Here is a 461,373-nt window from a genome sequence, read left to right as displayed (position 1 = left end):
TATTCATCGTCTTGCGGATGAAGGCAAGGTTGTTGCACTGAAAAAAGACATTACTGACCTCACATTTTTTAAGGATAAGCGCCAAAGTGTGGATGTTGTGATATCGAATCCTCCTTATGTGCCTGAATCTGAAAGCTTATTGCCTGAGTGGGAAAAATATCATCCGGAAAATGCTATCTACTCAGGCCAGGATGGCAGCGAAATCATCGACGCCTCATTACGTCTGGCTGAGATTGTACTTAAACCTGGCGGTACTGTGATTGTCGAGCACGGGGAATCACAAATCTCGATGGTGCAAGATTTGTTCTCTCGATATCAGTTTGAGTCTGTGTTCGCTCATACTGATCCTCTTTTTTCTGATCAGACTGGGCCAGCAGTCATGACAGTAGGTACAAGAAAATGACGAGTGTTGATAAAGAAACATTGCATGACAGTAATTGGATGTCTATCCGCAGTACTCGCACAACGGATGCTTTTGAACAGGCTTCCGGCGAGGGGTTAACCTCTTTTATTGTGACAGAGCGTTGTGGTAAGCAAGTTATTCTGGATGATGGCAAGTTATACACCGAATTCATTTCTTGCTCATATTTAGGCTTAGAATCCCATCCATTATTAATTGAGGCAGCCTACCAGGCACTTCATCATGTTGGTATTCATTTGTCGGCCAGCCGAAGTGCTATGAGTCCGGTGTACTTGCCACAACTGGAGAGCCTGTTGCAAGAAATCTATCAGGGTAACTCAGTTACTGTTTTTACATCGACAAGTAATGCACATTTAGGTGTTTTGCCCTTATTGGGTAGTGGCAATATGCATCTTTATCCGACTAAATCCGCCGTTCGCTGGCTGGTCGATAAAACGGCACATGCATCTATGCAGGTATTGCGTGGGTTACTTGGTCAGTTCGGTCAGGTCGTACGTGTTGATACTAACGATACTGAATCGTTAACGAAAACATTAAAGCAATGTCAGCTTGAACGGGTAACACCTATATTGCTTATTGATGGTGTCGGTTCAATGTCAGGATTACTGCCAGTCAGAGCGTTATCTGAATTGCTCAGTCAATACGAAGGATATTTATATGTCGATGATGCACACGGTATTTCTATTTCAGGGAAATACGGTGCAGGTTATGCGTATGAGAATCTTGAACATCGATTACCTGATAATACATTAATTGCCGGGTCATTGAGTAAGGCGTTTGGTGGTGCGGGTGGTTTCATTGTCTTACGTAAAGACTATAATAATGAACAGCTTAAGGCATTAGCAAACCCGCTTGTGTTTGGTCATACTGTCCCTGTCCCGCTTCAGGCGGCGAATGTGGCAGCCGCGAAGATCCATCTTTCTTCTGAAATCGATGAATTACAAACGGCTTTATGGAAAAACATCGACAAATTCGATGAGAAAGTGGAAAGCATAATGATGAACGCTGGACAGAGAGCCCCCATCAGAGGCGCTTACTTTGCAAGTGAACAGCAAGGTTTATCAGCCGCGGCAACATTGCGGGAATCAGGGTTAATTATGTTTCCTGTTTTTTATCCTATCGTGGAAACCAATAAAGCAATGTTGCGCTTTGCCATTTCTGCAAATCATAGTCAAGAGCAGATTGATTATCTGGCCACGAAGCTAAATGCCCTTTCTGGGTGATTTTATATTAAAGCCCTGGAATAACAGCCAACTTGAAATGAAGCACCAATGAAATATTGGTGTGTTGGCTGCTATGCGCTCTTTATTTGAAATTTAATTCGAAGGTGATGGCATGGTTGCTAATAAGCAGATAAATGATGCAGTTGTGGTTCGCGAGTTAAAACCCTACAGAGATAAACTGGATGAAATCAACGAACAGATTGTTGCGTTGCTGGCAAGCCGTATGGAAATTTGCCGGACAATTGCGAATGTTAAATCACGAGAAAACATTCCAATGATGCAAAAGGGCAGAGTTGAATTTACGTTGAATAAAATGAAAGCACTCTCAGTGAATTATCGATTAAATCCGTCTTACATAGGGGATATTTTCGAACGTATTATTCATGAAACGTGTGAAGAGGAACTTGTCATAATCAAAGCCTTGTCAGAAGATAAAGAGAAGTGAACCATGAATATTCTGATCATTGATAACTACGATTCCTTTACAAATAACATTTCTCAGTATGTTTTCGAACTGACAGGGATCATGCCGACGGTAGTGCCGAACTCGGTATCATACGATTCATTAAATATTGATTCATTCTCTGGTGTGATTCTGTCACCGGGTCCTGGACATCCTTGCTGTGACGAAGATTTTGGCGTATGCGGTGAAATCATTGATAAATGCTGTATTCCAATTTTGGGTATTTGTTTGGGACATCAAGGGATTAACGCCCGATTTGGCGGCAAGGTCTCTCATGCGCCATCACCGGTTCATGGCTATAAAAGCCAGATTTCTCATAATGGTGACGGCTTATTTTCTGGCATCCCCCAGTCGTTCAATGTTGTGCGCTATCACTCTTTGATATGTACTGAGGTTCCTGAATGTCTTGACGTTACGGCCCGCACCGCGGACGGGTTGATTATGGGACTTGCGCATCGCGAAAAACCGATATGGGGCGTTCAGTTCCATCCGGAATCGATCGAATCAGAGTATGGACATACTCTGATTGGTAATTTCATTAATATGATCAATCGCGGTGAACGGGATGGCAGTGACTCTGGCACAGACAATGAAATACAGCGCGTTATTAAAGAAGCGGCGGGCACATTCTCATTGAAAGTCAATTATGAGCCCCTGAAGATGACGATGAATGCCGCTGACATTTTTTCGCGTTATTTTTCGGGCAAAACATCCGCCTTTTGGCTCGACAGTGAAATGGCGGATGCGCGGTCTGCCAGGTATTCGCTAATGGGCAGCGGACAACCCAATGAAGCCATAGTATTTCGCTATGAGGTCAGTTCACGCACTTTACATCTGAGTGGCCCATGCGGGGAAAGTTATATTCAAGGTGATTACTTTGAGTTGATGGATCGCATTGTGGCTTTTTTGAAGCCGGATTCAGAAACTGAGGCACTGATACCTTATGGCTGCGGACTGGTCGGTTATTTGGGCTATGAACTGAAAGCTTTGATGGGGAGTAACAATAAACACCGTTCTTCCACGCCCGATGCGTTGTTTTTTTTACCTCAGAATTTAGTGGTTTTTGATCATCAAGCGCAAACTGCTTACCTCTGTCATTTATGGGGGGAGCCAATGACGTTTTCTCCACAAGCCGGACAACAGATCCGTACGGAAGGTGCGTCATTGTTTCAGCCCGGGCCAGTGCCTGAACAGTCGCTGGAACTGGAAGACAGTGCAGAAATGTATATCGATAAAATTCATCGTTGTCTCAAAGAGATCCGGGACGGTGAATCATATGAAATCTGCCTGACTAACCGGGCGCGCCTGCCATTTAATGAAGACGCGCTTTCCGCCTATATGAAGATGCGTTTGGCAAGCCCAGTGCCTTATGGGGCTTATATGAAAACGCCTGATTTTGCGATCTTAAGCGCTTCACCAGAAACGTTTTTGCACATTGATTCAAATCGTACAGTGAGATCCAAACCGATTAAAGGTACCCGTCCCAGAGGAAAGACCGCAGCCCAGGATGAGGCCTTGAAGCATGAACTGGCTTGCTCTGAAAAGGATAGGGCAGAAAATCTGATGATCATTGATTTGGTCAGGCATGATCTGAATAGTATCTGTACACCAGGGACGGTACATGTACCAAAAGCTTTTGATATTGAAACCTACAGCTCGGTCCACCAACTGGTCTCGACGATTGAAGGGCAACTCCAACCCAATCTTGGGACGTTTAGTGCAATTAAAGCGTGTTTTCCCGGCGGATCAATGACTGGGGCACCGAAGCGGCGCACGATGGATATCATCGATGATCTGGAATCTTCTGCGCGGGGAATCTACGCCGGAAGTCTGGGCTGGGTTGGGATGGATGGATGCGCGAATTTGAGCATTGTTATTCGGACCGCAGTGATCAAAGAGGGTGTCGCAGAATTTGGCATTGGCGGGGCAATAGTGTCCGCTTCCTGTCCCCTTGAAGAAATGGATGAAACCTTAGTGAAAGCCAGTGTGCCGTTTTATTCCTTAACAGCAAGCATGGAGACAAAACATTGAGTCAATATGTAATATTTGGTGGTGCGGGTGTCGTTGGACAATTCATGGCAAGATTGCTTGAGTCTGAAGGCTACTCAGTTACCGTTGCCGATCAAGTTGCGCCTTCATACAAGGTGGATCATGTGATCTGTGATGTGCGCTATCTTGATCACGCCCTGACAGAAAAAATAAAGGTGGCTTCGGGTGTGGTATTTGCTCTGCCTGAATCGGCAGCCGCGGCCTCTTTGGTTACTTACGCCCCTTTGTTGACCTCAGTGGATCTTGTCGTTAATACCTGCTCGGTACAGGTGCCATTCCATCAGATCGCGGCAGATTGCCTGCCGTCTGTCAGTGTTGTCGGGGTGAATCCTATGTTTTCCCCTAAACTGGCTTGCCACGGACGTCCGGTTGTCGTTTGCGAACAGGTTCAGAGCCAGGCCGGAGCCATGATGTCGGCCCTGCTGGCCAGACAGGGAATGCATGTCTCGCAAATGAACCCAAGCATTCATGATAACAATATGGCGCTTTGTCAGGCGTTGCCACATGCCGCGATTCTGTCCTTCCTGACGGCGTTAGTTAGCGAAGACTGTGATATCAAGGTTATCTACCAAATTGCCCCGCCGCCCATGAAAACATTATTGAGCCTGGCTGCCCGGATCCTCGCCAATGAGCCTGAAACCTACTGGGATATTCAAGCCTGTAACCAGGTGGCTGGTCAGCAGCGCGAGAAGCTGATGGCTTCACTCTCAGTATTAAATGCTCAGGTAGACACGAATGATTATTTGGCTTTTGCCTCTCAGTTGGCTGATTCCAAACAGTATTTAAAGGACATACTGCCTCAATCTGAGAAAGATGCTGAGTGTATATTTCAGACTTTAATGACTCTTAACACGGGAGGAAAAGATGAGCACAGCTGCTAATCCACTGGTTGCTATTTTGAAAGATCGCTCAAAAGCTCTGGCGCTGTGCGTCATTATGCTGCCAGTACTTTTGGTGACTATCGATAACACTATTCTGAACTTTTCATTACCGCGCATTGCGTCTGCATTGAGCCCTTCCGCAGCTCAGCAATTGTGGATTATTGATGCTTATTCTATTGTCCTGGCCGGACTGCTCGTCACTATGGGGGGAGCCGGTGATCGACTCGGCCACAGGAAAATGCTGTTTATCGGTTGTAGTGGTTTTGCCGCTGTGTCTCTGATTGTCGTGTTTTCTCAGCAGGCCTGGCATCTTATTGCTGGCCGAGCGGTACTGGGTTTCTTCGGGGCGATGATTTTACCTGCTACCTTGGCTTTGATTCGTTCGGCGTTTGAAGACAGGGAAGAAAGGCGCATCGCGGTGGCCGTTTGGGCAACGTGTCTGACAATAGGCTCGGCACTGGGTCCTCTGGTGGGTGGTGTGTTGCTGCAGTATTACGATTGGCAATCTGTATTTTTAGTCGCGTTGCCATTTTTAGCCCCCGTCATCCTTTTTGCACCTTTCTGTCTTCCTGAATCGGAGAAGCAGCCTGCATTTAGCATCGACTACTGGAGCATTACTTTAAGCCTGGTGGCAATGGTGAGCCTGATGTTTGCGCTCAAACATGGTGCAACGGAAGGCATTGATGCATGGGCTATTTCGACCTTTATCTGCGGTCTGGTGTTTGGTGTTCTGTTTGTACGTCGGCAATTGGTATTAAAAGATCCGTTACTGGATCTCAAGCTGTTCACCATCCCGGCATTTTCAGTGTCGATTGCAGTGAACCTGGTCAGCCTTGGGCTGCTTATAGGTTTTATTTACCTCGCCACCCAGTTGATGCAAATTGTACTAGGCAGTTCCCCGTTAGTGGCCAGCCTGAATTTGGTTCCGGGACAGGTATTAGCGATTGTCGCGGGGATGGCTGTTGTGCCTGTTGTACAGCGTATCGCACCTAACCGAGTGATTGCGTTTTGTCTGGTGTTAGCTGGCGTAGCGTTTATGATTTTTGCTCTGTTTGATATTTCGATGCTGATCATTGCAGTTGCATTTGCACTTCTGAATATTGGTGTGGCGGCGATTACGACTGTCACCAATGATCTGGTTTTGTCTTCGGTTCCGGCAGACAGCGCTGGCAGTGCCTCTTCCGTGAGTGAAACTGCCTATGAAGCTGGTGTGGTGTTAGGTACTACACTGATTGGTGGTGCGGTTGCCTGGCTATATCGTGCTCATTTTGTCGCACCTGCAGGTATTGATGTGTCTGTGGCTATGCAGGCAGAAGAAACATTACCCGGAGCGTATGCAGTGAGCCAGACGCTGAGTGGTGAGTGGGCGGATTCTCTGCTCGAATCTGCATCAATTGCTTTTACGCAAAGTGTACAGCTGACCAGCCTGGGTGTTGCGGCGACTGTTCTGGCAGTGGTGTTGATTGTGCTTAAATACCTTAAGTTACCGAGCTCTGAGAGCGCCGATTTGGCAACTGGGATGCAAGACTGAGAACACAAACGCGGCCCTTTAAAAGGGCCGTTTTTTGTTTTGAATGACTTATTCAGCAACGCTGACGGTTTCGACACTATAGTGTATCGGTAGATGAAATTTTAAGGAGTGGTGATATGCCGCTGACACAACTGGATAGTCGTACAGCATTGATTGTGGTTGATCTGCAAAAAGGCATAGTGGGACTGCCTCTGGCGCATGATGCGGGGGGTGTTGTAAAACAGGCTGCAAGATTGGCAGAGGCGTTTCGGCATCATCAATTACCGGTAGTTCTGGTGAATGTGACAGGCGGCGCCCCCGGACGCACAGAGCAGCCCCGTGCCGGAGGGTCGCCTGCCAGTGACTGGGCAGAGCTGGTACCGGCATTGACGCCGATAGCAAGTGATATCTGTATCACCAAGCGCAACTGGGGAGCGTTCAGCCAGACTGGCCTGGAAGAGACACTCAGCGCCTTGTCGGTAACCCAGGTTGTGGTGGTCGGTATCGCGACCAGTATCGGTGTGGAATCAACCGCTCGTCAGGCGTATGAGCTCGGGCTGAATGTCTCTTTGTGTACCGATGCCATGACAGATGTGAATGTGTATGCCCACCATAACTCGCTGGAACGTATTTTCCCCCGTCTGGGCGAGACAGGAACAAGCGAGGAACTGCTGGCCTTGCTGGATAAACGTTAGCGCATCCAATCAGTTGGGCGCGGGCCAGACAGTCCTATGCTATTTGACCGCTTTAGATGGCGTGGGTGCTCAGTCCTGCAAGGCGATGCCAGTAACCGTTACAGTGGATGGGATCCGTCACAGAATCGCTGGTTCCTGTTAATTCGGCATGTTTGAATGCACTGAGCGTTGTCAGAGAATCCTCTGCCATCGGGCTGATGCGCACGACATCAACCAACCCGGCCATGCTGGCGAGATCTTTGATCAGGTTATAACAGTAGCCGGATTGCGTCTGAATACCATTCAGGGTGAACAGTCGCTGGCCTTCCTGACTGTTTGCAGCCAAGCCTTGCGGGTAATGGATGCAGCAGGTCTGGCAGTCGTCTTTGGCTTTGCCTTCTGCTCTGGCTGTAAAGCAACGGGCGGAATAGGCCAACGGCAGATAGCCATAACTGAACACTTCGGTTTCAAACCGGTGACGAATCCCCATTGCAGCACAATCGTTCAGAATGTTATTCAGCCAGTCCCGTGACAGCTCTACCGGCATGCACCAGCGTGTCATGCCTTGTCTGACAAAAAGCTGTAAGGTTTGCGCGTTATAACAATTGACCGCCGGGCCAACCACAAAGGGGACATTTTGCTGATGGGCGAGATAAATGGCGGAGACATCATTCGCTTCGATACTGAATTCACCATTCGCAATGTATTTCTTCATGACATTGATTTCACTGGGTGCCTCCAGTAAAGCTTGGGTGGAAAGTACCACCTCTTTGCCTGCGGCTGCCAGTTCCCGCGCCAGTGATATCCAGTCGGCGGGCTTCATCAGCCGTCGTTTCGCACATACGGTTTCGCCCAGATACACAATATCGGCGTCACTGCTCCGGGCGGCATGATAGAAAGATTCGACATCCGTTGTAGACCAGAAGTAGAGCAGCGGCCCTAATGAATATTTCATGTTTCTCTCCTGTTATTGCCACTGTCGCTGGTAAGCGCCCAGTGTGGTTTGCGACCCTTCCGACAGGCGACTGAGCGTGTCGTCCCATTGCTGCTGAACCTGATAGGCACCGGGATTGGCCCGGTAACTGTCGATAGCCTGCCGCCAGGTTCGGGTGACTTGCTCTACATAAGCCTGGCTGCGTTGTCTGCCTTCAATTTTGACCGAGGCTACGCCTGTTCTGAACAGCTCAGGAAGCAAACTGAGGGTATTGAGGCTGGTCGGTGCTTCCAGAACATGTCCCCGTTGAGCCAGTCCGTTAACTTGTGTATCAAATCGCCCTTTGCATAAGGTGGGATAGCCGGCTTTTTCACCCTGACTGTAACGATCAATCAAAATACCGTTCAGGCGCGATTCCAGTCCGTCCCCGGTTTCCTGCCATCGGACGAATCTGGCCGGCGAGCAGGCCCCGGCTGTGTTGGGCGACTCACCGGTCAGATAAGAAGATAAATAACACCGGCCTTCAGCCATGATGCACAAACTGCCAAAAGCAAAGACTTCAAGCTCGACCTGGCTATTGCGGGCAAGCTGCTTTACCTGGTGAATGGACAGCACACGGGGCAGGACGACTCGCTTTACGTTGAAGTGAGCACGGTAAAACGCAATGGCTTCTGTATTGGTCGCCGATGCCTGAACCGACAGGTGCAGCTCCAGCTCAGGATAGTGGCGGGCGGCATAATCCAGGATCGCGATATCAGCCACAATCAGGGCATCAACGCCCAGTGCGGCGGCTTTGTCGACAGCCTGCTGCCAGCGGCCGAATCCGTCAGGATGGGCAAAGGTATTGAGGGCAACATGCAGTTTTCGGTTGTGCTGGCGGACATAGTCTGCGGCTTGTTCGAGTCGTCGGCCGTCAAAATTCAGGCCGGTAAAATGACGGGCATTGGTGTCATCTTTAAAGCCGATGTAGACCGCATCGGCGCCATTATCGATGGCTGTCTTGAGTGCGGGCAAATTGCCCGCCGGGCAGAGCAGTTCCATACCCGGGCTCCTTAGGTGTCGAAAGAATGGCTGACATCTTAAAAAGCTGGCGGGAGACGATCTTGATATCACGCAGGTTTTTTCTTGTTTTTAAACGCTATACCCCTTTTGGGGGAACTGCGCTTGTCCGGATTATTGATGTATCGCAGTAAGCGCCGTCTTGATTTCCCGTAAGCTGATGCCATCACAATGATTGAAGAGGGATTCACAGTGCACTTGCAGATCTTGCCGGGCTTACCTGAACTGGCACCGCAGTTGTTGAAATACCATTGCAGGCTGACACCGTTTTTTGTTCATAAAGGACTGATAGAGCAGGCGTTGGCTGTGGTGTTCAAAGAGGCGTTATCCGACGGTGAGCTGGATTTTCTGGCTGACAGGACGGTGACGATCACGATAGTGGATCTGGATTGGGCGTTCACCCTGACACTGAATAGCGAAAGGCTGGTGGTCTTACCCTCGGTGCCTGCACCGAATGCGGTGATGAAAGCCAGCAGCCAGGATTTGTTACGTATAGCCGCCCGTAAGGTGGATCCCGATACGCTTTTCTTCCAGCGCCGATTAATGATGACGGGAGATACTGAGCTCGGTCTGGCGGTAAAAAATCTGCTGGACAGCCTTGAGCCGGACCGTTGGCCTAAGTCGTTACACTGGTTGCTGACCAAAGCGGCGGTACTGTACGGCACTACATAGCTTGTCATACAAATTTCACAGTGGCTGTTTATGCTGCTTGCAGCAAAGGGATGCGGGTATGAGCAGGCATGGATGCAGTAAAACGGCAAACCCGGCTATTCACGGCTCAATGGGTGAGAAAATGTCACTCGCTCATTGATCCGCAATGGCGGGGAAAAGGGGGCTATTGGGGGGCACGCTCAGCAGTGGTGCTGGCTGTGTGCTTGCTGTTGGTCTGGACTCTCAGTCCGGCGGCGCCGGTAGTGACGATTTCAGCATACAATCAGGTGTCTTGCCGCGATATCGGTGCTGCTCAGGGGCAGACGAGTGCTGCCGTCCCGCTGCGCGTGTTCACGCCTGTGCACCAATTATCCCTGCCTATCCTGAAAGCATTGTGCGCCCAGCCTGCGATTATGAGCCATTACAGTGATGTCAGTGTGTTCTGGCAATCGCGCAGTGAGTTCGTTCCGGCACACATTTACAGTCAGTTTTATGATGTGATGTGGGGGCGGGATTACGTACTGAACGGCATGAGCCCAAGTTATCTGGACTATTATCAGCCCCTGCTGACGTTGCCTGGATATGATGTCTACTGGTATGCCACGGCAGCCGGTTTTCAGGGCAATAACCCTGACTTTGAGCATCTTAATGTAGGCCTGCTGGATGATCCCTTTAGTCTGTCCGGCTATCAGTTACCTATGAATCAGCTCAATAGCATGCAAATCGCGGCTGACGACAGGCAGATCCGGTTTTATCCCTCGCGGGACGCTCTGGAGCAGGCACTGTTGAGTGGCGAGGTGGATGTTGTTGCGGATACGAGTTTCAGCGCTCTGTCCCGCTCTCCGGCTGTGCAGTCAACAGTGTTGATTGCCGCTCAGGTTTCCTCCGGGGCTTGGTACGTCAGCTCCCGGGTCTCTTCATCTCAAACGTTACTGGCCATTCAAAAGACCTTATCGTCTTTACGATAAGGCGCAGCTCGGATTGTTCACCATGACATTAACGCGTTACTCCCCCTTATTGTGGCTGTCGCTGCTTTATGCTCTGACCCTACTGGCTGGCTCTTCATTCGGGCGCTATCTAGAGTACCTGAGCGTGATTGCAGAGCGTGTCGAGCCTGTCATGGCAACCGCCTGGCAGGACAGTGCAGACTACCAGCTGGTGCCTGCGCTGGAACAGCTTCTGGGCCAGCGTTTAGCGCGGGAGCTCGACGGCGTGCAGGGAAATCCGCTCTTATCTTTGCTCCAGCAGTGCCACAGTCATCTTTATCATTTTGGCCAACAGGGAGAGCCCGCGTCGGTCGGCCACAGCCACTGGTTGCCATGGTCTATGAGCTGGTGGCATGGCTCACCGGACGCACCGCAAACCTGGTTACAGATAGACTGCAGCATACAGCCGCTGCCCTGGATGAGTTTCAGTCTGTTGCTGACGTTAGTCACAGCGCTGGGCTGGCAGGTGATCGGCAAACCGATCAAAGACGAAGATCAACATCTGATCACGCTGTTTTTGCGGCAAGAGGCTGTATGGCTTCATCAGGACAGGGTGCCAAGGCGGTCGAAAATCAGGGCCGGTGTTCTGTGTTTTCGCGACATGCATCCGGATCTACCGATCAATACCCGCCTGCTCCATATACTGATTGAAACGAACCGAGCGAGGTTTAGCTCCGAGCAGCAATATGTGGTGTCTTTGCTGACGCGAGCCAGTCAGCCTCCTGAGCTGCATTTTGATGTAACCGGCGGCAAAGTGCAGGTGTTCTTTGCCGGCATACCTGTTGCTTTATCGGTCACCCCGGCGCTGTACTTATTATGGTATGCCCTGAAACGTAAAGAACTGAAGGCTGAAGGTTGGGTGAAAAACCCGCCGTCCAATAAACCCGACAGGGATTCAGCACACTCCTTGCTGGCGCTGATGCATGAGTACGGCGGGCATGGCCGGGCCATTCGTGAGCTGGAACAGGCCGGACTGAAAGCCAAATCGCTGGATCAGAATCGCAGCAAAATCAAAGAAGCACTGTCAGCTATGGCTGGTGAGGAGGCGACGGAAGCGTATCTGTTTGAGAGCCGGAAACGGGAGGACATTCCTCAGGCCGAATACCGTTTGAAGATATCTCCAGAAAAAATCACCATTGCCAGGTGATATCTTAATAGACTGAAAAATAAGTGTTTTATTTTTTGGATATCTCTGATTTCGTTGTGGTCCGCCGTGTCACAGAGTCGTCATGGTTTTTCGCAAAAGTAAGCGCACCCTCCTGATGCAGGGAGGAATATGTTGAACTTACTGTAGGAACCATAATGAAATTCGCAAAGGAAAAACTGCTGGCTGCCAGCCTGATCTCCGCTTCTGTCATCAGCTCGCCACTGATGGCAATGAATATTGTGCTGACCAATGATGACAGCTGGAGCACGCAGAATATTCAGCTAATGAAGTCAGCCCTGATAGCGGCCGGGCATAATGTGATTATGTCTGCCCCCTGTACAGGCCAGAGCGGTAAAGGCGGTGCGATGACCTTTCTGAAACCGGTCAGTGTGGATGAAACGAAAGCCTCAGAGCATGAATTCTGTGTCGGCGATACCGACACCAGTGTGGCGTTTGAAGACTATGCCGAAGGCACACCTGTGATGGCTGTGCTCTATGGTATTGATGTGGCTGCGCAAACTGTTTGGGGCAAGGCGCCTGATTTGGTGATTTCCGGCCCGAATGAAGGAAACAATCTGGGCTTCATGAACAACAACTCAGGGACTTTAGGGGCAACTATGATTGCACTGAGCCGCGGGATCCCGGCGATTGCCGTCAGCGCCCATGAGAATACTGCGCATGATGCGGCTCAGTCTGAGTTGGTGGCAAACGCTGTGGTCGATGTGGTCGCGACACTGGAAAGCAGCCGTCCGGCAGGTGCCCCGTTACTGCCTGCTTATACTGGCCTGAATATTAATACCCCGGAAGATATGTCGAATAATCTGGGTTACAAGTTTACCGATGTGGGCTGGAACGGCGGCGGTATTGCGCTTAAATTCAGTGATGACCTTTCCGGTGATGCTGTGCTGATGGGTTATATGGTGCAGAAGCTGATGGCGGGCGGCATGGATCAGGCAACGGCCGAGGCCACCGCACAGGCGGCGATGCAGGGTAAGCAAGGGCTGTCGTTCGCCATGGGAGATGCCGGAGATGCCAACGCCAACTCGGAAGGCAATGCGGTGAAGGCGGGATATATCACTATCAGTACCATAGACGGCAATGTGCAGGCGTCGCGCGCCAAGGTGTCACTGACAGAGCAGCGTTTGCTGGGTCTGAACTAGGAGGCGGCGATGAAAAACTATTCACGTCTACTGTGCCTGATGCTGGGGCTTGTTCTGGCGGGGTGTAATGGTTCAGACAAGGACAAGAGCACAGACAGCGGTAATGACAGCGCGATACACCCCGGTCAGGCTGCACTGACCGGGGTGTATCGCGCTGTGGCTCAAGATGCCGCCGGTAATCCGCTGGAGGTGCAGCTCATCGCAGAAAGCGGACGGCTGCCGTTACTGACCGTGTGGGATGACAGGGATCACCAACGCTCATTTCGGGCCAAAAAGCGTGCTGCCGGACAGGAGCAAGCGACCTATTATTTTGCCGACATACACTATCAATGCCAGGGACAGCAAAACGCCTTTGTGTGCGACACCCCTGAAGGGACAACCCGCCTGGCCGCCGATTCGTCCTCTGCGCAAGATGCTGGTTTTGTCGCCGGTGAGTATCAGGCTGCATGGAACGGCCAGCTTTACACCCTGACGCTGGATGCTCTGGGCAATGCCCGCTTTTCAGGGGGAGAATGTGAATCTGCGGCGCGTTTTTCAGCGTCTGACTCGCTGGCTAATCTGTGGGTGATGACAGTCGACGCCAACAACGCTTGTCATTTGCCTTTATCTCAGGCTTATGGGGCAACCGTGGTCGATAATGACACACTGTTCAGCTTTAACTTTCAGACTGAGGTTACATATTTTCCTCAGGTTTGGGTCAAGGTTGCCGGCTAGAAAAGCTTGCTCCGAACTCAGAACAATCCTCGGCGACAGGGCAGTACAGACTGGCTTGTTGCCGATTTCCGTTCAGTTATGCTTCTTCGTTTGCCTGTTGGCAGCAGCTTGAGTGGCGAGTGACTGTTTCTTTGCGCAGACTTTGCGTATAATTCCGCCATCATATACCCAAGTCATCCCCTATTGCCTGTTACGGCACAGAAGAGCAAACAGAGGCCAGGATGTAACCACAGGTTAATCAGCCATTACCCGGCTAGTTCCGGGCAAGACTCAACTGACATACCGGGCGCCGCGTTTTTACGGATCTCGCCTGGGCTGACTTAATTCGATAACTGGATCTTCACTGAATATGTCTTTTTTAACTGAAGTGGGCAAACGCCGCACCTTTGCCATCATTTCTCACCCGGATGCGGGTAAAACCACCATTACTGAAAAAGTACTGCTGTTCGGAAACGCCCTGCAGCGCGCCGGTACAGTCAAAGGCCGCGGCTCTAACCAGCACGCCAAGTCGGACTGGATGGAAATGGAGAAAGAGCGGGGCATCTCGGTCACTACCTCTGTGATGCAGTTCCCGTACAACGAGTGTCTGGTCAACCTGCTCGATACCCCGGGGCACGAAGATTTCTCGGAAGATACCTACCGTACCCTGACAGCGGTGGACTCCTGCCTGATGGTGATTGATGCGGCGAAAGGTGTTGAGGACCGGACCCGTAAGCTGATGGAAGTGACCCGTCTGCGCGATACGCCTATCGTGACCTTTATGAACAAACTCGACCGTGACATCCGCGATCCGATGGAATTGCTGGATGAAGTGGAAAGCGAGCTGAACATTGCCTGTGCGCCGGTCAGCTGGCCGATTGGTTGTGGTAAAGAGTTCAAGGGTGTCTATCACATTCACCGTGACGAAACCATTCTGTATGCCACCGGTCAGGGCCATACCATTCAGGAAGTCCGGATTGTGAAAGGCCTGGACAACCCTGAACTGGACGCGGCTGTTGGCGAGGATCTGGCCGGTCAGCTGCGTGACGAGCTGGAACTGGTGCTGGGCGCCTCGCATGAATTTGATCGTGAACTGTTCCTCAAAGGTGAGCTGACGCCGGTATTCTTCGGTACGGCACTGGGTAACTTTGGTGTTGACCACATGCTTGACGGCCTGACTGAGTGGGCACCTGCGCCACTGCCGCGTCAGGCCAATGAGCGTGATGTTGAAGCTACGGAAGAGAAGTTCTCCGGCTTCGTCTTCAAGATTCAGGCCAATATGGATCCTAAACACCGCGACCGTATTGCCTTTATGCGCATCGTCTCGGGCACTTATACCCAGGGCATGAAGATGAACCATGTCCGTATCGGCAAGAACATCAGCATTTCGGATGCCGTGACTTTCATGGCCGGTGACCGCTCCCGTGCTGAAACCGCCTATGCCGGCGACATCATTGGTCTGCATAACCACGGTACGATTCAGATTGGCGATACCTTTACACAGGGTGAAAGCTTAAAGTTTGCCGGTATTCCGAACTTTGCGCCTGAGCTGTTCCGCCGTATCCGTCTTAAAGATCCGCTAAAGCAAAAACAATTGCTGAAAGGTCTGGTGCAGCTGTCGGAAGAAGGGGCGGTGCAGGTATTCCGTCCGCTGCTCAACAATGATTTGATCGTGGGCGCAGTCGGTGTGCTGCAGTTTGACGTGGTCGTGGCCCGGTTGAAAGCGGAATACAATGTCGAAGCCATTTACGAGAGCGTCAACGTGGCAACGGCGCGCTGGGTAGAATGTGGCGACGGCAAGAAATTCGAGGAATTCCGTCGCAAGAATGAAGTCAACCTGGCGCTGGATGGCGGTGATAATCTCACTTACATTGCACCGACCATGGTCAACCTCAATCTGGCCAAAGAGCGTTTCCCTGAAGTGGATTTCCGCGCCACCCGCGAGCACTGATCGCAGATTACCAGATGAACGAAAAAGCCCCCTGCATGCAGGGGCTTTTTTGTGATTATGACGCATGGCGATGCGATCAGAAATACACCTTGTTCTGACTCAGAGAGTCACAGTAGGCCCGGTTTGATGTCGGATTGAAGAATGCCTTATCAACCGCGGCATAGCCGAATGCTGACAGCTGGGTATTTGCTTTGCTGCTGTACCTAAGTCCCATCAGATCCAGATACGGCCGATAATCCAGCCCGGTCGCGTAGCTGGCCGAAATCAATAGCCAATCATTGTTATCCATATTCTTCGTGTCCTCGAGCGTATAAGTGCTGAAGCCCAGAGCCGCTTTTTTTGCTTCCCAGCTTGCCTCATCGTTATCGGCCTCGGCGAAGGCTTTGTCCAGTAAGTGCAGCCGGGCAATCAGATGCCAGCCGTTGGCCAGTTTTCCTTTGTCCTGCGCATGCATCATCATCTGGATCACTAACGCGATGCCCTGACTCCAGCTGCTTCCTAACCGAGCAGCCATATAAGCCGCAGGATCTGAGGTCAGCTGGCTTTGTCTGAGATCCGTCAGCATAACGTCAAACGGCAGCGACTGGCACTGAGGGTCATAACCCGGTTCATTGACGGCGGCGAGAGATTTGGGGTAGTACGAATAAAAATTAGTGGTGGCATGACCTTCAAAGCCGTTGAATTTAAAGCGACCACTTTCGACATTGTGGCCAACTTCATGTAAGTCACCGTGACTCAGCACACCAAAGGCCCAGCCTGCATCGTAGGGATTACCCGAACACCCATAGCCGCAGGTTGGCTGGTCGGCATTCATGTGCTGAACCTGATCCCATACGGGAGTATTCAGATTATGCTGGTTTGCAAAGGCTTGCACCTCACTGATCGGGGCGATGTGCTCCCCCTGATATCCTGCCAGTGATCGGAGAGCACTGTGGTGATAGGTGGTGATGAAGTCCGCCATTTCACCGGGGGTATCCCAGCGGCTGTTGTCGGACAGTGTGGTCTGCATCCGGCTGTTTCGTGAATGGATCTCAAAATGTTCTGCTGCCACCTCCGCCCAGTCAAATGCATTGGTGTTCACGGCTGCGATAAAGGCGGCGTCGTTGTTCCCCGGCTGCCAGTATGGGTGCAGGCCAACCTGACGAAAAGTAAAGGTCATTGCCGTACCCAGATCGGAAAAACCAATCTGGATCGGGCCGCCATAGGGAGAGGTGATCGTCAGGGTTTGACCAGCCTTAATCGCCAGATGGTGAGACTGGAGGTATTTCGGGCGCTGGTAACCATCGTTGACGGCCATCGGTTTGGTGGAAGCCGGACGCTGAGTATTGATAAAGACACTGGCGGCCACGGCATCTTGGTGATCGGTGCGGGTCACGGTAAATGTCTGGCCAGGCAGCGCATACACACCGGCGGCACGCCATGGTTGGCGGCTGCTCAGCGTGACGGTTTTCTCGGTCGGGGTGACATGGCTGAAGTCAGTCCGGCTGAAGTTGCCTAAATCAGGTTGGGCCGGATTGAAGCGCCGTGAGTTGTATACCAGATGATCGGCAAAATAACTCTTGAGAAAGGTCAGCGTAGAAGTGGTGCTTTTTGACATGGGAAACTGTACCCCTTCACGGTATTTATCCGCCAGAAGGATCAGGTGCTTTTCCAATGTAAATTGCCCCGGGAGGGCAAAGATATCTGTTGCTGTTGCATCAAGGGCAGCGACACTACGGCGCAGTGACTCGGCCGGGGCCAGAAACTCGCGGCTAAAGGCTGGAAGGTTGCTGCAACTTTGATTGTCATCTTCGCAATCTGCCACGGAAAAGCTGAAGCTGTCATGCTGAAGGTGCGTCGTCAGCGCTTTTATACCAGTCAGATGCCCCGTCTCTGCGCGCATCTCGGCAGCTGATGTCCAGCGGGCGCGGTCTTGTGAAAAATAATTACCAGCACCGCCGACAGCCTCGGTTCGGACCCCAAAGTAGCTCAGAACCAGGTTCGTCAGCGGTGTGGCATTCCAGCTGTTCGTGTGGACGTACAACAGGGACTGCTTTCGGGCGGCAACACTATTGAGGGCGGCCTGAACGGCTGAATCGCTGAACGTGCCGCTGGATCCGGTAACGACCAGCTGCGCTGCAGATAAACATTCGGCCAGCTGTGCTTCATCCGTGCAGAGTCTGAAATCGGCCTTCGGGTAGCGGCCGGCCAGCCAGTTTTTTGACTGCTGATACTGACTGGCGCTGATGAGCATAAAAGCCACGTTGAGCGTCTCATTTTCTGTCTGCGAAGCGGGAGCAAGCAGCCAATCTGTGATGCTTTTCATGGCGGAGGCGAAAGCCGTGTTCCCGCCCGCATCAAGATCCCGCAGTATGTTACTGCCGAAGGCAACGCTGCGACGGGCATGCTGATCGCTCATGGTGGCCAGAGTGTTTCCCTGATTGCCATTGATCAGCGCTTTTGCGCTGGTCAATGACTGAAAACTGAAAAGGCGGGAGTTTCGGCTAGGATCATAGTCAATTGCCTGATTGGCAAAAATGCGATCGTGTGTGGTGCTGAGTGCGGCCTGTTCTGCGTCGATAAGATCGGCAATCCGTTGTTCAAGCACAGTGCTACTGGCAGGTAACAGTCTCGGATCACCGTGTTTCACTGCGTTGGCGATGGGATCATCGGGCTGTGTAATCGCCGGAGGAAAACCTGAATCTGGCTGCGGAACGGACGGATTACCGGAAGACGGTGAGGGCGTGTTCTCTCCACCACAGGCTGTCAGTGAGAGTAAACAGAGCAACGTGTATTTGTTCATGAGGGTCTGCGGTCGCTGAATCTTACGCGCTTAGTATCATAAATAGCCACAGCATGCTGAAATGTGGGAAAAACTTGGGCTGGAAAACGGGTTTTTGAAAAAATGTTGTTGCGGCTTAAAGTATCGCCAGCGGGACATGCTGCTGTGAATGCCTGTCTGTTGCTGACAGACATTGCCTGACATAATGATGGCGAGATTCACCAGATAGGAAGGGAGAGGATTGACATGTTAAGACTGATCCGCCGTTGGCTGGCGCAATACGATGCCTGGTGCGAACGTATGGGCTTTGTCCCGGAAAACCGCCGTTGCTGCGCACCGGTCCGCTATGATGAAGACGATGCCCGCCATCCGGTGCAGCGTGCTGCCAGAATGAAAGCCTGCAAAACGGCCGCAGAGGATGACTCGCGTGCAGTTGATCGATAGCCACTGCCATTTTGATTTTCCGCCGTTTGCCGGTGATCCAGAGCCCTATCTGGCACTGGCCGGGCAGGCTGGTGTCAGCCATATAGTGATCCCATCGGTCGGGGCGCGTAACTGGCAGCCCATTCAGTCTCTCTGTTCCCGGTCGGCTTCCCCGTCACAGCCAGCGCTCTTCTATGCGCTGGGCATGCACCCGTATTTTGCCTCCGAGCATGATGCCGGCACACTGGCCCAGCTGGGGACGATGCTGGAAAAAGTCAGTCAGGAGGCGGGCAACCGCTGTGTGGCTGTCGGGGAATGCGGGCTGGACTTTGCGATTGCCGCCGCAGACAGACAGCAGCAGATGGGCTGGCTGATCAGGCAACTGGAATTTGCCAATCAATTTAACCTGCCGGTGATACTTCACTGCCGGAAAGCCTTTCCTGAACTGATGCAATGCCTGAAATCCTGCCCGCCAATTCGGGGAGGGGTTTATCATGCATTCAGCGGCAGTTTGCAGCAAGCGTCTCAACTTCTTGATCTAGGTATCAAAATTGGTGTAGGTGGTACGATCACCTATCGCAGAGCGAACAAAACTCGAACTACAATGAGTCAGTTACCTCTTGATGCGATGTTACTGGAAACCGATGCGCCAGATATGCCGTTGGCCGGTTATCAGGGAGAGCCGAATCAGCCGGACAGAGTGGCGTTAGTACTAGCGGCTCTGGCTGAGCTGAGATCAGAATCATTGGCGGTACTTGCTGCTGCTACTAGCAAAAATGCAGAAGTTTTGTTTGAACTGCCTTCTCAAATTTGATGAATCTGACATTTCTCTGTCTTTTCTTTATGCATCAGGTGGTGCCTTGGTGTGAGCTAAATCACACTTGATGTTCAACTTTCACTCGGTTTCCAATCAAAGTGTGATGTGTGCATTACATGCTGTAAGTTGCCATGCGTATAATGCGCCCGACTCTTGAGAGAGCCGAATTGTCGAGACGCCAAAATTTAACTATAGGGATGCCATAAACTATGAGCGTGTTTATGAGCCTGGTTGGGATGGTTGTGCTGCTGCTTGTGGCTGTGCTGCTGTCTGATAACCGTAAAGCTATTAACTTACGTACTGTGGGTGGCGCGTTTGCCATTCAATTCTTCTTCGGCGCATTTGTTCTTTATGTGCCGGTAGGCCGCGATGTGCTGTATGGTGCATCGCAGTTCGTAGCCAATGTGATCGGATATGGTGATCAGGGGATTTCCTTCCTGTTCGGCGGTCTGGTCTCAGGCAAGATGTTTGAAGTCTTCGGTGGCGGCGGCTTCGTTTTCGCCCTGAAAGTACTGCCGGTTATCGTGTTCTTCTCAGCACTGATTAGCGTACTGTACTACCTGGGTATCATGCAGTTTGTGATTAACATTCTGGGTGGCGCACTGCAAAAAGCGTTGGGAACGTCCCGTGCCGAATCCATGTCTGCAACAGCGAACATTTTCGTGGGTCAAACTGAAGCACCGCTGGTTGTGCGTCCGTTTGTACCTAAGATGACTCAGTCTGAGCTGTTTGCGGTGATGTGTGGTGGCCTGGCGTCTGTTGCCGGTGGTGTACTGGCCGGTTATGCCTCTATGGGTGTACCGCTGGAATACCTGATCGCAGCTTCTTTCATGGCAGCACCAGGTGGCCTGTTGTTTGCGAAAATCATCAAACCTGAAACAGAAACGCCAGTGGATCAATTGGGCGGTGATAAAGATGATGATAGTCACGATGACAAGCCTGCTAACGTGATTGACGCAGCGGCTGCGGGTGCCTCTTCCGGTATGCAACTGGCGCTGAACGTCGGTGCGATGCTGCTGGCATTCATCGGTCTGATTGCCCTGATCAATGGTATTCTGGGTGGTGTCGGTGGCTGGTTCGGTATGCCTGAACTGACGCTGGAACTGATCCTGGGTTATGTATTCCAGCCGCTGGCCTTCCTGATTGGTGTGCCTTGGAATGAAGCACAGATTGCCGGTTCCTTCATCGGTCAGAAAATAGTCGTGAACGAGTTCGTGGCTTACCTGAACTTCACGCCGTACCTGAAAGATGTGGCTGATGGTGGTCTGCTGGTTGCTGAAACGGGTGTAGCGATGTCTGAGAAGACCAAAGCGATCATTTCTTTCGCCCTGTGTGGTTTCGCCAACCTGTCTTCTATCGCTATCCTGCTGGGTGGTCTGGGCGGTCTGGCACCAAGCCGTCGTCACGACATTGCCCGCTTCGGTATGAAAGCCGTTGCCGCAGGTACGCTGTCTAACCTGATGTCTGCAACTATTGCAGGTCTGTTCCTGTCACTGTAATTCAGTCAGAAACCGTCAGATTGAAAACGCCACAGCTTAGCTGTGGCGTTTTTTTTGCCTCGCATTTTCTTTGCCGCTGACACTGGCGGTAGTCAACAGAATCAGTAACTATCTGAATCATTTCCGGTAAAAGCCGCTAAAAAGCGCCAATTGTCACTTCCTTCGCTCGGGCTGTACGCGCATGCTAAAGGGGTCAGCAGACACTTGGTTTTCTGCAGTCTACACTCTGTGAGTATTTCCAGGCCGGATTGCTTCGCTTTCCCGGTCTGGTAACAACAACTGGAGTGATAGCATGCATGAAGTGATAGTGGCTTTACTGGCAGGTGTGATAGTCGGGCTGATGTTTTCTGCACTCAAACTGCCGATTCCGGCTCCCCCTGTATTATCGGGGGTGATGGGCATTGTCGGCGTGTATGTCGGCGGGCAGCTGTATCAATGGCTGATTGAACGTTTCTTCTCCTGATCAAGGGAGCAGAATGCATCCGGACAGAGAGATGACGATAGCCGTGTGCTGGGTCAACACATTATCCACTCAGGGAAACGTCTATTGTATGGTTTGCCTCTGAGCTCCTTGGTAAAATGGCTGCGTGCAATCGCAGGTTGATGATATCTGCGTGAAAATATCCTGATGATTTTGTGATTCGGGATGTAAAAATGAATGGCTGGCAAGGTGATAGCCACCTTGCGCGGTGAAAAGGACGTCGTTCGGGCACGCTGTAAAGCGCCTGAGTCTTCATGGAATCAAGTCCGCTTCTGTTTCTCTGAGGCTACAATCTTCGGAGTGCCATTTTCTGAATGGACAAAGAGAACAGAACACTTGGTAGAACATAATCGACTGGAGAAAGTCATGAGCGATTTAAAAACGGCTGCACTGCGTGCGTTAAAACTGATGGATCTGACCACACTGAACGATGACGATACCGATGCGAAAGTGATCGAACTGTGTAAGAACGCGAAAACCCCTGTCGGTAATACTGCCGCGATTTGTATTTATCCACGTTTTATTCCGGTTGCCAAGAAGCAGCTGCGCGAGCAGGGCACGCCGGAAGTCCGTATTGCTACTGTGACCAACTTCCCGCACGGCAATGATGATATTGAAATTGCCGTTGCTGAAACCAAAGCGGCCGTTGCTTACGGCGCAGATGAAGTGGATGTGGTGTTCCCGTACCGTGCTCTGATTGCCGGTAACGAAGAGGTGGGCTTTGAGCTGGTTAAACAGTGTAAAGCCGCTTGTGGCGATATTCTGCTGAAAGTGATTATTGAAACCGGTGAGCTGAAAGATCCGGCTCTGATCCGCAAAGCGTCTGAAATCTCCATTCAGGCGGGTGCTGATTTTATCAAGACCTCGACGGGTAAAGTGCCTGTGAATGCCACCCCGGAATCAGCTGAGATTATGCTGACCGTGATCAAAGACATGGGTGTGCAGGACAAAGTAGGCTTTAAACCAGCGGGTGGTGTGCGCACTGCAGAAGATGCAGCGCAGTATCTGGCCATGGCTGATCGTATTCTGGGCGCTGACTGGGCTGATAACATGCACTACCGTTTTGGTGCATCCAGCCTGCTGGCGAACCTGCTCAACACCTTGGGTGAAGGCGAAAAAGCAGCTGAAGGCGGTTACTGATTCCGCTGGTATCGGTTGACCGATTCTGACCCTGATCTGTGGCAGCCGGCTTGATGGACTGCCACAGGAAACTGCCAAATAAAGGGAAAGACAGCGGCTGTCGGCATGTCAGGCACTGTGTGCTTTGCCGGACGTTATTGTCTTTCCCCAGCCATGTCGAGGCATCCTATGTATTTACCTCAGGAAATTATCCGCAAGAAGCGCGATAACATCGCACTCACTCCAGACGAAATTAACTTCTTTATTCAGGGCATCGCCAAAGACACTGTGTCTGAAGGCCAGATCGCAGCTTTCGCGATGGCGGTGTACTTCAACGACATGACCATGAATGAGCGGGTCGCGCTGACCTGTGCCATGCGCGATTCCGGTATGGTGCTGAGCTGGGATCATATGAATTTCGGTGGCCCGATTGTCGACAAACACTCCACCGGTGGTGTGGGAGATGTGACCTCGCTGATGCTCGGCCCTATGGTCGCCGCCTGCGGCGGGTTTGTACCTATGATTTCCGGTCGTGGTCTGGGCCATACCGGTGGCACACTGGATAAACTGGAATCCATTCCGGGTTATAACATCATGCCGTCGAACGAGGTGTTCGGCCAGGTCACTAAGAATGCGGGTGTGGCCATTATCGGCCAAACCGGTGATCTTGCTCCTGCAGACAAGCGTTTATATGCCACCCGCGATATTACCGCGACGGTCGATAACATCTCGCTGATCACCGCGTCGATTCTGTCGAAGAAACTGGCCGCCGGGCTGGAGTCGTTAGTGATGGACGTCAAAGTGGGGTCAGGTGCTTTCATGCCAACCTATGAAGCTTCTGAAGCGCTGGCGAAATCCATTGTGGCCGTGGCCAACGGGGCCGGCACCAAAACCACCGCCTTGCTGACTGACATGAACCAGGTACTGGCCTCCAGTGCCGGTAACGCAGTAGAAGTGCGCGAAGCCGTTCAGTTCCTGACCGGCGAATACCGCAATCCGCGCTTGTTTGAAGTCACCATGGCGCTGTGCGCCGACATGCTCCTCAACGCCGGTCTGGCCAAAGAGGAAAGCGAAGCCCGTGCTAAGTTGCAGGCGGTGCTGGATAACGGAACAGCGGCAGAGCGGTTCGGCAAAATGGTTCACGGCCTGGGTGGCCCGGCGGATTTTGTTGAAAATTATAATAACTATCTGGCAAATGCAGAGATCATCAAACCTGTGTTTGCGGAAACCAGCGGTTTTGCCGGGGCGATGGATACCCGCGCACTGGGCATGGCCGTGGTGAGTATGGGCGGTGGCCGGAAAGTGGCCTCTGACAGCATTGATTATGCGGTAGGCCTGACGGACATGATCCGTCTGGGGCAGACGCTGGATAATCAGACGCCGCTGGCCGTTATCCATGCTCGCACTGAAGCACAATGGCAGGAAGCGGCGCAGGCTGTTCGTCAGGCTGTCACAGTTACAGAGCAGGCACCTGCGGCGACCCCTGAGGTGTATCGCCGCATCCGTGCTGAAGATGTCTAAATTGGAGCAATGATGAAAAGAGCAATTATCCTGGTACTCGATTCTTTTGGCTTGGGTGCCACTGAAGATGCAGTCAAATTTGGCGATGTGGGTTCGAACACCATGGGCCATATTGCCAAAGCCTGTGCCGAAGGCCGCGCTGACAATGCCGATCGCAGCGGCCAGCTGAACCTGCCAAACCTGACCCGGCTGGGGTTGGGTAAAGCAGCGGAAGAGTCCTGCGGTGAATTCCCGCAAGGGCTGGATCCTGTGGCTGAGATCACGGGCGCCTACGGTCACGCTGCTGAGATTTCATCCGGTAAAGACACCCCGTCGGGCCACTGGGAAATCGCCGGTGTGCCGGTATTGTTCGACTGGGGATACTTCAGCGACACCAGCAACAGTTTCCCGCAGGAACTGCTGGATCGCATTGTCGAGCGCGCACAACTGCCGGGTTACCTGGGTAATTGCCACGCTTCCGGCACCCAGGTGCTGGACGATCTGGGCGAGGAACACATGAAAACCGGCAAGCCGATTTTCTACACCTCAGCCGATTCCGTGTTCCAGATTGCCTGTCACGAAGAGACCTATGGTCTCGATAACCTGATGACGCTGTGCGAGATCGTTCGCGAAGAGCTGGAAGACTACAATATCGGCCGTGTGATTGCCCGTCCGTTTATCGGTCCGGCCAAAGGTCAGTTCGAACGTACAGGTAACCGCCGTGACTTGTCACTTGAGCCGCCGTCGGCCACTGTGCTGCAAAAACTGGTGGAAGAGAAGCAGGGCGAGGTCGTGTCTGTCGGTAAAATTGCCGATATTTACGCCCACTGCGGTATCACCCAGAAAGTGAAAGCGACCGGTCTGGAAGCCCTGTTTGATGCCACACTGGCGCAAATGGATAAAGCCGGTGACAACACCATAGTGTTCACTAACTTTGTCGATTTCGACTCCGCCTACGGCCACCGCCGCGATGTGGCCGGTTATGCCGCCGCGCTGGAATATTTTGACCGTCGCCTGCCTGAGCTGTTGTCGCAGCTGAAAGAAGACGATGTGCTGATCATTACGGCTGATCACGGTTGTGATCCTACCTGGCCGGGCACCGACCATACCCGTGAGCACATTCCTGTGCTGGTAAGTGGTCCTAAGATCCCGGCAGGCTCACTGGGTCGTCGTGACACCTTTGCCGATATCGGCCAGAGCCTGGCGAGCTACTTCGGCACTTCACCAATGGATTACGGCAAATCTTTTCTGTAACCGCACAACAGTGTGGTGAGGTTTGGCGCTGAAAGCGCCACTGCCTCGTCCATAATGGATGAGGCAATTCAATAAATTTAAGGAGCGAACAGATGGCTACTCCACATATTAACGCTGAAATGGGTGATTTTGCCGACGTTGTGCTGATGCCGGGCGACCCATTGCGCGCCAAGTTCATTGCAGACACTTTCCTGGAAGAGGTGAAGGAAGTCTGTAATGTGCGCAATATGTACGGTTTTACGGGCACGTACAAAGGTCGCAAGATCTCTGTTATGGGTCACGGTATGGGCATTCCTTCCTGTTCTATCTATGCCACTGAGCTGGTCAAATACTTCGGCGTGAAGAAAATCATCCGGGTCGGCAGCTGCGGTGCGGTGCGTGATGACGTCAACCTGCGCGATGTGGTGATCGGCATGGGCGCTTCCACCGACTCGAAAGTGAACCGCATCCGTTTCGGTGGTCACGATTTTGCGGCCATTGCTGATTTTGGCATGGTGCAAAACGCGGTGGATGCCGCTAAAGCCAAAGGGATCGAGGTGAAAGTCGGTAACCTGTTCTCTGCCGATCTGTTCTATAACCCGGATTTCGACTTCTTCAAGACCATGGACAAGTACGGCATTCTGGGCGTGGAAATGGAAGCGGCCGGGATTTACGGTGTGGCGGCGGAATTCGGCGCTAAAGCCCTGACCATCTGCACTGTGTCTGACCACATTCTGCGTGGCGAAGCGACGACGTCTGATGAGCGTCAGACCACGTTTTTAGAGATGATGGAAATCGCCCTGGAATCTGTCCTGCTGGGTGATAAAGACGCCTGAGTTTGAGTCTACGCTTGTGGAGACAGGCGGACGCGCAAAAGAGGTTTTGGCCTCTGACTCAAAGCAAAAGACGACCGTATGGTCGTCTTTTTTTGTTTCAAGCTTTTCTGAGCATACCGTCTGAAATCGCTTTTCCCTCACAAAAGAGAATCTCTAATCCTTGGCATTGGCCGTCAGCAGAAACGGAAAATGCCACACGTCTTTTCGGCGTCCGAAGGTATAAGCCAGAATAAAACCTATAAACAGCGCGACCAGTAACATTCCGCGTACAGTGTTGGTCATACTGTCAATCTGATCGGCCGCGTGCTGGACCAGTTTGCCGTGTTCCAGTGTCAGGCGGATAAAGCCGACCACCTGACCCTCATCGGTCATCACCGGCTGAACCAGCTGCTGGCGGCCGATGCTGGCGGTAGAGAGTGGGGTGGTCAGGCCGGATACCTGCTCAAGCGGCATCGCATCTTCGGTTTGTGCCAGTGGAACCCCTTCGAGATCATAAATACTGGCATCGAGTATCAGGGGTTCATCAGAAATACGGTTGACCAGATCCTGCAGTTTGTCCTGCTGTTTGTCGAGAATATCGCCAACTGCCGTACTGGCCGCCTGACGGGCGATAATGCGAGACAGCGACTGGGTCTGCTCACTCAGCATGTTGAAGTTATTCTGATTCAGCCGGGCGCCGTACTCCAGCATGGTAATCAGGCCGGCAAAGCTAACGGCCAATACCACAAACTGCCAGATACGCTGCATGCGTACAGTTTTGAACTTAAACATAGTCGTGACTTCTTCGATAAGGCTAACTGAGCAATATTGGGACTTGCCCTGACAAATTGCAATAGGGTACTTTGAAGGGAGTTGAATACGCCTATACAGGGATGTGATATACAGTGCTAACCATCAAAAAACATACATCGCTTCATACCCGCTTTCCAGACTGTGTTGCCAGCAGTAATCTGGATGTTAAACATGTTACTTCAGTGATTTACAGTCAATCTCTGACCATAGATCGTATCGAGCGCCTGGAAACCCAGACAGGGGAAAGCCTGTCGCTGGTGGCCGCCTGGAAGGTAGGCGATTACGATGTACTGCTGCTGACCAATCCTCTATCCGATACCCTGATCAGTGCGCTGGACGCCAATAAGATTGACTACGCCCATTATAAAGACTTGCCGGATTTATCCGAACCGGGCTTGGTGGTGTTTGATATGGACTCTACGGCGATTCAAATTGAATGCATTGATGAAATTGCCAAACTGGCCGGTGTCGGTGAGCAGGTGGCGGAAGTGACTGAACGGGCCATGCAGGGCGAGCTGGATTTTGAACAGAGCCTGCGCCAGCGCGTCGGCACCCTCAAAGGGGCCAGTGCTGAGATTCTGCAGCAGGTTCGCAGCCAGCTTCCTTTGATGCCGGAAATGCGCGAGCTGGTGGCCGAGTTACATAAATACGGCTGGAAAACCGCGATTGCCTCCGGCGGTTTTACCTATTTCTCCGACTATCTTAAAGAGGAGCTGAACCTGGCTCACGCGCAGTCCAACCGGTTGGAAATTGTCGACGGTAAACTGACAGGTCAGGTACTCGGTAGCGTGGTCGATGCACAAACAAAAGCCGATATCTTGCGCGAACTGGCAGAAGAGTACGACATCGCCAGGCACAATACAGTGGCGGTCGGTGACGGCGCCAATGACCTGGTGATGATGGCCGCGGCCGGTCTGGGGATTGCTTATCACGCTAAACCCAAAGTGGTCGCCGCAGCACCCGCCGCCGTCCGCTACGCCGATCTTGGCGGCGTGCTGTGTATCCTTTCCGCTTCCCTGTGGCCGCAGAAAATCAGCTGGTAAGTATTTTTGCGTCATCTCCAAAATAAAAAGCGAAACTGGTTGGTTTCGCTTTTTTTCGGTGAGGAGCTAGGTGTGATTTGATGTATCCAATAAGAAGCCTGGCTCGGATGTTTGGGGCCCTCGGAAGAGGACAACAGTGTTCACCCTGCCTGCAACGAGTTATGCCGCTTTTAGGGGGATCATTTGTCGTTGTTCTGATTGTGAAGTTATACGAGACGACTTGATGCCATTAAGTTGAATATTAGGCATTATGTATTAGGTCACATTTCAGGTAGGAGCTATGAAACGGATTAATATTGTGGGCACCAGTGGAAGCGGAAAATCCACTGTTGGTCGTATGTTGGCTACCAAGCTGGGTTTCCCATACATTGAAATGGACGCTATGTTCTGGAAACCGAATTGGCAGGAATCCACCGATGAAGAGTTCTTTCTTAAACTTGAACATGCACTTTCTCAGGAAACATGGGTGCTAGATGGCAACTATAATCGAACCGCACCGATAAAATGGGCATATGTCGATACCGTGATATGGGTTGACTACTCATTAGCCCGAACGCTTTATCAAGCTGTAAAACGAGCATTTATCCGGTCTGTGTCCAAACAAGAATTGTGGAACAAAGCAGGGAATGTCGAAACATTTAGCAAGTCATTTTTCAGTAAGGACTCCGTTATATTGTGGACACTGAAAACATACAAAAATAATCGCGTTCGCTACACGGAAATGTTCAATGATCCGAAGTACAGCCATATTAAATTAGTGCGCGTCACAAGCCCCAAAATGGCTAAGCTGTACGTAAATGGGTTATGCAAGTAACAAGTAATTATGGCGTCGGTAGCCCAAAATCACGCTGATTTTTCATTCTATAAGGCCCATGATTTTGGCTACTCGCTATTTTGGACATTATTCCGTTCCGGCAAGGTGCGACGTACAGAGATATGATCCACCAAGCATGACTATCTACTTATAATGTCTGTGCGCTTTAACATTAACAGGGGCATTACAGTTGTCCGCAGCCCCAGTGCCGACAACCGACCCGGACAACTTCAGAGAACCGAAAAGGCTTTTCTGGACACTCTTTGAGCAGACAAAGAGTGTCTGGCGTGCATCAAACAATGCTGAGAAGAACACCGAACTCAAGCGCGACATATGTACCGCAACAATGGATGTTGCAAACCTCATCCTTTATTCGTTAGAGAAATGACAACACCAGAGATCCAAAAAGGCTTTTCTGGGCACTCATCGAGCAGACCAAGCGCGCCATGCGTTTCGTAACAATGGATGTCATTTAAAATGGTTTGCAGAACAACATGTTGGCTTAATGATGCACACTGTGGCAAAGTCTGTTGAAAGGGATTGCATACCATTTGTTATACGGGGAAATACAGATTCATGAAAATTGACGCTTATCTGGTGAACGCCTTCACTTTCAATGGCACTGGCGGAAACCCTGCCGGCGTGGTGTTGCAGGCAGATAATCTTTCTGATGAAGAAAAATTAAACATCGCCAAAGCTGTTGGTTTTTCAGAAACCGCGTTTGTGTCGCAAGATGACGAAGCCGACTTTGCCGTGTCTTTCTTTACCACCACGAGTGAAGTGGATTTCTGCGGTCATGCAACTTTGGCGGCATTTTCAACCCTGTATCAAAAAGGGATGATATCCGAAGGGCAATATGTTCAACGCACGAAAGCTGGCTTGCTTGCCGTCACCATAGCGCCTGACGGCCAGATAATTATGGAACAGAAGCTACCTGAATACCTTGGGGAACTGGCTTACGAGGCGATATCAGAACTCATTGGTATCGATGCAGCCGTGCTGGCGTCAACCGGGTTACCCATCGAAATTATTTCCACTGGTCTGAGTGACATCATTGTGCCCGTGCCATATGGGTACTTAGATAAAATCCGGGTGAATGAAGATCGACTCAGTGATTTTTGCAGAAAACATCATCTTGTTGGTCTTCATGCGTTTGAATTGTGTGGCAAAGACAGTGGTCTGACCGCGAGTTGTCGAAACTTTGCCCCGTTGTTCGGTATCTCGGAAGAATCCGCAACCGGCAGTGCCAGCGGCGCCTTAGCCTGTTATTTATCCAAGCACCTTGGTAGCGAACATTCGAATCGTTTTCTTTTCGAACAAGGCAGGGCAATGAATTGCGTTTCCATCATTACCGCGGCCGTTGAGTTGAAAGAGCACGATATCATCAAGGTAAGGGTCGGCGGTTATGCGCATGAGATTGGGCTGCAGCAAGTCTTCTTTTAACTCTGTGTTTCAATGAGCAGAGTCCGTGATTTTTTCGCGATGACAGCCCCGTATTTTTAGGCCTGGAACGAGTCGTTTTACGCTGAGCAGAGAAAACGAGACAAGAAGGATGTGATGAAGTTATCTGAGTTACAAAGTCATATAAAAACGTTCGATCATGCCCCCGAGCAATCTGAGCACTATTTTCTCAAATTAATCGAAGAAGTCGGTGAATTGTCGGAGTCTATTCGTCAAGGCACAGGCGGACAACCCACATTGGATGACCTCAAAGGGTCAGTGGCTGAAGAATTATATGATGTGTTGTATTACGTCTGTGCTTTAGCCAATATTCATGGCGTTAATCTAGAGAAAACCCATGAACTCAAAGAAGTCTTGAATAAGGCGAAGTACAACCGATAGATCGCGTGTTACACAGGTGAGCATCCTCAGAAGGATAGCCAGCCACCACCCCAGGGTAAAAATACATGGATGTATTTTTAGGTTGTCGGCGCCGGGAGCGCCTACAACCGACCCGGACAACAGCAGAGAACCCAAGGCTTTTCTGGGCACTATTTGAGCAGACAAAGAGTGTCTGGCGCGCATCAAACAATGCTGATTAGAACAACGAACTCAAGCGCGACATACGTACCGCAAGAATTGATGCCTTTTTAAAAGGGTCTGTGAAGTAGCATCTTGGCTCAGTGCCCATCAAGGATAAGAGATGTCGATCGGCACTGTAATCAACAAGAGCACGCCTGCACGTCATCTGTCTGCCGATCGATCACCCCAGTGGGACAGGAGCGCCTCGCGAAACACAGTCAGTTTGGCTGAATATTGACGCGATGGCGGGTAGAGCAAAGTCAGTGGCTGGGGAGGCGGTGCATTGTGGCTGAGCACTTCCTGTAAGCGTCCGTCGGCGAGATATGGCCGGACGAAGAAAGTCAGTAGCTGCACAATTCCGGTGCCGGTGACGGCTGCTTCAACCAAAGGGTCGCCATGATCCAGAATCAGATTCCCACTCACATCAATGCTGATGGGTTTACCGTTATCCGTAAACCGCCATGGGTTAATCAGCCCGTTTGAAGATAAACGAACTCTCAGGCAATTATGTTCTGATAACTCGTTGATACACTTTGGGACGCCACGTCTGGCAAGGTATTTGGCAGAGGCCACTGTGACCCAATGGGCTGGCGATAAGCGCTTAGCTATCACTCGGGCATCGGCAACGGGGCCGCTGCGAATGACCGCATCAAATCCCTCATCAATAATGTCGACGATTCGGTCGGTCAAAACCAGTTCGATGTTTAACTGGGGATGGGATTCCAGTAGCTCACTGACGATTGGCATCAGGATAGCCCGTCCAAATGCGGAAGGGGCACTGACTTTCAGCGTGCCTTGTGGCGCATTGCCATGATGCTGCATTTCATGCTGAGCATCAGAAAGTCCGGAGATTAATGGGCGGACGCGAGACAGAAATAATTCACCGTCTGCGGTCAGGCTCAGGCTGCGGGTATTGCGATGTAACAATTTCACACCCAACTGTGCTTCCAGTCTGCTGATAGCCCTGGAAATACCCGATTGCGTAATACCTAGCTGCGTGGCTGCAACGGTGAAGCTTTGGTGGTCGGCCACTTTAATGAATTGCCTGATGGCATTGAGATCAGCATCCATGATTTAAGTCATTAGTGAAATGAGTTCAAAGTATTTATCGATCATATGTCATAAATGATACTGGGTGAACCTTAAACATCACTTGGAATGAATTTATGCGATCTCCTTTACCTTCAGCGGTTTACCTTCTTAGTCTCGGTATCTTTATCATGATTTCCTGCGAGTTGCAGGTGCTGGGTTTTATGCCTGCGCTGGCAGCCGATCTGGGTGTGTCCATTGCTGAGGTCGGTTATCTGGTCTCTGCCTTTGCTGCCAGTATGGCCATTGGCGGCCCAATCCTCATGCTGGCGCTGTCTCGTTTCCCACCGCGCACGATTCTGGCTTGCCTGTATACCCTTTTTATTCTGGGTGAGCTTTTTGGTGCTCTGGCACAAAGCTATACCCAGCTGATGCTGGCACGTGCTGTTACAGGTATGGTGTCTGGCGCATTCTTTGGGGTATCGATTGGGCTTTGTTCAAGGATGGTCGCCCCCAAAGACACGTTGCGAGCCGTTGCAATGGTGCTGGCAGGTATCATGTTGGGCACCATTATCGGCTTGCCTCTGGCAAAAGTGATTGCAGAATATTGGGGATGGCGTGAAAGCTTTTATGTGGTCGTGGCACTGGCAGTGTTCAGCGCAGTCTTGACGCTGAAGGTGGTTCCGTCCTTGCCAGCAGAAGCTTCGCATCCGTTAAAGCAAGAGCTGAAAGGGGTAGCAGATGTGAAGTTATGGTGGGTGTTTGCGACCAGCTTTTGTGTGATTGGTGCGGTTTATGCGCCTTTTAGCTTTATCGTGCCGATTCTGACTGATTTAGCGGCTCTGCCGGAAGGGGCTGTTACCTGGTTACTCTTGGCTTACGGGCTGTGCATGCTGGTTGGAAACTATGTCGTTGCTGGTCTGGCTGTGAAGCATGCGAAAGCAACAATCATGGGCGGTCTGGCTATTATGATCACTGTTTTTGTGATGTTTGCGCTGTTTGCCGACACCAGCTGGGTGGCAGTGCTTTGTCTGGTCCTGTTGGGGTGTTGCGGGGTGAGCCTCAACCCGGCCCTGGTCAGCCGACTGATGTCGTTACCCCAGGGAGAGCGAGCCTTTATCAACACCTTGCACGCCTCTGTGATTAATGCCGGGATTATGTTCGGCAGCTTTGCGGCAGGCCTGACACTGGATGCAGGTTTCAGTCTGCATGCCACAATATGGCTGGGAGCTGCCATTGCTATCCTTGGTCTGACCGTGCTTGGAATGTCGCCTCAGCTTTGCGTATCGTCTGCCCAAACAGCGTCGTAGTTACCTGAGACAGAGTAGTCCCTGATGCATTTTCGGACAGCTGTAAAGTATTGCTGCCCTTTTAAAATGCTTCTGTTGTCAGCACCTTGCCCGGATGAACCTCACCAGGAATATTCAGCTAAGCTTGGCTAAATCCCCCTGAAACACAATATGACTCAGCAGGAGATCTGAACCATGAGCGAGCTGACTATCTGGACGTTAGACTGGGTGCCTCAAGGCCCGCGCGGATTTGTGCGCGATCTGCGGTTACGATGGGCGTGTGAGGAGGCAGGGCTTCCCTACAAGGTGCAAACGATCCCGTTTGATGACCGTGAGACGAACCATCTTGCCCGCCAGCCTTTTGGTCAGGTTCCGTTTTTGAGCGACGGGGAAATGCAGCTCTTTGAAAGTGGTGCATGCCTGATACACCTTGCGCATCAGTCTGACCAGCTGATGCCGAAAGATGCTGTGGGCCAGGCGCACACGCTGCAATGGGTCTTTGCAGCGCTTAATTCTATTGAAATGGTCAGTGTGCCCTGGTGGTTTCTGACGATGTCCGGTAACAGGGACAATGAACTTACGGCGTGGTTGGACAAGCGGTTGGATCAGCTCGAGGCTGTGCTGAGCCAGCGAGAATGGCTCGCTGGGGAGCAGTTTACGGTTGCGGACCTGCTGATGGTCGACGTGCTGCGCATACCGCAGGTGCGCGCAGCCGGCAACCGCCCGGCTTCGGAAGCCTATGTAGCTCGCTTAACCCAGCGTCCGGCCTTCAGGAAAGCGTACGCGGATCAGATGGCCCATTTCGAACTGGCCGACAAGATGCGGGCCTAAACTGTCTTTCAGTCGGGTGTAAGCCCGGACTGGCCTGCTCCCTCAAAACCCAGCAGTAGCCGCATTTTTGCTGCAAGGGAGAGGCCACCGGATCAATCCGCTCAGCCATGTCGGAGTTTCGTGTTTACGTTCAGCCTGACCGGCATTACAAGCCCAGTCTCAGTAGTACTTCATCGGTCACATCGTAGAATTCGCCAAACCCGATCAGCGAGGTAAACTCATTTTCCAGCGCTCTGGCGCGGTGCATGGCCAGACGGGACAACTCCGCCAGTTCCCGGCTGATCAGTGCGGTAGTCGGATCCAGCATAGGCACAGCGGTGATACGTATCGCCAGGAAATGCCCCTGCTCTCTGGCTTGCTGAGCAAAGCGGCGGCGGGTGTCACCGGTTGGGAAATCACTGAACAGCTTGCTGAGCACTTTGGGCTGACCAAGCGGCTGAGGCAGCACCGCCAGGTACATTTCGTGGACATAGGGATCACTGACAGCGACCGGACGCATGGTTTCGCTGAGCAGGGTTTTCACCCGGTTCTGGAAAATGGGCGCCAGATTGATCTGCTTACCATCACCCAGTTCCATCATCAGTTTACCCAGTGGCGGTAACGGCTGGTTAGCGCCTAATGCTCGCACTTTCACCTGATTATCAATTTTCTCGCAGAAAAAGGGCAAACTGTTGAGCCGTGTCAGCAACATCTGGTGCATGGCCAGTAACAGCGGGCCGGCAGGCATGATTTCTTCACTGACAGGCAGTCGCTCTTCATTGTGCTTGATGAGACGCCGCAGGAAATGCTCGCTGCGGGTGGCATCATCGCCCCGGCCGGTTTCCAGTTGTACATTACGCCTGTCGGGACTCAGACGGACAACCTGATAAGGAATACGCTTGAGCGGAGCGTCTTTGGCCATTTTCAGCAGTTCATCGAAAGTCACTTTCAGCACATCACCCCGTTTGGCATCCAGCGGTTCAGCAAGGCGGATATTCAGACCGCGGGTAGACACATCAATGCTGGCACCACTGAGAATACGGGCTTCCTGGTCCGGTGTGCCGGGCTGTAACAGGCTGACAGGGGTGCGAAACAGAAAACGCGATTCGCTGCGCTGCGGTTTGGGATCAAAGAAAATGGCGTGTGTGCCGGCAACGGGATTTCGCGGATGACGGAAGGTCTGTAAATGTTTGCTTGGCAGTGCCGGCTTCTCTGTCAGACGGTAGTCATTGCGACCTGCCATGTTGGTCAGATTCTGCAACACCCCGATATGGGTCAGACTAGAGAGGGTTTCCAGCAGTTCAGGGGCAATTTCCTGCAGCTGGATTTTGTCATCCTGGCTGATAGGGTAAAGCGTCAGGCGAACAACCCGCCAGCTCTCTCTTGTTGCCCCGATTTGCCAGAACAGCTGCCGCTCTTCCACGCTCATCTCAGGCAAGGTGGCGGAATAAAAATAGGTTTTGCCTTCGTGCTGATGGGTAAAGCTGTAGATCAGGGTACTGCCCTGGCTCAGGCCTTCCTGGCCCAGCGTACGGATACGATCTTCAGACAGCAGATGATTGATCACCGACTGGTTGCGCTCGTCATGCCAGTGTTCCCACAGGTGACGGTTATGCTCTGTCTGCAGGCAATACTTGAGCTCGTTACCGGCAAAAAACAGCGGTATGCTGCTGGTATGTTTTAAAAAGCAGTGCTCGTAGCCCCGGGTGCGCGACTGAATGATTTTGTCTTCGTGGTTTTGGCGCGAGCGGCTGGCCGCCATTTTCTGGCGGGCTTCAATGGCATCTTTAAGTGCATCACCGGATTCAATCAGCATCAGGCGCAGCCAGGTATAGCTGTCGTTATCTGCATGGGGCGATACGCCCAGAATCCGGTAGCTGATCCCCTGCACGAGTCGTTCGTCTTTGAGTTGTTTGGCCAGCTCAGGGAAATACGCGGTGACAACCTGTCCGGTATGGTAGCGGAATGCGGAAGACACCCGAAAGCGTGCGCCGGAAGGCGAGATATCCGATGTGGTGCCGTTCACTTCCTGTGAATAGGGCAGAGTCAGCACAACCGGAGTGGTGATCTGAATACGCTGTTCGCTGCGGCTGAGATGATAGCCAAAGCGCAGCAGCTCGGCACCAAAAGGCAGCGCTTCGCCCGGCTCCTCTGGAGGCGGTGCTTGTGTGTCCTGCTGCTTCATGACCCGGAAGTTGTTGCGGGTATTCATCAGCGATTCATACAGGCCTACCCGGTATTGTTCGCCATAGGTTTTGATCCGGCGGCGATAGACATTCATCGCCACGTCATCCAGCCAGTGCGTCATCCCGTGCATGTCGTAGGGGCGACACTCGCCACTGACCTTACCGCGTAAATCAACGGGCTGGCGGCAGGGGGCCATCAGACGGTTCAGTTCCATTTTAACCTGTAAGCGTACCGGACCACTGAGATCCGCGGTCAGGTGCTGAAACAAGTCATTAAAATCCCCGCTGTCATAAGCCGGGAGCAGTTGTTCTATCAGTCCTTTGTATTCATCCAGCAACATAGTGGTTTTAGCAATAGGTCTCTATCGGGTATGATCCCTATTGTGCAGTAAAACGAAGAATTGTCATAAGCTTGTAGGCGGAAAGTCAGGCATGACGCATGTCCTGTCTGTTTCTTAGCCACAGATTAGCCGGCACCTGCACTGAGTGGCCCTTTCCGGTCACGGCTTGAAGACTAAAAAGGGTTACAATGGCGAAAACCAAGAGAGCTTACGTCTGCAGTGATTGCGGCGCCGATTTTCCACGCTGGCAGGGCCAGTGCAGTGCGTGTGCAGCCTGGAATACCATTACTGAATTTACTATCCCCAAAACCAAATCTGCTCTGGGTGGTGCAGGTGGCGGCGGTGCGGTCAGCAGTTATGCCGGTTCGTCGACCAAAGTGCAGACTTTATCGGAAGTTGAAAGTAAAGATTTGCCGCGTTTCAGCTCGGGTATCTCAGAACTTGACCGAGTGCTGGGCGGCGGTATTGTACCGGGCTCAGTGCTCCTGCTCTGCGGGGATCCCGGCGCCGGTAAATCGACTCTGTTGCTGCAAAGCATCGGGGCGGTCGCGGAATCCCGTCAGGCGCTCTATGTGTCCGGTGAGGAGTCCATTCACCAGATTTCGCAGCGGGCAAAACGTCTGGCGACGCCGAATATCGATAAAATTCAGGTGGTAGCCGAAACCTCTGTTGAGCAGATTCTCAATCACGTGGTCGAGCAGAAAGTCTCTTTCGTGATCATTGATTCTATCCAGACTATGACAGTCGCGCACAATGAATCGGCGGCGGGAAGCCCGAGCCAGGTCAAAGAATCGGCGGCGGCACTGACCCGTTTTGCCAAGACGGAAGGCGTGACTTTCATGATTGTCGGCCACATCAATAAAGACTCGAATGTGGCCGGTCCGATGCAGCTGATCCACATAGTCGATGGCTTGTTCGCACTGTCATCGACGTCAGATGAAAAGTTCCGGGTATTACGTACCTCCAAGAACCGTTTTGGTGCTGACTCTGAATCCTGTTTCTTTGCCATGACAGAAACCGGCATGAAGCAGGTCAAAAACCCGTCTGCGATATTTCTCAGTCGCTCTAACAAAAACCATGCAGGCTCGGTATGTACCACGCTATGGGAAGGTACCCGCCCTTTGCTGGTGGAGATTCAGGCACTGTGTAATCAGTCGATGACGGAAGTACCGCGCCGCCTGAGTGTGGGGTATGATTCCAACCGGCTGGCGATGTCAATTGCGGTGCTGGCACGGCATGGCGGGGTGATGCTGTCGGACATGGACATCTTTGTAAACTGTGTTGGTGGGATCCGGATCGAAGAGACTTCGGCGGATTTATCTGTGTTGTTGGCGATCTTCTCCAGTTTTAAAAACGCCCCGATCCCACAGGACGTCCTGGTGTTTGGTGAAATCGGCCTGAACGGAGACATCCGTCCGTCAGCCAACGGCGTGGAGCGCATTCGGGAAGCAGCAAAGCAAGGCTTTACCCGTGCGATTATCCCGAAAGCCAATGCGAGCCGTTCACTTCCCGGCATTGACATTATACCGGTTGAAGATTTGCAGGAAGCACTGGCCGCCTTTGAGCGGGTTGCTGTCTGACAAGCCACTCTTTTCATTCTTCTGTCTGACCGGTTGTCGTGCGCAATGCAGACAACCGGCATATTGCCTTGGCCCCTGATACGCAGGCGCGTTCAGCGCTCACTCTTTGTTAGGACAGCAAAATACGCCAGCCAGACAAACCTTGGCCGCGCCCGAATCGCTTTCGTTAATTTCACACTTCAGGTGTCATTTTCACTCTTAAAAAAGTGAATTGCTCTTTATCTTTAGTAAATATTTTCAATAGCCCTCCAGTAAAATCTCCTCATTACATAGGAGGTAATACATGGCAATTGAATCATTTCTGAGCTGTTCTCATTTTAAAGATGCACCTAAAGATGTTTTCATGGCATCTCCTTATCAGCGTCCTTGTCGGCCACAGGATTTAAAGGCACTGGATTTATCGCAACCGGTTAACCTTGATAATTACTCTTCAAATGAAAATTTGCTGATTCAGCGTTCCATTTTAAACGCTTATGAATTAGATCTGGTTTTTTTGCCTTTCAGTAAACCTGTGAACCTGAAGGAATTAAAAACATTTTACTGCGATGAAAACTATAAGAATGCAGCAGCAGTATTGCCTTGTTTTGAACACCTTGCATTCTCATCTCTGGAAAAAAGCATCAATGTATCAGGTCATTGGACCCTGCAGGATTTTGTTAAATATACCAAAACAAAAATAAAAGATGTTGCCAATAGTGAGTCAACACTTTATAAAAAAATAACAGGTTCGAAAGATCCTGAGTCAGCGGCTAGGTTTTTCTTTATTCAATGTGCGGGGGACTTCCTGTCTGAAGCCTCTGCCATGGCACGGAACGTGTTAGGTAATTATGGCTCTTCTACATCTGAACTTTTTAAAGTTCTGATCGATGAATACGGTTATGGTGTACACGAGAAAAAACACTCCAGCATTTTTGAAAGAATGATGAAAGATGTTGGTTTAAATGAAATGATTCACTATTACTGGAATTTTTATACACCAGGTAGTTTATCTCTCATTAATTATTTTCATTACATTTCTAAAAACCACAGCAGATTCTTTAAATACCTTGGTGCGCTTTATTATACAGAAGCGACGTTAGCCTTTACCACCAAGAGCCAATCCAAGATTGTTAACGATGTATTTAAAGGTCGGGTGAGTTCTCTGTACTTTGATGAACACAGCCATATTGATATACATCATGGCAGAATGGCACTCGAGAAAATTATTATTCCTCTGGTTGAATTACATGGCGAACAAATCATTCCGGATATCTTGTCCGGCTTTGAAGAGTTTGCTTCTCTGCAAGATATTGCTGATGAAGAGTTGTATCGCCATATTGAGGTACATGACTCGCTTGATGAACTGGTAGAAAAAGCGAGTAAATACCATGATGTGAGTGGTGCAGTTAAATTTGAAGAAGTACTTGGTGAAGTGTCTGTATCACATATTCACAACAATGATGAATTATTCATGGTAGATGAAGGAGAGTTAGACCTTTATTTCTCACCTGATAAAGTAGTGAAGATGAAGGCAGGGGATAAAATCATCATTCCGTCAGGTATTCTGCACTTATCAAAAATCACTTCAGATACATGTCGTTATTCTGTTAAACATATTGAGGTGGCATAAATGACGGTAATATCCTTAGATTCAAGAAAAAATAACAGGCTCGCTGTTAATGAACAAAAGTTTTTCATTAAACGTGTAGAGCATGATGGCAAAGTCTGGGTGCTACCCTCTGAATGCCCACACCGCGGTGGTCCGCTGCACCTGGGCAAGCAGTGCGATAAAACAGGCGCAATAGTTTGCCCTTGGCATGACAACAGAATTAGCATGCATTGCATAAAAAGAAGCTCATTGCCAGCGATATCCAATAAAGAATTAATTCATGTGGTGTTGCCGAATGATAACTACCGCATATGGTCAGAAAGTAAATTATAAAGGCATAGAAAATGAATAGTACATTATTGAAAACGTATCTATTGCTTGCATTTTCTGTTTTTCTGGATATGTCAATTCAAATTGTGATGATCTGGAAAATACTTGAAATAACAAGTTCTACAGTTTATATGGGCATGATTGTCAGTATTGGTGCAGTCACCCCTTTTATTCTCAGTAAAGTAATTAAAAAGAAAGATATCTTTTATAAGAAATCTACCATCACAACGCTCAGGGCTGTTTTCTTTGCTTGCATGGTTACTGTGTTATATTTCAATGCAACGGGTATGATTTACATCATATTTATGGTTGCTGTTTTTTCTTCTTGCAATATGGTTTGCAGTATCAATACCTTTGAAGTAAAAAACTCCAGCTTTGTGAAAAGCAAACTGATTGAAGCCTCTAAGGCGTCCAGAGTATTGCAGACAACCATTCAGTTTGGTGCTTTCTTTGGTGCGCTGTTTGGGGGTTGGTACCTCAAGGCCATGGGCTTTGAAAGCTTTATTCATTATATCGCGGTAATGTCTATCTTATTGTCAGTGTCTTACCTGTTTGTTTCTGATGTGGATAAAGAAGATGCCGAAGCTGAGAAAAGCAATCAGCAAGCGCTTTCCGGGAAAAGAGAACGCTTTATAATCCAGGTTGCCTTATCGGTTTTAACCGGCTTACACATCGGTGCGTTCAATACCTTTGTCCCCGTGTACTATCAGCTGTTCAGAGAATGGGGGCCTGATATTCTGGGCTTTGCCTCTGGGCTGGCAGGAATAGGGGCATTATGTGCGGCGCTTCTTCCTCAGAATAAACGTGTTTATTTACTCAGTGCGGCACTGTTACTGGTGGGCGATATCGGACTATTCTTTATGGATATGCCTTACTTATCTGTACTGTTCTGTTTCTGTATTGGCTATGCGGTTAACTCCGTAAGGATTACATCAAGAACAGAAATTTTGAAATCTGATGCGGTTCAGAGTGATGTCAATAACGCTATCAGTCATTCTAACTATCTGTTCTATATTGTGTCTGGCACCATTCCTATGCTGGTGACTCTGCTCTTGACCTATTTTTCATTCTCAAGCGAAGCCTATGGCGTGTCGCTGATATTGGTGGGTGTTTTTTCCGCTGTCGTCATCTTGCTGTTAACCAGAAGTAAAAAAACAATCACATTGGAAGGTGCATATGAAAAGTAAAGTATTGATAGTGAATCCAGCATCCAGCGGAAAAATGATCAGGCCGAAACTGCAAGAAAACAATATTCAATGCGATGTGTATTTTGACTCAGAGCATGATCCCAAAGGCATGCTGGATACGATTAACATCGAAAACTATGATAATAATGTATCCCATCTTCACATTGATGCATTGCAGAATGAAAAGTACGATGCGGTTATTGCCGGGTCAGAGTTAGGTGTTGAACTGGCAGATAAACTCGCCAGTGCATTAGGTTTACCGGGAAACTCACCTTTGACTACTGGCCTGCGCCGAAATAAAAATGAAATGCAAGATGCATTGAAAAAGCATGGCTTGCCCTATATTCAGACATTTCTGGTTGATATGGATGGGAAAGGGCTTAATGAGCTAAATGAAATAAAATGTAAAAAGTATATTATCAAGCCTGTTAACTCTGCGGGTTCCGAAAACGTCTACTTCTGCAATAGCAGAGATGATGTAATTAACAAAATATCTTCCCTGCCTTGGGGAAAAATAAACAGTACAGGAAAAAGAAATGACCAGTTTCTTGTTCAAGAGTTTATTGAAGGCGAGGAGTATGTTTTAGATCTGATAGTTAATGGAGACCAAGTCGCTTTAGTTGCTATATGTAAATACGTAAAAGGTCAGTCTGGTAATAATCCATTTGTTTATAATCGACTGGAACTATTGGATCCTTATGACGCCGGGTTGGCAACAATTCGTGAATACGCAGTTGCTGCTACCAGGGCGCTCGATATCACGTATGGTCTTGTGCATATGGAACTGATGCTGAACCCATCGAAAGGCCCGGTAATGATTGAAGCAGCAACACGGATACACGGTGGTGTTGCCCCATCATTATTTGAAAGTTGTTATTCTCCTAGTTTGCTGGACACGATTGCTACACTGGTGTCAGAGCAAAGAGTACCTGAACAAGATTCGAAGCGAGTTAAGCAGGGAAGAGTGTATTTTCATGTCAATAAATACGCTGCAAAATTCACAGGTGTCGATGCCATCAGTGACGGAAAACTAAGACGTATTCCATCATTGATTGATTATTTTGTCACAGTGAAAGAGGGACAAGTATTGTCTGTCACAGAAGACTTATTCACTTGCCCGTGTCTTGTGTGGTTATCCAATGATAATGCCTTTGATTTAGAGTCTGATATTCAGGAAGTTGAGCATGTTCTTAATGATGTATTTAACAAGGAGTTGATCAGTGCCTAAGCTAATCATTAAAGACACAGATGAAACGATAGAAGCAGAAACAGGAACCCCTGTTTCAGAATTGTTTGAGTTTGATGGGCTTAGAAGTGTTCCGTTTAATTGTATGCGTGGCATTTGTGGTTCTTGTGCCGTAAAACCGGTCACAAATATAGATCATCTCGGCGATGTACATGAGAATGAGAAAGGCACACTTGAGATTCTGGCTTTGTGTCCGACTGAATACAGGTTACTGTGTCAGTGTACTTTAGTCAGGGATTCAGAGGTTGAGTTAGCTTAAGGTAATTATGAATATATCTACTTTATATAATAACAATGTGAAGTTGTTTGAAACGTTAAATCTGGATTATCGTTCATATAAACATGAGCCTATACTGGATTATGAAACCGATCTGAAAGTTTCTAAAGAGTTAGGCTGGACAGCAGCACCCAGTAAAAGCTTATTTCTGAAACGTAAAAGCGGCGGCTACTGTGTGTTTGTTACCCACAAAGAAAACCGTTTTGATCAGAAGAAGATTCGCGACGTTATTGGTGAGCGGGTTTCAATCTGCAACAATGAAGAGATGGCGACCATTACCGGTTGTATTCCCGGCGCGTTATGTCCTTTTGTTTTAGATACATCGATTCCTATTATTTTAGATGTCTCTTTATTGGATCATAAAGAAGTGATGTTTACTCCGGCCGATCCCAGTTATACATTTATTGTTGAATCAGATTCTCTGGTTAGTGTCTTCGAAAGCTTGAACAATGAAATGTACTTTTATGCTAATTAAAATAGGGGGCTGTTAAGCCCCTTATTCATGTTTAATATCTAACACAGGAAGAATATGGATGGATTCAATGCCACCCATATCTATGATGCACTTTTTAATTTCATACAGTAACGGAAGCCGGGTACTGTTGATTCTTATCAGGCAGTCGAACTCCCCATAGATAGATTCGAAATGGAAGTCGTAACCGGCACTTTTGAGGTGTTTGAAAATTTGTTTACAGTCGACTTTTCCGGATTTGACCAGCAGGTAAGAATGGATATCATCAGAAGGGGATAAGCGCTGATCAAAGCAAGTACTGATTGTGAAGCCTGTTATGATGTTCTCCTGTATAAGTGTTTGTATTCTTTTGTCTACGGCACTGCGTGAGAGGTTGACTTGCTCTGCAATTTTCTGGATGCTCTCTCTTGAGTTATTTCTCAATAACTCAATAATTTTCGTGTCCACTTTATCTAAATTCATGATAGTTACTAACTAGCCTGGTGACTTTTTGATTCTAAAGTAACAGAAAGTGTTTTTAATTATATTCTGTTTTGATATCGGAATTTCTCAGCTTTATTTAACAAGCAACTGCATACTTACCATACTCATCAGGTATCTTGTCAATATGAACATTCATGATTATGTGAATAACGTGATAGGAAATGAACTCAGCGGAGAAATCACTGAAACAGCAGGGCGTTCTCGTGAGGGCGGTTATACCTACTTAGGGCAGTAAGATATGCTGAACCTTACCCTGCAAACAGCACAGTGATGTACCGGTATTGAGGTATCTGGCCTGTGGGTTCGCCGGACAGCGCAGGTGAAATGCTTCGGGTCTCAGCCAGCAAGATCGGCAAGGAGTTCCAGTTCGCGATAAAGCAGTTCGTCGTCACCCACGTTGAGTTCAATCAGCCGGCGCAGGTGAGAAATGCTGTCGATATCAATATTCACTATCTTCATCCGCAGACAGTCGCTGTCATGGGCGACCAGCTCAGTGGCCATCGTCATGTGAATATCTGTGTCATGCAGGGTGACATCAACGTCAAACAGGGCGTTGTCATCCGGCTGCCAGTGTTCAGGCCGGCTGAGCAAAATACCATGCAGTGAGATATCCCGAACATCAGCAGACCAGAATGACTGGGCCTGACGTATCTGCGCCGGGGCCTGATAAACAATACGGATAAACTGGCGTCTTTCGTTCATAGTCTGTGATTACCTGTATGAGCCTATATTGTCGAGTTTAGGGTCTGTTGGCTTTTTTGGGTTCTGTTTTTTCTATGTTGACGCGATATCTGTCTGCAGCGCTGCAACTGCGTTGGGTAACCGGGCTGCGATTGATCCTGTGCAGAAACAGGCCTGAACCTGATTAAACAGGCGACGTTGATGATTTGCTTATTAAGCAATCACGCAATAAAAAAGGCTGCCAAAATGGCAGCCTGAATTCAGCGATTGCAAATCTGTCCGTATGGGGTTATTTGGCAATACGCTTGTACTTAATACGGTGCGGCTCTGCAGCCTGCGCGCCCAGCGTTTTCTTCAGCCAGTCGGTATACTCGCTATAGTTACCTTCGAAGAAATTCACCTGGCCTTCATCGCGGTAATCCAGAATGTGGGTTGCGATACGGTCCAGGAACCAACGGTCGTGCGAGATCACCATGGCGCAGCCAGGGAATTCCAGCAGGGCTTCTTCCAGTGCACGCAGTGTTTCTACGTCCAGGTCGTTGGTTGGCTCATCGAGCAGCAGGACGTTGCCGCCGGCTTTCAGCAGTTTCGCCAGGTGGACACGGTTACGCTCACCACCAGACAGCTCGCCGATGCGTTTTTGCTGGTCGCTGCCCCTGAAGTTAAAGCGGGACACATAAGCACGCGCCTGAATCTCGAAGTTGTTGATGCGAATGACATCGTTGCCCTCAGAGATTTCCTGATACACAGTATTGTTGTCATCCATGCTGTCGCGGAACTGCTCAACAGAGGCCAGTTTAACTGTGTCGCCCAGGTCGATAGTGCCTGCGTCGGGCTGCTCAGAGCCGCTTAGCATCTTGAACAGGGTCGACTTACCGGCACCGTTCGCCCCTATGATGCCCACGATGGCGCCTTTAGGCATGCTGAAAGACAGGTTGTCGATCAGAACACGGTCACCAAAGGATTTGGTCAGACCGTTGACTTCGATCACCTTGTCGCCCAGACGATCACCCGGCGGGATGAAGAGTTCGTTGGTTTCGTTACGCTTCTGATGATCCGAGGTATTCAGCTCTTCAAAACGGGCCATACGTGCTTTGGATTTGGCCTGACGCCCTTTAGGGTTCTGACGTACCCACTCCAGCTCTTTCTCTATGGTTTTCTGACGCGCTTTCTCTTGAGAGGCTTCCTGTTTCAGGCGGGCGTCTTTCTGCTCCAGCCAGGACGTATAGTTGCCCTGCCATGGAATACCTTCACCACGGTCCAGTTCCAGAATCCAGCCGGCGGCGTTATCCAGGAAGTAACGGTCGTGCGTGATTGCCACCACAGTACCTGTGTAATCAACCAAGAAACGCTCCAGCCAGCCAACCGATTCGGCATCCAGGTGGTTGGTCGGTTCGTCGAGCAGCAACATGTCTGGTTGTTCCAGCAGCAGGCGGCAGATAGCCACACGGCGGCGTTCACCCCCCGACAAGAATTTGATTTGCGCATCCCACTCCGGCAGGCGCAGCGCATCAGCAGCACGCTCCAGCGTATTGTCCAGATTGTGGCCGTCTTTAGCCTGAATCAGGGCTTCCAGCTCACCCTGTTCTTTAGCAAGGGCATCGAAATCGGCATCCGGTTCCGCGTAAGCGGCATACACAGCATCCAGGCGGGTCAGGGCATTTTTCACGTCGGAGACGGCTTCTTCAACCACTTCACGTACTGTCTTGCTTTCGTCCAGTACCGGCTCCTGCGGCAGATAGCCGACATTCAGGCCGGGTTGCGGGCGGGCTTCCCCTTCGATGTCGGTATCGATACCTGCCATGATGCGCAGCAGGGTAGACTTACCGGAGCCGTTCAGGCCCAGTACACCGATTTTGGCGCCAGGGAAGAAACTTAATGAAATATCTTTCAGAATCTGTCGCTTAGGTGGCACAACTTTGCTCACTCGCGACATGGTATAGACGTATTCAGCCATTTCCGTAGGTCATCTCTAATGATTGGAGAAAGGGGTATTTTAACCATTCTGGGCCTAAGTTTAACAGCAATGTCTCACAATGACGTTTAAGATGAATACATGCCCTTGTAAGCAGGTTTTCGTTATTGACCTGAGCCTGACTCTGGGCTGACGTTGATAAGGGGATGGGACGCTAGGATAACAGTGTTAATTAAACGTGCTGATTTTTAATCTGAGTGAACCTGGAGCTGGAAAGAGTATATATGCAGTCTGAAGCCGTTAAGCACCGTTGTAGCCGTTGGATTCTGGGCCTGGGGGCATGGGTGCTGTTGGGAGGAAGCGTGGCACAGGCCGCCTCGCTGGAAGAGCAGAGAGAATGGTATGAAGCCGCGAAGGAGGCGCTTGAGCGTCAGGATGAGTCGGCTTATCAGAGCTATCGTGCCAGGCTCAATGACTATCCGCTGACCCCTTATCTCGACTATCGCCAGTTTCAGGACAATCTGGATAAGCGCTCCCCTGCCGAAGTCAGTGCATTCATCAAAAAATTTCAGGATCTGCCTTTCACTATCAAGCTGGGTTATGCCTATCAGGATGTGCTGGCGGAGGCTAACCGTTGGCAGGATCTGGTGACCTTTCAGACTGAGCCGCCGTTCAGGGAAAGTTATCAGTGCCAGTATTATCTGGCGCTGAGCAAAGTCGGCCGCAAGAATGAAGCCTGGCAGGGCGCACAGTCACTCTGGCTGACCGGCCAGTCTCTCGACGATGATTGTGATCCCATGCTGGATGCCTGGGTAAAAGCGGGAAAACGCACTAATCAGCTGATTCTGGATCGCATGTTGCTGGTGTTTGAAGCCGGCAATCAGGGGCTGCTGAAATATCTCGACAAACAACTGACAGGTAACGCCAGAAAAGACGGCGATACGCTGCTTGCGCTGTTTGCCAAACCGCAGGGTGTGGCAGACTTCGCCAAAAAAAGCAAAGTCACAGACTATAACCGGCAACTGACGGTGGCGGCCTATAAGCGGCTGGCGCGCGCAGATACCAAAGAAGCCTTGCTCCAGTTAGAGCGGGTCGCGGCCGGGCAAAAGCTGGATACAGTGCAGAAGCAGTCACTGGCGGATTACACGGCGTCACGGCTGATGGATGCCGAGGAAGCTGAGCTGATCCGCTGGCGTGATGCCATACTGCGCAAAAGCAGCGATGATGATTTGATTGGGCGACGCATCCGCCTTGCTCTTCGTGAGGGCGACTGGACTGAAGCGCAGGCATGGATCCCGCAGTTATCAGATGAAGAGCAGAACACGCTGCGCTGGAAGTTCTGGCAGGCGCATTTGCTGGCTAAAACCGATCCTGTGGTTGCCAAGCCGAAATATCAGGAATTGCTGGGCGAACGGAACTTTTACAGTGCCGCAGCCGCCACGGTTCTCGGTGAAGAGATCGATTTTCCGGTGGAATCTCTCAGTGAGAAAGAACAGGATGTGTCGCCTTATCTGCCAGCGTTGAAGCGGATTGAGGAAATGCTCGCCCAGGATAAGGTGTTTGATGCCAATCTGGAGTGGTGGTATCTGATGAAAGATCTCGATCCGAAAGCAATCTGGCCGCTGGCGGGCTACGCAGGTAAGCAAAACTGGCACCATCTGACGGTGCAGGCCACCATATATGGCCGGATGTGGGAGCACTTGTCGTTACGTTTCCCGCTGGCATTTGCTGAGACCTTCAAGTCATTCGGTCAGCAGCGTGAGCTCTCTGTGACCACTATGATGGCACTGGCGCGTCAGGAAAGTGCGTTGAATCCGCAGGCGATGTCGCCGGTAGGCGCCCGCGGGCTGATGCAACTGATGCCCGCCACAGCCAGAGAAACTGCGGGTAAGCTGAACTATAAATATGCGGGTAGCAGCAGTCTCTTTGAGCCAGAGGTCAATATCCGGCTGGGCAGCGGTTACCTGAAAATGATGCTGGAGCGTTACGACAACAACCGTATCTTTGCTTTCTCGGCGTACAACGCCGGCCCGGGCAGAGTCACCAGCTGGCGAAAAATCAGCGACGGCAAACTGGATGCCTTTGCCTTTATGGAAACCATTCCCTTCGGTGAGACGCGCGGTTATGTCCAGAATGTGCTGATGTTTGAGGTCTATTACGACAAGCTGACCAATCAGCAGGTTCAATTGCTGACCACAGAGGAACTGAACACTAAGTATTGAAACAAACTGCGGCTATAGGTTTGGTGGAAGGCTGTGGTTCAGGGTAGAATCCGGACAGAGTTAATACGCCTGTGTTGGTTACTAACTGCCAATGCAGGCAATTTTTGAGGAAAACCATGTCAACCAAAGCCGATACGCCGGACTTTTCTGACTGGCAGCAAATAGTCTCTCTGTTTCGTCAGGCCACTGCTGAAGGCAAAGATGAGTTACTCCTTCGTCTGCTGCTAACCCCGGATGAGCGTGAATCGCTGATTGCCCGAGTGAATATTTTCCATGAACTGCTGAATGGTGAGCGTAGCCAGCGTAAAATCAGCGAGCTTCTGGGTGTTGGCGTGGCAACTATCACTCGTGGCTCTAATGAACTGAAACACCATGATGCGGAGATCCGCGACTGGTTGTCTGAGTTCCTGCTGAAACAGCAGCCCAAAGGCTGAAGTATTTAGTCACCCCTTCCCAGCTTCCCCCTGATAGGGGGAGGGATAGTACAGAGCTTACTGAAACCACGGATATTCCCTTTTCTTATTCAATCTGCAGCGCGAGAGTAAGATTACTTTTGTGTGAACTCAGAGCCTGTCAGATCGTACAGGCCCGGGTTCATGAAAGGGATCAGGGCCAGTATTAAAGCCTGCTGGTAAACACTGCTGCGGCTGAGTTTGTGCTCAGTGAGCATCGCGATAGCGCCACCTTGTTGCTTCACATTCTGCTGCTGAAACATATCATCCATCACATCCCCCAGTTATTCTCCGTCATGCAGCCGGGCCAGCGCTTTAGGCGGCAGAGGCAGAGAGGCCGAGCGGGATTCACCGCGCTGAATGCCGTTATCTATCACCATCCAGGCGAACGTTGCACAGCCGTCAAGTCCGGCTTCCAGGCTGACGTAATAATCCGCGCCAGGCTGTAATTCCCGGGCATGCACTACCCGGTTGCGGGCGCCGGTCAGGGTCTCATCTGCACACATAGGCTGTGCTCTTACTCCGCTCTCCACCGCGACACCGCTAATCTGCAGGATTTGCGCCGGGAAGGCTTGGTGGAAGGCATTTTCTACTGCCCGGATTTTGGCCGGGTTTGTCGAAGCGACAATAATGCGAATCTGGCGATCTGGTGCTGGAATGGTGGTGTGCATGATGGGCTCCTTCATTTCACGTTGTTATTGTACGTATTGGAAGGGCGCTGTCACCCCTGACAGGCATCTGCAAGAGCATGAGCAAATCAGGGGGGAGGCGGCAGGATAACCAGCAGTGCGATCAGATGCGGTCGAATGACCAGTCGGACTGGATAATGTAACCGTGGATCTTGAACTCGTCGTGGTTGACAAACAGATTGGGAAAATCTGGTTGAGAGGTGGAAAACACGACGCCATCTGCCAGTTGTGTCATGTGGTAGAAATCGGGTTCGCTGCCACGCACCGACGCAAATACAGGCTGTTTAGGACGATAAGGTGCTTTGCGCGTGGCCAGCGCATAGCTGCCCAGCGGCGCGCACTGAGCGATGTTTTCGTTATCTACCAACAGGCCAAGGCAGTCGTCGCGATCTAAATGATGCGGGATCGCCCGCTTGCTCAGGACGTCGACTTTGCCGCCATCGCGATAGGACAGGTAGTCTTTACGATGAATAACAGGAATGTAGGTCGATGTCGTGTTGTGACCCGTTTCGTGACTGATGGCCGTTGTTGCCTGGGTACCTGAATCAATCTGTCCGGTCAGCAAGTAGCTGATGGATGTGTTCAGGGTTTCAGCAATTCTTTCCAGCTCACGTACTTCAATACCGTATTTGCCAGACAGCTTACGGCTCATGGTGCCTTGTTGTAAGCCCAGAGTTTCACCCAGTTGTTTCTGGCTAATCCCCTGAATCTTGGCCAGGCGCTTAATCCGCTCTAAATATTCCATATGAATGGCTTCCCGCTCGCAGTAAAAAAAGAATGCGAAAGGCATTCGCAAAAGTCATAAATTATTTTACTGATATCCTTGTCTAAAGATTTTACTCAAGCTGAAAAGTGCGATGGATTTCGTTAAAGGAATATACATTTGCACACGGTTGGGTAAAAAATGGGACAATTTTTTTTCAGTAAAATAAGCCAGTAAGAAAAAACAACGCCAACTGCTGACAAAAGTAACATATCAGTTCCGACCAAGAAATAAGGAAACTGCATGATAAAGGCGGTTTTATGCATATTTTATGATATGCAACCCAAGGTTACACAGGATTTCTTAAAAATCTGCCGAATGACTGAAAGGCGTAGAGATTCATGCTTTAAATGAAATCGATTTCATCCTTATGGTGAATATAAGTTAATCATCAATAAACTCAGTGCATGTTATGCCAATTTGGAATATTCAATGGATTCCATCTATCACCCAGACAAAGATTTCACAACGCATCAGTAAGAGTAAGGGCTGCCAGAAAGGGAGGAATCTTAACGGCTGAGCCGCATTTCTTTTAACCTTCGTGTGGCGTTTCACCGTAGTTGGGCAGAAAAAGGTGTACAACTTGCACTGTTATGGGTCGAAAGGCACAGTATTGGTGCGCGTGTCCCGGATGTTACAGACGTACAGCAGCGTACACAATTTTTTGTTATTGATTTTCAATTAGTTAGTTTTACTGACGAATTTAGCAGTTAGTGAATCAAATTGGAACAGTTATTGCTTGCCCCTTAATTATGATTGATTCGCCCTAATTTGGGGCTTGTGGTTAATTTTTGCACATATTTTGTGCGTGACTTAGGGAAGAGTTCAATGACTGAATCTATGACACAGGTGACGGGATCCGTGCAGGCCCTCACGCAAAGTGCGGACACTTTGTTCCTGCTGCTGGGCGCCATCATGGTATTTTTAATGCACGCCGGTTTTGCGTTTCTCGAAGTGGGCACGGTACGGCAGAAAAACCAGGTGAATGCGCTGGTGAAGATATTGGCTGATTTTGGCGTATCGACCATCGCGTACTTCTTTATTGGCTACTGGCTGGCCTATGGCGCCACCTTCTTTGCTGATGCAGAAACCTTATCTGCCGGCAATGGCTTTGCCTTAGTCAAATTCTTCTTCCTGCTGACCTTTGCCGCGGCCATTCCGGCGATAGTGTCCGGCGGTATTGCTGAGCGGGCCCGTTTTAACCCTGTGCTGATTTCAACCTTCTTTATTGTTGGATTCGTGTATCCGTTATTTGAGGGTATGATCTGGAACAGCAACTTTGGCCTGCAGGCGTGGTTTGAAAGCCAGTTCGGTGCGGTTTTCCATGATTTTGCCGGCTCTGTTGTCGTGCACGCCGTCGGCGGCTGGATTGCACTGGTGGCTGTGATGCTGCTGGGGATGCGAAAAGGGCGTATCCGGGCAGGCAAACACACCAACTTTGCGCCATCTAATATCCCGTTTCTGGCACTGGGAGCCTGGATTTTAAGTGTCGGCTGGTTTGGTTTTAACGTGATGTCGGCACAATCGATTAACGGTGTCAGCGGGCTGGTTGCCGTCAACTCTCTGATGGCGATGGTCGGCGGGATCTTGGCCGCCGTCGTGCTGGGTAAAAATGACCCCGGTTTCATTCATAACGGTCCGCTGGCCGGTCTGGTGGCTGTGTGTGCCGGTTCGGATTTGATGCATCCATTGGGAGCGCTGATGACCGGTGTGGTGGCGGCGGCGATCTTTGTCTGGCTGTTCACTTACATGCAAAACCACACCAAAATTGATGATGTGCTCGGTGTCTGGCCGCTGCACGGTGTGTGCGGAGCCTGGGGTGGCATTGCGGCAGGCATTTTTGGCTTGCAGTCACTGGGTGGCCTAGGCGGCGTCAGTTTTATCGTTCAGTTGCTGGGCACTGTGATAGGCATTGCGATTGCCCTGGCGGGGTCGTTTATCGTTTACGGTCTGGTGGATAAGCTCTCCGGCCTGCGGCTGAGCGAAGAAGATGAGTTCAACGGCGCGGATCTGGCGATCCACAAGATCAGTGCGACCAATCTGGAATAAAACTGGCTGAGCCCGTGTACAAAAAATGCCGCTTTGTGCGGCATTTTTTGTACGCATAATATGGCTTGCTTGTGAGCGGAGACTCCGTGAATGCTGACCTGTTATTGCCGGTTAAAATGCGGATTTCTTACCCTTATGACGACAAAAAGGACCACGATTGCATAAGCTCAATCTGTGTTTCTGTGTCTGGGTAATAGCATGCCGCACTTCATTTGGCCTGATCAATGGTGGCGACTTACGTTAATCGCCTGGTGTTGCCTTTCTGCCATTGTGCTCGGGCTGCTTTGTGGCCGGGTAGCGGCAGCAGGGACGCCTGAACTAACAGTGCTGCATCAGAAAGAGCCTTATGTCAGTTGGGATCAGACCGCTGATGAAGCGCGGTTATTGCTGGAGGAAAAAACAGCAGATATCGCCCAGTTAGAGCGCATCCGCTCAGTTCTGGCTGAACAGCGGGCGGCGGCATATCAGCTTTCTCAGGAGAAGTCAGTGGATGTACGCTGGCTGGAAGCACAGATCAAGTCATTAGGTCCGGAGCCCAAGGATGGCGAAAGCGAGCCAGAGATCATTGCCAGCCGCCGAGCTGAGCTGGAAAATGAATTAGCCACAATCAGTGTGCCGATTTTTCTTGCCGATGCGGCCTATGAACGGGCCAACCTCCTGGTGGGCGAAGTTGACAAAGTGATTCGCCAAAACCTGTCCGACAAATTGCTGAACAAGAGCCCGACGCCCCTATGGCCAGGGCGCTGGGGAGAGGCGCTGAGCGAGTTAAAGCAATATGCCAGTGTATTCGGCCAGCAGTTTCAGGCGGCCAGGCAAGATGAACAGCAAGCCCGTGCCATGAGCGCATCGATTACACCATTTTTGGTGTTTATGGCGCTGGCCATAGTCACTATGCTGCTGATCCAACCCTGGGTGATAAACAGGCTGGATCGATTCAGCCAGAGTCTGACCAGAAAAAGCCTGATTCTTCTGTGCAATGTATTCTCAACATTACTGCGGCTGTTCTTTCCTTTGCTCACTGCGTTTCTTTTAATTGTGGCAATCAGTCAGGTGCAGCTTCCCCTACCGTCGGCGAAAGCAACGATAAACGCTCTGCCGGGGGCGGCTGTGAACATAGTGGTCAGCCATTGGCTGGGGTTTCTGATTTTCCGTCCTAAAGCGCCGGAGCAGCGAATTATCCACCTTGATGATGACACCTCCCGGCGTGGCATGCGGATTTGCCAGTGGCTTGGCGTCTTCCTCGGTCTGATTGTTTTATTAACGGCTTTCAAAACCGACTACCCGTTTTCAGCAGCCAGCTCGGCATTTTTTACTCTGCCGATCATTGTGTTCGGCAGTTGGCTGATGTGGCAGCTGGCGAAAGTGTTGAGTCAGGCTGCCCAGAAAGCCGATGAAGCTGATGCACAAAGTGAGCAGGCCAATCAAGTCAGCAAAGGGATGCTTAATGCGCTGGTCTGGATGATGAAAGCCTCCAGTGTTCTCAGTGTGGTGTTTGTCTGTGTCGGCTACGACAGCCTGGCACGGCAGGCGATAATACCTATGGTAATGTCCATCGCACTGATTGCCTTTGCCATGGTCATTTATTACGGCCTGCTGAATGTCATCACCCGCATTCTGGGGGGGAGTAACGGGCAAGACACTGAAGCGAGTGTCAGCGAAGGGCTGTTGCCTATAGTGCTGATTGTTATCATGTTCATGGTGTTTGCCCCCATGCTGGCGCTGACATGGGGCGCCCGGCTGACCGAAATTGCAGAAATCTGGCGCTTGCTGTCTGATGGCATCGAGCTGGGGGATGTCCGCATTTCTCTGGATGTGATGATCACCTTTCTGGTGGTGGTGTTTGTCGGGGTGCTGCTCACCCGCTGGATTCAGCACGTCATGCGCCATTCGGTGCTGCCGAAAACCAAAACTGATCCCGGAGCCCGAACGGCCATAGTGACCGGCCTGGGTTATGTCGGTTATACCCTGGCCATCATCATCGCCGTGTCGGCGGCTGGCCTGAATTTATCCAACCTGGCAGTAGTAGCAGGGGCGTTGTCGGTCGGTATTGGTTTTGGCCTGCAGACGATAGTGTCGAATTTTGTTTCCGGCATTATTTTACTGATCGAGCGCCCGATCAAAGAGGGCGACTGGATTGAAGTGTCCGGACATTCGGGTTTCGTCCGCAAAATAGCCGTGCGCTCAACACGCATCGAGACCTTTGATCTGCAGGATGTGGTGGTGCCCAATTCGGATCTGATCGCCGGTATTGTGAAGAACATGACGCTGCAATCTAATCATGGTCGGTTGATAGTGCCTGTTGGTGTGGCCTACGGCAGCGACCTCAATATCGTCAGGCAGGTGCTGATGGACGCGGCCAAAAAACACGCCATGATCCTCAGTTACCCCGAACCGTCGGTTGTGTTCACTAGCATGGCCGACAGCGCCTTATTGTTCGAGCTCCGTTGCTTCGTCCGTGACATCAAAGATTACATGATCATTAAATCTGATCTTCTGTTCGACATCTACCAAACACTCACCGAACAAGGTGTCAGCATTCCTTTTCCGCAACGTGATGTGAGCATCAAAGGATTGGAAAAAATACTCAAGGAATGGGACGCAAGGAAAGCTGAATCGGATGACTGAAGGATAATCCTTAGATTGCAGCACTTATCTGTATGCTTAATCACAACAAAGGATTGTATGACGATAGCGCAATCATAATAATGACAGCCATTGTTATCTGGTTTGGCTTTGCTACTTATTATGATTCCGTCCGCTTTCATTCAGTCGTTACGCTCACTCCCTTTGCCCGAATGCGGCGCTGAGGTGCTGCTGGCTGAGTTTGATCTGCACCATTATTCGCCGTCCCTGTTCAGCCAGCTTGGCGTCAACATGCCAGCGACACTCAGCCGGGCGGTGCCCAAGCGACAGGCGGAATTTCTGGCCGGCCGTTATCTGGCGCAGCAACTGCTGAAAAAGGAGGGCATCGCACCGGTTGAGATAACAATTGCTGACAACCGTGCGCCTGTCTGGCCACAGGGGCTGACGGGCAGTATCAGCCATCATGAGCAGTTGGCTGCCTGCGTGATTTGTCCTCAGCACCATGAAATGGCCGGTGTGGGATTAGATATCGAATTGCCTGTGACAGCCGATACGGCGACGGGTATGCCGGGCGTAGTCGTCAATGACCAGGAGCTGGTCAGGCTGGACATCAATGAGCAAAATCAAATCGAGTTGATGACCCTGATTTTTTCCGCTAAAGAGAGCATTTTTAAGGCGTTATATCCGCAAGTTCAGCGCTATTTTGATTTTCTGGATGTGTCGTTTGTGGGCAGGGACGAACAATGGCTGCATTTTGCACTGAACACTGAGTTGGCCGGAGCTTTACCCTGCGGCCGGCAAGGCAAGGTTTACTACTCCAGCATAGGACAGTCTGTGCTGACGTTTACCCGTTCTGAGTATTTTACTGATAATAATTATCATTATTGAGTTTATTCCTATCGCCAGTTACAATCGCTTTCTTTTTTGCGGATGGATCGTGTCGTCATGGACAGTAACACGCTGAATAATAAGCCAGTGTTAAGGCTTGCCCTGCTTATTAATATGCTCTCGGTCGGTACCCTGATGATGGTGATGCCGCTGGGGCCGGATTTAGTCCGGGATATTGGTTTGCAAGGCGAGCATATCGGGTACATCAGCGGCGGTGCGACGTTCGGCTCCGCGATCATCGGTTTTTTTCTTGCACCAGTGCTGGACCGCTATGACAGGCGGGCAGCGCTGACGCTGTTTCTGTTGCTCCGCTCTGTGTTGATTGCGCTGTGCGGGCTGGCTGCCACGCCGGAACAGCTGCTGTTGATGTTCATTGCCGCAGGCTGTTTTTCCGGCCCGCTCAGTGGATTGATCATGGCATCAGTTCTTGATGTGACCAAAGTAACAGAGCGGGGCAGGGCCATGGCCTTTGTGGCCAGCGGGTTTTCACTGGCGGCGATCATAATTGTGCCGGCTTCCTTGCTGCTGGCGCAGTGGTTGAACTGGCAGATGACGTTTTTCTTTTTTGGTGGGCTGGGCCTGATACTGGCTGTCGCGGTACGCATCTGTATGCCATCGCTGGTGCCACCGAAACACCCCTCTGAGCAACCAGCCCCCCAATCGGCCGGGCTGTCCGGGATGATCCGCTCAATGCCCTTTATCCTGGCGATGACAATGATGGGGATCAGCCTGTTCGGGCATTTCTTACTGGTGCCGAACTTGTCGGCATATTTCCAGTTCAATCTCGGTTTCCCGCGGGATGAAATCAGCTATCTCTATCTGCTGGGCGGACTCATGAGCATACTCGCCATGCGTTACAGCGGCAGGATGATGGATAAAGGTTCAGGTCAGGCGGCCTTGTTCGGTCTCAGCGCGACGGTGGCGGCAGTGGTGTACTACGGGTTTGTCAGTGACAGTACGGACAAATGGGTCTATCTGATTTTTATGATTCTAATGGCATCGAGTTCGGCGCGCAGTGCTGTGCTGGCAGCATTCACCTCAAGGGTGCCGCCGCCCCAGTACCGTGCGGCTTTTATGACGTATCAGTCAACGGTGTCAAACCTGGCAGCCGGTGCCGCCAGCATCATGGGCTCGATATACCTGACTTCGGGACCGGGGCACCAATTGCTAGGACTGGATGTTCTGGCATCCGCCACAATAGCAAGCGCTCTTGCTGTGCCACTGCTGGCCTGCTGGTTTATCCCTTCGCTGAAACAGGCTCAGGTTTCACAACAGGCTCCGGGTTAATCCCGGAGTTTTTTTATCCATTTTACTCCCCGCCCAATACGCCCTCTGGTGCACATAAAAACCTCACTTTGATAAGTGATAAGTCGCAGTACTCTGGTTGCAATTGAACACGAATGAAAAAAGTTATCAATTTCATTGAACTTTTGTTGACGCTGATAATAACAATAATTATCATTTGCGCCATTGTTATTGATGGAGTGTTGAAAATGTTTCAGCAACAAGGAGATAGTGTGATCAAGTTAACTCGTTTGAACCGGGCTTTATGTGTAGTCGGTATGGTCTCTTCATTTACGGCGATGGCTGAAGTGGCCAACAAAGAAGTGATGGTAGTGACAGCGAGTCAGACTGAACACCCTGAATTAACGGCTCCTGCTTCTGTGTCTTATATCACGCGTGAAGAACTGGATAATCTGGTGGTAAATGATGTCGGCGAAGCGATCAAAAAGCTGCCGGGTATCAATATCAATCCAGGTACCTCATACGGCCGGAATGAAATCAAAATCCGTGGTCTGGGTGCAGACTACACCTTGCTGCTGATCAATGGTCGCCGTATCAACTCACGTGATGGTCTGCTCAGCGCCTACGGCAACGACTTTGACCTGTCCAGCATTCCTATGTCAGCGGTTGAGCGTATCGAAGTGATCCGTGGCCCGATGTCATCCCTTTACGGGGCGGATGCACTGGGTGGCGTGGTGAACGTTATCCTGCGCAAACCCACCGAAGAAACGCAGGGCTCTGTCGGTTACCAGTATGACGGTATCACCGAAGGCTCCGGCGGCGACACCAATAAGATCAATGCTTACGTCAGCGGTGCACTGATCCCAGAAACCCTGCTGGGTAACCTGATTGTTGAAAAAAGCGATCGTGATGCCTGGCGCACGGATAAATCGGTTAACCCGGATACCGATGTGCTGGAAGAGCGCGACGAGCTGAATCTGTACTCCAACCTGAAGTGGCTGGTGAATGAGCAGCAGGATATCGATCTGGATTTGATCTACAGCAAAGATGATCGTGATGCAGACTGGAACAATTGGGGAACTGCGGTCAACAACGTGCAGGAGATGGAGCGTTATAACGTCGCCCTGACGCATTACGGCTACTGGGCTAACTTTGACTCCCGCCTGCGTTACAATCTGGATATGTCTGAGCTGAGAGACGATTCAGAACTGAACGGCGCGGTTGGCAATATTGACCAGACCAATAATACCGTAGATGGCCAACTGTCGGGTTACCTGGGTGATCACCTGCTGACCGGCGGCGCGGAATACCGTGATACCAAGCTGAAGAATAACCTGACCCTGAACACGGATTCCGTGAACTACAGCCAGGCGGCGGTTTACCTGCAAGATGAGTTCTCACTGGGCAATCTGGCCCTGACCCTGAGTGGTCGTTATGACGATCATGAAGTGTACGGCGGTGAGTTCAGTCCGCGTGCCTATGCGGTTTATAAAATCAGCGACAGCTGGGTCGTCAAAGGTGGCGTGGGTAAAGCTTTCAAAGCACCGAGTCTGAACCAGTACAGTGACTCTTACTCAGTCCTGGCCTGCCGTGGTAAATGTAGCGTGGTCGGTAACCCGGATCTGAAAGCAGAAACCTCGCTGAGCTATGAGCTGGGCACCAGCTATGAAGCGGCTCGCTGGGGTGCGGGTCTGACACTGTTCCAGAACGACATTGACGACATGATCCAGGCCGAAAACTGGGACCGCGTCAGCACCGAGCTGAGCTACTTCAATGTGGCGGAAGCAGAAGTGAAAGGCGTGGAAACCATGGCCTGGGTGGATATCACAGACACGGTGAGCCTGTCTGCGAACTACATGTACACCAGTGCGGAAGACAAGGACACCAAAAAAGATCTGATCCTGACGCCAAGCCACACCGCCAATGTTCAGCTTGACTGGCAGGCGATGGATAACCTGTATGCGTACACTTCGTATCAGTACACAGGCTCTCAGTATGTCCGTTCAGGCGAGAAACTGTCGGCGTACGGCACCATGGATCTGGGCGCCCGCTATGAAGCGATTAACAATCTGAATCTGAAGCTGGGTGTCACTAACCTGACCAACGAAGAGCGGGACGAAGCCGCGACAAAACTGGATTACATCCTGAAAGCCCGCAGCGTCTATGCCGGTGTTTCATACGATTTCTGATAACAAGATCAGTCAGGATAACCTGACACCGAAAGAGCCAATGAAAATTGGCTCTTTTTTCCCCAGCACAAGCAATGTGATGTCACTTTCTAACAATTAAAACCCTAACGAATTAACACCCAATCAGTCAGTTTACGATGCGTCATAAGCTGCACATATTCTTGCGTAAAAAGGGAGTTGTGACATGCAACAGACTCAAAGTGAGAATCCAATACTGAATCCGGTATTCTCACCGAATAGTGATCTTTTCTTCTCGTCTGTGTACCGGACTGTCAGAGGGAAAGGGATCAGCCAAGTTATCACCACCCCTGCCATTCACGGTGAAGACAGCCTGAGTGAATTCCAGCAGGTCATACATCAGGCGTTCGCCGCCGAAAAAGCCAAAGGCGTTGATAATCCTATCCTGATCGGTTCGATTCCGTTTGATGTCTCCGAACCATCCTGCCTGTACATTCCTGAAAGTGTTGAAGTGACCGAACATCAGCCGGATGCCTTCGGCGCGCTCAGCGGGATGTCAGTCAGCAAACCATTGCAGGTTGTGGCCAGGCGCAGTGAGCCGGAAGAATCCGTGTTCAAGCAGGCTGTCGCGCAGGCGGTGGAAAAATTTCAGCGCACTCAGCTGGAAAAAGCCGTGTTGTCACGGGTACTGAACATTGAGCTGAGCGATGACATATCAGCCAGTGACATTCTGGCCCGGCTGATCAAACAAAACCCGACCGGGTTCCATTTTGCCATTCCGCAGCAGGATCAGTCTGTCTTACTGGGCGCCAGCCCTGAGCTGCTGATCCGCCAGGAAGGGCGGCATATTCTGTCCAACCCGCTGGCGGGTTCGGCGAAGCGACAGCCCAGTGCAGACGCCGATCAGCAAGTCAGTGAAGCGCTGCTGCAGTCGGTCAAAGACAGGTATGAACACCGTCTGGTGATCGATGAGATTGCCCAGCAACTCAAGCCTTACTGCCGCGAGCTGGATGTACCTGCCGGTCCGTCTCTGATCAATACCCCAACCATGTGGCATCTGTCGACCCGGATCGAAGGCCAGCTCAACCCGCCGGCCAACCCAGAAGCCTCACCTTATAACGTGCTGCAACTGGCGTGCCTGCTGCACCCGACCCCTGCGGTATGCGGTTTTCCGTTTAATCTGTCGCGCGATGCAATCAAAGAGCTGGAAGGCTATGAGCGCGGCATGTTTACCGGCATGGTGGGCTGGTGCGATTCGCAGGGCAACGGTGAATGGGCGGTCACTATCCGCTGCGGGAAAGTGCGCGAAAAATCCGTTCGCTTGTTTGCCGGTGCCGGTATCGTCGACGCATCCTGCCCTCAGGCCGAATGGGCGGAAACCGAAGCCAAGCTGGGCACCATGCTCAACGCCTTCGGGCTGGGCGAGCAGGGGGTAGCATGAGTATTGCCTTTACGCCCTGGCCGTCAGACCTTGCCGATCTGTACCGCCGAAAAGGCTATTGGACCGATGTGCCCATGACCGACATCCTCACGCGCCATCTGGATGAGCGTGCTGATCACCTGGCGCTGATTTGCGGTGAACGCCGCTGGACTTACCGCCAGCTTGAGCGCGATGCCGAGCGGCTGGCGGCATCACTGTTGCGGCTGGGGGTGAAACCCGGTGAGACCGCACTGGTGCATCTGCCGAATGTGGCGGAGTTCTACATTGTTTTCTTTGCCCTGATGAAAGTAGGCGTAGTACCTGTAAATGCCTTGTTCAGCCATAACCGGCATGAGCTGACGGCTTACGCCGAGCAAATCCGACCGATACTGGCGATCGTCTCGTCCCGCCACAGTTTATTTGCTGAGGGTGAGTTTGCTCAGGCGCTCAGCCAGCAGGTGCCTTCACTCAGGCACTGGCTGGTCGAGGGGGAGGCTGAGTTTGGCTGCTCGTTAGCCGCGGCCATCTCAGGTACGCAGGTGGAGCAAGGCTCTCACAATGTTCAGGCCGCAGAGGCGCTGACATGGCCGGAACTGACGGCCTCTGAGGTGGCCTTCTTCCAGCTTTCAGGCGGCAGTACCGGCACCCCGAAACTGATCCCCCGTACCCATAACGACTATTACTACAGCGTGCGAGCCAGTGCAGACATCTGCCAGCTGGACAGCGACACCGTCTTCCTGTGTGCCTTACCGGCGCCGCATAATTTTACCCTGAGCTCACCGGGCGCGCTGGGCGTATTCTACGCTGGTGGTGCTGTGGTACTGGCGGCGGAGCCAAGCCCGATGACCTGTTTTCCGCTGATCAAGCGCCACCAGGTCACCATGACGTCTCTGGTGCCACCGGCTGTCACCCTGTGGTTGCAGGCCGCCGCGGATGATCGCTCGGCGCTGGACAGCCTGCAATGGCTGCAGGTCGGCGGCGCCCGCCTCGGGGAAAGCCTTGCCCGTCGTATTGAACCCGAACTGGGCTGCCGTTTGCAGCAGGTGTTCGGCATGGCCGAAGGCCTGGTCAATTACACCCGGTTTGACGACAGCGAGTGGCATGTGCTGAATACCCAGGGACGCCCAATCAGCGACGATGACGAAGTGCGCATCGTGGATGAAGACGGTCAGGATGTGCCGCGCGGCACCCCCGGCGCCCTGCTGACCCGCGGTCCTTACACCTTCCGCGGCTATTACAACAGCCCGGAACACAATCGCGTCGCGTTTGATCAGGACGGTTTTTACCGCTCCGGCGATGTGGTGGTGATGACCGAAGACGGTTACCTGATAGTGGTCGGCCGTGACAAAGATCAGATCAACCGCGGCGGCGAAAAAGTGGCTGCCGAAGAGATCGAAAACCAGCTGCTGGCCCTGCCGGAAATCACCCAGGCCGCACTGGTTGCCATGCCGGATGCCGTGATGGGCGAGAAAAGCTGTGCCTTCATTGTCACCTCTAATCCCAAGCTGAAAACCCTCAGCATCCGAAAGCACCTGCGGACGTGCGGTATCGCCGATTACAAGCTGCCGGACCGTATTGAGAAAGTCGACGCCTTACCGATGACGCACGTCGGCAAAATCGACAAAAAAGCCCTGCGACAGCTAATTGCCAACCAAGTACAAGCCCAGTCACAGCCTCAGCCAGAAAAGGACGTTTTATCATGACTATTCCAGCATTACCGACTTATACCATGCCTGCTGCCGAGGCTTTTCCCGCCAACAAAGTGTCGTGGGCCTTTGAACCGCAAAAAGCGGCGTTCCTGATCCACGATATGCAGGAGTACTTCGTCAGTTTCTATGAGCGTGACAGTGCCCTGATGCAAACCCTGCTCAGCAATCTGGTTGCCCTGAAGGGCTTTTGTAAAGCCAACGGCATTCCGGTGATCTACACCGCCCAGCCCAAAGAGCAGAACATGGCCGACCGGGCATTGCTGAACGACATGTGGGGGCCGGGCCTGAACAAATCCCCTGAGCTGCAGCAGGTGGTTGCGGCGCTGGCGCCGGAAGCGGGCGATACCGTGCTCGACAAATGGCGTTACTCGGCGTTTCAGCGCTCGCCGCTCGAGCACATGCTCAAAGAGCTGGGCCGGGATCAACTGCTGATCGGCGGAATTTACGGCCACATTGGCTGCCTGATGACGGCGGTGGACGCCTTTATGCGCGACATCAAGCCTTTCATGATCGGCGATGCGATTGCCGATTTCTCACTGGAAGAGCATGAAATGGCGCTCAAGTATGTGGCCGGTCGTGCCGGTATGGTGGTCTCGAGCGCTTCGCTGATCGGCACAGCTCAGCGGGCTGGCTCACCGCACAGCGAGTTGCCGGAAGTCCTGACCCGTGGCGGCTTGCTGGCTCGCATTGCCAGGCTGGTGGAAGAAGAGGAAGACGAGTTTGATCCTGAGGAGAACCTGATCGACTACGGCCTGGATTCGGTGCAGATCATGTCATTGATCACCGAATGGCGTAAGCACGGGGTGGTGATGAATTTTGTCCAGCTGGCCGAAACGCCGACCTTCAACCACTGGTGGGGATTACTGGAAGAAGCCCTGAACAATGTGGACCAGGAGGTGCAGGGATGACAGCACTCAATACCGCTCAGCACGGGCTGTGGCTGGGACACACGCTTAACGAAGACAAGGCGCTGTTCAACACCGCCGAATGCATCGTGTTTGACGGCAAAGTCGATGCCGGCAAACTGGAGGTAGCTGTGCGCCAGGCGGTGGCGGAAAGCGAATGTCTGTCCTGTTACTACCGCAGCGAGAATGAACAGCCTTATCGGGTTGCTGCTTCTGAGCCTGTGGCATTTACTGTGACGGATCTCGAACCGTGCGGCGGACAAGACGCCGAGCTCGCGGCCGTCCGGCGCTGGGCCGAACAGGATATGATGCTGACGTTTGATCTTGAGCAGCAGTTGCCCGGCCGCTTTGCGCTGCTTCGCGGCGAACAGCAGGATTATCTTTATAACTGCGTCCACCACATTGCGCTGGACGGCTTCGGGACCACGCTGATCTTCCAGCGGATCGCCGAGATTTATTCCCTGCTGGTGCAGGGCGTGCCGGTCACGCCTTCACCTTTCGGATCTTTCCAGGCGGTGCTGGATGAAGATCAGCAGCGTCGCGACTCCGGCGCCTATGACAAAGCCCGTCAGTTCTGGCTCGATACCCTGGCCGGCAATACGGCGCCCTCATCGTACAGCCGTGAGGTTGCACCGATTGCGGCCCGTTTTCACCGCCAGAGCAGCACTTTCAACGACAACCTCTGGCAGCAGTGCCAGAGTCTGGCCGATCAGTATCAGCTGACCTGGGTTGATATCTTCCTCGCCGCACTGTGTACGCATCTGCGTCACTACAGCGACACTGAGCAGGTTGTACTGGGGATGATGGTGATGAACCGTCTGGGTTCGAAATCCCTGACAGTGCCCAGCATGCAGATGAACATAGTGCCGCTGGTGGTCGATGTCTGCGGTGATGACGATCTGCTGAGTGTGGCGCGCAAGGTTGCGGCACACAAAAAGAAAATGCGCCGTTTCCAGCATTATCGCTATGAAGATCTGCGCCGCGATCTCAACCGGGTCGGCGGCAGCCAGCGTTTATATGGCGCGCTGGTCAATATCATGCCGTTCGATCATCCTCTGCAGTACGCCAATCTGGCGGCTGAGACCCTGAATCTCAGCGCGGGCCCGGTGGAAGATCTGACCATCGAGCTGCACGCGAAATCGGAAGGCCTGCCGGTGGTGGACTTTGATGCCAACCCGGCGGTGTATGCGCAGGGCGATCTGGCGAACCTGCAACAGGAATTGCTGAGTCTGCTGACAAACTGGCTGACGGCACCGACTCAGACGACGGAAACATTGCTCGGCGGACTGCATGCCCGGGACCGGCTGGACGCTGTGATCCGAAATGAGGAAACAACTCTGGCGGACACTGACGTGACCTCAGTGCTGGCCGCGATCCGTCGCCATGCCGCTCAGCACCCGGACGCGATAGCGCTTGAGCAGGATGGGGTGTCGCTGACTTACCAGAGCCTGATGGAAAAAGCCGATGCTGCTGCCAGTGCTTTGCTGGCACAGGGGGTGCAGCCGGGAGAGAAAGTCGGGGTGGCACTGAGCCGCTCTCTGCCTTGTATCACCACAGTGCTGGGGGTGATGCTGAGTGGCGCCGTCTACGTGCCGCTGGATCCTGAGCAGCCGATGGAGCGTCAGAGCAGCATTGTCAGCCAGGCCGGTATTCGCACTGTGATCACTGAGGCCCAGCACCAGCATCGTCTGTCAGCTCTGCCGGTTACGATTCAGCTGGCCGGTCATCTGCATGCTGCACCTGTTGCCTTGCCGGACACGGCGAGCTCAGATCTGGCCTATATCATGTTCACGTCCGGATCGACCGGGCAGCCAAAAGGCGTGGCTATCAGCCATCATGCGATGAATCATTTCGTGGCCGCCGCCGCCATCAGGTATGGCGTAGCTGCGAGTGATCGTGTGTTGCAGTTTGCCCCGTTCAACTTCGATGCCAGCATCGAAGAGATTTTTGTCACCCTGAGTCAGGGCGCCACGCTGGTACTGCGGACCGATGCCATGCTGGAGTCGATGGCAAGCTTTTCTGACTCGGTGCAAGCCGCCAGGATCAGCCTGCTGGATCTGCCGACAGCGTTCTGGAACGAATGGGTGGTCAGTCTGCAGGCCGGCACAGCCACACTGCCGGACAGCTTAAAAGCCGTGATTATCGGCGGCGAAGCCGTGTACCCCGAGCCGCTGGCTCAATGGCAGAAAGTGGTTGAGCAGGCCGGGATCGCGAACGGTGTCCGCCTGTTTAATACCTATGGCCCGACGGAAACCACAGTGGTGGCCACCTGCAGCGAACTGCAGGGTTTTCACGCTGAGCACAGTCAGTTACCTATTGGTCTGCCGCTGCCCGGTGTTGAGGTGCTGGTGCTGGATGCGCAGTTCCGTCCGGCGACCACCGGTGAGCTGATCATTCTGGGCAACACTCTGGCAGACGGTTATCTGGGCCAGCCCCATCCGGCCTTTACCCGTCTGCAGGTGGGCGATGTGCAGCGCCGGGCTTATCGCACCGGCGACCGGGTAACGCTGACCGATGGCCAGCTGACCTATCTGGGACGCATCGATAACGAATTCAAAATCAGCGGTTACCGCATCCAGCCGGGTGAAGTGGAATCTCATCTGCTGGCCTTGGACGGGGTAGAAGAAGTCTGCGTGCAGGGCATGGTGTTCGACAACGGCATCCGTCGTCTGGTTGCTTTTGTTGCCGGCGAACAGCACGAAGATTTTGATGCGCTGAGCATCAAAAAAGCGCTGCAGGCCCATCTGCCAGCGGCCATGATCCCGACCGATTTCCGCTTTTTTGCCAGCCTGCCGAAAACCGGCAGCAATAAGGTGGATCGCAAAGCTCTGGTGGCCGGCTATCACAATGACAGCGCCGAGCAGGTGCTGGCCAGCGAAACCGAAAGCCGGGTCGGCACGATCTGGCAGCAGATCCTCGGGGTCAGTGCGATTCAGTCGCAGGACAATTTCTTTGAGCTGGGCGGACAGTCCTTGCAGACCATCCAGATTGTGAACCGCCTGGGCGCGGAGTTTGACGTCAGCATTAAGGTGTCCGATGTGTTTGACCGGCCGATCCTGAGTGATTTCTGTCGCTATCTCGATGAGATGCAGCAACAGAGCGAAGACGAAGTGGAGATGGTGTGGTGATGGCAGCGCAGCAGCAAACAGCAATGACCTTCAGTGGTCAGTTCGAGAACAAAGTGGTGTGGGTGACCGGGGCAGCCCGTGGAATCGGACACGCGGTCGCCATGAGCTTCCACCAGTTGGGCGCTCAGGTGATTGGTCTGGATATTGATTTCAGCGCCGCGCGTGAAGCGGGTATTGAGCATCCCTTTGCCATCTATGAGGCGGATATCAGCAACCCGGAGGCGGTCAGAGCCGTGGCGCAACAAATTCTGGCTGATGCGCCTGTGATTGATGTGCTGGCCAATGTCGCGGGGGTTCTGCGGATGGGCCAGACCGAGGAGCTGACCGTGGAGGACTGGCACACCTGCCTCAACGTCAATGCGTCCGGCGTGTTTTACCTGCTGCAGCAGGTGATCCCTGTTTTCAAGCAGCAGCGTCACGGCGCTGTGGTGACTGTCAGTTCCAATGCGGCACATGTGCCGCGTCAGCACATGACAGCCTACTGCGCGTCCAAAGCGGCACTGAGCAGCCTGGCTAATTGTGCTGCTCTGGAGCTGGCACCCTATGGCGTGCGTTGCAATCTGGTGTCACCGGGTTCAACCAATACCCAGATGCAGCGCTCACTGTGGCACAGCGATGATGCCGAGCAGCGCACTATTGCCGGTTTCCCCGAGCAGTTCAAGCTGGGGATCCCGCTTGGCAAAATCGCTCAGCCACAGGAAATCGCTCAGGTTGTGGTTTTCCTGGCGTCCGATCTGGCCAGCCATGTCACCATGCAGGACATAGTGGTGGACGGCGGGGCCATTCTTAACGCCTGAGCAGGCGCCCAACAGTGAAACAGGAAAACACGATGACAGACATGATTTCATTTTTGGCGGATCTTGAGCGCAAAGGCGTCCGGCTGGCACTGAATGAGAAAGGTCAGCTGATCTCTCAGTGCAGCAAGCAGGCACTGACACCGGAGATCGGACAGCAGATCCGCGACAATAAAGACGCCATCATCCGTTGCCTGAGCGCCCGCCAGGCCTATGAGCAACCCATTCCGGTACAACAGGCGGCCTCCGGGCCGCTTTCTTTCTCGCAAAGCGGTTTGTGGTTTATCGAGCAATACGAAGACAACTCGCACCTGTACAACATGCCGGTGCATTTTCGTCTCACCGGCAAGCTGGATGTCGGGGCGCTGGAATACGCCTTCTCGGCACTGGCGCAAAAACATGCCAGCCTGCGAACCCGCTTTATTCGCAACAGCCAGGGTAAAGGCGAGCAGCACATTGCGCCGCAGACTGAGCTGACGGTAACGCACCATGACTTGTCCCATCTGGACAAAGCCGCGCGTGAGCAGGCACTGCTGAAAATGGTCGAGGAAGACATTTACCGGCCGTTTGATCTGGAACAGGGCGGTCTGACCCGGGTCGAGCTGGTCAGGCTGGGGGAGGAGGAGCATCTGCTGATGCTGACCCAGCACCACATCATTTCTGATGGCTGGTCGGTGAAAAACATGTTTGCCGATTTCAAGCAGGCCTTTCTGGCGTATCAGAATAACCAGCAGCAGCCGGTGACACCGACAGCGGTCAACTATATCGATTACGCCCACTGGCTCAACTCACCGGCGTTTCGTGACTACCATGAAGAGTTTCGGCCGTTCTGGGTCGAGCGCCTGAAAGGCATCCCGGAAGTGCATGCCCTGCCGCTGGATAAACCGCGCCCGGCCAGTCACAACAATGACGGCGCGCTGGTGTTCTCTGAGATTTCTCTGCCGAAGTGGCAGCAGTTCCAGCGCCTGTGTCAGCAGAACAGCAGCTCGTATTTTATCGGCCTGCATGCCGTGTTCTCGCTGCTGATGGCCCGTCTGGGCGGTGATAAGGATGTGGTGATCGGGACACCGCTGGCCTACCGGGAGCGCGCCGATATCGAAGATGTGGTGGGCTTTTTCGTCAATACCATAGTGCTGCGGACCCAGCTTGATGAGCGCCTGACCTTTGCCGACTATCTGCGTTACTGCCGTGAGCAGGATCTGGCGGCCTTTGATCATCAGTTGTTCCGATTTGAATCTCTCAGCGAAGCGATCGGGGCCGACCGGACCACAGCCCTGAACCCTATCTTCCAGATCATGCTGGTCTATCAGGCCAAGGTGGATTTTAACGATCTGATCCCTGGCTGTGGCGCAGTGGAAGAGCCTTCGCCGGTACTACCGGCAAAAACCGATCTGTCACTCAAGGTCACCGAACTGGTTGACGGCGTGCGGCTGGAATGGCTCTACAGCAAAGGCGTGTTTGAACATCAGACCGTGGCACGTTTTGCAGACATGTTCCTGATGTTGCTGGACGGTATTCTGGCGGCGCCTCACGCCAATGTGATGCAGTTGCCTATGGTTGATCACGCGCATCAGGACAGCATCGCTCAGGCACTGGCAAGTTTGCCTGCCCGCGTCGATGCCCCCATGTTGATTCATGACCGAGTGAGCCGTCATGCGGCAGAATGTCCGGCCCAGCCGGCGGTGACCGGTTTCGACCGGACGCTGACCTATCAGGAACTGGATCAGGCGGCAAACCGGCTGGCGCATTATTTACTGACTCAGCAGCCGCACAGCGAACCTCAGCCTGCGGAGAACAAAATTGGCGTGGTGGCCAGCCGGACCACTCAGTATGCGGTGGCGGCGCTGGCAGCCTGGAAAGCCGGGATGAGCTATGTGCCGCTCGATCCTGCCTATCCGACCGCCCGCTTGCAGCATCTGGTCGATGATGCACAACTGGCTGTGATTATTGCGCCGGATGCGCGGTTTGCTGAATCTCATGCGGCATTGACGGGCTGCCAGATCATCAATGTGACCGATGAGCCGATCATCGCGTCGCTGTCTCAGGCGCCGGACACACCGCCCGCCGTGAATGTCAGCGCGGAAGATCTGGCTTATGTCATTTATACCTCGGGCTCGACTGGTCTGCCGAAAGGAGTGGAAGTCGAGCACGGGGCGTTTGTCAATGTGCTGACCGACCATACCAGCCGACTGGCGCTGACCCCGGACAGCGTGATGTTTAATCCTATGTCGCTGGCTTTTGATGCCGGTAACATGACGGCCATCCTGCCCTTGTTTGCCGGGGCGCAGCTGGTGCTCGGCGAACCGGATGACACTTTGCTCGATCAGGCCGAGGCGCATGGCGCCACGCACATGATCAGCTCGACGGCGCTGTTTGCCGCCATGACACCGCGTCCGTTGAGCTCGCTCAGAACGGTCGGCTTTGGCGGTGAAGCGTGTCCGGCCACCCTGGCGGCCAGCTGGCAGGGTACATTGCGCCTGCTCAATATGTACGGTCCGACTGAGTTTACTGTGACTGCACTGGTCAAAGAACTGCAACCGGGTGAGCCGGTGACCATAGGCCATCCGGTCGATAATACTCAGGCCCTGATCCTTGATGCACAGGGCCAGCTGTGCCCTGTGGGTGTCGCGGGCGAGTTGTGTCTGGCCGGTCTGGGCCTGGCGCGGGGTTACCTGAACCAGCCGGCATTGACGGCCAAAGTGTTTGTGACTGTGGAGATTGGCGGACAGAGCGTGCGCTGTTACCGCACCGGCGATAAGGCACGCTGGCTCAATAACGGCGAGGTGGAATACCTGGGACGCATGGATCAGCAGGTGAAACTGCGCGGTTACCGGATTGAACTGGCCGAAATTGAAAGTCAGATTGCCAAAGTGGCGCCGCAGCTGCATCAGGTGCGGGTGATTGTCGCCGGGGAAGGCGCGCAGCGCCAGCTGGTGGCCTATGCCACCGCTGAAACCTCATCGGCCGTGAATCAGCGACAGCCGGACCCGGGGCAGATCCTGTCTGCCGCGGCGCGGATCTTACCGGAATACATGGTGCCGGCAGAGCTGATTATGCTCGATGAGCTGCCGCTGACAGTGAACGGCAAGCTGGATATCAGCCGCCTGCCTGAGCGTCAGATCACGACAGGAGACGGGGTTCAGCCGGAAAACGACATGGAAGCGCAGGTGCTGGCGATCTGGCAGGAAGTGCTCAATACCGAACTGGGCGTGGAAGATGATTTCTTCCGCCTCGGCGGCGACTCAATCCTGAGTATCCAGCTCAACACCCGGCTGCGTGATGCCGGTTTTGCCTGCACCGTGAAAGATGTGTTTGAAGCCAAGACGGTCCGTAAATTGTGCCGGACCCTGGCCGCGCATGCTGAGACTGAACGGGCGGTTGACGCTGAGCAGGGCCAGCTGTCCGGCAGCTTTGATTTGCATCCGATTCAGCGCTGGTTCGATGCCCAGCCTTTCGCCCGTCCGGCGCACTGGAATCAGGCGGTGGTGCTGGCCATTCCGGATCTGGATTCGGCCCGCCTGACTGAGATCATGACCCGGTTACTGGCCCATCATGATGCCTTGCGTCTGCGGGTCACTGAAGAAAATGGCGTGCGGCGCCAGCGTTATCAGGCCTCTGTGACTGTCCCTGAACTGACAGAGCTGGATGCCGCCGGGATGACGCAAGAGCAATTGTATGATGCCCTGACAGCGCTGCAGTCGCAGTTTGATCTCGTCAACGGGCCAGTCATGGCCTGGGCGCGGATCCGTCATCTGCCGGGTGAGGATGCCACGGCGTCCCGGACCGGTCTGTTCCTGGCGCTGCACCACTGGGTGGTCGATGCGGTCTCCTGGCGGATCCTGGCTGATGATCTGCAGCGCTTGTCACAAGGACTGCCGCTGGCGGAGAAAACCTCCAGCTACCGTCAGTGGGGCGAAGCGCTGAAGGATTACGCCGAGCGCCATCCTGCGCAGTTTGACTACTGGCGCAGCCAGCTTGATAAAGCCAGCCACAGCGGACTGCCGGCTGTGCTCAATCAAGACAGTGACGGTAAGGTGATTCCGAGTCAGGCCATGCTGCAGCTGGATCAGGCGGAGACCGACCGTCTGGTTGGCCCGGCCAATACCGCCTTCAGCACTGAGGTGCGTGATCTGCTGCTGTCAGCCCTCAGCGTGACACTCAAGGCGCTGGGCTGGGGCGAACAGTCCACCGTCATGCTCGAAGGTCATGGCCGGGAAGAGATTGGCACACAACTGGATGTCAGCCGCACCGTGGGCTGGTTTACCAGTACCTATCCATGCACTGTGGCGGTGCAGCCGTCACTGGCTGAAACCATCAAACAGGCCAAAGAAGCCCTGCGTCAGATCCCGGATAACGGGGTCGGTTTCAACGCCCTGCGCTGCTATCACCCTCAGGGTGATCAGCTGACCTTCTCGCCGGTTGTCTTTAACTATCTCGGCCGTCAGACCCAGAAACAGGGACAGCAGGCCGAGCTGTGGCGGCCTTTGCCTGTGGTGCCGGGGCAAACGGCCTCGCCACTGAACCCGGGCGCGGAGCTGCTCAGTCTGCATGGCGGGATCTACGACGGCCAGCTGACGCTGCGTCAGGTCGGGGTGCTGGATCAGGCGCTGAGCGAACAGTTCATGGCCGCTTTCAAAACCCACCTGCTGGACATGATCCGTTACTGCGAACAGCATGCGGAATCTCACGGGCGGCAGTCGACACCATCGGATTATCCGCTGGTCAGTCTGACTCAGCCGGAACTGGACAGGCTGAGCGAGCGGTTTGACATAGACGCACTGCTGCCGGCTTCGTCGCTGCAGCAAAGCATGTTTGCCCATCAGCAGCGCTGTCCGGACGATGACGCCTATCTGCTGCAGACGCCGATCTGTTACCGGCAGCCGGTGGATCTGGCGCGATATCAGCAGGCATGGCAGGCCGTCTCGGCAGCTTACCCGGCTTTGCGGACCGTGCTGATCGGCCCTCACAGCACAGGTAATCAGCTGATCCAGGTGGTGCAGCGTCAGCCGGTTCTGCCGTTCGAGGTGGTGGATCTGACCGGCGAGGACAATGCAGAGGGGCTGATCGCCGAATACTGCCAGCACGATCGTCAGCGCGGTATTGCGCTGGATGGCGATACCTTGCTGCGCGTGCGCTGTTTCCGTCTGGCCGATGACGACATCCGGGTGATCGTCAGCTGTCACCATGCTGTGATTGACGGCTGGAGTGGCCCGCGTCTGTTTGCGGCGCTGCATCAGGCCTATGAGGCGCTGGCGGATCATGATAGTGATGATCTGTCCGCTTTGCTGCCGGTCGATCAGGCCTATCTGGCCCATGCTGAGTATGCGCTCAGCAGCCAGTCGGATACGGCTGCCTTCTGGACAGGCAAAGCACTGGCAACGGCTCAGGCTGATGATTTAACTGTGCTGTTCGGGCCGGATTTCGCCACTTCACCGCTCCAGCAACAGCCTGACGTGGTGAAAACCGTGCTGAGCGCGCAAGCCCAGACGGCGCTGCAGCACTTTGCGCGTCAGGTCGGCGTGACTCACAGTACCGTGGCGCAGTTTGCCTGGCACCGCCTGATTGCCCGTCTGACCGGCCTGCCATCGTTTAAAGCCACCACTATCGTGGGCAATGTGGTCCCGGGGCGTGATGCGCCGGTGGCCGGTATTGCCGCCAGTGTTGGGCTGTATATCAACACCTTGCCGCTGATCATGACCTGGCAGGATGGCGATTCGCTTGCCAGCCAGCTGACTCAGCTGCAGGGAGAAGCCATGGCGCTGAACCAGCATGCGACCCAGTCGCTGATGGCCTTGCAGGCCGGCCGCGGCCGCCTGTTTGACAGCGTGTTTGTCTATGAGAACTATCCGCGCGCTGAGGCAGATGCCAATCGTCAGAAGGAGACGGACGACGCAAGACTGCGTCCTGAGTTTGGCCCGGCGTTTGAAAAAGTGGAGATCCCGCTCAGTCTGGTCGTCAATGAAGTGGGCGGCCAGTTATCGCTGCGCTTTGAATTTGATGCCATGCAGATCGAGCCATCGCGGGCCAGTGAAGTGCTGATGTTGTGGCAGGCGGAACTGCTGCAGGTGATCGCTGCCGAGCCGCAACAGGCATTGCCGCTGACCCCCTTTGAAGTCGCTAATCAGGCTGTGCCGTCTCAGGCGGCGAAGGCTCAGCCAGAGCAAACACACACTGAGCAGGGCGTGATGTCGCCTGAAGTGGCGCGTCTGATCAGTGAGGTATGGCAGCAAAGTACCCTGCAGCCGGTGACGCCGGACAATGACAACTGGTATCTGCCTTTGTGCGCGCTGGGGATAGATTCGCTGGCTGCTATTGGTCTGGTGCAACGCCTGAATCATGCGCTGAATATGCACGATGTGCTGGCGATGGGGGTCACGCAGCCTGTGACCTTAGCTTTTCTGTATCAGCATGCCACACCGGATGCGATGTGCCGGGCACTGAGTGCTGAGCGCGCGCAATGGGGACAGCCGGCGGGTGCTGACCAAGCGGAAAGGGAGACGGCAGATGCTGGCGAGTAACGAGCAGAGTGAGCAAAGCCTCGCCCCGGATCCTATGCGTTCAGCGTCTGTGCACTTAACGGCTATGCTGGAGGCCGCCCTGATCGGGGCGGCCGAATCCGGGCAGGTGGCGATTGATTTTGGCGAGCAGTCCGTCAGCTATCGCGAATTGCGGGTGGCAGTCAGCCGGGTGCAATGGCAACTGAATCAGGCAGGTTTGCAGCCGGGCAATCGGGTGGGGATTCACTTGGAACGGTCACCGGCCTTGATTGCAACCTTGCTGGCCTGCCTGTTGTCCGGCATTGCTTTTGTGCCGCTCGATCCCTTGTTTCCTGCAGGCCGGTTAAAAGACATTGCGGAGGAAGCGCAGCTGGATGCGGTGCTGGAGACGGGCAGAGAGGAGGCCGAGCCCATCGGCTTTTGCTGTCCGGTGCTGGCTGTGGATGCTGAAGGAGCACGGCAGCCGCAAGCGGGCAAGGCGGTGCCAATCAGCCCCCCTTCACTGCCTCCGGAAACCACGGCCTACATGATGTTTACCTCGGGTTCGACCGGCAAGCCGAAAGGGGTGGTGATCAGTCATCAGGCGCTGGCAACATTCTTGTGTGCCGCCGTGGAACGACTGGGACTGGATGATGAGTGTCACTGGCTGCTGATCACCACGATCGCCTTTGATATCTCAATGCTGGAGATTTTTGCCCCTTTGCTGGTGGGCGGCCGTTTGCGGCTGACCACCAGCGAAGAGCATAAAGATCCCCATGCGGTTGCCGCTATTCTGACACGTTATCCCTCGCTCAATACGCTTCAGGCCACGCCGACTTTCTGGCGGATGCTGGTCAATACCGGCTGGCAAGGGCAAGCCGGGCTGAGGGCTCTGACAGGTGGCGAAGCCTTGGATAGCGGGCTGGCGCAGCAGCTATTATCGCGCTGCGCGGTGCTGTGGAACTGCTATGGCCCGACAGAAGCGACGGTCTGGTCACTGATGTCACAGGTGCAGCCTGATCAGCCGGTGACCATAGGCCGCAGCCTGACCGGTTATGGTCACCTGGTGCTGGATGACAATGATCAGCCGGTTGCTGTGGGTCAGGAAGGTGAGCTGTGTATTTACGGTGATGCGCTCAGTGACGGTTACTGGCAACGGGCAGATCTGACCGCGCGTCAGTTTGTCACCCGCGGTGATGGCCTGCGCTATTACCGAACCGGTGATAATGTCCGGCGGCTGGCGGATGACTGCTATCAGTACCTTGGCCGCCTGGACGGTCAGGTTAAACTGCGTGGCTACCGGATCGAGTTGGGGGAAATTGAAGCGCGCCTTCGCGGTCTGGAGCTGGTCAGGGATGCCGCAGTCACGCTGGAAGGCGAGGGCGAGCAGGCCATGCTGGTGGCGTACCTGGAACAGGGGGAGCGCAGCGAAACCGGTTCGCCGGCGATGACCCGCCTGCAACTGCGCAAGGCCCTTGCGGCCCATCTGCCCGGTTATATGATCCCGGGACGTTTTGTCTGGCTGACCCGCCTGCCGACAACCGCCAGCGGAAAAGTGGATCGCAAACGGCTGGCGGTCAGCTAACCCGGTCGGATGCCGCAACGAAAAAAAAAACCGCCGAAAGGCGGTTTTTTTATCGCTGAGCTTTTTATGAATGAGCTTGCTCTATGAACGCTTACTGCGTCAGCGGCTGGGCATCCGGCGTATTGACCAGTCTGGCGATGTCTTCCATCACTTTCAGCGCGGCCAGCGGACCGCCGACCGAGGTCCACAGCGAACCGTCAACCGGTGCAAACCGGCCGGATTCAATAGCACTCAGCTGGCGGAATGCCGGGGTGTTCTCGGCCTGCTGCATGGCTTCGACGGCCTCACCTGACGTGCTCAGGGTGCCGATCACCATCCAGTCGCCATCCAGTACGGCAAGTGCTTCCAGGCTCAGAGACATGGAGTGGGTATGGCCCGGGTCCTGCTGATTGGCAGGGCGTTTCATGCCGACATCGGCAATCACCTGGCTGGCAAAGGAGTCGCGGAACATATAAGCCGGTCCTTTCGGGTTCCAGCGCACCACACTGATGGTCTGGCCCAGTTTGTCACCAATTGCCTGTTTGGTTTGTTCCGCATGTGCCTGATAACGAGCCATAAAGGCATCGGCATCGGCCTGGCGGTTCAGAATATTGGCGGTGCGCTGGAATACACTTTTCCAGTTTTCGCCGTAGTTAAAGGTAACCACAGTCGGGGCGATTTCACCGAGCAGCTCGATCACTTCCGGGCGGTTGGGCGCGGTCAGGATCAGATCCGGTTCCAGTTCAAGAATGGTTTCCAGATTCGGGCGGGACAGATCACCGACGATCTGAATATTGCCATTAATGGCCGGGGTCAGATAACGGGGCAGAGTTTGCTGGCCGCGGCCATTGACTGTGCCGATCGGGGTCATGCCCAGTGCCAGGGCGGTATCCAGATCGATCTCGCTGAGGGTAATGACGCGTTTCGGGTGTGCCGGGACGGTGACCTTCTCACCCAGGGCATCTTCGATGATGCGGGTATCGGCAGCACTGGCCTGGCTCGCCATGCAGAACAGGGCCAGGGCCGTAAACAGGCTTCGTAGCAAAATAACGCTCCTTATTATGCATCTCAATGAAGTGAATGAATCTTTTCGAATTGTACTTAATAAAGATATTGAGAACTATTTTTATTTAATGCTGTTCTAAGAAAAGGCGGATTGATATCATGCTCAGCCTCGTTGTTATACATGGAGTTGCAAGCGTGTCGAAACGTCAACTCGTCTGGCTCGGAGCAGGCGTGTTCAGTGTCTGTTTTTTTTCAGTGATGTCGATGTCGGTTGGTGCCGGGGAATACGGCGCAGCAGAAGCGCTGGCCTACTATTTCTCTGCCATTGAGCCGTCAGAACACATGACCATGGTGATGGATACCCTGCGCTTGCCGCGCACCCTGTGTGCCCTGATGGTCGGTGTCAGCCTGTCACTGGCCGCCTCTTTACTTCAAAGCGCCACCCGTAACCCGCTGGCTGAGCCGGGGTTGCTTGGCGTCAATGCCGGCGCGGTGCTGGGGCTGGTCACCGGCCTGACCTACTTTGGTGTCGAATCCGCTCAGGGGTATCTGGTCTGGTCCGGACTGGGGGCGCTGGCCGGTAACATCGTGGTGCTGCTGGTGGGCCATGTGATGGGCAAATCCAGCCCGCTCAAACTGATCCTGGTCGGGGTGGCGATGAACGCGACCTTTGGCGGTTTATCCAATTATATTTTGCTGTCGAACCAGGTGGTGCTGGATCAGTTCCGGTTCTGGAACCTGGGTTCGCTGGCCGCGGCCGATATGACGGCGATGGCGCTGATATCGCCCTTTATGCTGGCCGCTATCGTGCTGACCTTTCTGCTGGCCCGTCAGCTCACCATGATGCAACTCGGTGAGCAGCAGGCCCGCTCCCTCGGCATTAATACCCACTGGGTGCGCATCGGCGTGCTGCTGGCCTCGACCCTGTTTACCGCCTGTGCCATTTCGGTGGCCGGGCCGATCAGTTTCGTCGGTTTTCTGGCGGCCTATTGCGCCCGTATGGTGGAGCCGGTGCGGTTGTCGGTGCAGGTGATTTTCTCGGCGCTGTTTGGTGTCTGTTTTATCCTGATTGCCGATATTCTGGCCCGCTGGATGATTCAGCCTTATGAAATGCCAAACGGCGTATTACTGGCCATGATAGGGGCGCCTGTGCTGATTGGCGTGGTCCGGCGTGGCGGTTTCCGCTCGTTACTGGCGGTGAAGTAGGAGCCAGATTGATGGAAAAAAGTATGGCGCAGCACATGGCTGCCAGTCAGCGCCCAGCGACCCCGTTAACCTCAGCCCAGCCGGCGCGGCATGTCCCGCACGGTAAGTGGTTGTGGCAGTTCGGTAACAAGACCATGCTGGTGGAGCGCCGGGCCGTTTTCATTGGTGCTTTGCTGATGCTGGCGCTGGTGGCGATGAGCCTGCTGGCGGTCAGTATCGGTTCGGCCAAACTCACGCCCTGGCTGGCGCTCAAAGCCTTGCTGGGGGAATCGACCCGCATGGTCGAAATCATGGTGTTTAAAATTCGTCTGCCCCGCGTGGTGGCCGTGCTGGTGGCCGGTGCGGCCATGGGGCTGTCGGGCTGTATGATCCAAACGCTGGTGCGTAACCGGCTGGCGACCCCCGATATGGTCGGGGTCAATGAAGGGGCCACACTGGCGATCACCTTTTTTACCTTGTACCTCACGCTGGGCTCCTGGCCCTGGTGGGCTGCGCCGCTGGGTGCGGTGGTGGCGGCTGTGATGCTCTATATGCTGTGCCGTAACCCCGGCGAGCAGGGTTATCTGTTTGTGGTGATCGGTATCGGGGTCTCGGAGCTGATGCGCGCCGTGGGCGAGTTTCTGATGTCGACCGAATCTATCGTGCATGTCAGCAGCGTGTACTTCTGGACCATGGGTAACTTTGTCGGTCAGGGTTACAGCGTCAGTCTGCCGGTGGCCGGGTTGCTGCTGTTGCTCAGTCCGGCGGTGATTTACTTCTCCCGCCAGCTGGATGTGCTGCGGCTGGGCCTGCCGACCGCCCAGAGCCTGGGCGTAAACGTCAGTCGGGTACAGGTGGCGATTCTGATGCTGGCGATCCTGATCGCCGCGCTGGGCACGGCCATCGGCGGTCCTGTGGTGTTTATTGCCATGGCGGCACCGATTATCGCGACCTTCCTGCTCAGGGGGCGTATTGTGCCACTGTGGACCGCTGCCATGCTGGGGGCATTGTTACTCTTGCTGAGTGATACTCTGGTCCGGGTACTGGCCGACCCCCACGAAGTGGCTACCGGGATCATGACCCGCATTCTGGGCGGCATCATGCTATTTATTTTTCTACTGCGAGATAAAGGACAGGCAGACTGATGACAGCGTTAACGATGACAGGCGTAGGGTTTTCCTACGAGAGCAAGACCGTCCTCAAGGATGTCTCATTGCGTCTGGGTCAAGGTAAGTTGATTGGCATTGTCGGTCCTAACGGCGGCGGCAAATCGACGCTGCTCAAGATGATGGCCAAACAACTGGCACCGCAGCAGGGCGAGATCATCCTGAACGGCAAATCGCTGGCGGACTACTCGATGAAAGCGCTGGCCAAAGTACTGGCTTTCCTGCCGCAGCAGCCCATCAGCCCGGCCGGGATCACGGTGGAACAACTGGTGCAGTACGGCCGTCATCCCCATCAGGGTTGGTTCAGCCAGTGGAGCGACGACGATGCCGCTCAGGTCGCCAAAGCCATTCAGTGGATGAAGCTGGACGATTTGCTGCAGCAACCTGTGGCCAGTTTGTCCGGCGGACAGCGCCAGCGTGCCTGGCTGGCGATGATTCTGGCGCAGGATACCGATGTGATCCTGCTTGATGAGCCGACCAGCGCGCTGGATATCGGCCATCAGATTGAAGTGATGGAAAGCATCAGCCAGATGGTGGCGATGGGCAAAACCGTGGTGCTGGTGATCCATGATCTGGCCGCGGCTGCGCGTTACTGTGATGAGCTGGTGGCGATTGGTGAGCAGGGCGTGGTGGCGGCAGGACCGGTGACCGAGGTGATTACCAAGCCGATGATCGACAAGTTGTACAATACCCATGTCGATATTCTCACCGCACCGTTTGATGATGCGCCTGTGATTGTGCCGCGCCGTCAGGCGGACTGGCAGCAGATCGCCGGTTAGTCGGTCCGCTTAATTGCAATCAAAAGCCAGCCTGAAACGGCTGGCTTTCGTTTATCTGCAGTGTGTCGTTTGACTCCTGGCTGGGGACATACCACCGGCATTTATCCCTCGTTGGCGGCTAATCGGATCGAACTCCCCTCACGACGCTGTTCGACAGCACTGGCCAGCATCGACAGCAGGGTCTCGGTATCTTCCCAGCCCAGACAGGCATCGGTAATGGACTGACCATAGGTCATGTTATCTGAGATATCCTGTCGCCCTTCAACTAGAAAACTCTCGGCCATGATGGCAGAAATGGCATGGTTGCCGTTGCCAATCTGACGGCACAGCTCTTCGGCCACCAGCAACTGGCGCTGGAACTGCTTCAGGCTGTTGCCATGGCTGCAGTCGACCATCACCCCTGTGGTGATCCCTTTGGCCTCCAGCTGCTGCAGAGCATGGTGAATGTCTTCTTCGCTGTAGTTCGGGGCTTTTCCACCGCGCAGGATCAGGTGGCAGTCCGGATTGCCGGCACTGCTGACGGCATACAGCTGTCCGTCCTGACCTGTGGTGGTGTACAGGTGCGGGTGGCGGCTGGCAATGATGGCATCCATCGCCACACTGACATTGCCGTCGGTGCCGTTTTTAAACCCGACCGGACACGGCAGGCCGGACGTTTGCTGACGGTGCGGCTGAGACTCTGTGGTTCTGGCGCCGATGGCGCCCCAGCTCATCAGATCGGACAGATAGGTAAAACTGGTGGTATCAAGAAATTCTGTCGCGGCCGGCAGGCCCAGTGCATTGATGCGGATCAGCAGCTCTCTGGCCTGCTGCAGGCCTTTGCCGATTTGATCGCTGCCATCCAGATCCGGGTCAAACAGCATGCCTTTCCAGCCGACTGTGGTGCGAGGTTTTTCAAAATAGGTGCGCATCACCACCACCAGCTGATCCTGATAGCGCTCTGCACAGCGGGCCAGTTTTTCGGCATACTCGATGGCCGCGTCCGGGTCATGAATCGAACACGGGCCAATGACGACCAGAAGCCTGTCGTCCTGGCCGTGCAAAATATCTCTGATAGTACTGCGCGAGCCTGCAATCTGCTCGGTCAGTGCTGCCGGGCAGGGGATGGCGGTTGCCAGTGCAGCCGGTGTGGGTAGTGCCTGCCATGAATGGGCGCGGATCACTGAAGGGTCAATAGCCATTGTTGTTTCCTTTGTTGTCATCGGGAGATGACATCACTCTTGTGCTTCAAAGTGCCCATAGAGGCAAATACCGGTTCGGTCTGAATTATTATTAATTATCAACAACCTGGTGACGACTGGTGTGATAGCTGTCTTCATCAATCCCAAAACGCCAGTAGGGAATGGCATAGACCTGGGTGCGCTCGACATCCAGTTCACGGCGGATAAAGCGGCGCAAGCCCACAACAATCTGCTCTTCACCGCCCAGCCAGAAATAACTGTCGGCAATCTGTTCGGCATTTGATTCGGCAGTCGTTTTGGCGCTGAGAAGCTGCTGGCAGAACTGGTCGATCAGCGGCTGCACCTGATCCGGCTGGCCGATAAACCACTGAACCTGAACCCCAGCCGGGCCGCGGAGAGCCTGAATATCGGTTTTATCACCGATCTGAATCGCCACATAGCCGCGGCTGTCTGCCGGCATGTCTTCCAGCATGGCACTTATCGCCGGTAAGGCCGTCAGATCCCCGGCCAGATAATACTGCGAGGCCGGTTTGAGCATAGGGTACGGGCCACCCGGCGGGGAAATCCCCAGTTTATCGCCGGGGCGGGCATTGAGCGCAAACCGCGACGCCGGGCCCAGATCGCCGTGCAGGGCAAAGTCGATATCCATCTCACCGGTTTCCCGGCGCAGCTCACGGACCGAGAAGGTACGCAGCAGCGGCTTGTCCTCGGGGGATGCCCACTTAGGCCCGGTTGCCGTCAGGGTCGGCAGTACAGGCTCAGACTGTCCGTCCTGGGCAAGCATGATCTTAATGTGCGCGCCGTGACTGCAAGCCGGGTAGTGCGCCAGTGCAGGTGACGTAAAGGTAATCCGGCGATAACGCGGGCCCAAATCCCGGACAGATTTCACTGTGAGCAGCACCGGCAGACGTTTTTCCCTGTTGTCGGGCACGGTCATATTGTTTCCTTAATCAATAATGATATCTATTCTCGTTTGATTATACATAAACATATCAGCGAGAAAAGCAAAAGCTCACCTAAGCAACTGAAAGGGTATGGGGAAATGGGGGATGGTGGGGGATGAATGGTTACCGTGGAGACATTGATGCATGCATCTTAGCGATAGTTGGTGTGGTCGGTGGTTTCTTGGGAGAGTGCGTGGATGTCATTGATAGTGATAAAGCCCGTTAGATTAGAACCTTGCGGGCTGTTACAGGAATTCAGGATTAATCCCATTCGAATCTTAGTTCGGGAAATCGCTGCTGAATTTCTATAATGAATCGGTTTGTATTATTGATATCCCAGTTTCTGGCAACGTAGTAACCAACGTCTTGATAGAAGAACTCAGGTTCGCGTTCAGAGCGGTATTTTCTATATTTGTCAGCTGTGCCAGTGATTTCATGTAACTGCTTTAACAGTTGAAAAGAGCAGGTTTTATTATGTCTTAAATAGTTAAATACAGTGTCATCAATTAACTGATGTGTTTGAAGCGCCTGGACGGTATACAAGCCAATATCTGACTTGCGAAAGCCTTGCTGATACAGTGTGCCGTTTACATACAGGTTCAGTCGCGAGCGATCCTTTCCGTCATTACGCGCTGCACGTTCTTCACGCTTTTTGTGCCTGACCTCAATCTGATAGTCCATTGCCTCGGGCAGCGGAATGATTTGTTCGACATTTAACAGCAGCCGTTCGTCAAGGCGCAGTGGGTTTAAGCGAACACAACGGATATCTAACCCCATATCGTTGAGCCAGAGTACCGAGGTGGTGATTTCTTTTGAAAAATTCCTGGCCGCAAGAACGATGCGCGACTCCTTGCCGAAGTCGTCTTCCTGTGGTGTATCCCAGCCAAGGAAATCAAGCAGCACACTTTCTGCGTCAAGATCTTGTTCTGTGCGGCTTAAAAACTCTTTATAGGCATGAATGGCATGCTCCCAGGTTAAGTTCGCCACCATGGCAGCGTAGCGAATGGCCTGAAGCTCCATATGGCCGCCATCGTCATCACGCTTTAACTCAATCACAACCAGGTTGGCGGACTTATCAATACCCAGTAAATCAATACGGCGATTGGACTCAACAAAATGCCCGTATTCTTCGGCAATCACCAGGGTGTCCGGGCTGATGGCTTGAATATTGGCTCTGAGCAGTCGTTGGATATCCTGACGTTCTCTGAGTTTCTCAGCTTCGAATGAAGTTGTTTCTACCTTGATTAAGGTGTCATTGGCTAATTCGTAAATGGCCATAATTAATCTTTATATCCACTCAACATATCAAAAATCACCCGCGCAAATTGTTTGGTTTTGTTCGGGTCTGACAACAACTGCATCATCTGCTCTTGGTGCGCTTCATTGCTATTCAAAATCGCATCATCAATCGCGCGTGGGAAGTCCCTAGCATGGCTTGCTCGCGAGTATTATTGGCGATTTGGCTCATTACTGTTTCGTTCTCGGTGAGCTTGTCACGCACCGTAAAGGCATAATTGATCATGTCTTTATCGGTCAGGTTGTCGGTGACAAACACCTCGTTCAATCGCTCAATGATGTGAGACAAGAACTCTTCTTTCTTGTCCTTTGGTTTGGCTGTACCTACATCGTTGCTTGGGTGTAACTTGTACTCGGGTGCATTCTCTTTAAGCTGAATGTCCTGTTGACGGATCTTCGACAGACGATAGTGGCTCATCACCACATTACCAAGGTCAAGTTCATCCTCTTCAATAACCTTCTCGCGCAACATTGGACGCAGGTGGCGTGCATACAGGCTCAGTTTCTCTAACTCTTTGTCATCGTAATCGACAATCTGTGACATAAATTCATAGAAGCGTACAAAGCTACCTAAATCCTTTTTGAATATCTCTAAGCGGTCTTTCTCCTGCTTACACTCTTTGAAGGTGTTTTCCGCATTAGCGATTAACACGGCATCGCCTATTTTCTTGGTGCGTTCAAACACGTTTTTAGCGTGAATATATGCTTCTACCGCAGAAGTATAACGCTTGCGCCAACGGTCTACCGCTGGCTTGCAGATATTACTGATAGCCGCATTAGATTTGTTCTTGGTAAAGAAGGCATCAACGAATTGATCTACCTCCGACCATAAGAAAATACCGCTAGCACGCAGCTTCTCTGATAGGTCGAAAATCTTGTCAGGATCAGTGACATCCTCCAGCTCTGCCACTTGATAATAAGGCTGGAAAGCATCAAGAATGTCTTGCGGATCGTTGTAGAAGTCGAGTACGAAAGTACCGCATTCGGCCTTGCCCGGATAAGTTCGGTTAAGCCGTGAAAGCGTCTGCACACACTCTACGCCAGCCAGTTTTTTATCTACATACATAGCGCAGAGTTTCGGTTGGTCAAATCCAGTCTGGTATTTATTAGCAACTAGCATCACCTGATAGTCATCACTATCAAAAGCAACTCGCATCTCACGTTTGTTGAGTTCAGGGTTCATGTTGTGCTCAGTGAACTTCTGATCCATAAACGCTGTGCTGTCTGGATCAGCAGCGTTAAATTCCACTTCTCCAGAGAACGCGACCATCGCACGAATGCCTGCATAACCATGCTCAGAAACATACTTATCAAAAGCCAGTTTGTAACGCACAGCCTCTTTACGCGAGCTTGTGACGACCATAGCCTTAGCTTGACCACCCAATAAGCCCATCACGTTCTTTTTGAAGTGCTCAACAATCACTTTCACTTTCTGCGAAATGTTGTGGTCATGCAGACGCACCCAGTTATTGAGTTTCAGCTTGGCTTTTCCTGCATCTACTTCTTTATCTTCCGCTTCCAGCTTTTGCTTGAGCTGATAAATCACCTTGTAGTTGGTGTAGTTCTTTAACACGTCAAGAATAAAGCCTTCCTCAATCGCCTGACGCATTGAATAGATGTGGTAAGCCACTGGCAAATTGCGTTTAGATGCTGGCTGCTCTGGGTCAGGTCTGCGACCAAACAACTCCAGAGTCTTTGGCTTTGGTGTGGCGGTAAAGGCGTAATAACTCAGGTTGGCACTGCCTCGACGCGCTGCAACGGTAGCATCAAGAATATCTTCTGAGGAAAGCTCCGTGTCATCCTCGGCTTCATCCGTCATCAACACTTCTTTGAGCTGGCGAGCCGTTGCACCTGTTTGTGACGAGTGCGCTTCATCGGCAATAATGGCGTAACGGCGCTCTTTGAGTGACGTTGAATTCTCAATCGCCTTTAACACATGCGGGAAGGTTTGAATGGTCACGATGATGATAGGCTGCGAGGTTTCCAGTGCCGATGCCAACTTCTCTGATTTCGAGCCATCACCCTCTTTACGGTTGATACGCCCCACTACGCCATCAGCATGTTCAAACTGATAGATGGTGTCTTGTAGCTGATCATCCAGAACGGTGCGGTCAGTGACCACAATCACCGAATCAAACTGCTTGTTACCCTTTTCATCATGTAAGGTCGAGAGTTGGTGTGCCGTCCATGCAATCGAATTGGACTTACCCGAGCCTGCACTGTGTTGGATCAGGTATTTATTGCCTGTGCCCTTAACAATGGCCGCATCAACCAATTTCGTTACGACATCCCACTGGTGGTAACGCGGGAAGATCAAGGTTTCTTTCTTGGTTTTACGCCCTTCCCAATCTTCCTTCTCTTCTATTTGAAGGTGGATAAAGCGCCCGATGATGTTGAGCAAGTTGTCTGGGGTTAACACCTCATTCCACAGGTAATCAGTAGCGTAGCGATTTTCATCTTTAGGAATGTCATTGCCCTTACCACCATCATGCGTGCCTTTGTTAAACGGCAGGAAGAATGTTTCTTCACCCGCGAGTTTGGTCGCCATGTGAACTTCATACTGGCTTACCGCAAAATGCACTAAAGCACCGCGTTTAAAGCTCAAAAGCGGCTCTGGCTTTTTGGTGGCAGGGTCTTTCGGTAAACGGGTCAGTTTGTACTGCGCAATGGCGTTTTCTACCGCTTGTTTGAATTCAGACTTCAGCTCAAGGGTAGAGACTGGCAAGCCATTAACGAACAGCACCAAGTCAATGCGCCATTTCTTAGCCTGCTTACCAGTTGCTTCGAATTCAGCTTGCGTAGCATACGGGCTGTAAACCAGCTCTGGCACAATACGGCAGATGTTTTGCTGGTAACGCGCTAAGGTTTCAGGATTGAGGTTATGCTCTGGCTTAAACTGACACAACTCAAAACGGGCATTGCGGATTTTCAAACCATGACGCAACACACCCAAAGTGCCAAAGGTACGTGATGCGCGATCAGTGGCGTTCTCATCGGCTTTTTTTAGCTGAGTCACCAAGGCATCGAGAAAATGGCGCTCTGAGTCAGTCGGGAAGACTTTGCAGAACTTCTCCCACTCTTTCGGCTGTGTCTGTTTAATAAAGGTCAGCGCATCCGCTTCATACAATGCTGATTCGCGATTGTAGCCCTCGCCAGTGCCCTGCACCCAGCCATTGGCAACCATCTGGCTGATAATGTCGTCCTGAAATACCCGTTCTTGTGTAGTGTCTTTCATAACCTTATTCTTCTTATTCTTGATAGCCAACTAAAGCGAAAAGCCACTCCCTTTAGAGAATGGCAATAAACTTAAGCTGTTTGTTCTAAAGTCTGATTTTGAGGTGTTGGAGCTTGCCAGTTGCGTACATCAATCTTGCCCGTAACTGCTGCGGAGATAAGAGCTGTTCGACGTTCTTTCATTAGGTTGATTTTCACCGATGCCTTATCTATGAGGAGGTCATATTTATTTGTTAAGTTCGATAACGACTCATTTATCTGCTCTTGTTCTGAAAGAGGAGGAAGAGCCAATAAAAAATTCCTAATATTATCAACATTTATACGCTTAAATGTTGAGCCTACCATTGCTAACGAAAGTTGATTTTCAATCACTCCTGAATTCAGAACGTAAAGAAGATATTCTGAGTTAACATTCTCTAGTAGTCTTATTAAACAAACGTCTTGCCCCATTGCAAACTCTGGCATATCTGGTAGAACTAAAGCTGCTTCACCAACGGTCGCATTTCTACTGTAAATGATATCCCCTGCTAATGGCTTACGACCTCCCTCAATAAGTGCATCGTAATACTTTTTCGAGGTGTATTTCGCTCTACTCAAGTCTACCGACCATCCTTTTACTTCTGAAATACTCGCCAAAGGAAAACCATCATCAGTAAATTCAGCGGTAATATGCTTACAATCAATTACCTTTGCATAGTGCTTTAGAGGCGTAGATACCCAATGCTTAGGCACTTCCCCTAACCACTCCACACCAGAATCTTTCATTGGTGCTTGCGGGTTCAAACCTTTGGTCACCGCGTGGCTGATCACCGCTTGGCGCTTCTCTTTCAGCAGCTTAATCAGTTGCTGCTGCTTTTCGATCAAAGTGTCGATTTTGGCAGTTTCGTGATCGAGGAATTCAAAGATTTTGTTTTGCTCATCTTTGCTAGGAAGTAGCAACTCAATTGTTTTGAACTCATCTGGATCCAAGTCCCATTGGTTGACTCGTATCCCTTTAGAACGGCTCATGTATTGAGTGATATAAATAGGGTTACGCAATAGGTAATGAACATATCGCGGATGAGCTAATTCGAATAACTTTTCACGTGGCTCATAAACAAAATACGCTGGGCTTACAATTCCCTCGTATTCAGAGACTGCAATAGATCCCTGCCATGCTTTCATTTTATTCATGACCAAGTCATTTGGTTGAACAAGTTGATATGGTGTTAAATCATCTGATTCTTTGTTGTTGTTATCATCACGACTAGATTTTGGGATAACGCCATAATCCCGATACACAGATAGCAACTCTTTTTCACTATGCCCAGTTCTCTTGGTTCGAGAATATAAACGTCCCACAGGTATGGTTACCCATTCATTGGGAATATCACCCATCCATTCAATTCCAGAATCTTTATACTCTGGATATGCCTGATATCTTTTTGTTTCGCTCAAGGCTGTCATTACGAATGCACCTCTTGCAGTAGCTTCATAATATCTGCACTCACCGCATCCAAATCGGCATCAATCGCTTCCAGTGCACGCGGTGGTTGGTAAACATAAAAATGGCGGTTGAACGGGATTTCATAGCCCACTACACCAATCTCATTGTCTTTGTCATCGCGTTTGTCTGCGTTAATCCACGCATCAGCTACGTGTGGCTGCACTTCGCGTTTGAAGTAACTTTCAATCAGGATTGATGCGCTTACACTCGGGTCAAGTGGCACGTTTTCGTTATCACGCAGGTCGCCATCTTGTTGGAACTCAACAACTTTGCCTTTATAGTCAAAAGCACCGTAAAGTGGTTGTGCAGCTTCTTTCAGCACTTTTTTGATCACAGGTTCTGCGTCTTTGTTCTTCCAAGTGATCGCATCAATAAACTGTTTCTTCTGCTTGGCGTCGAACTTGATGCCAGTGGTTTTGAATGCACCTTTGAGGGTCAGCTCAAACTGATTAAAGTCGTCTGATTGTTGCGCCTTACCGCCAAGGTTATCGCCAACCGCAACTTGCAGAACTTTGGCATTATCCATCAACGTTTTTTGGCCTAGCCACAGTTTGCTATCCAGTACATCCTTGATTTGCTTTTCTTTCAGCTCTGGGAAGTCTGCTTTGATCAGCGCACGCACTTCAGCTTCCACTTCAATCAGTGTGCCATAAGTGTCTTCTGTCCATTCAGTGCCAAACTGCTCAAAGACAGCCTGCATCACGGCATTAAACGGCTTAGGCGCAAAACGCAGTGACTCCACCGCTTCATCAGTGATTTGCGCAGATAGACGCAGTGGACGCTCGATAGTGAGGCGACGATAGCCAAACTGGTAAGTGTCGAAGATCTTGCTGGCAAAGTTTTTTTGATTGTCCGTCACACCATCTTTGGTCAAGGTGTCGATTTCTTCAAAGTCACCAAAGTTCTTCGTGATGGTGCGAATTTCTTCATCAGTTAAATAGTGACGCTTAGAGCCTAACGACTTACGCATTTTCGTACTTAAGTTAGCGCCATTAATCAATTGCACTTTGTCCTTACGTGCTGGGTCTTTTTTGTTACTCAGAACCCAAACATAGGTCGCAATGCCTGTGTTATAGAACATATCGGTAGGCAGCGCGACAATCGCTTCAAGTAGATCAGCTTCAAGGATGTAGCGGCGAATTTCACTCTCACCGCTACCCGCACCACCAGTAAATAGTGGTGAACCATTAAGGATGATGCCGATACGACCGCCATCGATCACTTGGTTATCGACATTCTTCTTATCACGCATCTTGCTGATAAGGTGCATTAGGAACAGTAACGAACCATCAGAGACTCGCGGCAAGCCTGCGCCAAAGCGTCCATCAAAGCCTTTTTGCTGGTGCTCGTCTTTAATTTCACCTTCAATCTTTTTCCAATCCACACCAAACGGCGGGTTAGACAACATGTAGTCAAACTGATCGGCGGGCAGTTGGTCATTTGACAGAGTGTTACCCAGTTTGATGCGGCTAACGTCTTGCCCTTTGATCAGCATATCCGCCTTACAAATAGCGTAGGACTCTGGGTTTAGCTCCTGACCAAACGCACGCATTACCGCTTTCGGGTTGAGTTCGTGCACGTATTCCATACCTGAGGACAGGAAGCCACCTGTACCCGCTGTTGGGTCATAGATGGTGCGGATGATGCCATCTTTGGTTAAGGCTTCGTCGTCTTCCATAAACACCAAAGAGGTGGTCAGGCGCACGATGTCACGCGGGGTGAAAACAATGCCATCTTCAGTGTTCTGAAAAAGTGTTACATGGTGATTTGGCGGGGACTCTGGGGTAGTAACACTTTCGGTAGTGTTTCGAGCCTAAATCTTAGAATCGCTGTCCGAAAAGATCCTAGAGTGTTACGCCAAATGCGATAATGGAGACCGCTGAACTTAATCTCGACAGCAATGCTTTATTTGAGCAATGCTTTATTTGGTTGTTACTTTATCTCACGCAAGCGGTTAAGAGCTTCAACATGCTCTTCAGCCAGTTGGTCGTACATCGAATAGACTTGTTGAATATGGGCAAGCAAAGAGGGGAAGTCCGTTGATTTCTCTTGCTCAAGCTTTTTATTTTTTCTTGTGGCTGATGATAGTTTGATTTTAAGCTTCTCTAACTCCGCTATATCGCTATCCCGTTTCAGTTGTTCAGTTTGCTTTACTTGCTCGTCTTTAATTATGCACTTTAAATCTGGATAGCGGTTATAAATGATGGAATGGCTTAATCCAGCTCTATTAGCAACTGATTTAATGCTTACTTTTTTACCTTCGCTAATCAGTTCATATAAGGCATCTATTAGGGACCTCCTGGTATTCTCACTCATGCTTGATCAACCCCTCTTAACGGATCTAGCTGTTCAATAATAACCCTGGCAGCCTCTAGGTTACTTTTTAGAACCATACTAAAAGAATGCAACTTTTCCCGAACCCCATCTGGCGCTGATTCAATCTTCTTGATTTTATCTTCACAGTTCAGCTGAATTGATTTCCAGTAAGTTAAGTGCCTAGGCGTTGCAATGTATCCGTCGCAATAAACACAATGGCTCGGATCAGCTACATTCTTGACTTTACAATCCTTAGCTTTCGTACAATAACCGTGCCCAACTCCTCGCAAGTCATTTGAGTTTTTCGATATAAATTCCACCAGTTGATTTATATCTTTGAAATGTGGTTGAACATTTTCTTCAACTTGGTTTCCCAACATTTCTTTGATTCGACTAGAGAACCGTGCACCACCGTGCCCAGCAATATTTCCATCGAGTGAGGCCTCGACAATCTCATTCACCGTCAAACTTGTAATATGCTCTGAAAACTCATCCGCTATATTTAGCAGTTCCCCGATAGACTCGAATCCGCGCTGGGCATAGACCAGGGTCATATTCTGCCATAAGTGCTTGTACTGATATCTAATATCATCCAACTCACCTAAGCGGTTTGCGATGATAAACCAGGCAAATGTGTGCCTGAACTGATGAGGAGTGAAGTTGAAGTAATCACCTACCTTGTATGGTTGATGTCGATCTGAATTGTTTGGCGCAACTGATTTGTAATTACATTCAAGGCGATCAAGTTGCTCTATATCTGATGTATTGAGAGGGATCTTAAAGAAGTCACTAATATTGAAAGCGGCAGAATTTGGTCGCTTATTCATGCGATAGAATCCGCAGCTAGTAAGCGAATAGTTAACTGTAAAGATATACTTATATCTTAGCCCTTGCTGCAATTCATTTAGATATTCATCCGAGATTTCAGATGACAGATACTCAATGATGGCAGTAGCTTTTTCATAAACCACTTCATTCAACGTGGATATGAGAGTTAAGTATTTTGAAACAATCTCTCCGCATACCCATTCTACTTTCTGCGAGCCATCAGTTGTTTTTGTTAGCTCGGATAGCAGCGAGTAGTGAAGCTCGCCAGTATCACCCTCTCTAGTGACTAAACAATCATTTGCAAGAGCTAGCGCCTCTCCATCACGCATCCCTGTAAAGGCCAGTACTAATACATTTACTAAGCCTCTTATTCTACCAATCTTTGCTGTTACAGCTGCATCACCTCCGCCGCAGATGCTTCTGTACCGCCCGTTTACAATTTTGTACTGACCTATTTCTATTCTTCGTATGTCATCGGATTGACGTCGAATCCATTCGTCACGAATTTCATTGATCAAATCAAGCTCATAGATAACTTTTGAAATTAGTTTTTTTAGAACACCACAAGGAATAACCGGGTGTTTCTTTCTTCCGTTTATTTGATAAGCGGCCACGATTGGCGTGAACTTATCAGAAATCAAATTTAATGATTCCTTTCCTAGTAAGCCGTAGCATTTCAACCATTTAGTAGCAGTGTTAATCGAAACGCACAAACTAGGCTTATCGTTAGCTCCAACGTAACTAATAGCTTCAGCGCAGTAGTGTGATGTTTTTAAATTATTGAGTTTATCGAGTTCGATCCAAGAATGAATTCGCTTTACGCAAAGAAATCTGGCAATAGTCATCAGACTTCTTGCCCCATTTATAATGGTACTCCATTTCAGCGGCGGCATACCTTCACCAATCCCTGATGTGTATAGAGCCAATATCAATATCTTGAATTCATACTCAAACTCGATGCCGAGTTCATTGAACGATATCCCAATCTTTTCTCCAATCGGCTTCCATGTGGCATCTGAAAGCCTAACCTCCCGTGAGTAACCGATACGATCAGAACCACTCCAGACAATTTCATCGCGTAAAGATAGCCAGCGTTTTTCGCAATATGGCTTTATATTGTATTCCCCAATGCCACTGAGGCACTCTGAAAGTACGAAGGAAATGCTCATATAACACCTGCGATATCAGATATGGCAAAGTTCCAGATTGGATGCAGACCGTTATTTTTAAACAATGTCCGCCCCAAACTAACCTGATCAGAATTTGTAATTTTTAGCCTAGATATGATCACATCAACTCTTTCAGATAAAGCGCGATGAGCCTGCTTTTGCAGGCTAACATCGGAAAAATGCGCGATAGCCCCCTGCATATCACCTAGGACATAATCTTTGAAAGACAGCAATTGCCAGACATGATCGGCATCAGCTACAACCCTGTAGTGTTTACACCATATGCACGCCATAAAATCACCGCATCTGTCGATTTTATTAGACGCTAATAACCTGTTTTGCTTTGCATAATAGTGCGCTTCTTTAGAGCCTTTCTCCGCGTTACATCCTCCTACCGGGGTTAGTTGAGTGCCATATTCGTATTCAGTAACAATTTTGATCTCAGTCGATAGCTCCTTACCACTGAAATACTGCTCCATAATTTTGGCTGCATCACTAAGGGTCGCTTTTGAAGATGCTTCATTGACTCGTTGATAGTTTTTTATAAAGGTAGGGTATGTATGTTTAAAGGCATCTTTATATCTCCTGAAATCTTTTGAAAGCTGGCGATAGACCTCATTAGAACCAGTTTTTCTAAGCTTTACGGAGTTATATTTTATCGAGCACCCAAGCCCCATAAGAATCGTGGCTATCCTGGCTACAATACCGTTGTAATTTATCGTCTTAAGTTGGTCTAGCTCTTCATAAATAAATAGGAATCTTGAATTATCATATCCAGCATACTTGCTCCTGGTAGTTCTTGTTAAGGTATCCCGTACCGTTAGAAAATCATGAATAGCGGATCGTGATGACTTATAGTCAAAGTTAAAATGGTCTGTCTGATAGCTTTTACGGGGCTTTTGAACAAGCATTGTTATAGGTCGATTGCTTGTTGGTATGTCAACTTGCTGAATATCCGAACACTCGATTTTAGCTATTGAAGATGTATTCCAGCACGTCTTAATTTGTATTCTTGCAAAATACATGGCCAGCTTATCCTGCAATGGCCAGTCATTCTTTAAAATTCCTTTTTCTATATGAAACGTTAGCTCCCGTACTTCATCCAACGTATATGTATCACAACTTTTCATTCTCGAAGCATGCACAGCATGCCTATTGCTAGTTACCCGATATGCATTAATAAATTTCTGTCCAGTTATTCCGCAAAGCCATCTGATAGCGGAAATATAACCTTCAGCTGTTCGTCTTGAGACGGATTTTGTAAGTACATCCGCTTGTATTCTGGACAAAATATCAAGCTGAATATTACCGTCGTTCGCAGATAGCAGGCTCAGACCAAGACCTTTTATCGCACCCCTATTACAATAGCTTGAAAACACTTTGACTAGTTTTGAGAAGCGGGCATGAAGGGTTTCAGCCCCATAGTTTTTCTGACCAATAAGTTCGGTTTCTTCTTCATGAATACGAACGATATCTTCTCTAAGCTTTGAACAAATTTCAGATATGTAAGATATATCAAGGGTTTTAACTTTCCCTGCCCCCTCATTTTCAAAGCATAAAATATCTTGAAATAATATTCGCTGACTAACTTCCACCCCAGAGTAGTGCTCGTATAGATTTGCAACCGAAGTCGCCTCATACTGCTTGTAGTATTGAAAAATATCTTTTAGTGGGCGATAGTCGTTCGCAGCCAAAGCATCTAGGCCAACTTCCATAAATAGCTTTTTAAAATATTCGTCTTTCTTAACAAATCTCAGAATTGTTCTTATGGCGCATGATAGCCGCCCCTTAATCCCACCCGAACTATGCCCATACTCGCCTGAATAGTAAGTATTTCCAACAAGTGCTTTTATCTGCATCAATGCAATTCTTGATGTAGCATGGAGTTCAGTGACATCCAGGCTCCTTCCGCCAATCAACAGCTTTTGTCTATAGAAAAGATCAGGATATACAACCTCAATAAAAGCCCTTAGCTGTGATCTAACAGGCATTACCCTGTGCTTCTTAATACCTGCTTCGATCAGATGACCCTCATCGAGCACAGATTCTAGAAGCACCATAACATCAGAGTTCTCATCAGATGCTAACGCTTTAATGATGCTCACAACTTGTTGTACAACCGCTACTTTAGTAGCCTTAGATAAAGCTTCTGAGTCAACAAATTTCGTTATTGCGCTTCTTACTGAATCTCCAAGCAGCTCAGATTTCAGATAGATATCTAATAAACCAACCAAGGATCCATGAACCGCAACAAAGGTTGGTTTTCCTGTGTAGTTTTCTGGATGAGTAAGCCTATATAGGAAGTCCAATGACCGAGTGAATGCAACGGCCTTCTGCTTTTCCAAATTGCTAAATGCAGCGATTTCTAAATGAAGCCAATATTTTTGATCTCTGAGTGACTTCACTCCATGATTTTGAAGATGAGCAAGGTGATCAGCACTCACTTCAGGCCAGGCCTTTATTCCTTGTAAAAGGCCATTACGATAACCTTTCACTGTAACCTTGCTGGCCTTAATCGAGCCATTTTCGATTTTGTAGTGAAGCTCCATAAACTCCTGTTCTAACGCAGGAGATATATCGCAAAGCCTTTGTCTAGGATTGGTCATCATCCCTCCCTAGCAAGTGCTGATAATCGCCAACAAGCCGCACATCGATGCCGTCGAATATTGTGTCTGACCAACCTTTCATTTCACTATCAAAGGTCACTGCACGAGCGAAGTTTAAATACTTCCGTGTTGTTGAGAAGTTTGAATGACCAAGTAACGCCATCAATTTAAACTCGATGAACCCAGGCTCTAAGCCTTTGTCGAGCATGTACTTGGCAAGGTTGGTTGCATATGTTGACCGTAAGTCATGAAAGCTTCGCTCCAGAGCGATACCAGCAAGCGACAACTCTTTGCGAGCAATGATGACGGTATTACTAACGGACTTTTCAGAAATCCCTAATCCAGAACGATTAATGAATAGTGGCCTATCGCTATTCGTTCCATTCTTCACTTCCCACTTCATAACTCTACGCATTCGTTCATCACAATTTTTGTAATGCCACAATCGTTGCATTAGTGTACGCGGTATTAGTATCTGGCGTTCTTTATTCCCCTTACCTGTGATGTTTGCATGATATGAAGCTACGTCACTTATTGATGGATCGACTGCGTGAACATCCAAAAACTGAGCAATTTCAAAAGCCCTCATACCAGTGAAAAGGGCTAGATCTATCCACAGGCGTCTTGCAGGAAACTTGATGTATTGAGTGCAATATAGAGCGCTAAGCTCTTCAGTGGTATATGGAGACAATTGGTCACTAGGTAGTGATTTCTGTCGGTATTTTCTCGGTATCGTTAGATCGGATGTGTGAACGGTTATTTCAGATGAACGATGAGCCATAGAAAATATCGAGTTAATATCTGAGTGATCGCTGCTGCGTTTAATATGTAACTGCTGATATTCAAAAGGCAGCTTTTCTATAGTCCCTCTACGACGAGCCCACTCGTAAAATTGTCTAACATGCGTCATATACAAATTGGCGCTATCGCGGCCTAAAGATTTTGCCTGGATCAAATCGATTAGAAATTTTCTAAACCGATAAACAGGGAGCCAATACTTGGCACGCTGTGTCGATGCCTGAGCAGTAACCTGGCGCCAATCAACGTTTTCCTCTGCGAGCCAACTCAGAAAAATACACAGCGAGTTTGCTATTGATTGCATCGTCTTGAGAGAGACACCACCCAATGGGTTCGATCTAGCAGCTCGTTTAGGAGCGCGATACAGCCCCTTGTAACGGTGCTCCAGGAATAAATTCATTTCCAGAGCATCAAACTGGCGTTCATGCGACCAAATGAGAGGGAAATTATCTACCCAATGATCTTTCCGGTATTCAATGACTCTTATCCCCTGATGGCCAGTCTCACCCGAGAACACTGGTAAGGAACCCACATTGAATCGCACCCTATACACCCTTGATAGTTTTTTTTGCATCATTACCTATGACGTATTTCATATAATCAACAAAAAGCCCTCGATAGGTTTATTTGCATCAAAGGCGATGAAACAACTTTAGCTTGACATTTAACCAGGATCAACAGAATATTTCTGCATCATTGACTATGAACAGGTGAAGGTTTGAAGCTCAAACAGATTGCAACCATCAATGCAGGCTATCCATTTCGGGGCAAAATTCCTGAAGTGCCAGGCTCTGCCGTGGTCGCGGTTCAGATGAAGGATGTCTCGCTAACCGAAGGGATTCGCTGGTCAGACTGTTTGGAAACCACGCTTCCCGGCAAGCGCGAACCCGACTACCTCACTACAGGTGATATTTTAGTGGCCGCACGTGGCAGCCATAACTACGCCGTACAGGTGGATCAGTTATTGGCCACCACAGGTAAACAGGCCGTTGCCGCACCACATTTTTTTGTAATCAGCCTGAAGAAGAAAGAAATCCTGCCTGAATTTATGGTTTGGCTACTGAATCAGGTACCGGCTCAGCGATATTTTGAGCAGAATGCTGAAGGCACCTTAACAAAAAGTATTCGCCGCAGTGTGCTGGAAGATGCCCCAGTAGTTGTTCCGCCACTTGCCAAGCAGCGAGCAATCATTGCGATGGCCAACACGTTGGGTGAAGAGCAAAGGCTGATACAGAAGCTAGTAAACAACGGTGAGCGCATGATGGGCGCAATCGCCAACGACTTGTACCAGACGCATAGCCACTAAACAGCCAGCACAGCAAATTTAAGACTTGAACTGGGCCAGCCACTAATTGGCCCCACTAAAAGGAAACAATGGATGAACGATACAGCCATGAGCCGTAACGATAAAATTAACCAAGACAGCATTAACAAAGCGCTGTGGAATGCCTGTGATACCTTCCGTGGCACCATCAGCGCCGATACCTATAAAGACTTCATCCTGACCATGCTGTTCCTCAAATACATCTCCGATGTATGGCAGGATCACTACGATGGCTACAAGGCCGAGTACGGCGATGAGCCGGAACTCATCGAAGAGATGATGAAAAATGAGCGGTTTGTACTGCCCAAAGCGGCCAGCTTCTACGCCCTGTACGAACGCCGTCATGAACCCGGAAACGGCGAACGCATCGACCAGGCGCTGCATGCCATTGAAGAAGCCAACGGCACCAAGCTGAAAGACGCTGGCAAGAGTGTGTTCCAGGACATCAGCTTTAACACCGACAAACTGGGTGAAGAGAAGCAAAAGAACACCATTCTTCGTCACCTGCTGGAAGACTTTGCCAAACCCGAGCTGAACCTCAAACCCAGCCGTGTTGGAACGTTGGATGTGATCGGTAACGCCTACGAATATTTGATCAAAAACTTCGCCGCCAGTGGTGGCCAGAAAGCCGGTGAGTTTTATACCCCGCCAGAAGTCTCGGATCTCATCGCCGAGTTATTAGACCCGCAACCGGGCGACAGTATCTGTGACCCTGCTTGTGGTTCAGCCTCATTATTAATGAAGTGTGGCAGCAAAGTTCGCAAAAACTACGGCAGTAAAAACTACGCCCTGTACGGACAAGAAGCCATTGGCTCCACCTGGTCGCTGGCCAAAATGAACATGTTCCTGCACGGCGAAGACAACCACAAAATTGAATGGGGCGACACCATCCGCAACCCCAAGTTGCTGGATAAAAATGGCGATCTGATGCTGTTTGACATTGTGACTGCCAACCCCCCCTTCTCTTTGGATAAGTGGGGCCATGACGAAGCTGAACACGACAAGTTCAGCCGCTTTCGCCGTGGCATACCGCCGAAAACCAAGGGTGACTACGCCTTTATCCTACATATGATTGAAACGCTAAAACCTAAGACAGGTCGCATGGGGGTAGTTGTGCCTCATGGAGTACTATTTCGTGGCTCCAGTGAAGGTAAAATTCGCCAAAAACTGATTGATGAAAACCTATTGGATGCCGTGATTGGCCTACCTGAGAAGTTGTTTTATGGTACAGGCATTCCCGCAGCAATTCTGATTTTCAAAAAAGAAAAAGTAGATAACAACGTCCTGTTTATTGATGCATCACGCGAGTTTAAATCTGGTAAAAATCAGAACCAACTCAGTGAGGAGAATATTGCTAAGATCGTCGCTACTTACAAAGCAGGAGAAAACGTCGATAAATACGCTTACCTTGCTAGCCTGAAAGAGATCCAAGAAAACGATTACAACCTAAATATCCCACGCTATGTCGATACCTTTGAAGAAGAGGAAGAAATCGACCTAATGGCGGTGCGTGCTGAACGAGAGCAGTTGAAGGCGCAACTGACCGAGCTGGAAATCGAGATGGCCAAGTATCTGGAGGAGTTGGAATATGCCTTACAGTGATATCGAAGCTAAATCTATTCAAAGTTTGTGCACGATCGTTGATTGCGAACACAAAACTGCTCCATACGTTGATAAGTCTGAATTCCTTGTCGTCAGAACAAGTAATGTAAGAAATGGGCAGCTCATCATGGATGACATGAAGTATACAACTCAGGCGGGCTATGATGAATGGACACAAAGAGCAGTTCCTATTCACGGAGATGTGCTGTTTACACGCGAAGCACCTGCTGGTGAAAGCTGTTTAGTTCCTAGAGAGCTTAAGGTATGCATGGGGCAACGGATGGTGATGCTCCGTCCTAAAACCGAAAAAGTTGACCCTGTTTTTTTATCTCTTGTTCTGGCCACTGAGAAATGCAAGTCTGACATTTCAAGGTTATCAATCGGCTCAACGGTTTCTCGGATTAATATTTCTGATATTAAAAAACTGAGAGTACCTTCGCCCCCACTCCCCGAACAAAAGAAAATCGCCCAAACTCTCTCCACCTGGGATAAGGCCATCACCACGACCGAACAACTGCTGGCCAATAGCCAGCAGCAGAAAAAAGCCCTGATGCAACAACTGCTCACGGGTAAGAAGCGCCTGCTGGATAAGAATGGGGTTAGGTTTAGTGGGGAGTGGAAAATCACCACACTTTCTCAGATGGGGAAAGTTGTATCTGGTGGTACACCTGATACAAACACCAAAGAATATTGGGATGGCGATATTCATTGGTTAACGCCAACAGACGTAACGGCTTTGAAGTCTAGATTCGTCCGCGCAACGACTAGGACCATTAGTGAAGCTGGGGTCCAAAATAGCTCAGCCACGATATTACCCGCTGGTAGTTTGATGGTTTGTACGCGAGCAACCATTGGTGCCTTGTCCATTTCCTCTGGGCCGATATGTACAAACCAAGGGTTTAAAAACATCATTCCGACGAAGGCATTTGATGTTAATTTCATATATTACTTGCTCGCCTATAACTCTATAGCGTTACTTCGAAAAGCGTCTGGTTCCACATTTTTAGAGCTATCCAAAAAGGACTTTGAAAAGATGGAGTTTCCTTGTCCATTACTGGAAGAACAACAAAAAATTGCAGCAGTCCTATCCACCGCCGATGAGGAAATCACCGCTCTGCAACAAAAGCTCGATGCCTTAAAGCAAGAGAAAAAAGCCCTGATGCAGCAGTTGTTGACGGGCAAGCGAAGAGTTTTGGTATAAGGAGAGTCATTTATGGATTTGAATATTGATCATATTAGGAAAGCGTACCTCTTCGTTAAGAGCTACGCATACCATGAGAACCTTAATCTGTTTCTCAAGCAACGTGTGGCAGAGTTCGAGGCCAGCCACACTGAAATGGACGAGGTGTTTGAATCCATACTGGAGGTAGTTGATCAAGAAGGCCCTTGTAACCACAAGTATTTCAAGGATTGGCTGAAAAGTATTAACTACCACTTGCTACCAAAGCTTGTAGAGCGTAACGAAGACAAACCAAGCCAGAATTCAGGTTTATTCATCAGTAATGTCCGTGATTCTGAGCAATATCAAGTTTCAAAAGTTAACTACTTCATCAATGCTCCAGTAGAAATCCATATCATTGAAATGCTGTGGTGTCTATTTGTTGGCCCTGCTCTTGAGAAAGGCATGAGCAAGGACAGCTATGGAAATCGGATGCACTCCTCGGCTCTTAACTTTTCAAAAGATAGTGACCTTTCCGGCCAAGAGGTCTTCAAGCGATATATTGACCAATACAACCAATGGCGCGATCAGGCCTTAGAGGTTGCAACTCAAGTATCTAAGAATGGTGATGATGTTGCACTTTTATCGCTTGATTTGAAGTCTTACTTCTATCATGTGGATTTAGATTTTGAAAACATTGAAGATGAAATTGAAAATCACTATTCAGACAATGCCCAACTCACAGAGTTTGCGTTAAAGCTTAACCTTGTATTGGAAGCAATATACACTCGTTACCAGCAAGTTATCGCACCTAGAATCAAGCAAACTCATATTGAGAGCAAAGATAAAAAGTGTTTGCCTATCGGCATGGCGTCAGCATCCATCATCGCCAACTGGTATCTTTCAGAATTTGATTATTCTATTGGTGATGATGTTAGGCCAGCCTATTATGGCCGCTACGTCGATGACATTATAATGGTCTTCAAACGTCCTAAGTTTGATGTGGAAAACCCAATACCATCATTTGTAAATCATTATTTAAGTTCTGTGCTCACAGCAACCGGCGATAATGCTGAATATGTAATATCAGTTGCTGACAATACGTTGCCAATGCAACAGGATAAGCTCATATTGCAGTTCTTTGATAAGGAGCATAGCCGCGCCGGATTGGAAGTTTTTAAGCAAGAACTTGATGAAAGAAGCAGCGCCTTCAAATTTTTGCCAAGTGATCATATTGACAAAGAACTCGACAGATTTGCATACGATGTACTCTACGATGGGTCTGCCAATAAGTTACGCAGCATTGTTGGACTTGCTGAAAATGAGACAGAACTGGCAAAGTATCTATCCAGTCATATAACGGCTCACCGACTTTGCAAGCTGAACAATAGAGATGTGGTTCTTCCACAACTTAAGCAGTTCTTTAAGGGGCAGAACGCACTTCAATTTTTCCGTTTATGGGAAAAACTGTACCAATACTCTGTAATTACCAAAAATTACGGGTTTGCGTCTTTCTTTTATCAGTATGTGGAAGCCGAAATAAACAAGATTGTTGACCTTGTGCCAAACCCTAGGAAGCATTCCGACCGGTTTACCAAAAAGCTAAACGAAGACCTGAATTTATACAACCAGATTGCGTTGGCAATTACCATCGGGCTTTTGGATATAAAGAACCTTTCTGGTTTCTTCTGGCCATCTATTCCTCATACCAGTGCATTTCATAAGAATAAATCAGAGTTAAATGAATTGATTGCATATGCATCTGATGTGCATAATTTCGCATGGCAGTTAAGATGCTCAAACTTAATTCGCCACCATCTCGTCGCTTGGCCACTGGCTAACTACTCTAGTCAAGAATCTGATCTAACTTTAGAGAATGATTTCACAAGCAATGAGAATCTCTCTTTAGACGAGAACAAACTTACCCATTCACCCCGTTTTATACACTTCGACGAATGGCAGATCTTTCATTTGGGAAAACATCTCGCCACCGAGAATGATTTGAATGGCTGGTTAACAGAAACCATAGATGCCTATGAGAATCGATTCTTTGGGCACGAATTTCCTGTTGATTTTACATCTGAAGATGCAGACACCGCTGGAATTGTTAAATCCAGCCTATCGGTTTCTGACAAGGAGTCTAAAGACCAGATTAACTTGGCAATCGCAAATCTTAGGGTAAATGAAGAGGATATCAGCAGTGCTGTCCGTCGGGATCGACAGCCAAACCTTAGCTTTAGACGTCAGGAGGACCTTTATAGCATCCTAAATTCGGCTCTTTATGAGAAAGCGGATCTATTGGTGATGCCTGAAGTGGCCATACCTGTAAGTTGGCTTCCGTTTATGGTGTCATTTTCGCGTAGACATCAAATTGGTCTTGTTTTCGGACTTGAACACTGGGTATCGAATGACGTCGCATATAATTTGATCATAGAAGCGCTGCCATTTAGAGTTTCTGGCAAGTACAAGTCCTGTGTAATGACAGCTCGCGTAAAAAATCATTATGCTCCTGCCGAACTAGAGCTTTTAGAAACAGTACGGCTTAAGCCTGGCAATCTTGTACTCAAACAAAATGCCTATTACCACAAAGTATCATGGCGTGGTTTGTCATTTGCGACATACAACTGCTTCGAACTATCAGACATCACCCACAGAGTTTTATTCAAATCACAAATAGATCTTCTATTTGCATGCGTTTGGAATAAAGACACAAATTACTATCAACATATTCTGGAGTCCGCTGTCCGGGATCTGCATTGCTACACAGTTCAAGCAAATACCTCGCAATATGGAGGGTCTTGCGTATTGAGACCAACCAAAACCGAGAGTAAAACAATGCTTTATGTCAAAGGTGGTGACAACCCTTGTGTACTGACTACGAAACTCGACATTAGGGGGCTTAGGGATTTTCAATACAAATCAAAGCCAGGCTCAAAAGATTATTTTAAACATCTCCCCCCAGGTTATGACAGCGATTCGGTACTCAGCCGATGAACTTACTGCACCTCGGGTATCAGGGGTTGAAGAGAGATAACAATGACACAATACACACCCAAATTTCAGGAAGAATACAGTGCCAAGTTACCGGCCCTGGCGTTATTGACCAACCTCGGGTGGTCATTCCTCTCTCCTGAACTCGCATTAGCCGCCCGTGGTGGTAAAGCCGATGAAGTGGTTTTACGCCAGGTGCTACGCAGTGAACTCAAGAAGCGCACTTTTACCTTTGCGGGTAAGAGCTACCCGTTATCTGAAAAGGCTATCGACAACTTGATTGCCGAGGTGTGTAGCCCTGCACTAAACGAAGGCCTGTTAACTGCCAATGAGCGCTTGTACAACCACCTGCTGTATGGCATTTCTGTCACTGAGTTTATCGATGGCAAAAAGGCTAGCCCGACCGTTGCGCTGATTGATTGGCAAAATCCAGCCAATAACAGCTTTGTATTCACCGAAGAGTTTACCGTTACCCGCTCGAGCGGCGTGGAAAACCGCAGACCGGATATTGTCTGCTTTGTGAACGGTATTCCTCTGGTTGTAATTGAGGCGAAACGCCCGGATGGCAATGCGAAAAAGGGCCCCACCATTGACGAAGGCATTTCGCAAAGCCTGCGTAACCAGCGCCATGACGAAATCCCGTTACTGTTCGCCTATAGCCAAATGTTGTTATCCATAAACGGCAACGAAGGCCGCTATGGTACCTGTGGCACACCCGCTAAGTTCTGGGCCGCCTGGCGTGAAGAAGACATCTCTGATGCCGAGATGTACGCCATCAAAAACAAAGTGCTCCAAGATGAACAGTTGGCAGGCCTATTCACCCACCGTCCGGCAAAAGACCTGGATTGGTACCAGAGCCTGACCGCTGCGGGGGAGCTTGCTGTGACTGGTCAGGATCAATTACTGATCAGTCTGTTAAGTCCTGCCCGGTTGCTGGAGATGACCCGTTATTTCACCTTGTTCGATAAAAAGGCTGGCAAAATCGTTGCCCGTTATCAGCAGGTATTTGGTATCAAGCGGCTGATTGAACGTATCAATACCCGCAGCGTCACCGGTGGCCGTGAAGGTGGTGTGATCTGGCATACCACAGGATCGGGTAAGTCATTCACTATGGTGTTTTTAAGTAAGGCGCTGATACTACACGAAAGCCTGAAGCAATGCCGTATTGTGGTGGTGACTGACCGGGTAGACCTGGAAACCCAGTTGAGCAAAACTTTTGCCTCGGGCGGTGAATTGGCCGGTAAAAAAGACAAAGAAGCAGCCATGGCAACCTCTGGCAAACGCCTAGCTGAACAGATTGGTAAAGGCACGGAGCGAATTATCTTCTCGCTCATCCAGAAGTTTAATACCGCTACCAAAATGCCAGAGTGTGTAAACAACAGCTCTGACATTATTGTGCTGATTGATGAAGGCCATCGCAGCCAGGGTGGTGAAAACCACATTCGTATGAAGCAGGCGCTGCCTAACGCTGCCTTTGTCGCCTTCACCGGCACACCACTGTTAAAAGACGACAAGACCACCAATAAGTTTGGCCCTATTGTGCATGCTTACACCATGCAGCGTGCTGTGGAAGACCAAACGGTGACGCCGCTGTTGTACGAAGAGCGCATTCCCGACTTGGATATGAATGAACGCGCCATCGACAGTTGGTTTGAGCGTATTACCGAAGGACTTTCAGACGAGCAAAAGGCTGACCTAAAGCGCAAGTTTGCCAAGAAGGGCCAGGTATACGGTGCGGATGACCGCATTCGTTTGATTGCCCTGGATATTGCTAACCATTTCGTAAAGAACATCGACGAAGGTTTGAAAGGCCAATTAGCCTGCGACAGCAAAGCATCTGCCATCAAGTACAAAAAGTATCTCGACGAAGCAGGCTTGTTTGAATCGGCCGTTGTGATGAGCCCACCCGATAGCCGTGAAGGTAACACTGCTGTGGATGAGGCCACCACACCGGAAGTGACCCAGTGGTGGAAAGACAACGTGGGCAGCCAGGATGAACAGGCTTACACCAAACACCTTATCGAGCGCTTCGATAAAGATGATTCACTGAAGATACTCATCGTGGTTGATAAGCTGCTCACCGGCTTTGATGAACCGAAAAACGCTGTTCTGTATATCGACAAACCCCTGAAAGAGCACAACCTGATCCAGGCGATTGCACGGGTAAACCGCCTGCACCCGAAAAAGAAATTTGGTCTGCTCATCGACTATCGCGGCATTCTGGCGGAACTGGATACCACCATCCAAAAATATCAGGATCTGGCCTCCCGCACTCAGGGCGGTTACGACATCAATGATATTGCAGGCCTATACAACCAAATGAGTACAGAGTATAAGCGCCTACCACAGCTCTATAAGCAGCTATGGGCCATATTCGATGGCGTCAAAAACAAGAACGACATTGAACAATTGCGTCAGGTGCTAGTACCAAAGATTGAAGAACGAGATGGAGAGCTGGTTGACGTGCATCTAAAGGTGCGTGAAGACTTCTACGAAGCCCTAACGGCCTTCGCAAGCTGTTTAAAGGTAGCGCTGCAATCAGCCACCTTCTTTGAAGATAAGAGCTTTAGCGACCAGGATCGTCGTCACTACAAAGAAACGGTGAAGCAATTCTCCAGCCTGCGCCAACTTGTGCAGCAAGATGCCGGTGAGAGGATTGACTACGACGAATACGCCGAACAAGTGAAAAAGCTGCTGGATAAGCATGTGGTGGGTATTGAGGTGAAAGAACCCGGTGGCGTGTATGAAGTGGGTAAGATGGGGCAAAAGCAACAGCCGGAAGACTGGAGCGAAGATAAAACCCGCAACGAAACCGACATCATCAAAACCCGTGTGACACGCATGATTGAACAAGAGCTACGGGATGACCCTTATGCTCAGGAAGCATTTTCAAAATTGCTGCGCCAAGCTATTGAGGAAGCTGAAAAACTGTTCGACCACCCATTGAAGCAGTACATGCTGTTCCGTGAATTTGAAGAGCAAGTACAAGACAGACGCTTGAACGACATACCCGATGCGTTTGCCGGTAATCGTCATGCTCAGGCTTACTTTGGTGTGTTCAAGAAAGTGCTGCCTGAAGCCTTAGCTGTGCTCGACAGCCAGGTTCAGGATAAGTGGGTCAAAGTCGCCTTTGAAATTGATCAGGCGGTAGAAACCTCTGTCGCGGAAAACTCCATCAACCCACAGAACATCGAAGCCGATATTCGTAAAAAGCTACTGCCGCGCATGTTCCAGGAATGCAAAGCCATTGGGGGCGGCATGGTTCAGGCCAAGAAGATCGTTGAGATGATTGTTCAGATCACTCGGGTCGGGTTGAACGGTGCTTGAATGGGTATAACCAGATGAATGTGCCGATTAAACCTCAAAGTCAGACCATGAGCTTCCGTTATGGTGACGAGCAGATTATGTTTGAGCGAGTTAAGCGCCTGCAAGCCACAGACAAGGTATTAATCAAGGTTCATCCCGATTGTCGGGTAATTGCATTCGCTCCCGAAGAAGCTGACAGCGAAGCTGTGCTATTGGCTGTTAAAAAGCGCGGACGTTGGATATACGAGCAGCTTAGAGATTTCCGCAAACAGCTTGAATTCACCATCCCTCGGCAGTACATCAGTGGTGAAAGCCATTACTACCTAGGGAAACAGTACCTGCTGAAAGTGATTGAAGCGCCGGAGCAGGCTCAAGGTGTGAAACTACTACGTGGCAAGTTGGAAGTTTCGGTAAGAACAAAATCCGCTGACAAGGTTAAAGAGCTACTAACAGACTGGTACAAAGCGCGGGCTAAGGAAACCTTCGCCAAGCGCCTCGATGCCATGCTGGAGCAAGCCCTTTGGGTAGAAGAACGGCCACCGCTTCGCATATTGACCATGCAAACCCAATGGGGCAGCTGTTCACCTAAAGGGCGAATTACACTGAATCCTCACCTGGTTAAAGCACCTCGTGAGTGTATTGATTATGTGATTCTTCATGAGCTTTGCCACATCGCTGAACATAACCACAGCGAGCGGTTCTACCGGCTAATGGGCCAGGTAATGCCAAATTGGGAAAAGACTAAAGAACGATTGGATGGGATGGTACATCTCATATTCTCTGCGTAAATATTGGAGGGATTAAATGGATTTTAATAATTCGAATGTGATTAGTGGCCAAGCTAGCTTAGCTTTGGAACACATAGAGCGACTAAATATAGAAAAGCCGCTCTTCCTCCAGAAAAATAGGACTCCCATAGGGGTTCTATCCAAATTGGCTATACCAGAAGGTGTGTGGGAGTTTAGAGCTTTCCATATTAAAGGGAGAAAATACCAACTTATCAGTCCTTTTGGGGTTCAATTTATTGCAGATATTGAAGGTAATATCGGGATTTCTGGAAAAGAATTTAAAGTTAAAAGCCCAATATCCCAAATAGTTGGCTCATCAGAGTCATACCTTGAAGATGTAAAGATAACCTCCAGAAATAGCTCAGGTAATGGACTTCGCCCTGCTCAATTGGGTGCAATATACTCGCTGTTATCTCATTGGTCTTTGTCAAATGATGTTGCGACAGTTGTTCTGCCTACAGGGACTGGGAAAACGGAAACAATGCTGTGCTTGACCCTAGCCGATAAAGCAAAAAGGACACTCGTTATTGCTCCCACCATTGATCTTAAATTACAGATATCTGAAAAGTTTCAAACGTGGGGAATACTTAAAACTCTTAATATCATCCCCGAAGACGCACCATATCCTAATGTTTTAGTTTTAAACAAAACAATAAGCAAGCACGAACATATTGATGTAATTCTTGAGTCTGAAGTCGTAATATCCACACCGGCATTCTTTGCTCGTTCTCCAGATGAAATCATTCAAAAATTTTCAGGCCTGTTTTCCCATGTATTTTTTGATGAAGCGCACCATATTGCAGCATCCGAATGGCAGAAATTAAAGTCTGTATTCAATAATTCAAAGATAGTTCAATTCACAGCAACTCCTTACAGAAATGATAGACAACCAATAGAGGGAAAGGTTGTATATAATTATCCACTATCACAGGCACTGAAAGATGAATGCTTTTCAAAAATATCATTAATATCTATTGACGAGCGCCACCCGAGAAAGAAAGATAAAGCAATTGCAAACGCGGCCGTATCGCAGCTAATAAAGGACCGAGAGTCAGGCTTTACTAAACATAAAATAATGGTTCGTGCAGAGAGTAGAACACATGCAGAGATTTTGTACGTAAATTATAAAGAATGGTTTCCAAGTGAAAATGTTGTCTTGGTTCACTCGGGTGTAAAATCAAGAAAATTAATTATTGATGAAATAAAGAAAGACAAGTATGACATTATTGTATGCGTAGATATGCTCAAAGAAGGTTTTGATTATCCAAATTTCAAAATAGCTGCTGTACACGGTGTACATAAGTCTATTTCGGTGCTACTTCAATTTATCGGCAGATTCACTCGAACGCAACACGGCCTTGGTGACGCCACTTTCATCGTAAATTACGCCGAAGAAAAAATGTCAACAGAGTTAGAAAATCTTTTCCAAGAGGGATCTGGCTGGGAAGAGGTTATAAGTGAAGTCGCTGACGCTAAGAAATCCGAAGCTGAGTCTTTACTTACATTCCTTCAAGGGTGCAAGCCAATATCTGGTTTTGACTCACCCGATATTGAACTAAACCCTAAGCTGATCTACCCAGCTCTCAGCTGTATTTGCTTTAAGGCGAAAAAAGTTTCATGGAAATACTTCAAAGATGCCTTTAATACCAATCACTATTCCCTTTCACAGCCATTCTTCAACGAACTGGAGAATGTCTTTTACTTCACTACTCAAAGAAGAGATAAAGTGAAGTGGGCCAGAAGCGATAAAATGCGAGATCAAAAGTGGGATTTGATAGTCATGCATTTTGATCGAGATACGAATATTTTATATATCGGGCATTCGGAAAAGCGACTTGATATTGACTATCTAGTAGAAGCTATTACTCAAGAAAAGCCAATGCCGATCAAAGGTGATTGTGTGTTTAGGTCCTTTAATGCAATCAAGAGACTTAGTATTGTTCATGCGGGTATATTTAAGCCAGCGAATCATCTTCACAGATATTCTAGGCTAAGTGGTGCTGATGTAACTACTGAACTTACGAAATGGAAGGAAGGTAAGCGTTGTCAAAAATCCGATTTTGTTGGTATTGGATTTAGAGACGGTTTCCCCGTCAGTGTTGGTGCCTCAGTTAAAGGTAAAATCTGGAGTCCAGCTCGATTAGCAGATTTAAAAGAATGGAAGTCATGGTGTTTATCTATAGGAAAGATGATTACGGACGAAGCCATAGATTCAAATCAATTGTTGGAAGACTCCGCATCAAAAACCCAGATTGAGTCTTTCCCTGAAAATGTGATTATACTAGCGACGGATTGGTCTGAAGATCTATATTTGAGGATTCACAAAATTACTGTGGAACTGCCGAACTCAAAGTCAGTAATACTGTCAGAATGCAAAATAAGAAATACTTACTGTAATAAAGACAGAGCTGAATTTTCTTTAAATATTTTAGGGGAAACAGTTACATTTGAAATGCAGCTTGGAGGGGAAAAAGGCCAGCGGGTTATTGGACTTGAGGACTCAAAAATAAGAGTTGACGGTATAAAGAACAACTCCATATCCTTGAAGCAGTTTTTTGAAGAAAATCCACCAACTATGTTCCTACTAAATGGAAGTACTATATCAGGTTGCATACATACCGACTACGGCGATCATGTAATTGACCGAATTCCTAATAATCAAATTAATAAACTCGATTGGCAAGATGTCAATTTTACAATTGAATCTATGTACAAGAGTAGTACCAAGAGGAAAAATTCGATACAGGAATACATGATGAGAAAACTTGCCAATGATGGGGCGAAAGTGGTTTTTAATGATGATAATTCTGGAGAAAGCGCAGACATAATCGCGATCTTTATTGATGATGACCACATCCGATTTCAACTAGTCCACTGCAAATATTCCAAAGAAGCTTCAGGGGCAAGGTTGTCGGATTTGTATGAGGTCTGTGGCCAAGCTTTAGTTTCACTAAGGTATAAATGGCGTCCAGAGGAGCTACTCAAACACATGGAGCGCAGAAACAAAAATGGCGTGTTGACTGGATTAAGATTTTATAAGGGAAACTCTTCTGATATTGACGATATTAAGAAAGCATTAAAATACTCCGAAGTTAGCTTTGAATTTTCGGTAGCTCAACCAGGAGTAGATAGCTCTATGCTGACTGAAGAAATGAAAGATTTTCTTGGATCTATTTATTCTACAATAGTCGAAATGACTGAAACCAGACTGAGCTGCTATTTTAGTTAACGTCTTAACGGCGATATTTAATTCTAACGAAGCAGCTCATGTGGATATATATCTAGGGCTTCAGCAATTTGGTAGATTTTTGTGAGTGTAATGTTCTGATCACCACGCTCAATATGCCCCATATAACTTCGGTCGATCCCTGCAAGATCGGCCAAGGCCTCCTGAGACAATCCTTTCTCTTTTCTTAACTGGCGGATTCTTGCCCCAAATGCGACTAAACGTGGATCTTTCATGATTGCTCTGCTCAAAAGACAGAACTATCACCAAATGCAGTTTATATCACCACGGGATATATCGCTCATTTTGCATTAATCTGATATTACTACTTCAACGCACGAGGGTAATAATATGAAGCTAAGCACTTTGATTCACCGGCAAGGTGGCTTTTGCTTTTACTGTAGAAAGCCGCTTCTTGAGTGTGATGCATCTATTGATCACATCATTCCAAGCTCAATGGGAGATTACCAAGGATTCACCAACCAAGTTGCATGCTGCACTCTCATGAATAGCATTCTGCAAGACTTACCACCAAAGCATAAAATAGAACTGCTTTTGAACTGGTGGGGACGGTCACCTTGTCCAAAGGATATGGGACTTGCCCTTCAAGAAATCCAGAAGCAGCGACAGAGCTTACTAAGTTCAAGTTTTAATGAGCCAACCTACGGCTATAAAGATGGTGGCGTATTAACAGCCGATGAGAATGTAATCTTGGAAGTACCGGAGGAACTTGAGGAGTTAAGACCTATGAAAAAGTAACAATTTTTCTAGATTCTTGAAGATGGACTTTGTTAGAACACGGTGAATATGACATTGTAAAGTGCTCACCAGCGGTTTCATTCGAGCTTTCAGCAAAGCGGCGAATCAGCTCCTCAAACACCAAGCCCATATCGTGGTTAGAAATGCTGTTTGGGCTAAGATCGGTGGTGGCAAACTTCTTTACCACTTTGTAAAGCAGGTTGGCATCTTCCAGCAGCCCGACAAACTCGTCGAACTTGAAATGCTCGAAGATTTCACGCGCATCTTTGGAGAATGATTGTACGTACTTCTCAAGGTTCGCCTTGATGTTGCTTTGCCCCATCTTGCCAAGGTTCATTGGCGAGGTGTTGAAGAATGACAAACCATCAGGTTGTGCTGGTGATTGCGTTGCACGAAGCAAGAATTTTTCCTGCGCCTCTTCTGGCAGGTTCATCGCTTTGATGCGTTCATGCTCAGCAACCACAGCATCTTTGCTTGGCTCAAGCACACACTCAAGGCGACGAAGCAGTGTAAACGGCAAGATTACGCGACCATATTGAGATTGTTTGAAGTCACCGCGAAGCAGGTCAGCCACAGACCAGATAAAAGCCGCGGTTTGGGAGAAATTATTGTGGGTCATGAAGTATCTCGGAACTAGCCAAAGTTAAACTGCCGGCGATTATACAGAAGGAATCTGGCGGTGTCTGATAGGGAGTGCAAAGTATGCATCATGGTTTGGATAACAGATTAAGTGTGGTGCTTTTTAGTGTGTTTGATTGTTCCGGAACAGGAATCAGAGATGTATCACTCATGAACGGTTATGAGATCTGTTGATTATTGGATGGATTTATAAGAAGCTGGCGCGTAAAAATTCTTGCCAAAACAGACCTTAGGGATCGATTGACACAATGAGATTCAAACGAGAAGGATCAGGGATGAGCCAATATCATACGCAAATAAGCCGTTACTTTCGCCAGTCACTGATCGATGCCGACAGGCTGTGCCCAGAAGACAAGGATATTCTTCCGGTGCTGGGGCCGGACAAGAAACAAGATCCCAAAGAAGCGTATCTGGCATTCGAGCAATCGATTTGGCAGCAGGGACGAATCAATCCGAGTTTGGCGGCACAAATTCTGGATGCAAGGCAGGGGAAAAATAAGGAACCCTTGCAGCAGTCTGAAATTGTGATTTTCCCTCGTGTTGATCATCTCAAATACCAAGGGGGTGCTTATGATCAGCGAAAACGGACGGTGCTGCTGCCTTTGGTCGTGTTTGCTAATTTGCACCGTGACGGCACACTTCAACCCACAAAAAAAGCCCCTTGGATCCCTCGCATCTGGATTGGGCCTTCGGAGGAATCAACGGAGCCGTTTACTGAAATGGCGAAAATCGATGAATTTTTTACTCAACACCCGTTTGAGGGGATTGAAGATTGGCCACAGTTAACAGCTTATTGTGCAAGGCTGTTGTGTCACGCAACAGGAACGTCTTTTCGGGAGCCTTCAGCAGAGCAACCTCCGACTCAAGTCGCAGAGATTCTGGTTTCAGATGAATTTGTGCAAAGCGATCAGTGCTTATTTCAGCTTGATACGCCAGTTGTTGGCGCAAAAGCTAATTTACTGAAGGTGCTGGATTTTCTGATCGATAGAAAACATTACCCAACACTCTATCAGGCTTATAGTGAGCGAAAGAATGCCAGGCTTTCAACCTTTGAGAGCAAGCAAGATTCAGTTGGTCTAGCGCAACAGCACCTTGGGCAAATGTCAGGTGAGTTTCCGCTTTCTGCCAAACAACGTAATGCATTGCATCATTTTATTGAACAAGTTGATGGTGAGGTGCTGGCTGTTAATGGGCCTCCAGGAACAGGGAAAACAACTCTCTTACGCTCAGTGGTTGCCAACCTATGGACGCAGGCTGCGTTAAATCAGTCTGAACCGCCGCTGATCGTCGCGACCTCAAACAACAATCAGGCTGTGACCAACATACTAGAAAGCTTTGCTCGCATTGATGAAGATGGCCTGGATGAATCATTAAAGGGGCGATGGTTGCCTGAAGTCGACAGCTATGGTTTGTATTTCTGTTCAAGCGCCAAAGCGAACTCAAAAAATCCCTACCGTTATGCTGGCCCGAAAGGAGAAGGCTGTATGGAGGCATGGCAAACACAAACCTTTATCACAGAAGCACAGACACACTTTCTGAATCAAGTCAGCCAATGGCAGCAAAGTAAATGTCAGTCGGTGGATGATGCATTGAAGGCACTCCACCGTGAAATGTTGGCTGTGAAAAAACAAATTTCTCAGGGCTTCGACTTTCTGGAAAACTGGCAGTCTGCATTAAGTCTCATTGATAATAAATACGGCTCTTTAGATGGTTTACGAGAAACGATCACGGAAAACAAGGTCGCATTAGAAGAGCAAGAAAAGGCCTATCAACAAGAGAAACAACGGTTAGATGAATTATATGGCCTTTGGGAATCACGTTCTTGGTGGGTCCGTTGCTTCATCTGGCTCCCTCATATACGAAAGCAAGAAGAACGTAAAACGGCGAGGTTGCTCAATCAGTGGGACAGACATCTTGAGGTCAGCTCGGATGATCAGGTTGAATCGTATATCAATCAGCTGATGACTCAAATTGCGACTCAAACGAACTGCTTGCAAAAAGAGTTGCTGGCTGCGGAAAAAGCGCTCGACCACTTTTTAACGCAACAGGGCAAGCTAGAGAGCTGGATGGCACCCGCGAAGCATTTGAAACTGTTCAGTAAAACGAAACCGGAACAGGTGCAGGAGTTGAATGACCGTTATTACCGTTTTCGATTGTTCAAATTAGCGACGCACTACTTTGAAGCACGTTGGTTGAAAGAAACGAAGTCTTTTGTCGAGTCGAATGATGCTGATAAAAAGTCACCCTTTAAGCTATTACGTAAGCTTCGTCGATACGCAAAGTTAACGCCTTGCTTTGTATCCACTTTCTATATGGTCCCGAGCACCTTTATGGCCGGAGAGTACAAGGATAATGTCTGGCAGGATCTTCCTCAATTGGAGGAAATTGATTTACTGATTGTTGATGAAGCCGGTCAGGCATTGCCGGATGTATCAGCAGCAAGTTTTGCTTTAGCGAAAAAGGCACTGATTGTCGGTGATACCGACCAGATTGAGCCTGTCTGGAGTATTCCTGCAGGTGTAGACCGATCCAACTTAGCTTTGTATGGGTTGCTCGGCGATGACGTTGATTACGAAAGCTGGCTGGACAGTGGTTTGCTGGTAAGCAGTGGTAATGTGATGCGAGTGGCCCAAAGGCAGTGTCGCTATCATCAAATTGAGCAGCTCCAGCGCGGTTTATATCTGACGGAACACCGTCGCTGTTTTAATGACATTGTGGGTTACTGTAATGATCTTGTTTATCAAGGGGTGCTTGAACCATTAAGAGGAAATGCAAAGCACGACGTTCCCTGGGGAACGATGACTATGGAACCTGTCGTATCTGCTTCTCGCTCGTATGGTGGCAGCCGTGGGAACCCTGGTGAAGCCCAAGCCATTGCCGATTGGTTGTCGTCTCAGAGCAAAAAAATTGTCGAGTATGCCAGGCAGCAAGATGAGAAATTGAAGGATAAGACTGATGCTGAAGTACTGTCCAAAGCCGTTGGAATCATTACGCCGTTTAGCAAGCAAGCGGCACTTATACGCTCTGAGCTGACAAAGCATTCGATAGAAAATATTACCGTGGGCACAGTACATAGTTTGCAAGGCGACGAGCGTTTCATTGTATTGTTTTCTAGTGTTTATGGGGAAAACGATAAAGATAGCGGTAAGTTTTATGATGCTGGGTCAAATATGCTGAACGTGGCTGTATCTCGTGCAAAAGATTCATTGATTGTGTTTGGTGATCCTAACGTCTTTGGGATGAGTGCTACGGGTTCGCCATCCGGGATGTTACGGCAGAGACTCGCTCTGAACGCGTCTAAGGAACCCAATGTGCAGCCAAGCTTTATCTAAAGGGAGTAGAAACTTGGATATTATTCTTTATTCGTTTAGCTGATTTATTTCAGCTGCATAAAGGTGGGTATGGCATTTTGGGCAGGTGGGTTTTCCTGGTAAAACAACCTCCCATTTACATTCGCAGAGAATACACCGAAACATTGCAGTACGCTTTGGGATTAGGGTAACAGGTGAGTTTATTGCTGATATCAAATATGGATCAGCATCATTCTTGTAAGCCTGATTATGTTGCGGCTTGTATGATGATTGACTCCGTTCTTTTGATTGAAGTTGAGTAATTTTTGCATCTAAACGTTCACTTGCCTGTCGCTCAAGTTTGGCTTTGCGTGGATGGTGTACCCATTTTTTTGAGTGGAGATCATGTTGAAGAAAATTCTTCAATAGGTCAATGTGCCGAAGAGTTGAATCCTTCCTATCTGAAAATAAATCGTGTGTATGATCTAGCTGAATTTCGAGAATTCCACTCTGTTGAAAGCGTGGGTTTTTGAGGTGAGAGGGGAGTGCTCGATTTGGGTGAGTGAAATAGATGATGAGCGTGAATTCCTTAACTTCCCCCAAGATATCAACGATGCAATTTCCAAATGATGCTTCTTTGTAGCAATTCTCAAGCTGGATAGTTGTCGCTTTTGTGATGAGGAAATCTTCTTTGAAATTCAGACCACTACGCCATTTACTTAAAGAATATTTGTAATCAGGCAGATCAATTGTGATGCCTGTTTCAAAAATCTGTCTGGCCATCATGCGCACGGAAACAAAGAAAGAGAAATCGCAGTCTTTGCTCGTTCCTGAGACTTTTCGGCTTGCATGTGCGAAATGCCATTGATTCTCTTGACCTTGCTTAGCAATCAGAGGCGTATTACAGGAAGGACAGATGCACCCACACTGATTTCCCCTTGGCACATCAACAACATCGACAAATGAATGATCAATGACTCTTAAACCAAAAGGGATTCGATTGAGCTTCATGGCTGGATTGTCCAACTTAAGTGATGAATACTTTCATTTTAAGATAACAGCAGCGAAAAAAACTGATAGCCAAGTGATAAGAAGTGTAAATGCCATAACTTTTTGTAAGTTTTTGAGGGGATAGGATCATTAATTTAGGGATGACACTTTATGAGTACAGATAACAAAAAGCCCGCCAGGTCAGGACCTTAGCGGGCTTTGTGACATCCGAAGATGTCTTCGTATACGATTTGGTGGAGCTGGCGGGAGTTGAACCCGCGTCCAAAATCAGTCTAACCAATGGCGCTACATGCTTAGTTTGTCTTTAATCTCGTCAAAGCACTGCGGACAAACACGCCATGCTGAGACACACCTGAATTAAATTTAACGCTTCCGCTCCCAGGTCAAAGCTTCCACGCGATCTCGTTTGGGTTTGACTGCCCTGAATCCCCGTCCTACGAGCTAAGGCTAGGGAGGGCAGGCTCTGAGCAGGTTATTAAGCTGCTAGTGCGTAGTTTTCGTCGTTTGCGACTATTTTTTTGCGGCTTTTTAAAGAGGCAAACCGCACCTCTGCATGCTCCACGGGCCTTCTTGATCCTGTCGAATCCTGAATCAGCCCCAGTGAGGTGTTCAATACTAGCAGAAAATTCTGCCAGGTCAATGACTACCGCGAACTGTGCTTCATGATTCGCGCTTTATCACGCTGCCAGTCGCGATCTTTCGCGTCTGAACGTTTATCGTGAAGCTTTTTACCTTTCGCGGTACCTAACTTAAGTTTAACCCATGATCCCTTCCAGTACATGGAAAGTGCCACAATGGTTTCGCCGTCGCGGTTGACTGCCCCGGTTAAGCGGTCCAGTTCACGGCGGTTTAACAGCAGCTTACGCACACGGGTCGGCTCAGCCACCACGTGGGTCGAGGCCGCATTCAGCGGTGTGAAGGTGGCTCCCGAGAGAAATGCCTCGCCGTTCCGGATAAAGACATAGCTTTCGGAAATGTTGGCTTTACCCGCACGCAGGGACTTCACTTCCCAACCCTGGAGCGAAATGCCGGCTTCATATTCATCATGAATCGAAAATTCATGGCGGGCAGACTTATTCAGCGCAATGGTGTTGCTGCCCGGCTTGTTTGGTTTTTTCTTTGCCATAGCTTCTTATTATACGGATTCAAGTTGTTAGGGGAACGTTTTTCCCAGAGGCAATAGGCCATGGAGACACACTATCACTGAATCTTTGGCAGATCGCCGACTAATGGTATCATTACCAGCGATATTGGGTTAAGGAGAAACTATGCCTCAAATCAGTCGCTCTGCACTGGTCCCGTTCAGTGCCAAGCAAATGTTTGACCTGGTGAACGATGTTGAGTCTTATCCGGCGTTTTTGCCGGGATGCTCTGGCACTAAAATTCTGGAAAGCTCTACTGAACATATGATGGCGGCAGTAGACGTTTCCAAGGCTGGGATCAAAAAAACCTTTGTGACTCGTAATCAGTTAGAGGGCATTCATAAGATCAGCATGCAGCTGGTGGAAGGGCCGTTCCGTAAACTGGTCGGTGGCTGGCACTTTACCGAGCTGGATGCCGATGCCTGCAAAGTTGAACTGAAGCTGGATTTCGAATTTACCAATGTGCTGGTGGAAGCGGTGTTTGGCAAGGTTTTCCATGAGCTGACCAACAACATGGTAAATGCTTTCACCCAGCGGGCCAGGGAAGTTTATGAGCTCTGATCAAAATAATCTGATTCATGTGGAGGTGGTGTACGCACTGCCCAACACCCAGCGGGTGATCAAGCTGGCGATTACCCCGGATACGCCTGTGCAGGAGATCATTGAACGCTCCGGGGTGCTGGAGATGTATCCTGAGATTGACCTGAAAAAGAACAAGGTCGGGGTGTTCAGCCGGACTGTGAAGCTGGATGCCAGAGTGCATGAAGGGGATCGGATTGAGATTTATCGCCCTTTGCTGGCTGATCCGAAAGAGATCCGCCGTAAACGCGCTGAGCAGGCCAAGCAGGAAGCCCTGGCGGCCAAGAAGGCCAAAGGCGATACTGCGACAGCGTCAGACATGCCAGATGCGAAAGACAGTGATTCCGAGCGCTAGCGCTGATGTTGTCTCGCTAAAAGTGGACAGGTGAATGGACTGGCTGCTAAGAAAATAAAGAAAAAGAAAAGCTCGCCTCGGCGAGCTTTTTTGTGTTCTGGCGCTGAAGTCGTGAGCCGCTTAATTTAGCGGATCGTTGAAGTTCGGCCCTGGCTGATAATCCCCGGTCATGCGGGTCAGCAAGCGGTTCTGATCAAAGGTTAAAATCAGATCTTTTTGCTCCGGCTCATCATGGCCCGGTTTGTGATAGAACACATAGTACCAGGTGTTCGGGTATTCAGGTTCCACCAGCATCGGCGAGCCAAGTACATAACGCACCTGTTCCTGATTCATGCCGTATCTGAGGTTATTAATATCCGTTTCATCCAGATAGTTGCCCTGATTGATATCAATACGGTAGACCAAGCGTTCAACCAAAGAGCAGCCGCCCAGCAGGCTGACACTCAAGGCCAACGCGGCAAAAGTTTTCCAGTTCATAGCATCCCGGCAAAATAATCAGTTCTGCTTGTGATGATAAGCAAGTTAGTGGCAGAAGTAAAAGCACTAGGTGGGTAACTCCCGCATAATGCAAAGATTAAGCGGGAGTTCAGACGCTGGAATACTCAGAAAGTTGCATCCGTGGCGCGATAATTGAGCCACTTTCTGCGCCGGGTCATGCTGCTACCAGCAATTCCTTGGCATTGGCCAGTGTACGTTCTGTGATCTCACTGCCGCCCAGCAGACGTGCCAGCTCGCTGATGCGTGAGCTTTCATCCAGCGCTTTCATCTGGGTTTCAGTCTGGCCTTTGGCGGTTTTTTTGGCGACAAACATCTGCTGATGGCCGCATCCTGCCACCTGTGGCAAGTGGGTGACGCAAATCACCTGGGTCGATGTGCCCAATGTGCGCAGCATACGGCCGACAATCGCGGCCGTCGGGCCACTGATACCGACATCCACTTCATCGAAAATCAGGCTTGGCGTTTCCACTTTCTGAGCGGTGATCACCTGGATGGCCAGAGAGATCCGCGACAGCTCACCGCCCGAGGCAACTTTGCCCAGTGGCTGCAGCGGCTGGCCCGGGTTGGTGGAAACCATAAAGGTAATGGTGTCAAAACCCAGCGGAGTCAGCATACGTTCCGGATCGCTGTGAATATCAATCTGGAAAATCGCTTTCTCCATACTCAGCTCGTGCATGCTGTGCGAGATTTTCTTGTTCAGCTCTTTGGCGTATCGCTGGCGGCTTTTGCTCAGTTTTTCCGCGCTGTCGAGAAAGCTCAGGCGTTTGGCTTCCACTGCATCGGCCAGGGCATCGAGTTTTTCGTCGCTGCCGTCGAGGTTTTCAAGCTCCAGCAGTAAATCCTGATGCTTCTGCCACAGTTCGGCAGGCATCACATAGTGTTTACGGGCCAGCGACATGATTTTCGCCAGGCGTTCTTCAAGATAGACCAGCCGCTGCGGATCCATATCCAGATCGTCCATATAGCCGCGCAACTCCTGGCTGGCTTCCTGCACCTGAATAATGGCTTCTTCCAGCATAGGGGCGAGGGTGCTGAGCTTGCTGTCCATTTCGCCCAGGTCGATCAATTGCTGGCTGGCCTGCTGCAATAGCTGCAGCGCATTCACTTCGTCACCTTCGTACAGTAAGGCAAGGGCATGCTGGCTGGTGAGCGCTAGATCGCCGGAATTAGACAGGCGCTTGTGCTCTTCTTCGATCTCAGCAAATTCGTCTTCGCCCAGCGCCAGCTCGTTGAGCTCTTTGACCTGATACTGGATCAGCTGCTTTTGCGCTTCGTTATCGGCGCGGCTCTGGCTCAGGCGGTTCAGCTCGTTTTTGGCATGTCGCCAGGCCTGATAGTCACTGCTGACTTTCTCCATCAGGGCATGATGGCCGGCATAGTTGTCCAGCATTTCCTGCTGGTGTTCCGGACGCATCAGCAACTGGTGTGCATGTTGGCCGTGAATATTAATCAACAGCTGGCCCAGTGCTTTTTGCTGAGAGGCGGGCACCGGACTGCCATTGATGAAGCCACGGGAGCGGCCTTCTTTGGTCACCACACGGCGAAGAATACATTCGTCGCCTTCAATCAGCTCGTTGTCTTCCAGCCAGCGGCGGGCAGCCTGATTGTTGCGCAGCGAGAAGGTTGCATGAATTTCTGCTTTGTCTTCTCCCGGACGGACCATGCTGGCTTCAGCACGGTCGCCAAGGCATAAGCCAAGGGCATCAATAGCTATAGATTTACCTGCACCGGTTTCACCTGTGATGGTTGTCATCCCAGATTTCATTTCAAACTCGAGATTTTTGACAATTGCAAAATTAGAGATCGTCATGTGTGCCAGCATCTGTGTTCACCTGTCTAAATCAACACCTGTTTATTTGCACAGTATATACTGTATCTACATACAGTAAAGTAGCGGCGAACGGATTTATCGTGAAAATTGTGATTAAGGTTAAGTTTCTGGTGACATTAAAAAAGCCAGCACATGGCTGGCTTTGTACTGACCCGGGGTTGGCTTCAGAATAACTTACTCGACCAGCCTAATTTACCGCGCAGTATATTGTAGTAGCTGTAGCTTTTCGGGTGGATCAGCTGCAGGTGATCCGGACTTTGATAGATGTGAATTTCATCGCCCGGGCTTACGGGCAGCGACACCTGTCCGTCGCAACTCACTTCCAGTGTCCGTCCGTCGTCAGGCACAATCAGCTTAATCCTGCGGTTGCCGTCGACCACCAGCGGGCGGCATGACAGCGTATGGGGAAACATAGGCACCAGAGTGATGGCATTAAGGCTAGGCGATAAAATCGGGCCGCCACCGGACAGCGAATAGGCCGTGGAACCGGTTGGCGTGGCGATGATCAGGCCGTCGGAGCGTTGCGAAAACGCAAAGCTTTCATCGATATAGACCTCGAACTCAATCATGTGGGCGATTTTGTCCGGGTGCAGCACGGCTTCATTGAGTGCAGTATTTCTGCTTTTTATCTGGCCATGACGGTGAACCTCGGCTTCGAGCAGGAAACGCTGTTCGGTGACGAACTCGCCGTCCAGCACCTTTTCCAGCTCCTGCTCGAAGTTGTCCGGATCCAAATCAGTCAGGAAGCCCAGATTGCCCCGATTCACGCCGATTACTGAGATATCAAAGCGCGAGAGTACCCGTGCGGCGCCTAACATGTTACCGTCCCCCCCGACGACAATCGCCAGGCCGGCGCGGTCGCCAATGGTGAGCAAATCGCACAGCGATTCAGCGGGCACATCCAGGTCATGGGCAAGACGGTGATCAACCAGTACCTGGTAGCCTTTGGCGGTCAGCCAGTTGTAAAGGCTGGTGTGCGTGTGCAGCGCGTCAGGATTTCTCGGTTTGCCAACCAGGGCGATGATTTCAAACGGGCGCGTCATGTCCTTGATCCAACGGGTAAGAATGGGGCCAGTATAGCCTTAGCGCTAAGGAAATGTCGCCCTTTGTCGTCGATATCGGGTTGAATCGTTGAACTTCATCCCCATAATATGCCCATCACGTTTTAATAGTGGCCGGCAAGTTGCGCTTTGCGTAACCCACCGGCCATGAATATCACCCTTTTTGAGCTTAGCGGAGTAGCGAAAGCATGAGCAAGAAAGACGAAGTGTTGAACGAAGAAGAACTGCAGCAGGCGCAGACAGAAGCAGCAGAGGCTGAAGCGGCCGCAGACAGCGCAGAAGAACTGACGCTGGACGAATTGGCACTGTCGCGTATTGAAGAACTGGAAGCCGCGCTGGCGGTCAGTGAAGCCAAAGTGAAAGAGCAGCAGGATTCTGTGCTGCGTGCCCGCGCTGATATGGAAAATATGCGCCGTCGTACCGAGCAGGAAATCGACAAGGCCCGTAAATTCGCACTGGAAAAATTTGCCGGCGAATTGCTGCCAGTGATCGACAACATGGAGCGTGCGCTGGAACTGGCGGATAAAACCGACGAAGCGCTCAAGCCGATGCTTGAAGGCGTTGAGCTGACCTTAAAAACCATGACCGACACGGTAGAGAAATTCGGCCTGAAAGCCATCAACCCTATGGGCGAAGCGTTCAACCCGGAATTCCACCAGGCAATGTCGATGCAGGAAAGCGCAGATCATGCACCTAACACTGTCATGATGGTGCTGCAGAAAGGCTATGAGCTGAACGGCCGTGTGGTTCGTCCGGCTATGGTAATGGTCGCGAAGGCTGCACCTGGCAGCAATGTCGACACTCAGGCCTGATCGGCCTGACGGGCAGGCAGAGTCATGAAAGCCCACTCTGGTGGGTTTTTATTTTTTACATTTTTTTTCGACCTGCCCCTTGAAAAGGTCTCTGATGGCCTTATTTAGTAGTCATACGATAGCGTCATTGAATTAATTGAGGGCCTTGGCCCCCATGCTCGATTCTGCAATACGCAGAACGAAGCCAGTAAACCAACGAATTTCGGAGAAAGCCAGATGGGTAAAATCATTGGTATTGACTTGGGTACAACCAACTCATGTGTAGCTGTACTGGATGGTGATAAGCCACGCGTTATTGAGAACGCAGAGGGTGATCGCACTACGCCGTCTATCATCGCTTATACACAAGATGGCGAAACACTGGTCGGTCAGCCTGCGAAACGTCAGGCGGTGACAAACCCAGAAAATACCCTGTATGCAATCAAGCGTCTGATCGGTCGCCGCTTCGAAGACGAAGAAGTACAGCGCGATATCGAAATCATGCCTTTCAAAATTGTGAAAGCTGACAACGGTGATGCTTGGGTGGAAGCGAAAGGTCAGAAAATGGCCGCGCCTCAGGTTTCAGCTGAAGTGCTGAAAAAAATGAAGAAAACCGCTGAAGACTATCTGGGCGAAAAAGTGACAGGCGCAGTAATCACTGTTCCTGCCTACTTCAACGATGCACAGCGTCAGGCAACTAAAGATGCCGGCCGCATCGCGGGTCTGGAAGTGAAGCGTATCATCAACGAACCGACTGCTGCTGCTCTGGCTTATGGCCTGGACAAGCAAGGTGGTGACCGTACTATCGCGGTATACGACCTGGGTGGTGGTACGTTCGATATCTCTATCATCGAAATTGATGAAGTGGAAGGCGAAAAGACCTTCGAAGTACTGGCAACCAACGGTGACACACACCTGGGTGGTGAAGACTTCGATAACCGTCTGATCAACTATCTGGTTGACGAATTCAAGAAAGATCAGGCTATCGATCTGCGTAAAGATCCACTGGCTATGCAGCGTCTGAAAGAAGCGGCAGAGAAAGCGAAAATTGAGCTGTCTTCTGCTCAGCAGACTGACGTGAACCTGCCATACATCACAGCAGATGCGACAGGTCCTAAGCACATGAACATCAAAGTGACCCGTGCCAAACTGGAGTCACTGGTTGAAGATCTGGTACAGCGTTCTCTGGAGCCAATGAAAGTGGCCCTGGCTGACGCCGACCTGTCTGTAGGCGAAATCACGGACGTCATCCTGGTGGGTGGTCAGACGCGTATGCCTATGGTTCAGGCCAAAGTGGCTGAGTTCTTCGGCAAAGAAGCACGTAAAGACGTGAACCCTGACGAAGCGGTTGCTGTCGGTGCTGCGGTTCAGGGTGGTGTACTGGCTGGCGACGTGAAAGACGTTCTGCTGCTGGACGTGACCCCGCTGTCTCTGGGTATCGAGACCATGGGTGGCGTGATGACCAAGCTGATCGAGAAGAACACCACGATTCCGACCAAAGCGGAGCAAGTGTTCTCGACAGCAGAAGACAACCAGAATGCGGTAACTATCCATGTTCTGCAGGGTGAGCGTAAGCAGGCGAACTTTAACAAGTCCCTGGGTCAGTTCAACCTGGAAGGTATTCAGGCTGCGCCGCGCGGTATGCCTCAGATTGAAGTTATCTTTGACCTGGATGCTGACGGTATCCTGCACGTGTCTGCCAAAGACAAGAGCACAGGCAAAGAGCAGAAGATCACTATCCAGGCATCTGGCGGTCTGAGCGACGACGAAATCGAGAAAATGGTTCAGGAAGCAGAAGCCAACAAAGAAGCGGACAAGAAGTTCGAAGAGTTAGTTTCTGCCCGTAACCAGGCTGATCAGCTGGTACACGGTACCCGTAAGCAAATCGAAGAAGCGGGCGATGCACTGCCTGCGGATGAGAAAGAGAAGATCGAAGCCGCGGTTTCTGAACTGGAAACAGCACGTAAAGGCGAAGATAAAGAAGCGATTGATGCCAAAGTACAGGCACTGATCGCAGCTTCTCAGAAGCTGATGGAAATTGCCCAGCAGCAAGCTCAGGCCCAGCAAGCGGACAGCGGTGAGCAGACTCAGTCGAAAGACGATGATGTTGTAGACGCCGAGTTCGAAGAAGTAAAAGACGATAAAAAATAAGAGTGTGATTTCATAATCTTATTTGGGCACGGGCGTTTGGGGATACTCTTACGCCCGTAGCTGTATAAGCAGGTGACAGTTTAACTATGTCAAAACGTGATTTTTACGAAGTGCTAGGTGTAGGCCGTGACGCCAGTGAGCGTGACATCAAAAAGGCCTACAAACGTCTGGCGATGAAGTACCACCCGGACCGTAATCCGGGCGACGACACGGCGGCGGACAAATTCAAAGAAGTGAAAACCGCTTATGAAATTCTGACCGATCCTCAGAAGAAAGCGGCCTACGACCAGTACGGCCATGCAGCCTTTGAACAAGGCGGTATGGGCGGCGGTGGCGGCGGCTTCGGCGGCGGCGCAGATTTCAGCGACATCTTTGGCGATGTGTTCGGCGATATCTTTGGTGGCGGTGGCCGTCGTGGTGGTGGTCAGCACCGTGCTCAGCGCGGGGCCGACTTACGCTACAACATGGAGCTGACTCTGGAAGAAGCGGTACGCGGCTGCACCAAGGAAATTCGCGTTCCTACTCTGGTAAACTGTGATACCTGTGAAGGTTCAGGTGCGAAGAAAGGTTCTTCGCCAACGACCTGCGGCACGTGTCACGGTGCAGGCCAGGTGCAGATGCGTCAGGGCTTCTTCGCGGTACAGCAAACCTGTCCACACTGTCACGGTCGCGGCAAGATCATTACGGATCCTTGCGGTAAGTGTCATGGTCAGGGCCGGGTTCAGGAAACCAAAACCTTGTCGGTCAAGATTCCTGCCGGTGTCGATACAGGCGATCGTATTCGCCTGACCGGTGAAGGTGAAGCCGGCGAGTTCGGTGCACCAGCCGGGGATCTGTACGTTCAGGTGCATGTACAGAAACACGCGATTTTTGAGCGTGACGGTAACAACCTGTACTGTGAAGTACCGGTCAGCTTTACCATGGCGGCACTGGGTGGTGAAGTGGAAGTCCCGACACTCGATGGTCGTGTCAGCCTGAAAGTACCGACAGAAACGCAGACAGGACGTATGTTCCGTATGCGCGGTAAAGGCGTGAAGTCTGTTCGTGGCGGTGCGGTTGGCGATCTGATCTGCAAGCTGGTGGTTGAAACACCGGTGAACCTGAGCACGCGCCAGAAAGAACTGTTGCAGGAATTTGAGAACACGCTGGCAGGCTCTGATGCCAAAAAGCACAAGCCACGCTCTGAAGGTTTCTTCGACGGCGTGAAAAAGTTCTTTGATGATCTGACCGGTTAATCTCTGAGTGACTTATCTCAAAGGCCAGCATGATGCTGGCCTTTGTCGTTTCTGCCGGAGCCTGTTTGTCTCCGCCGCTTTACCAGCATTCAGACGGGATAGCGGTGCCATTGTGTAACAGTGCAATATATCCGCATTCCTGCACGCCATCTTTGCTTTCGGCCCACAGCCTGTATTTGCCACTCTCCAGGGCAATCTTATAGGCATAGAAGGGGTTGTCATAACGGCAGGCGGGACAGAGCGCGGCGGAGAGGTGCGTCGGGTACGTCTGGCCCTGAGAGTGTTTTTGTTCAATAGCGAGCTGCAACATGATGAGATCGGCCTGGGCCTGACGCAGATAGGCTCTTTGCTGGTGCGCCTGATAGGCCGGCAGGGCTGACATTGCCAGTATGCCGGCTATGGCCACGACAATCAGCAGTTCGATCAGTGTCACTCCCTGCTGATTTTTTGATTTCCTCATCTTTTTTTCCTCTCGATTCATGTCACTAAGTTGGTGCTCTGCAGCTGCGTTTCGCTGTTGTTTTGCCATCCTATTGCGCGGTGGCAAAGGTTCGGGAGCAGGACAGGTGCGAAGTTGGGAGTTAGTGAGAAAAAACGTGCCATTAAGGCCAACACGGTTACATTGCGCTGCGAGCGTCAGGGGGATGACGCTGATTGAAGCCCTTGTGGTCTTGTCTGTCATCATGCTTATTGCCACAGCGGCAGCCCCTTCTTTTTCGGACGTCTTTGTCACCCAGCGCCTGCACCGTCTGGTCACTGAGCTGGAGTGGTTTCTGGTACAGGCCAAATCGGAAGCTGTGATGCGCGGCGAAGACGTATCGATTGGTTTAGATACCATTGCGCACCATTCTCTGGCATCAAAGCCCGGGACTGACGACTGGTTAATCGTGGCCAGACTGGCGGAAGGAGAGACTGTGCTCAAGCCGCTGTCTGCCACTGATTTTCCGCACCTGACACTGTCGCGCAGTTTTGTCAGTGATGATCTGACAGTGGATAGCCTGACGGGGCGGCCCCACGCGGCAGGCAGCTTTTTTGTCGGCCGGGATGGCTTGCCGCAGGTCAGGATCACTTTCAGTAATGTCACCGGCAGAATCTATGTGTGTAGTCTTAACGGGGAAGCCGGCTATGCCCGGTGCTGAACGTCTGAGCAAGCAGGGCGGGTTCAGCCTGACAGAGCTGACGGTAGCGACCGGGTTGAGCCTGATGGTGCTGTCTTTGCTGGTGCACTTGCTGATGGCAGGTAAACAGGCGGCACTGAGCCGTTCGCTGCATCTGATTCTGGCTCAGGATGTGCAGGATGCCTGGCGAATGTTGTCGGGGGATGTGCGTCGGGCTGGTTATCAGGCAACAGAGCCGGGGATACCGCTTTTGCTGCAGGGGGCGACGGACACGGTACAGGTGGTGGCCGGAGACTGTCTGGTACTGACTTACGAGCTGGCTGGCCGTGCCGTGGTGAAGGCGTACTACCCGCAGGACGGTGAGTTAAGAGTGCGTTCGTCGCACGATTCTTTTCCGGCCCCGGCGCAGGCATGTCAGGGCGGACAGGCACTGCTGGATTCGCGCTGGATGACAGTGACCGGCTGGCAGGTTCGATCTGATAGTTACCTGACCGATGGCGTTCCGGGTCAGCGGTTGTCTGTTCGTCTTTCTGTCTCATCATCGGATGGCTCAGCGCAGCTTGATGAAACGATGGCGCTGACGGTCAGGAATCCGTGATGAACTCTCAGTGTGGCGATGTCAGGGCCCAGCAGGGTATGAGCACCTTGCTGGTGACCAGTCTGATGCTGTCTGTGGCCATGGTCTTTGTGCTGACCAGCTACAGCACCAGCTTTTATCAAGTCAAGCGCGCCCAGAATACCGTATTTTCACGGCAGGCATTCTGGCTGGCAGAAGGCGGGCTGGCCTGCGGGTTTGGCCTGATAACCGAGCATTATCAGCGTCAGCCGGTGAGTACTGAGCCAGGGGTGTTTTCTGATGGCGGGTCAGCGGTCTGCCTGCCTGCACAAGGTGATCGGCATTTGACGGTCCGGGTTGAGCCTTTGCCGGAAGGCCGGTATCAGGTGAGTGCTGAAGCCCTGGTTGCCGGCAGGGCCAGGGTCAGGCTTTGGCAAATTGCCGTTGTGAGCTTGTGCAGCGCCGAGGCTGTGGCGCTATCGGGCGGGGAAGCGCAAGCGTGCGTTGCTTTGGGCAGTTTGCCACAGGCGCTGGAGAGGCCGGTATATCAGGTTCGCTGGTTGCGGGGATCCTGGCGTGATGTCTGATTCAATAAAGCCGGTACTGAAAAAACAGTCAGGGTTCAGCCTGATGGAGGTGCTGGTGTCGCTCATGCTGGTCAGTGTCGGTCTGGCAGGTTTGATGAAGCTGCATGCTTATCTCAACATACAGGCAGATAATGCCCTGATCATGCTATCCGCGGTCAATCTGGCGGAATCACACTTAGAAACATTGCGCGCGGATCCGCCGTTGGGACAGGGAACGCACACAGAGCAGCATGTTGTTCATGGCACCACTATCCGTGTGGAGGCTGTGGTACAGGGAGCGACACAGCCGGGGGGCATCTCAACAGTGGCTGTACAGGCAAGCTGGCAGGATCGTTGGCACCAGCCTCAGCGAATTATCCTTCAGACCCAAATGCGGTTTCCCCTTCATTAAGCCTCAGCAGTAATGTTCTGTTGCGGGTGCATGCTGTCAGTGAGGCAGGGCAGAATTAGCCGGGTACGTCTCAGCGATGAATGGAAAGAAATGATACCCAGTGATGAGCTTTTGGGTTGCAATGGTCAAAAAGCTGTACAAGCTGAACATTCATTACATATCAATGATTTATATTCGATTGGGTTGCCATGATCCTTTTGCATGAAATGCTGTACAAGACAGAGCTGGCAGATGAAAGAAAAGCTGTACATGGCGGTTTAGCGCGTCTGGCACGGCAGGGAGCACAGCACACACCAGTCTCAATCTTGAACAGCAAATAAAGTCAGCCCTATGGTGTATGCTTATGTGACTATGATCGCAAATTATTACAAGGTGGCGCCTGGTGTTCAGCGTAAATAGTCAATTTGCCCTTTTGCAATCTTTGGGTGTTGTAAGGCACTGTTTTTCGGAAGGTGGCAAGCGATGTGCTGTGCTTGTTACTCTGCTTTGTGTGGTCGGCGGCCTGAGCACTGAGGCTGCCGCGACGCCCTGGGAGCAGTTTCGTGCCCCGACCGCAGGCAGTCCGCAGTCAATTGGCAGTTACAGCAATGGCTGTCTGGCCGGTGCGAAAGTGTTGCCCGAACAGGGAGAAGGTTATCAGAGGGTCAGATCGGAGCGCGGGCGATATTATGGTCATGAGAGCATGATTACTTTTCTGGAGCAATTGTCGGCGAAAGCAAAAAAATTGCAGCTGGGTAATTTGCTGGTCAGTGATATCGCCATGCCGCGCGGCGGCCGGTTTCGCTCAGGGCATGCCAGCCATCAGACCGGGCTGGATGCCGATATCTGGCTGACGACTTTAGATCAACCTGCCTCTCAACAGGCGCTGCCTGAACTGCAACCTTTGCCTATGGTTGATCTCAAGGCATATCGCATTATGAAAGACAATTGGTCGTCCAGCCAGGCGAACCTGATCCAGCTGGCAGCATCGGATGATAATGTGGCGCGCATATTCGTTCACCCTGTCATCAAAAAACAGCTGTGTGAAGCGCAATGGACAGATCGCAGCTGGCTGCGCAAGGTAAGACCCTGGTGGGGGCATTACTATCATTTTCATGTTCGTCTGCATTGTCCGCAGGGAAGCCTGCAATGCAAGGAACAGTTACCGCCGCCTCCGGGCGAGGGCTGTGGTGCGGAACTGCTTTCGTGGCAACCCAAACCGGCTTCTGAAAAGAAAACGGCCAGTGCCAAGCCGGTTAAGAAACGGCCTGTGCTGAAACCTCTGCCGCCTGCGGGGTGTATGGCTATGCTGAATGCCCCTGCTCAGAATGCAGACAGGGATAAATACGCCAAAGAGCAGCGCGAATTCAAGGCGCAGTCTCAGTAGCGCAGTTACGCCATTCCCTGCAAGATCACAAACTTCTCAAGCAACTGATCCTCGGTCTCGACATGTGCGGGATCGAGGATAATGCAGTTATTGATCGGGCACACTGACTGGCAGGTCGGTTTGTCGTAATGGCCTTTGCATTCGGTGCAGCGGTCAGGATCAATTTCATAGATCTCTGCCCCCATACTGATGGCATCGTTCGGACATTCGGGATCGCACATGTCACAGTTGATGCATTTGTCTGTAATCAATAAAGCCATAATTTTTACATCCGAGGAGGTTCTTGTCACAGGGTAAAGCGGGTATGCGATCCTTTGCCGGTTAACTGCGCTTTGTGATATCTCCCCAAGAAAATGAAAGGAGTTAAAGCGGCGAAAAGTGTAGCACAGAAGTCAGGAACGCCCAATAACTTGGGGAAACGGGTATGTTATCGCCAAGAACGGTCTAATTTAGTGATTTAACGTTGTTTATTCCCCAGCCGCAAATCAATAGTGTTCTGGCAATGTCGGTTATTGTGCCATGGCTGACAAAGCGGCATCCGACATTATTGTTGAAATTGAGTGCATTATATCAATGGCCACTGTGTTCAGTGGCTTCTGGATTATGCGGGGGAGTGGTTAATGAAGGTGCGATTAGACCCCATAGCGTTGATCGTTGTTTCTATCTTACTGGGTTGGGGATGGACGGAAGTAACGACAGAGCCTGTGTGCCAGCAGGAAATGGTACAGCAGGGTGTGCGGTATACTATTCCTATCAAATGCTCAGATATTCCCAATGTGACGGTGAGTAGTTAGTCTGCCACCGTATTGCAGAGGATCAGCAATACGGTGGCGAACAGAAGCCGGTCAGGCCGCGTTAGGATTACGGGTGGTAGCACCGGCTTCCAGATTGCGCATCAGTAACGCGAACGGTAGCGCAAGATCTTCCGGAACAGGAATAAACACGAAATGCCCGCTGCCTTTGGCATCTTCGATGGTTTCGGATTTACGGTTTTCCATGTGTTCCAGCGTAAAGGTGACATTACCGTTTGGTGTCATCACCTCCAGACTGTCACCGACCAGAAATTTATTTCTGACTTCGACTTCTGCCAGCGCACCGCGGCGCTTGCCGGTGAACTCACCCACGAACTGCTGGTTATCCGATATAGAGTAACCATAATCGTAATTCTGGTAAGCATCATGGGTGTGACGACGCAGAAACCCTTCTGTGTACCCGCGGTGAGCCAGGCTTTCCAGCGTCGACATCAGGCTTTCATCAAACGGCTTGCCGGCTGCTGCATCATCAATCGCTTTACGGTACACCTGCGCCGTGCGGGCACAGTAGTAGAAAGACTTGGTGCGGCCTTCAATTTTCAGCGAATGTACCCCCATTTTGCTCAGGCGTTCAACATGCTGAACCGCACGAAGATCTTTGGAGTTCATGATATAGGTGCCGTGCTCATCTTCAAACGCCGCCATCTTTTCATCCGGCTTGTGGCTTTCGCTCAGCAAGACAACCTGATCGGTCGGTTTGCCTTCACCCAGTGTGGGCGCGACATCCTGCATCTGTACAGCAGAAGCGGCTGGCTGTACTTCGACAATCTGGCCGGCATCGTCTTCTTTGGCAGTCTCCGCATTGTATTCCCAGCGGCAGGCATTGGTACAGGTGCCCTGATTGGGATCCCGCTTGTTCATGTAGCCAGACAGCAGGCAGCGACCTGAGTAGGCCATGCAAAGTGCCCCGTGAACAAAGATCTCCAGCTCGGTGTCCGGGCACTGTTCACGGATTTCTTCGATTTCTTCCAGCGACAGCTCGCGGGAAAGGATCACCCGCTCAATCCCCTGTGTTGACCAGAACTTTACCGTCGCCCAGTTAACCGCATTGGCTTGTACCGACAGATGGATAGGCATGTCTGGAAAGCTTTCCCGGACCATCATGATCAGGCCGGGATCGGACATGATTAAGGCGTCAGGGCCCATGTCGACAATCGGGGTCAGATCGCGGATAAAGGTTTTAAGCTTGGAGTTATGCGGCTGAATGTTGCATACCACGTAGAACTTTTTGCCCTGGGCATGGGCTTCGTCGATACCTATCTTCAGGTTGTCGTGGTTGAATTCATTGTTGCGCACACGCAGGCTGTAACGAGGCTGGCCTGCATACACGGCATCGGCACCGTAGGCGAAGGCATAGCGCATATTCTTCAGGCTGCCGGCAGGCGATAGCAATTCAGGTTTAAACATAACTCGGGTTTCCCTTTTGGGTCAAAGTCTGATGTCAGATCAGGCCGCACTCCTGCTCACCCTCAGGGTGAATTCATGGGAGGCGGAAAACAGAGGGCGAATTTTACTGTGAAGGCGGGGATCTGGCAAATATCCTGAATCTTGTTAAGGGTATTAATGAGCACAAAATATGACAGATACTGATTATTGGTGTGAACCTTGTTCCATAATCATTGCATTAGCGGTATGAATGTTAGGGGACCCAGCCGTTTAAGTTTACTTATTAACGGTTTCTTTTTAATGCATTGAATTGGATATCAAAAATGGATATAGCGTCTGTCATTTCGTCTGTGCTTAGTATTTGGGTAGTAATGGCAATACTGGTTATTGTCATACTGCGTTCTGCTATTAAGTTTGTTCCGCAAAATACGGCTGTGGTGGTTGAACGGTTCGGTAAATACCATAAGACCATGGAAGCGGGCCTGAATTTTATCGTGCCTATGATTGACCGGGTTGCCTACACCCAGACTCTGAAGGAGCAGGCGTACGATGTTCCGAGCCAGTCGGCCATTACCAAAGATAACATCTCGCTGATTGTTGACGGGGTGCTCTATATCAAGCTGATCGACCCTTACAAGGCCAGCTATGGCGTCGACAACTATATTTTTTCTGTCACCCAGCTGGCGCAGACCACTATGCGTAGTGAAGTGGGTAAAATGGACTTAGACAAGACATTCGAAGAGCGTGAGAATCTCAATACCGCCATTGTGTCTGCCATTAACGATGCCGCCTTGCCATGGGGTGTTCAGGTGCTGCGGTACGAAATCAAAGATATTGAGCCGCCACGTTCAGTACTGGACGCCATGGAGCGTCAGATGAAAGCCGAGCGTGAAAAGCGGGCGGTTATCCTTGAATCTGAAGGTAAGCGCCAGAGCGAAATCAACATTGCTGAGGGTATGAAGCAGGCCCGTGTACTGGCAGCAGAAGCAGAACGATCTGAGCAGGTTCTCAAAGCCGAAGGTGAAGCACAGGCTATTCTGGCGGTCTCGAAAGCCGAAGCCGATGCACTGGCGATTATCGGCCGGGTGGCGTCCACCGAAGAAGGTCAGAAGGCGATACAGCTGGATCTGGCGGGCAAGGCCATTCAGGCCAGAGAAGCGATTGCGAAAGAATCTTCTGTGGTCCTGCTGCCTGATGCCTCTTCTTCTGCATCAAACATAGTGGCAGAAGCCATGACCATAATTCACCAGCTCAACCGTCAGCAGGGCAACCCGGCTAAAGCGACCGACCCGCAAGAGGAACACTAATGATGGCGGATTTCTTTGGGCTGAGTCCGGCTCAGCTGACCATAGTGATCGGCCTTATCCTGCTGGCCGTCGAAGTCTGGATGCTGGGGCTGTCGACTATCGTATTGCTGGCCCTGGGTGTATCGGCCATCTTGACCGGTACTCTGGCACTGGTTGGTGTGGTGCCTGAAACTATGACAGCCCTGGTGGCTGTCAGCGGTATCGGCGCGGGCGTACTGACGCTACTGTTGTGGAAACCGCTGAAACGGTCACAGAAAGCGGAAAAACCTAAACAAAATATCAGCAGTGATTTTATCGGCCTGACATTCCGGCTTGATGCCGCCCTCAGCCACGAACAGCCGGGAACAGTGAAGTATTCTGGTATCAGCTGGAAACTGGTACTCAGCAGCGATTACAACGGCGGACCGGTGGAAAAAGGGCAGCAAGTGGAAGTTGTCGCGGTGGATGTCGGTCGCTTTACGGTCAAACCTGTCAATCATGATTAAACGAGTGCTTGCAACGATTTCTTCCCCTTGAAAAGGGGGAGGGATCGAACTGAAATCGCTGAAATCACAATGATTCCCTCCCCTTGGTAAGGGGAGGGTGGGGTTGGTGAAGCGAGCACGGATTGTGCGTGATCGCCCTGTCATCCCTCTCTTGTCAGACGCGATCTTCCATGCCGCCCAATTCTTCAAACAGGTTTGGCAGTATGGCGGACAGTTCGCCGCACATTAATGAGAGATCGGCATCCAGACGCTGAGCCATGTCTTCGCGGTCGATATCGTCATTTTGCTCTCTCAGCTCATCGGAAAATTTCAGACGCTTGAGTGACAGATCATCGCCCAGCACAAAATCAATGCGCTCCTGCCAGTTGATGGCCAGTTTGGTCACCACTTTGTCTGCTTCGATGTGGGCCAGAATTTCATCACAGCTCAAATCCTGCTGCTTACAGCGGATCACGCCGCCGTCTTCCAGAATGGCTTTCAGCTCGGCTTCTTCACCTATGGTAAAACCGTTCGGCGACTGGCCGGATCGTACCCATTCGGTCAGTGTCTGCGCCGCAGGTTTAGCCACAGTCACAGGCACAACCGGCAGGCTGCCGATCGATTTACGCAATAAGCCAAGCAGATCTTCTGCTTTTTTGAAACTGCCGGCATCCACCAGTAATAACCCCTGCGCCGGCATGATCAGTGCAAAAGTATGGCTCTGACGGCTGAAAGCACGTGGCAGCAGATCCATCACGATCTCATCTTTCAGGGTGTCTTTTTCATTTTTCTTCAGCTTACGGCCCTGTTCTTTCTCCTGGATCTCTACTTTGGCATTCAGAGATTCTTTGATGACAGAGGCTGGGAGCATTTTTTCTTCTTTGCGGGCACAGATCAGAATGTTGTCCCCGGCAAGGTGAGTATACATATCACCGTGTTTGCCCAGTGCTGAAACCCAGCCGAATTTCTGAATATCCTGGCTACCGCAAGGGGTAAAGCGGAATTCTTCCAGTTGCTTCTCAAGCTCATCCGGTTTGAAGGCAATCTCGCGACTGAAGCGATAGGTAAGCAGGTTTTTAAACCACAGCATAGTTGTGACTGATCCTAGGTGTGTGCATTGGGCCGACAATCTTATACCCAAGTTGCCTCACTATGCTAGGTTCGGTGCGCGTTGACAGGGACGCGAAAATCGCTGTTCCGCTCTGCCAGAGGGCTGGCGGCAGAAAATCGTGTCTGGCTGTCGCACTTTTTTCGGTTGATCTGACCGCGACAGCACCTGGCTGAGGTACAATCGGCACTTCTCTTTTCTCTGGATCTCTCAGTATTTACACTAACGGCATGAAAATACTTCACACCTCAGACTGGCACCTCGGGCATCAATTGCATGGCTATCAGCGCGATTATGAACATCAGCAGTTTCTCGACTGGCTGGCTGATACGCTGGAACGTGAGCAGGTCGATGCGTTGCTGGTGGCCGGTGACATTTTCGATAGCGCCAATCCCCCGGCCAGTGCCTGGCGCATGCTGTACCGTTTTCTGGCAAGGTTAGCGAAAAGCCTGCCAGATCTGAACGTAGTGATGACGGGGGGCAACCATGATTCGCCCAGCAAGCTGGATGCACCTCATGAACTGTTAAAAGCCTTTGACCTGCATCTGGTCGGGGGCATCAGCCGTGATGAGCAGGGGCAGCTGGACATGGACAGATTGCTGGTACCGCTGACCAACCGCAGTGGCGCAACAACGGCCTGGGTGCTGGCGGTGCCGTTTCTGCGCAGCAGTGATTTGCGCACAGAGGATCTCGGCGAAGACGATGATCGCCTGATCAAAGGGGTCGAAATACTCTACCGGCAAGTGACCGATGCGGCCCGGGCGATTCGGCAGCCCGGTCAGGCACTGATTGGCATGGGACATGTTTATATGGCTTCCGGTCAGTTGTCTGAAATGTCGGAGCGCCGGGTGCTGGGAGGCAATCAGCATGCGCTGCCTGCGTCCGTCTTCCCCGATGATCTCTGCTATGCCGCGCTGGGCCACCTGCACCTTGCCCAGCGGGTCGCGAAAAAAGAGCACATACGTTATTGCGGCTCGCCGCTGCCCCTGTCGATGTCTGAACGCCACTACAAGCACCAGGTGGTAGTGCTGGAGCTTGACGGTGAAAGCCTGTCGGATATTACCCCGATCCCGGTACCCAGAGTGGTTGATATGCTCAAAGTCCCGGCTGACCCTCAGCCGCTGGAGCAAGCCTTGAAGGCCCTGAAAGCGTTAGCCACCGAGGATAGCCCGAGAGAAACCCAGCCTTATCTGGAAGTGCCGGTGCTGCTTGATAAACCTCAGGCGATGCTGCGAGAGAAAGTGCTGCAGGCGCTGGAGGGGAAAGCCGTCCGGCTGGCCAAAATAACAACGCATTATCGTCAGCAACAGGATACGCCTTCGCTTGCGCACCAGCGCTTGTCGGAAGTGAGTCCGCAGCAGGTCTTTGCCCTGAGCTGGCAACAGAAATATGACGGACAGCCACCCAATGCGATGTGTGAGGCATTCGAACAATTGCTGACGCGCATTGATGATGAAGAAGACAAATAACGGCAGACAGAGACAATGAAAATACTGGCTTTGAGGGGCGAAAATCTCGCCAGCTTACAAACACAGTTTGAGATTGATTTTGCCAACGGGCGTTTGGGCGAGGCCGGCTTGTTTGCCATTACCGGCAAAACCGGGGCCGGCAAATCAAGTTTGCTGGATGCCATTTGTCTGGCGTTGTACGACCGCATACCGCGTTTACAGTCGAATAAAAAAAATGATGCGGAAATCGGACGGGGCGACGACGAGAACCGGATCAGAGCTAACGACGTACGCAGTATCCTTTCCCGCGGGAAAGCGGACGCGTTCTCCGAGGTTGATTTTCAGGCCAATGATGGCTCACGGTGGCGAGCCCGATGGCAGGTTCGCCGGGCCAGAGGCAATGCAGAAGGGCGGGTGCAGCCTTCTGAACAGTGGCTGGAAAACCTGGAATCCGGGCAGAGGTTTGCAGGTAAAAAACAAGAAGTACAGGTGGAAATCGAGCGTCTTATTGGACTGACTTTCGAGCAGTTCCGCCGGGCCGTGATGTTGCCGCAGGGCGAGTTTGCGGCCTTTCTTAAGGCCGCCGCCGATGAACGTGCGGCTTTGCTCGAGCGCATGACTGGCGGTGAAATTTACGGCCGTCTGTCAGTGGCCGCTTACGAAAGAGCCCGCGAAGAGAAGCTGAAGCTGCAGCAGTTGCAGGAAAAACTGGGTGATATTGCGTTGCTCAGCGACGACGAGAAGCAGGCATTGCATGCGCAGATTACCGCCCTGAAAACTCAGCTGGCCGAGCTTGATGCACGGCTGGCGGCGCTGAGCCAGCATCAGCAGACGTTCAGCACCGACAAAACACTGCAGGAGCGGGTGGCGCAGAGCCAGCAGGCACTGACCGGGGCGATCGCAGAAAGTACCCAGGCTGCCCCTCGCATTGCCTACCTGACTCAGCTCGAGGCAGCGCAACCTGCACGGGCCGATTTCACTTTGCTGACCCAGTCGGTACAGCAAATCGCCCGTTTGGAGACCTCACTGAGCGACGCTCAGCAGGCGCTGGCGCAGGATCAGCAGCAGCGACTCAGTGCCGATCAGGCCGTCGTGCAAGCCAGGCAGTCACTGGAACAGGCACAGCAGGAATGGCTGATGCTGGAACCCAAGTTAAAACAGGCGCAAATGCTGGATCAACAGCGGCAGGGGCTGGAGCAGCAACATCAGCTGCTGATACAGGATGCTCAGGCGCTGCAACAGCAATTGGATCAGGAAGACAGGGAATATCAGCACCAGCAGAGTGTCCAGCAGCAGCTTCAGGCGCAAAGCCGACAGCTGTCAAAGCAACTGGATGACAATATTAGCCTGGCCGCCGTAGCTGAACAGTTTCAGCCTGTGCTGGATAACCTGAAACAATATCTGACCGCCCACCGTTCCATGTCCCGTCTCAGAAAAGACATTCAGCAAGGGCAGCAGGAGCAGCAGGCATACCGGCTCGATGACAGCAAGCTGAAACAAGACAGTGAGCACCTGCTGACACAGAGGCAGCAGCTGGAAAAACAGCGTGCTGAGCTGAATGTCGACGAGGTGAGCGCTGAGCAGGAGCAGAGCCAGCAGGCTTACCGCCGTCATCAGCAACGTCTTGATGATCTTCGTCAGGCGATGGCTGCCACACAGGAATGGTGTGGCTTGCTGGATCACCAAAGCCGGCTGATGCAGGAAAAACAGGAGCTGGAATCAGCCAGTCAGCAGACAGAGCAGAAATTGCAGGCTCTAGTGCCTGAGCTGAACCTGCTCAGCGCACGGGCGGAAGAATCCGACTATCAGTTTCAGCAAAGCCAGGCTGTGCTGCAGCTGAGCGATTATCGCAGCCAGCTGAAACAGGATGAGCCATGCCCTTTGTGTGGCGGGTTGGACCATCCTTATGCGGCCAGTCATCCGGCAGTCGATAGCGTACTGGAGCAGCACAACCAACGACGGCAGGCACTGGCGAAGCAGTTACAGGCGCTGGAAGGCGAACGCCACCATCTGGCGCAGCTGGTACCGCAATACACCCAACGCCTGGCAGTTGTTAACGATGAGCTGGCCAGTATCGCCGCGGTCTCAGCGAAGGCGGCGGCTCAGGCAGCCGATTGTGCCAAGGCATTACATATCGAATTCACTGAGCACATGCCCCTGGCCTCACTGCGCGAACAACTGACTGCCTGGCAGCATGAAGCAGGGCAATTATCCCCGCAACTGCGTCAGCTTCAGCAGCAGTATGAAAGCGGCCAGCTGCAATTGCGGCAGGCCAGAGAGCTGGAGCAGCAGTATCAGCAAGTGGTACAGGCGGAAAACAAACTCGCGCATGACATCCACCGGTTAGCTCAGGGAGAAGCGGGCCGGCAAGCCAGACTGACCTCGCTGGAAGAGCAGTGCATTGAACAGCAAACTCTGCTCAGTCAGCGAGCTGAGACCCTGAACAAGCAGTTCGGCAGCGAGGCCTGGCTGGAGGGGTTGCGTCAGCTGGGGGAAGAACAATATACCCAGCAGTTAACCCGGCAGGTGGAGGATTACCTCAAGTGCCAGCAGGATCTGATCACTGCAGACAAACAGCTGCAGGCGTTGGCTCCAGAGCTGGCACAGCGCCAGACCCGTATTCAGAACCTGCAGAAACAACTGACAGAAGCTGCGCATAAACAAGCGGCACTTAAAGGGCAGCTTGAGCAGCTATGGCTGGAAAGAAAAGTGCTGGTGGGTGAGCAGGCGCTTACTCCGCTGGAGTCGCAGCATAAAGCCTTACTGGAAGCGGCCCGTCAGTCGCTCAGCAACTGCGAGCAGCAGCGGCAGCAGGCCGGTGAGCGCCATGCCGCCACGCAGTCGGCCTTAAACAGCACCCGGCAACAATTACAAGAGGTCAAAACCGCGCACACTTCAGTGCAGCAGCAGTGGCAGAGCTGGCTTCAAAAACTGGGGATGTCGGAGCAGGAACTGATGACTTTGCTGAGCAAGGATGAAGGCTGGGTGGCGCAGGAAAAAGCGGCGCTGCGAGTGATTGAGCAGGCACAGGCTGCCGCGCAGACCCGGTTGGCAGAGCGGAAACAGTCGCTGAAAGATCATCAGCCCAGCGTGGATGCCGCCAAAGCCTGGCTGTCTGCGCAGGGTATTGCGCTGGAGAGTGAAAGCCAGAGTGAGCACCAGGGTCAGTGGCAAGCGGACAAGCAGGCATTGGAAGAGCAGCATTTTACTCTGCGACAGCGTCTGGTGCAGGCGGATCAGGCAGAGCAACTGGCCGGTACCCTGACCCGGCAGTTGCAGCAGCAACAAGTGAACACTGAGCTCTGGCTTGAGATGAGTGAGCTGATCGGTTCAGCAAACGGTAATAAATTCAGAACGCTGGCGCAGGGACTGACATTGCAGCAACTGGTGCTGCTGGCCAATGAGCATTTGCAGGATCTGGCGCCGCGCTATGCTCTTCAGCCTGTGCCGGGCAGCCCGCTGGCGTTGCAGGTGGTCGACCACGATATGGGTGATGAAGTGCGCAGCGTTGAGTCATTATCCGGCGGGGAGAGCTTTCTGGTGTCGCTGGCGCTGGCACTGGCGCTGGCTTCCCTGGCGGCAGACACCCGCCAGTTGGGTTCCCTGTTTATTGATGAAGGGTTCGGTACTCTGGATCCCGACAGCCTGGAAATGGCGCTGGCCTGTCTGGATGCGCTGCAGGCCGATGGCCGCCAGATCGGGGTGATTTCCCATGTCGGCACGTTGGTAGAGCGAATTGGTGTCCAGGTCGCGGTCGAAGCCATGGGCGGCGGTCGCAGCCGGGTTCGGATCTTAGGTTAAGTCTGGTAAATCGCGGATATCATGACAGTTTGATAGCAATCGGGTGAAGCTTTTCGCCTCTTGGTCACAAAAGTGTCATACTTTATTCGGATAATGGCGCCAGACAGAGAGCTATGACTTAGGTATCGAGACTATGGTTAGACGGATTCTAGTGGTTGAGGATGAAGCACCGATCCGCGAAATGCTGTGCTTTGTGCTGGAACAAAAAGGCTATCAGGCCATTGAAGCAGAAGATTATGACTCCGCGCTGGAGAAGATCTGCGAACCTTTTCCTGAGCTGATCCTGCTCGACTGGATGTTGCCGGGCGGGTCAGGGATCAATCTGATTAAACACCTCAAGCGTGATGAGGTTACCCGCAGCATTCCTGTTGTGATGTTAACAGCGCGTGGTGAGGAAGAAGATAAAGTGCGTGGGCTGGAAGTGGGCGCGGATGATTACATCACCAAACCTTTCTCTCCCAAAGAGCTGATGGCCCGTCTGAAAGCCGTGATGCGCCGTGTGTCGCCAACGTCACTGGATGATGTGATAGACGTGCAGGGGCTGAAGCTGGATCCTGTTTCACACCGCGTGACCTCTAATGATGATCCGCTGGATATGGGGCCGACAGAGTTCAAGATGCTGCATTTCTTTATGACGCATCAGGAGCGGGTATACAGCCGCGAACAACTGCTGAACAATGTCTGGGGCACCAATGTCTATGTCGAAGACAGGACGGTCGATGTGCATATTCGTCGCTTGCGTAAGGCATTGGAGTGCGGCGGACACGATAAAATGGTACAGACGGTGCGTGGTGCCGGATACCGTTTTTCAACAAGGGTTTAATGACCACGTAAAAGGACGATGAGTCAGTAACTGGTTGTACGGCCGGGTTAAGCCGCAGTTACTGGCGGGAGACATGAATGGTAGAACGCTTGTCATGGAAAAAGCTGGTCCGGGAACTGGCTTTTTTTTATTTCCCCTGGGTTATCCTCGGGCTGATCTTTGGTTACATGCCCTGGTTTTTGCTGGCTGCAAGCTGGATTCTGCTGGGCTGGCACTGTCACCATCAACTTAAAATGTCCCGCTGGCTGTGGACGGATCGCAGTCTGACACCGCCTTCAGGGTCGGGAAGCTGGGAGCCGCTGTTTAACGGTATTTACCGCCTGCAGCAAAGAAATCGCCGCCGTCGCCGTGAACTGGCGACCCTGATCCGCCGTTTCCGCAATGGTGCCGAGTCGCTGCCGGATGCTGTTGTGGTGTTTCGCAGCGAGGGCAATATCGTCTGGTGTAACAAACTGGCGCAGAACCTGTTGGGTCTCCGCTGGCCGGATGATGCCGGCCAGCCGGTCAGTAACCTGCTGCGCAGTCCGGATTTTGTCCGCTATCTGGCCAGACAGGATTTTGAAGATCCGCTGGAAATCACCTCGCCGCTTAATTACGACCGAACGCTGGAGCTGCGTATCATGCGCTACACCGAGGGTGAATACCTGATGGTGGTGCGAGATATTTCTCAGCTCAAGCAGCTGGAAGGGATGCGCCGCAACTTTTTTGCCAATGTCTCGCACGAACTGCGCACGCCTATGACCGTCTTGCAGGGCTATCTGGAAATGTCCCGTGACCCGGATATGCTGATCGGCCCGATGTGGGAAAAAGCCCACGACGTGATGACAGAGCAGCTGACGCGGATGAATTCGCTGGTTGAGCAATTGCTCACCCTGTCCAAAATTGAAGCGGCCCCTCACCTGGATCTGGAAGATAGAGTTGATGTCCCCGCCATGCTGGATGTGCTCGAAAAAGAGGCTATCTCGCTCAGTGGTGATAAAAATCAGATCTTTGAGTTTAATGTCGATGAATCACTTCAGGTATTTGGCGATGCAGATCAACTGCGCAGCGCCATTTCGAATCTGGTCTATAACGCCGTCAAACATACGCCGCCTGAGTGTAAAGTGACGGTACGCTGGTTCCTGTCGCCCAAAGGGCCGCGGCTGGAAGTCACAGATACCGGTAGTGGCATTGAGCCGCAGCACATACACAGGCTGACCGAACGATTCTACCGGGTTGATAAAGCGCGCTCGCGTGAAACGGGCGGCAGTGGCCTGGGGCTGGCAATAGTGAAACATGCACTGAGCCATCATGATAGCTTTCTTGAAATTGAAAGTGTGGTTGACGAGGGAAGCACTTTCTCGTTTACGCTGCCACAACGCCTGATTGCGAAGGCAGCCTGAGTCAGACTGGAATGAGTTGCGGCTGGCCTGTTGGCCGGCAGAGGAGATGAGCGGTAAATGAAACACAAAGGCTGGGTGGCAACATTGAAGTGGGGGTGGCTTGGGGCGATGAGCATGCTGAGTGGCGGTCATGCGCTGGCGCAGGATGCACCGGCTCCTGCACCGTATCAGAACGTTGAAGGTGTAGCCGGCGTGCTGAACTCTGTCGGATCTGACACTTTTGCCAACCTGATGACTTACTGGTCTGAAGCGTTTATGCAACGCTATCCCAATGTGAATATTCAGGTGCAGGCAGCGGGCTCATCCACAGCACCGACGGCTCTTATTGAAGCCACAGCCCAGCTTGGCCCGATGAGCCGCCCGATGAAGAGCCGGGAAATGACCGCTTTTGAACAGAATTACGGCTACAAGCCCACGGCGGTCAGGGTGGCGATTGATGCGCTTGCCGTTTTTGTCCATGAAGATAATCCCTTGCAGGGGCTGCGTTATCGGGAACTGGATGCGATTTTCTCCCGCACTCTGCGTTGCGGTGCCAATTCGCCAATCACTCACTGGGGGCAACTGGGATTAACCGGTCGCTGGGCGCAGCGTGATATTCAGCGTTTTGGCCGTAACTCAGTCTCTGGCACTTATGGTTATTTCAAACAGAAAGCCTTGTGCAATGGTGATTTCCGCAATGATGTCAACGAGCAGCCCGGTTCGGCGTCAGTGGTGCAGTCGGTATCGACCTCGCTCAATGCCATAGGTTATTCGGGTATCGGTTACCGGACCTCAGGGATCCGGGCATTGCCTATCGCTCAGGGGGATGGCCCTTTCATTGCGGCCACCAAAGCCAATGCTGCCAACGGCAGCTACCCGTTGGCGCGCTATTTGCTGATTTACGTGAATAAAGCGCCCGGCAAACCCTTACCTAAACTGGATGCGGAATTCCTGCGCTTCATTTTATCCAGTGACGGTCAGCAAATGGTGGATAAGGACGGTTACGTGCCTTTACCCGCGGCGGTGATCGCCAGAGAGCTGGCGGCGCTGGGGCTGGCGGATGCAAAGTAAAACGCTGTATCTGCGGGCAGTAAGGCTGCGGGGTTACTGATTGCGTGGCAACAAAAGCCAGGGGTTGGAATAAAAGACAACAGCTCAATCACCGAAAAAACGGGTTGAGCTGTTTGTGGCACTGTTTGCTATGGTTTTCGCTTGGCCTTGCTATTCGCTTTCTTCATCCGGTGAGATCGACAGCTCCCAGCCGGTTTTCTGCCAGTAATCCCGCTCTTTGGCCAGATCGGCCGCCAGTAATCGGTTGTTACCCTGCCAGCCATCAGGCAGGGTGAGCTGCCATTTTTCTTTATCGGCACTCAGGCTAAGTGCTGGCAACGGCTCATCTGAGCGCTGTCCATGCAGGGCGACGGCCAGGCGCAGGGCGCGGATCATCGGATAGATGTGTTTACGGTTATAAATGGTCAGCTCTGGCATTTCATCGAGCTTGAGCGACTTGCGCTGGTAGCGCACTAAGGTGGCCAGCACTGTCTGCTGTTCAAGATTGAACCCCGGCATTGTGCTGTGGCGCAACAGATAAGCGGAGTGTCGGTGAAAGCCGGGATAGCTGATACTCAGTCCGACTTCATGCAACAAAGCTCCCCAGCTGAGTAAGGACGCCAGTTCAGGCGTGTGGCTGGCGGATGGGTCGGCAATCTGTCCGTACAAATGCTCTGCCGTGCTTCTTACCCGGGTAGCCTGATCGATATCCACGTTGTACTGCTGTGCCATCGCAGTCGCGGTCCGGCTTCTGATATCACTGTGACGGAATCTGTCTTCCATTTCATACAGCAGTCCTTCACGCAGCGCACCATCCGAGAAGATCATAGTGTCGATTTTCAGTGCGCTGAATACCGCACTTAAGATGGCCACCCCTGCCGCAAAAACCGGTTTGCGATCCTCGCTCAGTCCTGGCAGGTTGAGCTCAGCGCTCTGTTTGCAGGCGGAAACCTGTTTGACCACTTCATCCAGCCGCTCTTGGGTGATCACACCGTCGGCATGGCCCTGGGCGATGATCACTTCCCGGATAGCTTTGATAGTACCCGAGGAGCCTATGGCCGTGTCCCAGCCCGCTTTGCGATACTTGCTGGCAATGCTTTCCAGCTTCTGCAGCGCCGCCATCTGGGCTTTGTTGATGGCTTTGGCGGAAATTTTGCCGTTGGGAAAGAAGTGCTGGTTGTAACTTACGCAGCCCATGTGCTTACTGTACTGAAGCTTGGGATCAAAGCCTTCGCCGATGATCAGTTCGGTACTGCCGCCGCCAATATCGACCACCAGTTTGCGGCCCGGCTCGTGCTGTGTATGGGCAACCCCCAGATAAATCAGACGTGCTTCCTCTGTACCGGGAATGATTTCAATGGGATAGGGAAGTACACGTTCAGCCCGTTTGAGGAAAACATGGGCATTCCTTGCCTGTCTGAGGGTGTAGGTCGCTGCGATACGGACGTTTTCCGGCGCAAAGCCCTGCAAGCGTTCGGCAAACATGGCCAGACAACTCAGGCCGCGCTGAATGGCGGCCTGATCCAGATCCATATTGTCGTTGAGTCCTTCAGCCAGATGAACGCGCTGCTTATGCCGGCTGACAATCTGCAGGCTATGGCCCACGACCCGGGCAACGACCATATGGAAGCTGTTTGAGCCAATATCTATTGCTGCTATTTCGCGGGGACGCTCAATTTCTATCATGCTGCGTTTTCATTATTCTCTTCGGAGGCCATTGCTTCAGCCTTCTGGCTGGCTTGTTTTTGCATCTTTTTTTCAGACTGCTTCAGATAGTCGTAGATGGCAATTTGCGATCTGATTTTTCGCTTGTTTCCGCGTGGCACATAATTGTTGCTCATCGACTTATCCAGAATTCTCGCTTTGACTGTATCTGAAAACTGAATGTTCAGTATGTCGATGATTTTCTGCTTCAGTTCAGGTTGCCTTATCGGGCAGCCGACTTCAATACGGTTGTCGATATTACGTGTCATCCAGTCGGCGGATGAGATGAACACATCAGGCTCGCCATTATTCTCAAACACCATGACTCTGGGATGCTCAAGGAATCTGTCAACGATACTGATGACCCGTATGTTGTCACTGATACCTGTAATACCCGGCACCAGAGAACACATGCCACGGATGATCATATCTATGCGAACACCGGCGCTGCTGGCCTGGTAGAGACGGTTAATCAGTCCCTTATCCACCAGATTGTTTACCTTGAGTGTAATGGCTGCCGGCAGTTTTTGCTTGGCGTTGGCAATTTCTCTGTCGATCAGTTCATACAAACGGCTGCGCGAGTTTCGCGGTGAGACAATCAACTGATTGAATTTTACCGGCCGGTAGGGGTTCTGAATAAAGCTAAACACCTGACGCACTTCATTGGTCAGTTCAGGATCGGCGGTGAACAGCGAGAAATCGGTGTATATCCGGGCGGTTTTCTCGTGGAAATTGCCTGTGCCTATGTGCGCGTAGCGGACGATAGCCTCGTCTTCCTGGCGTGTGATCAGGCACAGTTTAGAGTGAATTTTCAGTCCGGGAACGCTGAACACGACACGCACACCGGATTCGGTCAGGCGTCTGGCCCATTCGATATTGGCCTCTTCGTCAAAACGCGCTTGCAATTCAACCACCACAGTGACCTGTTTGCCGTTATTGGCGGCATCTATCATAGAATCAATAATGCGCGAGTTCTTGGCGACCCGGTAAATATTGATGTGGATACTGCGGACTTTAGGATCGAACGCGGCCTGACGGACAAATTCCGTCATGTGGTTGAATGTGTGGTACGGGTAGTACAGCAGGATATCTTGCGCCTTGATGGCCTCGAATGCATTTCTGGCGCTGACAAAGTGGTAGCTGTCCAGTGGCGGCAAAGGTTTGTTTTCCAGATAGCTTCGGCCAATATTCGGAAAACTGATGAAATCTTTAAAGTTGTGATAGCGGCCACCGGGAATAATGCTGTCGTAGCTGGATACTTTCAGCAAGCCGCACAATTTTTCGATCAGCTCCCCCGGCATATCGCGCTGGTAGACAAAACGTACCGGCATAGCCGTCAGGCGCTGATTCAGGCCTTCCGACATCAGCTCTAAGATACCGTGGTCAACCTCTTGGCTGAGATCGTATTCGGCATCCCGGGTCATTTTCATCGAATAGGCCGCCAGACTGTCATAATCGAAAAAAGCCTTGAAAATATCATCCAGACACAGCCGGATAATATTATCTAACAGAATCAGTGTTTTTCTGTTTTTACCTTTAGACTCAGGCACTTTAATGAAGCGAGGCAGCTGGTCGGTCGGAATTTCCAGCAAGGCATACTGGCTGCTGTCCCCCTGCTTCATGTCGATTGCCAGATAGGTATATTCATCCTTGAGAAACTGCAGCAGATCGATATCTTCAGTCAGTAGAATCGGTGTCACGTGAGGCAGTATGGTGTGGCGGAAATACCGTTTCAGCCACTCGACCTGGGTATCATCGACCTGCTGTTCGTTGATGAGGAAAATATGGCGGCGGGCCATTTCGAGCAGGATTTCGTTATACAGGGTATCGAAGTCCTGGTTCATTTTGAGAACCCGGCTTTGGATCTTGCTCAGCAGGTGCTTGGCATTGGTGTCGCCGCTCTGCTCCTGGGTGATCAGAATGCGTCGTTTGACATCGGCAAAACGGACTTTATAAAACTCATCGGTGTTGCTGGAAAAAATACCCAGGAAACGGACACGTTCAATCAGCGGCACTGATTTGTCTGCCGCTTCCTGGAGGACTCGTTCATTAAAAGACAGCCAGCTTAGTTCTTTGTCAATATACAGCGGTTCAGTACTCATGGTTTTCCTAGCATCAGAATCAACAGCAGAGAGCGGCCTGTCTTTCGGTGTTGAAAGGACAACAGCCCTTTAGTGCGCTTCAGTATTTTCAGGTTCTTCAAAATCTATTGTCAGATCATCGGCCAGACTTTCCAGCTGCTGCTGTACGGTCGAGACGGCCAGCTCTGTCGGGATTTCAAGTTCAAACCAGGCAGTGAAGATGGGGTAGCCCCAGTTGGGTGCGCTGTGGGTGTCGGTTTTGAGTTTGTGAATATTGATACCCAGCTCACCAAGACGAGTGGTGACTTCTTTAACGATGCCCGAGCGGTCGTTACCTGTGACTGTGAGCAGCTGCAGGAGAGCGGAAGGCGCCGTGAGCTTGGTATCCTCGGCAATATGAATGTTCAGGCCATCGAGCTTGGACATGGCTTGGCGTAAGGGCTTGACGAACTCTTCCGGGATGTCGACCTGAAGAATACCGGCAAACTGACCTGCCAATTTGCTCATACTGCTGCCCAGCCAGTTGCCTTTGTGCTGATAAACGGTATCTGATAATGCCCCCACTAAACCCGGGCGATCCTGACCAATGACTGTAATGACAAGGTGTTTCATGTCGCGTCTCCTTCTGGTAGCGGTTAAATTCATTATCTGACCACGATCAGATTATGTCCAGACAGGAGACTTACTGAGTCATCGGAATTCGGCTACCGTCATAAATCATTAAGAATACGGTAATTTTGTTGCAGATTGATGTCAGCTATTCCCTCGGTATCTCACAATAAAAAGGCCAGCAATAAACTGCAAGTCGCTGTAATATTACTGTCATCTAACAGACATATACTTTGTCAGTTTGTAACTTTCATGGGGTGAGAATGGCAGATGCCGGTGCATTTTTGACTGACAATAACCGTAACCGTAACCGTCAACGAAAAGACAGGTTTGCGCGTTATGGAGTGATTGCCGGTGGAATATCTGTCCTTCTGACGCTTGTTCTGATCTTTTTCTATTTGCTCTTTGTGATAGTGCCTGTGTTTGCACCGGCCCGCATCACGCCGGTTCAGTCGTTTTCCATTCCGCTGACCGACACAACAGAAGTGCGTTTCAACGAACAGAATACCCATGCATTTCACTTCTCTTCTGAGGGGCAGATCAGCCTGGTCGCACTCAATGCCAGTGAGGGACAACCGCCGGTTACGCAACAGCAGGCTGTGATGGCTAACCCGACCAGCTTCGCCGCCACTTTGCCTAACGAGCATGTGTTTGCCTATGGTGACCAGTCTGGTGGTGTCACTGTGGTGAAGCCGCTGATCCGGCAGGGACAACTGGTGATGAGCTACCCCCTGTCTGCCCCTTATATTGAGCTTGATAGTCAGGGTAAGTCCCTGGTTAAGCTGGCAGTTTCAGTGCGTCGTCAGGTGGCCGTTCTGGTTGGCGTAACACAGGACCAGCGGCTTGTGGCCAAGGCTTTCCATCGTGGCAGCGGTCTCGATACCGGTGAACAGGCGTGGCAGGAAACCCAACTTGCTATGCCTGCTATCGGGCATCCGGTAACGGATATGGTGGTGACGCCGGATGGCCGCACAGTGTATGTGCTCAATGGCCGGCAAGTGACTGTGATTGATTTGCAGCACACTGAAGGGCGGATTCGTCAGCAAACCGATGTCAGTCAGGAAGCGGGTGCTCCGGTCGCCATGACGGCACTTTCCGGTGCCAACTCGCTGTTAATTACCGGCAGCGACGGCAAGGTCATGCAATGGTTTGAAGTGGTGAATGCGGGGCAACGCCAGCTGATATCTGCCCGCACATTTTCAGCCGAGACAGGTGCCCTGCATCTGGTGGTGCCTGAATATTACCGCAAAGGCTTCCTCGCTGTTCAGGATGGCGGCAGGCTGACGGGATATTACATGGCCGATTCATCGGCACCTGTGCTGGAATCGCGCCTGTTCAGTCAAATGCCCGATCTGCTGGCTGTCTCACCCCGTGCCGACAGGTTACTGGCGATCTCGGGGGAGCAGTGGCAGTTATTTAAGGTGTCCAACCCTTACCCGGAAGTGAGTTTCAGCAGCCTGTGGCAGAAAGTCTGGTACGAAGGGTATCCGGAACCGGATTATGTCTGGCAGTCCACCTCGGGTACGGATGAAAATGAGCCTAAACTGAGCCTGGTCCCAATTGTTTTCGGTACCCTGAAGGCGGCCATTTACGCCTTGTGTTTTGCGATTCCTCTGGCACTGGCTGGCGCGATTTATACCGCCTATTTTATGTCTTCTTCGATGCGTAAAGTGGTGAAACCGACGATAGAGATCATGGAAGCTCTGCCGACTGTCATTCTGGGCTTTCTGGCCGGCATCTGGCTGGCGCCGATCGTTGAAAATCATTTGATAGGCATAGTGCTCAGCGTGCTGGTGCTGCCCCTGGTGATGGTGGCTGTTGGCTTGGGCTGGGCGATGCTGCCTGGCGGCTGGCAGCGGAAAATGCCAACCGGGCTGCATATTTTGTTGCTGATGCCAACGCTGGTGCTGGCCGGATATCTCTGTTTCTCGCTGAGCCCGATGATCGAACAGGCTTACTTTGGCGGGGATATCCGCAGTTATCTGACCAATACCTGGGGGATTGGTTATGATCAGAGAAATGCACTGGTTGTGGGGATTGCCATGGCTTTTGCGGTGATCCCGACCATTTTTACCATTGCCGAAGATGCCATTTATTCGGTACCGGCCCATCTGAGCAGCGGCTCGCTGGCACTGGGTGCGACGCCCTGGCAGACCCTGACCCGCGTAGTTCTGCTCACCGCCAGCCCGGGGATTTTCTCCGCGGTAATGATGGGGCTGGGACGGGCGGTGGGAGAAACCATGATAGTGCTGATGGCCACCGGCAACACGCCCATTATGGACTGGAACATACTGGAAGGTCTGCGTACGCTGTCGGCAACCATTGCCATTGAAATGCCGGAATCAGAAGTCGGCAGTGCACATTATCGTGTCCTGTTTCTGGCGGCATTTGTTCTGTTTGTTTTTACTTTTTTCTTTAATACCCTGGCTGAAATTGTTCGTCAGCGACTGCGTGAAAAATACAAGTCGCTATGATCACCGGGGCAGAGGCTGTGTGACTGATTAGATGTTGAAATGGATGCGTTCCGGCTCCCCCTGGATCTGGCTGACGGCTGGCACTGTCAGCCTGAGCCTGCTGGCGGTACTGGGCTTGTTACTCATGATAGGCTGGAAGGGGTTGAGTTACTTCTGGCCGGCACAGGTGTATCGGTTTGACGTCAGTCTGACTGATCATCAGCAGGTGATCGTGGGTGAAATTTATGAAACCAGACAGATTCCCCGTCAGCAGTTACTGGAAGCCGGGCATGTGCTGGCGGACAATGACAATCCGACCATTGCCCGTTATCTGATCAAAACAGGTAACCGTGAATTAGCCGATTTAGACTTTGTGACCCTGCTTGAGACACAAATCCGGTCAAAGGAAGTGGCGCATGGGGTGGCGGTGATAGACAGGCTTCGCAACGGCAAGTTTTACGGTTATCCGCAGGCGGTGATAGTTAACGGCATCAGCCACAGTGCCGCTTTATTACCAGACTGGCTGGGCAAGGCTGAAGCCGCCAAAGGCGCGATACTTGAATTACAGCAAAATCAGTATATTCCACTGAACCGTCAACTGGCGTCGCTGGCAGCTAGCAGTGATAAAACGCCTGAATCGACGCGGGGGGAATTGCGGGCTCGCCTGCGTGAGGTTGAGCATGAGCTCAGGCAAATCCGTCAGGTACTGGATGGTCAGTCGCTGCTGATGAAGGATGCTGAAGGGCGAGAGGTGCACATACCGTTGGCGGATATCCTGGATGTCTGGTATCCCAACGATATGTCATTTTCGCAAAAAGTGGCACACTGGGGACGTCAGGTCGGGCACTTTGTCACCGATGCACCGCGTGAAGCGAACACCGAAGGGGGCGTGTTTCCGGCTATTTTCGGTACTGTGCTCATGGTGCTGCTGATGAGCGTGATCGTAACTCCCCTGGGGGTGCTGGCCGCCATTTATCTCCATGAGTATGCGCAGCAGAATCGGCTCACCCGTTTGATTCGTGTGGCGGTGATCAATCTGGCAGGGGTGCCGTCCATCGTGTATGGGGTTTTTGGCCTGGGCTTTTTTGTGTACATGGTTGGCGGCACTATCGACGAGCTGTTTTTTTCGGATCAGTTGCCGGCACCGACCTTTGGCACTCCCGGCATTCTCTGGTCTGCGCTGACACTGGCTATCCTGACGTTGCCTGTGGTGATAGTGTCAACCGAAGAGGGCCTGGCCCGAATACCGCCCTCTATTCGTCACGGCTCGCTGGCACTGGGCGCCACACAAGCAGAAACCTTATGGCGGATTGTGATCCCCATGGCCAGTCCGGCTATCATGACAGGATTAATCCTTGCGGTCGCCAGAGCGGCGGGGGAAGTGGCACCACTGATGCTAGTCGGTGTGGTGAAAATGGCGCCATCCCTGCCGATAGATGCACAGTTTCCGTATTTGCATTTAGACCGAAAGTTCATGCATCTTGGCTACCATATTTATGATGTCGGTTTTCAGAGCCCGAATGTAGAAGCGGCGCGGCCCTTGGTCTATGCGACCTCTTTGCTGCTGGTCACTGTCATTATTGGCCTGAACCTGACCGCCATTGGCATTCGTAATCATTTGCGGGAGAAATTCCGCGATCTGGAACAATAACGAGAAGGATGTAGATGTTTTCATTCAACGCCAGTATGGACTGGCTAAAGCCAGTCGATCTGACCGCACTGCCAGAAGAAAAAACCGCCCTGACGATAGACGGGCTGGATCTGTTTTACGGTCAGAAGCAGGCGCTGTTTAACATCAAAATGAAGATAGCCAAAGGCCAGGTCACGGCCTTTATCGGCCCGTCCGGTTGCGGGAAATCCACCCTGCTGCGCTGTATTAACCGGATGAACGAGCTGGTGGAAGGCTGTCGGGTTGAAGGGCAGATCATGCTACATGGCAGAAACATCTATGATCAGAATGTGGATGTGGCGGCCCTGCGTCGCCGCGTCGGCATGGTTTTTCAGCGCCCTAATCCGTTTCCTAAATCGATTTATGAAAACGTGGTTTACGGGTTACGTCTGCAAGGGGTGAAAAATACCCGGGTGCTGGATGATGCGGTAGAAAATTCACTGCGCGGCGCGGCGCTGTGGGATGAAGTAAAAGATCGTTTGCACGAGAATGCGTTTGGCTTATCCGGCGGCCAGCAGCAGCGTTTGGTGATTGCCCGCGCCATTGCCATTGAGCCTGAGGTGATTTTGCTGGATGAACCGACGTCTGCGCTGGATCCGATCTCGACCCTGACCATTGAAGAGCTGATCAACGATCTGAAGAAAAAATATACGGTGATTATCGTCACCCATAATATGCAGCAGGCCGCCCGGGTGTCAGATAACACGGCCTTTATGCACATGGGCGAGCTGGTGGAGTACGCTTCGACCAATGATATTTTCACCACCCCCAAAGAAAAACGTACTGAAGATTACATCACCGGCAGATACGGATAAGGAATAGAAGATAATGTTAGACAATATGAGCCTTAGTCGTCATATCTCCGGCCAGTTCAATGCCGAACTGGAAAGTATCCGCACCCATGTCCTGGCTATGGGCGGACTGGTTGAGCAACAGCTAACAGATGCGCTCAAGGCGATGCACAAGCAAGATGTCGATCTGGCTCGCAGGGTCATTAAAGATGATCATAAAGTCAATGCGATGGAGGTGGCGATTGATGAAGCCTGTACCCGAATTATTGCCAAACGCCAGCCGACCGCCAGCGACTTGCGTCTGGTGATTGCAATCATCAAGACGATTACCGATCTGGAACGCATTGGCGATGTGGCTGAGAGTATCGCCAAAGTGGCGCTGGAAAACTTCACCAATAAGCAATATAACCTGCTGGTGTCGCTGGAAGCCCTGGGGCAGCATGCTGCCCGTATGTTGCATGAAGTGCTGGACGCCTTTGCCAGAATGGATGTGAAAGCGGCGATTCGCGTGTACCAGGAAGATGACAGAATTGACAGAGAATACGAGGCGATCATCCGGCAGTTGATGACTTACATGATGGAAGATCCGCGATCTATCCCTAATGTGCTGCAAGTGATGTGGTCGGCGCGTTCCATTGAGCGGGTGGGGGATCGCTGCCAGAATATCTGCGAGTACATCATCTATTTCGTCAAGGGCAAAGACATTCGCCATACCAGCCCGCAGGAAATGGAAATTTTCATGGATAATAACCGCTGAATGAATACGGGGAGTCGAACGGCTCCCCGGTTTGCTCTTAATCGTCGCTTTTATCAAAGCGATCCGGCACAAAAGTTTGCTCGTCCATGGGCGGTCGAGTGTAGCCACTCTTGTTGATCTCGGGCAGTATCACTTCCGGGTAGTCGATCTCCTGGTAGGGGATCTGGCTCAAAAAATGCGAAATGCAGTTGATTCTGGCTTGTTTCTTGTCGTCACTCTCAACCACCCACCACGGGCTCTGTTTTGTGTCTGTGTGGGCAAACATCTTGTCTTTTGCCGCCGAATATTCCGCCCAGCGCGAGCGAGATTCCAGATCCATCGGACTGAATTTCCATCGCTTGATCGGGGTATTGATGCGCTCCAGAAAGCGCTTCTCCTGCTCTTCGTCTGAGACCGAGAACCAGTATTTGATCAGTATGATGCCGGATCGTTGCAGCATGCGCTCAAATTCCGGGCAGGCCAGCAGAAACTCATCGTATTCTTCCTCACTGCAAAAGCCCATCACCTTCTCGACCCCGGCACGGTTGTACCAGCTTCTGTCAAACAATACGATTTCACCGGCAGAGGGAAGTTGTTCCACATAACGCTGGAAATACCACTGGGATCTTTCTTTCTCTGTCGGTTTGGGCAAGGCAACTACCCGGCAGACACGGGGGTTGAGCTTTTCGGTGATCCGCTTAATGGTACCGCCTTTGCCTGCCGCATCCCTGCCTTCAAAAATAGCCAGTACTTTCAGGCCTTCCTGTTTGACCCATTCCTGGCATTTGACTAATTCGATTTGCAGACGTTCGAGCTCTTTTTCATAGTCTTTCTTTTTGAGTTTGCTCTGTAACTGTTTGTCAGACATAAATAAATCACATTCCTATTTATTGGGTTCTGCGATAATAATAGCCTGTTTGAGTTAAGTATTATGTGATCGGTTGACTATAGAGGAGAGTTTGAGGACCCGCTCCCGAGCAGGAGCGAGTTTGTGCTCAGTGTTTAAGTGCTGTGATGACCGCGGCGATTTTATCGCTGCTGGTAACAGGAATCGCGTAGTCATTGATCTCTTGACTGCCCATGTGAGCGCCCGAGGCGATATGTTCCATCAGACTTGGCCTGGTCGTTTTGCCCGACAGGTGCAACTCCTTCACGCCGGTCTGCGCGACAATTTTCGCGGCGTTGCTGGCGGTAATCCCTGCACCGGCCATAATGCTCAGGCGATCACCGCAATAGCGAACCATGTCCGCCAGTGTCTCCGCCCCTTCCAGCGCGGTGGATTGCAGCCCGGAAGACAGAACACGCTCGCAGCCTGCACTCATAATGGCATCAAGTGCTTCTGTGTAATTGTCGCATTGATCAATCGCCCGGTGGAAAGTCACGCCCAGCCCTTGGGCCGCTTTCATCAGATCGCTCAGTTGTGCAGCGTCCACTTTGCCCTGCGCCGTCAGCACCCCCAACACGACGCCCTGAAGGCCTATTTGCTTGGCTGCATGGATATCTGCCAGCATGACTTCCATATCTTCGCTGGAGAATAGAAAGTCACCCTGACGGGGGCGAATCATGGCATACACGGGCACCTTAGCGATACGTGCAGCCTGATGCATTAAACCGACACTGGGAGTCAGGCCACCCAGGGCCAGCGATGAGCAAAGCTCTATACGGGTAGCACCGCCCTGTTGAGCGTTGTGCAGTGATTCAATGCTGTCTATACAGACTTCAAGATGAGTCAGGGGAAATGCGGACATGTGGGTGCCTTGTTCAGTAAACCTTGGCAGAGTGTAAACGCAGAGAGGAAAGCTGTCGAAGTGTCAGAGCAATCTCAGTGAAGAAATTGGGATAAAAATAAGCCCGGCACTGTGGCCGGGCTATGCATTCAGCTCAGGGCTGTGTACTTCAGCTCAGGGCTGTGCAATTCAGCGCAAGGCTGTATTACAGGTCAGCAGTGTGCTCAGACAGGTAAGCAGCAACACCTTCTGGAGAACCAGTCATGCCTGCTTTGCCTTCTTCCCACTGTGCCGGGCAAACTTCACCGTTTTTCTGGTGGAAGTTCAGCGCGTCAACCATACGCAGCATCTCGTCGATGTTACGGCCCAGAGGCAGGTCGTTAACAACCTGGTGACGAACAACACCTTCTTCGTCGATCAGGAAAGAACCACGGAAAGCAACGCCAGCTTCTGGGTGCTCAACGTCGTATGCTTTACAGATTTCGTGCTTAACGTCAGCAATCAGAGGGTATTTAACCTGGCCGATACCGCCGTTCTCAACAGCAGTGTTACGCCATGCGTTGTGAGAGAACTGAGAATCGATCGATACACCGATAACTTCAACGCCTTTCGCTTGGAAATCAGCAAAACGCTTGTCGAAAGCGATCAGCTCAGATGGGCAAACAAAAGTGAAGTCCAGAGGGTAGAAGAAAACAACCGCTTTTTTGCCTTCAGTGAATTGCTTGAAGTTGAAGTTATCAACGATTTCACCGTTACCCAGAACTGCAGCAGCTGTGAAATCAGGTGCTTGACGACCTACTAGTACCATATTGGTGCTCCTAATATTGGAATGTGTACCACCCCGTAAGGGCAGTTCCTTCATAAATCAGGACACACTATAGCGAAAGTGCTACATTGAAAAAAGTGGAATAAATAGATTATTACAATCGAAAAATACGATGAGCAAATTTCCTTCTCTGAAACAACTCCATTATCTGGTGACACTTTATGAAACCCGCCATTTTGGTGAAGCGGCCAAACAGTGTTTCGTCAGCCAGTCCACATTAAGCTCAGGAATTCAGAATCTTGAGGATCTGGTTGGCTGCCAGCTGATTGAACGGGATAACAAAGCCCTGGTCTTTACCACTACAGGTGAAGAAGTCGTGGTACGCAGCCGTGAACTGCTGGCAAGAACGCAGGATATGATGGAGCTGTCGAAAAGCGGCGAGGATCAGATGGCCGGTCAGGTCAGGCTGGGGTGTATTCCGACCATCGCCCCTTTCTTGCTGGGCGATTTAGTGCAGGCGGTGAATCGCAGGCATCCGCAGCTCCACCTCTTACTGCGTGAAGATACAACGGACAATCTGCTGAGCGCGTTACGCAATGGCGACATGGATGTGCTGATACTGGCACTCCCGGTTGAAATCAGTGGTATGCACAGCCAGATAGTGGGGCGCGACCCCTTCAAGATGGTGATCAGTAAAAATCAGGCCTCGAAAGTGAACGTTCCGCTGCGCTATGCCGATTTACCGGATGAATCTGTCTTTCTGCTGGAGAAAGAACATTGCCTCACCGGCCATGCGGTGTCGGCGTGCCAGCTGACCAGCAAAGAAAAGATCAACTCGTTTGCGGCGACCAGCTTACATACCCTGGTTCAGATGGTATCGAATGGCCTTGGCTCCACCTTTATTCCGCATATGGCGATCAAGCATGGTTTGGTCGATAGCCCGGATTTAGTGATCTTAGATCCGCCAGGGCAGGCCGCTTATCGGGAAATCGGCCTGGTCTGGCGACCGACGTCAAGCCGTATACCCACTTTTCAATGCCTGGCAGAGATAGTCACAGAGCTGCTTTAACGACATTCAGGACGCTCAGCAGACATGTTTTTATTTTTTGGTGAAATATTCTGCTGAGTTATGATTTGTTTGATACTTTGTTCTGTTTGGGCTTTTTGCCAAGTACTTCATTTTGTAGGTTTTTTCTGTTTCGTCCTGTAAAACAATTCCCCGCCATGCACGCAAAATTATTCCTCCAATGTATGACTCTGCCAAATCTTGTCTATAAATGTATGTAGATTGAGTGCGTTACAGCCCATTCCGCCATTATTGCTTGTTTAAAACGGTATATTTTTAATTGTTAATTTAGTGTTAATCGGTAATTTAATTACGTAATACTTTACACTTTTAGCCAGGAAATAGACTGGAAGTTAAAAACCGAATATATCGCCTTAAAGTGTTTTAATTTAGTGTTTTGAGTAATAGCTCTATTTTCTGCAAGATTATGATTTTAAATGTTTTGTTTTGTTTTTGTGATCCTGTTGATTTTGGGGTGGGTTTGCCTTTTCTGATTTGTTAAGGCAACGTAATAGCCATGTTGAGGCCGAAAGTGGTCTATGATGGAAATCAGTCGATGCATTGTTTAAGTAGTGATTTAGTTACACTTGGCTGATTTGGGTAAAAGGGGAGTCATAAATGGGTATGGAAAATCATCACCAGTTTGGTCAGCTGACGTTGGCTGCACCGCTTTCAGAATCACAGCGAGACATCCTGAGTGATGACGCAATGGCTTTTGTTGAGAAACTGGTCAGTCGGTTTGCTTCCCGTGTGCCGGAACTGCTGGCAGCACGTGAAGTTCGTCAGCAGTCTATTGATGCCGGGCAGTTACCTGACTTCCTGCCAGACACCCGAGATATCCGTGAAGGTGACTGGACTATCCAGAACATTCCATCCGATTTGCAGGATCGCCGTGTAGAAATCACAGGTCCCGTTGATCGCAAAATGGTGATTAATGCGCTGAATGCGAATGTAAAAGTATTCATGGCGGATTTCGAGGACTCCTTTGCTCCTGCATGGAGTGCAGTGATTGACGGCCAGCGCAACCTTCGTGATGCGGTGAACCGCACTATTTCTTACACCCATCCTGACACAGGAAAAGTGTATGAATTAAAAGAGGATCCGGCGGTATTGATCTGTCGTGTCCGTGGTTTGCATCTGCCGGAAAAACACCTCTTCTGGAACGGTCAGCCGATTCCGGGCGCGCTGCTGGACTTTGGCCTGTATTTCTTCCACAACCATAAGCAATTGCTGAAAAACGGCAGCGGGCCGTACTTCTATGTCCCTAAACTGCAGGCTTATCAGGAAGCGGCCTGGTGGAGCGATGTGTTCAGCTTTGCCGAGGATGAAGCAGGACTGCCTCGCGGAACAATCAAAGCCACTGTGCTGATTGAAACGCTGCCGGCGGTATTTGAAATGAATGAAATTCTGTTCAGCCTGAAAGAGCACATTGTGGGCCTGAACTGTGGCCGCTGGGATTACATTTTCAGCTATATCAAGACACTGCGTAACCACCCGGATCGTATCTTGCCGGATCGTCAGGTGGTTACCATGGAAAAACCTTTCCTCAACGCTTACTCACGTTTGCTGGTGAGAACCTGTCACCGTCGCGGCGCGTTTGCGATGGGAGGCATGGCTGCCTTTATTCCTTCTAAAGAGGCAGAGCGTAATGCCTGGGTTCTGGACAAGATCCAGACAGACAAAGCGTTGGAAGCCAATAATGGTCATGACGGCACCTGGGTAGCCCACCCGGGGCTGGCCGATACCGCCCGCGAAGTCTTTGATAAGTGTCTGGGCGCACGCTCAAATCAGCTGGATGTGACGCGTGACACTGATGCACCGATCACAGCGGCCGAACTGCTGGCACCCTGCGACGGCGAACGGACAGATGATGGCATGCGGCATAACATCCGCGTTGCTGTGCAGTACATCGAAGCCTGGATCTCAGGCAACGGATGTGTGCCGATTTACGGCATGATGGAAGACGCTGCCACCGCTGAAATCTCGCGTGCTTCCATCTGGCAATGGATCAAGCACGGCAAAACGCTGAGCAACGGCCAGGTCGTCACCAAAGCTTTGTTTGAACAACTGCTGGACGAAGAAATGCAAGTCCTGGAGCAGGAAGTAGGCGCTGAGCGTTTCAGCCAAGGACAATTCCGGGAAGCGGCTGCCATGATGGCGCGCCTGACCACCAGTGATGAGCTGGTCACCTTCCTGACACTGCCCGGCTACGAATACCTGGAATAACGGTGAAGCACAAGCATTCAAACCGGAACGGCAACACACAACAATAAGCACATAGTGCAACAAACACTGCCCGGCTTAGCCCGGGCAGGGGAAGCCCAAGAAAACTGAGTACAACTGAAGCGCAGAACGTCCTGATTTTGCGAAATATCGTCACATAATACGAGGGATTTATTATGACACTGACTCGCCAGCAACAGATCGAAGCCATTGAAAAGGATTGGGCGGAGAACCCACGTTGGAAACATGTTAAGCGTACTTATACTGCGGAAGAGGTGGTTAATCTGCGTGGTTCGGTCGTACCGGCGAACACACTGGCTCAGCGCGGTGCTGATAAGTTGTGGGATTTAGTGAACGGCTCTGCCAAGAAAGGCTATGTGAACTGCCTTGGCGCGTTGACTGGCGGCCAGGCCGTTCAGCAGGCGAAAGCAGGGATTGAGGCTATCTACCTCTCTGGCTGGCAGGTGGCCGCTGATAACAACACGGCATCATCTATGTACCCTGACCAGTCCCTGTATCCGGTCGATTCAGTGCCAGCGGTTGTAAAACGTATTAACAACTCTTTCCGCCGCGCTGATCAGATTCAGTGGGCAAACGGCAAAAGCCCGGAAGAAGGCGGCATTGATTACTTCCTGCCTATCGTTGCTGATGCAGAAGCCGGCTTTGGTGGTGTACTGAATGCTTACGAACTGATGCGCAGCATGATTGATGCAGGAGCCGCAGGCGTGCACTTTGAAGATCAGTTGGCTTCGGTGAAAAAATGCGGCCACATGGGCGGTAAAGTACTGGTACCGACCCAGGAAGCAGTTCAAAAACTGATTGCTGCCCGTCTGGCGGCTGACGTTGCAGGCACAACAACGCTGGTGATTGCCCGTACTGATGCGAATGCTGCCGATCTGCTGACCTCCGACTGCGACCCGTACGATGCCGATTTCATTACCGGTGAGCGTACGCAGGAAGGTTTCTACCGCGTTCGTGCAGGTATTGATCAGGCTATCGCCCGTGGTCTGGCTTATGCCCCGTATGCAGACCTGATCTGGTGTGAAACAGCAACCCCTTGTCTGGAAGAAGCGCGTAAGTTTGCTGAAGCTATCCATGCTAAATACCCGGATCAGCTGCTGGCGTATAACTGTTCTCCTTCTTTCAACTGGGAGAAGAACCTGGATGCCGAGACGATTGCCAAGTTCCAGCAAGAGCTGTCTGATATGGGCTATAAGTACCAGTTCATCACACTGGCCGGTATTCATAACATGTGGTTTAACATGTTCGAGCTGGCCCACGCTTATGCGCAGGGTGAAGGTATGCGTCACTATGTTGAGAAAGTACAGCGCCCAGAGTTTGCGGCGGCAGAGAAGGGTTATACCTTTGTTGCTCACCAGCAGGAAGTGGGAACTGGCTACTTCGATAAGATGACCAACGTGATTCAGGGCGGAAACTCTTCTGTGACTGCGCTGACAGGTTCCACTGAAGAAGATCAATTCTGATGAATTGACCGGCAATAAGCTATCTATCCTAGTAAGACCGTTTCGCAGCTGTTACCCGAGAGGGGATTGCGATTAACGTTATCGGCTGATACCGGCTTGTTCACGTCAAGCCATAGTCTGATAACGCTTTAACTTAACGAATTGTTATCGCCTTGGGAGCCTCTGGCTCCCCTTTTTCTTTTCCGGGGTTGCTAATCGGTATTGTTTACTTCCCTTTGTCTTGCTTACTCCGACCGTAACAATATCTCTTTGTGCTCCAGCCAGAACGCTTGAGATGCTTCCATCAGCCTTGGGTACAGAATATAAAAGCTGTGCTCCAACTCCAGATAATGCCCGGCCAGAAAAGGCGGACATGCTGCCAGTGAACTCAATTTCGGGCGGCGAATCGCCATTCGTTCTAATGCCTGATGAATACTGGCCACTTGCTGATACTCAATCAGCCACTCTTGCTGCCACATACGTTGTGTCATTTGCCGGTAATGTTCCGGTTCATTACCGTTAAAGCCTTCAACTTCTTTACGTGCCTGCTTAACAAAGACGGGTAAAGGCAGGTCATGGTATCGCTGCCAGTGGCGGGCGAGATAATGATCCCAGATCATATCCAGCGCAATGCCGCTTACCCGACGGATGTGCGGCGGGAAAGCCCGGCGCCAGGCCCGTACTTCTGGCTGGCTGTCGATATAGCTATCGACAAAACGGTGAAGCTTGATACCTGCTGCTACATCCGCGGAATAATAGCGGTAGGGATCACCGCGAACAAAATCGGCCAGTAAGTTCCCTGCCAGGTGACTCTGGCAATGATCGGCCAGATGAAGATGTGCCAGAAAGTTCATAGTATAGAATTCAGCATCTGTTGCCATTAGGTAAGAGCGAGGCTGATACTGTAGCAGAAATGCCAGGCTCCAGCGCAGGGATAGCGTGCAGTATCAGATACAGTGTAGAGTGAAACACAGTGATGCTGTCATTTTGAGTCATTGGTATAACTTTTGGCATCACTTTGGAGTGTTGCGGGCTTTATTGCGAAAAAACGTCACTATCCTTATCTAAAGCCCGCGGTCTGGTCGCTTTATCGTAGTCACATAAACAGGGTCAGGAGAGCGGATTAACCCTTTTGCTGCAATGTTTTGTTCAGGGAGTGATGAAGTGTTATGAACGTCTTGTCTGCTATACCGTCAGCCACTGTACTGGCCTTGTCGTTAACCTCAGGCGTTGTTTTGGCCGAACAGCAAGGGTTGCCAGCCACAGAACCAGCCCGTACTGAACCTGTTGCCCGAATCATAGGCGGCAGCCCGGCATACCAGAACAACATTCCGTGGCAGGCACTGATTTATATTGACGTTGGCAACGACGGCCAGGATATTTTTCAGTGCGGTGGCGTCGTCATAGATAAGCATACCGTACTGACAGCCGCACATTGCCTTACCAAAGGCTCAGTCACAGCGCAGCCTGGTGAGGTATTTGTCTGGGCGGGGATCACCTCGACAGACTCTGCGACTACTTTCAATGCCCTGCCGGTGACAGCGGTGAATGTTCATCCGGATTTTAATGAAGAGACTTTTATTAACGATATTGCTTTGCTGCGCCTTGGCAAGGAGACGGCTGCCGGTGCTCAGCCCATCCGGCTGGCGAGTGTGAGTGAACAGCAGCAGGCCGATGTGATATTTGACAATACCTTTGTGCCCGACGGCCAACGCGGTCAGAATTTGCTGGTGTCCGGGTGGGGGCTCACCTCCACCGAGGCCGGGGCGACGGTATCCCGTCAGTTACAGCATGTGTTGCTTGCGGGTGTGCCGGATGATTATTGCGAACAGGTATGGGGCTCAGTGGTTGAACCGACTCAGAGTGCTATGTTCGTGTGCGCGATGTCGCCCGATCCTGCAGTTAAGCGTGACACTTGTCAGGGCGATTCGGGTGGGCCTTTGGTGTGGCAGGATCCCCAGGCCAGCGCCGATAGTGACCTGGGTTTTCGGCTGATAGGGTTAGTCAGCTTTGGGACCGAATGCGGAGAGGATTTCCCTGCTGTATATACCCAAGTTTCCCATTATCGTGACTGGCTTGCTTCAACAGCTGGAGAGGGATTTAACTTTTATCCGGACTCTGTTTTTTCATTCAACCCGTTTACCTTTAATGCCGACAAGCTGTCTGCAGCGCCAGGTACAGAAAATGAGAGCAACCAAGGCAGCGCCAGCACATTAAGCAGTGCAATGGCGAGCCGCTCGGGAGGGAGCATGACGTTTGGAGGCATGATTGCACTGCTGGGGGGGCTCTGGTGGCGAAGAAGCCAGGGCAGGGAAAGCTGAACGGGGGGCTCTCGCGAGCTTATTATCAGAGAGGCGCATTAACCACTGCCTCAAAATATTTTGTTTATTATCAACAGTATTGATTGATTATCTTTCCTGAGTCTGATGTCACTCTGCCTGCTTTGTCCCCTGTGGTTAACTATCCGTCAAAATTCTCAATAAGTAACAATGGCGCAATTACAGTCAGAATTATACTTAAGCGACTGTAAATCATGAGGGTAGCAGTTATGAAAGCCCCCATAACTAACAGCCTGTTATTGCTGGCTTTCCTGCTTTTTATGTCAGGGCTGGCTAAGGCACAGACTGATGAGCCGCCTGTCCAGGCGGAGCAATACGAGCCAACAGCCAGAATTATTGGTGGCATATCTGCTGTGCCGGGTGATATCCCCTGGCAGGCGTTTATTAATATTGATTTTTCTGATACCGGCACAGAAGTCTACCTGTGTGGTGGTGTGGTGATTGCACCTCGCATCATACTGACAGCGGCTCACTGCCTTGTGAATGGTGGCCGGATTGCAACACCCTTGCATTTGAAAGTCTGGGCCGGTATTACATCGGTATTCAGCGCGACAAACAGTAATGCCATGCCTGTCAGCGCCATCAATGTGCATCCCAGTTACAACAGCAGTAATTTTAACAATGACATCGCCATTATCCGCCTGAGTCAGGATCTGCCGGAAACCGCAATCCCGATACAGATAGCGTCTGTCTCGGCCCAGAACCGGGCGGATGCGGAATTTGCCAATACTTGGGTGGCAAACAGCAACCGTCCAGCCAATTTGCTGATCTCGGGGTGGGGGAGTGTGACACCCAATCCCGATGCCGCGGGGGCAACACAATTGCAACAGACAGTATTGTCCGGTGTACCCGACCGGGTGTGTGACAACTTATGGGGTAGCTCAGTGCATCCCGGGGTGTACAGTATTTTTGTCTGCGCATCACCCCCGTCGCCCAACCTATCCCGGGACAGCTGTTTTGGTGACTCAGGCGGTCCGCTAGTCTGGCAGGATCCCCAGGCCAGCAGCGATCCGGATTTTGGCCTGCGCCTGCTGGGGCTGGTGAGCTTTGGCGAAGGGTGTGCCGGCAATCTGCCCGGCGTCTACACGCAGGTGTCTACTTATCTTGACTGGATAGCCGCTGTCTCTGGCGGGGATTTCAGCTTCAATCCGGCAGCTGTGTTTAGCGTGAATCCTTTTCTGAAAGATTACAGCAATGCAGGGCTGGAACAGTTCCGCGTGGAGAACAGCGGTAGCGATGACAGCGGGGGAAGCTATTCACTGGCTTGGCTGCTGGGACTCGTCGCTCTGGTTCTCTGGCGTTCGCGCAAGAAAGGCTGAGAACAAATCATTTCATAACATTTCTCCGGGCTTGATATTGCAGTGTGGCGGCCTATACTAGCTGCCTGCTGTAAGTTAGGGCCTAAAAAATGCAAGTTTCAGATTTTCACTTTGACCTTCCCGATGAACTGATTGCACGTTATCCGCAACCGGAGCGTTCATCCAGCCGCCTGCTGCAACTGGACGGTAACAGCGGTGATGTGTGCCATAAATCGTTTAGAGATGTGTTGGATCTGGTGCGTCCCGGTGACCTGCTGGTATTTAACAATACCCGGGTGATCCCGGCGCGCATGTTCGGCCGTAAAGCCAGTGGCGGTAAGCTGGAAGTGCTGGTCGAGCGGCTGCTTGATGATAAAAGTATTCTGGCTCATGTTCGGGCTTCTAAAGCCCCCAAACCGGGTACGCAGCTTTTGTTAGGCGAAAACGATGAGTTTGAAGCCGAAATGGTGGCCCGTCATGATGCCCTGTTTGAAATTCGCTTCAACAGTGCGCTGACGGTATTGGAGATTCTGGAGCAGGTGGGCCACATGCCTTTGCCGCCTTATATCGACCGTCCGGACGAAGAAGCAGACAAAGAGCGTTATCAAACGGTTTATAATGCCAAGCCGGGCGCCGTGGCTGCTCCGACTGCCGGACTGCACTTTGATGAGCAACTGTTGGCGGATATCAAGTCAAAAGGGGCTGAGTTTGCCTTTGTGACTTTGCACGTAGGTGCCGGCACCTTCCAGCCAGTCCGGGTCGATAATATTCATGATCATCATATGCACGCGGAATACGTGGAAGTCCCGCAAGAGGTAGTTGATGCCATTCAGGCCACCCGAGCCCGTGGCGGCCGGGTGATTGCCGTGGGCACCACTTCTGTCCGCTCGCTGGAAAGTGCGGCTCAGGATGCCCTGAAGAACGGCACCGATCTGGTCCCTTTCTTCGGCGATACTGATATTTTCATTTACCCCGGTTACGAGTTCCAGCTGGTGGATGTGCTGATCACCAATTTCCACCTGCCGGAATCCACACTGATCATGCTGGTGAGCGCATTTGCTGGCTATGAAAATACCATGGGTGCTTATCAGCAGGCTGTCGAACAAAGCTACCGCTTCTTCAGCTACGGGGATTCTATGTTTATCACCCGTCGTCAGGGCTGATTGACTGCGCTGGGCAATGTCCGGCTGTGGTGTGTAACTACTGGTGCGGCAGCCTGAATAACTGAACTTTTACTCAATATCGCTGTCTGGTCTTGGGCCGGACAGTTCGCGATCCTGTTTGACCGGGGTTGCAGTGCATCAGGCGAAGGGCCTTTTGCATTTACTTAACGTCAGATTGTTTCTCTGGCTTTTGGAGGCTTTGTGAAATTTGAATTAGATAAAACCCAGGGACGTGCACGTCGCGGCCGTCTGGTGTTTGAACGCGGTACGGTAGAAACGCCGGCATTCATGCCTGTAGGTACTTACGGCACCGTAAAGGGCATGACGCCGGAAGAAGTGAAAGATACAGGTGCACAGATCCTGCTGGGTAATACTTTCCACCTGTGGCTGCGCCCGGGTCAGGAAGTAATGAAACTGCACGGCGATCTGCATGATTTCATGCAGTGGCAAGGCCCTATTCTGACCGATTCAGGCGGTTTCCAGGTGTTCAGCCTGGGTGATATCCGCAAAATTACCGAAGAAGGGGTGCATTTCCGTAACCCGGTCAACGGTGACAAGATCTTCATGGACGCTGAGAAGTCAATGGAAATTCAGTACGATCTGGGCTCAGACGTGGTGATGATTTTCGACGAATGTACGCCTTATCCGGCCACCCATGATGAAGCCAAGAAATCGATGGAAATGTCACTGCGCTGGGCAAAACGCAGCCGTAACCATTTCGATAAAATGGGTAACAAGAATGCGCTGTTCGGCATTGTCCAGGGTGGTGTCTATGAAGATCTGCGTGATGTGTCTGTCAAAGGCCTGACGGAGATCGGCTTTGATGGCTACGCTGTGGGCGGTCTGGCTGTTGGCGAACCGAAAGAAGATATGCACCGTGTGCTGGAGCATACGTGTCCGCAACTACCGGAAGATAAGCCGCGTTACCTGATGGGTGTCGGTAAACCTGAAGATCTGGTTGAAGGTGTGCGCCGCGGTATCGACATGTTCGACTGTGTGATGCCAACCCGTAATGCCCGTAATGGCCACCTGTTTGTGACCGGCGGTGTGATCAAGATCCGTAATGCGAAACATAAAACAGATACAAGTCCACTGGATCCGCACTGTGACTGTTACACTTGTCGCAATTACTCGAAGGCGTATCTGTACCATCTGGATAAATGTAATGAAATTTTGGGTGCACGCCTTAATACAATCCACAACTTACGCTACTATCAGCGTTTGATGGAAAGCATTCGTCAGGCGATTGAAGAAGATCGTTTCGACGCATTCGTAGAAGAGTTCTACGCGCGCCGGGACCGCGAAGTTCCACCATTAAAAAACGTTTAACTATAACGAGGACGTGAATAAATGAGTCTTTTTATTTCTCAGGCACATGCAGCAGCAGAAGGCGCTCCACAGGGTGGCGGCATGCAGCTGTTTATCATGCTGGCTCTGTTTGCTGTAATTTTCTACTTCATGATCTACCGTCCGCAGGCCAAGCGGGTGAAAGAGCACAAAAATCTGATGTCTTCGATGGGCAAAGGTGATGAAGTGCTGACCAATGGCGGCCTGGTGGGTAAGATCACCAAAGTCTCAGCGGAAAATGACTACATTGTGATCGCTCTGAACGACACAACTGAAGTTACCATCAAAAAGGATTTTGTTTCTGCCGTTCTGCCAAAGGGCACAATGAAATCACTGTAATTTATGGCTTTGAAGGATCTTCTCAGTGTTAAACCGGTATCCCTTGTGGAAGAACCTGATGGTGGTGTTTGCACTGCTCATCGGTCTGCTCTATGCACTTCCCAATGTGTTCGGTGAAGATCCAGCAATCCAAATCTCCGGGGCGCGTGGCGCCTCGGTAGAAATGGCCACGCTGGATAAAGTTACCGAGCAGCTTAATCAAGATAAACTCTCCTACAAATCTGTCGCTTTCGAAAACGGGGCTATTCTGGTCCGCTTCAAAGACACTGAGACACAAATCAGTGCCCGCGATTTAATGAATCAATCTCTTGGCGATAACTATGTTGTTGCTTTGAACCTGGCACCTTCTACTCCTGCCTGGCTGGAAAGCCTGGGCGCCACCCCAATGAAACTCGGCCTTGACCTGCGTGGCGGTGTGCACTTCCTGATGGAAGTGGATATGGATGCGGCGATGGACAAACTGCTGGGGCAGCAAGAAGACACTTTCCGTACTGAGCTGCGTGAAGCCCGTATCCGTTACCGTGCCATTTCTGTGAAAGACAACGGTGTGGAAATCCGGCTTCGTAACGATGAGCAAGTACAAGAAGCCAGACGTACATTGTCGGCTTCTCACCCGGACATGCTGTTCGTTGAAGGCAGTGGTTTTGCACTCACCGCCAGTTTTACTGAAGCGCGGATGCAGGAAATTCGTAACTATGCCGTTGCTCAGAACATCACTATTCTGCGTAACCGGGTTAACGAACTGGGTGTAGCAGAGCCACTGGTTCAGCGTCAGGGCGCTAACCGTATTGTTGTTGAACTGCCGGGCGTACAGGATACGGCGCGGGCCAAAGAAATTCTGGGTGCGACCGCCACCCTGGAATTCCGTGAAGTGGACACCAATGTGGATCTGGCTGCCGCCGCTGCAGGACGTGTACCGCCGGGCAGTGAGGTGAAAACCTCCCGTGACGGTAATCCTGTGGTGCTGAAGAAGCGGGTGATCCTCGAAGGTTCACACATTACCGATTCCACATCCAGCAATGACGAGTATGGTCGCCCGCAGGTGAACATCAAGCTGGACAGTGAAGGCGGTAATAAGATGACTGCTTTCTCCCGCAATAACGTGGGTAAGCTGATGGCAACGCTGTTCATTGAATACAAAGACAGCGGCAAGCGTTCCCCTACGGGCAAAGTGATTCTGGAAAAACACGAAGAAGTGATTAACCAGGCAACGATTCAGACTGCGCTGGGTCGTGATTTCCGTATTACCGGTATTGATAGCCAGGCAGAAGCGCACAATCTGGCACTGCTGTTGCGTGCCGGTGCACTGATCGCGCCAATTTCGATTGTAGAAGAGCGCACTATCGGTCCTTCCATGGGGCAACAGAACATCGACATGGGGATCCAGGCCTGTATCTGGGGCATGGTCGCTGTGATGCTTTTCACTTTGTTGTATTACCGCAAGTTCGGTCTGATTGCCAACCTGGCACTGACGATGAACCTGGTATTGATCATTGGTGTGATGTCGATGATTCCGGGCGCCACTATGACGCTGCCTGGTATTGCCGGTATCGTACTGACGGTGGGTATGGCGGTGGATGCCAACGTGCTGATCTTCGAGCGGATTCGTGAAGAACTGCGCGATGGTCGCAGCCCGCAGCAGGCGATTCAGCAAGGTTATGCCAATGCGTTCAGCACTATCGCTGATGCCAATATCACCACGCTGATCACCGCTATCATTTTGTTTGCGGTAGGTACAGGGGCGATTAAAGGCTTCGCGGTGACGCTGTCTATCGGTATTCTGACCTCTATGTTTACGGCTATTGTGGGCACCCGTATGCTGGTGAACCTGCTGTATGGCGGTAAACGCATCGATAAATTGTCGATCTAAGGAGACGCTGACATGTTTCAATTAATGAAAGCGGATAAAGTGATCGACTTTATGCGTTGGTCGAAGCTGGCCTTTGTTTTTTCTGCTGTGATGATCATTGCTTCTATTGGTATTGTTGTCACTAAAGGCATGAACTGGGGGCTGGATTTCACTGGTGGCACCCTGATTGAAGTGGGCTTTGAGCAACCTGCGGATTTGGGCCAGATTCGTGATTCACTGGAAGCGGCGGGTTTTGGCGATGCCATCGTTCAGAACTTCGGTACTGCCCGTGATGTGATGGTGCGTCTCCAGCCGCGTGAAGGCGTGGCAGGTGAAACCCTGGGCAATCAGATCCTGGATGCACTCCGTGAAGGTACGCACCAAAGTGTCGAAATGCGCCGGATTGAGTTTGTCGGCCCGAACGTCGGTGACGAACTGGCGGAAGCGGGCGGTCTGGCTATTCTGGTCTCACTGATCTGTATTTTGCTGTACGTATCTATGCGTTTTGAGTGGCGTCTGGCCGCAGGTGCTGTGTTGTCCCTGACTCACGATGTCATCATTACTATTGGTATTTTTTCACTGCTGCAAATTGAGGTCGACCTGACGATTGTCGCTGCGCTGCTGACCGTTGTCGGTTATTCACTCAATGACACCATAGTGGTGTTTGACCGTATTCGTGAGAATTTCCGCAAAATGCGCAAAGGCGGCCCGGCAGAGGTGATGAATAACTCTGTTACGCAAACCCTGAGCCGTACCCTGATCACGTCAGGTACAACTTTGTTCGTGGTGATCGCCCTGTTTATGAAAGGCGGCACCATGATTCACGGGTTTGCCACAGCACTGTTAATCGGTATTACCGTCGGTACCTATTCTTCTATCTATGTCGCTTCGGCACTGGCGCTGAAACTGGGTATTACCCGTGAGCACCTGATGCCACCTAAAGTGGAAAAAGAAGGCGAAGAATTCGACGCCATGCCGTAATGGCGCTTGGAGCGGGTTAAATTTTCCCTTGACCCTGGTCTGAAGATATAAGAAAGCCCCGGCAATCGGATTGCCGGGGCTTTTTGTATGGCGACTGAAAACCACCGCACAGACAGTGGCACTCATTTCAGTACCGGTTTATTTTTTCAGTGCTTCGCTGCCGTGTTCACGGATTTTCGCCAGCATAGGCTTCACTACGCGCACATTCCCTGCAACTATGTTGCCGGAGGTCAGGTAGTTGGTGTTACCGGTGAAGTCGGTACAGATGGCGCCAGCTTCACGGGCAATCAGTTCGCCAGCTGCCATTTCCCAAGGCTTCTGGCTCAGTTTGAATACACCGTCTACGCGGCCGGCGGCCAGGTAGCACAGATCCAAAGCAGTAGAGCCGGACAAGCGCATGTCATCGCATTCAACAAACATTGCCTGCTGAATTTTGGCGTAGCTTTCAGAGTGTTGTTTGGCAGTGAAAGGCAGGCTGCTTGCCAGAACCGTACCGGCCAGATTACGTGGCTGAGAAGCACGGATACGCTGGCTGTTCAGCTGTGCGCCAGAACCGCGGGTTGCGGTGAACAGTTCGTTACGGGCAGGATCGTAAACAGCAGCGACTTCAGTACGGCCACGCATACGCAGGGCAACTGAAATGGCATAGTGCGGGATACCGCGGGCGAAGTTATTGGTGCCATCCACTGGGTCGATGATCCATTGGCATTCTTTGTCACGGCCTTCTTTGGTGCCGGACTCTGCACCGACGATGCAGTGATCAGGATAAGACTTCAGAATAGTATCGATGATGATAGCTTCTGCTTCGTGATCGATATTGGTGACAACGTCGTTGCCTTTTTTACTTACTTCAATGCCTTGCGGTTTTTCTAAAGACTTAGCGACATGGTCACCGGCTTTACGGACAGCACGGATCGCGATATTTAGCATCGGATGCATAGGATCTTCCCAACGGATGTTAAAGAACTAAAAAGCGGCGGCGAGTATATCAGAGCCTGAGTAAAAAGGAAGTGGTGATTTTTTATCCAGCTCGAGGCCGGAACTTGCTGCCAGGTTTCGCTTACAATGTTTTCCCCACTTTACAGAAGGCTGTGCTAAAATCCCCCGGTTTTGGAATCAGAGTTGGAAAACAGGCCGTCATGTTAGATCAAATCCGCGTGGTGCTGGTGGGCACATCACATTCAGGCAACATAGGCTCAGCGGCACGAGCAATGAAAGTGATGGGGCTGAGCCAGCTGGTTCTGGTCGAACCCGCTTGTGAAATTGATGGCCAGGCGCTTGCGCTGGCTGCCGGTGCGGCAGATATTGTCGAAAACGCCCGTATTGTCAGCACCCTCGATGAGGCCATTGCCGATTGTGGCCTGGTGGTCGGTTCGAGTGCGCGTTCCCGAAGTCTGGAATGGCCGCAGCTCAATCCCCGCGAGTGTGGCATTAAAGCCATTCAGGAAGCACCGGCTCATCCGGTTGCCTTGCTGTTTGGTCGTGAACGTACTGGTTTGACCAACGAAGAGCTGCAAAAGTGCCACTGCCACGTGTATATTCCCGCTAACCCGGAATACAGTTCGCTGAATCTGGCTATGGCGGTTCAGACGATCAGTTATGAAGTGCGTATGGCTTACCTGGATAAGGAAGCTCAAGCCTTCCCTGTTCAGGACAGTGTGCCTGAATACCCGCGTACCATGGAGCTGGAAAAGTTCTTTGACCATTTGTACGACGTCATGGAACAGACACAGTTCATCAGCAGTCGCTCCGGTATGGTGATGGCAAAATTACGGCGCCTGTTTGTGCGCGCCAGACCCGAAGAGCAGGAGCTAAATATCCTGCGCGGTGTGCTGTCATCAGTACAAAAATCCCTCGCCGGACAGAAAAAGTAGTTGTTTAACGTACAGATAATGCCTGACTAAATTAGTCGGGTATATACTTGACCATTTTAGTCGGGTATGCGACACTGCTGCCATAGATTCGAGTAGGTAGCGGTGTGTTATGAGATTGACATCAAAAGGACGGTATGCAGTCACGGCCATGTTGGACGTTGCGCTGCATTCTCAGGAAGGTCCAGTACCTCTGGCAGATATTTCAGAGCGTCAGGGGATTTCACTGTCTTATTTGGAGCAATTGTTTGCTCGCTTGCGTAAAGCCGGCCTGGTGGCCAGCGTGCGTGGTCCGGGCGGTGGTTACCGACTGGGCGAAGAGGCGCATCAAATTGCTGTCGGCACTGTGATTGCGGCCGTCGATGAGTCGGTCGATGCCATGAAGTGCCACGGTAAAGGGGATTGTCAGGGCGGCGTTCGCTGTCTGACTCACACCCTGTGGCACGACCTCAGCGCGCGCATCAGTGACTTTCTGAACAATATTACGCTCGGTGAACTGATGCAGGACAATGATGTACTGACGGTGTCAGACCGCCAGGACCAGCGCCTTCAGAAGTCGTCTTTTGGACATAAGAATACACACGACAGCGCCACTATAGGTGTCGATGTTCGCTCCTAGCGCCCAGCGGCCCGTGTTTTTGGAGATGAAGATGAAATTGCCAATATACTTAGATTATTCCGCTACTTGCCCTGTAGATCCACGCGTTGCCGAGAAAATGGTGCAATGCATGACAATGGACGGTAACTTCGGTAACCCGGCCTCCCGTTCCCACCGTTTTGGCTGGCAGGCTGAAGAAGCCGTTGATAATGCCCGTGAGCAAGTGGCAGACCTGCTGAATGCCGACCCACGTGAGATCGTGTTTACCTCAGGTGCAACAGAATCTGATAACTTGGCGATCAAAGGTATTGCGCACTTCTACGGCAAAAAAGGTAAGCACATCATTACCTGTAAAACAGAACATAAAGCGGTTCTGGATCCTTGCCGTCAGCTGGAGCGTGAAGGCTACGAGGTTACTTACCTGGAGCCTGAGTCAAACGGTTTGATCGATTTGGCTAAGCTGCGTGACGCCATCCGCGAAGACACCATTCTTGTTTCCATTATGCATGTGAACAATGAAATCGGTGTGATTCAGGACATTACCGCAATTGGTGAAATCTGCCGCGAACGTGGCGTGTTTTTCCATGTTGATGCCGCTCAGTCTGCCGGTAAACTGCCGATTGACGTACAGGAAATGAAAGTTGATCTGATTTCCCTGTCTGCGCACAAAGTTTACGGCCCTAAAGGTATCGGTGCACTGTATGTGCGTCGTAAACCACGTATCCGTCTCGAAGCACAAATGCACGGTGGCGGTCATGAGCGTGGTATGCGTTCCGGTACACTGGCCACTCATCAAATCGTCGGTATGGGTGAAGCCTTCCGTATCGCGAAAGAAGAAATGGATCTGGACCGTCAGCATGCTCTGGCTCTGCGTAACCGCTTGCTGGACGGCGTAAAAGACATTGAAGCGATGACAGTTAACGGTGATCTGGAGCAGCGTGTTCCTAACAACCTGAACATCAGCTTTGCGTTTGTTGAAGGTGAGTCACTGCTGATGGCACTGAAAGACCTGGCGGTCTCTTCCGGCTCTGCCTGTACATCGGCCAGTCTGGAGCCTTCGTACGTACTGCGTGCTCTGGGCCTGAATGATGAATTGGCTCACAGTTCAATCCGCTTCTCTTTTGGTCGATTCACAACAGAAGAAGAAGTAGACTACGCAATTTCGCAAATCCGTACCGCAGTAGATAAACTGCGTGAGATGTCACCGCTTTGGGATATGTACAAAGAGGGAATCGACCTGAACACAGTTGAGTGGGCACACCACTAAGTTGCGGTCTTCACGAATTCGAGGAAATTACCATGGCATATAGTGACAAAGTAATTGATCATTACGAGAACCCGCGGAACGTGGGCTCATTTGATAAAGATGATAAAAATATCGGTAGCGGTATGGTTGGTGCGCCGGCATGTGGCGACGTAATGAAACTGCAAATCAAAGTGTCTGATGAAGGCATTATTGAAGATGCACGTTTTAAAACCTACGGCTGCGGTTCTGCTATCGCATCCAGCTCACTCATCACTGAGTGGGTGAAAGGTAAAACCTTAGACGAAGCAGCATCGATCAAAAACTCAGCGATTGCAGAAGAACTTGAGTTGCCACCGGTGAAGGTGCACTGCTCAATTCTGGCTGAAGACGCCATTAAAGCCGCTGTTAGCGATTACAAAAAGAAACATCAAAGCAATTAATGAAATAAGGGTTGTTGTTCATGGCCATTACCATCACTGAAACTGCAGCGAGCCGTGTTGCGGCTTTCCTGGAAAATCGGGGCAAAGGTCTAGGCCTGCGCTTGGGTGTCCGAACATCAGGATGCTCTGGTATGGCCTATGTCCTTGAGTTCGTTGATGATCTCAATGAGGGCGATGAGGTCTTTGAGCAATTCGGCGTCAAAGTGATCGTCGATGCCAAAAGCCTGGTTTACCTGGAAGGGACAGAGCTGGATTTCGTCAAAGAAGGACTGAATGAAGGTTTCCAATTTAACAACCCTAACGTGTCTAGCGAATGTGGTTGTGGTGAAAGCTTCAACGTTTAATACTCGCTGACGGCGAGACATTGCCTGGGCGCGAGCATTCTGCTTCGCGCCTCTTGCTTGTAAACCGATATCAGACGCCATATGAATCATTTCGAACTATTTGGCCTGCCTTTCCAGTTTGAACTGGACGGTAGCCTTCTTGCCACACGTTTCCGCGACCTGCAGCGACGTTTTCATCCCGATAACTTTGCTACAGCTTCTGAGCGCGATCGACTGATGGCTGTTCAAAAAGCTGCTCACATCAATGACGCATTCCAGACTCTGAAAAATCCGTTGACTCGTGCTGAGTATATGCTGGCGGAAAACGGCGTTGATATTCGCGCCGAGCAGCAGACGTTGCAGGATCCTGAATTTCTGATGCAACAAATGGAACTGCGTGAAGCCCTGGAAGAGATCCCTTCCGCTGAGGACCCTGAGTCAGCACTGTTTGATTTTGATCAGCAGGCGGTTAGTTTGCACAAAGCACAACTCAGCGAGTTAAAACAGTTGCTGGAAGCCGGCGAGTGGGAACCAGCAGCAGACGCAGTACGTAAACTCAAATTCATCGAAAAGCTGCGAGTCGAGGTCGAACGTCTGGAAGAGACGTTGTTCGACTGATTTTATTTACTTACCAGCTTAAAGCCCACAGGAAGGACAATGGCACTGTTACAGATTGCTGAACCAGGTCAAAGCGCTGCACCGCACGAACACAAACTGGCGGTGGGCATTGACTTGGGAACCACCAACTCTCTCGTTGCTGCTGTGCGTAGTGGCGTGGCCGAGACCCTGCCCGACGAGCAAGGCAAGTCAATTCTACCTTCAGTTGTTCATTACAATGAGCAAAGCATTCTCGTTGGCGACGAAGCCAAAAAACTGGCTCAGCAGGATCCTGCGAATACTATTATTTCCGTTAAACGCATGATGGGACGCTCGCTGACCGATATTGAGCAGCGTTACCCGAATTTGCCTTATCAGTTTGAAGCATCCGAGTCAGGCTTACCGCAATTGCTGACTCGTCGCGGTAAGGTCAATCCGGTTCAGGTGTCTGCGGATATTCTGAAAACCCTGACTGAGCGTGCGAAAGCGACCTTGGGCGGTGAGCTGGAAGGTGTGGTGATCACGGTTCCTGCCTACTTTGACGACGCCCAGCGTGCCGGTACCAAAGACGCAGCGTCATTGGCCAATCTCAAAGTATTGCGTTTACTGAACGAACCCACCGCAGCTGCCATTGCCTACGGTCTGGATTCTGGTCAGGAAGGTGTGATTGCTGTTTATGACCTTGGCGGCGGCACGTTCGATATCTCGATTTTACGTTTGTCTAAAGGTGTATTCGAAGTACTGGCAACCGGTGGTGATACGGCACTGGGTGGTGATGACTTCGATCATCTGCTGGCAGACTGGATTCTGGCACAAAGTGGCCACAGCGACATTCTGACGGCGTCTGAGCGACGTACACTGCAGGATGTTGCCACAGACGCCAAAGTGGCGCTGACTGACAGCGACAGCGCGGAGATTGACGTGCTGGGCTGGCAGGGACACATCACCCGGGCTCAGTTTGAAGCCCTGATTCAGCCGCTGGTGAAAAAGACACTGATGTCTTGTCGCCGTGCGGTGAAAGATGCGGGTATCGAACTCGATGAAGTGATTGAAACTGTGATGGTCGGCGGTTCAACGCGTGTACCTCTGGTGCGTGAGATGGTTGGGGGATTCTTTGGTAAAACCCCGCTGACATCGATTGACCCTGATAAAGTGGTTGCTATCGGTGCCGCCATTCAGGCCGATATTCTGGCCGGTAATAAACCTGATTCTGAAATGCTGCTGCTGGATGTGATTCCCTTGTCTCTGGGCATTGAAACCATGGGCGGCATGATCGAAAAGATCATTCCCCGTAACACCACTATTCCGGTTGCCCGGGCGCAGGAGTTCACCACCTTTAAGGATGGTCAGACGGCCATGTCTGTGCACGTAGTGCAGGGTGAGCGTGAAATGGTTGCAGACTGCCGTTCACTGGCCCGCTTTACCCTGAGGGGGATCCCCGCCATGGCCGCGGGCGCGGCACATGTGCGCGTTACCTACCAGGTCGATGCAGACGGGTTGCTGTCGGTCACCGCAATGGAAAAAAGTTCTGGTGTGCAATCGTCTATTCAGGTGAAGCCGTCTTACGGGTTGACCGACGATGAGATCGCCAACATGATTCGCGATTCGATGACACACGCTCGTGAAGACAAAGATGCCCGTGCACTGGCTGAGCAGCGTGTAGAAGCGGATCGGGTGCTTGAAGGCCTGATTGCGGCGCTGGCGGCAGATGGCGAGACTTTGCTGTCAAAACAAGAGCGTGAAGAGCTGGAAACCGCCATGATGGAGCTGGTTCAATTGCGTCAGGGTGAGGACCCGCGTGCGATTGAAGCCGGTATTAAGAAAACTGATAAAGCAAGCCAGGAATTTGCCGCACGCCGGATGGATAAATCCATTCGGGAGGCACTGGCCGGTCAATCGATTGATGAGGTTTAGGCATGCCTAAAATTGTTGTATTACCCCACGAAGAACTTTGCCCAGAGGGCGCAGTGCTGGAAGCATCTAGTGGCGAAACTGTGCTGGATGTGGCACTGCGAAACGGCATTGGTATTGAGCATGCCTGTGAAAAGTCCTGTGCCTGCACAACCTGTCACGTCATTATCCGTGAAGGGTTTGATTCGCTGAACGAAAGTGAAGAACTGGAAGATGACATGCTGGATAAGGCATGGGGTCTGGAACCTGAGTCTCGTCTTGGCTGTCAGGCCAGAGTGGCAGATGAAGACCTGGTGGTAGAGATTCCCCGCTACACTATCAATCTGGCCAGCGAAAACCATTAATCAGCAAGCCCGTTACCCTTTGGTGGCGGGCTTGCTACACTCTTAATACTTTCTGTTTGCAACGGGGGCAGGTGAATCATGGGACTGAAGTGGATTGATTCCAGAGACATTGCCATCGCCTTGCTGGAAGAGCATCCGGACGTTGACCCGCAAGGCATTCATTTTGTCGAGTTACGGGATTGGATTCTGGCGCTGGACGAGTTTGATGATGACCCAAACCACTGCGGGGAAAAAGTATTGGAAGCGGTGCAATTGTGCTGGATGGAAGAGAAGGACTGAGTCGAGCTTCGTTAATAGTCGATCATTCTCTTAATCTTGCAGCAAATGCCTTGTTTATTTGCTTATTTGACGGCAAGGTAAACCAATCGCTTTGATATGTGAGTGACAGCCAACAAATTGCCTGCACTGACAAGACTAAATGGCGGACCAAAAGGTCCGCTTTGTTGTATTTTCGCATTGCTTAACTTGAAATTACGCATTCATGCACCATAAACACAGTAAATTCAGTGTGACTGGATGCGAACTACGGCCGATCAGGCACAGAGAGCCGAAGGACAGAATCCGGCTTTCTGGAAGTCATAAGCATGCCGCCTGTACGAGCTGTGAGTGCTTGTTGGGCATATACTCAAGGAGTTTTACATGTCTTCTACTATGTCAGTATTTCTGACTCAGGACGCTGCTGCTGAGCAGTGGGGTGAAAATGCACTGGTTTCTTATACCGCCAACGGTGTGCAGATTCATGTGACTAATGACGATGTGCTGAATCTGATTCAGCGCGCTGGCCGGACTCTGGACGGTCAGGGTATTAAGCAAGTCACTCTGAGCGGTGAAGAGTGGGATCTGGAAACTATCTGGTCTTTCATTCAGGGGCACCGCAATGCCAAGCCAGGCAACAGTGTCAGCTGGCCTGAGCTGGATGACGAAGATGAAGCAGAATTACAGGCGCGTCTGACTGCCACCAACTGGGTTCGCGATATTATCAACCAGAGTGCCGAAGTGGTAAATCCTTCGCATCTGGCAAACCGTGCCGGTGAGTTCATTAAATCCCTGGCCCCTGATCATGTCAGTTACAAAGTGATCAAAGGCAACGATCTTCTGGATGAAGGCTGGATCGGCATTCATACCGTTGGTCGTGGTTCTGAACGCTCTCCTGCTATGCTCATTTTAGATTACAACCCAAGCGGTGACGCTGAAGCACCTGTTGCGGCGTGCCTGGTCGGTAAAGGCATTACCTTCGATTCCGGCGGCTACAGCATGAAGCCTTCTGAGGGGATGGCAGCGATGAAAGCCGACATGGGCGGCTCGGCAATGGCCACCGGCGGTCTGGCGTTGGCCATTGCCCGCGGTGTACAAAAGCGCATTAAGCTGATCTTGTGCTGTGCGGAAAACATGGTATCGGGCCGTGCCTTTAAACTGGGTGATATCATCACGTATAAAAATGGCAAGACGGTTGAAATCCTCAACACAGACGCAGAAGGCCGCCTGGTGCTGGCGGATGGTTTGATTTATGCCAGTGCTCAAAAGCCGGGTCTGATCATTGACTGTGCGACCCTGACAGGTGCAGCGAAGAATGCCCTGGGTAATGACTACCATGCCTTGTTCAGTTTTGACCACAGCATGGCACAGAAAGCGCTGATTGCCGCCAGTGAAGAACACGAAGGTTTGTGGCCTCTGCCTCTGGGCGAGCATCACCGTCGTATGATGCCATCCAGCTTTGCCGATCTGGCTAACATTTCCACCGGCGATTTCATGCCGGGTGCCAGCACTGCGGCGGCTTTCCTGTCTTACTTTGTCGAAGACTATAAGCACGGCTGGCTGCACTTAGATTGCAGCGGTACCTACCGTAAATCGGCCAGCGATAAGTGGGGCGTGGGCGCCACGGGCATGGGTGTACGCACACTGGCGAACATTCTGGCTCAGGATTAATTCCTTTTTCCGGTCTATTTTTACGCACAACAGTTCGCGCTGTTGTGCGTTTTCAACTTAGGGAACACAGATATGCTTACCGTATTACTTTCCGCCGAATCGAGTCAGGGTGCCTGGGGCGATAAAGCGCTGGTCTCCTACCAGCAGGACAGCGTCGTTATTCACTATCAGGATGATTTTGTCCTGCGCCGTATTCAGCAGGCAGCTCGTCAGCTTTCTTCTCAGGGAGCCACTCAGGCCTGCCTGAGCGGCGAGGGCTGGAGTTACGAGCGCCAGTGGGCGTTTTATTGTGGTTTTGCCGCAACACGCAAATTGGTGGAGGTGCAATGGGCCTCCATGGACGAAGACGAGCTGGAACTGCTGAACGCGCGTCGTCGCAGTGCCGACTGGGTACGTCAGGTTGTGAACGCGACGCCGGAAGATATGTATCCGGAAAAACTGGCGCAGGATGCGGTCAGTTTCCTGAAGAGTGTAGCCGGCGATAAAATCAGCCATGAGGTGCTGGTTGGTGATGAGCTACTGGCCGAAGGCTGGATTGGCACCCACAGTGTTGGTCGTGCAAGCAGCCGTCCGCCTGTGATGTTGACGCTGGACTTTAACCCTACCGGAGATGCAGACGCACCTGTGCATGCCTGCCTGGTTGGTAAAGGGATTACGTTCGACTCCGGCGGTTACAGCATCAAGTCCAGTGCCGGCATGGTGGCGATGAAGTGCGACATGGGCGGGGCGGCCACAGTGACGGCTGCGCTGGCTTATGCCATTGAACAAGGCCTGAAAAAGCGCGTGAAACTGATCTTGTGCTGTGCGGAAAATATGGTCGCCGGTAATGCTTACAAGCTGGGCGATATTCTGACCTACAAGAATGGTTTGACGGTGGAAGTGGTCAATACCGATGCGGAAGGGCGTTTGGTGCTGGCTGACGGCTTGATCAAGGCTGGTGAAATGAAGGCGCCGCTGATCATTGATGCCGCGACGCTGACCGGTGCCGCCATGATGGCAGTGGGCCAGGATTATAACGCTATCTTCTCCATGCAGCCTGAGCTGCTGCGCAAAGCGCAGCAATTGTCTGAACTGGTTAATGAGCCTGCATGGCCGTTGCCACTGCAAAAATGGCATCAGAATAATTGTCCGTCTGATTACGCTGACACCGCCAACAGTCGCGCTGTGAAAGGTGGTGGCATGGGCGGTGCATCGAATGCTGCCGCCTTCTTGTCCCGCTTTGTCAGCGATGACAGCCGCTGGGTTCACTTTGATCTGGCTTCCTGCTTCCGTGACGGTGCAGATGCGCGCTGGGCGGCGGGTGCGACGGGGCTTGGGGTGGCAAATATTGCCGCGTTGCTGTTACAGTAAGCGCTATGGGACAGGGAAAACCTGCCTGGCAGAAGTGAACTGAGTATAAGGAATATAATAATGACAATTGAACGTACCTTCTCAATTGTAAAACCTGATGCAGTAGGCCGTAATCAGATCGGTGCTATTTATCATCGTTTGGAAAGCGCTGGTCTGACGATTGTTGCCGCGAAAATGCTGCGTTTAACCGAGCAGCAGGCGCAGGGGTTTTACGCTGAGCACGAAGGCAAACCATTTTACGCACCACTGATTGAATTTATGACTTCAGGCCCTGTGATGGTACAGGTACTGGAAGGCGACAATGCGATTACACGCTACCGTGAGCTGATGGGTAAAACCAATCCGGAAGAAGCCGCGTGCGGCACACTGCGTGCCGATTACGCAGAAAGCACGCGCCTGAACGCGGTACACGGCTCCGACAGTCCTGAATCTGCAGCCCGCGAAATTGCGTATTTCTTTTCCGAGGATGAAATTTGTCCTCGCGACTAATTTATTTTCTGGAAGCTGGGTACAACGGGAAGCGTATGCTTCCCGTTTTTATATCTCAAGGTTTAATGGAGGTGCGGGCTGGCATCAGCTAAGCTGTAATCAGTTGCTTAGCTGACAACCGCCTGCAAAAGTGGAAACACGCCGCTAAAGTCTGTACAATTTCGCGCCTTGAATCTTCCCGCTATTTGGGGCCACCCTGGGTCAGCGTTCTCTGGCGTGCCGGGTGCAGGATCTGTCATTTTTTAGTGAGGCGACAACCGATGACGAATGCCAAAATCAATCTGCTGGATTTCGATCGCGAAGGACTGCGGCAGTATTTTGCCGAAGAGCTGGGCGAAAAAGCCTTCCGCGCGGATCAGATCATGAAGTGGATGTATCATTTCGGTTGCGATGACTTTGATCAAATGACCAACATCAATAAGAAGCTGCGCGAGAAGCTGAACGCTGTGGCAGAGATTCGTGCCCCTTACGTATCTGAAGCGCAGTACTCAGCAGACGGCACTATCAAGTGGGCCATGCGTGTCGGTGATCAGGATGTCGAAACGGTTTACATCCCCGATGATGACCGTGCCACCCTGTGCGTGTCTTCCCAGGTAGGCTGTGCGCTGGACTGTAAATTCTGCTCTACTGCGCAGCAAGGGTTTAACCGTAACCTGAAGGTATCCGAAATTATCGGTCAGGTATGGCGCGCGGCCAAAGAGATCGGTGTTGAGAAAGAAACGGGCCGCCGTCCTATCACTAACGTGGTGATGATGGGCATGGGTGAGCCATTGCTGAACATGAAAAACCTGATCCCGTCACTGAAAATCATGCTCGACGATCTGGGCTTTGGTCTGTCGAAGCGCCGTGTCACTGTGTCGACTTCCGGTGTGGTATCCGGCCTTGAGCAGATGATAGGTAAGATCGATGTGGCTCTGGCGATTTCTCTGCACGCTGGTAATGACCAGTTGCGTTCTGAAATCATGCCGATTAACGACAGGTACAATATTGAGACTTTCCTGGATGTGGTTCGTCGCTATATTGCCTCGTCCAATGCCAACCGTGGCAAAGTCACCGTGGAATACATACTGCTGGATCATGTGAACGACGGGATGGAGCACGCGCGGGAGCTGGCGCACACGCTGAAAGATACCCCGGCGAAAATTAACCTGATCCCCTTCAATCCCTATCCGGGGTCGCCTTACCGCAAGCCAAGTAATTCACGGATTGATCGCTTCATGAAAACACTGATGGAGTACGACTTCACTGTGACAGTGCGTAAAACGCGTGGCGATGATATCGACGCCGCTTGCGGACAATTGGTTGGCGATGTGATAGACCGCACAAAACGTACTTTGGCCAAACAAGCTAAAGGGGAACCAATCCCAGTAAAAGCAGTCTGATAACAATCACATAAAGCTCGAAATGGATGTGAGCAAGGAGTTGTTATGGTACGCTGGACCCTGTATCCGATCACAAGCGGCTTTATTGCCGCTTGTTTGCTAGTGGGCTGTGTAACCATTGACCCGACGGCGAAGGAACGCGGTGTGGACCCCATTGCCGTGGCAGATGCCAGAGTGACGCTTGGACTCAGTTACCTGGAGCAAGGTCAGAGGCAGAAAGCACAGCAAAATTTACAGAAAGCCTTAGACGTTGCGCCGGATCACCCCAGAGCACAACTTGCCATGGCACACTATTACCAGCAAGTGGGTGAAAATCGTTCAGCTGAAGCGCTCTATGTCCGAGCATTGCAATATTCCCCCAAAAATGGCGATGTGCTTAATAACTATGGTGTATTCTTGTGTAATGAAGCACGGTTCGATGAAGCAGATAACGCCTTTATGCGTGCTGTTTTACAGCCGGATTATTTTCAGGCTTCAGCGACGTATGAAAATGCGGCTTTGTGCAGCATAAAACATGGTGATGCGACACAAGCTGCAGATTATTTCAGAAAAGCATTGGATCATGAGCCTTACCGTCCGCTGTCTATGTTGCAGCTGGCAAGACTGGAGTTGACGGGTAGTGATTACCAGCTGGCTGATGCCAGACTGGAGGCATTCAGTCAACGATATGGAGAGACTGCTGATAGTCTTGTTCTTAAAATTCAGTCGTCACGCCAGAGCGGTCGCCTTGATCGTGTGGAAAAATATGCCGAATTGTTGCGACAACAATTTCCTGATTCTCAGCAATATCAGAATTATCTAGCCAATGAATACTGAACAGAATGAAGAACGAGTAACGGAAGACGTCATTCGTCCCGGAGATATGCTACGCCAGGCGCGTGAGCAGCTTGGCTATTCTCAGAAGGATGTAGCGAGCCGGCTGCGCTTGCGGATGTCTGTAATCGATGACATTGAAAACAACCGCTTTGATGAAGCTCATATGGCCACCTTTACCCGTGGGTATGTCCGCTCGTATGCCAAATTTGTCGGTCTTGATGTCAACGAAGTACTGAGCAAACTTGAAAGTATTGGTCAGGGGCAGCCGCAAGCCCAGACCATGCAAAGTTTTTCACGTAAAACCAAGCGTGAGAAACACGACAACCGTGTCATGGGGATGACCTGGCTTCTCGGAGCTGTGATTGTCGGAATGACGGCGGCCTGGTGGTGGCAGACAGAGCAAAAAACGGAAACCCCGGTTATTTCAGAGCAAGTATCGCCAGCGAATCCGCCATTGGACGAATCACTGGCTGGCACAGTCGATGAAATGGCGGATTCGCTGAACAAAGACGACGTCAGCGCGATTGCGGAAGGGGCCGCGCAGGAGATGCCTGCTGATGATCAGTACAGCGATGCTGCAGCCGGTGATGATTTGCCGCTTAACACCTTTGACGAAGCTGCGAACAATACCGTCAGCGAGGATAGCCCTGCGGGCAGTGTGATTGATGATGATGGCAATGTGCTGTTTGATGAAGCCAATGACTCACTGTTTAGTGGCGCAGCCCCGGCTGCGGAAGAAGCGCCGGCACCTGATCTGAAGCTTACTTTCAACGGCGATTGCTGGATTGATATCCGTGATGCCAATGGCAAACAACTTGATACAGGTATCAAGTCCAGCGGCGATGTTGTCTCTATTGATGGACAGGCTCCGTTTAAGATAGTGCTCGGTGCGCCGAGTGTTGTTACAATGAGCTTCAAAGGTGAACCAGTGGATCTGAGCGGCTACCCGGCTGGCAGAGTCGCCAGGTTGAAGCTGCCGTTGTAAACAGAGAATGAAAGATGCATAACGAGTCTCCGATTAAACGTCGTCCTTCCACCCGAATTTATGTGGGTAAGGTGCCAATTGGTGATGGTGCACCGATCGCGGTGCAGTCAATGACCAACACCCGTACCACAGATGTGGCAGCGACAGTCGCACAAATCCGCGCACTGGAAAAAGTCGGTGCCGATATAGTCCGCGTTTCCGTACCTACCATGGATGCGGCTGAAGCTTTTAAAGCGATTAAGCAACAGGTGAATCTGCCTTTGGTGGCTGATATTCATTTTGATTACCGAATTGCGTTGAAAGTGGCGGAGTATGGTGTGGACTGTCTGCGCATCAACCCGGGTAATATCGGCCGTGAAGACCGTATCCGCGCTGTGGTGGATTGTGCCCGCGACAACAATATCCCGATCCGTATCGGTGTAAACGGCGGCTCGCTGGAAAAAGATATCCAGCAGAAATACGGTGAACCGACGCCTGATGCGTTGGTTGAATCGGCGATGCGTCATGTTGAGATCCTGGACAGGCTTAACTTTGATCAATTCAAAGTCAGCGTTAAAGCCTCCGACGTCTTTCTGGCTGTGGAGTCCTACCGCAGGCTGGCTAAGCAAATCAAACAACCTTTGCATTTGGGTATCACTGAAGCCGGTGGCGCTCGTGCTGGTGCAGTCAAATCTGCTGTTGGCCTGGGCATGCTGCTGGCTGAAGGCATTGGCGATACGCTGCGCATCTCTTTAGCGGCTGACCCTATCGAAGAAATTAAAGTCGGCTTTGATATCCTGAAATCTCTGCGCATTCGTTCCCGCGGCATTAATTTTATTGCCTGCCCAACCTGTTCACGTCAGGAATTTGATGTGATTGGCACAGTTAATGAGCTGGAACAACGGCTGGAAGATATCACTATCCCAATGGACGTTTCTGTCATTGGTTGTGTGGTTAACGGGCCGGGCGAAGCAGAAGTGTCCCATATGGGCATTGCCGGCGGTAACCGTAAGAGCGCCTTCTATGAAGACGGTGTGCGCCAGAAAGAGCGTTTTGATAATGACAATGTGATTGATCAGCTGGAAACCAAGATTCGGGCCAAAGCGTCCATGATGGATCAGCGCAATCGGATTGACATCATCGAAAAGTAAGCCTTTTCTGTCTGACTTACCTCGGAATCCTTCGGGGTAAGGTTCACAACGTCCTGCATAACTTATATATTCAGTTCTATTCATTCGAACTTAATCCCCATCGGTTAATTGAGAATCAACGTGGCGAAACAAATTCAAGCAATTCGAGGCATGAACGACTGCCTCCCAACTCAGTCTCCACTTTGGCAGAAAGTGGAAAATACCGCGAAACAAGTGGTCAGTGCTTACGGCTACAGTGAAGTCCGTATGCCGATTGTCGAAATGACGCATTTGTTTAAGCGTGCCATCGGTGAAGTGACCGATGTGGTCGAAAAGGAAATGTATACCTTTGAAGATCGCAACGGTGACAGCCTGACACTGCGCCCTGAAGGGACTGCAGGTTGTGTGCGTGCCGGTATCGAAAATGGCCTGCTGTACAATCAGGAACAGCGTTTGTGGTATATGGGCCCTATGTTTCGCCATGAGCGTCCGCAGAAAGGCCGCTATCGTCAGTTTCACCAGTTTGGCGTGGAAGTGTTTGGCATTGAAGGGCCGGATGTTGATGCGGAGCTGATCATGATGACGGCACGCTTGTGGCGTGAACTGGGTATTGATAAGCATGTTCGCCTGGAGCTGAACTCTATCGGTTCTTCTGAAGCCCGCGCTGCGTATCGCGACGCCTTGATAGCTTTCCTCGAGCAGCATCTTGATGTACTCGATGAAGACAGCAAGCGCCGTATGTATACCAATCCTCTGCGTGTGCTGGATACCAAAAATAAAGACATTCAAGCGATATTGACCGATGCGCCGAAGTTGTCTGACTACCTGGATGATGATTCCGAGGCGCATTTTTCTGGTTTGTGTGAACTATTAGACGCTGCTGGTATCGAATACCAGGTAAATGAACGCCTTGTGCGTGGTTTGGATTATTATAACCGCACTGTTTTTGAGTGGATCACCGACAGTTTGGGTGCCCAGGGCACTGTCTGTGGTGGTGGCCGCTATGACGGTATGGTTGAACAGCTGGGCGGTAAAGCAACGCAGGGTGTGGGCTTTGCTATGGGCCTTGAGCGCCTGGTGCTGATGCTGGAAACACTGGAGCTGACCGATGTTCGCCGCAGTGTGGATGTCTACGTAGTGACTGCCGGTGAAGGTACACTGATGGCAGGCATGAAGCTGGCTGAAACTTTGCGTGAAGCCGTGCCGGGACTGAGAGTGATGAATCACTTTGGTGGCGGCAACTTCAAGAAACAGTTTAAGCGCGCTGATAATGTTGGTGCGATTGTTGCCCTGGTTCTGGGGGAGAACGAAATTGCAGAAGGGACTGTAGTCGTTAAGGATCTCCGTGGTGGTGAGCAGCAAACATTGGCTCAGGCAGAGGTTGCCGCTAAGCTGGCAGAATTGATTTAAGAGAGGACAGGACGTGGACGTCAATACCACAGAAGAGCAACAGATTGAATCCATCAAGGCATGGATGAAAGAGAATGGTAAAGCCATTGTGCTTGGTGCCGTACTTGGCCTGGGCGGCCTGTATGGCTGGCGTTATTATCAGGGAGAGGTGCAGTCTGCTAAGGAACAGGCTTCCGAAGCTTATACTCAGACTGTACAGGCTCTGGACAGTGGCAGCGACGATGCTATCAGTCAGGCTCAGACTTTTATCAACGACAACCCAAGCAGTCAGTATGCAGTTCTGGCTGCTTTGCAACTGGCCAAAGTGCAGGTCGAGAAAGGTGAGCTGGACGCTGCTGCAGAGCAATTAAACTGGGCTATCAGTCATACAGAGGATGTCGCTCTGTTGCCTGTGGCTCATACCCGTCTGGCGCGTATTCTGGCGGCTCAGCAGTCTTACGACAATGCATTGGCAGAACTGGATAAAGTGAAAGCGGAAAGCTGGCAGGGTAAAGTGGCTGAACTGCGCGGTGATATTTTGCTGCAGAAAGGGGATAAATCAGCGGCTCGTGATGCTTATATCAGCGCACAGCAGCTGGGTGCGTCTCCGGCACTGCAAATTAAACTTGACGATCTGGCCCAGTAAAGGCGACAGAGTATGCGAAAGCTATTGAAGCAAGCTGTAGCGCTCGCTGTCGCTATTGGTGTATTGAGCGGCTGTGCCAGTGAAGAAGAAGCGGTGCAAATGGCGCCTCTTCCTGCGGTTGAAAACCAGTTCACTCCTGTTCAGGACTGGACACGTAATATTGATGAAGGCGTCCAGCATTTTTACTCGCGTCTGTCTCCGGTAACCGGGTACGGAAAATTGTTTGTTGCCAGCCGTGAAGGAAAGGTTGAAGCCTTGGATCCGGCAACAGGTAAGAGCGTGTGGGAGCACGAGATCGCCGGTGGCGGCAATGCTAAGTTGTCTGGTGGCCTGACTGTGGCTTACAACAAAGTCTTTATCGGCAGTGAGAATGCTGAAGTCATTGCGCTGGATGCAGAAACCGGTGAAGAAGCCTGGCGTGTTGACATTGATGGCGAAGTGCTGGCTAAACCTCTGGCGGATGAAGGCCTGCTGCTGGTGAACACCAGCCGCGGTATCCTGCAGGCTTTAGATGCCGAAACCGGAGCGTCTAAGTGGCAAATCAGCAGTGAAGTGCCATCCTTGACGCTACGTGGTGACAGCTCTCCTGTGTCTATTTCTGGCGGGGTATTCTGGGGACAGGCCAACGGCCGGCTGGCGGGGGCTTTCATCCGCAATGGCCAGCTATTGTGGCAACAGCCTATCGGTCAGCCACAGGGCGCGACAGAAATTGACCGTCTGGTCGATGTTGATGCTGCCCCTGTGATTGAGGGTGATCGCCTGTATGCGGCCGGTTACAACGGCAATCTGGTATCGATCGATCTGCGTAGTGGCCAGCAAGTGTGGAAACGCAACTACTCTTCAGCCACTGACTTTGTGATCGACAGTGGTTTGCTGTTTCTGGTAACGGCAGAGGATCACCTGGTGGCTGTAGATATTCGCAGTGGCACAGAGCTGTGGCAAAATACAGAGCTTGCTTACCGTATCCTCAGTGCACCGTCTGTGATCAATGGGAAGTTAGTGCTGGGTGACAGTCTGGGCTATCTGCACTGGCTGGATACCCGCACCGGTGAATTTCTCGCCCAGCAGCAAACTGATGGTAGCGGCATTGCTATCCCGCCGTTAGCGCTGTCAGATGGCTACCTGGTGGTGACCCGAGAAGGCAAATTGAGCAAAATGCATTTGCCTTAGTCACAGGCATATTCTGTGATAAGATTAACGCTTCGGCTCCTGTTTGTATTCACATCAGGGGCCGTTGTTATTCTACCCTTGACGTAGTGATTGTCGTTTGAGACAGACATTACTGTCATTAAGATGATGAAAAAGATAGAGGTAAACTCATTATGATTCCTGTAGTTGCCCTTGTCGGGCGCCCGAATGTGGGTAAATCGACGTTGTTTAACCGTCTTACCCGCACCCGGGATGCGCTGGTCGCTGACTTTCCTGGCCTAACCAGGGATCGTAAGTACGGTCGAGCAGAGCTCGAAGAGAACGAATTCATTGTCATCGACACCGGCGGTATTGATGGTTCCGAGGAAGGTGTAGAGACCAAAATGGCGGAGCAATCGCTGACCGCTATCGAGGAAGCAGACGTTGTGCTGTTTCTGGTTGATGGTCGTGCTGGCCTTACCGCTTCGGATGAAGCCATTGCCAAGCACCTTCGCAGCCGTCAGAAACCGACATTTTTAGTTGTGAACAAAATTGACGGTATCGATGCCGACAGCGCCTGTGCAGATTTCTGGAAGCTGGGCGTGGATGATATGTACCAGATCGCCGCCGCGCAGAACCGTGGTGTGACGGCACTGATGGAGCGTGCACTGGCGCCTTTCGTGGAAGAATGGAAAGCCCGCCAGGCAGAAGAAGATGACGGCTTTGTCGATATCGAAAGCCTGGATTCCGCCGATGCCATCGAAAAGGCTAACCTGACAGAAGAAGATGCAGAAGCCGCCTATAAGCGACTGCAGGAGCAACCTATCAAGCTGGCGATTATCGGTCGCCCGAATGTGGGTAAATCAACCCTGACGAACCGGATTCTCGGCGAAGAGCGTGTTGTCGTTTACGATATGCCCGGCACCACTCGTGACTCCATTTACATACCTATGGAGCGGGACGGTCAGGAATATGTGCTGATTGACACCGCAGGTGTCCGTCGCCGTAAGAACATGAGCGAAGCGGTAGAGAAATTCTCGGTTATTCAGACACTGAAAGCCGTTGAAGATGCCAACGTAGTGCTGTTGATCATTGATGCCCGTGAAAATATTTCGGATCAGGATTTGAGCCTGCTTGGTTTTGCGCTCAATTCCGGCCGTTCGCTGGTTATTGCGGTGAACAAATGGGATGGTCTGGATAACGAAGTCAAAGAGCGGGTGAAATCAGAGCTTGACCGCCGGCTTGGCTTTGTCGATTTTGCTCGAATCCACTTTATTTCTGCCCTGCACGGCACAGGGGTGGGCCATTTGTACGAATCAGTGAAGGAAGCGTACCAGTCTGCGACTAAGCGAATCAGTACCTCCCTGCTGACCCGTATTATGCAAATGGCACAGGATGACCACCAGCCGCCTATGATCCGCGGCCGCCGGGTTAAACTGAAATATGCTCACGCCGGTGGCTATAATCCGCCAATCGTTGTGGTGCATGGTAACCAGGTGAACGATCTGCCGGGTTCCTATAAGCGTTATCTGATGAACTATTTCCGTAAAACACTGGACATGATGGGAACACCAATCCGGATTCATTTCCATAACAGTGATAACCCTTACGGTAATGAGAAACGTCAGAAGCTGACTGTGTCTCAGGAGCGGCAGCGTAAGCGCCTGACCAATGCCCTGAAGAACAGGGACCGCAACCAGTAAATCCCCAGACCCGGCTGATAAAGCCGGGTTTTTTTTGATCATCGTAAAGCGGCTGAGGATCATATTGCCGGAGGAAAGGGATCGATGAGCGAATATTATCCTGTTGACTGACTTGCTTTCGATCGTATCACTTTGCTGCTAAACCCCTGTAAGTACAGCACTGACAGGCCACCAGGTGATCTGATTTTCGATTTCCACATATGCTGGATCTTATCAGAAAAGAATAACTAAATAGATTTTTATGCTACGTAAAATCCATATACAGAACATGTAACTTATGCTTTCGGGAACTGTATTGATAAATGTTCTTTTGGGAGGTGATCGCTGATCAGCCTGAACTTTGTCGTTGATCAAGCCACTGTTGCCGATCTCTGCTATTGATACACTTAAGCCGATTACACTGTTCTGCATACTCAGGAGCGCGCGATATGTCTCAGCCGCTTTGCCCGCAATGCCGATTAAATCTTGTCTGGCAGTATCAAGGGTACTTTTGCCCTCATTGTGAACGCCGGGCGATAAAACATGCCGCCTGCCATGATTGCGGGCATCCGCTGGAAAGCCTGAATGCTTGCGGCGCCACCAGCTATTTCTGCGCGCACTGCAATGAGCTTAAGTCAAAGTCTCAGGCCTCTGTCACTTTCACCCTGGCAGATAAAATCTCGAAGTGATCGGTGAATACCCGGTGTGAAAGCCGATCCGTGACGGTTTTTCTCACTTTTTACGGTATGAGCCATACTCATCTATAGCCAATTCCACTTCTTTGATTTATTCTCATTTGCTAATAATTATCATTTTCTAAATCAGGAAAAGGATTCCGGTATGGATATGCAGCGTCCGCTGCTGACGGTAGACAAGCTGTCAGTATCATTCACCATGGAGACAGGCATCGTTGATGCGGTAAAACAAATCAGCTTCAGTATGCATAAAGGGCAGACACTGGCACTGGTGGGGGAGTCCGGTTCAGGTAAATCCGTTACCTCTGGTGCTGTCATGGGGCTGCTGCCGAAAAATGCCTGGGTTGATCCCACCAGCCAGATTCATTTTCAGGGAACGGATTTATTGTCGCTGCCGGAAAACGTGTTGCGGGGCTACCGAGGTGGCAAGATAGCCATGATCTTTCAGGAGCCTATGACTTCGCTTAATCCCTATATGCCGATTGGGGAGCAAGTGGCTGAAGCGATCCGCTGTCACCGCGATGTAACGAGAAAAGAGGCGATGGAAGAAACGCTGGCGCTTTTTGAGCGGGTACAGCTTCCAGAGCCGCGCAAGCGACTTCGCCACTATCCTCATGAATTCTCCGGCGGCCAGCTGCAGCGGATCATGATTGCCATGGCGCTGGCGAATAAGCCCGATTTGCTGATTGCGGATGAGCCAACCACAGCGCTGGATGTCACCGTACAGGCAGAGGTGCTGTCGTTACTGAAAGAAATCCAGGCTGAGATGGGGATGGCTATCCTGTTCATCACCCATGACCTTGGTGTAGTGCGCCATTTTGCCGATGATGTGGTGGTGATGTGTAAAGGGGAAGTGGTAGAAGCCGGTCATGTCGACAGGGTCTTTCATACGCCAGAGCACCCCTATACCAAAATGCTGCTTGACGCAGAGCCAAAGCCGGGCAAAGCGAGTGATAAATCTCGCGCCCCCGTTATCTTAGACGCCCAGGAGATCAAAGTGCGCTATGTGCTGAAGTCAAACTGGCTGGGTCATCCGAGTGAATATCTGGATGCGGTGAAAGGCATCAGCCTGACATTGCGGCAGGGAGAAACACTGGGAATCGTGGGTGAATCCGGTTCAGGTAAATCCACGCTCGGCCGCGCTCTGATGCAATTGCTGCCATTTAGCGGCACTGTCAGTTTTGATGGCAGGAAACTGGGCGAAATGACTGCCAGAGAGCGCTTTGAATTGAAGCGTCACATGCAAATGGTCTTCCAGGACCCCTATGGCTCACTGTCACCCCGGATGACCATAGGTGAGATCATCACTGAACCTCTGACCGTTTTTACTCAAATGACGAAAAGTGAGCGAATCCGTAAAGCACGACAAGCTCTGGACGAAGTGCGCATGGATCCTGCCAGCATCAACCGTTATCCCCATGAGTTTTCCGGTGGTCAGCGTCAGCGAATTGCCATAGCCCGCGCCTTGGTCTCTGAACCTAAGTTTATTTTGCTGGATGAGCCGACATCGGCATTAGACCGTTCAGTACAGCTAACCGTACTGGATCTGCTCAAAGACATTCAGCGTCGCCATAACATCGGCTATGTGTTTATCAGCCATGATCTGGCCGTCGTGCGTGCCATTTCTGACCATGTGATGGTGATGCAGCGTGGTGAGGTGGTCGAGCAGGGGACGCCTGAGCAGATATTTGACCATCCGCAGCAGGCGTATACCCAACGTCTGATCAGCGCCTGTATGATGGTGGAGGACGCTGCCTGACAGGCTGGGCGAAAAACTTACTCCGTGACTATGGAGCGTACATTGCCATCGGCCAGCGTGGTTTGCAGTGTATCGCCGGCGTTAACCTGGCTTGAACTGCGGATCACCTGGCCGTTTTCGTCACGGGTAATCGAATAGCCGCGAGCCAGTGTGGCCAGCGGGCTGACAGCATCGAGTTTTTCGGTCGCCAGAGCCAGCTGGTGACTGGCTTTAACGAGCCGGCGATCCATGGCGTCGAGTAAACGACGTTGGTGGGAGGCCAGCTGACTGCCTAACCGGTCCAGCTGATGAGCCGGTGAATGCAGTGCCAGCTTATAATCACTGCGGTGCAGGTGCTGCTGATGCTCAGAAAGCAGTCTGCGCATCGCCCGCTCCAGGCGGCTGCGCAATTCATCCAGGCGTTGGCTTTGCTGATTAAGCTGTACTTGCGGATGCTGACGATCCAGCCTGTGCTGCCAGCGAACAAGCTGGCTTTGCCTGACGGACAGGTAATGCCGCATTGCATGCCGAAGTTGTTGCTGGTGCTGATGGATTTTCTGCACTCGGGCGCTGAGATCGCGGCTGACCAGTTCGGCAGCGGCAGAAGGTGTTGGCGCCCGCATGTCGGCGACAAAGTCAGCGATAGTCACATCCACTTCATGGCCGACAGCGCTGATAATGGGGATCTGACTGGCTGCAATGGTGCGGGCTACAATCTCCTCGTTAAACGCCCAGAGATCCTCCAGTGAGCCACCGCCACGTCCTACAATCAGCACATCGCATTCCTGCCGTGTGTTGGCACGGCCTATAGCCTGCGCGATGGAGATAGCGGCCCCTTCTCCCTGAACCATAGTGGGGTAAATCACAACGGGCAGACTCGGATCCCGGCGCTTGAGCACATGGAGAATATCGTGCAGGGCAGCCCCGGTTTTTGAGGTAATAATGCCCACCCGTTTAGGTTGCTCGGGCAGGGGCTTTTTCAGCGTCTGGGCAAACAATCCTTCTGCTGCCAGCTGCATTTTCAGTTTTTCAAACTGCTGCTGCAGACGGCCATCCCCTTCGGGCTGCATGCTGTCAATAATCAGCTGATAATCGCCCCGCGGCTCGTAGAGAGAAAGCCGCGCTTTCACCAAGACCTGATTGCCGTTCGCCGGGCGAAAGGTGACACGCTGGTTGTTGCCCCGGAACATGGCACATTTCACCTGTGCCCGCACGTCTTTGAGGGTGAAATACCAGTGACCGGAAACCGGCGCTGAAAAGTTTGACAATTCACCGACCAGCCAGACAACCCCCATTTCATTCTCGAGCAAAAGGCGAACCTGAGCATTCAGACTGGACACAGTGTAGATACGCGGATTCTGGGTTGAGGCAGTACTGTAAAGACTCACGACAAGAAAACCTGTGGTTGCAGGACATTAAGACAGAAGGGGATGGTGCACGATTTTGATAGCAGTATCAAATGAATGTCGCAGCAGACGTGGCTGAAAAGCGTACAGGCGCAGAGAGGCCCTGAACTACGGCCCGCAGCTTGGTCACTTAAACCGGAATATATTACGTATCAACGGAAAAGTGTCAATAAAAAAGATTTATTTTTTTCTAGCCAAACGTTTGCTTCGTACGTATAATTTGTTCGCAATATTTTATCCCTTCTTTAAAACCTTACATGGTGTGAGATATTGCGATGTTACGTATCAAACAAGAAGCTTTGACCTTTGATGATGTCCTGCTAGTTCCGGCACATTCGACTGTTCTTCCTAACACTGCCGATCTGCGCACCCGTCTGACCAAGACCATTACTCTGAATATCCCTATGGTATCTGCCTCCATGGATACAGTAACGGAAGGCCGACTGGCAATTGCGTTGGCCCAGGAAGGGGGAATTGGCTTTATTCACAAGAATATGTCAATTGAGCAACAGGCTCGCGAAGTACGCATGGTAAAGAAATTCGAAGCCGGTGTCGTACAAGAGCCGGTGACGGTGAAACCTTACCAAACCATCTCTGATGTGAAACGCCTGACGGAAGAAAACGGCTTTGCCGGTTTCCCTGTTGTGGATGATAATCACGCGCTGGTGGGTATCATTACCGGTCGTGATGTCCGTTTCGTCACCGACCTGACACAGAAAGTTGAAAGCGTAATGACCTCGAAAGAGCGTCTGGCTTCTGTGAAGGAAGGGGCTTCCCGTGAAGAAGTTGAAGCCGTGATGCAAGCGCATCGCGTCGAGAAAGTACTGGTTGTGAATGACCAGTTCCAGCTCAAAGGCATGATCACTGCCAAAGACTTCCAGAAAGCCGAGCGTAAGCCAAATGCCTGTAAAGATGAGCAGGGTCGTCTGCGCGTAGGTGCGGCTGTTGGCGCTGGCGCCGGCAATGAAGAGCGTGTCAAAGCGCTGGTAGAAGCCGGTGTGGATGTGCTGCTGATTGACTCTTCTCACGGTCACTCTGAAGGTGTACTGCAGCGTATCCGTGAAACCCGAGCGGCTTTCCCTGAGCTGCCGATTGTCGGCGGTAATGTTGCTACGGCAGAAGGTGCACGTGCCCTGATTGAAGCCGGTGTCAGTGCGGTAAAAGTGGGTATCGGCCCGGGTTCAATCTGTACTACCCGTATCGTGACAGGCGTGGGTGTACCTCAAATTACGGCGATTGCTGATGCAGCGGCTGTCGCCAATGAATACGATATTCCTGTGATTGCCGACGGTGGTATCCGTTTCTCCGGTGATATGTGTAAAGCCATTGCGGCGGGCGCATCTTGTGTCATGGTTGGCTCTATGTTTGCCGGTACCGATGAAGCGCCGGGTGAAGTTGAGCTTTACCAGGGCCGTGCCTACAAATCATACCGTGGTATGGGTTCTCTGGGTGCGATGTCTAAAGGGTCTTCTGACCGTTACTTCCAGACGGATAACGCGGCTGACAAACTGGTACCTGAAGGTATTGAAGGACGCGTCGCTTATAAAGGCCACCTGAAAGAAATCGTACATCAGCAAATGGGCGGCCTGCGCTCAAGCATGGGTCTGACCGGCTCACCAACAATTGAAGATCTGCGTACCAAAGCGGAATTTGTCCGCATCTCAGGTGCGGGTATGCAAGAGTCGCACGTTCACGATGTGACTATCACTAAAGAAGCCCCCAACTACCGCATGGGCTCATAACACACGGACTGGACCGGTTGCTGAGGCAGCCGGTCTGCGTTAATCCGACGATTTTTCCTGGGGTGGTAAGCCGCCCCTTTTGATTGCAATTGATATTTGAGACTGCCCGAATGACCACAAATATTCATGATCAACGTATTCTTATCCTGGACTTCGGTTCCCAATACACACAGCTGATCGCGCGTCGTATCCGTGAAATCGGTGTGTACTGCGAACTGTGGAGCTGGGATGTGGAAGAGGCGGATATCCGCGATTTCAATCCTAACGGTATTATCCTGTCTGGTGGTCCGGAGAGTGTCGCGGCAGAGAATTCACCTCGTGCCCCTCAGTATGTGTTTGAAGCCGGTGTGCCTGTTCTGGGTGTATGTTACGGCATGCAGACCATGGCAGAGCAACTGGGCGGAAAAGTGGCCGGCTCTCACGTACGTGAATTTGGTTATGCTCAGGTTGAAGTGATTGAGCCAACCTCGCTGCTGAAAAATATTGAAGACGCTGTGGCAGAAGACGGTAACGCCCTGCTGGACGTCTGGATGAGCCACGGTGACAAAGTTGTCGAAATCCCTGCTGATTTCGTGAAAGTTGCCGCCACTGAAACCTGTCCGTACGCTGCGATGGCGAACGAAGAGAAGCACTTCTACGGCGTGCAATTCCACCCTGAAGTGACGCATACCCGTCAGGGGCTGCGCCTGCTGGAAAACTTTGTGCTTAACATCTGTGGCTGTGAGAAGTTGTGGACGCCATCCACCATCATTGATGACGCGATTGCGCGTATCAAGGAGCAGGTAGGTGACGATGAAGTGATCCTGGGCCTGTCAGGCGGTGTCGATTCATCGGTTGTGGCTATGTTGATCCACCGTGCCATCGGTGACAAGCTGACCTGTGTATTTGTCGATAACGGTCTGCTGCGTCTGAACGAAGGCGAGCAGGTGATGGAAATGTTCGGCGATCACTTTGGTCTGAACATTGTGCATGTTAATGCCGAAGAGCGTTTCCTGTCGGCACTGGCCGGCGAAGCGGATCCGGAAGCCAAGCGTAAGATTATCGGTCACGTGTTCGTGGATGTCTTTGATGAAGAATCGAAGAAACTGCAAAACGCCAAGTGGCTGGCGCAGGGCACGATTTATCCTGATGTGATCGAATCTGCGGCGTCGAAAACCGGTAAAGCTCATGTCATCAAATCGCACCACAACGTAGGTGGTCTGCCGGAAGATATGGCCATGGGTCTGGTTGAGCCGCTTAAAGAGCTGTTCAAAGACGAAGTGCGCAAGATCGGCCTGGAGCTGGGTCTGCCGTACAACATGCTGTATCGCCACCCGTTCCCTGGACCGGGTCTGGGTGTACGTGTGCTGGGTGAAGTGAAGAAAGAGTACTGTGATTTGCTGCGTCGTGCCGATGCCATCTTCATTGAAGAACTGCACAAAGCGGATCTGTACAACAAAGTCTCTCAGGCCTTTACCGTCTTCCTGCCGGTACGTTCTGTTGGTGTGATGGGCGATGGCCGTAAGTACGACTGGGTGGTATCGCTGCGCGCGGTAGAAACCATCGACTTCATGACAGCTCACTGGGCACACCTGCCTTACGATTTCCTGGGTAAGGTATCCAACCGCATCATCAACGAAGTGGACGGTATCTCCCGCGTGGTTTACGACATCTCAGGTAAACCACCAGCCACCATTGAGTGGGAATAATTACCCAACCGGAAACCTCTGGTACTACATATCTAAGCCCGCATGATTGCGGGCTTTTTTTGTTTTTGGCTTCGTTATTTTTGGCAATGTCTGGCAATGCCAAGCACGGTTTGACCGTGGTATTTTGATGGGTATGATTCATCGGTAATGCCATGGATTACGCCCGATACCATGCTGAGTGTTTTTGATGGGGCATGGTATTAAATTTATATATCCATCTGTTTTGTAAAGATTAATCTCTAGTTTTTTAGAGGTTTTTCAGCATGGTATCAAACAATAATAATAGGTCGAAACGTGCTGACTGATACCAAGCTACGCAATCTCAAACCCAAAGATAAACTTTACAAAGTCAATGACCTTGATGGCCTCTATGTTGCTGTGACCACTGCGGGCTCTATTTCTTTTCGCTACAACTACTCGATCAATGGCAGACAAGAAACCATTACCTTTGGTCGCTATGGAGTAGGAGGCATCACGTTAGCAGAAGCTCGTGAGCGTCTCAATGAAGCGAAGAGAATGGTTACTGATGGAAAGTCACCGGCCAAAGAGAAAGCACGTGCGAAGGCGAGAACGAAAGATGCTGAAACCTTTGGTGCCTGGGCTCAGAAATGGTTGCGTGGTTATTAGATGGCCGATTCTACCCGGGATATACGTCGCTCAGTCTATGCCCGAGAGTTAGAGGGCAAATTTGGCAATCAGAAGCTGACCGAAATCACCCATGAAGATCTGCGAGCACTAACTGACGCGATAGTAGGGCGTGGAGCGCCCGCAACGGCTGTACACACACGTGATATTGTACTCCAGGTGTATCGATGGGCGATTGAGAGAGGGCAGAAAGTTGAGAACCCGGCAGATTTGGTGAGGCCCGCAAGTATCGCGCGGTTTGAGCCAAGAGACCGAACGTTAACACCGGCTGAGATTGGTTTGATGTACCGCTATATGGAAAAGGTAGGAACCACCCCTTCGATTCGTGCTGCGGTAAAGTTGCTATTGCTGACTATGGTACGCAAAAGCGAATTAACCAATGCAACCTGGAGCGAAATTAACTTTAGCGAAGCGTTGTGGACGATTCCTAAAGAGAGGATGAAACGGCGTAACCCTCACCTGGTATTTTTGTCACGTCAGGCGATGGACATTCTGATCGCCTTGAAGACATTTGCCGGTGGGTCTAATTACATTCTTCCTTCTCGTTATGACTCTGATGCTCCCATGAGTAGTGCGACGATGAACCGAGTCATGGATTTAACATACAAGGCTGCGCAGAAGGACGGTCAGTCACTAAGTAAGTTTGGACCGCATGACCTACGTAGAACAGCGAGTACTTTGCTGCATGAGGCTGCCATTAAAATAGGGAGGGTTACACACTGATCTACTCAAAAGTTGAGAATAGCCATTCATCTCGATAGAAATGGCGTAGACGATAAAACCCTCAGTGAATAATTAAGGCTATTGCTGTTTCTGGAGAAAATCTAGCTATTCACATTATCTCGAAAACGGTTGAAAGAAGTTTTGAAATAACCAGCCAGGTTAAAATCGTCCCAGAGATCAAATAATGTAAATATCTCTTTAATCCCGTTTTTCAGTTTGAATTGAGTTATATTCTCATCACTCAAGTTGTGGTTCCAGCACAGAACATACTCTGCATCCTCATAGTTTGAGTTAATAGCGTAATGAGAATCTAGTGTAGCTTTCAACTCTACCCCCTTACCCGCTCTATTGATACAGTCAACACCGTTTTGCCTTGCACATGTCAATCTAAGTGGTTCAGGTAATCTCTTTTTCTGGGAATGTAGAATCCCGATTGTCATGCCAAGAAAAAACAGTAGATCATTCTCGTCTCCATAGCTCGAAGAATCAACGGTTTTACTTTCTGTTTTATAGATAGTCAGATTATCTAAATCATTGAGTGAGTGAGATAACTGTGTCCTTGCTCTTGACAGGGTGTAATCATCAAATCTATCGATCAAATCCGCTCTATTCTTTTTAAACCAATTCACTATCATGCTTCGTCGTCGCGTCGCATCTGATTCATACTTGCGAAATAGGCGGCCAATACTGCCGCATCCATATCGCTCTAATTTTGAATTGAGGTTTTTGTCTGTGAGCTTGAAGCACTTCTCATCATGGTGCTCATTGAGCCACTTGACTAATCCCTCACACAACTGATCGCAGACTTTCTCTTTATTTCTAGATTCTGGAACACGAGTCTTTTGGTTGCGCAGATACTTACTACACATTGTTGTATAGTCGGTATAGCCATAAGCCATTAATGCATTGTCTAACGCAGAAAGAGAGCAGCCAGCCTTCTTACAAAATTCGTTCTTACTTAATTTTTCATTGGGATTTTCAACAAACCATTCGATTGTATTTTTCACTACCGACTCGGATAGTTTAAATTTTCCTTTATTTGCCATGTACTACTCCTATTGCTCTGCCTGAATCGACATCAACCAAGCTTTTTTAAACGCTCCCGAATTCAACTTCGAAGTTGAACTCGAAAATAAAAGATCTAACGGAAATTAGGGCAAAAAATGCGCTTGGGCTTGGATGCTATGCAACATATACGAAAAAGGCAGAGCTATCACAACTCTGCCTTCTATAACTTGCCTTAAGGTTTATTTTGGATCTTGCCTCGCGGCTGTATGACTATTTTAATACAGCCATTACATATTGTTAAGCCCCACTCTAAGACCTTACAAAACGGAATGGGGAAAAAGTGTGTTTTGGGTTTTAGCAACAAGAGTCAGTACCGCTTACTCTGACTCGATATTGGAATAACGTTACTTGGTCGAGGATTTACTCGGCTTTAAGCCCGGAGTGTTTCCTGGCGTTTTTTTGTTGTCACGTCGACGTTGATCTGGTTTACCAGTCGACTTGGCTATTGGTTTTGGCCCTGGTTTCAAACCCATGATTTGATCCTTTTATTTAACGAGGTTATTCCTCGTTGTATAATCTTTGGGCAGTATTGATGGCTTTCAAGATGTGTATGAAAAACAATCTAAAAATATCCCCAAGGTTTCTTGCTGGTAACTCATGTTTTGATGCGTTTTAAAATCTACTGCGACAAGTTGGAGGCACAAGATGGATAGAATTACCTCGGCTCCGCGACGGCTTAGTGTTGAAGAGATACAAGAGCTTCGTCGTGATATGCAAGAATCCTCAGCTTGGGCCAAAGCCGAACTAAAACGTAGACGAGCTGCAAAAAATCAAAAAACTCTGCGCATGGTACAGATGATGGTATTGATAATGACCACTCTTCTGACTAGCTGTTATGGCGATGTATTTTCTTCTTATTGATATTCGAGTGGGAATAATTTTCCAACCGGAAACCTCTGGTACTACATATCTAAGCCCGCATGATTGCGGGCTTTTTTTGTTTTTGGCTTCGTTATTTTTTAGCGCTGTCTGGCAATGCCATGGATTACGCCCTGTACCATGCTGAGTGTTTTGGGTCGGGTAGGTGATATGTAACTCTCAGCCGAAACTGCATTAGCTGTTCCAGTCTCCCAAAACTCTATAAAACAGCATGTTAACTAGTATACAAGTTGCTTTTGTACAGTTTTCCGGCGAACAAACCCGGATTTCTTGTTCAATTATGGTGCTATATTCATCGAACTGCGCGTATTTGGTGCGCATTGCTTTATCACAAAGCGGCTTAAAATCCTTTTATGTTGCTGTTTTTATTGAGCTAATTGGTATTGACTCCGATCTGGCATGGGCCTTGCTGTTCATCATGTATACAAGATGAATCAGCGTGAGGACACACTATGCCAACCACCCTTGGATGGACCATCGCCGACTGGCAGCAGGCCTACAGAGAAGGCGCACGGCCGGAAGATCTGCTCAGCCCGCTCATTGATGAATTAGACCAAGACGACTCCGCCTGGATTGCCCGACTGCCCTCCAGCGAACTCAGCGCTACACTGTCAGCACTGGCTGACCAATTGGCTGCGGCGGGTGGCGATCTGGAACAATTGCCACTTTATGGCGTTCCGTTCGCGGCCAAGGACAACATTGATGCCGAGGGCTTCGACACCACCGCCGCCTGTCCAGCCTATGCTTATCGCCCAGAGCGGGACGCCGCCGTTATCCGCAGGTTAAAAGCCGCCGGTGCGGTACTGGTGGGCAAGACCAACCTGGACCAGTTCGCTACCGGACTGGTGGGCACCCGCTCACCTTATGGCGCGGTGCCGAACAGTTTTAAGCCGGAAGTGGTCAGCGGTGGCTCCAGCTCCGGGTCCGCCTCAGTGGTAGCCCGTGGTCTGGTGCCTTTCGCCCTGGGTACAGACACCGCAGGTTCCGGCCGCGTGCCGGCGGGTCTCAACAATCTGGTGGGGCTGAAACCTACTAAGGGTTGGTTCAGCATTGACGGCGTGGTACCTGCCTGCAAATCCCTGGATTGCGTGTCGGTGTTTGGCCTCACCATTCATGACGCCGCCCTGGTGGCAGAAACAGTGGCCGATTTCGAGCCGGGCGATGCGTTTTCCCGTAAAGCTCCCACGGCACTGCCTCTGGACGCCCCGGCCATTCGACGGCCCGGCCCGGTAAGGCGTCTGGGCATTCCCGATGCCCCTTTGTTCCATGGTGACCAGCAAGCGGAAGCCGCCTGGAAGATCACCCTCAGCCAGTGGCGGCAATTGGACATCCCTGGTGTGGAACTGGTGTCGCTGAATTTCGCACCGCTGTTGGAACTGGCGGCGCTGCTGTATGAAGGTCCCTGGGTAGCCGAGCGCCACGCGGCGGTGGAAAGTTTCATGGCCGGACACGCCGGAGAGATGAACGCCACGGTTCGGGGCATAATCAGCAGCGCGGGTAAGTTCACCGCCACTGACACTTTCAAGGCTTTGTACCGTAAGGAAGAGTTGCTGCGGGCGATTGATGATCTGCTGGCCGAGGTGGACGGCCTGCTGGTGCCCACAGCCCCCATTGCCCCTACTATCGATGCGGTGAATGCCGACCCGATAACCCTCAACAGCCAGCTGGGCACCTACACCAATTTCGTGAACCTGGCGGATTTCTGCGCCCTGGCGGTCCCTGCCGGTTTTCGCGCCGACGGCCTGCCTTTTGGCGTGACGCTGATCAGCGGTGCCTGGAAAGACGGCGAACTCCAGGTGCTGGCCAGCCAGTGGCTGAACGCCCACCGGACACCCTTGGGCGCATTGGATAAACCAAGGCCAGAGGAAGTAACCAGTCATAAGTTCGCCGTACCCAGGGTGCAGGTAGCGGTTGTAGGCGCCCATCTTTCGGACATGCCCCTCAACACCCAGCTGACCGAGCGCCGGGCCCGGTTGTTAGAGAAAACCACCACCTCGGCCTGTTACCGGCTCTATGCCTTGCCCAACACCACACCGCCCAAACCCGGCCTGAAGCGGGACGAGTCCGATGGCAAAGCCATTATTCTGGAAGTCTGGGAAATGGCAGCCTCGGAATTCGGTTCCTTCGTCGATCTGATTCCCGCGCCCCTGGGCATCGGCAAGGTCGAGCTGGCCGATGGGCGGTGGGTTAACGGTTTTATCTGTGAAGGCTATGGCTTGGACGGTGCCCGGGATGTGACCGAGTTCGGCGGCTGGCGCGCCTACATTAACGCCCTCAAATCCTGCAAGGCTTAAGGAGATTTCTAACCATGTTTACCAAAGTTCTGATTGCCAACCGGGGCGAAATCGCCGTTCGCACCATTCGCACCCTCAAAGCCATGGGCGTGGGCAGCGTCGCTGTACACTCCCATGAAGACCGCCACAGCCTGCACGTGACCAACGCCGACGAAGCTGTGGCCCTGACCGGCAACGGCGCCAGTGAAACCTACCTGGACACCAACCAGATCCTTGCCGCCGCCAAGCAGACTGGCGCCGAGGCCATCATTCCCGGTTATGGTTTTCTGTCGGAAAACGCCGATTTCGCCGAAGCCTGCGAAGCCAAAGGTATTGCCTTCATCGGTCCCACCCCGGACCAGATGCGCGAATTCGGCCTGAAGCACCGGGCCCGGGAACTGGCCGAAGCTGCAGGCGTGCCCCTGGCGCCGGGCAGCGGTCTGCTGGACACCCTGGAGGAAGCCCTGCAAACTGCCGAGCAGCTGGGCTACCCGGTGATGCTGAAAAGCACCGCTGGTGGTGGCGGCATTGGTCTCACCCGCTGCAACAGTAACAGTGAACTGAAAGATGCCTTTGAAACGGTGCGCCGTTTGGGCCAGAGCTTCTTCAACGACAGCGGCGTATTTCTGGAACGCTTCATCGGCCGCGCCCGCCACGTGGAAGTGCAGATCTTCGGCGATGGTGAAGGCAATGTAGTGGCTCTGGGCGAGCGGGACTGCTCCCTGCAGCGCCGCAACCAGAAGGTGGTGGAGGAAACCCCGGCACCGAACCTGCCGGCGAGCACCCGCCAGAAGATGCTGGACGCTGCGGTGTCCCTCGGCCAGTCGGTGAACTACCGCTCTGCTGGCACCGTTGAGTACATCTACGACGCCGACCGGGACGAGTTCTATTTCCTGGAAGTGAACACCCGCTTACAGGTGGAGCATCCGGTTACCGAGTCTGTCACTGGCCTGGATTTGATCGAATGGATGCTGAAGATCGCCGCCGGCGAAAGTCCGGACCTGGCGATGTTCAGGCCGATGCTGAATGGCGCCGCCATGGAAGTGCGCATCTACGCCGAAGACCCGCTGAAAGACTTCCAACCCTCGCCGGGCGAACTGACCGATGTGCACTGGCCGGAAGAGGGGGTACGCATCGACACCTGGGTGGAAAACGGCAGTGAAGTCTCGGCCCACTACGATCCGATGATCGCCAAGATGATCGTGCACGGCAAAGACAGAGACGATGCTCTGGCCAAACTGAAAGCTGCTCTGGCCGAAACCCGGCTGATGGGCATTGCCACCAATCTGGATTATCTGCGCCAGGTGGTAGCCCAGGCCAGCTTTGCCGACGGTATTGTTTCCACCCGCGCGCTGGAAAGCTTCGAATTCAGGCCGTCGGTGGCAGAGGTCGTCAAGCCCGGTACCTACACCACGGTGCAGGACTACCCAGGCCGCGTAGGCTACTGGAATATCGGTGTGCCCCCCAGTGGCCCCATGGACGACTACGCCTTCCGGCTGGCCAACCGCATTGTCGGTAACCATAACGACGCCGCCGGGCTGGAAGCCACACTGATCGGCCCGACTCTGAAGTTCCACAAGGATGCCGTGGTAGCTCTCACCGGCGCGCTGACCGAAGCCACTCTGGACGATCAGCCGGTGGAATTCTGGAAACCTATCACAGTGAAAGCTGGCCAGGTGCTGGCCGTGGGTAAGGCGGTGAAGGGCTGTCGTACCTATCTGGCAGTACGCGGTGGCTTCGATGTGCCGGTGTACCTGGGCAGCCGCTCTACTTTCGCTCTGGGCCAGTTCGGCGGTCATGGCGGCCGGCCTCTGCGCCCCGGCGACATGCTGGGCATCAGCCAGCTGGAACTGCCGGCCTGCACCACTCCAGGCCCGACCCACGACCCGGTGCCGGCAGACCCTGATCTGATCCCGGACTACCCGGACCACTGGGAAATCGGCGTACTCTATGGCCCTCACGGCGCCCCGGATTTCTTCAGTGAAAACGCCATCGAAAAATTCTTCCGGCAGGATTGGGAAGTGCACTACAACTCCAACCGCCTGGGTATTCGCCTGAACGGCCCGAAACCGGAATTTACCCGGGAAGACGGCGGCGAGGCCGGCTTGCACCCTTCCAATATCCATGACTGCGAATATGCCATTGGTTCGATCAACTTTACCGGCGACATGCCGGTGATCCTCACCAAAGACGGCCCCAGCCTGGGCGGGTTCGTGTGCCCGGTGACCATTGCCAAAGCCGAATTGTGGAAAGTCGGCCAGGTGAAGCCAGGCGACACCATCCGGTTCGTGCCGCTGGACTACGACACGGCAGTGAAATTGTCCGAACGCCAGGAGCTGGCGGTGAAAAGCCTGATGGCACCGCCCGAAGTGGCACTGGAAGCGCCGGACCTGGCGCCGGTGAACGACTTGTCCGCCACCATCCTGGCGCACCTGCCGGAAACCGACGGGCGCCCGGAAGTGACCTACCGTCAAGCCGGTGACCAGTATATCCTGCTGGAATACGGCCCGAACGTGATGGAACTGGGCTTGCGCCTGCGTATTCACGCGCTGATGGAAGCCATTGCCGATGTACAGCCCAACGGTCTGCTGGAGTTGTCGCCGGGCGTGCGGTCGCTGCAGCTGCGCTACGACTCGCGCATCCTGCCTCAGCGGTCACTGATGGAATACCTGCTGGATCTGGAAGACACTCTGCCGCCTACCGATGAGCTGAAAGTGCGCAGCCGGGTGGTTCACCTGCCTATGGCGTTCGAGGACAGCGCCACGCTGGAGGCGGTGGACAAGTACCGCCAATCGGTGCGTGACACCGCACCCTGGCTCCCCAACAACGTGGATTTCATCCAGCGCATCAACGGTCTGAAAGAACGGGAGCACGTAAAGGACGTGGTCTACAATGCCCGCTACCTGGTGCTGGGTCTGGGCGATGTCTACCTGGGGGCGCCTTGCGCCGTGCCCCTGGACCCGCGCCATCGCCTGCTGACCTCTAAGTACAACCCGGCGCGCACCTATACCGCTGAGGGCACAGTGGGCATTGGCGGGGTGTATATGTGTATCTATGGTATGGATTCCCCCGGTGGCTATCAGCTGGTGGGCCGCACCCTGCCTATCTGGAACAAGTACCTGAAGAACCCGCAATTTGCCGACGGCGCACCCTGGCTTCTGCGTTTCTTTGACCAGGTGTGTTACTACCCGGTCAGCGAAAAAGAATTGACGGAGATGCGTGATCAGTTCCGGGCCGGTAAGCTGACCATCAGGATTGAGGAGGACACGTTCGACCTCAAATCCCACCAGGCTTTCCTGGACGCCAACGCAGACTCCATCAGCAAGTTCCGCAAGATGCAGCAAGCGGCGTATGCTGAAGAAGTGGCGCTCTGGAAGGAAAGCGAAGCTGAAGAACTGGACCGCCTGGCCAAGGCGCCGCCGGTACCGGACGCCTCGGACCTGGCACAGTTCGGCGAGCTGATCAGTGCCGAAATTGCCGGTAATATCTGGAAGTGCCTGGTTAAGCCGGGCGACACCGTGGCCGTGGGTGACCCGCTGGTGATAGTGGAAGCCATGAAAATGGAATTCGAGGTGAATGCTACGCAATCCGGCACTGTTAGCGCCCTGCATGTGGAAGCTGGCAAGGCAGTCACCCCCGGGGAGCCCTTATTGAGCATTGAAATATGACGACTCCCCCCAGACGCAAGACCTCAATGGCCGACAGGGTGTACGAAGCCCTGAAAGACGACATCTTCGAATTTCGCCTGCTGCCGGGTGACAAGTTCAGCGAAGGTGACGTAGGCATGCGTCTGGACGCTTCCCGGACACCGGTCCGGGAGGCTCTGTACCGGTTGCGGCGGGAGGGTTACGTGGAAGTGCTCTTTCGCAGTGGCTGGCGGGTAAAGCCGCTGGATTTCAAGCAGATTGAGGAGCTGTACGATTTGCGCATCACTCTGGAAAAGGCTGCTATCCACAAGATCTGTGCCTTGCCGGAAGAACCCCCGGTGATTCGCACCCTAACCGCCATCTGGACCCCCGATCATCCTTCCGAGCGGGCCGTCGGCAGCACCGTACGCGCCCTGGATGAAAGCTTCCACTGCGATCTGGTGGCCGCTGCCGGCAACCGGGAAATGACCCGTATCCACCGGGAAATCAGCGACCGCCTGCGCATCATCCGCCGGCTGGATTTCACCCGCAACGACCGGGTGGAGGCCACCTATGAGGAACACGCCCGGATCCTCGACGCCATCCGCCGGGGCGACGCACAGACCGCCGCCGATGAACTGGACCGGCATATCCGCATCAGCCAGCAAGCGGTGAAGGAAATCACCATGGAGCGAATTCGCGAGGCAGCACAACGTCAAAGGCAGGTGGAAACTGTCGCGGCAACGGGTGCTGAACAACCTGAAATGCCTGCTGACTGAAGACGGAACGATCAAATCTGCCCGCGCTACTGTCTGGCATGTACGCGTGGGTTGCCGTGGGTGATCAAGTTTTATTATTCAAATACAGTCATATTTATTGAATCAAGGTGCCTGCAGGGCGCTTTTTTTTTTATTGACAGCATCAAGCATGGCCTTAGATGGAGCGGAGTTTAACAAACTTTAAATAAATCATGGGTTGGTTATTTATTCTGACCATTTGATTTATGTTCTATTTTATTGCTTTGGTATTGGATTTTAATGGTTTTACTGACTTGTGGGATGGGGTAGTCTTTAGCGATTTTTTATACTCATTCGATTTAATAAGGAAGTACGACCATGAGTGAAGCCTTGAGCCCTGCACAAAAATCGCGGGGGATTATTGCGTTCATTGAACGCGCCGGGCAGAAAATCCCCGATCCTGTGGTGATTTTCATGTTCTTGTTCGCCTTTGTGCTGGTGCTGACCAGTCTGATTGGCGGCATGCAGTTTGACGTAATGGGGGCTGACGGCGGGGCAGTCACTCACAGTATTAAGAATATGCTGGATACCGAGCATGTCCGTTGGCTGTTCGATAATGCATTACTGCAGAACTGGCTGGCATTCGGACGCGGTGTGCTGGGCGTCATTCTGATTGTGATGCTGGCTGTGGGTATTGCAGAACATTCCGGGTTACTGGCCGCGCTGATCAAGAAAGTCGGTCTGCACATCAGTGACCGCTGGCTGCCTTATATGATCGTTTTCCTGGGTATCATGTCTTCCGTTGCCAGCGATGCCGGCTATCTGGTACTGATCCCGCTGGCAGGCCTTTTGTATGCCGGTTTGGGCAAGAACCCGTTAATTGGTATGGCTGCGGCATTTGCCGGTGTGTCTGCCGGTTTTAGTGCGAACCTGATCCCCGCTACTCCTTCTGATGTCATTCTCGGGGTCAATGCGCGTATTTTTGCTGAATCGCAGGGTGTGCCTTTTACCACGGCCAGCGGCGAGCCACTGAACCCTGCCACCATGCATTATTACTTTATTGTTGTTTCAACCATTATGCTGACCCTGATTGGCGCCTGGGTGACCAAACGTTTTGTGGCCCCGCGCTTGTCTGCTATGACCTACGAGCTGCCGGATGATCTCAAACTGGATGATTTTAAGCTGACGGCGCAAGAGCAAAAAGGGCTGCGGATGGCGGGATTGGGGCTGCTTGCGGCTCTGCTGGGCATTTATCTGCTGGCGACAGGCCCGCTGGCCCCCTATAGCAACGCGGCTGGCCGGCAAGTTACGCCTTATCTGGATAATGTCATTCTGCTGATTTCGTTTGTCTTTGTTGTGGTGGGGATGTGTTATGGGGTGACTACCCGCAAGTTCAAATCGCTGCAGGATGTGGTCAAAGCCATGGTGAAGCAGATGAATACCATGGGCTATATTCTGGTGCTGACTTTTTTCTGCTATAACTTTTTGGCTTTGCTCAGCTACTCTGGCCTTGGCACTTACGTGACCTATCTGGGCGCGACCTTTTTAGGCTCACTGGGACTGCAGTCATTCCCGATCGCGCTGATTATCGGTTTTATCCTGACGACGGCTTTCATCAACCTGTTTGTGGGGGGCATGACGTCGAAATGGATGCTGTTAGGGCCCATCTTTGTGCCTATGCTGTATCAGGTGAACCCGAATATGACCCCTGATCTGGTGACCGCCGCTTATCGTGTTGCCGATTCTTCAACCAATATCATTACCCCTATGATGACCTATGCCGGTGTTGTGCTGGCCTTTATGCGTAAATATAAACCTGAACTGAAATTCGGGGATGTGATTAGCATGATGGTGCCTTACTCGGCGGCTTTCCTGGTGATGTGGACACTGGTGCTGGTGATTTTCTTTGCCTTTGGTCTGCCCCTGGGCTTCTGATCCGGCATAAGTGCTGGTCAGACACTACAGCGCCCGGTATCTGCCGGGCGCTGTGCTCTGGAATATTTGTTCTTACTGACCTTGTCCCGCTTTATGCCATCGTTCCGGTTCAGTAGTGGATCACAGAGCGTATGCTCTTACCCTGATGCATCAGCTCAAAAGCCTGATTGATGTCATCCAGCGGCATGGTATGTGTGATGAAATCGTGCAGTTGAAATTCCCCCTGAAGGTAACGCTCCACGATATCGGGCAATTGAGTACGGCCTTTAACGCCGCCAAAGGCGGTGCCGCGCCAGACTCGCCCTGTGACAAGCTGGAAAGGGCGGGTGGAGATTTCCTGTCCGGCACCGGCAACCCCTATAATGACCGACTCTCCCCATCCTTTATGGCAGCACTCCAGTGCCGAGCGCATGACGTTGACATTGCCGATACACTCAAAGGAAAAATCGACACCGCCATCTGTCATCTCAATGATGACCTCCTGGATCGGCTTGTCATGATCCTTGGGATTCACGCAGTCGGTGGCCCCGAGTTTTCTGGCCAGAGCGAACTTATGCTCATTGATATCAATACCAATAATGCGGGATGCCCCGGCCATGGTGGCCCCTATGATGGCTGACAGGCCAATGCCGCCTAAGCCGAAAATGGCGACAGTATTGCCTTTGTGCACTTTAGCCGTATTAAGCACAGCCCCTATCCCGGTGGTAACCCCGCAGCCGAGCAGGCAGATTTCCTCCAGCGGCGCGGCCGGGTTCACTTTCGCGACTGAAATTTCAGGCAATACCGTGTATTCAGAGAAGGTTGAGCAGCCCATATAGTGATAAATCGGTTCGCCATTAAGGGAGAAACGCGTGGTGCCGTCCGGCATCAACCCTCTGCCCTGGGTGTCGCGAATTTTCTGGCACAGATTGGTTTTGCCTGACAGGCAGAACTTACACTCACCGCATTCCGGGGTGTACAGCGGAATCACATGGTCACCCACTTGTACCGTGGTGACTCCGGCACCGACTTTCTCAACAATGCCGCCCCCTTCGTGACCGAGAATGGCAGGGAAGATCCCTTCCGGATCGTCACCGGACAGGGTAAACGCATCGGTATGGCAGACGCCTGAGGCGACAATGCGCACCAGCACCTCACCGGCTTTAGGGAGCTGGACATCGACTTCTTCTATGGTCAGTGGCTGATTCGGTCCCCAGGCAACGGCCGCCCGGGATTTAATAGTGTCCATGATGGTTATCTCTCAGCAACGGTAACTATTCATATAAAGTAGGAGAGATTTACCCATAGTGCCTACTGCGGGGCAGGCCGCTGTCATCGTGATGCCGGGGTACTGGAGAGGCGGCGGCGCTTGGCTTATAATCCTCCGCCCAAACCTTGTGAGATCAGAGACCCAGTGGTGAGTGACATCAACCGTCAGGATGAATTTTTTATGCGGCGCGCCATCGAACTGGCAAGCCTGGCTGAAGCCGAAGGTGAAGTCCCTGTTGGCGCCGTTGCTGTACTTAATGGCCGCGTGATAGGTGAAGGCTGGAACCGTTCGATCGGCCAGCATGATGCCACGGCACACGCAGAGATCATGGCGTTGCGTCAGGCCGGAAAAGTGTGCAGCAACTACCGTCTGCTGGATGTTGTGCTGTATGTCACTCTGGAACCTTGTCCTATGTGCGCGGCGGCCATGGTGCACAGCCGCATCGGCCGGGTTGTTTTTGGCGCGCCGGATCCCAAAACCGGGGCCGCGGGCAGCGTGATGAACCTGCTCAGTTATGCCGGGGTTAATCACCATGTCGCGTTTCAGGGCGGGGTGCTGGATGCCGATTGCCGTCAGCAACTACAGGCCTTTTTTAAGCGCCGCCGTGCCGAGAAAAAAGTTTTGAAACAACAGGCCGCTCAGGCACAGGTAACACAGGACAGCGAGAAAAAGACAAAGTAACAACGTAAACCGGGTAAACAGACCAATAAAAAAGGGTGGCAATATCTGCCACCCTTTTATTCCTTCCTGTTAACGCCTGCGCGAGAGCGGCCAGGATCAGCGGCTCACGCTTTTGTTGGCTTTGGTTTTATCCAGTACCTCATCCAGGGTCTGTTCGGCGGCCTCTGTGACACTATTATTCGCGTTGGCGTCCAGCTCGTCCGGGGTAATTGTCTGCCAGTCATCAACCAGTCGTATTCCCTCGCTGTTCACCGGCTGACTGTGTGCCTGCTCGTAACCTATGATGCTCTGATAGTAGCGCCGGATGTTTTCCACATACAGCAGTGCCTCGTCGCCACGGGCATAACCATAGCGGGTTTGCCGGTAGTATTTACGCTGCCGTAACAGCGGCAGGCGCTGTTTCACATCGCTCCAGGCATCCGGGTTGCCGCCCTGCTTTTTCGTCAGACGCCGGGCATCCATCATATGGCCAAAGCCGACATTGTAAGAGGCGAGTGCAAACCACACCTTTTCATGATCCTCAATGCTGTCGGGCACCCGGGCGACCATTTTTCTCAGGTAATCCGTACCGCCCCGGATACTCTGCTCCGGGTCCAACCGGTTCTGGACGCCGACCGATTTTGCCGTTGGCAGTGTCAGCATCATCATGCCGCGCACCCCGGTAGGGGAAACGGCTCTGGGGTTCCAGTGTGATTCCTGATAAGACAGCGCAGCCAGTAACCGCCAGTCAAATTCGCTGGCGTATTTCTTAAATGTGCCTTCCCAGCGAGGGAGCTTGGTTTCCAGCGCCCTTAAAAAGGCTCGCGTATCGACATAATCGAATTGATCGACATGGCCGAAATACTTTTCTTCCAGTTTGGCGAGTTCACCGCTTTGTTTCAGTTCGCCGAAAAACTCAATCAGCAGTGCATACAGGCTGTCGTCATTGCTCTGCTCCATAAACCAGCCGATGGGTTCGTCATCTGTCAGCTCAAGGGCAACCGCAATATCGGGATGGATGCGCTGGCTGAGGGCGACATCGACTGAATCTGCGACGGTATAGTCCAGCACACCGGCGGCGACCTGGCGCAGCAATTCCTCGCTGTCAATCTCATCAATGGTCTGCCAGACCAGGGTCGGGTGGTCTTTTTTGACAATATCCAGCGTTTTTTCATGGCTGGAGTCGCGGACTATGGTCAGGGACCCTTTGTTCTGAGCGAGATCGGCGAGGTCACGCGGCCGCCACTGACCTTTCTTATACACCAGGATCTGGCTGGCATAGTAATAGGCAGGGGCTGCTCTGAACTCGCGCACCCGCTCCGGTGTCATGGTCAGACCGGCAGCGAGCAGATCAACATCGCCCCGTTTCAACGCCGGAAACAGGCCGGATAAGGAGAACAAAGGCTGCATTTCCAGCTTTACGCCCAGTTTGTCAGCGAAACGCTGCGCAAGGTCATAATCCAGCCCGGTAGGACCGTCCGGACCTATATAGTAGGAAATCTGGTTATTCAGTGTGCCAATGCGCAAAACGCCACTGTCGCGTATCCGTTCCAACTCAGTGCGGGTGTCGGTTTCCCACTGACAGCCAGATAATGTGAATGCTGTCAGTAGGATGGCGACAAAGGCGCGGAGATTAGTGGAAAAAACTACTCGTCTCAATAATGCATGCTCATTTATTTATTCAGTCGTTCTTTATACCAAAGGTCGCATTCAGGACAAAGCCGACCCTCTTTGATCTTATCCGGCGGTCTGGATTTAGGTGAAAAAATGTCCGATTTTGGGCTGGTAGTCAAAGATCGCTGGGGATATCAGCCGGATTGAAAAAAAATAGCGCAAACGGTTGCGTCAGGTGTTACGTCACACTGTGTTTTCCCTTATACTATCGCCCATCGTAATTTTTCCTCCCGGACAAGTGAGAAAAAATGGCGCTGAACAAGGTGACATTGACGTGATTCCCGGCTGGGGAGCAGGCCAATATCACCTTCATTCAACTGCTAATCGAGAGTCGTACGCACATGGAAATTTTGCGTGGTTCACCCGCACTGTCTGAGTTTCGTGTCAACAAGCTGCTAGCGCGTTGCCAAGAGTCCGGTCTGCCTGTCACCGGCATCTACGCCGAATACATGCACTTTGCTGAGCTGGCAACGCCGCTTAACAGCGAAGCGCTGGGTACGCTGACCAGCCTGCTCACCTATGGCCCTACGATTGCCGAACATGAACCTACGGGTAGCTTGTTCCTGGTCACTCCGCGTCCCGGTACCATTTCTCCCTGGTCTTCCAAAGCAACAGATATCGCCCATAACTGCGGTCTGGAGCAAATCAAGCGCCTTGAGCGCGGTACGGCATATTATGTCGAAACCGGTTCAGTGCTGAGCGAAGAGCAGCTGTCTGCGCTTAAAGGGCTGCTGCATGATCGCATGATGGAAGTGGTTTTTGACGATGTTGCCCAGGCTGAAGCCCTGTTCCGTCATGCTGAACCTGCACCGCTGCAGAGCGTGGATATTCTGGCAGGCGGTCGCCGCGCGCTGGAAGAAGCCAATATCGCACTGGGCTTGGCACTGGCCGAAGATGAAATCGATTATCTGGTTGAGAACTTCACCAAGCTGGGTCGCAATCCGAACGACATTGAGCTGATGATGTTTGCCCAGGCAAACTCTGAGCACTGTCGTCATAAAATCTTCAATGCTGACTGGACTATCGACGGTGTCGATCAGGACAAGTCACTGTTTAAGATGATCAAGAACACTTATGAGCAGAACAGCGAGTACGTGCTGTCTGCCTATAAAGATAACGCCGCTGTGATGACCGGCTCTGAAGTGGGCCGTTTCTTCCCGGATGCGGACAACCGCCAGTACAACTATCATCAGGAAGCGGCCCACATTCTGATGAAAGTGGAAACCCACAACCACCCGACGGCGATTTCGCCATGGCCGGGCGCATCGACCGGTTCAGGCGGTGAAATTCGTGATGAAGGCGCGACAGGGATCGGCGGCAAACCCAAAGCCGGTCTGGTTGGCTTTACTGTTTCTAACCTGCGTGTGCCGGGTTTTGAACAGCCGTGGGAAACGGATTTTGGTAAGCCTGGCCGCATCGTGACCGCGCTGGACATCATGCTGGAAGGCCCGCTTGGTGGCGCGGCATTCAACAATGAGTTCGGCCGTCCTAACCTGCTGGGTTACTTCCGTACCTATGAAGAAAAAGTGGTCTCTCACAATGGCGAAGAAATTCGTGGTTACCATAAGCCGATTATGATTGCCGGTGGTATGGGTAACATTCGTGAAGAGCATGTTCAGAAGAAAGAGATTCCGGTTGGCGCTAAGCTGATCGTGCTGGGTGGTCCGGCAATGAACATTGGCCTGGGCGGCGGTGCAGCATCTTCTATGGCTTCCGGCCAGTCGGCTGAAAACCTGGATTTTGCTTCTGTGCAGCGTGAAAACCCGGAAATGGAACGCCGTTGCCAGGAAGTGATCGATCGCTGCTGGCAGCTGGGTGATGACAACCCGATTGCCTTTATCCACGATGTCGGCGCGGGCGGTATTTCCAATGCGCTGCCTGAGCTGGTTAACGATGGCGAACGCGGTGGTAAATTCCAGCTGCGTGATGTCCCTAACGATGAGCCAGGCATGAGCCCGCTGGAAATCTGGTGTAATGAATCCCAGGAACGTTACGTTCTGGCGGTCGCACCTGAGCATATGGCTGTCTTTGATGCTATCTGTCAGCGTGAGCGTGCACCGTATGCGGTAGTGGGTGAAGCAACAGAAGAGCGTCACCTGACGCTGGACGACAGCCATTTCGATAATACGCCGATTGATATGCCACTGGATATCCTGCTGGGCAAGCCACCTAAAATGCACCGTGACGTGACGTCACAAAAAGTGCAGGGCACGGCGATTAACCGCGACGGTATCGAACTGACAGAAGCGACCCACCGCGTGCTGCGTCTGCCAGCCGTTGCCGAGAAAACCTTCCTGATCACCATAGGTGATCGGACTGTCACCGGTCTGGTTGCCCGGGATCAGATGGTTGGCCCGTGGCAGGTTCCTGTTGCCAACTGTGCGGTCACAGCAGCAAGTTATGACACGTACCATGGTGAAGCCATGTCTATGGGTGAGCGCACTCCGGTGGCGCTGCTGGACTTTGCCGCTTCTTCCCGTCTGGCTGTGGGTGAAGCGATCACTAACATTGCCAGCGCCGATATCGGTGATCTGAAGCGGATCAAACTGTCAGCTAACTGGATGTCACCAGCCGGTCACCCGGGCGAAGATGCCGGTCTGTACGAAGCCGTTAAAGCCGTGGGTGAGGAATTGTGTCCGGCGCTGGGCCTGACGATTCCAGTTGGTAAAGATTCCATGTCGATGAAGACCAAGTGGGAAGAGAACGGTGAAGAGAAAGAAGTGACTTCTCCGCTGTCTCTGGTGATCACTGCGTTTGGTCGTGTGGAAGATGTGCGTAAAACCGTGACACCACAACTGCGTACCGACAAAGGTGACTCCAGCCTGATTCTGATCGATCTCGGCTGCGGTAAGAACCGTCTGGGTGCGACAGCACTGGCTCAGGTTTACAAACAACTGGGTGATAAACCTGCTGACGTTGACAGCCCTGAGCTGCTGAAAGGTTTCTTCCAGGCTGTACAAAAACTGGTGCGTGACGAGAAACTGCTGGCCTACCATGACCGTGGTGACGGTGGTCTGTATGTCACACTGGCTGAAATGGCCTTTGCCGGTCATACCGGTGTCGAAGTGGATATCAACACCACTGACGGCGACAGCTGTGACGATGTACTGGCTATGCTGTTCAACGAAGAGCTGGGTGCTGTGCTGCAAGTGCGGACTGACGATCTGGAACTGGTTGAAAACGAGCTGGCGAAGTACGGTCTGGCATCGTGCAGCCATGTGATCGGCACTGTGGTTGACGAAGACGTGGTGCGTATCTGGAACGGTAACGATCTGGTGCTGGATCAAAACCGCACTGAATTGCGTGCTATCTGGGCCGAAACGACCTATCAGATGCAAGCAATGCGTGATAATCCGGCAGGTGCGCTGCAGGAATTTGAAGCCAAAAAAGACAGCCAGGATCCGGGTCTGAGCGCTTCGCTCAGCTTTGATATCAATGAAGATGTGGCTGCACCATTTATCGCCACCGGCGCCCGTCCTAAGATGGCCATTCTGCGTGAGCAGGGGGTGAACTCCCATGTTGAGATGGCAGCCGCTTTTGACCGTGCTGGTTTCGATGCCCGTGATGTTCACATGAGCGACATCCTGTCGGGGCGTGTGGAGCTGGATGGCTTTAATGGTCTGGTGGCCTGTGGCGGTTTCTCGTACGGTGACGTACTGGGTGCCGGTGAAGGCTGGGCAAAGTCTGTGCTGTTCAATAACATGGCGCGTGATCAGTTCGAGCGTTTCTTCCACCGTGACAGCACCTTCGCACTGGGCGTGTGTAACGGTTGCCAGATGATGTCTAATCTGCGCGATCTGATCCCGGGTGCTGAACTGTGGCCACGTTTCGTGCGTAACGAATCGGAGCGCTTTGAAGCCCGTTTCAGCCTGGTAGAAGTACAGCAGAGTGATTCACTGTTCCTAAACGGCATGGCCGGTTCGCGTATGCCAATCGCGGTGTCGCACGGTGAAGGTCGTGTGGAAGTGCGTAATGCTGAGCATCTGTCTGCGATTGAGCAGTCAGGAACCGTTGCGCTGCGTTTCCTTGATAACTACGGCAATGTCACGCAGAACTACCCGGCTAACCCGAATGGTTCTCCTAACGGCATCACCGGTCTGACTACCCAGGACGGCCGAGTGACTATCATGATGCCTCACCCGGAGCGTGTGTTCCGTACAGTGGCGAACTCCTGGCATCCGGATGACTGGAATGAAAACAGCCCTTGGATGCGTATGTTCCGTAATGCGCGTGTCAATCTGGGCTAATCTTTTGCAGCCAGATGGCTGACTAGCTGATGATAGAAAAACCGCTGCTGTTTGCAGCGGTTTTTTTCTGTGCTGACATCAGGCGCCGGCGAATCAGAAAATGGTGTAAGTTTATAGGAGCCGTTGAGTTTCCTATGAAAAATCGGTGATAATGGGGCCTTTCCGGCGTCGAAAACCGTCCTGTTTTATCGACCCCCGCAGAGCAAAGGATATTGTGAGATGAAAAAAATCGAAGCCATTATAAAGCCATTCAAGTTGGATGATGTGCGTGAGGCCCTGGCAGAGGTGGGGATCACGGGTATGACAGTGTCCGAAGTGAAAGGTTTTGGTCGTCAGAAAGGCCATACTGAGCTGTACCGCGGTGCGGAATATATGGTGGACTTTCTGCCTAAAGTGAAACTGGAAATTGTGGTCACGGATGATGTGGCCGAGCAATGTGTCGACACCATTATCGAAACGGCCCAAACCGGTAAAATCGGTGACGGTAAAATCTTCATGTTTGATATTGAGCGTGTTGTCCGTATCCGCACTGGTGAAGAAGACGAAGACGCGATCTGATTGCTCTGTAACAAACTGTTTTCGCAAATATTATGCTACTCCTTGCAGCCTCGGCCATGTGCCGGGGCTGTGCTTTATGAAGCCATCTCTGATTCTCAATCTGATTATTTAATATCCAGTTTTCCCTGTCGCATTGATGCCTTAGCCAATCTGACTTTGCTGTTTGCTGACGTTGCCCGTGTCTGACGTTGAACAACAGTCTGGTCGTCATTCTGTTTCAGTGTCTTCAAGGAGAGTCATCATGAAGCACGTGTCTTTGTCCACTTGTGGCGGACTTGCCATCTCAGTGCTGACGACGGCAGTCGCGGTACTGGTCGCATCGCCATTACTGAGCAACATCCTGAGTGCTTATCCTACCGGGGTTATCGCTACTGCCATCAAGGATCATCGGGAGATCCTGTCACTCTGGCCCTGGGTGGCAGCGGCCGCTGTACTGGTTCAGGGTGTCAGCCTCTGGTTACTGACAAGAAGTCCTGTCATCGGAAAAGGCCTCAGTCTGCTGACAACCTTTGTTCTGTTTCCTTTTGGTCTGTACTTCCATATTTGTTACCTGGCTGATTGTAAGCGCTGGGAGCTACGCATGTTGCAGGAAGTCAAACCCGAGCTGAAACCTGAGTACCCGCAGTTTGGTTTTTGCGATGAAGACCCGCTGGCCTTTGGGCTGTGCGGTATTGGTACCCTGACCATGATAGTCGGCATTCCCTTCGGGGCATTGGCTGTTGTGGCGGGTGTGGTGATTTTTATCCGCAACCTGGCGGGTAAAAAGAAAACCGCGCTGATGGTAACTCCTCAGGCTTTATTCATTACACCTAACCCCTGGCTGGGTTGTTATCGGGTGCCTTATACCCAGGTGTCTGCCGTCGCAGTAGTTAAAAACCAGCTGAGAATTCAGATTGATATTGAAGCAGGAAAGACAATCACTGTGCCGGTGAACATCAATGTGCTGGATCGGGATTTACGCCGCCAGGCAAGGGGAATATTGCTCGATAAACTGGCCCATGCCGGACTTTTGCATGAACCAGTCGCCGTGTAATCAGTCCGCTGTCTTAGCCACGGCCTTGCCGTCATTGTAGCGGCCAGGCTTGTGGTTCATGGCCAGTACCAGATTGAGCATCACAGCACCGAGCAATGACAGCATCAGTATAGTGGGTGTCATCAGGACATAGGAACAGAGCAAAATACTGATATCGATACCCATCTGAAGCTTACCGGCTGACACCCCGAATTTCTCCTGCAGATACAGCACCAGCACGTTAAATCCGCCCAGACTGGTGTTATGCCTGAACAGGATCAGCATTCCCAGTCCCATCAGCATCCCTCCCATCACCGCACAGTACACAGGATCGAACTGACTGATCTCGACAAAGTGATGCAGGTTATCTGTAATCACAGACACTAATGCACCGCAGCAAATACTCGAGAGGGCGAAACGGCGGTTCATCCGGAACCAAGCCATGATGTAAAACGGAATGTTCATGACGAAATACAGCTGGCCAAAACTGAAATCAATAAAATGGGTAAGCAAAAGTGCTAGGCCAGTTGTACCACCTGTCAGTAAGTGGGCTTGCTGTAAGAAAAAAACGCCTTGCGCGACGATGAATGTACCAGTAAGAATAGCGATTAGGTTTTCTTTGCGAGAGTGACCGCGGTGTTTCAATCTGTACCTCCAAAATGGTTCCTTTACAGCCTGCCAGTCGGGGTGGCCTTGATGCTGAAAGGTAATGCGCGCGATATGATATAGAGTGAAATTCAAAAATGAATAGTGTGATCTAACTTAAATAAAAACCACCTGTAATAATCTCTTTACTGTTTTGTAAATCATTATTTTCGCTTCATGGTTGCATTCACGGTTTCTCTATCAGGTTTTTAATGGAAGCTGGCAACAACGTGAAAAATATTCATCTGCCAAATGAAAAAAACGAACAAAAAAACCGGTTAAAAAACCCGAAAAGGGCTACCTGTAAGGGAGCAAATTCGCTAAAATGCGGCCTAATCTTTCGTTGTGACGAAAACGTTTGCGTTGCCGTGGTTACTGGGGTTGTGTTTTTTGTCTGAATGAGGAAAAATGCCGATTATCCCGCGTTGACCTAAGTGTCTGGCCTTGTCTGATACTTAGGTCAACGAATTTGAGAACTATCTGAGTCAGGAGAGACTGATGCTAAAGCGTGACATGAATATTGCTGATTATGACGCAGAACTATTTGCGGCCATCCAGGAAGAGACTGCCCGTCAGGAAGAGCACATTGAGCTGATTGCTTCTGAAAACTACACCAGTCCGCGTGTAATGGAAGCACAGGGTTCACAGCTGACCAACAAGTATGCAGAAGGCTACCCGGGCAAGCGCTATTACGGTGGCTGTGAGTTCGTCGATAAGGCCGAGCAACTGGCTATTGACCGTGCTTGCCAGCTGTTTGGTGCCGAGTATGCCAACGTTCAGCCGCATTCAGGCTCCCAGGCCAACAGCGCTGTTTATATGGCACTGCTTAATGCTGGCGATACCGTTCTGGGTATGAGCCTGGCACACGGCGGCCACCTGACTCACGGTTCACCGGTTAACTTCTCTGGTAAGCTGTACAACATTATTCCTTACGGTATTGATGAAGCCGGCCAGATTGACTATGCAGAAGTCGAAGCGCTGGCTCTGGAACACAAGCCGAAAATGATCATCGGCGGTTTCTCTGCCTATTCGCAAATCGTTGACTGGAAGCGCATGCGTGAAATCGCAGACAAAGCCGGTGCTTACTTCTTCGTTGATATGGCGCACGTAGCTGGCCTGGTGGCCGCAGGTGTTTACCCTAACCCTGTACCGCATGCGCACGTGGTGACCACCACAACGCACAAAACGCTGGCCGGTCCTCGCGGCGGTTTGATCCTGTCTAATGCGGGTGAAGATCTGTACAAGAAACTGAACTCCGCGGTATTCCCTGGTGGTCAGGGTGGTCCTCTGATGCACGTGATTGCGGCCAAAGCGGTGGCTTTCAAAGAAGCGATGGAGCCAGAGTTCCAGGCGTATCAGCAACGTGTAGTGGATAACGCGAAAGCTATGGTCAGTCAGTTCCTGGAGCGCGGTTACAAAATCGTTTCCGGCGGCACCGAAAACCACCTGTTCCTGGTTGATCTGATTGACAAGAACATCACAGGTAAAGACGCCGATGCAGCACTGGGTGCGGCCAACATCACGGTCAACAAGAACAGTGTTCCGAACGATCCGCGCAGCCCGTTTGTGACTTCAGGTATCCGTATCGGTACACCAGCGATTACCCGCCGTGGTTTCAGCACTGAAGATGCCAAAGAACTGGCTAACTGGATTTGCGATGTGCTGGACAATATCGATAACCCAGCCGTTATCGAAGCGACCAAAGCCAAAGTACTGGAAATCTGCCAGCGTCTGCCGGTTTACGCGTAAGCCAGGCACATTTGGTATAACGAAACACGATTAAAGGCGGTTCCGGTCTTTGGTCAAGCTTGTCAAACGGCATCCCAGGATGCCGTTTTTTGTTGATAAAAATAATGGGCTAAGTCCTCGCATAGCGGTTGATTTGGGGTACACTGAGGCGACGAAATTGAGGAGGCAAGATGCATTGTCCGTTTTGTGGTGCCAATGACACCAAAGTAATCGATTCCCGTCTGGTCGCTGATGGACATCAGGTTCGCCGACGTCGTCAGTGTCTGGCGTGCAGTGAGCGTTATACAACGTTCGAAACCGCTGAGCTAGTGATGCCGCATGTCATCAAAACAAATGGCAGCCGTGAGCCGTTCAACGAAGAGAAACTGCGTGGCGGTATAGAACGCGCGCTGGAAAAGCGACCGGTCAGCGCGGATGATATCGAACGTGCCATCAATACTATCAAATCTCGTCTGCGTGCCACGGGTGAGCGGGAAGTGAAATCAGACATGATTGGTAATCTGGTCATGGATGCCCTGATTGAGCTGGATAAAGTGGCTTACATCCGCTTTGCGTCTGTCTACCGTTCATTTGACGATCTCCGCGAGTTTGGCGAAGCCATTGCTAAACTGGAAAAATAAACCAAGATGTTTACGCCTACTGATCACGCCATGATGCGCCGAGCCATTAGCCTAGCCCGGCGTGGCCGTTTCACCACCGCCCCGAATCCGAATGTGGGCTGTGTCATCGCCAAAGACAGCCACATTATCGGCGAAGGTTATCATTACCGCGCGGGCCAGCCGCACGCTGAAGTCTTTGCCTTGCGTGCTGCCGGAGAACGAGCCCAAGGGGCAACGGCCTATGTGACGCTGGAGCCCTGTTCCCATTACGGGCGCACGCCGCCCTGTGCCGAAGCACTGATAGCGGCGGGGGTTTCCCGGGTTGTCTGCGCTATGGTTGACCCCAATCCGAAGGTGGCGGGGCGCGGTGTCGAGATGCTAAAACAGGCTGGTATTGCCGTTGAAACGGGCCTGCTTGAAGCCGATGCAATGTCATTGAATCCCGGTTTTATCAAGCGAATGAAAACCGGCCTACCTTATGTCCAGCTTAAACTGGCGGCCAGTCTGGATGGTAAAACCGCGCTGGCAAACGGTGCCAGCCAGTGGATAACCGGCCCTCAGGCCCGTGCCGATGTGCAGCGTTTTCGGGCCCAGGCGGGGGCGATTCTGTCAACCAGTGCAACTGTGCTCGCCGATAACCCGTCCTTGAACGTGCGCTGGCAGGAATTAGGGGCAAGTATTCAGTCTGAGTATCCGGAAGCTGAGTTACGTCAGCCGGTACGGGTGATCATTGACAGTCAGAACCGCTTGTTACCGTCGCAGAAATTATTCTCACTGCCGGGTAAAGTGTTGCTGGCCAGAACACAGGCTGATGAGGCGCTGTGGCCGGAACAGGTGCGGCAGTTAAGGGTGCCTGCTCAGCCAGATGGTCAGCTAGACTTAACGGCACTGATGACAGCCCTGGCGGCGGAAGATATTAATCATCTCTGGGTGGAGGCGGGGGCCGGTCTGGCCGGTGCCTTGCTCAATGCGGGGCTGGTGGATGAATTCATTCTTTATCAGGCACCCAAACTTATGGGCAGCCATGGCCGCAGCCTGATAGATCTGACACAATTCACCGATATGTCTCAGGTACCGGATGTGACGCTGAACGATGTGCGTATGGTGGGTGCTGATATTCGGATCCGTGGCACGATTGCTCACCCTGCGTAACAGAATGCGTCTGTGTATGGCATCGGACAGATGCCGGGTAAGGAAAAATTAGAATGTTTACAGGTATTATTGAAGCCGTAGGTACGATTACGGCCATCACGCCAACCGGACAAGATGTGTCCGTGACGGTCGACAGCGGCAAGCTGGATTTATCGGATGTCAAACTGGGCGACAGCATAGCGACCAATGGTGTGTGTCTGACCGTGGTGAAACTGACCGGCAAAGGCTATGTCGCCGACCTGTCGCTGGAAACCCTGAACCGCACGGCCTTTACCGATTACAGTCCGGGACAGCGGGTTAATCTGGAAAAAGCCATGTTGCCGACCACCCGCTTTGGTGGTCATATGGTTTCCGGTCACGTTGATAATGTCGGCGAGATCATTTCCCGCAGTCAGACCGGGCGGGCGATTGAGTTTTGGATCAAAGCACCGGACACCCTGGCCCGCTACATTGCTGAGAAGGGATCGGTGGCCATTGACGGGATCAGCCTGACGGTGAATGCCGTCCGTGGGGCGGAATTCAAACTGACGATTGTGCCTCACACGGCATCGGAAACCACAATGGAACACTTTAAACCAGGCCGTAAAGTGAATCTCGAAGTGGACGTAATTGCCCGTTATCTGGAACGTCTGATGCTGGGAGATAAAGCGGCACAGACTGAGCCATCGTCTGAACTGAGTATGGCGCTGCTGGCCCGGAGCGGGTTTCTGGGCTGATGATGCAGCCTGAGCAAGATTAAGTACTACGACAATCATTTGGGTAGAGGGAATACAACATGGCGTTGAGTAGCGCGAAGGACATCATTGAAGACATACGTCAGGGTAAACTGGTTATCCTGATGGATGACGAAGACAGGGAAAATGAAGGCGATCTGATCATTGCCGCGGAGAAAGTCACCCCTGAAGCGATCAACTTTATGGCGACCCACGGTCGCGGCCTGATCTGTCTGACACTGACGCAGGCCCGTTGTCAGCAGCTGAAACTGCCATTGATGGTGCAGGACAATGCGGAACAGTTCAGCACCAATTTTACCGTTTCAATTGAAGCTTCCAGTGGCGTGACCACAGGGATCTCCGCCGCCGATCGCGCCCGTACCGTGCAGGCTGCGGTGGCGAAAAATGCTTCGCCTGCCGATATCGTCATGCCTGGTCATATTTTCCCTCTGATGGCACAGGAAGGTGGGGTGCTTGCCCGCGCCGGCCACACTGAAGCCGGTTGTGACATTGCCCGTCTGGCAGGTCTTGAGCCATCCAGTGTAATTGTTGAGATTCTTAATCCGGATGGCACCATGGCGCGACGCCCGGATCTGGAAGTGTTCGCGGCCGAGCACGGTCTCAAGCTGGGTACGATCGCTGATTTAATCGAATACCGTAACAATAATGAAACTACGATTGAGCGTGTGGCCGAATGCTGCCTGCCGACGGAATTTGGTGATTTTGATCTGATCACCTATCGCGATACCATAGACAACCAGATTCACCATGCCCTGCGTAAAGGGGACGTGAGTCCGTCGAACTCGACGCTGGTCCGGGTCCACCTGCAAGATACCTTTAAAGATATTCTGCACTCAGGTGCGTCGCAATGGACTTTGCCTATGGCCATGCAGCGTATCGCTGAGGAAGGTGGTGTGATGGTGATTCTCAATCGCCATGAAACTCAGGAAGGCATTATTACCAAAGTGAAGAATCTTGCCGCTCAGGCCGATGGTCAGCCTGGCGTGAAACTGAATCCGAAGAACCCGTCACGTCAGGTGGGTGTCGGCTCGCAGATCCTGGCAGATTTAGGTGTGGGTAAAATGCGTCTGCTGTCATCGAGTAATCAGCGCTATCACTCACTGTCCGGTTTCGGCCTGGAAGTGGTGGAATATATTTGCGATTAAGGTTTATTGACCTTAACGCACTGTTTTTATTAATCCCTAATCCGGAATAGAGATCGCATAACGCTGCCGGGAGTGCCTTGACAGTGAAGTCAATTGGTATCAGGTATAAATTGTGATAGACTCCCGCGGTTTCTCAATCCGGAAAGAAAAGACATAGTCACAGGAAGGCCCATGAAGGTAATCGAAGGCGCCATTGCGGCACCCAACGCAAAAATTGCTATTGTTATCAGTCGCTTCAACAGTTTCATCAATGACAGCCTGCTGGCGGGTGCGCTGGACGCACTGAAACGTCAGGGACAGGTAAGCGACGACAACATTACCGTTGTTCGTTGTCCTGGTGCTTATGAGCTGCCTCTGGTCGCCCAGCAAGTTGCTAAAAGCGATCGCTATGACGCTATCGTGGCACTGGGTTCTGTGATCCGCGGCGGTACTCCGCATTTCGAGTATGTTGCCGGTGAATGTAATAAAGGTCTGGCTCAGGTGGCTCTGGAGTACAACACTCCGGTTTCATTTGGTGTTCTGACTGTAGACACAATTGAACAAGCCATCGAGCGTGCCGGTACCAAGGCTGGTAATAAAGGGGCAGAGGCTGCACTCAGCGCGCTTGAGATGGTAAATGTCCTGTCCCAAATTGAATCCTAATGGGGGTTAGAGTGAAACCAGCCGCACGTCGTAACGCACGACACTTTGCCGTCCAGGCCATTTATTCCTGGCAAATCACCAAAGAAAATGCCGCCGATATTGAACTGCATTTTCTGTCTGGTGAACAGTTTGAAGAAGAAGCTCACCGGGCTGATGCGCCTGTACTGGCAGCACCGCACACTGATGTTGAGTACTTCCGTGACTTGTTCACAGGCGTGGTGCTGAACTACCCGGAACTGGACAGCAAGATGCGTCCCTATCTGTCACGTCCTTTGCAGGATCTGGATCAGATGGAACTGGCGCTACTGCGTCTGGCCTTGTACGAAATCATGAAACGTGAAGACGTACCGTACAAAGTTGTGATTAATGAAGCGATTGAGCTGGCGAAAATCTTCGGTGCTGAAGACAGCCATAAGTTCGTAAACGGTGTGCTGGATAAGCTGGCCCCGGTTTTACGTAAAAAAGCATAATCGCTCTGATGCGAACTGAGGCCAGCTCTGCTGGCCTTTTTTCTGAGTTTCAGCAAACGACTTGACCTCCTATGGCTAGTAATGAATTTGATTTGATAGCCCGTTATTTTGCCCGCCAGCCGGTACAACGGCGAGATGTTACGCTGGCAATCGGTGACGACTGTGCCTTGCTTGAGGTACCTGCGGGTAGCCACCTTGCGGTCAGTACCGACTCACTGGTCTGTGGTAACCATTTCCTGCCCGGTATGGATCCTTCGCTGCTGGCTAAAAAGGCCTTGGCGGCGAACTTAAGTGATTTGGCGGCCATGGGCGCAACACCTGCCTGGGTCTCTCTGGCACTGACCTTGCCGGAAGCCGACGAAGCCTGGTTAGCCCGGTTCTGTGAGGGCTTTTTTGAGATGGCCGATTACTATCAGGTGCAGCTGATTGGCGGGGATACCACCAAAGGCCCGCTGAGCCTGACACTGACTGTGCAGGGATTTGTGCCTCACGGACAAGCGCTGACCCGGCACGGGGCTGGTTCCGGAGACTGGATTTATGTCACCGGCTGTCTTGGCGACAGTGCAGCAGGGCTGGCGGTATTGCTTGAGCAGGCAAAGCATAGTGATTCAGCATTGGCTGAGCATCTGCTTAATCGCCATTATCAACCTCAGCCGCGGGTGCTGGCCGGCCAGGCATTGCGGGGCATAGCCTCTGCAGCTCTGGATATCTCCGATGGGCTGATTGCCGATTTGGGGCATATCCTGACCCGCTCCCGGGTGGGGGCTGTGATAGATGTAGACAGTCTGCCATTGTCACCCGAGCTGGTGGCATTTTGTGGCGGAGACAAAGAGGCGGCCATCAAGATGGCACTGACCAGCGGCGAAGAGTACGAGCTGTGCTTCACTGTACCTGCCCATAATCGCGGTACGTTGGATGTTGCTTTGTCTCATGCCGGAGTAAAAGCGACCTGTATCGGTCAGATCCGGCCTGGCAGCAGCGCCGTCCTTGAGCGAAACGGACTGCAAATAGACTGGCAGTTACATGGATATGATCATTTTTCGGGGTAAGTAGTGCGAGATCCCAAACTGTATATCAAATTAAGCAATCCCTGGCATTTGCTGGCCACGGGATTTGGCAGCGGCCTGTCTCCTGTGGTTCCGGGAACTGTCGGCACACTGGCATCTGTCCCGTTCTATTACCTGCTGGTTCAGCTTCCTTATGCGGCCTATATCGGGATAACACTGGCGGCGGCTGTGATTGGGGTGCTGATTTGTCGCCATACCGCCCAGGACATGGGCGTGCATGACCACGGCAGCATCGTCTGGGACGAATTTGTCGGTTTTTGGATCACCATGGCCATTGCTCCGCCTATGAGCTTGCCCTGGGTGGTCAGCGGTTTCATACTGTTTCGCTTTTTCGACATGGTAAAACCCTGGCCGATCAGCTGGCTGGATAAGAATGTCCACGGCGGACTGGGCATCATGATCGATGACATCCTTGCTGGCTTTATGGCCATGATCACCCTGTGGGGCGTGGGTCACTGGATGGGCTGGTAACCGCGGTTCACCGCAAGTAAAACCCTCAAGCCGTGCAAATTGCACGGTTTTTTTTGTCCAATTTTTAACCCAACTTCACTGCGCGATTGGCACTATTCTTAAGCTGAACCAGGGAGAGTATCCTGGGAGAATAAGATGCTGAAAGTGACTGTGATCTTTGTTGTTTTGCTGATGCTGGCCAGCGCTGCCCGGGCGCAGGTGTACCCGTCGACTGGCAGTGCCTGGCTGACCCCAGGAGGGTGGGAAGAGCCGCTGTCGACCTCACGGTTTGACTCTGCTGAAGCGGTCCGGCGCTGGGAGTTTCGCCATGCAGATCTGATTTTGGGGAACTGGCAATCCACAACGCTGAATGAAGCGAGCACAGCACTGTTACCGTTTCGCGCTCAGAGTCTGTCCTGTGAACCTGATGAGCAACAGCGCTGGCTGGCTCAGCAAGCCAGCGAGAATGGTCTGGATCCGGAAAGCGTCTTTCTGCATTTTGCGCAGGATACCCGGCTGTCGCTCAAAAGTAGCAACCTGCAATCAGACAGCCTGCTGGAAGCCAAGCCCTGGCTGAGCCGGACAGCGGATACCCTGACCGTACCGGGCTGGGATCCTGTGAACGATACAGACAATAACGGGCAACTCAGTGACGCGGAATACCAGCAGCGGCTGAACCCTCTGGCCAGCGCCCGGTTTGCGTATCAGGCCCGGGTATTGCTGACAGGAAGGCTGCAGGGCGGCGTCTGCACTTTTCGGACAAACCTCTCAGACCCAGCCGTTCGGGCACTGCTGATCAACTGGTATCGCTATCACTGGCGGCAGTTGGCAGCCGATGGCGGTTACACCCCGCGTCTGAGACCTTTGCTCGGGCCTGATGTTCTGCCGGTAGTGAGTGGCGGGCAGATCCTTGAATTGTCATTACAGGCCGGAACTCCGGAAGCAGAAGAGCGGTATCTGGCACAACTGGTTGATTTTCTCGGTCAGTTAAAGCAACAGCTCGATCCTGCTCTTCTGGCCGTATCCGCATCCGGGCTGGCGCTATGGCCCGATGAAGCGGTTTCCGCGCCATTGCGCTCAAAGGTTGATCTCTGGGTGCGTCCTCGTTTTATCACACCGGCTATGGGGCTGGGCCGCATTCAGCAAAGCTGGCAACATTTTGCTCTGAGTGCCGAAGGGGCCAATAGTGTGTTGATGGTGTCGATGCGTGATGGTCACAGCTATTTGCACCCGGGAGATGAAAGGGCCTGGCAGCAGGATGTTGAAACCGGGCTGGCACTCTATTACCTGTTCAATTTGCCGGGCCAGACTTTCTATCACAACTGGGGCGACAGCCTGAGCGTTGATAGTACCAATACCAGTATGCGGGACTGGTACCGGCCAGGTCTGCCCAAAAACTGGGTGTATCAGCCTGTTGCCATGCTCAAGGTGGACTTAGGCGACCCGGTATCCGCACCCAAAGGGTATAAGCCTGTCTGGTGGCAGGCTGAGCCGCTGAGTGGGAACAGCCGCGGTTCTGTGCTGGGCAGCTACAAGGTAGCCCCTGCTCACTGGTTCTGGCTGTACCGCACGGGCTGGTTTGGCAAACAGCCCGCAGAGGGGGTGATTGCCCGCCGCTATGAGCAGGGGCTGGTGCTTTACCGGGCCGTTCAGCAAGCGGGTCAGAGCCGGTTTCTGGCGGCGAAACCGATGCGTATTTCCCTGCCGGGCACCTATATCCGGATTTTTTACGACGGCACCACCAGCGAGCCGATGAATTACATTGAGCTCGGGGGTTATGAAGGGGCAGTTTTACAAAAAGCAGAGTCAGACGAATAAAAAAGGCGGGAGATCCCGCCTTTTTAGTGTGTTAGGGCAAACTTGTATCAGTCAGCTCAGCAACAGGCTGTCATCGGCCAGCTCTTCGCCACGCACTTTACTGAACATATCGAGCAAGTGTTTCACGTCCATATCAGCGCGTTCCTGTCCGTCCACATCCAGCACTATATTGCCCTGGTGCAGCATCACGGTACGATCCCCGTATGCCAGCGCGTCTTTCATCGAGTGGGTAACCATCAGAACGGTCAGATCGAATTCTTCGACCACCCGTTTGGTCAGCTCCAGCACGAAAGCGGCCATACGTGGATCGAGCGCGGCGGTATGCTCGTCCAGCAGTAAGAGTTTACTGTCAGCCAGTGTTGCCATGACCAGGCTTACCGCCTGACGCTGGCCGCCGGAAAGCAAGCCGATACTGTCGCTCAGTCTGTCTTCCAATCCCAGTCCCAGAATACTGATACGTTCCTGAAACAGCTTACGACGCTGGGAAGATAACGCCAGCTTCCAGGTGCGGCGACTGCCACGCTGAACGGCCAGCGCCATGTTTTCTTCAATCGTGAGCGAAGCACAGGTGCCAGCCAGCGGATCCTGAAATACGCGGGCAGCATATTGTGCCCTTTCGTGCACGGCCTTGCTGGTGACGTCGACACCATTAATGACCACCTTGCCGTCTGACATCGGCGTTTCACCGCTGATTGCACCGAGCAGGGTTGATTTACCGGCACCGTTCGAGCCGATAACAGTGACAAACTGGCGCTCGGGCACTGTCAGGTTAACCCCGCGCAGGGCCTGATTTTCCAAAATGGTGCCTTCATTGAAGGTAACGCGGATATTATTAAGTTCAATCATAGAGTTACTACCTTCTTTTCCGGCTTACGCTAGCTTCTTTGCGGCGACGGTTTGCTTCTTTTTGCGCTGAAAATTGCGCTTCATTTTAGGTGCAATCAGAGCTAGCGCGACCAGCACAGCAGTGATCAGGTTCAGATCCGACGCCTGCAGACCGAACATGCCACTGCTCAGGGCAAACGCAACCGCCAGGCGGTAGAGCACTGAGCCTAAAATCACCGCCACCACGGCCACCCAGATCTTGCGGCCCGGGATCAGAGTCTGACCCAGAATAACCGCGGCCAGACCCACGACTATCGTGCCCACACCCGAGGTAACATCGGCAAAGTTATTGGTTTGTGCGAACAGAGCGCCGGAGAAGCCGACAAACGCATTCGACAGCGCAAGGCCAAAATAGGTATACAGAGCCGTACTGCCCCCTTGTGCGCTTACCATACGGCTGTTGACACCCGTGGCGCGCAGGCCGAGGCCGAAGTCACTGGCCAGCAGTCGGGTAACGAACCAGCCGCTGAATATTACCAGTGCCAGAATGACAGCCAGGCGCACCAGGCCGGCATCCAGCCCAGTCTCGAAGGCAAAATTTTCGAATGGGGTCAGGATAGTATCGTCACCCAGCAAGGCCAGGTTTGGCCGGCCCATAATGCGGATATTGATAGAGAAAGCAGCAATCATGGTCAGAATACTGGCCAGTAAGTGCAAGATACCGCAACGTACTGCCAGAAAGGCTGTCACCAGGCCACACATACCGCCGGCCAGAATCGCCAGCATTGTGGCCATCCACGGATTCACACCAGCCACTATGGCTGTTGCAGCCACGGCGGCCCCCATTGGAAAACTGCCATCGACAGACAGATCCGGAAAATCCAGTACCCGAAACGTCAGGTAAACCCCCAGAGCAACCAAGCCGTAAACCAGGCCGATTTCTAAGGTACCGATCAAAGCAAAGAAAGACATCTACAACTCCTTATTCCTTGCTGGCACCGGCTGGAACGCCGGTGCCCGATAGAGAGGTAAGGTTATTTGGCGATAGAGGTCGCGCGATCAACCAGAGCCTGAGGGAAGGTGATGTTCAGTTTGGTGGCGGCTTTCTGGTTCAGAGCCAGATCTGAACCTACAGCGACTTTTACCGGAAGTTCAGACACTTTCGTGCCTTTGAGCAACGCATCCACATAGTCAGCTGTCTGAACGCCAACCTGATAGTAGTCAAAGCCAAGTGCGGCCAGCGCACCGCTCTCAATGTAGGTCGTAGAGGCGCCGATAACAGGAATGCCTGCCTGGTTACCGGCATTCACTAAGCCTTCAACGGCACTGGCCACTGTGTTATCTGTCGGGGCGTAGAGCGCATCGGCTTTTGAGGCGACGATTTGCGCTGCTGACTGAACATCGGCACTTTTCAGGGCCGTGCCTTCTACCACTTCCATACCTTGTTCTTTTGCGGCTTTACGCAGCAAATCAACCAGTGCTACGGCGTTGGCCTCGCCTGGGTTGTACACGACGCCAATGCGTTTGGCATCTGGCAGAATTTCTTTCACCAGAGCAACGTGCTGTGCAACAGGGGATAAATCAGACAGACCGGTGACGTTGCGCTCGGGTTGATCAACATTACGCACCAGTTTGGCGCCTACAGGATCGGTGACTGCAGTAAAAACGACGGGAATAGAACGGGTGGCTGCAGCCAGTGCCTGTGCGGTTGGCGTTGCAATACCCACCAGAACATCCGGTTGTTCGCCGACAAACTGCTTGGCGATTTGCACCGCAATCGCAGGGTTACCCTGTGCAGTCTGATAGGAGAATTCCAGGTTCTTGCCTTCTTCGTAGCCTTTCGCTTTCAGGCCATCCAGCAGGCCCTGGCGAGTGGCGTCCAGCGCCGGGTGTTCAACGATCTGAGACACAGCCACTTTAGCCATTTCGGCCAAGGTCGGTGTCGCTGTCAGGGCTAACGCCGCAGCGATGCAGGCTGCCGAAAGCAATTTGTTTCCCTTCATACTATGCAATCCTTGTTCTGGTGTGATGACAGAGATGGGTCGGCGAACTGTGCCCTCAGTAACACCCATCATTGGCATAATGTTTTAGCGCAATGAGAAAAGAAAGAACATCCAAAAATTAACAACAATGTAACATTGGGTGGGGTTAAGTACCTGTCTGTGGATATTTGTATGGTGTTTTATCTTGCGTTTTCATTAAAAGATAGGCTAAAAATTATACTGATGGGTCATAAATCAGAGTCATGTTTTTTATTGGTATTTTTGTGAGCATGATGAGCTATGGCTCAGTAGGAGCGAATTCGGCTGCACTATTGGATGAATTATGAACAATTCGCTGGTGGGGAGGGGAATCCGGACAGAACAGGGTTCAGCAGAAGAGAGGCAGTCAGTCAGACTGCCTTTACAGAAAAAAGGCGTTATTCACCAATACATTGAAGTGTATCGTTGCGCTTGCCGATATGGGCGAAAGCCGCTTTCATATTGGCCTGCTGAATATAACGGGGCGGCAGAGGCATAACTTCAACCTGATAATCCGGTGCATCGGCGGCGACAGGGGTGTCGGCGGTTACCGGGGTGACCATCACCACTTTTAATGCCGGATTGCGCGAAAAAATACGGGAAGCTGTCCCTAATCCTTCTGCGGTGTGAAAGCGCCCGGCCACGTGCATGATCTGGTGGCCTGGGTGAGCTTGCAGGTAGTTAACCATGCTTTCAGCCATGGTGTCGTCCCAACTGGTCTGGGCGGCAAATTGTCGTTCAGACTGGCTAGGATCACCATGGTGCATAGATTTAGTGAATTTCTCTTTGTACTTGTCATTTTTCAGCGTAAGTGACTGTGCTACCCATTTTCGTTCAGCGGCAGGCAGTCGATTCAGGTAATCGGCCCCGTAACGACCGACACAGCGGACGATAGATTTCGGGGCATTGGCGGCAATGACATCCAGCTGATGCTGGCGTGCAAAATCGACCAGGGGACGGTAATCGGATTCATAATTCGGCCAGGCATTGCCCTGCCTGATCAGTACCTGTTCACCGATTTCGCCGTGAAGGAACTGGTCGACGATCTGTTGTTTGTCGCGGGTAAACTGCTCCATCGACAAAGCCAGTCTGGGGTTATTGGCATACAGTGCCGCCAGCAGCCGGGCTTGCAGCAGGTGAGTGCCCGGATGGCTGTGCCACTCGCCTACCAGTACGATATCTGCATCGGACAGCGCATTTGCCAGGGCTTGTTCCGTCATTTCGGTGCCGGATGGAGAACGAATGGTGTAATCGTACAGAGTTGGAGGAGTTGCAGCCGTTGTCGTGCTTGATGTTGGCTGTGTGGCGCAGCCACTCAGCAGGGCGGCTAATAGCATAGCGTAGCCAGTCTTCATGTATACCATCCTTTGTCTGAAGCATGCATACCGGGCTTATATTAAGAATCAGTATGATAGCTTCAGCGGGTTATGTCATGGGCCGTATGATATTGAAGACTGACGACAGACTCAATAGAAATGAGAATTAGTTGCAATTACCCTGTTCGGCGTCATCCCCGGCGGTGTTTTTTCGGTAAACACGCAGGGTGAAATCTGCCTCGCAGCTGAAGGCGTGTTGCTGCGCCAGGTGCTGCCAGACCTCGTCGCTGGTCTTCCAGGCAAACGGTGTCATCTGCATCAGTGCCGTTGCTTCAGTGCCATTTAAGTGCATGGTGTAATGCAACTGTTCTTCCTGCACCAACGACATACCCGGCAAAATCTCAGGCTGCGTATCATGTAGCCTGACGTCGGCATAAATGAGTGCTTTCAGCTGATACAAGTGCCGCGGAGCGGGCGTCACAGTGATTAATATTGCGCCGGGTTTCAGTGTCCGGACAATTTCTTCTGCTTTACATGGCGCATAAATGCGTACCATGGCATCCAGACTATGGTCGGCGAACGGCAGCCTGTGGCTGGAGGCGACACAGAAATGGCAATCCGGGTAGCGTTTGGCGGCATAACGAACGGCCACTTTGGAGATGTCCAGTCCGTGCACTTCCAGACTGGGATGGCTGGCGCTCAGAGCCGTAAAAGATGAGGTGTAATAGCCTTCTCCACAGCCGATATCCAGCACTTTTTCGCTGTTCTCCGGCAGGTGCTCAGCCAGCAGTTTACTGACATGATCTCTCATCAAGCGGTAGTGATTGGCTTCAAGAAATTGTCTTCTTGCCTGCATCATCTCTTTGTTATCGCCAGGGTTTTTTGAGCTTTTATGATGAACAGGCATTAAGTTCACATATCCTTCCTTTGCCTGATCAAACTGATGGTTATTTTCACAACGCCATTGATGTTGCTGATGTTGAAGTGGCTCATGGCAGAGAGGACATTGATAGGACATAAGAAAGCACCAACACTGAAAACAAAGGATTGTAACCTGTTTAGGTATGGCATAGAAGCGCAGCCAGTAAACCGGACGAGTGATTCACCGAATCATAAATGAATAACAAAAGGTGATCTTTTTCACAGAAAAATATCCTTCTTAATCAATAGCGAATATACATAGTTTTATTAAGGGTTTATTCAGGGAAAAAAGATACTCTGGCTGTGCATAAAGAAAATCTTTGCTCTATGTTTGGATTGGGTTTTGGACTTTTTTATGATGTCGGCAACAGGCTTTGACTGCCTTCTCCTGTTTCTGACGAATTATCTGAGCCCGTTTTTTTGCGCTTATGAGTGCCATCAGCGTTGTGGCCACTCAGAACATACACTCAAGGAAACAAAGATGAAAAAAACACTAGCAGCGGCAATTATCTCCAGCTTGTTTGCCAGTGGCGCAAGCTACGCGGCGAATATTTATCAAGGCGAAGATGGTAGTGAAGTGAACCTTTACGGCCGTCTGGGCTACAACATTACAGACAAAGCCACCGATGACGGTGACACTGAAGGCCAATTTGACGCACGTTTAGGTCTGGGTGGCTCTCAGCGTATTAATGATCAAGTCTCTGTGATTGGTTGGGCTGAGTACCAGGTCGGTGCGGCAGAGTTTGAAAATGGATTCTCTCATAATGATACCCAGAGTAACCAGAGCTTGACGCCACGTTATGTCTGGGCGGGGATTGATGCTGGTGACGCCGGTCAAATCACCGGTGGTCGTGTGGCTTCCGGGATTATCTGGTTCTCTGACATTGTCGATGTATTCCATGCTTCCGATGTGGCCTTAGGGCGTCAGATCAGCCAAATTGATAACTCAGCGGCGCAAACTTTCCGTCAGGACGGCACACTGCAATACCAAAACAATTTCAGTGGGCTGGATCTGTCGGTCGCTTACATCTTTGGCGACGGTGACTCTGAGTCTGGTCTGAACGATGATGAGCTCGACTACGGTTACAATACAGCTCTGCGTTACGCGATTCAGCTGGGTAACGAGATGACACTGACCCCTGTTGTGGCATATCAGTACAACGAAAACAAAGGTGGCGATGAGTCCACTTTCTGGGGTGCTGGTGCGAACTTCGTTGCGGGTGCACTGACAATTGGTATGGAATATTCAGAAAACGAACTGGATTACACGGGCGTTTCTGACAAGAGTAAAGATGAAGTGTTTGAAGCGATTGTTGCTTATAACATTAACGATTTCTGGACTGTTCGCGGTGGTTACCGCAACCTGGATAACACAGGTGGTGACGAACTGGAACTGGACGAGTACACACTGGAAGGCCAGTACCGTCTGACCAGCCGTTCATCGATTTATGCTGATTATGTTATCCGCGACGGTAAAAACGGCACTATGAATGGCCAATCCGTTGGCTTCAGTGGTGATGCTGACGAAGATTTCTATAACGTTGGTCTGCGTTACGAGTTCTAAGTCTCTCGCAATCACTGACCATACAAAGGCTGGAGCATGCTCCAGCCTTTGTTGTTTCAGCATATCGGAGGTTATCCGGCTTTGTAGTCGGCTTTATCCAGGTTGTGCTTTTTCATTCTCAGATACAGCTTTTTACGCGGGATCTGCAGGTAAGTGGAGACTTCATTAATTCTGCCGCCGAACAGGTACAGGGCATCTTCAATTACCTGCTTTTCATAGTCATCTATCAGATCATCCAACGGGCTGCTCATTTGATCCAGCGATTTGGTTCGCTCTTGTCCGGTGAGTTTGACGATACCAATCGCGTAGAGCTCTGCCACATTACGTAATTCCAGAACGTTTCCTTCCCAGCTGTGCCGGTTGAGTGTATTGATATAGGCTTTATCCACCACAGGGACGGGTTTGTTGAGTTTCTGGCAGCTGGCCTCCAGAAAGTATCGGAACAGCAATGTAATATCGCTTGCCCTTTGTCTTAGTGGCGGAATGACAAACCGCGCCTGACTGAGAAAATAAAACAGCTCAGGCACTAAGGTTTCTTTTTCGACCGCTTGTTCAGCCGTTCCTTCAACGATCGCCAATACGCGTACTTCTCTTTTCGCCAGGCGCTCCTGCTCAAGGAGAAAACGGCATAGCCAGTGCTGTGTCTCTGTCGGCATGGCAGGCAGGTTATTGATGCAGATACTGCCTCCGCGGGCGTTAAGCATTGCCCGTTGTAAATCAGCGGTGCGCTCCACTTTGCTGCCGCACAATTTGATAAAAGGGCCTTTGCCCATATTTGTGTGTGCATGCAGCAAGCGAGCCAGAGTCTGACGCCCCGTTCCGGCTTCGCCTTCAATCAGGGCATCTTTGTCATTGTTTTCCGCTGCGGCAATCTGATGTCGGAGCTTGACGATTAACGGGCTGTCACCCAGCAGCACGTTGCTGGCTGTTTGACTGAGTCTTTTACGGTGTTCAATCAGCTGCTTTCGTTTCGGCAGATGTTTATCCAGTAGTGTGATCAGCGCTGCGGGCTGTAATGGCTTTTGCAGGAAATCGGCTGCCCCGTTTTGCAAGGCATCCACTGCCATAGGAATGTCGCCGTGGCCGGTAATGAGTATCACAGGCAGGGCACTGTCGAGGGATTTAATCCGGTGCAGCACCTCTTTTCCGTTCATTCCTGGCATATACATATCGGTAATCACCACACCCGGCCAGTCTTTGTGAAGCAAGGTCAGGGCCTGCAAGGGATCGGTGGCCGTCAGGGTCTGATAACCTGCGACTTCCAGCAGGTGCTGGTAAGCATCGGCAACATCCTGATCGTCATCAATGATCAGTACTTCAATGTTATCGCTAATCGTCATATTTCTTTAACTCCAAAACAACCATTGCGCCTCCCTGCAAGGTGGAAGCAAGGTAAATATCCCCGTTCAGGCGGTTCATGATGGAACGGCAAATGTTCAGTCCCAGGCCCAGGCCAACATCTTTAGTGGTGGTAAAAGGGGTGAACAGTTTTTCAATAATATCTCGCGCAAAACCCGGGCCCGTATCACAAATGGCCAAGCTGAATGTTTGGCGTTCAGCAGAGTAATTAAGCAGTTCTACGTAAATATCTCTGGTATCACTGCCTGCCACTGCATCACAGCTATTGATGAAAAGGTTAACCAGCACCTGTTCCAGCTGTATGGGATCGGCGAGGACCTGAAACGGGCTGTTTATGTTGCTGCTCAGATTGGTTTGCTGAACTTTCAATCTGCTGTCTATCAGTTGCTGGGCGTGATTGATGGATTCTTGAATATCAACGGCCTGAAGCATTCTGTTGGCCGATTGTTTTTTCGCGAAATTGCGCAGGCTGGTAATGATACGGGCCATGCGTTCAGTCAGACTGTCCATTTTATCCAGGCTGGCTGTAAGCTGAGTGAGGTTGTTTTTATCCACGGCCATTCGCGTGGCAAAGATATGGGTTGTCATGGCTGACAGCGGCTGGTTCAGCTCGTGCGCCAGCGAGGTCATGGTTTGTCCGACCACAGCCATTTTAGCCGCCTGGATCAGTTCATCCTGGGTGGCGCGTAAATCTTCCTCGATACGTTTTCTGTCTTCGATTTCCGCTTTCAGTTGCTGGTTTCGCTTGGTCAGCGACTCGGTTTTTTCCTGCACCATATTTTCCAGCCAGCGGGCTGCGCTTTCCTGCTCGGTTATGTCTGTCACTGTAATAATGACTTTGGCCTCCTGGCCCTGCCTGAACAGGCGAAAGTCCAGACGCAGATAACGCGGTTCGCTTGAATGTGTCTGTTTGATCGTGAGGTTACACGCCCCATTGGACTGCAAAGGGCTGCTGGGCAGAAACAGCCGTTTCAGGCGGGGTTCCATGGCGCGGTTGAACAGCGCCCAGATGGTCTGATTGTCCGGGATAGCTTCGGCATCAAAAAGCGATAATGCGCTGGGGTTGACCGATTCTACTATGCCGGATAAATCGCAGGTGATGATACTGGCCTGGGTGTTATTGATCAGGTTCAGCGCGTTGGAGCGCTGCATTTCCAGCATTTGCTGGCGGAATTGACGCAGGCTGTCACCCAGCAGGCCAATTTCATCATTACCATCAACCTGTATGTTGGCATTGAGATCGCCGTGGGCCACGGCATACAGATCCTGGCTGAGTTGATTCAAACGCGCGACAATTCCGCGGCTGACCAGATAGACAGACAGAAAGACGGACAGGGTAATGGCCAGCAGTACCACGGCAAGCAGAATGTAGCTGCTGGTGATGACAGACTGACGGGTGTGATCGTTGAGAGCAAGCAGAGAGGAATCCGCCTGACCAACCATAGTCTGGATCAGATCTTCCTGATAAATCAGCCGGTTGTTGATGCGCTTGTCATAACGCTGGATTGTTTTCTCCAGTGCGGACAGCTCGTTCAGTTGCATTGCCACCGGACCGTTAGGCTCAACCTGGCTGATCATGTCGTTAAGCTGCTGCCGGAACGCCAGTGTCGATGGGTAGTGGCTGAGGGAATCGCTCATGGTTTTCAGTTGCTGGGTTTTAAAGCCAATGTAGTGAAAAGCGTTGGCGATATCCCGGTTATCATCCCGGTGAAACATTTTCTGCACCAGCTGATACAGCTCACTCTCTTTTACTGTGATGGACTGAATGAGAGAAAACTCGTTCACCGTTTCCCGGATGGTGTCACTATCCAGGTGATGGGGCGTGGTTCGCGTTAACTGCCATTCTACTTCCTGGCGGATGGGAGCAAGCTCATCCACCACTTTTTGGTGCAGCCAGCTTATGCGGCTTTCCGATTGCGCCAACGCCAGCAGCAGGATCGATCGCTTATTCAGCAAATTGCTGTAAGTCTCTATGTCTTTGAGCAAGCTGGCGTGCTCAATTTTCAGCGTCGGATAGGAAGACAGGCTGGCTGTGTTCGCAATGGAGTGGGTGATCCTTTCGGCTTCGGTCTGAATTTGTTGTTTCAGCTCTGCGTGACGGGTTGGATCCTGGTTGTCCCCGATATTATGCAGGCTGTCTTTCAGCGCCGCCGTGCTGCGTTCAAGGTGATAGCTGGCCCTGAGTGTCGGCAGGTTTTTGCTGACAATGGCATCTATCTGATCGTCGAGATTTTCCCAGGTAATCAGTGCGATGAGGCTGACGCCTATACTCAGAAATGCCATCAGACTGATGGCGCTAATCAGGCGATTACCGATCGTTTTGCGCTTCAGCATCACAACTCCTGTTTATACGACATGAGTATGTCTTGAGATAAACGAATGGATTGCTGTAATTGCTGGCTCATCTGTTCCTGCCAGAGCCCGACAGTACGGGCAGAGGCCGGGTGACGCACTGGGTCTTGCAGCGACAAAAAAGCCTCAGTAGTGGCTTGCTCGGCGCTGATCACTGTGGTCGAAGCCAGCGTAATGGAGCGTTTCAGCTGCTCGGTTTGCTGAGGATTCAGGTCCGGCAGTAACCGGATTTTATGGATTAGCTGCCAGGCATAGTTCAGCAGGGGCTGCTGCTGGCTGATGCTGATATCAAAAAGTTGCTGTACCGGTATCGCCCGCTCTTCCAATAACCCGGTATCAACAGTGAATGTGGCTGTGTCTAAGGCTGGGATTTTCGCTCGGCGATGCTTATAAATGGGCGACTGCTCGATGCGCGCCTGTGAAGAGTCAGAGAGCATAAATCGCACAAATTCAATACCTGTCTGATCGGACTGTTTTCTGTCCAGTGCAGCGATATAGCTCGGCAGAACCATGCTGTCGGGCTGATACTTAAAATGGATAAACGGGAAATGAGCTTGCTGCTCTTTGGCATAACTGTCGATAACCAAACCGATGCCAGACTGCCCGCTGGCGACAAGATCGGTGGCGCGCTGACTGTTGGCTGAGATGGCATTCAGGTTGCCCCCCAGCTGTAAAAGCAACCGCCAGCCGTGATCCCAGTCATAACGCTGCAGCAGGTTTTCCACCATCAGGTGTGTGGTCGCTGAACGGGAGGGGCTGCTCATGACCAGGTGGCTGTGGTAGACAGGGGCAATCAGTGACTCCCAGCGTGACGGGACAGGCAGCGCGTTCCTGTCGACATAACGCTGGTTCCATATTATGCCGCAGCCCGAGAACCCCAGAACAGCAATGTAGTCTGAATCGAACTGGTTTTGTTCATCTGTCAGTTCGGAAACCGGCACCAGAGAATGGCTGTCGGCCAGTGGCTGAAACAGACGCCGGGAAGAGGAAAGCACAACATTCACGCCATGATCCGGCTTTGCCAGCAGTGCTAGCCCCTCGCTTTCCCGGCGTTGCAGAATAATGACATCCAAACCGGCATGCTGCTGTTCAAAAACCTCGATACTGCTGCTCAGCAGGGCAGGGTTGAAGGTGGTCAGAATCACCAGCTGCTTTTTTTCACTGGCGTGCAGGGGGAAAGTCGCCAGTAATACTAAGATCAGAAGCCGGTATAACATGACAAAGAATCCTTCCTTACGTAGCCTGATTTATTGCTTGCTTCCCACCTTTACTCGCCGTTTGCGGGTGGCAGACAGAAGAGGTATCGCGTTACGCGCTTATATACAAGTAAGGGGCAATGGGGAACAGTAAAAAGTCGATTATCATGGCTGAAGTTATGGTCGGCTAGCTCTTTAGTCTTTTCCATGCCATAAAATGTGCCAATCGTGACCCAATCGTCAGCCACTTTGCGCTAACCTGCGCAAATCTATCAGAACACCAGATTTCGCCAATGGGGAAATTGTAAAAAAAGTATGCCAGCTAAATAGCGGGCTTGCTGTCATGCAGGAGGGCTGGGGGAACAAGCGCGAAAGGCGGCCCGAATGATACCGAGGCCGCGATGGGTGAGACACTTCTCGTCATCCAGATTTATCTGTCAGGCACTGAGTATCTGCTGTATCTCGGTAGCGGAGAGATGATACTGGCGAGGGCACTGCTGCCATACGCCCAGCATGCGGCGATATTTACTCTGCATCGGCACATGGCTGTTAAAACAGTGCTCTGAAGGCAGAAAATGCGGATAAAGATTTTCTACCTCTGTCAGGAAGCGCACATAATGCATTTGCTGGGGTTCACTGGCGGCATCAAACCCCAGAAATGTCAGACGGCGAGTATCAATCCGGGTCTGCTCGGCGTCGCTTAACTGATTGCAGGATTCTTGCATGGCATGGTGCATTTCCATCACTTGCAGGATCTCTTTGCATTCATCTTCTGAGATAGCCCCAAAGTTTTTATCCAGCTCCCTTAGCTGCAGCCCGTATCCACGCTCGACTATGGTTTGCAGACGCTGAAACTTACCGGCATGCTCGGGATCGAGCTGGGCCATCAGTCGATATTGGTTAGACAAAATGAGACGTTGTGCATGTGTCATTTCCATAGTGGTATCCTGCAATAATTTTACTGGTTACAGCTTAGCAGCAAGTTAGCCGGTGCCTTTGATCTGAGCCGGGTTTGCGGCAGACTTTACAGAAAAACCGACTGCATTTGCGTTACACTGGCCGCAATGAAATGTGATTCAATTGGGTGAATACAATGCAAGGATGCTGGCAATGACAATGCTTCCCTGGGCTGGGTGGGCCGTATGGCTGGCCGTGCTGTTCTTCTCTTATCCGCGTGAATTTTATCCTAAGTTCAAACACCAGAAAGACTATCAGCATCTGGTCTCCGGGACTGTCATGGTACTCTTTTTATTGTGGAGCCTGAGGGCCGGACTGGTTGATGGGCTGAAAGTCCATTTTCTGGCCTTGACCGTGCTGACCTTAACCCATGGCTGGCGAATTGCCATATGGATAGCGGCGGTTCCAGGTTTGCTGTTGGCGGCATTCGGCATTCAGGACTGGCAAGATCTGGGGCTGGTGAATCTGACCAGCGTGGTGGTGCCTGTATTGCTCAGCTATTGGGTTTTCTTGCTGAGTTACCGCTACCTGACCCGGCATCTCTTTGTTTATATTTTTGTTGCGGCATTTTTTAACGGCGCCCTGTCACAGGTGGTCCATATGCTGCTGACAGGAAGCTGGATCTGGCTCGAAGGAGAATACAGCTGGCAATACATAGTGGATAACTATTTATTGCTCATTCCTTTGCTGTTGTTTCCTGAAGCATTGCTCAACGGTATGTCGACCACCTTGCTGGTGGTGTACAAACCAGATTGGGTGAGAACCTTTTATGAACGGGATTATATTTACCAGCGGGATAAGTAAACCTGCACGGGACAACATCTCCCTGAGCAATCAATACATCACATTGGGATGATATTGCGAAAGGATAGCTTTTACCTTGTCCATCACAGCTTTTGACGGCGGTTTGACCCCTTCCAGCGGATAGTCATACCCCATGGCTTCCCATTTGTGTGCGCCTAACTGGTGGTAGGGGAGCAGTTCGATTTTCTCTATATTGTCCATATCCTTTATGAATTCTCCCAACAGATGGGCAGAAGTGTCGTTGTCGGTAAAACCGGGTACCACAACATGACGAATCCAGGTTTTCTGTCCGATTTTGTGCAGATAACGGGCGAAGTCGAGAATACGTTTGTTGGGCACGCCCACCAAGTCGTGGTGAATCTCATCGTCGATTTGCTTGAGATCCAGCATCACAAGATCCGTCGCCTCCAGCAGCTCATCAATCACAGGGGTATGTTTACGGACATAACCGTTGGTATCCAGACAGGTATGGATGTTCTCGGCTTTGGCTGCCCGGAAAAAGTCGCGAATGAATTCTGGCTGCAAGATGGCCTCCCCACCGGATGCGGTGACACCGCCGCCTGAGGCTGTCATGAAATGGCGATAAGAGAGTGCTTCTTTCATCAGCTCATCCACTGTGATTTCACGTCCGCCTTCCAGATCCCAGGTATCACGGTTGTGGCAGTATTGGCATCGCAGCAGGCAACCTTGCATAAACACGATGAAGCGTATGCCCGGGCCATCCACAGTTCCGCAGGACTCAAAGGAGTGAATACGGCCTTTTACTGTCATAAGGTGGCGCTCCCAGATAAAAATTGCATGGCTGTTTAAGTATAATCCCCGCGACTCTTGCAAGCCGCGGGGAAAGTGCAGTGCCGGGCCATTGTTGCCCGGCAAGGGTTACAGCGACTCAGTAAAGGTACGTGCAATAACGTCCTGTTGCTGTTCTGTCGTCAGTGAGTTGAAGCGTACTGCATACCCGGATACACGTATGGTGAGCTGCGGGTATTTCTCCGGATGCTTCACGGCATCTTCCAGTGTCTCGCGGTTAAGCACATTGACGTTCAGGTGCTGGCCGCCTTCAATACCGGCATCGTGGTGGAAATAACCGTCCATCAGACCGGCCAGATTTGCACGGCGGGTATCATCAGATTTACCCAGTGCGTTCGGTACGATAGAGAAGGTATAAGAGATACCGTCTTTGGCGTGTGCGAACGGCAATTTACCTACTGAGGTCAGCGAGGCCACTGCGCCTTTCTCATCGCGACCATGCATAGGGTTGGCACCCGGTGCGAAAGGCTGACCGGCACGTCGTCCGTCCGGGGTGTTGCCGGTTTTCTTACCGTACACCACGTTGGAGGTGATGGTCAGGATAGACTGAGTCGGAATGGCATCTCGGTAGGTTTTCAGCTTACGAATCTTGTTCATGAAGCGTTCGACCAGATCACAGGCGATGTCATCGACGCGGGCGTCGTTATTACCGAATTTCGGATAGTCGCCTTCGATTTCAAAGTCAGTGGCAATACCGTCTTCGTCACGCACCGGTTTCACTGTGGCGTACTTGATAGCAGACAGGGAGTCAGCCGCCACCGACAGGCCGGCAATACCACAGGCCATGGTGCGACGCACGTCTCTGTCGTGCAGTGCCATTAATGCAGCTTCGTAGCTGTATTTGTCATGCATGAAGTGAATGGCGTTCAGTGCTGTGACGTACTGGGTTGCCAGCCAGTCCATCAAAGAATCCAGGCTGGCCATCACTTTGTCGTAGTCCAGCACCTCATCCGTCATCGGGGCGGCTTTCGGACCAATCTGCAGTTTCAGTTTTTCATCCACACCGCCGTTGATGGAGTACAACAGGGTTTTTGCCAGGTTGGCCCGGGCGCCGAAGAACTGCATATGCTTACCGACCACCATAGGTGAGACGCAGCAGGCAATGGCGTAATCGTCTGAATTGAAATCAGGGCGCATCAGATCATCGTTCTCATACTGGATAGATGAGGTATCGATAGACACTTTGGCGCAGAATTTCTTAAAGCCTTCCGGCAGGCGCTCAGACCAGAGCACAGTGATGTTTGGCTCTGGGCTTGGCCCCATGGTGTACAGAGTATTGAGGAAGCGGAAGCTGGTTTTCGATACCAGTGTCCGGCCGTCAACGCCCATGCCACCAATGGATTCGGTTGCCCAGATGGGATCGCCGGAGAACAGTTCATCGTACTCAGGAGTCCGCAGGAAGCGTACCATGCGCAGTTTCATCACGAAGTGATCAATCATTTCCTGCGCTTGCTCTTCGTTGATCTTACCGGCTGCCAGATCCCGCTCTAGGTAGATATCGAGGAAGGTCGAGGTACGACCCAGTGACATCGCTGCACCGTTTTGCGATTTCACCGCCGCCAGATAGCCGAAGTAAGTCCACTGAATCGCTTCTTGCGCGGTGTCGGCAGGGCGCGAAATGTCATAACCGTATTTGGCGGCCATTTCTTTCATCTGTGCCAGCGCATGGTACTGATCAGCGATTTCCTCGCGCAGCTGCATGGTCATCTGCAGATCTTCGCCTTTCTCGAAACGCGCTTGCAGCGAGGTAAACTGAGCCAGTTTGTCCTGCATCAGATAGTCAATACCGTACAGGGCCACACGGCGATAGTCGCCTATGATACGGCCACGGCCGTAGGCATCGGGCAGCCCTGTCAGCACCCCTGACTTACGGCACTTCATGATGTCAGGAGTATAAATATCGAAAACACCCTGATTGTGGGTTTTGCGGTATTCAGTGAAGATTTTCTTAACCTGAGGATCGAGTTCACGGTCGTATGCTTTACAGGAGCTCTCGACCATACGGATACCGCCATTGGGGATGATAGCCCGTTTGAGCGGGGCATCCGTTTGCAGACCGACGATGGTTTCCAGTGATTTGTCGATATAGCCTGCATCGTGTGCAGTGATGGTAGAAATGATTGACGTATCGAAATCAACAGGAGAGTGAGTGGCGTTTTCCTGTTTGATGCCTTCCATCACTTTTGCCCAGAGCTTCTGGGTTGCAGCTGTGCCCTCACTGACCAGAAAATCTTCATTGCCCTCGTAAGGGGTGTAGTTTTTCTGGATGAAGTCACGGACGTTGACTTCACTTTGCCATTCACCGGCCTTGAAGCCTTCCCAAGCCGTAGCAAATTGATCTGCCATATTATACCTACCTGTTATCGTCAGTAGAAAATGTCTGCAAATGCTGCATTTAGCCTGCAGCCTGTGCAATTTGTATCATTTTTGTCAGTGCGGCTTTTTGATTTACCGCACTGATAAGTCAGAACCTATTCTTTTTCCTGTGTTATCCCAAAAGCGCAGGGATACCCGGAATCATGCCGACCGCCAGCATGGCGCCCAGGCACACTAGCAGTGTCAGGCCCGGAATGATGATGCGATCAGCCAGTGTCAGGTGATTCGGTCTATCTTTGTCACCAATAAGACCGTTGTTATCCAGCAGCATAGTGACAGCCCAGCCGAATACAGGGTTCACTGCCATGGACGCGAAGATGCAGATCCCCGCCGACTGGCTGGACTTGGCATCTTTTACCATTTGCATACCGGCTTCCAGCAACGGCAGGAACACACCGGCCAGCAGGGCAATCGTCATCACCGGCGGCCAGATCGCAATATCCATAGGGTAGCCGATAATAGCCACAATGATGCATATGCTGCCCAGCAAAATGGCGCCAGCCGGAATCGGGCGTTTGGCGATGGCTGCCGGGATCATGTACGTCCCCCAGGACGAGGTGACATTACCGCCGCCAAATGCGGCGCCGACTATCTGGCGAACCGAGCAGCCTGTCATGGTGTCATCGACATCCATCAGGGCTTTCTCGGCTTTTTCAGGGTAGTTCATTTCCTGAAAAATGCGGTGGCCAAGAAAGTCGGGTGACCACATGGCAACGGCCAGCAGGGCAAACGGCAGCGACGCAATGAAGTGCTCCACCGTTGGCATGCCCAGTTTCCAGCCTGTTTCTGTAGAGCCCCACCAATAGGCCGGGTTCAGATTAGGCAGACCGGGTGTGGTATGGAACTCAAAAGGGGCGCCCATGAAGGCAGCGATGATACCGCCCGTCACGGCGCAGACTGGGATCGCCAGCCAGCGCTTGCCTATACGGGCCAGAAAGGCATACAGCACGATAGAGATAAAAAGGATGAAAGTGGCGACATAACCCATATTGATGTCGCTGCCCCAGCTCAGCAGGCTTTTTATCTGACCGCTGGAGCCGACAAAGCCCAGGAAGATCAGCAGTCCGCCTGCCACGCCGTCACTGGTGAGTTTGACCAGTCGGGACCCGCCTTTACACAGGCTGAGCGCCAGGCCGAAACCGCCCAGCAAAATAGCCAGTGCTAACGGGTGACCGCCGGCGGCTGCAATCATGCCTATCATGGGGATCATCGGGCCATGATTGCCCGCCAGATTGGCGCGCGGGTTCAGAAACCCGGAGACCAGAATACAAAACAGCGATGCGGATACCAGCATCTCAACCCTGACGTTCTCAACCACGAATTCCGGGCCAAGGCCGTAAGCGGCGGCATAAGAAGACATCACGGCTGAATACATTGCAATAATGCCGATAGTGCCAGCTATTGCGGGCACCAGATCTTCCCACTCGAAACGAAAATCGCGGCCGGGCAGGTTCAGTGCCCACCGGCGCGGATTCAGGATCTGCAGTTCGTGATCAAGGTAGCGTGAGCGGCTGGAAAAGCGGCTGGCTGGTATGTGCCTGTCCGAATAACGCTCGGAGTCTGCATCGGTTTGGACGTCACCGAATTGAAGGTTTGATGACATAAGGGCCTCGTTCTACAAGTCTATAATTCTTGTGTTCCGCACCGGGAAGGAGTGGCCTGAATCCAGTGCGAATTTATATTCTGGTATCAATTACTGATAATGAGGACAGTTTACTCCCCGGGATCCCATGAAAAGTTGATCCTGATCATCCAAGTCTCTTGTATGGAAAAATACTACGGAAAAACCAGTGTCGAGTGAGGTTTAAGCGGTGTTCTGGGATGTTTTTGTAATTTTATTACGTAAATTTAAATCTTGATGATGCAATGGAAGGAGGGAGTGGATAGGGTACAGCGCAGCAAAACGCAATATTCGTTTCCTCTTTGGTCATCTTTGGGTGATGAACAAATTCAAATTCTGCAAACCTCGTCATGTTATGACGAATTTTATCTTTAGCGTTAATCACATTATCAGTTACTCATTCTGCATGTTTGCCCACTTTCATTTTGCTAAAGCAAACAGAAGGAGTGATGGGGTACGGCAGGATTATTATTCTCTTCATGGCGAGATATCGATTACATCCTGACGCAATCAAAATCGTTACCTTTATCACCCGCAAATTCATAAGACTCCCTGCCGTGCTTTTATTTAGCTGACTCTGATGTTTATTCTTTTTATCGCTCGCAGCTGATAATTCGCCCGGATGTATGAAACTGATTTTTTATACTAAAATAGTGAGAATCTATTGCGATTATTAAATAATCGTTTGCAGTGTTTTATTGATTAAATATGCGATTTTTCCATCTTATAATGCTAAAATCCGAAAGTTAACAAAATGTTGTCAAGCAAAGTTCGTGGTGATACCTTCGTCAAAGGGCTGCGAAAACAGACTATCTCACTGTCGGATTACCGAGAGGAGCAGGATGAATGGTAGCGTCACTAACTGGCTTGATAAAAAGATAAAGTTATCCGTGGCGTGTATTAGTGATGAGTTACCAGGAATAACAATAGGTAACTAATATCGTTCTGCTAATGTTGGAGTTGTGTTAATAGTGATGTTCTGCGAACTTTCACTATCATGCATAAAGACTTTAGCCGACAGTATTCAGCGCATTCAGCCACATTTGCATCATTCGTTTCAGGTGCAGTATTTGGGTTTGACAAGCAACAGGAGACAAAGCGCATGACAGAAGCAGTAGCGCTTGAAGTAAAGGATTTACATAAATCTTTTGGCCAGAATGAAGTATTGAAAGGGATTTCGCTCACTGCGCATTGCGGGGATGTCATCTCTATCATTGGTTCTTCTGGTTCAGGTAAAAGTACATTTCTTCGCTGTATTAACCTGTTGGAAACGCCAACTCAGGGTGAAATTTGGGTCAATGGCGAACTGATCAAAATGAAGAATAATCGCCGGGGTGAATTCCTGCCTGTTGATGATCGTCAGGTACAGCGTATTCGTTCCCGCCTGGCAATGGTTTTTCAGGGCTTTAACCTCTGGTCGCATATGACTGTGCTGGGCAATGTGATCGAAGCACCTGTTCATGTCCTCGGTGTGCCTAAAGCCGAAGCCATCGAAAAAGCCGAAGCCTTACTCAAGAAAGTGGGTCTGTACGAAAGACGCCATTATTACCCGGGTCACCTCTCTGGTGGTCAGCAGCAACGGGCTGCCATTGCCCGCGCACTGGCGGTTGACCCCGAAGTAATGCTGTTTGATGAACCTACCTCTGCCCTTGACCCTGAACTGGTCGGCGAGGTACTGGGCGTGATGCAGGATCTGGCTCAGGAAGGACGCACCATGCTGGTGGTGACACACGAAATGGCGTTTGCCCGCGATGTGTCGAATCAGGTGATGTTCTTGCACCAGGGGCTGGTTGAAGAGCAGGGACATCCTGAAAAGCTATTCCAGAACCCGGATTCAGAAAGATTAAAACAATTTATTTCCTCCATTTACTAAAATAGGGATGTGAGTTTTACTCAAACCCGATAATTAACAACTTCGCTGTTTCAGCGGTTTACAACCATCCCTTACTCACAAACGGGGTGGATGCAAATACAACAGGAGTAAGACAATGAAAAAATGGATTTTGGCTGCCGCCGTCGTTTCTGCTCTGGGGACCACCTCAGTTCAAGCGAAAGAGTGGAAAGAAGTTCGTTTCGGTATCGAAGGCGCCTATCCTCCATTCAGCTGGACCGAGCCAAGCGGTGAACTGAAAGGTTTTGACGTCGACATGGCGAATGCCCTGTGTGAAGAACTGCAAGCAAAATGTAAGATCGTCGCCCAGGACTGGGACGGTATTATCCCGTCTCTGCTGGCGCGTAAATACGATGCCATCATTGCTGCTATGTCAATTACTGAAGAGCGTAAAAAGAAAGTTGATTTCACCGGTAAATACGCGCTGATCCCGAATAAATTTGTGGCTAAGAAAGGCACACAGATTGATTTCAGCAAAGACGGTCTGAAAGGCGTGAAAATTGGTGTTCAGCGTGCAACGACGCATGATAAATACCTGACTGATAACTATGGCGATTCTGTTGAGATCGTACGTTACGGCTCTTTTGATGACGCTTATCTGGATCTGAAAGCTGGCCGTATCGCCACCGTACTGGGTGATGCGTCCGCGCTGGAAGAAGGTTTGCTGAACAAAGACGGCGGCGAAGGGTATGAGTTCATCGGTCCTTCTCTGACCGATCCTAAGTGGTTCGGTGAAGGCTTCGGGATTGCAACCCGTAAGCAGGATAAAGATCTGACCGAAAAACTGGATAAAGCCATCTTGTCGCTGCGCGAAAAAGGCGTTTATCAGCAACTGGCGTCTAAGTACTTCTCATACGACGTCTACGGTGAGTAATCGCTGACAATGGACTCAGAGACATCAATATGTCTCCCGGTGTACGAGCGATGTGATGAGACGAATGAGAGTGCCGGGTCGAGGGTGGCTCGGCACTTTTACTATCTGTCGCTGACTCTTTGCAGTTTAAAGGAGTGACCCCTTGTTAGATTTAAAAGGATACGAATGGTCGTTGATCGAAGGCGCATGGGTAACCCTGCAGGTTGCTTTGCTGTCTTTGGTGCTGGCGATGGTATTGGGCATGATGGGCGCGCTGGCAAAATTGTCACGGTATCGCCTGGCCCGTTTAACGGCTACCACTTACACCACTGTCATCCGCGGTATTCCTGATTTAGTGCTCATGATGCTGATCTTCTTTGGCGGTCAGGTACTGTTGAACAACAGTTTGTATGGCGTCAATGAGTGGCTGAACAATTATTTTGCATCATCCGATCCCAGCCATGAATGGACGGCCTATCTGCCCGACTATATCGAAGTCAGCCCATTTGTTGCAGGTATACTGACCATTGGCTTTATCTTCGGTGCCTACATGGCTGAAACCTTCCGCGGTGCCATCATGGCGGTGGATAAAGGCGAGCTGGAAGCGGCGAAAGCCTACGGCATGAGCAGTGCGATGTCGTTCCGCCGTGTCCTGTTACCGCAAATGATCCGCCATGCCTTACCGGGATTTGGCAATAACTGGCTGGTATTGCTGAAAACAACAGCACTGGTCTCTATCATTGGCCTGGATGACATGGTGCGTAAAGGGGCGCTGGCCGCCGGTACGACTCAGATGCCTTTTACCTTCTACATGGCGATTGCCGTGTTGTTCCTTGTGTTTACCTCGCTTTCCACTTCGGTACTGAAGTGGGCAGAGCGTCGGTTCAGTATCCATACGAGGTAAGAGATGGACTTTAGTATTCTGACTGATAGCTGGCCGCTGTATCTGCAAGGGTTTTACACCACACTGTGGATGGTGGCGCTGGCACTTGCCATTGGTCTGGTGATTTCCATTCCTATCGGTGTGGCACGAAACAGCAAAAATCCGCTGATTTCAGGACCAGCCTGGGCGTACATTTACTTCTTCCGTGGTACACCACTGCTGGTGCAGCTGTATCTGATTTATTACGGCATGAGCCAACTGCTCAATGTGCAGGGTACGCTCTGGGAAGAAGCCTGGTTTTGTGCCCTGGTATCCTTTGTGCTCAACACGGCGGCTTATACGGCAGAAATCGTGCGGGGTTCCATTAACAGTATGCCGAAAGGGGAAGTGGAAGCAGCAAAAGCGTATGGCATGAGCCACTGGCAGGCATTCAGCCGGATAATTTTGCCAAGCTCGCTGCGCCGCGCCTTACCTGCCTACAGTAATGAAGTGATCTTCATGATTCACGGCTCGGCGGTCGCCGGTATTGTCACCATAGTGGATTTGACCGGTGCGGCACGGATAGTGAACTCCCGTTATTACGCACCTTTTGAATCCTACCTGTTTGCTGGATTGTGTTACATGGTGCTGACGTTCACTGTGATCTGGGCTTTCCGCAAGCTTGAAGGGCGATTCCTGCGCCACATGAAAGCGTTGAGCTGACAAGAGTTCTCCACGTTTCAAACACTAAGCCAAGGCTGATGCCTTGGCTTATTTGTTTATGGCAAGTTATCGCAGGGGGAATTCAGCGATTACACCGCCACCGCATCGTACAGGCTGATGCCCGTCAGGGCGGCGACTTGATCAAGGTACTGGCGCACGCGGGAAGGGAAAGTCAGCCCTTTAACCACGGTCAGGTTTCTTAAGGTCGGGAACAGATTGACGTCGTCATAGCTAAGCACATTCTCACGCTCGGAAGGCAGTGTCAGCCAGTCTAGCTGAGCCAGCACCTCTTCCATGCCACTGAGGTACTGAGCTGTCTTTGCAAAGGCGTCATCGAAGCTTTGCTCGATCATGGCTGATTTATTGTTCTCGAACCAGTCTTTGGCTTCCTGGCACTGAAATTCAGGCAGAGCAATCATCAGCCAGCGCGGATACACTAAACGGCTGCTATAAGGCCGTGCGGCGTCGTACCACTTGGCAATACGTGTCTCATGCTGGGCCTTCGCCAGCAGAGGTTGGCCGTCCTGCTCATCCAGGTAGCGGGCAATATCCAGGCTTTCTGCCATAAAGCTGCCGTCAGGTTTTTGCAGGATAGGCACCATATTGGCACCCACTTTATCAATACGCGCCTGCACATCATGGTTTTGTAAGTAAACCAGCTCAACATCGGCCTTGTTCAGCCCGGCAACCATCATGGCTTTAATGCAATACGGGCAGTGGTCGAAAACAAAGAGTTTCATTTATTCAAACCTCTTCAAACACAGCCCCGGACTGATGGGGCTGGTGTGGATTTATGGTGGTGATTATTTGAAAACAGACCAGATAGGTGCGTGATCAGACGGTTTCTCAATGCCGCGCAGCTCATAGTCAATACCGGCTTCCTGGCAGCGTGCCGCCAGCGATGGAGTCGCCAGAACCACATCAATGCGCAGGCCGCGGTTGTCATCAAAGCCTTTAGAGCGGTAGTCAAACCATGAGAATTTGTCATCCGCGGTGGGATGAAGCTGACGGAAGGTATCGACAAATCCCCAGTCCATCAGGGTTTTCAGCCATTCGCGCTCAATCGGCTGGAAGGAGCATTTGCCGGTTTGCAGCCAGCGCTTGGCATTTTGCGGGCCAATGCCGATATCCAGATCAATCGGGCTGATATTGATATCGCCCATGACCACCAGCTCTTCATCATTGCTGTGATGAGTATTAAGGTAGGTCATCAGATCAGCATAAAACTTTTCTTTGGCCGGAAACTTGGTTTCGTGATGAATGTTTTCACCCTGAGGGAAGTAACCGTTCAGCACGGTTATTGTTTTGCCGTCAGCCTGTTCAAAGGTGGCCATAATCATCCGGCGCTGGGCTTCATCATCATCGGTCGGAAACCCTTTGCGAACATGAAGCGGCTCCTGCTTGCACAATAGCGCCACACCGTAATGGGCTTTCTGGCCGTGGTGATAGACCTTGTAACCCATGGCTTCTACGTCTGCCAACGGAAAGGCTTCGTCATGTACTTTGATTTCCTGCAGTCCGATCACATCCGGCTGGTGTTTATCGATTACCGCTTGCAGTTGATGGAGTCTTGCTCTTAATCCGTTGATATTAAAAGAAATAACTTTCATTTGATGATTCTGTATTGTCAGGGTTTAGAATGCAGCAATCCTAGCACAGTTGCTTGTCATAGCGTAAGGCCAGCGCTGAGCTGTTCGAATATCTTGATGATCTTTACCGGATTTTCTGCGCCGACTGGTGTCCCTGCCTTTCCTATAATGAAGGCAAGTGAAAATCAACGGTGAGGCGAGTATGGGCAAACTGATCAAAGGTGTGTGGCACGATGTGTGGTACGACACAGAGAAAAGCGACGGTGAATTCGTGCGTGAAGATGCTGGCTTCCGTAACTGGTTAACGGCGGACGGCCGTCCCGGGCCTCAGGGCCAGCAAGGCTTCAAAGCGGAATCCGGTCGTTATCACCTTTATGTCTCACTGGCCTGCCCCTGGGCGCACCGGACCTTGATATTCCGTAGCCTGAAAGGATTGGAGCCGCATATCGGGGTCACTGTGGTCAGCCCGGACATGCTGGAGCACGGCTGGGAGTTTGAGCAGCCGGAGCCTCTGTACGGCTTTGAGTTTATGCATCAGCTGTATGCCAAAGCCAAACCGGATTATACCGGCAGGGTGACAGTCCCCGTGTTGTGGGACAAAGAGACCCAAACCATAGTCAGCAATGAGTCATCAGACATTATCCGCATGCTGAACAGTGCCTTTAACGAGATCACCGGCAACCAGGATGATTATTATCCTCAGTCGGTTCAGGCAGAAATCGATTTGTGGAACGCGTTTATTTATCCGTCGATCAATAACGGTGTGTACCGGTGTGGTTTCGCCACCACTCAGGAGGCATACAGCACGGCGTTTTCTGAGTTATTTGCGGCTTTAGATAAAGTCGATGCCCATCTCGCCAATCACAGGTATTTAGCCGGTAACCGACTGACTGAAGCCGACTGGCGACTGTTTACGACGCTGATTCGCTTTGATGCCGTGTATGTGGGCCATTTTAAATGTAATAAGCAGCGCATTGCCGATTATCCGCATTTACAGGGCTACCTGAAGGAGCTGTACCAGATGCCGGGTGTGGCTGAGACGGTCGATTTTTACCACATCAAACGTCATTACTATTTCAGCCATCAGATGATCAATCCAACCGGCGTGGTGCCGCTGGGGCCTGAGCTGGAGCTGGACTCATCGCACAACAGGGACAGAATCAGCCTGATCTCCTGATTCACACCTAATGCAGCAATGGCGCCCAGATCTCAATGCGGACCGGTGGCAAGTCGCGATTGACCGAGTAAGGCAGCGGCACAGACAAACTGCCTGAAGCCTGATCAGATTGTCCGCCGGCGCGCATCTGGCTCAGTATCTCGCTGCGCCACTGCGCCTGAGCTTCAGGCAGAGGCATCATACTGACGGCAAGCAGGCTGTGACGGACATTGTCTGCACGGGCTGGCACCTTTTGTCTGAGCAGGCAATCCAGGCGTCCCAGGTGTGCTTCGCTACAGAGCGGGTAATCGTGAATGATGGCATCAAAATGAAACAGCGCCTGGGACGGCTGTGCGTGGCGAATGGCCTGAGCGCGTTTGAAGGTGGACTCCAGCCAGCGCAATGCGTCAAAAGCATGGGTATTTTCCCGCAACGCCTGCAGCCTTAACTGGCTGTGGCCGTCAAAGCTGTCCCTGTGTTTCAGCACCTGACAAATATCGGCAATCAGGCTGGTTTCGCCCAGCTGTAACAGCAGCGGCAGGGCATCGGCCAGAATCACTGACGGCAGTTTATTGAGGCGGTCAAAATAGCCGGACAAGCCAAGTAGTAAACGGCGCTTGGCTTTCAGCATTTTGCCTTGCGCCATCAGCAGCCGTGCACTCAGTAGTTGCTTGAAGCAATAGAGAAAAGGTCTTTGCGCGGGCAGTAATCTGCGGTCTGCACGCAGGGCTATCTGAGTCAGCGTCAGGCGGAGTTGTCGGCGGGTGCGCTGATCATCCAGACTGAAATACAACTGCTCGAAGCTGGCGCTGAATTCGGCCAGACAAATAATCCAGCCGACATCAATAATCGGCAGATGTGTAGCCAATGAGAGTCCGGCCTGAGCGAGTGCATCAGGTTGCCGGCATTCAGCAGCCAGCTGGGCGACCTTCAGGGCCCGGTGGCTGGCAGACGGTGAAAGCTTCAATGCCCGCTTGGCTGTGGACATTGCCTGTAGCAGTTGCCCTTGCTCTGCCTGATAGTTTGCCAGTAAGTCCATTGCCTCAAGACACAGGGGATGTTTCCCGATCAGGTGCGTCAGCAATTGCAGGGCTTTGGCCGGATGACCGCACTGGTACTCAACTCTGGCTTCCGCCAGCGTGATTTTGATTGAAGGATGATAGCTCTGAAATAGCCGGATATAGCGTCGTGCCTGTACCCAGTCTTTTTTCTCCATCAGCATATCGAGCAGCAAACTCTCCAGTTGGTGATCCGGGCCATGCTGCAGCAGTTGCTGTTTACAGTGCCGGATCCCCTGATCCAGGCCGTGCTCACTCAGTTTCTGATAGACAGGCAGCCGGGTCTGGCTGTTACGCCATGCATGGCTCAGCTTTTGCTGCAATGTATTGAGCGGCAGTGGCAAAGTGACAAAGGCATCCGGTTCGACCGCCAGTGCATTGAGCACCACTCGGGCACTGGTATCAGCCGAAAAAATCACAATCCCGCAATCGGCACTGAGCAGCTGTTTTTTCCGCAGCAGGGTAAGTAGTTCACTGCCTGTCAGGGTGTTATCTAAGTGATAATCGACCATCAGCAGATCATAGGCCGAGCGCTGACAATGGCGAATGGCTTCGCGGTAATTGGCGGCGGTGTCTATGTGACGCAAGCCAATCTGTACTAATACCCCTTTCATCAGGCTTTGGGCGCTGGGCTGATCGTCGACCAGCAAGACTTTCAGCTTATGCCAGGGCGGGGGAGCAAGGCTCATGGTGTGCAAACGGGTAGCCATCCTATGTCCTCAGAACAACCAGGATGCAACTGCATGCAAATGTGGCGGCAGTCACACTTTAGATAGACTGAGTGTAGTCGGTTTTTGTGGTGAAAAATTGTGCTATGAAGCGATCAGAGGGCAAGAAATCATAAAGTCGCAAAAGTGAGAACGGTGCAGGGCAACGCGACGCAGAGAGAAAAGAGAGGAATAAAAAAAGCCAGCGCAATGCGCTGGCTTGAAAGATGGTGGAGGGAGAAGGATTCGAACCTTCGAAGGCGGAGCCGTCAGATTTACAGTCTGATCCCTTTGGCCACTCGGGAATCCCTCCACGGGATTTTTGCGTATTGTCTGGCTATATCAGCCGTGAAAGCAGCAAAGCGCCACTCTCAGAAAAGATGGTGGAGGGAGAAGGATTCGAACCTTCGAAGGCGGAGCCGTCAGATTTACAGTCTGATCCCTTTGGCCACTCGGGAATCCCTCCACGGGATTTTTACGTATTGTCTGGCTTTATCAGCCATGAAAGCCGTACAGCATACCACTTTCATCAAAAATGGTGGAGGGGGAAGGATTCGAACCTTCGAAGGCGGAGCCGTCAGATTTACAGTCTGATCCCTTTGGCCACTCGGGAACCCCTCCACAAGTGCGGTGCGGATAATAGCAAACAGGTGAAGACTGTAAACCCTTTTTCTGAATATTCATCGTTGCTTGCTGGATTTTTCGTCGTTTTGCAAGTTACGTCTACGGTTTGTGCTTTTTTGTGAGGAAAACTTGCTTAGCTTTACATTTCTTTACCCCGATTATTCTGTGGGTCAGATATGATTAGCCCATAACAAAGAACAGGATGCGAAAGCATGAAGAAAGTTGTTTTGGCCGTTGTGGTAGCGGCATCCCTGGCCGGCGGGGGCTATTTCTATTTTCAGCAGCAGTCTCATGCTGCCCAAGCCGCCAGCCAGCCCAAACCTGGGCGCAGCGTCCCGGTTGCGACAGGCGAAGTGACATCACACCAAGTGGTCAGTTCGGTTTCTCTGGTGGGCAAACTGGCCGCTCAGCGTTCAGTGACTATTGCCACTGAAGTGGCTGCCAAGGTGGATCGCATCGTGGTGGATACCGAGCGGAAAGTGACACAGGGGCAGTTGCTGGTTCAGCTCGATAACGCCAAACCCAAGGCTGCTTACGACGAAGCGAAAGCCTATTATGACGACGAAAAGCGTAAATACACCGAATATCAGCGCCTGGTGAAGCGCGGCGCGCTGACCCAGACCGAACTCATTGCGCAGCAGGCGAGCGTGAGCATCGCCAAAGCCCGTCTTGATGCCGCTAAAGCGGAGCTGGATGATCACCAGATCCGTGCGCCGTTTGTCGGTACGGTGGGGCTGATTGACTTCAGTGCAGGTCATACAGTGACGGTCGGCAGTGAGCTGTTTACGCTCGATGATCTGTCAACCATGCGTCTCGACGTACAAGTGCCTGAGCAATACCTGTCTAAACTGGCACCAGGCATGGCGGTGCAGGCAAAAAGTCAGGCATGGCCGGATGACACATTTCACGGCACGATTCAGGCGATCGACTCACGGGTTCAGGCTGAATCACTCAATATCCGGGTGCGCGTCTCGTTTGACAATACCAGTGGCAAGCTTAAGCCCGGCATGCTGATGGCGGCGGCACTGGATTTTACTCCGCAGCAGGCCGCTATTATTCCGGTTCAGGCGCTGGAGTACTCCGGTACTAAGCGCTTCGTGTACCGGGTTGATGCCAAAGGCATTGCGCACCGAACTGAAGTAACACTGGGCGCCAGAGTGAAAAACGAAGTGGTGATCGAATCGGGTATTCAGATCGGTGATCGCATTGTGGTTCAGGGACTGGTCAATATGCGTGATGGTCTGGCTGTGCAGGATGTCAGCCCGTCAGATACTCAGGCTGCCAGCGTGGCTCAAGCGGGAGATAATGCCTGATGTGGTTATCTGACGTTGCAGTAAAACGCCCGGTAGTCGCGATAGTACTGAGCGTGCTGCTGGTGGTGTTCGGTCTGGTGTCATTCAGTAAGTTGCCGGTCCGGGAAATGCCTGATGTTGAAAATCCGGTGATCAGTATCGGCACCTCGTACGAAGGGGCATCGGCAACCATCATGGAAAGCCGTGTCACCACAGTGCTGGAAGATGAACTGTCGGGCATCAGCGGCATTGAAAGTATTACTTCTACCACACGTAACGGCAGCTCGCGGATCAGCGTTGAGTTCGAAATGGGCTGGAACCTGACAGAAGGAGTCAGCGACGTACGTGACGCCGTTTCCCGGGCCCGGCGCAGTCTGCCCGATGGCGCGGATGAACCGATTGTCTCCAAAGATGACGGGTCGGGTGAAGCGGCTATTTATATCAATCTGACTTCAAGCGAAATGGACCGCTCGCAGCTCACTGACTACGCCGATCGGGTGTTAACCGACAGGTTCAGCCTGATCAATGGTGTCAGCTCGGTGCAACTGACCGGCGCGCTGTATAAAGTCATGTATGTCCGTCTGTTGCCTGAGCAGATGGCTGGGCGCGGCGTAACCACCACGGATATTATCGACGCCCTGCGTGATGAGAACGTTGAGCTGCCGGGCGGCGAAGTGCGTAACGATGCGACTACCATGTCGGTGCGCACCGCACGTTTGTACCGCACCGCAGAAGATTTCTCGTACCTGATGGTGCGGCAGACCGAAGACGGCACGCCCATTTACCTCAAAGATGTTGCTGATGTAGCCATAGGCGCGCAAAACGAAGATGCCACCTTCAAGAGCAATGGGGTATCGAGCCTGAGCTTAGGCATAGTGCCAATGTCAGATGCCAACCCGCTGCAAGCCGCCGCGGCGGTACAAAAAGAAGTGGACAGGCTGCAGCGTTTTCTGCCGGACGGCACTCAGCTGGCGGTGGACTACGACTCGACCATCTTTATTGAGCGTTCGATCAACGAGGTTTACAACACTTTATTAATCACAGGCGCGCTGGTGGTGCTGGTGCTGTATGTCTTTATCGGACAGGCAAGGGCGACCCTGATCCCGGCGGTCACAGTGCCGGTATCGCTGATTTCCGCTTTCATGGCGGCTTACTATCTGGGTTTTTCCATCAACCTGCTGACCCTGATGGCCCTGATTCTGGCTATCGGGCTGGTGGTGGATGATGCCATTGTGGTGGTCGAAAACATTTACCACCATATCGAAAGGGGCGAGCCGCCTTTGCTGGCCGCGTTTAAAGGCACCAGAGAGGTCGGTTTTGCGGTGATTGCCACCACACTGGTGCTGGTGATGGTATTCCTGCCTATCGGCTTTATGGATGGAATGGTGGGACCGCTGTTCACGGAATTTTCCGTTCTGCTGGCAATGTCTGTGCTGTTTTCCTCTCTGGTGGCACTTACCTTAAGCCCGGTACTGGGCAGCAAACTGCTTAAAGCCAATGTTAAACCGGGCCCCTTTAACCGTTTTGTCGACCGTCAGTTTGCAACGCTGGAGGCGGTGTACCGTAAAGCCGTGACTCAGGCTGTCCGCTGGCGCTGGGCAGCGCCATTGCTGATTGTTGCCGTAGTAGGCGCCAGTGCCTGGCTGTTTAAAATGGTGCCGAGTCAGCTTGCGCCGTCTGAAGACAGAGGAGTGATCTTTGCCTTTGTCCGTGGGGCGGAAGCCACCAGTTATAACCGTATGGTCGGCAATATCGAACAGGTTGAGCAGCGCTTGCTGCCTATGGTGGGCAAAGGGCTGATCCGCTCTGTCAGCATCCAGACGCCGGCCTTTGGCGGGCGGGCCGGGGATCAGACCGGTTTTGTCATAATGCAGCTGGAAGACTGGGAAGATCGCGATATCAGTGCCACGCAAGCCCTCGGCGTGATCCGCAAAGCGCTGCAGGGCATTCCGGATATTCGTGTCTGGCCCTTCATGCCGGGATTCAGGGGCGGCTCGTCCGAGCCGATGCAGTTTATCCTCAACGGGGCCGATTACGACGAGCTGTTCGCCTGGGCCACAAAACTCAAAGATGTTGCGCAGGGCAGCGGCATGATGGACGGTGTGGACATAGATTACGCCGAAACCACACCTGAACTGGTCGTGACGGTTGATCGCCCCCGTGCTGCCGAGCTGGGCATTCCGCAATCGGATATCGCCGAAACGCTGGAAGTTATGCTTGGCGGGCGCAGTGAAACCACGTTTGTCGAGCGCGGTGAGGAATACGATGTGTATCTGCGCGGTGATGAAAACAGTTTTAACAATGCGATGGATCTGAGCCGGATTTATGTCCGTGCCAATAACGGTGAGCTGGTTTCACTCAACAGTGTGGCGAAGGTCGAAGAAGTCGCGGCTGCCCGTAAGCTGAGCCATAACGAGAAGCAGAAGTCGATCACCATTACCGCCAACCTGCTGCCCGGCCATACCTTGGGCGAAGCGCTGGATTTTATGGATGAGCAGGCTTTGTCTATGCTGCCGAGTGATATCGTGATCGACTATGGCGGCGAATCCAAGGATTTCCGCGAGAATCAGAGCAGTATGGCGATGATCTTCGGTCTGGCGTTGCTGGTGGCTTATCTGGTGCTGGCCGCGCAGTTTGAGAGCTTCATTAACCCTATGGTAGTGATGCTGACCGTGCCACTGGGGATCTTTGGCGGTTTGCTGGGGCTAATCCTGATGGGGCAGAGCCTGAATATCTACAGTCAGATCGGTATGATTATGCTGATTGGTATGGTGACCAAAAACGGTATTCTGATTGTCGAATTCGCTAACCAGCTCAGGGATAAAGGCATTGCCTTTGAGCAGGCGATTGTCGATGCCTCAGCGCGGCGTCTTCGCCCGATCCTGATGACGGCATTCACGACCTTGTTTGGTGCATTACCGTTGCTGCTGTCGAGCGGTGCGGGTTATGAAAGCCGGATTTCGGTCGGGACTGTGGTGTTCTTTGGCATGGCGTTTGCCACTCTGGTGACTTTGTTCGTGATCCCGGCCATGTATCGTCTGGTGTGCGCGAAAACCCAGTCGCCGGGCCATGTCGCGGCACAACTGCAAAAAGCTCTGGAACATGATTATGTCGGGCGTCGATCTCACGGCGAACTGCCATTGGATGAGAACCGGTAAATAAATCAAAGGGGCGTTAAGCCCCTTTGTCTTGCTGAATATCGTGACATCATCCAGAGATAATCAGAATCGATATCCTACCGTAATATGAGCGAGCTCTGCCCTAAATAAGTATGAAAACGCATTATAATCAGCCTGATACAGTGTATGCGGATGATGGGGCTGTGTATTTCGCAGCGCATTGTCTGTGAAAGCATGGAAATTCGACTATTTTTCAGTAAAATCCCTGCTTCCGAACGCGTTGTGAAACGCACAATGAAGAAGATCATCATGCCAGAAAATAAACCTCAGTCTCATAATGACGCACCATCCTCAGACACCAGTCTGGTTCGCCTGAATAAATTTATCAGTGACACAGGTTACTGCTCGCGCCGGGAAGCCGACAAACTGATTGAGCAAGGACGGGTGCTGATTAACGGCCAGCAGCCAGAAATGGGAGTGAAAGTCGGCCCGGATGATGAAGTGCTGGTGGATGACAAACCGCTGCGCCGCAAAGAGCCGCCTGTCTATATTGCGCTCAACAAACCCGCCGGGATCACCTGTACCACAGAAAGGCATGTTGAAGGCAATATTGTTGATTTCATTGGTCACCGCAAACGTATTTTTCCGATCGGCCGACTGGACAAGGCATCAGATGGTCTGATCTTCATGACCAATGACGGTGATATCGTCAACAAGATCCTCCGCGCCGGCAACTCACACGAGAAAGAATACGTAGTGCGGGTAGATAAACCGGTCACCGAAGCGTTTCTGGCAAAAATGGCATCGGGTGTTGAGATCCTGGATACAGTGACTTTGCCTTGTAAAGTCACCAAAGAAACCACCTATTCTTTTCGTATTGTGCTGACGCAGGGTCTGAACCGCCAGATCCGTCGTATGTGCGAAGCGCTGGGCTTTGAAGTCTATAAACTTCGCCGCGTCCGTATCATGAATATCACCATCGACGGGCTGCCAAACGGTAAATGGCGTTATCTGACCGATGATGAAATGGCAGAGATCAATCGTTTACTTGTGTTGTCGAGCAAAACAGAAGAAGCCTCACGGGTCGATAGTCAGGGACAGGCCATCAGCAAAGCCACAGACGCGAAACTGTACGATGCCCGCCAGCAGAGTGAGAAAGAAGTACCTGTCAGATATAAAACCTATAAAGGTAAAGGTGAGGTTGAGCGTCGTCGTCCGGGTGGCAAGCCTGGTAAATCAACGCAGCGGCCGCACGATAAGAAATCCGGCGGACAGAACAAAGGGCCAAAAGGCAGCCGTCCGGACCGTTCAGGCCATGAGTCGACATCGCCCGGCATCAAAAAATGGAAGTCTAAGAAAGACCAGTAACGGCTGAACGCCGATTCTGCTTGCATTCCCCTGCGCAACTTTGCACTATTCAATGATTACAAAAAGCCAGAAGCAAAGTTACAGGGGAAGTCATGGCAGGCAACACAATTGGACAAGTTTTTCGCGTCACCACCTTCGGCGAAAGCCATGGTCTGGCGCTGGGCTGCATCGTTGATGGTTGCCCACCCGGGTTGGCACTGACAGAAGCCGACATGCAGCACGATCTCGACCGTCGCCGTCCGGGAACCTCTAAGTACACCACACAGCGTCGCGAGCCGGATGAAGTGAAAATCCTCGCCGGCGTGTTTGAAGGCCAGACAACCGGTACCTCAATCGGTCTGATGATCGAAAATACCGATCAACGCTCGAAAGACTACTCCCAGATCAAAGATCTGTTCCGTCCCGGCCATGCTGATTACACTTACGAGCAAAAATACGGTGTCCGCGATTACCGCGGTGGCGGCCGTTCTTCCGCCCGTGAAACCGCGATGCGGGTAGCGGCTGGCGCAATTGCCAAAAAATACCTGAAACAGGTTCACGGTATCGAAGTACGTGCTTACTTGTCGCAAATGGGCGACGTCAGTATTGATACGGTCGATTGGGATCAGGTCGAGCAGAATGCGTTTTTCTGTCCGGATGCCTCGAAAGTCGATGCGCTGGATGAGCTGATCCGTAAGCTTAAGAAGGAAGGCGATTCCATCGGTGCCAAACTGACAGTGGTGGCTGAGAATGTCCCGGTTGGACTGGGTGAGCCGGTATTTGATCGCCTGGATGCTGACATTGCCCATGCACTGATGGGCATCAACGCAGTAAAAGGCGTGGAGATTGGCGATGGCTTTGATGTCGTGACACAGCGCGGCAGCGAACACCGCGATGCCATGTCACCGCAAGGTTTCAAGTCAAATCACGCTGGTGGCATCCTAGGCGGGATTTCATCCGGGCAGGATATTGTCGCCCATCTGGCACTCAAGCCCACATCCAGCATTACCGTACCGGGTGAGACAATCAACAAGCAGGGCGAAAGCGCTGAAGTCGTTACCCGTGGTCGCCATGACCCGTGTGTCGGCATTCGCGCAGTGCCGATTGCAGAAGCCATGGTGGCTATCGTGCTGATGGATCACCTGCTGCGCCACCGCGCGCAAAACGCCGATGTGATTACCTCGACACCTAAGCTGAAAGAAATTGACTAAAGCGCAAACCGGCCGATCATTAAAGCTGGCTGCTTAAACAAAAAGAGGACGTTGGGGCGTCCTCTTTTTGTACGTTATTTTTTCAAGCATCAGTCAAAGGCTGTGAGCACATAAACTGGCGTAAAAGTGAACGAATACTTTCTACATTCGTTTCAGCACAATAGTGATTGAGCTGATTTAAATAGGTTTCTAATTCAGACCATGGGCTCGGTTTTTCTTCTAAGACCATGATTTTGGGATGCACAGTTCTTTTTGTGTTTTCTGTGATAAGTGGCTCTTCCTCGAGCTTTTCTCCCGCTCGAAGCCCGGTAAAAATGATCTCAATTTCAGGGCTGGCATGGTGAGCATTTACCGGATGCAACTGCTGAATCAGTCGTTCAACCAATGTTAAAACTTTGACGGGTTTCCCCATATCAAGAACAAACAGTTGTCCGTTTTCGCTCATTCCATTTGCTTGAATCACCAATTGAGCTGCCTCTGGAATAGACATGAAGTAACGGGTTGCATCAGGATGAGTAACCGTGACTGGTCCGCCTTGCAGGATCTGCTGCTTGAATAGTGGTAAGGCTGAACCGGAAGAATTGAGCACGTTACCGAATCGCACTGCTGTAAAAAGTGTTGTGTTCTGATACTGGGCCAGAGATTGCACTATAAGCTCTGCTAGCCGTTTGCTGGCACCCATAATATTAATAGGTTGTACGGCTTTATCGGTAGAAATTAAGGTGAAGTGGCTAACTTTAGCCTCTATTGCTGCCTTTGCTAGTGCCAAAGTACCAAAGACATTGTTATACAGCCCCTCAATGATGTTTTGCTCTTCTTCAAGCATAGGGACATGTTTGTAAGCCGCAGCATGATAAAGGTTGTCGACCTGATGTTTTACCATCAGCGATTGAGCTCTCTGCTGATGTTGAACAGAACCTAAAGCAGAAATCAATGGAATATCAAGTCCCAGATTTTTGAGTTGCAGGCTGATGTCATGATGGATGCTATATAAGTTAAATTCATTTAACTCAAATAAGACTAATTTTCTGGGTTTCAGCCGGATTATCTGTCTGCATAACTCTGAGCCAATTGAACCACCAGCCCCGGTAATCATTACGTTTTTGCCGGTAATGTTTTTCGACATGAGCGATGTGAGTGGCAGCACTTGCTCACGGTCTAACAATGTTTCGATGTTTAAGGTGGTGTTTGGCATGTGTGATTCTGTGAGTATGAAAAATCGCGATGTCGATATTACTGGCAGCAGTATGCTTTGATAATGACTTGCATTATCTTGCTACTATCGGTTTCAAGAAGGCAGCATCATACCATGGGCTTTAGTGCGAGCGTGAGTCCCCTTATGGTGTAAGGCTTAATGTGTTGCGGTTAGCACTATGCTCCCAAACCCGCTATAATCGGCGCCATTCTTGCGAGAGGGGGCTAAGGGCATCAGCGCTGACCTCCCTGATGTTAAATAAAGCCACGCACAGTCCATGCCTCACGATTATAACGACCTGATAACACTCTTTAATCGCACTTTCTTGACCCGCTTCAACACCGAATTGGTGCTGGGCGGTGATGAACCGATTTATCTTCCTGCTGATACTGAGCATCCGCACCACAGAATTGTGTTTGCCCGCGGTTACTTTGCCTCTGCACTGCACGAGATCGCGCATTGGTGTATTGCCGGCCCCGAGCGGCGCTTGAAAGAAGATTACGGCTACTGGTATTTACCCGACGGGCGGGACACTGATCAACAGGCCGTGTTTGAGCAGGTTGAAGTGAAACCTCAGGCGGTAGAGTGGCTGTTGGCCGCCAGTTGCGGCTTTCGTTTTCAGGTCAGCTGCGACAACCTGAGTGGTGATCATGAGCCGGATCGGGTAGGATTTACCCGCAAAGTTCGCCAGCAGGTGCTGCATTACCTGGATGGCAATACACCGGAGCGTGCGGGCATACTGTCAGAAGTGTTGCGACAGCATTATGGTGTACAACCGCTCAGCGCAGACGATTTTCCTGAGCCGCTTTGATGATACGGACACGCATCACGTCAGTGTATGAGTGGCGTGAGTAAACCTATTCTGTGCCGTACAGGGCCAGATTCAGATAAAACGAAAGAGTGACGAGATGATCCAGCAATACGAAGAAAAGCTGCTCACCCTGATTGACCTGATGGTGGAAACGGCATCGGATGACGAATTATTTGCAGGCGGTTACCTGCGTGGTCATATTTCGTTGTCGGCAGCAGAGTGTGAACGCGACGGCATTGCGTCTTTGGAGGCGATGAACCAGGCGGTCAATGATAGCCTGAAGAATGCGCAGTCTGAACTGAACCCTGCCGATCAACAGCTGGTGAAATCGCTGTGGCTTCAGCTACAACAATCGGCGGTTGAATAATAGCTCTGGTTCGATTGCCATAATCCCGGCACATTGCTAGTAATTGAAACAGAAGTACAAACAGATACCCAAAGGCCAGTCCGTTATCCGAACTGGCCTTTTAGTTTATCCCATCTCTGATAATTGCTTGTTTTGGCAATTAATCGTGATTTCTGAACGCAGAGCGGATCAGGACAAAAGCCACACCCAGCATGCCGCCCAGCAGTGTGGCGATCACCACAATCAGTGAGCGCTTAGGTTTGTCTTTAGTCACCGGTTTTTCTACGTTTTCAAGGAAACGGTAGGTTTTAAACTGGATATTTTTATTCAATTCAGTGCCCTGCAGCAGGGAAAGACGCGCTTCTACCTGCTGAATGCGGGGTTCAACCACACTCAGGTTCTTGACTGATTCCAAGGCACTCACCTTGGCCGCCAGCGCTTTAGCGCCCAGGTTGATAGCAAAGATCTCGTTATCCCCCAGGTTTTGCACCGGCTGGTTGACATCTGCCGCACTGGCAATATTCAGGGCATACTGGGTACGCTCTTTTTCTACTTGCAGAAAACTGCTGGCCTGACTGCGCAGTACCTTAAGCTGCTGTTTCAGCTCATACTCTTTGGCTGATACCAGCGCCTGCACGTTCGATAATGTATCGTTATAGACTTTGGTTGAAACGAAATCGATATATTGTTTTAGCATAGCAAAACTGCTGTTGCTGGTGGTCGCCTGCAGGTTAATCACAAAGGTATCGGCTTCCTGTTTGCTTGCTGGCTGAGCCGTGATTTTATCAAACCAGTTTTCCAGCGCTCTGTCGGTATCTTCTTCAGAGACAACGTTATTGTCAGTCAGATACTGCTGAAAATCGCTACTGTCCGTCAAAAATGCTTTTTTGTTTTCCAGCGAATTAAAGCCATTGATGAAATGCTTAAACAGCACTTCGGCATCTGCCACATCCAGCAGTTGGGTGCTGACCAGTACGGTACCGTCTGCCTGATAGATATCAAACGCTGGCTGGAAAGCACTGATTTCACGCTGCAGCTGGGCAAAGTCGGTAATCTGGGGCTGTATCACCTTGGCTTTGGCTGTCCACCATTCTTGTGCAGTCAGGGCGTAGGCAACACCTGCGATGGCGAAGACAAAGGTAATCAGCGCTATCAACAGCTTTTCCTGCCATAGGGTCCTTACCAGCTGGACGAGATCAATTTCATCAGTGCTGTCTGGTGTTGGCATAGTTTGATTAGAGTGATGAACAAGTTGAGGGCCTGACGGGACGGCTTTTGTGTGTGTATCTGTCACTATGACACTTCCATTGATAACTGCAATTTGTGATGCGATAAATAAGAAAAATAAAAAAAAATCTTTGTAATTTTATCTTAATGCGTTCAGTAGAGCATTAGAATTAAGTGAATATGTACTCACAAGGCAAATTATAGGTGGGGGCTCTTAGCGGAAGCAAGCAGCCATAGGGCACTTGCAGGAAATTATTGAACAAGTTTCTACTATCCGTGATCCCTGACAAAAAATTCGGATAACCGAGGCTCATTAAAAGTTACTTTTTATACAAAAAAGCAACTGTCACTTAAGTGTGACCTCAAGATGCGTGATGCTGAGCCTCTCTCCCTCTCTCAATCGTAATGAGTCCAGGGCTAATCGACGGAATAGGGGAAGCTGATATATTTACGCCGGTAGTTTGACGAACCGGCAAAAAGAGTCAGCAGGAACAAGACGGCCAGTAACCCCAGGCTGAAGACGATATCTTCCCGGACCACCAACTGGTAGCAGCAGGTGGCAAAAAACGCGATCGCCAGCAACAGGTTGATTTTATGCAGTACGGGAAATGTTACCGAAAAAACAGCATATTTTCTGAACATATTTCTACCTCACAAACGTCGATTACGAGATCACTTCATCCAGATCAGGAAGGCGACAGTATTCGATGAAGATTAATCTTTAGCCACTTTTTATGTTGCCGGTACGGGATCCGGGTCCAACCGTTTAACAGGACGACTTAGTCTCACAGCAGCGCACGAGTGCAATAAATCCATTCAGTTTGCAGGGCTGATTGTTGGCGAAACCAGACACTCAGAGCAACTAAAAAGAGTTGAAAGAATATAAAGAAAGCTAAAAAGCAGAAGAGAAAGCAAAAAGGACAGAAAAAGCAGGAGCAGCGGTTATCTCAGAAATAAAGTGACCCGCCGGGGCGGGCCACTCAGTACCATCTGACTATAAAGCCTTGAGTTTTACATTTATTCAGCTTGCATCATCTTTCGGCCGTACCAGGGATAGCGCGCATCAGTGATGCTATAGAGCTGGTATTTACGATTGAGCATCTGCCCGCCGTCACGCGTCAGTGGAAGCCAGGAAATATTGGCGCGGTTGCGGCTTGGTTTTACTGTCATCAGATCGTAAGGGATCGAGATGTAGAAACCTTTATTGTAACTGCCCTCGCCAAACTCTTCGGCGGACAGATTGGTTTTGGCCACAAAGGCGCCGGCAATGACGCCACTGTCAAACTGCTTGGAGAAGTCGAAGGTCACACCGACATCTTCCGTCAGGTAGCGCCCGGCGCTGATTTTCATCAGCGTATTGGGCAGTAAGGACCATTGTGGCTGGTAATAGAAAGTGGCATGGCCGGTCAGCGCACCAGTTTGTACCTTGTAGTCACGTCCTGTGATGGGGTCGAATTGCACCTCGTCATGGAAAAGGCCGAACTGGGTATCCGGGTCTCGCTGAACCACATAGTTAATATCAGCGCCCAGCGCCCAGTTTTCTCCCATAGGACGATAAAGCACTTCGCTGCCCGCACCGGCAAACATCATTTCAAGATAACCTGTGTACGCTTGCCCGTACCAGTTATCCGCCAGTTGATCCATCCAGGTCAGCTGAAGATTGTGCACCCGGATCGGATTGCCATCAATGTACTGGCGAACCAGGGTACGTACACGTTTTAAATCTGTACCGTCGGGTGGCACATCGTAGAGGAACTTATCGTAGTTATCGAACAGGTTGAGATAGACGCTGCCGCCCAGCTCCCAATGATCCGTCATGTGGTAATTGGCACCAGCCGTTACCCCCAGGTTGTACAGGTAAAACCCTTCCGAGCCGCCAAAAGACTGCTGAAGGGTTGGTGAAACATTCAGATCCCATTTGTCAGTGTCTGTGGCAATCAGCCGGCCTTGCGGCTGCGCCGGTACCTGATGAGCGACGGCATCGTCGATAGAGGCATTGACATAGCGGTGACTGGCGATTTGATCAAATGCCTTCACGTTCACCCGGGTTTCTTTAACAGGCAGCTTATTGCCGGTTTCAATCAGGCGATACTCGTCATACAGCGGCAGACCGGTTTTCGGATCTGTCGGTAAATGGTTACTGAGCAGGGTTGCAGCGCGCTGGTAGCCCTGATCGCTATCCCGATACTTGTTCTGCGGTGCCACTACCGTCACGGTATGATCATCGGCATACAGGGTCGGGTTTTCATAACCGGCGTTGGTGTGCAATTGATTAGCAATATTCTGCCAGTCTTGGCTGGTGGCAGTACGCTTTTGCCTGTCGGGCGCATAGGTGGCAACGGGGGTATCCCGCCAGGAAGTAGTCAGCTGATTAAAATTGGTATTAAGGTTAAAACCGGCGGTCCAGGTATTGCCGCGCTCATAGCTGATACGCAGATCGCCCCAGTCGCCCAGGCGGTATAGCACCCCCAGGTTTATCGGACTGTCCTGAGTCATATCAGAGTCCGCGCGGGTCACAGGAAAATCACTGGTATAGTCGTTGCCGTCATATTCCAGCTTCAGTCGCAAAGGTTGCCAGGGCGTCTGGTATTCCACTCCGCCAAACAGCGCCATACAGCCTGAGAACCAGCGCTCGAAATCGACACTGCCACCTTTGCCTTTATATTCGGTATTGCGGCCGCAATCGTTGCTCAGGCTTTTATCACCGGACAGATTGGCGCCGTTGCCAATGTAGCCCCAGCCCAGTCCCAGGGTAAAATCCAGCGCTCCCCAGTGTTTGCTGGCGGCAATGTATTCGCCGTCAAACAATCCGGTACCGCCAAAATCACGGATACCGATGGCGGTTTCCGGAATCCAGAAGCTCTCTTCCAGCAGGCGAAGCTTAAAGTCGATGCCTTTGTCTGTGTATTTGGTGTCGCCACTGAAGTTCTCGTCCTCACTGTAGAGAACATCCTGAACCAGGGTGTAACGTATGGTCGTTTCCAGCCAGGGGAACAATTGCAATGACACATTGTAATGCAGGTAATCGTCGTTATAGGTAGCACCAAAGGTGAATTCGCCTTCCGGCGCGACACGGCCGGAAGGCATCTGGATCAGGCCTACGCCACCAAAATCAGTCTGGGAAACGGAAAAATCAGGATAACTGAATGCATCGGCATGTGCCGGAAGGGTAATTACCCCCAGAGATAATCCTGACAGAAAGCGGAGACCCAATAGCTTGGAATAAGAAGACTTAACAGGCTGATCCATCAGAAAGGCCTTTGTGAAAGCAAATGAATAATTTGAGCATTTAACGACTTAGCACTCTCTGGCAGATCGGTAAACGCAAGATAAAGGGTGGCACCTGGCGCGATATCTTTGTGTTGCCGGTTCCAGTACGCGATGCTGTGTTGTTCGGCTTTGCCGTCGGGCTGAATAACCCAGACATAATCCCGGTTGGCAACCGATAACATTTGTACCTGTTTCAGATAACCAGCGGCATCCTGCCTTTCCTGCCAGGGAAGCGAAATATCAGCCGTATTGCCTGTTGGAAGTTTGAGGGCACCCGTCACTTTAACGGTATTGGGCCGGGTAGTCAGCCGTAACACAAAAGCTCCGTTCAGTGCGGGATTGTTCTCGGGTACGATGCGCACGCGATCCTTGTCCAGCGAAAGAAAAATGCGCTCACCAGGCAAAGGAGAGGCTAAATGTTGCGCTAGCTCATTGAGTGTCTCACCGGCAGCCGGGCGGCTGTGTCGCCAGTGATCAGCCAGTGCTCTTATCTGTTTGTCTAAGGTTTGCTGCTGCAGTGCGATGGCCTGCTTAGCACGGTGATCGGCTTTCCATAAAGAGGAACCGATCCAGTACAACGGCTGACCGGCCATGTCTGATGTTGTCATTAGGGATACATTGGCCAGCGCGTCCTGTTGAACCTGATCCAGCCGGACGGTGGCCGGGTAGCGCAGTTGTAATTCTTTTTCGGCGCTGTTCAGTTGTACCCTGACCGATGTGGGGGCTATCTCTGCTGGCATTGCCATGGCGGGGGACAGGGATAGCGAAGCGTTTAGTATCAACGCTAGCAGTATCAAAGCAGTCCGTTTCAATACAGCCTGTATTGAAACTGTCGGCATCAAAGCTTTCATCATAGATCCTGGGGCGGAAAGCCATGTCTGGTCAGGGTAAAAGATCGGCTGTAAGCGATTATTTGCATTCATAAACCGTTATTGTCCGTAAGCTTTAAGCAGTTGTGTTTCGACTTCAGGTAAGCCGGGGGCGATAAGCTGGCGACTTTTCAGGACTTCACCGCTGGCCGGCTCAATCCAGAAAGCGTTGTCAAACTGCAGATCCAGACTGGGCACATTGACCTTTTCAACAAAATAGCGTGCATGCTGAGCGATATTGTTGATGGTAATGGTGACCAACCCTTTGTCTTCAAAGTGGGAGGTAAGCTGATAACCATAGTGGTAGCCAGGCTGCCAGTCGATGCGACGCGTCCAGGTGGTGGGGGTTGAGGGTAACTGCAGCCCGAGTGCGACAGGATCTGGCGTCTCAGCGGTAACCTGAACAAGATTGCCAAGGGGCAGGTTCAGGGTTTTTACCAGTCGTCCTTGTTCTGTTACCAGCATGCCTTTGTCGGCGGCCAGCCATTTTAGCTGCATAGCCGGCGCTGTTGCTTCTGAGTCAGCCGGTGTCAGAACCGCAGCAGGCTCTGCCAGTGCCAGCACCATAAAGGCCTGAGGGCCGTCTCCGATACGGGCGTACATACTGGCGTAAGGTAACTGTTCAATCCAGGCTGAGGATTTCACTGTGTCATCATCACCGCGCACAGCGAGCCGAAAGGTATCTGACACATTCTGAAATTTTTGGCTGCACCCGGATAAAAGCAGCGGTAACAGGGTGATGAGTAAAAAAAAGCGTCTGTTTACAGAAAGACGGGCGTCGAACATTGGGTATCCGTTATTCACAGGTCAATGGCAGTAACAGGTCAATGACAAAAATAAAAATAACCGCACAGGCGTGCGGTTATGAAATCTGAGACAGCAAATGGGTTTGCTTAGCCCTGATTTACAGACGTTGTAGTTGCTGTATCGTTGTCGTTGGCATCAACAATAGCGACAGCGGTAACGGCAACGGCTGCGCCCACTGCTACTGTAGTGGCAGTGATGCCGCCAACAGCCGCAGCAGTGGCACCTGCAGTACCTGCTGCCGTACCTGCCGCCGCGGTAGAAGCGGTAGTTGCACTTGTCGTCGATGTAGTGGCAGTTACAGAACCTGTGCCGGTTGCTGCAAACGCTGAGCCGGCCATAAGCAATGCAGCCAGAGAAACGATTACCTTGTTCATCCTATTCCCTTATTAAGTTGTGTTGAGTGATAAATTCTAAAGATTGCGGCTTGTTGATAACGCAAAACGCTTTTCAATGATATTGGCATATATAAAGGATAGCAATGTATAGAATGTGAAGATTGCTGTTTACTGCGATTTTAAAACAAAACATTCAGTTAGTATTTTTATACTAAGAATAGTATAGCCTTGTAGTCACTTGTCAGTAGCAAAGGTTTGGTAAACATTGTGTTGAATGCATTGAAAATTGAATTTTTCATGTGGACAATAACCTGATGATGACTAATTACTCTAATTTGAGACCTGTTGCATTTAATGGTTTCTCAGTGGAGTGCGATTGTGTAGAATGCGGCAGCCAAAGTGACAGTCAATCAGGGCGTTTTTACATGCCCTGCAACGATTGTGATGGGGGAAGACAGGCGTTTTCACAGCTTTTGGTTAAAACAAAGTCAAACGTAACCTAAATCACATTTTTCTAATAAAATGTCATGCGGCTGACATGAGTGTCATGTGAAAACGCTAACCTGCACCTTGCAGAAAACATGGATGTTATTGAAGGCGTTTGGGAGCTGTAACCTAAGGGCGGTAGCGTGTCTGAAAGGTCAGAAGACTGTTTGCTGGCAGCCTCTGAAATACAAATTTTATTGCAGTTTCTCTTTTTAACAGGCTTTCAATTCCTGTTTGACGTTCTGTTCCGAGTGTTATGTACCGGAGCGTGGTCTTTACTCCATCAGGTTTATCTAATTAAGCGGTTGTTGTCACCCTAGTGTGATTCGGCTGTTTGCATAATGTGCGACTGACTTATCCATTGGCAACTGTAATTTGCATACTGTGATTAGTTTTTCGATCAAAATTCAATTTTTATTTATCAACGTTGATTGGATATGGATTTCTCTAAGAAGCTCCTTTTTACTGCTGTGGCGTCATTGTTATTAGCAGGTTGTACGGTTGTTCCCGGTTCCCATCTGTCGTTACCCGGCAATAAACAACAAGCAGACAACGAAGCGTTCAATGTGTCTGAACAGGTTAACGTCTATCCGTTGACACCTTCTGTTATTTACCAGTCAAAACGGCCAGAAGTGACAGCCAGAACCAATCCAGCGTTGGATGCAGAACTCACAGGCTATGAATATTACATTGGTCCCGGCGATATCCTGAATATTACTATCTGGGATCATCCTGAGCTGACCATTCCGGCCGGTTCTTACCGCAGTTCCAGTGAGTCTGGCAACTGGGTTCATGCTGATGGCAGCATCTTCTATCCTTATATCGGCATTGTTCAGGTCGGCGGCAAAACCGTCACTCAGATTCGAGATGAAATCGCCAGTCGGCTGGCGGCTTTTATTGAAAGCCCGCAAGTGGATGTCAATGTCGCGGCCTTCCGCTCTCAAAAAGCGTATGTGACCGGTGAAGTGAACACGCCGGGCCAGCAAGCCATTACTAATGTGCCGATGACACTCTTAGATGCTATTAACAAAGCAGGTGGTCTGGCAAAAGAGGCAGACTGGCGAAACGTGACCCTGACCCGTAATGGTATCGAACAGGACATTTCGCTGTATGCCTTAATGCAGCGTGGTGATCTGACGCAAAACCGCCTGCTTCGCCCGGGTGACATAGTGCATGTACCGCGCAACGATGCGCAGAAAGTGTTTGTTATGGGTGAAGTGAACGCCCCGCAGTTGCTGAAAATTGACCGTGCCGGTATGACATTGACCGAAGCACTGAGCAGTGTTGGCGGTATTAACGAACTGGAAGCGGACGCGACCGGTGTGTTTGTGATCCGTAATGTGCGCAAAAATAACAAGGTTCGTGAAGGTAGCAAAGCAAATATTAGCTCCACTGACAACGCGCCACTGGCAGATATTTATCAGCTCAATATCAAAGATGCAGCGGCGTTAGTACTGGGTACCGAATTTGAACTGGAACCTTACGATGTGGTGTATGTGACCTCGGCACCGATTGCGCGCTGGAACCGTGTGGTTCGCCAGTTGCTGCCAACCATTACCGGGTTTAATCAGCTGACCGAAGGCGCTGTACGAGTGAGGGATTGGTAAGCCATGTTTAATAATATTCTTGTGGTATGCGTCGGTAATATTTGCCGCTCTCCGTCGGGAGAAGCGCTGCTGAAACAATTGTTGCCTGCGAAAAATATTCAGTCGGCAGGATTAGGCACAGAGAAAAGCAAGCTGCAGGGAAAACCTGCGGATCGCACAGCCAGCGACATTGCCGCCGAGAATGGGGTCTCTCTTGAGGGACATCAGGCTCAGCAACTGACCTCAGCAATGTGCCGTGACGTTGATTTGATTCTGGTGATGGAAAAAAGCCATCTGGATGCCGTGGCGTCAATCGTGCCAGAAGCAAGAGGTAAAACCATGTTGTTTGGGCAATGGATTGGTCAGCAGGACATTCCCGACCCTTACCGCCTGAGCCGGGAAGCCTACGAACATGCCTACCAGCTGATTGATAAAGCCGCCCGTGCCTGGGCGCAAAAGTTATAACACCTGGCAAAGTACTGACTGTGTGGTGAAGACTGCCGCTGCGAACTGTGAGCGGCAGTGTTTCAGACAGATCACCATCACATCCGCCATGACATCCACCATCATGAGTAGCCTGAGTAGATAGACACTATGACTGTTTCGCAACAAGTGTCGGTGAAACAAACCGACTCCGACGAGATTGATCTGGGCAAACTGTTTGGCATTTTGCTGGACAGGCGCTGGACCATAATCGCCATTACGTTCGCCTTCGCGGTTGTCGGCATTGCTTATGCACTGTTAGCAACACCTATTTATAAAGCCGATGCCCTGCTGCAGGTTGAAGAAAAAAACAATGGTTTGTCTGCCCTGGGCGAGATGGGGGATTTATTTTCGAGTGAGTCCTCCTCCAGTACCGAAATTGAGATTATTCGCTCGCGCATGATCCTCGGCAAAACCGTGGACAAACTCAATCTGACCACACTGGCAGAACCTGCCGCGTTGCCTGTGATTGGAAAGGGCATCAATCGCCTGTCCGGCAATAAAGACAGCATCGAAATCAGTCGATTTGACATCCCGCAAGACATAGAAGAACCTGTTTATACACTGGTGTTAGATGATCCGGACAGCGGAACTTATATCCTGTTCGACAGCCAAGAACAGAAAGTTTTATCGGGTAAAGCCGGCGAGCTTGTCACATCCGGTGAGTATCAGTTGTTTGTCTCGGAGCTGATTAGCGAACAGGCAGGGTCAGAGTTCAGCATCAGCAAACGTTCCCGGTTAGATACCATTCAGTGGATTCAGCAGAACCTGACAGTAGCTGAGCGCGGCAAGCAAACTGGTATTTTACAGCTGTCGTTTACCGGGCCGGACAAAGCGCAGAATACCGCGATTTTGAATGACATCAGCCAGAACTATTTTCTGCAGAACGTGGCCCGTAATTCAGCCGAAGCGGAAAAGAGCCTGGAGTTTTTACGCGGCCACCTGCCGGATGTAAAAGAACACCTGACCAAAGCGGAAGACGAGCTGAATCAGTTCCGTCAGGCCAACGATTCCATTGACCTGGGGCTGGAAGCTAAATCGACCCTGGATGTGATGGTGACGCTGGAATCCCAGCTCAATGAGCTGACGTTCAAAGAAAGTGAAATTTCACAGCGTTTCACCAAAGAGCACCCGGCTTATATCGCGTTGCTGGATAAGCGTAAAACCTTATTGGGCGAGCGGGAAAAATTAAACCGTCAGGTGCAAAAGCTGCCCAAAACCCAACGCGAAGTGCTGCGCTTAACCCGTGACGTAGAAGTCAACCAGCAAATTTACGTTCAGTTGCTGAACAAAGTGCAGGAACTGAATATCCTCAAAGCCAGCACAGTCGGGAATGTCCGTATTCTGGATGTTGCTCAGTCTTACACTCATGCCATAAAGCCTAAAAAAGCCTTAATTGTGGTGTTAGTAACCCTGCTGGGCGGTATGCTGGCTGTAGCCTTAGTCCTGATACGTGCGGCGTTTCACCGTGGGGTTGAAAACCCGGATGAAATTGAAGCCATTGGTTTGCCTGTTTATGCCAGTATCCCGATGTCGGACTGGCAAAGTGATATGGAAAAGAAACAGAAAAGCAAGCGGAAGCTCACGGTGGAAGAGAGCTTACTGGCGGTGGCGAACCCGGCAGATCTGTCGATTGAAGCGCTGCGCAGCCTGCGCACCAGCCTGCACTTTGCCATGATGGAAGCCAAAAATAATATCCTGATGATCTCCGGCCCTAGTCCTGGCATTGGTAAGTCATTTGTGTCATCCAACATGGCGGCAGTGATAGCTAAAACCGGCCAGCGTGTCTTGCTGATTGATGCCGATATGCGCAAAGGCCGACTGGAAAAGAACCTGGCAGTGACTCACACGCCAGGTCTGTCGAGTTATCTGGTTGATAAAGCCGGTATAGAAGAAATTATCAGGCAACCTGGCGTGGACAATCTGGATTTTATCGGTCGCGGTGAAGTACCGCCTAACCCGTCGGAGCTTTTGATGCACCCAAGGTTTAAAAAATTGCTGGATTGGGCTTCAGAGAATTACGATATCGTGGTAGTGGATACCCCGCCAATTCTGGCCGTTACGGATCCGGCGATCGTTGGCGCTCATGCGGGTACGACCTTGCTGGTGGGCCGTTTTGGCCAGAACGCAGTGAAAGAGATTGAAGTAACCAAGCAACGCTTTGAGCAAAATGGCATTGAAGTGAAAGGCTTTATTCTCAATGCGGTACTGCGAACGGCGAGTTCGCATTATAGCGGTGGTTACTATAACTACAGTTATGAATCTAAATAAATTTGAATTATCAATTTCCTCCATTACGAAGTAATTAAGGTAACAGTGTGAAAATACTTGTAACAGGTGGTGCTGGTTTTATTGGGTCAGCCGTTGTTCGTCATATTATTCAAAATACGACAGACTATGTGATTAATCTGGATAAGCTGACGTATGCTGGTAATCTGGAATCGTTAAGTGATGTGTCTGATAGCGAACGCTATCGTTTCGAGCATGTCGACATATGCGATAAAGCGGCTCTGGAAGGTGTGTTTGAAAAACACCAACCAGATTTAGTCATGCACTTAGCTGCAGAAAGCCATGTCGATCGTTCCATAGATGGGCCAGCAGCATTTATTGAAACCAATATTATGGGCACCTATAACCTGTTGGAAGTGTCTCGTGCTTATTGGAACCAACTGGATGAAGTACGTAAATCGGCATTTCGGTTCCACCATATTTCGACTGATGAAGTCTATGGCGATCTAGAAGGCACAACCGATCTGTTCACCGAAACCACGTCTTACAAACCAAGCAGCCCGTATTCTGCCTCTAAGGCCTCAAGCGATCATCTGGTGCGTGCCTGGCTGCGGACCTATGGCTTTCCAACCATAGTCACCAATTGTTCCAATAATTATGGCCCTTACCATTTCCCTGAAAAACTGATTCCGCTGATGATTCTGAATGCATTAGACGGTAAGCCTTTGCCTGTTTACGGTGACGGTATGCAGATTCGTGACTGGTTGTTTGTCGAAGACCATGCGCGGGCTCTTTATAAAGTAGTCACTGAAGGTGAAATCGGTGAAACCTACAATATTGGTGGCCATAACGAGAAAGCTAATATCGAAGTAGTGAAGACCCTTTGTGCACTTCTTGAAGAATTGGTTCCTGAGAAACCTGCTGGTGTGGCATCTTACGAATCTCTGATCACCTATGTGGCTGATCGCCCTGGGCACGATGTTCGTTATGCGATTGACGCCAGCAAAATAGAGCGCGAACTGGGCTGGACACCAGAAGAAACCTTTGAAACAGGTTTACGTAAAACCGTTGAGTGGTATCTGAATAATAAAACCTGGTGGCAACGAGTACTTGATGGGTCATACAGCATGGAACGTTTGGGAGTAACCGCATAATGAAAGGAATTATTTTAGCTGGCGGTTCGGGTACCCGTCTGTATCCAATCACGCGAGGCGTGTCAAAGCAATTGTTACCTGTTTATGATAAGCCCATGATTTACTACCCACTCTCAACGCTAATGTTGGCAGGGGTCCGCGATATCCTGATTATTACTACACCTGAAGATAATGAATCCTTTAAACGTCTGCTGGGTGATGGTTCGGATTTTGGCATTAATCTGCAATACGCAGTGCAGCCAAGTCCGGATGGCCTGGCACAAGCATTCATTATTGGTGAGGAATTCATTAATGGTGATAGTTGCTGTCTTGTACTTGGCGATAATATCTTCTATGGGCAGTCATTTTCTAAAACATTGAAACACGCTGCGCAACGTGAGCAGGGTGCTACGGTATTTGGTTATCAGGTTAAAGATCCGGAACGTTTTGGTGTGGTCGAGTTTGATGAGCAAATGAAAGCTGTGTCTATTGAAGAGAAGCCTCAGGAGCCTAAATCAGATTACGCAGTGACTGGCTTGTATTTTTATGATAACCGCGTGGTTGATTTCGCTAAGCAGGTTAAACCCTCAGAGCGCGGCGAGCTGGAAATTACCTCAATCAATCAGATGTATCTGGAAGATGATAGCCTGAGTGTCGAACTGTTAGGTCGTGGATTTGCATGGTTGGATACAGGTACCCATGAAAGTTTACATGAAGCCTCCTCTTTCGTGCAGACCATCGAACATGTCCAGGGGCTCAAAGTAGCCTGTTTAGAAGAAATTGCCTGGCGCAATAATTGGCTGAACGATGAGGCGCTGCTGAAAATTGCCAAACCAATGCATAAAAATGAATATGGCCAATATTTGAAAAGACTGATTGACGAAAAGTACAAATATCAATAAAAGGATTACCAGCCAACATGAAAATATTGATCACGGGGGCTAATGGTCAGGTTGGTCAGGCACTTGTCAATAAGCTTCAGGGGAAGGCTGAATTGCTCGCGGTTACCCGCGAGCAATTGGATATAACCAATGAAGCTAAGGTTAAAGCCCAAGTGCAGGCCTTTCTGCCGGATGTTATTATCAACGCCGCAGCATATACAGCCGTCGATAAAGCAGAGCAAGAACAAGAGTTGGCGCATCACATTAATGCTGTCGGTCCTGAATTTTTAGCTAAAGCTGCGGAAAGTATCAATGCAGCTTTGCTGCACATATCTACAGATTATGTTTTTGCCGGGGACATGCAAGGAAGTTACAGCGAGCAAGACTTGACTAACCCTCAAGGCGTTTATGGTGCAACCAAGTTAGCTGGCGAAAGAGCGGTTGCTGAGTGTTGCTCAAAACATATTATCTTGCGTACCGCCTGGGTGTTCCATGAAAACGGCGCTAATTTTGTGAAAACCATGCTTCGCTTGGGTAAAGAGCGAGATAGCCTGGGAGTTGTAGCAGACCAGTTCGGTGGCCCTACCTATGCTAGCGATATTGCTGATGCGCTAATACAGATTGCACAGTGTATTACCAGTGGGCAGCCAACAAATTATGGTATTTACCATTTTTCAGGTCTACCGCATGTCAGTTGGTTCGAGTTTGCAACTGCTATTTTTGATTCCGCAGTAAAATATCAGTTGCTCAGCAAGAAACCCCAATTAAATCCGATTACAACTGCGGATTTTCCCACTCCTGCGAAACGTCCGGTAAATTCTAAGCTTAATTGTGAAAAAATTCAGCGTGAATTTGGAATTACACCAAGTAATTGGCAACTTGCACTAGAACGAATTGAAGACTATTAAAATGAAAGTAATTGAAACAAATATTCCAGATGTGAAAATTATCGAACCTGCCGTATTCGGAGACGATCGTGGTTTTTTTATGGAAACCTGGCAGCAGAAAAAATTTGAAGAATTAGTGACTGGTAAGCCTTGTACATTTGTGCAGGACAACCACTCCAAGTCGAAAAAAGGAATTTTACGTGGGCTGCACTATCAAACAGAAAACACACAAGGTAAGTTGGTTCGCGTAATCTCTGGTGAAGTGTTTGATGTTGCAGTAGACATCAGGAAAGACTCACCAACATTCGGCCAGTGGGTTGGTGTTTATCTTTCCGCAGATAACAAACGCCAACTTTGGGTTCCTGAAGGCTTTGCTCACGGCTTTTATGTTACCAGTGATGAAGCTGAATTTGTATATAAATGCACTGACTACTACAACCCAAAATTTGAACAGAGTATTATTTGGAATGATCCATCTATTGCTATTGAATGGCCTGTAAGTGATTCTGTAATTTTATCGGATAAAGATGAAAATGGTATGTTGTTAATAGAGGCTGTAAAGTTGTGATTAAAATCATGAAGAACAAGGTTAAAAGAGTCATTAACTGTTTGAAAATGATTCCTGACTTTTATTATGATTATAAAAACTATGCAAAGCATTCATTACATGTAGGTAACTACCAAGAAGAAGGACATGCGTTTGGGTTAATAATTCGCATATATCATACAATTGAAAAAGGCTTATCAATAACTAACAAAAAGCCAGAGTTTGGGCTAGATAGTATTCACTGGTTACAAAATATTATTATCAATAATCTTAGTGAATCAGAAAGAAATAATATTCACGTTCAAAGTGCTGTAGCGACATTAAATAAATACTTTGAGCTTAATCGCAATGAAAATAATAGCCAAAAGTTTTTATACGAAGAAGAAAGATTTAATAAAACTGTTTCAAAGTTTTATACTGGTAAAGTAAATGGTGGCACTAAGAGTTTAAATGTTGCTAGTGATTGGGATAATTATTCAACGTTTTTTAAAAATAGAAGTAGTATTCGTGAGTTTAACACGGATGTTATTTTAGATGATGACATCAAAAAAATAATTTCGATTGCAAAACATTGTCCATCTGCATGTAATAGACAAGCAATAAAAATATATTATTCAAAATCCATAAGTCAGAATATGGAGATTTTGTCTTTACAGAATGGCAGTCGTACTTTTAGAGATAATGTACCTGGTATTATGATTGTTTGCTCTGATATAAGGTATCAGGAAGGTAAGGAAGAAAGAAATTTAGGTTATATAGAAGGGGGTATCTGGATTATGTCCTTGATTAATGCAATGCATTCATTAGGTTTTGGTGCTTGTGCATTGAACTGGTGCGTATCAAGAAAAGCAGATGAGAACCTTAAGGAGTTAATTAATATACCTAAACATTATCAAATTTCTGCTATGATTGCATTTGGACGTCCGAATAAAGATCAAGTAGTGCCGTATTCTTTGAGAAAAGACAACGAAGAATTTATTGAAGAGATAAAGTAGAGTTTATAAATTGTATCAATTAATTCTTTTATTTACTGAGAAATTTTTTCGCCTTGGAGTGGGTTTAGTATCATCAATATTAATCGCAAGAACACTTGGTGTCGAACAGTTTGGACTAATTTCCTCAGACCTTGCAATTAGAAGTATCATAATAGTGATACTTGGCTTTGGCTTAGAAAGTTATGTACTCCGAGAGTCATCTTTAAAAACAAGCACACAATTGTTTAGTTCTCATTTTTTAGTAAGGCTAATATTAAATATAATATACCTATTTGTGGCATTAGTTGTATTTAGCTTTGGAGAGGTAGATTTAGCCACTATTGTTATATTAACGTCAGTAATTCTTAACTTCTTTGATGTTAGAGAAATACAGTTTAAAGCTAAACAAAAAGTGAAAGAGCTTTGTATTGCTTCGTTAATAATATACACGCTAGTTTTGGCTGTGAGAATTTATGGTTATTGGTATGAACTAAGCCTAGATTTTTTTGCATATACATATGCACTAGAATTCGTCTTAGGTTTAATTGTGTTTTTTGTTTATAAAAGCAAAGAACATGTTGTAAGTATAAATGTAGAAGTTTTTAAAGTTGCAATAAGCTTATTTAAGCAAGGGTTATTTCTAGTAGCTTCAGCCCTGTCTGTTATCGCATTCTCTAAAATAGATATTATCATGTTGGAAAATATAGATGGGGCAACATCTGCCGGTATCTATAGTGCAGCAACACGAATTTCAGAAATGTGGTTTATGATTCCTGCAATTTTAATGAGTTATTTGATACCAAAGATAGAAGGCCAAGCAAAGAAATATTTTGAAACAGAAGTATACGGAATGCAAATTACAGTTGCCTTATCATATTTATTCTTAATTCTCGTATATTTTTGCGCTGAACCCTTAATCAAGTTGTTATATGGTACGAGTTATATTGCAGCAGCCGATGTGTTAAAAATTCATGCTGTAGCGGGTGTTTTTGTGGCGCTTGGTACTTCGCAGGCTGTCTTTTTCTATAGAAATAATCTTGTGTGGTATTCGACGGTTAAAAATATCGTAGCAGTATGTTGTGCGGTAGGGCTAAATTACTTGTTTATTCCTGAATATGGACCACAGGGAGCTGCGCTTGCAACTGTTGTATCATTTTCAGTATCTACTTTATTTATGAATGGTTTAAATAAAAGAACTACTCTAATATTTATTCAAAATATTAGAGCGTTACTTTTGTTAGATGTTATCGATGTTATAAAATCATTAAGGGAAAAAAATGTCAGGTCTAGTTGTTAGAAATGTAAAAGAAGTTCAAGGTGAAGTACATATTTCTGGGGCTAAAAATAGTATACTTCCTTTAATGTGCGCAGCTCTTTTGTCAGAAAAATCATTGTTTACAAATACACCGTTATTAAGAGACACAGAAATATTAGGGAATATTTTACAAACATTTGGAGTTGAATATACCCATTCAGATAATGAAATGTGTTTAGAAGTTTCAAATCTTCCGACAAATATTGACATTACAACTGAGTTGGCAGCAAAGATAAGATACTCAACAATCTTAATGGGCGCTCTTGTTGGTGCTGGAGTTAATACATTTAAATTAGGATTGTCCGGCGGTTGCTCTTCATTTGGCGAGCGCCCAATTGACATACATTTAGATTTCTTTAGAAACATTGGTTGCAAAATAACAGAGCATACTGATCATATTGAGTTCGATAATAAAGAAATTGTCGAGTCATTTGATTATACCTTACGCTTTCCTAGTGTTGGGGCTACAAACAATATATTAATTTCTTCCGCAATAATGAAGAAGCCATGTATTGTTCGAAATATCGCAATTGAGCCTGAGATTATTGATTTAATTAAATATCTAGAAAAAGTAGGCGTACTTGTTGAGTTCATTTCTGAGCGTGATGTAAGAATCACCTCTAATCGGAATAATGATAGAGTAAGCGTCGAGCATCGAGTTATATCTGATCGTATTGAAGCAATTAGCTATATTGTTCTGGGTGCAATGCATGCTAAGCATGAACTGACTGTAAGTAATGTTGAATTAGAGTATATTAAACAACCTTTAGCTTATTTGAAGTCTTTAGGGTTAGACTTTGATGTAAAAGAAAAAGAGCGAATGGTTGTGGTTAAAAAAGCACAAAATCTTGATGCTAAAGATTTGGAAGTTGGTGTTTATCCAATGATAGGTACTGATTATCAACCTGTAATTGCAATGCTATTAGCATATACGGCTGAAAAACCAGTAACAATAATTGATCCGATTTATCCAAAACGTTTCAGATACTTAGAAGAAGCGATGAAAGTAGGTCTAAACGCTGAAGTAGGTACAGGCGAATCAACTATTTTTAGTTTAGACCTCAAAGAAATTAATGATCATGTTGGTTTATACTCTCACGACCTTCGAGCTGGTTTTGCTATGTTATTACTCGCGATCTTCTATCCAGGCATGATTACAGTTGATAATGCTGTGCAAGTACTCCGAGGGTATTCTTTATTAGAACAAAAAATGAAGAGTATTGGTATCGAAATCGAACTAGTCTGAATAGGTTATATATATAATATGAAGTGTGTTTTCTTTATTAATACATTAAACCGCGGTGGTTCAGAACAATATGTTTATAGTCTGGCAAAGCAATTAAAAAAAGAGAAAAATGCCGAAGTAATTTTTATTTCAAGCAATGGTGTAATGGTAGAATATTTAAGGGAATGTGGATATAAGGTTATTTTGATCCCATTTGTTGGGATTAACACTAACAAGATATCTGATTTACCAAGAAAGCACAGGATTTTTTATAAAAATTGGTTTTGGTTAAAGTTTTTTTATAAGACCTATTTAGGTAAATATATAAAAGGAGCAGACTTTTTCTTATCACAGCAAGGTTATCCAACTATAGTTGCTTCTTGTTTATCAAAAACGATTCCTCATATAAATATTGTGCACCATATCCTACCAAATGAATATACAGATATATATGAAGCTGTGAATGTTAAACCTAGTAAATTTGTTGCTGTAAGCGAGGAAGTAAGAGATTTTCTAGTTAGTAAAGGAATACATGATTCTGAAGTTATTCAAAACCCTATAGATATTCCATATTTAGATGAATGTAAATGGAGGAATGATAAGAGGAATAATATTGTGCTTCTTAGTCATGTACATGAAGAAAAAAGAAGTACAATAGAAAGTTTCTTAGGCTTTGTGGAAGATGTTGATACTGATAAATATGGTTTTACTGTTATCGGTGATACTTCCAGTGAGTATGGAAGAGATATCTCTGATAAATTTAAACATGTTGTGAACTTTACCGGTTCATTAACCAGAGATGAACTCTTGAGTGAATTGAATCGAGCGGATTGTGTAATTGCTGTAGGCCGCTCAGCCTTAGAAGCATTACTTTTAAGAAAGAGAGTTATAATGGCTGGCCATATTATTGGGAAAAATGGTGGTAATTTTGGAGGTTTGTTAACATCTGAAAATATCTCTGAAGCGGCTTATTACAATTACTCTGGCCGGCATGCTAAAGAGATCACATCAAAAGATAGAATTGCTATTTGCATACAAGAATCTCAATCTATATCAACGGATGAGATTGAAAAAATCGTAGGTGAACTTGAAAGTAAACACTTACCTAATATTGTAATGGAAAAATTTTTAGCGGTGGTAGTAAATGTCAGAAAAGAAATGTAAAGTACTTTTACTAACTGTCGTATATAATAAATTAATAGAAAAAATTAATGCACCAAATACATTTCTTCAAAATAGTGACGGTATCGCAAGTTCATTAGAAAGAGAAGTTATAATATGGGACAATAGCACTGAAGATGTTTTTAGGAAAGATAATGAAACATACGCTTTAAATAATGGTTACATATATTTGTCACAGAATCGTAATTGTTCTTTAAGCTATGTATATAATTTGGTTATAAATAATCATAACTTTGATTATATTGTTCTTTCAGATGATGACACAACTTATTGTGGGAACTATTTAACCGAATTAGAACAGGTTATCAATGACAATCATTTAGTAGCAATACCACAAGTTTTCTCTAACGGCAAACTGTATAGTCCTGCAACATTAGGCCTGGTTGTTGGAAGGCATCTAAAAAGTGTTTCTTCAGGTCTTAATGATGGTTTGATTGGTATAACAAGTGGAGTCATTATTAGTAATAAACTTTTTAAAACATTCAAATTTAAGTTTGATGAACATCTAGATTTCTATGGAATTGATACAGATTTTTTTCTTAATCTTAAGAGGGAAAAAATTCCGGTATTTGTTCTTAATTCAAGTATAGTACATGATCTATCAATGGAGAGTGAAAACTTAACTAGTAAAGAAAAAGTTAATAGCTTTAGATATAAAAATAATAAGAAAGCAATGATTTACATCAATAGGAAAAGAACATTTTTTCATTTTATAATGTGCAAAATTTATTATTTTTTATATGAGACTATTAAAGGATAACTAAAGTGGAGAAATATTACCTTTGTCATTTATACGATGATTTTAGTGGAAGTCCAAAAGTTCTATCACAATTCATAAAAGTTTTGAATAACAAAAGATTAGATAATGTTTCTATTTTAGGTTCATCTAGTTCTGGCTTTGTTTCTGAGGTGTCTTTATATACTGAGAAATTTTTTTATAAAAGATCAGACAATAAATTCTTTACACTAATCTTTTATATGTTAAGTCAGGTTATACTATTTTTTAAACTTTCATATTTATTAATAAAAGACAGGAAAATAAAGAAGAAAGTAGTTGTTGTAAATACTTTGTTACCTTTTGCTGCATCTTTGGCGGGTAAGCTTTTTGCTCAAAAGACAATCTTGTATGCGCATGAGATTTCTATCACACCACCAGTGTTGAATTCTTTCCTTTTAAGATTCCATTCTATATTTATAGATAAAGCTATCTATGTTTCAAATTTTTTGGCTAATGAGTTAAAAAGTAAATTACGATGTGATTTTTGTGTGGTACATAATGCAATAGATGTTCTGTACTTAGATTCTAATATGAGTGATGCTGATTTAGAATCTAAGTGGGGAGGTAAGAATGTATTAATGTTGTCATCTTTAAAAGATTATAAAGGTATTCCTGAGCTTATTTATTTGGCCGATGCCATGAAAAAAGAAGATGTCACATTTACACTTATTGCAAACTGTGAACCTCATGAGGGAGATATTTATTTTTCAAGGTTTACTTTGCCTCATAATTTTAATGTAAATTATCGACCTTCAGATATATTGACGTATTATAGAAAATCATTTTTAGTTCTAAACTTGTCAAATAAGAAAAGCTGGATAGAAACGTTCGGTTTAACTCTAATTGAGGGAATGTCACAGTTTAATCCTGTTATTGCCCCAACAGTCGGTGGACCCGTAGAAGTTATTGGTCTCTCTTCTGCTGGATATTTAATCGATTCTAAAGATACGGATAAATTGCAAGCCTTAATACTTGAAATCTCAAATGACTTTAATACCTGGTTTAAGTTGGCTCGAAATGCAAAATCAAGAGCACATGATTTTAGTTTTAAAAATTATGAGAGTCAAATAATCAACTGTATTAAAGATTAATATTCAAGTATTGGTTAAGATAAATATAATGATGGCTTTTATGCAAGCGAAATTTTGGTCTTGATTTATTTCAATACGGGAAAGACTATAGAGCATGGATTTTTTAAAAATATTTGATTTTTTGTATTTTTTTGTGATTTCAGGCTTGTTTATATTGTTCATGTCTCTAAGAGTCAACTTCACAATAATATTGTGTGCATTTACAATATTTCTTGCCTACTATGATTTCACTTTTTTAATGCTAAAGGATAATCTAGCATATTATGAGCCTTTCATAACAAGTGCATTATATGATGTTTTTGTTTTTTTGCTGTTTTTAATTGCAATGTTGCAGATAGTTAAAAATAAAATTATTAATGTTCCTTGTTTATTTATTATATTCTTCATTGCGTTGCTAGCTGTTAACGGGTTGCTGCACTACGATTTATCAAGTTTTTTAGTTGGATATAGAGCTTATATATCAATATTATTGCTTTCTTTTTCTTTACTAGTTTGTGGAAAGAAAGTAAGCCTAAATAAATACATGGCATTTTTAATAATTTTTATATTCATGCCTAATGTTATTTTTTCCTTTTATCAATATGTAAATTATTCCAAAGTCGAGGATTTTTGGTTTTATTCAGCATACGATAATTTGGGCTTGGAACTTTTCTATTGGGATTTTTTCAGAGATGACCTAATTAGGCCGTTTGGTTTTTTCACAAGCACATTAGGAATTGGTTTTCTAAGCCTTGCTGTATTTATGTATAGCATCAAATATAAGTATAAATTTCGTTCTCTAATCTTAATTTTAAGTTTGGTTGCTATGTATCTAACAGGTGTCAGAACAATTTTTCTTGCAGGGGTGTTATTTGTATCTTTGAATTTTCTTTTATCGAAAGATTTCCCATTGAAAAAAATTGTTCTTTATTTATCAGTTCCTGTTAGCTTCTTCGTCACTATAATTGCTATTAAATACTTCTCTAGTGATCTTTCCGCATTAGGGCGAATTTATCAATGGAGTGAAGTAGCAAAATTTGTACTTCATAACCCTATCGGCACCGGTATCGGTATTGTGGGACCAGGGATGACATATTGGCCAGATTCTCAGCTTATTGCTTTTTTATATATGGGGGGAGGGGTTAGTTTTATATTATATTTTTATTGTTATAATCTCCTCTTTAAAAAAATGATAGGTTATCATTTTGCAGTCTCTTCTTCATGTGTTTTATTTTATTTAATGTTGTTCCAAAATATTGGGTTTGGTTTTTTTTGGTTGTTTATAATTGCGATCTATTTTAATTCGGATAACAAGTAGATTTATGAAAAATGTTTTTGTTGTTGGTACTGTTGGTTTACCTGGATGTTATGGTGGATTTGAATCTTTAGTGGAAAATTTGGTTGACTACCGAAGTGACTTATATAAATATACTGTTTTTTGCTCTTCAAAAGCATATGATACAAAAATTGAGCAGTATAACGGAGCGAATTTAATTTATCTTCCTTTTAAGGCCAATGGTATTCAAAGTGTAATTTATGATATAGCGTCTTTGTTATTATGTTGGCGTTACAGACCTGATGTTATTTTGATACTTGGTGTTTCTGGATGTATATTCTTGCCTGTGTTCAAGCTTTTTTCAAATGCAAAGATTGTAACAAATATTGATGGTTTAGAATGGAAAAGAGATAAATGGGGGTGGTTGGCCAAAAAGTTTTTAAAGTTTTCAGAGTCTCTTGCTGTAAAGTTTTCTAATGTGGTAATTACTGACAATAAAGCCATTGGAGATTATGTAGACTTAGAGTATGGAAAGGATAATGTTGTTATTCCATATGGAGGGGATCATGCTATCAGCAATACTAACAAACATAAAGAAAGTGACTATTGTTTAGCTTTATGTAGGATTGAGCCAGAAAATAATGTAGAGATGATATTAAAGGCTTTTCAAGGTAGCAAAAGAAAAATTAAGTTTGTTGGCAATTGGAGCGCTAATGAATTCGGAAAAAGACTCAAAAGTACTTTTTCTTGTGAGAATAACATTGAATTAATTGATCCCATTTATAATCTTGATGAGCTTTTCACTCTTAGAAGTTCGTGCCAGCTTTATATACATGGACATTCAGCTGGTGGTACGAATCCATCACTTGTTGAGATGATGCATTTTGAGAAGCCGATTGTTGCATTTGATTGTATATTCAATCGTTATTCTACTGAAAATAAAGCTCAGTATTTCGATTCAAGCCATTCTTTGAAATTAATGCTTGGAGATGAAGATAAAAAGAAATTAATGGATAATGCCGTGTCAATGAAAAAGATTGCTGAGAAAAGATATGTTTGGAGTGAAATTACCAAACAGTATGAATCTACCTATAACTGAAAGTAAAATATGAAAGTATATAAAGCAGTGATCCCTGTAGCAGGGTTAGGTACAAGAATGCTACCTGCAACAAAAGCGATTCCGAAAGAAATGCTCCCATTAGTAGATAAACCTCTTATTCAGTATGTTGTCAATGAATGTGTTGCTGCTGGTATTAAAGAAATTGTGCTGGTAACTCATTCTTCAAAAAATGCAATTGAAAACCACTTTGATACTTCTTTTGAGCTTGAAGCAACGTTGGAAAAGCGAGTGAAGCGTCAACTACTTGATGAAGTTCAGTCGATTTGTCCTAAAGATGTCACCATAATGCATGTACGGCAGGGCAATGCTTTAGGCCTCGGACATGCTGTATTGTGTGCTAAACCACTGATTGGTGATGAGCCTTTTGCTGTGGTATTGCCAGATGTTGTCCTGGACGAATATACAGCCGATCTGAGTAAAGAGAACCTGGCAGCTATGTTGACACGGTTTAATAACTCATCAGCAAGCCAGATTATGGTTGAGCCTGTACCAATGCAAGATGTGTCAAAATATGGCGTTGTTGACTGTGGCGGCGCAGTACTTAGCAGTGGTCAATCGCATCCAATGATTGCGATGGTAGAAAAGCCTTCTGTTGAGCAGGCGCCATCCAATCTGGCGGTAGTGGGTCGCTATGTCCTATCTGCAAAAATTTGGGACAAACTAGCTATAACACCTCCTGGTGCAGGTGATGAAATTCAGTTGACTGATGCTATTGATATGCTGATGGCAGAGGAAACGGTAGAGGCATTTCACATGACAGGTAAGTCACACGATTGTGGCGATAAACTGGGCTATATGAAAGCATTTATTGAGTACGGGCTGCGCCACTCAGAGTTGGGTGATGGCTTCAAGGCGTACTTAGATGATGTCATTCCACCTATGCGTGCAGTGTCCTGAATTCCGAAACCCGACATGATTTTGGGTTAACCCCTTTAACGTAAGAGTCCCCAACATGACTTCTGCATTCATATTTGTTTTCCTGATGTCATTCTGCAGCCTGTTTATCTGCCGCAAAGTGGCTAAGCGGGTTGGGCTGGTCGATGCACCAAACGAGAGAAAACACCATAAAGGTGTCATTCCGCTTGTAGGTGGCGTATCCATATTTGTTACTTTGGCAATAGCCTTTAGTTTTTTTGAACTGTTTCCGCAAAACCCCTGGTTGTATTTAAGTTGTGCAACCGTGTTGGTGGTTATCGGCGTGATTGATGACAGATACGACATCAGTTTTAAGTTACGTTTGCTGGTACAGGCGTGTGTATCGCTGGTGATGATTTTCATCGGTGATAAAAGCCTGCATTACTTGGGGTACATGTTGGGGGATTTCCCGCTTGATTTACCCGTCGTCGCCAGCACTTTGCTTACCATTTTTGCGGTCATTGGTGCCATTAACGCCTTCAATATGGTTGACGGTATCGATGGTCTGTTAGGCGGTTTGGCATCAGTTAGTTTTGCGGCCCTTGGCTATGTCTTTTATGCGTCGGGTAACACTGAATTGTTTGTTATCTGCACCATGATAGTGACCGCCATGATCCCTTATATCTTGCTGAACTTAGGTTTTCCGCTGGGGCGTCGGTTTAAAGTCTTTATGGGCGATGCGGGCAGTATCTTCATTGGCTTTACGGTTATCTGGCTATTGCTGGAAGCCACACAGGCGGGTGAGCAGAGTGCTATGCGCCCGGTCACTGCCTTGTGGTTAATTGCTTTACCGCTCATGGATATGGCCACCATCATGATTCGCCGAATTCGTAAAGGCCAGTCGCCCTTTAAGCCGGATCGTGAACATCTGCACCATATTTGTCAGCGTATTGGGTTGTCGCCATTCATGACCCTGGTGGTGATCTGTGGTCTGGCTGCCAGTATGGCGGGAATCGGGATTTGGTCTGATTTGTCGCAGGTCAATGAAACCCTGATGCTGCTGAGCTTTATGATCATGTTTGGTGTGTATTTTGCGGTTATCAGCCATATCTGGCGTATTACTACCTGGATACACAAGCTCACCGGTCGTAGTCAGCCAAAAACACCTGAGCAGGTAACCTCAGAGCGCTAAACGCTTTCATTGTTCTGTCGAACGATGTAAGTGTCTGAACCAGAAGTCAAAGATATTGAACATGAACCCAGGCTTGTCCTGGGTTTTTTTATGCGATTTTTTACGCATTATCAGAGCCTGTTTGTTTTATCGCTCATCTAACGTTCTTGCCTGTCTTCTCTTCTTATCTGCTTGGCGGTTTTGTCGTAGTGATCTAACTGATTGAGCCAGCCTGCAGTATCCCATAACAAGACAAATACCAAGTGAGTAGTTGCCTGGAACAAATCTTCTAAACCATTCAAGACGGCGTCTAATGTACGTGTTCTCATCGCGCGTAATGTATCTCTTATTGTCCAGTTCTTGTCTGGATCATTACGGGTATCTCTGCATGTCTAAGTGCTGAGGGGATATATAAGGATGCGTCAGATATTAAGAACAAACTTAATTAGTCAGAGAAAAGGCAATGTAGCTGGAACGGCTGTCCAATATATTTGTAATGCGCCTGTAACAACTGAATCCAAAACTGAACGATTAACAGCCGTACCGAAATACGGCTGTGCGATTAGACGGGATTACCACGCTATGAACTGGCTATATACCCGTTATGATGTTTCTTGCGGAGGCGAGTACTTTTCTACTTTCGACAGGGTGAAAAAGTAGAGGAGGAAACACAAAATAAAGAACCAGAACATCACATACTCAGGCACATTGGCAATCTCGCCATAAATACCCACGGCGCTCAGTAAGGTCGCTATGCTGCAGATAGCGATCAGCGTTTGCAGTGAATTGAGGCCCAGCCGCTGGAAAATGTGGTGCAGGTGCTCGCGATCCGGCTTAAAAGGGGAATCTCCGCGTTTAATTCTGCGAATCATGATTGCTGTCATGTCCATTAAAGGGACGGCGATTAGCCAGAGTGCCGTCACCGGACGCAGTGGCGGGCGGCTGCCGTTCTGGCTGGCCAGCAGTAAAAACCAGATCACAGTGAAACCGATCAGCATACTGCCGGCATCACCCATGAAGACTTTACGCTGTCGGCCGAATGCCCCCAGGTTGAGCAGGATATAAGGGACCATCGCTACTATGATGATACCGCACAGATACGCCAGCGATTGCTGTCCATCGTGGAACAGCATGATACCCAGCCCGCCAAAAGTCACCATAGATAGCCCGCCCAGCAGACCATCAATACCGTCGACCATGTTGAAGGCGTTAATCGCACCAATCACCGCCAGTACAGTCACCAGATAGCCAAACATTCCCAGATCTATGGTGCCAAAACCAATCATATTCCCCAGCGTATGCAGTTCCAGACCGGCAAAATACATCATACAGACAGACAGCAAAGCCTGGATGGCCAGACGGAGCTTGAAGCTCACATCAAACTTATCATCCAGTGCGCCGATGATGGTCAGAATGCTGATACAGAAAACGTATAGCCCGGCGTCGTCCAGTATGGTTGGTGAGTAGTAGAGAAACTGCGCCAGCGTAATGCAGATAGCCAAACCACCGACAAGCGGAATAGCCCCCTGATGCAGCTTTCTGGCATTGGGTTTATCCACCAGACCGATACGCTTGGCGACCTTCCGAAGTAAAAAAAGTGCGGCAAAAGAAGAAAAAAAGACAAAGAAAAAATCGGCTATCATGCTGTGGTCCGAAGGCATACAAAACGCAAAAAGACTATCAACATTTTGCCTCGCTAGGAAGAGAAGAAAAAACATTCAGTAAGTAAATTATTACTTTTGTTCCCTCCGTCCCAACTGCTGCCTCTGTGCTGGCGCAGATGCTGAGTAATCTCAACCCTTGTCATTTTTTACTCTGGCATGACTATACTTATCCTGTGTCAGAGAAAAGCCAGCAAATAAATTCAATAACATTATGTCTTCTCTGGCCCGTTCTGAAACGAGTTCTGTGTTTTACTGCCGCGATTGTTGCAAAATGTCATTCGAGGAGAGGGGCGTATGCAGATTTTACCGGTTATTTTGGCGGGAGGGACAGGCAGTCGTTTGTGGCCTTTATCCCGCGAGCAGTATCCGAAACAGTTTCTTTCCCTTCAGCCTCCTGAAACCCCGTCGTTTGCTTCCACACCATCTTCGCTCAGTATGCTTCAACAAACCCTTCATCGTCTGGCTGAACTGGATGCGCGCGCTCCGTTAGTGATTTGTCGTGAAGATCATCGCTTTCTTGCCGCAGAGCAACTCAGGTGCTGCGTCAACCAGCCCGGTCACCTGCTGCTTGAACCTTTTGGACGTAATACGGCGCCTGCCATCGCGCTGGCCGCATTACTGGCACATGAGTCGCCAGAGTCCCTGTCTTTGGATGATAGTGACCCCTTACTTCTGGTGCTGGCGGCTGATCATCTGATTGCTGATGTCGCAGCCTTTACTCAGGCTGTCAGGGCAGCACTGCTGCTGGCGGATAGCGGCAAGTTGGTCACTTTCGGGATTCCCCCTCAGTCGCCCGAAACCGGGTACGGCTATATTAAATGCGGCGCAGCGCTTGGCGCAGGTTTCGACGTCGCGCAATTTGTTGAAAAGCCGGATCTCAATACCGCGCGTGAGTATCTGGTCAGTGGTCACTATTACTGGAACAGCGGTATGTTCCTGTTTCGTGCTTCTTCTTATTTGCAGCAGTTGTCTCAGTACCGGCCGGATATTCTGGCCGCCTGTCGCCAGTCTGTCGCATCGCCTGAACGGGACCGGGATTTCATTCGCATCGACAACGTGGCCTTTGCGGGTTGTCCAGCCGAGTCGATTGATTATGCCGTGATGGAGCACACCCGCGAAGCGGTGATGGTACCAATGGAAGCCGGCTGGAACGATGTCGGTGCCTGGTCATCGCTGTGGGATCTCAGTGCTAAAGATACCGCCGGCAATGTCGTCATCGGCGATGTGCTGACCGCGCAGACGCACCATTGTTATGTCAGGGCCGACAGCCGGCTGGTGGCGACGGTTGGCCTGGAAAACGTGGTGGTGATTGAAACTAAAGATGCGGTACTGGTGGCGGCGAAAGATAACGTCCAGGATGTGAAAGAGATAGTGGCGCAGCTCAAAGCGGCGCAGCGCCCGGAATGCGAGCTGCATCGGGAAGTGTATCGCCCCTGGGGTAAGTATGATCAGGTCGATAGCGGCGGGCGTCATCAGGTGAAACACATCACGGTGAATCCGGGTGAAAAATTATCGCTGCAAATGCATCATCATCGTGCTGAGCACTGGGTGGTGGTATCGGGTACGGCGAAAGTGACGCAAGGGGATAAGACCTGGTTGCTGACGGAAAATCAGTCCACTTACATTCCGGTCGGCGTGGTGCATGCGCTGGAGAATCCAGGCAAAATTCCACTGGAAATTATCGAAGTGCAGTCAGGCAGTTATCTTGGCGAAGACGATATCGTCCGTTTTGAAGACAGGTATGGCCGAAAGTAAACGGGATGGCAGCGCCAGAAGGAGAAGGGCATGGAAAGACTGACCTGTTTTAAAGCGTACGACATCCGAGGGGAGCTGGGGCGGGAGCTGAACCAAGATATAGCTTACCGGATTGGCCGGGCATACGGTAAGCACTTCCGGCCACAGGCAGTGGCAGTTGGCGGCGATGTGCGGCTGTCGACGCCGTCGCTGAAAATGGCACTGGCGCAAGGTTTGATGGATGCCGGAGTGGATGTGATCGATTTGGGTATGACAGGCACAGAGGAGGTGTATTTCGCGGCGCAAAGTCTGCACGTTGACGGGATTGAAGTGACAGCCAGCCATAACCCTATCAATTACAATGGTATGAAGCTGGTCAGGGCCGGGGCGATCCCTGTGAGTGGCGACACTGGCTTGCATGATATTCGCAGGCTGGCGGAAGCGGGTGATTTTGCGGTGCCAGATCGGATCGGACAGTTGAGCCATCATTCTGTGCTGAATGACTATATTAACCACCTGATGTCTTATATCACGCCCTCAGAGGTTAAACCGCTGCGGCTGGTGGTGAATGCCGGCAATGGTGCGGCGGGGCATGTGATTGATGCGCTGGAAGTGCAGCTCAATCAGCACAGTATTCCCATTGAGTTTGTGAAAATCTGCCACGAACCTGATGGCCTATTTCCTTATGGTATTCCCAATCCGTTATTGCCGGAGTGCCGGGCGGCGACGTCACAAGCGGTAAGGGCGCATCAGGCCGATATGGGCATTGCCTGGGACGGCGATTTTGACCGCTGTTTTCTGTTCGATGAGCAGGGCCGGTTTATCGAAGGCTATTATATTGTCGGTTTGCTTGCAGAAGCTTTTTTACAGCAGCCTGAACTGCCGCATGAATCCCGGCCGAGGAAAATCATTCATGATCCCCGCCTGGTCTGGAATACAGTCGATATTGTCACGGCTAACGGCGGACAGGCGATTCAGTCGAAAACCGGTCATGCTTTTATCAAAGAAAGGATGCGGCACGAAGACGCCGTTTACGGCGGCGAAATGAGTGCCCACCATTATTTTCGTGATTTTGCCTATTGCGACAGCGGTATGATCCCCTGGTTGCTGGTGGCACAGTTGCTGTCTGTAAAAGGGAGGCGTCTGTCGGAACTGGTAGCGGAAAGAATGCAGGCTTATCCGGCCTCCGGCGAAATCAACCTGACGGTCACTGACACGGACGATGCCATCGCGACAGTCCGCGCTGTGTTCGAGCCCGATGCAGTAGCGCTTGATCAAACTGACGGGATCAGTCTGTGCTTTGCTGACTGGCGCTTTAATCTGAGAGCATCCAATACCGAACCTGTTTTGCGTTTGAATGTGGAGTCTCGTGGTGATCCCGCGTTGATGAAAAGGAAAACGGCTGAAGTGCTGGGGTTGCTTCAGCCGTTTTTTGTTTCGACGTCATGATAAGGTAAGGCGCCGTCAGAAAGGCACCTGACCCGACAGCATCACGGTCAGCTGGCTGGCTTGCTGGTAGTCCAGATTGTCACTGACTACCTGCATCGACCAGTAGCGGTGGGTGAGGGCCAGCCCGATGGCCTGACTCTGTAAGGTGTACGAGAGTCGGGCACTGATCCAACTCCAGCCATGGCTGACAGCGAGATCCGTTAATTGTGCACCATAGCCATAAAAATGGCTGGCCGACAGCGCGGTATCACCAAGCAGGTAAGCCAAGCGGCCCGTGTACTTGGGTGTCAACCGCTGTTTGTATTCTTTATAACCTTCAAAGCCACTCGCAATAGGGTTGATGTTGATGTAGCCATTTTCATCGGTTTCTGCCGTGGCGGTGTTGGCAACGGCCGTGGTGTAAGGGGCGCGGTCCCACATGATTTCGCCATAGACATCCTGCACAAAAGCCGACAGAAACCAGTACCTGTTTATGTGCCAGTCAAATCCCAGATCGGTACTGAAGCCGTAGCGGCTGGTGGGTTTGTCTGCAATTCGGTCCAGCAAGACATCTTCGCCATAGACATAATCCAGGTTCAGCTGACCGCTGATATCATCGCTGGCACTGCGCTGAACCTGACCATGTAGCTGACCTTCCATTAAATCGGTGGCTTTCAGATAGCTGCCCGCGACATAGAAAGCCAGATTGTCTGCCGGTTCCATACGCCAGCCGAGGCGGATGCCTTGCTGAATGGTATGGTTCACATTCAAATCCACCTGATAGGTTTTACCGGGCACCATGTCTGTGCGGTTCAGGGAATCCCCATAGAGCAAAAGCGCATCCGGGGAATGTTTGAGAAACCATTCATAGCGGTAAAGGTAACTGAGCGTCACATTGTGATAGCGCAGGCCAAAAGCGGCTTCGTTAAAGGTGAAGGCGTGATTGGAGCCCTGATAATCACTTTCTTTGCCTTTTACCAGTGCATAAATACTGTTGTTCTCGGCGTAGCTTTGCGAGTTTATCTGAACAAATGGTGCAATTGAGTCAGTCGCTGTTCCCGGCGCAAGAGGGAGCAGGCTCAGGCCGGTAAGGGTTGTTAAGGTTGTCAGCATCATAATTACAACAAGAGAGCCCTGACAGATCAGGGCTCGTGACTAAAAGAATGAGCAAATCGCTTACATCGATTCGAAGGAGCCGTCGGTATAACGGATCAGCAACAGATTATTGTTTGTCGTGCCAATCGTTCCGGTCGGTTTACCGTTCACATAGATGGTGCCGCCAATATCGTCTTCCCCTTTTTCGGTCAGGGTCGCCACCAGACCTTTGCCATCGCGCAGCGAGACATAAGGCGTGTTGGTATCACTGTAAGGCTTGTAGCTGGTGCTCAGGTAAGTGTCTTTACCGTTATAAGTCACTCCGGCATCCACTTCGATCAGGTTGTATTCGTTGCGGGAGATGTCCAGCGACAGGTTTGTCGCAACCAGCGTATTGTTAGCATTAAGAATGTTTGCGCCTAATGCCATTTTAACGTTGGCTCTGATGAAGCTGTCTTTGGTTTCTGCACTTTCTTCAGTGGTGGTTTCTTCATGTCTTACATTACAACTGCTGTCCCAATCAGACCACGATGAGCAGTAACGGCCACTGATAGTGCGGGTGATGTCTTTTAAATGCACATAACCACCCATGTTATTCAGTCTGATATCCATTAAGGCTGAAACTGTCTGATCGCCTGAGGCTATCAAGCCATCAATTTTAAACGTCAGGCTTTTCGCTTCGATGATGGAGCTGTCTTTGCTCTCGTTGGACCAATCAGAGACTGAACCATCCCAGTATTCACTGTATTTAAAGCCATTGAAATCGGCAGAAGATATATCATCGGCGATAAGGGTGATGTTTCCAGAAAATGTATTTGGGTATGAAAAATTTTCCTGGTAGCTAAAATAGGTAAGTATTGCTTCAGAGAGCTGAAGCTTTAAGGTGTTTACCTGAGAAACTTCTGAGGTACTGCTCTCGGAACCATAATCTTCAGGTGACGTATTGCTATAGTTTCTTTTCTCTTCTTTGGTAATATTGGCACTTAACACAACATGGCTTTGGGAAGCTTGTAACCAAGCATCATTATAGTTTGCACTTAATTCGTTTAGCGTGATGTTAGTATGCACTTCTTCTGTTGAAGTCTTCGTGCAGTAATCTGAGTAATTACAATTCTGGTCGGTTCCAGTAACCGTTCTGGTGCTATGGTCGTAAGAGCCTGTGGCCACCAGCGATACGCCATTTTGATCAACGGTATACTGGTCGCCGTTTTTATATACGTCGTAGCCATTCCTAGTGAACCACAAATTATCCTGAGAGTTGGAATTTGACTTCATGACTTCACTAATGGCAATAATGGCGCCATTGACATTTTCCAGCAGCATTTCTGTATCTTCCTGCGCGATACTGCTTATGTCATACAGCTCGTCAGCAAAGTTTGTCAGCCCGGTATTCAGATCCCCACCCTCAGACGCGGCAGTATAGACGGTTCGGATTTGTTTGATGAAGTCTTTGGCCTGCACGACGGCGTTAGCGACGGGTTTGTCAATATCAATACCAATCTCAATATTATCCGGATTAATGGCTGAAACATCCTGCTCGGCATTATCCAGTTTAGACCCCGTGTTACCCTGATTATTTGAATGGGCTTTTGCCTGACTGACCACCTGAGTGGTATCCGCCTGGATCTGGCTGACGACATGTTTATTCACCGCCAGTTTGCCATTGGCATCATAGTCAATTAACTCTTCAATATTGACACTGCCATTTTTGCGGCTTTGTTCAATCGATGCCGACAGAATGGCTGCCCGCAGATCTTCGTTGTCTGACCCGGCAATGGCATTGGCATCGGTAATGTCTACTGAGCCCATTTCTGTAATCGGCTTGGTCAGGCCGAGTGCTTTCCCGATAATGGCATTACTGTTGTTGACTATGTCTGTTGTCAGATCCAGAGAGCCGGTCAGCTCAATGGCTTTTTTCGCCGCCAGATTGGTCAGGCTATTAACATTGGCCGTTTTGATTTCACCTGAAGAAGCAATCACGGCCAGCAGTTTGAAATCATCGGGAACCGTCATCCACTCGCCGAATTCAATGGGATTACCGTTTGCATCCTGACAACCGGCATAGTCACATTTCATTTGGGTGCCAGAACCTTTGGTCACAACAACCAACAGGGCTTTATTGGCGGGCAGACCAGTCAGAGAAAACTGACCTTTGTCATTGGTGGTTGTGGTGAGTAAAGGAGAGAAACAGTATTTCTGGCTGGTATTGGCGACTGTGGCTTCACACACAGCGACCTGGCCAGATTTTACGATCCCCTTATTGACGACACCTACCGTGGTGATCGATGTTGGTGAAGGATTGGAGTCTGTACTATCGTTATTACTCCCGCTGCCACCGCCACAGGCGGTTAGCCCCAGCGAGGAAATGATAAGGGTCGCCAAAACTGACTTTTTCATGATATTTCCTTTGAATAAATATGAGAGCCTAAGGCTGTTTTCAATGTGCTTTTTATTATTGGCTGTTATCGAGCTTGCTATCTGCGCTCTGGTCTGTCGGCCAGTTTGCGCAGTCAATTATTTCGATAAGCTTTATAAATGAATGGCTGAATAAATAAAGCCTTACTCCCAGATACAAGGCGAATTTCATTATTTAATGATGAAAACTGTGAATTGCTTCATTAGTTTATGCTGTTATTTGATGTCTGTCTTTGGCACTGACTTTGTTGTCAGGATGTTTTTTGAGCGGGGCGAATGACGCAAGGACACGCTTTACGTGATTAAAACGTGATAAAAGCATGGTGAAAGAGTGATATCAGCGAGATAAAACTCCGATAAAAAGTAGGGGTAAAAGGGTGACTGAACCTGATGATATTTGACTAAACTTACATGCCGTCGAATATTTAACATTAACCTGTGTTGGGCGTGAAAGTTTTTCGTGAATTCAGTCGCGCAATTTTGCTGTTAATGTTTCACCTGTCATTAACTTTGTCATGCTGGGTGAATTATTTAATCTCTTAATACCAGGGGAATCAGGTGAATATTTTACACCATGGAGCCAGGGACGGGGTGACCGGTTCCTGTCATGAACTACAGCTAGGAAAATACAGTCTGTTAATAGATTGCGGTGCGTTTCAGGGCGAGGAAGCCAAAGCCAGCAATGATATTACCTTTCCTGTCGAGCCTATCCGGGCACTTATCCTGACCCATTGCCATATCGACCATGTTGGCCGTATTCCCTGGTTATTAGCGGCTGGCTTTCGCGGGCCGATTTATGCAACTGAAGCGACAGCAGCCTTGTTGCCTTTGATGCTCGAAGATGGATTGAAACTGCAACTGGGACTGAGCGATGAAAAGTGCGAAGCTTTTATCCGCTTGGTGCGATCTCAGCTAAAACCTGTGCCATTTGATTGCAGGGCACAGATCATCCTGCCTGATGGCCAGGATATCAGCCTGTCGTTTCGTCAGGCGGGCCACATTTTAGGCTCGGCCTACGTCGAGTTGCTGTTACCTGATCGCCAGAAAGTGGTGTTCTCCGGCGATCTGGGTCCCAGCAATACCCCGTTGCTGGTTGATCCTGAGCCGCCGCTGCACGCTGACGTACTGGTGCTGGAAAGTACTTATGGTAATAAGCGTCACCCTGGCGTGGAAACAAGAGAGCAGGTTTTGAAAAGCGTGGTTGAGCAGTCGTTAAAAGACGGCGGGGCCATTTTGATACCGGCATTCAGTCTGGGGCGAACTCAGGAGCTGCTTTTTGATTTGGAAAACATTGTCAATAACGAGATCCGGCAGCCCTCAGCTGAGAGTCCGTGGCTCCATTTGCCGATTGTGCTTGATTCCCCCTTAGCCATGAAAATCACGCAAGCCTATCAGGGCTTTAAGCGGCTGTGGACAAAAGAAGCTAAGGCAAGACTGGATAACGGGCGTCACCCGCTGGACTTTGATCAGTGCACTCAGATTGATGAGCACAGCGATCATATCGGGTTGGTTAACCGTCTGAAGGCCAGTGGTGAGCCGGCCGTTATTGTGGCAGCCAGCGGGATGTGCAGTGGCGGACGGATCATGAATTATCTGGAAGCTTTGCTGCCCGATGCCAGAACCGATCTGCTGCTTATTGGCTATCAGGCCAGAGGTACCCTGGGCCGGGAACTGCAAAACGGCGCCAAAGAAGTGATGATTAACAATAACCGTATAGAAGTAAATGCCAGAGTGCACACCATGACGGGGTATTCAGCCCATGCCGATCAGTTGGATCTGATCCGCTTTGTTAAGGGGATTGAAAAAGGACCTGCAGAGATTCGCCTGGTTCATGGAGACAGGCCTGCTCAGGAAGCGCTGGCGCGACGTTTGCAAAAGGTCAAACCGGATGCAAAGGTGATAGTTTGCGCAAACCTGAACCAGGATTAAGTCTTAACTTGCATCAGAACTGTCTTTCGCTACTCTATTCTGCGCGATAACACAGTGATAGCTGAGCAGTATATTCAACCCGTTTAATGGTTATTGTCATCTGCATTCCATATCAACCCATTAAGCTGGAGCTATCATTGTTGTTAAGTAGGCTGAGTTTGAGGACAGATAATGAAAATAACAGTAGCGGGAACAGGTTATGTTGGCCTGTCGAATGCTGTATTGCTGGCGCAAAACCATCAGGTTATTGCACTGGATATTGTAGAAGAGAAAGTAAATCAGCTTAATCAGAGGCTCTCGCCCATCGTTGATACAGAAATCAGCGAATACCTCAAACACCGTGAGTTGAATCTGACAGCCACAACAGATAAACACCTCGCTTATGAAAACGCCGATTTCGTTATCATAGCAACGCCAACCGACTATGATCCGGTGACCAATTATTTTAATACTTCGTCAGTGGAGTCTGTGATACGTGATGTTATCACTATCAACCCTCATGCTGTGATGGTGATTAAATCCACTGTGCCTGTTGGTTATACCAAGCGGATAAAAGAAGAGTTTGATACTGATAACATTTTGTTTTCACCTGAATTTCTTCGTGAAGGCCGGGCACTGTACGATAACCTGTATCCATCACGTATCATAGTCGGTGAACAGTCTCAGCGGGCTGAAACCTTCGCGAATCTGCTGGTTGAAGGCGCGGTGAAAGACGATATTCCAGTGCTGTTTACTCATTCGACCGAAGCCGAAGCAGTGAAACTGTTTTCAAATACCTATCTGGCGATGCGGGTGGCTTATTTCAATGAGCTGGACAGCTATGCCGCAGCACATGGCCTGGACAGCCGTGAGATTATTCAGGGAGTGGGGCTGGATCCGCGCATTGGCACGCACTATAACAATCCTTCTTTTGGCTATGGCGGTTATTGTTTACCCAAAGATACCAAGCAATTGCTGGCAAACTATCAGGAAGTGCCGAACAACCTGATCCGCGCCATTGTTGATGCCAATTCCACCCGCAAAGACTTTATTGCTGAATCCATTTTGCGCCAGAAACCCAGAGTGGTAGGTGTGTATCGGCTGATCATGAAAAGCGGCTCAGACAATTTCCGGGCATCCTCCATTCAGGGCATTATGAAGCGCATCAAAGCCAAAGGTGTGGATGTCATCGTCTACGAACCTGTTCTGAAAGAGGATACATTCTTTCATTCCACAGTGATTCGCGATTTAGCAGAGTTCAAGGCAATGTCTGATGTGATTGTTTCAAACCGAATGGCGCCAGAGCTGGAAGATGTGCTTGAGAAAGTGTATACCCGCGATTTGTTTGGTGCTGATTAATCAGAGAATTCCGACCAAAATGGGGGAGTGTCTTACTTTTCTTGCGGTTTGATTTCGACATAGATCACAGAAAATTAGCATCCCTGTCTATACTTAAATTACCTCTTTGGTTATTTGAGATGGTCAGGGACTGCTATGAGAACTCTTGCGAGAATCCTTACGGGGCTCGATTCCCAAAAGCCCGTCATTGCGCTAATGGCGGCTGGAGTAATAGTTGCTGGAATGATGGTGAGTATGGGGGCGAGTGCGGCAGAAACGGCAACAGAAGTGCCCGCAGTACCCAGGGCCACATCAACACCAGTGACTACGCCTGCTTCTGCGACAACATCTTCTGCCTCGGCGACAAGCGCCTCTAAAGGGTCTGCGGCGGGTATCACTACCGCGTCTGCGGCATCTGCCGGTGGCTTAACGGCCACAGTGGTTGCTGTCGGGGTAGCTGCTGTAGTGATAGGCGTTGCGTTGTCGGATACCGGCGGCGGTGATGATAATCCTGCGCCACCTGTCACCAATCAGCAATAATCACAGTATTACCAGACACTGAACGCTCTTCAGTGTCTGGCATGCTTTCTTTCTGCTCTTCATCCGGAAAAACGGGGAAAGAAAAGTGATTGCGCTTTGTGAGCTGGCAGGCAGTGAAATCAGCTTTCTACCGCTTTTCCTTTGAGTAATTTTCGTACCCACATCCTTCCCGGGTGCAGGGCATCAAGGACGCTCAGAGGCAGTGGCAGTGGATCACCGCACAACTGCGACGCCAGCAGTTCGCCCAGCAACGGCGCTGAACTGAGACCGCGTGAGCCCAGCCCTATCATGGCATACAGTCCGGGATAGACAGGTACATCTCCCGCTTCGTCTTGCTGCTCCCGCAGATTGGCATACTGACTCAGCAGCGCTTCGAAACAGCAGACATCCCCGACGAAAGGCAAATGATCCCGGCTGGCGCAGCGAACCCCGGTTCGGGCATCCTGTGCGGAAAAATCGATGTTTGCTGGCCAGTCGGCAGCGGGCAGACATGCTGCCAGCCGCGCCTGGTTGTCCTGGTGCTCTTCTGCCGAGAAACTCAGAGCGGTACTGTTACGACGATAACTGGCACCGATACAGTGCGTCTGTGTTTGTGGGTTGACCGGCGTCAGATAGCCGTCGTAACACAGCACGGATTTCAGTTGCGCCAGCTCACCCTGGCTGGGCACATGGCTGACCTGACCTCGTACTGAGTAGGCTGGGATATCCTGAGTCTGTGCGAACTCTGTAAAGCGGTGCCCGTTGGCAACCACCACAGTGGAGTGGGTAAATTGCCGGTTATCACGGCTGAGCAGCGACCACTGAGCGCTGTCATTCTGGCTCAGGGTGGTGATGTCAGTCTCAGTGTGCAGCGATAAGCGTCCTGTTGCCTGTGCCTGTCGGATAAGGGCACGAGTCAGCGCTTGCGGGCACAGCCAGCCGCCAAGCGGATAGTGCACACTGCGGTGACCTGTCGTTACGCCTGTGATGGCCTGGGTCTGCCCGATATCCAGGGCATGAACGACATCCCGCGGAAAGCCACCGCTCAGCATCTTATCCAGTTTTTCTGCCGTTTTCTCATTCCAGGCCAGTTGAGTGACGCCGCACCAGTCATAACTGAAATCACTAACTGCTGCAGCCTGTTCGACAAACTGCCTGGCGTAGAGATACGCCGGCGCAAAGAACCGGCTTAGCGCATCGTTGGAACCATTCAGCAACGGATAGACAGCGCCCTGGCGATTGCCTGATGCCCCTTCGGCCGGTAGGGCGTCGGCACAGTAAAGGCTGACCTGCACGCCGCGCCGCACCAGCGCCAGTGCGGTTGCGGCCGATCCAATTCCACCGCCAATAATGGCTACGTCGGATAAATCCGAGGCGCTCTGGCGGGCATACCAGGGAGCAAAATTCGCCCCCTGGCGGCGTTCAGACAAGGCGCCGGCCAGCATGTCTCGTTTGTAGCCGAACCCTTTGACTTTTTTCATGTCAAAACCGGCATCGATCAAGCCGCGACGGACAAAACCGGCGGCGGTGAAGGTCGCGGCCGTACAAGCTTCGCGGGCCAGTGCAGCCATGCCGTTGAAGAGATCCTGGTTCCACATCTCAGGATTTTTACTGGGGGCAAAGCCATCGAGAAACCAGGCGTCGACTAACCCGCCTGCTGGGGTCCATACTTGAGGAAGAGAGGTTTTAATGTCACCAAACCACAGGTCCAGGGTGATCATGCCGTCTTCCAGCACCAGGCGGTGGCAGTCGGCAACGGCTGGCGGGTAATGGGCATGGAGCTGACGGGCAAGATCGGCCAGCTCAGGCCAGGATTCGTGGGCTTTGATCAAATCCTCGCGTGTGACCGGGAATTTTTCGAAACTGATAAAATGCAGCTCTTTAACACTGGCGTTTGGGTTAGCCTGACGAAAGGCTTTGAACCACTGCCAGACCGCAAGAAAATTCAGACCTGTGCCAAAGCCGGTTTCTGCCACGACAAACCGGCGGCGGTCAAAGGTGTCCCAGCGTGTCGGCAGCCCATTCTGCTGCAAAAATACATAACGTGTTTCTTCGAGTCCGTTGGCATTAGAGAAATACACGTCGTCGAAATCGTGAGAAACTGGCGTACCGGCTTCGTTCCAGTCCAGAACGGCATTTTCAATCTGTTTAGGCGACGAATTGGACAAAAGGGAAACCTCTTAGTAAAGATAACGTGATGATTTTTTAAGCAAGATGTGTGAAATGCCGCTATGTCTTACAGGCAAACTTTGGTAAAAGATCATCAACTGACCACGATAAGTAGCGGATTGTAACCGATCACGGGGAAAGCTGACCACTTAAGCTTACTAAACCCGTTATCATCACCGCGTTAAATGACAGTAGGAATTCATCATGAAACGAGCCGTAATTACAGGCATGGGTATCGTATCCAGTATCGGTAACAATGTGAAAGAGGTACTGGATTCTCTGAAAACAGGTAAGTCAGGCATTAACTTTTCTCAGCAGTTTGCAGACGCAAAACTGCGCAGCAATGTCTGGGGTGATCTGAAAATGAACCCGGCTGATCATATCGATCGTAAAAAAATGCGTTTCATGGGCGATGCCGCAGCCTTCGCGTATTTGTCTATGGAACAGGCAATTGAAGATGCTGGTCTGACTGAAGAGCAGGTCTCTAATGAACGTACTGGTCTGGTGGCCGGTTCGGGTGGCGCATCCTCATATAACCAGGTTGCCGCCGTTGATATTCTGCGCGAGAAAGGTGTGAAACGTGTCGGTCCTTACATGGTACCGCGTACTATGTCGTCCACCGTATCTGCCTGTCTGGCAACCCCATTCAAGATTCGTGGTGTGAACTACACCATGAGTTCTGCCTGTGCGACATCCGCGCACTGTATCGGCCACGCACTGGAGCTGATTCAACTGGGCAAACAAGACGTTGTCTTTGCCGGTGGCGGTGAAGAGCTGGACTGGTCACTGACCATGATGTTCGATGCCATGGGCGCACTGTCGACCAAGTACAATGATGATCCATCGAAAGCATCACGTACCTATGATGCCGACCGTGACGGTTTTGTGATTTCCGGCGGCGGCGGCATGGTTGTCGTGGAAGAGCTGGAGCATGCACTGGCGCGCGGCGCGAAAATTTACGGTGAAATCGTCGGTTATGGCGCGACATCCGATGGCTACGACATGGTTGCCCCTTCTGGTGAAGGCGCAGTGCGTTGTATGAAGATGGCAATGCAGGATCTTGATGCACCTATCGATTACATCAACACACACGGCACGTCTACGCCTGTGGGTGATGTGAAAGAACTGGGTGCCATTCAGGAGCTGTTCGGTCAGAACAGCCCGGCAATTTCTGCTACCAAAGCCATGACAGGTCACGCCCTGGGTGCTGCCGGTGTTCACGAAGCCATTTATTCCACGCTGATGCTGGACAATGACTTTATTGCCCCGAGCATTAACATTGATAATCTGGACCCGGCGGCAGAAGGTCTGGACATTGTGCGTGAAACCCGTGAAGCGAAGCTGAAAACCGTGATGTCGAACTCGTTTGGTTTCGGCGGTACCAATGCGACGCTGGTGATTAAGAAATACGAAGCCTGATAAGCCGGTATACAGATGATGCTCTATGCAGAGTCTGTATCCCCTGATTTCCAGGGCGGCGCGATAGGCAGAGTTTCCTGCATCGCGCCAGTATTCAGACGCGGCACTTATCAAGTGTTCTTCCCCATCCTGGATGTTTAACCCGGTATTTATACCGGGTTTTTTTGTCGTTACAGAATGAGAAGTCAGTCTGAGCTTTTCTTGACATCAGCCAATTTTTTCCCATGCTAGTCCGCAATTGATTCGCGCTACTTTTCGGAGCCCCAATGAAAATCCTCGTAGATGAAAACATGCCCTATGCGGTTGAACTGTTCGGTCGCTTAGGTGAGGTTATCGCCAAGCCAGGCCGCACACTGACAGCCGATGATCTGGTTGATATTGATGGCCTCATGATACGTTCAGTCACCAAAGTGGATGCCGCTTTACTGGCAAAAGCCGATAAGCTGCGTTTCATTGGCACAGCGACAGCCGGTCAGGACCATATTGATCAGGCCGCGGTGGAAGCGAAGGGGATTGCCTACACAGCCGCGCCGGGTTGTAACAAGGTTGGGGTGGCAGAATACGTGCTAAGCAGCCTGATGGTGCTGGGCCAGCAGCAGGGTTTTTCGGTTTTCGACAAAACGGTAGGGATTGTGGGAGCAGGCAATGTCGGCTCTTATCTGGCAGGTTGCCTGGATGCCTTAGGTATCCGGTATTTGCTCAATGATCCCATTAAAGAAACGGAAGGTGATCCACGGCAGTTTGCCTCACTGGACACTCTGGTTAAGGAGTGCGATGTCATTACCCTGCACACACCGTTGGCAAAGCAGGGGGATTATCCGACTCATCATCTGGTCGATCAGGCGTTTCTGTCCCGCTTAAAAGACGGGGCAATTCTGATCAATGCTGCCCGGGGGCCCATTGTTGACAATCAGGCTCTGAAACAGGCCCTGCAACAGTCGCAATCCGGTCAGGGTAAAGCACTGACGGCTGTGCTGGATGTGTTTGAGCAAGAGCCTCTGGTGGATCGCGATCTCTTGCCTCTGCTGGCATTTGCCACTCCCCATGTGGCAGGCTACGGCCTGGAAGGCAAAGCCCGCGGCACAACGATGATTTTCAACAGCTTCTGCGAATTTCTTGGCCGCGATGACCGAGTAGAAGCGGCAGAACTGTTACCGGTTGCTCCTGTACCGTTTGTTAGGCTGAGCAGGGAGTGGGATGAAGACAGCCTCTTTAGCTTAATTCAGCTGATCTATGATGTCAGAAAGGATGACGCCCTCTTTCGCCGCAAGATGCAGGCGGTTGATGATGCCGGTATGGCATCGGAATTCGATAAGATGCGAAAAAATTACTGGGATCGACGCGAATACAGTGCGGTCACAGTAGCAGGTCAGGGGCATTTTGGGTTAGAGTCGCTGGCTAAATTAGGTTTTACTGTTGAGGAAACACCATGAGTCAGGAATTTGATATTGCCATTCTCGGAGCCACCGGTGCTGTTGGGGAAGCCATGGTCGAAGTGCTGGAGGAGCGTAATTTTCCTGTCCGTAACCTGTATCTGCTCGCCTCAGAGCGCGGTGCGGGCAAGACGCTGCGGTTTAAGGGCAAAAGTGCCCGCGTGACTAATGTCGAAGACTTCGACTGGACGCAGGTGCAGCTGGCATTGTTTTCTGCCGGTTCTGAAGCCTCTGAACATTGGGCGCCCATTGCCGCCGACGCGGGTGTGGTGGTGATTGATAATACCTCATGCTTCCGTTACGACCCTGAAATTCCGCTGGTTGTGCCGGAAGTGAACCCGGAAGCACTGGCCGATTTTCGTAATCGCAACATAGTGGCGAACCCGAACTGTTCGACGATTCAGATGCTGGTGGCCCTGAAGCCGATTCATGATGCTTATGGCATTGACCGGATCAACGTGGCGACTTACCAGTCTGTTTCCGGCTCTGGCAAGAATGGCGTAAACGAACTGGCGGGCCAGACCTCCAAGCTGCTGAACGGTTTGCCGGTTGAAAACAAAGTGTACTCTAAGCAGATTGCCTTTAACTGCCTGCCGCAAATCGATGAGTTCATGGATAACGGCTACACCAAAGAAGAAATGAAAATGGTGTGGGAAACCCAGAAAATTCTGGGCGATGCCAATATCCGTGTGAACCCGACTTGTGTCCGCGTGCCGGTATTTTACGGCCATGCGGAAGCGGTGCATGTGGAAACCTGCCAGCCTGTGATCATTGAAGAAGTGATCAGCCTGCTGGAAAATGCTGATGGTATCGAAGTGTTCCATGGCAACGAGTATCCGACTCAGGTGGTGGACGCCATCGGTAAAAACCATGTCATGGTTGGCCGTATCCGCGAAGACATCAGCCACCCCTGTGGGCTGAATATGTGGGTGGTGGCGGATAATGTCCGTAAAGGCGCTGCTACCAACAGCGTGCAGATTGCAGAGAAACTGATCCAGGAATACCTGTAAGATGCATAGCGGGAAGTTCCGGCGGCCAAACGGCCGGAACTTCCTGACGAATCAAAGGTGTGCCAATGGGCACGCCTTTGCATTCCTTTAGCCAATTTCTTGATCTTCACAGTAAAAGCCGGGCATGGTGATTGACATCAAGCCATGGCAGGCAACAATCACTTTTAATGTTCACAAACGCCTGTCGTTTTGCATTTACGCTCAAGTATTCTGGCTACAGGCCGAAGAATTCCTAGTTTACTATCTCTGCCAGAGAGGACAGCAGGCAGTGTCTGACTCATCAAATAAAATGAAACGTGCCATCTTACCGGTCGTCATCGCTTCGGCGGCTTTGCAGTTTCCTGTTGCCGTTCAAGCGAACACTGTTCGAATTATGGGGCCGACTGACCAGGTTGCAGAGCCCGCACAACCGCCGGCACCTGTGGTGTCACCTGCGCCATCGCCGCGACCCGCGGTAACTCAGCCTCGCGTGGCCACGCCGCGTCCGGCAACGTCTCCCGGCAACCGTACAGTGGGCATTTACGGCCCGACAGGTGAAAACGAAACCTTATGGTCCATTGCGTCACGGTATAAGCCAAATGACAGCGTTTCTATTTATCAGGTCCTCGGGGCAATTTTCCGTGCCAATCCCAATGCCTTCACTGACAGCAATATTCATGGCCTGATCCCGGGCAGCCGCCTGAGAATGCCGACCATGGCTCAGATTCAGGCGGAAAATACCGATCAGATACGAAATCGCGTAGAAGCTGATCTGCTGCGCCGTGAGCAGTCGCGCGCGCGCGCTGGCAATACGTCCGCAAATAATAGTAGCCGTCCGGCATCTGCCCGGGCAGGTACGTCTGGGACAGGCTCAGCTTCCGCGTCCGGATCGGCGCCAGCACCGAAACCGGCCGTGCCTGCACCCAAGGTTCAGGCTCAGCCAACGTCAGCGGCTGCTAGCGCACCGGAACGCCCAGTTTCACCTGCAGTGTCATCCACCGCACCTGCTGCGGGTATTGCCGCCGCTGCCGCAAGTACGGCCAATGATGCCCTTTCGCCTGAGCTTCAGGAGCAGCTTGATACCTCAGATGAAGAGCTGACTAAATTACGCGAAAGCAATCAGCTGCTGCGTGTGCGGCTGTCTGAAATGCAGCATGAAATTGGTGCACTGAAAGAGCAGTTGGCGGGCGACGAGGAGCTGCGTGGAGAAATTCAATCCTTCATCGCCCAGCAAAAGGCGCAGCAAGGCCAGCTTGACGCGCCGCTGGCCGAACAACCGCCAGTCCACTGGCTGGATAAACTGGCTGCAAACCCGTGGGCACTGGCTGGTGCTGCTCTGATCCCCGGTAGTCTGATTGCTGGCTTACTGGCATTTTTCTTTGGCCGGCGTCGTAAAGAGGAAGACACAGCTTCCTCAGCCGCTGAGGTAAGCAAAGAAGCACCTAAGCCTATGGTCACTGATATGGACGATGATGAACCGCATCTGGGGCTGGACAGTGAAGACAGCAGTCTTGACGACCTGTTTGATGATAAGACCCCGCAGGACAATCCAATCTTCTCGGATAATCTGTTTGATGATAACGATGCAGAGCTTGATGAGCTGGATCTGACGGACGGCCTGGATGATGCCTTTGGCAATGAATTGCCAAAGAGTGATATCTCGGTAAAGAACAAAGAGCAGGCTATTGGTCTCCAGGATATGGAGCGCGCACTGGACCAGATTGATCAGACGCCGCCGCAGGAGAAAGAAGACAGTCTGAGTGGCATTTGGGACAAGCCTTTCAGTGCACAGGATAACGAAGAAACAGACTTTGATCTTGCCGTAGGTTTACTGGATGACGAGGACGTCTTGCCGGAAAAGCCCGCTGAGGATAATCGCAAGGACGATCTGTTCGATGCCTTTGCCGACAGTGAACTGACAGCTAATAAAGCCGACAGTATTGAGCTTGGCATGCTGGATCAGGACATCCTCAATGAACTGATGCAGGATTTTGATCGTGAAGGTGACGAGCAGCATGAGCCTGCCAGCCCTGCGGTTAACCATGTCCAGGCTGACAGTGCGGAAGCAGATTGGGGGCTGGACGATCTCAATGCCGATTTCAACCTGGATGCCAGCAGCACCGAGTTGCTGGACGAGCTGATTGATGATCAGGAAAGTGAGGCTGACAGCGACTTTGAACTGGATGAAAACAGTACGGTACTGCTGGACGAGTTGCTGGATGAAGATAACCAGAATGCGCAGCTCGATCCTGAGCTGGATAATGAAGAAAACGAAGATGAAGACAAAGATGTTTTCGATGAACTGCTGACGCTGGATGAGGAAGAACCGCAGGAAGCCGATGCGCCTTGGCTGGCTTCACCGCAGGAAACGGATACTGTTAGCGCGGATGATATCGATGATCTGATGTTATCTGAAAAAAAAACCGTCGATGAGCACTTAAGTGAGCTGGAAGACACCGAGGCACAGGCCGGGCTGTCAGAAGAAGGCTCTCAGGCTATGGCTGATATCGGTGACTCGGTTTCAGATGACACTGAGACTCAAGATCCTGCCCCTGACGCTCATAAACCTGATGCTGATAAAGCTGACGCTGAGAAAGCGGTAGCTGCAGCGTCGCAAGCCGCTGCCCATACAGGTGTTGATGAACCAGAAGCCGTAACAGCGACAGAGCTTGAACCTGAGCCAGAAACAGCAGCCAGCCAGGATGTGCTGTCCGCTGAAACGGACACGCAGCAGGATGATATTGATAGCCTGCTGAGTGATCTTCAGACAGATGACTCAGTCGCTATGGCAGCTGACAGCGCGGATTCTGTCCCGAACGAAGATGAAGATATTGAAGCCGAGGGTGCAGCCGATGTGGATGAAGCTGTACCACACAGCGATGCATCTGCAGCTGGGTTTGACGAAACTGAAGCTGAACCAGAACCAGAAGCTGAACCAGAGATAAGCCTGTCTGCTGAGCAAGATGCAGAAGCAGAAGCGAGTGAGCAGGACGTTGCGGAACAGGCTGCGCCTGATGCGCAGGTTTTAGCGGCTGAGTCTGCACAGGCTTCTCCAGACTCCGGGTCGACAGAGGAACACGAAACCGAAACTGTGCAGTTGTATCACGACAAGGATGAAACCTGCCAGTTGATAGAGCAGAACCGCTATCAGAAACCGGAACAGGATGAAAAGACAGTCGATGAAGCACCGGTTAAGACACAGGAGCTGGCTCAGGAACAAGAGCAGGCACAAGAGCAGGCTGCAGAGCCTGAGTCTGTGGTTAACGAACTGGCACATGAACAACTTCCAACCCCGACGTTTGATGCTGCGGCTGAACAGCCCGAAGCAACACTCGATCCTGCCTGGGATGAGGCTGTTGCCGGACGTCAGGAACCCGTACTTAACCTGGAGGAGTTTCCGGAGTTCGACGAAGAAGCAGCGCTGCTCGATCCTGAAGCTGTCTCGTGGGAAGACGATGAGAATGACAAAGATTGGTCTGACGACGATGCCCAGGCCGCACTCAGTAAAGTCTCGGAGCAGCTACAACTGGCAGCCCAGGCTGTTGAGCGTAACGATGATCTGACGGAGACTGTGTCGCCGAGCGAAGTGAGTGAAACACCAGCAGAACCGGCGCACGATACTCCCTCAATGCAAGAGACTGCAGGGCAAGCTGTGCCTATGCATGGCAAACCTCAGTACGAATATGCGGTGATCGATCCGGCAACCTTGCCTGAGTTTGATGAAGACGATGCATTGAATGCCTCGTTTGAAGAGCAGATGGAGCTGGAGCAGTACGAACAGGAACTGAAGCACGGCGATGAAGCGCAGGCTGCTCAGCCACAACCACAGCCTCCATCGCAGTCACAGCTGAATGAATCCTGGAGCGATGAACTGATCGACTCGGCAGGTTTGGATATGGCGGCACTGCTGGCAGAACCTGAGCTTGAACTGCCAGCCATGCAGGCAGTTGATGAGTTTCAATCCGATGAAACACTGCCTTCAATGCACACCGAAGACAGTGCGGATGCTGAGTCGGTGCCGCATTCGGAATGGCCTGAGCTTAAGGGCGACAACCGCCAGACAGATAATGCCCACGCAGAAAATGATTGGGCAGGCTTTAACAACAATATCCCGGCAGACCGCAGCCAGCCAGCCAGTGAGCTTGAGTTATCTGATCTTGCCTTGTCTGATGCTGATGACCCGACTGAGCCTGAATCCTTGCCAGAGCCAGAGCCAGAGCCAGAGCCAGAGCAAGAGTCCAGAGCTGAACAAGACAATCCTGACGAGTTCGAGCATGAACAGTGGCTGTTACATGAAAGTGTGCCGCTGTCCGACCTGGATGATCAGGAGCTGTCGCCGGAAGAAAGCGCCATTTGGAGAGCGGATATCCCTGAGCCTGAACTGGAAAGTGAGGACTGGGGTGAACAACCGCCGCTATCTGAGCAGGCTGACGAACCTGTGGATGGTGCAGATACTCAGGCAGAGAGCCAGCTGACAGGCTCGGCAAGTGGCAAAGAGCCCTACATCAGCATTGATGAACTGATGAAAGAGCTGGAAGGGGAATCAGACCCTGAACTGGATTCAGCACCGCTGAAGCTGGATGTGGGGCTGGATGAGTTCCCGGATGTGTTAGCCGGCATAGGTGACATTGATGTTGACGGTGCGGGTGAGTACGCCAGCAAACTCGATTTGGCCAAAGCCTATCTGGAAATGAATGACACCGACGGGGCATACTTTTTACTGGAGGATGTGGCTGAAAACGGTGATGGCGATGTCAGCCGGGAAGCTGCGAATCTGTTATTAAAGATGGATCGCTGATCATTTCATCAGACTGAACAGGAAGTCCGCTTATGCGGACTTCTTTTCTTTTAGCGCTTTTTTTATAATCTCTGCTTTCGCTTTGCTGGCGGACTCGCTGGCAGGTATTTCAGACAAGTAAGAGTGCAGACATGCGAATTGCCTTAGGAATTGAGTACGACGGGAGCCGCTATTTTGGTTGGCAGCGTCAGCGCGACGTTGACAGTGTGCAGGGCAGACTGGAAAAAGCGCTGAGCAAGATTGCCAATCAAACGATAGAGGTACAATGTGCCGGTCGTACCGATGCCGGTGTGCACGGTACCGGGCAAGTGGTGCACTTTGATTGTGAGACACCGCGCAAGCTGGTGGCTTGGACGATGGGAACCAACGCCCATTTGCCCAAAGACATCGCTGTGCGCTGGGCAAAGGAAGTGCCGGATGAGTTCCATGCCCGTTTCAGCGCCACAGCCAGACGTTATCGCTATGTCATTTACAATCATGCGCTGCGGCCTGCTATCCTTGGTTCGGGTATCAGCCATTATCACGGTGAACTGGATGCAGATAAAATGCATCAGGCCGGACAGTACCTGCTGGGCGAGAATGACTTTACCTCGTTCCGGGCGGTGTTTTGCCAGTCCCGCAGCCCGTGGCGTAATGTGATGCACCTGAATGTCACCCGTCAGGGTCATTACGTCATCATTGATATCAAAGCCAATGCCTTTGTTCATCATATGGTGCGTAATATCACAGGCAGCCTGATTAAAGTGGGACGTGGCGAAGAAAAACCTGAATGGATTCAGTGGCTACTGGCGAAGAAAGATCGTACGTTAGCGGGTGCGACCGCCAAAGCGGAAGGGTTGTATCTGGTTGAAGTGGATTATCCTGAGGTCTATGATTTGCCCTGTGTCCCTGCAGGCCCGCTCTTTTTGTGAGCGGATGGTCCTTTTGACTGGCTGTGGCGCGCTGAGCGGTTGTCACGCAGGCAAGGTCTGCAACAATTGAGTGAAATCTGAGCGAGAGGGGTTCAAAAGGGCTCTAACTGGTCGGTCAAGTTTCTTGAGCTAAGATCCCGTTAACACTCTATTTCCTCAAGGTACAACCAGTTTTTTATCTACACTTAGACGAGTTTGTGTTTTAATTCCGGACTTGAAATTATCGAATTGATTATCCCTTGCCACAGGGCGGGGGAGATGTAAATGAAAGGTCATTCATGAGCTGGCTTGAAAAGATCCTCACAAAAAGCAACATTGTAACGTCTCGTAAAGCATCTATCCCTGAAGGGGTATGGACGAAATGTACCTCTTGTGAACAGGTACTGTATTACGCTGATCTTGAGCGCAATCTGGAAGTTTGCCCGAAGTGTGATCACCACATGCGAATGAAAGCCCGTCGCCGTCTGGAAACCTTCCTTGATGAAGAAGGCCAGGTGGAAATTGCTGCGGAGCTGGAACCTAAAGATCACCTGAAATTCCGTGATTCAAAGAAATACAAAGACCGTCTTGCTGCAGCCCAGAAAGCCAGTGGTGAGAAAGATGCGCTGGTGGCAATGAAAGGGACATTGTTGCAGCAGCCTGTGGTTGCCTGTGCGTTTGAGTTCTCCTTCATGGGCGGCTCTATGGGTTCAGTTGTCGGTGCCAAGTTTGTTCGCGCGGTTGATGAAGCCATCGCCAATAACTGCGGTCTGGTTTGCTTCTCTGCCAGCGGCGGTGCCCGTATGCAGGAAGCGCTGATGTCTCTGATGCAAATGGCGAAAACCAGTGCGGCACTGGAGCGTTTGTCGGCGAAAGGCCTGCCTTTCTTCTCTGTACTGACAGACCCGACTATGGGTGGGGTATCTGCCAGTCTGGCGATGCTGGGTGACATCAACATCGGTGAACCGAAGGCATTGATTGGCTTTGCCGGACAGCGTGTAATCGAGCAGACAGTACGCGAGAAATTACCGGAAGGCTTCCAGCGCAGTGAATTCCTGCTGGAGCATGGCGCGATTGATATGATTGTTGACCGCCGTGAAATGCGTCAGCGTATTGGCGGCCTGCTGGCCAAGATGATGAATGCTGAATCCCCGCTTGTGGTACCTGTTGAAAGGGAAACGCAGGTGTCAGCAGACGTAGAAGCTGACAGCAATGCCGAGTCTGCGGAAGACAAAGCTTAAGACGAAAAAAAGCGCCCGGTTGTATACCGGGCGTTTTTTTCGCGCAGACAAATGTCAGGCTGAAGTGAAAAGCGGTCTGCCAGTCAGGCAAATACCGTTATTGTTCCACATTTCCTTTCTTCGTTTGGCTCTCAACCGTTAAATTCTGCGTACTTCATGCTACATTAAGCGACATCATCTTAATTACATTAGTTAGTGCTGTTACATGTCTGATTCCTCTGCAACGCCGCAATCTGTTCCTTCGGCTACTTCACCGCTAAATGACTGGCTGCTTTATCTGGAAAACCTTCACACCAGTGCCATCGATCTGGGGCTGGATCGTGTACAGGCCGTGGGTGAGCGGGCCGGATTACGTAAACCGGCACCGACTGTGATTACTGTTGCGGGCACCAATGGTAAAGGATCGACCTGTGCCATTCTTGAAGCCATCCTGCTGCAGGCGGGATACAGTGTGGGTGTGTACAGCTCACCGCATTTGGTGCGCTACAACGAGCGGGTGCGCATAAATGGTCAGGAGCTGGATGACAGCGAACACAGCCAGGCGTTTGCGGCGGTAGAATCATACCGGCAAGACACCAGCCTGAGCCTGTTCGAATTCGGTACACTGGCTGCGCTACACCTTTTTAAGACCCATCAGGTGGATGTTGTGGTGTTAGAAGTGGGGCTGGGTGGCCGGTTGGATGCGACCAATATTGTGGATCACGATGTTTCGGTTATTACCAGCCTGGCCATTGATCATGTCGACTGGCTGGGAAGCGATATTGAAGTGATTGGCTATGAGAAAGCCGGTATTTTCCGCGCCGAGAAGCCCGCCGTTTGTGGTCAGCCAAATCCGCCAGCTTCCGTGGCTGCGCATGCGGACAGCATTGGTGCTGAGTTGTATCAGGTTGGCTATCAGTATACCTACGAGCAGACAGGTGAGACCTGGAACTGGAAGTGCGGTGCATTCGACATGGAGCAACTGCCTCTGCCAGCTTTGCCTTTGCCGAACGCGGCCACTGCACTGATGGCACTTGGTGTTGCGGATCTGGAGATCAGTGATCAGCATATTGTGTCCGGTTTAGCCAAAGTGCGCCTTGCCGGCCGTATGGAAACGGTAGCGGATAATCCGCTGATTTTGCTTGATGTGGCCCATAATCCGCATTCGGCAAATTATCTGGCCCGTCAGCTTAAGGCGCTAAAAAATGTCCGCCCGGTGGGCAAGATTCATGGTGTGGTGGGAATGCTGCGTGATAAAGATATTCCATCCACTCTGATTGAAATGAAGACGGTAGTGGATGCCTGGTATCCGGCTTCGCTCACAGGTCCTCGCGCAGCGTCTGCTCAGGAAATTGCTGAGCATCTGACGTTTGAGGGCGAGTTGTATACTGCCCCTGAACTGGCTTATCAGGCGGCATTAATGATGGCGCAACCTGAAGATGTCGTGATTGTCTTTGGTTCGTTTTACACAGTTGGCGAAGTGTCCAGCTACATTAAGACACAGGAGTAAGTGTGGCGAGTAAATTTCAAAGTCGCCTGGTCGGTACTATCGTACTGGTCGCAATCGGTGTGATTTTTCTGCCTGATTTTTTTGATGGCAAAAAGCAGCACTTCCAGGAGCAGTTTGCCAGTATTCCTCTGCAGCCTCAGATCGATAATGGGGACAAGGTGACGGCGATTCCGGAACCCGTCGATGCAGAGGCCGAATTACCCCCTATGGCCGTGACGGAGCAAATTGCCGGAGAACCAGCACTGCCCGAGTCGGTATCCGAGCCTGTTAACGTCAAGCCGCAGCCTGTCGGCGAACCGCAACCGGGCAATACGGACAGTGGCTGGGTAATACAGCTGGGGGTATTCCGTAATTTCGAGAATGCGCATCAGCTGGTTGAAAAACTGAGAAGCAAAGGCTATCAGGCGCACGTTCTGCCAAAACAGCTGAAACCAGGTGATTTGGCCCGTGTTGTGGTCGGGCCCGAGATCGACAAAGATAAACTGTCAGGGAAAGCAGACGATTTGCGTAAACTTACCGGGCTTAACGGGCAATTGCTCAGATTTAACCCACTCAACCCTTAGGTAAACGTTTGCGTTCTGATTTTTTCTGTTAGAATACGCGCCAACAACAAGAATTAAGTAGAAGATGATCTGGATTGATTATGTCATTTTAGGGGTGATTGCCTTTTCTTCACTGGTCAGTTTGATCCGTGGTTTTGTGAAGGAAGCGCTGTCGCTGGTGATTTGGTTTGCAGCATTTTTTGTGGCCAGCAATTTTTACAAAGAACTGGCGGTGTATTTCACCAATATTCAGGATGAGCTCATACGAAATGGCAGTGCTATCGCGGTATTGTTTATTGCCACACTGATTGTGGGAGCGGTAGTGAATTACGTGATCGGGCAGCTGGTGCAGAAAACCGGTTTGTCCGGTACCGATAGGGTGCTGGGGATCGTATTTGGTGCCCTTCGCGGTGTGCTTATCATTGCTGCTGTGCTGTTTTTTCTGGATGCCTTTACCGGTTTTGCTGACGCAGAATGGTGGCAGGCGTCGCAGTTAATCCCGCAGTTTGGCGTGGTAATTGAGTGGTTTTTCTCTTACCTGAAAGAGAGTTCCAGTTTTCTTCCCGGCGCGTTATAGCGCCGGATTTATATTAATTGCATTGAGTAACCGTATGAGGGCAAAAAACTAACGTATTGTTACTCAATGCAATTATTGATGATCCATGACGAGGATTTAGGACATGTGTGGTATTGTCGGAATCGTGGGAAACACCCCGGTTAACCAGTCTATTTATGATGCACTGACCGTGCTGCAGCACCGTGGCCAGGATGCTGCCGGTATTGTTACCCTGGAAAGCAATCGTTTCCGTCTGCGCAAGGCCAATGGCCTGGTGCGTGACGTATTCGAAGCAAAACACATGCAGCGCCTGCAGGGGACTGTAGGGCTTGGGCACGTTCGTTACCCTACCGCGGGCAGCTCAAGTGCTTCAGAAGCTCAGCCTTTTTATGTGAACTCCCCTTACGGTATTTCACTGGCGCACAATGGTAACCTGACCAACGCAGCTGATATCAGAGATTCGCTCTTTGAGCAGGCTCGCCGTCATGTTAACACCTCTTCCGACTCGGAAATTCTGTTGAACGTTCTGGCCCATCAGCTGGAAGGTGCAACCAATTACCCTCTGACATCCGATGACATCTTTGCAGCGATTCGCGCTGTACATAAAACCGTACGCGGTGCCTATGCCGTTGTGGCTATGGTCATCGGACATGGCCTGATGGCATTCCGTGATCCGCACGGCATTCGCCCTTTGTGTCTGGGTAAGCGTGAAGTTGAAGGTAAAGTCGAGTATATGGTTGCCTCTGAATCGGTGGCACTGGACGCGGTTGGCTTTGATTTCATGCGTGATGTTGCACCGGGTGAGGCTGTCTATATCACTTTTGATGGCCAGCTGTTCACTGAGCAGTGTGCCGAGAATCCGGCTCTGAACCCATGTGTGTTCGAGTTCGTGTATTTTGCCCGTCCTGACTCTTTCATTGATAAGATTTCTGTGTACAGCGCTCGCCTGAATATGGGTAAGAAGCTGGGTGAGAAGATTAAGCGCGAGTGGGATGATCTGGATATTGATGTGGTTATCCCGATTCCGGAAACCTCCTGTGACAGTGCGCTGGAGATTGCCCGTACCCTTGATAAACCTTACCGTCAGGGCTTTGTGAAGAACCGCTATGTCGGCCGTACGTTTATCATGCCGGGTCAGCAGCTGCGCCGTAAGTCGGTGCGCCGTAAACTGAACGCGATCAGTTCTGAATTCAAAGGTAAAAGTGTACTCCTGATTGATGATTCGATTGTACGTGGCACCACCTCTGAGCAAATCATTGAAATGGCGCGTGAAGCAGGTGCTAAAAAAGTCTATCTGGCTTCTGCGGCGCCGGAAATTCGTTTCCCTAACGTATACGGCATTGATATGCCAAGCGCAAATGAACTGATTGCGCATGGGCGTGAAGTGGACGAAATCTGCAAGATGATCGGTGCAGACGGTCTGATTTTCCAGGACTTGCAGGATCTGGTGGATGCGGTTGCAGAAGGCAACCCTGACATTAAACTGTTTGAAACTTCCGTCTTTAATGGCAACTATGTCACGGGCGATGTGAATCAGCAGTACTTAGAGTATCTGGAAACACTGCGTAGCGAGGATGCCAAAACGCAACGTGAGATTCAGCAGGAATTGGCAAACCTGGAGCTGTATAACGAAGGCGTGTAACGTCATTCATTGTCAGTACCAGCGTCTGGACACAAAAAGGCAAGCTCCGGGAGCTTGCCTTTTTTGATGCGTTAAAGTCGGAATAGGTTAGTGGCTGAACTGTGGGCCTAATCCCATGTTCCAGAGGATGACAGAGCCGGCAATGATGGAAACCAACAGCACCAGGCCACAGGTCACAATCGAGCTGGCATAGATAAAGCCGCGCTCTTCCGGAATGTGCATCAGAATAGGGACACCTGTGTATAGCAGGTATACCGAGTAGGTGATACCTACCAGTCCGGCCATCATCAGAAACCATAACTGAGGGTACAAGGCGGCGATGCTGACCATAAACAGAGGCGTTGCTGTGTAAGCAGCCAGTTCAAGTGCCTGTGTATAGGTCGGCGTTGAACCAAAGGTGTGGCTCATCCAGTAGGTCAGGTAGGCGAGCGCAAATACCCCGCCAATCAGGGCAAAGTACATGGCTACAGACATGAACAGAGCACTGGACGGTGTCAGGTAAATTGGATCAACGGCCCCGACACGCCAGCCGATAAACACACTGGAAATGTAGGCAAACACGGGTGGAAGCAAGGCTATCAGCAGAATGTGACTAAGGCTGCTTTGCACCCCCTCATGTTGCTCATCAATGTTGTGCCACTCTTTTTTGGGATGAGTGTAAAGCCCGAATAAATGTCCCAGAATCATAACCTATCCTCGTTATCTAGGGTGCAGATCGCACAACGTATTACAGGTTGTTGTTCAGAACACTGTCCGTGCATATCCGGGCACTTTCGTGTTCTTTGTTATATAACATTTAGACGGGCTTCTGCCGGTTGGCAAGGAGAGTAGGCTCAGGATGTGCTGAAGAAGTGACTTGCGAACTCAATAAACAGTCTCAGCTTCTCTGGCTGGTGATCTTTGTGATTATAAAGAAGATAGACATTTCGCGGGTTGGCTGACCAGTTATCCAGCACTCGCACCAGTTCGCCACTGTGAATGTATTTTTTAAGCATGGCATCTGGCATCAATGTGATACCCAGCCCGGCCACGCAGGCTTTCCTGACTACATTCAGCTGATTGGACTCGAAGCGTCCCTTATCATTAACCGTGATGGTTTCGCCATCTTTGTTGCTGAGCCGCCATCGAAGCAGCGGAGAGCCTTTGAGCAGGGAGTGCTTGGACAGATCTTGCGCATGATTGAGTGTTGGGTGGCGTTGCAGATAGTCTGGGCTGGCAACCAGTATATCTTCCACTGCGTTAATTTTACGGGCAATTAATGCCGAATCACGCTGCGGACCGACACGGAAAATCACATCCCAGTCGGTTGGATCGAGCTGTTCAGGTTCATTGCTCAGAAACAGCTCAATACTGATGGCCGGGTGTTCAAGCATGAAGGCGTTGAGCATAGGTTGTAACATGACTTTGCTCAGGTTGGTCGGGGCCGCTATTTTGAGGCGTCCGCTCGCTCCTCTGGACTCTTCCTGAATATTTTCTGCGGTATCCAGTAACTGTTGAAGCAAGGGCGTGCACAGTTGGTAATACTGCTGGCCAGCTTCAGTCAGCGACAGCTTGCGTGCATGGCGGTTTAACAGACGCAGATTCAGGCTGTCTTCCAGTGCCTGTATACGGCGGGTGAGTGTGGCAACAGGCACCTGATGCTTGCGAGAGGCGGCGGTATAGCTGCCTTCCTCAACCACAATGCGGAATAAATTTAAATCATCAAGCTTCATAGGCATGTCGTGATCGGATATGAGAAAGTGGGAATTGTATAACAAAACACGCAATGTGAAGAGGTTAACATTGAGTGTTATTACAATAGGAACTTCAGGGATGAAAGTAAGGTTCGCGATGGGCAAGATTTTGAACTGGCTTACAGAATACTAAAACTAAAGTTCATGAACAGGCATAAGCCCTGACGTAGCGCGGTTTTAGGCCTATCCTAAATGAGAACATTCATCGCGACTACCCAGCTTCGCACCGATTCGATTAGAAGGATGTGCCTGTTCAGCAGAATATAATTCTGTGCTCTTGGCCCCTTGTTTCATGGAGGGCACAATCGTTGCTAGAAGGTAAAGATATCCTCATTGTTGAGGACGATCCGGTGTTTCGCCGGATGATAACAGGCTTTTTGCAGTCGCAAGGATGCGAAGTCAGGGAAGCTGAAGATGGTTTACAGGGACTGCGGGCCCTGCGCGACGGTATTCCTGATGTGCTCTTGTGCGATCTGGCTATGCCTGTATTAACTGGTATGGAGTTTGTTGAAGAGGTTTCACTGCATTACCCCATGATTCCTGTGATTGTCATATCCGGCACCGGTGAAATGGCCGATGTCGCAGCCGCTCTCAGGCATGGCGTCAAAGATTTTCTGGTCAAGCCGCTGGATAACATCATGGTGCTGAAAGCTGCATTGATGTCGGTACTCAAAGCACAGGAAAACACTACCGAATACACAGATTTTTCCAGCCAGCTATTACAGCATGATTCGACAGTAGATGAAGAACTGCAGTGGCATATCAATGAGCTGGAATCTAACCCGGAAATTGCACGCGAACTGCTGGTGGGGTTGATGCCGGACACCTTGTCCCGGCAGGGAGACTGGCAGATGAGCTATTGTGTTTTGCAGTCTGCCGATGTGCAGCCCGTACTGCTCGATTACACTTGGTTGATGGACGGTCGTCTGGCTTTCTATCTGCTTGATGCCGAGTCAGGAGGCCGGCAGGGGGCGGCAACTGTGCTGCTGATACGGGCATTGTTCAATGACTATCTGCGCAAACGCATGGCAAGCGAGAATGACATCTCCAGTATGCTGCTAACCATTGAAAACGGGATGAAGCAGTCGGGATATGCTGTGCCTATCAAGGGGCTGTTTGGTATTTTTGATGCGTGCGACAGAAGTCTGGTGGTGGTATCAACCGGGTCGGAAGCGATGCTGAGAACCAGTGAGGGAGAAATGATAGTCCCGGCTGGCACCAGTCTGGGAGACGGAGCACGTAAAAACCTAGCCACTTCTTATGTACTGCCGCATTCAGGCGCCCGTTTGTCTCTGAGTAAAATTGGCGCCGCCAATTTCAGCATTACAATTCAGCGACTTGACGCCATGAAAGAGCACGACATCCACCCGACAATGAAAGCAAAAACGAAAGTTTAGTCGATAATCATTAAGCGTTCAGTCGCAGGGATAAACGGGAAAACGTTGGAAAAGTAAACGCTTAGCGTCAATGTGCAGGGAAACTATTGAGGTTTATACCTCCCACCATATAATCATTTTCAAACAGACATTTTCCAGGCAGAGACGATATGAAAGATTGGTACCTACTTTATTGCAAGCGAAGCGAGCAGGAGCGGGCCGTGGTCAATCTGGATCGTCAGGGCGTGGAGTGCTACTACCCTCAGGTACTGGTTGATAAAGTGGTGCGCGGAAAGCGTGTCACAGTGAATGAACCTCTGTTCCCTAATTATATGTTTGTCTGTTTTGATCCTGAATATGTCAGCTATACCACTGTGCGTTCGACGCGCGGTGTGGCTGACTTCATCCGTCAGGGAGCTTACCCGCAAAAAGTTCAGCCTGAGTTGCTGTTTCAGTTAATGACCAATGAAAACTGCGAAGAGCACAGAAGCCTGCTGTCTAATTTGCCCAAACCCGGCGAATGCCTGGAACTGAAACAAGGCCAGTTCAAGGGCCTTGAAGCCATCTATCAGGAACCTGACGGTGAAAAACGCTCATTCATGCTGATAAACCTGCTCGGTAAACCGGTGAAAATCAGTATAGATAACGCCGATATCGTCCGCCGTGGCTAACCTGGCCTCGGCTTAAACAATCAGTTATGTCTTCTTGTGCAATCAGTCTTTTGGCCGCAGAGGAAACGGGTTCACGCTTATTGCTCAGATCTCTCGCTGCATAAAGGCAAGTTTGTTATATTGCGACTGACAATGACAACGTACATGGAAAAAGCAATGCAAAAGTCTTCCCCAGTTCGTAAAGCGGTCATTCCGGTAGCCGGTTTAGGGACCAGGATGTTACCAGCCACCAAGGCCATCCCTAAAGAGATGCTGCCAATTGTGGATAAACCTCTGATTCAATATGTAGTGAATGAATGTGTTGCGGCCGGTATCAAAGAAATCGTGCTGGTGACCCATTCGTCCAAAAATTCAATTGAAAACCATTTTGATACTTCTTTTGAGCTGGAAGCGACGCTTGAGAAGCGGGTTAAGCGGCAGTTGCTGGATGAAGTACAGAATATCTGTCCAAGTGATGTGACTATCATGCATGTGCGTCAGGGCCAGGCGAAAGGCTTGGGGCATGCGGTGCTTTGTGCCCGTCCTCTGGTAGGCAACGAGCCGTTTGCCGTCGTCCTGCCGGATGTGATTCTGGATGATGCCGCCAGCGATCTGCGCAGTGAGAACATGGCCGCTATGGTCAGGTTGTTCAATGAATCAGGCGTCAGCCAGGTCATGGTAGAGCCAGTGCCGATGTCGGAAGTGGCTAACTATGGTGTGGCTGATGTGAATGGTGAGCAAATTGCACCAGGCGACTCTGCCGCTATGGCCAAGGTTGTTGAGAAGCCAGCGGTTGATCAGGCGCCGTCTAACCTGGCTATTGTGGGGCGTTATATCCTTCCTGCTGAGATTTGGGAAATTCTTGCCAAAACCCCCATTGGAGCAGGTGATGAAATTCAGCTGACAGATGCCATTGATATGCTGATGGAAAAGCAGCAGGTTAATGCGTTCCACATGACAGGTAAGAGTCATGATTGCGGAAGCAAGCTGGGTTACATGCAGGCATTCGTGGAATACGGATTGCGCCACCCTGTGCTCGGGAAAGATTTCGCGGCTTATCTGAAAACGCTGCAAAAATAACGCGGGCTCTGAAAGCATTCAGTACTGCTGAATAACAAAAAGCGAGGTAAATTACCTCGCTTTTTTTGTGTCTGGAGTGACGTAAAACCTGTCAGCTTTCGTGGAATTGTTCACAGGCCAGCAGGGTATTTTCGATCAGTGTGGCAACCGTCATTGGTCCAACTCCACCTGGGACAGGGGTAATGTGCTTGGCTTTTTGGCGTGCCACATCGTATTCCACATCGCCCACCAGGGTGCCGTTGTCCAGGCGATTGATACCGACATCTATGATAGTCGCGCCTTCTTTAATCCAGCTACCCGGAATGAAGTTAGGCTTTCCAACGGCGACAACCAGAATATCGGCCTGACGAACATGGCTTTCCAGATCCTGAGTGAATCGATGGCAAGTCGTCGTTGTGGCGCCGGCAAGCAGCAGTTCAAGGGTCATAGGGCGGCCAACGATATTAGACGCACCCACAATAACCGCATGTTTGCCTCGAGCCTGGATGTTATACCGCTCCAGCAGAGTGATGATCCCCTTTGGCGTGCATGAACGCAACTTAGGGATGCGCTGGCACAGACGGCCGACGTTATAGGGGTGGAAGCCGTCGACATCTTTCTCGGGATTAATATGTTCAAGCACTTTGGTAGAATCGATGCCTGCGGGCAGGGGCAGTTGTACCAGTATTCCGTCTATGGACTGGTCCGCATTCAGTTCATCAATCAGCGCCAGCAGTTCGACTTCTGTGGTATCAGCAGGAAGGTCGAATGAGCGAGAGATAAAACCCACTTCTTCACAGGCTTTGCGCTTGCTGCCGACATAAATCTGTGAGGCAGGATCCTGACCTACCAGAATGACGGCTAACCCAGGTGCACGTAATCCCGCGTCAGTGCGAGCCTTAACACGTGCAGCAACTTCTTGTCTGACAGTTTGTGAGATAAGTTTTCCATCAATGATTTGAGCGGCCATGATTTTCCTTCGTACAGAAATGAGCTGAGCAGGCTTATTGTCGCAGAGATAAGGGGGGAAATCTATAGCGCAAACGTTTGCTTTTTGTTGGCTGCAGATAAAAACCCTGTATTAATACAGAGGTAATCGCTGCCTAAAATGCTGCAATCTAACGGTTTTCAAACAATAAACGCCAGGCAGCCCAGAGAAACGAGGTGTTTAGCTGAGAGAGAAAGGTGGATGTTTGCCGTAAGTTTAACCGTTTGGTGCATTTGACGAGGGATTTTAACGTTTTATCGTTGACCTTGATCTCAGGCGACGTATAATTCCCTCCCGTTAGTTAACCGACCTGGTTGTTAACTCTCAGACAATGCGCCCTTAGCTCAGTTGGATAGAGCACGTGCCTTCTAAGCATGTGGTCGCAGGTTCGAATCCTGCAGGGCGCGCCATTTTCCTCCGTTACACTCCCACTTTTTACTCGCTTATTCATTTTCAATCTTAGGTTGATGCACGTAAAGCAGCCTGTAGCTTTGATTAAAATTCCTGCACTGAATCGACATTTGAACAAAAAAGCGAGGCAAAACTGCAATTTTTTCGTGTTTTCTCTTGAAAATGCGAATTCAGCCCCTATCTTGTCCGAAGGTTTACACTTGGTATGACACCAGATGCCTCGACGAAAGAGGGCTGGGTCGTTATAATACCGCGCTTTAATTTTTGTTTCAGTGGCATTGGCTAGTGATACAGAAATTGACCGAATTCAGGCGTTATGGTGTTCAAGCCGTAACACGAAAGGATGCCAGCGTCAGCAGAGATCTGACGGGCAAGATAACTCAGTCAACCTGAGTCAGTTTTGAGGTTTAAGAAAATGCAAGTTACCGTTGAAACCACTGAAGGCCTAGAACGCCAAATTACGATTACTGTACCTGCTGCAAATATCGAAGATGCAGTAACTACTCAACTGCAGAAAATCGCGAAAACCCGTCGTTTTGACGGTTTCCGTCCAGGTAAAGCACCAATCAAGATGGTTGCACGTATGTTCGGCGCATCTGTACGCCAGGACGTTCTGGGTGAAGTGATGCAGCGTCACTACATTGAAGCGATCGTTAAAGAGAAAATTAACCCAGCCGGCGCGCCAACGTTCACGCCAGTCGACATGGCTGAAGGTAAAGACCTGGTTTTCAAAGCAACTTTCGAAGTGTTCCCTGAGATTGAACTGACGGGTCTGGACAAGATTACTATCGAGAAGCCAGCTGCTGAAGTGAAAGAAGAAGATGTCGCTCAGATGCTGGAAACTCTGCGCAAGCAGCAAGCTAACTGGGCTGAAGTCGAGACTGCTGCCGATGCAAACAGCCGTGTCACTATCGATTTCACTGGCTCTATTGACGGTGAAGAATTCGAAGGCGGTAAAGCAGAAGCTTTCCCTCTGGCAATGGGTCAGGGCCGCATGATTCCAGGCTTCGAAGAAGGTATCGTTGGTAAGAAAGCGGGTGAGGAGTTCAACATTGAAGTCACTTTCCCTGAAGACTATCACGCCGAGAACCTGAAAGGTAAAGCGGCTGTGTTCGCTATCAAACTGCACAAAGTAGAAGCTCAGGAACTGCCAGAGCTGAACGAAGAATTTGTGAAGAAATTTGGCGTTGAAGACGGTTCTGTTGAAGGTCTGAAAGCTGAAGTGCGCAAGAACATGGAGCGCGAGCTGAAGCAAGCAGTTAAAGGCCGTATCAAGGATCAGGTTCTGAATGGTCTGATTGAACAAAACGACATTGCTGTACCTTCTGCTTTGATTGATCAGGAAGTTAACGCTCTGCGTCAGCAGGCTGTTCAGCGTTTTGGCGGTAATGCGGATAATGCACCAGAGCTGCCACGTGAGCTGTTCGAAGAGCAAGCTAAGCGCCGTGTAGTGGTTGGTCTGCTGCTGGGTGAAGTGATCAAGGCTGAAGAACTGAAAGCGGATGACGAGCGAGTTAAGGCGCTGATCACTGAAATGGCATCTGCTTATGAAGATCCAACTGAAGTTGTTGCATACTATGAAAAGAATGAGCAACTGATGAACAACATGCGTAATGTTGCTCTGGAAGAACAAGCGATTGATGCTCTACTGGCTAAAGCACAGGTTTCAGAAAAAGAAGTAAGCTTCAATGAGCTGATGAATCAGCAACCAGCAGCTTAATTGACTGAAATGACTGTAAAGATTTGACTTCATTTCAAATCTTCTGCTAACAATGGTCCGTATGAGTCAATCATTCGGGCCATTAATTTTTTTGGGGAAATAAGGTTATGAGCTACCAAGATAATAACGCCATGTCGCCAATTATGAATGCGCTGGTTCCTATGGTGGTCGAGCAGACCTCTCGTGGCGAGCGTTCCTACGACATCTATTCCCGACTACTGAAGGAGCGTGTGATCTTTCTGACCGGTCAGGTTGAAGATCAGATGGCTAACCTGGTTGTGGCACAGCTGTTGTTCCTGGAGTCAGAGAACCCTGACAAAGATATTTTCCTGTATATTAACTCTCCTGGTGGCTCAGTCACGGCAGGTATGTCCATCTATGACACCATGCAACACATCAAGCCGGATGTGAGTACATTCTGTATGGGACAAGCATGTTCAATGGGTGCATTCTTGCTGGCAGGTGGAGCGAAAGGTAAACGTTTTTGTCTGCCTAATTCCCGTGTAATGATTCATCAACCATTAGGCGGTTTCCAGGGACAGGCTTCTGATATTCAGATTCATGCTCAGGAAATTCTGACAATTAAGAAGCGATTGAACAATCTGCTGGCTGAGCATACTGGCCAACCATTGGAAATCGTTGAAAAAGATACAGACCGTGACAACTTCATGTCTGCTGAGCAGGCTGCGGAGTATGGACTGGTCGATGCCGTTTTGAATAAGCGTGACTAACCTGTCATTATGGTGCACAGTGCTCTGAAGGCGCAAGGTGACAGCAAAGTGACGAGAGATGTTATACACTCAAAACAAGGCAAGGATGGGTGAAACCCAATATGAGGTTAGCGAATGACAGATAAGCGAAAAGAGAGTGGTAGTGGAAAACTGCTGTACTGCTCTTTCTGCGGTAAAAGTCAGCATGAAGTTCGCAAGCTGATTGCTGGCCCTTCTGTGTATATTTGCGATGAGTGCGTCGATCTGTGTAACGACATCATTCGCGAAGAAATCAAAGAAGTTATGCCAAAGCGCGACGGTAATGAACTGCCGACGCCAAGGGAGATCCGCACGCACTTAGATGATTATGTCATCGGCCAGGATCACGCGAAAAAAGTACTGGCTGTAGCTGTTTACAACCATTACAAGCGTTTGCGAAATGGCGACACCACCAGTGATGGTGTCGAGTTGGGTAAAAGTAACATCCTGCTGATTGGTCCTACGGGTAGTGGTAAAACACTGCTTGCAGAAACGCTGGCGCGTATGCTGGATGTACCTTTCACTATGGCGGATGCAACGACCCTGACCGAAGCCGGTTATGTCGGTGAAGATGTAGAAAACATCATTCAGAAGTTGCTGCAGAAGTGTGATTACGATGTCGCCAAAGCTGAGCGCGGAATAGTTTATATTGATGAAATTGACAAGATTTCCCGTAAATCTGACAACCCATCAATTACCCGTGACGTGTCTGGCGAAGGTGTACAGCAGGCGCTGCTGAAATTGATCGAGGGTACGGTAGCCTCTGTGCCTCCACAGGGCGGCCGTAAACATCCTCAGCAGGAGTTTCTGCAGGTTGATACATCGAAAATACTCTTTATTTGTGGTGGTGCATTTGCAGGCCTGGATAAAGTGGTAGAGCAGCGCGTGGCAACCAGTTCAGGTATTGGTTTTGGTGCGGAAGTCCGCTCTAAAGACCAGCGCAACACACTCAGTGATTTGTTCGAGAAAGTTGAACCGGAAGATCTGGTGAAATACGGCTTAATCCCTGAGTTTATCGGTCGTCTGCCAGTCACTGCGATTTTGAGTGAGCTGGATGAGTCTGCTTTGGTGCAGATTCTGCGTGAACCGAAAAATGCGCTGACAAAACAGTATGCTGCATTACTGGAGCTGGAAAACGTTGAACTGGAATTTCGTGACGATGCACTGCAGGCAATTGCCCGCAAAGCCATGGAACGTAAAACCGGTGCACGTGGCCTTCGCTCTATCGTAGAGGCGGTGCTGCTGGATACCATGTATGAACTACCTTCTGCCGAAGGCGTGAGCAAAGTAGTGATTGATGAATCAGTAATTAAAGGGGAATCTGAACCTCTGCTGATTTATGAAAACACTGAAAATCAAGCTGCAGGCGGCGAGTAAGTGGTTGCAAAACGTACAGTTTGAGTAAATAAAGGAGGCTTTGGCCTCCTTTTTGATTTTCTGGCAAATCGACCGTTGAATCTTGTCAGTCTGCCCCCATATACTCACTAAAAGAGACTGAACGGAAAGAGAGAACAATATGAACCTGGAGCGTTCGGAACGCCTTGCCATTCCCGTTCTGCCACTGCGTGACGTGGTGGTCTACCCTCATATGGTTATTCCATTGTTTGTAGGCCGGGATAAATCCATTCGTTGCCTTGAAACCGCAATGGATAACGATAAACAAATTTTGTTGGTTGCCCAGAAAGAAGCGGCAACTGACGAACCAACCGTTGACGATCTCTATGATGTCGGCACAGTGGCGACCATACTGCAGCTCCTGAAATTGCCTGATGGCACAGTGAAGGTGTTGGTAGAAGGTCAGCAGCGTGCAAACGTTAAGAAGTTGACTGACGACGAATTTTTCAGTGCGGAAGCGGAATTTCTGGTCACGCCGGAAATGGACGAACGCGAGCAGGAAGTGCTGGTTCGCACTGCGATCAATCAGTTTGAAGGCTTTATCAAGCTGAACAAAAAGATCCCGCCTGAAGTGTTAACCTCACTGAATGGTATTGATGAGGCTGCTCGTCTTGCTGATACCATTGCTGCGCACATGCCGTTGAAATTGGCAGATAAACAGAAAGTGCTTGAAATCGTGGATATCACGGAACGTCTGGAGTTCCTGATGGCCATGATGGAGTCTGAAATTGATCTGCTGCAGGTAGAGAAACGTATCCGCGGCCGCGTCAAGAAACAGATGGAAAAGAGCCAGCGCGAGTACTATCTGAATGAGCAGATGAAAGCTATCCAGAAAGAATTGGGTGAGCTGGATGATGCGCCGGATGAATTCGAATCGTTGAAGAAAAAAATCGACGAGTCGAAGATGCCAGCCGAAGCGCGTGAAAAAACTGAGCAGGAATTGCAAAAGCTGAAAATGATGTCGCCGATGTCAGCCGAAGCGACTGTGGTTCGTGGTTATATTGACTGGATGCTGAGTGTGCCATGGCACAAGCGTACCAAGGTCAAGAAAGATCTGGCTAAAGCGGAAGAGATCCTCAATGCCGATCACTATGGTCTGGAGCGCGTCAAAGACCGCATTCTTGAGTACTTAGCCGTTCAGAGCCGTATCAATAAGCTGAAAGGCCCGATCCTGTGCCTGGTTGGCCCTCCCGGTGTCGGTAAAACCTCTCTGGGACAGTCCATTGCTGCTGCCACTGGTCGCAAATATGTGCGTATGGCCTTGGGTGGGGTACGTGATGAAGCGGAAATCCGTGGTCACCGCCGGACTTACATTGGTTCAATGCCAGGTAAGCTGATCCAGAAAATGGCCAAAGTGGGCGTGAAAAACCCGCTATTCCTGCTCGATGAAATCGACAAGATGTCTTCCGATATGCGTGGCGATCCCGCATCAGCCTTGCTGGAAGTACTGGATCCGGAACAGAACAATGCGTTTAACGACCATTATCTGGAAGTGGATTACGATTTGTCCGACGTGATGTTCGTGGCGACATCGAACTCAATGAATATTCCTGGACCGTTGTTGGATCGTATGGAAGTGATTCGTCTGTCTGGCTATACCGAGGACGAAAAACTCAACATCGCCAAACGTCACTTGCTGGAAAAACAGATTCAACGTAACGGCCTGAAAAAAGGTGAAGTGGAGATAGAAGATTCTGCCATCATAGGCATTATCCGCTACTACACCCGTGAAGCTGGTGTGCGTAATCTCGAGCGTGAAATTTCCAAGCTGTGTCGTAAAGCGGTGAAAGAGATCCTGTTAAACCCGGAAGTGAAGAAGGTCACCATTAATCAGGCGAACCTGAAGCACTATTTGGGTGTACAGCGCTTTGACTACGGAAAAGCAGAAGAAAGTAATCGCATTGGACAAGTCACCGGGCTGGCGTGGACCGAAGTGGGTGGCGATTTGCTGACCATTGAAACTGAGTCTATGCCGGGTAAAGGCAAGCTGTCTTACACCGGCTCTCTGGGCGACGTGATGCAGGAGTCTATCCAGGCAGCGATGACTGTGGTGCGCACTCGGGCAGAAAAACTGGGTATTAACAACGATTTCTATGAGAAGCGTGATATCCATGTCCATGTTCCTGAAGGCGCAACCCCTAAGGATGGCCCAAGCGCGGGTATTGCCATGTGTACGGCACTGGTGTCCAGCCTGACAGGTAACCCTGTGCGCAGTGATGTCGCGATGACAGGTGAAATTACCCTGCGTGGTGAAGTGCTGCCTATCGGTGGTTTGAAAGAAAAACTGCTGGCAGCACACCGTGGTGGCATTAAAACTGTGCTGATTCCAAAAGAGAATGAACGTGATCTGGAAGAGATCCCAGACAATGTTATTGCTGATTTGGAAGTTCGCCCGGTCCGCTGGATTGATGATGTGTTACGTATCGCCCTGGAAAATAATCCGACAGGGATCGAGCTGGTAAACGCTCAAAACAGTGATATGCAGCAAAATTAACAGATGTAAGAGGCTGACTGCGACGGAAATCGCTTGTCAGCCTTTTTCTGTCTGGCTATAAGTGGGGTCTAATTTGCTGTAAGCTCAATAATAACAAGGCTTACAGCCTGTTCAGTGTCACAATGAACTGATAAATTAGACCTGATACAAGTTTTTGATTGTCCTTTGTCGTCACAGCGTAAACATAGATTATGCTGTTGTCAGGAAGACAATGTTCATAGAGGGGAAGAAATCGTGAACAAAACTCAATTGGTTGATAAAATCGCAGAAGGTGCTGATATTTCTAAAGCATCTGCTGGCCGTGCGCTGGACGCTTTCATTGAGGCAGTATCTGAGTCTCTGAAGGAAGGTGACCAGGTTGCGCTGGTTGGTTTTGGTACATTCTCTGTTCGTGAGCGCGCTGCCCGTACCGGCCGTAACCCACAAACTGGTGAAGAAATCCAAATCGCAGCAGCACGTGTACCAGGTTTCAAACCAGGTAAAGCGCTGAAAGATTCTGTCAACTGATTCTGGCTTTGCCAGTAAGTTGAAATGAACAAAACCTTACGCTTCTTGTCATATAGTGGCATTATTGCGTAACACGAGAGCGCATCATATCTGATGCGCTTTTTTTACATTGTATCAGGGTGAACAGATTGTGATTCTTCAGGATCGTAATCAACAATTATTGCCAGCTCGAACAACTAGGAGATACGGCACGTTATGATGGAGCGGATACGCGAAGGCGTTAGCAGCATTTGGGTGAAGATTATTCTCTCCCTAATCATATTTTCTTTTGTCTTTGCCGGTGTAGGCAGCTATCTGGCAAATTCAAATCAGCCTGTAGCGGCAAAGATTGACGGCGAGGAAATCAGCCAGAATCAGTTCGAGCAGGCATACCAGAACGAACGTAACCGTATGCAGTCGCAGCTGGGAGACTATTTCTCTACGCTGATGGGTGATCCTGGCTATGTCCAGCAATTTCGCCGTAGTGTGTTAGACCGCTTGGTAAACGATGCACTGATTGAGCAACGTGCTAACGAGCTGGGCTTACGGATCAGTGATGATCAGGTGAAGCAAGCTATCCGTTCAATGCCTGAGTTTCAGCGTGACGGAAAGTTTGACAATGAAGTGTACGCTTCATTGCTTCGCCGTTCGCGTTTCACGCCTGAGCAATTTGCCGAGTACATGCGTACCGACATGCTGCGTCAGCAACTGCTGAGCGCTATTCAGGGCAGTGATTTTGCACTGAATAACGAATTGACTCAGTTACAGCAACTGGAGCAACAACAGCGTGAAGTCCGCAGTCTGACTCTGAACCTGGATACCTTTAAGGAAACTATCGAGATCTCAGAAAGCGACAGCAAAGATTACTATGAGCAGCATCCGGAAGCCTTTACACGTCCGGAACAAGTGAAAGTGGCTTATATTGAGCTGTCTGGCAATACGCTGAAAAATACCATTGATGTCAGTGATGATGAGTTGAATGCGTATTACCAGGATAACCTGGCTAAGTTCTCGACGCCTGAACAGCGCCATGTTCGTCACATTCTGATTCAGGGCGATGATGCTGAGGCGCAGTCAAAGGCGGATGCCATTCTGGCCGAGCTGAACCAGGGAGCGGATTTTTCCGAACTGGCTAAATCCAAATCGGATGATACTTTTAGTGCGAAACAGGGCGGTGAGCTGGACTGGTTTGAGCGTGGTGTGATGGACCCTGCGTTTGAGGAAGCGGCTTTTGCCCTGGAAAATCAGGGCGATCTGTCGGGTGTAGTGAAATCCTCATTTGGCTATCACATCATTCAGCTTGAAGCGGTAAAAGCACCTACGGCCAAGTCTCTTGACGAAGTTCGCAGCGATCTGTTAGCGGATCTGCGTGAACAGAAAGCGGCTGAAGCGTTTTATCAGCTTCAGACCAAACTGGCGGAATCCGCTTTCGAAATGCCGGATTCATTGGATGATGCGGCGAAAGCGGTCAATGCTAAAGTTCAGAAGACTGACTTCTTCGCACTCAACAATGCTCAGGGCGTGTTGGCTTCTCCAGCTGTTGTCCAGGCGTTAAGCAGCGCGGAAGTACGTGATGATGGTTTAAACTCTGAAGTCATTGAACTGGGTGCAGAGCATATCATTGTTGTGCGTGTCGACGAGTCTCGCCCAGAGCAACTGTTGCCTTTTGAAGAGGTTGCAGATCAGGTACATGAGATAATGGCTGCCCAGCGTGGTGAAGAAGCCGCAGAGAAGCAGGCTGATGAGATTCTTGCTGCGTTGCGTAATGGTGACAGCGCCATTTTGGAACAGTATGAACTGAGCTTCTCTGAGCCTCAGACTATCAGTCGCCGCGGCAGCGATCCTGTGATTGCACAGGAAGCGTTTGCGATGGCAAAACCTGAAGAGGGTAAGTCGGTCTACGGTGTGACTCATGACCAGCAAGGCAATGTTGTTGTGATTGCGCTGGATAAAGTGATTGAGCCAGAGGTGGATTCGGCCAGCGTGAATAGGCAACTTGCCGAGCAGGTTGCGCAGATGAATGCTCAGCAGGATGTAGCCGCTTTGCTTGATGTGCTGCGTGCGGATGCAGAAGTGACCTATCCGGTATTGGATGCATCTGCAAACTAAATGTAATTGATATTTATAATAGACGGGCCGCTTTGTGCGGCCCGTCGTTTTTTTATCTTGCCATATTCTGGCGAGCATTATTGTGTGATTAAAAATGATTATCCTTGTGCTGAATTAACACTAAGGAGAAAAAATGAAAAACACATTTGCATTAATTTTGCTGGCGTCGAGCGTTGTCTTACCTGGAGTGGTGGACGCGTCCGATAAGCATGAAGGGATTGAAATAACAATTAATATCAATAGTGCCAATGCTGAGGAACTGGATAAACTGCTATTAGGCGTGGGTCCGGATAAAGCTCAGAACATTATTGAATACCGGGAGCAGAACGGGAAATTTGCCACTATCGAGGACCTGAGTAAGGTCAAAGGTATTGGCGCCTCTACTGTAGAAAAAAACCGCGATCGCATTCAGCTCTGATGAGCTGAAGACTGAAACGCCACTATCTTGTAAGGGGTGCAATGCGCCCCTTGCAACCGGCATTATTTAACAGGGAATGCCGATAACCTGAAAGCTGGTGGCAGCATGGCTAACAAGAAGCCGCCGACAGCCCCTGCAAAATGCGCTTCCACTGCTACCGGCGCATTAATCATGGACGCGGTTTCAGCGGACCCTCCGTAATACAAATCCCAACTGATTTTCAGGATGCCAGCTATCAGTAATAACCGTCCCCCAGCACGTTGTGTGCGGATATCCTGACAGGCTCCCCAAATGAAAACCCCATGAAGCAGGCCGGACAACCCTGCGTAACCGTTCAGATTGGTAATAAACAGGGACAGACCTACAATCAGGCTTAATGAGGTGAGTAACAGCCAGAACCGGCCTGCTGTCAGGTAAAACCGGAACAGATAACTGATGACCAGCAGACCTGAAATATTCATACCGAGGTGTGTCCAATTGGTGTGAGTGAAATTTCCTGTTAGGATCCGCCACCACTGCCCGGTTTCAATGAGTGGTCGCTGCCATTCCAGCAGCGCATGCAGTGGTGCAAGCTGTGCTGTGATACAAAACAGACAGATTGTCAGCAGGGACAGAAACAGAGATCGTGATAACAAGGGCACCTCAATGAGCCGATATTGTGTAGATTGCGGTAAAGCAGGCAATGCCTGCATTTGCCAATGGATTGAAAAAATTGATGCTAGAACTGAACTCTGGATATTGCAACACCCGTCTGAGGTCAGTCGGCCTCTCGGTACGGCCCGTATTCTGACCTTGTCACTGACAAACACCCGCTTATGGGTTGGTGAAGATTTTAGCGGGCATGAGGAAATCAATCACCTGCTGGCAGACCCGAAGCGCCATGCAGCGGTACTCTATCCGGACGGGCAGGCAGTACCGATTTCCCGTCTGGCTGTACAGAACACGCAGCCCCCTCTGACGACATTAATACTGCTGGATGGCACATGGAAGAAGGCGTATAAAATGTGGCGCTTGTCGGCTAACCTGCAAGCCTTACCTTGCGTGTGCCTTGATGATGTACCGGCGGGGAATTACCGGATCCGAAAATCGCCCAAACAAACAGGATTATCAACCGTTGAAGCTGCGTTTCATGCTCTGAGCCAGCTTGAAGGCGAAAGCCGGCCTTTTCTGCCATTAGTGACTGCGTTTGAAAAGATGATTGATTTTCAGATCAGCCAGATGCCGCCCGGACTGTTCGAACGGCATTATGGCAAGCAGCCTTAAACAATAGGTCCTATTTTCCATTCGCTGGCAGGTTGAAACAGGTTACTGTAAAGACGTTGGGCAAACCCGTCTGTCATCCCTGCAATATAGTCGGCAATGATCCGCTGTTCATTTTCACTATGTTGGACGGCCGTGCGCCAGCGGTCGCGGGTACTGGCCGGCAGTAACCGCTCGGGATCAGAGGTAAAAGCCTCAAACATTTCCATGATGATCTGCTGCCCTTTGTACTCAAGCAGCTGAATTTCCGGCTTACGGACCACATATTCGCTGACAAATTGCTTCAGCACTGTCAGGGCGTTTTCCATAGGTGCTGACAGGTAGGCGTTCCATTTTAGCAGTGGTTCACTAAACGCTGGGGTATTTTCAGCGCTTGTCGCGCCGATCTCAATGGCGGTGATAAGGGCATTCACCAACGCGCCAATCGCATCCTTTCGCTGATGGTGATCGGCAAACAGCTGCTGGCTCAGCCACTCGGTTCTGGAGGCCAGCCAGGGCTCCCCACAGTGCAGTAACTGACTGGCTGCAGCTTCTTCCCATTGTTTTTGTGTCACTATGCCCATGACGATGGCATCTTCCAAATCGTGCACGCCATACGCAATGTCGTCGGCAAGTTCCATAATGGAGCAGTCCAAAGATTTAAAGCGTGTTTTGAGGTGTTGAGTGGGGGATTGCCGCGGGTTGCGCATCATACCGAACAGTTCTCTGTCGTGTTCTGGCAGGCCAGACAGCACCCACTCAAAGGTATCTTTATCGTCGCGGTAAATGCCCTTGGCAGGCTGCCAGTCTTTGGCGCGCAAATGCCGGAAGTCGCTGACGTCAGGCGGTTGCTCTGTGGCTCTCGTATCATGGATGAAAGCCGGGTATTTCAGCAGTCCCAGCAAAGTGCGGCGTGACAAATTCATGCCAAACTTTTCGGTATAAGGCTCAAGTAATGTGACAATTCTGAACGTCTGCGCATTGCCTTCAAAGCCACCATGATCCCGCATCATATAATTGAGTGCCACTTCGCCACCGTGACCAAAAGGCGGATGCCCGATGTCATGCGCCAGGCACAGGCTTTCCATCAGGCTGTTTGAGGGCAGGAGCGAGCGAAACTCGGGCTGCTTGATTTTAAGCTGAGCTACTATGCCGGTGCCGATTTGGGATGCTTCCAGCGAGTGGGTCAGTCGGGTGCGGTAAAAATCGTGGTGACCGGCGCCATGGACCTGGGTTTTGGCCTGTAAGCGGCGAAAGGCCGCAGAGTGAAGAATTCTGGCGCGATCACGCTGATAGGCGGTTCGGTGATCATCGCGTCTTTCTTTTTGCTCCTGACTCTTTCTTGCTTGCCACAGAGCGGTGCTTGGGTCACTGGGTAAGGGCATTAACTGATCTCATCCAAAGTTAGGTTGAAACTGGTGGCGAAGGTTTTCAGGAAATAGCTCATTTCTTGTGTCTTTCGCTCTTCCAGCGTTTCTTCCAGACGTTTCTTGGCCTGTGTGAATTCGTGATTACCGGCACTGAGCTCTTCCAGGCATTTCAGGTAAGCACACAAGGTATCGGCCTGCTTGACTATGTGGTAGTCCTGCTGGTCGATGGCATCACTGACCAGCAAAGGGGCATAGTCGGCCTGAAATTCGTCGGGGAGCATAGAAAGCAGCCTTTGTTCGGCGGCCAGTTCAATTTTTTTGTACTCTTCTGCAATGGTGGGGTTGAAGTATTTGATCGGTGTTGGCATGTCGCCTGTCAGCACTTCACTGGCATCATGAAACATGGCCAGCAAGGCAATACGCTCAGGATTGAGCTGCCCGCCGAAGTGACGGTTTTTGATCAATGCCAGAGCGTGGGCCACAAAGGCCACCTGAAGGCTGTGCTCTGAGACATTCTCAGTGGCGACGCAGCGCATTAGCGGCCAGCGCTGAATGAGTTTCATACGAGCAAGATGAGCAAAAAAATGGCTGGTTTTCATGATGTTTCCACATTGATCAGACTGCTATTTAAACCTAACAGATTTTTTGCAGCCTAGGAAACAACAAAAGCCCCAAGAACTGGGGCTTTGCGATATATGCTGAACGGTTTATTGCCGGTTACGACTTATTGACGATAGCCATGAAGAAATCGTTCCAGACGGCCGATAGCCATCTCCAGGTCATCGACCCTGGGTAACGTCACAATGCGGAAGTGATCCGGCTTTTTCCAGTTAAAGCCTGTACCGTGGACTATCAGTACTTTCTCTTGCTGCAGGAAGTCCAGAGCCATTTTCTGATCATCGACAATGTTGAACTTCTTCTGATCCAGCTTAGGGAATAAGTACAAGGCACCTTTGGGTTTCACACATGATACGCCGGGAATTTGTGTAATCATGTCGTAGGCCTTGTTTCTTTGCTCTAACAAGCGACCGCCAGGCAGGATAAGCTCGTTAATGCTCTGGTAGCCACCTAAGGCTGTCTGTACGGCATGCTGCATCGGTACGTTGGCACACAGGCGCATTGAGGCCAGCATGTCCAGGCCTTCGATGTAGCGTTTGGCAACGTGGCGTGGTCCTGAGAGCAACATCCAGCCGGCACGGAAGCCGCAGACACGGTAAGACTTAGACAAGCCATTGAAGGTAACACAGAACACATCTTCAGCCAGTGGCGCGATTGAAGTGTGCTGAGCGCCGTCATACAGAATTTTGTCGTAAATTTCGTCGGCAAAGATAATCAGTTTGTGCTGACGGGCGATTTCAATCACTTCCAGCAAAAAATCTCGGCTGTAGACTGCACCGGTCGGATTGTTCGGGTTGATCAATACAATCCCGCGCGTTTTCGGGGTGATTTTACTGCGAATGTCATCTAGGTCCGGATACCAGTCTGATTCTTCGTCACAGATATAGTGCACCGGATTGCCGCCAGACAAGGATATCGCCGCAGTCCACAGCGGATAATCGGGTGCAGGAACCAGAATTTCATCCGTGTTATCCAGCAGTGCCTGCATCGCCATGACGATCAGTTCGGATACGCCATTGCCGATATACACATCTTCAACATCCAAATCCAGCAGGCCGCGTTTCTGATAATGCTGTACCACAGCTTTGCGCGCCGAATAAATGCCTTTTGAATCGCAGTACCCCTGTGACGTTGGCAGATTGCGGATAACGTCCACCAGGATCTCATCAGGCGCATCAAAACCGAATGGGGCGGGGTTGCCAATGTTGAGTTTAAGAATTTTGTGGCCTTCTTCTTCCATGCGCTTGGCATGTTTAAGAACGGGTCCCCTTATGTCATAACAAACATTGTTGAGCTTGGTAGACATCCCGATGTTGTGCATGTGGTCATCCTGCGAAAAAGTGAACATTTCCCACAAATTACACTAAATGCCACCTTTTGATAAAGGGTTTGCAGGAAAAAATTATGTGAAGGGGCGTAATTTTAATATTAATCAGAATAATAAACTAAAAGGGTGAAAAGTGGTGTGAAGGGGTTAAGGCCGATGATCTCTCGGTTTGAACGGATAATGGCTGGTTTTAATGATTGAAATTTTCTTTTGTGTTGGTCGATTATTCTGTGAAAATTTCCGGAACAGGATAAAAACGGAAAGCGCAAAATCATGCACTTTCCGTTTTGTTAGTGTTTTAGCGAGATTCGCCGCGCAGGGCAATAACGGTTTCACGTAAAGCCGCGCTATTGGCCGATTGCGCATTAACCGGGGCTCCGGCAACAATAGTGACGCGTGACCAGAAACGTTTCGGCCATTTCAGCAAGGCTTTACCGCCTTCACGGCTGAAGTAACTGCCCCACAAACCTTGCAGCGCCATTGGAATGACAGGCGAGGGGGAGCGTTTCAGAATAAGGTCGACCCCACGCATGAAAGGCCCCACTTCTCCATCATGGGTAAGTTTTCCTTCAGGGAAGATACACACCAGTTCGCCTTGAGACAGATAGTATTCTACTTCTTCAAATGCTTTTTGGATGGAACGTCTGTCTTTGGCGGCAATGGGAATCACTTTGCACGCGCTGCAGAAGGTTTTAATCAGTGGCAGTTTGAAGATGTCCTCGTCCATGATGAAGCGTATTGGGCGAGGACAGGCACCGGCCAGCAACAAGGCATCCATATAACTGACATGGTTGCAGACAATTAATGCACCGCCCTGTTTGGGAATGTTCTCCAGTTGCTGGTGGCTTACCCGGTACAAGGTGTGGCTGACAATCCAGATGATAAATCGCCAGAAAAAGTCAGGTGCCTGCAGATAGATATAGCCCAGCACCAACAGATTCAGACCTGCCAGAAAAAGGAAGAACTGCGGTATTGACAAAGACAGCACTGACAGGAAAACAATCGCTGTCACTGCGCTGATTACCATGAAAATGGCATTCCAGATATTGTTTGCTGCAATCACTTGCGCCCGCTCTGACGGCTCGGCGCGGTTTTGCATCATCGCGTACAAAGGCACGATATAGATGCCGCCAGAGACACCCAGCATGGTCAGCGAGAAGAACACCCGTATCAGATCCGGTTGGGCCAGAAAGGCCCACAGTGAGTCCGAGATCGGGGCAATATCAGGAGTCGCGAACATCAGATCTGCACCAAACAGCGTGATGCCGAGTGAGCCCAGCGGAACGATGCCAGGTTCTATGCGATGGCCAGACAGGCGGTCGCACAGCAGCGAGCCAATAGCAATACCGATGGAAAATAAGGTCAGCAGGACTGAAACCGAAGCGGCGTTACCGCCAAGGTATAACTTGGCAAAGTTGGGAAACTGGGTCAGATAACTTGCTCCCAGAAACCAGAACCAACTGATACCCAGCACACACTGCAACACCACTTTATCTTTCGCTGCAATAGACAGCGTTTTGCGGGTTTGTCTGATCGGCTGCCAGCGAAACCGCTGACCAGCGCCGCAGGGTTTGGCTTCAGGAATATAACGCGAACTGGCATAGCCTAAGACGGCGAATGACACCACAGCCACTGCCGCTATGGTTCTCGCCTCTGGCTGATCGGCAATGATCCCTGCAAGCAGGGTACCGATCAGTATGGCCAGGAAGGTCCCTGTTTCAACCAACGCATTGCCGGAAACCAGCTCTTCTTTTTTCAGGTGCTGAGGCAGTAAAGCATACTTGGCTGGGCCAAAGAAGGCAGATTGTGAGCCCATCAGGAACAACAGCAGCAGTAAGGCGGTATAATTTTCTGCCACAAACGCCACAGCCGCCATGGACATGATGATGATTTCAGCCATTTTCACCTTTCGCATGATGCTGGCTTTATCATAGGAGTCAGCCAGAACACCAGCAGACGCCGAGAACAAAAAGAAAGGCAGAATAAAGATACCGGCGGCCAGGTTGATAATAAAATCGGACTCAAATGGCAAAGTGCCTGGCGCCGAAAAAGCGATCAGAATTAGCAGAACATTTTTATAAATGTTGTCGTTAAACGCGCCCAGCGCCTGGGTAATAAAATAAGGAAGAAAACGGCGTTGGGTAAGTAAAGCGGATTGCGAATGACTCATCTGGCTGGGCTCCTTCATACCTGCCAATTTTTCAGGTAAGTATCCAGCAGGTTGTCGATCAGCGCTTTTCCGTCAACAGGCGTTGAGGTGAACAGCTTATCGTCAACGGTCAGCAGGGTGATGCCATGCACACCCGCCCACAGGACGCGACTGGCTTCCATCACCGCAGTTTCGGACTGGTCGGGGATGAGTTGACGGATCAGGCTTTCTAACATGTTAATCATATTGTTGATGCGTTCATTCTGCCACTCGGGTAGTTCCTCACCATTCATGGTGTGCTGGAAAATTAACTGCCAGCGGTAAGGATTATCCACCGCAAAATTCAGATAACAGTAGGCTAGCTTGCGCAGTGCGTCAGTGGTTGACTCTGACTGCTGCAACTGCTTTTCAGCTTCCGCAAACAGCTCATCCATGGTTTGGGCAACAGCATGGAGTAACAGCAGGTTATAGTTACCAAACACATTCACTAAGGTGCTGGGTACATAGCCAATCATTGCGGCGACTTTTCTTAGGCTGAGTTCGTGATGGGGGTGCTCGCTGAGAAACTTTTTGACTTGCTCAAGTGTCATGCTGATGAGCTCTTCCCGCGTGTGATCGTTTCGTCTTGCCATGATCTTCCCTACATGGTGCGCTAAGCACAAATAAAAGGCCGGACAGTTTGCTGACTGCCTTAGCACAGGCTGCGTGTGCTATAAAAAGTATAGAATATAGAACAATGTTCAATATTCTATGGGCAACAAAACTTCCGGGTCAAGAATGTCTCTGATACCGGTTATTAACGCCGCTCGGCATTTTTGACCGAAACCTGTTCATTCAGGGTCCAGAAATCAATCAAAACACCAATCAGGAAAAAGCCAAACGTCAGCAAATACAAAAGCCCGCTTATCCATTTTCCCATATACATACGGTGCACGCCGAAGACACCCAGAAAGGTGAGCAGCAGCCAGGCAATGTTATAGTCCAGTTCACCGCTTTGAAAACGAAGATCTGCTTCTTTGTCCATGCCAGGGATCAGAAACAGGTCTATCAGCCAGCCAATGCCCAGCAGGCCCAGAGTGAAGAACCACAGCGTACCGGTCACCGGTTTACCGTAATAAAAGCGGTGGGCACCGGTAAAACCAAAAATCCAAAGCAAATAACCTATCAGTTTACTGTGTGTGTTCTGATGCGTCGCTTCATGCATGGTGATTGCCTCACTGTATGCGAATTGAGATAAACAGGTCTTGCCTAATACTAGGTGGGATGTACACGAAGTAACAAGCCATTTCATTAGCTTAGCCGTAGAAGATCGCATTGTTGACAATCAAGTGACGTCAGCTTGTTGCTGATGGCTGTAACGGTTGCAGGAAGCATAATCGCCCAGCTTGCTAAATTTGGTAACAATTTGGGCGACGGACCTGATTGACTTTACCATCCCCCCAGCTAGGATGCATAAGGATTGCATTTTATAGGCAAAGGTAAAGGATTGATGAAACGCTATTTAACCATGTTCGCGTTACTGGTGGCTGTGTCTTTCACGGCTCCCCACGCAGAAGCGAAAAAGTTTGGCGGCAGTAAGTCATTGGGCAAGAGCTATCAGACAGCTCCGGCGCAAAAACAGCAGCCGCAGCAAACAGATACGATCAGTAAACAGAACCCAACGGCATCGGCCGGCAAAAAAGGGCTGATGGGTGGATTGCTGGGCGGATTGCTCGCCGGTGGTTTACTGGCGGCATTCTTCGGTGGGGCTTTTGAAGGTATTCAGTTTATGGATATCCTGATTTTTGGCCTGATCGCTTTTCTGATTTTCAAGTTCCTCAAAGGAATGCGTAAAGCCAAGCCAACTGCGATGGGGCATCAGCAGGCGTACGCTGGCGACTCACCTCAGGCGCAGGGCGCGTACCGTCAACAAGCGGATGCCTTTACTGGCGCTGCGACTGCACAGCCTGAGTATCGCTCAACCGATAGTGATGTGCCGTTCAACTTGCCTCCTGGGTTTGATATGAATGCTTTTCTGCAAGGTGCGCGTGAGCATTACCGCACACTGCAAGGTGCCTGGAATCACAATGAACTGGAAACCATCCGTGAGTATGTCAGCCCAGCACTGTTTGAAGACTTAAAAGCAGAGCGTGAGAAACTTGACGGCGAGCAACACACTGAAGTGATGTACGTTGATGCCGAGCTGGTTCGTGCTGATTATAATGCCAATACCGCTCACCTGAGCGTGAAGTTTGCAGGGCGCTATAAAGACAGCCATGAAGGGGTAGAAGAAGATATTTCTGATATCTGGCATTTGGAGCGTGATCTGAGCGCGCCGAATGCACCTTGGCTGATTGTCGGTATTCAAGCCTGACAGACAGAGTATAAAGCACGCTAGAAACTCAAGCGTTTCATAAACCGCTTACCCCTTTCGGGATAAGCGGTTTTCTTTTTTTTCAGATAATTACTGTTGTTTTGATCTAAACCGCAGCGACTTTCGGTTTCTCTCACTATGCTTGGAGATAAGTTCTTAAGAGGAGAAATCGGTATGCCCCTGACACCAGAGTTAGTACAAGAATTGAATCTACTGGTTAAGTTCCCGATGCACAGTGATATGGAGGGGATTAAGGTTAACCATGAAGCGAGTTCTGAGATGATCTCTGCTGCACAGCGTTTATATGATAAAGGGCTCGTCACTCAGCCCGATGGTGGCTATCTGACCAGCTCAGGCCACCAGGCACTCGAGCATGCCAAATCAGCGTTGCGAATATTATCCGGCAAAGTGAACGTCTGAGATCTGTTCCAGCTCTGTCAGATTGAACAGCGCTTGCTGATTGGTGGTGCCGCAGACATCCGGACAGGGTTTGAAGTGATGGCATACTGCAGGCCTTTCCGGTTTGCCAAAAAGCTTGCACAAATTATTGTAGTTTAGCTGAATACAGCGCACCCCGGCAGGTTTGCCATCTGGCATACCCGGAATGGGGGAAGAAATACTCGGGGCAATACAACAGGCTCCGCAGCCTAAACGACAATCCATTCCAACCTTCTATACTTATCTGACAGTCTTATTCTACAGTGACACTTCGTGATTCCGGCCAGTATCACTGGCCGCTTACGCTGGTGGCGCAAACTATCACCCATGGTATCGGGAATCAACCTTTGCGGCTGTTGTATATTTGCCGGAGAGGGGGAAATCCGGACTGAGGCTTGCACTTTGCCGTGCAGACAGCTATAACACCGCCTTGTTTCCTCTTATCCCTACAATAAGAGGGCGAATCACGCAGAGATTGGGGCACAGTAATGGCAGCATTTTGGCAAGAGAAAGACCTGACAGCAATGACAGATACAGAGTGGGAATCACTGTGTGACGGCTGTGGCAAGTGCTGCCTGCATAAACTCATCGATGATGATACCGATGAGGTGTATTACACCAACGTTGCCTGTAGTTTGCTGGATGATCAGACTTGCTCATGTAAAGACTATGCCAATCGGTTTGAATCGGGTGAAGAGTGCCTGAAACTCACCCGTGAGCGCATTGATGAATTCAGCTGGCTGCCGGACACCTGTGCCTATCGCCTGCTGGCTGAAGGCCAGCCATTGCCGGAATGGCACCCGTTAATTACCGGCTCTAAAGAGGCGATGCATGCGGCTAATCAGTCGGTGCGCGATAAAGTCGTGTATGAAATTGATGTTATCGACTGGGAAGATCATATTCTAAATCACCCGAATCGTTAGTGTCTGCTGTCTGCTGCTTGAAGCCGGCTGAAATGAGATTCGGGCGCACGACAAGGCGGTTTGGCTGAGCTTTGTTTTTACCTCTTCCGCACTAAGGCTGTCTATTAAGCAAGCTTAATGTATTAGCGTGATGGTCTATTAGCTTGATGTTTCAGCAGCAGGGCGGGGTGCTCGCTGCTCTTTTCCTGCTACCCCGTATGCCGTCTGCCAGCCAGTTCGGACAAGGTTCGCCATGATAAATCCAAGTGTTGTTTATACTGTCCTGTACCGCTGCTAGCTGGCTTGCCGCAACAATTGCGCTTTTGCAGATTGCAGTACTTCGACAATGGGGGCAGCCTTGTTATGGCGGCGGACATCAGCAAACAGGGCTTTGGCTTGCGGGTATTCGTGGCGAAGGTAAGCAAACCACTGTTTGGCACGGTTCGGGTAATACAGGCCTTTATCCCCTTTGATTTCGTAACCGGAATATTTCAGCAGCAGATCCAACACCGTCTCCCATCCCATGTGGGGGTGATTATATTTGACCACATTGCCCAGGTTAGGCAGGTTAAGCGCGCCGCGACACACCATCAGCGCATCGGCGTGCGTGGTTTCCATACACTCTTGCCCGTCGGCATGGTTCCATACTTCACCGTTCGCGACGATAGAAAGCTGTGCTGTCTGTTTTACCTGCCGGATGTAATCCCACTTTATCGCCTCAGCTTTATAGCCATCGGTTTTGGTGCGGGCATGAATGGTGATTTCATCTGCTTTGGCCTGCGAAACCGCATCGGTGATCTCAAAGCAGTGCCCCGGGTCATCCCAGCCTAAACGGACTTTGGCCGAAACAGGTACTCGCGGATCAACCGCTTCGCGGACGGCTTTGACGATCTGATACATCAGCTCGGGTTCTTGCAGCAATACCGCGCCTCCCCGGCTTTTATTCACTGATTTTGCCGGGCAGCCAAAGTTGATATCTACACCGGGAGAGCCCAGCGAAGCCGCGAGGTGGGCATTTTCGGCCATCCAGTCCGGATCCTGGCCGAGTAACTGAACACGAACAGGTGTACCTGACAGGGTTTTTCCGCCTTGCAGTAATTCCGGGCACAGACGATAGAAGACACTTTTGGGCAGGCGCTGGTCGATCACGCGGACAAATTCAGTCACGCACAGATCGTAGTCATTGATTTCAGTGAGCATTTCCCGCATCAGGTGGTCAAGCACACCTTCCATCGGGCCAAGTATCAGTCTCATAGCCTCAGATTACTGCTGTTCAATTAAAGAGGCGAGATTGTAGTGTGGTTAGGCAAGCTTGTCACCTTTTGCTCAGAGTCTGTCAGGCATGAGGCTGCTGGGCATCTGAGGCGGGTCGTCTTAGTGCATTGCCGCTGTGAATTTCCGCAGCGGTGGGCGGCAGATCTAAAGCCTTGATTGCCAGCTTCAGCATGGTCAGGGCAACGTCCTCGGCCGGAATGGGGACCAGGTGTGAAAGCGGGCCGATAAGTAAAGGCTGAGCGAGTTCCAGACCTTTTTGCAACAGCACTTCATCTTGCCGTGACTCTGAGCGCTCACCGCTCAGCGGTCCAGGACGTACGAAAATGCAGTGGCTGAAGCCCATGTCACTCAGTGCCTGTTCCATTTTCGCTTTGCAACGCAGATAGAAGGACGGGGAGTAAGGTGTGGCGCCCAGACTGGAAATGACAACAAGATGTTTTACGCCCAGCTGTAACATACTGCGCGCCACCGATTTGACCAACTCGACATCCACCGCCTCAAGCCCGGCTTTGCTGCCGGCAGACTTTTTGGTGGTACCCAGACAAATAAATCCAAGCTCAGGGACGGGATCGCTATCTTCCCATTCCGTGATACGTAATTCGGGATGTACTATCTGCACCAGGTTTTTACTGCGATACGGCAATGCGACACGGGTCAGGGCGTATACCTTTTCCATGGTGCCGTTACCGAGCAGCAGGTGCAGCAACTCGTTGCCCACCAGGCCGGTAGCTCCTGCAATAATCGCGCTGACCTCTCTTTGCATCTTTGTTACTCACAGCTGTTAGCGTTAAGGCCATTTTTGCGTTGTTTTGAGTGAAATTTCAACAACAAATCGTCACATTTGCGGCCTTTTTCGTTTGCGTTATACTCGCCGATAACAACAAACAGGAAAACACCATGACCACATTGATCTCGCTCTCTGATGACTGGGCAGGCATGCCGCCGGCCTTTATTGAAGGCGCCTTACTCGCTGCAAATGCCAACCCTGCTGCAATGGAGCCGGATAGCTGGCTGCCCGCACTGGTAAACGGCGGTCTGACAGAAGATGAGCCAGTGACCATCAGCCAGCAAGACAGAGCCAGCATACTGGCGCATTTTGAGTACCAATACCGGGCCATTAAATCGGGCGAATACAGCCTTCCTTCGGAACTGCAGTGGCAGGAAGCTCAGGGGGTATCAGAGGCCATGGGGCATTTTGCCGAAGGTTTTCTGGCCGTATGGCCGCATGTGGCAGTGCACTGGGAAAATAAAACCATCTCCGATGGCACCGGCAGAATGCTGTCGGCCTTGCTGACGACCTGTATGCTGATGCTTGATGAGGCCGGTACGCTGACTCAAATGGCCGATGACGGCGTTGGTGGTATGCCCGAACCCGGTGCATTGTATGCCAATCTGCCTTTTATGATTTCAGAGGTGGTGATGGCCGCTGATGAGCTGCAGCAAGGTGGCAGCTCAGCGCAGTCGATCAACCCTTATAAGGGGGTTGGCCGTAATGATCCTTGTCCGTGCGGCAGCGGGAAAAAGTTTAAGCAGTGTTGTGGCCGAAACTAAGTGACAGAAAACAGGAGGCATGACGCCTCCTGTGTTGTCAGTATTGGCTTGATGTTGATTTAACAAACTGAGCCAGTACGATGACAGCCCAGACAATCAGGTTAGCCGCGAAAATAATGACCAGCCATTGCGGCATGGATTGTCCCAGAAATTGCCATACCACTTTGCTGCAATCGCCGTACGCTTCGAATAGCCAGGGCGCCCATTGATTCAGTGGTGCCCAGTCAGGCAGTTTGACAAACAGATCGCAGGTGGCAAATGGGGAGGGGTTAAACTGATAGCCGACATGTTCTTGTGCCAGAGACAGACCACGCCAGGCGCTGTATCCCCATAATGCCAGACCGGACCAGCGAACAACATTCACGTCTGGCGCGATAAGACCAACTATAGCTGCAATACCAATCCCAAACATCGCAATGCGCTCATAGATACACATGACACAGGGTGCCAGATTCATCGCGTGCTGGAAAAACAGGGCACAGCCTTCAAAGAAGACGGCGAAAAGTAACAACAGTAGCCAAGACAGGCGGCGTTGGCTGAAGGTTTTTAACATCTGCATGAAATTCTCTCGGTCAGATACAGCGAAGGGGTTGTAAACGCAAAAGTCGACAACCCCTTGTTACTCAGTGCTTTGCTTTAGCTATGACAACCTAGAGAACCAGAAATTCCCGTTAGTGTCCAGTTACCGGTGCTAATTGTGGAATGGCTTCGCTGGCGGCGGACAACCAACCGTTTTGATAGAACCACTCAGTCATAGGGATCAATGTCAGCTCGATGCCTGCGAGACCAATCAGCGACAAGACCAGTGTATATGGCAGTGCCATATAGACCATGCGTCCGTATGACAATCTGATCAGCGGTGCCAGTGCCGATGTCAGTGCAAACAAGAAAGCAGCCTGGCCGTTTGGCGTCGCGACCGATGGCAGGTTAGTACCAGTGTTGATGGCCACTGCCAGCATGTCGAACCGTTCGCGGTCAATCATGCCGTCGATCAGCGCTGATTTCACTTCATTGATATAGACAGTACCGACAAAAACGTTATCCGACACCATAGATAACAGCCCGTTGGCAATGTAGAACATCCCCATCTGCGCACTGCCATCCATTTCCAGTACGGCAGTAATAATAGGGCTGAACAGTTTTTGCTCGATAATCACAGCGACCACAGAGAAGAAAACGGCCAGCAGAGCCGTGAACGGCAGAGCTTCTTCAAAGGCTTTACCCAGAGAGTGCTCTTCAATGATGCCGGTAAACGCGGTAGCCAGGATGATCACGGTCAGACCAATCAAACCGACAGCAGCCAGATGCAGCGCCAGACCGGCAATCAGCCAGACGGCTATGATGACTTGAACCCACAGCTTAGCGATATCCAGATTGGTACGACGCTTACGCTCTTCGTTATCGTAGTCGATCAGGATGTTGCGGACGTTTTCAGGAAGCTTGGCGCCGTAGCCGCACAGGCCAAACTTTTCGACCAGAGCACAGGTGATAAGGCCACAAAAGAAAACGGGCACGGTTACTGGCGCCATGCGCAGGAAGAATTCGCCAAACTGCCAGCCCGCCTGATTGGCAATGATCAGGTTTTGCGGTTCGCCGACCATGGTCATGACACCACCCAGTGCGGTACCCACACCCGCATGCATCAGCAGGCTGCGCAGGAAGGCCCGGTAGTTTTCCAGATCATCGCGGCTCAGTTCGTGAATGGCATGATCGGACGTGTGATCGTGAGACGCGTGAGGTTCCTGACCGGAGGCGACTTTATGGTAGATGCTGTAGAAACCAGTAGTCACACTGATCACAACGGCAATCACCGTCAGGGCATCCAAAAATGCCGACAGGAAGGCTGCCATGACACAGAAAGACAGTGACAGCAGAATTTTTGAGCGGATGCCTATCAATATCTTGGTGAAAATGAACAGCAGCAGTTGCTTCATAAAGTAAATGCCCGCCACCATGAAGATAAGCAGCAGCAAGACTTCAATATTGGCGACCAGCTCATGTTTGACCAGTTCAGGCGTTGTCATGCCGATAGCAACAGCCTCAATGGCCAGCAGACCACCAGGCTGAAGCGGGTAGCATTTAAGTGCCATTGCCAGAGTGAAGATAAACTCAACAACCAGTAGCCAGCCGGCGACAAAAGGGTCGATGAAGAAAAAAACGATGGGGTTGATCACCAAGAAGGCAATGATCGTGAGTTTATACCAGTCGGGCGCTTTACCCAGAAAGTTCTTAATAAACGCGTTCCCTAGCGTGATAGCCATTTTTTTTGATCTCTGTGTTATTTATGGGCGCCACCAAAACAACAGGTGTACCTCAGCCCTGGCTCAGAATGTTTCCGAGTCATTGAAAGCCCTGAGAGTTTGATGGCAAATCGCTTCCTTTCCGGGGAATTGTCATTGCTGACTCCCCTTATTTACGGGTCGCAATTTTAACCGATTGTATGAATTGTTTGTTAAGGTGTTAATATTTCGTAACACAAAAATAGAGCGTAAATCCAAACTGTGGACTACGTCTTAGAGATTGTATCAGAAATAGTTATAAATATATCTGCCAGAACAATAAGTTGGGATGAGGGTTTGATTGCAGGATATTGCACCTTTGTTAACTTACTTCAAAACTCCCGGAGGCAACGTTTCTACTCAGCCATAACTAGTGGTATGATGAGTTTATAAAAGATATGCAAGAAGCAAGTTTGGAATACTAACTGATGGTTATAAAGGCTGATAGCCCAGCAACATTTGCTGAGAAATACATCATTGAGAGTATCTGGAATAATCACTTTCCGCAGGGGTCAATTTTACCTGCAGAGCGTGAATTATCAGAGCTGATTGGTGTGACACGTACAACTTTACGGGAAGTGCTGCAGCGTTTGGCACGTGATGGATGGCTGACCATTCAACACGGTAAGCCAACCCGGGTAAATAACTATATGGACACTTCAGGACTGAGCATCCTGGATACCCTTATTACTCTGGATGGCCAGGATGTTCAGCGCGTTCTGGAAGATCTGCTGGCTGCCCGTACCGATATCAGTACCGTTTACATGCGTTATGCGGTGAAATCTAACAGCGAAAAAGTCAGCCAGTTGCTGGATTATGTTATCCATTCCTGTGAATCTCTCCTGGCTGCGAGCAGCTTCGAGTCTTTCGTGGAAAGCTGTGAGGCAAAGCCTGAGCTGCTGCTGGAAGTCAGAAAAATTGTCGATAAATACGGTAAGGAACAGCCGGAGCTGTGTGAGCAGATTTGCCGTGCCCGTGCCTTCAATTATTTTGATTACCGCATGTTTCAGGGAATGGCTACCCACTCAGGTAACATCCTGTATGTACTGACAATTAACGGTCTGCGTAAAATTTACACCCGAGTGGGTGGATATTACTTCATGAACCGTGAAGCCTGTGAGCTGGCGTTGGCATATTATCGCGATCTGAAGTCGTACTGCGATAATCATCAGTCAGAGCTGGTAGCAGATCGTATTCGAAAATACGGTCGCGACAGTGGAGCTATCTGGTACAGTCATCGTATCGAAATTGCCCGTTATCTGCACGAGGAAGAGCAGTAATCAGCTGCTAACCACTATGTGAATGAAAAAGAGAGGCGTAATGCCTCTCTTTTTTTGCGCAAGATTTTAATTCAGAGCTCTGAAGAGTAACTGCTGCTTCTGGTAGGGCAGGTCGACAGAATATGGCTTCTGCCGTCACTCAGCTCTTCTTCCAGAATGACATCAAACCCCCACAGACGATGAAGGTGTTTAAGGACCTCGTTATAGCTGTCTGACAAAGGTATCCGGTTATGCGGCACGTACCTTAGCGTTAGCGACCTGTCGCCGCGCAATGCCACGTTCCATACCTGCAAGTTTGGCTCGTTGTTACTCAGATTGTACTGTGACGACAGTTTTTCCCTAATTGCCCTGTAGCCTTCTTCATTGTGAATCGCATTGACTTCCACATAGTTGTTTCTGTCATCGTCATCAACCGCAAAGAATTTAAAATCACGGATCAGTTTTGGTGACAAAAACTGGCTGATGAAACTTTCGTCTTTAAAGTTCTCCATTGCAAAATGCACAGTATCCAGCCAGTCTTTGCCGGCAAAATCGGGAAACCAGTATTTGTCTTCCTCGGTGGGATTTTCGCAGATGCGGCGAATATCCTGAAACATGGCAAACCCGAGGGCGTAAGGGTTGATACCGCTGTAGTAAGGGCTGTTATAGGTTGGCTGCGCAACGACATTGGTGTGGCTGTGCAGGAACTCAAGCATAAATCGATCAGTGACCAGCCCTTCATCATAGAGATGATTCAAAATGGTGTAGTGCCAGAACGTCGCCCATCCCTCATTCATAACCTGAGTCTGTTTCTGAGGATAAAAATATTGGCTTATCTTGCGCACAATCCGCACGATTTCTCTCTGCCAGGGCTCGAGAAGCGGAGCATGTTTTTCAATAAAGTACAGAATGTTCTCCTGGGGATCGGCAGGAAAACGGATTTCTTCGTCATGCAGATCCTTTTCCGCTTGCGCCGGAATAGTGCGCCATAGCGCATTCACTTGCGTTTGCAGATACTCTTCCCGTGCTTTCTGACGGGCGGTTTCTTCAACCAGCGAGATTTTTTGCGGCCGTTTGTAGCGATCAACGCCGTAGTTCATCAGCGCGTGACAGGAGTCGAGTAATTTTTCGACCTCTACATCACCGTATTTTTCCTCACATTCAGAGATGTATTTTTTAGCAAATAGCAGGTAATCAATAATTGAGCTGGCGTCTGTCCAGGTTTTGAACAGGTAGTTGCCTTTAAAGAAAGAATTATGGCCATAGCTGGCATGGGCCATGACCAGGGCCTGCATGGTGATAGTGTTTTCTTCCATCAGGTAGGCGATACAGGGATCTGAGTTGATCACTATTTCATACGCCAGTCCCATCTGGCCATGTTTGTAACCACGCTCTGTTTCGATGAAGCGTTTTCCGAATGACCAGTGATTGTAATTAATCGGCATGCCGATGCTGGAATAGGCATCCATCATTTGCTCGGCAGTAATGATCTCAATTTGGTTAGGGTAGGCATCTAACCGGTAATGGTTGGCCACCCGCTTGATTTCCTTGTGGTATTGATCAAGCAGTTCAAATGTCCAGTCCGGACCATCACTGAGTGCCTTTTGTTTGATCTCTGTTTCCATAACCCACTCCCCTGATGCGCGTCGGCCAATAATCAGCGCTGTCCCTTAAGTGTAGATTGCAGATGGGCGAGTTTTTACGTCGCCCTGCGCCTTAGGATTAATGGACTTGTTTTTTGAACAGTTCTCGGAATACCGGGAAGATGTCTTCTACGCTGCGAATGTTCTGCATGGCAAAATTTTCATGGTTGCCCAGCAGGGACTCATATTCGCGCCACAGCGTCTGATGAGCCCGACGGGTAATTTCAATGTACGAGTAATAACGCGAAACCGGCAGAATATGCTTGTCGAGCAACTCACGGCAGCCGGGAGAATCATCCGCCCAGTTGTCGCCATCTGAAGCCTGCGCTGCATAGATGTTCCATTCTGAAGGGGAATACCGCTTCTTAATGATTTCATCCATCAGACGCAATGCACTGGATACTATGGTGCCCCCGGTTTCCTGAGAATAGAAAAACTCGTGTTCGTCCACTTCTTTGGCTTGTGTATGGTGGCGGATAAAGACCACATCCACATTTTTGTAGGTTCGTGTCAGGAAAAGGTAAAGCAGGATATAGAAGCGTTTCGCCATATCCTTGGTTGCCTGATCCATTGAACCTGATACGTCCATCAGACAAAACATCACTGCCTGACTACTGGGCATAGGACGACGTTCGTAGTTTTTGTATCTCAGGTCAAAGGTATCGATGAATGGCACTTTGCTGATGCGATCGCGCAGTGTCTGTATTTCTTCTTTCACACGCTGCTCATCAAACGGTTGTGCCGGTTCTGTGCTTTGTAATCTGTCGAGTTCAAGCTCCAGCTCTCGCAACTGGCGACGTTTTGCTGCCGTCATCGCAGTACGACGGGCGAGAGAATTACGCAGGGACCTGACAATGGCGATATTGGCCGGTACCCCGGTAGATTTAAATCCGGAGCGGAAAGTTTTCCACTCAACAAGTTTGTTGAATTGATTTTTTTTCAGGTTCGGGAGTTCGAGATCTTCAAAAAGCAGATCCAGATACTCGTCTTTAGAGATTTGAAAGACAAAGTCATCTTGCCCCTCGCCATCAGGGCTTGCCTGGCCTTCGCCCGCACCGCCGGAACCGGCTCCCCCCTGGGGCCGCTCAATGCGGTCACCAGGGCTGAACTGATCGTTACCAGGATGGACGATTTCTCGCTGTCCACCTCGTCCCTGATGGAACGAGGGTTCACGTATGTCGCGGGAAGGGATAGTGATGCTTTCTCCGCTTTCCACGTCAGTGATGGAGCGTTTATTAACGGCATCAGCAATAGAATCTTTGATCTGTTGCTTGTGCCGGCGTAAAAAACGCTGCCGGTTCACTGTGCTCTTATTTTTGCCGTTGAGCCTGCGGTCGATAAAGTGCGCCATAAGCTCTCCCCCCTTGATCATCATCCATCAATTACGATGATTTACGTACGCGCAGATACCATTCAGACAACAGACGTACTTGCTTGCGGGTATAGCCTTTTTCCATCATACGGGCGACAAAATCGTCGTGCTTCTTCTGTTCCTCCGTAGAGGTTTTGGCGTTGAACGAGATGACAGGAAGCAGCTCTTCGGTATTTGAGAACATTTTCTTCTCAATAACCGTGCGCAGTTTCTCGTAGCTGGTCCAATTTGGATTTTTACCGGCATTGCTGGCACGTGCACGCAATACAAAGTTGACGATCTCGTTACGGAAGTCTTTCGGATTACTGATACCGGCAGGCTTCTCGATTTTCTCAAGCTCGTTGTTCAATGCAGCGCGGTCGAACAGTTGACCTGTCTCCGGATCGCGATATTCCTGATCCTGAATCCAGAAGTCCGCATAGCTGACATAGCGGTCGAAAATGTTCTGACCGTACTCAGAGTAGGACTCCAGATAAGCAGTCTGAATTTCCTTGCCGATAAATTCGACATATTTGGGAATCAGGTAGCCTTTCAGGTGCTCCAGGTATTTCTCGGCATTTTCCTGCGGGAACTGTTCACGTTCGATCTGTTGTTCCAGAACATAGAACAGGTGAACCGGGTTCGCGGCGACTTCTGAGTGGTCAAAGTTGAACACCCGGGACAGGATTTTGAACGCGAAGCGGGTTGATAGACCGGACATACCTTCATCTACACCGGCGTAATCGCGGTATTCCTGATAAGACTTGGCTTTTGGATCCGTGTCTTTGAGGGTTTCACCGTCATACACCCGCATTTTTGAGTACATGCTTGAGTTTTCAGGCTCTTTCAGGCGCGACAGCACTGAGAAGCGGGCCAGAATATCCAGCGTACTCGGAGAACATGGCGAATTAGCCAGTTCGCTGTTCATCAGCAGTTTTTCGTAAATCTTGATCTCTTCCGATACACGCAGACAATAAGGCACTTTCACTATGTAAACACGATCGAGAAACGCCTCATTATTTTTGTTGTTTCGGAAAGTCTGCCATTCTGATTCGTTGGAGTGAGCCAGAATAATGCCATCGAAAGGCAGAGCGGACAGACCTTCTGTACCGTTATAGTTGCCTTCCTGAGTGGCGGTCAGCAGTGGGTGCAGCACTTTCAGCGGTGCTTTGAACATCTCCACGAATTCCATCATACCCTGATTGGCTTTACACAGCGCACCTGAGTAGCTGTAAGCATCCGGGTCGTCCTGGGCAAAATGCTCAAGCTGACGGATATCCACTTTACCTACCAGGGATGAAATATCCTGGTTGTTCTCATCACCAGGCTCTGTTTTCGCGATACCCACCTGATGCAGAATGGATGGACGCACTTTTACCACTTTGAATTTGGTGATATCACCACCGAATTCTTTCAAGCGTTTCGCTGCCCATGGTGACATAATATTGTTCAGATAGCGATGAGGGATGCCAAATTCTTTGTTCAGAATTTCGCCGTCTTCAAGTGGGTCGAACAGGCAGAATGGGTGGTCATTTACCGGACTGCGCTCACCGTTGGCAGTCAGCACGTAAATGGGCACTTTTTGCATCAGACTTTTTAATTTTTCAGCCAGTGAGGATTTACCGCCACCTACTGGACCCAGCAGATAGAGAATTTGTTTACGTTCTTCCAGGCCCTGAGCGGCATGCTTCAGGTAAGAAACAATTTGTTCAATGGCCTCTTCCATGCCATAGAAGTCTTCAAACGTCGGATAGCGCGAGATGACACGGTTGGAAAAGATCCGGCTCAGACGCGGGTCTTTTGCGGTATCTACCATTTCCGGTTCACCAATCGCCATCAGAAGACGTTCTGCGGCGTTTACGTAAGCACTGCGATCGTTACGGCAAATCTCAAGGAATTCTTGCAATGAAAGCTCTTCATCCTTGGCTTCTTCATAGCGATGACGATAGTGGTCAAAAATACTCATGGTATGCCCCCTGAATCGTTCTTCAATCATTTAGAAAGGACGAAATCAATAATCTTTCACATCCCTCATAACTAAGACTAGACCTAACTAATTAATTTGCTTTAGTGAGTGGTTGGTTTTGCTGAAAAATTTAGCTGACACATCAGACAGTGATGGGCAAAAAACAACCTATCCATAGAGGTACTATCCTCCTATCAACAGGGATCTGCAAGCCATCTTGTTCAAAAAAACGCCACTTTAACTGGGTCGGGATTCAGCTTGAAGCCGCATTATTCAGGGAAGTGAGTTGAAGCGGGCAAACGGTAGGAACTGGTGCGAAATCTGGTATCGGCTGTGTGGGTTGGCGTTAAATGATGCCGGTAATGGGAAACTCAGCTGAAGATGGTTTTTTGAAAGGGATGCACTGAAGAAAACCAGCTACCCGTCCTGTCTCAATACTGGGAAACAGGCTCAGAGGAGGAGCATGTCATCAAACAGATTGCTTATTTTTTGAGCTAAATCAACAGCTCTGATTTAAGCTAGAAAAGTGTAGCTTGAGGGGGAGGAGATACATGCCGATTTCGCGGGTTGATACTGTGTCGATTCCTGTATCGGACCAAAGCCAGGCACTTTTGTTTTACAGAGATGCACTGGGGTTTGAGCTGATCCGGGATCACAAGGCGGATAGCCATAAACGTTGGATACAGCTGGCACCTAAGGGCGCAGAGACGACCATTAGTCTGGTAATGCCATTTGGGGGAATGCAGGCAGGCTCAGTCCAGGGGTTAGTGGTGCATACCGACGATATTACCTCGACATACGATGAGCTCACCAACCGGGGGGTCAGTCTCTCTGAGATTGTGACCTTAATGGGAGGGCGTTTCGCGACTTTCAATGATCCGGATGGTAACGGCTGGGTGCTGATTGAAGCAGATATAACCATGCAGGCCTGAGCTCAGAGGCTAAAGTCAGCAGTTAAATCAGGCTCAGGTTTTCCTGAGCCTGGTAGTTACTCGACGCCAATTTCGGTACTGAGATGATGTGATTGCCCGGGTTCCAGCACAATACTCTGACCCGCTACGGCTGATTCCACACACAGCATAGTGGTGTAACCATCCGGCGTCATATCAGCCATGCCTGCCGCACCTGACTGCCATGGGTTCCAGACCACGGCACTGTCATGGCCATGGTTATGCATGCGCAGGCGGCGAAACAGAGCAGGATCTTCCAGATAAATCGTGTCTTCTGCCCGGCTGTAAACCCTGTCTACGGCGTCATCGAATTGTAAGACACCATTGGTTGGAAGACGTTGCTGATCGGCCAGACCGTCGAGGTATTCATTACCCAGCCCGGACAATTTCGCTTGCATAATGTCTCCCACGGCCAGATAGGTATGAAGCGCGCCGGACATATGCCAAGGCCGCTGGTCGGTATTGGTGCTGGTCAGCTGGACTTTGAGGGTTTTATCGAACTCAAAGTGAAGCCGGTTATGGAAGCGGTAGGGCCATATAGCACGGGACTTGGGGGAATCATGCAGCGTGAGCGTGACAGTGACATGGCTTTTCTGATCGTTGAAACTTTCCAGCTCCCAAACACTGGAACGTGCAAAACCGTGCGAAGGACTGGCAACTTTACCGAACCAAGGCCAGCAGACTGGAATGCCACCACGAATCGGTGATTTACCTGAGAAGTCGGCGGCCTCACTCATCCAAATCAGGTCCTTGTGTCCCTGCGGCTGGAAACTTAAGAGATGACCACCAAATAATGAGACAGCGGCCTGGCATTCAGGGTGAAGAATTCGAATGATATCCACACCATCAAGACGGCACAGGCTGATATGTTCTGAAAGCACTGTTGAAGTCGGAAGTTGACGTAAGTCCATAGTGATTCCTTTACAAGCCAATGAAAAGCGGGCGACACTGCTGCCCGTCGAGACTCTATCCGGATGACAGATAGCAAAAAGGCGGCCATCAGCCGCCTTTTGAGTCATCGTCTAAGTCTTACTTAGAGATGTGAGCAACCAGATCCAGTACTTTATTAGAGTAACCGATCTCGTTGTCGTACCAGGATACAACTTTCACGAAAGTATCGGTCAGAGCGATACCTGCGTCAGCGTCGAATACAGAAGTACGTACTTCACCGATGAAATCCTGAGACACAACTGCGTCTTCAGTGTAACCCAGTACACCAGACATCTCAGCTTCAGAAGCACGCTTCATTTCAGCTTTGATTTCTTCGTAAGTTGCAGGTTTTTCCAGGTTAACAGTCAGGTCAACAACAGAAACGTCTGCAGTTGGAACGCGGAATGCCATACCGGTCAGTTTGCCGTTCAGCTCAGGAATAACTTTACCTACAGCTTTAGCTGCACCTGTTGAAGATGGGATGATGTTCTGAGAAGCACCACGGCCACCGCGCCAGTCTTTTGCAGAAGGACCGTCAACAGTTTTCTGAGTAGCAGTTGTTGCGTGAACAGTCGTCATCAGACCGTCTTTGATGCCCCACTTGTCGTTCAGAACCTTAGCGATAGGTGCCAGACAGTTAGTAGTACAAGACGCGTTAGAAACGATGTCCTGACCTGCGTAAGATTCGTGGTTCACACCCATTACAAACATAGGCGTGTCGTCTTTAGACGGACCAGTCAGAACAACCTTTTTCGCACCCGCTTCGATGTGCTTACGTGCAGTCTCGTCAGTCAGGAAGATACCCGTTGCTTCTGCAACAACATCAACACCGATTGCATCCCAGTTCAGGCTCGCTGGATCGCGTTCAGCGGTAACACGTACAGTCTTGCCGTTAACGATCAGGTTACCGTCTTTAACTTCAACTGTGCCTTTGAAACGGCCGTGAGTTGAATCGTACTTCAGCATGTAAGCCATGTACTCGACGTCGATCAGGTCGTTGATACCGACAACTTCAATATCATCACGTTCTACAGAAGCACGGAAAACGAAACGACCGATGCGGCCAAAACCGTTAATACCTACTTTGATAGTCATTATGTTGCTCCACAACTTAATTTCTAATGAAAGATAACTGGTAGTAAAATTACATAATCTAACGCTGGTCTGCAAGCAAAAACAGACCTCAAATTGTCTTTAATCAAAAAACTTTCGGATTTTTATTACAATCCTGGCCGAAAGATGAATAGTTCACCTATAAATGCTGGCAAAGTAATCAACAATGTAGCTCAGTTTTAATTCAGTACCCGAAATACAGGGGAATATGCTTAAATGCACTATTTCGATGTAAAAACCTTTCGAGCAAAAGTATGTGCCATATATGCAAAAATTGGCAAATTTTAAGTAGTACGGGTTTGGAAAACAGTGTTTACAGGCAGGTAAATGGCTTTTAAAACAAATTCTTATTGGAAAGAACTGTTGTCAGATGAACAATATTACGTCTGTCGGGAAGGTGGTACAGAAGCCCCTTTTTCAGGCACGTTATTGCATAATAAGAAAACAGGAATATATCACTGCACTTGTTGTCAAATTGCCTTATTTCATTCTGAGCAAAAATACGATTCGGGATGTGGCTGGCCGAGTTTTGATGCACCGGTTAATTCTGATTCAATTCGGTATTTAAGCGATACCCGTCACGGGATGAAGCGAACGGAAATTCGCTGTGCAGAATGTGACAGTCATTTAGGGCATGTATTTGATGATGGGCCAGTTTCTACCGGGCAGCGATACTGCGTCAATTCTGTCTCACTGCAATTTAGTGAGGTGGAGTAACGGCAGTGCTGCCCGTGATGGTGTTATCAGGACGATGGCTGGTTGGGTTGCTGACTTGGCAGTGCGGTCAGATTTTTTTCTACATAAACACGGTTAAAATGGCCGGCACTGATGCTCTGGATGATGTTTTCTGCTAAAGCATCCAGATGACTTTTATCTTGTTGCGGCATTGGATACAGACGCGATAAGGTTTCTGAATTTGCAACGGGCAGTCCCATCAGGCTACCTACTCTTGACCATAAATAGGCCTCGGCTTTGTTGTTGTCCTGGTGGGCCTGCGTCGCCAGTGTCAGAATAATGTCTGGTTTCACTTTGACCTTGCCATGATAAAGCTCCAGAGCTCTTAACAGAAGCTGGCGAGTTTTGGCTTTATCAATACCAGTATAAAAAGAGGCCAGTGCCAGTTGTAATTCAGGCGTCTGCAGCTGTCCTGTCCCCTCTAGTTTCAGAAATTCTTCTTTAGCCTGGTGTTCGCCCTGGCTCCAGCGATCATAAATCACTTCTGGCTCTTTGGAGTCAGCCAGCTCTGCGGTCAGCTGTTCAATGACCTCATAACTGTGAATGAGCGCAGCAGCTCGTACCGACTTACGTTCTTTGTAGCGGGTTGGCTCAATTTCGGCCGCATACTCCAGGCAATACTGATAACTGCGAGTGAATTCAAGGGTATGCAGTTTTTCAATGTCGGTCGGCGTTTTCAGCTGTTTATAGCGTTGCCAAATGAGGTCGGTACGCTGGATACGGCACTGGCCGTCATTATTATTCAGTCCTTCACACAGCTCGGGATGTGCCGAGCAAAGGCTGTCCGTTGTTTTGAACTCACCCTGGCAGGCTGGCAGAAAAGCGACAGCAGATAAAAAAAACAAAATGTTGCGCGTTTTTTTGCCAGAAGAAGTCATGTGCGGTGCGTTACTCATAGGTTGGTTCACTACAATCAAGAATACCTTAATACCTATCGGCAGAAACGGAGCAGAGAGAAAGAATAATGTGACATTGCTGCAGTGTGATCACGAAAACAAAAGAAAACTAAAACCAAGACGCTACTTGACTGGCAAACTCAGGTCATTATCGTAGCCTACCATTGCAAGTGGCCTGAAATAATCGGGCATCAAGAGGAGTAGATGGGATGGATGTACAACAGATTCTGGCTGCAATGACCCCAGAGGTGTATCAAAAGTTACTGGCAGCGGCTGAAACGGGCAAATGGGCCGATGGCACCCCGTTAACTGACGCTCAGAAAGAATCCACTATGCAGGCTGTTATGCTGTATCAGTCTCGTCACAATACTGAGGCCGAGCATATGACAGTGGCAGCCGGCGGTGAGATACGCTTTAAGTCTAAATCTGAGCTGAAGCGTGATTTTGCCATAGAAGACAGTGAAACCCCTGTGGCAGATATTGCCCGTTTCTCTTTGCAGCAAAACTGATACCTATGACCCTGTAAAGGCGGTGTGCTCATTGGCAGATATCACTGCTTGGGCACAGTTAAAGGCACAGGGTCACAGTAAAACCCACCCAGCTCATGATCTTCCTGTGTCACCAGATTCGACACCCAGGGCTCTTGCTCAATACTTTCCAGATACATAGCCAGTTTAGGATAGTGAGGCTGCAATCTTAAACCCGCCATCCAGCCACTGCGGAAAATACTCCATAGCGAAATTTCAGCCATCGAAAAACGGGTCGTCATATACCCTTCAGGTGGCACTTGTTCTTCCAGGTAGCTCAGAACCGGTGGCAGGTGATGCTGAATGCAGTCGTCAATGGCATCCTGATCAACCTCTTTTTCCAGAATCTGCCCTCTGAGTATTTTCTGATAGAAGAGCACGCCGGCGAGCAGTGCACTGAGCCGGGTATCGGCATATTCTTCCAGCCAACGGATTTTTGCTCTTTCACCGGCATCGCCCGGGTATAGCGGAGGAACCGGGTAGATGTCGTCCAGGTAATGGGCAATAACTGTTGAGTCGATAACTGTCAGGTTGTCATGTTCCAGTACCGGCACTTTTCCCATCGGATGGCGTCTGTGCGCCAGCTCTTTTTCCAGGTACGGGTTGAGCGGTTGTAAGTCGTAGTTCAGCCCTTTGTAAGATAAGGCCAGCATGATTTTTCTGACAAAAGGAGAAATGGAGGCACCGTGCAGAATCATAATCAACCTTGCTCATAGCCAACAGACGAAATTTGCTATAAGTGTAGCTGAGATATAAAAAGAGCCGCACGAGTGCGGCTCTTTTTGACGTCGCCCGATTAACTGGATTAGCGGGACAATTCGCCGCGGATGTCCTGTTGCATCAGCTCACGCACTTTTTCTGTTGGCAGCGCCTGACTAAGCAGATAGTGCAGTTTAGCCAGTGCGGCTTCACGGGTCATGTCATAGCCACTGAGTACGCCGGCATCTGCCAGGGCACAGCCAGTTGCGTAGCCATCCATATTCACTTTTCCGGACAGACACTGAGTCAGGTTAACCACTATGACGCCGCGGTCGGCCGCTTCTTTGAGCTGGGCCAGCAGCTCAGCGTTTTGCGGCGCATTCCCCACCCCGAACGTTAGCAAGATCATGGCGTTGACCGGCTGGCGCAGGGTGTTGCGTATAACTTCAGGTGAAATGCCGGGGTACATAGTAATCACACCGATAGGCTGCGGGGTAATCTGGTGGACCCGAAACTCGCCTGCAGGCTGTTTGTTCAGCTCTGTGGTGGGTTTGACCTGAATATTGATACCTGCTTCGATCAGCGCCGGCATGTTGGGTGAAATAAACGCATTGAAACCGTCGGCATGCGCTTTTGTGCTGCGGTTGCCGCGCAGAAGCTGATTGTTGAAGAAAACCGTGACTTCATTGACCGGGTAATTTGCCGCGAGATGCAGCGCATTGAGCAGGTTACTCTGTCCGTCCGAGCGCATTTCTGCCAGCGGGATTTGCGAGCCGGTGACAATTACAGGTTTGCCCAGATTTTCCAGCATGAATGACAGAGCAGAAGCAGTATAGGCCATGGTGTCCGTACCATGAAGAATGACAAATCCATCAAACTTGTCGTAATTGGCCTTAATATCATCGGCAATGCGTTGCCAGTCTTCAGGTGTCATATCTGAAGAGTCAATCAGTGGTGCATATTCATGGATAGTGAATGCAGGCATTTCCGAGCGGTGGAATTCAGGCATGTTCTGCAGTTGCTGTTCCATAAAGCCAGCAACAGGAATATATCCATGTGCTGATTTCTGCATTCCTATTGTTCCGCCCGTATAGGCGATATAGATATGTTTTTTTGTCATTAGAGTACGGGTACAGCATAGTGATTGATGGTGAAGGCATTATACGGCGAAAACCGGCGAAAAAAAGCCCGGATATACCGGGCTAAGTCAAGTTTCATCACTGTGAATCCGAAAAGAGTTAATTTCCTGTGCTGGAACAATTCAGACAGAAAGCATATTGTCCTTTGGGATCATTAAAATTATTCATATTGGTGATATCAGTTGTGATATGACGCAAGGCCGGCGTGAACACATTGGGTAGCTGGGCGGATATTGCCATGCCAATACGGGCACTGGTTTCCGAAGCCATATCCTGCAGAAACTGCTCCATCGGGCTGAGCGGCAAGTCTATCCAGCGTATATCGTAGCTATCCAGTTTTGCCAGTTTGGCCGCAGAGACAATGGCATCATCGAAATCACCCAGCCGATCAACCAAACCCAGTTTCAGTGCATCCTGGCCTGTCCAGACTCGACCTTGGGCTATTTTATCTGTCTCTTCCAGTGACATATGGCGATTCTCACTCACCAGGCTGATGAAGCGCTGATAGCCGTTTTCGATACCTAGCTGGAAAATTTCAGCGACATCGTCAGGCAAGCCTCGGGTTATCCCGATACCGGCAAAGGGGGTAGTACCGACGCCATCGCTGTGCACCCCGATGTTTTCCAGGCCTTTTTCAAAGGTAGCCAGCATACCGAAGATACCGATAGAACCTGTAATCGTGGTTGGCTGAGCAATAATTTCACTGGCGCTGGACGAGATCCAGTAACCGCCAGAGGCCGCCAGGCTGGACATTGACACTACCACTGGTTTGCCGGCCAGTTTTAATGCATCAACCTCATTGCGGATAATTTCGGAAGCGAAGGCACTGCCGCCAGGGCTGTCAACGCGCAGAATCACCGCCTTAATGTCATCATCAAGACGGGCTTCTCGCAACAAAGCGGCCGTTGTGTCGCCACCGACTCTGCCTTGCCCTTGCTGACCATCAACAATAGCGCCGCTGGCAACGACTATCGCGATGCCATTGTTGCTCGGCTCGAATGGTGAGCCAACCGAAGGCTGATAATCGTAATAACTGATCTGATTGAAACCATGGTCACCATCGCTGCCAAATTCCTTGATAAAGGTCTGGCGCAGTTGGGTACGGCTGACCAGCTCGTCCACCAGCCCCATTTTCTGGCTCAGGCGGGCGAAATCACCATCGACACTTTTCAGCTCAGCAACCAGATCTTTCACTTCAGGGTTCAGGACACTGGCATGGATGCGGCGGTTAAGGGCGACATCCTGGGTGTAAGCGTCCCACATCTGGTTGAGCCAGACTGTGTTTGCTTCGCGGGCAGCGTCCGACATGTTGTCGCGGGTGTAAGGTTCAACGAATGATTTGTAGGTCCCGACACGGAAGACATGGGTGGTGACATCCAGGTTATCCAGTAACGTTTTATAGTACAGCGAATAGCTGCCGTAACCTGTCAGCATGACACCGCCGTCGGCAGACATGAATACTTTGTCGGCGAAGCTGGCCAGGTAGTACTGGCTCTGGCGGTAGTGATCGCCAGTGGCATAGACAGGTTTGCCGGCCTGCTTGAATTCTTCAATGGCCTTGGCAATGTAGCGCAGCTTCGTCAGGTTGGTCTCTGGCATGCTCTTCAGATTCAGGATAAGGCCGGTGATCCTGTCGTCCTTGGCGGCTGCCCGGATGGTATCGACAATGTCAAACAGGATATTTTCCTGAACCGGCACCTGGCCCATGGCACTGTCGACAAACTGATCGAAGGGATTGACGTAGGATCGCTGCTCTACAATCGGGCCGTCAATATCCAGTACCAAAGCAGCCTTTTCTGGCAGGGCCGGTGATTCAGCTCCTTGCTGGAAGGCGAAAATGATTACCCCAATCAGAGCAATAAAAAACAGGTTGAAAAATAGCTGACGGGTGAAGCTCAGTAACTTCCAACATCCGCGCAGCACTTTGGCAATGCCTTTTAGTAGTACTTTCATGGCCTTTCCTGATAATAAATCCCAGTGCTTATCCTAACCGAGACTCAGCGTAAAATCCTAATGATAGCTATATTGCGACTAAAATAGCGTATTTGAAAAGTGTCACAGCAGTGATGGATGTTGAGGTTATGTAAACGGGTGTTTGAATAGACGTTAACCCTATGCTATAAGTGGTCTGACCTACAATAATTAAAGAGATATAGGGAAGCTATGGACACTCTTACCTACCCACACTTGCTGGCACCTTTGGATCTTGGCTTCACTCAGCTTAAAAACCGGGTGTTGATGGGGTCTATGCATACCGGCCTGGAAGAAGCACACGATGGATTTAAAAAGCTGTCTGCCTTTTATGCTGCCCGCGCCAGAGGTGGGGTTGGCCTGATTGTGACCGGTGGTTTTGCACCCAATTTTCGCGGCCGCTTAACACCACTCAGTGCAGAGTTCAGCAGCGGACGGGCAGCAAGGGCGCACCGGGTTATCACAGATGCTGTCCACAAAGAAGGTGGCAAGATTGCCCTTCAGCTTCTGCATGCCGGGCGCTATGCGATGCATCCTTTTGCTGTCAGTGCTTCTGGCATTAAAGCACCTATCTCTAAATTCACACCAAAAGAAATGAGCCGCCGCCAGATCCTCAAGACCATTGACGCTTTTGCACGCAGCTCTGAGCTGGCGAGGGAAGCGGGTTATGACGGCGTTGAGCTGATGGGCTCTGAAGGTTATCTGATCAACCAGTTTATCTGTCAGCGTTCTAACCACAGAACCGATGAATGGGGCGGCAGTTATGAGAACCGGGTCCGTTTTCCTCTTGAGCTGGTAAAAGCTGTTCGTGCCCGGGTAGGTAACGATTTCATCATTATTTTCCGGCTTTCGATGCTGGATCTGGTGGAACAGGGCAGTACTTATGATGAAGTGGTGCAGCTGGCCCAGGCGCTGGAAGCCGCCGGTGTGACTATCCTCAATACCGGCATTGGCTGGCATGAGGCGCGTGTACCTACCATAGCAACCCAGGTTCCCCGCGCTGCGTTCAGCTGGGTAACGGAAAAGCTCAAAGGTAAAGTGTCGATTCCGCTGGTGACCTGTAACCGGATTAATACGCCAGAAGTGGCAGAGTCTATCCTTGCTGCCGATCAGGCGGATATGGTGTCTATGGCCCGTCCGTTTCTGGCTGACGCTGATTTTGTGCTGAAGGCTGAACAGAACCGTGCAGACGATATTAATACCTGTATTGGCTGTAATCAGGCTTGTCTGGATCATGTGTTTGCCGGCAAACGGGCAAGCTGTCTGGTGAACCCTCAGGCGTGTTACGAAACCGAGCTGGTGCTGACACCGGCAGCACAGCATCGCAAAGTGGCGGTGATTGGTGCAGGCCCTGCTGGCCTGGCTTTCGCAACGGCGGCGGCAGAACGCGGCTTCGAGGTCGATTTATACGAGAAGAACGACTACATCGGCGGGCAGTTTAATCTGGCGATGCAAATTCCGGGTAAAGAAGAATTCCGGGAAACAATTCGTTATTTCTCCCGCCGTTTGAGTCAGACAGGCGTGAACCTGAAACTGGGCAAGGCGGTGGATATCAACGAGCTGAAAGGGTATGACGATGTCGTGGTCTCTACCGGGGTGAAACCTCGTATTCCTGCCATTCCCGGATTGGAAGCCAGTGATAAGGTCATCGATTATCAGACATTGATCCGCGACAAAGTGCAGTTGGGTCAGCGGGTTGCTGTGATTGGCGCTGGCGGTATCGGGGTGGATGTCTCAAGTATGCTCACAGAGCCTCAGGACAGTTCGCTGGACAGCTGGTTACAGGACTGGGGCATTGATAAAACCATTACGCATGCTGGTGGTTTATGTACGCCTCAAAGCGAGCACAGTGAGCGTCAGGTGTGGCTGTTGCAGCGTCGTCCGGGCAAGATGGGTAAAGGGCCGGGTAAGACGACAGGCTGGATCCATCAGCAGGTGTTGCTGAAACGCGGTGTGGAAATGCTGTCCGGTGTCAGCTACGAGAAGATAGATGAGCAAGGCCTGCATATCAGTGTGGAAGGGCAGCAGCGTGTGCTGGAGGTGGATCATATTGTGCTTTGTGCCGGTCAGACTTCAGTGGAAGAATTGTCGGCGCCGCTTAAAGAGCTTGGCATCAATGTGCACGTCATTGGCGGTGCTGAGTTTGCAGGAGAAGTGGACGCAAAACGTGTTATCCGCCAGGGAACAGAGCTGGCCGCCCGTCTGTGATATCGGCTACTGTGACCAAGAGGCTCCTGAGGGAGCCTCTTTTCGTTGCCGTTACTCAGAAGAGCAGATGTGGTATGGTATTTAACAAGAATCGTTATCATCGAGGATACATAATTTATGGATGCGTTGTCGCTGCTGCTTAATCGTCGCTCTTTGCCTAAAATGACGGCCCCGGCCCCTCAGGGTGAGGCGCTGGACAATATTCTTCGTGCCGGCCTTCGGGCACCGGATCACGGTGCGCTGACGCCCTGGCGTTTCATCGTCTCCGAAGGTGAAGGGTTGCAAAAGCTGGCCGATATTCTGGTGTCTGCCGCTCAGGCTGACGATGCAGAAGAGGCAGTGATCGAGAAAGCCTCTAAAGCACCTTTCCGTGCTCCTATGGTCATTACCGTTGTCGCTAAAGTACAGCCCAGCGATAAAATCCCTGTGATTGAACAACATATCTCGGCAGGCTGTGCGGCTCAGGCGATGCAGATGGCGGCAGTTGCTCAGGGTTTTGCGGGTTTTTGGCGGACAGGAAGCTGGGCATATCATGCTGTGGTGCGCGAAGCGCTGGGCGTACAGGGTGATGATATGATTGTCGGTTTTCTGTATCTGGGCACCCCGGATTGCCGCGATGCGAAAGCGCCAGAGCGGAATTTAGCGCAATTTGTTGAGTATTTATAGTTTCCTGCTGACTTCCTCAGGCAGCGTTTTGCTGCCTGTCTTGCCTCATTTCTGCGACGGCTTTGTGAACGGTTACTGGGTTTATATCCAGTAATGATTGTCATCTATTGCTGAATTCTTTATAGTGCGGAAAGTTATTTCCAGTAGTTACAGACTTCATGACCCGTCTTTATATCGCTGAAAAACCCAGCCTTGGACGCGCTATTGCAGCCGTATTACCCCGTCCGCATAAGAATCATCAAGGCTATATTGAAGTAGCCAACGGCGACATTGTCACCTGGTGTATCGGCCATTTGCTCGAGCAGGTTGAACCGGATGCGTATGATCCGCGCTATAAGAAATGGAACCTGGATGATTTGCCTATCATCCCTGAGCAATGGCAGCTGGCACCGAGAAAATCCGCCAAGCAGCAACTGAGTGTGGTCCGCAAGTTAGCTAAGCAGGCGGATGAAGTGATACATGCCGGCGACCCGGACAGGGAAGGCCAGTTGCTGGTTGATGAAGTGATTGATTACGTTAAACTGGCCGCCGCGAAAAAAGCGACCATGAAACGGTTACTGATCTCAGATCTTAACCCGGCAGCAGTAAAAAGAGCGCTCGGGCAGTTAAGGGACAATAGCGATTTTATTCCGCTGTCCGTGTCGGCCCTGGCCCGATCCCGGGCGGATTGGCTGTACGGCATGAATATGTCCCGTGCCTATACCTTGCTCGGGCAGCGGGGCGGCTATAAAGGCGTACTGTCGGTGGGTAGAGTGCAAACACCTGTGCTTGGACTGGTAACTCGCCGGGATGACGAAATCGCCAACTTTGTGCCGGTTCCTTTCTATGATGTTTATGCACTGCTCCCCTATCAGGACAATGTTATCCGCGCCCGCTGGCAGCCGAGCCAGGCCTGTGAGCCCTGGCAAGACGAGGAAGGCCGGGTGCTCAATCGCAAGCTGTGTGAAAATGTCGTCACGCGTATCAAAGGCCAGCCAGCCACTGTCTCGGATGCGGAGCGAAAAGAAACCCGCCAATCACCGCCATTACCGTATTCTCTGTCGGCACTGCAGATAGATACGGCACGTCGCTTTGGCATGAGCGCGGCAGATGTACTGGCGTGCTGCCAGTCACTGTATGAGAAACACAAAGTCATTACTTATCCGCGTTCCGACTGCCGTTATCTGCCGGTCGATCACTACCGCCAGGCCAGTGAAGTGGTGAAAGCCGTGTCGTCAACGGCACCGCAGATGCTTGAGGCTGTCAATGGCGCCGATTTGTCGTTACGCTCAAAAGCCTGGAATGACAGTAAAGTCGATGCGCACCATGCCATTATTCCCACCCCAAAAGCCGTGCAGCCCGGCAGCCTGAGTGACCAGGAAGCCAAGGTCTATCAGTTGATTGCCCGTCAGTATCTGATGCAGTTTTACCCGGCAGCGGTCTACGCAGAAGCCAAGTTGACCTTTTCTATCGCAGGCGGGGTGTTTATTGCCAGAGGCCGCCAGCTGATGCAGCCAGGCTGGAAAGTGTTGCAGGGCAAAGACGATACAGACAAAGAGCAGGATCTGGCCGATAAGGTACCGCCTTTGGATAAAGGCACAGTGCTGACCTGTCAGGACGGAGAGATCAAAGACAGGGTGACTGAGCCGCCTAAGCATTTTACCGAAGCAACCTTGCTTCAGGCGATGACGGGGATCGCCAGATTTGTGGCAGATAAATCGCTGAAGAAGATTCTGCGTGAGACGGACGGTTTAGGTACGGAAGCCACCCGGGCCGGTATTATGGAGGTCTTGTTCAAGCGCCAGTTGCTTTACCGTCAGGGGAAGAATATTCATGCCTCAGACGCTGGCCGCGCCTTGGTGTACGCCTTACCCGACGAAGCGACGTACCCGGACATGACGGCACATTGGGAACACCAGCTGCAAGACATGGCTGAGCGGAAATATGCCTACCAGCCGTTCATGGGAGCGCTGCAACAGCAGATTGAGCAACTGATGGGGGCGATAAAATCAGGGGGCGTCCCGCCAAGCCTCCGGACACTTCAGGCGGTTGCGCCTCCGGCCAGTAAAGGAAAAGGGAGTTATAGCCGACGTGCACGGGGCAGGCAGCATTCAGGTGCTTCAGGTCAGAAAACGTCAGGCCAGAAGAAGACGGCTAGTCGTCGTAAATAAAAAAGGTGTCCCGGCCCAGCGACTTGGCTTTGTATAAGGCGCTGTCGGCCTGGTTAAACAGTTGATTCGCTGTAGATTGTTTGTCCGGTACCATACAACTGATGCCAATACTCACAGTGACACTAGAGTATTCCTGATCGTTGACTGGAATGAGCAATGAACGAACAGCGTCTAAGGTGTTTTCGGCGGCGACAATCGCAGCCTGAGCGTTTTGACCCGGCAGCAAGATAACGAATTCTTCTCCGCCATAACGGGCAAACAGCGCGCCTGCCCGTCGCTCGACCGAGACCAGTGTCTGGGCGATCAGAGTCAGACAACGGTCGCCAGTTGCGTGACCATAGTTGTCATTGAATGACTTAAAGTGATCCACATCGATAATCAGCAAAGATACGGGTAACTGATGCCGCTGGGCCCTGCGCCATTCTAAGGGCAGGGTCTGATCAAACACACGCCGGTTCGGCACCTGCGTTAAGGGATCATGACGGGAGGTGTATTCCAGTTGCCGGTTTAACTGCTGCAGTTCCCGAGTCCGCTCAGTAACGCGTTTTTCCAATTCGCCATTGAGCTGGTTGAGGTTTTCTTCTGTCTGTCTGCGAACCAGATGCTGAGAGACAATAAAGCTGAATTGCTTGAGAAGCTGGGGATGATAGTCAGCCAGCGGACGTCCGTTAATCAGGTTATCGTAGGCTATCCAGCCGACGCGCTTATCTCCGTCCCACAATGAGGTGTAGGCACTCCAGCCAACCCCGATTTCTTGCAAATCATGATAAAGCGATGTGTTTTCTTCAATGGCCAGGTAACCATGCTGTGCCTGGGGATGGTCAATGAACCAGTGAGGCGGGATAGCGGATTCAAAATAGGCTTCTTTGACCGTATTTCCTTCGGTATCTGTGCCATAAGTGCCTTTCATTCTGTTATGCCCTGTCAGAAGAAAGACAGCGATACGATCAATATTCAGCACTTTCTTTCCCTGTTCCACCGCATGAAAGATCATATCGTCAATACTTTGTGCGCGCCATAGAGCAAAAGAGATGTCGTGCAAGCCCTGCAGCATATCCAGTAAAACCGGGCCTGAACCAGCATGTTGACCGATGTAAGTTCTGATCTCGGCACTCAGGTGGAGGATACAAGGCTGTAAATAGTCAGGATCGGTGAGTGCTGAACCTGCCGGATAACTCAGTGCCAATAAGCCAAGAGGTATACCCTGATGTTGCAGCGGGAGCCATAACACCGTCTTCTCAGCACTCTGCCGGTAAAAAGGCAGGGGCTGACAAAGCCAGTCATCAAGCTCTTCATCACGCGGTGTGGCTGGCGCATGAATGCATGGGGAGCAATGGGTGAAATGTATCCATTCAGCATGCTTTTTTACGAACAGGTGGCACGATGAGGCATTTAAATGGCGGCAAAACAGAGGAAGCAGCCCGTCAATAACCGCTGACCGCTTTGTTGTTGTCTGCCACTGTGAAAAGTATGCCTGATAGAAGGAATCCATTCCGTTCTCGCTGCTACTGACCTAGAGGGTTTATGAAATATTTTTCAACACATTACGATATAAGAATAATGAAAAGAGAACAGAGTGCGCACGCGGAAAATTTAATAAACAGGTAAAACAATTGGTTAAAATCCGGCCACAGTCAAATTTATCATGTCTTAATGAGTGTTGTTGCAGTGATACTCTGGGGGTATTTATTTTGAGAATGCTGCTCAGAGGTGCCGGTGAGTGTTTTTGATGACTTGCAGCCAACATGAGCCGATTGGTCCGGACATGCTGTGAGCACTTTGTTGTTAGACGCCCCTTGTGTCAATCTTGAGACAGGGCGAACTGATAAGTTTCACTATTTTTACCTTACGGGGAAATTTTGACTTATCAACACCGTCAGGTGAGAACATGAAAAGACGACATGTGTTTTTATTGTGGGTATCACTGTCTCTGATTTTGTCGGCATGTGGCCAAACACGGCATTCTCAGCTTGCGGAATTGGGATTTACCCGCAATTACCTTGAAGGGTATCAGGATGGGTGTGACAGCCGGAAAGTGCAGGCGACGACTTTCTATGACGGGTTTCGTCAGGATCCTGAGAGAATGAAGAAAGAGAATAAATACGCTAATGGCTGGAATGATGGCTATGAACAATGCTACGCCAGCAATGTTGACTACCATTAGTGGAGCGGTTGGTCATTGTTGATCATAGAACAGGGCAGCTATACGAGCTGCCCTGTCAGATGTTATTGCCCAGAACCTGGCTGATAAAACCGCTTCAGCTCATGCATCACTTGCATCAAAGTGGAGAGTTTCGGTTTCCCGTTATCCATCATTTTGTATTCAGCGTCATACACAGTGTAGTTGCCGTATTTATCCACAATTGTGGTGCCTTCCGACTGAACAACGACAATGTCCTGATTGTCTCCAGCCAGCACCCAGCGTCGCTTGTTACTGTTGTCGAACAGACTGATGCCACTGCTGTAAAATTCAGGTGCTGTCGTGGTACTGAGCAGGGTTTCCATCAGAGTCGGGACAATATCCAGGTGACTGGTCGCCCGGCTGATTTGTGCTGTCTGGCTGTCTGGCCAATGTACGATCAACGGCACTTTCAACTGATACTGGCTGTAATTTGATCCCGATCCCCAGGAGTTGGTGCCGGTTTCATTAAACTCAGTGCCGTGGTTAGCCGTGATAATGACCACAGTATCGTCCAGCATGTCGCGTTTAATCAGGCTATCAAAGATGCCAATCAGTTGTTCATCAACATAGTAAGCCGAATTGCGATAACTGTTTTTCAGCAGTTCAGCCGGATCTGTGCTTGAGTCTTCACCGGGCTGGGTATCTTTCAGCGAGGGGCTAAACGTCGCGGCAACGGCATTGTCAGAATCTTCGTAATCCTGGACTGAAACCAGCTCAAGATAACCAAACCAGGGCTTACCTGCGGTTTGTTTGCTCAGCCAGCTTTGCATATTGGCAATGGCCTGCTGATCACTGTGAGTCTCCGGATTCAGGGCCTCGGCTAAAGCAAGCTGATCTTTGGTGAAGATAGCCTGCGGATAGATGACATCGGCAAAGCCTGAACCACTGAACAAACCAAACCGATACCCGCGTTTGGTGAGAGTTTCGAGTAAAACCGGCGGGCTGTGCTCTGCCCGGATACTGGTATTGTATGCGCCAGGCAGGCCATAAAATAAACCAAACGTACCCAGAGTACTGTCGTTTCCTGTACTGTAATGCTCAGTAAAGTTCAGATTCTGCTGTGCATAGGCAGCCAGATACGGCATGGTTTCAGCTGTGATCATATCACTGCGTAAGCCATCTATCATAATGACCAACAGGTTCTGGCCGGTCCCTTTATCGCTGAATGACAGCGGTTTAAGCGGATAGCGGATGCTTTCGCTGTTTTCAACGCCCTGCTTTTCCTGCAGACGGGCGTATTCCTGCCGGTCTAACAGGCCATGACGTTCCATAAAGGACTTGGCTGTCATTGGATAAGACAGCGGAAAATTGGATCGCTGCGCGGTTACTGGCCGATAAAGGTTGGCATCCGCCCAGATGTAGAGCAGGTGGCTGGCGAGGAAACACAGGCCAAACACAGACGCAATCGGCACGCCGACATGCTTGCGTGTAAGCTTACGCAGCTTGCGCCACAGCCATTCAGATAAAAACAGCTGCAGCAGGAAAATGGCTGGCACAACGATGAACAGGTATTGCCAGCGGGCATTCAGTTCGGTCCGTTCCCCACTGAGTAACAGATCCCAGACCAGAGGGCTGAGATGGAGATCCAGGCTTTCATAAGCGTGGGTATCCAGAATCAGTATGGTTTGACCTATGGTTCCAACCAGCACCGCAAACAGTCGCATCAAACGCTGAGAAGGGATTAGAAAGCTGGCAGGAAACAGAATGAGAATGTAAAAGCCAAAAACCAGAAAGCCGAAATGACCCACCCAGCTCAGGCCCATATAAAGCTGCCCCATCAGGGTTTCCGGCCAGTCCGAATGGATGATGTACCGGGTGCCTAACAGCATGGCTGCGATAATATTGAAAAAACTGAACCAGTGTCCCCAGCTAATTAGCTGAGACACGGTTTCTTTGTAGTTGTTTCCGCTGGAGACCATATACCTGTGTTCTTCTTCTCTCTGGTGCTGGAATTAATCTTTCTTGATTGAGGTCAGCAGAGCTTGGGCGAATTTATCAGCAATGGCTTGACGTTGTGATGCTGGAACATCGGCATTAATGATATTGGTAGCAACATTACCTACAATCATAAGCGCTAATTCAGCAGATGTATCGTGCTTTTCAAAGACATCGAACACATCATTAAGGATCTGTTCCACTTTTTCATTACTGTATTTTGATGTAATTGGCATATCAGGTCTTGTTTTATGGTGAAGAAAGCGACTTATAATACCCTACACTTTAGATTTACTGAAAAACTTTTCCATTATGAGTCTCACGCTTTCCAACGTCATCCTGCACCAATTCTCGAAAAACGAACAAGATGAGCTGTCAGTTCAACTGAGAGAGCAGGAACTAGAACATACAGACACCACCAGTGAACTGGTTGCTGAATTACACCGGGTTTACAGCAGCAAGGGTGCCAAAGGCTTTGGCCGATTCGCCGAAGAGAGTGAATTCGGTTACTGGCTGAAACAGTGTCGCCAGGGGGAACTGGATTTCCTGACTTTTTCAAATCAGGCCTCACAACGTCTGCAATCTGAACTGGTGAAGTATCCGTTTGCTGACGCCGGGACACTGGTCATGGCGCAATACCAGTCTCTGGCCACCGATTATCTCTTCATTGGTCTTCTGCCTACCTGCCACAGCATGAAGGTGACTGATCAACTTGATATTAGCGCCACAGACTATCTGGATGTCAGCAAAATGGAAATTGTTGCCCGGATAGACTTGTCATCCTGGGAGACTGATCCCGAATGTAATCGCTACCTGACCTTTATCAAGGGACGGGTTGGTCGCAAAGTGGCCGACTTTTTCCTGGATTTTCTGCAAGCGGAAGTCGGGCTGGATGTCAAAGTACAGAATCAGGTACTGATGCAAGCGGTTGAGGATTTCTGTGCCGATTCTCGTATGGATAAAGAGGAAAAGCAGCAATACCGCAAGCAGGTTTACGATTACTGCAATGGTCAGTTGCAGGCTGGAGAAGAAGTTGCGGTGAAAGAATTGTCGGGTGAGTTACCCGCTACAGAGGCGGGTGTCGACTTTTATCAGTTTACCTCCAATCAGGGATACGAGCTGGAAGAGACCTTTCCGGCAGATCGTGCTGCCATGCGTAAGCTGACCAAGTTTGTCGGCTCTGGTGGCGGGTTGACGATCAACTTTGACAGCATGCTGTTGGGTGAGCGAATTTTCTACGATCCGGACACTGATACACTGACAATCAAAGGTACACCGCCGAACCTCAAAGATCAGCTCCAGCGCCGTCAAAACAGCGACACTTGATAGGCAGTTGGCCAGATGTGCTGCACAGATGTAAGTCAGTGCGGCACGTCTGATCTAACCTTAGTGTTTCGGACATTTTATCCGTGTTATCCCTTATCTAATCTTCAGAGCCAGTTTGTCTGCGCTATCACAACGCTTCACTTCTGATTATCTGCTTATTTCTGAACCTTTATCTTGCCTGATAATCGCTCGTTACCGACACGTTTTTGAAGGTTTTTATCAGTTGGTAGTAAATTTACCCTCTGATTGCGATAAAGTGAGCTAAAGGTAATTGAATATACGTTTTAGTGTATTAAAGAGTGTGAAAAACAGTATTTTAGCTTTTGCAGAAAAATCATGACTGATTCCCTGAAAATCTAGCATCATCACTCTGTTCAATGACATCAAATTAGCGTAATGCTCTAAAAATGCTGATGTGCTCACCATGCTGCGCTGTGTTACAGCTTTGACACCAGCTAATTTTGGCATTTTGTTGCGTTGGTAGGGGCTTTGCTTTATGGTATTTAGCTATCTTCGGTTCATGGTTGTTGCACTATTGCAGAGTGTTTCTGATGCGCAACAGTCATGAATGTGGTTTTCAAAAACGTGATTGAAATGGGTATGCGGCTGTCAGTGTGTCACTGATGGCCTTTATTTGACCTGTTGCATATTAAAGTGGCTTTTCTCCAATCAGTTCAGGAGGTGCCCAATCACGTCAACATGGAGTGTAGCAAGCTATGATGAAAGTTGGTTTGATCGGTTGGCGCGGCATGGTAGGTTCTGTGCTTATGCAACGTATGGTGGAAGAAAAAGACTTTGACCATATTGAACCTGTTTTCTTTTCAACCTCTCAGGTTGGAATTCCTGCGCCTGACTTCGGTAAAGATGCAGGCGTACTTCATGATGCATTTGATATTGATGCACTGAAGAAGCTTGATGCCATTATTACCTGCCAGGGTGGCAGCTATACAGAGAAAGTATACCCGGCGCTGCGTCAGGCAGGCTGGAAGGGTTACTGGATTGATGCGGCGTCGACGCTGCGTATGGATGATCAAACCATCATCACTCTGGATCCGGTTAACTTCGATCAAATTCAGCAGGGTATCCACTCTGGCGTGCGTTCATTCGCCGGTGGTAACTGTACTGTCAGCCTGATGCTGATGGCAGTCGGTGGCTTGTTCCAGGCCGGTCTGGTTGAGTGGATGACCTCCCAGACGTATCAGGCAGCCTCTGGTGCCGGCGCTAAGAATATGCGCGAGCTGATTTCTCAGATGGGTGTCATTAACGACAACGTTACCAGCGAGTTGGCGAATCCGGCCACCTCTATTCTGGATATTGACCGTAAAGTGGCGCAAGCGATGCGCTCAGCTGACTTCCCAACCTCTGAGTTTGGTGTGCCATTGGCGGGCTCTCTGATCCCATGGATCGATGTGAAACGTGAAAACGGTCAGAGCAAAGAAGAGTGGAAAGGCGGCGTAGAGACTAACAAGATTCTGGCAACCGGTAACAGCCCGATTGCGATTGACGGCACCTGTGTACGTATCGGTGCAATGCGTTGTCACAGCCAGGCGCTGACGCTGAAACTGAAGAAGAATGTTCCGCTGGATGAAATCGAAGGTATTATTGCCTCGCACAATGACTGGGTTAAAGTGATCCCGAACGAGCGTGACATTACCATGCAGGAGCTGACGCCAACGAAAGTGACAGGCACTCTGTCTGTACCTGTGGGTCGTCTGCGTAAGCTGGCAATGGGCGATGATTTCCTGAATGCCTTTACTGTGGGTGATCAGCTGTTGTGGGGTGCTGCTGAACCGCTGCGCCGTACGCTGCGTATCATTCTGGCAGAGAAAGCTTGAGAGAAAGCCTGATAGTTCAGAGCAGATAAGCCTATTCAGTAAGTCATTGGCTGAGTGCTGAAAAATCAGCAACTGAATCTTCAACAAAAAGAAACATAAAGAAAAGGCCCGCACATGAGTGCGGGCCTTTTGCGATCTGAACCGTCAGGTTTGAGGATTAAGCTGCCAGGTTTTTAGCAACGAATTCCCAGTTAACCAGTGCCCAGAAACCATTCATGTAGTCAGGACGCAGGTTACGGTAGTCGATGTAGTAAGCGTGCTCCCACAGATCAACTGTCAGCAGAGGCGTTACACCTTCTTCAGTCAGTGGAGTACCAGCGTTAGACGTGTTAACGATGTCCAGAGAGCCATCGGCTTTCTTCACCAGCCAGGTCCATGATGAACCAAAGTTGTTGATTGCTGAATCAGTGAATTTGGCTTTGAATGCGTCAAAAGAACCAAACGCTTTAACAATGGCATCCGCCACTGCGCCAGTTGGCTCACCGCCACCATTTGGGCTCAGGCAGTGCCAGTAGAAAGTGTGGTTCCAGATCTGAGCTGCGTTGTTGAAAACACCGCCAGTCGAGGTCTTGATGATCTCTTCCAGAGATTTGTCTGCGTACTCAGTACCTTCGATCAGGCCGTTCAGTTTCACAACATAGGTGTTGTGGTGCTTACCGTGGTGGTATTCCAGCGTCTCTTGAGAGATGTGCGGCTCAAGTGCATTTTTCTCGTACGGTAGAGCAGGTAGTTCGAATGCCATTACTCGATTCTCCATATTGATGGTGTGGGCAGACCCACGACATTGCTTCCGTTAGCAGGCTAAAGCCTGCGTCACTTCAAACTGTGTTTGTTATTGTATACAAGCGATAGGCTTGCGTGTTTGCAAATCATTTTAGCAAGTTTTTTCTTTATTAAAAGTAGTCTGAATGAAAAAGGTCGCAGCAGGCATAAGATGGTAAGCAAGCGTTCAGACAAGTATAAGTCTTAACCTTACTTTCATTAGGCGTTTTTTTCCTTGCCGTGACAAAGTAGAATGTGGGTATCACACTTACTATAAAGCTAACGTTGTTAGAGGAAGCTATGGAAACCATCGACAAAATCAAACAGCAGATCGAAGAAAACCCAATTCTGCTGTACATGAAAGGATCACCAAAACTGCCGAGCTGCGGTTTCTCTTCACAGGCTTCTCAGGCGCTGATGGCTTGTGGTGAAAAATTTGCTTACGTTGATATCCTGCAAAACCCGGATATCCGCGCTGAGTTGCCAATTTATGCGCAATGGCCAACGTTCCCACAGCTGTGGATCGAAGGTGAGTTGGTTGGCGGTTGTGACATTATTCTGGAAATGTTCCAGAAAGGTGAACTGCAGCCATTAATCAAAGAAGCCGCAGCACGTCGCGACAGTGCAGAAGCCGCAGAATAATATCTGACAGCTGGTACGGATAAAAAAAGACCCTGCAGTGCGGGGTCTTTTTGTTTCTGCCAAACTATGAGCGGTTACAGCATCATAGAGGCCAGCCAGCCAAAGGCAATCAGTGGCAGGTTGTAGTGAATAAAGGTAGGGACTACCGTGTCCCACACGTGCTCGTGCTGGCCGTCAGCATTCAGACCGGCAGTCGGGCCCAGGGTTGAATCCGAGGCTGGCGATCCGGCATCGCCCAGCGCTGCTGCAGTACCGACCAGCGCCACAGTCGCCAGCGGCGAGAAGCCAAAGCTCAGGCATAATGGCACATAGATAGTCGCCAGAATCGGAATGGTCGAGAAGGATGACCCGATACCCATGGTCACCAGCAGGCCAACTACCAGCATCAACAGAGCAGCGAGTGCTTTGTTGTCGCCGATGGCATCAGACAGCGAACTGACCAGGGTTTCCACCCCGCCAGTGGCTTTCATAACGGCTGCAAAGCCGGCAGCCGCAATCATGATGAAACCTATCATCGCCATCATGTGCACGCCTTTAGTGAACACATCATGGGTATCTTTCCACTTGATCACACCGGCAAGGGTAAACACCATGAAACCGGCAAGACCACCGATGATCATCGACCCACTGTACAGCTGAACGCCCAGTGCCGCTGCGATAGCAATAACGGCCACATAAACATGCTGCATGTTGATTTCAGCGTGCTCCGGCTCGCTGGCCAGAATCTGTGCTTCAGAATATTCCCGAGGTTTGCGATAGCTGACAAAGGTGGCCAGCAGCAGACCGAACAGCATACCGGCTGCCGGCAGAATCATGGCATAAGGCACCTGGCTGGCTGCCACATCCAGACCGTTGTCATGCAGATTTTTCAGCAGGATATTGTTGAGGAAAATGCCGCCAAAGCCTACAGGCAGCACCATGTAAGGTGTCACCAGACCAAAGGTCAATACGCAGGCAATCAGGCGGCGATCCAGCTTGAGTTTGGCGAACACATGCAGCAAAGGGGGAATCACAATCGGGATAAATGCAATGTGGACCGGAATCGCGTTCTGCGACGAAATCGACAGTAGCAGTAAAATGGTCAGTACCGAGTACTTCACACCGGTCGCCGCTGCCGCATTATGATGACCGCTGATGCGTTTGATGACTTTCTGTGCCAGTACATCGGTAATACCCGAACGGGAAATGGCCACGGCAAAAGTACCCAGCATGGCATAGCTCAACGCTGTGGTGGCGCCTCCGCCCAGCCCGCCTTCAAAGGCAGAGATGGTATCGGTGAGAGACAGTCCTCCGAGAAGGCCGCCGAGGATGGCACTGAAGGTCAGCGCGACCACGACGTTGACTCGCATCAGCGCCAGTACCAGCATGACGCAGACGGAAATAACGACAGGATTCATAAAACGACTTTCCATTGATAGTTGTGTGATTGCATAACTGAATAATCATGCTATCCAGGCGGCAATGTGCAGGCCGTCTAGTTTGCTGAAAATTTCTTGCATGTCGAGAAAAAACTGTGCTCTGGGAGGGATTTTTAGCCGGATATAGTGAGAGGGCAGTCAGAGTAGCGATGAACGGCTGTCTGATGCTGACTCGATCAGGTTGTTCAAAGTGATTCGGGATAGGTTTTTTGTTATGCAGAGGCTATTCAGCAAAGATGGAAAAGGCCAGCGGAGCTGGCCTTAGAATGTTTAATTACCATATTTCTATACGATTAATAGTCTAGCACTGTCCCATCGCCGTTCAGGAAAGAGCTGACTTGAGCACGCATTTGTGTAGCGACTGGATCAGTACCCCCATCAGCTAACAAGGAACCGTGAGTCCCTGAATCAAACAACACGGCATTGCGAACCGTTTGTCCGTTAACAGACGTTGTGGTCGGAGCCAGGCTCATGGTTTGCAGCAATGGCAGGGTGCCACCAAACGGCGAGTAAGGCAGCAGGATACTGGTGCCAGTCACGACAGAGCCTGCGGTACCTGGGCGTGCCAGTTTATTTGGAATGGTGGCATCATCTTCGACCTGAGTCAGGTAAACCGGTAAATCCGCCGAGACTTGCAGTGAAGTATTAATCGGGTCGACGGTATCTAGAACGCCTTGGGCAACATATGCAAATTCGCTGAACTTGGTGTAAATAGTTGCAAGCTCTGTGAGTGCAGCTGTTGAACCATCGGTTATTTTGCCTTGCTGATAACCAGCAAAGCAGGTTGCCAAATCAGTAGCCCCACAACCCTGTTGGAATTTGCTGTTTATGGATGCCAACAGATTACCTTTGACAAAATTACCGAATTCTCCGGATTGCATTAGCAGGTAAGGGATACCCGCCCCCGGATTAGCCAGCGCCACTTTGTTAATCGCGAAAGCGGCATCACCGGCAGGGTCGTTCAGGGTCCGGTTCGCGGCATCAGCCACATTCACCCCAGTAATAGCGCCCAAAGAGTGTCCGACGAAGCCAACGCCCGCCATTGGATTCAATCTTTCTAATTCTTCGCTGAGTGTTGGATCTCCAGCTAAAATGCGCTGAAATATGACAGCAATCCCAAGACGCAGGTTCAATACGTCAATTGTGCTCTGGCGCAGGTTATCCCGTGCGACCGTGAGTGCTGCAAGGTTCAGGTATATTTCTGGGTTACTGGTTGATGCACTCATACCAGCAATGCCACGATCGCCATGCAGTGGATGGTCAATGGCAAAAATGGCTTGGCAATCAGCGCCAATGACATCATCAGCCAAGTTTACGATGGTATTTCTGTCAGCGGTAATACCATGCTGATAGATTGATACCTTGTTTGTCTTTGGATCCTGACATTCAGCTTTCGTTGGTAGGACTAACGTATAGTTAACGGTATCCACTGCTTTCAGTTTCGGCACAGGACTATAGCGGGTAATCAGTCGTTCTTCATCCAGTTGCGAACCATCGGCCAGTGTTAACGTGGAGCCCGTAAGCGCCTGCAGCACTCTGACCTGAGTTTCAGGATCGGTTTTCACGGCTGCTAAATCTTCTGTCGAGATCTGCAGCGCCGCCAATTGCTGAACAATTGCGGCTTTGTCGGCATCAGAGCCATTGTTCAGGACATAACTGATTTTCGCCAGGCTTGGCATACCGCTTTGCCATGGCGTAGTGCTGAATTTGGTTGGATCCTTTTCCAGGAAGTACGGCAGTTTGATGGTTCCGGTGTAGATTGGATTGCCACCTGGTGTGGTGCCGGTGCTGGTTGGCACGCTCATCTCGAACATGCTTTCCAGATCACTTTGGCTAATGCCATCAGCAATGGCACTGCCTTGCCAGATATTCGCTGCATTACCATCTAATGCGAGCGCAGAAGCGGATTTTGCAGCATAGAGCACTTCACCGACAGAGGCGGTGGTGAACCAGCTGGAGAAAATAATCTTATTCTTCGGTGCGCCTGCTACAGCGGCCAGCGTGCTTTCTACCGCGTGCGTGATGGCCTGTGGTTTCTCCAGTGCAGCATCCGGCACTTTACCGACACTCTTCAGAACCGCATAAGAGTTGGACAGACCCACAGGATTGCCTTTGCTGTCTTTCAGATCACTGGTGACCGCAAACATATAGTTGCTGGCTGGATCTAAAGGCTTGGTCAGGATCACGGTTAGTCTGGTTCCGGAAGCCGTCACCATGAAATCGCCATTATCTGCCGACAAGACTTCAGGCGTTGTTGCATCAGCTGAGTTGGTTGGATCACCAGACTTAATCAGATAGAAGCTGTCTGCTGCGGTTTCCGCGGCCAGATCGTTACCTATGAAATTAATGTTGATGGGTTGAGTTGTGCTCCAGCCATCGGTTTTGCCCCAGGCATAGGCCGGGTCACTGATATCAGCCACTTTAGCGCTGCTTTCAGTCGCGATGGTGCCATCGTCAAGATCCATGGCAATAAAGCTTGGGGTAATGACTTTCTTTTCATCCGAGAGCAAATCAAACGCGATTTTGGTTTCGGCATTCAGGCTATTTTTGATATCCGGGTCGATGGTCGGCGTACCGCTCAGGCCTTTTTCATCCCCACAACCGTAAAGTGCAAAGCTGGAAGCAATCAGCAGGGCAAGTAATTTTTTGTTCATCATATTTCCCTAAAATTCTGTTCGACTGTGATAACTGGCTTAGAAGCGGTAGTTGGCCTGGGCTGCACTGATAATCGCGCCGCCACTGGACTCAAAGTTCTGCCCTTCTTCAGAGAATGAAATCTCTTCTGCGATGAGGTAAGCCAGACCGACGTCGAAGGATAAATCCGCGTTGTAGTTATAGGTTGCACCTGCGGTGAACCAGTTTCGGTCAGTATCCGGAATACTCAGGGTTGGTTTGCCTGCCTGCTCATCAAAGGCGTAGCCACCCCGGATGGTCCATTGCGGGTTAACGTGATAAGTGGTGCCAATGGCATAGCGGAACGTGTCGTCATAGTCTTCTTCTTTCAGCAAGCAGAGTCCGGGATTGCCGTTATAGCCTGGGTTACACTGGTTGCTGGTTGCGCGCAGTTCTTCAAACTTGCTGTATTGCGTCCACTGAACGCTGTAGTGCACAGCCCACTGGTTATTGAGCTGATGAAAGCCAGAGAACTCTGCAATCGCGGGTAAAACGACGGTCAAATCTCCCGGGACCGTATTATTCTGAGCTCCAGTGATACGGCCTGTGTAATCGGTAAAGTCACCTTCAAAGTCGAGATCCGTCTGTGAGCGGTAACTCAAACCGAAGCGGTTGTCGTCATTCAGCTCAAAGAGGGCGCCCACGTTCCAGCCAAAGCCCCAGGTGTCGCCTTCCAGCTTGATGGTTTTGTCACTGGGTTCAGCCCCTGGAACCGCAAGAGCCAGATCGCCAAAATGGCGGTTGAGTTCTGCGGTGGCAAAGATGGCACTGATACCTGCTCCAAGGCTGAGCTGATCGTTGACACGATACGCAATACTTGGGTTGAAGTTCACTGTAATCAGAGATGTCTCACCAGCGAGTGAACCTGCATGAAAGCTTTCATCATATTCAGTGGTGACCCCATAGTTTGAGAAGACACCCAAACCAAAGGCGAGTTTGTCATTGACAGGTTGGATGTAAAATCCTGCAGGTACAATGCCGATTGGTGCGACATCTTTGGCGAGCTGATCCCTGTCGACACTGTCCACGTCAATCGATGGATCAACAATGCTCAGCGCGCCGGAAAAAGTGCGTTGTTTGAACATGGTCGATGCGGCGGGGTTGCGGGCCAGCACTGCGGCGTTATCGGCAATTGCGGCTTCACCGGCGAAAGCCCGGCCTAAACCACTGGCGGAGTGTTCAGCTACCTGGAAACCAGCACTTTGCGCCTGGAGGGATGTCAGCGCGGCGGCCACGGCGAGTGCGGTTACATGAAATCTTTTGGACATTCTGCTGCCTCTCTTGTTGTTTATTTTTGATATGCTTCGCGTTCTTCAATCCATGAATGAATGGTGAATCAGCTTGTAGACACGGAGTATAAGGATTCGCTACGCCAATGTTAACCATATGTAACAGGCTGTTTGGGGTGGATAAAGGTTATTTGTACGGTGTATTATTTATCTTCGTTTTAAACTTCCGTTTGATTAAAATTGGACGTTTGTTTCATTTTTGTGAAAAAGCCCAGCACGGCTGGGCTTTGGTAGGAGGTCTGATGAGTGTTTGTGTTTCAGGTCTGATCTTAAGCTTCTTCTTCTGTTTGAAGTGCGGCGACTGGCCATCCGCCTAATTTCTTCCATTTGTTAACGATCTCACAAAATAATTCTGCGGTTCGTTCGGTGTCGTAAAGGGCTGAATGAGCTTCTTTGTTACAAAATGGAATATTTGCCGCTTCACAGGCTTTTGCCAGCACCGTTTGCCCGAATGCCAGGCCACTCAGTGCTGCGGTATCAAAGGTAGCAAAAGGATGAAAGGGAATGCGCTTTAACTTGGCCCTTTCTGAAGCGGCCATAACGAAGCTGTGATCAAAGTTCGCATTGTGTGCCACCATGATGGCGCGGGAACAGCCTTCTTCCTTTTGCTCTTTACGTATGACTTTATAGATTTCTTTCAGAGCTTCTTCTTCAGTCACCGCACCACGTAACGGGCTGAACGGATCTTTGATACCGTTAAAATCCAATGCTTCCTGATGGATAACTGCACCTTCAAAAGGCGTAATGTGAAAATGCAGTGTGCTGGCAGGTTTGAGCCATCCTTCTTCGTCCATGGTCAGGGTGACAGCACAGATCTCAAGCAGAGCATCAGTGTTGGCGTTGAAACCAGCCGTCTCTACATCGACAACGACAGGAAAGAAACCACGAAAGCGACTTTTCAGGGTATTTAATGTGTTTTCTTGGCTCATGATAATGTTGCTGATAAAAATGAGGCCAGCATTATGTCAGATCTGCTTCAGAAGCTAAACCCTTGCCGTTAAGGTGTGACGGCAGGGCACTGATACTGAGAGGTTGTCAGAAAGAAAAACGGTGGCTAAAGATTTTGCGACAAAATCCGATACAATACCCAGTACTTGCAAGTAGGTTATACCGGGATGATAAAAATGACGTTGCCATTGAAGCTGGGGGCTTGGTCTTTAGCACTGATGGGTGCCTGTTCGCCAGCTTGGGCGGGAAAATATTATGTTGCGACGCCCGGGGAATCCACCTGGGAGATGGTGGTTGATACGCCGCTGGAATGCCAGTTGCAGCATGCCATCCCGAATTTTGGTCAGGCGCAGTTTACATCCCGTGCCAGTAAAAAAATGAACCTCGACTTTGAACTGAAAATGCGTCGCCCGCTGGGACAGACCAGTAATGTCAGCCTGGTGTCTATGCCTCCGCGATGGCGTCCCGGTGATGCCGCAGAGCCATTGACGCGACTGAAATTCTTTAAGCAGTTTGATGGTTATGTCGGTGGTCAGATGGCATGGAACATGTTGTCGGAACTTGAAGAAGGAAAAATACCGACCTTCAGTTATCAGGACTGGCAGCATAGAAACGAAAGGATTGAAGTCGGCCTGTCTGCCGTGGCATTCAGTGCGGGTTACAAGACTTTCAGTACTTGTCTGTCCAATTTGCTGCCGTATAACTTTGAGGATATCTCCTTTACTGTGCTGCATTACGATAAAAACAGCGACGAGCTGAACAAAGCATCACAGAAGCGTCTGGCGCAAATTGCCGATTTTATTAAATACAGTCAGGACATCGATTTAATCTTGGTTGCGACTTACAGTGATTCTTCTGGCGGAAAAAATACCAACCAGTCTTTATCAGAGCGCCGTGCGGAAAAGCTGGAGCAGTATTTTGTCTCTTTGGGTCTGCCAAAAGATCGCATCGAAGTTCAGGGATTCGGTGAGCGACGTCCAATTGCGGACAACAGTACTCCGCTGGGGCGTAACAAAAACAGACGTGTTGTGATTTCTATGGGCCGGACTTCCAGCCTGATGTGATTTGAGATTCCCTCATCCGCCAGTGCTTGCGAATGAGGGAATAGGGCGCTCATTGTAAGCGGAACCTGGCAATAAGCTCACACTGGTTGCTGGTGGTGATATGCGCCACCTGTTTTGCCACTTTGGGGTTAGGGTGGCGTTTGAGAAAATCGATCAGCGCTGATTTACAGCAACCCAAAGAGCTGATGAAAGCTTCGCAGTCACGGTTCGGGCATTGCGGAATCAGCGCCATGATCTGCTCGGATGCCAGTTGCAGGTATTTGAGCTCGTAATCGCCGTCCCCCTGCTTTCGCCAAAAACTGGCCATGTTGTGACAGGCCGTCACTTTAATGGCGAGTAATTCTTCCAGCTCATCCAGACTCCCATCGACAGGTTCTAATTGCTGTGATTCAGACAGCGCAAGCTGATAATGGATGACTGACGTCATGGGCTTATGGTCTTTCTCTGCTTCTGCTGCCAGCAAGGTGTGCATTTCCCACCGTGACACGTTCATGATTACATTTCCTTCTTATTGATGAAGTGCATCCAGGTAATGTTGTTCTACCTGATCCCAGTCAACCACCTGCCACCAGGCACTGATGTAGTCGGGACGCTTATTCTGATACGTCAGGTAGTAAGCATGTTCCCACACATCAAGGGCAAGGATTGGGGTACCGCGTTTTTCCACCACATCCATCAGGGGATTATCCTGATTCGGGGTTGAGGAAATCTCCAATCGCCCGTCAGTGACAGACAACCAGATAAAGCCGGATCCGAAGTGGGCAGCTGCGGCGTCTGAAAATGCGGTTTTGAAATCCTCAAAACTGCCGAAGTGGCATCGAATTGCTTCTGCCAGCAGGCCGACAGGCTGCCCACCGCCATTGGGTGACATGCATTGCCAGTAGAGGTTGTGGTTGTAATAGCCCCCGCCGTGATTTCTGACAGCAGGGCTGAGCTCGGAGACCCGCGAAAAAATGTCTTTCAAGCTGAGTTGTTCGAGATCGGTGTTTTCAATGGCGTTGATGAATTTATCGAAGTAGGTTTTATGATGACGGCTGTGATGCACTTCCATGGTTTTGGCATCAATGTAAGGTTCGAGCGCATCATAAGAATAAGGTAATGCTGGGAAAGTAAATGACATAAAAGTTCCTCCTGTGTTTGGTAAATAATAATGATATCGTTTCTCATTATCAATAGTGCCAGGTCATGTACTCTTGCCAGTTCTCATTATTGAAGAAGAGAGATAGCCAAAACACGCTAGATTGATAGAAGCAAGGATCGTTGATCCGACATAACAATAGAAAAAGCGTGGTGAAAAAATGAAACGGCAACTCTTGGCTATGGTGATAATGATCGCTGCTTCTCCCGTCTTTGCAGATGACAAAGGCGTAGTGAACAGTGGCTTAGAAACAATGAAAGAGGAGGTTGCGGCAGCAACTCAGGCACAGCTCATCACAAAGGAGCAGGCTGAAGAGATGGGATTAAACAGAGCGGCCACTTATGAGGTGTTCAGTTCTATTAGCCCGGAAAACCTGACTGAGAACGTGATAGAAAAGCTGAAAGAGTCGAAAATGCCGTATTACTCAGTGGATGTCATGGATCCTGGCAGTCAGGAAGAGAACTACCGGGCGGAAGTGACAGAATATTTTGGCAAAGTAGAGTAGCGACTTGTCGGTGTGAGCACCGCCTGTCGCTGTCATCAAAGAGGGCAGGAATTATCCTGCCCTCTTTTAGTATGCGAAACGAGTATATACAGCGCGTGATGCGGTGAATCAGCTGCGCTGGATCAGCTCAATCTGGTAGCCGTCAGGATCGCGAACAAAGGCAATATGCGTTGTACCGCCTTTGACCGGCCCCGGTTCGCGGGTGATGTTCCCCCCTGAGGCTTTAATGGCCTCACAGGTGGTATAGATATCCTCGACGCCAATCGCGATATGACCATAAGCGTTGCCCATGTCGTATTCACTGGTGCCCCAGTTATAAGTGAGTTCGATGACAGCACCTTCAGATTCATCTGCATAACCGACAAACGCCAGAGTGTACTGATAGGCCTCGTTATCCGACTTTCTTAACAGCTTCATGCCCATGATGTCTGTGTAGAAAGCGATTGAACGGTCCAGATCACCCACGCGTAACATGGTGTGCAGAATGCGTCCGTTTGCCATTTTTCTCTCCTCGGATTAGTGCTTATTCAGCGGGATAGACTTTGTCTTTAAATTCACAGAGATCTTCAATAATGCAGCTACCGCAGCGGGGCTTACGGGCCACACAAGTGTAACGTCCATGCAGGATTAGCCAGTGGTGGACATCGACTTTGAATTCTTTAGGCACCACTTTCAGCAGCTTTTGTTCGACTTCGTCGACATTCTTGCCCATGGCTAATTTTGTTCGATTGGACACCCGGAAGATATGAGTATCAACAGCGATAGTCGGCCAGCCAAAAGCGGTATTGAGCACGACATTGGCCGTTTTACGGCCTACGCCCGGTAAGGCTTCCAGTGCTTCACGGTTCTCAGGTATTTCACCGCCGTGCTTCTCAACCAGAATGCGGCAGGTTTTGATGACATTTTCTGCTTTCGAATTAAACAGACCAATGGTCTTGATATATTCTTTAACGCCTTCGACACCCAGTTCCAGCATGCCTTCCGGTGTATTGGCGACAGGATACAGTTTGGCGGTGGCCTTATTGACGCTGACATCGGTCGCCTGCGCTGAGAGTAATACGGCTATCAGCAATTCAAACGGGTTGCTCCAGTGAAGTTCCGTTTCCGGGTGCGGGTTATTAGCCCGCAATCGCTCAAGGATTTGAACGCGTTTCTGATTGTTCATGCTCGCTTCCTAAGTTCGGCAGGGCAGGTGACCGGCACAGATAAAACCGTAGGGAATGCCAGTCACCGTGATCAATGTTGCTGAGCTTCCAACATAATGAAAGCCATGTGAAAATCAGTTCGCAGAGGTAATACGAACCCGCTCGATTTCAGGTTTTTTCTCTGCAGCCTGTGTTTTTTCAGCTTGTTTTTTGTCAATAATGTTCTTGATGGCAATCAGGAAGCCGACCCCAATAAAGGCGCCCGGTGGCAACATTGCCAGCAGAAAGTTGTTTTCAGTGCTGAAGATTTCGATTCGTAGCACTGAGGCCCAGTCACCCAGCAAGCGGTCAGCACCGTCAAACAAGGTGCCGTTACCCAGAATCTCACGTCCTGCACCTAATACTACCAGAACGGCAGTCATGCCCAGTCCCATCCAGAGCCCGTCAATAACGGCTGGCATGGGAGCATTTTTTGAGGCAAAGGATTCGGCGCGACCAATGATGATGCAGTTGGTCACTATCAGGGGAATAAAGATCCCCAGGGACAAAAACAGACCGTAAGTGTAAGCATTCATCAGCAGCTGAACACAGGTAACCAGTGCTGCAATGATCATCACAAAGATCGGAATTCGGATTTCATTGGGCACCCATTCCCGAATGAGAGACACAATCAGGTTAGAACCTACTAACACCAAGGTAGTAGCAATACCCAGTCCAAGGGCGTTGGTGACTGTGGCAGAGACTGCCAGCAGCGGGCATAACCCCAGTAGCTGCACGATAGCCGGGTTGTTGTGCCACAGCCCGTTAGCCATCAGTTCGTTATTTGGCGTTGAACTCATTTTGCTCAGGCTCCTTCGCAGTTAGCCGGTTGAGTAAAAAGCGTATCCTGATACTGGTTAAAATACAGCGACACTCGCTTGACGGAATTCACCACGGCGCGTGGCGTGATTGTGGCGCCAGTAAACTGGTCGAACTCACCGCCGTCTTTACGTACTGCCCATGCAGGGTCTTTCTCACCGTTAAGTTTGCGTCCGGTGAAGCTGTAAATCCAGTCAGTAATCCGGGTGTCGATTTTATCGCCCAGTCCCGGTGTTTCCTGATGCGCCAGTACGCGTACCCCGGTGACTGTGCCTGTCATATCCAGCCCGACAATCAGCTTAATTGTGCCGTTATAGCCATCCGGTGCGATGGCTTCAATGGCTACGCCATTCGGCTGGCCGTCTTTGGTTGCCAGATAGGCCGGCATCGGCTCGCTGGTACCAAGAAAGGCCTGATTGCTAATCAGCGTACAGCTTTTGTAGAGCTCGTTGTCATGATTTTCTTTCGGGATAACCTGATTGAGTACCTGCAGCAGTTGCTTTTGCTCCTGCTCTTGGATACGTGAGGCGGTTACCTGATGCGTCAGGGCGACCAAGGCGGTTGCAAGCAAAGCAGAAACAGCCAGAATGCCACCATTTTTTTGCATATTTTTCAGTATCATGGGTGCTCCTATGAATGACCGTAAGTCCGCGGGCGAGTGTAGTAATCAATCAGCGGAACACACATGTTGGCCAAGAGTACGCTAAAGGCCACGCCATCCGGGAAACCACCAAAAGTGCGGATCAGATAGGTCAGAATACCAACCATGGCACCGAAAATAAGACGTCCGCGCAGAGTGGTGGATGCCGAAACAGGATCCGTGGCAATGAAAAAGGCCCCTAACATGGTCGCCCCTGAAAACAGGTGAATCAAGGGGGACGCAGCGCCATCAGGACTGATGATGTACCCGAGGAAGCTGATCACAAAAAGAGACGACAGCATGGCAACCGGAATTTGCCATTGAATAATTCGTAGTTTCAGCAGCACCATACCGCCTAGCAAGAAACCCAGATTAACCCAGGTCCAGCCGATACCCGCCAGCGCGCCAAACACCGGGCTTTCCATTGCTTCAGATGCCGTATAACCGGCTTTCATGGCGGTTTTTAGGGTATCCAGCGGGGTGGCCATGGTTACGCCATCAATGCCGTTACGTAACTGGTGAACACTGAAGCCATCAGCCGTAAATCCTGTAAAGATCACATGCAGGCTTTCTATCATAGTCACCGGATGATCGCTTATCGAAGCCGGCGGCAGCCAGGATGTCATCGGCACCGGAAAGGAGATCAACAGCACCACATAAGCGACCATGGCCGGATTAAACAGGTTCTGCCCCAGTCCGCCGTACAGGTGTTTAGCAATGATGATGGCAAAGACAATACCAATGACGGCTATCCACCACGGTGCCAGAGGCGGTATGGACAGCCCCAGCAAAATCCCGGTCAATAAGGCGCTGTTGTCCCGAACCTGACGAAGAGGGCGTTTTCGTAATGTCAGGACAAGGCATTCGGCCAGAACGGCCAGCGCTCCTGCGAATAAAACCTGAAAGACAACACCCCATCCGAAAAAATACCACTGTGCGGCAAATCCAAGGCCGCAGCAGAGAATGACATTTCGCATGATGTCATTGGTACTGCGACGGCTGTGTGCATGGGGAGAACTGGTAATATTAAAAGCCACTACTTGTTTTCCTCGTTGGGTTTGTGGTTGTTTTCCGCCCTCTTATCAGCGGCTTCTTTCTCTGCCGCTTGCGCGGCTTTACGGGCTTTGGCACGGGCAATGGCAGCCGCAACGGCGGCTTTTTTCGCATCGGCCTGAGCGTCAGTGGTTGCCTGCTCGTTTGCTACAGCGTCAGCCGGTTCGTCTGCTTGTTGTTCAGCCGCTTGCGCGGCTTTACGGGCTTTGGCGCGGGCAATGGCAGCCGCAACGGCGGCTTTTTTCGGATCGGCCTGAGCGTCAGTGGTTGCCTGCTCGTCTGCTACAGCATCAGCCGGTTCGTCAGTTTGTGATTCAGCCGCTTGCGCGGCTTTACGGGCTTTGGCGCGGGCAATGGCAGCCGCAACGGCGGCTTTTTTCGGATCGGTCTCGGACGGCTTGGCGGTTTCGGGCTCGGTTAGCGGCGTATTGGCTTCCGCCGTGGCTTTGGCGGCTTTCCGTTCACGGGCCTGGCGTTTACGCTCTTCGCGCAGTTTTGCCATTTCACTGTTGTCAGGCACGGCTGTGTCACCCGGTGCAGCGGATTGTGCTTTTGCCTGGGCCTCAGCCTGCTTGGCTTTGGCCTTGGCAATTGCGGCAGCCACGGCAGGTTTAACCTCAGCACCGGCATCTGCTTCTTTTTTCGCTTTTACCCGGGCAATCGCGGCGGCCACGGCATCATCGCCACCTTTGGCTGCCATGTCTTTACGGCGTTGTTCAGCCGCTTTCTGGAAGCGTTGCTCACGTTCTTCTTTTTCCCGTTCCATCCGGGCGTTTTTGGCCTCGAAGCGCTGTTTGGCACGCTCGGCACTTAACGCATCCTGTTTTCTGTGACGGATTTCCGCTTTGGCCTGGCGATAATAATGAACAAGAGGAATTTCGCTGGGGCAAACATAAGCACAAGCCCCGCATTCTATGCAGTCGAACAGATTATATTCTTCGCACTTGTCATAGTCGCCGTCTTTGGCATACCACTGTAACTGCTGGGGTAACAGGGAAACCGGGCACGCTTCTGCACAGGCAGTACAGCGGATACAGGACATTTCATCGCCCGGCGCACTGAGCTCTTTGCGACTTGGCGCAAGTATGCAGTTAGCCGTTTTGGTGATGGGTACTTGAGTGTGTGGCAAGGTAAAGCCCATCATAGGGCCGCCCATAATCACGCGAGGCTGTTTTTTGTCGATGTTATAGCCATGACGATTGAGCAATGCCTGCACAGGTGTGCCCAGTAAGGCCCAGGTATTACAGGGGGTACTGACGGTCTGACCCGTTATGGTCACCACACGCTGAATAAGCGGCTCGCCGTCAATGACGGCTTTTTTTATGGCGTGCGCTGTGCCGATATTCTGCATCATAATGCCAATATCTGCCGGGATTCCCTGCGTCGGGACTTCTCTTCCGGTCAGAATTTTGATCAGCTGTTTTTCACCGCCTGAGGGGTACTTAGTCGGGATCACCCGGATCAGTATGTTGTCTGCTTCTTTAACCGCCTGAGTCAGTGCTGCAATGGCTTCTGGCTTATTGTCCTCAATCCCGATGACAGTCATTTTAGGTTTGAGGATATGGCTGATGATGCGAATACCTTCCACTATGTCATCGGCATAGTCCTGCATGAGACGATCATCGGCCGTGATATAAGGCTCGCATTCTGCGGCGTTAATGATTAACAGGTCGGTTTTACCTGACGCGCTTTGCAGTTTACGTGCGGTAGGAAAGCCTGCGCCGCCCATACCGGAAATACCACAGCTGCGGATATGCTCAATCAGGTCAGCCGGTTCGGTCTCAAGATAGTTGGCGATGCTGTGTTTCGTGCCCCAGCTGTCTTTTCCATCGGGTTTGAGGATGATGCAGCGATCGGACAAACCGGAAGGGTGAGCGATGGTTCTCGCTTCAATAGCTGCAATGACACCGGAAGTTGGCGCATGCACCGGAACGCTCAGAGCGACATCGGTATAGGTCAGTGCCTGGCCTTTTAGCACCTTATCACCCACAGCAACAGACAGACTACCGACTGCACCTAGGTGTTGCTTGAGCGGAATGACTAGCTCATCGGGTAAAAAGGCGTCTGAAATCGGGCTTTGGTTTGATTGTGTTTTTTGTTCTGGCGGATGGATACCACCCGGAAAATCCCAAAGCTTTCCTAATTTGAGTTGTTCAATAATAGACAGCATGACGGTTATTCTACCTTATTACCGTGGTGCTCAGTGGCAGGAAGATTGACCACGGGTATTTGATCCAGGTTCCAGCGCCAGCTTTCAGGCGTCGATTCAACCGGGATCATCTCAATGCAATCCGTCGGGCAGGGGGCAACGCAGAGATCACAGCCGGTACACTCATCTTTGATAACGGTATGCAGCGCTTTTGTCGCACCCGCAATAGCATCAACCGGACAAGCTTGGATGCATTTGGTGCAGCCGATACACATATCTTCATGAATAAAAGCCACTTTTTTTATGCTTTTTTCTGCATCATGGGCCGAGTCTTTGACTTCAACACCCATTAAATCGGCCAGCTTTTCGATGGTCGCCTGTCCACCCGGCGGACACTTGTTGATTTCATCGCCATTGGCTATTGCCTCGGCATAAGGACGACAGCCAGGATAGCCGCACTGACCACATTGGGTCTGTGGCAGGATGGCATCGATTTGTTCAACAATTGGATCCGATTCGACTTTGAAGCGAACTGCAGCAAAGCCCAGGATCAGGCCAAAAATCGCAGCAAGGACAGCGATAGCTATAATAGCAATTAAGATTCCGCTCATAATTACAGTTTAACCAGTCCGGTAAAGCCCATAAAGGCGAGCGACATCAGACCCGCCGTTATCATAGCAATGGATGCGCCTTTGAAAGGGGAAGGTACGTCGGCAGCCGCGATACGTTCGCGCATTGCAGCAAAGAGCACAAGCACCAGAGAAAAACCGACAGCGGCGCCAAATCCGTACACTACGGATTCAATGAAATTATGACGTTCATTGATATTGAGCAGAGCGACACCCAGAACGGCACAGTTGGTTGTGATTAAGGGCAGAAAAATGCCCAGCAACCGATACAGTGTCGGACTGGTTTTATGTACGACCATTTCTGTGAACTGAACGACTACCGCAATCACAAGAATAAAACTGAGCGTGCGCAGGTATTGAATGCCTAAAGGCTGCAAAATGTAAGCTTCGACCAAATACGCACTCACAGAGGCGAGTGTGAGGACAAAAGTCGTGGCTAGCCCCATACCAATGGCGGTTTCCAGCTTTTTAGACACCCCCATAAAGGGGCAGAGTCCCAGAAATTTGACCAAAACGAAGTTGTTGACCAGTACGGTGCCGATCAGAAGTAACAGGTATTCCGTCATACCAACTTTTTTATGCTTGCCAGTGAGCGGTACATTATCTGCCTTTGTGACGGCTATAACAACTCCTCAGCCAAAGGGTTTTTCAAGTTTGTTGCTCTTTTAGCCGAATTGAGGCGTAAATCGCGCCCAAATAGTCTCGTGTCAGAACAGGAAAAAATGACTTGATCTTTGCTAAACCAGAAGAGACAAGGGGTTGGACTACTTATCCACGGAAACTGTGGATAACTGTGTTGATTGTGGGCGGGTAAACAGCAAACCGAGGTATTTTCTTTATGAGTAATCTATTTGTAATCGATATCATAGTGATGAGATAAGCTGCTGTTTCAGAGGAGCAAGAAAGAAAACGATAAAGCTGAAAAAATCAAATTAGAATTTTAGCTCTACATCAGTTTTCATAATCAGGAGACTGTGAATGAAAAAATGCTGTTTGAGGATAAGCTGTGGATGGTGATCTATTCGCAGTGCGTATAATTTAGCTGGAAATTTGACATGGAGTATCACTTTTTTGACAGTGATCATTCAGCAGGGGTGCCACTGAGGCGCATGATATTACGTCGACATTTTGTCTGGGTCAATAGCCGATTTCACCTTTCTTGGTTGACAAGTATATTGGTGGCCTCACAATGGAATCAGATCCAATTACCTGAACTTTTCGGACGATGTCATGAGTAAATCCTTCAATCTGGCTTCAGCATTTGCCCCGGCTGGGGATCAGCCGACAGCTATAAAACAGTTATTGGAAGGTCTGGATTCCGGTCTGGCACACCAAACCCTGCTCGGTGTCACTGGCTCAGGGAAAACATTTACTATGGCCAATGTCATTGCCAGCGCAGACAGGCCAACTCTGATACTTGCGCCGAATAAGACCTTGGCGGCGCAACTTTACGGGGAAATGAAAGAGTTCTTTCCGGATAATGCGGTTGAGTACTTTGTTTCTTACTACGATTATTACCAGCCAGAGGCCTACGTGCCTTCTACAGATACCTTCATAGAAAAAGATTCTTCTGTGAATGCACATATCGAACAGATGCGTTTGTCCGCCACGAAAGCCTTAATGGAGCGTCGGGATGTGGTGATTATTGCTTCTGTCTCGGCTATCTATGGGTTGGGTGATCCAGACTCTTATCTGAAAATGATGCTTCATGTACGGCGGGGCGACATGATGGATCAGCGAGATATTCTGCGGCGGTTGGCGGAATTGCAGTACACACGCAATGATCTTGCCTTTGAGCGCGGCAACTTTCGGGTGAGAGGCGAGGTAATCGACATCTTTCCGGCTGAATCGGATCATGACGCGATTCGTATTGAGCTTTTTGATGATGAAGTGGATTGTATCAGCCGGTTTGACCCGCTGACCGGCGCTATCATTCAAAAAGATATGCCGCGGGCGACTATCTATCCTAAGACCCACTATGTCACGCCTCGCGAACGTATCCTTGAAGCGGTGGAAAAAATCAAAGTTGATCTGGCCATTCGCCGTCAGCAACTCATTGACAATAATAAGCTGGTGGAAGAGCAGCGTATTACTCAGCGCACGCAGTTTGATCTGGAAATGATGCATGAGCTTGGCTTTTGCTCAGGTATCGAAAACTATTCACGCTATCTCAGCGGCCGTGCCGAAGGCGAGCCACCGCCAACGCTTTTTGATTACTTACCACCCGATGGCCTGCTGATTATTGATGAGTCGCACGTGACTGTCTCGCAGATAGGCGCTATGTACCGGGGGGACCGTTCCCGTAAGGAAAATCTTGTTGAATACGGTTTCCGCCTTCCTTCCGCCCTTGATAACCGGCCTCTGAAGTTTGAAGAATTCGAGTCTTTGGCGCCTCAGACGATTTATGTTTCTGCCACGCCCGGCGATTATGAAAAAAACAAATCCGGTAACGATATTGCTGAGCAGGTTGTCCGTCCGACAGGGTTGCTGGATCCGGTTATTGAAGTCAGGCCGGTGTCCACTCAGGTTGATGATTTGTTGTCGGAAATCCGACTCCGTGCCGCGATTAATGAAAGGGTGCTGGTGACCACCCTGACCAAGCGTATGGCCGAGGATCTTACTGAATACCTGGATGAGCATGGTGTCAGGGTCAGATACCTGCATTCAGACATAGATACAGTCGAGAGGGTTGAGATCATTCGTGATTTACGCTTGGGTGAGTTTGATGTGCTGGTCGGCATTAACCTGCTGCGAGAAGGTTTGGATATGCCGGAAGTGTCTTTAGTCGCGATTCTGGATGCAGATAAAGAAGGTTTTCTGCGTTCTGAGCGTTCACTGATTCAGACCATTGGCCGTGCTGCGCGTAACCTGTCAGGCAAAGCCATTCTGTATGCCGACCGCATCACGGGTTCGATGCAGCGCGCAATGTCTGAAACTGAACGACGCCGGGAAAAGCAGGATGCGTATAACCGGGAAAGAGGTATTGAACCTAAGGCTCTGAACAAGCAGGTTGCGGATATCATGGAACTGGGTAAAGGACGTTCGCGCCGAGCCAGTAAAGCCGAGCAGTTACATAAAGTGGCGGAGCGCCGGGGCAGCTATAGCCTGATGTCGCCGCAGGAACTGGAAACTGAAATCCAGAAACTGGAAGCGCAAATGTATGATATGGCTCAGGAGCTGGAGTTTGAGAAAGCGGCACAGTTACGTGATCAAATTCATTCGCTTCGCGAGCAGTTCATCGCTAACAGCTGAAAGTACTTTCCTGTCTGAGGGCGGCTTCCTGCTGCCCTCCTGCTAAAACGCAGCCAAAAAAAAAGCCAACCGTAAATCGTTCGGTTGGCATCATTGTTTAAGTGAAAATATTCCACAAACAACGTCAGTTGGCTAGGTTGACTCTATCAGAGTCGGTTATATTAATGCAGCAAGCGTGCCAACTTTTTAAAGGGCCCCGAAAAGTGATTATTTGGGATTTCTGGTCACCATGTCTGCACAAAAAAGTTATACTAGAGGTAGTTTTTCGCATTTTGCAAACCGATTTGCAATGCGAAATGGTAAATGGGTAATAATACAAAAGTCAGCAGGCAGCATTTTTTTCTAGTGATTACAATGAGATCAGGGAAACTGCGTCGGAGGATAAATGGATAACAAGCTGAAAGTACGACAAGTACTGATGGTAGAAGATACTGCATCAGTTGCGGCCTTGTATAAATCCTACCTTAATCCGTTAGGGTTAGACGTCAAAATAGTGGGTACCGGCGCGGAAGCACTGGCAGCCATGAAAGACTCGGTGCCTGAGCTGGTGCTGTTAGATTTACGCTTGCCGGACATGACAGGCATGACGGTACTTGAGAAGGTACGTAAAAAGCACCCTAAGCTGCCTGTGGTGATTATGACGGCCCATGGTTCCATCGATGTGGCCGTGGAAGCGATGCGTTATGGCGCTAAAGATTTCCTGATCAAACCCTGCGAAGCGGATCGGCTGCGTATCACGGTGAACAATGCCCTGAAAAATGACAAGAACGACAATAAAGCAATATCAGTCACTCAGGGAGCGCAATATCAAGGTTTTATCGGCACCAGTCTGCCCATGCAGGCGGTGTATCGTGTGATTGAATCCGCGGCGTCCAGTAAAGCAACCGTGTTTATTACCGGTGAAAGTGGAACCGGCAAGGAAGTGTGTGCCGAAGCCGTTCACGCTGCGAGCCCGCGAGCGAATAATGCTTTTGTTGCTTTGAACTGTGCTGCTATTCCTAAAGAGCTGATAGAAAGTGAATTGTTCGGTCATGTGAAAGGCGCGTTCACCGGTGCGCTGACTGAAAGACAAGGCGCCGTTGAGCTGGCCAACAAAGGCACCTTGTTTTTGGACGAGCTTTGCGAAATGGATTTGGAATTGCAAAGCAAATTGCTACGTTTTATTCAGACTGGCACTTTCCAGAAGGTCGGCTCTTCTGTTACCAGCTCGGTTGATGTCCGCTTCGTTTGTGCCACCAACCGCAATCCCTGGGAAGAGGTTAAACAAGGGCGTTTTCGCGAAGACCTGTATTACCGGCTGCATGTTATTCCTATCAGTTTGCCACCGCTTCGGGATCGCAGTGACGATGTCATTGAAATTGCTCATGCTTTACTGGGGCATATCTCGGTGGAAGAAGGCAAGCGCTTTAGTCGCTTTTCACCAGACGTGATTGAGCGCTTCCGTCAGCATACCTGGCCCGGGAATGTGCGTGAGCTGCAAAACGTTATCCGCAACATTGTTGTGCTCAATGATGGCGAAGAAGTACTCGTTCAGATGCTCCCTCCCTCCCTGAAGTCAGTTTCTGGCGTTGAAATTGCATCAGTTAATGCTGTGTCCACATTGTCTTTACCGGAACCACAAACGGCCATCCACGCTGTGGATAGTTTGTCCGTTGTGAGTCCCAGTCAGATTGAACCATTGTGGAAGGTAGAAAAGCGGACAATACAGTCAGCAATCGCAGCCTGTGACGGGAATATTCCCAGAGCGGCTGGTTTACTGGAAGTGAGCCCCTCTACCATCTATAGAAAATTACAGGCTTGGCAAGAGGCCGAGAGTAGTCAAAGGGAGAAAGAATAAATGACTGCCAATATTAATGAAGCAACATTAAAACGCTTGGCTGTTGAAGTTGGCCAGGAAACTGTTGCACTCTTGCTTGAAGTTTTCAGCGGCGAGTTAGAGCAATATTTACAGCAATTAACTGAGCAGCCCAGCGTGATGCAAATCCGGGAGATTAGCCACGCGATAAAAAGCAGCGCCGCCAGTTTTGGCGCTGATGAATTAGCCCAAATGGCTCAGGAGTGTGAATCACGAGTCAAACAGGGCCAGGAGTCCTGGGTCAACGATCACCTACCTGAGCTGCAACAGCTGGTGGGCGACATGGCGCAACAGTACCGGTATTTAGCGTCGAATCAGGAGGCCTTCAACCGCATTTTTTAGTTTCTGCCGGTCATGGCGCCATTCATGGTTGCGGGAGGCAAACTCCCCAACCACCTGGTCATAGCCTTCGTTCAGCTCAGGCCTGTGCTTGTCCGATAAGATACCGTCAATTTTTCTTCCTCCCATCGCCCTTTCACACCAGTACAACATGGTCTCAAGCGACATGCTGCCTGCCGGCCCTTTTTCTTTATCGAGATTGGCAATGAAATAGACGGGCGCATTGCAGATTTTCAGTTCATGGGCCAGGTCATTTAACAACAGTGGCGGCATGATACTGGTCAGAAAACTGCCCGGTCCAAGCAGGACAAGATCCGCTTCTTTTATGGCGATTAACGCTTCTTTAGTTGCGGGCACTGAGGGTTCGATGAACAGGCGCTTTGGGATCTGTTGAAGCTCATCAATGCTGGTTTCACCGCTGATGATATTACCGTCGGGTAGCCAGGCGGCAAGATCTGTCGGGTGTTCTGACATCGGGAGGATCTGAGTCTCCACGTGCAGGATTTCCCGGATCAGGTTAATGGCTTCAAGCGGACGAATACATAAGTTGTCTAATGCAGTCAGAATGAGATTGCCAAGATTATGCCCGTTAAGATCGCCATTACCTCTGAACCTGTATTCAAATAGCATTGAGCCAATAGATGGCTCGGTGATTAACTGATTGATACAGTTTCTGGTATCTCCCCAGGCAATGCCGCCCATGGAGGCTCGGATACGCCCGGTAGAGCCGCCATTGTCAGTCGTTGCCACTATGCCTGTAACATTTGAACCAAAGCAGGAAAGGGAGGACAGAATTCGCCCCAGGCCGTGACCACCGCCGATAGCGACAATTCTGGCAGAGGATGGAGATACATGGCTGCTCATAGGTTAAGGAATGCTCGTGATTGAATAATGTGCTGAATCGAAAGTGTACCTAAGGGCAGGCGAGTGGGAAAGCGGCATTCCGCTGCAGTGGAACAAAATGTGCAGCCAGCACCTATTTCAGTGCTGGCTGGCGATCAATGATCAGTGGTTTTGCTGCATGATGCTCTGAAGATAATCGTAAGTATTCAGGCAATTTGGCGCTGTCAGCAAGGCCTGCTTCTGAAATGCCGGCAGTGGCAGTAGTTCAAGCCAGCGCTGGCATAACCAACTGAGATTATTCAGGTATTTTGTCTGATGCAGTTTGTCCAACTCCGGGTGATTGTTAAACATCACCTGAAGTTTTTCAGCCAATGGTTGCTGATCGTCACGCAGTGTCATATCAGGCCACTGGGGAATATCCTCAGGCTCAGCATAAAATACGCCATTGTCAGCTTGATTAAGCGATTTTATCCGGAAGTTGCTGTGTCCGTATAAAGTCGCGATCAAGGCACCATCCTGACTGGAAATGTCAAAATCTTCGACAGTAACTCGGGTACCTATATAACAAAAATGCTGACCATGTTCGTCCTCATCGAACATACAGATACCGAAGCCATTGTCAGATGCCAGGGCAACTTTGAATGTCTCCATCTGGCTGCCTGGCGGGATACGTACTGGGATCCGACCGCCTGGCAGGATGTGACGCTGTTGAAATATCAGTGGGATCATGTCACTCATTGTCGGCTCCAATTTTTTCATTTTAGTTGGTTCTTGGTCTCATCGACGTTGCTTAACATACCCACTGCAAATTGGATGCCGGATTTTCATATGCAGTATAGCTTTGTCATAAATTTGCCATCGTTTTGAAATGCAAATCGCTTTGCAAATTGCAAATATCCCTCTGCAAATTGCATGAACAGGCAGCATAACTGTTTGCGGCAATCCTACTTATGATTGGCGATGATTTTCATCGCAGCATCGCTGGGTAACAGTTCTAAATGATTTTGCTCGTCAAAATACCAGCCCTTGATTAACCCTTTGCTTCTCATATCGGTAAAGCTGTCTATGACCTGCTTGGCCTGACTGCGGGCAAGATGGGCATCAATCCCTTCTTCCCGTTGTAGATACAAAGCAATGTCTTCAACGGTTGCAGATTCTACAATGTCCGACATAACCCCTCCCTGCTACATCCGCTCAGATAAAAGAGACTACTCCTTAGTAGTATTGTCGCTTCTGTGGGCTAGGGGTAGACTTAAAAAGGTAATTCTCAATTATTTGTCAATCAGAGCTAAACTCTGGTAATGTGAAATTACAACGCTGTTGTGTGTTTTCTGTGAAGAGTGTGAAAATTCTTTGTAAAATATTCTGACGCATAACTGCCATCAAAACTCCGAGCGACTCTCTTCTAAGTCATGCAGACATAACGGAATCGTCCATGATAAGAGGGTGTCGCCAGTGACCGGCCTGTGCTGGTTTCACTCAGGGTGAGTTCAGAAATGAGCTGGCCTCCCGTATTTGGAAAGGTGTTCCGTGGCGAAACAATTTGAAGATAACTTCCAGCGCAAATTCTATTATTTGCGTCTGTCAATCACTGATGTCTGTAACTTCAGGTGTACTTACTGTCTGCCTGATGGCTATCATCCTGAGCATGGCAAAAAGCCCTCTTTCCTTACCTTGGACGAGATTCGCCGTGTCACGTCGGCGTTTGCTGACTGCGGTACGACCAAAGTAAGGATTACCGGCGGCGAACCGAGCTTGCGACGGGATTTTACCGATATCATCCATACTGTCGCTTCACAGCCTGGTATCGAAAAAGTGGCAACCACCACGAATGGATACCGGATGGAGAAGCAGGTTCATCAATGGCGTCAGGCCGGGCTGACAAATATAAATGTCAGTGTCGATAGTCTGGATCCCCGCCAGTTCCATCTTATTACCGGTGAAAATCTGTTTCATCAGGTGATGCGTGGTATCGATGCAGCCTTTGAAGCCGGCTACGAGCAGATCAAAGTAAATACTGTATTGCTCAAAGGCATGAATGCCGAACAGTTACCACAGTTTCTGGCATGGATAAAAGATCGCCGCATTCAGCTTCGCTTTATTGAACTCATGCAGACAGGCGAGATGGATGAGCTGTTCAGGCAACGTCATGTATCCGGTGTCAGTATTCGTAATACGCTGATAGCCAATGGCTGGTTACTTAAACCCCGCGGATTGAACGATGGTCCTGCGCAGGTATTTTATCATCCTGATTATCTGGGTGAGATTGGTCTGATCATGCCTTATGAAAAAGGCTTTTGTACAACTTGCAACCGGTTGAGAGTCTCGGCGCGGGGTAAGCTGCACCTTTGTTTGTTCGGTGATCATGGTGTTGAACTGCGGGATTTATTGGCCAGCGATAATCAGCACGATGCGCTGATTGCCAGAATCCGGGGGGGACTGACAGAAAAATCCGTCAGTCATTACCTAGAGGATGGCATTACGGGTATGACGCCTCATCTGGCTTCTATTGGCGGCTAACGCAGTTTTCCCTGATTCAATATTAAAGAGAAACTCATGACAGAACTGACTCACATTAATGCGTCCGGCGAAGCGAACATGGTGGACGTATCGGAAAAAGCTGAAACCGTTCGTGAAGCGAAAGCAGAAGCTTTCGTCACTATGTCGGATAAAACACTGCAATTGATAGTCTCCGGCCAGCATCACAAAGGCGATGTGTTCGCGACTGCCAGAATTGCCGGCATTCAGGCGGCAAAGAAAACCTGGGATCTGATCCCCCTTTGCCATCCACTGCTGCTCTCGAAAGTCGAAGTTCAGTTAGAGGCTCAGCCTGAACTGAACCGGGTACGTATTGTGTCTACCTGTAAGTTGGCAGGGAAAACCGGCGTTGAAATGGAAGCACTGACGGCAGCATCGGTGGCGGCATTGACCATTTATGATATGTGTAAAGCGGTACAGAAAGACATGGTCATCGGCCCTGTCAGGTTACTGGAAAAACGCGGCGGAAAATCCGGCGATTTTCAGGTAACAGCGGAGAGCCAAGGAGAGGGACTATGATCACAGTGTTATTTTTTGCGCAAGTGCGTGAGTTGATCGGTGAAGATCAGTTGCAACTGCCATTTGAGTATTCAACAGCTGAAGATTTACGTGCATTTTTGTCGTCGCGCGGTGAGAAATGGGCGCTGGCACTGGATAACGATAAATTGCTGGTGGCCGTCAATCAAACCATCTGCCCGTTGGATACTCAACTGAATAATGGTGACGAAGTGGCCTTTTTTCCACCGGTTACCGGAGGGTAAAAGATGACAGATAAAATTCTGGTACAGGCCGAGAATTTCAGTGTCGCCGAAGAGTATGAAGCCTTAGCCGAAGGAAATCAGGCTGGCGCGGTAGTGACTTTCGTTGGAAAAGTGAGAGATATGAACCTGGGCGAATCCGTGTCGAGCCTGACGCTGGAACATTATCCCGGGATGACGGAAAAGTCGTTGTTATCCATTGTTGAACAAGCGAAATCACGCTGGCCGGTTTTGGCTGCCACTGTGATTCATCGCGTTGGCCAGTTGGAATCGGGGGATCAGATTGTGTTTGTCGGTGTATCCAGTGCGCACCGGGGAGCAGCGTTTCAAGCCTGTGAATTCATTATGGATTACCTGAAAACCGAGGCGCCTTTCTGGAAGAAAGAGGTCAGGGAAGGTGAAACAAACTGGGTCGATGCCCGTGAAACAGATCAGCAAGCCAGGCAGCGCTGGCAAAAATAACTGTTAAATACTCTGATTAATAGGTGTGTCTTCCATCGTCTGTCTCAGTGTAGAGATAAACACCTATTAATCTTCCCGCCTTAGTGAAACCTTTCTTATTTTTTCGTCATTTTATACTTTTCACCCAGTATTCTGCTTTCTGGTGTTATTTCATATTCATCTGAAATGCATATATTTCCCGGAAAAATGCATATCAAGTGTATAAAACCAGTCTCTCATCATGCAGGCGAAATTTTGCTCTATCCATGTTTGTAAACACAGTATTAACAACGTGAAGGGTGAAAAATGACACTTTTTTTATGTAGCCGGGTAACCGCTAATTCATAAAGTTCAAAAAAATATTTATATCTTTTTTGTTCCTATTTATTAAAACTTATAACCAAAAAATATTAAGCTTAGGTTCAGGTTTGTGAATGGAATGATAAGCCTCATTCAATGTAACGCGTATCATTTGGGTATTTATTTTAATTGCGTGAGTATTTATTCATGGTGGATCGTGATCACACTTGTTGGATTGGTGGATTTTTATGCTGGCTTGTTACATTCCTGTTGAAATGTTCTGTTGCACCACTGTTCAGTGCCTGTTAAGTTTTTGTCGTCCTTGGATGGGGCCAAATAACATAAAATCGTTACAGGAATGTAAAATGAAAAAGACACTTTTAGCAGTAGCAATCCCTACCTTATTGATTGCCAACACAGCGAATGCTTATGAGCTGGTTAACGAAGAAGGCAAATACGTAGAGCTGTATGGCCAGATTCGTACCGTTTTCAAACAAGAAGAAGACAAAGACACTAAACTGGATGCAGGAAGCTCCCGAACAGGTGTAAAAGCAAAATTTGCCGTAAATAATGATGTTAGCGTTTTTGGTCAATACGAAGTAGGCATGACTGGCGATATTCAGAGCCGTCTGCACTTTGGTGGTGTTGAAACTAATTACGGTAAAGTCAGCTTTGGTTTCCAGACTACGCCAGCAGATGACGTTTGGGGTGCTGATTACTCTAACTACTATGGTGGTGCGCCAATTGGTTTCATCTCTGAAGCTGTAACTGGCGGTAAGCTAGACTCAATGATCAAGTACGTTTACGAAGGTGAGTCTTTCTGGATTAACTCTGCGTACAACATGTCTGAAGATCGTGCAAACCCAGAAGCAACTGAGTTCTTCGTTGGTACTTCTTTTGGTAATCTCAACCTGCATGCTGGTGGTGGTGTAGTTTCCGCTGCTGCTTTTGCTGATGCTGGCGGCCGCGATGTGAAAAACACACATGCTGAGGTTACTGCAGAATACACTATGGGGGCTGCTGGTATTGCCTTCACTTATCTGAACGGTTCTATCGAAGATAAGAGCAACAGCGATTCAATCGACATGGATGGTTATCAGCTGTCAGGTGTATATAGCTTCAATAGCCAAGTAAATGCTTACGCTGGTTATGAATTTGTAAATTACGATGTAAGCAACGGTTTGGAAGAAGATTTTACTCAAATCTATGTTGGTACAACGTATAAAGTAAACAGCTGGTCTAAAGCGTTCCTGGAATACGCTTACAATGACGGTGCTACAATTGCCTATGAAGATGCTAACACTGGCAACGGATACGACACCAAAATTGTCGATGGCGATAATAAAATCGTTCTTGGTTACTACGTTTACTTCTAAGAAACGTAACAGCAGTTCGTAACTTGCAAGTACTACTGCCTTTGAACCCGGTGCCATGGTGCCGGGTTTATGTTTATCAGCAGGTTACAAACGAATAAAGTACAAAACAAAAAATAGCCCCAAATCTGGGGCTATTTCATTAGCTTAAGAGCAGACAAAAACTCTTAAATGCTTACTTAATACCTTCTTCTTCTTTCACTTTACGCGCTGGTGGCATGTAGCCATGACGGACTCGTGAAGGGCTGGGGCGTGATGCGCCGCCGGCTGGTCTCATAGTTGCACTCTCGATCACTAACGGAAATATTCAGGAACAGGTTGATTGGCATTTGCCTTCACTGCGGCCAGTAGAATAGCCCTGCCAATATCGGTGATATTAGCGCTAAAAATCTGGCTGAGATACTTGAAAATTGCGTTGAAATGGGGATGTGAAAACAAAATCTAACAGCGTTTTTTTTATGCGCTTTTGTTCTTAAAACCTGCCTCCGGCAGAGCATGAAATTTTGTGCCATAGTTAATATCTGCGGCAAAAAGCCGTGGCAATAATTGCGCCAATAATGAAGGCATAATTGTTTTTACCAACCTGAAATCTTAATACAGTAAATGACTCATTGATTTTCTGTTTTAGTAAAGGAGGGGGTATGAAGCACAGACGCGTATCGAACAGACGAGTGAAACAGATTCTGGAAGAAGCGGGCGTTAGAGACCCATTTTCTGATCACATACACGATGATCGTGACATGCAGCAAGATCGGAAAAGTGAGACCTTGGATGACAACCACTCACAGTTAAGAACGGAATCAGAGCGAAAATAGCCATTATTTTGCATTCGAAAAGCGTCATTTTTGGCGCTTTTTTTATTGCTTTCGGTCATGCTTCTGAAAGTTACAGGTTGCATATTTGTGAAAATTGAATTGATCACCATATAAAATGGCAATAAATTGATTTGTTATGCCATTAAATTGCACGGTTATTCATGTTATCAGTATGTTTAGCTATATTAACTGTTAACACTGAATAAAGTGGATAAAATATCTGTCTGTGTATTTTCAATCGAATTTTTCATCTTTATTTGTCATTTTTATGAGGTGTGTTCTCTGTTTTGTGATGATTTTATGGCAAATATTGTTAGTTACTGTTAAAGTTTTCAACCAATTCTTCGGCTGTTTCATTGTTGTTAATTGGAATAACAATGCATGAAAACGGTTATTGTTAACCAGGTCGGAGAAAGTCATGGACGCAATGAAATAATGTATTGGAGATAATGCATGTTTAAGAACAAAATTACTCAGGCACTTCTGCTTGGCGCGGGTGTTTCTGTTGCAGCTGCTTCATTTTCTGCAATGGCCGCAAATGTACCAGCTGGTGTGAAACTGGCTGAGAAGCAAGAACTGGTACGCGGAAATGGTACTGAGGTTGCTTCTATCGACCCGCACAAAACGGAAGGTGTGCCGGAGTCCCACGTTATTCGCGATCTGCTGGAAGGTCTGGTTAACCAGGATGGTGACGGAAATACAGTTCCAGGTGTTGCTGAAAGCTGGGAAACCAAAGATAACCGCACGTTTATTTTCCACCTGCGCAAAGATGCTAAATGGTCAAACGGTGATCCTGTCACCGCCGGTGACTTCGTTTACAGTTTCAAGCGTGCCGTAGATCCTGCGACTGCTTCCCCTTATTCATGGTATCTGGAAATGACTACCATGAAGAATGCCGCCGACATCATTGCCGGAAAGAAAGATAAAGACGCTCTGGGTGTTTTTGCACAAGATGACAACACACTGCGTATTGAGCTTGAGCAGGCCGTTCCTTACTTCGTTAAGATGATGGGCCACACCACAGTGAAACCCGTCAACCAGAAAGTGGTTGAAAAATTTGGTGATGACTGGACCAAGCCAGAAAATTTTGTGGGTAACGGCGCCTATGTGCTGGACAACTGGGTAGTGAATGAACGCATCGAAATGAAGCGTAACCCTTACTACTGGGATAACGAGCACACAGTCATCGACAAAGTGACTTACCTGCCTATCGAAAACCAGGTTGCTGAAATGAACCGCTTCCTGGCCGGCGAAATTGATATCACTAACGAATTGCCGAATGAGCATTTCCGTCGTCTGGAAAAAGAACATCCTGAAGATGTGGCTATCTCTGGTAACCTGTGTTCTTACTACTACGGCTTTAATAACGCGAAGGCACCATTTGATGATGTACGTGTACGTAAAGCCCTGTCTTTTGCGATTGACCGTGACATCATCACCAAAGCACTGCTGGGTCAGGGCCAGAAACCGGCTTACTTCCTGACACCAGAAATTACCGCAGGCTTTGATCCGGTTGCGCCAGAATATGCTGGTATGACGCAAAAAGAGCGTGTGGCAAAAGCCAAAGAATTGCTGAAAGAAGCAGGCTTTGACAGCAGCAATCCGCTGAACTTTACGCTGCTCTATAACACTTCAGAAAACCACAAGAAAATTGCAGTTGCCATCGCCTCAATGTGGAAGAAGAGCCTGGGTGTAACCGCTGAGCTGGAAAACCAGGAGTGGAAAACCTACCTGGACAACCGTCGTCAGGGTAACTTCTCTGTCACCCGTGCCGGTTGGTGTGGCGACTATAATGAAGCATCGAGCTTCCTGTCTCTGATGCAAAGCAACAACACATCTAACGATCCTCGCTATCACAGCAAAGCGTACGACGACATCATGGCTAAAGCACTAGAGACAACCTCTGATGCTGAGCGTGAAGCGCTGTATGTCGAAGCTGAGAAATTGCTGGCGAAGGATATGCCTATCGCGCCTATCTATCAGTACGTGAAAGCACGTCTTGTGAACCCGAAAGTGGGTGGTTACCCACGTAATAATGCGGAAGACAAGATGTTCACCAAAGACATGTACATCATTGCTGAATAATAAACAGCAAGAATCAAAAATATAAGACTAGCCCGCATCTTCTCCTCAAGCAGGGTGAGGAGGTGCGGCAATTCTGTCACAGCTATTAGTCGGTAACAATTATGATTAAATTTGTTGCAAAACGGATTTTTGAGGCGATCCCAACGCTGTTGGTTCTGATCACAATCTCATTTTTCCTGATGCGCTTCGCGCCGGGTAATCCGTTCTCAAGTGAGCGCCCACTTCCGCCGGAAGTAATGGCAAATATCGAAGCTAAGTATGGTCTGGATAAACCTGTTTTCGAACAGTACACCACCTACCTGGGTAATATTCTGCAGGGCGACTTTGGCCCGTCTTTTAAATATAAAGATTTCAGCGTGAATGAGCTGGTTCAGGATGCTCTGCCTGTTTCTGCAAAAATTGGTTTCTTTGCCTTTGTGTTTGCACTGGTGATGGGTGTGACTGTCGGTACTCTGGCTGCACTCAAACAGAATACCTGGCTTGATTACCTGATCATGTCAACGGCCATGGCCGGGGTAGTGATGCCATCCTTTATTCTGGCACCTGTCCTTATTTATATCTTTTCGATCAACATGCAATGGTTGCCTGCCGGCGGCTGGCAGGATGGCTCGGTTAAATTCATGCTGCTGCCTATGTTGGGTATGGCGCTGCTGTATGTGGCGACATTTGCCCGTATAACCCGTGGCAGCATGATCGAAACACTGAACAGTAACTTTATCCGTACCGCCCGTGCTAAAGGTCTGAGCTATCCGTATATCATAGTGAAGCATGCGCTCAAGCCGGCTTTGTTGCCCGTTGTCTCATACATGGGCCCGGCTTTCGTCGGTATTATCACAGGCTCTGTGGTGATTGAAACCATCTTCGGTCTGCCGGGAATTGGTAAGCTGTTCGTGAATGCAGCTTTCAACCGTGATTATTCACTGGTGCTTGGTATTACTATTCTGATCGGTACGCTGACCATTCTGTTCAACGCAATTGTTGATATTGTCCTGGCGTATATCGATCCGAAAATCCGCTACTAAGGAAGCTGACCGATGATGTTAACTAAAAAAGAAAACGTAAACGCGGTAGAGAAGTTTTCAGAGCAGCTGGAAATTGAAGGCCGCAGTCTGTGGCAGGATGCCCGTACCCGATTTACACGTAACAAAGCCGCCATGATCAGTCTGGCCATTCTGTCTTTGATCTGTCTGGCTGTTATTTTCGGGCCTATGTTCAGTCAGTACGCCTTTGATGACACCGATTGGTATGCATTGCATGCCGCACCAAGTTTTGGGCCGGAAGGACACTTGTTCGGCACAGACAGTCTGGGGCGGGATTTGTTCACGCGTACCCTAATCGGTGGCCGTATCTCATTGATGGTCGGTATCCTTGGCGCCCTGGTTGCTGTGGTTATCGGCACCCTGTACGGCGCAACTTCTGGCTTCCTTGGCGGCCGCACCGACCGTGTCATGATGCGTATTCTGGAAATTCTGTACTCGATTCCGTTTATGTTCTTCGTGATCGTTCTGGTGACCTTCTTTGGTCGTAATATCATGCTGATCTTTGTGGCGATTGGTGCGATTTCCTGGCTGGATATGGCTCGTATCGTACGTGGTCAGACGCTGTCACTGCGCAGCAAGGAGTTTATCGAAGCGGCCCATGTGTCTGGTGTCAGCCGCTGGAATATCATTACGCGCCACATCGTGCCTAATGTACTGGGTATTGTTGCTGTGTATTCAACACTGCTGGTACCGCAGATGATTTTGACTGAATCTTTCCTGAGTTTCCTTGGCCTGGGTGTACAGGAACCCATGACCAGCTGGGGTGCCTTGCTGCAAGAAGGGGCACAAACAATGGAGATTGCCATCTGGCAATTGTTGTTCCCTGCAATATTTATGGTCCTGACCTTATTCTGCTTTAACTATGTGGGTGATGGTCTGCGTGACGCGCTGGATCCTAAAGACAGATAAACCAAGGAATATTCATTGCCGCTGTTCAGGTTACCTTGCTGGGACACTGCTTGTACGGCGGCAAGATAAGGAAGTGAAATATGAGCTTATTAGATGTCAAAGATCTGCGCGTAGAATTCACCACGCAAGATGGTATTGTCACCGCAGTGAATGATTTGAATTTTTCTCTGAACCAGGGTGAGACTCTGGGGATAGTGGGTGAATCGGGATCAGGCAAAAGCCAGACCGTGTTCTCCATTATGGGCCTGCTTGCCAAGAACGGTAAGATCAGCGGCAGCGCGAAATTTGAAGGGCGTGAAATCCTGAATCTGCCTGAGCGTGAACTCAATAAGATCCGTGCCGAGCAGATTGCGATGATTTTTCAGGACCCGATGACATCGCTGAACCCTTATATGAAAGTCAGCGATCAGCTGATGGAAGTGCTGATGCTGCACAAAGGCCTGGGGCGTGCTGAAGCGTTTGAAGAAAGCGTGCGTATGCTGGATGCGGTGAAAATTCCGGAAGCACGTAAGCGAATTACCATGTACCCGCATGAGTTTTCCGGCGGTATGCGTCAGCGTGTGATGATTGCCATGGCTTTGCTGTGCCGTCCGAAACTGCTGATTGCCGATGAACCGACGACAGCACTGGATGTTACCGTACAGGCGCAAATCATGGATTTGCTCAATGAACTGAAAAGTGACTTCAATACAGCCATCATCATGATCACTCATGATCTGGGCGTAGTGGCTGGTAGCTGTGACAAAGTACTGGTCATGTATGCTGGCCGTACCATGGAATATGGCAAAATCGATGAGATTTTCTATAAACCTGCCCATCCTTACACCGAAGGCCTGCTCAAAGCGATTCCGCGCCTGGATACCGAAGGCGAAGAACTGCCGACGATCCCTGGCAATCCGCCAAACTTACTGCGCCTGCCTGTGGGCTGCCCGTATCAGGAACGCTGCCACCGTGTCAGCAGCCGTTGTTCACAGGAAGCACCGACACTGGAACCTTTTGCTGAAGGTCGTTTACGTGCATGTTTTTCTGATGTGGGGACGTGGTAATGCAAGCCGAAAAGAAAGTTTTACTCGATATTAAAGATCTCAAGGTTCACTTCAACATTGCACCAAAGTCAGCCTGGCCCTGGACCAAGCCGCTCAAGCTGAAAGCGGTCGACGGGGTTGGAATTCGCCTTTACGAAGGTGAGACGCTGGGCGTTGTGGGTGAGTCGGGCTGCGGTAAGTCGACCTTTGCCCGAGCTGTGATTGGTCTGGTTCAGGCCACAGAAGGCAATGTGGTCTGGCTGGGTCAGGATCTGACTAAGCTGGAACACAATGCCATGCGTGAAAAACGCAAAGAGATTCAGATGATTTTCCAGGATCCGCTGGCCTCTCTGAACCCGCGTATGACGGTGGGAGATATCATTGCCGAGCCGCTGAAAACCTTTTATCCGGAACTGACCACAGATGAAGTGAAAGCGCGGGTGAAAGAAATGATGAACAAGGTGGGCTTGTTACCTAACGTGATCAACCGCTACCCGCATGAGTTTTCCGGTGGTCAGTGTCAGCGTATCGGTATTGCGCGCGCCTTGATCCTGAAACCTAAGCTGATTATTTGTGATGAGCCGGTATCGGCACTGGACGTGTCTATCCAGGCTCAGGTGGTCAACCTTTTGAAGTCACTGCAGAAAGAGATGGGGTTGAGCCTGATCTTTATTGCCCACGACCTGTCGGTGGTGAAGCATATCTCGGATCGCGTCATGGTGATGTATCTGGGTAATGCCGTTGAAATCGGTGAGGGCGATGCGCTGTTTGACGGACCTAAGCACCCTTATACCAAGGCACTGATGTCTGCTGTCCCTATTCCGGATCCGGAGAAGGAGCGCAATAAGACCATTCAGTTGCTTGAAGGTGATTTACCTTCACCGATGAATCCACCTTCGGGCTGTGTGTTCAGAACACGCTGCCCGCAGGCAACCGACAGTTGTGCGCAGAAAAAGCCTCAATTAGAAGGCGGAGATGTACATGCCGTGGCTTGCCTGAATGTGCACTGATTTAAGCCTGTGACAGGCTTTAAGCGCGGCGTAAAACCCGCGCTTTTTTTGTTACATCTCAGAAAAATTGAATAAAAATCAAACTTTTGAGTGTTCTGTTAACATCTAATTGATGTTGTTGTCACCAAAAGTTACATTTTGACTGATTTGACTTACAAGGATGGTTATATGCGGTCACTTTCGGTTCAGTGGAAAATTACCCTGATGGCGGGTTTTGCCTTACTGGCAACCGCTGCAGTACTCACCAGCCTCTCGTTTTACTTTTCGGGACAAAGCCAGCAACTGGTCAGCCAGCAATCTTTCAGTTCGCTTCGCAATCAGTCGCAAGAGCTGGTAAAAGCACAGGCTGAAAGACAGGCGATTTCTGTCCAGCAATTTTTTGATGAAGCGTCACACCGGGCAGAGATGCTGGCCCAGAGTGTCCTGTTTCTGAAATATAACGCGGAAGAAAATTATACCAACAGCGCAGAACTGCGCGGCTCGATCACCGAGTTACTCCGCCGCTCTGTCAATGAATTTGCCAATATTCATGGCGCATTTGTGGTGTTTGAGCCAGATGCTCTAGATGGTGAAGATGGTAATTACGTTGATGCCGCCTATGTGGGAGCCAATGCGACGGGGCGATTCTCACCCTATTGGTTCCGTGGCGAAAGTGGCGACGCCGAACAACGTATTATCAGTGAAGCGAAAATTAGCGATAAGGCCACCAATGCCTGGTATACCTGCAGCCTCAATGGCAGGGAATCCTGCGTTCAGGATCCGGTATTTTCGACCGATAATGGTCAGAATGTGCTGCTGAGCTCGATTACTATCCCATTGATTGCCAATGGTAAAGCCATAGGTGTGATGGGCATCGATGTTAAACTGGATTCCTTGCAGAGTGTCATTAATACCGTTGACGAGAACCTGTTTAACGCCAGTGGTAAGGTTTCTCTGGTCAGTCAGAACAGTACTGTGGTTGCCTGGGACCAGGCCAGTGGCAGGGTGGGCAGTACGGTAATATCAGGCGATGGCCTGCCTGCAACGCTGACCGACTGGCTCAGACAGGGCAAACAAGTGGTGGGCTGGAGTCAGGATCAAACCTGGCTGACGGCTTACAATCCGGTTGAACTGGGCCAGACAACCTGGGGCGTGGTCATTCAGTTACCGGCTGAAAAAGTGCTGGCTGAAGCAATGAGCTTGGATCATGCGATTCAGAAACAGCGAGATGAATCTTCCGCCATTCAACTGCTTGCGAGCCTGGTGATTGCCGCGTCAGGCCTGCTGATGCTGTGGTTTGCCGCAGCCCGGCTGGTAGCCCCGATTCGCCAGATAGCTGAGCGACTGAAGGATATTGCCTCGGGAGAGGGGGATTTAACCCAGCGCCTTGATGTCGGCCAGCAAGACGAACTGGGTGAATTGGCAACCTGGTTTAACCGCTTCCTGGATAAATTACAGCACACCATCTCACAAGTGATCATTGCGGTTGATGAAGTCGGCACAACCGCCAATGAAGCTGCGCAGGTGGCCAGCCATACCCGTGATGGCAGTCAGGCGCAGTTTAAAGAAGTGGATATGGTGGCGACGGCTTCTGAAGAAATGTCGCAGACGGCCGAGCAGGTTGTCAGTCATACCGAAACCGCTGTTGGCGCTGCCCGCGATGCAGACTCTGCTGCTGTTGAGGGTCAGGGAGTGATTCATGCCTCTGCTGAGTCAATGAACCACCTGGTCTCCCGGATGGAAACGGCGGTTCCTGTTGCTCGTGATCTGGAACGAAACAGCGAAGACATCAATCAGATTCTGCAGGTGATTGCCGGCATTTCAGAGCAGACAAACCTGCTGGCCCTGAATGCGGCCATTGAAGCGGCGCGTGCCGGAGAGCAAGGCCGGGGATTTGCAGTGGTCGCGGACGAGGTGCGCCAGCTAGCCAGCCGTACTCAGGATTCTGTCGGCCAGATACGTAATGTGATTGAGGTGCTGCAGCAGGGTACCCGTGATGTGGTGAATGCGATTGAAGAAGGCAATCAGCTGGCAGGCGATACCGCGCATCAGGTCAGTGAAGCTGTGGCGAGCCTGAAGCGTATTACCGAGGCGGTCCGCGCCATCCAGTCAATGAATGAGCAAATCATGCATGCTGCCGGAGAGCAACGTGCGGTCGCCGGAGAAGTGAACCGTAACGTATCGAATATCCGTGAGCTGAGTGAGACTATTTTAGGACAGGCTGAAAACTCGGCCACTATAGGTCAGCGCTTAACGTCCTTGTCTCACAAACAGCAAGAGTTAGCGGGTCAGTTCAAAGTGTAATAGCGCCAGACGCAGCCAGTGTGATCAAAAAAGCCCGCATCGCGGGCTTTTCTACCTTAAGGGGACGCTGATTTAGTCGGCCTGATGCCAGTACCCCATGTTGACCCATTGGGTCAGCAGTGAAATTAAGGCTGAGTTATTGATGAGCTCACCCACCTCTGCAATAGAGAAACTGCCCTGATTGCATAGCCAGTCGGCGGCATGTTCGCAACCCGCGGGTAACTCGTAGCACTCGCCATCAATATAGACGGTGTGTGGATGCCCCTGATGGTAAAAAGCGCGCAGACCGCCAATCTTAAAAAACGTTTCGCCCTGCATCAGAGCGCCCACGATTTCATCACCAGACCAGGCTGGATCGGCTGCGATCACATCCATGTTATGGCGACTCAGGCTTAAATATTCTCCCAGCCACTGATTCATGGTTTCCGGTTGTTCCATCAGGCTGCGCATCATGGCGATCAGATCCTGACATTCGCTGGCTGGCAGCTCGCCGACTTTGTCACGAGCCGGAAGATCCGGGTTGTGATAATGTTGATCGCCCAGTTCATTTTCGATGATGAAATCAGCAAAGCTGCTCAGCAGCTCCTGTTGTTTCGGTGAACGGAATCCCATTGAGTAGCTCATTGCGGTTTCCAGCGCGTAACCGTCATGGGGGAAGCCAGCGGGAATATAAAGTATATCGCCCGGCTCCAGCACTTCATCAATGATGGGGTCAAACCCGGTGATCTGGCGCAGGTTCGGGTGACGGAAGCATTCTTCGTAGTTATCTTTGCGCGGGCCGACACGCCAGCGGCGTTGTCCTGAACCCTGAATAATGAATACATCATACTGGTCGAAATGCGGGCCGACACCGCCGCCTGGCGTGGAGTAGCTGATCATCAGATCATCAAACAGCCAGCCGGGCATGGCCTGAAACGGTTTTACCAGTCTGGCCGCGCCGCTGTGCCAGTGGTTGGCCGCCTGGACCATGAAAGACCAGTGATCATCCGGCAGGTTTTCAAAGCTCAGTGGCCCTTGCTCTACCTGCCAGTTTTCACCCTGACGTGAGATATAACGAGAGTCGACTTCTTCTTCCATCGCCAGTCCGGCCAGTTCATCTGGCGAGATAGGGTCAACGAAATCGGCAAAACCGCCTTTAATCACTGTGGGTTGCTTTTGCCAGTAAGTCGATAAGAACTCGCTGAACGAGAAGGTAAATTGATACATAGTCTTCATCGGTTAGAAATTTGAGGGGGATTATATCAGTGAATGGTGGCAGAGCGGCAGAAACTAAAAAGGCCAGCAGTCTATGCTGGCCTTGAGAGACGGAAAACAAGCCTATCAGAGTTGATCGGTCAGTTTAACGGCATCACCAATGTAGTTAGCTGGTGTCATGGCTTTCAGGCGTGTTTTCTCGTGTTCCGGCAAATCCAGACCATCGATAAACTGACGCATACCTTCGCCGTCGACACGCTTGCCGCGGGTCAGCTCTTTCAGCTTCTCATACGGTTTTTCGATACCGTAACGTCGCATCACTGTCTGTACCGGCTCGGCCAGCACTTCCCAGTTTTTGTCCAGCTCGGCTTCCAGTGCCGCCTGATTGACTTCCAGCTTGCTGATCCCTTTCAGGGTTGATGTGTAAGCAATGATGGCATAACCGCAGCCCACACCCAGGTTACGCAATACTGTGGAGTCGGTCAGGTCACGCTGCCAGCGGGAAATCGGCAGCTTTTGAGCCAGGTGGGCAAAAATAGCATTCGCCAGACCCAGGTTGCCTTCCGAGTTTTCAAAGTCAATCGGGTTGACTTTATGCGGCATGGTGGAAGAACCGATTTCACCGGCAATGGTCTTCTGCTTGAAGTGGCCCAGTGCGATATAACCCCAGACATCACGATCAAAGTCGATCAGGATAGTATTGAAGCGGGCAAAGGCGTCAAACAGTTCAGCGATATAATCGTGTGGTTCAATTTGTGTGGTGTACGGGTTCCAGTCCAGACCCAAAGAGGTGACGAATTCTTCGCTGTACTGGTGCCAGTCGATGTCCGGATAAGCAGAGAGGTGCGCATTGTAGTTACCAACGGCGCCATTGATTTTACCCAGCAGCTCAACCTGTTCAATCTGACGGTACTGACGTTCCATACGGTACGCCACGTTCGCCATTTCTTTACCCATGGTACTTGGAGAAGCAGGCTGGCCGTGTGTGCGGGACAACAGAGGAACTTCACGGTATTCCACTGCCAGTGCTTTAATGGCGTCAATCACGTTACGTACTTCAGGCAGCATGACTTGCTCACGCGCTTCTTTTAGCATCAGAGCGTGTGACAGGTTGTTGATGTCCTCAGAAGTACAGGCAAAGTGAATGAATTCATTCACCGCGTGCAGCTCAGGCTGATCAGCCACTTTTTCTTTCAGGAAGTACTCCACGGCTTTCACATCGTGGTTAGTCGTGCGTTCAATGGTTTTGATACGCAGGGCATCTTCTTCGCTGAATTCAGCGGCAATACGATCCAGGAAGGCATTGGCTTCAGCGCTGAAGGCTGGAACTTCCGCGATAGCGTCAGTCGCTGCCAGTTTTTGCAGCCAGCGAATTTCAACGATGGTACGGTATTTCAGCAGACCAAATTCACTGAAGATACTGCGCAGTGCGCTGGTTTTGCTACCGTAGCGGCCGTCTACCGGGGAAACAGCAGTCAATGCTGACAGTTCCATGATGTCTCTCTCCTGATTAAAGGGTTATAGCTGAGTTACAGAACGCCCAACAGGCGCTCACTGAGAATAATGTTTAGCTTCGGGCCTGAATGATTTTTGCCTGTTCAAGCATCTGTTTGCGGCCAAAGATCAGATGACGGCGCTTACCGCCGACCTGACGCCACAATACTGCACTGCGAACTGCGGCCAGCAGCAGAGCTCGTACCTTGTGCTGCACATGCTGTTGCTGCAGCTGAGCCGGTGTTCCTGTGACCTGAATGCGCGGTCCTAGCGGGCTGATGATATCGAGATAGACACTCGCCAGGTTGCTGATCATCTGCTCATCAAGCAGGTCGAAATGATCCAGCTGGCGTTTCACCATATCAATCCGATCACCCAGTTGCGCCATACTGTCGCGACGGCTGGCCAGCTTACGTTCCAGCGCCATTACGCTGACCAGATAGCGGGTAATTTCACTGCCTGCCGGTGTATTGTCGATTTCGTTGATCATGGTGCTGAGGCCTAACCTGAGGTCAGCTTCTTCACCAAAAATTTCAATCACGTTGTTTGGATTAGTCGAGGTCAGGGTGCGTAAACAGGTGACGAAAGCGTCGTTATCACAAGTACCTGTGCGAGCAACAGTCTGTACTAATTTCACTGCCTGGCAAATGCCTGCAAACGCAATGGTTCTGTCATAAATTGTATAAGCCATGGACTGTCCCTTTAAATCCGCTCTTCAATGATGCCGCCGCCAAGACACACATCACCCTGATAAAACACAGCTGACTGGCCTGGTGTTACTGCGATTTGTGGCTCATCAAAAATGACTTTGATGCTGTTGTCATCGACAGGAATAATGGTGCAAGGCGTATCCTGTTGACGATAGCGGGTCTTCACTGTGCATTTTACAGGCTCACGAACCGGTTCGCGATCCACCCAGTGCAGCTGAGCGGCGACCAGACCGTTAGAGAGCAGGCGCGGATGATTTTTCCCTTGTCCGACAATCAGCAGATTATTTTCAATATCTTTATCAACGACATACCAAGGCTCATCTGAGCTGTCTTTCAAACCACCAATCAGCAGACCTTTGCGCTGGCCCAGGGTGTGGTACATCAGTCCCTGATGCTGTCCGATAACCTTACCGTCTTCAGCCGTGACAATATCGCCTGGCTGCGCAGGCAGATATTTACCCAGAAATTCGGTGAACTTGCGCTCTCCGATAAAACAGATACCGGTAGAGTCTTTTTTCTTGGCGGTGACCAGCCCTTGTTCTTCCGCGATGCGGCGTACTTCCGGCTTTTCAAGCTCACCAACAGGGAACAGACTGCGAGCAATCTGATCGTGGCTCAGGGTGTACAGGAAATAGCTCTGGTCTTTGTTGTTATCCAGTCCGCGTAACATCTGCGCTTTTTGACCTGGCTGGGTAGGGAAAGTGCGACGGGTATAGTGACCCATGGCAATATAATCAGCATCCAGCACTTCATCGGCAAACTCCAGGAATGCCTTAAATTTGATTTCTTTGTTACACAGAATGTCAGGGTTTGGAGTACGGCCAGCTTTATATTCTGCAAGAAAGTATTCGAACACGTTGTCCCAGTACTCAGCAGCAAAGTTGATCGTATGAAGATGAATGCCCAGTTTGTCGCACACAGCCTGTGCGTCCGCGAGATCTTCTGCCGCTGAGCAGTACTCGTCATTGTCATCTTCTTCCCAGTTCTTCATGAACAGGCCTTCTACCTGATAGCCCTGTTGAAGTAGCAGGTAAGCAGAAACCGAGGAATCGACGCCGCCGGACATGCCGACAATAACTTTTTTCTGGCTGTTATCTGACATTTTTCTCTTCAATCTTGAATAAGTGATAAGGGCGTAATTCTATCAGAAAGCTGCGAACTGAAACAGATCGAGAACCGCTTCACACTTTATTCATCTTTCATCGGCAATTTTAGCTGTCAGCTTGCACGATTACTCGTTAATCACCACTAACGCAAACGTTTGCTATTTGCCGGCAATGATAGTGTAACTCTCCGCTAATGTGTAGTGTTTTAACAAAATTAACGCGCCGGTGAATCTCCCCTGCCAGCCAGTCATCGTCAGCGAGTGACTTCCCGCCATTCACCGGGAGCCAGACCATCGACTGTCCAGTCTGCCATCTGGTAGCGGATCAATCTGAGAGTAGGGTGCCCTACATGGGCTGTCATGCGACGTACCTGCCGGTTACGCCCTTCTCTTAAAGTAATGCTAAGCCAGGTGGTAGGGATATTTTTACGTTCACGTATCGGCGGATGCCTGTCCCAAACCTCAGGTGTGTCAATGACAGTGACATCTGCCGGCAACGTCATACCGTCTTTTAACGTTACGCCTGTGCGCAATGCTTTGAGCTGCTCTTCACCCGGCGTGCCTTCTACCTGTACCCAGTAGGTTTTAGGTTGTTTGGAGCTTGGCTGAGTCAGACGTGCTTGCAGGATACCGTCATTGGTCAGCACCAGCAGGCCTTCGCTGTCCTTATCCAAACGCCCTGCCGCATAGACATCTTTTACCGGGATGTAGTCGGCCAGCGTTTTGTCTCCCGGCTCTCCGCTAAATTGCGTCAACACATTGAATGGCTTGTTAAAAAGAATAATTTTCTGCGGACCACGTTGGCGGCCAGCCTGAGAGGCAGTGCGTGATTTTCGCGGCTTGGTGCCAGGCTGACGGGACGGGTTACGATCGTCGTTCCGGGTGGTGCGTCGGGTACGTTGAGTTTTCATGGCGATACAAAGTAAAGGGGGATAAGTATTTTGTGAGCGCACCATTATAACGTAAAAAACCACCCATGGCGTGCTGGTGAATTTTCAAGTATGATTCCCCCGCATCTTACAAAAAGATAACAAACGGACGCTAGGAGAATTTAATGGATAGTAAAGTAGTTGTACCAGCAGAAGGTCAGAAAATTGCCCTTGATGCCAATGGTAAGCTGGTCGTTCCTAACAACCCGATCATTCCTTTTATCGAAGGTGATGGTATTGGCGTTGATGTAAGCCCTGCAATGATCAAAGTGGTTGATGCGGCAGTTCAGAAAGCTTACGGCGGCGACCGTAAAATTTCCTGGATGGAGATCTACACCGGTGAAAAATCGACTCAGATTTACGGTGAAGATGCTTGGCTTCCACAAGAAACGCTTGATTTTATTCGTGAATACAAAGTTGCAATTAAAGGTCCACTGACTACACCTGTTGGCGGCGGCATTCGTTCTCTGAACGTTGCACTGCGTCAAGAGCTGGATCTGTATATCTGTGCTCGCCCGGTTCGTTATTTTGACGGCGTACCAAGCCCGCTGAAACAACCTGAACTGACTGACATGGTTATCTACCGTGAAAACTCTGAAGATATCTATGCGGGTATCGAGTTCAAAGCGGGTACAGCTGAAGCAGATAAAGTTATCAAGTTCCTGCAAGATGAGATGGGCGCGACTAAGATCCGCTTCTCTAAAGATTGCGGCATCGGTATCAAGCCTGTATCTGAAGAAGGTACTAAGCGCCTGGTACGTGCAGCAGTCCAGTACACCATCGACAATGACCGTGATTCACTGACGCTGGTTCATAAAGGCAACATCATGAAGTTTACTGAAGGTGCCTTTAAAGACTGGGGTTACGAAGTAGCGAAAGAATTCGGTGCTGAGCTGCTGGATGGCGGCCCATGGATGACGCTGAAAAACCCTAACACAGGTAAAGAAATCATCATCAAAGACAGCATTGCTGACGCATTCCTGCAACAGATCCTGCTGCGTCCGGCTGAGTATGATGTGATTGCGACGATGAACCTGAACGGTGACTACATTTCGGATGCACTGGCTGCACAGGTTGGTGGTATCGGTATCGCACCGGGTGCAAACATCGGTGATGGTGTTGCGCTGTTTGAAGCCACTCACGGTACTGCACCTAAGTATGCTGGTCAGGATAAAGTGAACCCGGGTTCTCTGATTCTGTCTGCTGAAATGATGCTGCGTCACCTGGGCTGGACTGAAGCTGCAGACCTGATCATCAAGTCTATGGAAGCGGCAATCCGCAACAAGACTGTGACTTACGACTTTGAACGTCTGATGGACGGTGCAACACTGCGTAAGTGTTCAGAGTTCGCCGACGATATGATTGAACAAATGTAAGTCAGTTTAATTGCTTTGAGAAAGGCTCGGCTTCGGCTGGGCCTTTTTGTTTTTACTCGATTATTTATCTCATGGCCTGTGAAAAGCATGTCCCTGGCATTGTGTTGTTTCTACTAGATCGGTCATAATTAGTTCACAAGCGCTTGTTCAAAACGATAAGAAAACGTGGCCTGAATGGCCAGTTGTTAACTGATTTGTTAATTACTTGTTTTCCTGTGTTTTATTCACTGTTTATTCATTTAATTGTCAATGAAGTGGTGATGAATAGGTACAACCAGAGATGAAATGATTGAAGAGTAAGTTGTCAGTAGGGTGGCAGAGGCAAAACTAAAGGTGAGCAGTCGCCCACCTGAATAAAGTGATGTAAATGTGTCAGTTACATTTATTTACTGGCGCTTTCAACATCGATGGGGACGATTTCACTGGCGTGATAGCCTTTCGGGCCAGTTTGAACGGTGTAGTTAACTTGTTGACCTGCTTTCAGCGTTCGATATCCTTCCATCTGGATAGTTGAATAGTGTGCAAAGATATCGCCTTCACCGTTTTCAGGACAAATGAAACCGAAGCCTTTTGCGTTGTTGAACCATTTAACTGTACCTGTTGCCATGCTTTTACATCCCTCTTTGCATTCAATTTCCATTTAGCATTTATTTATCAGTACTGTTTTAACATGACTTGAATATAAATGCTATTTTGATGCAGTTAGTATCTACTACAAGGTACACTTTAGTAAAAAGACTTAGACAGTCAAGCAAGACTTGTAACATTTGGATGAAATCTTTTTTGTCCGTCGCAATCTAGCAACCGATTGAACAAATGACTAAGATGAGATTATGAGTAAGTTAAGCGAAAGGATTAACCCTGAGTCAGACATACTTGATAAGGAGGACACTCAGGTTAAGCCGCCATCGATGTATAAAGTGATTTTAAATAATGATGATTACACACCGATGGATTTTGTGATAGAAGTGTTACAGAAGTTCTTCTCCATGGACTTGGAGAGAGCAACACAGTTGATGCTGGCTGTGCATTATGAGGGGAAGGCAGTGTGCGGTATTTTTACTGCCGAAGTCGCTGAAACCAAAGTGGCTCAAGTCATGATGTATGCAAGAGAGCATGAACATCCGCTACTGTGTACCATGGAAAAAGCCTGACTTTTTCCGGCACGCCAAATCAAGTGGTATTTAGGGGAGGTGCCTTATGCTAAATAAAGAACTTGAAACCAGTCTCAATGGTGCCTTCGCGCGGGCAAGGGAAAAACGCCATGAGTTTATGACGGTTGAGCATCTGCTGTTGGCGCTACTGGAGAATCCTGCTGCCCAGGAAGCCCTGTTAGCGTGCCGTGCTAATCTGGACACCCTTCGAAAAGAACTGGATGCCTTCATTGAACAAACCACGCCATTAATCCCTGCCGATGACGAAAGCAGGGAAACCCAGCCAACGCTGAGTTTTCAGCGCGTATTACAACGCGCGGTTTTCCATGTACAGTCGTCGGGTCGCAGCGAAGTGACCGGTGCGAATGTGCTGGTGGCTATCTTCAGTGAGCAGGAATCGCACGCGGCTTATCTGCTTAAGAAAAGTGATATCAGCCGTCTTGATGTGGTGAATTTCATTTCTCATGGCACAGTAAAAGACAGTGACAGTGATGATTTGAACCAGTCAGAGGTCAGTCCCGATGATCCTCGTGCAGAAGGTGGTGAAGATCGCCTGGAAAATTTTGCTACCAATCTTAATCAATTGGCCCGGGCCGGTGCGATCGACCCGTTAATTGGCCGTGAGTATGAGCTTGAACGTACCGTTCAGGTGTTGTGCCGTCGTCGTAAAAATAACCCATTGCTGGTCGGTGAAGCCGGGGTGGGTAAAACGGCTATCGCGGAAGGCCTTGCCTGGCGTATCGTTGAAGGTCAGGTCCCCGACATTATCAAAGATTGTGTTATCTACTCGCTGGATATCGGCTCCTTGTTAGCCGGCACCAAGTATCGTGGCGACTTTGAGAAACGCTTCAAAGCGATTTTGAAGCAGCTTGAGAAAGAAGAAAAAGCCGTACTGTTTATCGATGAAATTCACACCATTATAGGCGCGGGTGCGGCTTCTGGTGGTCAGGTTGATGCGGCTAATCTGATCAAGCCTTTGCTGAGCAGCGGTAAAATCCGTTGTATGGGGTCAACCACCTATCAGGAATACAGCAATATCTTTGAGAAAGAGAGAGCGCTGGCTCGCCGATTCCAGAAAATTGATATTGTTGAACCTTCATTGGACGATACCACGAAAATCCTCATGGGGCTGAAAACGAAATACGAAGCCCACCATGAAGTCAGGTACACCAATAAAGCCATTCGGGCAGCGGTTGAGCTTTCTGCTAAATATATCAATGAACGTCATTTACCGGATAAAGCGATTGATGTCATTGATGAAGCCGGTGCGCGTTGCCGTCTGGCACCTGTCAGTAAGCGTAAGAAAACCATCAATGTCAGCGACATTGAAGCCATGATTGCGCGTATTGCCCGGATTCCTGAAAAATCGGTTTCTTCCAGCGATAAAGAAGTTCTGCTGAACCTGGACAATAAGCTCAAAATGCTGGTCTTTGGTCAGGACAAGGCAATCGAAGCGCTGACCGAAGTCATCAAACTTAGCCGTGCCGGATTAGGGGCAGACAATAAGCCCGTAGGTTCATTTCTGTTTGCCGGCCCGACAGGGGTAGGTAAAACCGAGGTGACGGTGCAACTGGCGAAAATGCTGGGCATTGAACTGCTGAGGTTTGATATGTCTGAGTATATGGAACGCCATACTGTCAGCCGTTTGATTGGTGCACCTCCGGGTTATGTTGGTTTTGATCAGGGTGGATTGCTGACTGATGCCGTGATCAAGCACCCGCACTCGGTTGTGCTGCTGGACGAAATAGAGAAGGCGCATCCGGATGTCTTTAACCTGCTGCTGCAAGTGATGGACAACGGGACCCTGACGGATAACAACGGACGTAAAGCGGATTTTCGCAACGTAATTTTGGTGATGACGACCAATGCCGGTGTTCAGGAGACTGTACGTAAATCCATTGGTCTGGTGCAACAGGATCACAGCCATGATGCGATGTCGGAAATCAAGCGGGTCTTTGCGCCTGAATTCCGTAACCGTCTGGATAACATTATTTGGTTTAATCACCTGGAAAAAGATGTTATCAATCAAGTTGTTGATAAATTCATTGTTGAGTTGCAGGCCCAGCTGGATGCGCGTGGTGTCTCCATGGAAGTGTCAAACGAAGCCCGCGAGTGGCTGGCAGATAAAGGCTACGACAAGTCTATGGGAGCCCGTCCAATGGCCAGGGTGATTCAGGAAAACCTGAAAAAACCGATGGCGAACGAGTTATTGTTTGGCTCGCTGGTCAATGGTGGCTCGGTGCGTGTTACTTTGAAGGATGATGGCACACTGGATTTCCGCTTTAGCAGTGAAATGGAACCTGCGCACTAAAGCTTGATTATCCAGCGGTCACTGCCAATAAAAACGGGACCTGAGAGTCCCGTTTTTTATGCCTTAGTGATTAAGGCGATAGTAATGTGTACTTCGCAGCAGGGCCAGTCTGATATCACCAGCCCGGCGCAAATTAGCGCGAACGGAAGACGATGCGGCCTTTAGACAGATCGTAAGGAGTCAGCTCAACTGTCACCTTGTCGCCGGTCAGGATACGGATGTAGTTTTTGCGCATTTTGCCAGAGATGTGTGCAGTCACTACGTGACCGTTTTCCAGCTCAACGCGGAACATAGTATTAGGTAGTGTATCCAGTACAGTACCTTGCATTTCGATTACGTCTTCTTTTGCCATTGAATCCTCTTAGGCTACCGTGCCTTGCATCTTATTGGGCCGGATAATGCCTTGAAACTGTTTAAGTGTAAAGTTCAGGCCCGCAATTTTACCCTCGCTGCTGCTCTTTGTCAGCTTTTGTTGCAAACTTCGTTCCTTTTAATGAGGCTGAGGAAGGGGGAATAAATAATAATCTTATTGCCATTTGCCCTGAATCAGCTGTTGGTAAGGCTTGAAGCGGGTTTTATAGTTCATCGCAGGACAGTCATCAATCTGGTAACCAGGGTAGAGCCAGCGGCGTCCGGTATCCCGGCAGTACTGGATTTGCGTGAGCACGCAGAGGGTTCCGAGCGATAACGGGTAGTTCGGCTCGAAGAAGGTATAGACAGCGCTCAGTGCCTGGTCAAAAAAATCGGTGACGGCGACGGCCAGCAATTGCTCATCCTGATAGAGGTGCAAAAAACGGGTTTCTACCCAGTTTGCCTGGCAAAACTCAAAAAACTGCTTTCTGCTTGCCGGGTACATGGCCCCGTGCGCGTGTCTTTCCCGGATATATTGCTCGTAGAGAGGGAACCAGCCATCATCAAGCTGGCTTTTGAATTCTGCCCGAAAGCCATTAAGCTGTTTTAACTGTCTTTTCTGGCTTTTGCTGGGAGTGAAGTTGGTACAGTCAACGCGAAGGGGAGTACAGGCATGGCACTGGTCGCACATAGGTTTATAAATGGCCTGACCGCTGCGACGATATCCGCAGCCGAGCAGAGCGCCATAGCCAGAAGCCGTTAGCCAGCGATGGTCAACAACTACGCCAAGTTGCTCTTTTTGCTCAGGCAAATAACTGCAGCTGATTTCCGGAGTAAAGCCTAAACGTATTGTGGGAAGACTCATGATAACCTACTACGCAATGACCTGGGGCGAATAACAACCTGATTTAAGTATGGCGCATCTCTGTTGATCCAAGGTTTGCAAAAATGCGTCACGAGATACATCCCGGGCGCCCAGAGAGGCGAGGTGTGAGTTCATAATCTGGCAGTCGATAAGGCTGCCGTTATGAGCGCTGAAATGCCGGCAGAAATGCCAGAGTGCGATCTTGGAGGCATTGTCGGCGAGAGAAAACATGGATTCGCCGCAAAAGACAGTACCTACACTAATGCCATATAAGCCGCCAACAAGCTGGCCGTCATGCCAGACTTCAACGGAATGGCAATGGCCCTGGTTATGTAAGTGCTGGTACGCTTTAATCATGGCGGAAGTGATCCAGGTGGCATCAACACCGCGACTGTAAGCGCATTTCTCAATGACCTGATGACAGGCATGGTTGAGAGTGACCTGATAGCCTGATCTGCGGTAAAACTTTTTCAGACTCTTACTTGGCTGAAACATCTCTGGCAGGATAATCGCTCTGGGAGACGGGCTCCACCATAACAGGGGCTCACCCTCAGCGTACCAGGGGAAGATGCCTTGCCGGTAAGCATGAATAAGCCGCTGGGCACTGAGATCACCACCAAATGCCAGCAGGCCATTGGGATCATCAAGCGCCGTGCTCGGATGGGGAAACTGTAAGTCGACTGAGTCGAGCTCAGGCAAATATATAGCCATATAAATACAATGTAGGTGGAGAATATCAGTATGAGAAAGTGGTTATGGTTCGTTTTGTTGTTTACATGCGTATCGCAAGCCGCGCCTTATAATCGAAATCAGGCGCGTCCAGTCAATCAGGTTGTTTTCGGCCAACTGGAAACGGTACGTTATATTACCCAGCAGCAAGTGGTCAACTCCGAACATAACGGCTGGCAGACTTTATTGGGTGCAGTGGTGGGCGGCTTGATAGGTAACCAGTTCGGAGGCGGGCATGGCCGTGAGGTGGCGACCACTGTTGGCGCTTTGGCGGGGGCTGGGATTGCCTATAAAAATCAGCATATTGGCCAGTCAATCCGGCAGTACAAGCTGGTGGAATTGCTGATAAAAACGGATGAAGGCAAGTTGGTGGATGTGATTCAGGATATTGATCCGACTATGCTGTTTCAGTCAGGCGATAATGTCCGGATTCTCTATTTTGATGAAGGGGTCAGAGTTGACCGCACTTATCCATAGCCTGAACCGGTGAGTTGGAACGAGAAAAAGGCGCTGGAATCGCTCCAGCGCCTTTCTGCTACTAGTGTTAAACCCTGCGCCAGAGTTCAGTGTAGCGCCCGTTCAGAGCCATCAGGGATGCGTGATCACCACGTTCTATGATGTCGCCCTGATCCATCAGGCATATCTGATCCATTTGCTCCAGCCCCACCAGACGGTGGGTGATGAAGACGACTGTTTTATTCGGCATGTGCTCGAACAGCAAAGACAGAATCTGTTGTTCAGTCCGGCGGTCCAGCCCTTCGGTTGGTTCATCAAGCAGTAAAATAGGGGCATCATGCAAAAGCGCTCGGGCGATTCCCATACGGCGGCGTTCGCCCCCGGAAATTTGCCGTCCGCCATCACCCAGCCAGGTATTCAGGCCATTACCATCCAGCAGTTTCGCCAGTCCGACTTTGGTCAGTACGGTTGTCAGCTCGTTGTCGGTTGCATCCGGTTTTGCTAATTGCAGGTTATCCCGAACTGTGCCGTTAAAGATATCAACACGCTGGCTGACCACACTGACAGCATCACGCAGTGCTGCTTCCTGCCATTGACAAAGCGGTGTGCCATCCAGTGTTATCTGGCCCTGCTGCGGGTCCCAGTTACGGGTCAGCAATTGCAGCAGGGTTGATTTACCGCAGCCTGTGCGTCCAAGCAGCGCCAGTTTTTCACCGGCTTTGAGCTCAAGAGTGACATGGTTGAGCACGGGTTGTTCGCTGCCGAAGTAGCTAAAGCTGACGTCTTGAATCTTAATCTCGCCCCTGACACTGGCTTGATGGCCCTGAGGATCAAATTGTGTGTCGGGTGTGGCATGAATAATTTCATTCAGGCGTCTGGCCGAGGATAGCGTTTGTCCCAGATACTGGAAAGCCCCGGCAACCGGCATCATCAGCTCAAAGCTGGCCATAGTGGCAAAAGCCGCCAGCGCAATCATAGGATCGGGCGTGCTGCCTCCCACACCGTCAGCCGCTAACCATAGCATAAGTACCAAAGACCATCCGGTTGCCAGCATTAACATTGCATTTGCCATCCCTGTCAGGCTGGCCATGCGACGTTGTGCCAGCAGCAGCTGACTTTGTTCACTCAGTGTCCGCTCCCTGTACGCTGGCTCTGCGTTAAACAGTAAGAGCTCAGCCTGGCCCTGTAACCAGTCGAGCAGGCGTATTCTGAATCCGGCTTTTGCCATCGTCAGCGTTTCACCGTGCTTCTTGCCCAGTTTATAAAAAATAACCGGCAGAGAAAGTAGCAGGGTAAACAGCAGACATCCGAGAACCAGGCCAAGCGCCGGGTCAAACCAGGCCAGAAAGCCGCTTATCGCCAGTATACCGATCACCCCAATCAGTAAGGGGCTGATCAGCCGCAGGTAGACATGGTCCATTGCATCCACATCGGCAACCAGGCGGTTGAGCAAATCGGCATCACGCAGATTGGTCTGACGACCGGGAATCAGCGGAATGAGCTTACGAAAAAAGAAAATGCGCAGATCAGCCAGCAGCTTAAAGGTTGCATTGTGGCTGACAACACGTTCACCCCACCGGCCAGCAGTACGGGCGATGGAAAAACCGCGCACACCCGATGCAGGTAACATATAGTTGAAGGTTTCGCGGGCAATCGTCATACCCGCAACAGCGGAAGCGGCCAGGAACCAGCCAGACAGTGTCAGCAGGCTCATGGCAGCCAAAAGGGTCGCCAGGCCCAGCAACATACCCAGAGTCAGGCCAAACCAATGACGACGGTAAAGTTTAATGTAAGGGATTAAATCACGCATCGAGATCCCTCTTATCTGTGTGTGACAACATGTCTGCTAATAAGCCTTCGCGGCTGATCTGGCTGAAATGGCCCTGTTGAACAATGTGGCCGTTTTCCAGAACCAGCACCTTATCCATATTGCTCAGCTGGTCGAGACGGTGGCTGATCATCAGAGTCGTCTGGCCTTGTGTTGCCTGATTAAGGCTCTGTTGCACCAGCTGTTCGCTGTTAGCATCCAGGCTGGCAGTGGGTTCATCCAGCAGCCAGAAACTACCGTTCTGAAGCAGGGCGCGGGCGACGGCCAGTCGCTGTGCCTGACCCACGGACAAACCAGCTGAACGATCACCGACCGGATGATCCAAGCCCCGTTCCAGATGTTGAATAAACTCATTGGCGAAGGCATTGTCCGCTACTTGCCGGACATGCTCGTCAGTGGCGTTTGGATTACCCAGCATAATGTTATCGCGAATGCTGCCGTGGATAAGCAGCGGGTTTTGACCAACCCAGCTGATAGCCTGGCGCCATTGAGCCGGGTCGATATCGCGCAGTTCAGCACCATTTACTTTGATGCTGCCTTCATAGGGCAGAAAACCCAGCAGGGCATTCAGCAGGCTGGTTTTACCTGCCCCACTGGGGCCAACCAAAGCCACTTGTTGTTTGGCATCAATATCAAAACTCAGCGGCCCTGCCAGAACCTGTCCTTGCGGGCTCAGCACTTTAACGTCGGTCAGACTGATGCGGATGGTCTCGGGAGAGGGCAGCGGCTGTTCACCCTGACTCATGTCGTCGGCTTGGGTATTGAGGAAAGCGACTATGGATTCTGCCGCGCCAATGGCTTGCGCTTTGGCGTGGTAAAAGGTGCCCAGATCTCTCAGCGGCTGATAGAACTCAGGGGCTAATAACAGAATAAAGAAACCAGTGAACAAAGTGATCGGCAGGCCATAATGGCCGAAATCCAGCTCGCCAATGAAAGAAAAACCAAAATAGACTGCGACCAGCGCAATGGAAATGGCCGTGAAAAATTCCAGAACGGCTGATGACAGGAAGGCCATGCGCAGCACTTCCATGGTGCGTTTGCGCAGTGTATCGGCGGCATCATGCAGATTTTCTGCTTCGGCGTCTGCACGATTGAACAGTCGCAGTGTTGCCAGGCCCTGCAGGCGGTCATAAAAGTGGCCGGACAGACGCTGCATGGCGGTAAAGTTGCGCCGGCTTGCATCGGCCGCTCCCATACCGACCAGTGCCATGAACAAGGGCACTAACGGCGCTGTGATCAGGAAAATCAGACCGGCAGCCCAGTTAAACGGGAATACCGCCACCAGGATGACGACCGGAATAAGGACAGACAGCGCCATCTGGGGGATATAGCGGGCAAAGAAATCCTGCATTTCTTCGACCTGTTCCAGAATCAGGCTGGCCCAGGAACCGGCAGGCCGGCCTTTGATAAACGCCGGGCCAAGCTGATGCAGTCGCTGAATAATCAACTGGCGGATATGCAGGCGGATATGCTCACCGCACCGGTATCCAGCCACTTCACGGCCCCAGCTGCAGGCGGCACGAAGTGCAACCACAGCGATCAGACCTGCAAAATGTGTGATCAGCTGGTATTTGTCAGTCTGTTCAATGATCAGTTGCTGCAATATGTAGGCGAGCAGTCCGGCCTGGGCAACCAGGAGTAGACCCGACAGGAATCCCATGCCGACACTCAGCATGAGCCAGGGTTTGGCAAGCTTGCTTTGCGATTTTAACCATTTGGTCAATTCGCGCTGTAATTGTTTATCCATTTTTTAAAGTAGCGCTGTATGGTTGGTCAAATTCTGGTTTCCCAAAGGGGGAAGGCAAAAAAGCCACGGTCGATCGCCGTGGCCGTAGTTTCAGTTTTACTTGCTGTTTAACGCGTCAAGGTAGCGTTCCGCATCCAGTGCGGCCATGCAGCCTGTCCCGGCAGAGGTAATAGCCTGACGGTAGATGTGATCCATGACATCACCGGCAGCAAAGACACCAGGAACGCTGGTTTGCGTCGCATTGCCTTCCAGTCCGGACTGGACTTTGATGTAGCCATTTTCCATTGCCAGCTGACCGGTAAAAATGCCGGTGTTCGGCTGGTGGCCAATCGCAATGAACACACCCATCACGTCCAGATCTTCCGTGTTATCAGACTGGGTTTCTTTCAGGCGTACACCTGTCACGCCCATGTCATCACCCAGAACTTCTTCCAGAGTGCGATCTGTGTGCAGGACGATATTGCCGTTATTGACTTTGTCCATCAGACGATCGATAAGAATTTTCTCGGCGCGAAAGGTATCACGTCTGTGTATCAGATGTACTTCAGAGGCAATATTTGCCAGATATAATGCTTCTTCTACTGCGGTATTACCGCCGCCGACTACAGCAACTTTCTGATTACGGTAGAAAAAGCCGTCACAGGTGGCACAGGCCGAGACACCGCGGCCCTGGAAAGCCTGTTCAGATTCCAGACCAATATATTTAGCGGACGCGCCGGTGGCGATGATCAATGCATCGCAGGTGTATTCACCGTTATCGCCTTTCAGAAGGAAAGGGCGCTGGCTGAAATCGGTTTCGTTGATGTGATCGAAAATGATCTCGGTATTGAATTTTTCAGCATGCTCTTTCATGCGATCCATCAGTGCCGGACCTGTCAGTCCTTCCGCGTCGCCAGGCCAGTTTTCAACTTCTGTCGTCGTGGTAAGCTGGCCGCCTTGCTGCATGCCAGTAATCATGACTGGATTGAGATTGGCACGGGCCGCGTAGACAGCTGCCGTATAACCGGCGGGGCCAGAACCTAGGATGAGTAGTTTACTGTGTTTTGCGTTACTCATTGTTTCTCCAGACTTAGTCAGCGTCACTTATCAATAAGGCATCGATTGTAGGGAAAATGCAGGCGTAAGGAAAGAGCAGACCATAGCTGTGCCGTAAACTCAAAGAAAAAGCGCCGGAAACTATGTTTTCAGCGCTCAGGTCAGCGAAACAGCACGGGCACATGTCAGTGCATGCTGAGGGCGACAGTCGGGTCGGTATAGTGAAGGTTAAAGGCCTCAGCCACTTCGCGATAAGTCACTTTGCCGTGGATCACATTTAACCCGGCGAGAAATCCGGGATCGCCCAGTAATGCCTGTTTATAGCCGTTCCCAGCCAGGTTAATAATATAAGGCAGGGTGGCATTGTTCAGTGCAAAAGCTGAGGTTCGTGCCACTGCACCGGGCATGTTGGCCACACAGTAGTGCACGACATTGTCCACAATGAAGGTTGGATTTGTATGTGTGGTCGGATGAGAAGTCTCAAAACAGCCGCCCTGATCAATCGCCACATCCACAAGGCATGAACCGTGCTTCATAGCTTTGACGTGATCGGCTGTGATGAGTTTAGGGGCCGCCGCGCCGGGAATGAGCACCGCGCCGATAATAACATCAGTATCCGGCACCAGACGGTCAATCAGATCGTCCGTGGAATAAAGCAGTTTCACTTTGCCCTGAAATTCACAATCCAGTGCTCTTAACGTATCCAGATTGCGATCCAACACAGTGACATCGGCCCGCATCCCCACCGCCAGACGGGCGGCATTGGAGCCCACAACGCCACCGCCTAAAATGAGGACTTTAGCCGGTTCTACGCCGGGTACGCCACTGAGCAGTAAACCTCTGCCGCCGCGGGAATTTTCCAGGGTTTGCGCAGCGGCCTGAACGGACATCCTGCCGGCCACTTCAGACATGGGCGCCAGTAACGGAAGGCGGCCTTTGTTGTCTTTTACCGTTTCATAAGCAATACAAATAGATTTGCTCTGAATCAGCTCCTTTGTTTGCTCATAATCAGGGGCCAGATGCAGATAAGTGAACAGAATTTGCCCTTCGCGAAGCATGGCTCTTTCGACGGTCTGGGGTTCTTTTACTTTAATAATTAGCTCTGATCTGGTAAAAACTTCTGAAGCAGTCGAAAGAATCGTTGCTCCGGCAGATTGATAATCTGCATCGGACAACCCTATACCTGCTCCGGCCTGGGTTTCAATCAGTACCTGATGACCCAGCGAAACCAGTTCTCTGACACTACTGGTAACAAGGCCAACTCGGTATTCGTGGTCTTTGATTTCTTTAGGCACACCGATGATCATGCTGTGCTCCTTGATCTATGTAGCAGGGTTAGCTATGGACAAGGTTGAAATGACAGAGCTAATGGCAGTATAGTTTGACTAAAAGAGTATTTGATACTAAATAACTAGTAGATGTAGTATATTTTTTTGCAAGGAAGTAAATAGGTGGAATAAAAAATGGTAGATACCAAAAAGAAACCCTCCAAGGAGTTGGATCGCATCGACCGCAACATTCTGAACGAACTTCAGAAGGACGGACGAATTTCAAACGTTGAGTTGTCTAAACGTGTTGGATTGTCTCCAACCCCTTGTCTGGAGCGTGTACGTCGCCTGGAGCGCCAGGGGTATATCAGCGGCTATACTGCGCTGCTGAACCCGCAGTATCTGGATGCATCTCTGCTCGTTTTCGTTGAAATTACCCTTAATCGTGGTGCACCCGATGTCTTTGAGCAATTTAACCGTTCGGTTCAGGAGCTGGAAGATATTCAAGAGTGCCATCTGGTGTCGGGCGATTTCGACTATCTGTTAAAAACACGTGTATCGGATATGTCTGCATACCGTAAGCTGCTGGGTGAAACCCTGCTGCGCTTACCTGGTGTAAACGACACCCGTACCTATGTGGTAATGGAAGAAGTGAAACAGACCAATAACCTGGTTATCAAAACGCGTTAATTGGCGCGAAGCCAGTCTGATTTCAGTCAATACCAAGCGGCCTTGTGCCGCTTGTTTCGTTTTTGTGGCATTCATATCGTTTTTTGTCTCAATTGCTGAAAAAGTCAGCATCCCATCATCTATTTGACATTGGGATGAATTATTTGTGTTATCAACCAACTACAATTACAGCTTGTTGGATGGAGCCAAGAGTGCTGCGGGAGCGCGCACAGAGTGCGTGAAAGTGTTAACGGCCCTGCTCTTTGTGTGATTCACATAGTTTTCCTACTTTGCTCCCACATTTTCTCAGGCAGGTAACATTACCCGCTAAGTGGTATAAAATAGGCCACAATACCCAAGCCTCCTAAGGTGGTCTGGGACAGATATATCAAACGCAAATTCAGCTGGGTCACCCACAGGACGTTGATTACCCCCGGCTTACAGCCAGTATTAGCAAGACCGGAGAGAGTTTTTGAGGAAAGTTAGAGGCAAAACTCAGCCTGTACGCCTGTCAGGCGGACAGCGCCTGCTGGAAAGTTTTTTGATCATCGGTATTCTTGCCGCAGTCTATATCATGGTTGCCCTGGTCAGTTTTAATCCGGCCGATCCTTCCTGGTCGCAAACGGCCTGGCAGGGCACGGTACAGAATAAAGCCGGTGCATTTGGGGCTATGGTCGCCGACACCGCCTTTTTCACTTTTGGCTCGCTGGCGTACCCTTTACCGCTTGTCATTCTGGGGATGACCTGGGTGATGTTCCGTCGTCGCGGTGAACGGGAGCCGGTGGACTACATGATATACGGTACGCGCCTGTTAGGCCTACTGTTACTGTTTCTGACCAGCTGTGGTCTTGCCGATCTGAACTTTGATGATATCTGGTACTTTTCCTCCGGCGGTGTGATTGGCGATGTGGTTGCCAACCTGACTCTGCCGCTGTTTAACCTGCTTGGCACGACTCTGGTTCTGATGTTTTTATGGGCGGTGGGTTTTACCCTCTTGACCGGCATTTCCTGGCTGCGTGTGGTGGATGGCCTCGGTGAGACAACCTTAGGGATGTTAGGCTGGCTGCTCAACAGAATCCGTGGCGAAAAGCCGCAGACACTGACGCCTTTTGCTGCCGATATTCCAGACGAAAGCCAGACGGCTTATGCCGCCAGGCTGACGCATAATCCGAATGAGTCTGATATTGATGAGGACGACGTATTACTGCGTCGTTCAGAACGTATTGCCTATACTCCAACGCCGCTGGCCGAGACTCAGGTTTCGGATACGGCTGTTGAGAGAACTGCTCAGATGAATCAGGCCCGCCCTGAGGTTAAACCGCCGCCGGTAAATGCGGCTGTGCAGCCAGAGCCTGCCATTGTGATGCCAGAGCGCAACAAGCCAGCCGTTGCCTCAGCCAGCCAGCCGCTGGGATCCAATCCTGATATAGCAGGCGTAACTATTGCCGACTTGCAGTCCCAGCTGGCTGAGAATGATGATTACAGCGTGTATGCCGCCGAATCGGACGACGCCCGGAACGGCACGCGTGCTGACAGTTATGATCAGCCTATGCAGGAGCCGCCCACTTATGGCGGGGTGGATGAACCCGCCATTGGCGATCTGTCCCTGGTCGGGGAAGAACCTGTAATGTCTGAGTACGAATCTGCGCCAGAGCAGGAGTATACGGTTGCTGAATCTGAAGATGACATGCCCTGGGAAGACGAACCCATGCCGGATGCGGATATTGAGATCGGTGTCCACGATGGTATGTCAGAGCTGGAACGTGCCGGCATAGTGTCAGAAACTGAGGCCGATGATGCTGATGACGAAGAGTCTGATGAAGATGCTTTCCAGCGCAAGATTCGCGAAGCGCAGCAGGCACAGCAGCAGCAGGCCTACGCGGCGGGACTGGATAATCCGTTCCTGGTGAAAAAAGACGTCGATTTGCCTAAACCGACCTCACCGATGCCGACTTTGGATCTCCTGCAGCCACCGACGCAAAATGTGCAGCCTACCAGTGAAGAAGAATTAAAGAATACCGCCCGTTTGGTGGAATCTAAGCTGGCGGATTACAAAATTAAAGCCAAGGTGGTCGGGATTTATCCCGGCCCGGTAATCACCCGCTATGAGCTGGATTTGGCACCCGGTGTCAAAGTGAGCCGCATCTCAGGGCTAGCGAAAGATCTGGCCCGTGCTTTGTCTGCCTATGCGGTGCGGGTTGTGGAAGTGATCCCGGGTAAACCTTATATCGGTCTGGAACTGCCTAACGAGAACCGTGAAACCGTGTATATGTCTGAAGTGCTGGGTAGTGAGCGCTTTATGAACATGCGTGGCCCGCTTCCTATCGTGCTGGGCTATGACATTGCCGGTGAGGCTGTTGCCGCTGATCTGAGCAAAATGCCTCACTTACTGGTGGCCGGTACGACGGGTTCTGGTAAATCTGTAGGTGTCAACGTGATGATCCTCAGCCTGCTTTACAAATGTAAGCCGGAGGATTGCCGTTTCATCATGATTGACCCGAAAATGCTGGAATTGTCTATCTACGAGGGCATTCCGCATCTGCTGACCGAAGTCGTCACAGACATGAAAGACGCCGGAAATGCGCTTCGCTGGTGTGTGGGTGAAATGGAACGCCGCTACAAACTGATGGCTGCGGTAGGGGTGCGAAACCTGGCCGGTTACAATGCCAAGCTCAAAGAAGCCGCTGCCGCCGGGCATCCTATTCACGATCCGTTGTGGAAACCTGGCGATAGTATGGACGAACATCCACCGCTGTTGGAGAAAATGCCAAGTATTGTGGTCATAGTGGATGAGTTTGCCGATCTCATGATGGTGGTCGGCAAGAAAGTGGAGGAGCTGATCGCTCGTCTGGCGCAGAAAGCGCGAGCCTCAGGTATTCATCTGGTGCTGGCGACTCAGCGTCCGTCGGTAGATGTGATTACCGGTCTGATCAAGGCCAATATTCCAAGCCGTATGGCGTTTACCGTCTCAACCAAGACAGATTCACGGACTATTCTGGATCAGGGTGGGGCAGAATCGCTGCTGGGCATGGGTGATATGTTGTACCTGCCGGCAGGTCAAAGTCACACCATACGTGTTCACGGTGCCTTTGCATCCGATGATGATGTCCATAATGTGGTGAACGACTGGAAAGCCCGGGGTAAACCACAGTATATCGATGGGATTCTGAATTCTGATCAGGGCTCGGAAGCTATGTTGCCAGGGGAAACTTCATCCGGTGGTGAGGACGATCTTGATCAGCTCTTTGATCAGGTTGCAGCTTTTGTGGCCGAGAGCCGTCGCGGATCCGTTTCAGGCGTTCAACGCCGTTTCAAAATTGGCTATAACCGCGCCGCCCGTATTGTAGAACAGCTGGAAGCACACGGTATTGTCAGTCCTCCGGGCCATAATGGTAACCGAGAAGTGCTGGCGCCGGCTCCGGCAGGAGATTGATGTATGATGAAAAATCAGCAAATAACAAAAACCATTCAGGGCGTTATTCTGGCCGCTGCGTTCTTGCCTGCTCTGGCCTTTGCCAGTGCTCAGCAGGAGTTGAGTCAGCGTTTGAATAAAGTCGATGCCTTCAGCGCAACGTTCACTCAGAAGGTCACCAGCCCTGAAGGGGATTTGCTGGTCGAGGGTGAAGGGAATGTTTCGGTTCAGCGTCCGAATCTGTTCAGATGGCATGCCGATACACCGGATGAAAATCTGCTGGTGTCAGATGGCCGCACCCTCTGGTACTACACACCTATGGTCGAGCAGGTGACGGCGATGAAACTGGACGATGCCACCGCGCAGACTCCCTTTGTTTTATTGATTCGCAACCAGAATCAGGACTGGGCCAAATACAATGTGGCCCAGACGGCTGATACTTTTACGCTGACGCCGAAAGACAGTGCCGCAGTAACCGGGAAGTTTGTGGTCACAGTCGGTCGGGACGGTCAGGTTCGCGGGTTTTCCGTTGAAGAGCAGGATGGCCAGCTCAGCCAGTTTCGCTTTGCCCAGTTTGCACGTGGCAAGCAAGATCGTAAGCAATACAGTTTCACTCCCCCTCCGGGTGTAGAGCTGGACGATAAGCGCTGATTGCGTTAAAAACGACAGAGTCTTATTCAGGCGGTAGAAATACCGCCTTTTTCAGTGATGGATGGTCAGCGTGGATAATCTCAGCCTAAATTTTTCCTCGGATTTTCGCCCTCTGGCTGCGCGCATGCGTCCGCGTACGGTAGAGGAGTACATTGGCCAGCAACATATACTCGGCCAGGGCAAACCGTTACGAAGAGCGCTGGAGGCCGGACACCTTCACTCCATGATTCTCTGGGGGCCACCCGGAACCGGTAAAACAACGCTGGCGGAAGTTGCGGCTCACTATGCCAACGCTGAAGTGGAGCGTGTGTCTGCGGTGACCTCTGGCGTCAAAGAGATTCGTGCCGCCATAGATAAAGCGCGTCAGAATCAGCATGCCGGACGGCGAACTATTTTGTTTGTCGATGAGGTGCACCGTTTCAACAAAAGCCAGCAGGATGCATTTTTGCCGCATATTGAAGATGGCACTGTGACATTTATCGGCGCGACCACTGAAAATCCGTCTTTTGAGCTGAATAACGCCCTGCTATCCCGTGCCCGTGTCTATAAGCTCAAATCTCTGACGACAGATGACATACTGACAGTCATCAATCAGGCGATGGATGACGCAGAGCGCGGCATCAGGGATGACAGTCTGGCCTTTGCCCCGGATGTGAAAGAAAGCCTGGCGGCACTGGTTAATGGTGATGCACGTATGGCGCTGAACTACCTTGAGTTGCTGGCGGATATGGCAGAGGAGCATCAGGGCAGTAAAATCATCAATTTAGCGCTTCTGGCTGAAGTTGCCGGGGAGAAGATCACCCGTTTTGATAACAAAGGCGATCTCTGGTACGACATGATTTCCGCCGTTCATAAGTCAATTCGCGGCTCCAGTCCGGACGGCGCCTTATACTGGTATGCCCGAATGTTACAGGCAGGTTGTGATCCTCTTTATGTTGCCCGTCGTTTACTGGCCATAGCGTCTGAGGATGTCGGCAATGCCGATCCTCGTGGCATGCAAGTTGCGATTGCTGCCTGGGATTGTTTCACCCGTGTAGGCGCTTATGAAGGCGAAAGAGCGATAGCACAAGCCATTGTGTACCTTGCGTCAGCACCCAAAAGTAATGCGGTCTACACTGCCTTTAATCAGGCAAAGGCGGATGCGGCGAATTTACCTGATTATGAAGTGCCGCCGCATCTGAGAAATGCCCCGACTAAACTCATGAAAGAGCTGGGATATGGTGCCGAATATCGCTATGCCCATGATGAACCGGGGGCTTATGCGGCAGGAGAGTGCTATTTACCCCCAGAGCTGCAGGGCAGGAAGTACTATCAGCCTTCAGAGCGTGGTTTAGAAAGTAAAATTGGTGAAAAGCTGGAATATCTGGCCTCACTGGACGCAAAAAGCCCGCAGAAACGCTATCAATAATCGGGCTTTTTGGGTATCGTTTATCAACTTGCGTTAGGAATTCTAACGTATTCAGATTTCAACTTATTTAACCCGCTAACGGGTTAAATTTTGTGCAACATTCTATGACGAGCACAGGATTAGCATGCTAGATTCAAAACTTCTTCGAACTGAGCTGGACGCGACAGCAGAAAAATTAGCGCACCGTGGGTATACCCTTGATGTAGAAACACTTCGTTCCCTGGAAGAACAACGTAAGTCCATTCAGGTCAAAACGGAAGAACTGCAGTCCCTGCGCAATTCCCGCTCGAAGTTAATTGGTCAGCTCAAAGGCAAGGGCGAGCACGAAGAAGCCGATAAAGTCATGGCAGAAGTTGCCGGTCTGGGCGCTGAGCTGGACGAGGCGAAAAAAGCCCTGGCTGAGATACAGTCTCAGCTCAGCGATATTGAGCTGTCTATTCCGAACATTGCGGACGAGTCTGCGCCAATTGGTAAAGACGAAGACGATAACGTCGAAATTTCTCGCTGGGGCGAACCCAAGACTTACGATTTTGAAGTGAAAGATCACGTTGATCTGGGCGAGATGGCTGAAGGTCTGGACTTTGCCAGCGCAGTAAAACTGTCTGGCTCCCGTTTCATCGTAATGAAGGGCCAGTTTGCCCGCCTGCACCGTGCACTGGCGCAGTTCATGCTCGATCTTCACACCCAAGAGCATGGCTACACTGAAATGTATGTCCCTTACCTGGTCAATCAAGACAGCCTGTACGGTACGGGCCAGCTACCGAAATTCGGTGAAGATCTGTTCAATACCAAGCCTGCGACCGAAGAAGGCGTTGGTATGTCACTGATCCCGACGGCGGAAGTTCCGCTGACCAATATGGTTCGCGATACCATCGTTGACGAAGCTGAGCTGCCAATCAAAATGACGGCACATACACCATGCTTCCGTTCTGAAGCTGGCTCTTATGGACGTGATACCCGCGGCCTGATCCGTATGCACCAGTTCGATAAAGTAGAACTGGTTCAGATCACCCGTCCGGAAGATTCCATGGCGGCACTGGAAGAGCTGACCGGTCAGGCTGAGAAAGTGCTGCAACTGCTGCAACTGCCTTACCGTAAAGTGATTCTGTGTACCGGTGATATGGGCTTTGGCGCCATGAAGACCTACGATCTGGAAGTCTGGCTGCCGGCGCAGAACACTTACCGTGAGATATCATCTTGCTCTAATGTGGGTGACTTCCAGGCTCGGCGGATGCAGGCACGCTTCCGCCGCAAAGGTGAGAAAAAACCTGAATTAGTGCACACTCTGAACGGCTCTGGTCTGGCGGTTGGCCGCACCATGGTTGCTGTGCTGGAAAACTACCAGCAGGCAGATGGCCGTATTGAAATCCCTGAAGTGCTGCGTCAGTATATGGGCGGTCTGACCCATATCGGTTAATACCGGTGATGACAGTCAAAAAAAACCCAGCCTGCGCTGGGTTTTTTATGCCCTGTTATCTGCCTTGATGACTACCTGCCTTGCCCGCAGGTTATAACCTGTGTCAGAGGCGGGTGCATTCTTATCAAGCCTGAAGCTTGAGTTCGGTCTGACCGGCAGCTTCAGATTCAGCCTGCTCCAGCAGGGGTTGCAAACTGGCACTGATATCGAGCGGGAAACCTTCTATCGCCAGTGCATGGGCGATTTCGGTCAGCTTGGCATCAAACAAATAGAAAATGTTATCCGACAAGCTGAGTGAGAACTTATACAGTGCCAGTCGGCATGCTTTGCTTGCACTGGCCGATTGCAGCAACGTGGTCAGGTCATTCTCCAGCTGATCGGCCATTAATGATGGTCCGGGTATTTTCAGCATCAGGTTCATTTGTCCCAGCCGGCGTTGCAGCAAATGCAGATGCCTGCGCAGTAATACTTCTTGCTTGCTGTTACCCGGACGAAAAACCGCAACTGTTGAGCGGAACTGGGCCAGCGTATCCAATGCATTCAGTGTGATCGGCCAGAACTGCTGATACTGCTCGAACAGGGTGCTTTTGTCTGCAATGAGCAGGCTGGTGGTTAAGTGGTCATCAATCAGATACATAACATGACGAATGTTTTTACCATGATTGGCCTGGTTACGTGACATAGAATACTGCGGCCACTCAGTACTTAGTTGCTGTAAATGCTGGGTCAGAATCCGGTACATGGGTTTTTGCTCAAGCCCGGTCTGGCTCAGCAGGGTGTGGCTCAGGCTCAGGATGGCATTCTGCTCGGGAAAAACCGGCAGGGTTTCGCCATGACTTTTCATCAGATGGTCATGGGACAGGCGTCGGTGCTGACGTAACAGCTGAATGAGCTGCCGAAGCCCAAGGATCTGATCGAAGTGGGCTTCAGTTTGCGCCTGCTGTTGTTTGTTATAGAAATACCAAGCCGTGAGTGCCAGCACAGTTAGTGTTAAACCGAGAATAATCCACATATCGACTCCCTAAATGCCGGTGAATGGCATGAATACTTTGTTGATCCTCTTTGACGTTTTGATTCTGTTTCTGAGTCAGCTTGTTGAAGCCTGGGTGCAGTTTCTTAACGACACAGCCATATCGCAAAAAACGAGCCAGTTTTAATTTGGCTTGATACATACCGCATCATTTTTATCTTACTGATAAATATCGATTATTTATGGTGTGGCGTATTGCGGGTGCGCACCACTTTGGTGCGATATGATAGTTTTGGTGCAGACTGGTGCGCTAACGATGAATGAAATAAAAATCAGTGAAGGGAGCAAGAACGTCAGAGAGAGGGATACTACCTACAAGCAATAACAGAAAAGACCAGCACATTAAGTGGCTGGTCTTTTATTGTTATCTCACACCACCGCCACAGGCGGTAAGCAGAGTCAGAGTTTGATACGGTTAGTTTCTTGGTACCCGTGCATCCAAGGCTTCAAGCTTTTTCAGTGCATCCTGCGTCATCAGGGTCTGATAACTGATGTTGCTCGCACTGAGGCTGGAGCCTTGCTGGAATGGGTATTCCGGAATGGTTTTCAGGAATTCCATGACTTTTTGTTGTACCGGTACAAACAGCCACATAGTGTTTTCCGCATACCATTTCAGATACATACCGGACTCCAGCGCCCCTTTCTGATAGGGATCAGCCCGCAGGTTGATTACCAGAGGCCAGGCCGGTGTTTCGCGAACGGCGGTATTAATACCACCGGAAAGAGTCGCAAAGTGGATTTTCCAGTCTTGCCAGCGAACCGCATTCAACTCACCGGTTGCGCCAAAGTAGTAAATAGTGTCGCGGGGACCTTTTTCGACCTCACCTTTGAAATAAGGCATAAAGTTATAGCCGTCCGCATGAACTTTGAATTCTTTACCATTGGCGGTATAGCCTTTTTTCAGCTTTTCGACCAAGTCGGGTTCACCGGCTGCAGCCAGGAAGGTCGGCATCCAGTCTTCATGCGAGATGATGTCGTTATAGATGGTGCCTGGTTTAATCACATTGGGCCATTTCACCAGCAGAGGGACGCGCATCCCCCCTTCCCAGGTGGTTCCTTTTTCACCATGGAAAGGTGTGGTACCGCCATCAGGCCAGGAAATCGTCTCGGCACCATTATCCGTTGAGTACACAACAATCGTGTTGTCGGCAATCTTCAGCTCATCGAGTTTGTCCAGCAAGGTACCGACTGACTTGTCGTGTTCAACCATGCCGTCCGGGTACAGACCAATTCCTGTCGTGCCGACAGACTCAGGTTTTAAGTGCGTCCAGACGTGCATACGCGTGGTATTGAACCACATGAAGAAGGGCTTATCACTCTTCACGGCGCGTTCCATGAAATCCAGCCCTGCAGCCATAAACTCTTCATCTGCAGTTTCCATCCGCTTACGTGTCAGCGGACCGGTATCTTCGACTTTACCGTCAGCAGTGGATTTTAAAACGCCGCGCGGGCCGTATTTTTTGCGAAAATCAGGATCTTTCGGGTAGTAATAACCCTCGGGTTCTTCTTCCGCATTCAGGTGATACAGGTTACCGAAGAATTCATCAAAACCGTGGTTAGTAGGCAGGTGTTTGTCCTGATCACCCAAGTGGTTCTTACCAAACTGGCCACTGACATATCCCTGCTCATGCAATAAATCAGCAATGGTTGGCGACCAGTCAGGAATACCGTGATCAGAACCCGGCATACCTATGGTTAATAATCCGGTGCGAAACGGGTGCTGACCCAAAATAAATGATGCCCGCCCAGCTGTACAGGATTGCTGTGCATAGGAATCAGTGAACAACGCACCTTCTTTTGCAATCGAGTCGATATTGGGTGTTTGGTATCCCATAATACCGTGGTTATAAGCACTGATATTATGAACGCCAATATCGTCTCCCCATATCACGAGTATATTCGGTTTTTCTGCTGCACTGACACTGGTTGCACCAAAGGCAACCCCGATAATAGCCATAAGCTTTGTTATTTTTGACTTAAGAGAAATCAAAATAACCTCCTTTGTACGGCAAATGCCACGGGTTAAAAAACTTGGTTTATGTTTACATCGCAGTATGTGTTGCTCTTTTGCTGAAGGTGGTTTTCCTAACGGTAACTTATTGTGAATATTAAGTTTAATTGCTATACAGATATTAACCAGTCGAAGGTAAGTATTTTTTTATGAAGCAATGTTTTGTCACAAGCGCGCTTTTTTTTCTGAGCATACTAGCTCTCTCTTTTGATGCTGTGTCTCAGAATAATGTAGACACTCAGTGTGTGAAATGTCACGAAAATGAAGTGCAACAATGGAAAAGTTCACATCACTTTCATGCTATGTCTCACGCAAATACCGCTGATGTTTTGGCTGAATTTGACGGCATAACGTTTAAAAAAGATGAAACCGTCTTTCAATTACGGCAAACGGAAAAAGAATATCTGGTTGATATTTCTGAACCTTCAGGACAGCGCGCCGAATATAAAGTGGCATACACTTTTGGCTATTATCCACTTCAGCAATATGCGTTATCGGTTGGAGGTGGGAAAGTTCAGTTTTTACCTTTTGCCTGGGATAGCCGAGAGAAAGAGAATGGCGGGCAGCGCTGGTTCGATCTCCATCCGGATCAGCAAGCTAATGATCCGTTTCACTGGACGCAGATGGGGCAAAACTGGAACCAAATGTGTGCCGATTGCCACACGACCAATTTCGAAAAGCGCTTTGACGAACAAACAAAAACCTATCAGTCTACCTATAGTGCCGTTAATGTCAGTTGCCAGGCCTGCCATGGCGAGCCTCAGCAGCATCTTGCCTGGGCGGCAGGAAACACCGACATTAACAACAAAGGTTTTGAGCAGAACATAGGAAAAAAAACACCCCTCTTTTATCAACAGGCGGACGGTAAAATGCAGCCCGCTGAGCCTTTGAAAATCAGCCAGCAAATTGAGGTTTGTGCTTCCTGCCATGCGAGACGCTCCCAGTTGGCAGACAGAACCGGGCCCACGGATTTTTCACAGCACTTCCAGGGGGCGCTGCTGACTCCGGAGCTTTATCATGTGGATGGGCAAGTGTGGGATGAAAACTATGTCTGGGGATCGTTTCTGCAGAGTAAGATGTACCAGGCCGGGGTGACCTGTACCAACTGCCACAATCCGCATTCCGGTGAACTGGTTTTGCCCGCGAATCAAACCTGCACCCAATGCCATAACGCAGAAACCTATGATAAAACCGAACACCATAAACACGCTGCTAATAGCGCTGGCAGTCAGTGCGTGGATTGTCACATGCCTGCCACCACATATATGCAGATTGACCCGAGGCGCGATCACAGTTTTCGGATCCCAAGGCCTGATCTGTCGGTGAAGACGGCTGCGCCGAATGCCTGTAATGCTTGTCATCAGGATCAGAGTGCAGCCTGGGCGAAGAAGCAGGTTGAGAGCTGGTATCCCGCATCCTCGCACCGAAATACGGATCATTTCTCACTGGCTTTCCTGGCCGCCGATCAGGGCGTGCCTTCGGCCTCGGAACAGCTCACCCGCATTGCGCAGGACAATCAATTACCGGATATCGTTCGGGCATCGGCGATTGAAAGAATGGCCAATTATCCGGACAGGAACTCACTGGTGGCCATTGTTCGTGCGATTCGCGATGACGAGCCGCTGAAACGGCAGGCAACGATTGCAGCCACCGCACAGTACCCGCTGGCGGATCGCTATCGGATGCTGTCACCGTTATTGGCTGATAAGCATATGCCGATAAGAGCCAATGCAGCGCGCGCGCTTGCACCTATGCTGACGTTGCCTCACGTGGCACAGCTAAGTGCCGAGCAAAAGTCGCAGCTTGAGCAGGCGCTGGACAGTTACCGGCAAATGCAGCTCTACAATGCGGATCGTGGCTTTGCCCATACCAATCTGGGGAATCTGGCACTGGCAATGGAGGATACCCAGGCTGCCAAGCAGCATTTTAAAACCGCGATTGATGCAGAGCCCATTTACACACCGGCCTATGTCAATCTGGCGGAAGTTTACCGTCGTGCCGGAAATGAGCCGCAGGTGCGTACCGTGCTTGAACAGGCCCTGACAGTGCAGCCGGAAGAGGGCAGTGTGCATTATGCGCTGGCGATGAGTTGGGTAAGGAGCGGCAGAAAAGACAAGGCACTGCTTTCGCTGAAACAAGCCGTTGATAATGCGCAAGAAGAAATAAACTACCTCTATACTTACGGTTTACTGTTACAGGATCAGGGGCAGTATCAGGTCGCTTCCACCTATCTTCATCGGGCGCTGGTACAGGCACCTGCTAATCCTGATGTGCACTATACCCTGGTGCAGAATTATCTGATGCACAAAGATTATGATAACGCGCTGTATTACGCGCAGAAGTTGTCACAATTGCTGCCGGGTAACCCACAGATTCAGCAATTGGTGCAGCAGATCGTCATGATGAAACGCGCGCAGCCCTGAGCGGGTCGGACAGCGGTTAGCCCGGTCGCCGTGTGTTGACGCCAGAGCCGGATGCAATAAGCAATAACAAGTGACAGGAGTGACTCACGTGAATGCTGCACAACAGGCAATGAATCTGCTGCTGGAAAAAATTGATCAATCCGTGATTGGACAACACCATGTTGCCCGTTCGATTGTTATCGGTTTGATTACTAATGGCCATATCTTGTTGGAAGGCTTACCTGGCACGGCAAAAACCCGTTCAGTGAAAGCGCTTGCCGGAATGATGAACGCCAGATTTGGCCGGGTGCAGTTCACGCCGGATCTCTTGCCGTCTGATGTGACGGGCACAGACATGTACCAGGAGGACGCCGACGGTAAACCGCAGCTGACTTTTCAGCCCGGTCCCATTTTTAACAACATTTTGCTGGCCGATGAAATTAACCGGGCCCCTGCCAAGGTGCAGGCTGCTTTGCTGGAAGCCATGGCAGAAGGCACAGTGACGGTCGGAGACAGCAGTCGCAAGCTTCCTGAACCTTTCATTGTGTTAGCTACTCAAAACCCGATTGAGCAGGAAGGCACTTATCCGCTGCCGGAAGCGCAGGTGGACCGTTTCATGCTCAAAGTCACCGTCGACTATCCGGAAGATGATGCTGAGTTAGATATTGTCCGTCTGGTGCGCGCGGAAGAGAAGTCACAGGGCAAAATGGCTGCGGAGCAAACCTCTGCTGAGGAACGCATCGATCCGCAATTGGTGCTCGATGCCCGGAACCAGCTGGCCGAGATTCATGTGTCTGAAGTGGTGGAGCGCTACATAGTCAATCTGGTGATGGCAACCCGCCACCCGGATCGTTACCCCGACACGAAACTGAGCGAGTGGATCGAAGTCGGTTCCAGTCCGCGAGCCTCTATCGCGCTGGACAAATGTGCACGTGCCTGTGCCTGGCTGGCCGGACGGGATCATGTTGAGCCGGATGATGTGCGGATGATGGCAAAACCGGTGTTGGGGCACAGGCTGAATCTGGGTTACAGCGCCGCGGCGGACGGAGTGACAAAGAACGATGTCATCCAGCTATTACTTGATCATGTGCTGATTGGGTAGGAGTGTGGTTATGGCTGAGCCCTCGCTGGATGCACGCTTGTACTGTCAACCTGCCAGACTGGCGGCGTTGCAGGCGCAGGCCACGCAGTTATCGTCCCCTTCATTGTTGAAAATTCACAGTATTCTGGCCGGGCGGCACAGCTCTAACTTTCGCGGCCGGGGTCTGAACTTTGAAGAGTTGCGTCACTACCGAAAAGGCGACGACATTCGTCAGCTGGACTGGCGGGTAACGTTGCGCACCGGTGAGCCCTATGTGCGGGTGTACACCGAAGAGAAAGATCATCATGTTACTTTATGTGTTGATCAGCGTGCCAGCATGTTTTTTTCTTCTGTCGATACCATGAAATCGGTTGTAGCGGCAGAAATCGCGGCTTTAATTGGCTGGTCTGTGGTGAAAAAGAACGATCGGGTCGGGCTGGCCATTTTCGGTGAAGAGCGGCTGACAGACCCGCGGCCAACCCGAACGCAATCAGAATTTCTGGCTCAGCTTCACCGGCTTTGCGAAGTCAACCAGTCACTGAGTGTGGCTTCGTCTACGTCTGGACAAAACCAGCTTGATGCCATGCTTACGCGGTTGATGGAGCGAAAAGAGCGTAATGCGCTGGTGGTTATCCTCAGTGATTTCTATCAGTGCAATGCGGCCTGTATTCAAAAATTGCAGCATCTTCAGCGGCGTGGTCATGTGTTGTGTATTGCGATTAACGACCCGCTCGAGCAGTCTTTTGCTTCTGAGCAAGCCTGGGTAGTGTCAGACGGGGATTTGCAGATGCACATTGAACCCGGTGAAAAAAGTCAGGCAGTAGACAGACATCTTACCGCCTTGTATCAGGCAAGGAAGGACACGCTGAGTAAGATCATGGCAATGAAGCATTTGCCATTTATTGAGCTGGATACCTCAGGCGGTCATATTCGCCAATTCCGGCAGGCACTGGAGAATGCATAATGACGCAGCCAGCCCCTCCTTCTTCTTACATTTTGAAAGATTTGATTGAAATTGCCCTGCCGGACGCCGTGAGTTGGTGGCCTCAGACGCTCGGCTGGCAGATATTGGGTGTTCTGGTTTTGGTATTTCTGCTGTTGTGGGCTTTTTACCGGTATCGCCTGTATCGTTTTAACCGTTACCGTCGTGAAGCCCTGAAGGCGATTGCAACAATAGAGCAAAGTTGCGGACAGAGTGCTTCCCAGTCCGTCATGAGTGATGTATTTCTGGTACTGAAAGTGGCCGCGGCACATGTTGAGCCTTCACTGGCGTCACACCTTGACCGGCAGTTTCTGCGCTACCTGGACACCAGTGCCTTACTGGCGGAAGGGTTCGATTCTCCGGCAGGGCAGTGCTGGCTGGATGGCCTGGTGCAACCGGGTATCACGCTCAGTGATAACCAGACACAGCAATTATTGACCCTGGCCAACCGCTGGGTGAAGCGCCACAGTAACCCCAATCAGCCCGGACTGGTCTGGAGGCGAGATGGACATTGAGCTGACGTACCCTTGGGCGTTGTTATTGCTGCCGTTGCCCCTGTTGGTGTACTGGCTGACGCCGGGCTACAAAACGCGCCGCATGGCGATTAAGGTACCGTTTTTTGATGCCTTGGTTGAGGCGCTGGATGAGAAACCAGAGCGGGGAGCCAGTATTTTGCGTCCGGCTTTCTGGCAGCGAGCCTTGCTGACCGTGTCCTGGGGGCTGGTGGTTCTGGCACTGTCCAAGCCCGTGCTGCTGGGCAAACCGCAGCAACGTCAGGAATTTGGCCGGGATGTGATGGTGGCGGTTGATTTGTCTGACTCGATGAATACCGAAGATTTTACCTCGGCCTCCGGCGACAAGCTGTCGCGCCTGAATGCAACGAAGCAAGTGCTCGCCAATTTTGCAGCAAAACGTCAGGGCGACAGATTAGGGCTGATTCTTTTTGGCGATGCTGCTTTCGTGCAGGCCCCCTTTACCGCCGACCATCAGGCCTGGCTGGCATTGCTCGATGAAGCGCAGACACCCATGGCCGGTTTGAGTACTCATATGGGGGATGCTATTGGTCTGGCGATCAAGGTCTTGCTGGAAGACAGCCCGCAGCCAGGAGAATCATCCAAAGAGAAGCTGGCGATCGTGCTAACCGACGGAAATGATACTGACAGCTATGTCGCCCCCGAGGATGCGGCCAAGCTGGCCAAAGCACGCGGGGTGAAAATTCACATGATTGCCATGGGTGACCCGCAGACGGTCGGAGAGACAGCCATTGATATGGAGACCATTAATAGCGTCGCGGAAACGACAGGCGGAAAGGCGTTTCAGGCATTGAACAGCCAGGAGCTGAATCAGGCTTACGACACCATTAATGAACTGGAACCTCAGCTATATCAAAGTACTTACTACCAGCCCAAATATTCACTGCATCCTTATTTGCTGATGGTTGTGAGCTTCTTGTATCTGGTGGCTTTCAGCCTTGCTACCTGGCGGCGCAGCCGGAAAGATAGGGAGGCAGCATGATGGATATGTCAGATTTAACCCTGCTGCTGACCCAGTTCCGTTTCATACGTCCGGAATGGTTATTGCTGCTGTTGCCCTTTAGCTATCTGTTCTACGTTCAGTGGAAGAGTCAGGAAGCAGGCAACCAGTGGCATAAAAATCTGCCTGAACACTTGCGAAAAGCCTTAACTGTCGGTGGTTCCGGCTGGCGCAGACAATTGCCGTTACTGATCCTGCTACTGACTTCAGCACTGGTGATTCTGGTGTGTGCCGGGCCGACCTGGAAAAGGCAGCCATCCCCTTTTCATGAAGACAGAACGCCGCTTATTGTTTTGATGGACACCAGCCAGGCCATGCTGGAAAAGGATGTCGCGCCGGACCGGCTCACCCGGGCTAAACAGAAAGTGGAAGACTTGCTGGCGATTCGGGCCGGGGGGGAGAATGCCTTGATTGCCTATGCTGCGACAGCGCATGTTGCGATGCCGCTGACGCGCGATATCGCGGTTTTTAAACCTATGCTCGAAGCCCTGTCGCCGGAAATCATGCCCAAGGAAGGGAAGAATGCCGCATCGGCCATCTCACAGATCCAGCAGCAACTACAGCGCCGTGATATTCCGGGTACTGTGTTACTGATTACCAACGATGTATCGGCACAGAGTATCAGCCAGTTCCATGACTATTTTTCCCAGCATAAGCATCAGTTGCTGGTATTAGCAGCAGGAGATAACACCCGAACCAGCGATTTGCCGCTCAACATGAATCACCTTAATGCGCTGGTTGATATGAGCAATGCAGATTTACATGCCCTGACGGTGGATAACACAGATGTGGAATGGATTAAGCGCAAAGTTGAAAATCATGCGGCACTGAATGCCAGTACGCATCGGCCTTGGCAGGACATGGGGTATTACTTGTTGTTCCCTGTTGCATTGTTGCTGCTGCTTTGGTTTCGACGAGGCTGGCTGGTTCAGTGGAGCGTGGCTGCACTGGCCATCTTTACTTTGTTGGCAGTACCTGAGCCGGCTTATGCTGAGAGTGTCCATCAGGTGAATCCGGCCAGCGAGAAGTCAGAAGCCCCTGAACCGGATGTTGGCGAGCGGCTCAAGCAGTTTTGGCTGGATCTCTGGCTGACCCCGGATCAGCAGGGGCAGTGGTATTTCCGGCGGGGTGATTATCTTGAGGCGGCTGAATATTTTGCGGATCCGCTCTGGAAAGGGGTCGCGTATTATTATGCCTCTCAGTTTAATGCCGCTCATACTGTTTTCATGCAAAGCAGTGAAGAGGTTATGCAGTTCAATGCCGCTAATGCGCTGGCCCATCAGCGCGAGTATGTCGCGGCGCGAAAACTGTTGCGGGAACTGGTAAAAAACTATCCGGATAATACCGCCATGAGGCATAACCTGCAGGTTATTGAGCGAATTATCGAAGAAATTAACCAGTTCACTGAAAGCCAGTCAGGCGGTGAAAATGCTAACGAAGGTTCTGTAGAACTGGGTGACGAACCCCAGACGGCAGACGGCGTTGATGAGCAGACCAATACACAGGCAATTATTCAGGACCAACTGACTGCTGAGCAATTGCTGGGTGATGAAGATATCGCCAACAAATGGCTGGAGCGGGTAGAAGCAGATCCGAAAACCTTTCTGCGTTCTAAATTTTCCATTCAGTATCAACAAGCCCAGGAGCAGTAAGTTATGCCGCGCGCTTTAATCTTTGTCCTGCTGCCTTTGGTACTGGCGCTGACTGTGCCGCAGATACAGGCGGCAGAAGAAAGCAGTGACAGTAACCGTGTACTGATTAAAACCTGGTTAACAACGGCCAGTCAGAAAGAGGCTCGGCAGGTAGCCGTCAATGAAATGATAACGCTGCATATCGATCTGGCAACGTTGACCTGGTTTACCGCCGGCACCCGGATTGGCAAGATCACCGATCCCGGACTCATGACCTCGCAACGCAGCCTGAAAGCGGTGAACTATACCGAGCAGCGTCAAGGGACAACCTGGTCCCATCAAAGCTGGGAAATTCCGGTTTTTGTCACCCAGTCGGGCCAGTATGTCATACAGCCGATTCCAGTGACGGTCGAGGTTTCGTTATCACCAGGGCGAAATAAAGAAGCGATCTTAATGACGCCCGAACTTCGTTTTTCGGCATCATTGCCCTCACCGGCGCTGACCGGTCAGCGGCCCTGGTTTGCGGCATCGGAGGCTTCACTTGAGCAAACCTGGCAGCAGAGTGCAGATACTCTGCACGCCGGTGACAGCATCACGCGGCAGATCACACTCAAGGCGGAGAGCACGCTGTCCGCATTGCTGCCGAACCCATCTCAGCCTCTGTTTGATGATGCCTATCAGACTTATGTTTCCCCCAGTGATCTGCAGGATAGCTACAATCGCGGTATGTATTCTGCAAGCAGAACCGAACAGGAAACTTACGTGCTTCAGGGCGGCGGCGAGATACATTTTCCGGCGATCGAGGTGCAGTGGTGGGACAGTCAGAAACAGCAACTCAATACACTGACCCTTGAAGGTAAAACCTTCACCGTGAAACACACGCTCCAGTCCTGGCTGAAATATTATGCGCCCTGGCTGATTGCGGCACTGGCGCTGATTGCACTGGTTTTGATCGCATTAAAAGCGGCTAAACACTATTTTTCCGGCCATCCGTTGCCATCGCGTTATCTGTTATGGCGTGCTGCCCGGCATCAGGACTGGCCACAATGCCGCCAGCTTATTTATCAGAGGCTCTATGAAAAGACGCAACTGAGCACGCTGGCTGATTTTTCGCAGGATGAGAAGTGGGTAGCTGACAGCAAAAGGCTGATGTCGACGCAGATTGACAGTCGGCTCGTGCAATCGATGTGGCGGCAAATCACCCGCAGGGAGAAAGAGGAGAGTCAGTATCAGGTTCTTCAGCCGTTACGCCAACTGGCGCGCAGGTATCCGCCTCCGTAAGGAGCTGAGCGACTATCCGGACGCATGAACTAAGCATACAACGTCATATTCATGAGATTTTTTACATCAGGTAACACTAACCTACCGACTGCTAAGGGGATTTGTATGATTCGAGCAACAAGGTTTTTGCTTTTGCTATGGCTGAATGCCGTCATTGTACCTGCTGTATCGGCGGCGACAGATCCGCTTCCGTCATGGAATGACACGGCAACCAAACAGCAGATGATGCAGTTTGTACAGCAGACAACTGATAAAAACTCACCCCAATTTGTACCCGTCGAGGAGCGGATTGCTGTTTTTGATAATGATGGCACCTTGTGGGCAGAACAACCGGCGTACTTTCAGCTGTTTTACGCAATTGACAGAGTGAAAGATGAGGCAGACAAACACCCAGAGTGGAAAACGGAAGAGCCCTTTGCCTCCCTTCTGAAGGGAGACATGGAAGGGGTAAATAAATCAGGGATGGAAGGCGTGATGAAACTGGTGATGGCAACTCATGCCAATATGACGACCGATCAGTTTTCGCAGTCGGTTGATCAATGGATGAAAACGGCCAAACATCCGGCGACAGAAAAGCTGTTCACGCAAATGGTTTATCAGCCCATGATTGAGTTGCTCGGGTATCTTAGAAGCAATGGCTATAAAACTTATATTGTGTCTGGTGGCGGTGTCGAGTTTATGCGGGCCTGGGCACCTCAGGTCTATGGAATTCCTCCCGAGCAAATCATTGGCTCCAGTATCAAGACGGAATATAAGTATATTGATGGTAAACCTGTCATCTCACGCCTGCCTGAAATAGATTTTGTCGATGACAAAGAAGGCAAACCCGTAAATATTCAGAAAATCATTGGCCGGCGGCCTGTGATAGCTGTCGGTAACTCAGATGGTGACCTGGCCATGCTGCAATGGACAAAAGCCGGGGAAGGTCCGCGAATGTCTGTGCTGGTACATCACACAGATGCCGAGCGGGAATGGGCTTACGATAAAGAGTCATCGGTAGGCCGGCTGGACAAAGCATTACCCGTGGCTGAAAAAGAGCAGTGGATCGTGGTCGATATGAAGCAAGACTGGAACCGGGTATTTCCTCAATAAATATCGGGTATCAAAAGGCTTCATAACAAAACGCCAGTCTCGGAAGACTGGCGTTTTTTCATGCATTAATTTTGCTGATTAAGCTTTGTGCAAATGCACTTCTTCGTCTTCTTCACCCGCTTTAGGATCGTTAAAGCGGCTGATGTCCATTTCGTTTTCTGACTTACCCACAATACAGGTGACCACGCTGTCGCCTGTAATGTTAACGGCAGTGCGAATCATATCCAGCAGGCGGTCAACACCCATGATGATAGCGATACCTTCAACCGGCAGACCTACCTGATTCAATACCATCGCCAGCATGATCAGCCCGACGCCAGGCACACCGGCGGTACCGATTGAGGCCAGTGTCGCTGTCATGATCACTGCCATGTAATCGCCCATGGTCAGGTCGATATTGAAAGCCTGCGCAATAAAGGCCGTTGCCACACCCTGCATGATGGCGGTGCCATCCATGTTGATGGTCGCGCCCAATGGGACAGTGAACGAAGCCACTTTATTGCTGACACCTAGACGTTTGGTCGCCGTTTCCATTGTTACCGGGATTGTGGCATTGGAAGAAGCGGTGGAGAAGGCGAACATGATCGCATCTTCCATCTTCTTAAAGAAAACGAATGGGCTCAGGCCCGAGAACATTTTCAGCATCAGGCCGTAAGTGAACACGGCGTGCAGGATCAGGGTGCAGCTCAGCACCAGGAAGTAACCCATCAGGTTATAGATAGCATCCAGGCCCAGACCGGTGAACAGTTTTGCCATCAGGAAGAACACGCCGTATGGTGCGATGTGCATCAGCAATGCTACCAGCTTCATGATGACTTCGTTCAGATCGGCAAAAACGCCGGCAATGCGTTCACCCGCTTTACCTGCCGCACTGATGGCAATACCGAACAGAATGGCAAATACGATGATTTGCAGCGTATTGCCCTGCGCCATGGAATTGATAGGGTTAGTCGGGAACATGCCAATGATCACTTCACCCAGTGAAGGGGCTTCTTTGGCCGCAAAAGAGGTCGCGGCCGCCAGATCTGCACCTTCACCAGGTTTAAACAGCGTACCCATGGTGAGGGCAAGCGTAATAGCCACAGCTGTCGTGGTGAGATAGAAAGCCAGCGTTTTACCGCCAAGACGGCCAAGGGTGCTGATATCGCTCAGGGTGCTGGTACCACACACCAGTGAGACAAAAACGAGTGGCACAACCAGCATCTTCAGGCTGGCAATGAAGATTGAGCCGCCTACTTCGAACAGGCCGTTAACTATGTAGTCTTGAACAAATGCCGTGTCAGCGAAAAGCGAGCGGATGATAAATCCAGTCAAAATACCCAGCACCATACCGAGGATGACTCGGGCGGTCAGGGACAGTTTTTTGTTTTGGGTTTTCATGAAAGAACACTCCTTATTATATGTGGCTCTGTTACTGATCCTCAGAGCGCGGAGCAGATTACCAGTTCCGGTTACAAACCCGCGATGTAAAATCAATGTCATGATTTAAAGCTTGTATGAGATCACACTTTATTGAGTGAATTGTTAGAGAAAGCTCAGATTCATTAACAAATCAGAAACCGTTTGATTGCTTTATATACTGATATAGCAAGCATTTTTTGGTTAGATCGTCTGCTCTTTGCGATTTTGATGAAATCAATAGCTGAGTGTGTAGGGAGTATGTGCTGCTGAGAAGCGCATTCTTGCGAGAGCGTTGCGATGAATGAACTTGCGGAATAAGGGTAAAAAAAAGGAGCGACTGCTCCTTTTTTCAGGTGTTGTTCTGTGAATCTGCCTTACATCACACGCATGCCAGGCTGGGCACCTTCATGGGGCTCCAGTAGCCACAGATCTTTGCCGCCAGGGCCGGCAGCCAGGATCATGCCTTCCGACATACCAAACTTCATTTTACGCGGTTTGAGGTTTGCGACGACAACCGTCAGCTTGCCGACCAGATCTTCCGGGTTGTAGGCAGATTTAATGCCAGAGAAAACCTGACGGGTTTCGCCGCCGATATCAAGCTGGAACTTGAGCAGCTTGTCTGCTTTTGGCACTGACTCGCAGCTGATGATTTTCGCGATACGCAGATCCACTTTTGCAAAGTCATCGAACTCGATTTCATCCGCGATTGGCTCATCAACCAACGGACCGGCAGCGGGTTGGGTTGCTACCGCTTTTTCAGCAGCGGCATCTTCTTTAGATGCTTCAACCATCGCTTCAATGTGCTTGCTGTCGATTCGGTTGAACAGGGCCTTGAACTTGGCAATCTCATGGCCGGTCAGTGGCTGCGCGATGCCATCCCAGGTAAGGGTTTCATTGAGGAAGCCTTCAACGCGCTCTGCCAGTTTTGGCATCACAGGTTTGAGGTAAGTCATCAGCACACGGAACAGGTTAATACCGACAGAGCAGATTGACTGCAGCTCGGCATCTTTGCCTTCTTCCTTTGCCACCACCCAGGGTGCTTTCTCATCGACGTACTGGTTGGCTTTGTCAGCCAGAGCGGTAATCTCGCGGATGGCACGACCAAATTCACGGTTTTCATATAACTCGGCAATACGGTCAGCTGCTGCGACAAATTCCTGGTACAGCGCAGGTTCTGCGAAGGTATCGGCCAGTTTGCCGTCGAAACGTTTAGTGATGAAACCTGCGTTACGGGAAGCCAGGTTGACAATCTTGTTCACAACATCGCTGTTGACGCGTTGTGAGAAGTCTTCCAGGTTCAGGTCCAGATCATCAATACGGTTGTTCAGTTTGGCGGCATAGTAGTAGCGCAGGCACTCAGGATCCAAATGCTCCAGATAAGTGCTGGCTTTGACAAATGTCCCCTTAGACTTGGACATTTTGGCGCCGTTGACCGTGACATAGCCGTGAACAAAGACATTGCTCGGTTTACGCAGACCCGCACCATCCAGCATGGCTGGCCAGAACAGGCTGTGGAAATACACTATGTCTTTCCCGATGAAGTGGTAAAGCTCTGTGGAACTGTTTTTGTTCCAGAACTCATCAAAGTTCAGGTCGTCACGCTTGTCACACAGGTTTTTAAATGACCCCATGTAACCGATAGGCGCGTCCAGCCAGACATAAAAATACTTGCCGGTTTCGCCTGGAATTTCAAAGCCGAAGTAAGGTGCATCACGGGAAATGTCCCACTGCTGCAGTCCGCCATCGAACCATTCCTGCATTTTATTGGATGTTTCTTCCTGCAGCGCACCGGATTTGGTCCACTCTTTTAACATGCTTTCAAACTGAGGCAGGTCGAAGAAGAAATGCACTGAGTCTTTCATGACAGGCGTGGCGCCGGAGACTGCCGATTTCGGGTTGATCAGGTCAGTCGGGCTGTAGGTTTCACCACAGTTGTCACAGTTATCACCGTACTGATCGTCCGCTTTACATTTCGGGCAGGTGCCTTTAACGAAACGGTCCGGCAGAAACATTTCTTTTTCTGGGTCGAACAGCTGAGAAATGGTGCGGCTGGTAATAAAGCCGTTTTTCTTGAGTTCGTTATAGATGAAAGCAGACAGCTCGCGGTTCTCTTCAGAGTGCGTGCTGTGGTAGTTATCAAAGCTGATATCGAAGCCAGCAAAATCCGCCTGGTGCTCTTTGCTCACTTCGGCAATCATTTGCTCAGGCTCCATCCCCATCTGTTGGGCCTTCAGCATAATTGGCGTACCGTGCGCGTCGTCTGCACAGATGAAATGAACTTCGTTGCCGCGAAGGCGCTGATAGCGCACCCAGATATCCGCCTGGATATGCTCAAGCATGTGGCCAAGGTGGATAGAACCGTTAGCGTACGGTAGGGCGCAGGTCACCAGAATTTTTCTTGGGTTTGCAGCCATATTTCTCTATTCGCTCATGATGGGTAAAAAAGATAATAAGCTTTGAATAGTACCCCAAGGCAGGCCTGATTCATAGCCGTAATCACTGACAATTAGAGCGGTTTCAGACGCAAAGTGGTAGGATAAAAACAGCGTATTACAATGAACAAAACAGGTCTTTCTCATGGTAAATAATCCCGACAGTCCTTTTGCCGATAAATCGGCATTGTGTGACTGGTTAAATCAGTTTGCACATCCCTGGCTGGTACATGAGTGGGCGTATACTCCCGGTCTCGTCCACTGGCAAGGTGATCAGGCGGTGAAGATCACGCTGCCTTTTGCCGCTTTATCGGTCGCAGAGGCATTGACCAGCTGGATTGCTGATCAGCAGGCACAGAAAGTTGCCGCTAACCTCAATATCAGTGTCAAAGTGCGGGTCGCGCCGCTGGCAGTGAATGATAAGCCGCTCTTGAAAGGCGTTAAAAACCTGCTGGTCGTCAGTTCGGCCAAAGGTGGTGTAGGCAAGTCAACCACAGCCGTGAATCTGGCGCTGGGATTACAGGCGCTGGGCGCCAGAGTCGGGCTGCTGGATGCGGATATCTATGGGCCATCTGTCCCTATGATGCTCGGCGCGGCTGAGGAAAAGCCCTCATCACCGGACGGAAAAATGATGTCTCCTGTCGTGGCACATGGCCTGTATACCAATTCTGTTGGCTATCTGGTGCCGGCCGATAATGCCACTGTGTGGCGAGGTCCGATGGCATCGAAAGCCCTGTCGCAGATCATGAATGAAACGCTGTGGCCGGAGCTGGATTATCTGGTGGTCGATATGCCGCCGGGCACCGGAGATATTCAGCTGACCATGGCGCAGCAGATGCCGGTCACCGGGGCTGTGGTGATTACAACCCCGCAGGATCTGGCGCTGGCTGATGCCATTAAGGGGATCAACATGTTCAGTAAAGTGCAGGTGCCCGTCCTTGGTGTGGTGGAAAACATGAGTTACCACATATGCAGTGCCTGCGGCCATCATGAGGCGATTTTTGGGACCGGAGGGGCGGAGAGAATGGCACGGGACTACGCAATTCCTTTGCTGGCTCAGGTGCCACTGCATATGCAGATTCGTCAGGATATTGACGAGGGGGCCCCGACAGTCGCTTCCTCACCGGGTAGCGAGCAGGCTCTGGCTTATATAGAACTGGCCGGCCGCGTAGCCAGTCGACTCTATTGGCATGGGCAACCTGTCGCAGAACAGATCAGTATTAAAACCCTATAATTGCAGTGAATGTAACGGTTGAAACCTTGTTTGCCGTTGCATTTGCATAATGTTTTGAGCGCAAGATCGCATTTGCTCTGGTATCCAAGGCGTCAACTCCTTATAATCGTGCGGTTTAATTTTTACCTGCAGTATAGTGCTGTGCCGCTGAGTGGGGCCGGTT

Annotated in this window: 371 protein-coding genes, 4 tRNA genes, 1 other RNA gene, 5 pseudogenes and 1 riboswitch (1 of these 382 running past the window's edge); of the genes and pseudogenes, 243 read left to right on the top strand and 138 right to left on the bottom strand. The window is 50.4% G+C overall.

From position 1 onward, the window contains the following. From D6M16_RS09725 to D6M16_RS09695, 7 genes are all read left to right on the top strand, one after another. Positions 1–403, top strand: partial view of a N5-glutamine methyltransferase family protein gene (locus tag D6M16_RS09725; protein ID WP_120511610.1) — the end only. It extends 446 nt beyond the left edge of the window; 403 of the gene's 849 nt are visible here — the last part of the coding sequence; its start codon lies off the left edge, out of view; it ends in the stop codon at positions 401–403. Further along, positions 400–1,644 carry an aminotransferase class I/II-fold pyridoxal phosphate-dependent enzyme gene (locus tag D6M16_RS09720; protein WP_120511609.1) on the top strand — a complete coding sequence of 415 codons (1,245 nt, stop codon included), beginning with the start codon at positions 400–402 and terminating at the stop codon, positions 1,642–1,644. The genes D6M16_RS09725 and D6M16_RS09720 overlap by 4 nt, the downstream gene beginning before the upstream one ends. Positions 1,645–1,756: 112 nt before the next feature. Continuing rightward, positions 1,757–2,089 (top strand): chorismate mutase, encoded by a 333-nt coding sequence (locus tag D6M16_RS09715; RefSeq protein WP_120511608.1) that lies wholly within the window; start codon positions 1,757–1,759, stop codon positions 2,087–2,089. Positions 2,090–2,092: 3 nt separating this feature from the next. Continuing rightward, positions 2,093–4,138 carry an aminodeoxychorismate synthase component I gene (pabB, locus tag D6M16_RS09710; protein ID WP_120511607.1) on the top strand — a complete coding sequence of 682 codons (2,046 nt, stop codon included), beginning with the start codon at positions 2,093–2,095 and terminating at the stop codon, positions 4,136–4,138. Then, on the top strand, positions 4,135–5,037 hold the full coding sequence (locus D6M16_RS09705) for a prephenate dehydrogenase dimerization domain-containing protein (protein ID WP_120511606.1): 903 nt from the start codon (positions 4,135–4,137) through the stop codon (positions 5,035–5,037). The genes pabB and D6M16_RS09705 overlap by 4 nt, the downstream gene beginning before the upstream one ends. Beyond that, positions 5,021–6,568, top strand: coding sequence for an MFS transporter (locus D6M16_RS09700; protein WP_120511605.1), 1,548 nt, complete (start codon positions 5,021–5,023; stop codon positions 6,566–6,568). The genes D6M16_RS09705 and D6M16_RS09700 overlap by 17 nt, the downstream gene beginning before the upstream one ends. A gap of 116 nt (positions 6,569–6,684) precedes the next feature. After that, positions 6,685–7,242, top strand: coding sequence for an isochorismatase family protein (locus tag D6M16_RS09695; RefSeq protein WP_120511604.1), 558 nt, complete (start codon positions 6,685–6,687; stop codon positions 7,240–7,242). A 52-nt stretch (positions 7,243–7,294) separates the two neighbouring features. On the opposite strand, the gene D6M16_RS09690 is transcribed toward D6M16_RS09695, so the two are convergent. Then, positions 7,295–8,176: a U32 family peptidase gene (locus tag D6M16_RS09690; RefSeq protein ID WP_120511603.1), complete on the bottom strand. Its 882-nt coding sequence runs from the start codon at positions 8,174–8,176 to the stop codon at positions 7,295–7,297. Positions 8,177–8,188: 12 nt separating this feature from the next. Next, positions 8,189–9,196, bottom strand: coding sequence for a ubiquinone anaerobic biosynthesis protein UbiU (gene ubiU, locus D6M16_RS09685; protein WP_120511602.1), 1,008 nt, complete (start codon positions 9,194–9,196; stop codon positions 8,189–8,191). A gap of 210 nt (positions 9,197–9,406) precedes the next feature. On the opposite strand from ubiU, the gene ubiT reads away from it, so the two are divergent. From ubiT to prfC, 6 genes are all read left to right on the top strand, one after another. Next, positions 9,407–9,886 (top strand): ubiquinone anaerobic biosynthesis accessory factor UbiT, encoded by a 480-nt coding sequence (gene ubiT / locus D6M16_RS09680; RefSeq protein WP_162940965.1) that lies wholly within the window; start codon positions 9,407–9,409, stop codon positions 9,884–9,886. A 68-nt stretch (positions 9,887–9,954) separates the two neighbouring features. Continuing rightward, on the top strand, positions 9,955–10,833 hold the full coding sequence (locus D6M16_RS09675; protein ID WP_120511600.1) for a type 2 periplasmic-binding domain-containing protein: 879 nt from the start codon (positions 9,955–9,957) through the stop codon (positions 10,831–10,833). A gap of 22 nt (positions 10,834–10,855) precedes the next feature. After that, on the top strand, positions 10,856–11,998 hold the full coding sequence (locus tag D6M16_RS09670) for a hypothetical protein (RefSeq protein WP_120511599.1): 1,143 nt from the start codon (positions 10,856–10,858) through the stop codon (positions 11,996–11,998). Positions 11,999–12,153: 155 nt separating this feature from the next. After that, positions 12,154–13,158, top strand: coding sequence for a 5'/3'-nucleotidase SurE (locus D6M16_RS09665; RefSeq protein ID WP_120511598.1), 1,005 nt, complete (start codon positions 12,154–12,156; stop codon positions 13,156–13,158). A 9-nt stretch (positions 13,159–13,167) separates the two neighbouring features. Beyond that, complete coding sequence (locus D6M16_RS09660) at positions 13,168–13,872, top strand: hypothetical protein (protein ID WP_120511597.1); 705 nt, start codon at positions 13,168–13,170, stop codon at positions 13,870–13,872. Between the two features lie 349 nt (positions 13,873–14,221). Beyond that, positions 14,222–15,802 carry a peptide chain release factor 3 gene (prfC, locus tag D6M16_RS09655; protein WP_120511596.1) on the top strand — a complete coding sequence of 527 codons (1,581 nt, stop codon included), beginning with the start codon at positions 14,222–14,224 and terminating at the stop codon, positions 15,800–15,802. A 76-nt stretch (positions 15,803–15,878) separates the two neighbouring features. Here prfC and D6M16_RS09650 read toward each other — a convergent pair whose 3' ends face one another. Further along, on the bottom strand, positions 15,879–18,584 hold the full coding sequence (locus D6M16_RS09650) for an ImpA family metalloprotease (RefSeq protein ID WP_120511595.1): 2,706 nt from the start codon (positions 18,582–18,584) through the stop codon (positions 15,879–15,881). A gap of 225 nt (positions 18,585–18,809) precedes the next feature. Between D6M16_RS09650 and D6M16_RS09645 the strand changes: the two genes are divergently transcribed. From D6M16_RS09645 to deoD, 8 genes are all read left to right on the top strand, one after another. After that, positions 18,810–19,007 (top strand): hypothetical protein, encoded by a 198-nt coding sequence (locus D6M16_RS09645; protein ID WP_120511594.1) that lies wholly within the window; start codon positions 18,810–18,812, stop codon positions 19,005–19,007. Then, positions 18,991–19,800 carry a TatD family hydrolase gene (locus tag D6M16_RS09640; RefSeq protein ID WP_338048214.1) on the top strand — a complete coding sequence of 270 codons (810 nt, stop codon included), beginning with the start codon at positions 18,991–18,993 and terminating at the stop codon, positions 19,798–19,800. Before D6M16_RS09645 ends, D6M16_RS09640 begins: the two co-directional genes overlap by 17 nt. Positions 19,801–20,012: 212 nt before the next feature. Next, on the top strand, positions 20,013–21,302 hold the full coding sequence (locus tag D6M16_RS09635) for a NupC/NupG family nucleoside CNT transporter (RefSeq protein ID WP_120511593.1): 1,290 nt from the start codon (positions 20,013–20,015) through the stop codon (positions 21,300–21,302). Positions 21,303–21,594: 292 nt separating this feature from the next. Next, positions 21,595–21,765 carry a XapX domain-containing protein gene (locus D6M16_RS09630; protein WP_120511592.1) on the top strand — a complete coding sequence of 57 codons (171 nt, stop codon included), beginning with the start codon at positions 21,595–21,597 and terminating at the stop codon, positions 21,763–21,765. A gap of 384 nt (positions 21,766–22,149) precedes the next feature. Continuing rightward, positions 22,150–22,923 carry a deoxyribose-phosphate aldolase gene (gene deoC, locus D6M16_RS09625; protein WP_120511591.1) on the top strand — a complete coding sequence of 258 codons (774 nt, stop codon included), beginning with the start codon at positions 22,150–22,152 and terminating at the stop codon, positions 22,921–22,923. A 168-nt stretch (positions 22,924–23,091) separates the two neighbouring features. Beyond that, positions 23,092–24,423, top strand: coding sequence for a thymidine phosphorylase (gene deoA, locus D6M16_RS09620; RefSeq protein WP_120511590.1), 1,332 nt, complete (start codon positions 23,092–23,094; stop codon positions 24,421–24,423). A 12-nt stretch (positions 24,424–24,435) separates the two neighbouring features. Beyond that, positions 24,436–25,656, top strand: a complete 1,221-nt coding sequence (gene deoB, locus D6M16_RS09615; protein ID WP_120511589.1) for a phosphopentomutase — start codon at positions 24,436–24,438, stop codon at positions 25,654–25,656. A 92-nt stretch (positions 25,657–25,748) separates the two neighbouring features. Then, positions 25,749–26,471, top strand: a complete 723-nt coding sequence (deoD, locus tag D6M16_RS09610; protein ID WP_120511588.1) for a purine-nucleoside phosphorylase — start codon at positions 25,749–25,751, stop codon at positions 26,469–26,471. 153 nt (positions 26,472–26,624) lie between these two features. On the opposite strand, the gene D6M16_RS09605 is transcribed toward deoD, so the two are convergent. Beyond that, positions 26,625–27,242: a YtjB family periplasmic protein gene (locus D6M16_RS09605; RefSeq protein WP_120511587.1), complete on the bottom strand. Its 618-nt coding sequence runs from the start codon at positions 27,240–27,242 to the stop codon at positions 26,625–26,627. A 113-nt stretch (positions 27,243–27,355) separates the two neighbouring features. Between D6M16_RS09605 and serB the strand changes: the two genes are divergently transcribed. The 4 genes from serB (at position 27,356) to D6M16_RS09585 (ending at position 30,962) form a co-directional block, all read left to right on the top strand. Further along, positions 27,356–28,306, top strand: coding sequence for a phosphoserine phosphatase (gene serB / locus D6M16_RS09600; protein WP_120511586.1), 951 nt, complete (start codon positions 27,356–27,358; stop codon positions 28,304–28,306). Positions 28,307–28,586: 280 nt separating this feature from the next. Continuing rightward, on the top strand, positions 28,587–29,120 hold the full coding sequence (locus D6M16_RS09595) for a shikimate kinase (protein WP_120511585.1): 534 nt from the start codon (positions 28,587–28,589) through the stop codon (positions 29,118–29,120). A gap of 576 nt (positions 29,121–29,696) precedes the next feature. Beyond that, positions 29,697–30,563 carry a PhzF family phenazine biosynthesis protein gene (locus D6M16_RS09590; RefSeq protein ID WP_120511584.1) on the top strand — a complete coding sequence of 289 codons (867 nt, stop codon included), beginning with the start codon at positions 29,697–29,699 and terminating at the stop codon, positions 30,561–30,563. Positions 30,564–30,677: 114 nt separating this feature from the next. Further along, positions 30,678–30,962, top strand: a complete 285-nt coding sequence (locus D6M16_RS09585; RefSeq protein ID WP_120511583.1) for a MazG nucleotide pyrophosphohydrolase domain-containing protein — start codon at positions 30,678–30,680, stop codon at positions 30,960–30,962. A gap of 342 nt (positions 30,963–31,304) precedes the next feature. Here the strand turns inward: D6M16_RS09585 and D6M16_RS09580 are convergent, their stop codons facing one another. Next, the gene (locus D6M16_RS09580) at positions 31,305–32,213 is read right to left on the bottom strand and encodes a LysR family transcriptional regulator (protein WP_120511582.1); all 909 of its coding nucleotides are present in this window, start codon (positions 32,211–32,213) and stop codon (positions 31,305–31,307) included. A gap of 95 nt (positions 32,214–32,308) precedes the next feature. Here D6M16_RS09580 and D6M16_RS09575 point away from each other — a divergent pair, with 95 nt between their 5' ends. Next, positions 32,309–33,481 (top strand): MFS transporter, encoded by a 1,173-nt coding sequence (locus tag D6M16_RS09575; protein ID WP_120511581.1) that lies wholly within the window; start codon positions 32,309–32,311, stop codon positions 33,479–33,481. Between the two features lie 174 nt (positions 33,482–33,655). Then, the gene (locus D6M16_RS09570; RefSeq protein WP_120511580.1) at positions 33,656–34,291 is read left to right on the top strand and encodes a glutathione S-transferase family protein; all 636 of its coding nucleotides are present in this window, start codon (positions 33,656–33,658) and stop codon (positions 34,289–34,291) included. 145 nt (positions 34,292–34,436) lie between these two features. On the opposite strand, the gene D6M16_RS09565 is transcribed toward D6M16_RS09570, so the two are convergent. Continuing rightward, a complete protein-coding gene (locus D6M16_RS09565) occupies positions 34,437–36,797 on the bottom strand; it encodes a PilZ domain-containing protein (protein ID WP_120511579.1) in 2,361 nt (786 codons plus the stop codon). A 188-nt stretch (positions 36,798–36,985) separates the two neighbouring features. On the opposite strand from D6M16_RS09565, the gene radA reads away from it, so the two are divergent. The 7 genes from radA (at position 36,986) to D6M16_RS09530 (ending at position 43,480) form a co-directional block, all read left to right on the top strand. Beyond that, entirely contained in the window at positions 36,986–38,377 is a 1,392-nt protein-coding gene (gene radA, locus D6M16_RS09560; RefSeq protein ID WP_120511578.1) for a DNA repair protein RadA, read from the top strand. A 283-nt stretch (positions 38,378–38,660) separates the two neighbouring features. After that, the gene (locus D6M16_RS09555; protein WP_120511577.1) at positions 38,661–39,986 is read left to right on the top strand and encodes an iron-containing redox enzyme family protein; all 1,326 of its coding nucleotides are present in this window, start codon (positions 38,661–38,663) and stop codon (positions 39,984–39,986) included. Further along, positions 39,987–40,298, top strand: coding sequence for a Rieske 2Fe-2S domain-containing protein (locus D6M16_RS09550; protein ID WP_120511576.1), 312 nt, complete (start codon positions 39,987–39,989; stop codon positions 40,296–40,298). A gap of 11 nt (positions 40,299–40,309) precedes the next feature. Beyond that, positions 40,310–41,482, top strand: coding sequence for an MFS transporter (locus D6M16_RS09545; protein ID WP_120511575.1), 1,173 nt, complete (start codon positions 40,310–40,312; stop codon positions 41,480–41,482). After that, positions 41,472–42,710 carry an ATP-grasp domain-containing protein gene (locus tag D6M16_RS09540; RefSeq protein ID WP_120511574.1) on the top strand — a complete coding sequence of 413 codons (1,239 nt, stop codon included), beginning with the start codon at positions 41,472–41,474 and terminating at the stop codon, positions 42,708–42,710. Before D6M16_RS09545 ends, D6M16_RS09540 begins: the two co-directional genes overlap by 11 nt. Continuing rightward, the gene (locus tag D6M16_RS09535) at positions 42,703–42,987 is read left to right on the top strand and encodes a 2Fe-2S iron-sulfur cluster-binding protein (RefSeq protein ID WP_120511573.1); all 285 of its coding nucleotides are present in this window, start codon (positions 42,703–42,705) and stop codon (positions 42,985–42,987) included. Before D6M16_RS09540 ends, D6M16_RS09535 begins: the two co-directional genes overlap by 8 nt. Positions 42,988–42,994: 7 nt before the next feature. After that, a complete protein-coding gene (locus D6M16_RS09530) occupies positions 42,995–43,480 on the top strand; it encodes a YbaK/EbsC family protein (protein ID WP_120511572.1) in 486 nt (161 codons plus the stop codon). A 21-nt stretch (positions 43,481–43,501) separates the two neighbouring features. On the opposite strand, the gene D6M16_RS09525 is transcribed toward D6M16_RS09530, so the two are convergent. From D6M16_RS09525 to ettA, 3 genes are all read right to left on the bottom strand, one after another. Next, positions 43,502–43,939: an Lrp/AsnC family transcriptional regulator gene (locus D6M16_RS09525; protein ID WP_120511571.1), complete on the bottom strand. Its 438-nt coding sequence runs from the start codon at positions 43,937–43,939 to the stop codon at positions 43,502–43,504. A 357-nt stretch (positions 43,940–44,296) separates the two neighbouring features. Beyond that, positions 44,297–44,662, bottom strand: a complete 366-nt coding sequence (locus D6M16_RS09520; RefSeq protein WP_120511570.1) for a PilZ domain-containing protein — start codon at positions 44,660–44,662, stop codon at positions 44,297–44,299. A gap of 268 nt (positions 44,663–44,930) precedes the next feature. Next, positions 44,931–46,598, bottom strand: coding sequence for an energy-dependent translational throttle protein EttA (gene ettA / locus D6M16_RS09515; RefSeq protein WP_120511569.1), 1,668 nt, complete (start codon positions 46,596–46,598; stop codon positions 44,931–44,933). Between the two features lie 242 nt (positions 46,599–46,840). Between ettA and sltY the strand changes: the two genes are divergently transcribed. Both sltY and trpR read left to right on the top strand, forming a co-directional pair. After that, positions 46,841–48,778, top strand: a complete 1,938-nt coding sequence (sltY, locus tag D6M16_RS09510; RefSeq protein ID WP_120511568.1) for a murein transglycosylase — start codon at positions 46,841–46,843, stop codon at positions 48,776–48,778. Positions 48,779–48,894: 116 nt separating this feature from the next. Continuing rightward, positions 48,895–49,212 (top strand): trp operon repressor, encoded by a 318-nt coding sequence (gene trpR / locus D6M16_RS09505; protein ID WP_120511567.1) that lies wholly within the window; start codon positions 48,895–48,897, stop codon positions 49,210–49,212. A 113-nt stretch (positions 49,213–49,325) separates the two neighbouring features. On the opposite strand, the pseudogene yjjX reads toward trpR, so the two are convergent. Together yjjX and D6M16_RS09495 are read right to left on the bottom strand one after the other, a co-directional pair. Further along, a pseudogene (gene yjjX / locus D6M16_RS09500) lies at positions 49,326–49,901 on the bottom strand (inosine/xanthosine triphosphatase). Positions 49,902–50,022: 121 nt separating this feature from the next. Next, on the bottom strand, positions 50,023–50,664 hold the full coding sequence (locus tag D6M16_RS09495) for a helix-turn-helix domain-containing protein (protein WP_120511948.1): 642 nt from the start codon (positions 50,662–50,664) through the stop codon (positions 50,023–50,025). Positions 50,665–51,510: 846 nt separating this feature from the next. On the opposite strand from D6M16_RS09495, the gene D6M16_RS09490 reads away from it, so the two are divergent. The 12 genes from D6M16_RS09490 to D6M16_RS09435 all read left to right on the top strand — a co-directional run bounded on the left by D6M16_RS09490 (position 51,511) and on the right by D6M16_RS09435 (position 75,611). After that, the gene (locus D6M16_RS09490) at positions 51,511–52,731 is read left to right on the top strand and encodes an ammonium transporter (RefSeq protein WP_120511566.1); all 1,221 of its coding nucleotides are present in this window, start codon (positions 51,511–51,513) and stop codon (positions 52,729–52,731) included. A gap of 198 nt (positions 52,732–52,929) precedes the next feature. Beyond that, complete coding sequence (locus D6M16_RS09485) at positions 52,930–55,356, top strand: DUF3772 domain-containing protein (protein ID WP_120511565.1); 2,427 nt, start codon at positions 52,930–52,932, stop codon at positions 55,354–55,356. Positions 55,357–55,464: 108 nt separating this feature from the next. After that, entirely contained in the window at positions 55,465–56,202 is a 738-nt protein-coding gene (locus tag D6M16_RS09480; protein WP_162940964.1) for a 4'-phosphopantetheinyl transferase family protein, read from the top strand. Positions 56,203–56,259: 57 nt separating this feature from the next. After that, positions 56,260–57,489, top strand: a complete 1,230-nt coding sequence (locus tag D6M16_RS09475) for an MFS transporter (protein ID WP_162940963.1) — start codon at positions 56,260–56,262, stop codon at positions 57,487–57,489. 230 nt (positions 57,490–57,719) lie between these two features. Further along, entirely contained in the window at positions 57,720–59,636 is a 1,917-nt protein-coding gene (locus tag D6M16_RS09470) for a TonB-dependent receptor domain-containing protein (RefSeq protein WP_240435558.1), read from the top strand. A 184-nt stretch (positions 59,637–59,820) separates the two neighbouring features. Continuing rightward, a complete protein-coding gene (locus tag D6M16_RS09465; protein ID WP_120511563.1) occupies positions 59,821–61,035 on the top strand; it encodes an isochorismate synthase in 1,215 nt (404 codons plus the stop codon). Then, positions 61,032–62,717, top strand: a complete 1,686-nt coding sequence (locus D6M16_RS09460) for a (2,3-dihydroxybenzoyl)adenylate synthase (RefSeq protein ID WP_120511562.1) — start codon at positions 61,032–61,034, stop codon at positions 62,715–62,717. Before D6M16_RS09465 ends, D6M16_RS09460 begins: the two co-directional genes overlap by 4 nt. Continuing rightward, positions 62,714–63,631 carry an isochorismatase gene (locus D6M16_RS09455; protein WP_120511561.1) on the top strand — a complete coding sequence of 306 codons (918 nt, stop codon included), beginning with the start codon at positions 62,714–62,716 and terminating at the stop codon, positions 63,629–63,631. Before D6M16_RS09460 ends, D6M16_RS09455 begins: the two co-directional genes overlap by 4 nt. After that, entirely contained in the window at positions 63,628–66,756 is a 3,129-nt protein-coding gene (locus tag D6M16_RS09450) for a non-ribosomal peptide synthetase (protein WP_120511560.1), read from the top strand. The genes D6M16_RS09455 and D6M16_RS09450 overlap by 4 nt, the downstream gene beginning before the upstream one ends. After that, entirely contained in the window at positions 66,756–67,553 is a 798-nt protein-coding gene (dhbA, locus tag D6M16_RS09445) for a 2,3-dihydro-2,3-dihydroxybenzoate dehydrogenase (protein ID WP_276131391.1), read from the top strand. Before D6M16_RS09450 ends, dhbA begins: the two co-directional genes overlap by 1 nt. A gap of 32 nt (positions 67,554–67,585) precedes the next feature. Next, a complete protein-coding gene (locus D6M16_RS09440) occupies positions 67,586–74,068 on the top strand; it encodes a non-ribosomal peptide synthetase (RefSeq protein WP_120511559.1) in 6,483 nt (2,160 codons plus the stop codon). Continuing rightward, a complete protein-coding gene (locus D6M16_RS09435) occupies positions 74,055–75,611 on the top strand; it encodes an amino acid adenylation domain-containing protein (protein ID WP_120511558.1) in 1,557 nt (518 codons plus the stop codon). The genes D6M16_RS09440 and D6M16_RS09435 overlap by 14 nt, the downstream gene beginning before the upstream one ends. Before the next feature lie 91 nt (positions 75,612–75,702). Here the strand turns inward: D6M16_RS09435 and D6M16_RS09430 are convergent, their stop codons facing one another. Continuing rightward, on the bottom strand, positions 75,703–76,635 hold the full coding sequence (locus D6M16_RS09430; protein WP_240435557.1) for an ABC transporter substrate-binding protein: 933 nt from the start codon (positions 76,633–76,635) through the stop codon (positions 75,703–75,705). Between the two features lie 155 nt (positions 76,636–76,790). Here D6M16_RS09430 and D6M16_RS09425 point away from each other — a divergent pair, with 155 nt between their 5' ends. From D6M16_RS09425 to D6M16_RS09415, 3 genes are read left to right on the top strand one after another with little or no spacing between them, the layout of a single operon-like run. Continuing rightward, positions 76,791–77,801, top strand: a complete 1,011-nt coding sequence (locus D6M16_RS09425; RefSeq protein ID WP_276131390.1) for a FecCD family ABC transporter permease — start codon at positions 76,791–76,793, stop codon at positions 77,799–77,801. Positions 77,802–77,812: 11 nt separating this feature from the next. After that, positions 77,813–78,925 (top strand): FecCD family ABC transporter permease, encoded by a 1,113-nt coding sequence (locus D6M16_RS09420; RefSeq protein WP_120511557.1) that lies wholly within the window; start codon positions 77,813–77,815, stop codon positions 78,923–78,925. After that, on the top strand, positions 78,925–79,725 hold the full coding sequence (locus D6M16_RS09415) for an ABC transporter ATP-binding protein (RefSeq protein ID WP_120511556.1): 801 nt from the start codon (positions 78,925–78,927) through the stop codon (positions 79,723–79,725). The genes D6M16_RS09420 and D6M16_RS09415 overlap by 1 nt, the downstream gene beginning before the upstream one ends. 101 nt (positions 79,726–79,826) lie before the next feature. Here the strand turns inward: D6M16_RS09415 and D6M16_RS09410 are convergent, their stop codons facing one another. The 10 genes and pseudogenes from D6M16_RS09410 to D6M16_RS09365 all read right to left on the bottom strand — a co-directional run bounded on the left by D6M16_RS09410 (position 79,827) and on the right by D6M16_RS09365 (position 96,127). After that, complete coding sequence (locus D6M16_RS09410; protein ID WP_120511555.1) at positions 79,827–80,906, bottom strand: 3-deoxy-7-phosphoheptulonate synthase; 1,080 nt, start codon at positions 80,904–80,906, stop codon at positions 79,827–79,829. A gap of 91 nt (positions 80,907–80,997) precedes the next feature. After that, positions 80,998–81,843 (bottom strand): siderophore-interacting protein, encoded by an 846-nt coding sequence (locus D6M16_RS09405; protein WP_120511554.1) that lies wholly within the window; start codon positions 81,841–81,843, stop codon positions 80,998–81,000. A gap of 268 nt (positions 81,844–82,111) precedes the next feature. Further along, on the bottom strand, positions 82,112–83,128 hold the full coding sequence (locus D6M16_RS09400; RefSeq protein WP_046218917.1) for a PDDEXK family nuclease: 1,017 nt from the start codon (positions 83,126–83,128) through the stop codon (positions 82,112–82,114). Between the two features lie 2 nt (positions 83,129–83,130). Next, positions 83,131–86,381, bottom strand: a pseudogene (locus tag D6M16_RS09395) (type I restriction endonuclease subunit R). Positions 86,382–86,452: 71 nt separating this feature from the next. Beyond that, positions 86,453–87,826, bottom strand: coding sequence for a restriction endonuclease subunit S (locus D6M16_RS09390; protein ID WP_120511553.1), 1,374 nt, complete (start codon positions 87,824–87,826; stop codon positions 86,453–86,455). Beyond that, positions 87,826–89,610, bottom strand: a pseudogene (locus D6M16_RS09385) (HsdM family class I SAM-dependent methyltransferase); the annotation flags it as partial. The gene D6M16_RS09390 and the pseudogene D6M16_RS09385, both read right to left, overlap by 1 nt. Before the next feature lie 188 nt (positions 89,611–89,798). Continuing rightward, on the bottom strand, positions 89,799–90,182 hold the full coding sequence (locus tag D6M16_RS09380) for a TetR/AcrR family transcriptional regulator (protein ID WP_120511552.1): 384 nt from the start codon (positions 90,180–90,182) through the stop codon (positions 89,799–89,801). Next, the gene (locus D6M16_RS09375; RefSeq protein ID WP_120511551.1) at positions 90,179–92,179 is read right to left on the bottom strand and encodes a site-specific integrase; all 2,001 of its coding nucleotides are present in this window, start codon (positions 92,177–92,179) and stop codon (positions 90,179–90,181) included. Before D6M16_RS09375 ends, D6M16_RS09380 begins: the two co-directional genes overlap by 4 nt. Further along, on the bottom strand, positions 92,176–94,788 hold the full coding sequence (locus D6M16_RS09370) for a hypothetical protein (protein WP_205576845.1): 2,613 nt from the start codon (positions 94,786–94,788) through the stop codon (positions 92,176–92,178). The genes D6M16_RS09375 and D6M16_RS09370 overlap by 4 nt, the downstream gene beginning before the upstream one ends. Next, positions 94,772–96,127, bottom strand: a complete 1,356-nt coding sequence (locus D6M16_RS09365; protein WP_205576844.1) for a tyrosine-type recombinase/integrase — start codon at positions 96,125–96,127, stop codon at positions 94,772–94,774. The genes D6M16_RS09370 and D6M16_RS09365 overlap by 17 nt, the downstream gene beginning before the upstream one ends. A 174-nt stretch (positions 96,128–96,301) precedes the next feature. Here D6M16_RS09365 and D6M16_RS09360 point away from each other — a divergent pair, with 174 nt between their 5' ends. The 7 genes from D6M16_RS09360 to D6M16_RS09330 all read left to right on the top strand — a co-directional run bounded on the left by D6M16_RS09360 (position 96,302) and on the right by D6M16_RS09330 (position 109,982). Continuing rightward, on the top strand, positions 96,302–96,889 hold the full coding sequence (locus D6M16_RS09360) for a restriction endonuclease subunit S (RefSeq protein ID WP_120511548.1): 588 nt from the start codon (positions 96,302–96,304) through the stop codon (positions 96,887–96,889). Between the two features lie 72 nt (positions 96,890–96,961). Beyond that, on the top strand, positions 96,962–98,509 hold the full coding sequence (locus tag D6M16_RS09355; protein WP_120511547.1) for a type I restriction-modification system subunit M: 1,548 nt from the start codon (positions 96,962–96,964) through the stop codon (positions 98,507–98,509). Beyond that, entirely contained in the window at positions 98,496–99,710 is a 1,215-nt protein-coding gene (locus D6M16_RS09350; RefSeq protein ID WP_120511546.1) for a restriction endonuclease subunit S, read from the top strand. The genes D6M16_RS09355 and D6M16_RS09350 overlap by 14 nt, the downstream gene beginning before the upstream one ends. Positions 99,711–99,722: 12 nt before the next feature. Next, positions 99,723–102,662, top strand: a complete 2,940-nt coding sequence (locus D6M16_RS09345) for a hypothetical protein (protein ID WP_120511545.1) — start codon at positions 99,723–99,725, stop codon at positions 102,660–102,662. A 42-nt stretch (positions 102,663–102,704) separates the two neighbouring features. Beyond that, the gene (locus D6M16_RS09340; protein ID WP_120511544.1) at positions 102,705–105,986 is read left to right on the top strand and encodes a type I restriction endonuclease subunit R; all 3,282 of its coding nucleotides are present in this window, start codon (positions 102,705–102,707) and stop codon (positions 105,984–105,986) included. Positions 105,987–106,000: 14 nt separating this feature from the next. Further along, positions 106,001–106,753: a M48 family metallopeptidase gene (locus tag D6M16_RS09335; RefSeq protein ID WP_120511942.1), complete on the top strand. Its 753-nt coding sequence runs from the start codon at positions 106,001–106,003 to the stop codon at positions 106,751–106,753. Positions 106,754–106,769: 16 nt separating this feature from the next. Further along, entirely contained in the window at positions 106,770–109,982 is a 3,213-nt protein-coding gene (locus D6M16_RS09330; protein ID WP_120511543.1) for a DEAD/DEAH box helicase, read from the top strand. 23 nt (positions 109,983–110,005) lie between these two features. On the opposite strand, the gene D6M16_RS09325 is transcribed toward D6M16_RS09330, so the two are convergent. Continuing rightward, complete coding sequence (locus D6M16_RS09325; RefSeq protein ID WP_120511542.1) at positions 110,006–110,215, bottom strand: helix-turn-helix domain-containing protein; 210 nt, start codon at positions 110,213–110,215, stop codon at positions 110,006–110,008. Between the two features lie 115 nt (positions 110,216–110,330). On the opposite strand from D6M16_RS09325, the gene D6M16_RS09320 reads away from it, so the two are divergent. Then, complete coding sequence (locus D6M16_RS09320; protein ID WP_120511541.1) at positions 110,331–110,738, top strand: HNH endonuclease; 408 nt, start codon at positions 110,331–110,333, stop codon at positions 110,736–110,738. Between the two features lie 55 nt (positions 110,739–110,793). On the opposite strand, the pseudogene D6M16_RS09315 reads toward D6M16_RS09320, so the two are convergent. Further along, positions 110,794–111,357 (bottom strand): annotated as a pseudogene (locus D6M16_RS09315) (type I restriction-modification system subunit M N-terminal domain-containing protein); the annotation flags it as partial. A 295-nt stretch (positions 111,358–111,652) separates the two neighbouring features. On the opposite strand from D6M16_RS09315, the gene D6M16_RS09310 reads away from it, so the two are divergent. After that, positions 111,653–114,709 (top strand): AAA domain-containing protein, encoded by a 3,057-nt coding sequence (locus tag D6M16_RS09310; protein WP_162940961.1) that lies wholly within the window; start codon positions 111,653–111,655, stop codon positions 114,707–114,709. 27 nt (positions 114,710–114,736) lie between these two features. On the opposite strand, the gene D6M16_RS09305 is transcribed toward D6M16_RS09310, so the two are convergent. The 3 genes from D6M16_RS09305 to smpB all read right to left on the bottom strand — a co-directional run bounded on the left by D6M16_RS09305 (position 114,737) and on the right by smpB (position 116,804). Next, positions 114,737–115,678, bottom strand: a complete 942-nt coding sequence (locus D6M16_RS09305; protein ID WP_120511539.1) for a competence protein CoiA family protein — start codon at positions 115,676–115,678, stop codon at positions 114,737–114,739. Positions 115,679–115,909: 231 nt separating this feature from the next. After that, positions 115,910–116,277, bottom strand: a transfer-messenger RNA (tmRNA) gene (ssrA, locus tag D6M16_RS09300). 44 nt (positions 116,278–116,321) lie between these two features. Beyond that, positions 116,322–116,804 carry an SsrA-binding protein SmpB gene (gene smpB / locus D6M16_RS09295; protein ID WP_027253003.1) on the bottom strand — a complete coding sequence of 161 codons (483 nt, stop codon included), beginning with the start codon at positions 116,802–116,804 and terminating at the stop codon, positions 116,322–116,324. 142 nt (positions 116,805–116,946) lie between these two features. On the opposite strand from smpB, the gene D6M16_RS09290 reads away from it, so the two are divergent. Next, positions 116,947–117,381: an SRPBCC family protein gene (locus tag D6M16_RS09290; RefSeq protein ID WP_046218909.1), complete on the top strand. Its 435-nt coding sequence runs from the start codon at positions 116,947–116,949 to the stop codon at positions 117,379–117,381. Continuing rightward, positions 117,371–117,754 (top strand): RnfH family protein, encoded by a 384-nt coding sequence (locus D6M16_RS09285; RefSeq protein ID WP_120511538.1) that lies wholly within the window; start codon positions 117,371–117,373, stop codon positions 117,752–117,754. Before D6M16_RS09290 ends, D6M16_RS09285 begins: the two co-directional genes overlap by 11 nt. Before the next feature lie 120 nt (positions 117,755–117,874). Here the strand turns inward: D6M16_RS09285 and bamE are convergent, their stop codons facing one another. The 3 genes from bamE to nadK all read right to left on the bottom strand — a co-directional run bounded on the left by bamE (position 117,875) and on the right by nadK (position 121,126). After that, complete coding sequence (gene bamE, locus D6M16_RS09280) at positions 117,875–118,231, bottom strand: outer membrane protein assembly factor BamE (protein WP_120511537.1); 357 nt, start codon at positions 118,229–118,231, stop codon at positions 117,875–117,877. A 175-nt stretch (positions 118,232–118,406) separates the two neighbouring features. Next, positions 118,407–120,074: a DNA repair protein RecN gene (recN, locus tag D6M16_RS09275; RefSeq protein ID WP_120511536.1), complete on the bottom strand. Its 1,668-nt coding sequence runs from the start codon at positions 120,072–120,074 to the stop codon at positions 118,407–118,409. A 173-nt stretch (positions 120,075–120,247) separates the two neighbouring features. Then, on the bottom strand, positions 120,248–121,126 hold the full coding sequence (gene nadK / locus D6M16_RS09270) for an NAD(+) kinase (protein ID WP_120511535.1): 879 nt from the start codon (positions 121,124–121,126) through the stop codon (positions 120,248–120,250). 206 nt (positions 121,127–121,332) lie between these two features. On the opposite strand from nadK, the gene grpE reads away from it, so the two are divergent. From grpE to dnaJ, 3 genes are all read left to right on the top strand, one after another. Further along, on the top strand, positions 121,333–121,956 hold the full coding sequence (gene grpE, locus D6M16_RS09265) for a nucleotide exchange factor GrpE (RefSeq protein ID WP_120511534.1): 624 nt from the start codon (positions 121,333–121,335) through the stop codon (positions 121,954–121,956). A gap of 216 nt (positions 121,957–122,172) precedes the next feature. Beyond that, positions 122,173–124,086, top strand: a complete 1,914-nt coding sequence (gene dnaK, locus D6M16_RS09260) for a molecular chaperone DnaK (RefSeq protein WP_120511533.1) — start codon at positions 122,173–122,175, stop codon at positions 124,084–124,086. An 86-nt stretch (positions 124,087–124,172) separates the two neighbouring features. Beyond that, complete coding sequence (dnaJ, locus tag D6M16_RS09255) at positions 124,173–125,321, top strand: molecular chaperone DnaJ (RefSeq protein ID WP_120511532.1); 1,149 nt, start codon at positions 124,173–124,175, stop codon at positions 125,319–125,321. A 79-nt stretch (positions 125,322–125,400) separates the two neighbouring features. Here the strand turns inward: dnaJ and D6M16_RS22585 are convergent, their stop codons facing one another. Continuing rightward, the gene (locus tag D6M16_RS22585; RefSeq protein ID WP_162940960.1) at positions 125,401–125,781 is read right to left on the bottom strand and encodes a type IV pilin protein; all 381 of its coding nucleotides are present in this window, start codon (positions 125,779–125,781) and stop codon (positions 125,401–125,403) included. Positions 125,782–125,965: 184 nt separating this feature from the next. Here D6M16_RS22585 and D6M16_RS22185 point away from each other — a divergent pair, with 184 nt between their 5' ends. From D6M16_RS22185 to mepA, 5 genes are all read left to right on the top strand, one after another. Then, positions 125,966–126,460: a pilus assembly FimT family protein gene (locus tag D6M16_RS22185; protein WP_162940959.1), complete on the top strand. Its 495-nt coding sequence runs from the start codon at positions 125,966–125,968 to the stop codon at positions 126,458–126,460. After that, positions 126,447–127,037: a hypothetical protein gene (locus D6M16_RS09240; protein ID WP_120511529.1), complete on the top strand. Its 591-nt coding sequence runs from the start codon at positions 126,447–126,449 to the stop codon at positions 127,035–127,037. Before D6M16_RS22185 ends, D6M16_RS09240 begins: the two co-directional genes overlap by 14 nt. Further along, positions 127,037–127,582, top strand: a complete 546-nt coding sequence (locus tag D6M16_RS09235) for a hypothetical protein (RefSeq protein ID WP_120511528.1) — start codon at positions 127,037–127,039, stop codon at positions 127,580–127,582. The genes D6M16_RS09240 and D6M16_RS09235 overlap by 1 nt, the downstream gene beginning before the upstream one ends. After that, positions 127,575–127,973: a type IV pilus modification PilV family protein gene (locus D6M16_RS09230; RefSeq protein ID WP_120511527.1), complete on the top strand. Its 399-nt coding sequence runs from the start codon at positions 127,575–127,577 to the stop codon at positions 127,971–127,973. The genes D6M16_RS09235 and D6M16_RS09230 overlap by 8 nt, the downstream gene beginning before the upstream one ends. 469 nt (positions 127,974–128,442) lie before the next feature. Next, complete coding sequence (gene mepA / locus D6M16_RS09225; protein WP_240435555.1) at positions 128,443–129,339, top strand: penicillin-insensitive murein endopeptidase; 897 nt, start codon at positions 128,443–128,445, stop codon at positions 129,337–129,339. Between the two features lie 5 nt (positions 129,340–129,344). Here mepA and D6M16_RS09220 read toward each other — a convergent pair whose 3' ends face one another. Beyond that, positions 129,345–129,599: a YfhL family 4Fe-4S dicluster ferredoxin gene (locus D6M16_RS09220; protein ID WP_120511526.1), complete on the bottom strand. Its 255-nt coding sequence runs from the start codon at positions 129,597–129,599 to the stop codon at positions 129,345–129,347. A gap of 360 nt (positions 129,600–129,959) precedes the next feature. On the opposite strand from D6M16_RS09220, the gene D6M16_RS22180 reads away from it, so the two are divergent. Further along, the gene (locus D6M16_RS22180) at positions 129,960–130,133 is read left to right on the top strand and encodes a hypothetical protein (protein WP_155804892.1); all 174 of its coding nucleotides are present in this window, start codon (positions 129,960–129,962) and stop codon (positions 130,131–130,133) included. A 51-nt stretch (positions 130,134–130,184) separates the two neighbouring features. Here D6M16_RS22180 and trhP read toward each other — a convergent pair whose 3' ends face one another. Beyond that, positions 130,185–131,558 (bottom strand): prephenate-dependent tRNA uridine(34) hydroxylase TrhP, encoded by a 1,374-nt coding sequence (gene trhP / locus D6M16_RS09215; protein WP_120511525.1) that lies wholly within the window; start codon positions 131,556–131,558, stop codon positions 130,185–130,187. Between the two features lie 302 nt (positions 131,559–131,860). On the opposite strand from trhP, the gene D6M16_RS09210 reads away from it, so the two are divergent. Continuing rightward, complete coding sequence (locus D6M16_RS09210; protein ID WP_120511524.1) at positions 131,861–132,844, top strand: SPFH domain-containing protein; 984 nt, start codon at positions 131,861–131,863, stop codon at positions 132,842–132,844. Continuing rightward, positions 132,844–133,329: an NfeD family protein gene (locus D6M16_RS09205; RefSeq protein WP_120511523.1), complete on the top strand. Its 486-nt coding sequence runs from the start codon at positions 132,844–132,846 to the stop codon at positions 133,327–133,329. Before D6M16_RS09210 ends, D6M16_RS09205 begins: the two co-directional genes overlap by 1 nt. 154 nt (positions 133,330–133,483) lie before the next feature. Here the strand turns inward: D6M16_RS09205 and rdgC are convergent, their stop codons facing one another. Further along, positions 133,484–134,395 carry a recombination-associated protein RdgC gene (rdgC, locus tag D6M16_RS09200; RefSeq protein ID WP_205576872.1) on the bottom strand — a complete coding sequence of 304 codons (912 nt, stop codon included), beginning with the start codon at positions 134,393–134,395 and terminating at the stop codon, positions 133,484–133,486. A 251-nt stretch (positions 134,396–134,646) separates the two neighbouring features. Between rdgC and D6M16_RS09195 the strand changes: the two genes are divergently transcribed. The 5 genes from D6M16_RS09195 (at position 134,647) to D6M16_RS09175 (ending at position 142,920) form a co-directional block, all read left to right on the top strand. After that, complete coding sequence (locus tag D6M16_RS09195) at positions 134,647–135,885, top strand: exonuclease SbcCD subunit D C-terminal domain-containing protein (RefSeq protein ID WP_120511521.1); 1,239 nt, start codon at positions 134,647–134,649, stop codon at positions 135,883–135,885. A gap of 15 nt (positions 135,886–135,900) precedes the next feature. Further along, the gene (locus tag D6M16_RS09190) at positions 135,901–139,665 is read left to right on the top strand and encodes an AAA family ATPase (protein ID WP_120511520.1); all 3,765 of its coding nucleotides are present in this window, start codon (positions 135,901–135,903) and stop codon (positions 139,663–139,665) included. A 133-nt stretch (positions 139,666–139,798) separates the two neighbouring features. Next, complete coding sequence (phoB, locus tag D6M16_RS09185) at positions 139,799–140,488, top strand: phosphate regulon transcriptional regulator PhoB (RefSeq protein ID WP_027252987.1); 690 nt, start codon at positions 139,799–139,801, stop codon at positions 140,486–140,488. A 77-nt stretch (positions 140,489–140,565) separates the two neighbouring features. Then, positions 140,566–141,870, top strand: coding sequence for a phosphate regulon sensor histidine kinase PhoR (gene phoR, locus D6M16_RS09180; RefSeq protein ID WP_120511519.1), 1,305 nt, complete (start codon positions 140,566–140,568; stop codon positions 141,868–141,870). A gap of 108 nt (positions 141,871–141,978) precedes the next feature. Beyond that, positions 141,979–142,920, top strand: coding sequence for a PstS family phosphate ABC transporter substrate-binding protein (locus D6M16_RS09175; RefSeq protein WP_120511940.1), 942 nt, complete (start codon positions 141,979–141,981; stop codon positions 142,918–142,920). A gap of 150 nt (positions 142,921–143,070) precedes the next feature. Here the strand turns inward: D6M16_RS09175 and ppx are convergent, their stop codons facing one another. From ppx to D6M16_RS09160, 3 genes are all read right to left on the bottom strand, one after another. After that, the gene (ppx, locus tag D6M16_RS09170; protein ID WP_120511518.1) at positions 143,071–144,585 is read right to left on the bottom strand and encodes an exopolyphosphatase; all 1,515 of its coding nucleotides are present in this window, start codon (positions 144,583–144,585) and stop codon (positions 143,071–143,073) included. Then, positions 144,582–146,705, bottom strand: coding sequence for a polyphosphate kinase 1 (ppk1, locus tag D6M16_RS09165; protein WP_120511517.1), 2,124 nt, complete (start codon positions 146,703–146,705; stop codon positions 144,582–144,584). Before ppk1 ends, ppx begins: the two co-directional genes overlap by 4 nt. A gap of 69 nt (positions 146,706–146,774) precedes the next feature. Next, positions 146,775–147,296, bottom strand: a complete 522-nt coding sequence (locus tag D6M16_RS09160; protein WP_120511516.1) for a glycine cleavage system transcriptional repressor — start codon at positions 147,294–147,296, stop codon at positions 146,775–146,777. Between the two features lie 260 nt (positions 147,297–147,556). On the opposite strand from D6M16_RS09160, the gene D6M16_RS09155 reads away from it, so the two are divergent. The 4 genes from D6M16_RS09155 to phoU are packed head-to-tail and all read left to right on the top strand — an operon-like array spanning position 147,557 to position 152,963. Continuing rightward, positions 147,557–149,767 carry an ABC transporter permease subunit gene (locus tag D6M16_RS09155; protein WP_120511515.1) on the top strand — a complete coding sequence of 737 codons (2,211 nt, stop codon included), beginning with the start codon at positions 147,557–147,559 and terminating at the stop codon, positions 149,765–149,767. A gap of 31 nt (positions 149,768–149,798) precedes the next feature. Further along, entirely contained in the window at positions 149,799–151,397 is a 1,599-nt protein-coding gene (pstA, locus tag D6M16_RS09150) for a phosphate ABC transporter permease PstA (RefSeq protein ID WP_120511514.1), read from the top strand. Between the two features lie 14 nt (positions 151,398–151,411). After that, positions 151,412–152,230 (top strand): phosphate ABC transporter ATP-binding protein PstB, encoded by an 819-nt coding sequence (pstB, locus tag D6M16_RS09145; RefSeq protein ID WP_120511513.1) that lies wholly within the window; start codon positions 151,412–151,414, stop codon positions 152,228–152,230. A gap of 13 nt (positions 152,231–152,243) precedes the next feature. Next, positions 152,244–152,963: a phosphate signaling complex protein PhoU gene (phoU, locus tag D6M16_RS09140; protein WP_046218882.1), complete on the top strand. Its 720-nt coding sequence runs from the start codon at positions 152,244–152,246 to the stop codon at positions 152,961–152,963. A gap of 37 nt (positions 152,964–153,000) precedes the next feature. On the opposite strand, the gene ppk2 is transcribed toward phoU, so the two are convergent. The 3 genes from ppk2 to D6M16_RS09125 all read right to left on the bottom strand — a co-directional run bounded on the left by ppk2 (position 153,001) and on the right by D6M16_RS09125 (position 155,477). After that, complete coding sequence (ppk2, locus tag D6M16_RS09135; protein WP_120511512.1) at positions 153,001–153,810, bottom strand: polyphosphate kinase 2; 810 nt, start codon at positions 153,808–153,810, stop codon at positions 153,001–153,003. A 127-nt stretch (positions 153,811–153,937) separates the two neighbouring features. Continuing rightward, positions 153,938–154,690: a copper homeostasis protein CutC gene (locus D6M16_RS09130; protein ID WP_120511511.1), complete on the bottom strand. Its 753-nt coding sequence runs from the start codon at positions 154,688–154,690 to the stop codon at positions 153,938–153,940. 184 nt (positions 154,691–154,874) lie between these two features. Next, positions 154,875–155,477 carry a peroxiredoxin C gene (locus D6M16_RS09125; protein ID WP_027252976.1) on the bottom strand — a complete coding sequence of 201 codons (603 nt, stop codon included), beginning with the start codon at positions 155,475–155,477 and terminating at the stop codon, positions 154,875–154,877. A 130-nt stretch (positions 155,478–155,607) separates the two neighbouring features. On the opposite strand from D6M16_RS09125, the gene D6M16_RS09120 reads away from it, so the two are divergent. From D6M16_RS09120 to aceA, 3 genes are all read left to right on the top strand, one after another. Next, positions 155,608–156,504 carry a hydrogen peroxide-inducible genes activator gene (locus tag D6M16_RS09120; protein WP_120511510.1) on the top strand — a complete coding sequence of 299 codons (897 nt, stop codon included), beginning with the start codon at positions 155,608–155,610 and terminating at the stop codon, positions 156,502–156,504. Between the two features lie 621 nt (positions 156,505–157,125). Continuing rightward, positions 157,126–158,727: a malate synthase A gene (gene aceB, locus D6M16_RS09115; protein WP_420812230.1), complete on the top strand. Its 1,602-nt coding sequence runs from the start codon at positions 157,126–157,128 to the stop codon at positions 158,725–158,727. A gap of 173 nt (positions 158,728–158,900) precedes the next feature. Next, positions 158,901–160,208, top strand: a complete 1,308-nt coding sequence (gene aceA, locus D6M16_RS09110) for an isocitrate lyase (protein WP_027252973.1) — start codon at positions 158,901–158,903, stop codon at positions 160,206–160,208. Positions 160,209–160,432: 224 nt separating this feature from the next. Here the strand turns inward: aceA and D6M16_RS09105 are convergent, their stop codons facing one another. Then, complete coding sequence (locus D6M16_RS09105; protein ID WP_120511938.1) at positions 160,433–161,041, bottom strand: acyl carrier protein phosphodiesterase; 609 nt, start codon at positions 161,039–161,041, stop codon at positions 160,433–160,435. Between the two features lie 315 nt (positions 161,042–161,356). Between D6M16_RS09105 and D6M16_RS09100 the strand changes: the two genes are divergently transcribed. The 7 genes from D6M16_RS09100 (at position 161,357) to secF (ending at position 169,503) form a co-directional block, all read left to right on the top strand. Then, complete coding sequence (locus tag D6M16_RS09100) at positions 161,357–162,508, top strand: S1 family serine peptidase (protein ID WP_120511508.1); 1,152 nt, start codon at positions 161,357–161,359, stop codon at positions 162,506–162,508. A 227-nt stretch (positions 162,509–162,735) separates the two neighbouring features. After that, positions 162,736–163,845, top strand: a complete 1,110-nt coding sequence (locus tag D6M16_RS09095; RefSeq protein ID WP_162940958.1) for a S1 family serine peptidase — start codon at positions 162,736–162,738, stop codon at positions 163,843–163,845. 89 nt (positions 163,846–163,934) lie between these two features. Next, a complete protein-coding gene (queA, locus tag D6M16_RS09090; protein WP_120511506.1) occupies positions 163,935–164,987 on the top strand; it encodes a tRNA preQ1(34) S-adenosylmethionine ribosyltransferase-isomerase QueA in 1,053 nt (350 codons plus the stop codon). A 201-nt stretch (positions 164,988–165,188) separates the two neighbouring features. Then, positions 165,189–166,316 (top strand): tRNA guanosine(34) transglycosylase Tgt, encoded by a 1,128-nt coding sequence (gene tgt, locus D6M16_RS09085; protein WP_120511505.1) that lies wholly within the window; start codon positions 165,189–165,191, stop codon positions 166,314–166,316. Between the two features lie 21 nt (positions 166,317–166,337). Beyond that, positions 166,338–166,673 carry a preprotein translocase subunit YajC gene (yajC, locus tag D6M16_RS09080; protein WP_027252969.1) on the top strand — a complete coding sequence of 112 codons (336 nt, stop codon included), beginning with the start codon at positions 166,338–166,340 and terminating at the stop codon, positions 166,671–166,673. A 25-nt stretch (positions 166,674–166,698) separates the two neighbouring features. After that, entirely contained in the window at positions 166,699–168,543 is a 1,845-nt protein-coding gene (secD, locus tag D6M16_RS09075; protein ID WP_120511504.1) for a protein translocase subunit SecD, read from the top strand. A 12-nt stretch (positions 168,544–168,555) separates the two neighbouring features. Then, positions 168,556–169,503 (top strand): protein translocase subunit SecF, encoded by a 948-nt coding sequence (secF, locus tag D6M16_RS09070; RefSeq protein ID WP_120511503.1) that lies wholly within the window; start codon positions 168,556–168,558, stop codon positions 169,501–169,503. A gap of 138 nt (positions 169,504–169,641) precedes the next feature. Here the strand turns inward: secF and suhB are convergent, their stop codons facing one another. Then, a complete protein-coding gene (suhB, locus tag D6M16_RS09065; protein WP_120511502.1) occupies positions 169,642–170,442 on the bottom strand; it encodes an inositol-1-monophosphatase in 801 nt (266 codons plus the stop codon). Positions 170,443–170,642: 200 nt separating this feature from the next. Between suhB and trmJ the strand changes: the two genes are divergently transcribed. From trmJ to D6M16_RS08955, 22 genes are all read left to right on the top strand, one after another. Beyond that, complete coding sequence (gene trmJ, locus D6M16_RS09060) at positions 170,643–171,377, top strand: tRNA (cytosine(32)/uridine(32)-2'-O)-methyltransferase TrmJ (RefSeq protein WP_120511501.1); 735 nt, start codon at positions 170,643–170,645, stop codon at positions 171,375–171,377. A gap of 109 nt (positions 171,378–171,486) precedes the next feature. After that, positions 171,487–171,993, top strand: coding sequence for a Fe-S cluster assembly transcriptional regulator IscR (gene iscR, locus D6M16_RS09055; RefSeq protein WP_027252964.1), 507 nt, complete (start codon positions 171,487–171,489; stop codon positions 171,991–171,993). A 31-nt stretch (positions 171,994–172,024) separates the two neighbouring features. Then, positions 172,025–173,239: an IscS subfamily cysteine desulfurase gene (locus D6M16_RS09050; RefSeq protein WP_120511500.1), complete on the top strand. Its 1,215-nt coding sequence runs from the start codon at positions 172,025–172,027 to the stop codon at positions 173,237–173,239. Between the two features lie 32 nt (positions 173,240–173,271). Continuing rightward, positions 173,272–173,658, top strand: a complete 387-nt coding sequence (gene iscU, locus D6M16_RS09045) for a Fe-S cluster assembly scaffold IscU (RefSeq protein ID WP_046218868.1) — start codon at positions 173,272–173,274, stop codon at positions 173,656–173,658. Positions 173,659–173,678: 20 nt separating this feature from the next. After that, the gene (iscA, locus tag D6M16_RS09040; protein ID WP_046218867.1) at positions 173,679–174,002 is read left to right on the top strand and encodes an iron-sulfur cluster assembly protein IscA; all 324 of its coding nucleotides are present in this window, start codon (positions 173,679–173,681) and stop codon (positions 174,000–174,002) included. 81 nt (positions 174,003–174,083) lie between these two features. Further along, positions 174,084–174,599: a co-chaperone HscB gene (gene hscB / locus D6M16_RS09035; protein ID WP_120511499.1), complete on the top strand. Its 516-nt coding sequence runs from the start codon at positions 174,084–174,086 to the stop codon at positions 174,597–174,599. A gap of 39 nt (positions 174,600–174,638) precedes the next feature. Further along, positions 174,639–176,492 carry a Fe-S protein assembly chaperone HscA gene (hscA, locus tag D6M16_RS09030; protein ID WP_120511498.1) on the top strand — a complete coding sequence of 618 codons (1,854 nt, stop codon included), beginning with the start codon at positions 174,639–174,641 and terminating at the stop codon, positions 176,490–176,492. A gap of 2 nt (positions 176,493–176,494) precedes the next feature. Then, positions 176,495–176,833, top strand: coding sequence for an ISC system 2Fe-2S type ferredoxin (gene fdx / locus D6M16_RS09025; RefSeq protein ID WP_046218864.1), 339 nt, complete (start codon positions 176,495–176,497; stop codon positions 176,831–176,833). A gap of 78 nt (positions 176,834–176,911) precedes the next feature. Beyond that, the gene (iscX, locus tag D6M16_RS09020) at positions 176,912–177,112 is read left to right on the top strand and encodes a Fe-S cluster assembly protein IscX (RefSeq protein ID WP_120511497.1); all 201 of its coding nucleotides are present in this window, start codon (positions 176,912–176,914) and stop codon (positions 177,110–177,112) included. Between the two features lie 360 nt (positions 177,113–177,472). Beyond that, positions 177,473–178,759, top strand: coding sequence for an aminopeptidase PepB (gene pepB / locus D6M16_RS09015; RefSeq protein ID WP_120511496.1), 1,287 nt, complete (start codon positions 177,473–177,475; stop codon positions 178,757–178,759). Positions 178,760–178,831: 72 nt separating this feature from the next. After that, entirely contained in the window at positions 178,832–180,109 is a 1,278-nt protein-coding gene (gene pepB / locus D6M16_RS09010) for an aminopeptidase PepB (protein ID WP_120511495.1), read from the top strand. A 60-nt stretch (positions 180,110–180,169) separates the two neighbouring features. Beyond that, on the top strand, positions 180,170–180,598 hold the full coding sequence (gene ndk / locus D6M16_RS09005) for a nucleoside-diphosphate kinase (RefSeq protein ID WP_027252954.1): 429 nt from the start codon (positions 180,170–180,172) through the stop codon (positions 180,596–180,598). Between the two features lie 260 nt (positions 180,599–180,858). Next, the gene (gene rlmN / locus D6M16_RS09000; protein ID WP_120511494.1) at positions 180,859–181,980 is read left to right on the top strand and encodes a dual-specificity RNA methyltransferase RlmN; all 1,122 of its coding nucleotides are present in this window, start codon (positions 180,859–180,861) and stop codon (positions 181,978–181,980) included. A gap of 45 nt (positions 181,981–182,025) precedes the next feature. Continuing rightward, entirely contained in the window at positions 182,026–182,796 is a 771-nt protein-coding gene (gene pilW, locus D6M16_RS08995) for a type IV pilus biogenesis/stability protein PilW (RefSeq protein WP_120511493.1), read from the top strand. Further along, positions 182,786–183,781, top strand: coding sequence for a cytoskeleton protein RodZ (gene rodZ / locus D6M16_RS08990; protein WP_120511492.1), 996 nt, complete (start codon positions 182,786–182,788; stop codon positions 183,779–183,781). The genes pilW and rodZ overlap by 11 nt, the downstream gene beginning before the upstream one ends. A gap of 14 nt (positions 183,782–183,795) precedes the next feature. Further along, complete coding sequence (gene ispG, locus D6M16_RS08985; protein ID WP_027252950.1) at positions 183,796–184,911, top strand: flavodoxin-dependent (E)-4-hydroxy-3-methylbut-2-enyl-diphosphate synthase; 1,116 nt, start codon at positions 183,796–183,798, stop codon at positions 184,909–184,911. Between the two features lie 120 nt (positions 184,912–185,031). Continuing rightward, entirely contained in the window at positions 185,032–186,300 is a 1,269-nt protein-coding gene (gene hisS / locus D6M16_RS08980; protein WP_120511491.1) for a histidine--tRNA ligase, read from the top strand. A gap of 13 nt (positions 186,301–186,313) precedes the next feature. Continuing rightward, entirely contained in the window at positions 186,314–186,925 is a 612-nt protein-coding gene (locus D6M16_RS08975) for a YfgM family protein (protein ID WP_120511490.1), read from the top strand. A gap of 12 nt (positions 186,926–186,937) precedes the next feature. Further along, the gene (gene bamB / locus D6M16_RS08970) at positions 186,938–188,095 is read left to right on the top strand and encodes an outer membrane protein assembly factor BamB (protein ID WP_120511489.1); all 1,158 of its coding nucleotides are present in this window, start codon (positions 186,938–186,940) and stop codon (positions 188,093–188,095) included. Positions 188,096–188,247: 152 nt separating this feature from the next. Further along, entirely contained in the window at positions 188,248–189,756 is a 1,509-nt protein-coding gene (gene der, locus D6M16_RS08965) for a ribosome biogenesis GTPase Der (protein ID WP_120511488.1), read from the top strand. A gap of 428 nt (positions 189,757–190,184) precedes the next feature. After that, positions 190,185–190,424: a zinc ribbon domain-containing protein gene (locus D6M16_RS08960; RefSeq protein ID WP_120511487.1), complete on the top strand. Its 240-nt coding sequence runs from the start codon at positions 190,185–190,187 to the stop codon at positions 190,422–190,424. Positions 190,425–190,575: 151 nt separating this feature from the next. Beyond that, positions 190,576–192,189 (top strand): ABC transporter ATP-binding protein, encoded by a 1,614-nt coding sequence (locus D6M16_RS08955; RefSeq protein WP_120511486.1) that lies wholly within the window; start codon positions 190,576–190,578, stop codon positions 192,187–192,189. Positions 192,190–192,206: 17 nt separating this feature from the next. Here D6M16_RS08955 and xseA read toward each other — a convergent pair whose 3' ends face one another. Beyond that, positions 192,207–193,556, bottom strand: a complete 1,350-nt coding sequence (xseA, locus tag D6M16_RS08950) for an exodeoxyribonuclease VII large subunit (protein ID WP_120511485.1) — start codon at positions 193,554–193,556, stop codon at positions 192,207–192,209. Between the two features lie 293 nt (positions 193,557–193,849). Between xseA and guaB the strand changes: the two genes are divergently transcribed. The 3 genes and pseudogenes from guaB to D6M16_RS08935 all read left to right on the top strand — a co-directional run. Then, positions 193,850–195,316 carry an IMP dehydrogenase gene (gene guaB / locus D6M16_RS08945; RefSeq protein WP_046218850.1) on the top strand — a complete coding sequence of 489 codons (1,467 nt, stop codon included), beginning with the start codon at positions 193,850–193,852 and terminating at the stop codon, positions 195,314–195,316. Between the two features lie 110 nt (positions 195,317–195,426). Continuing rightward, complete coding sequence (gene guaA / locus D6M16_RS08940; RefSeq protein WP_120511484.1) at positions 195,427–197,004, top strand: glutamine-hydrolyzing GMP synthase; 1,578 nt, start codon at positions 195,427–195,429, stop codon at positions 197,002–197,004. 294 nt (positions 197,005–197,298) lie between these two features. Continuing rightward, positions 197,299–198,342, top strand: a pseudogene (locus D6M16_RS08935) (tyrosine-type recombinase/integrase); the annotation flags it as partial. A 131-nt stretch (positions 198,343–198,473) separates the two neighbouring features. Here the strand turns inward: D6M16_RS08935 and D6M16_RS08930 are convergent. Next, entirely contained in the window at positions 198,474–199,418 is a 945-nt protein-coding gene (locus D6M16_RS08930; protein WP_120511483.1) for a hypothetical protein, read from the bottom strand. A 667-nt stretch (positions 199,419–200,085) separates the two neighbouring features. Here D6M16_RS08930 and D6M16_RS08925 point away from each other — a divergent pair. From D6M16_RS08925 to D6M16_RS08905, 5 genes are all read left to right on the top strand, one after another. Continuing rightward, positions 200,086–200,301, top strand: coding sequence for a hypothetical protein (locus D6M16_RS08925; protein ID WP_240435554.1), 216 nt, complete (start codon positions 200,086–200,088; stop codon positions 200,299–200,301). Positions 200,302–200,771: 470 nt separating this feature from the next. Further along, positions 200,772–202,613, top strand: a complete 1,842-nt coding sequence (gene atzF / locus D6M16_RS08920) for an allophanate hydrolase (protein ID WP_120511482.1) — start codon at positions 200,772–200,774, stop codon at positions 202,611–202,613. Positions 202,614–202,627: 14 nt separating this feature from the next. Further along, positions 202,628–206,260, top strand: coding sequence for an urea carboxylase (uca, locus tag D6M16_RS08915; protein WP_120511481.1), 3,633 nt, complete (start codon positions 202,628–202,630; stop codon positions 206,258–206,260). A 26-nt stretch (positions 206,261–206,286) separates the two neighbouring features. Continuing rightward, positions 206,287–206,997, top strand: a complete 711-nt coding sequence (locus tag D6M16_RS08910; RefSeq protein ID WP_205576842.1) for a GntR family transcriptional regulator — start codon at positions 206,287–206,289, stop codon at positions 206,995–206,997. Between the two features lie 336 nt (positions 206,998–207,333). Continuing rightward, positions 207,334–208,890: an AbgT family transporter gene (locus tag D6M16_RS08905; protein ID WP_120511479.1), complete on the top strand. Its 1,557-nt coding sequence runs from the start codon at positions 207,334–207,336 to the stop codon at positions 208,888–208,890. Between the two features lie 109 nt (positions 208,891–208,999). On the opposite strand, the gene D6M16_RS08900 is transcribed toward D6M16_RS08905, so the two are convergent. Next, the gene (locus D6M16_RS08900; protein WP_120511478.1) at positions 209,000–210,118 is read right to left on the bottom strand and encodes an S-(hydroxymethyl)glutathione dehydrogenase/class III alcohol dehydrogenase; all 1,119 of its coding nucleotides are present in this window, start codon (positions 210,116–210,118) and stop codon (positions 209,000–209,002) included. A 168-nt stretch (positions 210,119–210,286) separates the two neighbouring features. Between D6M16_RS08900 and tadA the strand changes: the two genes are divergently transcribed. Beyond that, positions 210,287–210,820, top strand: coding sequence for a tRNA adenosine(34) deaminase TadA (gene tadA / locus D6M16_RS08895; RefSeq protein WP_120511937.1), 534 nt, complete (start codon positions 210,287–210,289; stop codon positions 210,818–210,820). A gap of 96 nt (positions 210,821–210,916) precedes the next feature. Here the strand turns inward: tadA and mltF are convergent, their stop codons facing one another. After that, on the bottom strand, positions 210,917–212,458 hold the full coding sequence (mltF, locus tag D6M16_RS08890) for a membrane-bound lytic murein transglycosylase MltF (RefSeq protein WP_120511477.1): 1,542 nt from the start codon (positions 212,456–212,458) through the stop codon (positions 210,917–210,919). A gap of 356 nt (positions 212,459–212,814) precedes the next feature. Here mltF and purL point away from each other — a divergent pair, with 356 nt between their 5' ends. The 3 genes from purL (at position 212,815) to D6M16_RS08875 (ending at position 218,311) form a co-directional block, all read left to right on the top strand. Beyond that, positions 212,815–216,720: a phosphoribosylformylglycinamidine synthase gene (gene purL, locus D6M16_RS08885; RefSeq protein ID WP_120511476.1), complete on the top strand. Its 3,906-nt coding sequence runs from the start codon at positions 212,815–212,817 to the stop codon at positions 216,718–216,720. A gap of 219 nt (positions 216,721–216,939) precedes the next feature. Continuing rightward, complete coding sequence (glnB, locus tag D6M16_RS08880) at positions 216,940–217,278, top strand: nitrogen regulatory protein P-II (RefSeq protein WP_027252937.1); 339 nt, start codon at positions 216,940–216,942, stop codon at positions 217,276–217,278. 241 nt (positions 217,279–217,519) lie between these two features. Continuing rightward, a complete protein-coding gene (locus D6M16_RS08875; RefSeq protein WP_120511475.1) occupies positions 217,520–218,311 on the top strand; it encodes a hypothetical protein in 792 nt (263 codons plus the stop codon). Here D6M16_RS08875 and D6M16_RS08870 read toward each other — a convergent pair whose 3' ends face one another. Further along, positions 218,312–218,935, bottom strand: coding sequence for a YitT family protein (locus D6M16_RS08870; protein WP_120511474.1), 624 nt, complete (start codon positions 218,933–218,935; stop codon positions 218,312–218,314). A 498-nt stretch (positions 218,936–219,433) separates the two neighbouring features. Between D6M16_RS08870 and glyA the strand changes: the two genes are divergently transcribed. The 10 genes from glyA (at position 219,434) to D6M16_RS08820 (ending at position 228,761) form a co-directional block, all read left to right on the top strand. Next, positions 219,434–220,684, top strand: coding sequence for a serine hydroxymethyltransferase (glyA, locus tag D6M16_RS08865; protein WP_120511473.1), 1,251 nt, complete (start codon positions 219,434–219,436; stop codon positions 220,682–220,684). A 170-nt stretch (positions 220,685–220,854) separates the two neighbouring features. Then, positions 220,855–221,304: a transcriptional regulator NrdR gene (gene nrdR / locus D6M16_RS08860; protein WP_027252933.1), complete on the top strand. Its 450-nt coding sequence runs from the start codon at positions 220,855–220,857 to the stop codon at positions 221,302–221,304. Between the two features lie 6 nt (positions 221,305–221,310). Then, a complete protein-coding gene (ribD, locus tag D6M16_RS08855) occupies positions 221,311–222,435 on the top strand; it encodes a bifunctional diaminohydroxyphosphoribosylaminopyrimidine deaminase/5-amino-6-(5-phosphoribosylamino)uracil reductase RibD (protein ID WP_120511472.1) in 1,125 nt (374 codons plus the stop codon). Positions 222,436–222,488: 53 nt separating this feature from the next. Next, positions 222,489–223,151 carry a riboflavin synthase gene (locus D6M16_RS08850; RefSeq protein ID WP_120511471.1) on the top strand — a complete coding sequence of 221 codons (663 nt, stop codon included), beginning with the start codon at positions 222,489–222,491 and terminating at the stop codon, positions 223,149–223,151. A 59-nt stretch (positions 223,152–223,210) separates the two neighbouring features. Further along, positions 223,211–224,314, top strand: a complete 1,104-nt coding sequence (ribBA, locus tag D6M16_RS08845) for a bifunctional 3,4-dihydroxy-2-butanone-4-phosphate synthase/GTP cyclohydrolase II (protein WP_120511470.1) — start codon at positions 223,211–223,213, stop codon at positions 224,312–224,314. A gap of 171 nt (positions 224,315–224,485) precedes the next feature. Continuing rightward, a complete protein-coding gene (gene ribH / locus D6M16_RS08840; RefSeq protein ID WP_027252929.1) occupies positions 224,486–224,956 on the top strand; it encodes a 6,7-dimethyl-8-ribityllumazine synthase in 471 nt (156 codons plus the stop codon). Then, a complete protein-coding gene (gene nusB / locus D6M16_RS08835; protein ID WP_120511469.1) occupies positions 224,956–225,426 on the top strand; it encodes a transcription antitermination factor NusB in 471 nt (156 codons plus the stop codon). Before ribH ends, nusB begins: the two co-directional genes overlap by 1 nt. A 71-nt stretch (positions 225,427–225,497) precedes the next feature. Next, positions 225,498–226,475, top strand: a complete 978-nt coding sequence (thiL, locus tag D6M16_RS08830) for a thiamine-phosphate kinase (protein WP_120511468.1) — start codon at positions 225,498–225,500, stop codon at positions 226,473–226,475. A gap of 3 nt (positions 226,476–226,478) precedes the next feature. Then, positions 226,479–226,964 (top strand): phosphatidylglycerophosphatase A, encoded by a 486-nt coding sequence (gene pgpA / locus D6M16_RS08825; protein ID WP_120511467.1) that lies wholly within the window; start codon positions 226,479–226,481, stop codon positions 226,962–226,964. Positions 226,965–227,099: 135 nt separating this feature from the next. Then, entirely contained in the window at positions 227,100–228,761 is a 1,662-nt protein-coding gene (locus tag D6M16_RS08820) for a hypothetical protein (protein ID WP_120511466.1), read from the top strand. Positions 228,762–228,812: 51 nt separating this feature from the next. Here the strand turns inward: D6M16_RS08820 and D6M16_RS08815 are convergent, their stop codons facing one another. The 5 genes from D6M16_RS08815 to rlmA form a co-directional block, all read right to left on the bottom strand. Further along, entirely contained in the window at positions 228,813–229,607 is a 795-nt protein-coding gene (locus tag D6M16_RS08815; protein WP_120511465.1) for an ABC transporter ATP-binding protein, read from the bottom strand. Between the two features lie 24 nt (positions 229,608–229,631). Beyond that, positions 229,632–230,558, bottom strand: coding sequence for an ABC transporter permease (locus D6M16_RS08810; protein ID WP_046218830.1), 927 nt, complete (start codon positions 230,556–230,558; stop codon positions 229,632–229,634). A 62-nt stretch (positions 230,559–230,620) separates the two neighbouring features. After that, positions 230,621–231,589 carry an ABC transporter substrate-binding protein gene (locus tag D6M16_RS08805; protein ID WP_120511464.1) on the bottom strand — a complete coding sequence of 323 codons (969 nt, stop codon included), beginning with the start codon at positions 231,587–231,589 and terminating at the stop codon, positions 230,621–230,623. A 416-nt stretch (positions 231,590–232,005) separates the two neighbouring features. After that, a complete protein-coding gene (locus D6M16_RS08800; protein ID WP_120511463.1) occupies positions 232,006–232,962 on the bottom strand; it encodes a ChaN family lipoprotein in 957 nt (318 codons plus the stop codon). Between the two features lie 127 nt (positions 232,963–233,089). Then, positions 233,090–233,941 carry a 23S rRNA (guanine(745)-N(1))-methyltransferase gene (gene rlmA, locus D6M16_RS08795; protein ID WP_120511462.1) on the bottom strand — a complete coding sequence of 284 codons (852 nt, stop codon included), beginning with the start codon at positions 233,939–233,941 and terminating at the stop codon, positions 233,090–233,092. A gap of 384 nt (positions 233,942–234,325) precedes the next feature. On the opposite strand from rlmA, the gene D6M16_RS08790 reads away from it, so the two are divergent. Beyond that, entirely contained in the window at positions 234,326–235,408 is a 1,083-nt protein-coding gene (locus D6M16_RS08790; protein ID WP_120511461.1) for a porin, read from the top strand. A gap of 71 nt (positions 235,409–235,479) precedes the next feature. Here D6M16_RS08790 and D6M16_RS08785 read toward each other — a convergent pair whose 3' ends face one another. From D6M16_RS08785 to D6M16_RS08770, 4 genes are all read right to left on the bottom strand, one after another. Beyond that, on the bottom strand, positions 235,480–236,748 hold the full coding sequence (locus D6M16_RS08785) for a sigma-54-dependent transcriptional regulator (protein WP_120511460.1): 1,269 nt from the start codon (positions 236,746–236,748) through the stop codon (positions 235,480–235,482). Further along, complete coding sequence (locus D6M16_RS08780) at positions 236,738–239,101, bottom strand: ATP-binding protein (protein ID WP_120511459.1); 2,364 nt, start codon at positions 239,099–239,101, stop codon at positions 236,738–236,740. Before D6M16_RS08780 ends, D6M16_RS08785 begins: the two co-directional genes overlap by 11 nt. After that, positions 239,101–240,336, bottom strand: coding sequence for an ABC transporter substrate-binding protein (locus D6M16_RS08775; RefSeq protein ID WP_120511458.1), 1,236 nt, complete (start codon positions 240,334–240,336; stop codon positions 239,101–239,103). The genes D6M16_RS08780 and D6M16_RS08775 overlap by 1 nt, the downstream gene beginning before the upstream one ends. 416 nt (positions 240,337–240,752) lie before the next feature. Continuing rightward, complete coding sequence (locus D6M16_RS08770; RefSeq protein WP_120511457.1) at positions 240,753–241,253, bottom strand: YfbU family protein; 501 nt, start codon at positions 241,251–241,253, stop codon at positions 240,753–240,755. Between the two features lie 172 nt (positions 241,254–241,425). Between D6M16_RS08770 and D6M16_RS08765 the strand changes: the two genes are divergently transcribed. Beyond that, a complete protein-coding gene (locus D6M16_RS08765) occupies positions 241,426–242,076 on the top strand; it encodes an energy-coupling factor ABC transporter permease (RefSeq protein ID WP_338048213.1) in 651 nt (216 codons plus the stop codon). 30 nt (positions 242,077–242,106) lie between these two features. Here D6M16_RS08765 and pflA read toward each other — a convergent pair whose 3' ends face one another. The 3 genes from pflA to D6M16_RS08750 form a co-directional block, all read right to left on the bottom strand. Continuing rightward, complete coding sequence (gene pflA / locus D6M16_RS08760) at positions 242,107–242,847, bottom strand: pyruvate formate lyase 1-activating protein (protein WP_120511456.1); 741 nt, start codon at positions 242,845–242,847, stop codon at positions 242,107–242,109. A gap of 108 nt (positions 242,848–242,955) precedes the next feature. Continuing rightward, on the bottom strand, positions 242,956–245,232 hold the full coding sequence (gene pflB, locus D6M16_RS08755) for a formate C-acetyltransferase (protein ID WP_120511455.1): 2,277 nt from the start codon (positions 245,230–245,232) through the stop codon (positions 242,956–242,958). Positions 245,233–245,374: 142 nt separating this feature from the next. After that, positions 245,375–246,865, bottom strand: coding sequence for a DUF3360 family protein (locus tag D6M16_RS08750; RefSeq protein WP_120511454.1), 1,491 nt, complete (start codon positions 246,863–246,865; stop codon positions 245,375–245,377). A 1,120-nt stretch (positions 246,866–247,985) separates the two neighbouring features. Here D6M16_RS08750 and D6M16_RS08745 point away from each other — a divergent pair. The 4 genes from D6M16_RS08745 to D6M16_RS08730 all read left to right on the top strand — a co-directional run bounded on the left by D6M16_RS08745 (position 247,986) and on the right by D6M16_RS08730 (position 251,212). Next, entirely contained in the window at positions 247,986–248,756 is a 771-nt protein-coding gene (locus D6M16_RS08745; RefSeq protein ID WP_120511453.1) for an ABC transporter ATP-binding protein, read from the top strand. A 115-nt stretch (positions 248,757–248,871) separates the two neighbouring features. Continuing rightward, a complete protein-coding gene (locus D6M16_RS08740; protein WP_120511452.1) occupies positions 248,872–249,648 on the top strand; it encodes an ABC transporter substrate-binding protein in 777 nt (258 codons plus the stop codon). A 142-nt stretch (positions 249,649–249,790) separates the two neighbouring features. After that, the gene (locus D6M16_RS08735) at positions 249,791–250,531 is read left to right on the top strand and encodes an ABC transporter permease (protein WP_120511451.1); all 741 of its coding nucleotides are present in this window, start codon (positions 249,791–249,793) and stop codon (positions 250,529–250,531) included. A 3-nt stretch (positions 250,532–250,534) separates the two neighbouring features. Then, entirely contained in the window at positions 250,535–251,212 is a 678-nt protein-coding gene (locus D6M16_RS08730) for an ABC transporter permease (protein ID WP_120511450.1), read from the top strand. An 89-nt stretch (positions 251,213–251,301) separates the two neighbouring features. On the opposite strand, the gene grxB is transcribed toward D6M16_RS08730, so the two are convergent. Together grxB and xthA are read right to left on the bottom strand one after the other, a co-directional pair. After that, positions 251,302–251,952: a glutaredoxin 2 gene (gene grxB / locus D6M16_RS08725; RefSeq protein ID WP_120511449.1), complete on the bottom strand. Its 651-nt coding sequence runs from the start codon at positions 251,950–251,952 to the stop codon at positions 251,302–251,304. Between the two features lie 63 nt (positions 251,953–252,015). Next, positions 252,016–252,822, bottom strand: a complete 807-nt coding sequence (xthA, locus tag D6M16_RS08720; RefSeq protein WP_120511448.1) for an exodeoxyribonuclease III — start codon at positions 252,820–252,822, stop codon at positions 252,016–252,018. A 181-nt stretch (positions 252,823–253,003) separates the two neighbouring features. On the opposite strand from xthA, the gene D6M16_RS08715 reads away from it, so the two are divergent. Next, positions 253,004–253,978, top strand: a complete 975-nt coding sequence (locus D6M16_RS08715) for a glutathione S-transferase family protein (RefSeq protein ID WP_120511935.1) — start codon at positions 253,004–253,006, stop codon at positions 253,976–253,978. Between the two features lie 7 nt (positions 253,979–253,985). Here D6M16_RS08715 and D6M16_RS08710 read toward each other — a convergent pair whose 3' ends face one another. The 4 genes from D6M16_RS08710 to D6M16_RS08695 form a co-directional block, all read right to left on the bottom strand. Beyond that, the gene (locus D6M16_RS08710; protein WP_120511447.1) at positions 253,986–255,725 is read right to left on the bottom strand and encodes a response regulator; all 1,740 of its coding nucleotides are present in this window, start codon (positions 255,723–255,725) and stop codon (positions 253,986–253,988) included. Between the two features lie 225 nt (positions 255,726–255,950). Then, positions 255,951–256,035, bottom strand: a tRNA-Tyr gene (locus D6M16_RS08705). A 68-nt stretch (positions 256,036–256,103) separates the two neighbouring features. Then, a tRNA-Tyr gene (locus D6M16_RS08700) sits at positions 256,104–256,188 on the bottom strand. Positions 256,189–256,258: 70 nt separating this feature from the next. Continuing rightward, a tRNA-Tyr gene (locus D6M16_RS08695) sits at positions 256,259–256,343 on the bottom strand. Positions 256,344–256,558: 215 nt separating this feature from the next. On the opposite strand from D6M16_RS08695, the gene D6M16_RS08690 reads away from it, so the two are divergent. The 4 genes from D6M16_RS08690 to aroC all read left to right on the top strand — a co-directional run bounded on the left by D6M16_RS08690 (position 256,559) and on the right by aroC (position 263,315). Beyond that, the gene (locus tag D6M16_RS08690) at positions 256,559–257,659 is read left to right on the top strand and encodes an efflux RND transporter periplasmic adaptor subunit (RefSeq protein WP_120511446.1); all 1,101 of its coding nucleotides are present in this window, start codon (positions 256,559–256,561) and stop codon (positions 257,657–257,659) included. Further along, on the top strand, positions 257,659–260,796 hold the full coding sequence (locus D6M16_RS08685; protein ID WP_120511445.1) for a multidrug efflux RND transporter permease subunit: 3,138 nt from the start codon (positions 257,659–257,661) through the stop codon (positions 260,794–260,796). The genes D6M16_RS08690 and D6M16_RS08685 overlap by 1 nt, the downstream gene beginning before the upstream one ends. Before the next feature lie 270 nt (positions 260,797–261,066). Beyond that, complete coding sequence (gene rluF, locus D6M16_RS08680) at positions 261,067–262,125, top strand: 23S rRNA pseudouridine(2604) synthase RluF (protein WP_120511934.1); 1,059 nt, start codon at positions 261,067–261,069, stop codon at positions 262,123–262,125. Positions 262,126–262,217: 92 nt separating this feature from the next. Beyond that, positions 262,218–263,315, top strand: a complete 1,098-nt coding sequence (gene aroC, locus D6M16_RS08675) for a chorismate synthase (protein WP_120511444.1) — start codon at positions 262,218–262,220, stop codon at positions 263,313–263,315. An 82-nt stretch (positions 263,316–263,397) separates the two neighbouring features. On the opposite strand, the gene D6M16_RS08670 is transcribed toward aroC, so the two are convergent. Continuing rightward, positions 263,398–264,510 carry a UDP-N-acetylglucosamine 4,6-dehydratase family protein gene (locus tag D6M16_RS08670; RefSeq protein WP_120511443.1) on the bottom strand — a complete coding sequence of 371 codons (1,113 nt, stop codon included), beginning with the start codon at positions 264,508–264,510 and terminating at the stop codon, positions 263,398–263,400. Positions 264,511–264,787: 277 nt separating this feature from the next. Between D6M16_RS08670 and D6M16_RS08665 the strand changes: the two genes are divergently transcribed. Both D6M16_RS08665 and D6M16_RS08660 read left to right on the top strand, forming a co-directional pair. Beyond that, positions 264,788–265,321: an elongation factor P hydroxylase gene (locus D6M16_RS08665; RefSeq protein WP_120511442.1), complete on the top strand. Its 534-nt coding sequence runs from the start codon at positions 264,788–264,790 to the stop codon at positions 265,319–265,321. 97 nt (positions 265,322–265,418) lie between these two features. Continuing rightward, positions 265,419–265,688, top strand: a complete 270-nt coding sequence (locus tag D6M16_RS08660) for a YfcL family protein (RefSeq protein WP_120511441.1) — start codon at positions 265,419–265,421, stop codon at positions 265,686–265,688. Positions 265,689–265,827: 139 nt separating this feature from the next. On the opposite strand, the gene D6M16_RS08655 is transcribed toward D6M16_RS08660, so the two are convergent. The 6 genes from D6M16_RS08655 to D6M16_RS08630 form a co-directional block, all read right to left on the bottom strand. Next, positions 265,828–266,961 carry an LPS O-antigen chain length determinant protein WzzB gene (locus tag D6M16_RS08655; RefSeq protein ID WP_240435553.1) on the bottom strand — a complete coding sequence of 378 codons (1,134 nt, stop codon included), beginning with the start codon at positions 266,959–266,961 and terminating at the stop codon, positions 265,828–265,830. A gap of 350 nt (positions 266,962–267,311) precedes the next feature. Continuing rightward, positions 267,312–267,536, bottom strand: a complete 225-nt coding sequence (locus tag D6M16_RS08650) for a hypothetical protein (RefSeq protein ID WP_120511439.1) — start codon at positions 267,534–267,536, stop codon at positions 267,312–267,314. 375 nt (positions 267,537–267,911) lie between these two features. Further along, the gene (locus D6M16_RS08645; RefSeq protein WP_120511438.1) at positions 267,912–270,143 is read right to left on the bottom strand and encodes a YjbH domain-containing protein; all 2,232 of its coding nucleotides are present in this window, start codon (positions 270,141–270,143) and stop codon (positions 267,912–267,914) included. Then, positions 270,143–270,910, bottom strand: coding sequence for a capsule biosynthesis GfcC family protein (locus D6M16_RS08640; protein WP_205576841.1), 768 nt, complete (start codon positions 270,908–270,910; stop codon positions 270,143–270,145). Before D6M16_RS08640 ends, D6M16_RS08645 begins: the two co-directional genes overlap by 1 nt. 183 nt (positions 270,911–271,093) lie before the next feature. Further along, positions 271,094–271,819 carry a YjbF family lipoprotein gene (locus D6M16_RS08635; protein ID WP_120511436.1) on the bottom strand — a complete coding sequence of 242 codons (726 nt, stop codon included), beginning with the start codon at positions 271,817–271,819 and terminating at the stop codon, positions 271,094–271,096. Positions 271,820–271,926: 107 nt separating this feature from the next. Beyond that, entirely contained in the window at positions 271,927–272,214 is a 288-nt protein-coding gene (locus D6M16_RS08630; RefSeq protein WP_120511435.1) for a hypothetical protein, read from the bottom strand. An 884-nt stretch (positions 272,215–273,098) separates the two neighbouring features. Between D6M16_RS08630 and D6M16_RS08625 the strand changes: the two genes are divergently transcribed. From D6M16_RS08625 to wecA (D6M16_RS08545), 17 genes are all read left to right on the top strand, one after another. Then, positions 273,099–274,268, top strand: coding sequence for a polysaccharide export protein (locus tag D6M16_RS08625; protein WP_120511434.1), 1,170 nt, complete (start codon positions 273,099–273,101; stop codon positions 274,266–274,268). Between the two features lie 3 nt (positions 274,269–274,271). Further along, complete coding sequence (locus tag D6M16_RS08620) at positions 274,272–274,712, top strand: arsenate reductase/protein-tyrosine-phosphatase family protein (protein ID WP_120511433.1); 441 nt, start codon at positions 274,272–274,274, stop codon at positions 274,710–274,712. Positions 274,713–274,841: 129 nt separating this feature from the next. Then, on the top strand, positions 274,842–277,001 hold the full coding sequence (locus D6M16_RS08615) for a polysaccharide biosynthesis tyrosine autokinase (protein WP_120511432.1): 2,160 nt from the start codon (positions 274,842–274,844) through the stop codon (positions 276,999–277,001). Between the two features lie 47 nt (positions 277,002–277,048). Further along, the gene (rfbB, locus tag D6M16_RS08610) at positions 277,049–278,113 is read left to right on the top strand and encodes a dTDP-glucose 4,6-dehydratase (RefSeq protein ID WP_120511431.1); all 1,065 of its coding nucleotides are present in this window, start codon (positions 277,049–277,051) and stop codon (positions 278,111–278,113) included. Further along, complete coding sequence (rfbA, locus tag D6M16_RS08605; protein ID WP_120511430.1) at positions 278,113–278,994, top strand: glucose-1-phosphate thymidylyltransferase RfbA; 882 nt, start codon at positions 278,113–278,115, stop codon at positions 278,992–278,994. The genes rfbB and rfbA overlap by 1 nt, the downstream gene beginning before the upstream one ends. 17 nt (positions 278,995–279,011) lie before the next feature. After that, on the top strand, positions 279,012–279,881 hold the full coding sequence (gene rfbD / locus D6M16_RS08600) for a dTDP-4-dehydrorhamnose reductase (RefSeq protein WP_120511429.1): 870 nt from the start codon (positions 279,012–279,014) through the stop codon (positions 279,879–279,881). 1 nt (position 279,882) lies between these two features. Next, on the top strand, positions 279,883–280,428 hold the full coding sequence (gene rfbC, locus D6M16_RS08595; RefSeq protein WP_120511428.1) for a dTDP-4-dehydrorhamnose 3,5-epimerase: 546 nt from the start codon (positions 279,883–279,885) through the stop codon (positions 280,426–280,428). Next, positions 280,425–281,402 carry a nitroreductase family protein gene (locus tag D6M16_RS08590; RefSeq protein WP_120511427.1) on the top strand — a complete coding sequence of 326 codons (978 nt, stop codon included), beginning with the start codon at positions 280,425–280,427 and terminating at the stop codon, positions 281,400–281,402. The genes rfbC and D6M16_RS08590 overlap by 4 nt, the downstream gene beginning before the upstream one ends. Positions 281,403–281,412: 10 nt before the next feature. Next, the gene (locus tag D6M16_RS08585; RefSeq protein WP_120511426.1) at positions 281,413–282,678 is read left to right on the top strand and encodes a flippase; all 1,266 of its coding nucleotides are present in this window, start codon (positions 281,413–281,415) and stop codon (positions 282,676–282,678) included. Next, on the top strand, positions 282,659–283,942 hold the full coding sequence (locus D6M16_RS08580) for a hypothetical protein (protein ID WP_120511425.1): 1,284 nt from the start codon (positions 282,659–282,661) through the stop codon (positions 283,940–283,942). The genes D6M16_RS08585 and D6M16_RS08580 overlap by 20 nt, the downstream gene beginning before the upstream one ends. 18 nt (positions 283,943–283,960) lie before the next feature. Further along, entirely contained in the window at positions 283,961–285,085 is a 1,125-nt protein-coding gene (locus tag D6M16_RS08575) for a glycosyltransferase (RefSeq protein ID WP_120511424.1), read from the top strand. Then, positions 285,066–285,863 carry a glycosyltransferase gene (locus D6M16_RS08570; RefSeq protein ID WP_120511423.1) on the top strand — a complete coding sequence of 266 codons (798 nt, stop codon included), beginning with the start codon at positions 285,066–285,068 and terminating at the stop codon, positions 285,861–285,863. Before D6M16_RS08575 ends, D6M16_RS08570 begins: the two co-directional genes overlap by 20 nt. 5 nt (positions 285,864–285,868) lie before the next feature. Beyond that, positions 285,869–286,972 (top strand): glycosyltransferase family 4 protein, encoded by a 1,104-nt coding sequence (locus D6M16_RS08565; RefSeq protein ID WP_120511422.1) that lies wholly within the window; start codon positions 285,869–285,871, stop codon positions 286,970–286,972. A 94-nt stretch (positions 286,973–287,066) separates the two neighbouring features. Continuing rightward, positions 287,067–288,269: a hypothetical protein gene (locus tag D6M16_RS08560; RefSeq protein ID WP_120511421.1), complete on the top strand. Its 1,203-nt coding sequence runs from the start codon at positions 287,067–287,069 to the stop codon at positions 288,267–288,269. Positions 288,270–288,273: 4 nt separating this feature from the next. Continuing rightward, positions 288,274–289,326, top strand: a complete 1,053-nt coding sequence (locus tag D6M16_RS08555; RefSeq protein WP_120511420.1) for a DUF1972 domain-containing protein — start codon at positions 288,274–288,276, stop codon at positions 289,324–289,326. Between the two features lie 9 nt (positions 289,327–289,335). Next, positions 289,336–290,244, top strand: coding sequence for a UTP--glucose-1-phosphate uridylyltransferase GalU (gene galU / locus D6M16_RS08550; protein WP_120511419.1), 909 nt, complete (start codon positions 289,336–289,338; stop codon positions 290,242–290,244). 55 nt (positions 290,245–290,299) lie between these two features. Further along, positions 290,300–291,394 carry a UDP-N-acetylglucosamine--undecaprenyl-phosphate N-acetylglucosaminephosphotransferase gene (wecA, locus tag D6M16_RS08545; RefSeq protein WP_120511418.1) on the top strand — a complete coding sequence of 365 codons (1,095 nt, stop codon included), beginning with the start codon at positions 290,300–290,302 and terminating at the stop codon, positions 291,392–291,394. A 581-nt stretch (positions 291,395–291,975) separates the two neighbouring features. Here wecA (D6M16_RS08545) and wecA (D6M16_RS08540) read toward each other — a convergent pair. After that, entirely contained in the window at positions 291,976–293,016 is a 1,041-nt protein-coding gene (wecA, locus tag D6M16_RS08540; protein ID WP_120511933.1) for a UDP-N-acetylglucosamine--undecaprenyl-phosphate N-acetylglucosaminephosphotransferase, read from the bottom strand. A gap of 315 nt (positions 293,017–293,331) precedes the next feature. Between wecA (D6M16_RS08540) and D6M16_RS08535 the strand changes: the two genes are divergently transcribed. Further along, positions 293,332–294,792 carry a mannose-1-phosphate guanylyltransferase/mannose-6-phosphate isomerase gene (locus D6M16_RS08535; protein ID WP_120511417.1) on the top strand — a complete coding sequence of 487 codons (1,461 nt, stop codon included), beginning with the start codon at positions 293,332–293,334 and terminating at the stop codon, positions 294,790–294,792. A 30-nt stretch (positions 294,793–294,822) separates the two neighbouring features. After that, complete coding sequence (locus tag D6M16_RS08530; RefSeq protein WP_120511416.1) at positions 294,823–296,220, top strand: phosphohexomutase domain-containing protein; 1,398 nt, start codon at positions 294,823–294,825, stop codon at positions 296,218–296,220. Positions 296,221–296,235: 15 nt separating this feature from the next. Here D6M16_RS08530 and D6M16_RS08525 read toward each other — a convergent pair whose 3' ends face one another. Both D6M16_RS08525 and D6M16_RS08520 read right to left on the bottom strand, forming a co-directional pair. Further along, positions 296,236–297,315: a hypothetical protein gene (locus tag D6M16_RS08525; RefSeq protein WP_120511415.1), complete on the bottom strand. Its 1,080-nt coding sequence runs from the start codon at positions 297,313–297,315 to the stop codon at positions 296,236–296,238. 60 nt (positions 297,316–297,375) lie between these two features. Further along, positions 297,376–299,691, bottom strand: a complete 2,316-nt coding sequence (locus D6M16_RS08520; protein ID WP_120511414.1) for a hypothetical protein — start codon at positions 299,689–299,691, stop codon at positions 297,376–297,378. A gap of 576 nt (positions 299,692–300,267) precedes the next feature. On the opposite strand from D6M16_RS08520, the gene D6M16_RS08515 reads away from it, so the two are divergent. The 3 genes from D6M16_RS08515 (at position 300,268) to D6M16_RS08505 (ending at position 303,495) form a co-directional block, all read left to right on the top strand. Further along, positions 300,268–301,638, top strand: coding sequence for an MBL fold metallo-hydrolase (locus tag D6M16_RS08515; RefSeq protein ID WP_120511413.1), 1,371 nt, complete (start codon positions 300,268–300,270; stop codon positions 301,636–301,638). Positions 301,639–301,809: 171 nt separating this feature from the next. After that, complete coding sequence (locus tag D6M16_RS08510) at positions 301,810–302,976, top strand: nucleotide sugar dehydrogenase (RefSeq protein WP_120511412.1); 1,167 nt, start codon at positions 301,810–301,812, stop codon at positions 302,974–302,976. A gap of 222 nt (positions 302,977–303,198) precedes the next feature. Further along, positions 303,199–303,495, top strand: a complete 297-nt coding sequence (locus D6M16_RS08505) for a hypothetical protein (protein WP_240435552.1) — start codon at positions 303,199–303,201, stop codon at positions 303,493–303,495. Positions 303,496–303,614: 119 nt separating this feature from the next. On the opposite strand, the gene mnmC is transcribed toward D6M16_RS08505, so the two are convergent. Continuing rightward, complete coding sequence (gene mnmC / locus D6M16_RS08500) at positions 303,615–305,642, bottom strand: bifunctional tRNA (5-methylaminomethyl-2-thiouridine)(34)-methyltransferase MnmC2/FAD-dependent 5-carboxymethylaminomethyl-2-thiouridine(34) oxidoreductase MnmC1 (protein WP_120511411.1); 2,028 nt, start codon at positions 305,640–305,642, stop codon at positions 303,615–303,617. 205 nt (positions 305,643–305,847) lie between these two features. Between mnmC and fabB the strand changes: the two genes are divergently transcribed. From fabB to purF, 10 genes are all read left to right on the top strand, one after another. Continuing rightward, positions 305,848–307,062, top strand: a complete 1,215-nt coding sequence (fabB, locus tag D6M16_RS08495) for a beta-ketoacyl-ACP synthase I (RefSeq protein ID WP_120511410.1) — start codon at positions 305,848–305,850, stop codon at positions 307,060–307,062. A 266-nt stretch (positions 307,063–307,328) separates the two neighbouring features. Continuing rightward, positions 307,329–308,495 carry a 4-phosphoerythronate dehydrogenase gene (locus D6M16_RS08490; RefSeq protein WP_120511409.1) on the top strand — a complete coding sequence of 389 codons (1,167 nt, stop codon included), beginning with the start codon at positions 307,329–307,331 and terminating at the stop codon, positions 308,493–308,495. Continuing rightward, complete coding sequence (locus D6M16_RS08485; RefSeq protein WP_120511408.1) at positions 308,492–309,505, top strand: aspartate-semialdehyde dehydrogenase; 1,014 nt, start codon at positions 308,492–308,494, stop codon at positions 309,503–309,505. The genes D6M16_RS08490 and D6M16_RS08485 overlap by 4 nt, the downstream gene beginning before the upstream one ends. A gap of 268 nt (positions 309,506–309,773) precedes the next feature. Beyond that, positions 309,774–314,282: a FimV/HubP family polar landmark protein gene (locus D6M16_RS08480; RefSeq protein ID WP_162940955.1), complete on the top strand. Its 4,509-nt coding sequence runs from the start codon at positions 309,774–309,776 to the stop codon at positions 314,280–314,282. A gap of 131 nt (positions 314,283–314,413) precedes the next feature. Beyond that, positions 314,414–315,193, top strand: coding sequence for a tRNA pseudouridine(38-40) synthase TruA (gene truA, locus D6M16_RS08475; RefSeq protein WP_120511406.1), 780 nt, complete (start codon positions 314,414–314,416; stop codon positions 315,191–315,193). Between the two features lie 278 nt (positions 315,194–315,471). Next, entirely contained in the window at positions 315,472–316,413 is a 942-nt protein-coding gene (gene accD, locus D6M16_RS08470) for an acetyl-CoA carboxylase, carboxyltransferase subunit beta (protein ID WP_120511405.1), read from the top strand. A 205-nt stretch (positions 316,414–316,618) separates the two neighbouring features. Then, complete coding sequence (gene folC / locus D6M16_RS08465; RefSeq protein ID WP_120511404.1) at positions 316,619–317,902, top strand: bifunctional tetrahydrofolate synthase/dihydrofolate synthase; 1,284 nt, start codon at positions 316,619–316,621, stop codon at positions 317,900–317,902. Positions 317,903–317,904: 2 nt separating this feature from the next. Next, on the top strand, positions 317,905–318,465 hold the full coding sequence (locus D6M16_RS08460) for an SPOR domain-containing protein (RefSeq protein ID WP_120511403.1): 561 nt from the start codon (positions 317,905–317,907) through the stop codon (positions 318,463–318,465). A 64-nt stretch (positions 318,466–318,529) separates the two neighbouring features. Beyond that, a complete protein-coding gene (gene cvpA, locus D6M16_RS08455) occupies positions 318,530–319,021 on the top strand; it encodes a colicin V production protein (RefSeq protein WP_027252861.1) in 492 nt (163 codons plus the stop codon). 103 nt (positions 319,022–319,124) lie between these two features. Next, entirely contained in the window at positions 319,125–320,642 is a 1,518-nt protein-coding gene (purF, locus tag D6M16_RS08450) for an amidophosphoribosyltransferase (protein ID WP_046218771.1), read from the top strand. Between the two features lie 87 nt (positions 320,643–320,729). On the opposite strand, the gene D6M16_RS08445 is transcribed toward purF, so the two are convergent. Then, positions 320,730–321,329, bottom strand: coding sequence for a Yip1 family protein (locus D6M16_RS08445; protein ID WP_120511402.1), 600 nt, complete (start codon positions 321,327–321,329; stop codon positions 320,730–320,732). Between the two features lie 146 nt (positions 321,330–321,475). Further along, a complete protein-coding gene (locus tag D6M16_RS08440; protein WP_120511931.1) occupies positions 321,476–322,354 on the bottom strand; it encodes a LysR family transcriptional regulator in 879 nt (292 codons plus the stop codon). A gap of 329 nt (positions 322,355–322,683) precedes the next feature. Between D6M16_RS08440 and D6M16_RS08435 the strand changes: the two genes are divergently transcribed. The 3 genes from D6M16_RS08435 to galU (D6M16_RS08425) all read left to right on the top strand — a co-directional run bounded on the left by D6M16_RS08435 (position 322,684) and on the right by galU (D6M16_RS08425) (position 325,481). Beyond that, positions 322,684–323,772: a response regulator gene (locus tag D6M16_RS08435; protein WP_120511401.1), complete on the top strand. Its 1,089-nt coding sequence runs from the start codon at positions 322,684–322,686 to the stop codon at positions 323,770–323,772. 149 nt (positions 323,773–323,921) lie between these two features. Continuing rightward, entirely contained in the window at positions 323,922–324,422 is a 501-nt protein-coding gene (rfaH, locus tag D6M16_RS08430) for a transcription/translation regulatory transformer protein RfaH (protein WP_120511400.1), read from the top strand. A 156-nt stretch (positions 324,423–324,578) separates the two neighbouring features. Beyond that, entirely contained in the window at positions 324,579–325,481 is a 903-nt protein-coding gene (gene galU / locus D6M16_RS08425; RefSeq protein ID WP_120511930.1) for a UTP--glucose-1-phosphate uridylyltransferase GalU, read from the top strand. Positions 325,482–325,572: 91 nt separating this feature from the next. Here the strand turns inward: galU (D6M16_RS08425) and folD are convergent, their stop codons facing one another. Beyond that, positions 325,573–326,430 carry a bifunctional methylenetetrahydrofolate dehydrogenase/methenyltetrahydrofolate cyclohydrolase FolD gene (gene folD, locus D6M16_RS08420; protein WP_120511399.1) on the bottom strand — a complete coding sequence of 286 codons (858 nt, stop codon included), beginning with the start codon at positions 326,428–326,430 and terminating at the stop codon, positions 325,573–325,575. Between the two features lie 351 nt (positions 326,431–326,781). Between folD and D6M16_RS08415 the strand changes: the two genes are divergently transcribed. The 8 genes from D6M16_RS08415 to D6M16_RS08380 all read left to right on the top strand — a co-directional run bounded on the left by D6M16_RS08415 (position 326,782) and on the right by D6M16_RS08380 (position 336,230). Next, positions 326,782–326,858, top strand: a tRNA-Arg gene (locus D6M16_RS08415). A gap of 416 nt (positions 326,859–327,274) precedes the next feature. Continuing rightward, positions 327,275–328,579, top strand: a complete 1,305-nt coding sequence (tig, locus tag D6M16_RS08410) for a trigger factor (protein ID WP_120511398.1) — start codon at positions 327,275–327,277, stop codon at positions 328,577–328,579. Positions 328,580–328,686: 107 nt separating this feature from the next. Further along, complete coding sequence (gene clpP / locus D6M16_RS08405; RefSeq protein WP_027252853.1) at positions 328,687–329,310, top strand: ATP-dependent Clp endopeptidase proteolytic subunit ClpP; 624 nt, start codon at positions 328,687–328,689, stop codon at positions 329,308–329,310. 114 nt (positions 329,311–329,424) lie between these two features. After that, positions 329,425–330,705 carry an ATP-dependent protease ATP-binding subunit ClpX gene (clpX, locus tag D6M16_RS08400; protein ID WP_027252852.1) on the top strand — a complete coding sequence of 427 codons (1,281 nt, stop codon included), beginning with the start codon at positions 329,425–329,427 and terminating at the stop codon, positions 330,703–330,705. A 139-nt stretch (positions 330,706–330,844) separates the two neighbouring features. Continuing rightward, positions 330,845–333,217, top strand: coding sequence for an endopeptidase La (gene lon / locus D6M16_RS08395; RefSeq protein WP_120511397.1), 2,373 nt, complete (start codon positions 330,845–330,847; stop codon positions 333,215–333,217). 234 nt (positions 333,218–333,451) lie between these two features. Further along, entirely contained in the window at positions 333,452–333,724 is a 273-nt protein-coding gene (gene hupB, locus D6M16_RS08390; RefSeq protein ID WP_027252850.1) for a nucleoid-associated protein HU-beta, read from the top strand. 195 nt (positions 333,725–333,919) lie between these two features. Continuing rightward, a complete protein-coding gene (gene ppiD / locus D6M16_RS08385) occupies positions 333,920–335,812 on the top strand; it encodes a peptidylprolyl isomerase (RefSeq protein ID WP_120511396.1) in 1,893 nt (630 codons plus the stop codon). 133 nt (positions 335,813–335,945) lie between these two features. Continuing rightward, on the top strand, positions 335,946–336,230 hold the full coding sequence (locus D6M16_RS08380; protein ID WP_120511395.1) for a ComEA family DNA-binding protein: 285 nt from the start codon (positions 335,946–335,948) through the stop codon (positions 336,228–336,230). Between the two features lie 62 nt (positions 336,231–336,292). On the opposite strand, the gene rrtA is transcribed toward D6M16_RS08380, so the two are convergent. Further along, positions 336,293–336,865, bottom strand: coding sequence for a rhombosortase (gene rrtA, locus D6M16_RS08375; RefSeq protein WP_240435551.1), 573 nt, complete (start codon positions 336,863–336,865; stop codon positions 336,293–336,295). A gap of 10 nt (positions 336,866–336,875) precedes the next feature. Between rrtA and D6M16_RS08370 the strand changes: the two genes are divergently transcribed. Continuing rightward, entirely contained in the window at positions 336,876–337,493 is a 618-nt protein-coding gene (locus D6M16_RS08370) for a tRNA-uridine aminocarboxypropyltransferase (RefSeq protein WP_120511394.1), read from the top strand. Here D6M16_RS08370 and D6M16_RS08365 read toward each other — a convergent pair. The 6 genes from D6M16_RS08365 to D6M16_RS08340 all read right to left on the bottom strand — a co-directional run bounded on the left by D6M16_RS08365 (position 337,490) and on the right by D6M16_RS08340 (position 344,137). After that, positions 337,490–338,854: an anti-phage deoxyguanosine triphosphatase gene (locus tag D6M16_RS08365; protein ID WP_120511393.1), complete on the bottom strand. Its 1,365-nt coding sequence runs from the start codon at positions 338,852–338,854 to the stop codon at positions 337,490–337,492. The two genes, D6M16_RS08370 and D6M16_RS08365, sit on opposite strands and share 4 nt — an antisense overlap. Next, positions 338,854–339,438, bottom strand: coding sequence for a 5'-deoxynucleotidase (gene yfbR, locus D6M16_RS08360; protein WP_046218758.1), 585 nt, complete (start codon positions 339,436–339,438; stop codon positions 338,854–338,856). Before yfbR ends, D6M16_RS08365 begins: the two co-directional genes overlap by 1 nt. A 125-nt stretch (positions 339,439–339,563) precedes the next feature. After that, positions 339,564–340,778, bottom strand: coding sequence for a pyridoxal phosphate-dependent aminotransferase (locus D6M16_RS08355; protein WP_120511392.1), 1,215 nt, complete (start codon positions 340,776–340,778; stop codon positions 339,564–339,566). Positions 340,779–341,082: 304 nt separating this feature from the next. Further along, a complete protein-coding gene (locus D6M16_RS08350) occupies positions 341,083–342,954 on the bottom strand; it encodes an MFS transporter (protein WP_120511391.1) in 1,872 nt (623 codons plus the stop codon). A 14-nt stretch (positions 342,955–342,968) separates the two neighbouring features. Continuing rightward, a complete protein-coding gene (locus tag D6M16_RS08345) occupies positions 342,969–343,565 on the bottom strand; it encodes a TetR/AcrR family transcriptional regulator (RefSeq protein WP_120511390.1) in 597 nt (198 codons plus the stop codon). A gap of 164 nt (positions 343,566–343,729) precedes the next feature. Further along, positions 343,730–344,137 carry an NINE protein gene (locus tag D6M16_RS08340; RefSeq protein ID WP_027252841.1) on the bottom strand — a complete coding sequence of 136 codons (408 nt, stop codon included), beginning with the start codon at positions 344,135–344,137 and terminating at the stop codon, positions 343,730–343,732. 285 nt (positions 344,138–344,422) lie between these two features. Between D6M16_RS08340 and D6M16_RS08335 the strand changes: the two genes are divergently transcribed. Then, entirely contained in the window at positions 344,423–345,286 is an 864-nt protein-coding gene (locus tag D6M16_RS08335; RefSeq protein WP_120511389.1) for a Tim44 domain-containing protein, read from the top strand. A gap of 174 nt (positions 345,287–345,460) precedes the next feature. After that, positions 345,461–345,706 carry a TIGR02647 family protein gene (locus D6M16_RS08330; protein ID WP_027252839.1) on the top strand — a complete coding sequence of 82 codons (246 nt, stop codon included), beginning with the start codon at positions 345,461–345,463 and terminating at the stop codon, positions 345,704–345,706. On the opposite strand, the gene D6M16_RS08325 is transcribed toward D6M16_RS08330, so the two are convergent. Continuing rightward, positions 345,683–345,949 (bottom strand): YkgJ family cysteine cluster protein, encoded by a 267-nt coding sequence (locus tag D6M16_RS08325; RefSeq protein ID WP_120511388.1) that lies wholly within the window; start codon positions 345,947–345,949, stop codon positions 345,683–345,685. The genes D6M16_RS08330 and D6M16_RS08325 overlap by 24 nt on opposite strands. Before the next feature lie 263 nt (positions 345,950–346,212). Between D6M16_RS08325 and D6M16_RS08320 the strand changes: the two genes are divergently transcribed. After that, on the top strand, positions 346,213–346,647 hold the full coding sequence (locus tag D6M16_RS08320) for a YcgN family cysteine cluster protein (RefSeq protein ID WP_120511387.1): 435 nt from the start codon (positions 346,213–346,215) through the stop codon (positions 346,645–346,647). A 273-nt stretch (positions 346,648–346,920) separates the two neighbouring features. Here the strand turns inward: D6M16_RS08320 and dusC are convergent, their stop codons facing one another. Together dusC and D6M16_RS08310 are read right to left on the bottom strand one after the other, a co-directional pair. Then, complete coding sequence (dusC, locus tag D6M16_RS08315) at positions 346,921–347,880, bottom strand: tRNA dihydrouridine(16) synthase DusC (protein WP_120511386.1); 960 nt, start codon at positions 347,878–347,880, stop codon at positions 346,921–346,923. 82 nt (positions 347,881–347,962) lie between these two features. Further along, positions 347,963–348,664: an NAD(P)H-binding protein gene (locus D6M16_RS08310; RefSeq protein WP_120511385.1), complete on the bottom strand. Its 702-nt coding sequence runs from the start codon at positions 348,662–348,664 to the stop codon at positions 347,963–347,965. Positions 348,665–348,798: 134 nt separating this feature from the next. Between D6M16_RS08310 and D6M16_RS08305 the strand changes: the two genes are divergently transcribed. Beyond that, positions 348,799–349,452 carry a YecA family protein gene (locus D6M16_RS08305; RefSeq protein WP_120511384.1) on the top strand — a complete coding sequence of 218 codons (654 nt, stop codon included), beginning with the start codon at positions 348,799–348,801 and terminating at the stop codon, positions 349,450–349,452. 37 nt (positions 349,453–349,489) lie between these two features. Here D6M16_RS08305 and dsbB read toward each other — a convergent pair whose 3' ends face one another. Both dsbB and nhaB read right to left on the bottom strand, forming a co-directional pair. After that, entirely contained in the window at positions 349,490–350,011 is a 522-nt protein-coding gene (gene dsbB / locus D6M16_RS08300; protein ID WP_120511383.1) for a disulfide bond formation protein DsbB, read from the bottom strand. A gap of 112 nt (positions 350,012–350,123) precedes the next feature. Further along, the gene (gene nhaB / locus D6M16_RS08295; protein WP_120511382.1) at positions 350,124–351,713 is read right to left on the bottom strand and encodes a Na(+)/H(+) antiporter NhaB; all 1,590 of its coding nucleotides are present in this window, start codon (positions 351,711–351,713) and stop codon (positions 350,124–350,126) included. 446 nt (positions 351,714–352,159) lie between these two features. On the opposite strand from nhaB, the gene fadR reads away from it, so the two are divergent. Then, entirely contained in the window at positions 352,160–353,011 is an 852-nt protein-coding gene (gene fadR / locus D6M16_RS08290) for a fatty acid metabolism transcriptional regulator FadR (protein ID WP_027252831.1), read from the top strand. A 71-nt stretch (positions 353,012–353,082) separates the two neighbouring features. On the opposite strand, the gene D6M16_RS08285 is transcribed toward fadR, so the two are convergent. From D6M16_RS08285 to D6M16_RS08275, 3 genes are all read right to left on the bottom strand, one after another. Continuing rightward, positions 353,083–354,615, bottom strand: coding sequence for a SpoVR family protein (locus D6M16_RS08285; protein ID WP_120511381.1), 1,533 nt, complete (start codon positions 354,613–354,615; stop codon positions 353,083–353,085). Between the two features lie 97 nt (positions 354,616–354,712). Further along, positions 354,713–355,984, bottom strand: coding sequence for a YeaH/YhbH family protein (locus D6M16_RS08280; RefSeq protein ID WP_046218695.1), 1,272 nt, complete (start codon positions 355,982–355,984; stop codon positions 354,713–354,715). 31 nt (positions 355,985–356,015) lie between these two features. Beyond that, positions 356,016–357,950, bottom strand: coding sequence for a PrkA family serine protein kinase (locus D6M16_RS08275; protein WP_046218694.1), 1,935 nt, complete (start codon positions 357,948–357,950; stop codon positions 356,016–356,018). A 551-nt stretch (positions 357,951–358,501) separates the two neighbouring features. Between D6M16_RS08275 and D6M16_RS08270 the strand changes: the two genes are divergently transcribed. Continuing rightward, positions 358,502–358,882 (top strand): VOC family protein, encoded by a 381-nt coding sequence (locus tag D6M16_RS08270; protein WP_120511380.1) that lies wholly within the window; start codon positions 358,502–358,504, stop codon positions 358,880–358,882. A gap of 56 nt (positions 358,883–358,938) precedes the next feature. Here D6M16_RS08270 and D6M16_RS08265 read toward each other — a convergent pair whose 3' ends face one another. Both D6M16_RS08265 and gap read right to left on the bottom strand, forming a co-directional pair. Then, positions 358,939–359,811, bottom strand: coding sequence for a D-hexose-6-phosphate mutarotase (locus tag D6M16_RS08265; RefSeq protein ID WP_120511379.1), 873 nt, complete (start codon positions 359,809–359,811; stop codon positions 358,939–358,941). Positions 359,812–359,929: 118 nt separating this feature from the next. Beyond that, positions 359,930–360,925 carry a type I glyceraldehyde-3-phosphate dehydrogenase gene (gene gap / locus D6M16_RS08260; protein ID WP_046218692.1) on the bottom strand — a complete coding sequence of 332 codons (996 nt, stop codon included), beginning with the start codon at positions 360,923–360,925 and terminating at the stop codon, positions 359,930–359,932. A 345-nt stretch (positions 360,926–361,270) separates the two neighbouring features. On the opposite strand from gap, the gene msrB reads away from it, so the two are divergent. Next, complete coding sequence (msrB, locus tag D6M16_RS08255; protein WP_120511378.1) at positions 361,271–361,660, top strand: peptide-methionine (R)-S-oxide reductase MsrB; 390 nt, start codon at positions 361,271–361,273, stop codon at positions 361,658–361,660. A 26-nt stretch (positions 361,661–361,686) separates the two neighbouring features. Here msrB and D6M16_RS08250 read toward each other — a convergent pair whose 3' ends face one another. Next, positions 361,687–362,574, bottom strand: a complete 888-nt coding sequence (locus tag D6M16_RS08250; RefSeq protein ID WP_240435550.1) for a DUF2989 domain-containing protein — start codon at positions 362,572–362,574, stop codon at positions 361,687–361,689. Positions 362,575–362,783: 209 nt separating this feature from the next. Here D6M16_RS08250 and D6M16_RS08245 point away from each other — a divergent pair, with 209 nt between their 5' ends. After that, the gene (locus tag D6M16_RS08245) at positions 362,784–363,083 is read left to right on the top strand and encodes a YeaC family protein (protein ID WP_120511377.1); all 300 of its coding nucleotides are present in this window, start codon (positions 362,784–362,786) and stop codon (positions 363,081–363,083) included. A gap of 41 nt (positions 363,084–363,124) precedes the next feature. Here the strand turns inward: D6M16_RS08245 and D6M16_RS08240 are convergent, their stop codons facing one another. From D6M16_RS08240 to sppA, 3 genes are all read right to left on the bottom strand, one after another. Next, the gene (locus tag D6M16_RS08240; protein WP_120511376.1) at positions 363,125–363,799 is read right to left on the bottom strand and encodes a glutathione S-transferase family protein; all 675 of its coding nucleotides are present in this window, start codon (positions 363,797–363,799) and stop codon (positions 363,125–363,127) included. A gap of 107 nt (positions 363,800–363,906) precedes the next feature. Further along, positions 363,907–364,920 carry an asparaginase gene (gene ansA / locus D6M16_RS08235; RefSeq protein ID WP_120511375.1) on the bottom strand — a complete coding sequence of 338 codons (1,014 nt, stop codon included), beginning with the start codon at positions 364,918–364,920 and terminating at the stop codon, positions 363,907–363,909. Between the two features lie 118 nt (positions 364,921–365,038). Continuing rightward, positions 365,039–366,892 carry a signal peptide peptidase SppA gene (gene sppA / locus D6M16_RS08230; protein ID WP_120511374.1) on the bottom strand — a complete coding sequence of 618 codons (1,854 nt, stop codon included), beginning with the start codon at positions 366,890–366,892 and terminating at the stop codon, positions 365,039–365,041. Between the two features lie 210 nt (positions 366,893–367,102). Here sppA and D6M16_RS08225 point away from each other — a divergent pair, with 210 nt between their 5' ends. The 3 genes from D6M16_RS08225 (at position 367,103) to D6M16_RS08215 (ending at position 371,934) form a co-directional block, all read left to right on the top strand. Then, on the top strand, positions 367,103–369,118 hold the full coding sequence (locus D6M16_RS08225; protein WP_120511373.1) for an NADPH-dependent 2,4-dienoyl-CoA reductase: 2,016 nt from the start codon (positions 367,103–367,105) through the stop codon (positions 369,116–369,118). Between the two features lie 117 nt (positions 369,119–369,235). Continuing rightward, complete coding sequence (locus tag D6M16_RS08220; RefSeq protein WP_120511372.1) at positions 369,236–369,784, top strand: NAD(P)H nitroreductase; 549 nt, start codon at positions 369,236–369,238, stop codon at positions 369,782–369,784. A gap of 158 nt (positions 369,785–369,942) precedes the next feature. After that, complete coding sequence (locus D6M16_RS08215; protein WP_120511371.1) at positions 369,943–371,934, top strand: DNA topoisomerase III; 1,992 nt, start codon at positions 369,943–369,945, stop codon at positions 371,932–371,934. On the opposite strand, the gene D6M16_RS08210 is transcribed toward D6M16_RS08215, so the two are convergent. Next, positions 371,918–373,426, bottom strand: coding sequence for a GGDEF domain-containing protein (locus D6M16_RS08210; RefSeq protein ID WP_120511370.1), 1,509 nt, complete (start codon positions 373,424–373,426; stop codon positions 371,918–371,920). The genes D6M16_RS08215 and D6M16_RS08210 overlap by 17 nt on opposite strands. Positions 373,427–373,822: 396 nt before the next feature. On the opposite strand from D6M16_RS08210, the gene D6M16_RS08205 reads away from it, so the two are divergent. Continuing rightward, a complete protein-coding gene (locus tag D6M16_RS08205) occupies positions 373,823–374,098 on the top strand; it encodes a hypothetical protein (protein WP_120511369.1) in 276 nt (91 codons plus the stop codon). Positions 374,099–374,160: 62 nt separating this feature from the next. On the opposite strand, the gene D6M16_RS08200 is transcribed toward D6M16_RS08205, so the two are convergent. Together D6M16_RS08200 and D6M16_RS08195 are read right to left on the bottom strand one after the other, a co-directional pair. Beyond that, positions 374,161–376,035: a DUF3413 domain-containing protein gene (locus tag D6M16_RS08200; RefSeq protein ID WP_120511368.1), complete on the bottom strand. Its 1,875-nt coding sequence runs from the start codon at positions 376,033–376,035 to the stop codon at positions 374,161–374,163. Positions 376,036–376,068: 33 nt separating this feature from the next. Next, on the bottom strand, positions 376,069–376,287 hold the full coding sequence (locus tag D6M16_RS08195; RefSeq protein WP_027252814.1) for a YejL family protein: 219 nt from the start codon (positions 376,285–376,287) through the stop codon (positions 376,069–376,071). A 76-nt stretch (positions 376,288–376,363) separates the two neighbouring features. Between D6M16_RS08195 and yejK the strand changes: the two genes are divergently transcribed. Further along, entirely contained in the window at positions 376,364–377,377 is a 1,014-nt protein-coding gene (yejK, locus tag D6M16_RS08190; RefSeq protein WP_120511367.1) for a nucleoid-associated protein YejK, read from the top strand. A 719-nt stretch (positions 377,378–378,096) separates the two neighbouring features. Then, positions 378,097–379,212, top strand: a complete 1,116-nt coding sequence (gene asd, locus D6M16_RS08180) for an aspartate-semialdehyde dehydrogenase (RefSeq protein WP_027252812.1) — start codon at positions 378,097–378,099, stop codon at positions 379,210–379,212. Between the two features lie 157 nt (positions 379,213–379,369). On the opposite strand, the gene sodB is transcribed toward asd, so the two are convergent. Further along, positions 379,370–379,954 carry a superoxide dismutase [Fe] gene (sodB, locus tag D6M16_RS08175; RefSeq protein ID WP_046218679.1) on the bottom strand — a complete coding sequence of 195 codons (585 nt, stop codon included), beginning with the start codon at positions 379,952–379,954 and terminating at the stop codon, positions 379,370–379,372. 320 nt (positions 379,955–380,274) lie between these two features. Here sodB and D6M16_RS08170 point away from each other — a divergent pair, with 320 nt between their 5' ends. After that, the gene (locus D6M16_RS08170; RefSeq protein WP_027252810.1) at positions 380,275–380,616 is read left to right on the top strand and encodes a Grx4 family monothiol glutaredoxin; all 342 of its coding nucleotides are present in this window, start codon (positions 380,275–380,277) and stop codon (positions 380,614–380,616) included. 74 nt (positions 380,617–380,690) lie between these two features. Here the strand turns inward: D6M16_RS08170 and D6M16_RS08165 are convergent, their stop codons facing one another. The 4 genes from D6M16_RS08165 to rnt form a co-directional block, all read right to left on the bottom strand. Beyond that, positions 380,691–382,013 carry a Na+/H+ antiporter family protein gene (locus tag D6M16_RS08165; RefSeq protein ID WP_120511365.1) on the bottom strand — a complete coding sequence of 441 codons (1,323 nt, stop codon included), beginning with the start codon at positions 382,011–382,013 and terminating at the stop codon, positions 380,691–380,693. Between the two features lie 314 nt (positions 382,014–382,327). Continuing rightward, positions 382,328–384,688, bottom strand: coding sequence for a VolA/Pla-1 family phospholipase (locus D6M16_RS08160; RefSeq protein WP_120511364.1), 2,361 nt, complete (start codon positions 384,686–384,688; stop codon positions 382,328–382,330). Positions 384,689–384,727: 39 nt separating this feature from the next. Next, on the bottom strand, positions 384,728–385,975 hold the full coding sequence (locus tag D6M16_RS08155) for an outer membrane protein transport protein (RefSeq protein ID WP_120511363.1): 1,248 nt from the start codon (positions 385,973–385,975) through the stop codon (positions 384,728–384,730). 290 nt (positions 385,976–386,265) lie between these two features. Next, on the bottom strand, positions 386,266–386,925 hold the full coding sequence (gene rnt, locus D6M16_RS08150; protein WP_120511362.1) for a ribonuclease T: 660 nt from the start codon (positions 386,923–386,925) through the stop codon (positions 386,266–386,268). Positions 386,926–387,162: 237 nt separating this feature from the next. Between rnt and motY the strand changes: the two genes are divergently transcribed. Next, a complete protein-coding gene (motY, locus tag D6M16_RS08145; protein WP_240435586.1) occupies positions 387,163–388,008 on the top strand; it encodes a flagellar protein MotY in 846 nt (281 codons plus the stop codon). Between the two features lie 49 nt (positions 388,009–388,057). Here motY and D6M16_RS08140 read toward each other — a convergent pair whose 3' ends face one another. After that, positions 388,058–388,501 (bottom strand): DUF2753 family protein, encoded by a 444-nt coding sequence (locus D6M16_RS08140; protein ID WP_120511360.1) that lies wholly within the window; start codon positions 388,499–388,501, stop codon positions 388,058–388,060. Positions 388,502–388,516: 15 nt separating this feature from the next. Next, entirely contained in the window at positions 388,517–389,128 is a 612-nt protein-coding gene (locus D6M16_RS08135) for a superoxide dismutase (protein WP_120511359.1), read from the bottom strand. Positions 389,129–389,306: 178 nt separating this feature from the next. On the opposite strand from D6M16_RS08135, the gene D6M16_RS08130 reads away from it, so the two are divergent. Continuing rightward, positions 389,307–389,651 (top strand): hypothetical protein, encoded by a 345-nt coding sequence (locus D6M16_RS08130; protein WP_120511358.1) that lies wholly within the window; start codon positions 389,307–389,309, stop codon positions 389,649–389,651. A gap of 108 nt (positions 389,652–389,759) precedes the next feature. On the opposite strand, the gene gloA is transcribed toward D6M16_RS08130, so the two are convergent. The 8 genes from gloA to rsxA all read right to left on the bottom strand — a co-directional run bounded on the left by gloA (position 389,760) and on the right by rsxA (position 396,691). Beyond that, positions 389,760–390,152, bottom strand: a complete 393-nt coding sequence (gloA, locus tag D6M16_RS08125; protein ID WP_120511357.1) for a lactoylglutathione lyase — start codon at positions 390,150–390,152, stop codon at positions 389,760–389,762. Between the two features lie 22 nt (positions 390,153–390,174). Continuing rightward, positions 390,175–390,816, bottom strand: coding sequence for an endonuclease III (gene nth / locus D6M16_RS08120; protein ID WP_120511356.1), 642 nt, complete (start codon positions 390,814–390,816; stop codon positions 390,175–390,177). A 114-nt stretch (positions 390,817–390,930) separates the two neighbouring features. Then, the gene (locus D6M16_RS08115; protein ID WP_120511355.1) at positions 390,931–391,635 is read right to left on the bottom strand and encodes an electron transport complex subunit E; all 705 of its coding nucleotides are present in this window, start codon (positions 391,633–391,635) and stop codon (positions 390,931–390,933) included. A gap of 5 nt (positions 391,636–391,640) precedes the next feature. After that, positions 391,641–392,273: an electron transport complex subunit RsxG gene (gene rsxG, locus D6M16_RS08110; protein ID WP_120511927.1), complete on the bottom strand. Its 633-nt coding sequence runs from the start codon at positions 392,271–392,273 to the stop codon at positions 391,641–391,643. 11 nt (positions 392,274–392,284) lie between these two features. After that, on the bottom strand, positions 392,285–393,331 hold the full coding sequence (gene rsxD / locus D6M16_RS08105) for an electron transport complex subunit RsxD (protein ID WP_120511354.1): 1,047 nt from the start codon (positions 393,329–393,331) through the stop codon (positions 392,285–392,287). Beyond that, complete coding sequence (gene rsxC / locus D6M16_RS08100; RefSeq protein ID WP_120511353.1) at positions 393,331–395,517, bottom strand: electron transport complex subunit RsxC; 2,187 nt, start codon at positions 395,515–395,517, stop codon at positions 393,331–393,333. Before rsxC ends, rsxD begins: the two co-directional genes overlap by 1 nt. A 5-nt stretch (positions 395,518–395,522) precedes the next feature. Continuing rightward, on the bottom strand, positions 395,523–396,107 hold the full coding sequence (rsxB, locus tag D6M16_RS08095; protein WP_120511352.1) for an electron transport complex subunit RsxB: 585 nt from the start codon (positions 396,105–396,107) through the stop codon (positions 395,523–395,525). A gap of 2 nt (positions 396,108–396,109) precedes the next feature. Then, positions 396,110–396,691 (bottom strand): electron transport complex subunit RsxA, encoded by a 582-nt coding sequence (rsxA, locus tag D6M16_RS08090; RefSeq protein ID WP_120511351.1) that lies wholly within the window; start codon positions 396,689–396,691, stop codon positions 396,110–396,112. A gap of 664 nt (positions 396,692–397,355) precedes the next feature. Between rsxA and uvrB the strand changes: the two genes are divergently transcribed. The 3 genes from uvrB to D6M16_RS08075 all read left to right on the top strand — a co-directional run bounded on the left by uvrB (position 397,356) and on the right by D6M16_RS08075 (position 401,574). Beyond that, a complete protein-coding gene (gene uvrB / locus D6M16_RS08085; RefSeq protein ID WP_120511350.1) occupies positions 397,356–399,377 on the top strand; it encodes an excinuclease ABC subunit UvrB in 2,022 nt (673 codons plus the stop codon). Positions 399,378–399,762: 385 nt separating this feature from the next. Beyond that, positions 399,763–401,214, top strand: coding sequence for a quorum-sensing sigma-54 dependent transcriptional regulator LuxO (luxO, locus tag D6M16_RS08080; protein ID WP_240435549.1), 1,452 nt, complete (start codon positions 399,763–399,765; stop codon positions 401,212–401,214). Beyond that, the gene (locus D6M16_RS08075) at positions 401,215–401,574 is read left to right on the top strand and encodes an Hpt domain-containing protein (protein WP_120511349.1); all 360 of its coding nucleotides are present in this window, start codon (positions 401,215–401,217) and stop codon (positions 401,572–401,574) included. On the opposite strand, the gene yvcK is transcribed toward D6M16_RS08075, so the two are convergent. The 3 genes from yvcK to D6M16_RS08060 all read right to left on the bottom strand — a co-directional run bounded on the left by yvcK (position 401,536) and on the right by D6M16_RS08060 (position 403,586). After that, positions 401,536–402,435, bottom strand: a complete 900-nt coding sequence (yvcK, locus tag D6M16_RS08070; RefSeq protein WP_120511348.1) for a uridine diphosphate-N-acetylglucosamine-binding protein YvcK — start codon at positions 402,433–402,435, stop codon at positions 401,536–401,538. The two genes, D6M16_RS08075 and yvcK, sit on opposite strands and share 39 nt — an antisense overlap. 141 nt (positions 402,436–402,576) lie before the next feature. Next, a complete protein-coding gene (locus D6M16_RS08065; RefSeq protein ID WP_120511925.1) occupies positions 402,577–403,152 on the bottom strand; it encodes an LON peptidase substrate-binding domain-containing protein in 576 nt (191 codons plus the stop codon). Positions 403,153–403,358: 206 nt separating this feature from the next. Beyond that, positions 403,359–403,586 carry a hypothetical protein gene (locus tag D6M16_RS08060; RefSeq protein WP_027252790.1) on the bottom strand — a complete coding sequence of 76 codons (228 nt, stop codon included), beginning with the start codon at positions 403,584–403,586 and terminating at the stop codon, positions 403,359–403,361. Between the two features lie 203 nt (positions 403,587–403,789). Continuing rightward, positions 403,790–403,956: riboswitch (molybdenum cofactor riboswitch) on the top strand. Between D6M16_RS08060 and moaA the strand changes: the two genes are divergently transcribed. The 12 genes from moaA (at position 403,945) to D6M16_RS08005 (ending at position 416,991) form a co-directional block, all read left to right on the top strand. Further along, positions 403,945–404,934 (top strand): GTP 3',8-cyclase MoaA, encoded by a 990-nt coding sequence (gene moaA / locus D6M16_RS08055; protein WP_120511924.1) that lies wholly within the window; start codon positions 403,945–403,947, stop codon positions 404,932–404,934. It overlaps the preceding riboswitch by 12 nt. A gap of 36 nt (positions 404,935–404,970) precedes the next feature. Further along, positions 404,971–405,471, top strand: a complete 501-nt coding sequence (moaC, locus tag D6M16_RS08050; protein ID WP_120511347.1) for a cyclic pyranopterin monophosphate synthase MoaC — start codon at positions 404,971–404,973, stop codon at positions 405,469–405,471. Then, positions 405,468–405,713 (top strand): molybdopterin synthase sulfur carrier subunit, encoded by a 246-nt coding sequence (moaD, locus tag D6M16_RS08045; RefSeq protein ID WP_120511346.1) that lies wholly within the window; start codon positions 405,468–405,470, stop codon positions 405,711–405,713. Before moaC ends, moaD begins: the two co-directional genes overlap by 4 nt. A 3-nt stretch (positions 405,714–405,716) precedes the next feature. Beyond that, positions 405,717–406,172 carry a molybdopterin synthase catalytic subunit MoaE gene (moaE, locus tag D6M16_RS08040; RefSeq protein ID WP_120511345.1) on the top strand — a complete coding sequence of 152 codons (456 nt, stop codon included), beginning with the start codon at positions 405,717–405,719 and terminating at the stop codon, positions 406,170–406,172. Positions 406,173–406,816: 644 nt separating this feature from the next. Continuing rightward, positions 406,817–407,827, top strand: a complete 1,011-nt coding sequence (locus tag D6M16_RS08035; protein ID WP_162940954.1) for a porin — start codon at positions 406,817–406,819, stop codon at positions 407,825–407,827. 638 nt (positions 407,828–408,465) lie between these two features. Next, positions 408,466–408,639, top strand: a complete 174-nt coding sequence (locus D6M16_RS22175; protein WP_162940953.1) for a hypothetical protein — start codon at positions 408,466–408,468, stop codon at positions 408,637–408,639. Positions 408,640–409,092: 453 nt separating this feature from the next. Beyond that, on the top strand, positions 409,093–410,724 hold the full coding sequence (locus tag D6M16_RS08030; RefSeq protein ID WP_120511343.1) for an ABC transporter substrate-binding protein: 1,632 nt from the start codon (positions 409,093–409,095) through the stop codon (positions 410,722–410,724). A gap of 101 nt (positions 410,725–410,825) precedes the next feature. Continuing rightward, on the top strand, positions 410,826–411,746 hold the full coding sequence (oppB, locus tag D6M16_RS08025) for an oligopeptide ABC transporter permease OppB (protein WP_027252783.1): 921 nt from the start codon (positions 410,826–410,828) through the stop codon (positions 411,744–411,746). A gap of 15 nt (positions 411,747–411,761) precedes the next feature. Beyond that, positions 411,762–412,673 (top strand): oligopeptide ABC transporter permease OppC, encoded by a 912-nt coding sequence (gene oppC / locus D6M16_RS08020; protein WP_120511923.1) that lies wholly within the window; start codon positions 411,762–411,764, stop codon positions 412,671–412,673. Positions 412,674–412,753: 80 nt separating this feature from the next. Continuing rightward, positions 412,754–413,719 (top strand): ABC transporter ATP-binding protein, encoded by a 966-nt coding sequence (gene oppD / locus D6M16_RS08015; protein WP_120511342.1) that lies wholly within the window; start codon positions 412,754–412,756, stop codon positions 413,717–413,719. Then, complete coding sequence (oppF, locus tag D6M16_RS08010; protein ID WP_120511341.1) at positions 413,719–414,708, top strand: murein tripeptide/oligopeptide ABC transporter ATP binding protein OppF; 990 nt, start codon at positions 413,719–413,721, stop codon at positions 414,706–414,708. Before oppD ends, oppF begins: the two co-directional genes overlap by 1 nt. Before the next feature lie 168 nt (positions 414,709–414,876). Next, positions 414,877–416,991 (top strand): methyl-accepting chemotaxis protein, encoded by a 2,115-nt coding sequence (locus D6M16_RS08005; RefSeq protein ID WP_120511340.1) that lies wholly within the window; start codon positions 414,877–414,879, stop codon positions 416,989–416,991. A 72-nt stretch (positions 416,992–417,063) separates the two neighbouring features. Here the strand turns inward: D6M16_RS08005 and D6M16_RS08000 are convergent, their stop codons facing one another. The 5 genes from D6M16_RS08000 to D6M16_RS07980 form a co-directional block, all read right to left on the bottom strand. After that, positions 417,064–418,197 (bottom strand): ribosomal protein uL16 3-hydroxylase, encoded by a 1,134-nt coding sequence (locus D6M16_RS08000; protein WP_120511339.1) that lies wholly within the window; start codon positions 418,195–418,197, stop codon positions 417,064–417,066. 114 nt (positions 418,198–418,311) lie between these two features. Further along, positions 418,312–419,679 carry an adenylosuccinate lyase gene (purB, locus tag D6M16_RS07995; RefSeq protein ID WP_120511338.1) on the bottom strand — a complete coding sequence of 456 codons (1,368 nt, stop codon included), beginning with the start codon at positions 419,677–419,679 and terminating at the stop codon, positions 418,312–418,314. A 73-nt stretch (positions 419,680–419,752) separates the two neighbouring features. Beyond that, positions 419,753–420,370 (bottom strand): high frequency lysogenization protein HflD, encoded by a 618-nt coding sequence (gene hflD / locus D6M16_RS07990; RefSeq protein WP_120511337.1) that lies wholly within the window; start codon positions 420,368–420,370, stop codon positions 419,753–419,755. An 11-nt stretch (positions 420,371–420,381) separates the two neighbouring features. Next, the gene (gene mnmA / locus D6M16_RS07985) at positions 420,382–421,491 is read right to left on the bottom strand and encodes a tRNA 2-thiouridine(34) synthase MnmA (RefSeq protein ID WP_120511336.1); all 1,110 of its coding nucleotides are present in this window, start codon (positions 421,489–421,491) and stop codon (positions 420,382–420,384) included. Positions 421,492–421,748: 257 nt separating this feature from the next. Beyond that, positions 421,749–422,405, bottom strand: coding sequence for a pseudouridine synthase (locus D6M16_RS07980; protein ID WP_120511335.1), 657 nt, complete (start codon positions 422,403–422,405; stop codon positions 421,749–421,751). A gap of 143 nt (positions 422,406–422,548) precedes the next feature. On the opposite strand from D6M16_RS07980, the gene icd reads away from it, so the two are divergent. Further along, complete coding sequence (gene icd, locus D6M16_RS07975) at positions 422,549–423,799, top strand: NADP-dependent isocitrate dehydrogenase (protein ID WP_120511334.1); 1,251 nt, start codon at positions 422,549–422,551, stop codon at positions 423,797–423,799. A gap of 382 nt (positions 423,800–424,181) precedes the next feature. On the opposite strand, the gene cspD is transcribed toward icd, so the two are convergent. Continuing rightward, entirely contained in the window at positions 424,182–424,406 is a 225-nt protein-coding gene (gene cspD, locus D6M16_RS07970; RefSeq protein ID WP_027252772.1) for a cold shock domain-containing protein CspD, read from the bottom strand. Positions 424,407–424,632: 226 nt separating this feature from the next. Between cspD and clpS the strand changes: the two genes are divergently transcribed. Together clpS and clpA are read left to right on the top strand one after the other, a co-directional pair. Next, entirely contained in the window at positions 424,633–424,953 is a 321-nt protein-coding gene (clpS, locus tag D6M16_RS07965; protein ID WP_046218647.1) for an ATP-dependent Clp protease adapter ClpS, read from the top strand. Positions 424,954–424,999: 46 nt separating this feature from the next. Continuing rightward, positions 425,000–427,264: an ATP-dependent Clp protease ATP-binding subunit ClpA gene (clpA, locus tag D6M16_RS07960; RefSeq protein WP_120511333.1), complete on the top strand. Its 2,265-nt coding sequence runs from the start codon at positions 425,000–425,002 to the stop codon at positions 427,262–427,264. Positions 427,265–427,397: 133 nt separating this feature from the next. Here the strand turns inward: clpA and infA are convergent, their stop codons facing one another. The 3 genes from infA to aat all read right to left on the bottom strand — a co-directional run bounded on the left by infA (position 427,398) and on the right by aat (position 429,191). Beyond that, positions 427,398–427,616, bottom strand: coding sequence for a translation initiation factor IF-1 (gene infA / locus D6M16_RS07955; protein ID WP_027252769.1), 219 nt, complete (start codon positions 427,614–427,616; stop codon positions 427,398–427,400). 174 nt (positions 427,617–427,790) lie between these two features. Continuing rightward, positions 427,791–428,480, bottom strand: coding sequence for an arginyltransferase (locus D6M16_RS07950; RefSeq protein WP_120511332.1), 690 nt, complete (start codon positions 428,478–428,480; stop codon positions 427,791–427,793). A gap of 9 nt (positions 428,481–428,489) precedes the next feature. After that, the gene (gene aat / locus D6M16_RS07945; RefSeq protein ID WP_120511331.1) at positions 428,490–429,191 is read right to left on the bottom strand and encodes a leucyl/phenylalanyl-tRNA--protein transferase; all 702 of its coding nucleotides are present in this window, start codon (positions 429,189–429,191) and stop codon (positions 428,490–428,492) included. A gap of 30 nt (positions 429,192–429,221) precedes the next feature. Here aat and D6M16_RS07940 point away from each other — a divergent pair, with 30 nt between their 5' ends. Further along, positions 429,222–429,686: an outer membrane lipoprotein gene (locus D6M16_RS07940; RefSeq protein WP_120511330.1), complete on the top strand. Its 465-nt coding sequence runs from the start codon at positions 429,222–429,224 to the stop codon at positions 429,684–429,686. 67 nt (positions 429,687–429,753) lie between these two features. Here the strand turns inward: D6M16_RS07940 and cydC are convergent, their stop codons facing one another. The 4 genes from cydC to ald all read right to left on the bottom strand — a co-directional run bounded on the left by cydC (position 429,754) and on the right by ald (position 435,582). Beyond that, complete coding sequence (gene cydC / locus D6M16_RS07935) at positions 429,754–431,475, bottom strand: heme ABC transporter ATP-binding protein/permease CydC (RefSeq protein ID WP_120511329.1); 1,722 nt, start codon at positions 431,473–431,475, stop codon at positions 429,754–429,756. Continuing rightward, positions 431,468–433,240, bottom strand: coding sequence for a heme ABC transporter permease/ATP-binding protein CydD (gene cydD / locus D6M16_RS07930; RefSeq protein WP_120511328.1), 1,773 nt, complete (start codon positions 433,238–433,240; stop codon positions 431,468–431,470). Before cydD ends, cydC begins: the two co-directional genes overlap by 8 nt. A gap of 96 nt (positions 433,241–433,336) precedes the next feature. After that, a complete protein-coding gene (trxB, locus tag D6M16_RS07925; RefSeq protein ID WP_120511327.1) occupies positions 433,337–434,296 on the bottom strand; it encodes a thioredoxin-disulfide reductase in 960 nt (319 codons plus the stop codon). Between the two features lie 164 nt (positions 434,297–434,460). Continuing rightward, a complete protein-coding gene (gene ald, locus D6M16_RS07920) occupies positions 434,461–435,582 on the bottom strand; it encodes an alanine dehydrogenase (RefSeq protein WP_120511326.1) in 1,122 nt (373 codons plus the stop codon). A gap of 156 nt (positions 435,583–435,738) precedes the next feature. Between ald and lrp the strand changes: the two genes are divergently transcribed. From lrp to serS, 5 genes are all read left to right on the top strand, one after another. Beyond that, the gene (gene lrp / locus D6M16_RS07915) at positions 435,739–436,233 is read left to right on the top strand and encodes a leucine-responsive transcriptional regulator Lrp (protein WP_027252761.1); all 495 of its coding nucleotides are present in this window, start codon (positions 435,739–435,741) and stop codon (positions 436,231–436,233) included. Between the two features lie 451 nt (positions 436,234–436,684). Then, a complete protein-coding gene (locus D6M16_RS07910) occupies positions 436,685–439,645 on the top strand; it encodes a DNA translocase FtsK (RefSeq protein WP_120511325.1) in 2,961 nt (986 codons plus the stop codon). 33 nt (positions 439,646–439,678) lie between these two features. Next, on the top strand, positions 439,679–440,275 hold the full coding sequence (lolA, locus tag D6M16_RS07905) for an outer membrane lipoprotein periplasmic chaperone LolA (protein ID WP_420812229.1): 597 nt from the start codon (positions 439,679–439,681) through the stop codon (positions 440,273–440,275). 70 nt (positions 440,276–440,345) lie between these two features. Then, the gene (locus D6M16_RS07900) at positions 440,346–441,683 is read left to right on the top strand and encodes a replication-associated recombination protein A (RefSeq protein ID WP_120511921.1); all 1,338 of its coding nucleotides are present in this window, start codon (positions 440,346–440,348) and stop codon (positions 441,681–441,683) included. Between the two features lie 124 nt (positions 441,684–441,807). Then, positions 441,808–443,100, top strand: coding sequence for a serine--tRNA ligase (gene serS, locus D6M16_RS07895; RefSeq protein ID WP_120511324.1), 1,293 nt, complete (start codon positions 441,808–441,810; stop codon positions 443,098–443,100). A gap of 124 nt (positions 443,101–443,224) precedes the next feature. On the opposite strand, the gene D6M16_RS07890 is transcribed toward serS, so the two are convergent. Together D6M16_RS07890 and D6M16_RS07885 are read right to left on the bottom strand one after the other, a co-directional pair. Next, on the bottom strand, positions 443,225–444,112 hold the full coding sequence (locus D6M16_RS07890; protein ID WP_120511323.1) for a hypothetical protein: 888 nt from the start codon (positions 444,110–444,112) through the stop codon (positions 443,225–443,227). Between the two features lie 433 nt (positions 444,113–444,545). Further along, complete coding sequence (locus tag D6M16_RS07885; protein ID WP_120511920.1) at positions 444,546–446,087, bottom strand: arylsulfatase; 1,542 nt, start codon at positions 446,085–446,087, stop codon at positions 444,546–444,548. Between the two features lie 203 nt (positions 446,088–446,290). Here D6M16_RS07885 and D6M16_RS07880 point away from each other — a divergent pair, with 203 nt between their 5' ends. The 8 genes from D6M16_RS07880 (at position 446,291) to D6M16_RS07845 (ending at position 456,143) form a co-directional block, all read left to right on the top strand. Further along, on the top strand, positions 446,291–448,564 hold the full coding sequence (locus D6M16_RS07880; RefSeq protein ID WP_120511322.1) for a tetratricopeptide repeat protein: 2,274 nt from the start codon (positions 446,291–446,293) through the stop codon (positions 448,562–448,564). A gap of 88 nt (positions 448,565–448,652) precedes the next feature. Continuing rightward, on the top strand, positions 448,653–449,645 hold the full coding sequence (locus D6M16_RS07875; protein ID WP_120511321.1) for an AAA family ATPase: 993 nt from the start codon (positions 448,653–448,655) through the stop codon (positions 449,643–449,645). Between the two features lie 10 nt (positions 449,646–449,655). Then, positions 449,656–450,588 (top strand): DUF58 domain-containing protein, encoded by a 933-nt coding sequence (locus D6M16_RS07870; protein WP_120511320.1) that lies wholly within the window; start codon positions 449,656–449,658, stop codon positions 450,586–450,588. Further along, the gene (locus tag D6M16_RS07865; RefSeq protein ID WP_120511319.1) at positions 450,588–451,121 is read left to right on the top strand and encodes a DUF4381 domain-containing protein; all 534 of its coding nucleotides are present in this window, start codon (positions 450,588–450,590) and stop codon (positions 451,119–451,121) included. The genes D6M16_RS07870 and D6M16_RS07865 overlap by 1 nt, the downstream gene beginning before the upstream one ends. After that, complete coding sequence (locus tag D6M16_RS07860; protein WP_120511318.1) at positions 451,111–452,121, top strand: vWA domain-containing protein; 1,011 nt, start codon at positions 451,111–451,113, stop codon at positions 452,119–452,121. Before D6M16_RS07865 ends, D6M16_RS07860 begins: the two co-directional genes overlap by 11 nt. Next, a complete protein-coding gene (locus D6M16_RS07855) occupies positions 452,118–453,791 on the top strand; it encodes a vWA domain-containing protein (protein ID WP_120511317.1) in 1,674 nt (557 codons plus the stop codon). The genes D6M16_RS07860 and D6M16_RS07855 overlap by 4 nt, the downstream gene beginning before the upstream one ends. 3 nt (positions 453,792–453,794) lie before the next feature. Further along, complete coding sequence (locus D6M16_RS07850) at positions 453,795–455,051, top strand: BatD family protein (RefSeq protein WP_120511316.1); 1,257 nt, start codon at positions 453,795–453,797, stop codon at positions 455,049–455,051. 105 nt (positions 455,052–455,156) lie between these two features. Then, a complete protein-coding gene (locus D6M16_RS07845) occupies positions 455,157–456,143 on the top strand; it encodes an HAD family hydrolase (protein ID WP_120511315.1) in 987 nt (328 codons plus the stop codon). 78 nt (positions 456,144–456,221) lie between these two features. Here D6M16_RS07845 and D6M16_RS07840 read toward each other — a convergent pair whose 3' ends face one another. Together D6M16_RS07840 and metG are read right to left on the bottom strand one after the other, a co-directional pair. Beyond that, complete coding sequence (locus D6M16_RS07840) at positions 456,222–457,523, bottom strand: dicarboxylate/amino acid:cation symporter (protein ID WP_027252748.1); 1,302 nt, start codon at positions 457,521–457,523, stop codon at positions 456,222–456,224. 395 nt (positions 457,524–457,918) lie between these two features. Beyond that, a complete protein-coding gene (metG, locus tag D6M16_RS07835; RefSeq protein WP_120511314.1) occupies positions 457,919–459,958 on the bottom strand; it encodes a methionine--tRNA ligase in 2,040 nt (679 codons plus the stop codon). 163 nt (positions 459,959–460,121) lie between these two features. Here metG and apbC point away from each other — a divergent pair, with 163 nt between their 5' ends. Beyond that, positions 460,122–461,210, top strand: coding sequence for an iron-sulfur cluster carrier protein ApbC (gene apbC / locus D6M16_RS07830; protein ID WP_120511313.1), 1,089 nt, complete (start codon positions 460,122–460,124; stop codon positions 461,208–461,210). Positions 461,211–461,373: the final 163 nt, after the last annotated feature.

The organism is Photobacterium salinisoli (assembly GCF_003614885.1).
GTDB lineage: Bacteria > Pseudomonadota > Gammaproteobacteria > Enterobacterales > Vibrionaceae > Photobacterium > Photobacterium salinisoli.
The sequence above is the reverse complement of the archived record's forward strand: the minus strand, read 5'-3'. Positions and strand labels throughout refer to the sequence as shown.

Coding starts and splice junctions, on each gene's coding strand:
- D6M16_RS09720 (WP_120511609.1), top strand. CDS start 400: ATGACGAGTGTTGATAAAGAAACATTGCATGACAGTAATTGGATGTCT.
- D6M16_RS09715 (WP_120511608.1), top strand. CDS start 1,757: ATGGTTGCTAATAAGCAGATAAATGATGCAGTTGTGGTTCGCGAGTTA.
- pabB (WP_120511607.1), top strand. CDS start 2,093: ATGAATATTCTGATCATTGATAACTACGATTCCTTTACAAATAACATT.
- D6M16_RS09700 (WP_120511605.1), top strand. CDS start 5,021: ATGAGCACAGCTGCTAATCCACTGGTTGCTATTTTGAAAGATCGCTCA.
- D6M16_RS09695 (WP_120511604.1), top strand. CDS start 6,685: ATGCCGCTGACACAACTGGATAGTCGTACAGCATTGATTGTGGTTGAT.
- D6M16_RS09690 (WP_120511603.1), bottom strand. CDS start 8,176: ATGAAATATTCATTAGGGCCGCTGCTCTACTTCTGGTCTACAACGGAT.
- ubiU (WP_120511602.1), bottom strand. CDS start 9,196: ATGGAACTGCTCTGCCCGGCGGGCAATTTGCCCGCACTCAAGACAGCC.
- D6M16_RS09675 (WP_120511600.1), top strand. CDS start 9,955: ATGGATGCAGTAAAACGGCAAACCCGGCTATTCACGGCTCAATGGGTG.
- D6M16_RS09670 (WP_120511599.1), top strand. CDS start 10,856: ATGACATTAACGCGTTACTCCCCCTTATTGTGGCTGTCGCTGCTTTAT.
- D6M16_RS09665 (WP_120511598.1), top strand. CDS start 12,154: ATGAAATTCGCAAAGGAAAAACTGCTGGCTGCCAGCCTGATCTCCGCT.
- D6M16_RS09660 (WP_120511597.1), top strand. CDS start 13,168: ATGAAAAACTATTCACGTCTACTGTGCCTGATGCTGGGGCTTGTTCTG.
- prfC (WP_120511596.1), top strand. CDS start 14,222: ATGTCTTTTTTAACTGAAGTGGGCAAACGCCGCACCTTTGCCATCATT.
- D6M16_RS09650 (WP_120511595.1), bottom strand. CDS start 18,584: ATGAACAAATACACGTTGCTCTGTTTACTCTCACTGACAGCCTGTGGT.
- D6M16_RS09645 (WP_120511594.1), top strand. CDS start 18,810: ATGTTAAGACTGATCCGCCGTTGGCTGGCGCAATACGATGCCTGGTGC.
- D6M16_RS09635 (WP_120511593.1), top strand. CDS start 20,013: ATGAGCGTGTTTATGAGCCTGGTTGGGATGGTTGTGCTGCTGCTTGTG.
- D6M16_RS09630 (WP_120511592.1), top strand. CDS start 21,595: ATGCATGAAGTGATAGTGGCTTTACTGGCAGGTGTGATAGTCGGGCTG.
- deoC (WP_120511591.1), top strand. CDS start 22,150: ATGAGCGATTTAAAAACGGCTGCACTGCGTGCGTTAAAACTGATGGAT.
- deoA (WP_120511590.1), top strand. CDS start 23,092: ATGTATTTACCTCAGGAAATTATCCGCAAGAAGCGCGATAACATCGCA.
- deoB (WP_120511589.1), top strand. CDS start 24,436: ATGAAAAGAGCAATTATCCTGGTACTCGATTCTTTTGGCTTGGGTGCC.
- deoD (WP_120511588.1), top strand. CDS start 25,749: ATGGCTACTCCACATATTAACGCTGAAATGGGTGATTTTGCCGACGTT.
- D6M16_RS09605 (WP_120511587.1), bottom strand. CDS start 27,242: ATGTTTAAGTTCAAAACTGTACGCATGCAGCGTATCTGGCAGTTTGTG.
- D6M16_RS09595 (WP_120511585.1), top strand. CDS start 28,587: ATGAAACGGATTAATATTGTGGGCACCAGTGGAAGCGGAAAATCCACT.
- D6M16_RS09590 (WP_120511584.1), top strand. CDS start 29,697: ATGAAAATTGACGCTTATCTGGTGAACGCCTTCACTTTCAATGGCACT.
- D6M16_RS09585 (WP_120511583.1), top strand. CDS start 30,678: ATGAAGTTATCTGAGTTACAAAGTCATATAAAAACGTTCGATCATGCC.
- D6M16_RS09580 (WP_120511582.1), bottom strand. CDS start 32,213: ATGGATGCTGATCTCAATGCCATCAGGCAATTCATTAAAGTGGCCGAC.
- D6M16_RS09575 (WP_120511581.1), top strand. CDS start 32,309: ATGCGATCTCCTTTACCTTCAGCGGTTTACCTTCTTAGTCTCGGTATC.
- D6M16_RS09570 (WP_120511580.1), top strand. CDS start 33,656: ATGAGCGAGCTGACTATCTGGACGTTAGACTGGGTGCCTCAAGGCCCG.
- D6M16_RS09565 (WP_120511579.1), bottom strand. CDS start 36,797: ATGTTGCTGGATGAATACAAAGGACTGATAGAACAACTGCTCCCGGCT.
- radA (WP_120511578.1), top strand. CDS start 36,986: ATGGCGAAAACCAAGAGAGCTTACGTCTGCAGTGATTGCGGCGCCGAT.
- D6M16_RS09555 (WP_120511577.1), top strand. CDS start 38,661: ATGGCAATTGAATCATTTCTGAGCTGTTCTCATTTTAAAGATGCACCT.
- D6M16_RS09550 (WP_120511576.1), top strand. CDS start 39,987: ATGACGGTAATATCCTTAGATTCAAGAAAAAATAACAGGCTCGCTGTT.
- D6M16_RS09545 (WP_120511575.1), top strand. CDS start 40,310: ATGAATAGTACATTATTGAAAACGTATCTATTGCTTGCATTTTCTGTT.
- D6M16_RS09540 (WP_120511574.1), top strand. CDS start 41,472: ATGAAAAGTAAAGTATTGATAGTGAATCCAGCATCCAGCGGAAAAATG.
- D6M16_RS09530 (WP_120511572.1), top strand. CDS start 42,995: ATGAATATATCTACTTTATATAATAACAATGTGAAGTTGTTTGAAACG.
- D6M16_RS09525 (WP_120511571.1), bottom strand. CDS start 43,939: ATGAATTTAGATAAAGTGGACACGAAAATTATTGAGTTATTGAGAAAT.
- D6M16_RS09520 (WP_120511570.1), bottom strand. CDS start 44,662: ATGAACGAAAGACGCCAGTTTATCCGTATTGTTTATCAGGCCCCGGCG.
- ettA (WP_120511569.1), bottom strand. CDS start 46,598: ATGGCTGAATACGTCTATACCATGTCGCGAGTGAGCAAAGTTGTGCCA.
- sltY (WP_120511568.1), top strand. CDS start 46,841: ATGCAGTCTGAAGCCGTTAAGCACCGTTGTAGCCGTTGGATTCTGGGC.
- trpR (WP_120511567.1), top strand. CDS start 48,895: ATGTCAACCAAAGCCGATACGCCGGACTTTTCTGACTGGCAGCAAATA.
- D6M16_RS09495 (WP_120511948.1), bottom strand. CDS start 50,664: ATGGAATATTTAGAGCGGATTAAGCGCCTGGCCAAGATTCAGGGGATT.
- D6M16_RS09490 (WP_120511566.1), top strand. CDS start 51,511: ATGACTGAATCTATGACACAGGTGACGGGATCCGTGCAGGCCCTCACG.
- D6M16_RS09485 (WP_120511565.1), top strand. CDS start 52,930: ATGCCGCACTTCATTTGGCCTGATCAATGGTGGCGACTTACGTTAATC.
- D6M16_RS09475 (WP_162940963.1), top strand. CDS start 56,260: ATGGACAGTAACACGCTGAATAATAAGCCAGTGTTAAGGCTTGCCCTG.
- D6M16_RS09465 (WP_120511563.1), top strand. CDS start 59,821: ATGCAACAGACTCAAAGTGAGAATCCAATACTGAATCCGGTATTCTCA.
- D6M16_RS09460 (WP_120511562.1), top strand. CDS start 61,032: ATGAGTATTGCCTTTACGCCCTGGCCGTCAGACCTTGCCGATCTGTAC.
- D6M16_RS09455 (WP_120511561.1), top strand. CDS start 62,714: ATGACTATTCCAGCATTACCGACTTATACCATGCCTGCTGCCGAGGCT.
- D6M16_RS09450 (WP_120511560.1), top strand. CDS start 63,628: ATGACAGCACTCAATACCGCTCAGCACGGGCTGTGGCTGGGACACACG.
- dhbA (WP_276131391.1), top strand. CDS start 66,756: ATGGCAGCGCAGCAGCAAACAGCAATGACCTTCAGTGGTCAGTTCGAG.
- D6M16_RS09440 (WP_120511559.1), top strand. CDS start 67,586: ATGACAGACATGATTTCATTTTTGGCGGATCTTGAGCGCAAAGGCGTC.
- D6M16_RS09435 (WP_120511558.1), top strand. CDS start 74,055: ATGCTGGCGAGTAACGAGCAGAGTGAGCAAAGCCTCGCCCCGGATCCT.
- D6M16_RS09420 (WP_120511557.1), top strand. CDS start 77,813: ATGGAAAAAAGTATGGCGCAGCACATGGCTGCCAGTCAGCGCCCAGCG.
- D6M16_RS09415 (WP_120511556.1), top strand. CDS start 78,925: ATGACAGCGTTAACGATGACAGGCGTAGGGTTTTCCTACGAGAGCAAG.
- D6M16_RS09410 (WP_120511555.1), bottom strand. CDS start 80,906: ATGGCTATTGACCCTTCAGTGATCCGCGCCCATTCATGGCAGGCACTA.
- D6M16_RS09405 (WP_120511554.1), bottom strand. CDS start 81,843: ATGACCGTGCCCGACAACAGGGAAAAACGTCTGCCGGTGCTGCTCACA.
- D6M16_RS09400 (WP_046218917.1), bottom strand. CDS start 83,128: ATGGCCATTTACGAATTAGCCAATGACACCTTAATCAAGGTAGAAACA.
- D6M16_RS09390 (WP_120511553.1), bottom strand. CDS start 87,826: ATGACAGCCTTGAGCGAAACAAAAAGATATCAGGCATATCCAGAGTAT.
- D6M16_RS09380 (WP_120511552.1), bottom strand. CDS start 90,182: ATGAGTGAGAATACCAGGAGGTCCCTAATAGATGCCTTATATGAACTG.
- D6M16_RS09375 (WP_120511551.1), bottom strand. CDS start 92,179: ATGAGCATTTCCTTCGTACTTTCAGAGTGCCTCAGTGGCATTGGGGAA.
- D6M16_RS09370 (WP_205576845.1), bottom strand. CDS start 94,788: ATGATGACCAATCCTAGACAAAGGCTTTGCGATATATCTCCTGCGTTA.
- D6M16_RS09355 (WP_120511547.1), top strand. CDS start 96,962: ATGAACGATACAGCCATGAGCCGTAACGATAAAATTAACCAAGACAGC.
- D6M16_RS09350 (WP_120511546.1), top strand. CDS start 98,496: ATGCCTTACAGTGATATCGAAGCTAAATCTATTCAAAGTTTGTGCACG.
- D6M16_RS09345 (WP_120511545.1), top strand. CDS start 99,723: ATGGATTTGAATATTGATCATATTAGGAAAGCGTACCTCTTCGTTAAG.
- D6M16_RS09340 (WP_120511544.1), top strand. CDS start 102,705: ATGACACAATACACACCCAAATTTCAGGAAGAATACAGTGCCAAGTTA.
- D6M16_RS09335 (WP_120511942.1), top strand. CDS start 106,001: ATGAATGTGCCGATTAAACCTCAAAGTCAGACCATGAGCTTCCGTTAT.
- D6M16_RS09330 (WP_120511543.1), top strand. CDS start 106,770: ATGGATTTTAATAATTCGAATGTGATTAGTGGCCAAGCTAGCTTAGCT.
- D6M16_RS09325 (WP_120511542.1), bottom strand. CDS start 110,215: ATGAAAGATCCACGTTTAGTCGCATTTGGGGCAAGAATCCGCCAGTTA.
- D6M16_RS09320 (WP_120511541.1), top strand. CDS start 110,331: ATGAAGCTAAGCACTTTGATTCACCGGCAAGGTGGCTTTTGCTTTTAC.
- D6M16_RS09310 (WP_162940961.1), top strand. CDS start 111,653: ATGAGCCAATATCATACGCAAATAAGCCGTTACTTTCGCCAGTCACTG.
- D6M16_RS09305 (WP_120511539.1), bottom strand. CDS start 115,678: ATGAAGCTCAATCGAATCCCTTTTGGTTTAAGAGTCATTGATCATTCA.
- smpB (WP_027253003.1), bottom strand. CDS start 116,804: ATGGCAAAGAAAAAACCAAACAAGCCGGGCAGCAACACCATTGCGCTG.
- D6M16_RS09290 (WP_046218909.1), top strand. CDS start 116,947: ATGCCTCAAATCAGTCGCTCTGCACTGGTCCCGTTCAGTGCCAAGCAA.
- D6M16_RS09285 (WP_120511538.1), top strand. CDS start 117,371: ATGAGCTCTGATCAAAATAATCTGATTCATGTGGAGGTGGTGTACGCA.
- bamE (WP_120511537.1), bottom strand. CDS start 118,231: ATGAACTGGAAAACTTTTGCCGCGTTGGCCTTGAGTGTCAGCCTGCTG.
- recN (WP_120511536.1), bottom strand. CDS start 120,074: ATGCTGGCACACATGACGATCTCTAATTTTGCAATTGTCAAAAATCTC.
- nadK (WP_120511535.1), bottom strand. CDS start 121,126: ATGACGCGCCCGTTTGAAATCATCGCCCTGGTTGGCAAACCGAGAAAT.
- grpE (WP_120511534.1), top strand. CDS start 121,333: ATGAGCAAGAAAGACGAAGTGTTGAACGAAGAAGAACTGCAGCAGGCG.
- dnaK (WP_120511533.1), top strand. CDS start 122,173: ATGGGTAAAATCATTGGTATTGACTTGGGTACAACCAACTCATGTGTA.
- dnaJ (WP_120511532.1), top strand. CDS start 124,173: ATGTCAAAACGTGATTTTTACGAAGTGCTAGGTGTAGGCCGTGACGCC.
- D6M16_RS22585 (WP_162940960.1), bottom strand. CDS start 125,781: ATGAGGAAATCAAAAAATCAGCAGGGAGTGACACTGATCGAACTGCTG.
- D6M16_RS22185 (WP_162940959.1), top strand. CDS start 125,966: ATGACGCTGATTGAAGCCCTTGTGGTCTTGTCTGTCATCATGCTTATT.
- D6M16_RS09240 (WP_120511529.1), top strand. CDS start 126,447: ATGCCCGGTGCTGAACGTCTGAGCAAGCAGGGCGGGTTCAGCCTGACA.
- D6M16_RS09235 (WP_120511528.1), top strand. CDS start 127,037: ATGAACTCTCAGTGTGGCGATGTCAGGGCCCAGCAGGGTATGAGCACC.
- D6M16_RS09230 (WP_120511527.1), top strand. CDS start 127,575: ATGTCTGATTCAATAAAGCCGGTACTGAAAAAACAGTCAGGGTTCAGC.
- D6M16_RS09220 (WP_120511526.1), bottom strand. CDS start 129,599: ATGGCTTTATTGATTACAGACAAATGCATCAACTGTGACATGTGCGAT.
- D6M16_RS22180 (WP_155804892.1), top strand. CDS start 129,960: ATGAAGGTGCGATTAGACCCCATAGCGTTGATCGTTGTTTCTATCTTA.
- trhP (WP_120511525.1), bottom strand. CDS start 131,558: ATGTTTAAACCTGAATTGCTATCGCCTGCCGGCAGCCTGAAGAATATG.
- D6M16_RS09210 (WP_120511524.1), top strand. CDS start 131,861: ATGGATATAGCGTCTGTCATTTCGTCTGTGCTTAGTATTTGGGTAGTA.
- D6M16_RS09205 (WP_120511523.1), top strand. CDS start 132,844: ATGATGGCGGATTTCTTTGGGCTGAGTCCGGCTCAGCTGACCATAGTG.
- D6M16_RS09195 (WP_120511521.1), top strand. CDS start 134,647: ATGAAAATACTTCACACCTCAGACTGGCACCTCGGGCATCAATTGCAT.
- D6M16_RS09190 (WP_120511520.1), top strand. CDS start 135,901: ATGAAAATACTGGCTTTGAGGGGCGAAAATCTCGCCAGCTTACAAACA.
- phoB (WP_027252987.1), top strand. CDS start 139,799: ATGGTTAGACGGATTCTAGTGGTTGAGGATGAAGCACCGATCCGCGAA.
- phoR (WP_120511519.1), top strand. CDS start 140,566: ATGGTAGAACGCTTGTCATGGAAAAAGCTGGTCCGGGAACTGGCTTTT.
- D6M16_RS09175 (WP_120511940.1), top strand. CDS start 141,979: ATGAGCATGCTGAGTGGCGGTCATGCGCTGGCGCAGGATGCACCGGCT.
- ppx (WP_120511518.1), bottom strand. CDS start 144,585: ATGATAGAAATTGAGCGTCCCCGCGAAATAGCAGCAATAGATATTGGC.
- ppk1 (WP_120511517.1), bottom strand. CDS start 146,705: ATGAGTACTGAACCGCTGTATATTGACAAAGAACTAAGCTGGCTGTCT.
- D6M16_RS09160 (WP_120511516.1), bottom strand. CDS start 147,296: ATGAAACACCTTGTCATTACAGTCATTGGTCAGGATCGCCCGGGTTTA.
- D6M16_RS09155 (WP_120511515.1), top strand. CDS start 147,557: ATGGCAGATGCCGGTGCATTTTTGACTGACAATAACCGTAACCGTAAC.
- pstA (WP_120511514.1), top strand. CDS start 149,799: ATGTTGAAATGGATGCGTTCCGGCTCCCCCTGGATCTGGCTGACGGCT.
- pstB (WP_120511513.1), top strand. CDS start 151,412: ATGTTTTCATTCAACGCCAGTATGGACTGGCTAAAGCCAGTCGATCTG.
- phoU (WP_046218882.1), top strand. CDS start 152,244: ATGTTAGACAATATGAGCCTTAGTCGTCATATCTCCGGCCAGTTCAAT.
- ppk2 (WP_120511512.1), bottom strand. CDS start 153,810: ATGTCTGACAAACAGTTACAGAGCAAACTCAAAAAGAAAGACTATGAA.
- D6M16_RS09130 (WP_120511511.1), bottom strand. CDS start 154,690: ATGTCCGCATTTCCCCTGACTCATCTTGAAGTCTGTATAGACAGCATT.
- D6M16_RS09125 (WP_027252976.1), bottom strand. CDS start 155,477: ATGGTACTAGTAGGTCGTCAAGCACCTGATTTCACAGCTGCTGCAGTT.
- D6M16_RS09120 (WP_120511510.1), top strand. CDS start 155,608: ATGAGCAAATTTCCTTCTCTGAAACAACTCCATTATCTGGTGACACTT.
- aceB (WP_420812230.1), top strand. CDS start 157,126: ATGGAAAATCATCACCAGTTTGGTCAGCTGACGTTGGCTGCACCGCTT.
- aceA (WP_027252973.1), top strand. CDS start 158,901: ATGACACTGACTCGCCAGCAACAGATCGAAGCCATTGAAAAGGATTGG.
- D6M16_RS09105 (WP_120511938.1), bottom strand. CDS start 161,041: ATGAACTTTCTGGCACATCTTCATCTGGCCGATCATTGCCAGAGTCAC.
- D6M16_RS09100 (WP_120511508.1), top strand. CDS start 161,357: ATGAACGTCTTGTCTGCTATACCGTCAGCCACTGTACTGGCCTTGTCG.
- D6M16_RS09095 (WP_162940958.1), top strand. CDS start 162,736: ATGAAAGCCCCCATAACTAACAGCCTGTTATTGCTGGCTTTCCTGCTT.
- queA (WP_120511506.1), top strand. CDS start 163,935: ATGCAAGTTTCAGATTTTCACTTTGACCTTCCCGATGAACTGATTGCA.
- yajC (WP_027252969.1), top strand. CDS start 166,338: ATGAGTCTTTTTATTTCTCAGGCACATGCAGCAGCAGAAGGCGCTCCA.
- secF (WP_120511503.1), top strand. CDS start 168,556: ATGTTTCAATTAATGAAAGCGGATAAAGTGATCGACTTTATGCGTTGG.
- suhB (WP_120511502.1), bottom strand. CDS start 170,442: ATGCATCCGATGCTAAATATCGCGATCCGTGCTGTCCGTAAAGCCGGT.
- trmJ (WP_120511501.1), top strand. CDS start 170,643: ATGTTAGATCAAATCCGCGTGGTGCTGGTGGGCACATCACATTCAGGC.
- iscR (WP_027252964.1), top strand. CDS start 171,487: ATGAGATTGACATCAAAAGGACGGTATGCAGTCACGGCCATGTTGGAC.
- D6M16_RS09050 (WP_120511500.1), top strand. CDS start 172,025: ATGAAATTGCCAATATACTTAGATTATTCCGCTACTTGCCCTGTAGAT.
- iscU (WP_046218868.1), top strand. CDS start 173,272: ATGGCATATAGTGACAAAGTAATTGATCATTACGAGAACCCGCGGAAC.
- iscA (WP_046218867.1), top strand. CDS start 173,679: ATGGCCATTACCATCACTGAAACTGCAGCGAGCCGTGTTGCGGCTTTC.
- hscB (WP_120511499.1), top strand. CDS start 174,084: ATGAATCATTTCGAACTATTTGGCCTGCCTTTCCAGTTTGAACTGGAC.
- hscA (WP_120511498.1), top strand. CDS start 174,639: ATGGCACTGTTACAGATTGCTGAACCAGGTCAAAGCGCTGCACCGCAC.
- fdx (WP_046218864.1), top strand. CDS start 176,495: ATGCCTAAAATTGTTGTATTACCCCACGAAGAACTTTGCCCAGAGGGC.
- iscX (WP_120511497.1), top strand. CDS start 176,912: ATGGGACTGAAGTGGATTGATTCCAGAGACATTGCCATCGCCTTGCTG.
- pepB (WP_120511496.1), top strand. CDS start 177,473: ATGTCTTCTACTATGTCAGTATTTCTGACTCAGGACGCTGCTGCTGAG.
- pepB (WP_120511495.1), top strand. CDS start 178,832: ATGCTTACCGTATTACTTTCCGCCGAATCGAGTCAGGGTGCCTGGGGC.
- ndk (WP_027252954.1), top strand. CDS start 180,170: ATGACAATTGAACGTACCTTCTCAATTGTAAAACCTGATGCAGTAGGC.
- rlmN (WP_120511494.1), top strand. CDS start 180,859: ATGACGAATGCCAAAATCAATCTGCTGGATTTCGATCGCGAAGGACTG.
- pilW (WP_120511493.1), top strand. CDS start 182,026: ATGGTACGCTGGACCCTGTATCCGATCACAAGCGGCTTTATTGCCGCT.
- rodZ (WP_120511492.1), top strand. CDS start 182,786: ATGAATACTGAACAGAATGAAGAACGAGTAACGGAAGACGTCATTCGT.
- ispG (WP_027252950.1), top strand. CDS start 183,796: ATGCATAACGAGTCTCCGATTAAACGTCGTCCTTCCACCCGAATTTAT.
- bamB (WP_120511489.1), top strand. CDS start 186,938: ATGCGAAAGCTATTGAAGCAAGCTGTAGCGCTCGCTGTCGCTATTGGT.
- der (WP_120511488.1), top strand. CDS start 188,248: ATGATTCCTGTAGTTGCCCTTGTCGGGCGCCCGAATGTGGGTAAATCG.
- D6M16_RS08960 (WP_120511487.1), top strand. CDS start 190,185: ATGTCTCAGCCGCTTTGCCCGCAATGCCGATTAAATCTTGTCTGGCAG.
- D6M16_RS08955 (WP_120511486.1), top strand. CDS start 190,576: ATGGATATGCAGCGTCCGCTGCTGACGGTAGACAAGCTGTCAGTATCA.
- guaB (WP_046218850.1), top strand. CDS start 193,850: ATGTTACGTATCAAACAAGAAGCTTTGACCTTTGATGATGTCCTGCTA.
- guaA (WP_120511484.1), top strand. CDS start 195,427: ATGACCACAAATATTCATGATCAACGTATTCTTATCCTGGACTTCGGT.
- D6M16_RS08930 (WP_120511483.1), bottom strand. CDS start 199,418: ATGGCAAATAAAGGAAAATTTAAACTATCCGAGTCGGTAGTGAAAAAT.
- D6M16_RS08925 (WP_240435554.1), top strand. CDS start 200,086: ATGGATAGAATTACCTCGGCTCCGCGACGGCTTAGTGTTGAAGAGATA.
- atzF (WP_120511482.1), top strand. CDS start 200,772: ATGCCAACCACCCTTGGATGGACCATCGCCGACTGGCAGCAGGCCTAC.
- uca (WP_120511481.1), top strand. CDS start 202,628: ATGTTTACCAAAGTTCTGATTGCCAACCGGGGCGAAATCGCCGTTCGC.
- D6M16_RS08910 (WP_205576842.1), top strand. CDS start 206,287: ATGGCCGACAGGGTGTACGAAGCCCTGAAAGACGACATCTTCGAATTT.
- D6M16_RS08905 (WP_120511479.1), top strand. CDS start 207,334: ATGAGTGAAGCCTTGAGCCCTGCACAAAAATCGCGGGGGATTATTGCG.
- D6M16_RS08900 (WP_120511478.1), bottom strand. CDS start 210,118: ATGGACACTATTAAATCCCGGGCGGCCGTTGCCTGGGGACCGAATCAG.
- purL (WP_120511476.1), top strand. CDS start 212,815: ATGGAAATTTTGCGTGGTTCACCCGCACTGTCTGAGTTTCGTGTCAAC.
- glnB (WP_027252937.1), top strand. CDS start 216,940: ATGAAAAAAATCGAAGCCATTATAAAGCCATTCAAGTTGGATGATGTG.
- D6M16_RS08875 (WP_120511475.1), top strand. CDS start 217,520: ATGAAGCACGTGTCTTTGTCCACTTGTGGCGGACTTGCCATCTCAGTG.
- glyA (WP_120511473.1), top strand. CDS start 219,434: ATGCTAAAGCGTGACATGAATATTGCTGATTATGACGCAGAACTATTT.
- nrdR (WP_027252933.1), top strand. CDS start 220,855: ATGCATTGTCCGTTTTGTGGTGCCAATGACACCAAAGTAATCGATTCC.
- ribD (WP_120511472.1), top strand. CDS start 221,311: ATGTTTACGCCTACTGATCACGCCATGATGCGCCGAGCCATTAGCCTA.
- D6M16_RS08850 (WP_120511471.1), top strand. CDS start 222,489: ATGTTTACAGGTATTATTGAAGCCGTAGGTACGATTACGGCCATCACG.
- ribBA (WP_120511470.1), top strand. CDS start 223,211: ATGGCGTTGAGTAGCGCGAAGGACATCATTGAAGACATACGTCAGGGT.
- ribH (WP_027252929.1), top strand. CDS start 224,486: ATGAAGGTAATCGAAGGCGCCATTGCGGCACCCAACGCAAAAATTGCT.
- nusB (WP_120511469.1), top strand. CDS start 224,956: ATGGGGGTTAGAGTGAAACCAGCCGCACGTCGTAACGCACGACACTTT.
- thiL (WP_120511468.1), top strand. CDS start 225,498: ATGGCTAGTAATGAATTTGATTTGATAGCCCGTTATTTTGCCCGCCAG.
- D6M16_RS08820 (WP_120511466.1), top strand. CDS start 227,100: ATGCTGAAAGTGACTGTGATCTTTGTTGTTTTGCTGATGCTGGCCAGC.
- D6M16_RS08815 (WP_120511465.1), bottom strand. CDS start 229,607: ATGATTGAACTTAATAATATCCGCGTTACCTTCAATGAAGGCACCATT.
- D6M16_RS08810 (WP_046218830.1), bottom strand. CDS start 230,558: ATGTCTTTCTTTGCTTTGATCGGTACCTTAGAAATCGGCCTGGTTTAC.
- D6M16_RS08805 (WP_120511464.1), bottom strand. CDS start 231,589: ATGAAGGGAAACAAATTGCTTTCGGCAGCCTGCATCGCTGCGGCGTTA.
- D6M16_RS08800 (WP_120511463.1), bottom strand. CDS start 232,962: ATGAAGACTGGCTACGCTATGCTATTAGCCGCCCTGCTGAGTGGCTGC.
- rlmA (WP_120511462.1), bottom strand. CDS start 233,941: ATGTCCTATCAATGTCCTCTCTGCCATGAGCCACTTCAACATCAGCAA.
- D6M16_RS08790 (WP_120511461.1), top strand. CDS start 234,326: ATGAAAAAAACACTAGCAGCGGCAATTATCTCCAGCTTGTTTGCCAGT.
- D6M16_RS08785 (WP_120511460.1), bottom strand. CDS start 236,748: ATGACGATTAGCGATAACATTGAAGTACTGATCATTGATGACGATCAG.
- D6M16_RS08780 (WP_120511459.1), bottom strand. CDS start 239,101: ATGCTGAAGCGCAAAACGATCGGTAATCGCCTGATTAGCGCCATCAGT.
- D6M16_RS08775 (WP_120511458.1), bottom strand. CDS start 240,336: ATGTTATACCGGCTTCTGATCTTAGTATTACTGGCGACTTTCCCCCTG.
- D6M16_RS08770 (WP_120511457.1), bottom strand. CDS start 241,253: ATGGAAATGACACATGCACAACGTCTCATTTTGTCTAACCAATATCGA.
- D6M16_RS08765 (WP_338048213.1), top strand. CDS start 241,426: ATGACAATGCTTCCCTGGGCTGGGTGGGCCGTATGGCTGGCCGTGCTG.
- pflA (WP_120511456.1), bottom strand. CDS start 242,847: ATGACAGTAAAAGGCCGTATTCACTCCTTTGAGTCCTGCGGAACTGTG.
- pflB (WP_120511455.1), bottom strand. CDS start 245,232: ATGGCAGATCAATTTGCTACGGCTTGGGAAGGCTTCAAGGCCGGTGAA.
- D6M16_RS08750 (WP_120511454.1), bottom strand. CDS start 246,865: ATGTCATCAAACCTTCAATTCGGTGACGTCCAAACCGATGCAGACTCC.
- D6M16_RS08745 (WP_120511453.1), top strand. CDS start 247,986: ATGACAGAAGCAGTAGCGCTTGAAGTAAAGGATTTACATAAATCTTTT.
- D6M16_RS08740 (WP_120511452.1), top strand. CDS start 248,872: ATGAAAAAATGGATTTTGGCTGCCGCCGTCGTTTCTGCTCTGGGGACC.
- D6M16_RS08730 (WP_120511450.1), top strand. CDS start 250,535: ATGGACTTTAGTATTCTGACTGATAGCTGGCCGCTGTATCTGCAAGGG.
- grxB (WP_120511449.1), bottom strand. CDS start 251,952: ATGAAACTCTTTGTTTTCGACCACTGCCCGTATTGCATTAAAGCCATG.
- xthA (WP_120511448.1), bottom strand. CDS start 252,822: ATGAAAGTTATTTCTTTTAATATCAACGGATTAAGAGCAAGACTCCAT.
- D6M16_RS08715 (WP_120511935.1), top strand. CDS start 253,004: ATGGGCAAACTGATCAAAGGTGTGTGGCACGATGTGTGGTACGACACA.
- D6M16_RS08710 (WP_120511447.1), bottom strand. CDS start 255,725: ATGGCTACCCGTTTGCACACCATGAGCCTTGCTCCCCCGCCCTGGCAT.
- D6M16_RS08690 (WP_120511446.1), top strand. CDS start 256,559: ATGAAGAAAGTTGTTTTGGCCGTTGTGGTAGCGGCATCCCTGGCCGGC.
- D6M16_RS08685 (WP_120511445.1), top strand. CDS start 257,659: ATGTGGTTATCTGACGTTGCAGTAAAACGCCCGGTAGTCGCGATAGTA.
- rluF (WP_120511934.1), top strand. CDS start 261,067: ATGCCAGAAAATAAACCTCAGTCTCATAATGACGCACCATCCTCAGAC.
- aroC (WP_120511444.1), top strand. CDS start 262,218: ATGGCAGGCAACACAATTGGACAAGTTTTTCGCGTCACCACCTTCGGC.
- D6M16_RS08670 (WP_120511443.1), bottom strand. CDS start 264,510: ATGCCAAACACCACCTTAAACATCGAAACATTGTTAGACCGTGAGCAA.
- D6M16_RS08665 (WP_120511442.1), top strand. CDS start 264,788: ATGCCTCACGATTATAACGACCTGATAACACTCTTTAATCGCACTTTC.
- D6M16_RS08660 (WP_120511441.1), top strand. CDS start 265,419: ATGATCCAGCAATACGAAGAAAAGCTGCTCACCCTGATTGACCTGATG.
- D6M16_RS08650 (WP_120511439.1), bottom strand. CDS start 267,536: ATGTTCAGAAAATATGCTGTTTTTTCGGTAACATTTCCCGTACTGCAT.
- D6M16_RS08645 (WP_120511438.1), bottom strand. CDS start 270,143: ATGGATCAGCCTGTTAAGTCTTCTTATTCCAAGCTATTGGGTCTCCGC.
- D6M16_RS08640 (WP_205576841.1), bottom strand. CDS start 270,910: ATGGCAATGCCAGCAGAGATAGCCCCCACATCGGTCAGGGTACAACTG.
- D6M16_RS08635 (WP_120511436.1), bottom strand. CDS start 271,819: ATGTTCGACGCCCGTCTTTCTGTAAACAGACGCTTTTTTTTACTCATC.
- D6M16_RS08630 (WP_120511435.1), bottom strand. CDS start 272,214: ATGAACAAGGTAATCGTTTCTCTGGCTGCATTGCTTATGGCCGGCTCA.
- D6M16_RS08625 (WP_120511434.1), top strand. CDS start 273,099: ATGGATTTCTCTAAGAAGCTCCTTTTTACTGCTGTGGCGTCATTGTTA.
- D6M16_RS08620 (WP_120511433.1), top strand. CDS start 274,272: ATGTTTAATAATATTCTTGTGGTATGCGTCGGTAATATTTGCCGCTCT.
- D6M16_RS08615 (WP_120511432.1), top strand. CDS start 274,842: ATGACTGTTTCGCAACAAGTGTCGGTGAAACAAACCGACTCCGACGAG.
- rfbA (WP_120511430.1), top strand. CDS start 278,113: ATGAAAGGAATTATTTTAGCTGGCGGTTCGGGTACCCGTCTGTATCCA.
- rfbD (WP_120511429.1), top strand. CDS start 279,012: ATGAAAATATTGATCACGGGGGCTAATGGTCAGGTTGGTCAGGCACTT.
- rfbC (WP_120511428.1), top strand. CDS start 279,883: ATGAAAGTAATTGAAACAAATATTCCAGATGTGAAAATTATCGAACCT.
- D6M16_RS08580 (WP_120511425.1), top strand. CDS start 282,659: ATGTCAGGTCTAGTTGTTAGAAATGTAAAAGAAGTTCAAGGTGAAGTA.
- D6M16_RS08575 (WP_120511424.1), top strand. CDS start 283,961: ATGAAGTGTGTTTTCTTTATTAATACATTAAACCGCGGTGGTTCAGAA.
- D6M16_RS08570 (WP_120511423.1), top strand. CDS start 285,066: ATGTCAGAAAAGAAATGTAAAGTACTTTTACTAACTGTCGTATATAAT.
- D6M16_RS08560 (WP_120511421.1), top strand. CDS start 287,067: ATGGATTTTTTAAAAATATTTGATTTTTTGTATTTTTTTGTGATTTCA.
- D6M16_RS08555 (WP_120511420.1), top strand. CDS start 288,274: ATGAAAAATGTTTTTGTTGTTGGTACTGTTGGTTTACCTGGATGTTAT.
- galU (WP_120511419.1), top strand. CDS start 289,336: ATGAAAGTATATAAAGCAGTGATCCCTGTAGCAGGGTTAGGTACAAGA.
- wecA (WP_120511418.1), top strand. CDS start 290,300: ATGACTTCTGCATTCATATTTGTTTTCCTGATGTCATTCTGCAGCCTG.
- wecA (WP_120511933.1), bottom strand. CDS start 293,016: ATGATAGCCGATTTTTTCTTTGTCTTTTTTTCTTCTTTTGCCGCACTT.
- D6M16_RS08535 (WP_120511417.1), top strand. CDS start 293,332: ATGCAGATTTTACCGGTTATTTTGGCGGGAGGGACAGGCAGTCGTTTG.
- D6M16_RS08530 (WP_120511416.1), top strand. CDS start 294,823: ATGGAAAGACTGACCTGTTTTAAAGCGTACGACATCCGAGGGGAGCTG.
- D6M16_RS08525 (WP_120511415.1), bottom strand. CDS start 297,315: ATGATGCTGACAACCTTAACAACCCTTACCGGCCTGAGCCTGCTCCCT.
- D6M16_RS08520 (WP_120511414.1), bottom strand. CDS start 299,691: ATGAAAAAGTCAGTTTTGGCGACCCTTATCATTTCCTCGCTGGGGCTA.
- D6M16_RS08510 (WP_120511412.1), top strand. CDS start 301,810: ATGAAAATAACAGTAGCGGGAACAGGTTATGTTGGCCTGTCGAATGCT.
- D6M16_RS08505 (WP_240435552.1), top strand. CDS start 303,199: ATGATGGTGAGTATGGGGGCGAGTGCGGCAGAAACGGCAACAGAAGTG.
- fabB (WP_120511410.1), top strand. CDS start 305,848: ATGAAACGAGCCGTAATTACAGGCATGGGTATCGTATCCAGTATCGGT.
- D6M16_RS08490 (WP_120511409.1), top strand. CDS start 307,329: ATGAAAATCCTCGTAGATGAAAACATGCCCTATGCGGTTGAACTGTTC.
- D6M16_RS08485 (WP_120511408.1), top strand. CDS start 308,492: ATGAGTCAGGAATTTGATATTGCCATTCTCGGAGCCACCGGTGCTGTT.
- truA (WP_120511406.1), top strand. CDS start 314,414: ATGCGAATTGCCTTAGGAATTGAGTACGACGGGAGCCGCTATTTTGGT.
- accD (WP_120511405.1), top strand. CDS start 315,472: ATGAGCTGGCTTGAAAAGATCCTCACAAAAAGCAACATTGTAACGTCT.
- folC (WP_120511404.1), top strand. CDS start 316,619: ATGTCTGATTCCTCTGCAACGCCGCAATCTGTTCCTTCGGCTACTTCA.
- cvpA (WP_027252861.1), top strand. CDS start 318,530: ATGATCTGGATTGATTATGTCATTTTAGGGGTGATTGCCTTTTCTTCA.
- purF (WP_046218771.1), top strand. CDS start 319,125: ATGTGTGGTATTGTCGGAATCGTGGGAAACACCCCGGTTAACCAGTCT.
- D6M16_RS08445 (WP_120511402.1), bottom strand. CDS start 321,329: ATGATTCTGGGACATTTATTCGGGCTTTACACTCATCCCAAAAAAGAG.
- D6M16_RS08440 (WP_120511931.1), bottom strand. CDS start 322,354: ATGAAGCTTGATGATTTAAATTTATTCCGCATTGTGGTTGAGGAAGGC.
- rfaH (WP_120511400.1), top strand. CDS start 323,922: ATGAAAGATTGGTACCTACTTTATTGCAAGCGAAGCGAGCAGGAGCGG.
- galU (WP_120511930.1), top strand. CDS start 324,579: ATGCAAAAGTCTTCCCCAGTTCGTAAAGCGGTCATTCCGGTAGCCGGT.
- folD (WP_120511399.1), bottom strand. CDS start 326,430: ATGGCCGCTCAAATCATTGATGGAAAACTTATCTCACAAACTGTCAGA.
- tig (WP_120511398.1), top strand. CDS start 327,275: ATGCAAGTTACCGTTGAAACCACTGAAGGCCTAGAACGCCAAATTACG.
- clpP (WP_027252853.1), top strand. CDS start 328,687: ATGAGCTACCAAGATAATAACGCCATGTCGCCAATTATGAATGCGCTG.
- clpX (WP_027252852.1), top strand. CDS start 329,425: ATGACAGATAAGCGAAAAGAGAGTGGTAGTGGAAAACTGCTGTACTGC.
- lon (WP_120511397.1), top strand. CDS start 330,845: ATGAACCTGGAGCGTTCGGAACGCCTTGCCATTCCCGTTCTGCCACTG.
- ppiD (WP_120511396.1), top strand. CDS start 333,920: ATGATGGAGCGGATACGCGAAGGCGTTAGCAGCATTTGGGTGAAGATT.
- D6M16_RS08380 (WP_120511395.1), top strand. CDS start 335,946: ATGAAAAACACATTTGCATTAATTTTGCTGGCGTCGAGCGTTGTCTTA.
- D6M16_RS08370 (WP_120511394.1), top strand. CDS start 336,876: ATGAGCCGATATTGTGTAGATTGCGGTAAAGCAGGCAATGCCTGCATT.
- D6M16_RS08365 (WP_120511393.1), bottom strand. CDS start 338,854: ATGCCCTTACCCAGTGACCCAAGCACCGCTCTGTGGCAAGCAAGAAAG.
- yfbR (WP_046218758.1), bottom strand. CDS start 339,438: ATGAAAACCAGCCATTTTTTTGCTCATCTTGCTCGTATGAAACTCATT.
- D6M16_RS08355 (WP_120511392.1), bottom strand. CDS start 340,778: ATGCACAACATCGGGATGTCTACCAAGCTCAACAATGTTTGTTATGAC.
- D6M16_RS08350 (WP_120511391.1), bottom strand. CDS start 342,954: ATGAGTCATTCGCAATCCGCTTTACTTACCCAACGCCGTTTTCTTCCT.
- D6M16_RS08345 (WP_120511390.1), bottom strand. CDS start 343,565: ATGGCAAGACGAAACGATCACACGCGGGAAGAGCTCATCAGCATGACA.
- D6M16_RS08340 (WP_027252841.1), bottom strand. CDS start 344,137: ATGCATGAAGCGACGCATCAGAACACACACAGTAAACTGATAGGTTAT.
- D6M16_RS08335 (WP_120511389.1), top strand. CDS start 344,423: ATGAAACGCTATTTAACCATGTTCGCGTTACTGGTGGCTGTGTCTTTC.
- D6M16_RS08330 (WP_027252839.1), top strand. CDS start 345,461: ATGCCCCTGACACCAGAGTTAGTACAAGAATTGAATCTACTGGTTAAG.
- D6M16_RS08325 (WP_120511388.1), bottom strand. CDS start 345,949: ATGGATTGTCGTTTAGGCTGCGGAGCCTGTTGTATTGCCCCGAGTATT.
- D6M16_RS08320 (WP_120511387.1), top strand. CDS start 346,213: ATGGCAGCATTTTGGCAAGAGAAAGACCTGACAGCAATGACAGATACA.
- dusC (WP_120511386.1), bottom strand. CDS start 347,880: ATGAGACTGATACTTGGCCCGATGGAAGGTGTGCTTGACCACCTGATG.
- D6M16_RS08310 (WP_120511385.1), bottom strand. CDS start 348,664: ATGCAAAGAGAGGTCAGCGCGATTATTGCAGGAGCTACCGGCCTGGTG.
- D6M16_RS08305 (WP_120511384.1), top strand. CDS start 348,799: ATGACCACATTGATCTCGCTCTCTGATGACTGGGCAGGCATGCCGCCG.
- dsbB (WP_120511383.1), bottom strand. CDS start 350,011: ATGCAGATGTTAAAAACCTTCAGCCAACGCCGCCTGTCTTGGCTACTG.
- nhaB (WP_120511382.1), bottom strand. CDS start 351,713: ATGGCTATCACGCTAGGGAACGCGTTTATTAAGAACTTTCTGGGTAAA.
- fadR (WP_027252831.1), top strand. CDS start 352,160: ATGGTTATAAAGGCTGATAGCCCAGCAACATTTGCTGAGAAATACATC.
- D6M16_RS08285 (WP_120511381.1), bottom strand. CDS start 354,615: ATGGAAACAGAGATCAAACAAAAGGCACTCAGTGATGGTCCGGACTGG.
- D6M16_RS08280 (WP_046218695.1), bottom strand. CDS start 355,984: ATGGCGCACTTTATCGACCGCAGGCTCAACGGCAAAAATAAGAGCACA.
- D6M16_RS08275 (WP_046218694.1), bottom strand. CDS start 357,950: ATGAGTATTTTTGACCACTATCGTCATCGCTATGAAGAAGCCAAGGAT.
- D6M16_RS08270 (WP_120511380.1), top strand. CDS start 358,502: ATGCCGATTTCGCGGGTTGATACTGTGTCGATTCCTGTATCGGACCAA.
- D6M16_RS08265 (WP_120511379.1), bottom strand. CDS start 359,811: ATGGACTTACGTCAACTTCCGACTTCAACAGTGCTTTCAGAACATATC.
- gap (WP_046218692.1), bottom strand. CDS start 360,925: ATGACTATCAAAGTAGGTATTAACGGTTTTGGCCGCATCGGTCGTTTC.
- msrB (WP_120511378.1), top strand. CDS start 361,271: ATGGCTTTTAAAACAAATTCTTATTGGAAAGAACTGTTGTCAGATGAA.
- D6M16_RS08250 (WP_240435550.1), bottom strand. CDS start 362,574: ATGAGTAACGCACCGCACATGACTTCTTCTGGCAAAAAAACGCGCAAC.
- D6M16_RS08245 (WP_120511377.1), top strand. CDS start 362,784: ATGGATGTACAACAGATTCTGGCTGCAATGACCCCAGAGGTGTATCAA.
- D6M16_RS08240 (WP_120511376.1), bottom strand. CDS start 363,799: ATGATTCTGCACGGTGCCTCCATTTCTCCTTTTGTCAGAAAAATCATG.
- ansA (WP_120511375.1), bottom strand. CDS start 364,920: ATGACAAAAAAACATATCTATATCGCCTATACGGGCGGAACAATAGGA.
- sppA (WP_120511374.1), bottom strand. CDS start 366,892: ATGAAAGTACTACTAAAAGGCATTGCCAAAGTGCTGCGCGGATGTTGG.
- D6M16_RS08225 (WP_120511373.1), top strand. CDS start 367,103: ATGGACACTCTTACCTACCCACACTTGCTGGCACCTTTGGATCTTGGC.
- D6M16_RS08220 (WP_120511372.1), top strand. CDS start 369,236: ATGGATGCGTTGTCGCTGCTGCTTAATCGTCGCTCTTTGCCTAAAATG.
- D6M16_RS08215 (WP_120511371.1), top strand. CDS start 369,943: ATGACCCGTCTTTATATCGCTGAAAAACCCAGCCTTGGACGCGCTATT.
- D6M16_RS08210 (WP_120511370.1), bottom strand. CDS start 373,426: ATGGATTCCTTCTATCAGGCATACTTTTCACAGTGGCAGACAACAACA.
- D6M16_RS08205 (WP_120511369.1), top strand. CDS start 373,823: ATGAAAAGACGACATGTGTTTTTATTGTGGGTATCACTGTCTCTGATT.
- D6M16_RS08200 (WP_120511368.1), bottom strand. CDS start 376,035: ATGGTCTCCAGCGGAAACAACTACAAAGAAACCGTGTCTCAGCTAATT.
- D6M16_RS08195 (WP_027252814.1), bottom strand. CDS start 376,287: ATGCCAATTACATCAAAATACAGTAATGAAAAAGTGGAACAGATCCTT.
- yejK (WP_120511367.1), top strand. CDS start 376,364: ATGAGTCTCACGCTTTCCAACGTCATCCTGCACCAATTCTCGAAAAAC.
- asd (WP_027252812.1), top strand. CDS start 378,097: ATGAAAGTTGGTTTGATCGGTTGGCGCGGCATGGTAGGTTCTGTGCTT.
- sodB (WP_046218679.1), bottom strand. CDS start 379,954: ATGGCATTCGAACTACCTGCTCTACCGTACGAGAAAAATGCACTTGAG.
- D6M16_RS08170 (WP_027252810.1), top strand. CDS start 380,275: ATGGAAACCATCGACAAAATCAAACAGCAGATCGAAGAAAACCCAATT.
- D6M16_RS08165 (WP_120511365.1), bottom strand. CDS start 382,013: ATGAATCCTGTCGTTATTTCCGTCTGCGTCATGCTGGTACTGGCGCTG.
- D6M16_RS08160 (WP_120511364.1), bottom strand. CDS start 384,688: ATGAACAAAAAATTACTTGCCCTGCTGATTGCTTCCAGCTTTGCACTT.
- D6M16_RS08155 (WP_120511363.1), bottom strand. CDS start 385,975: ATGTCCAAAAGATTTCATGTAACCGCACTCGCCGTGGCCGCCGCGCTG.
- rnt (WP_120511362.1), bottom strand. CDS start 386,925: ATGAGCCAAGAAAACACATTAAATACCCTGAAAAGTCGCTTTCGTGGT.
- motY (WP_240435586.1), top strand. CDS start 387,163: ATGGGTGCCTGTTCGCCAGCTTGGGCGGGAAAATATTATGTTGCGACG.
- D6M16_RS08140 (WP_120511360.1), bottom strand. CDS start 388,501: ATGAACGTGTCACGGTGGGAAATGCACACCTTGCTGGCAGCAGAAGCA.
- D6M16_RS08135 (WP_120511359.1), bottom strand. CDS start 389,128: ATGTCATTTACTTTCCCAGCATTACCTTATTCTTATGATGCGCTCGAA.
- D6M16_RS08130 (WP_120511358.1), top strand. CDS start 389,307: ATGAAACGGCAACTCTTGGCTATGGTGATAATGATCGCTGCTTCTCCC.
- gloA (WP_120511357.1), bottom strand. CDS start 390,152: ATGGCAAACGGACGCATTCTGCACACCATGTTACGCGTGGGTGATCTG.
- nth (WP_120511356.1), bottom strand. CDS start 390,816: ATGAACAATCAGAAACGCGTTCAAATCCTTGAGCGATTGCGGGCTAAT.
- D6M16_RS08115 (WP_120511355.1), bottom strand. CDS start 391,635: ATGAGTTCAACGCCAAATAACGAACTGATGGCTAACGGGCTGTGGCAC.
- rsxC (WP_120511353.1), bottom strand. CDS start 395,517: ATGCTGTCTATTATTGAACAACTCAAATTAGGAAAGCTTTGGGATTTT.
- rsxB (WP_120511352.1), bottom strand. CDS start 396,107: ATGAGCGGAATCTTAATTGCTATTATAGCTATCGCTGTCCTTGCTGCG.
- rsxA (WP_120511351.1), bottom strand. CDS start 396,691: ATGACGGAATACCTGTTACTTCTGATCGGCACCGTACTGGTCAACAAC.
- uvrB (WP_120511350.1), top strand. CDS start 397,356: ATGAGTAAATCCTTCAATCTGGCTTCAGCATTTGCCCCGGCTGGGGAT.
- luxO (WP_240435549.1), top strand. CDS start 399,763: ATGGATAACAAGCTGAAAGTACGACAAGTACTGATGGTAGAAGATACT.
- D6M16_RS08075 (WP_120511349.1), top strand. CDS start 401,215: ATGACTGCCAATATTAATGAAGCAACATTAAAACGCTTGGCTGTTGAA.
- yvcK (WP_120511348.1), bottom strand. CDS start 402,435: ATGAGCAGCCATGTATCTCCATCCTCTGCCAGAATTGTCGCTATCGGC.
- D6M16_RS08065 (WP_120511925.1), bottom strand. CDS start 403,152: ATGAGTGACATGATCCCACTGATATTTCAACAGCGTCACATCCTGCCA.
- D6M16_RS08060 (WP_027252790.1), bottom strand. CDS start 403,586: ATGTCGGACATTGTAGAATCTGCAACCGTTGAAGACATTGCTTTGTAT.
- moaC (WP_120511347.1), top strand. CDS start 404,971: ATGACAGAACTGACTCACATTAATGCGTCCGGCGAAGCGAACATGGTG.
- moaD (WP_120511346.1), top strand. CDS start 405,468: ATGATCACAGTGTTATTTTTTGCGCAAGTGCGTGAGTTGATCGGTGAA.
- moaE (WP_120511345.1), top strand. CDS start 405,717: ATGACAGATAAAATTCTGGTACAGGCCGAGAATTTCAGTGTCGCCGAA.
- D6M16_RS08035 (WP_162940954.1), top strand. CDS start 406,817: ATGAAAAAGACACTTTTAGCAGTAGCAATCCCTACCTTATTGATTGCC.
- D6M16_RS22175 (WP_162940953.1), top strand. CDS start 408,466: ATGAAGCACAGACGCGTATCGAACAGACGAGTGAAACAGATTCTGGAA.
- D6M16_RS08030 (WP_120511343.1), top strand. CDS start 409,093: ATGTTTAAGAACAAAATTACTCAGGCACTTCTGCTTGGCGCGGGTGTT.
- oppB (WP_027252783.1), top strand. CDS start 410,826: ATGATTAAATTTGTTGCAAAACGGATTTTTGAGGCGATCCCAACGCTG.
- oppC (WP_120511923.1), top strand. CDS start 411,762: ATGTTAACTAAAAAAGAAAACGTAAACGCGGTAGAGAAGTTTTCAGAG.
- oppD (WP_120511342.1), top strand. CDS start 412,754: ATGAGCTTATTAGATGTCAAAGATCTGCGCGTAGAATTCACCACGCAA.
- oppF (WP_120511341.1), top strand. CDS start 413,719: ATGCAAGCCGAAAAGAAAGTTTTACTCGATATTAAAGATCTCAAGGTT.
- D6M16_RS08005 (WP_120511340.1), top strand. CDS start 414,877: ATGCGGTCACTTTCGGTTCAGTGGAAAATTACCCTGATGGCGGGTTTT.
- D6M16_RS08000 (WP_120511339.1), bottom strand. CDS start 418,197: ATGTATCAATTTACCTTCTCGTTCAGCGAGTTCTTATCGACTTACTGG.
- purB (WP_120511338.1), bottom strand. CDS start 419,679: ATGGAACTGTCAGCATTGACTGCTGTTTCCCCGGTAGACGGCCGCTAC.
- hflD (WP_120511337.1), bottom strand. CDS start 420,370: ATGGCTTATACAATTTATGACAGAACCATTGCGTTTGCAGGCATTTGC.
- mnmA (WP_120511336.1), bottom strand. CDS start 421,491: ATGTCAGATAACAGCCAGAAAAAAGTTATTGTCGGCATGTCCGGCGGC.
- D6M16_RS07980 (WP_120511335.1), bottom strand. CDS start 422,405: ATGAAAACTCAACGTACCCGACGCACCACCCGGAACGACGATCGTAAC.
- icd (WP_120511334.1), top strand. CDS start 422,549: ATGGATAGTAAAGTAGTTGTACCAGCAGAAGGTCAGAAAATTGCCCTT.
- cspD (WP_027252772.1), bottom strand. CDS start 424,406: ATGGCAACAGGTACAGTTAAATGGTTCAACAACGCAAAAGGCTTCGGT.
- clpS (WP_046218647.1), top strand. CDS start 424,633: ATGAGTAAGTTAAGCGAAAGGATTAACCCTGAGTCAGACATACTTGAT.
- clpA (WP_120511333.1), top strand. CDS start 425,000: ATGCTAAATAAAGAACTTGAAACCAGTCTCAATGGTGCCTTCGCGCGG.
- infA (WP_027252769.1), bottom strand. CDS start 427,616: ATGGCAAAAGAAGACGTAATCGAAATGCAAGGTACTGTACTGGATACA.
- D6M16_RS07950 (WP_120511332.1), bottom strand. CDS start 428,480: ATGAGTCTTCCCACAATACGTTTAGGCTTTACTCCGGAAATCAGCTGC.
- aat (WP_120511331.1), bottom strand. CDS start 429,191: ATGGCTATATATTTGCCTGAGCTCGACTCAGTCGACTTACAGTTTCCC.
- D6M16_RS07940 (WP_120511330.1), top strand. CDS start 429,222: ATGAGAAAGTGGTTATGGTTCGTTTTGTTGTTTACATGCGTATCGCAA.
- cydC (WP_120511329.1), bottom strand. CDS start 431,475: ATGCGTGATTTAATCCCTTACATTAAACTTTACCGTCGTCATTGGTTT.
- cydD (WP_120511328.1), bottom strand. CDS start 433,240: ATGGATAAACAATTACAGCGCGAATTGACCAAATGGTTAAAATCGCAA.
- trxB (WP_120511327.1), bottom strand. CDS start 434,296: ATGAGTAACGCAAAACACAGTAAACTACTCATCCTAGGTTCTGGCCCC.
- ald (WP_120511326.1), bottom strand. CDS start 435,582: ATGATCATCGGTGTGCCTAAAGAAATCAAAGACCACGAATACCGAGTT.
- lrp (WP_027252761.1), top strand. CDS start 435,739: ATGGTAGATACCAAAAAGAAACCCTCCAAGGAGTTGGATCGCATCGAC.
- serS (WP_120511324.1), top strand. CDS start 441,808: ATGCTAGATTCAAAACTTCTTCGAACTGAGCTGGACGCGACAGCAGAA.
- D6M16_RS07890 (WP_120511323.1), bottom strand. CDS start 444,112: ATGTGGATTATTCTCGGTTTAACACTAACTGTGCTGGCACTCACGGCT.
- D6M16_RS07885 (WP_120511920.1), bottom strand. CDS start 446,087: ATGGCTATTATCGGGGTTGCCTTTGGTGCAACCAGTGTCAGTGCAGCA.
- D6M16_RS07880 (WP_120511322.1), top strand. CDS start 446,291: ATGAAGCAATGTTTTGTCACAAGCGCGCTTTTTTTTCTGAGCATACTA.
- D6M16_RS07870 (WP_120511320.1), top strand. CDS start 449,656: ATGGCTGAGCCCTCGCTGGATGCACGCTTGTACTGTCAACCTGCCAGA.
- D6M16_RS07865 (WP_120511319.1), top strand. CDS start 450,588: ATGACGCAGCCAGCCCCTCCTTCTTCTTACATTTTGAAAGATTTGATT.
- D6M16_RS07860 (WP_120511318.1), top strand. CDS start 451,111: ATGGACATTGAGCTGACGTACCCTTGGGCGTTGTTATTGCTGCCGTTG.
- D6M16_RS07855 (WP_120511317.1), top strand. CDS start 452,118: ATGATGGATATGTCAGATTTAACCCTGCTGCTGACCCAGTTCCGTTTC.
- D6M16_RS07850 (WP_120511316.1), top strand. CDS start 453,795: ATGCCGCGCGCTTTAATCTTTGTCCTGCTGCCTTTGGTACTGGCGCTG.
- D6M16_RS07845 (WP_120511315.1), top strand. CDS start 455,157: ATGATTCGAGCAACAAGGTTTTTGCTTTTGCTATGGCTGAATGCCGTC.
- D6M16_RS07840 (WP_027252748.1), bottom strand. CDS start 457,523: ATGAAAACCCAAAACAAAAAACTGTCCCTGACCGCCCGAGTCATCCTC.
- metG (WP_120511314.1), bottom strand. CDS start 459,958: ATGGCTGCAAACCCAAGAAAAATTCTGGTGACCTGCGCCCTACCGTAC.
- apbC (WP_120511313.1), top strand. CDS start 460,122: ATGGTAAATAATCCCGACAGTCCTTTTGCCGATAAATCGGCATTGTGT.